This is a genomic window from Kordia antarctica, assembly GCF_009901525.1.
Lineage (GTDB): Bacteria > Bacteroidota > Bacteroidia > Flavobacteriales > Flavobacteriaceae > Kordia > Kordia antarctica.
Window position 1 is genome coordinate 2346544 of sequence record NZ_CP019288.1, and the last position, 461373, is coordinate 2807916.

Sequence of the window (461373 nt, forward strand, 5' to 3'; positions counted from 1 at the left end):
AATATGAAGCAAGTTCCATCTTTAAAAAGAATGGGGAACTTTAAAAATCCTGCCCTTATTTTCACGGTATTACTTGCTATTTTATTGACTGTTCTGTTCGATTTAACAAGGATAGCATCCATTGGAGCTATTTTCTACCTCATTATGGATATTGCTATCCATTGGGGACTTTTCCGCCATCTTAAAAACGAAGTGAATTTTCAGCCTATCATCCCATTAATAGCCATCGTATTGGACATTGCAGTACTGGCAGCCTTCCTTTATATAAAGTATCTAAACGATCCTTTGGTACTAATCGTAGCGGCAATTGGGATTGTTCTAATAATTGCTGCGGAACGTCTTTTTATGATTTCGCATACTGATGATGAAGGTAATATGCCGATGGGAATGGAAACTACAAGTAATAAAAACAATAAAACATAACTAATTTAAAAAAACAATTATATGAAAAATATAGCAGTTATAGGCTACGGAGTCATTGGGAAAAGAGTGGCCGATGCCATCAATCTACAAGACGATATGAAGCTTGCAGGAGTATGTGATATCATTAGCGATTGGCGCATTCAAAATGCCGTAAGAAAGAAGTATGATATCTATGCTGCTACCGAAGAAGCTGCTGATAAAATGAAGTCAGAAGGGATTTCAATTAAAGGAAATATGCAAGAGCTGTTAGAGAAATCAGATCTTGTTGTGGACTGTACACCTAAAAAAATTGCAGCTCTAAATGTGAAAATATATAAAGAGAAAGGTATCAAATTTATTGTTCAGGGTGGCGAAAAACACGAAACCACAGGGCATTCCTTTAGTGCTGAAAATAATTATCAATCAGCTTTAAATTTGGAATCTACTAGGGTTGTTTCCTGTAATACCACCTCTATTTTAAGAACGTTGACTGCCTTAAAAAGAACTGATTTATTGGATTATGCGAGAGGAACACTTTTAAGAAGAGCAACAGATCCTTGGGAAAGTCATTTAGGCGGTATTATGAACACAATGGTACCCGAAAAAGACATTCCGAGCCATCAAGGTCCTGACGCAAAAAGTGTTGATCCAGATTTGGACGTAATCACTTCCGCAATAAAAGTGCCCCAAACTTTAAGCCACATGCACTATTGGAATGTGAAATTGAAAAAGCAGTCCACGAAAGAAGAAGTGCTTAATGCTTTTAAAACGTCCAGCCGTATTAAACTGATTCAATATGACCAAGGTTTGGTTTCCAACAATACCATTAAGGAAATGTTCTTGGATATGGGAAGGCCTTGGGGCGATATGTATGAAGTAGCCCTTTGGGAAGATATGCTAAAAATTGTGGGAGATGAACTGTTTTACGCCTATGTGGTGGATAACCAAGCTATTGTTATTCCAGAAACTATAGATGCTATTAGAGCACTTACTGGAATAGAAACTGATGCAGCAAAATCTATTTCAAAAACCAATGAAAGTTTAGGAATACATTAATTCTTATTAAAATGAAAACAGAAAAAAATATCACAGAACTTTTAGGAAAGAAAGCATCTTTCTATTTGGATCACGTTTGCGAAAAAATCACAAAAGATGAGTTGCAAACCCCAAGCAAAAATAGTATTGACAAGGTATTTGGTAATAGCAACAGAAATCCTCAAGTACTTAGGAGTCTTTCCCAACTATACAACCACGGAAATCTAGGAGGCACAGGCTATTTAAGTATCCTTCCTGTAGACCAAGGTATTGAGCATAGTGCAGCCTTTTCATTCTATAAAAACCCAGATTATTTTGATCCCGAAAACATTATAAAACTTGCTATTGAAGCTGGCTGCAATGGTGTTGCATCTACGTTTGGTGTATTGGGATTAAACGCCCGAAAATATGCCCATAAAATTCCGTTCATCGTCAAGATTAATCATAATGAACTACTTACGTATCCCAATAAATATGACCAAACACTATTTGGCAAGGTAAAAGCGGCGTGGGATATGGGAGCGATTGCTGTTGGAGCTACCATTTATTTCGGTTCGGAGGAAAGTAACAGACAGCTTAAAGAAATAGCCGAGGCCTTCCAAGAGGCGCATAATTTAGGAATGGCGACCATATTATGGTGCTACACCCGTAACGAAGCTTTTAAAACTGAAAAAGAAGATTATCACGCGGCTGCCGATATAACAGGACAGGCAAATCATTTGGGCGTTACCATTCAGGCAGATATCATCAAGCAAAAATTACCGACTAATAATTTCGGATTTAAAGAAATAGGATTTGGAAAATATGATGATGAAATGTATAAAACACTTACCACAGAACATCCCATTGACCAATGCCGATTACAAGTTGCCAATTGCTATATGGGAAAAATAGGATTAATCAATTCAGGAGGAGGTTCCAAAGGCGAATCAGATATAACCGAAGCTGTGACAACCGCTGTCATCAATAAAAGAGCTGGCGGTTCTGGTTTGATTATGGGAAGAAAAGCGTTTCAAAAACCGTTCGCTGAAGGTGTTCAATTATTGAGGTTAGTCCAAAGAGTTTATTTAGACAGTAACATTAGTATTGCTTAGATTATTAAATTTTTAAATAAAATGATTCTTTCAATTATTATAGCTTTCATAATTATTCCAGTAATCGCAATTGCTGGCTATCAGCATTACAAGATTGGTCAGCAACCAGCCTATAATGCCAACGAAACGCTCTTGAATTATGAAATAGTAGGTTCTGGAGAAAACAAACTTGTTTTGTTACACGGGTTAACAGGATCATTAAACTATTGGAAGCGTGATATGGATAATATCACAACCACACATAAACTTCTTTTGGTGGATCTTATAGGCTTTGGTAATTCGCCAAAACCAAAAAGTGATTATTCACTTTCTGTTCAACTGCGAGCTCTTGAGATAATTCTTAAAAAGAAAGGATTCAATGATGGAAATATCATAATAGGTGGACATTCTATGGGAGCCATAATTTCTTTGGCTCTGTTGGAGAAACATCCTAATTGGTTCAAAGCAGGCATTTTTGTAAGTATACCTGTTTACAAAGATGCTGATGAATTTAAGCAAGTTATGTCCACACATTCTTTTGTGGATAGAATTTCAACCAGCAAGCTTTCTAAATATATCTGTATGATACATCCCATTTTTATGTCACGTGCATTTAAACCAAATAACCTAACTGATGATGTATATGAAGATGCACAAAAGCATCATTGGCAGAGTTATTATTATTCATTGAACGAAGTAATTCTTAAAACTGATGTATTCGCTTTAGTCAAAAACATAAAAGATAAAGATGTATTATTTATTCACGGAGAAAAAGACACTACTGCACCTCTCGAAAATGCCTTAAGCTTATTGAAGGTATTTACAAACGCAAAAATTGTTACTTCTACTGAAGGAGATCATCAATTCTTTTTACAAGAAGCAGATTTCGTTTGGCAAACCATTCAGGGTTTTAGCAATTCGAAAAAAATATTTATAAATAACACTATCAGATGAGAACGAATAAAATTGAACATATAGGCGTTTTCACCTCTGGAGGCGATAGCCCTGGAATGAATGCTGCATTATACGCAATAGCAAAAGCCGCTAAAGCAAATGGTATAAAATTAACTGGAATTCGTAAAGGGTACGAAGGGTTGATAGATGGAGATTTTACAACATTGAAACCCCCCGAATTACAAAAATTGTCGCATACAGGTGGTACCATGCTAAAAACAGCAAGAAGCAAACGCTTTATGGAATTGGAAGGACGTAAAAAAGCATTACAAACCTTACACACAAATAATATAGATGCCTTGATAGCCATTGGTGGTGATGGCACTTTTAAAGGCTTATTGGCTTTTTCAGAAATATGTGACCTTCCATTTATTGGGATTCCTGGAACCATCGACAATGATATTTCTGGTACAGATTATACACTGGGTTTTGATTCCGCAGTAAATACCGCCATTGAAAACATAGATAAAATAAGGGATACCGCTGAATCACACAATCGGGTTTTTATAGTTGAAGTTATGGGTAGAGATTCCGGCTATATTGCCCTTCATTCTGGATTGACCACAGGTGCGGATGCCATATTAATTCCAGAGAGCGGCAAAGACTTTATTTACCTATTGGATAAGGTGAAAAATTACGATAGTGAAGATGCTTTTCTTGTCGTGGTTTCTGAAGGCGATGAAATAGGAGCCGAACTTGTTTCATCAAAAATAAAAGAATTAAATATAAATGTGGATTTACGTATAACGAAGCTTGGTCACGTGCAGCGAGGAGGAAATCCTTCTGCTATGGATAGAATGCTAGGGATTAGAATGGGAGTTGCTGCCGTTGAACAATTATTAAATGGAAATAGTAATAAAATGGTAGGGGTTTTAAACAACCAATTGCACCTAACACCTTTTGAAGAAGTCGTCAAACAGCATCAAGTAAATGATGAGTTAAAGGCATTGTTAAAACTTTTTAGCAAATAGATAATTATGATAGAAACCTTAAAAAATATAAACCCATTCATTCTCGGTATTCTGATTAGTTCAGGTATTGGGCTTATTCTTGGTTTGGAAAGGGAATATGACAAATTAAAAGACGAGCAAGGTTTTGCAGGAATACGCACGTTCCCGATAGTCGCGATTGTAGGATTCATTTTGGGAAATTTATCTGTATTGTACACACCTTGGTTAGTCATTATTATTGCTGCTGCATTTTTATTGTTTTTGGCTTTGAGTCATCTTTCTATCGTCCAAAAACATACTATGACAGGTATTACAACCAATTTAGCATTATTTGCTACCCTAATCCTTGGTGTAATGGTTTCTAACCATTTACACAAAGAAGCAGTAGCCACCGCTGTAATTATAGTTACGCTATTATCACTTAAAACAACTTTTCGCTCTTTTATTCAAAATATTACTTCCGAAGAATTATTCGCATTTATTAAATTCTCAATTATTGCCCTTTTAATATTGCCATTTTTACCTAACAAAGATTATGGGTCTGAAGGTTTATTAAATCCCTTTGAAATTGGTTCAATAGTAGTTATTGTATCTTTTTTAAACTTTATTGGTTACTTTTTGGTTAAATACGTCGGTTCTAAACGCGGTATTCTGCTAACGGCTATTTTAGGTGGTCTTATTTCCAGTACCGCAGTAGCCTGGATCTATGCATCACGAAGTAAAGAATCACCAGAACTTTCAAAACAATATGCTGCAGGTATTGTAATTGCTTCAGCTATAATGTTCCCAAGACTTGCCGTATTGGCCTATATTTTCAACAATTCCTTATTGCAGTATTTAGCGCTACCGTTTGGTCTGCTTACCTTAATATGCCTAATAAGTGCACTTATCTTAATAAAAAAGGATTCTGATCGACCAAAAACCGATATCAAATTAGGGAACCCACTTAACATCTGGAACGCCATCGGTTTTGGAGGTATTTATGTAGTCATTCTTTTTGCTGTTTTTTATGGAAATAAATTTTTTGGTGAAAGCGGTTTGTACTACTCGGCAATAATAGCAGGTTTAGCAGATACCGATGCAATAACCATTAATATGTCAAAATTTGCTTCCATAGATAATAAATTGATACTAGCAACAAATGTTATTATAACAGCAACTATTAGCAATATGGTTGTCAAATTAGGAATTGCCTTTTTCAAAGGCTCAAAACTTGCTGGGAAATTAGTAATGCTTGCTTTTGGAAGTGTTATCGTAGTAGGGGTTATATATATTCTGTTCCGCTCGTGGACAAGTTAAATAGTAAAAAAATAAAATAAATGAAAACAACGGTATTCAGCACCCACAAATTTGAAGAACCTTATATTATAAAGGCTAATAATGACAACCACAACTTAAAGATGCTTACATCGCGGTTATCAGAAGAAACAGCTATACTCGCTGCTGGTTCTACAGCTATTAGCATATTTACTGGAGATGATGCTTCAAGTAAAGTGCTTAAAAAACTTGCTGCTTTAGACATTAAATATATAGCACTTCGTACAGCAGGTTACAATCATATTGATTTAAAAAAAGCGTCAGAATTAGGAATAAAAGTAGCTCGTGTTCCAGCCTATTCGCCTTATGCGATTGCAGAACATGCGCTCGCCCTGATATTAGCCTTAAACAGAAAAATAGTTAAGGCCCATAATAGGGTTCGCGAACAAAATTTTTCATTAAACGGACTTACAGGATTTGATCTTAACGGAAAAACTGTTGGTGTTATTGGAACAGGAAAAATAGGGGCTGTATTTGTAAAAATACTTCATGGTTTTGGCTGTAAAATTATTGCTCAAGATTTAATTGAAGATGAACATTTGATAGATAGTTACGGTGTTCGATATACTGATTGTGAAACCATCTGCGAGCAGGCTGATATTATAAGCCTACACGTGCCTTTAATGCCTTCAACAAGGCATTTGATTAATGACAAACACATTAAACTAATGAAAAAGGGTGTAATGCTAATCAACACCAGCCGTGGTGGTTTGGTAGACACCAAAGCAGTTATCAAAGGACTGAAATCAAGTAAGATTGGATATTTCGGTATGGATGTTTATGAGGAAGAGGAAGGTCTATTTTTTGAAGATCATTCCGAAGATATATTACAAGATGATGTCATTGCCCGCTTAATGACTTTCAATAATGTCTTAATAACGAGCCATCAAGCCTTTTTAACTGAAACGGCTTTGACAAATATTGCAGAAACGACTATATACAACTTGGACTGTTTTGAAAAACAAACACTGTCTGGAAATGAGATTACGATCGATTAAATAAAATAACTTATAAAACCATATAAAATGAAAAATATACTAATACCCACTAATTTCTCTAAAAATTGTGACAAAGCAGCACTACTAGGTATTGAAATGGCCAAACTATATAATTCTGAAATTCACTTTTTACACCTAATGAAAACCCCTGTAAATTGGGTCAAATTGGATAAATTAAAAGAAAAAAGGTATCCAGAGACATTAAAGCAAATAGGTATAGCCAAAGAGGCTTTGAGAGCGTTGGAAAAAATAGCTGAGCGTGAAGGTTTGAAATGCCGTACGTTTCTTCAATATGATGCAGGACACGCTGATATTTTGGAACATTCAGGCCATTTTCATCACGATTTTATCATCACCGGAAGTACTGGCACCAATGGTGTTATCAGGGAAATGACGGGAAGTAATGTAGAGAAAATTGTACGAAAGGCCAATGCACCTGTGATTGTTGTAAAAGACGAAAAAGTAACATTTCCCTTTAAGAATATCGTATTCGTTTCAGACTTCAAAGAAGATATTACCAATGCATTTAAGCAGGTAATTTCCATTGCTAATGAATGCGAAGCTCGAATCCACTTATTGCGTATTAATACCGAGACAGACTTCAATAATATTGAGCTTGGTTTAAATCCAATTAAACAATTATTGCAAAAATTTCCTGATTTAAAAAACTTCTCAATGGCAGTTTATAACGAGCCTTCCGTAGAAACGGGCATCAATACGTTTGTAAAACAACAGCCTGTGGATTTAATAACGATGGTTACCCACGGCAAAACAGGGTTTTTAAACCTATTTTCTAAAAGCATCGCAGAAGGTGTGACCAATCATTCAACTTTACCTGTAATGACAATTCATATTTAATCAATGGAAAACGAAATAAACATAGTGAAATATTCGGGGGATAGTGTCCCATTTGACGTTTACAAACTCATCAATTCCTTAAGACGTTCCCAAGCAAGTGAAGAATTGATTAAGCAAATAGTTGAACAAGTTCAAGACCAATTATATGATGGAATTACTACTAAAAAAATCTATAAAATGGCATTTAAAATGCTTAAGGGCAAATCACGGGTGAGTGCTTCAAAATACAAACTCAAAAAAGCCTTGATGGAATTGGGACCTACTGGTTTTCCTTTTGAAAAGCTGGTGGGAAAACTATTTGCGCACGAAGGGTATACAACAGAGGTTGGCGTGATTGTACAAGGTAATTGTGTGCAGCACGAAATAGATGTGATAGCGCAAAAAGATAACAAACATTACATGATTGAATGTAAATATCATAGCGACCAAGGACGATTTTGTAATGTGAAAATTCCATTATATATCCACTCAAGATTTTTGGATGTTGAGAAACAATGGGAACGTCAAAAAGGCCACGAAGCTAAACTTCATAAAGGAGGTGTGTACACGAATACGCGATTTACAAAAGATGCGATACAATATGGAAAATGTGTTGGAATGTTATTGACAAGTTGGGATTATCCAAAGGGAAATGGGCTTAAAGAACGAATAGATGAGTCTGGCTTACACCCACTAACCGCTTTAACAACTATGACCAAAGCCGAAAAAACAAAGCTATTAGATAAAGGCATTGTACTCTGCAAAGAGCTTCACGAAAATCCTTCGTTACTAAAGCAAATAGGAATTGATAAAAAAAGACACAAAAAGATTTTAGAAGATTCTGAAGCACTATGTAAAAGCACTTAACGATTAAAGATAAAAAGTTTAACAATCTTAAAAAAGAACTTATGAAAACGGATGCATTGCAACAACAGAACAGTATAGATTTCGAACCATTTTACGAAGCCTTGGAAGATGACACAAAATTGCTAGAAGAGACATTTGAAACAGTATTGGAGATGGTAAGTACCGACCCAAAAGCTGCCAAAAACATAGCACATCTTATTAAAAAAGATTTCCACGGTTTATATAAGGAAGTCGTGGCTTTATCCACAACTGAAAAAGACCAAGTTAACGCCCCTTCTTGTTGTGGTAGCAACTAACTGGTGGATGTCCTATTGGTGTAAAATAGGTATAACGACATAAAAATAATTACAAATGAAAAATAATAAAATAAACATCCACTTTTTGGGCGCAGCAGGTACAGTAACCGGTTCAAAATATTTAGTGGACACCGGAGATAGAAAAATACTAATTGACTGCGGACTTTTTCAAGGGTTAAAAGAATTACGCCTTAAAAACTGGGAATATCCGCCAGTAAAAGTTTCAGAGATTGATATAGTATTATTAACCCACGGCCATTTGGACCATACTGGATATCTGCCAAGGTTAGTAAAACAAGGATTTAACGGCCCTATTTATGCCACTAACCCAACGTTGGACATCGCAAAAATCATACTTAATGATAGTGGTAAAATACAGGAACAGGAAGCCGAACGCGCCAATAAGGAAGGTTATTCAAAGCATAGCCCAGCAGAACCACTATACGATTTAAAAGATGTTGAAAAGACCATTCCACATTTTAAAGGCGTTCCACAAGCACAATGGATTCCATTGTTTGATGGCATCAGGGCTCGATTTCAATATAACGGACACATTCTTGGTGCTACTTACATCGAGTTGGATGTACACGGAAAACGCTTTGTCTTCTCAGGAGATATTGGAAGAACCAACGATTTACTATTGTATCCACCTTTAAAACCAAAAAAGGCAGATGTTCTTTTTATCGAATCCACTTATGGCGGAAGGTTTCATCCTGATGAAGTGGAAGCTATACCGCAGATTGAAAAATTAGTAAAAGACACCGTTAATAGAGGCGGCAGCCTATTTGTTCCAAGTTTTTCGGTAGAACGTGCTCAACTGATGATGCTTATTTTTTGGAAATTACTCAAGGAGAACAAAATACCAAAAGTACAAATGATAATGGATAGCCCTATGGGAGCTAGTGTATTGGAGCTGTTCCATCGCACGAGAGATTGGCACAGATTAGAAGACAATGAATGTGATGAAATGTGTTCGCACTTTACTGTCGTAAGCAGTTATCGTGAAACTATGGAACTACGTACTGATAATAAACCAAAAATCGTGATTGCAGGAAGCGGAATGCTTACAGGTGGCCGAATGCTCAACTATCTTGAAACACAGGCGCAAAACCCTAATAATACATTGCTTTTTGTGGGTTATCAAGCTGAAGGAACTCGTGGCAGAAAATTGCTGGAAGGCAAAAAGGAACTAAAAGTGTACGGAAAATGGGTGCCTTTTAAAATGCAGGTAGCTGAAATTGAAGGTCTCTCGGCACACGCTGACCACAAAGAGCTTATGGATTGGATGAGTAAGATAAAAAACAAACCCGAACGGATTTTTATAGTTCACGGCGAAAATGAAGGTGCTGAAGCACTTCAAAAAGGCATTAAAGAAACCTATGGTTGGGATGCTCAAATACCACAATTGTACACTATTGAAGAAATAGAATAAATCACAAAACCTTAATAATTCAGAAAGATATGGAACAACACTCAAATATATTAAAATACAAACATCTCGGAATCTATACGCAAAATGAGAATGTGGTGTATATGCGGGAAGATTGTCACGTCTGTATTTCAGAAGGTTTTGAAGCATTGACCCGAATTAGAATATCCAATACAAGCACCTCGATAGTTGCAAGTCTCAATATTTTAAATTCAGATATTCTGATGCCCAATGAAATTGGACTATCGGATGCTGCATCAAAAAAACTGAACGTTTCCGAAAATGAAACCTTATATGTTTCACACTTAGAACCTATTGAGTCTTTAAGCCACGTAAGGGCAAAAATCTATAATCAAAAACTGAATTATAACGCTTATAGCGAAATTATAACCGATATCGTTGAAGGCAATTATTCCAATATCCATCTTTCCGCATTTATAACTGCCTGCGCTGGTGACCGCATGGATATAAATGAAATATCCGACCTTACCAAAGCAATGATCGCTTCTGGGAAGCAATTGAATTGGAACAAAGAAATTGTGGTAGATAAGCATTGTATTGGCGGATTACCTGGCAATAGAACAACGCCATTGATAGTTGCCATCGTTGCTGCTTACGGACTTACAATGCCAAAAACTTCTTCGCGAGCCATCACTTCGCCAGCAGGTACGGCAGATACTATGGAAGTAATGACCAATGTGACGCTTTCTTTGGAAGAAATAAAAGCTGTAGTCGAAAAAGAAGGTGGATGTTTTGTCTGGGGCGGTACGGCTCAATTAAGTCCCGCAGATGATGTGCTGATAAAAATTGAAAAAGCCCTTGATATTGATAGTGAAGGGCAGCTTATAGCATCGGTACTTTCAAAAAAAGCGGCGGCAGGATCCACACATGTTATTATTGATATTCCTGTGGGAGAAACCGCCAAGGTACGCAGTGCGGAAACCGCACAGCAATTGAAAGAACATATGGAAACCGTGGGCAAAGCTGTTGGTCTAAAAGTGAAAGTTGTGATTACAGATGGTACGCAACCAGTTGGAAGAGGTATTGGTCCTACATTAGAAGCCATCGATATATTAAAGGTCTTAAAAAATGAAGCTGATGCACCCAAAGACCTATTGGAAAGAGCGTTGTTTTTGGCAGGGGAATTATTGGAACTTTCTGGAAAAGTTGAAAAAGGAAAAGGAAGAGAGACTGCACAGAAAGTAATCGAATCTGGAAAAGCTTATGAAAAATTTATCACCATTTGTAAAGCACAAGGTCGCTTTTCAAAACCTGTTTTAGCGCCCTATAAAATCGAAATTAAAGCAGAAAAACCTGGAGTTTTAGACCGAATAGATAATAGAAAGATTGCAAAACTCGCCAAGCTTTCAGGTGCACCTCAATCTAAATCGGCAGGAATTTCACTGAATGTCCATTTAAACGACAAAATTGAAAAAGACCAATTGCTGTACACGCTTTATGCAGAATCCAAAGGCGAACTTAATTATGCTATGGAGTATAAAAACAACCACAACGATATTATAACCATAATTTAAAAACATACTATGAAAACAATATTATTCAGTCTTCCTGGAAACGAAGAACTCACAGAACTTTTGGCAATGAAAATGGATGCCGAAGTCGGCAAAGCTACGTTTCGAAAATTCCCTGATGGAGAATCCTATACACGTATATTATCTGACGTAAAGGATAAATGTGTCGTATTGGTCTGCACCTTGCACGAACCAGACGAAAAATTGTTACCGCTCTACTTTTTGAGCCATACGGCAAAATCGCTCGGAGCTATGTGTACCTGTTTGGTAGCACCCTATTTGGCATATATGCGGCAGGATAAAGTTTTTAATGAAGGCGAAGGCATTACTTCTGGTTTCTTCGGAAAATTGATTTCAGGTTTCGCCGATAGCATTACCACAGTTGACCCTCACTTGCACAGAATAAGTTCTTTGGGCGAAGTTTATCACATCCCAAACAAAGTCATTCACGCAGCCAATGCTATTTCAGAATGGATAAAGGAAAACATCGAAAACCCAGTACTTATAGGTCCCGATTCTGAAAGTGAGCAATGGGTATCGGAAGTTGCCAAAAATGCAGGAGTACCTTTTACTGTGTTGCAAAAAGTGCGTCACGGTGATCGTGATGTAGAGGTTTCGGTTCCAGATGTGGAAAAATATAAAAACGCCACACCTATTTTAGTAGATGACATAATCTCAACTGCACGCACAATGATTGAGACTGTGAAACACCTAAAAAAAGCAGGAATGAAACCACCTATATGCGTTGGTATTCACGCAGTTTTTTCGGGTAATGCCTATCAGGATTTATTGGATTCGGGAGCGGAAAAAATAGTAACTTGTAATACCATTCCGCATCCTTCAAATGCTATTGATTTGAGCGATATTATGGCAAAAGAAGTTAAGAAGTTAATGCACCATATATGATTAAGCAAAGCTTCATACTATTTTTTATCCTATTCAACCTCACGATGAATGGACAAACTGAAATGCTCATTGGGCAGATTTCGGGTAGAATTGTAGTTCGGGAAAATTTTGATGAAGAAGGTGCTTTTTTAAACAAACAAACTTTTGAATCTGGAAAAGTTATCGATAAAAATGGATATTATGAAATTGAGGTAATCACAGAATTGTTTGACAAAGACAAAAAAGCTACCGACAAATACACAACGACCTATCGATGTAAGCCAGATGAAGCCAGTATAATGGTAATGGCATTTCCGTTTTCCAACCCAAAATCAAAGGAAACCGAAATCAATACCACTTCTGAAAAATTTAAAGAGTTATACGATTTGGAAAATCTAGAGGATATTGAATTGGAAATGAGTTTTGACTCGGGCTTGTTAAACTTTTTTGGTTCAAAAAGTAGTATCAAGATTTATAACCGCGAATTGGTTGTTCAACCAGATAATAACGCTATTAAATCGAAAATTAAGATCAAAGCCTATGTGTTGGGAATTAGGATTAAACAACTCAATTATACGGTGACAGAAAAACTGAATAAAAATGCTTTATTGACCTTCCAGAAATTTACCGAAGAAGATGGTAGTTATTTTACAATGATCTATAAATAAAGAAGATTGAAAAATTACGATAATACTTAAACAAAACACTAATGGAAAATCACGAACACCAAAATCACGAAGAAATGGACCATTCTAAAATGGATCATTCAAAGATGAAACACAAAAAAGAAGATCATTCTAAAATGGATCATTCCAATCATGACGGCAATGTACCGATGGGAATGGCTGGGCACGACCATCATAAAATGATGATTGCCGACTTTAGGAAACGGTTTTGGGTCACTCTCATCCTTACCATTCCGATATTATTCTTGTCACCAATGATTCAGGAATTTTTTGGCTACGAATTTCTTTTACCAGGTAACCCATATATACTTTTTGCACTTTCTACTGTGGTCTATTTTTATGGTGGTTGGCCATTTTTAAAAGGTTTTTGGTCAGAAATAAAAAAGGGTGCTCCTGGTATGATGACTCTTATATCTATGGCAATAAGTGTCGCTTACTTTTATAGTTCCGCCACAGTTTTTGGTTTGCCTGGTGTCGATTTTTTCTGGGAACTGGCAACGCTTATAGCGATTATGCTCGTTGGACACTGGATTGAAATGAAGAGTGTACTTGGTGCATCAAAAGCATTGCAACTTTTAGTAAGTATGATGCCCGCCGAAGCACATCGAGTAAAAGACAATACTATTGAAGATATTTCACTCGAAGATTTGTTGAAAGATGATGTGATATTGGTAAAGCCTGGAGAGAAAGTTCCAGCTGATGGTATTATTGTAGAAGGTTCTAGTTATCTAAACGAATCAATGCTCACAGGGGAATCTAAACCAGTAAAAAAAGAAGAAAAGGATAAAGTAATTGGTGGTTCGGTAAATGGTAATAGCACACTAAAAGTAAAAGTTGAACATACAGGAAAAGACAGCTACCTCAACAAAGTAATCACGATGGTTGAGGAAGCACAGAAAACAAAGTCTAAAATGCAAAACCTTTCGGATAGGGCTGCAAAATGGCTGACATACATTGCATTAGCTATTGGTTTTGGAACATTAGCGGTTTGGCTCATGTTAGGATTTCCTTTTGTATATGCATTGGAAAGAATGGTTACCGTTATGGTCATTGCTTGTCCACACGCTTTAGGTCTTGCCATTCCACTTGTGGTTGCCATATCAACAGCAGTTTCAGCTCAAAACGGCTTATTAATTAGAAATAGGACTGCATTTGAGGAATCGCGAAAAATATCAGTCTTGTTATTCGATAAAACAGGAACCCTTACTAAAGGAGATTTTGGGGTTACACGAATTGAATCTGTAAATAAGGCTTATACATCTCAAGAAATTTTGAGGCTTTCAAGTGCATTAGAACAAAGTTCAGAACACCCAATTGCCGTTGGAATTATTAAAAAGGTAAAGGCAGATAATTTATCTATTCCTAAACCTGAAAATTTCAACTCAATTACTGGAAAAGGTGTAGAGGCTAAAGTAGAAGGAAAACAAATTAAAGTGGTGAGTCCAGGTTATTTGAGGGATGAAAAAATAGAAATTCCAGAAGATGCCTACAGTGATGCTGCCGAAACTGTGGTTTTTGTTTTGATTGATGGAAAATTGGCAGGATATATTGCTCTTGCCGATGAAATAAGACCAGAATCTGCTGACGCCATAAAAGTGTTCAAAAAGAACAACATCAAAGTATTTATGGCTACTGGTGACAATGAGAAAACTGCAAAAGCTGTTAGTGATAAACTTGGTTTAGATGGTTATTTTGCAGAGGTATTGCCACATCAAAAGGTGGAAATTGTAAAAGACCTTCAAAATAAAGGTGAATTTGTTGCTATGACAGGTGATGGTGTAAACGATGCGCCTGCATTGGCGCAAGCCAACGTTGGAATTGCAGTAGGGTCTGGTTCTGATATTGCTGCTGAAACTGCCGATATTATTTTGGTAAATAGTAATCCGCAGGATATTGCCAACTTAATTTTATTTGGAAAAGCTACTTACAATAAAATGATTCAAAATCTAATATGGGCAACTGGTTATAACGTAGTTGCCATTCCATTAGCAGCTGGAGTTCTATATTCTTCAGGCTTTGTTTTAGGACCAGCATTAGGAGCTGTCTTTATGAGTTTAAGCACCATTATTGTAGCTATTAATGCGCAATTATTAAAGCGTAAAATTGGTAAAAAATAATGGAGAGGAAAGAAAAACTCAATAGGATATTTTTAATCTTGTTGAGCTTATTTGTAGTGATGTTAGGGTATGGTATTTTATTACCTACCCTTCCCTATTACACAGAAAGGTTGGCATTAAAAGACAATCTCGATCCTGACCTTATCAACTTCCATATTGGTTTATTGACAAGTATTTATCCACTATTTCAATTGCTATTTGTTGTGGTATGGGGAAAACTATCGGATAAATACGGTCGTAAACCCATTATAATAGTAGGTCTTATTGGTTTTGTAATAATGCAATTACTTACTGGTCTTGCTACATCATTGACAATGCTATATGTAGCACGCATATTTGGTGGGATATTCACGTCGTCCGTTATTCCAGTTAGTAACGCCTATTTAAGTGATATCACTTCAGAAAAACGAAGAACAAAAATTATGGCCTGGTCTGGAGTAGCCATTAGCTCAGGTCTTATTTTTGGTCCTGTAATTGGAGGTTTCTTATCGCAAACAGATTTACATTTAGAATATTCATTTGGACAACTACATCTTAACCAGTTTTCTGTTCCTTTTGTTTTTGTAGCCTTTTTGGGATTGGTTGTATTGCTTATCATAATGAAATGGCTTCAAAATACAACCCGAGAATATAAGTCTACTACCAATAGAATAAGTTTACGACACTCTTTTAGTAAATATTTTATAGTATTATTAATGCTTTCGTTTGTGATGCAATTTATAGTAACCTTATTTGAAACAGTATTTTCAATATACGGCAAAGACGAATTGGCGTTTAATAGCACCCAAGTAGGAATTGGCTTTATGCTCTGCGGATCGGTTATGGCTATTTTACAGCCAGTTTTCGCTACTTACGGAGAAAAGGTCTTATCTGCAAAAAACCAGATTGCTTTAGGATTATTAATAGTTGGTATATCCTTAATTAGCTTTCCTTTTTTTAAGAATGAATTTGTGGTGTATGGTTTGATTATAGTATTTGCAGCTGGTGGTGCTATGGTAACACCAAACTTGCTTTCAGCAGTTTCGCTAATTTCAAAGGAAAATACAGGACAAAATATATCCATACAGAGTTCCACAAATAGCATTGGTCAGATTTTGGGTCCAGTTATTGGAACGTGGTTAATTGCAGGTGGCTTCTATTATCCATTTATAATTGCAGGAGCGATTATTTTACTAACTCTAGGGTTGATTTTACCTTCCTTAAATCTCAAAAAAATGAATAAATAATGATTTTAAAAGCAAATACTATATTTTCTAGAGATGAAACATGTATTGGTAGAAGAAAACAAACATAAATAAAATTTTAAATATGCTTTTTAAGGAAGATGAAAATATAACACTGATACATTCTGGCGACGAATATTTCATTAAAATGAAAGAAATTATTAAAAATGCAAAGGAAGAGATTCATTTACAAACTTACATTTTTGAAAATGATGAAACAGGAAAGGATATAGCAAGTTGTTTAAAAGAAGCAGCACATCGAAATGTGAAAGTTTATATACTGTTAGATGCTTACGGTAGTGCATCTCTTACTGATGATTTTATACAAGATTTGCAACAGAGCGGAATCTTTTTTCGACTTTTCTCATCGTTATTCTCTCTGAATAATTTTTATTTAGGAAGAAGAATGCATCACAAAGTAATTGTGGCTGATGCAAAAACTGCAATGATAGGGGGAATAAATATTGGAAATAAATACCATGGGGAAAAAGACAATGAGCCTTGGCTAGATTATGCTATAAAATTAGATTGCCCAGCTGCGCAAGATTTACAAAAACTATGTCTCGATTATTTTTTTAAAGACGGAAGCTCAAAAAAAATAAAAACCGTATTACATTCTGCGGGGAAAACACTTGTTGGTATTAGACAAAATGATTGGCTTAAAAACAAAACAGAAGTATGTGACGCTTACACGAATTCTATCAATCAAGCCAATAAAGAAATAGTCATTGTTAGCTCTTATTTTTTGCCAGGAAAAAGACTAACCAATGCCATTATAGAGGCTTGTAAAAGGAAAGTGAAAGTAACGCTAATATTAGCAGGAATTAGTGATGTACCTTTAATACGTAACGCAACCTCATATTTATATTCATTATTTTTAAAACAAAATGTATTAATATATGAGTGGGATAATTCTGTAGTACATGGTAAAGCAGCTGTGGTGGATAACAAATGGTCCACAATAGGTTCATTTAACCTCAATGACCTTAGCTGTTACGGCAGTATAGAAATGAATGTTGAAATACATTCTCAAATTTTCGCAACAACTCTTCTAAAAGATTTTGAAAATGTAATAGAAAAATCCAATCAAATTACCTTTACTAATCTTAAAAAGAAAATAAGTGTTTTCAATAAGTTAAAGAATTGGTTAGCCTATTACATTGTTAGAGCAGCAATGCGTATTTTAACTTTTCTTCCACATATAAAACTACTCGAAAATTAACGTTCTGAATCATACCGTTGCAAATTTGATGTGTATTTTATTGATCTCAAAAACAGTTAAAACTATGCACTTTAGCGCATCTCACTTAACTTACCCTTGTTCTACAGGAAAACAACAGGTAAATGGGCATGCAGTTTAGCGCTTAACTGTTCACAGAGTTGGAGTACTAAATATCGCTATTCCATATTAGAAGGCGACATTCAAAAACAAGAAAGGCTTCAACTTTCTTGAAATCCTTATTATACTTGTAACTACTGTAGGTTCAAATCTACTACTGGATCCGAAATCAAATAGGTCTTTTAATTTCTTTTCCTTGTGACTACTCACGTAAAAATATAAATTGAAAGAAATCCACAACTTTTCATACTTATGTTTTGTTTTTTAGCTTTTTTTAAATGATTTCATAAATTTATACAGGAAAAAAACACGAAATAGAAGTAAATATTTAAAAAATGATTTTTTTGGAACAAACTTCAACTTATTCTGAATAGTAGTAGCTTTTAAAAAAAATTATTAATTGACTTTCATGCTTAACAGATTGTTATAATATTTAACATGCAATCAACAATTCAGAATTATTTTCTAAGTATTCCCCAAAAGATATAATATCTTTGATTGAAAACTTAGATTTCGGAATGTTGTGGGTTCGAAAATTTTTAACGCAAAATCTTTTCTATACTTCAGAAAAAGAACAAGTTCCATAAAAAATATATCATTTATGTATCAAATTATGATAAAACTAAGTTTTTTAGTGAAGAAAATCGTCAGGAATTCACAAGCGTTGAAAAAAGCATATAAGCGTTATTTATTTGGAATTATTTTCATGTTAACTGTGATTACAGTACCTTTATTTCATCCCGAAACATTTTTTTGTTTACGGTTTATATCTTATCAAAAAAACTTAAAAATAGAACTTCATGAAATCATTATTTGATGCTTCCGCACATTCCGAGATTGTTAGTAGAATTGAGAATTTAACTTCAACATCAACACCTTCTTGGGGAAAAATGTCTGTTGGACAAATGTGTACACATTGCCAAATGCCGTTGGAAGTTGCATTACAAAAAAGAACGTTGAGCGGAAAAAAACCAGGTTTTATGAAACGTTTGGTTTTTAAATTGTACAAACCGGTTATGTATAATGAGAAACCTTGGAGTAAAAATTTGCCAACAGTCCGCGATTTTGTGGTACGAGAAGATAAAGAAGTAGAAACTGAGAAAGTGAAATTATTGGAGTTGATCACTACATTTCATGGACAGAAAGAAGCAAAAGAATGGCCTGCACATCCATTGTTTGGTAAGTTTACACACGAGCAATGGGGAAAAATGCAGTATAAGCATTTGGATCATCATTTGAATCAGTTTGGTGTTTAATATGAACTATCCACCAAAACATCATCAGGAAACTGATTTCAAAAATATTATTGCTACGATTAAAGAATTTCCGCTAGCGACTTTAATTTCTGCGAAAGACAGCGAAATTTTCACGACACATGTTCCATTAATTTATGATGAAACTTATGGCGAATTTGGAAAATTGGTTGGTCATATCGATAAGTTTAATCCGCATGTGGAATTGTTACAGAATGGAATTCCCGCGCAAGCGATATTTCACGGACCTAATTGCTATATTTCTCCAAACGTGTATAGCACAACACAGTTTCCGACATGGAACTACGTGAAAGTGCATGTTTCGGCGAAAGCCACACGAATTCCCAATAATGACGACGTACTCGCTTCTATTGCACACATGACTTCTGTTTTGGAAACTTCAGAAAATCCGTATGTTTTAGACGAAAAAAATCCAAGAGCACAAACGCTTGCAGATTACATTATAGGTGTTAAGTTAGAAATTACTTCTTGGGAAGGAAAATTTAAGTTATCACAAGATAAATTGTCCAAAGACACACATCTTGCCAAAGATGTATTGATACAAAAAAGCCGCAAGGATGTTACGGCTTTCATTGATGGTATTTTAAAGAAATAACGCTTCGACTCCGCTCAGCGTACTTCGAATAGCGTTTTATCAAACTCATTGTAAATATTCAGATAATCTTAAAATACTAATTTACTGAACGTTATACGATATTAAACGACGTTCCATTCTGTGTATATCTTCACTAGAAAATGATACCGTATTGAAAACTTTCCCAACACCTTCTGCAAAATGATATTTATCAAGTGCTGGAAATAATTCTAAAGTTTGAGGTTGCTTTGCATATATTTTCATGTATTCACAATCAAAATCACCAGCAGTTGTTGAGATTATTTCATTGTTTTCTCCACGTGCTGTGTATAGATTTAAAAAAGAATCTTCTCTTAACAAGAACTCTTGATCGTCTTCTCTTGAAAATTTTACTTTTCCGTATTCATCTATAAGATATCCAATAGAATCTCTTACGTATTCAAAGCGCTCTCCATTAGGTGAACAAAAAGCGATGTTGTTTTCATTTCCAGAAGTTCTAATTCGATATTTATAAAATTCATTATCATTGATAATTTCCGTACCCACAATTTTTACAGAGTCAATAACTCCTGTATTATTAAAGATAATGGATTGTATGTTTTCTCTGCGATGATGTTCATAAACCCAGGAGTTTCCAACGGTTAAAGCATAGAAATTTTCTTCGGGTTCAGGAATTGTGTTGTCGTCTGTGGAACAGGAAATACTGGTAACTACTAGACATGCTAGCACGAGGTAATTTTTCATAATTATTGGTTTTAATTGTTTATAAAAAGTAATTATGAAGTATAGTCGTTGTTTTTAATTGGTTCGGTCTGTTTTCAGAACGTGTCTTTTTATAATTTAGTGTATGTGCTGTTTAAATTCCTCAAAGTCGAGTCCACCATAATTCCCTGAACTCATTAATAACAAAGCAGTTTCATCTAAGTTTTGACTGAATAAATATTTTTTAAATGCTGCTGGATCTGTGTAAATAATTAAATCATCACGCTCAAAAGCTTCCGCGATTTGTGCCTCAGAAACTTCCTCCAATTGCTTTATTTGAACCGCGTGTGGCGAATAGAAAACGACAGCTTTGTCAGCCGCATCTAACGCACCTTTGTATTCTTTTAGAAATTCGGCATTTAAACTACTGTATGTGTGTAATTCTAAACATGCAAAAACAGTTCGGTCTGCGTATTGTTCTTTTACAGCATTTGTAGTTGCTTTTACTTTACTTGGCGAATGTGCAAAGTCTTTGTACACTACCGTAGAATTGTGCTCGGCAATTTTTTCCAACCGTTTGCTTGCACCTTTAAATGTTGAAATTGCTTCGTAAAAATCTTCTTCATCGACTCCAATATGTTGACAGATCCATTTTGCACCTGCCAAATTATTTAAATTATGTTTTCCAAATATTTCAATTGGCATAAAACCATCTGGCGTTTCTAAGAGCGTTTCGCCATTTTCAATCGTATAATTTGGTGTTTTGTAGCTTAATTTACGAATTGGATTTTGAGAAGCTTCCACGACTCGAACAACTTCAGCATCTTCTTCATTGTAATTGATACTTCCGCCTTTGGTAATAGAATCTACAAAGATTTGAAACTGCTCCACATAATTCTCATACGTTGGAAATACATTGATATGATCCCACGCAATTCCGCTTAGTAGTGCAATATTTGGTTTGTATAAGTGAAATTTTGGGCGACGATCAATTGGAGATGATAAATATTCGTCACCTTCTAAGATGATAAAATCATTTTCTTCTGTAAGATGCACCATCGTTTCAAAACCTTCTAATTGCGCACCAACCATATAATCGACTGCAATATCATGATAACTCAACACATGAAGAATCATCGAAGTTATCGTTGTTTTTCCGTGACTTCCGCCAATAACAACGCGCGTTTTGTGTTTGGATTGCTCGTATAGAAATTCTGGATACGAATAAATAGTTACACCTAATTCCTGCGCTTTTAGTAATTCCGAATTATCAGGTTTTGCGTGCATTCCTAAGATAATCGCATCTAAATCTTTCGTGATTTTTTCTGGAAACCAGCCAAATGTTTCGGGCAATAAACCTTTTTTGTCCAATCGCCCTTTCGACGGTTCAAAAATAACGTCGTCGCTTCCTGTAATTTGATATCCTTTCGCGTGTAACGCAAGTGCTAAATTGTGCATGGCACTTCCGCCAATGGCTATAAAATGTATTCGCATGAGTTGTAGAATTCTAAAGTGTAAAGATAAAAGTAGTTTTGGACTTTTGAGAATTTCTTTTGGGAGATTTTGAAGAAATAAAGTTTAGTTCTGACATACTAATAGCTGTTTAAATAGAAAGTTTTTTAAAGATTGGTCATATATATAAACGAGAAAAGCTATTTCGAGGTGAAATAGCTTTTTTTGAATTAATTTAAGGCACGCTTATTTTTTCTTAACTTTAGATTGAGATACAATAGATGGTCCTTTTTTGTTGGACTTTGTTACTACTGAACTTGCTTTTGTAGTACGTGATGCTTTTTTCTTAGCTTTTAATTCTTCAGCTTTTTTACGTACATCATTCGCTTTATTTACTTTTGTTACTGCCATATTAAAAAAATTAAATAGTGATACAAATATTTTTTTGTTTTGGTTATGACACAACATAAATTGTAAAGTCACAAAAAAAATTAAAATATTTTTTACAATTGAAATAGTGTTGAAAAAAACTAAATCATTTCCCGAAAAACACTAGGCTTAGGACTCATTAACCTTGAAATTTAAAAAAATTAAACTATCTTGTTTTCTCAAAGAAAAACCGTCATTCCATTATGTCCATAAACTACTCTTTTGGTCTTCCACTGAAACACAACTTTGCAGAATACGTATATTATCAAGGATTATTTCTTCCGCATGAAATAGATAGAATCCTCAACTTTTGGGATGATGATAAAACGATAAAAGCCACACTTGCAGGAGAAAACAAACATGACGATGAATTGCGAAAAAGTTCCGTGATGTTTATTGACAATACGCCAGAAAATGATTGGATTTATAAAAAATTGGCGAGTCTTGCGATTACCTGTAATAATGAACGCTATTGGTTTGATTTATTAGGTTTTCACCAAGAATTACAACTGACACGCTATTCAGAAGGCGATTTTTTTGATTGGCATATGGATTTTGGTCCTGGAGAAATTTCAGCACGAAAACTAAGTATGACCATTCAATTATCAGATGAAAATGATTATGAAGGTGGCGATTTGCAATTTATGATTAATCATAAAATAGTAGCTGCGCCACGAAAAAAAGGCACGATCATCATTTTTCCGTCATTTATTATGCATCGTGTGACGCCAATTACAAAAGGAATTCGTCAATCAATTGTTGGTTGGGTTTCTGGTCCGCCGTATAGATAATCCGTAAGCAATGAACAAAGAAATTAACACATGTAATACTTGCGGAAGCGAATTCTATACGAAGACTTCTAAGATGAAAAATATATGTCCTGAATGTGCGCATCAGATATACAATCGTCATCGTTGTTTTCACAAATTTGAGGATGGAAGATGTATAAAGTGCTATTGGAATGGTAAAACTTCGGCATATGCTTTAAAATTGAAAAAACAGAATCGTAAAAAAATCAAAAATGCAAAATTAAATGTCGTGCTTGGAATTATTGTAATAGCTATAGGAATTATTTTTATGTTAATAGGTAAATTGTATTGGGGAATTTTTGGAGTTACAGTTGGTTCATTATTTTTAATAGAAGCAAAACGATATAATAAGCAATTATACAAGAGAAATAACTACATTGAGTAACTTTTCGCAAATGGAATTTTCTATAAAAAAAATAGTATTGATATGTATTGTTATTTCAAGTTTGTCTTTGAAAGCGCAAGACTTGAATGACATCTTTGCGAATTGCCTTATTTCAGATACGGAAAGTAATATTACACGAGAAAATCCGATTCGAATTATCGCTATTGATGAAGCAAATAATCGCATCAAAACAAATTATACTGCACTTGAAAATTTAGTAGTAAAAGCCACGGGAAATCAATCGTGGTTTATCACGCAAAGCGAAGAAGCGTCTACGATTGTTGAAATTTTAAATGTTGATGTAACTTCTGGTTGGATTACGCTTGGCGAAACCTACTCAGGGTTTTTCAATATGGACGAAGGCGAAACGTTGGAGTTTTTTAATCCGTTTGTCAATTATGAAATCATCAATAACAAACCATTATTTGAAAGCTATCCAACACATATAAAAGACGAATACATCAATTACATTCAGTCTGGTGGAATCATTAAAAGAGCCGAAAATGACTATGTGTTATTAACGCCTGTGATTTTTGGCGCACATGAAAAAAGAACCATTTATTACGCGACAAGTGCTGATTTGGAAAATTGGACGTTTCACGATGAAAAAATACTCGGCTCGGAACAAATTCCATTCGCAAAAAAGATAGGAAATGTATTTAGCACAGGAAATCCATTAGAATTGAAAGATGGCACTTTTTTGGTTTTACTTGGCGTAGAACAACCAAACGGAAACTACACATCCGCGTATATGATTCTGAACAAGGAATTAAAAATTGTACAAGCGCCACAAGAAATCAAAATTCCTGAATGGCAAGGCGAAACTCAAAATAGTTTTCCGTTGGCAATTACAAAACATAAAGGCGTTTTTAGAGTATTATTTCATCGAAGAAGTGCAAAGTTTATTGAATCAGAAATTCATGAAATTACTACAAAGAATATTCTAAAAGCATTTGATAAAAACAACGAAATTATTTCTTCAAACATAATTCAAAAAGCGAAAATCGAAACAGGTTATCTTCACGGGAAAGCAGATGATGCAAGTTATATAACGTTCAATTCAGAGTTGCATATATTGCTTGGAAGCGAAGAATTACCTTCTGAATATTTAACTTCTTTTAATCGTGAATATGGTTTAATGAAACTCGAAAATAACGAATGGATTCATGACAAACGAAGTCCATTAATCGTAAATCCAATGACAATTCACAATAAATATCCTGAATACGAATGGACTTCCGATCATTTAGGCGGATTTATTTCTCCAATATTTCATGAAAACTATTTGTATTTATTTTTAACTTTCGGAACGGATAATCCTGATTATTTACTTTCGGGAGTTAAAGTTAAGTTGGACTAAACATATTTGATTTTAAACATAAAACAACATTCAAAACTATAGCTTGGGTTTTATAAAATGTAGTATATTTCAGTATTCTAAGTAATTTTAACCAAGTGCAACACTGTACAAAAACTATTTTTATCATGAAAAAGTACATCTACTTTGTATTCATACTCGTATTGAATTCTTGTGGTTCACAAGTAGTTTCAACTCCTAAAAATGAAATCACTAATACTAAAAAAACGCATAATGAAATATTAGTTCATGGAATTGATCGTTGTCTATCCTACGGACGAAGAACTAAAGGGACGTTTGGTTTTGTGAATACTGAAGGAAAAGAATTGTTTGGGAAAACATTTCGGAATTGCTCCAATTTTTTCGGAAACTACGCAAATGTATATAAAGACTCCGCATTTGGTTATGTTGACAGAAAAGGAAACGTAAAATTATTTCCAGCATATGATATTGTATATTGGTATACAGATAGTATTGGGTACGCTGCAAAAAATAATAAATTAGGACTCATTAACAGAGAAGGAAAGCTAAAAACTGATATTGAATATGATGATATACAATTTTCTGACGAAAGTTATTTTACGCTAAAGAAAAATAATAAATGGTTTATTGTTGATGGCAACGGAAAAAAAATACTACACGATTCTATTCATCTCAAAGCCTCTTTTGTCTATGATGGCAATGCAATTTATCTAGATATAATTGATGCAGATACAAAACAAGGAATCGTAAGCATGAATGGCGAAATCATTGTCAAAGCCAAATACGATGAAGTCACTGGCTATTTTTCAAATGGATTCATGCATGTGACCAATGAAAACAAAAGCGGTTTTGTCAACAAAAAAGGGGAAGAAGTAATTCCATTGATTTACGATCAACTGAGTTATGATTTTAAAGAAAATTTAACTGCGGCAAAGAAAAATGGAAAATGGGGTTTTATCAATGCTAAAAACGAAGTCGTAATAGATTTCGAATACGATCAGATAACCCAATTTTCAGAAGGATTGGCAATGGTTACAAAAAAAGGAAAAGCAGGATATATTAATAGCGCAGGCGAAATTATTATTCCTATAAACTTAAAATCTACTTGGCGAGGTGATTTCAGTGAAAAGCTAGCAGTTTTCAAATCAAGCAATGGCAAATATGGCTACATTGATAAAAATGGAAAAACCGTTATTGCGCCAATTTACGATTCAGCATTGGCATTTAAAAATGGATTTGCGTATGTGAAAGTAAATGGAAGTGCCGGATTTATTGATAAAAAAGGTGCATTTGCCGTTGATCCAAAGTATTACGAAGTCTGGTCGATACAAGAAGGCATTTCACGCTATTTTATCAAATAGCAATAGAATATAACAACTATGCTGCACGAAAACTGATTGAAACTAATAACAACATAACAATCATGAAAATCATCGATTTATCCAAACCAATTCAATACAACAAAAATGATCCTTGGTTTATGAAGGTAAAAATCAAGCATAAACCACACCGAAAAGCTAAATGGTTAATTCGTGTTTTAGGATTGCCTTTCAAGCTATTTCCGAAAGGATTTACAGGTTGGGCAGATGATACGATTCAGAAAATGGGCGTGCATTCCACAACTCATATTGATGCGCCTTGGCATTATTCACCAACTGTAAACGGCGAAAAAGCAAAAACAATTGATGAAGTTCCGCTCGATTGGTGTTTTGGCGAAGGAATTGTAATCGATATGAAACACAAAGTAGATTTTGATGCGATTACAGTAAAAGATATTACTACTTTTTTAGATGAACAAAACTTAACAATTGAACCCAAAATGATTGTATTAATCAAAACGGGAAGAGACAAATATAACGGCACAAAAGATTTTCACAAAATAGGAACTGGTATGAGTGCCGAAGCAACGGAATGGCTTATTGATAAAGGAATTAAAGTTATGGGAATCGATTCTTGGGGCTGGGATTTACCATTGCCATACATGTTACAAAAAGCAAAAGAAACTGGAAACTCAGAATTATTTTGGGAAGCACATTTGGTCGGACAACGGAAAGAATATTGTCATATGGAACAACTCGTCAACTTAGACGCGCTTCCATATACAGGTTTTAAAATTGCCGTATTTCCGTTAAAAATTGTGGGTGCTTCTGCCGCGCCTGCGAGAGTTGTGGCGATGATGGAGTAATAAAATCACGCTGACGTCAAATAGTATATTACTTTTAAATGTTTGGTAGAAACAATAAAAATCACGAATTTTAATAAAAAATAGAAGATGACGGCTTTGGATAAAATAAAAAATAGATTGATTGATCAAATTCTAATTACTAAAAATGAAGAATTGCTTTCTACGATAGAAAACCTGTTTAGTTCAACTGAAACAGAAGAAAAACTTGTTTTAGATTCATATCAATTAGAAATGTTAATGATGAGTGAAAAAGATATTGATGAAGGGAAACTTATTTCTGAATCTGACTTAGAAAAATTAGATGCTGAATGGATGGATTAAAAGTTTTTTGGACGCAGACAGCGAAAAGACAAAGAGATCATATTTTTGAGTATTGGAATAATAAGAATAAAAGTAAGTCCTATTCAACAAAGCTAAATCTAGCCATAAGAGAACGTATTCAGTTACTCAAAAAACAACCTGAATTTGGAAAGAAAATATATTTTAAAAATATTAGAGCAGTTTCAATGAGACATTATTCTATTATATACAAAATCAATCAACTCAATATAATCATCATAGGGTTTTGGGATAATCGTCAAGACTCCGAAAAACTCCTAAATTTTTTGCGTAACGCATAAAACCTACATCGCCAAAATCTCCACCTTTTTCTTTTTAAAAGGTTTCAATATATTTTCCGCCAAAGCTTTATCAATCCATTCCATTGCTTTTTGTTTATCGCCTTTATGCTGAAATATTTGTGCCAAACGGTAATATGCCCACGACACAGGAACGCCATCTTTAGAAGTATAATTAGTAATGTATAAATACAAACACTTCTCCCCTTTTTCGAGTTGAATATTATAATCGGCTGCTACTTTACCAATTTGGTAATGCATTGCGTTTCGTTGGTGTTTTTTGTGTGATTTTTCAATATTTGCAATGGCTTTCAAAGGCTGTTCTTGTTTTTCATATAAATTCGTTAGTTTATCATAACAGGTTAATGAACCGCCAATTGCAATGGCTTTTTTGTAGAATTTCTCCGCCAATTCAGGCTCATCATCGTATTCATAAATATAGCCTTTTGCTAAATAACCATCTACTTTGGAAAGATTTTCAAGCTCGTTGGCATATTTCATAGACTTCCGAACGCTTCCGCCCAAAAGTCCTGGCAATTGCATATACAATTCTACCATTGCCCAACGTACATCAATGTGATTTGGATCGAGTTCGGCAGCACGATTAAAGGAACTTTTAATATCGCCTATCAAACTCAACGCTCTAAATTTATTAACAATTAATGCTTTCATGCCCATTGCGCCACCATATTTATAATGATAATTAGCGTTTGCATTGTCCATTTCTACTAACTTCTCGTAGTTTTCAATGGCATTATCCCAATTTTCACGATATCCGAAAGAATCGCCCAAAAGTTCAATTAGTTGGCGATTATTTGGCGATTTTTCTAAGGCAGATTTTATAATAGTTTCCGCTTTGCTGTATTGTTTATTTTCAAATAATTGTTCAACACGTTCCGTTGTTGTTTGACTCATTAAAAACATCGGAATACACAAAAGGATTAAAAAGTAATACTTCATTCGTTTTATATTTCTTTTACACTAGCAGTTATTGTTCCAAAGATACTATTTCATCTGTTTATATAAATTGTTTTTTTTTGGAAGATGATTTATATAAAAATTCAATCTTCATTTTTCAAATTCAACTTCAACTTCGATTTCGATTTCATTTTCGATTTCATTTTCATTTTCATTCCCAATTTTTGGAACACTCTTTGTTTATTCTTAAATTATAACATCACGTTAAGACATATTTACATTAAAATACTTACTTTACATACGCAAAAACGGAATTTGTAGTTTTATATAGAAACAACGGAGAAATACGTTTTATAGTGCGACTTTAATAATGAATTAAAAGATTCCTGCCTGCGCAGGGAATTATTATGAAAAACATCCTAGCTATATTTATGATTGTATTATTTAGTCAACTCTCAAATGCACAACAAGAATATTCCAATCTTTGGAATGAAGTCACTGCTTTGGAGAAAAAAGGCTTGACTAAATCCGCTTTTGAAAAAGTTTCTGACATTCACAAAAGAGCCAAACGCGATCAAAACAATCCGCAAATTATCAAAGCATTTCTGCACAAAGCAAAGTATCAATTGATTTTGGAAGAAGATGCACAGTTGACAATTATCAACGATTTAAAAGCTGAAATAAACACGCAATCTTTCCCAACAAAAAATATTTTAGAAAGTATTTTGGGCGATTTGTATTGGCAATATTTCTCAAACAATCGGTATCAATTTTACAATCGATCAGAAACTGCTGAAAAAGTAGACGCCAACGATTTTAGAACGTGGGATTTGAATACATTATTTAAAGAAATATTTGTTCATTTTAAAGCGTCTCTCAAGAATACAGCTCAATTGCAAAAGCTAGATTTATCAGCATATGATGCAATTTTAACACAAGAAAAAGGTTCTAAAACATTTCGCCCAACAGTATATGATTTCTTAGCTCACAATGCGCTTGACTTTTATAAAACAAGCGAAAATAACATTACAAAACCTTCCGATACGTTTGAAATTGACGACACAGAATATTTGTGTGATTCCAAACTATTTTCGGAAATGAATTTGATGACGAAAGATTCGCTTTCGCTAGAATTTAAAGCACTTGAAACCTATCAAGAATTAATTCGTTTTCATTTAAAAGACAAATCGCCTGAAGCATTAATCAATGTAAATATTGAACGTTTATATTATGTTCAACAAAAAGCAACATTTGATGATACAACAGAAAAACTGATTGAAGCATTTCAAAACGAAAAAACGACATATCAATCGCATCCGTATTCGGGAATGTACGACGCAGAATCAGCCGTTTTACATCAACGTTTAGCTGCTAATTATGCAGAAGATCGCACAGAAAAATACCAATGGGAATATAAAAAAGCATTGGAACTTTGTGAAGCTGTGATTTCAAAATTTCCGAACAGCATTCCTGGAGAAAAATGTAAAATCATTAAAGAAGGAATTTTACAACCAAGTTTAGAAATTACCACAGAAATATTTAGTCCGATCAATCAACATTCTAAAGTATTGATCAATTATAAAAATGTGGAACGCATGTATTTTACATCACGTAAAATATCGAAAGAACAACACGAACAACTTTCTAAAATATATGATAAAAATCAACGGTATGCATATATACAAAAACTAACTATTGACCAAGCGTGGAATGCAACATTGCCAACCGAAAACGATTATCAGTCACACACTACGGAAATCGCTGTGCCACCATTGGCAAACGGTTCTTATATAATTACCGCTTCTCCAACAGAGAAATTACTGAGAGTTTTCTTTGCATACGGAATCGTACAAGTTACCGATATTGCAGTTACCAATAAAAATGCAGGTTCTAATTACATCTTTCAACTTACCGATAGAAATAATGGAAAACCAATTCCGAATCAAGAAGTAACTATTACGTATCAATTAGGATATAGAGGCGAAAAAGTAACTAAAAAATTAACGACAGATGCTTCAGGAACTGTCGTATTGGAAGGTAATAGAGCATATAATTTCAATAACGTAGAAATTAACGTTTCTTCAGAAAATGATGTTGCCTATTTTGGTGAATTTAATTTTTATTCAAGGTATCGAGGTGAAAATACAGATGTTATAAAAACACTCTTTTTCTTTACAGATAGAAGCATTTATAGACCTTCACAAATTGTATACTTCAAAGGAATTCTTATTGAACGAGAAGGAAAGAAATCTAAAGTCCTTGCCAACGAAAAAGTGGAAGTTGTTTTCCGTGACGCGAATCATCAAGAAGTAAAAACAACAACATTTACCACAAACGAATACGGTTCTATTAAAGGTGAATTTGTAATTCCAAATAGCGGCTTGACAGGGAATTTTTCCATCATCGCAAAAACAAGCGATAAAACTCTTGGAACTACTAATTTTTCTGTGGAAGAATACAAACGTCCAAAATTTGAAACTAACTTTTTACCTATAACAGAAACATTTTCGGTAAACGACACCGTAATTGCCAAAGGAAATGCAAAAGCATTCGCGGGAAGCAATATTTCAGATGCAAAAGTTACGTATACGGTAAAACGTACGCCGCGCTATCCGCAATGGGTTTATTGGAGAAATCCGTATGTAAACTCAGCTTCACAACAAATTACAAGCGGAGAAACAACGACAGATGCTTCTGGAAATTTTGAAATTTCGTTTAAAGCGATTCCTGATGCAAGTGCCGATAAAAAATTATTACCTGTTTTTGATTATGAAATTAACGCAGATGTTATAGATATTAATGGTGAAACCCGAAGTACTTCAACAATTGTTCACGTAGGTTATCACACTTTAAAAGGAAACGTTATTGTTGATAGTAAGTTAGATGCGACAAAGAAAGATCACACACTTGAAATTATTACCAAAAACTTAAACAACGAAAAAGTTGCTGCAAAAGGAACGATAACCATTCACAAATTACAAGCACCAAATCGTGTGTTGCGAAAACGCAGATTGGGAATTCCTGATTATGTTTCCATACCTGAAACTGAATTCAAAAAATTATTTCCGCATGAAGCTTTTTCAAAAGAAGAAGTTGATTTTAAACAATGGAAAAAAGGTAAAAAGGTAGTAACCGAATCATTTGATACTGGAACATCAACCAAACTCGAATTAGGCAATATAAAACGTTGGGAATCTGGAAAGTATGTGATTGAGTTGACAATGATTGACGCAAACGGGAATGAAATAAAAGATATTGTATTTACCGATGTTTGGAATCCGAACGATAAAACGACAGCAGACAATAAATTGTTAGAAGTTTCTCTTGACAAAGATGAATATTTGCCAAATGAAGAAGTTGTATTCACGATAAATTCTGCAATAAAAAATCTTTATGTAACCGTAGATATTGAAAAAGGACAACGCATTATTGAATCGTATGTCGTTCACATGGAAAAAGGCAAACAAACCTTTAAAATTCCTGTGGATAAAAAAGATGAAGGCGGTTTTAAAATTCATTGTTCTGCAACAGTTTTTAATAGTTTTATTGGCGAACAAGTTCATGTAATCGTTAACTATCCGCCATCGGAATTAACGATAGAAACTACTACTTTTAGAGATAAATTAAAACCTGGACAAGAAGAAACTTGGAGTTTCCGCATCAAAGGCACAAAAGGTGAAAAAGTTGCCGCAGAAGTATTATCAAGTATGTATGATGCTTCTTTGGATGAATTTAAGTCACATGCATGGCAATTTTCTCCAATGTATCAACCACAATATTACAGTTACATTAATATCAATGGCGAACGAAGTTTTGGCGTTACTAGTTTCTTAAATTATTTAGAATTTGATAAAAAATATTACAAAACACAATCGTTTGATGGTCTTAATATGTTTGGCTTGTATTTTGGAAATCCACGACGCATGAGAGGAAGAATGTTGATGAAGAGTAAAAGTGAAAATGTATCTACGCAAAGAATGATGAATGTTGTAGAAATGGATGAGGAAGTATCATATTTAAGTGGAGTAGTAAATACTAATGTCGGTTATACAAATGGTGATGAACAAGCAGACGATGCTGAAAGTCCTCCTAATATTTTAAACGCAAAAGACCCTCAAGAAATAGACAGAAAGGATGAAACCGTTGTTCCACGAAAAAATTTACAAGAAACAGCGTTTTTCTTTCCACAATTACAAACTGACAAAGACGGAAATGTTTCGTTCAATTTTACAACTCCAGAAGCATTAACGAAGTGGAAAGTACAATTGTTAGCACATACGAAAGAGTTGCATTCTGCAACAAAAACCTTGACAACCGTAACTCAAAAAGAACTAATGGTATTACCAAATGTTCCCCGTTTTTTACGTGAAGGCGACATGATTGTGGTTAGTAGTAAAATTTCTAACCTTTCTGAGAAAAATTTAAGCGGAGAAGCAACATTGCAACTAATCAATCCGATTACAGGAGCTGATTTAAAAAACATACTTTTTGATAGCACAAGCGGACCAAAACAATCGTTTTCGGTAAACGCCGATGGAAATACACAAGTTTCTTGGACATTGGAAATTCCGCAAGGTTTGCAAGCAGTTCAATATACAATTATTGCCAAAGCGGGCGAATATTCTGATGGCGAACAAAATGCATTACCAGTATTATCCAACAGAATGTTAGTGACGGAAACGTTGCCAATGTGGATTCGTTCCAACGAGACAAAAACATTTACATTAGATAAACTCGCGACGACGAATTCAAGTACGTTGCAACATCATAAACTGAGTTTGGAAGTGACTTCAAATCCTGCTTGGTATGCAGTGCAAGCGTTGCCATATTTAATGGAATATCCGTATGAATGTTCGGAGCAAACATTTTCACGTTATTATGCAAATGCGTTGGCGAGTCACATCGCGAATAGCAATCCTAGAATTCAGGAAGTGTTTAATCAATGGAAATCTTCGGATGCTTTGTTGAGTAATTTAGAGAAGAATGAAGAACTGAAATCCTTGATTTTGCAAGAAACACCTTGGGTTCGTGATGCGCAATCGGAAAGTGAACAAAAGAAGCGAATTGCCTTATTATTCGATTTGAATCGAATGAAAAATGAGCAAACTAGAACTTTAGCCAAATTAGATCAAATGCAATTGTCTTCTGGCGCATTTCCTTGGTTTTCTGGCGGACGCGACAATCGATTTATTACACAACATATTATTATTGGCTTAGGACATTTAAAAAAGCTTAATGTTGATCTGAAAAGTGATCCTAAAACTGAGCAAATTATTGAAAAAGCAATTGGATATCTCGATCAAGAGTTTGTGACTGAGTATAACAATCTACGGAAGTATAACAAAAATATTGACCTTTCTAAAGATCATTTATCGCACACGCAATTGCATTATTTATACATGCGAAGCTTCTTTCCAGAGCATAAACAAGCTGCGGAAGTTTCAAAAATTATGGACTATTACAAAGGTCAGATTGACAAATATTGGCTCAATAGAAGTTTATATTCTAAAGGATTAATGGCGTTGATTTCTCACCGAATGGACAATCCGAAAACGGCAACCGCGATACTGCGTTCATTGAAAGAAAACAGTATTACAAGTGATGAATTAGGAATGTATTGGAAAGCAAATTCGTCTTCTTGGTATTGGTATCAGGCGCCAATTGAAACGCAAGCGTTGATGATTGAAGCATTTTCTGAGATTCAAAATGATCTCACTACTGTAGATAATTTAAAGATTTGGCTGTTGAAACATAAACAAACCAATCGTTGGTCAACTACGAAAGAAACATCGGACGCGGTGTATGCATTATTGTTGCAAGGAAGCGATTGGCTTTCGGTTACAGATATGGTGGAAGTTACGGTTGGAAGCAAAAAAATTACGCCTGCCGATTTAGAAAATGTAAAAGTGGAAGCTGGCACAGGATATTTTAAAACTTCTTGGAGCGGAAACGAAGTGAAACCAGAAATGGCAAATGTAACGTTGACGAAAAAAGGAAAAGGAATTGCTTGGGGCGGATTATATTGGCAGTATTTTGAAGATTTAGACAAAATTACAACGGCAGAAACTTCGTTGAAATTAAACAAAAAATTATTTAAACGCACGTACGGAGATCGAGGTGAAATCATTACGGAGATTGACGAAAACAGCAAATTAGAAGTTGGCGATTTAATCCGAATTCGAATAGAATTACGAAACGACAGACCAATGGAATTTGTTCATATGAAAGATATGCGCGCGGCTGGTTTGGAGCCAATTAATGTATTGTCGCAATATAAATGGCAAGATGGTTTGGGCTATTATGAAAGCACAAAAGATGCAAGCACCAATTTCTTTTTTGACTATTTACCAAAAGGTGTTTTTGTATTTGAATACGATTTACGTGTAAATAATGTTGGAAAATTTTCTAACGGAATTACGACGATTCAAAGTATGTATGCACCAGAATTTAGCAGTCATAGTAAAGGTGTACGGATTGTTGTGGAGTAGTTTTTTTGATTTGTTTATTTGAAGATTTGAAGATGTGTCAATTTGAAGATGTGTTACAGCACTAATTCTTCAATAGAAAAACCCGTCAGATTGAGTGAATTTGTAAAGCAAATTTGTATCGAAATCGAACTCTAATCAGAAGATTATTACACTTGTTGTTGTGTAGTTAATGTAACAATTGTTTGATGTACTAATGTAGCAATTATTGGGTTTGAAGATTTGATAATGTGTCAATTTGTTGATTTGTTGATTTGTTTTTCACGAAATCATTAAACCATTGATAATCAATTAGTAATGATATTTAAAATTCCCTAATTAGGTTAGTAAAAAAACTAGCGGAGGTTTTGGATAAAACCTCCGCTAGTTTTTGTTGTTTCCTACGGTAGTTTTTACTAAAACCTAAGCAGGTTTTTTTTCACCTTAGAAACTTCGGCTAAAATCTGTGCTTCAGAATTTCCTCCTACTACAATTAGCACTTTTTTATTTCTTAAAGTTATGTCAAATAAATTTCAAAATGACCAATGAAATTCATTTCTATTTCCTTTATATTTCGACTGCGCCTGATTATCGTTTCAGTTGTTAAAACAAAAAAAAGAGGATAGTTGTAGTATCTATCCTCCTTTTCTGCTAATAATCAACCAATCAAATCAATTTTTTTTATTCCATATCTATAATACCTACTACTTCATAGGCTCTTGTTCCATCTACTTGTACTTTTTCGTAAAGTACATTTGCGTATTCGTAATACGTTTGTCCGTCTAAGGTCACTTTTTCATAATCATCAGGAAGTTCATACACTATAGTCCCTATTTCTGGTTCTACAACTTCATATTCGTTATTTACTTGAACATAGAATATGCCTTGAGAATTGTAATAATCATATGTATTATATCGTACGCGATTATAGTTGCTAGGTAAAACTTTTATTCTAAAACCAACCTTTGGTGCAATTACAATATATCGACCTCTAGACTGCGTATAATATCTGTTATTAGCATAGTAGTAATTTTGACCTTTATGATTTATTACGGTTCTATTTGGTACATTTCTAACAGAAACTACTTTACGTGTTGGCTTTTTGTAGGTGATTTTTGTACTAGACACTCTTTTATTATTTGTTGTAGTCCTCTTAGTAGTTGTCGGCGTTTTTTCAACTTTTTTTGTTGCACTAGTTCTTTTTGTTTGCGCTGAAACTTGTGCTGTAAAAGCCACTAAAAAGACAACTGGTAATATGTATGTTTTCACAAATGCTTTCATAATTTTAAGATTTTAGGTTCAACATTATTTTAATATTTTGACTTTGTTTGACTTTAATAGTTTAAAAGTATCTGAATAAAGTGTTTTAAAAAAAGCAAATAGAAGTTTAGTTATATTGTATCTATGAATAGAGTGATTTTATAGATATGAAAAAGATTAAAATTTCATGATTAAAAAAATCTTATGCTTTGATACTTAATTCTGCTACTTTCTTTTTCTTTTGATGGAAGTTTTTAAAATCAATCAAATCAAAAAATTTTAAACTAGCTCAAATTCTTATTTTCTTTAAGATTTACTGTTTTTTTCTGCGCGCTGGCTTTGGTGCATTTTTAAATTCTTTTTTTGAAATAAAGCCATCTTCATCAGTATCAATCTTCGCAAAATTTTCTTTTAGTGGACCTTTCAATTCATCTTTTGAAAGCTTGCCATCTTCATTGGCATCCATCTCTTTTAAGAGTTGCTCAAAGGTTGGCGGCGCCTTTCTTTCTTGTCTATTTTGCGATTGTGCATTTACACTAACTGTGAATAAGAATGTCAACATTCCTAGTACAACTCCTGTTTTAAATTTGCCGTGTTTCATCTTTTTAAAGTTTAAATAATTAATACTCTTTTTCTATTATTTCTAAGTTTTATCTTAGATTTGATAGTGTAAAAATATCTGTCTTATTCGTGTAAAAAAATGAAAATAGATGGTTACAGAGGTTGTATCGACGAACTTGTCTATTTTATAGAAGTGATAATTTGAGACTTGAAAAATATAGAATTTTTGAAACTTACTATCCTCAAGATAAAGCAACAGAGGTATTTCCTAGTTTCATTTGAATCTTTGTCAAAAATCAAAAGTTTTGTTTTTAGATTCTTGCTTTTGCTGGCATGAAAATTTCAACGGAAGCCTCAAGGCAGAGCTTAGAGGAATTCTTTTTGATTAGAATGAATTTTTATTGATAAATTCCAAAAATTTTGGTTTGTAATGTTCAGAAACTGTAATGCGTTGCTTGTTGATGATTATTTGGCTACGCTCAATAATATCTATATTATCTAATGAAACAATAAACGAACGATGCACTCGCATGAAATGAGTTTCGGGAAGTTCTTCTTCTAAAGATTTTAAACTCATTAGTGTTAGAATGGGTTTTGGATTGTCTTTTAACCATATTTTGATGTAATCTTTTAACCCTTCAAAATATAAAACATCTGCTAGTTTTATTCGCAATTGCTTGTATTCTGATTTTACAAAAAGAAATTCTTTTTCTTCGGAAATGCTATGTTGCTGTTTCCCCTTTACCAAGGCAAACCAAGTATTTGCTTTGTTGGCTGCTGCCAGAAACTCTGCATAGTCAAATGGTTTTAAAAGATAATCTAGCGCTTCTACTTTGAAACCTTCTAACGCATATTGATCAAAAGCAGTGGTAAAGATAACGCGTGTTTCTTTGGGTAACATTTTTGAAAATTCAATTCCTGTTAAATCGGGCATTTGAATGTCTAGAAATAGTAAATCTACGGGTTCAGATTTTATAAACTCCAACGCTTCAATTGCACTACTACACTTTTTTTTGAGTACTAAAAACGGTGTTTTCTCCACATAGCTTTCTACTAAGTTAAGTGCCATAGGTTCATCATCTACAATAACACATGTAATTTTTAGGTTGCTCATAATTTAATTGGTTTCTATTTCTAGTTGTGCTACAAAACGATCATTTTTTACAAATGTTTTAAATGCATTTTTAGTAGGATAGAGTAATTCTAAGCGTTTTTCTATGTTAGGAATTCCTATTCCAGAACCGCTTTTGTCTTCTGTTTTTTTAGGAAAATTATCGTTTTCTATGGTAAATAAAACTGTTTTTTCATGGTAAGTCATCTGAATATCAATTGTACTTGGTTTGCTTGCAGATACACCATGTTTGAAAGCATTCTCAATTAGTGAAATAAATAATAAAGGTGCTATTTTGATTCCTGTTTCTTCGGAAGGAAAGTTATAATTTACCTTTGTTTTATCTGACACACGCAATTTCATCAAATCGATATATTTTTTCATAAAATCGATTTCTTTTGATAGCGAAACTAATTCTTCATTGGTTTCATATAACATATAGCGCATCAGTTTACTTAAACTGTGAATAGATTTTTTAGCTTCATCTGGCGAAATATCTACCATCGCATAAATGTTATTTAACGAATTAAAAAAGAAATGCGGTTGCAATTGGTAATGTAGATGTTGCAGTTCTGATTTTAATTTTATGTTAATTGCTTCTTTACGTTCAGCTTCAGTTTTAACCCACCGTTTAGTGCTTTTTATTGCTATTGAAAATAGTAAAGGTGCCATATATGATAGTATCTGAATGTACACAAACATTTTAAAAAGAGGTCTTCCGTTGTTAGTTTCATCAGAACGTTTTTTTATTAAATCTGTAAAATAGGTGTCTTCTATGTATTCTTTTAAAAATAAGAATCCGATTATAATTACAGCATTAATAATAATAAACTGTACCATTTTTTTAGGAAACAAAAATTTATCTATTAATATAAAATAATTGAGATAAAATATAATCGCCGAAAACACTAACGGAATCCAAAAGTGTGCTATTAATCTGTTGATCTCTTGCGTTTGTCCATACGACAATAAATATGGCATACTGAATAGTACAAGCCATACTAGCAAGTGAGAAAAGATTGTTATTATTTTGTTTTTAGTCATAACTAATTATTCATAACGTAAAGCAATTATTGGATCTAAAGCTGATGCTTTTCTAGCTGGATACCATCCAAAAAAGATTCCTGTCACAGCACATACAGCAAATGATATTACTATTGAGTATAAGGCAACGCTTGTAGGCCAATTTAAGAATTTTTCGATAAACATGGTTGATGCGAGTCCTAAAAGTACACCTAAAATTCCGCCAGTTATACTGATTAGCACGGCTTCAATTAAGAATTGCATTAAAATATCAGCTCCTTTTGCTCCAACAGCCATTCTTAAACCAATTTCTTTGGTACGTTCTTTTACAGAAACATACATGATATTCATAATTCCAATACCTCCAATTAATAACGAAATACTAGCAACTGCCACTAATAATAAAGTTAACATCTCACTTGTAGAACTAAAAGTAGAAATAAGCTCTTCCATAGATTGTACACTAAAATCGTCTTTATTTGGATTAGATATTTGATGTTGAATTCTCATAATTTCTGAGACTTCAGTAACAGCATTTGGCGCATCGTCTTCACTTATTGCCGAAGCCATAATTTGATTGATATAATCAATAGCCAAAATACGTTTTTGTACGGTTGTATATGGTGCAATAACCACATCATCTTGGTCTTGACCAAAGGTGTTTTCTCCTTTTACTTCTAATACACCAATGACTTTAAATGGAATATTATTAAAACGAATCATCTGTCCAATAGGATCTTGCCCATCAGGAAACACATTGTCCACGACCGTTTGCCCAATAAGTGCCACTTTAGAAGCCGTTTTTACTTCGGCATCTGTAAACATACTGCCGCTTTGCAAATCAACTACTTTAATTTTGAGATAATCTGGATTTACGCCATATATACTTGATGGCCAGTTGTTAGAACCATTTATAACTTGTCCTTTACCAGTAACCAATGGTGTTGCATAACTTAAAAAGGTGGCTTGATCTTTAACGGCTTCATAATCTTTAAGGGTAAGTGTTTGCATCTCATCTGCACTTGCGCGAACACCACCACTTGAAGCAGATGCTGGTCTGATAGTAATTATATTAGAACCCATACTTGAAATGTTTTCGCGAATACTTTCTTTAGAGCCTTCACCAATAGCGAGCATTGCAATTACAGATGCCACACCTATAATGATGCCTAACATAGTTAGTAAAGTTCTCATTTTATTAAGAACGATGGCTTTAAAAGCGATTTTGAATAAATTTAATAGTCTCATAATTAATGGTTTTCTTTCGGTAATTTTGCTAACTGTTCTTCTGCCGATTGTACTTTGTGATTTTTATAATCCTGAATTATATTTCCATCTTTTAAAACAATGGTTCTACTGCTAAACGTTGCAATATCTTGCTCGTGTGTTACGAACGTGATGGTGATGCCCTGTTTGTTCAATTCTTGAAAGAGAGACATAATTTCGTAAGAAGTTCGTGTGTCTAAGTTTCCTGTTGCTTCATCTGCAAGAATCATTACTGGATTGTTTACCAACGATCTTGCAATAGCAACACGTTGTTGTTGTCCTCCCGAAAGTTGCGAAGGCGTATGATCCATTCTATCTCCCAAACCAACCATTTCTAATGCTTTAATGGCTCTTTTTCTTCGTTCTTCAGTAGAAACTTTACTGTTGTATAGCAATGGTAATTCTACGTTTTCAAGAGCTGAGGTTCTTGCTAGTAAATTGTAGGATTGAAAAATGAATCCAATTTTTTCGTTTCTAATGGTTGCTAATTGATTTCGGCTTAAGTCTTTTACAGATACACCATCAATTTCATAGATTCCTGATGTTGGCTGATCTAAACATCCTAAAATATTCAACATCGTACTTTTTCCAGAACCAGATGAACCCATAATGGTTACAAACTCACCTTCTTTAATGTCAAACGAAATCCCTTTTAACGCGTGAACGGTTTCATTGCCCATCGTAAACTCACGTTTTAAGTCTTCTATTTTTATAATTTCTTTGCTCATCATATTATCTTTTTCTTCCACCTCGCGTTTGTTGTGGCATAAATGGACTTTCGCTTTTATCTGTTGTTTTTGTTTCAGAAGCACTTACGCCTTCTAAACTGTACACTAATTTGTCACCTTCAGAAATACCTTCTAAAATTTGAACGTTAACACCATCACTTGCTCCCAAAGTGACTTTTTGAGATTTTATTTCTCCAGTACTACTGTAAACCCAAACAACGCTACCATTCTCTTTATTTGTTGATGACCTATCTGTTGATCTTTCATTAGACGCTTCAACTTTTATATTTTGTTGTTCGTTATACGCTGCTAATTGTGCAGGTGTAGGTTTAAAATTAATGGCCTTTGCTTGGGCAGTTAACACACTATTTAACTCTAAGGTGTAAATTGAAATGGTTGCTGTCAATCCTGGTTTTAGTTTTAAATCTTCATTTTCCGCTTTAATAACAACTGTATATGTCACCACATTTGAAGTTACTGTTGGATCTAATCGTACTTGCGTTACAACGCCATTAAAGGTTTCGCCTATGTAAGCATCTACAGTAAACTCAACACGTTGTCCATCTTTTACTTGTCCTATATCAGCTTCGTCAACATCTGCTTCTACTTGCATTTCTTTTAAATCTTGTGCAATGGTAAATAATGTTGGCGTGCTTAAACTTGCCGCAACGGTTTGTCCTTCATCAATAGCTCTAGATAATACAACACCATCAATTGGCGAATAAATATTGGCATATCCTAAGTTGGTTCTAGCCGATTGCAAATCAGATAAACGTTGAGTTACTGTTCCTATTGCTGTTTGATAATTGAATTCTGCATCGTCAAAATCTGATTTACTAATTACTTGATTATCATACAAGGTTTTTTGTCTGTCATATATTGTTTTCATGTAATTTCTTTGACTTACCGCATTATCATATGCAGCTTGCGCTTGCGTTTTAGAAGCGTTTAAATTTGTCTTATCCAATTCGGCAATAAGCTGACCTTCTTTTACTACGCTGTTATAGTCTACGTATATTTTTTCGACAACTCCAGATACTTGTGTACCAACTTCTACTTGTGTAATTGGTTCCATAGTTCCTGTTGCTGTAACCATTGTGGTTACGTTTGCTTTTTTAACCGCAACTGTTTTAGCTTCTATAATAATAGCATCTTCGCCTTTTATAAAACTGTATCCTACAATAGCTATAATGACTACTATAATGCTAGTTATGATGATATTTTTTTTAGTTTTCATGTAAGTATGTTTAATGTTATTTTAATGGAAACATGCTGTTTGCTATTAATCATTTTCTTAGTTGACAAGCTTTTTAGCATGTTCAATTCATGTGGTATTGATTAAAGTTTGATTTCGTTTCCTTGATAGAATTGTACTAATTGATGGTATAAAATATTTAAGTATTTGGCTTGTAAATAGTTTTGTTGTGCGTTAGTGAATGTGTTTTGACTTATCACTAAATCGGTTGTACTTAAACCTCCTAATTCATACTTTTTTTGTGCTAATTTGTACGATTGCTCCGATGCAACTTTTGAAGCTTCCGCTGCAATGACTTGCTCTTGTGCAGATACTGCATTTTGATACGCTGTTTCTACTTTTTTATAAATTTCCTTTTCAGTTGACTGCTTTTGTATTGCTGCTTTCTCTATATTTATTCTAGCGGTTTGTACTGCCGCTTTTGTTTCGTTTCTATTAAATATTGGAATCGTTAAAGTCAAGCCCAATTTTTGATTAAAATTCACATTAAATTGATCTGAGAATGTATTATCATTGATGCTTGTATATCCAGAACCAATACTTCCTGTTAACGATAATGTTGGCAAATATCTACCTTTGGCAATAACAAGTTCATTCTCGTTTGCCGCAATGTTTAAATTGCTTGCCTGAATTTCTGGCAGAAACCCTAAAGCGTTCGTATACACCTCAACCTTATCAAGTTCTAGATTTATGAGATCCATGTTTTCGTCAATGCTCTCAATTTCCAAATCTTCCAGTGGAGATAATTCCAATAGTTGTTTTAATTGGATTATATATTGTTGGTACTCGTTTTTAGCTGAAATCAGATTGTATTTGTTCGTTGCTGCTTGGCTTTGCGCTTCGGTATAATCGCTCAATGCAATAGTTCCTGCATCTAAACGTGCTTTTGCTCTTAGAACTTCTTTTTCTGAAGCTGCTAAATTATTTTCCGAAATAACAATATTTTCTTTACTGTAGAGCGTTTGTAAATAGGTTTCTAAAAGATTTAAAATGATGTTGTTTTTTTCTACTTCTTCTAAAAAAATACTTTGGTCGAATCGTATTTTATTTTGTTTAATTTGATTGTTAATTTGATTCCCTTGAAACAGCGTTATAGAACTATTTATTCCAACATTTGTACTGTGTATTTGATCTGTAACGTAACTACTTGTAATAGGATCAATAGTATTTCCATTAGAAAAACTTTGTGAAGCACTCCCAAATAAATTCGGTAATCTTGACGATTTCGCTTTGCTATAATCTACTGCTGCAATGTTTGTATTTAATGCAGCATCTTTAACCGTAATGTTATTTTCTAAAGCGTAGGTAATACAATCTTCCAACGACCAAACTTTTGGCGATGAGTTTTTGGTAGCATCTTGTGCAAACGAGAACTGCACAAATAATAAGCTTGCAATGATTAGATATAATTTCATTTTTTGAATGTTTTGATTTAACACTTCAAAAGTGAGACAATATCCTTTCTTCCTATAAAGAAATAGACGTTTGAGACAATTGACTATACAAAAGCCATAAATTTATCGATAAGATTTTTGTAAAAGTTATAAAATAGTTGCTATATCATTATTTCTACTAAGCTACCTTATTCGCCTAATTATTTACCCACCACAAGTATATGTACGCACATTTTGTGTAATGTACGTGTATTGTAATTTACGGAATAATACGCTTTTCTTGCCTCTTAAAAATTTGGAGTTTTGTAAAAGAAGTTCTAACCAAGTTTCTTATTGAAAGAAACACAATATTATTTAATCATCTTAAAAACAAATTATTATGAGTAGATCAACTTTAATTTTGAATCCCGCAACAACAGGAAGTGCGCAAATTAACCCAAAAAAATTCCCTGCAAACATTATTCTTACGTTTAGCCCACAAGATCAAGCGCAAGCTTTTTATGGACTTAATGGAACTAAACCTTCAATTCCATTAAAGCCAGGGCAAAGTGTAGAAGTTACAGTCACAAGCAACTCTTTACAGTTAGATTATAGAATTGTAAGTGGAGAAGCAAAATTAGCTTGGGAATTATAATCTCAAACTTGAGGATAGAAAAGGTGCGGAGGTTTTACCCAAAACCTCCGCTAGTTTTTGTTGTTTCTTGCGGTAGTTTTTACTAAAACCTAAGCAGGTTTTTTTTGAGTGCTCTTTTGAGTATGAATTTTGATAAAAGTCTGTACGATTTGAAGATTAATTTATGTTCCCTAAAAAACAATTTTGATAGTATCATATGATACTATCAGAACATATAATTATTGAAATCTTAATTCTTATATGTTTCATAAGTTATCGCTTCATTATTCCAATTAATTTTGTTGGATTAGTAGGTTCCTTGGTCTTATCATAACTAAATGTATCCAAACTGTAAGGATAATCATAGTATCTAAGTTCTAAAGTGTCTGCAGAATTAAAATGAATTTTGTATTCAATTTGTCGATCATATCGGACATTCCAATTGATTGTGAGCACATCATCCTTACAATTACACAAACCACTATCAGCAACTTCACCATATGGCGTATAATATATAATTGAATCTTTTCCAATCTCTAACCACCTACTTGACATTCCTCCGTTGAAAACATCTTTTTCCAATGCGTTTTTATGAAGTCTTGATCTTATTTTAAACTTACCAATAATCTTTTCACACAATTCAGATGATGTATAAAACGACTTCGTATCTACACCATTATTATCTCTCCATTCGGATGATTTTTCAGCATTTACATTTAATTTGTTAGAATTTGCACAGCTAATAACTATAAATATTCCGAAAAGTAATCCACTTATTTTTTTCATTGTAATCATAAATTATATAGAACTATTTATTTTTAAACTCAACTCTCGAAGTTGGTTCATTATTAAATTGAACGTACTTAATAACTGTTCTTTTTTGTCCAATTTCTTCTAAAGCATCATCAAATGTAAATGTATATTCCATTTCAAATTTACAATTGCAAGAACAATGGCGACCAAAAGGATGATAGATGATATTTAACGTAGCTTTATCAATAATTTCTGCTTCACATAAAAACGCTGAGCAACAGTTTTCTACTGCTGAGAATGTAATGCTAAAAGAATCTTCTTTAAACGTTATTTCACTAATTGTTTTATCACTATTTGCCACTTCAATACTATCATCAGAATCTTCGCATTCGTCTACTTTTATAGCTGTGAGTCTGTAACCATTTACTGTTCTTAGATATCGGAGCTTTACACTTTCATCGAATATTTGACTTCCTTTTGGCGCAATTATTTTATTTTGAATTTGGTTAGAAACTACTGTGTCTACTTGCTTTTCCTGAAGAATTATAGCTGCTTTTTTAGTGTGTTCGGGTTTTGTTTCTGTTTGATGCGTTTTTGTTTCACAACTAAAAAGTAACATTAAAATTATCAAAACTGCACCTATTCTATTTTTAGAAAATCTCATCATTTCCTTTTTAATAATACTCAATTTCAAAAGTGGTTTCTTTATGAATCATTTTTTCGCCGCCAATATAATAAGCGGATATGATGGATTTCGGATTTCCTTTTTCGTCATATAAATATTCGTATTCTACTTCTAATTTTTGAAGATTTCCTTTTTGATAGAATTGTAGATTCCCTGCTACAATATGCATTCTATGATTAGCATCAAACGTAATTTTATAAACTTCTTTTTCGTCGCCATTTTCCATAATATACGAACGAATTTTATTTTTTTCTGAATATTGAAATGTTCCAGTTTGTATACTTTCTTTAGAACCAACCACAGGAAATTCCATGTATTTCTGTTTTTCTATCGGAATGGAAGTATCGTAGTAATCATATAAATAACGTGTGTATACGGTTTGAAATTTCTCGACTAAATTATCCGCCGAATATGTATACGTAGTTTTATAAATATCAATGACTTCGCCAAATTTATCATACATTTCTTTGCTTTTAACGCGTCCGTTTTCATAGGTTATTCGTTCCAACGCTTTGTCTTCAAATTGACTTCGCCAAAGTGTGGATGATTCATCTTCATGATTGTATTCTTCTGTGAGTAAGCTTTCAAAATATTTGACAGAAATCAATCGGTTTTTTTCATCATACGTATAAGAAACACTGTCATTATTATTATAAAAAGCAGTCAAACGATCATTTTCATACACATAATAATCATCGCCTTTTTCTTCATATTCATATCCTAAATCGTCATTCAATTCATTTTTGATGATTTTTATAGTTTTATTTTCTGCTGTTTTGACAATTGCTTTCGGAGTTTCCAAATGATTGATTTCCTGCTTAGAACTCTCCACACCAAACGAATATTCACGCTTTACCGATTTTTCAAATTCTCCTTTTGTATTGACAAACATGGTTGTTTTTTCCAATGTTATTACATCAACACCAATTTCGTATTCTTTAAATGTGCGAATCACCTTTTTTACGTTTCCATTGTATTTAGAAGGATCAGAAATGTTTTCATTGTCCAAATACGTATAAAAAGATTTTTCTGGCGATGGAAAACTTGGCTTGGAAAATTCCTGTGCGTGTACATTCGCGAAAGCGAAACAGAAAGAAAGTAAGAGTATAGAATGGTTTTTCATGTGGTGTTGGGTTTGTCGCTTTGCTTTTTTGTCTTTTTGTAGATTTGTTGATTTGTTTCACTTTTCAGCTGCAATTTTCATTTCGATAGCTTCGCTTGGTATTTTCAATCAAAATGTATTTTGATTTCAATAATGCTCAATGCGGCGCACTTTTCACTTTCAACTTTCAACTTTCAACTTTTTTCAAAAGCAGCAGTTCTTTTAAGTTGTTCTTCCAAATTCCATTCAAAGTTAAATCTATTTTTAAGAAATTCCGCGATTGGTTCAAGTCCAATTTTGGCTCTTCTTTTGTCAATATTTGCTGGATCAAAAACTGGCCAAACATTAAAACTTTTCGTTTCTGGATAATATTTCATTTGTCCACCATAAATTTGTAAATCGCCAGTTTCGGTGGCAATTCTATCTACTGCTCTAGCCAAAAAACGAGGTTCTAATTTTTTGTCTTTTACTGCTTGGCGCATCATCGGAAGATATTTTATTCTAGTTTCATTTTCAGCATGCTGAATAACGTTACATAGTGTCAAATTTCCGCGTTCGCCAATCATTTCTTTCGTTGGCCAACCATACGTATTTAAAATAGCAATTACTTTCTTTTCATTGATATCGTGGTTTTGTTTATATACTATTTGATGCTTTATAAATTCTTCAGATTCTGCACCGTGACTTCTCATTGCTGCATCTCGCAATCGTATAGGAGTTTGTTCGGTTTCCCAAATTGTATCTAAAACTACGATGAGGTTTTTAGGAGTATCTTTTAGTTTTTCTTGACTAAAACACGAAATCGAACATAGAAAAAAGAGTATTGGTATAAATTTCATTTTTATAGTTTTAATCGGTTTAATCTAAATATTAATATTTGAATATACGGAATTCCTACTGTTTGTTATTTGTTTATTCGTTGTTTGTTGATTTGTTTATTCGTTGTTCGTTGTTCAATATTCGAAAATAAGCAATCGTCAATCTTCAATCGTCAATCAAAAATTCGTTTCCCTAATTCATACGACACGTTCACTAATTGGTCATTGTGTATTTATTACTATTTGAAGTTATTTGCTTTGTAAACCAACCCAAATACGATGAGAAATTTTTACGTAATCAGCATTTTTACCATTTTATGTTTTCAATTGAGTCTTGCACAACACAACTACGGAAAAGATTGGCAAAAGGTAGAAAATCTAGAGTTAAAAGGAAAATTAACTTCTGCCAATAAAGTTGTACAACGCATTTATAAAAGAGCTGATAAAGAACAAAATACGGAACAAATTATAAAGAGTTTCATATACAGTTCAAAGTTTTCATTACTGTTAAAGGAAGATGCAGAAAGCTTAATTTTCAATCAATTACAAAAAGAAATAGATAAACAATCGTTTCCTACGAATGCAATTTTAGAAAATATTTATGCCGATTTTCTGTCTCAATATTTAAAAAAACATCAATACAAAATTCGTTCGCGTTCGTATGTAAAAACAGCTGTTGTTGCTAACGATTATCAAATTTGGGATATACAAACGTTTTTAATTGAAATTAATCGTCACTTTCAAAATTCTATTCAACAGGAAAAAGCATTGCAACAACTTCCCGTAAAAGATTATTTGGCGTTTATGAAAGGGAAAGGAAATACGCTTCCATATAGATCAACATTATATGATATTTTAGCGCATAATATGTTGGATTTTTATAAAAACAATCTTCCACATCACTATCAAATTCGTGATACAATTACATATTCTAAAGAATATTTTGACGTCAATGGAAGCTTTTTAAAGATTCCTTTTAAAACGACAACAGAAGAAACTTTATCAAAATTTAACACCTTACGATTGTTTCAAAATCTTGAAAAACTGCATCAAAACACTAAAGATGCATATGTTGATGTTGTATTGCAACGCCTAAAGTTTATTGCTACACATTCCGCCGAAAGTGAATCTCGAAATTGGTATGCTGAAGCATTGGTTAATTTGGCAAATAAGTGTGCAAATAATCCTAATGAAGCGTTGCTGAATTATGAAATTGCAACGGAATACATCTATCGCAGTCAAACATTTCAATTGCATAACAACAACGCAACTGTTGATATTTTTAAAACCAAAGCACAACAACTTGCAACACGCACAATTGCGAAATATCCAAACTCTCAAGGAAGCATTAAATGTAAATTGCTTTTAAAAGAAATTGAAAAAGAGTATTTAAAATTTACGGTGGAAGAATTTAGTGTTCCTAATAAACCAATGTTGGCAAGAGTTGAGTTGAAAAACATAGATACATTAAAACTCAAAATATATAAAACCTCAAAAGTTTTCAAACGAAATCATAAACTATACGATGCAGATTCTTTGGTAAAAATATTCGCAAAAACACATGTACCTTTTCTTGAAAAAGAATATATCCTAAAAATTCCAAAAGATTATAATGAACATACAACGGAAATTAGTATTCCAAAACTTCCACTTGGAAAATACTTGATTGTAGCTACAAATACAAAAAATGAACATGACGAAAACTATCTGTTCAAACATGTAAAAACTGTGAAAACCAATATTGCAGTTATGAAAACTGAATACATTGGGAAACAACAATATATTGTAGCTGATAGAACTTCGGGCAAACCAATTTACAAAGCAAAAATTGAAGTCTGGAACGCCAACGGAACTGTAAAACAGAAACTATTTACAAACTTAAAAGGAGAAGCAACTATTGAAAAAAGAGCAGAAGAAATTGCTCTAAATGAAATGATTACATATGAAAAAGATACGCTGGAAATTAGCGGACATTTAGATAGCAAACGTGCAGACAAAAACGATGAAGATGATGAATATTTTGAAGCACGTGCGTTTATACTTATGGACAGAAGTATATATCGTCCTGGGCAAACCATTTATTTTAAAGGAATTGCATTGCAATACAAAAATGAAATAACTAGTGTTGTTCCAAATGTATATTTTGAAGTTTCTATATATGCTAATCGTGATGAAATAAAAACATTCAGACTTAAAACGAATGAATTTGGTTCGTTTAACGAATCGTTTACACTTCCTAAAAATGCGCCTACTGGCGAATATTCTATTTCAATAGATGAAGATTATGAGTATGAAAAGGATGAGAATTATAACGCTGAAGAAGACGAACATCCGTTTTGGGATTATGTTGGCTTTACTGATAGAAATACTTATTTTCAAGTAGAAGAATATAAACGTCCGCGATTTGAAGTAATCCTAAATCCGATTACTGAAAACTATAGATTTAACGATTATGTTATTATCAGCGGAAAAGCAAAAGCATTATTGGGCAGTGTTGTTTCGGAAGCAAACGTAAAATATACTATCAAACGAAAAGGATATTTAAAGGATTATACGAATAACGATCGTGAAAATTTCAATAAAACTATTGTGGTTGCAACCGATACTACAAAAACAGATGCCAAAGGAAACTTCAAAATTTCTTTTGATGCAATTGCTGATTCAAACATAAAAAAAGAAGACTTAAATTATCATTCCTATACTATTGATATAGAGATAATTGATTTGAATGGCGAAACACAAACTGCCGAAAAAACAATTGATATTGGCTATGATGATTTTGAATTTCACACAATTATTCCTTCAGAACATTCCGCAGAAAAACCATTCAACATAGATATCCGAGTGTTAGATTTAAACGGTGTTCCTCTAAAAGCAACAGGGAAACTGAACATTTACAAACGTGAAAATCCCAAACGCACTTACGTAAACCGACCTTGGAAAATGCCCGAAACATATCAAATGCAAAAAGAAGTATTTACGGAACAATTTCCACATTTTACCTATGACAAAAACGATGAAGTGCTATCAAAAATAGAAGACAGTTTATTACTTTCTGAAACGTTTGACATCAACAAAAATAAAATAACAACCTACGATTTTAGCACTTGGGAATCTGGCACATATATTTTAGAAGCGGAGGCAACAACCGAATTTGGTGCTACAAGAGAAATCACCAAAACGTTTACTATAAAAAATAAAAAAGACACTTTTCTCAAAGACAACAGGATCTTCAAATATCACATTCTAAATACCGATTTTATTGAAGATGGCTTTATAGAAATAAAATTACTTTCAAGCTTTCGCGATACTCCGCTTCAAGTTTATATACATAGTTTTCACAAAACAACATTAGAATATTACACAATTACAACCTTGCGAGACGGAATGTCAATCATCAAAATTCCGATTCAAAAAAATTACGACGATCAATTTACTATACATTTTAGTTTTGTGAAATTCAATACGTTTCAGACGGATTATTACACATATAGTTTTAAAAGTAGAAAGAAATATCTAAACATTGAAACGGTAAGTTTTCGCAACAAACTCTTGCCTGGAACACCAGAAACATGGAGTTTTAAAATCACCGATTTTGACAATAACGTGCAACCAACCGAATTACTTGCTTCTATGTACGACGAATCTCTCGATCAAATTGAAAAGCATGAATGGGACGGTTATCAATATTACTTTGGCGAAAACTATTATTCCATCCCAAATGTTGATGCGTATGAAGGTTTCAGAAGTGTAAAAACTTCAAGTTACAGTAGCTTTATTAATGTAACTAAAATTCCCAACTTCAGAGATTATATAAAATTTGATTGGTTTGGATTCAACCTAAACAATACACAATTCAACAACAAACACTATTTAATGGCCTTGAAATATAAAAAGAAGAATGAAACACAACGGTTTGGCAATATAAGTGGCGTTGTCACTGATGATACAGGATTACCTTTGCCTGGCGCAACTGTTCTAATAAAAGGAACTGAAACTGGTGTTACTACTGATTTTGATGGTTTGTATGTTATAAAAGCAAACCCAGAAGACACATTGACATTTAGTTATGTTGGTTTCACAACTAAAAAAATTGTTGTTGGCAATTACAAAAGTATCAATGCTAAATTAGAACCTGGCAATGCATTGGAAGCAGTTGTAATTGTTGCGTATGGCGGCGCTACAACGTACGGTCCTGCAAATAATGGCGTAATTACTGTAAATGGCGAAGTTATAAGTAGAATTCCAACTGGTTCACTTGAGCAAATCCTTTCTGGAGCAGCGGCTGGCGTAAGTGTAAATACAGGAAGTGGACAATCTGGAAGCAGTGCAACTATTATAATTAGAGGAACCGCTACTTTGCAAGGCGATGTAGAACCATTATTTGTAGTCGATGGAGTTCCTGTGAGTCGGGCAGTTTTTAGAAATCTGAATCAAGGAAATATCACATCATTGAGTGTTTTAAAAGATATTTCGGCAACTGCGTTGTATGGAGGTAGAGGCGCAAATGGCGTTGTTCTCATTACTACAAAATACGGAACTACCAAAGAAATTATTGATGGCAAAGAAGTTGTTGTAGGACTTTCAGAAGAAGATATTGAAACCGTAGAAACGCGAAAAGACTTAAAGGAAACTGCCTTTTTCTATCCAAACTTACGTACAAATTCAGAAGGAATTGTTTCGTTTACCTTTACTTCTCCAGAAGCATTAACTCGCTGGAAACTTCAACTATTTGCACATCAAAAAAATGGTGCTTTTGGCAATACTGAAAAAAATGCAGTAACACAAAAAGAACTCATGGTTGTGCCAAATATGCCACGTTTTTTACGTGAAAAAGATACGATTGTCATAGCTTCTAAAATTGTAAATATTCAAAATAAAACTACGAAAGGAATTGCTTCACTTCGGTTATTCGATGCGCAAACAATGGAATCGATTGATGCAAAAGTGCATTTGGCAGCTAAAAATAAAGCATTTACTATTGACGCAAAAGGCAATACAAATGTATCATGGAAACTCTATATTCCTGAAGGTGTAGATGCTATTCAGTATAAAGTTATCGCTAAAGCGGGAAATTACTCAGATGGAGAAGAAAGTGCATTGCCAGTATTGAAAAATAGTATTCTCATCACCGAAGCAAAACCGATTTGGGTAAAAGCTGGAGAAGAAAAAGAAGTAACATTTAGCAAACTTGCCAACAACACAAGTACAAGTTTGAAACATCACAAATTGACGCTGGAATATACATCGAATCCGACTTGGAGCGCGATTCAATCATTGCCATATTTACTAGAATATCCGTATGAATGTGCCGAACAAACCTTCGCACGTTTATATGCCAATATGATTTCAGGATATATTTTGCAAAGTTCTCCCGAAATAAAAGAAGTCTTTGAATCGTGGAAAGCAAACGAACAATTAGTATCTGATTTAGAAAAAAACTCCGAATTAAAAACAATGCTACTTTCTGAAACTCCTTGGGTTCGTGATGCAGCTTCAGAAACGAAAAAGAAACAACGGTTGACACAATTATTTGACAAAAAAACAATGGAGAGTTTGCAATTGGAAATGTTGCTAAAATTAGAAGATATGCAAACTGCATCTGGCGGATTTCCTTGGTTTTCTGGCGGAAAAGAAAATCTGTACATCACACTTCATATTTTACAAACGTATGGACATTTAGTAAAATTAGGTGCTATTTCTGATGAAGAATCAAGCGTAACAGAAATCATGAAAGATGCGTACTCGTTTGCGGATAATCGTTTCTTAATGGCATATTCCATCCAAAAAAAATCAACAAATAAAAGCACATTCAAACAACAATTGCGCTATTTATATACGCGAAGTATGATAACAGCAAAAATGCCTATTTCTAAGGAAGTAAAAAAAGTAATGAATTTCTACTTAGATAATTTACAGAAAAAATGGGTTTTATTATCATTAGAAGAAAAAGCAATGTTGGCACTTTCGTTGGAACGAATGGGAAAACACCGAGAAGCTAAAAAAATTATGGAATCGTTGGAAGAATCTGCTGTAAAAACTACCGAATCTGGCATGTATTGGAAAGAAATTACAGAAGCGCGGTATTCCAATTCGCATGCAGTAGAAAAGCAAGCATTATTGATTGAAGCCTTTTCAGAAATTACAAAAGATGATACAATTGTGCAAGAATTACAATTATGGTTATTGCAACAAAAACAAACGTCGCAATGGGCAACTACGAAAGCCACGACAAAAGCGATTTATGCATTATTGTTGAATCCGACAGCATTTGTTTCTATCAAAGACAATACAGTTTTCACTATTGGAACTAAAAAAATCAAAACTAAAAAACTAGACGAAACTGCCAAAGAAGCAGGTTCAGGTTATTTTAAGACTTCTTGGAACAAAGATGAAATTACAAAAGATAAAGCAACGATAAAGGTTTCAAACAATAGTAAAACGGTTGGTTTTGGCGGCATTTATTGGCAGTATTTTGAAGAATTGGAAAACATTACACAAAATGATGAAGCTTCGTTACAAGTTACAAAAGAGTTATATGTAAAAGAAAAAGAAATGTTGATTCCACTTGCGAAACGTTCGTTGAAAATTGGCGATCTTATCACAGTTCGATTAACAATTAGAAACAAAAAAGACCTCGAATTTATTCACTTAAAAGATATGCGTGCAGCTGGTTTAGAACCTGTAAATGTATTGTCTGAATATAAATGGCAAGACGGAATTGGGTATTTTGAAAGTACACGCGATGCAAGTACAAATTTCTTTTTTGATAGAGTTCCGAAAGGAGTTTTCATCTTAGAATATGAAGTTCGCGTCAATAATATTGGAGAGTTCTCCAACGGAATTACCACGATTGAAAGTATGTATGCGCCCGAATTTAGAAGTCATACCAAAGGAATTCGGATAACAGTAGCTGCTGAGTAAGCCAAGATTATAACTTGCCTACTAAACTATATTTACCTATTTTTGAGTATGAACACTACCGATTATGAAAAAATTACTACTCATCCTTACGTTATGTATTACTGCATCTTCCTATGCGCAAATCATTAATTTCCCAGATGCTAATTTTAAAGCTAAGTTATTAGCTGCAGAGTCTGGCAACGGAATAGCATATGGAACTAGCGGAGGTTCGTTTAAGTTAGACGCTAATGATGATGGAGAAATTGAAGTTTCTGAAGCTTTATTAGTTGGGACGCTTCATTTAAGAAGTTCGAATATTTCTGACCTAACTGGTTTAGAATCTTTTGCAAATATTCGCACATTAAATTGTGATTATAATAATTTAACAATACTTGATTTATCAGCATTAAACAACATAGAAAAAGTAAACGCCAATAATAATAGCTTGACAAGTGTTACTATTGCTGGATCTGCAAGTTTGGAATATATCAATCTTAATACGAATCAATTAACGAGTATATATCTTAATGGATTGCCCAATTTAGGCGCGTTGTCTATAAATGACAATCAAATTACCACTTTGGATGCGCAAGTTTTAACGGAAGCTTATCGTCTAGACTGTAAAGGAAACTTATTGACAAGTTTAGATGTTAGTAATTTATCTTCACTTATATTACTTAGATGTGATAATAACTTGCTTGAATCATTAAATATAAAAAATGGAAATTTTCGGCAAACTGGATGGAGTTTTTCCGGGAATCCTACATTAAAATATATTTGCGCCGATCCGGAACTATTTACAATTGTAGAAAATAAAATAACTGAATACGGATATACTGATTGCTATGTAAACTCTTTGTGTTCCTATGTTTCTGGGCAAAGTTTTTATTCCATTACTGGAGCTATTCTATTTGATGAAGAAGCTGATGGTTGTGACATGAATGACGCAGTATCTCCAAATTTAGAGTTTACACTTTATAATGGTTCAAATACAGGAACTGCATTTTCTGATGCAACAGGAAACTATCATTTTGACATTCAAGATGGAAATTATACCGTAACACCAGTTCCAATTAATCCAACATATTTTACGATATCTCCAGCTTCCGTAACGGTAAATTTTCCTGCTGATCCAGCTCCTAATACCCAAGATTTTTGTGTGACTCCAAACGGAGTTTATAACGATTTAGCAATAGAATTTGGATCTTCTGGCGTTGCAGCCTTTACAAATACTTCATATCCTATAAGTGATGATTATCCTATTGCACTGGCTGATAATGATTTGTCATTTTCTTTTCGGATTTTTTATCAAAACAAAGGAACTACCACACAATCGGGAACGCTCAATTACGGATTTGATAATGCAGAAATAACAATGGTGACTACAACTCCTGTTGCTACGAATCAAACTAGCAATTCGTTATCATGGAATTTTACAGATTTGAGACCTTTTGAAACTCGCGAAATTCTAGTTGTTTTAGAGTTTACTGGTCAAGGAATGCATAATTTTTTCCATACAGCAACAGTTACACCTTCAGAAACAGAATTTACACCTTCGGATAATACAATTTCATTAACACATGAAGTTTTCTGTTGTTTATTAAGTACTCCAGAATCTTCTTTTAGTGACTATTTTACGATGTATCCAAATCCGACTAAAAACACATTAAACTTGAAACTTAAGAAGAACATTGCAATATCATCATTTACGGTTTACAATATGTTTGGACAGAAAGTTAAAACAATCCCATACAGAAATACAGAGCTTACGTCTATTGATGTCACAGATTTGAAAACAGGTCAATATTTTATTAGAATCGCAACCGATAAAACAGTGCTTACCGCACGTTTTATAAAGGAATGATGTGTTACAATTTGATGATTTTAAAATGTATTAATTTGAAAATGCATCAACACGTCAGATCGAGTGAATTTGTAAAACAAATTTGTATCGAGATCGTTTTTCAATTTGAAGATTTGAAGATTTGAAGATTTGAAGATTTTAAAATGTAATGTTTCAATCTTTCAATTCCTTCAATCTTTGAATCTTTTAATTATTTCACAAACTCACCAATATGCCACAAAATCCCTGACGGATCGTAGATAAAAAATTCATTTCCCCAATCGTTATAAGTAATTTCTGTGATACGTACGTTTTCATATTTCTGGTCTAGATGTAATTTTTTGATGGCTTCTAAATGTTGTTTTAAATCATCCACTTCCAAGAAAATCATCGTGTTTTCAATCCAATCTTTTACATATGCATCTTGCAAATAAAAGCCAAAATCGCCCAATTTAAAATAGGACATATTGTGCAAAACGGAAAGTTCTTCAAAACCCAAATCGCGATAAAAACTTCGAGAAACTTCGAAATTCTTTGCGCCAATAAAAGCTCTAATTGATTTTATGTTATCACTTTTCATAATTTATCCGAGTTTAAGTTCTTCGTTTGTTTGAATCAAAAGAAACTTCATATTTTGATTGTTTTCTAAAAATAGAAGATACAATAGTTTCCTGTAATCAAAACTACTTTTCGTATTAGTATAAGTACTTCACTATAACATGTTGCGCAGATATATATACTTTCGGGAATATTAAGATTTACTTTTTTTGTTGTGTTACTATAAGAATTGTAACTACAAATTACAATCCATCTAATCAAGTAATTTTTTATTGAAATTCAATCGATTAGATGGATTATGGAGCATTACTTACATAGGAAAACTCCTAAATAAAAGTATGTAGATTACTTTATTGGACAACAGTAAACAGAAGGACAAACACATCTACTCCAATCAATACCGCCTACAATAGTACTTTGCGCTGATTTCTCTAAAATTTGTGTGCTTTCTAATTTTTTAATGAGTTCTAACATAAGTTATTTTTTAAAGTTAATAATAATTGAATTTAAGAAAACTAGAATAAAAAGTGTTACGGTAAAACCATAATTCTCTCTAAAACAATGATTTCGCATTATTTTATTAAAAGGGAAGTTTCACTCAATGAAAATACACGTTCACGCATTGCTCGTTTCAAAACACTTAAAGATAGTATAGTTTTGAAATCTAATCAAACAAAAAATAGATTCCTGCCTGCGCAGGAATGACAAACTAACAACTCAACTATGAAATCAACTTTACTATTTTACTTATTTTTCAGCCTTTCTATTTGTTGCTTTGCACAGATGAACTCAGTAACAGGAACTATTTATGACGAAGATAAAAATATTCTCGCTGATGCGAATGTGATTGTGAAAAACTCCAAAGAAGGCACAATTACAGACAAAAAAGGTCAGTTCACGCTTGACGTAACTCCAAAAGATACTTTAGAAATTTCTTATCTCGGATTTGAAACGAAGGAAATTGTAGTTGGTGACCAAAAAGAGATTACAATTATTCTAAAATCTGAATGGGAAAAGTTGGATGCTTCAATTATTGTTGCTGAAGATTATAATAGAACAATAAGATGTGGTTTTAGTTGGAAAGTCATTTATATAGAAGAGGAATACAATCATGTAATTATAGGTACACTCTTCCCAAATCCTTCTACAAACGGATTATTTCAGCTACAGCTGGATAAAACATATACGAATATTCAAATTGAAGTTTTCAATATGAACGGACAATTGATCCAAACCTCAACATACACGAAACTTTCAAAAATTCCACAAATTGATTTGTCAACTCAAGCAAAAGGAGTCTATTTGATTCGCACGATTGTTGATGGAGAATTGTTGGAAACTAAGAAAGCTGTGAAAGCTTAAATTATAAATGTTCACTTCGACTTTAGTTTATCTTGAGCGATAGTCGAAAGGCTCAGTGTACAAATTATAAATGTCATTTCGAGCGCAGTCGAAAAACAATCAAAAACTAAAAGCAAACAGCTAAAGACTAGAAACTAGAAACTAGAAAATCTCCGATTTTAAGCGTTCTTCCACAACTTCGCCGTCTTTTTTATATACATAATACGAATGATTGTGTTCATCTAAAGACATAACTTTGGCAACTTTTCCGTTTTCGAATACGATTCCTGATAAATCATCACAGGCATAACCGTCTGTTAAGATTCCTTTTTGAATGTTACTATGAAATAACGGACGACGCGAAGCATCCGAATGGTAATGCGGACAGTTACTAAATGGTAAAAAATTGAAACCTTCGACAAAAGTCAATTTTTTAGGTCGAGAATCTGAAAATCCACCATTGAACCAACATATCGAACCTGCGCTTCCGCCAGCTAATACAATTCCTTTATCGTATGCTTTTTTGAATGTTTTATCAATTTCGTGCGCTTTTAGAAGTGTCATTAGGTTTAAGGTATTTCCGCCACCGACAATAATTGCGTCCATTTCTAACAATAGATCTTCAAATTCCCAATCTTGCGAACTAGTGCTAATCCAAACTTTCAATACATGTGGTTCAACTTCCAAATCGTGACACAACTCGTACCAATAGTTTATATACCAAAGTGCATCGCCTGTTGCGGTTGGCAAGAAGCAAATTTTCGGTTTTTTCTTTCCTGTGAGTTTGGCTGTATATTGTACAAATCCTTTATTGACTTGTCCGCCGTATGTGAATAGAGTTGGTTTCATTGGTTTTTTTGTTGGTTTATTTTTTCGGTTGTTCGTTGATTTGTTATTCGTTATTCGTTATTCGTTATTCGTTATTCGTTATTCGTTATTCGTTATTCGTTATTGAAAGTTACTTTTTTAATGGAAACACTAGCGTCTTTTCGAGTGGAATTTCAGAGAAATCTGCACTTCGATAAACTCAGCAGAACTATCGAGAAATACTTTTTTATTCTAAACTTGGTGTTTGGTATTCTCAGCTTTAAAACAGAAAGATACATATTATTCTTTGGAAATAGCATCTGCAAATTCTTGCAACTTTTTAATATTTGGATGTCCGTTTTCTTTTGCAATGGTAATATGATCTTCAAAATTCCAACCAATGGACTTTGCTCCTTTGGCAACTAGTTTATCTAATTCCTTTTCTGCTTCTTCACGCCATTCTGAATAATGTGTATAACGGTAAAACCAGAGTTCTGCTAATAAGTCTAATTGATCTTCTTTAGTGTATTTAAATGATTTTTCAATGTATTCTTTCGCTGTTTTAAAATCTTTCTTTCGTAATATTAATAAGTTACCTAAGTTACCTAAGTTATTTGCATTATTTTCATCTAACGATAAAGCCATATAATGATATTTTTCTGCTTTATCATATTTTTTTTGTGTAGTTCCTAAAAATATCGCGTAATTACCCAAAATTACAGAATCATTTTTTTTATATAAAATTGCCTCTTCGTAATATTTTTCTGCTAATTCATGATTACCTCTAACTTCAGTTAAAAAATTAGCTATGTTACCTAGAATAATTCCACTTTCTGGTGCTAACTCTTTGACTTTATTATAATACAGTTCAGCTTTGTCATAATCTTTTTTAGAATTTTTTAAAAATATTGCATAATCATTCAATAATTCCACATTATCAGGAAATCTCTCAATCGCTTCTTTAAATATATCTTCTTTTTTATCAGTATCTTCCTCATAAGCGATCTTTAACAAATATCTCTCAGCACTTGTGAAAATCTCTCTGGTTTCTTCCGAAATATCTTCCGGCTTTTCTTTTTGAAGTCTTTCTAATAATTCTCTCTTTTTTTCCTTTAAAGTTTCCACACGTTTTTTAGCCGCAATGACAAATTGATGGTTGTCAATATCATCTAAATCTTTAAAAATTTTATAGTCCATTGCGAAATTAAAACTGTGCATGAGTTCATCAAATCCTTTTATTTCAACTATGAAATCATTGGACGTTAATAACTTGCGTATTTTATCATTCAAATCGTCTTCATTTCGAATACACCAATAGATAGGTTTTCGATCTTTTGCATCTATTTCCGTTAAATAATCCATAAGACTTCCATCATTTCCACCGTAACCAATCACTAATAAACTAAAGTTTTTTACAATAGGCAATAATGCTTTTCCCCATTCATCTTTTAACTTCTTGGTTTGTTCCTCATCATTAAAAGGATTTAATAATAAATCTCGATGTACTTTTATAATTGTTGGTCGTTCCGTTTGTGAAGAAATAAACTGTGCCATAATTTCATGACCTGCTGTAAACGGTTTTGTAGCTGTGTACATTCTGATAGCATCTTCAATGAGATAATCAAAATTAGTAGTGATGACAAAGTTGTGTTTTTCATCAGCGAGCAATCGGGCAAGAATTACATAACCCAAACCAGGTTCTGCGCTTTCCATGATTCTTTTAAACTTATCATAGCCAACTTGATGACAAGATTCGTATCGTTTTTTATATAGATGCGAATAAAACTCACCTACTTTTTTAGCATCAAACTTTATTGCTTTTTCCCAAGTTTTGAGTTCGTCTACTTCTAAATCATCTTGTAATTCTTGATACCATTCTTCCGATAATTCCCAACCTGTTTGAATTCCTGAGCTTTTAGATGCGCCAGCTCCAATGAGAAAGCAAAAACGATTGTCTTCACTTTTGACTCCTTTTATGTCTTTAAAAATACGAACGAGTCGCTTTTGACTAATTTTTTTAGGTTCTTGTAATTCTTTCCTTTTTACCATATGCGCGACTTCGAACTAGTTTCGTTTCCTGCATAAATATAAGACAAGTATTACTAAAAACTAAACCTTTATCGCTCTAAGTACTATTATTTCGATTTAAAACATGGAAAGAAGAAAAGTAAAGCCACTAAAAAAGCGACTCTAAAGTCGCTTCGTATTATTTGTTTAACATTTCCCAGAGTTTATCCTTGAGTTCCACAATGCCTAGTTGGGCAACGGAAGAGATAAACATATACGGAATATTTAAGTCTTTATCGAGTTCTATACGCATTTCTGTCATGAGTTCTTCGTCTAACATGTCTGACTTCGAAATCGCTATGAAACGCTCTTTATCTAACAATTCAGGATTGTACTTTTTCAATTCATTGAGTAGAATATCGTATTCTTTAGAAATATCTGCACTATCTGCAGGAATTAAAAATAATAACGTTGAATTACGCTCAATATGTCTCAAGAAATAATGTCCCAAACCTTTTCCTTCGGAAGCACCTTCAATGATTCCAGGAATATCTGCCATTACAAACGAACGGTAATCTCTGTATTCTACAATTCCTAAATTGGGTTTTAGCGTAGTAAACTCGTAATCGCCAATTTTTGGTTTTGCCGAAGTAATTACAGAAAGTAATGTTGATTTTCCAGCATTTGGAAATCCTACCAAACCAACATCTGCTAGGACTTTTAATTCTAATAAAACATCGAGTTCTTCTCCAGGAATTCCAGGTTGCGAATACCGCGGTGTTTGATTTGTAGGCGATTTGAAATGCCAGTTTCCGCGTCCGCCTTTTCCACCTTCTGCAATAATGCGTTCCTCGCCTTGTTCCGTGATTTCGAAAACAATTTCATTTGTTAAAGTATCTCTAACCACAGTTCCCAACGGAACATCTAAGTATATGTCTTGTCCATCGGCTCCTGTACTTCTATTGCTACTTCCGTGTCCGCCGTGCAACGCTTTATGGTGTCTTTTTAGCTTAAAGTGGTAAAGTGTCCAAAGGTTTTGATTTCCTCTTAAAATAATATGTCCGCCACGCCCGCCATCGCCGCCATCGGGTCCGCCTTTTGCGTTGTATTTTTCACGTAGTAAATGCATCGAACCTTTTCCTCCGTTTCCAGAAGTAATGTGCATTTTTACGTAGTCTACAAAATTTCCTTCAGTCATTGTATCCGTATTTTATAATTTGAGACGTAGTTTCTTTTATTTTGTACTTTGTAATTATAGTTGATCGATTGTTGCGCTTAAACGCTCCGTAATTTCTTCAATAGAACCGGTACCATTAACACTATAAAATTTATTTTGTGCTTTGTAATAGTTGATTAATGGTGCTGTTTTTTGATTGTACTCATCAAAACGATTTCTAATTTTATCTTCATCCTGATCATCCACACGACCACTTTCTTTTCCGCGTTCTAATAAACGTTGAATTAAGATTTCGTCATTCGCTTCTAACGCAATTGTTGCCGAAATTGTCCAATCTTTGGTTGCTAAAAAGTTATCTAACGCTTCTGATTGTGCAGTTGTTCTTGGAAAACCATCAAAAATAAATCCTTTTGCTTCTGGATTTTTCTCCACTTCTGCTTGCAACATATTAATGGTTACTTCATCAGGAACCAAATCACCTTTATCCATGTATGATTTTGCTAAAAGTCCCAATTCAGTTCCGTTTTTGATATTGTATCTAAAAACGTCTCCCGTAGAAATATGTACTAAATTGTACTTTTCCTTTAAGAAAGTTGCTTGTGTTCCTTTTCCTGCGCCAGGCTTTCCGAATAAAATTAAATTAATCATGTCGTGTGTGTGTAGTTGATAAACTTCGGGCAAGTTTCTTCCCAATTCGTCATAGTCCAATCCGTAACCTACAATGAATTCGTTGGGAATTTCCATTCCGATATAATCTATTTTGTGTTGTTTTTGATACGCTTCAGGCTTAAAAAATAACGTTCCAATTTTGAACTGTTTTACTTTTTTTGCTTTGAATATTTTATGTAGTTCTTCGAGTGTGTTTCCTGTATCTATAATATCTTCTAGTACAACAACGGTTCTTCCTTCAATGTCTTGAGATAGACCAATGAGTTCCTTGATGTTTCCGGTAGAAGAAGTTCCGTGATAGGAAGCCAATTTTATAAAGCTCATTTCGCATGGAAATGGATATGCTTTCATAAAATCGGAGAAAAACATAAAAACGCCGTTCAATATTCCAATGAAAATTGGTCGTTCACCTTTCAGATCATTTGCTATTTCTGAGGCAATTCTAGCGACAGCTTCCTGAATTTGAGCTTCAGAGATGAACTTCTTGAAATATTTATCGTGTAATTTAATCACGTTTTCTATGCGCTTTTTTTGATAAAGTTTACTTTTTTTAGTGTGTTTAAAGAAAGTAGGTTTATCCGTTGATGTCTTCTAACTAATGATATTTTATCATTTTGAAAGATGCAAAGATACAAATTGATTTATGAATAACGTTTTACGAGTTTACTTTTACCGTTTTAGATTTGTACTTTTGTGTAAAAGATGAATTTCATGAATTATTTTTCCTCCAATTTTAAGTTAGGTATTTTAGGTGGCGGCCAACTCGGCAAGATGCTATTATATACAACTCGAAAGTTTGATATTTATACAACTGTGCTAGATCCAAGTACTGAAGCGCCTTGTAAAATAGCCTGTAACGAGTTTCATCAAGGTGATTTGATGGATTTTGATACCGTTTATAATTTTGGTAAGAATGTAGATGTACTTACGTTTGAAATAGAACATGTGAATGTGGAGGCGTTGGAAAAGCTTGAAGATGAAGGTGTAAAGGTGTATCCGTCTGCGAAAACATTGCGAACGATTCAGAATAAAGGAATTCAAAAGATTTTTTATGCACATCATAAAATTCCAACAGCACTATTTTCAATTTATATGTCGTTGGAAGAATTGACACACGGAATTGATAATGATGTAGTTACGATTCCTTTTGTATGGAAAAGCACACAGTTTGGCTATGACGGAACTGGCGTAAAAATTGTACGTACACTAGATGATTTGCACAGTTTGCCAAATGTGGAATGTATGTGTGAACCGTTAATTGATTTTAAGAATGAACTCGCAGTAATTGTTGCCCGAAATGTTTCTGGCGAAGTGAAAACGTATCCAGTTGTGGAAATGGAGTTTCATCCAGAAGCGAATCAGGTGGAATATGTAATTTGTCCTGCAAGAATTTCTGAGGACATTCAAGCGAAAGCGAAAAAAGTAGCATTGCAAGTCTCAGAAGCATTGCAACATGTAGGTATTTTGGCGGTAGAAATGTTTCAAACCCAAGATGATGAAATTTTGGTGAATGAAGTTGCGCCAAGACCACATAATAGCGGACATTATAGTATTGAAGCAAGTTATACCGATCAATTTGAACAACATATTCGCGCCATTTTGAATCTTCCGTTAGGAAATACAAATAGTAAGGTTGCCGGAATTATGGTAAATTTGGTTGGTGCCGAAAATTACACAGGCGATGTTGTGTATGAAAATATTGAGAAAATCATGCAAATGGAAGGCGTAACGCCACATATTTACGGAAAGAAACAAACACGCCCTTTTCGTAAAATGGGACATGTAACTATTGTGAATAAAGACGTCGCAAAAGCGAGAAAGATAGCAGAAGAAGTGAAACAAACAATCAACGTAATTAGCAAATAATATGGCAAAAGTGGGAATTATTATGGGAAGTACAAGCGATCTTCCTGTGATGCAAGAAGCAATTGATATTTTGAGAGGTTTTGATATTGAGATTGAAGTGGATATTGTTTCGGCTCATAGAACTCCTGAGAAGCTATTCGATTATGGAAAAAATGCACATACACGCGGAATTTCCGTAATTATTGCAGGTGCTGGCGGCGCAGCACATTTACCCGGAATGGTGGCTTCGTTGTCTCCGTTACCAGTGATTGGTGTTCCTGTGAAATCTAGAAATTCTATTGATGGTTGGGATTCTATTTTGTCTATTTTGCAAATGCCTAGCGGCGTTCCTGTAGCAACTGTGGCTTTGGATGGCGCAAAGAATGCAGGTATTTTAGCGGCGCAAATTATTGGAACTTCCGATACATGTGTATTGGATAAGATTTTGGTGTATAAAGAAGGATTGAAGCAGAAAGTTATTGAATCTTCAAAGGAGATTTTGAAATAAGGAAATTAATTAATATAAAATAACAAAAGCCGCTTCGAGAAGCGGCTTTTTTATCTTTACAAACCATTTTAAAATAAAACTAACCTACCATATTATTAATCATTTTTTACTCCAAAAATAAATCTGGACAAAGTGGTCTGTATTGATGATTCAAATGTATTGTATTATCAGCTTTTTCAACTTTTGTATGTACTTAAAATACGTTTTCTCGTTCAAATGCACAAACTTTTCGATGAAAGGCATTTCATATTGCTTTTAGATTATTTAAGCTTCATTCATCTGCACGAAAAAACCCTTTAAGCTTACACTCAAAGGGTTCAACATCAACCAAATCATTTTACTACCATACTTACAGTTAATAGGGCTATTAACATTGTATCTTGCATTTATCAAGCAGGTTACATATACTGTATTATCGTTAAAAAATTATCTTTACTAAATCAACAGGACAAAACTCCTAATTTTCTAGCAGTTCGAATGAGATTAGAAAGTGTTTATAAGTGAAATCGTTGAAATGCGTTAAAAATCGTTAAAGTGCATTTTGAAGTGTTTATTTTATATTTTCTCGGTGATTATTATTTTAAAAAAATTAGGATATATAAAATGCAAACGTCTTTCGTTAAACTAGTTAGTGAATTTTTTGTGAACTATAAATCATAACGACGAAGAAATATTCTAGCTGTTGCCTTTACGAATTATTACTCAAGAGTTTAAAGCTTCGCCAAAATCCACGTTACAGTTAGTAGTTGCAAACCTAGTATTTGTAGTTTTTATAAGTTTTCATCGTTTTAATATATATACAATTTCTCTATCTTTGGATTTCAAAATTTAAATAAATAACACACAAACAACTTTTTCCTTTAATTAGGAAACTTTTATTTTTGATAGAATACATTAATACACCAATAAAATGACAACTTTAAATACACAATTTTCTACAAAATATACAACAGCTCCTTTTTCTAAAATAAATGAAAATGACTTTATTCCTGCTATAAACACAGAAATAGCAAGGACTAAGGAAGAAATCAACGAAATTACTAGCAATACGAATAATCCTACCTTTAAAAATACGATTGAAGCGTTGGAATATTCTGGTCAGCAATTGGATCGTGTGACAAGTATTTTTTTTAATTTGAATTCGGCAGAAACAAACGAAACAATTCAAAAAATAGCGCAAGAAATTTCGCCAAAGTTAACAGACTTATCTAATGATATTACACTGAATAAAGATTTGTTTGAAAGAGTAAAAACGGTTTACGAAGCTAGAGAAACGCTCACTTTAACAACCGAGCAAAAAACATTGTTAGACAAGAAGTTTAAAGCTTTTTCACGCAACGGAGCTAATCTATCGGAAGATAAAAAAGAAACACTTCGAGACATTGATAAAAAGCTTTCTAAATTAGGTTTGACTTTTGGTGAGAATGTACTCGCGGAAACCAACAAATATCAATTGCATTTAACTGATGTAAGTGACGTTGCTGGAATTCCAAATGGCGCGTTAGAAGCCGCAAAAGCAATCGCGAAAAGCGAAAACAAAGAAGGCTGGATTTTCACACTCGATTACCCAAGTTATATTCCTTTTATGAAATATGCCGACAATCGTGAATTACGCCAACAAATGGCAACTGCTTTTGGTTCAAAATGTTTTAAGAATGACGAATTAGACAATCAAGCAAATGTATTGGAAATTGCCAAATTGCGTCATCAACGCGCCAATTTACTAGGCTACAAAACACACGCACATTTTGTTTTGGAAGAACGCATGGCTGAAAGGCCTGAAAAAGTAATTTCTTTTTTGAATGAATTGTTGGAGAAAGCAAAACCTGCCGCAGAACGCGAGTTTGAACAGTTATCAAATTTTGCAAAAAAATTGGACGGAATTGATGAATTGCAAAGTTGGGACAGTTCGTATTATTCAGAAAAATTAAAACAAGAATTGTTCAACCTGGATGATGAAAAACTAAAACCCTATTTTAAACTTGAAAACGTGATTGACGGCGCATTTACAGTAGCTGACAAACTATTTGACCTACGTTTTGAGCAAGTTTTTGATATTGATACGTATCACGAAGACGTAAAGACATATGAAGTTTACGACGGACAAAATAATTTTGTAGCTGTATTTTATGCTGATTTTCATCCGCGAAAAGGAAAACGAAATGGCGCTTGGATGACTTCTTACAAATCACAACAACGCCAAAATGGAAAGGTTGAAAGACCGCATATTTCTATTGTATGTAATTTTACGAAACCTACAGAATCGAAACCATCTTTATTAACGTTTAATGAAGTGACGACGCTTTTCCATGAATTTGGACATGCTTTGCACGGAATGTTAGCCGATACAACATATCCGAGTTTAAGCGGAACATCTGTATTTTGGGATTTTGTAGAATTGCCAAGTCAAATACTAGAAAATTGGTGTTATGAAGCAGAAGCGTTAGCAATTTTTGCAAAACATTACGAAACTGGCGAAGTAATTCCGATGGAATTTATAGAAAAAATTAAAGCTTCCGCTACGTTTTTAGAAGGAATGGCAACCTTACGTCAATTAAGTTTTGGATTGTTAGATATGAGTTGGCACGGAATTGATCCGACAGCAATTACAGATTTAAAAACACATGAAAACGCAGCGTTTGCAAACACACGTTTGTTTCCTGAAAATCCAAAAACGGCGATGAGCACTGCTTTTTCACACATATTTCAAGGTGGATATTCTTCTGGATATTACAGTTACAAATGGGCAGAAGTTTTAGACGCCGATGCGTTTGAATATTTTAAAGAAAACGACATTTTTAGTAAAGAAATTGCTTCAAAATTTGCGACACATGTATTATCAAAAGGTGGCACAGAACATCCAATGATTTTATACAAACGTTTCCGTGGAGAAGCTCCAAAACCAGATGCATTGTTGAAACGTGCGGGTTTGCTGGTTGAATAGAGGCATTAGTTTTTTGGAAATTAGGGATTAGTAGCTGTTAATATGTCGCTTTGCTCCTATTATTTTGTGGATTTGTTTTTTTGTTATCCGTGATTTTGTTATTTGTTCACTAAACTTATAAACCTTTAAACTTAATTACTAAAAAAATCATTTCAGTTGTATATAAATACGATTGAAATGATTTTCTGTTTCTACTCACATTTAATCGTTTAATTTTTAATCTTTCAATTAAATAAAAATAAACTTTCAAAAATTATTGAAAGTTTAAAAATTATTATATATTTGCCCTATGAATTACACAGAAGCAAAAGATAAGTTTATACAAACCTGGGGATCATTAGGAACTTTGTGGGGAATTAATAAAGCAATGGCACAAATTCACGCGTTACTTTTAATTTCTCCTGAACCATTATCAATGGAAGATGTGATGGAAGAATTACACATTTCAAGAGGTAACACAAGTATGAACTTACGACAACTTATTGATTGGGGAATTGTATATAAAACATCAAAAGCTGGCGAACGAAAAGAGTACTTCACCTCAGAGAAAGACGTACATGAGCTCACAAAACAGATTGCACGCGAACGTAGCAGAAGAGAAATACAACCAACGCTAAAAATACTAAAAGAAGTAAGTAGTATTGAACAAGATGGTTCGGAAAAAACAAAAGAACTCATTAAGCAAACAAAAGCACTTCACGAATTGGCAGAAACCGCAGATTCTATTATGAATCGACTCGTGAATCAAGAGTCTAATTGGATAACAAAAACATTCATGAAACTCTTAAAATAAACCAACAAAGGAATTCATTTTCCTTTTATTTTTAATCAAATGTTTCAATGTTTATTGAAAGTTTAAAAAATACAATAGTTATGAAATTTATTTACTACACCAACAACATTATTTACTATCTCACTTTAGTGCTTTATCTAACTATTATTTATGGCATGTTTATGCAAGTATTTCTTGGAGGAATTCAAGTAATTCTATTCTTTGTTTTACTATTTAATTATGATAAGTTTTCTGAAAGAATAAAACAACATCTTTCTACTTATGGAATACTCAGCACGCTATTCCTTTTGTTGTTTTTCGGTTTGCTAAATTATACCGATACTATTTTATCAAATTCAATATTCTTCTCTATTGGTCTATATATAGTTATTCCTATGAGTCTTGGAACATATTTCACTTACATAGTTTATCAACTTAAACAGAAAGTATCATGAAAAATCCTTGTCTTCTCACCTATTTAAATAAAGAAATGCAAATGCCTTCTACTAAAGAACAAATAATTGATTTTTATAATGAAGCTACTGAAGATTACAGTTTTTGGAGTAAAGATTTAAACATGCATTTTGGGTATTTTGTGCCTTTTAAAACCTGTGTATTTACACGTGATTCTATGTTAAACAGAATGAATGATGAGGTTTTTAAACGTTTAAATGTGTTTGATCAGAAAAAACATATTATAGATTTAGGTTGCGGAATGGGCGCATCAATTCGTCGCGGAATTTCAAACTATCCAAAATTGGCAATAACTGGTGTCACAATTTCTCCCTTTCAGGTAGAAAAAGGAAATGAATTATTGAATTCAGAACGCGGCACAATTCTCAATAGAGATTACAAAAATACTTCTTTTGACAAAAATTCTTTTGATGGCGCAATGGCAATAGAAAGTTTATGTCATTCAGGTTGTAGCACGGAAGCTTTAGCAGAAACGTATCGAATTTTAAAACCAGGCTCTACATTTGTCATTGCAGATGCATTCACAAAAAAAGATGTCGGCGAAATGAATCCGTTAGCAAAATATACATATAAAGGTTTATGTGAATCGTGGAGTTTGGAAAGTTTAGGAAACATAAATCGTGTTAAAGCTGATTTAGAAAAACTAGGTTTTAAAGATATCAAAGTGAAAAATATTTGGTACAGAGTTGCGCCTTCAGTTTTGCATGTTCCGTTTACAATTTCGAGTTTCATCTTAAAGAAATTATTCAAAAAAGAAACCTTAAAACCCGAAAGTATCAAAAATTTAAAAGGTTCGTTCTTCGCTTTATTATCAAGCTTGAGCTTAACAAACTTTGGATATTATATTATTACGGCTAAGAAATAAAGTTTAATTAAAAAAAGATTCCACTTTCGTGGGAAATGAATATGAAAAAAATGATAATTGCAGGCGGAAGCGGTTTTTTAGGAAACGCTTTAATTGAATATTTTCTTCCGAAGAATTATGAAATTATTGTACTCTCAAGAAGCAACAAAGAAACAGGAAATGATGCATTACGTTACGTACTTTGGGACGCGAAAACGTTGGGCATTTGGATTACCGAATTGGAAGGTGCTGCTGTTTTGATCAATCTTACAGGGAAATCTGTAGATTGTAGATACAATGAGAAAAACAAAGCTGAAATTTTAAACTCCAGAGTAACTTCTACGGAAGTGTTAGGCAAAGCGATTCAAGCATGTGCAGTTCCGCCAAAAGTTTGGATGAACTCATCTACGGCAACGATTTACGAGCATTCACTAACTGAAAAAATGACCGAAACTAATGGAATTATTGGAGATGATTTTTCTATGAATGTGGCTAAATCGTGGGAAAAAGCATTTCAAAATTGCAAAACTCCAAAAACAATCAAAATTGCATTGCGAACTTCTATTGTATTAGGAAAAAATGGTGGCGCGTTTATTCCGTTGAAAAACTTGGCAAAAGTTGGTTTAGGCGGAATGCAAGGAAACGGAACCCAAAAAGTAAGTTGGATTCATGAATATGATTTTTGCCGCGCTGTTGAGTTTTTATTAGAAGAAAACCACACAGGAACGTTTAATGTAACTTCACCAAATCCGCTACCAAACAAGGAATTTATGAAGACTTTACGGAAGGTTTTAAAAGTTTCTATCGGAATAATACAGCCAAAATGGTTATTACGATTCGGTGCAAAAATTATTGGTACAGAAGCAGAACTTATTCTAAAAAGCAGGTTTGTAATTCCAGAGAAATTAAAAGTTGCTGGCTTTCAATTTCAATATCCAACGGTGGAAAAAGCGATGCAGGAAATTATAAATCGATAACGAAAACAATATGACCAAAATGAAATTAATTCTAACTATCTTCCTTATTGGAACGCTGTATTCTTTTGCTCAAACCAACGTGTTAGATCAGGATTATTATTTTGTAGTTAAAGAAAAAACAATACAATTTAAACAAAAAAAGGATTCTTTATTTATTACAAACTGTAGTGAAATTGGAAAATGTGATTCATTACCAAAATTCAGTTATCTGATTCTAAGAGATTCTCTTGTGAATGATACTACAAAAGTGGTTTTTGTGAAAGGTCAAAAATACAAACACAGAAACTTGGAAGTCCACGAAAAAGAAATCACATTTATTAGTTATGAAAACGGGAGAAAAGCAATTAAGGAAACTTATATTAAACGCAAAAAAGAAAAAACCCAATTTCCAATCTTATATCCTACATCCGAATTAGCGTTATTAAAACCAATTTCTGAAATTAGCGTAGCTGAATCAAAAGAAATCATACTAGAATTTAAAAAATACATAACATCTCTTGATAAAAACGAACTTGACATTGATGATTATAAAATTTGGGAGAAATTTAATGATTTAGTAATTCAAAAAGGATATACTCCTATTGATGCTGAACGCGAAGTTGGTCTAAAATTTCAAAAATAAACAACATGAGTTTTTTAACTGCCGAATGGCGAAAATTAGTTTTTATAAATTATACAGTTGATCCAAAATTGTTAGAAAAGTATGTCCCGAAAGGAACATTATTAGATAGTTACCACGGAAAATGTTTTGTCAGCGTCATTGGATTTATGTTTAAAGACACAAAAGTTTTAGGTTGCAAAATGCCTTCATTACATACGTTTGAAGAAGTGAACTTACGTTTTTACGTCAAGCGAAAAGAAAATGATATTTGGAAAAGAGGCGCAGTTTTTATCCAAGAAATTGTACCGAAACGATTGTTGAGTTTTGTAGCAAATACAATCTATCATGAACATTATATCACGCGTCCAATGTCGCATATTTGGAATATTACACCAGAAAATATAGCCGTTTCATATACTTGGATGAATGAACAGAAAGAACAATCGATTGCTGTAAAAGCAAAAAATAATCCTGTGTCGTTTCCTGAAAATTCGGAAATCGAATTCATCTCAGAACACTATTTTGGGTACACAAAATACAATGATTCCAAAACATTTGAATATGAAGTTACGCATCCAAAATGGTTATATTACAACGTAGATGAGTATACTTTAAACTTAGATTTTGAGTTGAATTATGGAAAGAAGTTTGCACATTTAACCAAACAAAAACCAGATTCGGTATTTTTAATGGAAGGTTCAAAAATTACGGTGGAGCCGAAAAAGTCAATCAAATGACCACAATCAATCTAAAAACAATCATAAAAGCACCAATTCTCACGGTTTTTGATATTTCCAGAGATATTTCTGAGCATGAAGCTTCAACTAGCAATACACGCGAAAAAGCAATTGCTGGGAAAACTTCAGGGAAAATCAACTTAGGAGAAACGGTTACTTGGCGCGCAAAACATTTTGGATTCTATCTGAAACATACAAGTCTAATTTCAGCATTTGAGTCGCCAACCTATTTTGCAGATGAAATGACAAAAGGCGTTTTTAAAAGTTTGCATCACGAACATATTTTTAATGAAGTAGATGGAGTTACGGAAATGATTGATATTTTTAAATATGAAGTTCCGTATGGAATTTTCGGAAAGCTTTTTAACTACTTTATTTTGAAGTCTTACATGACAAAATTCTTAATAGAACGAAATCACCACATTCTACAAAGAGCGGAATTATTATAGTTAATACTTTGAAAGATTTTTCTAACCACGTAATTATTTTTTATTTCAATAATTATCGTTTAAATTTGGAAAAATAATTGCCCTCAAATGCCAAACCATCAACTAGATCCTAATAAATGGATTAAACTCTATGCAGATTATCTTTTCAATTATACAATTGTTAGGGTAAAGGATAGAGAGACTGCGGAAGACTTAGTGCAAGAAACGTTTTTTGCAGGATTAAAGTCAATGGCAAATTTTAAAGGAGAAGCTTCTGAACGTACGTGGTTAATTTCTATTTTGAAACGTAAAATAATTGATCATTATCGAAAAATAAATTCTAAAAAAGGGAAAGCCGAAGTTCGAATTACTTACAATTCTGACACAGAATCCGAAGGAGATTGGTTAGAAGAGCGCGTTGCTGACAATTATGATAAAAATGCTGAAGATTTAATGCAAAATGAAGAACTCGGACTCGCTATTGAAGATTGTATTGACAAACTTCCTGAAAAGCAAGCGACGATTTTTAAAATGAAAACTATTTTAGGATACGACACAGAAACCATTTGTAATGAACTAAATATTACTGCGTCTAATCTTTGGGTTATTATTCACAGAGCACGAACTGCACTCTCTGGATGTCTCGAAAAGAATTGGTATTAAAATAAAGTAAATGAGTACAAAAAATAAATTTTTCATTTCCTGTGAGGAAGCAAAACACATTTGTGACAAGTCGCAATATGGGGAAGCTAGTTTTTGGGAAAGAGTAAAACTAAGCATACGATTATCTTGGTGTCGCATCACAAGAGCATATTCTGGCAGCAATGTAAAGTTGACTAAACTTATAAAAGAGTCTAAAATTGAAGCGATTGAAAAAGATAGAAAAGAAGAAATGCAACGGAAGCTACAAGAAGAAATGAGCAAATAGAAGCATTAAAAACCATACAATCGGAATACTTTCAACCCAAAAAGATGTAAAGTATCTCGATTTTTTTATGCCCGATTTCCAAATAACAAACGCTAACACAAAACTCAATCCGAGCGTGATAAAGAATTCTTCATTGAGCGCATTTTGAATCAAATAGTCCAATCCTGTAAAGAGTAAAATCCAAACATATGCTAGTTGTTTTGTTTTAGAAACTCCAATGCGTTGCGGCAAAGTCCCTAACGCTTCTGCGTCATAAGACAAATCACTTATTTCAAAAGGAATCATCAAAATCAACACTAAAACAAAACGTTGTAAACAAGTCAATACAACTGTTGTTTCTGCTATGGGCACATCGGCATTTACAATTGGCAATACTACGGTAACGCCTGCCCAACATAAAGCCACAATAATGATCTTTAATCCCGCAAGTGTTCTAAAATTTTTTCTATTTGGCAAAAAAGGAATGATATATAAAGAAGATAACACACTAAATCCAACAGCAAACAACAAGGTTTTTAGTTGCATTTGAAACGCGTAAAAAACAGCCAATACAAAACATAAAAAACTAAACAGTTGAATACCTTTCATGTATTTTGTTTTCACAAAAAAATATTGCTTTGCCGAACTGCCATATTTTATAAAATTATACGTCACAATTGTCCCGTAAAATGAAAAATACAAAACAGCTTCATCATATGGTAACTCAAACAATATCAAGGTAATATACGTTAGCGCATACACACTCAATCCAATATGAATACTGCTATCTAAATAAAAATTGAAAAGTTTCTTTAAAACATTCATCACACAAAAATAGCGAAACTGTTCATAACCTCTCTTTTTGGTTAAAAACTTTCCATATTCACATGTTTATGAAAGCATAAAGAAGTAATTTTTTAATCGTACTTTTGCATGCTATAAACACAACGAACTCGTTTAAGCTTTTTAGATGTAAGCGAAAATTAGAAATTTTTAGTTATGTTGAAAGCTTTTTTGAGTTGCATAGCATAGCTACGGAAAGAAAAAAAGATAAAAACAGGGCTAAAAAGAGCAATTTTTTAGCAAATTAAAAAAGCTTAAACGAGTTCAACCATAAAAAGACAAAATTATAGCCGATGAAAACTGATTCTTTTTCATTAAGACACAACGGAACACGTATAAAAAATGTTCCACACATGTTGCAAACCATCGGAGTTGATTCATTAGAACAACTTATTAATGAAACTATTCCAGATGACATTCGTTTAAAACATCCGCTTGCACTTCCGCCAGGATTGCCAGAAAACGAATTTTTATCGCACATGCAACATTTAGCAGGTCACAATAAAATATTTAAAACATATATCGGATTGGGTTATCACGAACCTGTAACGCCAGCCGTAATACAACGTAATATTTTTGAAAATCCAGGTTGGTATACAGCATATACGCCATACCAAGCAGAAATTGCACAAGGAAGATTGGAAGCGTTGTTAAATTTTCAAACCCTAGTTACGCAACTTACAGGAATGGAACTTGCAAATGCTTCTTTACTAGATGAAAGTACAGCTGCTGCGGAAGCTATGGGAATGTTATTTGCTGTTCGATCAAGAGATCAAAAAAAGAACGATGTTGTAAAATTCTTCGTATCTGAAGAAGTATTACCACAAACAATTTCGCTACTAAAAACGAGAGCAATTCCTATTGGAATTGAATTGGTTTTTGGAAATCATGAGGAATTTGATTTCTCAACAGAGTATTTTGGGGCTTTATTACAATATCCAGGGAAACACGGACAAATCTTTGATTACCGTGCTTTCACAGAAAAAGCAAACGCAAACGAAATAAAAGTTGCCGTTGCTGCGGATATTTTAAGTTTAGTAGTATTAGAATCGCCAGGAAATTTTGGTGTTGATGTTGTGGTTGGAACTACGCAACGTTTCGGAATTCCATTAGGATATGGAGGTCCACACGCAGGATTTTTTGCAACAAAAGAAGAACACAAAAGATATATTCCAGGTCGTATTATTGGAGTAACGAAAGATACCGACGGAAATCGTGCATTGCGTATGGCATTACAAACGCGCGAGCAACACATTAAAAGAGACAAAGCAACTTCAAACATTTGTACAGCGCAAGTATTGTTGGCTGTCATGGCAGGAATGTACGCTGTATATCACGGTCCAAATGGATTGAAATATATTGCGAATAAAGTACATTCAAAAGCAGTTAATCTAGCAAATACACTTGAAAAACTAGGTTTTGAACAAACAAATTCAGCATTTTTTGATACAATTGTTGTCAAAGCTGACGCTGAAAAAGTTAGAGAAATTGCAGAACAAAACGAAGTCAATTTTTTATACATTGATGAAGAAACCGTTGGAATTTCTATCAATGAAGCAACAACTGCTGGCGACATCACTGATATCGTATTTATTTTTGCTTCCGCTATCGAAGAAGGCATCATTCAAATTGAAAACACAAACGCTTCAAAATTATTATCTTCTGTAAAGAGAAAAACTACGTTCTTAGAAGAAGCAGTATTTAACAGCTATCATTCGGAAACGGAAATGATGCGTTACATCAAAAAATTAGAGCGTAAAGATTTATCACTAAACCATTCGATGATTGCGCTAGGTTCGTGTACGATGAAGTTGAACGCTGCCGCAGAAATGTTATCGTTAAGTTCAGCTCAATGGAATAACATTCATCCGTTTGTTCCTGTAGATCAGGCAGAAGGTTACCAAATTCTATTACATGAATTAGAACATCAACTTAATGTAATTACAGGATTCGCAGGAACTTCATTGCAACCGAATTCTGGAGCGCAAGGAGAATTTGCAGGATTAATGGTGATTAGAGCATTTCATGAATCAAATGGTGATACAAATAGAAACATCTGTTTAATTCCGGCTTCTGCCCACGGAACAAATCCGGCAAGTGCAGTAATGGCAGGAATGAAAGTTGTCGTTACCAAAACTACAAAAGATGGGAATATTGATGTCGCCGATTTACGCGAAAAAGCATTGGCTCACAAAGAAAATCTAGCGGCGTTAATGGTAACATATCCATCAACGCACGGAGTTTTTGAATCATCTATTACAGAAATTACAAAAATTATCCACGATAACGGCGGACAAGTTTATATGGATGGAGCCAATATGAATGCACAAGTTGGATTGACAAATCCTGCTACAATTGGTGCAGATGTTTGTCACTTAAACTTACACAAAACGTTTGCCATTCCACATGGTGGTGGTGGACCTGGCGTTGGACCAATTTGTGTTGCAGCACATTTAGTTTCGTTCTTACCAAGCAATCCAGTGATAAAAACTGGAGGAGAAAAAGCCATTACAGCAATTTCTTCTGCGCCTTGGGGAAGTGCTTTGGTTTGTTTAATTTCTTATGGATATATTGCAATGTTAGGTTCTAGAGGTTTAACGGAAGCTACGGAGTATGCTATTTTAAATGCAAATTATATCAAAGCAAGATTGGAAGGTAAATTCAATATTTTATATGCTGGAGAACGCGGACGTTGTGCACACGAAATGATTATTGATTGCAGACCATTTAAACAACATGGAATCGAAGTCACTGACATTGCAAAACGTTTGATGGATTACGGTTTTCACGCGCCAACAGTTTCGTTTCCAGTTGCAGGAACCATTATGATTGAACCTACAGAAAGTGAAAGTTTAGCCGAATTAGACACTTTTTGTGATGCATTAGTAGCCATTCACGGAGAAATCTTGGAAGCTGATGCAAACGATATAAATAACGTATTAAAAAATGCGCCACATACATTAGGAATGCTAACCGTAGAAGAATGGAACTTTCCATATTCACGACAAAAAGCAGGATTTCCATTGCCCTATATTTTAGAAAATAAATTCTGGCCATCAGTTCGTAGAGTTGATGATGCGTATGGAGATCGAAACCTTATTTGTACATGTGCGCCAATTGAAGCTTACGAAGAAGCATAAAACAAATTTATGGAGCGTTCAAAAAAACGCTCCATTTTTTAAATATTCACTATTCATGTTTAAATAATTATCAGTTATTAAGGTTTTAATTTGAATAATCATCAAAACTTTAACAATTGAATGCATTATCCGTAAAAATTATAATTTCCGCTTCTTATCTCAAATAATCAATCTTTATAATGATTAATTTAGTTGTCTTAAATCTAACAAAACTGTTATTGGTATGAATGTCAAAATAACTGGGACAGGATGCTATATTCCCTCTAATGTTGAAACCAACAAAGATTTCCTCGAACACGAATTTCTAAATAATGATGGAACTCCTTTTAAGCAGCAAACAAATATTATTATAAAAAAATTCAAGTCTATCACAGGAATTGGCGAACGCAGATATGCAGAAGCGCAACACAGTTCTTCTGATTTAGCTTTTTTTGCTGCTGAAAAAGCAATAGCTGATGCCAAGATTGATCCTGAAGAATTGGATTATATCATCTTCGCACAGAATTTTGGTGATATAAAAAAAGGCGCTATTCAAAGTGATGCCGTGCCGAGTTTGGCTAGTAGAGTAAAGCATAGTTTACGTATCAAAAATCCGAAATGTGTAGCCTATGACGTTGTCTTTGGTTGTCCAGGTTGGGTTGAAGGTACCATACAAGCATATGCGTTTATTAAAGCCGGAATTGCTAAAAAATGTTTAGTCATTGGCTCGGAAACGCTCTCTAGAGTTATTGACAAACACGATAGAGATTCCATGATTTATTCCGATGGCGCTGGCGCAACTGTTATGGAAACTACGGATGAAGATTGCGGTATTATTTCGCACGAAAGTGCAACGCATTCTTATGACGAAGCGCATTATTTATTCTTTGGAAAATCAAATAATCTTGCTTTAACGGAAGACACACGTTATATTAAAATGTTCGGTCGTAAAATATACGAGTTTGCATTGACACATGTGCCATCTGCTATGAAAGCATGTTTGGATAAAAGCGGGATTCCTATTGAAAGTTTGAAGAAGATTTTTATTCATCAAGCGAATGAAAAAATGGACGAAGCCATTGTAGAACGTTTTTACTTATTGTACGATAAAGAAGTTCCTAAAGACATTATGCCAATGACGATTCACGATTTAGGAAACAGTTCTGTTGCTACAATTCCAACGTTATTAGATTCGGTTATCAAAGGAAAAATAAAAGATCAAGAAATCCACAAAGGAGATATTATTATGTTTGCTAGTGTTGGCGCAGGAATGAACATCAACGCAATTTTGTATAAATATTAAACATGAATCAAGATACGATTGCAATTATTGGTGGCGGAAATTTAGGGAGATCTATTGCGCAAGGATTAATAAAAAATCAGTTTAATCCTGAGCAAATTTATGTAACACGTACTAAAGTTGCCCTTTTGGACGATTTGAAAGCGCAGCATATCAAAACAACTTCTAACAATATTGAAGCGGTAAAAAACGCTAAAATCTTAATTTTTGCACTAAAACCATATCGTATTGAAGCTGTTTTAAAAGAACTCACTTCACATATTACACCTGAACATTTGGTAATTTCTGTGATTAGTGATTTTTCTTTGGAACAGTTTTCCAATTGCTTAACTCCAAATATTCAAATTGTTCGTGCCATGCCAAATACGGCGGCGGCAATTGGCGAATCAATGACATGTTTGGCTTCTAAAAATGCTTCCGCAGAAAATATATCAAAAACCAAACTTATTTTTGAAGCACTTGGTGAAACTATTGAGATTGACGAAAATTTAATGGACGCAGCAACGGTTTTAGGCGCATGCGGAATTGCATATGCATTGCGCTTTATCAGAGCAATGATTCAAGGTGGAATTGAAATTGGATTTGATGCAAAAACTGCAACAAAAATTGCATCGCAAACTGTTAAAGGTGCAAGCGAATTGTTACTCCAAAACGGAAATCATCCTGAAGAAGAAATTGACAAAGTAACTACGCCAAAAGGTTGCACAATTGCAGGATTGAATGAAATGGAACACCAAGGATTTAGTTCTTCCCTTATTAAAGGAATTAAAACTTCTATTGAAACTATTCAGAAAGATTAGCTTTTATAACACTTCGTTATTAGATTTATTTCGTTTACTCAAATGAATAAATTTCTTAACTCATACACTGCAAGATTCAGTCAGAATGAAAAAGGATTCCTATTTTTACAAAAAATAATACAATGAAACTAAGCCTATTCAAAGAGTTTAAAGAGTTCGCAATTAAAGGAAATATGATTGATATTGCGATTGGAGTCATTATAGGTTCTGCATTCAATAAAGTTATTGATGTATTGGTAAAAGAAGTTTTTCTTCCACCGCTTTCGCTGTTGACTGATGGAATTAATTGGGCAAATAAGAAAATAATTTTAAGAGAAGCTGTTACAACAAATGGCGTTATAAAACCCGAAGAAATTGCTATTGGTTACGGAAAGCTATTTGAAGTATTAGTTGATTTCTTTATTATAGGTTTTACCGTTTTTTTAGTCGTAAAGCTTATGAATTCGATTCGTAACAAAGCGGAAGATCCTAAAAACGCAACAGTTACAACTCCTAAGAATATCGAATTATTAAATCGTATGACGGAACTTTTAGAGAAACAAGTGGAAATTGCTGAAAGGAATACTCCTAGTGATTCGAAAGTATAAAATAACCTGAGTTCAATCTAATGTAATACGTAACATACTCTGAAAAATCGCAAGATTTCTCCAAAATTCGTTTTCTTTCACTAATTTAGGGCTTGCCAACGCAGGCTTTAACCTAAAGAATGATCCATGAAAACTCTTTTTAAACTCATATGTATCTCATTCTTACTGGTTTCTTGTTCGTCAAATGACAATGAGATTGAGATTGATAACATTCCAACATATCCTACATTTGGTGCTGAAATTGAAGTAACTATTAATGGTTTATCGTTTGATGCAATGGAACCATTTGTGTCTTCTGATGGAAATTATTTATTTTTTAATAATTTGAATGATGGCATCAACACAAAACTTTATTATGCGACTAAAGTGAATGATTCCACGTTTAATTATGTGGGAGAATTATCAGGAACAAATCAAGCAACTTCGCCACATTTAGACGCCGTTGCTGATATGGACAGTAGCGGAAATTTTTACTGGACATCTACCAGAAATTACCCAACTGAATTGAATAATCTTTTTCACGGAACTTTTAATGCAGGAACTGTTAGCAATATTGAAAGAGTTCAAGGAGATTTTAATATGAACATTCCAGGTTGGCTTGTCATGGATCATGGAATAAGTTTGGATGGACAATTTTTATACTTCATTAATACACGATTTGATGGTACAAATTGTCCAGGTCCATGTGAAACGACGTTAGGAATTGCTCAGAAAGTCAATGCTTCAACATTTAACACACTTCCAAATTCGCCGTCAATCTTGCAAAATATCAACGATGCAACGTATATTTATTATGCGCCATGTATAAGTAGTGACAATCTAGAATTGTATTACACACGGTATTTAAAAGGACCAATTACTCCAAATACTCTTTTTGAAATATGTGTTGCTGTTAGAAGTGATGCGACTTCAGAATTTTCAGTTCCACGCGTTTTATTTTCAGAAACTATTGCAAACTTGGTTGAAGCTCCAACGCTGACTTTGGATAAAAATATTATGTATTATCATCAAAAAAACGCCAATTCTCATATAATAAAGATGAGATATAGAACTTCTCTATAAAACAGGCATTGAAATTCTTTCTACTTCACTCCTATTCTTTTGGAAATCCAATCGTTTACGTAAGGAATCATACGAAGTTTATAAATCACAAAACCATTAAATAACATACAGGTTCCGACTTTTAGAATGATGTCTAAAATCACATAATTTGTTGTTGGAATCATATTCAGCAAACTCACACTTCCTAAAAACGCACCTAATAATAAAATGTGCTTTATGGTAAATGGTTGAATTTTATATTTTGAATAGATAAAAATCAGCTTTACGCTATTATACAACGTCATAGAAATCAACGTTGCATACGCTGCGCCTTCAATTCCTAAGTTTAGATACTTGATGAAGTAAATGTTTAAAGACACATTTAGCACGACTAAAACAGCAATCGCAACCATATTGAACCGATAATATTTTGAGTATAATAATATGTGCGAATTGAATGATGTACTCATATCAATTACAACATTGAAACTCAGAATTAAAATGATCGGAATGGTATCGAGTAGGTTTTCTTGTGTTGGCAGTATTGAAAATAAATCATCAACACCTAAAAAGATACAACACAATAAAAATCCGCCAATAGCGAATAATAATTTAGAAACTTCTTGGTACTTTTTTCCGAGCGAAACAATATCATCTTTCGCAATGTATTCTGTGATAATTGGACTGTAAATTGTATATAAACCAATTGCAGGAATTGCTAATGTTGCTGCTAAAACTACGCCAATACTGTACGTTCCGTTTGCTGTCATTGCATTGACTTCTATCAAATTTGGCACCATGATTCCGTCAATCTTAAACGCCAACAACGAACCTAAAATGCTGAAAAAAGCAAAAACACTATACTTTATATATTCTTTCCGAAAGGAGCGATCAAACACTTTTTTATGATTAAAATTGAAGTTGATTTTCGCTACTTTTTTCACATATAAAAGCGCGATAAAGAGTAAAATTACAAAGCAAATTACATAGATAATTTTTCCAGTTTCAACTGTAATGATTCCGCCTAATAAGAGCAAAAATATGATTGGGAAAAATATTTTGATCGAAAAACGCTCCAATACTGTCGGAATCGCTATTCTTTTATAGTTCGATGCTTGTCGCTTGCTCAAATCCATCATCGCGAAAGCAAAACCAACAATTATAGAATATCCGATATAATCAAAGGCTTGAAAATCTGAAAGTACGCTTGATAATGAATTTGCCAACAACAAAAATATGATGGAAAATAGTATGCTATTTACAATAACAATGAGCAATGTGGAAGAGAAAAAGATGTTTCGTTTTTCTTCGGAATCTTTGAAACGCGGAAAATAATTGACTAACGATTGCGAAGTTCCAAATACAAAAAACGCCATGAGAATTTGTGCGCCATCAAATATATACCGCATGATTCCTAAAAATTCTTTATTATTTGGATAGATAAAAAGTGTAGACACAATTCCAATAGCCGCACCAATGTAATTGATAATGCTGAATTTGAGCGTTTGCGACGATACTTCTTTCTGGTGTTTTTCCAATCGAATAGATTCTAATAGTCACAAATTTACATAAATGTATGTATTGTTTGGGGAATTGAGGGAAAGTTTTGCATCTCGATAGCTATGCTAGGTATCTTCAATCAAAATATATTTTGATTTTAATAATGCTCGATGTGACAGGTTTTGGGTTTTAGTCGCTTTGCTCCTTTGTTTTTTTGTTTGTTCGTTAATTTGTTGATTCGTTATTTGATATATAAAATATTCAAAATCTAACAATCTAACAATCTAATATTTCTAAGAAGTCTAGAAATCTAACATGTCTAAGAAACAAAAAAACGGAAGCCATTTGACTTCCGTTTTTCATATATCTAAAAATAAGCTACTTACAACTTATCAATAATATTTTCAATTAATTCTGTGGTTGAAGCATAACTTAAACCTTCGCTTTTCGCGATTTCAATTGCTTCTTTTGCTTTCTTTAAAGCTTTCGTGTAATTTCCTGTTTTGTATAACAAAGCCGCGTGTGTATCTACATTATAATATGTAGCTCCCAACTCCACAGAACGTTCTACAACTTTGATTGCTTTTAATAAATCGCTTACGTCGTTGTGTGTTTTATACGTATGCCACGCGAGTGAATTTAATTTCGTAGAAGAATTCCAAATTTTATCTAAAGTAGCTTGACTAAATTCGTCTGAATCACCGTGTTTGTCAGTTGCATCATAAAATTCCGATTCTGTCTCAGTGCTTGAAATCACAGTTTCTTCCACTTCTTCTTCACCATCCATGTATTTTTCAATCAAACCTGCCATTTTGGATTTGCTCATTGCGCCTTCAATCTGTTCTAAGTTTGAACTATTGTAAATAAACAAATACGTTGGCATTGCAGAAACTCCCAAAGCATCATCTACTTGATTCTTATCAACATCAATTTTATAAAAATCAACGCGATCTTTATACTTTGCTTCCAACTCTTTTATAATTGGATCCATGCGTTTGCAAGGTCCGCACCAAGTTGCATAAAAGTCTAAAACAATCAACCGATCGTTATTTGTGAGTAACTTAGACTCAGCGTTTTCGTCTGTCAACTCAGTTTGCGCAAAGGAGGGAAAAGCAATACAAAGCATCAAAATCAGCAATACTTTTTTCATAATGGTATGATTTAATTAGAAGTTAAATTTAGTAAAAAATATGCAACACTTTTCATTATTTCTCTCAAACCATTGATTTGAGTGGTTTTTCTGATGTGAAACAATGAAAAAGCATACTTTAATAAACTTCGCAGTTCTATTGAAAACTAATTCGAAACGAATAGAATACTTAGAGTTTTAAAGTACTTCTCGATACATTTTTTTGTGATTTTGACTTTGTCAAATAACAAAAAATCACTCGAAGTGACGTTGGTAAAAAAGTCTAATAATCTAGTAATCCAAGAGATTCCCGCCTACGCGGAAATAAGTCTAACTAGTCTAGAATCTCAAACGAAAACGACGTATTCATCTTTAGCGAATTGTCAATTATTAATATTGTTCGTTTTATAATTACAAATGCGCTGTCTTTTTTTATATGTTTTGAATTGATGAATGTTGTATATAAAATTTTCTGTTTGTAAATGCTATCATTCACTTTTTTAAGATTTCCTTTAAACTCAATGTATTTAATTTCAATGCTTTGGATAGAATCTGAAAGTAAAACATTGAATTTAGTAGAAGTTGCTAATTGTTCCTTGATTGCTTCTTGAAACTCAGGATGTGTATTGATTAATACCAGCGATTCATAATTTGCGCGCAATTTTTCTTCAATTTCAGTATTGAAATCGATAAAAGAAACATCTCCGCTTTTAAAATCAGCATCATCAACTAAACCATCTTTATCGATTTCGATTTCTTCACTTTTTACAGCAGTATCTTCTTTTTTTGAAACATTATTGCTGCACGAAAAACACAAAAGGAAACCTACGATATATACAATTTTCATCTTCATTGAATCATAAATTTAAGTTTCACAATCTTGTTATTTTCATATACTTTGTCCAAAATTTGCATCTTTTTTAAACTGCTTGTCGGAATCGTTAATAGATTAATGAATTCCTTTTTTGTATATATTTCTATGCCAATATTCTTTTTAAACGCTCTGTAAATTTGTGCGTTATCCGCGATGAGTTCCTGCAATTGTTCTCGCCTTTTTTTCCAATCTTTTGTATTTCCGTTGGCGTAATACAACAACATTAACGCATAATCATCCGTTTGTAATTGAACCGTTTTATGATGATTGGAATTGATATGTCGCACAATTGTATCTGTTTTATGATACGGCGATTTTACAACGAATTTCAATTCACTTTCAGAAGTCGCATACGAGAAACAACCCAAACTATCCGTTTTAAAATACAGCGGCGATTCTTCCGTACGCAAAACGATAATGTCTAACGAAATATTTCGAATGGAAGCACGTTGGTCAGCATCTATGAAACAAAACGAAAAGGTATTTTCTTTTGGATAGATACTGTATAATCCGAGTAAAATCAGCGGAAGCGATATAAAAAACCACATTAGTTTTCGAGACGGTTTTACTGTTTTAGCTTCAATTTCAATTTCAACTTCAATTTCAGCCTGTTTCTGTTTAAAATCATTCCAATTGTCATAACCAACATAAACGCTTAGTAAATTGAGCATGTCTACGCGTGGCAACTTTTCAGTATCATTTTTAATATACGTGTAAAACCATTTTTCGCTAATACTGTCGTTGGTTTTACTGCGTACATCTTCTTGAAAATCTGTAATTGTAGTTCCTTTCCAATCAGAAATATCACTAGAAGCCGCATGCGAAGCCAAAAAAGTGGTTGCAATTTGCTGTTTCAAGCGTGAAAAATAATATGTTTTTTCTGTGTTCAATTAAAAGTAAAATTCAGATAATCAGCGGTTTGTATTTTGTAAATTAATTTACAAAGTCGTTACAAGCTATTTACAAAGCTTCACAACAAAACTCCAATATGTTTGTATTCTTAATCCTTAAAAATATAAAATTATGAATGCAATCACACTAAAACGAAACGTAAAATCTTATTTATTATTGGTTCTCTTTTTGATTTCGATGTCATGTAATACAAGTGCAGATTATAAAAATGAAGCCATTGCGCTAGAAAATGTTGACCTAAGAGATGATTATGATGGCGTAGATGACAAAGATTTCAAAGTTGAAACTGATGAAAGTAAAGGCTTAATTGACACACAGACCAATCAATTGAGAATATCAAATATTCCGAAAGATTTGAAAATTATTAAAACGGCAAGTACAAAGTATAAGGTAAAGAATATTGAAAAAGCGTTGTCAGAAATTAAAGAAGTCATGTATCTCAATGGCGGTTATATTTCGGAGCTGCGTTATGATAAGAATTATCAAGAAAAACAAAATAGATTTACTATAAAAATTCCTAAAGAAAACTTTGATATCATGTTAGATGGAATTCAAAAGTTTGCCGAAGAAACCGATTTTGTAACTATTTCTACAACTGATGTTACCGAAAAGTATATGGATGCACAAACGCGTTTGCAAACACGATTGGAAGTTAAAGAACGTTTGGAAACGGTTTTGCGCAAAAATGCACGAACTATTAAAGATATTTTGGCAACAGAAAATGAATTGCGCGTGATTCAGGAAGAGATTGAAGCAGCACAAGGAAAGATAAAATACATGAGTAGTAGAGTTGCTTATAGCACAATTCAGGTAGAAATTTATGAAACGATTACCTTTAAAGAAGCACCAATTAGCTACGAAAAAGGATTTGGATCGAAAGCAAAAGAAGGTTTGTTAGCAGGTTGGAATTTTATTCAAAACATAGCAATTGCGTTTATTTATATTTGGCCAATTTTAGTACTTTTAATTATTGGATTTGTTTTTTATAGAAGATGGAGAACGAGTAAGAAGTAAGTTTCCTTTGAATACGTCATTACGAACGATAGTGAAGTAATCTGCTTATTAAGAAACAGATTGCCACAAGTTTTTTCAAAACTTTCGCAATGACGTATCAAAATAATTCGCAACTCACCGTAGCAAAAAACTTTTAATCTTTCAATTTCAAATAAAAACAAATTCCTATTTTTGGTGCGTGAAAGAAATTTTATCTAAATATATTCCTGAACGTGCCGTAGATGTAACTTTTGAATTAATTATGAAGCATCATGTGCATTTGAAAATTGTGAATCAACGTGTAACACGACATGGCGATTACCGCAGAATGCCCGACGGAACACATATGATTACAGTAAATGCAAGCGAAAATAAGTATCGCTTTTTTGTAACACTTATTCACGAAATTGCACATTTAGTAGCTTTTGAAGAGTTTGGGCGACAGATAAAACCACACGGAATTGAGTGGAAACGAACCTTTCAACAATTGATGTTGCCGTTTATAAATCCGCAAATATTTCCAACTCGATTGTTGCCAATTGTAGCCAATCATTTTAGAAACCCGAAAGCAAGTAGTGATACAGACGCAAAATTCGCGTTAGCACTGAAACAATACGATCCAGAAAATGATAAAAATTATGTGTTCGAAATTCCGCAAGGAAGTACATTCCGAATGCATAATGGAAAAATTTTTAAACGCGGAAATAAACGTGTAAAACGCTATGAATGTGTTGAAGTTGCTACAGGACGCGTGTATTTATTTAATCCAAATGCGGAAGTTGAGTTGTTGCGGAGTTAATAATATTAGTTTGCTAAAATGTGATCAGAGTTTAGAAATAAATTATTAGTTTAAAACATAATTTTCAAATTCTGATTTTCATTTTCTTTGCTCGCACAAAAGATACTGAATCAAGTTCAGTACAGGCACCAACAAAAGAAAGTGCGCTTTTTCCAGAGGTATTTTTAGTTTTCTCTGCGGAAAACTAAAACCGCATCTATTTTTCTAAATTTTTTCCAAGGCTTCAAAAATTCTTAACGAAAAATAACTGCTATACTGCGGAAAAAGAATCAAAAATTTAGAATTATTATTTCAGTTTGAGTTAAAAAGAACGACTTTTTTTACTTTTTTCGGCAATCTGTAGTATCTTGCTTTACTAAACAAAATACTTCCCAACGAATAATGAGTAGAATGAACAAGAATTATTACGCAATTCTAATGGCTGGCGGCGTTGGCTCGCGATTTTGGCCTGTAAGTACTTCCAATTTTCCCAAACAGTTTCATGACATGTTGGGAACTGGCGAAACCTTAATTCAAAAAACATTTAGTAGACTTTCTAAATTAATTCCAAAAGAAAATATTTACATTCTTACCAATGAAAAATATAATGATTTAGTCTTAGAACAATTGCCCGATGTTACGCAACAACAAGTCCTTTTGGAACCTGAAATGCGAAATACCGCGCCGTGTATTTTATATGCTTCATTAAAGATTCAGAAGGAAAACCCAAATGGTGTTATGGTGGTTGCGCCAAGCGATCATTGGATTGAAGATGAAACTGCTTTTATAGCTAATTTGCAAACGTGTTTTGATAAATGTCAAAAAGAAAGTGTGTTGATGACATTGGGAATTACACCAACATTTGCAAATACTGGATATGGGTATATCAACTTTGAAGCGAATGAAAGTGCTATTAAAAAAGTAAAGAAATTCACGGAAAAGCCTGATTATGAAACAGCTAAAACGTTTCTGAAAAGCGGGAATTACTTGTGGAATGCAGGAATTTTTATTTGGAGTGTGCACTCAATCATTACTGCATTTCAAAACTTTCAACCAAAATTATATGAACTTTTTGATGAAGGTTTATCGGTGTATAATACAGATTTTGAAGACGATTTTATTCGTGATAATTACGGTCGAGCCGAAAACATCTCTATCGATTACGCCATTATGGAATATGCAAAACATGTATACGTATTGCCTGCCACTTTTGATTGGAACGATTTAGGAACTTGGGGAAGTTTGTATGATAAACTCGATAAAGAATCAGCTGGAAATGCAATTGTAAATGCACAAACTGTTTTACAGGATGCAAGTGGAAATATGATCAGAACAGCTGACAAAAAAGTAGTCGTTATTGACGGATTGCATGATTATATTGTTGTAGATAAAGAAGATGTATTGCTAATTTATCCAAAGACAAAAGAGCAAGATATTAAGAAAGTATTACAGAAAGTCAAAGACAAATTTGGCGAAAATTACGGATAAAGCTTATGAGTTCAAAAGAAGAAAATAAGTTCGATTTTTCGGAAGAAGAAAATAAACCTAAAGAAAAAGCAGCAGAAACTACGCCGCCAACAGATGCAAAAGGTTTGTGGCAAGGACTCAAAACGTTCTTGTATGAATTATTAGATATTCAACATGATGTTGACAAAGATCAAACCATAGAAGATATTAAAAAGGATATTCCTTTTAAAGGCGCAACTGCTTGGATTTTAGTATGTTCTATATTTATAGCTTCGGTAGGATTGAACGCAAATTCTATTCCTGTTATTATTGGAGCCATGTTAATTTCGCCACTTATGGGACCAATTTTAGGAGTTGGAATGGCGATTGCTATTAATGATATTTATACCTTACGTAAATCCTTGGTCAATTTTGGTGTCATGGTCGTTTTAAGTGTATTAACTGCTTTTTTATTCTTTAAATTTTTTCCATTACAAATAGATTCTTCAGAATTACTATCGCGAACAAAACCAGATATTCGTGATGTATTGATTGCCTTTTTTGGTGGTTTGGCATTAATTATAGCGCGAACAAAAAAAGGAACGATTGCTTCTGTAATTTTTGGAGTTGCGATTGCCACAGCTTTAATGCCGCCATTATGCACCGTAGGTTTCGGATTAGCAAAAGGTGGCTCAAAAGGATTGTTGTATGCAGGTGGCGCGATGTATTTATTCATCATTAACACCATTTTCATTGGCTTGGCGACTTTCTTAGTCTTGAAGTTATTGCGCTTCCCGATGTTGAAATATGCGAATTCTACAAAGCGTAAACGAATTTCACAAGCAGCTTCGTTAGTTGCATTAGCAGTAATGATTCCTGCAGTTTGGACATTTTGGGATGTGTTGCAAGAAAGTAATATACAACGTGATTATAACTTGTTCATTCAAAAAGTAGAAGCGAATCCAGCATTATGGTATCAAAAAGAAGTGAAAGACGATGATAAAAAAACCATCAACTTATATTTTAATGGTGAAGTTTCGAAAGATATTACAGCAGAATATGAAAATACATTAAAAAGTTATGATCATATTGGAGCTTATAAACTGAAAATCAACGGTTTTGAAACCCGAAGTGTAGATGAAATTTCAAAATCACTTGACAGAGCGTATACTGATTTAGATAATAGTAGAAATATTGTTGATGGCTTGCAAAAACAAATTGCCGAGCTAAAACGAGAAGTAACCGACCTTAATGGTCAATTAGAATCGAAAGCTTCCTTAGAGAATGAAAATTATGTAGCGTTTAGTAAAGTAGCGAAAACTGCAAAAATTAAATATACAGATTTACGTCAGTTTGGATTCGCAAAAATGTTGAATTCAAAAGATTTTATCCGAATCGATACAATGCCTGTGGCAGCTGTAAAATGGAATCCGAAATTATCAGATAGTGTACAAACCATTCGCGAAAGCGAATTAAATACTTGGTTGCGTAAAGAATTGAACCTTGATACGTTGATTATTGAGCGGATTAAATAGAGGTCGAAAAATAATAAATTAACCTGTTGTGCATTTTGATAAAATTCGTCAATTCGAGTGAATTTTACGATTGAAAATGAGTAAAATTTGTATCGAGATAGAATTTTTCACACTAAACTGGTTCTCGATACGATTTTTCATGCCTCAAAATCACTCGAACTGACGCTTCATTATACTTTTGAATTTAAAATGCACAACGGGTTATATATTACAAAGCGAACTTTCGGGTTCGCTTTTTTTTGTAAGCAATAAAGTGTTTAAAAAATATTAGCGTCTGATAAAATCTTTACATTCTTTTGAAAACCTAGCTTTGAAAGAGTTTTTAATACATTTTGATAAATTACCCATGCTTAAGTTAATTTCCAATAGTAAGAAATTTTTTTCGCAAGAATAAAAATATATAATTATGAATACTGTTTTTCAGTCAGTTACTAACTTGTCTTTATTCTATGATCTAACAGCGTAGCGGTCTTTTGTCTTTAGTCGGACAACAGTGTTTAAAAAGTTTACCCTTCCAATTCTTTCAAATATACTTCTCTTATTTTTTTGAATAAATCGGAAGAGTAGACAAAATCCGTAACTGCTTTGTTTTCAGTTACAAAAATTTCTTTATTAGTGCCTTCCCAAGCCTTGACACCATTTTGCAAGAAAAGAATCTTTTCACCAATTTCCATTACAGAATTCATATCGTGTGTGTTGATTACCGTTGTAATATTGTATTCGTCAGTAATTTCTTGGATTAAATTATCAATGACGATGGCAGTTTTTGGATCCAATCCAGAATTGGGTTCATCACAAAATAAATACTTCGGATTCATCACAATTGCTCTGGCAATGGCAACACGTTTTTGCATTCCTCCAGAAGCTTCCGCAGGATATTTATGATGTGCATCTACTAAATTGACACGATTCAATACAAAATCGACACGATCTTGCATTTCGCTTTTTGATTTATTGGAAAACATGCGCATCGGAAACATTACATTTTCAGAAATGGTCATAGAATCAAACAAAGCACTTCCTTGAAAAACCATTCCGATTTCAGTTCGCAAGTCGCGTTTTTCTTCATCAGATAAGTCTTTATAGTTTTTTCCATCAAAAAGAATATCGCCTTCTTCTGGTGTAAATAAACCTATGAGCGATTTTAAAAACACTGTTTTTCCTGAACCACTTTGACCGATAATCAAGTTGGTTTTTCCTTTCTCAAACGTTGTTGAAATTCCTTTTAAAATTTCAACACCATCAAAAGATTTTCGTATGTTTTTTACTTCGATCATTTGGTTAGTAATAATTGCGTGATGATGTAATTTATCAAAATAATAGCAACACTCGTCCAAACGAACGACGTTGTACTTGCTTTTCCAACTTCCAATGCGCCACCTTTCATATAATATCCGTAAAAGGAAGGAATGGTTGCTAATACAAACGCGAATAAGAACGTTTTAATAAAAGCATAGGTAATATGGAATGGAATAAATTCGATCTGTAATCCTTCAATAAAATCAGCACTCGTTGAAAAACCTCCATAAATAGATGCTAACCAACCGCCAAGAATTCCTAAAAACATCGCTATTGTAATTACAAATGGATACAAGGATAAGGCAACAATTTTAGGGAAAACTAAATAGTTGAGTGAATTTACACCCATAACTTCCAACGCGTCAATTTGTTCTGTAACGCGCATCGTTCCTATACTAGACGTAATGAATGAACCTACTTTTCCTGCCATAATAATGGAAATAAACGTAGGCGCAAATTCTAAAATTACAGACTGTCGTGTGGCAAAACCAACAAGGTATTTCGGAATCAAAGGATTGTTAATGTTTAAGGCAGTTTGAATGGCAACAACACCACCTACGAAAAAGGATATAAAACATACAATTCCCATGGAACCAATGATTAAATCATCAATCTCTTTAAAAATAAGATTTCTTAGCATTGACCATTTGGTCATTTTGCTAAATACGCTTTTCAACATCAAAAAATAGCGTCCTATATTTTCTAGGTAAATCATGGGTTAAAAATACATCATTCGGGTAACCTAATAAAATAATTTACGGATTTAATGTTTAGTTAAATGGTATTTGATATAAAACAATTATTTTTGAACTGATTTTGTATTTTCTAAGAAATAGAAAAGTCAAGTGGAGTTTAATAATACAAGTACGTCTCAACATGAAAAAAGTTATCTTTTTTAGCATCCTATCTTTCGCTTTTATACAATGTGTATCTGTAAAGCAAAACATAAAAACTACCTCAAAAACTGCTGATTTAACTACTGAAAATACGACATCACCAAAATTAGTGATTGGTATTGTAGTTGATCAGATGCGCTATGATTATTTAACACAGTTTGACGCTAAATATAGTGAAGGTGGATTTAAACGCATGCTAAATGGTGGTTATAATTGCAAGAACAATCACTATAATTATATACCAACGTATACCGGACCTGGTCATGCTTCCGTATACACAGGAACAACGCCAGAAAATCATGGAATTATAGGAAATAATTGGTATGATAAGTTTATAAAAGATGAAGTGTATTGTACTTCAGATGAAAATTATACTTCTGTTGGTGTTGAAGGAAAGTATGAAGGGAAAATGTCGCCACACAGAATGCTAACGACAACGATCACAGATCAATTGCGTTTGGCAACACAACAACGCGGAAAAGTAATTGGAATTGCAATTAAGGATAGAGGTGCTATTTTGCCCGCTGGTCATGCCGCAAATGGTGCATATTGGTTTTATGGAAAAGATAAAGGAAACTGGATTACAAGTACATATTACCTAAATACATTGCCAACTTGGGTACAAGAATTTAATGCTGCTGATGAAGCTGAAAAATATATGAAACCTTGGAATACGTTGTATGATATTAGTACATATACAGAAAGTGGTCCTGATGGAAACATTTTTGAAGGAACATTTAGAGGAAAAAAGAATTCACTTTTCCCTTATGATTTGCCAGCGTTAAAAGATAAGAATGGCGGATTTGATATTTTGAAAGCAACTGCTTATGGAAACAGCTTAACAACTGATTTTGCTATCGCAGCTATTAAAGGAGAACAATTAGGACAAGATACTGATACCGATTTCTTAGCCGTAAGTTACTCAAGTACAGATTATGTTGGACATACATTTGGAGTAAATTCTAAAGAAATTCAAGATACCTATATTCGTTTGGATAAAGATATTGAGCGTTTGTTTGCTGCATTAGATGAGCAAGTTGGAAAAGGAAATTATACTATTTTCTTAACCGCAGATCACGCGGCAGTTCATGTGCCAACGTATTTGCAAAGCATGAAGATTCCGGCTGGATATTTCAAGACTTCAGAATTAGAAGATTATTTAATTGATTTCTTAAACACAACCTACGGAAGTAAAGAATTGATTGAAGAAATTTCTAATAACCAAATCTTTTTAAATCATACAGAAATAAAACGTTTAAACCTTTCAGCAACAGCTATTGAAAATGGATTGAAACAAAAATTGTTAGCGTATGATAAAGTTGCAAAAGTGTATACACGTACAACCTTGACAAGTAGTGAATTTACTACTGGAATTGCAGCGGCATTGCAAAAAGGATTCAGTCAAAAACGTTCGGGAGATGTTTGTTATGTATTAGATATTGCCACCATTTCGTACGGACGCACAGGTTCAACACATGGTTCTGGATTTAATTATGATACACACGTTCCGTTGTTATTCTATGGAAATGGAATTCAGCAAGGCGCAACTTTAGCTCGAACAGAAATTACAGATATTGCACCAACAATTGCAGCGTTATTACAAATTTCGTTTCCAAATGCAGCGACGGGAAATCCAATACAAGCTGTATTAAAAAATTAACTTTTAAGTCGTTCCTTTATAGGATTCAAACATAGAAAGTACTTTTTTTCTATTTCGAACAGAAATTAGGATTTCAGCATCGTTACTCATGCGAACAGCTCCGTTAATCGTAACACCTTTCACATGTTTAGCGTTGACCAATACCGATCGGTGTACTCTGAAAAAAGAATCATCTTCGATAAAACTTTCAATTCGTTTCAGATTTTTAGCGGAGAGAAATTGATCACCTTGAACAGTGTGAACAAACGTGTAACTTCCGGAAGCTTCACAATATAAAATGTCTGAAATTTTTATAGGAACATACTCTTTGTTTATAATGATCGTAAGAACCTGATTTTTGGCTTTGATTTGATTTTTAAATGCCTGATACTTTTTTATATCAAAAGCAGAACGCTTCAAAACATACATATCTAGCACTTTTTTTATCTCGTCTTCTTGTATCGGTTTGTTAAGGTAATAGAACGCAAAATAGTCCATTGCGCGTTCCTTGTAATCTAAAAAACCTGTGGTAAAAATCACCTCAAATGTCATGTTTCCTTTCAAACGATCTAATACATCAAAACCACTTCCGTCAAGTAATTCTATGTCCATAAACAAAATATCTGGCGTTTCGGCCTCTATCATCTTTACAGCATCGTCAACGTTTGTTGCCCAACCAAGAATGGTAATATTTGGATGATTTCGTTTTAAAATAGATTGTAAATATTCCATAGAAGATTTTTCATCTTCAATGATAATTGCGTTAATCATGTATTTTCTTTTTGCGTGATTGGGGTTTTTTGAAAGGTAATAATGACAGCAAAATACGGTTATTTTATGAAAGAATGTAGTTTTTTGTAAAAACAAGCAGTACTACCTGCTAATTTTCGTACTATTTAACGTTAGTTCGATATAAGTTTACTCAAATGAAATTTTGAACATATTTTCAAAATAAGTGCTAAGTATTTGATTTTCATTTTTTTTATTTTCGTTTTCTTTGCTCGCACAAAGAAAACGAAACAAAAGAAAGTGCGCTTTTCCAGAGGTATTTTTAGTTTTTCTTTTAGGGAAAAACTAAAACCGCATGAATTTTTCTAAATTTTCTCCAAGGATTCGAAAATTCTTAACGAAAAATCCCTGCTATACTGCGGAAAAGACAAAAAACACTCTGAAATTTTATGTCGAACTCATGCTATTTAATGAAGAAGAACTGTTTTAATTTATTCAGCATTTGCGTTCGTCTGTACGTGCGAATGAAATCTGCTTGCGCAGGAGTTACCATTTTAGGTATTTTTGATTTCTTTGCAGCGAAAAAACCGTTCATATATCCTATGAAAACGGAGAAACTTTTCTTTTTGAGTGCAATTTTGAAAGATGAAATTAATGAAATCCAAAATCCATAACCTAATTTATAGAAAACTTCGCCATGTTTGTTATGAACTTGTTGTTTGTAAGCGTTTCCAGTAGGTTTTAAATGTTTTACGTGGAGTGCTTTATCAACATGAACTTTCCAGTTATAAAAACGAGCTAAAAGTACATCTGCCGTGTCCCAACCTAATGATTTTTGCAAGCCGCCAATTTGTTCAAAACATGCTTTTCGATAGGCTTTAAAAGGTCCGCGCACATGATTTTTATCAGCAATGGTTTCATAAATCCAAGTGCCGTTTTTCTCAATATACGCCAAACCGCCAGCTACACCAATGGTGGAATCATCTTTAAAATGACCACAAATTATTTCGAAATAAGTGTTGGGTAAAATGATATCTGCGTCCAATTTTACGATGATATCAAAATCAGCATCAAGTGTTTCAAAACCTTTGTAAAACGCGTTGATTACTTTGCTTCCTGGCAAATGTTCGTCTGTCGAATTTGTATTTACTTTCGTGATAAACGCATGCTGATTTGTAAACTCGTCAATAATACGTTCTGTTGCATCGGAAGAGTTATCATTGACAACCACCACTTTTTTTGGAAGCAACGTTTGTTGCACAATAGAAGTGAGCGTTTGCTGAATAAACGCTTCTTCATTGTGTGCAGGAATGACCATGTAATAGTTCATAAATTATGGGTTGCGTTCTGCATATACAGCGTAATAACGTGGAATTAAATGTCGCAACAACGGACGTGGCGCAATTGATGGAAGCGCAGGATTTGCCCACTTTTTAGTTTTTTTGATTTCCCAACCTGATTTTTCAAGAAGCCAATCAAATTGCCAATCTTCAAACTCATTATAAAGTCTATCTCGCTGATTATTTTTACGTCTGTACACACTAGCAAACCACAAACGCAAGGGAACTGTGAGCACTATTTTTTTCGCTTTTATTTCTTTTAATATGTTAAAAGGTGCGACTGAGTATTCAAAAACTTCAAAAGCAGTGACTACTTCTGCATCACTATTTTGCACGGAAGAGAAATCTTCATCTAAATCTTCGCCTTTTGTATTTTCAACAGTGTACCCTTCTTTTTTCATGATTTCAGAAAAAGGATTTGGTTCGCCTAAGTCTAAAATTTTTGAATTGTCAGGAATGACTTCTTTCAAAAACTCGAGTCTATAACGATCACGTTTATTTGGATACAATTTACTGTTCATGTACTGAAAATGTTGCTTACTACAAATATATGTAAAAGATTCGTTAGATTGCCTGCATTGAGCGAAGTCGAAATGTTAGATTGTTAGATTGCCTGCATTGAGCGAAGTCGAAATGTTGGGTTTTGGGCAATCGAAACTCATTTGAAACATTAAACGAATAGTTTTTCCCCTCGATGAACTATTTTGAAGTATCATATTCACATTCAAAAATGTTAAGTTAACGCTTATTTGCGATGTTTTAAAGATTATAACCCTTGAAAGACTATTTATGAGCGTAACAAAACTCCTTCGAAGCATTAATTTAATACTTTCAACCCATACCGAATGCCTTCGAAGCTATAAATTATCGAATATTTACTATAACTTAAGACTTGAAACTCGCACATAACTATTTATAAACGTCACTGAAATACTTCGAAGTGTTATTTTACTTCTTTGAAAGGTTCTTTTGTGGGGTATATGCCTTAACGGAAGTCGTAAATCCTGTAGTGTAATGGGTAAAATGGTAAGAAATTGGGTGGATTACGGGAAACCTCATTGTGTATGTGTGAGTTTTGTTTTACTTTTAGCTGTAAATTAAAGAGATAACTTTATCTGATACTAGTTATTACAAATTCAACATCCATGAATACAGCAGAAATTAGTGAAATTTTCAAAAAACCATTAGATAAATTATTTGGGCTAATTGGAGATGAGTTAACACAAACCTTTTCGAATAGATTACTTGAATACCAAGTTGAAGAATATAAAAGAAATTATTGGTCTAAAACTATTCTACATCGCTCAACACCAAAGCCTTTGCGTGAATTTTATGAACCGCTCTATATCTGTAAACCTAATAGCTCAAAACGAATCCCTACAAACTCTACAACTAACTTATTTAAGAATAGAAATTATATTACATTAATTGGAAATGCAGGCAGTGGAAAAAGTACAATGATTAAGTACTTATTTACAAACTGTTTTGAAGAAAAATACAAAATTCCAATAAAGATAGAATTGCGCTACCTTAACGAGTACGATGGAAGATTAAATGATTATATATTTAATGAGATTTTTCAATTTCAAAAGTTAGGGTTTTCAAATACTATTATTGATCGGATGCTATGTGTTGGACAATTCATTTTTTTTCTAGATGGATACGATGAAATTAGTTCTAAAATCAAAGAAAAGACTACAAAAGATATTGACTCCTTTGTAACAAAGTATCCGAAAAATAATTATGTTTTAACATCGAGACCTCATACCCATATTGAAACATTACCTTTATTTGAGAACTACATGGTTTCCGAATTGCAGGAAGATGAAATTGCTTCTTTTGTAAAAAAACAAATACCAGTTCAAGAAAATGAATTAACAGAAAAAATTATTGAAACAATAAGTAAACGTGAAAATGAATCATATCAAGCATATCTAAGTAATCCACTTTTATTATCGATGTTTATTCTTACATTTCAATCATACTCTGATATTCCACAAAAGAGAAGTGACTTTTATGATCAAGTATTTGACACCTTATATTCCCTTCACGATAGTGTATCGAAACTTGCATTCGTTAGAGAAAAAATATGTGGATTATCAAAAGAGCAATTTGAAGAAGTCCTCCAACTATTTTCTTTTTTATCTTTTTTTGAAGAAAAATTTATTTTTCCAAATAACTATATTACAAATAAGCTGGAGTTTATAAAATCAAAAAAAAATAATTTAAAATTTGATAACTCAAAAATTATAACCGACTTACAAGTTGCAATTGGAATTCTAAATAGAGAAGGTGTAGATTATACCTTTCCACATCGTTCATTGCAAGAGTATTTTGCAGCTACTTACATTTCTAAACTAGACGATAAAAACAAGAAAAATGTATACAAAAAAATAGTTTCTGGTATAGTAAATAAAAAAAATGTATTCAATAGATCTAGTCGTGAGCATTTCTATATTCTTTTAGCTGAGATTGATGAAAAAAAAGTCATTCAGTATGCTATATTACCATTTATAAATTCTTTCGATACAATAGAATATTTGGAAACACTAAATTATGATTTGATAATATCGGATTTTGTTAAAATAAAAGCCGTTTATTATGCCTTCAATTATATATTAAATTCAGCCGAACTTATGATTCTGGATAAAAAAATGAATAAAAAATTTCATGCGAAAAGACAAAGTCACATGGTAAAGTTTGGAGAATTATCTGAGAAAGATGATGAAATACTCGGTGAAGAAATCAGAAAGGATATAGCTAAGAATCACTTGAAACCATTCCTAAAAACATTCATTCCTACAATGAAAAATCAAGGAGAAAAACTTGCTAATTACTTGACTCAAGAACAAAACAGTGATTCTGAAATAATAGGAATGATTAAATAGTGTTAGTTAATATTTTTAAATTAATATTAAGCATTTGAAAAAACCCTAAGGCATACTACTAAAAACCTGCAACACCTTCCCGTTTCAGAATCCATTTCACAAAAGTAAAATATTTGTAATTTGTCTGAGTTACCAAGATTTGGTATATTTGAGTAAACTTATAATCAAAATGGGGAAAAACACATCAATATCATTGGGAAATCATTTTGAAGAATTTATTAACGATGAATTGAAATCTGGACGTTATAGCTCAGTCAGCGAAGTTATTCGGTCTGCTTTACGATTATTAGAAAGTGAAGAAAAGAAAGAAAGAGAGCTTATCAAAGCTCTTGAAATTGGTGAGCAAAGCGGATTCGTTGACGACTTTGATCCAACAGAAAACTTGAAAAATTTACATCGCCAATACTTATGAACAACAACTACCGAATAAGTAAACAAGCAATTAATGATTTGAATGCTATTTGGATGCACACTTTACATAAATGGTCAAAAAAGCAAGCAGATAGATATTACAGCTTAATCATCGAAGAGATTACATTTATTGCTGATAATTTTTCCATTGGGAAATCTGCAACACAAACCCGAAAAAATTACCGTGTAACCAAAGTTAAATCACATCTCATCTTTTATAAGAAAACTGACGATGACATTGTTGAAATTGTTAGAGTTCTACATCAAAGAATGGACATTAAAAAACGATTGAAATAACAGCTACAACTCTAAGGCGTACTACTAGAAACCTGCAAAATCTTCCCATTATAAAAGGTATTCCCATTCAACGAAAAATCATAAATATATTGCGCCATTTCTAAGGCTGTTAATGGTGCTTCATACCCTGGAAAAGCTTCTGCTAGCATTTCGGTTTGTACTGCGCCTAAAGCTAATACATTAAACGCGATTCCTGCGTCTTTGTGTTCCTCGGCTAGCAATTCTACCAACGTAATTACAGCGCCTTTAGACGAACTGTATGCCGCTAATCCTGGGAATTTCATGCTTCCTTGAATTCCGCCCATTGAACTAATCGTTACTACGTGACTTCCTTGTTTCATATACGGAATCAACACTCTGCTCAATTCGGCAACACCAAACACATTTACTTTATAAATCCACTCGAAATCTTCCATCGTAGTTTCTGCAAAAGGTTTGTTGAGTAACGCGCCTGCATTGTGAATCACCACATCCACTTGTTCCCAGTTTTCTTCTACAAACTCCGTTACTTTTGCATAATCTTCTGGCTTGCTTAAATCGAACGCAAGTGACGTTATATTTTCAAAAGTTAGGTTTGAAATTGGCTTTTCATTTCTAGAAAGTGCCAACACATTATACCCTGCATTTGCAAATAGATGTACCATTTCAAAACCGATTCCTCTACTTGTTCCTGTAATGATGATGTTTTTCATCTTATATATATTTTGTTTAATTCGTTAGTGAATTAAAATTTTAGATTAGAAGTTATTCTCGATACAATTTTTTGTCAATTTCGACTGCGTCAATTTGACAAAAAATCACTCGAATTGACGGCTTCTAGAATATAAATTACATTTTAATAACACTCTGTGTAACACAATTGCAATTGATAATTTCTGAGTTTCATCTTCAAATTGACAAATCTTCAAATCACATTTCGACTCTGCTCAATGTTCTTTACTAAAAAAAACAAAAATCAGTTACAAAACGCCATCTTCAAATTACCAAATTGACAAATCAACAAATCAACAAATCAACAAATTTATTCAGTATCCGCATTCAATCTAATCTCCTTAGTTTCTGCATTTACAGCTTTTTTAACCGCTGGAAGAAACGTATTTACAAATTTCGCCATATGATTGAAATCCATTGCATCCGATTCGTCTCCTACTTTATGATAATGATCAAAGTTTGTGAAATCAAACGTTGAAAATGATTGACAAGGCACATTAAATTCTTTGAAAAATGCATAGTTATCCGATCGCATAAACAATCTGTATTCGCCTGCTTTTGGCAAGAATCCTGCAATCTTCTTTCCTGCGTATTCGTTCATTTTCTCCGCCAAATTTGACTTATCAAATCCTGTTACATATGCTGTGTAATCTTTACCTACCAAAGGAACGCCAACCATTTCATAATTCAACATTAAATACAAATCTATATTTTTCGCTTTTAAAGTTTCTGCTAAGTGTTTTGAACCTAACAAGCCTTTTTCTTCCGCAGAGAATAACGTAAATAAGATGCTTCTTTTGTTACTTTTAGTTTTCGCGAAGTATTTTGCCATCGTCAAAACGGTTCCAACGCCAGCCGCATTATCATTTGCTCCGTTTGCAATACTATCGTTTCCTACTGGTTTGGCAAATCCGATGTGATCGTAATGCGCGCCAATAATGACAAATTCATTTTTTAACTTCGGATCAGTTCCTTCAATATATCCAATCACATTGAACGCATTTTTTCCTTGTACCGTAAAACTATCGCGATAGCTATCAAAATAAGGCTTCACGTTATTTTCCTTAAAGTAATTTTCAATATACGTCGCCGCTTTATCAATTCCGTCGCTTCCTGTATCTCTTCCTAGTAATTCGTCAGAAGCTAAATACGTGACAATATCGTCTACTTCTTGTGCTTGGATTACAATTTCTTTTGTTCCGCAAGAAGTTATAAATAAAGACACGAGGCAGATTCCAAGGATATTTTTTAAATGTTTCATAGATTTATTTTTTTGATTGATGATGAGTTGAAACCAAAAAAGGTTGTCTGAAAAATATTAGAAAGCGTCATTCTGAACTTGATTCAGAACCTCATCATCTTGATTTTCAATGATTATGGGAAACCGAATCAAGTTCGGTTTGACGAAATTTTCAACTTTTTAGACAACCTCTTGATATTGTAATATATGTTTATGCTAACATGGTCACAGGATTTTCTATATACTGTTTTACAGTTTGCAGAAATTGTGCGCCTGTTGCGCCGTCCACAGTTCTGTGATCGCACGCTAATGTTACTTTCATTGTGTTTCCTACGACAATTTCACCGTTTTTCACTACTGGTTTTTCTACAATAGTTCCAATTGATAAAATGGCTGAGTTTGGCTGATTTATGATCGAAGTGAATTCCAAGATTCCAAACATTCCTAAGTTCGAAATCGTAAATGTACTTCCGTCCATTTCTGCCGGAGAAATCTTTTTGCTTCTCGCTTTTCCTGCTAAATCTCGCACTTGACTTCCAATAGTTGTTAAACTCATTTGGTCTGCAAATTTCAATACAGGCACTAACAATCCTTCGTCAACTGCCACTGCGACACCTACGTGAATGTGTTTGTTATATGTTGTTGTTGCGTCATTCCAAGATGTATTTACTTGCGGATGTTTGCGTAATGCCATCGCGCAGGCTTTTACAATCATATCATTGAATGATACTTTGATATCTGGAATTGCGTTGATTGTTTTTCGGGAAGCAATTGCGTTGTCCATGTCCAATTCTACCGTAAGGTAATAATGTGGTGCCGTAAATTTAGATTCTCCTAAACGACGCGCAATGGTTTTACGCATTTGCGAGTTTTTCACTTCTTCGCTGCTTTCTTCTCCTGCTGGTACAAAAGGAGCTACTACTGCCGTTTCTTTTGCTGCTGCTGGAGCTGAAGTTGCTTTTGGAGCTACTTTTGCCGCTGGTGTGAAGTTTTCGATGTCACGTTTTATAATTCGTCCGTGATCGCCTGTTCCTTCTACTTCCGAAAGATTAATTCCTTTGTCTTCCGCAATTTTCTTTGCCAATGGCGAAGCAATGATTCTACCATCTGAAGAAGCGTTCCCAGAAGCTTTTGACGTTTCCGTTTTTTCTTCTATTTGCTTTTCCTCTGCTGGTTTTGAATCGTTTTTCTTGTCTTCTGAAGTTGTGGTTTCCGCTTTCGCTGAATTTGACTTTCCACTAGATTTTGCCGCTTTTAATACAGTATCAACATCCGTTCCTTTTTCACCAATAATAGCTAAAATGCTATCAACTGGTGCAGTTTCTCCTTCTTGAACACCAATGTATAATAGTGTTCCTTCTTGGAAAGATTCAAACTCCATCGTTGCTTTGTCTGTTTCAATCTCTGCAAGAATGTCTCCTTCTTCAATCGTATCTCCAACTTCTTTTAACCAAGAAGCTACAGTTCCTTCTTCCATCGTATCGCTCAATCTTGGCATGGTTACCACAATTGCGCCTGCTGGCATTTCAACACTTTTAGAAGCTTCCGCTTTTGGAGCTTCTTCAGTTTTCGTTTCAGAAGTTTTTGTTTTCTCTTCAGATTTATTTTCCGAAGTTTCTTCTTTAGTTTCTTTCTTTTCTCCCGAAGCACCTTTTACCAATGCATCTACATCTTCTCCTTCGTCACCAATAATAGCTAATAAAGTATCAACTGGTGCTGTTTCTCCTTCTTGCACACCAATGTATAAAAGTGTTCCTTCATGGAAAGATTCAAACTCCATCGTTGCTTTGTCAGTTTCAATCTCAGCAAGAATGTCACCTTCTACAATTTTATCACCTACTTTTTTTAACCATGAAGCTACAACACCTTCTTCCATCGTGTCGCTGAGTCTCGGCATGTTTATAATTTCTGCCATGTTTTATAGTTTATGAGGTAAAAATGGATAATCTTCTTGTTCGTATACTGCGTCATACATGAGGCTTTTTTCTGGATATGGAGAATCTTCTGCGAATTTCTCACATTCTTTTACCAATTTCTTTACTCGCTTATCCATTGCCTCTATTTCACTTTCCGTAGCGTATTTATTTTCTAATAATGTTTCCTTTACTTGTGTAATAGGATCTATTTTTTTGTATTCTGCTACTTCGTCTTTTGTTCTGTAATGTTGTGCATCTGACATTGAGTGACCTCTGTAACGGTATGTTTTCATTTCTAAAAATGTGGGTCCGTCACCGCGTCTTGCTCTTTCTACAGCTTCGCTTACTGCTTCTGCTACTTTCTCAGGATTCATTCCGTCAACGGGTCCACAAGGCATTTCGTATCCTAAACCAAGTTTCCAAATATCTGTATGGTTTGCCGTTCTTTCGACAGAAGTTCCCATGGCGTATCCATTGTTTTCACAGATGAATACTACGGGAAGTTTCCAGTTCATTGCCATGTTGAAAGTTTCGTGTAATGATCCTTGACGTACTGCGCCATCTCCCATATAACAAAGTGTGACTGCATTTCTTTTGAAGTATTTGTCAGCAAAAGCCAATCCAGCTCCTAAAGGAATTTGTCCACCAACAATTCCGTGTCCACCGTAAAATCCTTGTTTTGGTGCAAATATGTGCATAGATCCACCAAGTCCTTGTGAGGTTCCTGTTGCTTTTCCATACAATTCTGCCATTACTTTTTTAGGATCAACGCCCATTCCAATTGGCTGCACGTGATTTCTGTATGCAGTAATCATTTTATCTTTCGATAAATCCATTGCATGTAATGATCCTGCCAAAACAGCCTCTTGACCATTGTATAAGTGAAGAAATCCACGTACTTTTTGCTGAATGTATACAGCGGCTAGTTTGTCTTCAAATTTTCTCCAGAATAACATCTCCTCATACCATTTGAGGTATATTTCTTTAGTGATCTTTTCCATTTAGTTCAAATTGGTTGGCTTTGTTATTTTAAAAAAGTAACAATTCCATTTAAGGGTTTATAAACTTCCTGTTGTTTGTTTTTTCAATAAAACGAATAACAAAAATACTATTTTAAAAAGAAGTGGAAAAATGTAAAGGTCATTTATCTATGTTTTAACATGAATAATTATGTCGAAAACGATTTAGAAGACGTTATTTTGAAAAGGAAAGATTATTTTTAAATGGATTTAGACTCAATTTTGAAGATTTAATCATTGAGTTTACTTTAAAAGTAGCATTGAATATGAAATGTTAGTTCTTTAAATTATATTTCTTTTTGAACGCTGCCATTTTTTCATTTTCTATGGTTTCGTATTCTTTTTTTCTTTTTCAAGAAAAATAATACGATTCCAAAAACTCCAAAGAAACTAGCCAATATGAAATTACCTGATTGTTTTCTGTTTGTGAATAAAAATAGTATTAAAAAAGCTAAAGTTGAAAGTATTATCCATTCCATAATTTGTTGATTTTTTTATAGATTCATTTTCTATTGATTATTTTCATGAAATAAGAACTACAATAACAGAGCGCATATTCACTTACTATCAAGAATCAATAAATATAAATTAAAAAACTTATAAATTTTAAGTTACTGACGTTTAATTGAGAGAATTATACGCTTTTACAAATATGACTTATCAAAAATCAACGGTAATAAATCTTTCAATGAATTTGATTTCATGATTTTTCCTTCGCCGCCCATAAAGTAGATTTCAATGTCTGCATCTTGACGCATTTCGTATTCCGCAATGGCTTGTCTGCACGATCCACATGGAGGAATTGGTGTTTTGTTGATATGATTGTCCGAAGTTGCCGTAATAGCAATTTGCAGTATTTTAACACCTGGATATTCTGCGCCAGCGTGATAGATAGCAACACGTTCCGCGCATAAACCCGAAGGATATGCCGCATTTTCCTGATTGTTTCCAGAAACCACCACTCCATTTTCTAAAAGTAATGCCGCGCCAACTCTAAATTTAGAATACGGAGCATATGCCTTTTTTCGTGCTGTTACCGCACTTTCCATGAGTTTTTGTATGTTTTGAGGAAGTTCCTCTATGTTGTCATAACACGTTAGTGTCGTCGTAATTTTTATTTCCTGCATGTGAATTTTTGTTTTCTGCTTGACTGATTTCTTGCTCAAATCAAAATAGCTTAGAAATATAATGATTATTTATGAAACGGTGTGTTTTGGTTTTGGGTTTTGGGTGATCTCGCTTATGCTCGATTGCTTGTTTGTGTATTTGTTTTTCGTTGATTTGTTTTCTCACTACTTAATTCTCAATACTCAATTCTAATAACTCAATTCTAATTTTTTTTTGATTTGTTTTTTCGTTATTCGTTAGAAACTTACCTAATTAGCATTTGTTCTTTTAACTTTTAACTCTTAACTCTTAACTTTTCACTTTTAACTTTTAACTCTTAACTTTTAACTTTTAACTTATGTCCGTTATTTACGCCAAGCATCTCAATTCTAATAGCTCAATACTAATTTCCATGTAAACAAAAAACCTCTCAAGTTGCCCTGAAAGGTTTTAGTAATCTATTTATTTTGAATTTTATAATTCGTCGTATGTTTCTCCTAAGTTGAATGTTAATGAGAAACGTAAGGTGTTTTCTAATGGGTTTTTTACTTTTGATGCAGAGAATAAATATGAAACGTCAATTTTAACTGCGCTGTATTTGAATCCTGCTCCAAGCGTAAAGAATTTTCTAGCTCCTTTGATTTCACTTTCGTTGAAGTATCCTAAACGTAACGCGAATGAATCTTGGTACCAGTATTCTGCTCCTATTGCATATGTAAATTCTTTTAGTTCTTCACTGAAACCATCTGGTGCATCACCAAATGATTGAAAGATTCCCGATACGAAACCTACTTCGTCATCTTGTCCAGCAACAATGATTGTTGGTTCATTTTCATCTACGTTTGGCGTGTTTGGATCATCCGAATCTTGATTTCCATCGTCGTTCGTATCTACAAATCCGAGTTTTGGAGGTGTTGGAACTAATAGTTTGTTTACTTCAACACTTACTGCCAATTTGTTGTATTCATCAAAGATAAAGTCAAATCCACCACCAAGTTTTAAATTCGTTGGTAAGAAGTTTTCTTGACCTAAGTCGTCATATTTTAATTTTGGACCTAAGTTTGAAATGTTGAATCCACCTCTCCAACGTCCGTTGAAGTTGTCATACGCTACTTCTTCTGATTGATAGTACCCAGCAATGTCAACTGCAAATGTGCTTGCAGCGTTCGCTTCTGTATCTGGTTGCGATTGTAATTTTAAATCAGAACGCAAGAAACGACCTGTAACCGACATCGCGAATTGATCGCTTAATCGCAACGCATATGATGCATCAATAGCCAATTCGTTTGGTCTTTCAATTAATGGTGTAAAGTTTCCTATGTCCGCTTGTTGTTGTGTGATGATTTCTATTTCACCTAAACTAAAGTATTTGATACTTGCAGACCAAGCACTTCTTTCACTTATTCTGTTGTAAAACGTAAGATTTCCTAGAAATATGTCATTTACTAAGTCACTTAAGTATGGCGTGTAACTGATTCCAATTCCAATTTGATCTTTTACAAAAGCATATTTTGCAGGATTCCATTGTTGCGAATATGTATCTGGCGATGTTGCAACTCCCAATTCTCCCATACCTGCTGCTCTTGCATCTGGCGTGATGAGTAGGAAAGGAACTCCTGTTGTGATTACTCTTGTGTCATTTGGATTTACAACCGTTGTTTGTGCAAACATTCCTAATGGGATTATACACAATATGGATAAAAGTATCTTCTTCATTCAGTTAAAATTTTAACAAATATAGTTTTTATTTATAGTATTACAAGTTTTTCAAATTTTTCAGCTTTCTGATTAGTTAACGCAGATTTCACGGTAATCTTGTATACATAGACACCTTTTGCTAATTTATCTCCGAAATCATCTTTCCCGTCCCACACAATATCTCTTGATAACGAACTGGAATTCTTACTACTAGCTCCAGCATTTGACTTCCCAATAAGTGTGCGTACAACTTTTCCAGAAATTGTAAATACTTGTACCATGATGTCAAGTTCGCTAGAACTGTTATGATTGAACCAAAATTCTGTGTAGCTCACAAAAGGATTTGGATAGTTTAATACATTGTTAATGGTCAGCGAGTTGTTTTCGTTGAATACTGTAAATTGTATTTCGGTCGTTGCCGAATTGTTATATACGTCCCACGCTTTTAGTAATAATGTATGTGTTCCTTCTTCTAAATCGCGCAATGGAAATTTTACAATTCCTTTTGTGTAATCGTTTAATTCTGTTTCGTAATAATCGTTTAAGACAAACGGATTGACTTCATCTCCATCAAGTATTGCTATAATATCATGTCCAATTCCACTTGCAGTATTGATTCCGTTATCATCTGATAGTTTGGCTAGTAGAAATGGTGATTCGTTCGTAATTCCACCAGAAACAAAACTTTCATCATTCATGAATAAGTTTACGAGCGGACCTTCATTGTCAATTGGTGCATTTTCATTGAGTTCTCCAACTTTGAAACTTTCGTTGAATCCTGTATGATCTTCTAAAATATCGTTTTTTTCTGCATAGAAACTGATTCTACCGTTTCCTACTGGAATTGTGATGTCTCTTGGCACTACAAATTCAAATTCGAAATTTCCGTCAACTACTGCTGCTTTTCCTCTGAATATGATTTCGCCCAATGTTTCAAAGTCTAATACAAATGGAAAGTCATTTGCTAAGGTTTGACGCTGAATTTTTTTGTCATAGATTGCTGAGAATACAGTTCCGTTGTATGTGTTGAGCAGATTTCCAAATTCGTCAGTAATGTTTCCTGCCATTTTTACTTTGCTGAGTGCTTTTAGCGTATCTGTTGGTTGTGTAATTGGCACATCGTTTATTGCCGTTAGGTTTACTCTTGGTTTCGGAATTGCCAGTTTTAATGCAGGATCTCCAATGTAAAATACCGTTCTTTTGTTACTTGTAGTTACTAATGTTTTTGTTTGGCGTAACGCTTCTGATATTGGCAAATATTCGTTAGAACCATACGAGAATAAATACCTGGCAAGTAATTGATTGATACTTACACCTACGTTTTGAAATATTTGTCGCGTGGTAGTTAGTAATGAAACTGCGCCGCCATTTTCATTCCAAAACATGAATTCTCCTGCTGTTTGCCGCAGCGGATTGTCAAATCGAGTGTATTCACAAGTAATTGTGATAAATAATGGAAGCCTACATTCGTTGGTCAATTCTTGTGAATCTCCTTTTTCGAATATTCGTTCTCCAGATAATCCATCTTCTCCACCATGTCCAAAGTAATTCACCACTAATGAACCTAATGCGATGTTATCTTTTATAGCTTCTTTTACTTCCGGATAACGCTCACCTGCAGCTGACGATTCTTGTACATACGCATCTGCATGAATTTTAGTTATATTGATAAATGGTTTGTTTTGCGCGATGGTATTTCCTAAAGCATCTAAATCGACTTCTAAGTCTTTGTCAGAATTGTTTTGAGCATCATCTGAAATAATAGTTACTGTATTTCTCCATCTTCCGTACGATTCTTTAGCGTAATAGGAAAGTGTTTTATCAACCATTTTTTTTGCTTGATTCGCATCCAAAATAAGCATTCTTCCAAAAGCAATATCTAAACGATCAGTAATGAACATTGTTCCTTCTTCTTCATCCATCATTCCATAAAAATCGTCTGTCATATAACCTCTTGTCAAGTTAAAACTATCATAGGCATGATATACAGGAACAATGTTGGTGTTTCCTTCTATTCTATCTTTGTAATCATAAGAAGCGTCACCAAACATACAAACATATTTTATCTTATTTTCATCAGTGCTTGCATTGTCATATACATATTTTAGAAAGTTACGAATGGCTCCAATATCAGGATTTCCTGTGTTGAACTCAGCGTAAATGCTTTTTAGCGTTACCACTTTTACAATCATTCCTGAGTTATTTCTGTGAAAATCAGCTAAACGTTCCGCTTGTGTGACAAAAGCTTCTGGCGAGATGATAATGTATTCAACATCTCCAGTTGCGAAAATGGTTCCTTTTAAGTCTTGATTTACAACTAAACTATTTGGCTCTAGCGTTGGCGTTAGAAATACAGTTGTATCTAACGCAATATATTCTCTGATTTCGCCCATAGAAGCTGCAAAAGAAAAGGTATTCGCACTTGCATCATTGGTCACTTTTTTTACATTCCATATGTCTGTTACGTCCCAAACTTGCGCAATATTAGAAGCATTAGAAATGACAAATTCGCCAATTCCCAATATACTTCCTGCATCGTTATAACGAAACTTAAATTGCTCATCAACTCCTGTCAACGTTCGTGTTGATGCGACTGTGATGTAATCTAAATATCCTACAGAACCTGCAACACCATTATTTTGATAGTTGAGCGTAATGCTTAAATTTTCAGAACTTACCGTTACTTCTTCTTCTATTAATCCTTGTCTTTCTGGCGGCAATCCTGAACTGATGTGTTGTGTAGCGTATGAAGAAGCATTTATTGGCGAAAAACTAAAGTTAAATATCGATTGTCCATTTGTGTCTTCAGCTGGTTGTCCATTTATTAATGTAGACATTGAAGTTGTACCATTTGATATTGCTGCTGGCTTTATTCCGATGCTAACAGGTTCAGTAGCAACTAAGTTTTGCAGTGTAAAATCGAATGTTTGTTCAGTATCAATATTAAATATTTCTCCAAACCATCTTCTTCCTAATTTTACAATATTAGCATTGTCTAATTCATGAAATTGATAGTCATCAAATTGCGTTATTGTTACATCTGGAGTTCCTGTAGGTTGCATTGCTTCTGCAATTCGTTTTCCATCTTGCGAACCATCCGCAGTAATGTAATAATATGTTTTGTTCGAATACGCATTGATATGTGTTTGACTATCTGAATTCCACTTTTTTGGTCCTTCAGCATAAAATAATACATAATCTTCTGCATTAAATTGTCCATCTTCTTCGCCAACAACTGTGATCGCGTTTTCAATAACGTCAAAATGTTCGTTTAAACTATTCAAATGTGGAATCATGCGTCCGCCATTTCCATAGATTTTTATTTTTCTCGGATTGATGTTTCCCGTATTTAAGCCTAATTGATTTAAGAAATCCGCATTTAGTCTATAAATCCCTGATTCTTCCAAAGAAAATTTATAGAAGTTTCCACTTGCTAATACGGAATTAGTAACCGCTTCGCTATTTTTGAATACAGAATTCGGTCTTCTGGCAAGAAAATTATAACTCACATCAAAACTGAGCACTTTCTTAACAATTCCGTTCTCATTAATTAATGGAGAAACAATTAACACATGTGCATTTTCACCTCTGGCACTAGAATTTGAAATTTGAAATTTGATAGTTGTTGGCAATTTTCGTTTGTCAATTGCGCCTAAATTCTGATTAGACATAGTTCCATATGCAACATTTTCAATCCGAATTGAATTTTTATTTACGCTCCGATCATCACTCCATTGTGCTATAAAACTAATAGTAGCATTGTCATTATACACAAAATATTCTTTGGTAAATGTAGGCAACGTAATCGTTGAACTTTCGTTAGAAAACTGAGCTGGTGTATCATTCCACACTAAATCAAAGTGCTTATTTTGAGCTTGAGCACTTATAAAAAGGATACCTATAAGGAAAGTAAGTTTTTTTTTCATTGCATATTTAACGGTAAATGAATCGAAATAGTATTCAATGTTTTAGCTATTTTATCAAAAAAACAAAATTAAGAATAATAAATAACAACTGTACTCGTTATATCAAAACTATTAATATTTGTGATGCTGGTAAAACAACTTATTAAATTTTGAAATAAATCTTGATATTTTACCTTTAATTGCTATATTGCAAACCCAAATTTCTTTCAATACTCAAGTCTTGACTATGAAAAAGCGTTCAATAAAAATTATACTACTTCTCGCAGTAGTTTCATTAGGATTTTTTAGTTGTAAAAGATCATCATCAAATAATACTTCAAGAGCCACAGGTTGGCGAATTGACGGTAAAGACGGTGGATTTACAGCCAACACTAAATACAAGGATCAGGAAACTGCTCCTGGATTGGTATTTGTGGAAGGTGGAACCTTTACAATGGGGAAAACCCAAGATGATCCTATGCACGATTGGAATAATACTCCAAATCAACAACATGTGCAATCCTTTTATATGGATGAAACAGAAGTTACCAATTTAATGTACACAGAGTACTTATATTGGACAAAAAGTGTTTTTCCTCCAGATGACCCAAGTTACAGAAACATTTATACAGGTATTTTACCTGATACTCTGGTTTGGAGAGATCGTTTAGGATTTAACGAAACGATGACAACAAACTATTTAAGACATCCCGGATATGCTGATTACCCAGTAGTTGGTGTAAACTGGATTCAAGCAGTTCAATTTTGTCAGTGGAGAACTGATAGAGTGAACGAATCTGTATTAGAACGCGAAGGCTATATTGCTAAAGGTGTAAAAACGGATAGTATTGAAGCAGGAAGCACATTTAGTACAGAAGCTTATTTAACAAGACCTAAAGAAACTTACGGTGGTAAGATTGATGATTATAAAGGTAGAATTGCTGACAAAGCGAGTAAGAAATCGAAAGATTCTACAGATGCAGACACAAACGTTTACGCTAAACGTACTTCTGGAGTAATTTTGCCAGAATATCGTTTACCAACAGAAGCTGAGTGGGAATATGCTGCTAAAGGTTTAGATGGATTAAGAGAGTACAACAATGTACGTGGTCGTAAAAAATATCCTTGGAAAGGTGAGTTTACAAGAAGCGGAAACAGAAAAAGACGTGGAGATCAGTTAGCAAACTTCAAACAAGGAAAAGGAGATTACGGTGGAATCGCAGGTTGGTCTGATGATGGTGCTGATATTACTGCAAGAGTAAAATCATATCCTCCAAATGATCACGGATTATATGATATGGCTGGTAACGTAGCAGAATGGGTTGCTGATGTATATCGTCCAATTGTTGACGATGAAGCAAATGATTTCAACTACTATCGTGGAAATGTGTACACAAAAAATAAAATCAACGATCAAGGAACTGTTGAAATTGTTGAAGCTGGAAGTATAAAATATGATACGTTAGCAAATGGTAGAATTATGGCAAGAAATCTTCCTGGTCAATTAGCACAAGTTGATGTTGACGAGAAAGAAACGTACTTAAGAACAAACTTTAGTAAGTCTGACAACAGAAACTACCGAGATGGAGATACTGCTTCTTCAAGATATTTTGACCGATTCAACGATGATGATGAAGGTGGAGAATCTGATGCAAAACGTATGTACAACGCACCAAAACACGTTGTAGATTCTGATTCAACAGGAATGGTTAGACAATTTGATAAGTCTGACTCAAGAACTACATTAATTGACGATAATGTTCGTGTATACAAAGGTGGTTCATGGAAAGATAGAGCATACTGGATTGATCCTGCGCAAAGAAGAGCGTTCCCAGAATATATGGCAACTTCTTATATTGGATTTAGATGCGCAATGTCTAGAGTTGGTTCTAAATCACAAGGAAACAAAAGACCAAGAAAATAATAATTACATACATTTTATGTATAGTACTAGAAAAAGCCCTGATACATTCAGGGCTTTTTTTCGTTTAAACATTAATCTGATTTAAAAAATGATTCCAGAATTATATACAATTTTTAAAAAGCATCCAACCGTTTCTACTGATTCGAGAAACATAACGCCTAACTGTATTTTCTTTGCTTTAAAAGGCGATAATTTCAATGGAAATAGCTATGCGAATGATGCTTTAGAAAAAGGCGCTGCATATGTTATTATTGATGAAGAAGCGTATGTTTCATCGGAACGCACTATCCTTGTTAACAATGTGTTGGAAACGCTTCAGCAACTTGCCAATTACCATCGGAAGCAATTAAACATTCCTATCATATCGCTTACGGGAAGTAACGGAAAAACGACTACCAAGGAATTAATAAATGCAGTATTGTCTAAAAAGTTTACAACAACTGCCACAAAAGGAAATCTAAACAATCATATTGGTGTTCCATTAACGCTGCTTTCTATGAACTCAGCTACGGAAATCGGAATTATAGAAATGGGCGCAAATCATTTAGAAGAAATTGCTTTTTTAAGTACTATTACTGAACCCGATTACGGTTATATCACCAACTTTGGAAAAGCGCACCTAGAAGGTTTTGGAAGTATGGAAGGCGTTATTCTTGGGAAAAGTGAATTATATGAGTATTTAAAAGCGAACAATAAATTCATTTTTGTCAACGGAGAAGATCCTAAACAAGTAGAAAGAACTCGTGACGTAAACAACTTTAACTTTGGAAGATCTGAAGAAAATGAACTCACAATTCATTTTATAAGCGCAGATCCTATGGTTTGTGCTACGATAGATAACACAACTATTCAAAGTCAACTGATTGGTGCTTATAATTTTTCTAACATCGCAGCTGCAATTGCTATTGGAACTTATTTCGGTGTTGAATTAAAAGATATAAAAGAAGCTATTGAAACCTATATTCCTTCTAACAATAGATCGCAAATCATCAATAAGAATACCAATAAAGTTATTTTAGACGCTTACAATGCAAATCCTACAAGCATGAAAGCCGCTTTGGATAACTTTTCAAACTTAACCGATACTTCTAAAATTGCTTTTTTAGGAGATATGTTCGAATTGGGAAATAGCGCAAAGGAAGAACATCAATTTATAACCGATTATGTTACTTCTTTACATATAGATAAAATATATTTGATAGGAGAAAACTTCGGAAAAACCATCAGCACGAATAAAAAAACGGTCATCTACCCTACTTTTGAAGAGTTAAAGGCTAATTTCTCAAAACTAAAAAGCAGCACATTACTCATTAAAGGTTCACGCGGAATGGCGTTGGAACGGATTTTGGAATTATTGTAAACTAAAAAAAGCTTCTCACAAAGAGAAGCTTTTTTGTGGGCGATACTGGATTCGAACCAGTGACCCTCTGCTTGTAAGGCAGATGCTCTGAACCAACTGAGCTAATCGCCCGAAATTCAATTTCGTTTCAATAAGGTAAGTAAAGTGGGCGATACTGGATTCGAACCAGTGACCCTCTGCTTGTAAGGCAGATGCTCTGAACCAACTGAGCTAATCGCCCTTATTGCGGATGCAAATATAGAATAGATTTTATATTTGGCAAAATTTAAACTGAAAAATTTAAACTATTTCTGCGACTACAAATGTACTTCCTCCAATATAAATGACATCCTTGTTTGTAGCGTTTGTTTTTGCTGTATGATATGCTTCTGAAACTGAATCGTATACATTTCCTTTTAAATTATGTTGCGCTGCCTTTTCTTGTAATTCCGAAGCAACTAAACCACGAATTATTTTTGGGCAACAGAAATAATAGATAGCATTTTTAGGCATTAACGGTAAAACATTTACCAAATCTTTATCTTTTACAACACCAAAAACAATGTGTAATTGCTCAAAATTTTCTTTTTGCAATTGTTGCATAGTCAACTCCAAACCTTCTTTATTGTGCGCCGTGTCACAGATGGCTTTTGGAGATTTGCTTAGAATTTGCCATCTTCCTTGTAAGTTTGTGTTGGCAACCACATTCCGCAATCCGTTTTTGATGTGCTTTTCTTCTATGTGGAAGCCTTTTAGCAATCGGACAGCTTGTACTGCAGATTTGTAATTTTTCTGCTGATAATCGCCTAATAAATCTATTTGATACTTTTCTGTGATTGTTTTTTCTGCTAGATATAATTCGGATTGCTCTTCGTTGGCTCTTTCCGTAAATACAGGAAATGTTTCTTCGTGATATTCTCCTATAACAACAGGAATGTTTTTTTTGATGATTCCCGCTTTTTCAAAAGCTATTTTAGGCAATGTATCGCCCAAAAACCCAACATGATCAAAACCTATGTTTGTAATGACACTTACTTCTGGCGTGATAATATTGGTAGAATCTAATCGTCCGCCCAAACCAACTTCAATGACTGCGATATCTACTTTTTTCTTGGCGAAATAATCAAACGCCATTCCGACTGTCATTTCAAAAAATGAAAGCTTTTCCGTTTCTAAAAATGATTTGTTTTTTTTTACGAATTGAATTACGAATTGCTTACTTGCCATTTTTCCGTTGACACGAATTCGCTCTCTAAAATCTTTTAAATGTGGCGATGTATATAACCCGACAGCATATCCAGCTTCTTGCAAAATAGAAGCAAGCATATGACTTGTAGAACCTTTTCCATTCGTTCCTGCAACATGAATACTTTTAAATTTCTTTTCAGGAGATTGTAAATGTTGTGCAAGTTTTACACTATTATCTATATCTTTTTTGAATGCTTTCGCGCCTTGACGCTGAAAAAAAGGCAGTTGATGATACAACCAATCTAAGGTTTCTTCGTAATTCATGTAAAATTGAAAAAAATCTAATTTGACTTGAAATTTATAACTATAAAACCAACTTGTTTTATAGGAGCTTTATCATCAGCATTCCATTTATAGGTACGTGCTGTTTTTTCAGCAGCTTCAATTAAACAGTCAGCAGTATTAGTAGATCCTTTAGCTCCAGCTTTGATCTTGGTTATTTTGCCACTCTTATCGACTTCGATTTCAACCACAACTCTTCCATACTCGTTACAATTTTGTTGAATAGGATTTCCGCTAATTTTACTTCTTCCATTCAATCCAAAACCACCTTGTCCGCCTGTACCTGAACCTGGCGCTCCATAATAACTTGCTGCATACGGATCTCCGTTTGGATCACCTTTATTTCCTTTTCCATCGTCTGGACCTTCGCCTTCTTCTTCTTTTCCGTCAGCATTATTAACACCATTCATCATGGCATCTAAATCTGCTTTTTTCTTATCACGCTCTTTTTGCGCTTTTTCTTCAGCTTCTCGTTTTTCTTTGGCAACTCGGTCAGCTTCCGCTTTTGCTTCTTTCGCTTCTTTATCCGCTTTTTTCTTGGCGTCTGCAGCTTTTTTTATTGCAATTGCTTCTTCATTATTTTGTGTTAAAACTTCTTCTGTTTCCGTTTCTTCTGGTGTCGTTTCTGGTTGTTCTTCCGTTTCTGGCTCTGTTTCCTGCGGTTCTTCCACTTCTTCAGTCTCTGTTGGCGCAGTATCAGGTTTTAACGCATCTTTCGTTTCCACATTACCACTTCCAGTATCAGTTGTTCCAAAGTTTACAGCAATACCACTTTCTGGTGGCGGATTTAAAGAAGTTAATCCAAAAACAAACATTAGCAATAAAACCAACACCATAATAACCGTTGTTATAATGGCAGAATCTCGCTTATGCTCTTTATTTGTATTTGATGGAAAAGTCTCTTTTTTCATTGTGTTTGTACATTTAGAATAATCTTGTATCGATTATTGTTTGCAATATCAAGAATGTTAACCGCTTTTTCAATTGGAACGCCTTCTGCTACTTTTAATATAATTGTCGGACTTTCATTTCCTTCAAATAATATCTTCAATTCTTCTTCTACATCAGCTTCAATTACTTGTATGGAATCTATATGAATTTCCAAATTTTCAGCGATGTAAATTGTAACTGATTTTTCATCAGATTCAGCATCAACTGCTTTCGGTAATTCTAAATCTAATGCATTTTTCGGAATGTTTTCCAAATAGTTAGCAAAATATGCAAGCGCAATTAGAAATATTACACCTATAATAAATACAAGTGGTAGGTTGAACTTTCTGTTATTAGTTTCTAGCAAACCCATTATTTAGGTCGAACCGCTAAAATGATTTTGTATTTGTTTCTGTTTGCAATATCCAAAACGTAAACTGCTTTTTCAATGGGCACACCTTCTTCTACTCTTAATATAATTGTTGGCTCAACTTGTCCTGCTAATTCTTGTTTTAGCTTCGCTTCAATTTCTCCTTCTCTAATTCGATCTGAATCTATATATATTTCTAAATTTTTCTTAATACTAACCGCAACATTCTGCGTGTTTGTTGATTTTCCTTTTGCTTTTGGCAAGAGTAAATCTAGTGCGTTTGGCGAATTTGCTGTCAACATAAAAAATACCAATAATAGAAATACGATATCTGTCATGGACGACATGCTAAATTCTGGACTTACTTTATTTCTCCCTTTTAATCTCATAGAAAAGAATTATACAGGTTCGTTTAATAAATCTAAGAAGTCTACTGCATTTGCTTCCATTTGATGCACTACTTTATCAGTTTTCACTACTAAATGGTTGTATCCAATATAGGCAATAATTCCCACAATTAAACCAGCAACCGTTGTTGTCATCGCTGTGTAAATTCCGCCTGCTAACGAGCCCATTTCGGCTTGACCGCCACTTGTTGCCATTTGATGGAACGCTAAAATCATACCAATTACGGTTCCTAAGAAACCAATCATTGGTGCGGCTCCAGCTACAGTTGCCAAGATACTTACGTTTTTTTCTAGCTTGTAAACTTCTAATGTTCCAGCGTTTTCAATAGCTTTATTGATATCTTCTAATGGCTTTCCAATTCTTGAAATTCCTTTTGCTGTTAAGCGCGCTACTGGCGAATCTGTTTGTGCACATAACATTTTAGCAGCGTCAATTTTACCGCTAGAAACATTGTCACGAATTTGATTCATGAAGTTTTTGTCAATTTTGGAAGCTGCTTTGATAGCAAACAAACGTTCGAAATAAATGTAAAGTGCTACTGCCAATAAGACGAATAATACGCTTATAATGACAATACTTCCAATTCCTCCATCGACCACCATTTTATAAATGGAAAGTTTTTCTTCTTCGCTAATTGCATCGTTAACTGCTTCTGCAGTATTCTGAAGATATTTAGTTGTTCGTAGTAGCAACATATGTATTTTTTGATTTAAACTATATAACGTTTATTTTTTTATTTAAGTATATTTTAGAATAAGGTTCGTATGACCATAAATGCTGCTGAACCTACTAAAAATCCAATGAGTGCTAACCATGAAATCTTTTTAAAGTACCAGAAAAAGTCTATTTTTTCCATTCCCATTGCAACAACTCCTGCCGCAGAACCAATGATTAACATACTTCCACCAGTTCCTGCCGCAAATGCTATAAAGTGCCATAATTCGTGATCTAATGGTTCTGTAAACATTCCTAAACTCGCTGCAACTAAAGGCACATTATCAATTACTGCCGAACCAACTCCAAGCAATAGGATTACTAAATCTGAAACGCCACCAGCAGCCATTTCTGTACCTAATTGTGGTGTCGAAGCTTTTAACGAACCTGCAAATCCATAAAGGATTCCTAAGGATTCTAATGCTGCAACTGCCATTAATATTCCTAAGAAGAATAAGATACTTGGCAATTCAATTTTTGATAACGAATGATGTACCGGGCTGTGATGCGCAGATAATGCATCTGACTCAACATCTTCATGTCCTTCATTTGCTCCAACTGCAGACATACTGAATTTTGTGTTACTGTATAATTCTGCAAATATCGCTACAACGGATAATGACAACATCATTCCAACATATGGAGGCAAGTGTGTTACTACTTTAAAGACTGGTACAAACACGATTGCTGACAATCCTAAGTATAACATTGTTGGCCCAAAACGATGTGGTTTTTTATCGCTTGCACTTTTTTCTTCATCTGGAAGATTTCCCTGAAAAGGCTTTAAGAACGATGCAATAAACGTTGGCACTAACATACATAATAAAGATGGAATGAATAAGTATCCTATGAGTTTCCCTGTTGATACTTTATCACCAATCCATAACATAGTTGTGGTCACATCTCCAATTGGCGACCAAGCTCCACCAGCATTTGCCGCAATGATTATTAAACCTGCATACCAAATACGAATATTTCTGTCTCCAATAATTTTTTGTAATATGGAAATCAATACAATTGTCGCCGTAAGGTTGTCAATGATTGCAGATAAGACGAATGCTAAGAAAGCAAAAATCCATAAGACACGTTTTTTACTTCGTGTTTTGATAAAACTTTTAATAGTTGCAAACCCATCAAAGTAATCAATGATTTCTACAATGGTCATTGCCCCAAGCAAGAACACTAATATTTCTGCGGTTTTCCCTAAATGATGCAATAAGGATTCTTCCATTTGATGCATCTTCAAATCAACTGGTAATTTTCCAAAACCATTTTCTCCACCTACCAAAGCATGTGCTCCAGAATCAAACCAATTTTGAAAGTCTCCGATTCCGAAAGAGATAAACGCCCAACAAATCGCCATCATGGCTAATGCGGGAATAAGTTTATCTATTTTAATGTTGTGCTCTAAGGTTATGGCTAAATATCCTATGACAAATACGGCAATTATTGCTGATTCCATTTGTAATTTTTATAGTTGGTTAGTTATATTAATTCTTTCAAGGCAATTTCAAAAGCAGTTTTACTAACGTCTACTTTTGAAGCATTTCGTTTGAATGTATTTTGCAATGCTTTTTTAATGGTTTTAGAAGTATCTTCAAATATGGCATCATCCGTCATTTGAACTCTACGTTCCATGAAATAGGCAAATACGCGCGCCATTCCACAGTTGGAGATAAAGTCAGGAATTAAACTTACTTTTTGATCGGCATGTTCCATAATTGGTCCGAAGAAAATTTCTTTGTCAGCAAACGGTACATTTGCGCCACAAGTAATTACTTCCAAACCTGTATCAATCATTTTATCAATTTGATCTTGCGTGATTAATCGTGATGCTGCACACGGTGCGAAAATTTCTGTTGGCAATTCCCAAATACGTTTGTTCATTTCTTCAAACGAAATCATATTGTCTGCCACAAGCGTATTTCCATCTTTTTTTAAGAAATAGTCTTTTATTTCTTCATACGAAAATCCTTCTTCATTGATAACGCCACCAACGCTGTCTATAATTCCGACAACTTTTGCGCCCATTTGTGCTAAATAATAGGCTGCGGCAGCTCCAACATTTCCAAATCCTTGTACAATAGCACGTTTTCCTTTAATAGATCCGCCATAAATATCATAGAAATGGCGTGCTGCTTCTGCAACTCCAAATCCCGTAATCATATCGGCAATTGTATATTTTCGGGAAACTTCTGGAGAATATTTTGGACTTTCAATGACTTTAATTACGCCTAGTCGCAATTGTCCAATTCTGTTTATTTTATCAGCTTCCGTTGGCTTAAAGTGTCCGTTAAAAACGCCTTCTTGCGGATGCCAAACGCCGCTATCTTCCGTGATTGGAATTACTTCATGAATTTCATCTACATTCAAATCGCCACCAGTTCCGTAGTAACTTTTCAGTAATGGTGCAACTGCGCTGTACCAACGTTTTAAGACGCCGTTTTTTCTTGGATCTTGCGGATCAAAGTTAATTCCAGATTTTGCACCACCAATTGATGGTCCAGAAACCGTAAATTTTACTTCCATTGTTTTTGCTAATGAAAGTACTTCGTTCATATCCAATCCTTTTCGCATTCGTGTTCCGCCACCTGCTGCGCCACCGCGAAGTGAGTTAATAACTGTCCAACCTTCTGCATTCGTTTCAGGATCTTTCCAGTTGAATACTATTTCAGGTGCTTTATTTTCGTATATTTTGAGTAGTTTCTTCAATTAAATAAGGTTTTATTGGCATGTTGTTTCAATTCAGACAAATATAAAAATTGTTCACATATTTTAGCTTAATTTACTTTAAGATTATAAATTTTTCCTGAACTATGGTTTTTAGTGGCTCCAGTTACACTTTTTAAACAGTTTACCTCATCGCGCAAACGCAAAATACCCAAGAAACCAAAGATCACTGCTTCCTTGTATTCAATGAGTTCATCAGCTGGTTTTACTAGGTTTACTTCTTTGTAAAATTTAATTTTTGCTAGTAAATAATCATTGTATGCGCCGCCACCAGTGACTAATATTTTGGTTCGAATTTTGAAATTACGCGCAATTTGTAGTGCAATATGATCTGTAAATGTTCGTAATAGGTCTATTTCTTTTCGGCGAGAAGCTTCTAATCGTGGGAATATTTCTTTTTGAACCCATTCCAAGCCAAGTGATTTTGGTGGTTGTTGTTTGTAATAGGGAATATTACTTAATTCTGAACCTAAAGCTAACAAATACGTTCCTGATTTGGCAAGATTTCCTTTGTCATCATAGGCAAATCCAAGCTGCTTTGCATATTTGTTTAATACAATGTTTACAGGACAAATATCGTATGCAATCCGTTTTCCATCTTTATGAAAAGACACATTCGCAAATCCGCCCAAATTTAAACAATAATCATATTCAGGAAATAATAATTCATCGCCAATTGGCACTAACGGCGCGCCTTGCCCGCCAAGTTTCACATCTTGTACTCTGAAATCGCAGACTACTTTTTGTTGTATGAGTGAAGCTAAAATTTCTTGATTCCCGATTTGATAGGTAATTCCGTTTTCAGGTTGATGCAAAATGGTGTGTCCGTGTGAACAAACCGCATCAATTTCCGTAATTTTATGTTTTTTTATGAACGATTGAATCGTTTCTGCTAAGTATTTTGTGTATGAAGTATCACACTCGGCTAGTTTTTCTTTTTCATAATGAATGGCTTCTCGAAGTTTGTTTTCTAGTGTTTTTGCATACGGAATTGTCTCAGCTTCGAGAATTTTAAAACTCCACTGTGCTTCTTTTTGAAAATGTATATATGCCAAATCAATTCCATCGAGCGAAGTTCCCGACATTACTCCAATCACTTTGTATGAAATCATTTTACTAAATTATTCAAATTTTACTATTATAATTTCATTTTTAAGATAATATTTAGAATTCTATGTCATTAAAATCGAAGATTCTCAGAAATGCGCACTTATTATTGAAAATTTACTATTTTAGAATTATCTTTGTTCCACTTTTTTAAAAATTTATTAATACAATATATAGTTATGGATTTTAATCTTACAGAGGAACATATCATGATTCGTGATGCCGCAAGAGACTTCGCAAGAACGGAGTTGCTCCCAGGTGTTATAGAGCGTGACAATAAACAAGAATTTCCACAAGAATTGGTTCACAAAATGGGCGAATTAGGATTTTTGGGAATTATGGTTGATCCTAAATACGGAGGAAGCGGAATGGACGCAATTTCGTATGTATTGATTATGGAAGAATTGTCTAAGATTGATGCATCGGCTTCTGTAATTGTATCTGTAAATAATTCATTGGTATGCTACGGATTAGAAGCGTATGGAACTGAAGATCAAAAACAAAAGTACTTAACGAAATTAGCGACTGGCGAAAATGTTGGTGCTTTTTGCTTGAGCGAACCAGAAGCTGGAAGTGATGCAACTTCACAGCAAACTACAGCAATTGACAAAGGTGATCATTATGTAATTAACGGTACTAAAAACTGGATTACTAGCGGTGGACGCGCTGATGTATATTTAGTGATTGCACAAACAGATAGAGAAAAAGGACACCACGGAATTAACGCATTTATTGTTGAGAAAGGAACGCCCGGATTTCACATTGGACCAAAAGAAGACAAGTTAGGAATTCGCGGAAGCGACACACATACATTACAGTTTAATGATGTAAAAGTTCCGAAAGAGAATCGTATTGGAGAAGATGGTTTTGGATTTAAGTTTGCAATGAAAACACTTTCTGGTGGACGCATTGGTATTGCTGCACAAGCGTTAGGAATTGCTGCTGGAGCATACGAATTAGCATTGAAATACTCGAAAGAACGCAAAGCTTTTGGAACTGAAATTTGCAATCATCAAGCTATTGCTTTTAAATTGGCTGATATGTACACAGATATTACTGCTGCGCGTCATATGGTAATGAAAGCTGCCTGGGATAAAGATCAAGGAAACAACTACGATATGTCTAGCGCAATGGCAAAATTATATGCTTCTAAAGTTGCGATGGAACATACAGTTGAGGCTGTACAGATTCATGGTGGAAACGGTTTTGTGAAAGAATACCACGTGGAGCGTTTGATGCGTGATGCAAAAATTACACAGATTTACGAAGGAACTTCTGAGATTCAGAAAATTGTAATTTCAAGAGGAGTTATTAAAGGATAAATTTTAAAGAGATATAAGATCGCTACGCTGTTAGATGTTAGATGTTAGAATAGAGACAAAAAAAACAGCGTTTACAATTTATATTCAAAAGCGCATTGAAAGTTCAATGCGCTTTTTTTATGTTTTTATTTCATATATTACACAGTAATTTAAAACTAAAACAACCATGAATAAGTCTGTAAAATTAGTATTGTTAATTGTTGGAATTATTTTAATTGGATATGGAGTCTACACGATGATTATGCCAGAAACCTCTGTTGATTTGGCTGTCGTAAAAATCGAAGGTCAAGATAATACAAATTCTTATTTTGCTATCGGACTTGGATTGGTTGCCTTAATTGGTAGTTTCCTTGGCGGGAAAAAATAATCTTTTCCAACCTATTTAAAAACGATAATCAACGCCGAATCCCATAGCATTTATTGATACGCTTCCAAGTTGATAATGATTGAAACCTCCATGAATGGAGAATCGTTTCATGTGATAACGCGCCAATAATTTGAATTCATCTACAGATGAATCATTTATTAAACTTTGCTTCCAAAAAACTCCTAAACTGAATGGCTTTTTGAGATACACATCTACGCCAATTTGATAGGCAAGTCCTGTTTCATCAACGCCATTTCCAACGTGTGTTGCGCCAATTCCCCAATATGCTGTGACATATTTTTCACGAACACGATAGTAGTTTATCATAAATGAGGTTACGCCTAATTCTACTTTCGGAGTTCGCTCAAAGAAACGCAAATGACTTGCTTCTACACCAAGTAATGGAATAAATCTGAAATTTAGTTTTAAGTCATTTCCATAGAATTCTTTTCCGCTTGCAAAAAATGTATTGGAAATTATGAATTGATTTCGTTTTAGCGGATAATCTTGTGTAAAGAGTGAGTATTCACCATGCGAACCATCTGAATATGGATATTCATAAAAATAGCGCGATTCCATTTCTCCAAGCAAAACTCCTATCGTTACATGATAGGCAATTTCGATAAATACACTATCAAAATAACCTGCATTATCATTTCCGCCGTCATCATCATCACTCCAAGAACTTGAAGAATTACTACCTGAATTGCTTCCTGATAAATCTTTTTTTGCTTTGTTTAATTTTCCTTGTGCATTCGAAAGACTGAATATAAGCAAGCATAAGAGCATTGATAGTGTAATTTTTGGCTTCATAAAATGGTTTTTATTGTTGCCATGATGTATCAAGAAAAGTGCCACGTATTTTGATTTGATAAAAGAAAATTTTAATTCCTTAGATAGCGAGAAGTATTAAAAGGACTTAATTCACTGTTTTGTATCCTTCTTAAATCAACAAAATTTCCACGTGTTTGTGGGTTTCTGTTCGTATAAAAACCACCTTCTATTGAGAAACCTTCTGTTTCTCTTTTAACATTTAAGTTTGCTGTTCCAGAATACCTTCCATTTTTAGGAGTCCCAATATCTTTAAAATGATAGATTAGCTCATAGTTTTCCTCATTCTCTATTTTGTTTATGACAATTTTATCACTTTTAGATTCATGAATTTTATCTTTATCTTGCTTATAACAAAAAGAATGAATACTGATCTTGCTACCTGTCTGATTTATTTTTAAAGTAAATTTTGAAGGATTATTAATTTCTTTCTCTATATACCGAGTGCTATTTAAACCGTTATCCACTTCTTTCATTGCAACATATTCACTAACTTTACTTCCATTATAAGTTCCTGAAAAGTCTTCTATAGTAAACATAGATGTAAAAGGTTCATATCGCCATAAATAAAGGTCTACTATTTCTAGATATCCAATTAGGAGTAATGCAATTATTGGAGCTGAAAAATCACTTTTACGAAAAAGAAAAATTAAGAAAGAAGTAATTATTATTAATGCTAACACAGCTTGTGTTTTATAGTATATAAAGTAATTTTCATGAACAGTCAATAATAGAATTCCGAATACAATGTTTGCTTTTACTAGAAGATATAAGCCTCCTTTGAAATCCTTTTTTTTAATTATTTTATTATTTTCTTCCACTATTTTTATTCTTTAAAACTATCTATTATTGATTCTCTAGCTGAAATTTTAATTAATCTTAAAACATAAAATCCCTTAAAAAGGATGTATTGTTTGCTTACTTTCTCTTGCCAAATCCTTAAATTCACCACGTGTTTGCTGAGCTCGATTCGTGTAATAACCACCTTCAATTTTAATAGTACGCGGTAGTTTTATAAACTTTAGGATTGTTGTTCCATGATGACCTCCTTTTTTTAATACGCCGATATTTCCATAATGATATGAAAGTGTAAAGTGTTTTCCGTCTTTTCCTTTCGAGATCATAACTTTATCACTTTCAGACTTTGACGATTTTCTTCCGTCAGCATCATAATAAAAAGAGTGTATTATAATTTTACTTCCTGTTTGATGAATTACCATTTCAAGATTCAATGATTTATCAAACTGTTTACAAATAACATTATTCGTGTTTGCTACCTTTCCAATTCTTACCAAGCGAGTACTTATTTGAGTTCCTTTGTAAGTTCCTGAAAAATCTTCTGTTGTAAACATCCAAGAAAAAGGTGGATACTTCCACAAAAGACGATCTACAACTTCCAAAAAGCAGACGAAGAAAAAAATGATAACCAATAACTCCACTATGTGATCCGTTGCAGAAAAAGCATACATTGATGCAAAGGCAATTATTAAAATGGTTGCTCTGGGCTTGTAATAGACAAAGTAATTTTTTTTAATAGCAAACAATAGGGTTATTGATGCTATTAAAATGTTTGATACGAATGATTCTTTTTCACTTGTTTCCATTTCTATTTTTGATTCCAATTAGTTTTATTATTATAAAAATGAATTGACGTTATTCTTTCAATTGTTGCTTAATTATATTTAGAAAAATATTTCGCTTTGGCGTCCAAACTAACGGACGTTTTGGCTCTAGATTAAATTTTGCTTCTAGTGTTTCCTTTAGTAAATCATAATGATATTCACTATCAATTTGAATTCCTTGGAAGTGCTTGAAAACACCTTCCATTTTCCCCAATTCAAATGGTGTAATTGCCACAGAAATTTGACTTTTGGTTTTTGCCCAAGCCGCGCCCATTTCTATTAAGCACATTGGCGATTTATAAAAGTTATCCGAAAGCATAAAAAATACCAAAACATCTTCATCTAAACGTGTTTCAATTTCTTCAATAAAATTACTTCCCAAAGTAGTTCCGTAACCTTCTAAAGAAGTACAAAAAATGTTTTCTGGGTTGATTCCGATTACTTCTAAAATCTGAATAAAACTCGTCACAACTTCCTTGTCTTTAGCAGAATGACTTATAAATACTTTCTTCAAAAATTTCTTAGTAGCTTTTGTAGTCGTTTTTCCTTTAGCCTGTTTTTGAATAACATAATCAGTTGTATCTATCCGTAAATCATCTGCAATTAAAAGTAATATTTCATCTGAAGCAGTTGCTAGTAGTTTTTTGATTTCTATTTGTGTATAATCAGCAATAGAATCGTTTGTGACTCCATATCCGCTGAGAATGTTTACCATTTCCTTTGCGCTGTGACTTGTTTGTAAGGAGAAAAAAATGTCCTGAATTAATCGATGTTTTGTAACTGGATTCATAGGTGTTTATTTTTAATAATAGGTTTGTAAAATGTATGCCGATATAAGTTTTTGCTTTAACGGTTTAGAGATTGGATACATATTGATTTGTTTTAAAATCTCGTTGGTCAATAGTTTATTTTCTTTGCGTTCTTTTTTTATTTTATCAGAATAATATTTGTGAACCAATCGATTTGACAGATTATACAGAAGAATTCCTAAAAAAATCAATACACCAATTCCCTCTTCCATACCATAACGAAATGATATGTCTTTCAAACTAGAATTAATGGCTGGTCCACCACCAAATTCTTTTGTCATTTTTAAAATGACAAAAACAATTCTTGGAACAGCTAACGCAACAAAATAATTGACAATAACATCTACCTTAACCATTATATTCTGTTTTTTATGACTAAGTCTTTGTAGTAAATTCCTAAAGGAGTTAAGACGCAAGCTTTCCCTTTTTCTGCCGCTTCATCTAAAGAAGATGTTTCTAACGGAATTAATAATCCATTGGCGTGATATTTCCGTAAATCGGACATCACTTCTATCAATCCATTTTTACTATCAGCACTTGCGGTATATTCTTTTGAAAGTTGAATTCCTTTTTTGTCTTCACTGAAATAATTTGGTAGTTTCCGTAGTGTTTCAAATGGAATTTTTGGTGTGCAATTTCGCAACGGAATCATTTTAGATACATGCGATTTGAATATGGGACGCTGACTCCAAGAATCTAACATAATGTCTACATAGTTATACATTCTCGCTACATTAACTTTTCCCAAAATATCTGCTGCGCCACCTTTTAACGCATCGTAAATAATCGTGGTAAACACGCCAAAACCGTCACGCTCCATAGCATATTGTGTATCTCTACTTGCTGTTAGTAATGAAACTCCTTCACGAAGAATCACTTTTCGTTCGCCTAATTCTGAAAAATTTCCAATGTCGCCACTGTGACAACAATCTAAAATAATGATGACTTCTGTAGCTTTGGAACTGTTTGCCATACTTACAACTTCACTTAAACTAACACCTTCATTAAATTTTTCAGCATCTTGCGTTACTAAATAAGTTCCTAAAGTTGTAGAAGCACCATGTCCTGAAAAATATAGCAATGCAACATCTGCTTCTTGATTGAATAGATCATTGATTTTACTTTTCAGCGTTTTTATTAAAATTGTTTGCGAATCAGGTTTCGAAATCCACAGTTTACAATCAAAATTTGGATCACCGTTTTCATGTTTTGAAATAACTTCATGCATACGCTTTGCATCAGGAATACAACCTTGTAATGGCGAACGTTTGTAATCATTAATTCCAACGAGTAAAGCTCTTCTCATGTATATGATTTTTAGGTTAATATACCTACAAAGATGCGCCAATGAACTACGCCAGAAAACATCAATATTAAGGAACAAAAAAACTCCCCAAATTTGAGGAGTTTTAAGAATTACACTATAAAAAATCTTTTACATATGTCCGTTTTCAATAGCGTATCGAACTAAGCCTAACGAGCTTTTTACGCCTGTTTTTTCAATCAAATTTCTACGATGTGTTTCTACAGTACTGTGTGCAATATTTAGTTTTGCTGATATTTGTGCCGTTGTATGTTCGTCTATAATTAAACGCAAAACATCTTTTTCTCGCTTAGTAAACTGAACCGCTTTTTGCTTGGGTTTTCGAACAGCATCTACCAAGATATTTAATACTTTTCCTTTGAGATATTCTTGTCCTTTAGCAATGGTTTCTAAAGCTTCTACAAATTCCTCTTTTCCTCTATTTTTTAAGATGTAACCATTGGCGCCAATTTCGACAAGTTCGTGTATAAATTCGCTTCCATCGTGCATGGTTAGTATTAAAATTTGCACTCCAGGATGTTTTTCCTTAATGATTTTAGTTGCTTCTACGCCATCCATTTCTGGCATGCTAATGTCCAAAACTGCGATGTCAATGTTGTTTTTTTCGATCAAATCAATAGCTTCTAAACCGTTTGATGCTTCGCCAATAATTTTAATGTGCGAATGTTGCACCAATAGCGATTTCAGTCCGTCAATTACGATTTGATGATCGTCTGCAATGATTATATTAATCTCTTTCTTTTTTTCCATATTAATTTTTTAAGTAGGTATTTCGAGTGTTATCGTTGTGCCATTTCCTTGGCTTGAATCGATCAATACATTTCCATTCATTTCCGCTACACGTGCTTTGATACTTTTAAGTCCCATACCTTCATCGGTGAGGTTTTTTATATCGAATCCAATTCCGTTATCGGTTACCATAATGTTTAAATCGGCTTCTCTTTTTAAAAGTTGAATGGTGACTTCGGTAGCTTCCGCATGTTTCAATATATTGTTGAGTAATTCTTGTATGATTCGATAGAGTTGTATTTCGGTTGAATTATCCAATCGATTGTCCAATCCGTGCGTAACTAATTCAATTTGAAGCATTTTGGTTTCTTCTATTTTTTGCTTTAACTCTTTCAATGCTGGAACTAAACCAAATTTTGTCAGCGTTCCCGAAATCATATTATGTGCTATTTTCCGAACGGTTTCGCAAGCTTCATCTAATAATTGATTCGCTTTTTCGTATTGCGATTTGGTTTCATTTTTGATTTTTTGCAAATCATCTTCCACCGATTTATAATGAATTTTCACTACAGACAGCATACTTCCCAAACGATCATGAAGGTCTTTTGCAATACGTTCGCGCTCTTTTTCCTGTCCCGAAATCATTTTACTAATTGCCTTTCGTTCTTGCGCTTGCAGCATTTCTTCAAGCTTTTTTTCCTGTTTTTCTTTTTCTAATTGTGTTGCTAACTTTTGTTGTTCAAAAGCTAATTCAGACTCTTTCTTTTGTTGTTTTAGCTTTCTATTTCTCAAAATGACAAAAAATAATATGACAATAGCAATTAGTATTATGATTATAATTTGACGCATTTGTTCAGCGTTTAAAAGTGCTTTTTCCACTACATTCTTTTGAGCTTCCATTTCTCGCTTATCATTCATGTAGCCTAATTCAAAACGATTAGTAGCATTCATTTTTTTGTAAATATCCTCTCTAACGTTTTCACTAGAATCTTTATAGTTGTATGCCTTTTCAAAATCGCCAATGGTTTGATAATAATTAGAAAGTGACACATATGTTTTCTGTAATAAGGAAGAATCTTTAATCGTTTCTTGTAAGGCTAAACTTTGATTAAAATTGAGTAGTGATTCTTTGTAATTTCCCAACTCTAAATATAAATTTCCTAAATTATTATAGCTTGTAGAAAGTTCTTTTGTATCATTCTTTTCAATAAAAACTTTTTGTGCTTTTTGATAGTAATACAACGCAGAATCTATACGTCCATTTTCTTTATACAACGTCGCCAAATTGTGATACAAGCTTGAAGCATCTTTTATTTTATACTCAGGAATCAGTTTTAAAGTTTCTAAATAGACTTCCTTAGATTTTTCATCTTGATCTAAATAATCATACGCTCTTCCAATTTCTAAATTTGAGTTAAATACATCTTTAGGACGTTCTAGTTTTACGAAAAGTTGTTTTGCTTTTAATGCATTCTCCAACATTTCTACATAATTTTCTCGGTGTTTATCTAACGTGGCTAATTTTAAATATATCCTAGCCAAACCTAAAGAATCAGCAATTTTTTCACTAAATGCTAAACTCTTCAAATAATACTCCAAAGCTTCAGGATATGCTTCTATTTCTTTATACAAATCTCCTAAATTAGCCGTTGCTTTTGCGGCTGCTTTTAAATTATCTTGCGCTTCAAAAGATTCACTACTACTCAAAAAAGCATCTATCGCTGCTACAATTTTATTCTCCTTCTCGTAAAAGATTCCAAGTTCGTTATAACCTCTAGCAATTTCATGTTGTAAATTGTTCTTTTTAGCTATTGACAATGCTTGTAAAAAATATGTTTCAGCATCTATTTTATGACCCTGTATTTTTGCAATCTTTCCTAAAAAATTTAATGCATTTACCTCACCTTTAGTATAATTGATTTTTTTGCTTAATTGTAATTCCTGTAAAGCATACTTTATTCCTGAAGAATCTTTTTTCTTCCGCAGTGACCAAACTAATGAATCCAATGTTTCTATTTTTGGAATACCTGTCCTTTTAGTTAGTCTAACTTTCAAACTATCAATTCTAGTATTATTTTGACTAAAAGAGACAGCTGTATTTACACTGATAAAAAAACAAAAACAATAAATTATGGACTTCATAAAGATTGATATTAAAATTAGAGGCATTAAACATTAAAAGGCTCAACTGTCTTTTCTAAAGATAAGTAAAGCCTTTTAAAAGTGTAAACTTTTTAGTATAAAAATCTAAAAGCTACCAGGCCTAACTTCTCCTTCATCTTCTTCTTCAGAATTATTGGGTTCTGGTTTCTTAGGATCTGTTGTTTCATCGCCATCGCCTGATCTCGGCGTATCACCGTATGCTTCTAATGTGTGTGGAAATAAGGTTTCTTCTGACGGATTTTCAATTTCAATTTTTGTAGTTAGTGTTCCCATAAAATTATTTTAATAGTTTTTACAAATTTCAGAGGAAAATCAATGAAAAACAATCGTCAATTTTGAGTATTTTTTTATCCATAAAATTAAGGAAGTCATCAAAAAAATGCCCGCTCAACTCATTCTTGAGATACCGTAACTTGATTTTTATTAATCGCGATGGTCAATTGAGATTCTCTTTCTTTGTCATAATAAATTTCTACTTCTTTAAAATCATTTCCGATTTCGATGGTTGTTTTTGATGGTTTCATTTTTAGAGTGTTTTAGGTTACTCTAAATGTCTGCCAAAAACAAACATCAAACAATACTTAATAATACGTATATTTTAGTCATTAGTATTGAGGACAAATTTATAGTGGAGATTCATTCTGATTTTTTAAATTGCATAGTTTAACAACAATTTTACACACAAATAAATGATTCTACTTTCCATTCTCTTTCAAAATTTAGGTAAATTTCTTTGTTTAAAACTTCTCAAAACAACATTAAAAGAAGTTCGACAAACATGGAATTGGAAACGTTTTGCATACGAATTTAGCGGAACTATTTTTATATTTCTGTTGATTTTCATCTCGTATACTTCATACCTATTACCACAAGAAAAAGTGTATTTAGCAAATGACGATTTAATCTACGGAATTGAAGCGAATGTAACTGCTGAAAATATTGGTTTTGAAAATGGCGATAAATTAGTCACAATAAATGGAGAAAAAATAGGGAAATTTGAATCAAGGTCTTTTATTGTTGATGTTTTATTGAGTGAAGATACTTATGTTGATATCAATCGAAATGGAGAAGAAATTCGTATAGAAATCTCAGATGAACAGAAAAAAGAAGTTTTAGATGATAGAAATAATTTTATCTCGCCAAGATTTCCAGAGAAATTAACGCCAACTCGTGAAAATTATAAAATAACTGAAATAGTTTCAAACTTTTATAGATTACTACAAAATGCTGGCGCACAAGTAAAATTGACCATCTTCCCAATAAGAACAATTAAAAGTTACAAAGACGTTAGACGTTTTCCTAAAATGGAAATCGTTAATTTTACTACAGGATATTTTGTATTTCTCAATGCTACAGCCATACTTATTTGGATAAACTTTCTGCCAATTCCAGGACTAGATATGGGAAATGCACTCATTGCTTTCATCGAAAGAAAACGAAAAAAACCTTTTCCACCTAAAAAATTACGAAAAATTCAGTTTATTGGAATCGCATTGTTGATTTGTTGGATTTTAATTTCGGTGTTTCTTCTGTAACAAATACATTTTATATGCACTGAAAATAAGTCGATTACTATAAATTATGTTGCTGTTGTGTAACAACTTCAAAAAAATATCTACATATAATTCTAAATTCTTTATCTTTAGAAATTACATCTAAAAATGTTATATCTCGCGAAAGCGATATTAAATAAGATATTTTACAAACTAACATTCATTAACATAAACTACATACTATATGGCTGACGAATTTGATTTACTGGAAACTTCAGGATCACAACAAGAACAAAAATCGAACGATAAAGTAGATTGGGGAAAAGCTATCGACACAATGAAGTCGAAATTAGCACAAGAAGACAGTCCAGAAGTTCGTCAAAAAATACTAAATGCAACACTTGATAATGTTGTAGATATGGCTGAAAAAGATCGTACTTCTTTGTTAGATGCGATTCGTGATTTAACAGATTATCAAGACGAAGTTGGAATCATTTTTGAACGTTTTTCTACTTTAAATGATGCCGAACAAGGTGTGATTGATACTGCACAACAAGATCTTGAAAAAGCAAAAGTTGAGTATCGTGAAGCGATGGAGAAACCAGATACTTGGTGGAATAACCTTTGGGGAAGAAAGTCGAAAATGAAAAGCGCAAAAGCTGAGCTAGATCAAGCTGAGAAAGACAGACGTTTTTCAGATTCTAAAGCAAAAGAAATGTTTCAAAAACGTATTGAAACTTCAGATACAGAAACGTTGTTAAAAGAACTTTCATTCAAAAGTCAAGCAGCAGTAAAACGCTTGAAAGATCGTGAAGTTGAAATTAAAGATGTGGAAAGCAAGTTGCAAGTTGCGATAGTTGAAGCAAGTAAAAATCATACGAAAGCTTTACAGAAAAAGAAAGAAGTTGAAGAAAAACTTGAAACGGAACGCTCTTTATTGAGTCAAGTGCGACAAGAGTTAGATGAAGTTGTTGACAAACAATCAACTGCGTATTCTGAAACGCTTTCTAAAATCACGAAACTAGAGCAATCTGTAGAAGAATTAGAAGGTTTACGAACTGCATATATTACGTTAGCGGCGAGTAAAGATAGTTTTGTTCACAAGCATAATTTAACGATCAAAGTATTGACTTCGTTACGTAGCAACTTGCAAACGCACAGAGCAAAATTAAAATCGGATACTGAAGAACGTGTTCGTTATTATGACGGTTATGTAGTTGCTTTGAAAGCAAGAACAGATCAAGAATTTGCAGCAATTTTAGAGCATTTAGGAATTAAAACGGATGAGAAAATCGGAGAAACGCTTGCTGCAATGCATACTGCAAGTGCAAGAGCGCGTCAAGATATGATGGAAAATATTCCTGTTCACGAAAAAGTAATGAAAGGTATTTACGGAAGTTATGCTGAATCGTTGCAAGAAATTCGAGAGAAAGATGTTGAAATTCGCAAGAACTTCGAAAATCGTTATGGAATTGACATGAAAGAATTATTCGAAGAATATTATAAAAATAACGATAATCCGAGTACTGGAAATGCTGGTGGCGGAAGTGAATCTGGCGGTGGAACTCCAGCTCCAACAAATACTGGCGGTTCGGATGATTTGTTAGGATAATTAGTTCTAAAAATAAACTACAAACTAGCAATTTCGCATGAAGGATTGTATTTCGACTACGCTCAATATACAAAAGTATTGGAGCTCATTTGCGAGAAGTCTAAGAAGCTCTTTTGTTAGAAGCCTAAGAAGCTTTTTTGTTAGAAGTCTGAGGTACTCGAAGACTGCCCAAAAAATACTAATCACTAAAATTAATTCGTTTTAATGTCTATAAACGATATCACAACTCCATTAGATTCTGCAACGTTAGATTCGGATTCGCAATACGAACTTTACTATAAAATGGTAAAACATGTATTGGACGAATTTGAAGTGAATTTAGTGGAATGGAATCATTATAAAATTTGCACCAAAGAAGAACTTAAATCGTTGGAAGAGTATTGCAAACGCTTGTCTTTTTCGCTAAAAGCAATGCAATTAAAGTATCGTTTTGACGAAGAACGCATGAAGGTAGATTTGACCGAATCTGGGTTTCCAAACTACTTAGAGCTTCGCTACATTCACAACGATTTGGACTTAAAAGAAGAGTTTAAAGCAAAACTTCCTGGCGCAGATGTTTTTAAAGAAAAGTTTCTTCGGCAATTGATGATAAATAAACAACATGTTGAAAAACGTGATTTGTTTGAAGCGTCTTCTTCGTTGTATTATAATATGATTCAGGAGGATAAAATTTTTCAAAAATTGGTGATTGGGAAAATTAAAAAGACCAAAAGTACGTTTGCTAACTACGTGCTCGATTGGGCTTTTTATGATATATCTGTCAACAGACCATTTATCTGTTTTATGTATTTTGATTATGAACCCGATGAAAAAATAACACAGGAAATTTACGATACTATTAAAGATTGTGCCGATCGTTATCAGGATTTAGATAATATGGCGTACATGATTGATAAACGCTTAAAATATGTACATCCGCGAAAAATAAAACGTGTAGATTTAGGTATTTTACATAGCATTTTCTCAAAAGACGATCACGAAATTACAAGTGCGCTTTTACAAGCAATTGCACATAAAGATGTTGGTTTGCACTCGTTTTCATTGACGACAACTGTGGAAACCATTAATTCGGTAAATTCGTCAAAAGTGAGCAATGACTTGTTATCATTTTCAAAACAAGAAATTCAAGTTTGGAGTGAAGTTGCAAAACACAAATATATTTTGGCTCCACATAGAGTGATTCAATTATTATACGGAAAAATTCCAGATACGATTATTCACTTGCATCACGAACCTTTTGAGGTGGAAGAATTGCCTTCGGTTTGAAGTTGAATCTGAAATTGAAGTTGAAATCGAAGTTGTCAGTTGTCAGTTGTCAGTTGTCAGTGAATCAACGAAAAACAAATCAACGAATCAACAAAAAAAAAACAAATCAAAGCAAACAACTGACAACTCATAACTCATAACTCATAACTCATAACTCATAACTAAAAAACAACAAAAAAACATACATGGAGAAACAACCAACTTTTCCTATCAAAAAAACGGAATTAACTATTTTGCGCGAAGAAGCTTCTTCTTTTATCAAAGGCGTACAATGGGAACAAGGTTACAAAGCTAGAAACAGAGACGAAAACAAAGAGCAAGAAGACATTTTAATGTACTTATCCAAAGCGACAGGAAATGCTGGCGCGAATGCAATTTCGATTTCTAAAACGATATTAAGTCTCAAAAAACGCTTACTTCCAGATTCTGTTGCATTACCGCTTGCGCTGAATGAAACTCTCTTTAACTTACAGGAAGCATTGGCAATTGGCTTGTGGATTCGTGATAGTTATTATGATGCTTCTGGCTTGTCCATTTTGCATGAAAAACGAACTGGACTTTCTACGGATCAACGGAAAGAATACGAATCTAAACAACAAACGGCTACGGCTTTTATGGTGTTTAGTTTGTCGTATTATTTAGTTTCTCGACTCAAAGAAAAAGCTACGGAAGACAATAAAGTGATGCAAAATAAATTTGCAGGAATTCCTGAAGTTTCCGTGTTATCGCCAATGAAAGGAATTTCATGTTTGTTATTTTATTATGACAAGTATATGAATCTTCCAGGTTTCATAAGCTCTGAACAAGATGTGATTGATTTTACAGTGTTGTATTTTGAATCGTATTTAAACGAAATTATACAACGAAAAGGCGCGTTAGATTTTACCGAAGTTATTACAGACCGAACGTATTTACTAGAAGATTCTGAATTTTCGATTGCTGGTTGGGATACCGTTTTCACGGGAAGTGCCAAAAGTATCGAATTCAATCCAATTCGTTTTGAACAAATTGTCGGAAACAAAGACGCAAAGCACTTTGCCAAACGTTTGGTAGAACGTATGATGAGTTACGACATTGCAACGCAAAAAAATCCTTTTCAAGAATTGGGCGGATTTATGCCTGTATTTATGGGTTATGGAATTCCTGGAACTGGGAAAAGTATGCTAATTGCGGCAATTGCAACGATGTTGAAAGAACGTTGCGATCATTTAAACATTCCGTTTTTATTTCATCCGATGCCAGATACTGTCGTTTCTACTTTTCAAGGTGGATCGGCAGAAAAAATGGTACAATGGATGAAACCGATGCAAGATCCAACACGATTGATCTTCGCTCCTATTGATGACGCAGAAAATAATTTACAAGAACGAACTGCGCAAGGTGTTTCGGCTGGTGTAAAAGAAGTAATTGGTGTGTTTTTACGCTACACGGAAGGTGCTTATGCTGTAAATCATGGAAATAGTGCGATTGGATTATTTACCAATTTGCCTGAACAATTGGACAAAGCTGTAATTTCCAGAATTCAAGGACGATTTAAAATTGACGGCGCACGTACGGAACACGATTTCTTAGATCAAGATTATATTTGGTGGAGAAAACTCGAAAAAACGTTACCAGGTTTTGTTTCTATGAAAGATCATCCTGATTACAAATATTTAAGCGATCAAGGATTGGTTGCCAATGCAGGAGAAATTTTAGGGCAATTGGAAAGACCTACTGAGGAAAAAATTGCGGCGATTTACGATAAAGTTTTGGCGAAAGATTCGTTAAACTCACATACTTTTTATTCGAACTTATATGGTTCGGTTCAGAAAGAATTTCCGTTTTTCTCTTCGAGAGATATTAGAAATATCCAAAGTGCAATTTCATTACGTTTAACAGATTTCAATTTACCCGAAGATTGGTTTGAAAATCCTGAATTGTATTTTCAAAAGGAATACGATACCAAACTAGGAATGCTAAAAGAATTGATGACTGCAAATATGAAAGGACTCAACTTTGCAGATGTTAGAAAACAAGAAGTGATTCGATATTTAGATAATGTTGCAACGATTGCAGACACAGATTTCTCACGTAAAGTGGAACAACAAATCATGCAAATGAAAATTGGAACTGAAGCGAGCAATCGTTTTGAAAAAGGATTTGAATAGGTATGAAAAAATTCGTTTACGTATTGCTTTTTTGTGTTTCATTTGTGACTGCGCAAGAAAAAAATTCAGCGGAAGCTGTTGTACAAAAACAAGTTGAAGCGTACAATGAAGGAAATTTAGATGCTTTTTTAGAAACGTATAGTAATGATGTGAAAGTATATAATTTCCCGAAGAATTATCAGTCTCTAAATGGTAAAGAAAAAGTAAAAGAAGTCTTTGGCAATCTTTTTAAAAAGTATCCAAATTTACACAGACATATTCAAGACAGAATTGTTACTGGAGATACGATACTAGATCATGAAAAAATAACATTTAGTACAGATGAGCCAATTCAAAAGTTTGTAACAATGTACATTGTAGAGAACGAAAAAATCAAAATTATCCATTTCTTAAAACGTAACTAATGTTGAAAAAAATAGCTAAAATTGCTGGAATTATTATTTTATGCCTTTTCGCTTTGCGCATTATTGGTGGAGTTACAGGAATGTTTGCTTTTTACAGCGTTCCATCAAGTGGTGATGAACCCAATATTAAAACAGGTTCTTATATAATTATTACAAACTTAAAAACGCCTAAACGCGGTGATTTTATTTCCTATAACTTCAACGATTCTTTATATGGAAATATGAGATATTTACATCGTTTGTGTGGTGTTGAAAATGATACTATTGAAATTAGAAATAGTGTGTTGTTTGTAAACGGAGAAAATTTTGACAAGCACTTTAATTTACAGCATACGTATGTTTTAAGTCAAGCTCAATTGGACAATATGAAACAGCTTTCACTAGAAAATTTCAGGATTTCTGAAGATAAATTCATGGTATTTATTCAAGATGTTGATGCGAAAAAATATGCTTTAGAAAAATATCGTTTTATACATTCCAAAGATAAAATTGACCAAGTTATCAAAGAACAATACAATCAAAACTGGAACAAAGATCATTTTGGTCCGCTTATTATTCCGAAAGGAAAAATATTTGTTTTGGGCGATAATCGTGATAATTCACAAGATAGCAGACATACTGGATTAAGAGACGCAACTGCGATTATTGGTGTGTATTGGAAAACTGTGTATTGAAATAACGATTCAAAACTGTTATGATCCGTTTGAATTCTAAGCAAACATGTAACAAAACGACTGAATTCCTTACTGATACTATGTAACTGCGTATTTTAAGAATAAAATCAACACGTAATAACAACAACATAATACACTTAAGAAACTATAAATAATTGTATTTTTATAGTGAATTGAAAATTACCGAATGGAAAAATTAAAACGATCCGAATTATTTGGCGCAGCCTTAGTTCCTGTTACAGGCGCTTTGGTAGAACGCTATAATAAATGTCTCTCTTTTATTGGAACCGCGCCAACAGAATTGCGCAGTTTTCATATTGACGCAATAGGTTGGAGTCCTGAAATTGCCGATGAAAAAGATGATTTTCTATACTTAAATTCTGGCGAATCCAATCCGAATGCAATTATTCTTTCGCCAAAGCAAAACGAAAAACCTGCCTATTCACCTTTTCATAGTTTTGATAAAGATATCATGCACCATATTTTTAAAAAGCATGCAGATACGATTAAAGATATTACACGAGATGCTGCAATTTGTGTCGATTTAGATCAATATATAGACGCATTTTACGAACCAGAAGATTTATTAAAATACAATCAAATTACCGTCGATTTTTCTGTGGTTGATGATTTGTATAGCGTGCAACAACAGCAATTGAAACTTGTTGAAGAATTTCATGAAGAAGGGAATTTTCTGGATGAAACGTTGCATTTAAAAATTTTGGCTTCCGCCAGAAAGCACGGCGATTTAAGATCGCGCACGCTACAAATGAAACAAATGAACTTTTTGACAACTTCTTTTTACACACGAGCATTTGGCGGCGTATTTGTATTAAGAAGAAAAGAAAGTGGAAAGAATATCTTGATTTTCGAATCAAAAGTAGAAGCAGATAAAGTAACAACTTCTTCAAAAACACAAGCTTTTCATATTGAAGATGGACGCTTTTTTAGCGCATTAGCCGCAGAAAAAATGATCGTGCTCGATGTTGAACACAGTGTAAATTCTGGTTATTATGAACGCGTACAAAAAATAATTTTCTCAAAACACCTTAAAGATGCGACACATTCGTTGAGTGAAATATTAGAAAATTCAAATGTATACAAACGTTATTTGAACCGTTTTACAGCAGATGCGCGAAAGCAACTCATGATTTTAGATCGCTTGCAAGCAAATTCAAAAAAAGCAAACGCTTTAGATATTGAAGGTGGATTAACACAAGAAGTTTTAGCGTGTATTCAAATTCCAACACCAGAATTGCCAATGAAAGAGCAAGAACTCGTTTGGAAATTGATCGTAAAAACATCGCCTTACAAAGATCCGCTTTTCTTATATTGGTACGATAAAGAAACATTTTACAAGGAATATATCGCTTGGGACGAATCCTATCAGGATTGGGTCATCAAATTAATTAAACAAAATACTTGGAACTCATGATCACATTTGACATCATTATATTTATATCGAGCATCATTTTTGGAATTGCTTTGTATTGGCTAGAAGCTAAAAATAACGGATTGTACAGATCCATCAACAAAATTACAAATTCAAAAGAATTACGAATGCCTGCGATAAGCAAAAAAGGCTTTTTTGTAAACCAAGAATTTATTCCAAGACTCATTTATGTAAATGTAATTTTTATTTTAGTGGTATTGGTTTTTCTAGTTTTACCGTTTGGTCCACGAATTGAATATTATGTTTCTGGCGTACTTGGAACAATGATCGGAATTTACATTGCAAATTTTGTGATTAATGTAAAAGACAGATCAGAAAATATTCTTGATAAAGTCGTTGATACTGGAAATGATATTATTGACGATATTAAAACTAAAGGACAAGAAGTTACGGATAGTTTTTCAAAAGAAGAAACTACAGAAGAAACAATGTCAACCGAACCTGAAACGCCTAAAAAAAGCGGTAGAGAACGATTAAAAGATAAAGGATTATTAAAATAAAAGTTATGTTAAAAAGATTTTGGAATCGCGGAACTAAACAAAAAATCATCCTCATTATTGTAGGATTGATCGTTATTTGTACGCTTTTAATTTTGAGAGATGATTACCAACCATTTTTACTCTTTTTAAGAAAGTACTTGTTTATATTACTATTGTTTATAGCAATTATTTACTTTGGAATTAGAGCGTTTCGAAAAGCAGAAAGTGCCATTAAAAAAATATTTAAAGCAATTCTGACGTTGGCGTCTATTGTGCTGATTTATGTGTTGCTTTGGAATATTGGCATGTACGATTATTTACAAACGTACAATGTTTTTAATGACATGGATCTTCAAGAGATTTCAAAGTTACCTTTGAGTCGAAATGAACGTATTCAGCCATATAACAATATTAAAACAATGGCATACGAATCTATTTCTGAAACACAAGAAGTTTCAGCGCCACAATTGGTTCGTGTAGATGATCGCAATCAATGGACAATGGCAGTTCAGCCGTCGCAAGAATATTTTATTCAACGTACAAATGATAATATTGAGGAATTATTTTCGGTATCGAGCACATCGCCTTCTCCTCGCTTTTCTAATGAAAATAGAATTCCGGCAACGTTTGCCATTGGCGAGTCGTTAGCATTTAGTAGAAATACGTACAATGCAGTTGTACAACGTTTTAATCCTTGGCAATTGTTTAATTATGAGCCGCATGAAGCGTATTATATGAAGAATGACGATGGAAATTGGGTTCAAGTGGTAAGTTTAATTAAATGGAAAGGTTTCTTTTTTCCCTATCCAACTTTTGGTGGCGTGATGGTTATAGAAACTGGCGAACACGATTTTAATGATTATTTAGAGCGTTTGTTAATTGGAAAAGGAACGTTTATTTCTGCGGAAGATGTTCAGAAACATCCATACTTAACGCGTCAAAATACTTTGTCTGAAAAAATATCACGTTTGCAAGCAAAGTCAATGATGTTTTTAGGAGGATTTACAGATCCACTTCCGTGGAATAAGAAAACTGCAGTGAAAATTCCAGATTTGATTGAAGATCAGAATCAACAACCTTTCGTGACCGATTTTAAGTTTACAGGAACTGTAAATAATGCGTATGACGGATTGTATCATTGGTTTGGTTTAGAACCAATTGGTGCAGAACGAACAGGATTATCTATCAGTGTTTTTATTCCTGCGGATGGAAGCAAAACTGTATATTACTACAATCATGCAGCTAGAAAAGAAGGTTTGGCAGGTGTTTCTGCAATGCCCGCAAAAGTGATGGAATCTAAAAAGGAATACGATTGGACCGTAAATAAACCTGTAGAGTTTAGACCTTTTATACGAGATATTGCTGGAAAAAGACGTTTGTTTATGTTAAGTACGATTGCTGCAAAACGCGCAAATAGTAATCAATTTGATGGCGGATCGACACCAGATTTAGCGTTGGTTGATGTTTCCTATAAAGATGTAGTTTGGATTGATGCAAAACATCCTTCAACATGGAATGAAGAAATTTTAAAGCAATTGGGCGAAACATGGCAAGCTTCTGAAAATTTGTCTGATAGTGAGTTGTATCCTGAAAAGGAAAATTTAAAAACGGAAATTATAAAAGATTCGTTGACGATTCAGAGAGATAGTATTGTGAGAGATACGCTGAATCAATAATTCATAGTACTTCTCGATACAATTTTTCTTCATTACATTACGAAAAACCACTCGAAGTGACGTGTTTTCTACGATATAAATCTTGATTCTATATTCTTGATTCTATTTCATGCTAAAACGTCAATTCGAGTGTTTCGACTTTAGGAGAAATGTATCGAGAATACTTTGAATGACAACAAACTATCTCAACGGAATATGTAGCAAAACTTCTGTTCCGCTTGCAATTCCATTCGCGTCTTTTAAGTCTATAAATTGTATGGAAAAACTATTTTTGAAGTCTTTTACAAAGTTTGTTAATCTACTATTTGTCAACGAGATTCCAATAGATTTTCGTTTTACAATTTTATCATCTCCAATTTTCTTTGCCGCTTCTCTACCAATTCCATTATCAGTAATCGCAATGGTGACAAAGTCTTTTTGTGTACTTGTTACGGAAAGCTTAATATTTTTCTGCCCTTTTTTAGGCGATAAACCATGCCACAAAGCATTTTCTAAAAACGGTTGCAATACTAATGAAGGAATTTTTATTTGATCGAGATTGATATCTTCCTCCACAAATACTTCAAAGTTAATTTCGTTAGAAAAACGAATGTTTTCAATACTCATATATAAATCCATTGTTTCCAATTCGTCATTTAAAGACACGACTTTTACGCGTGAAGCATCTAATATTTTACGAATCAACTTTGCAAACTTATTTAAGTAATGTACTGCATTTTTCTTTTCATTGGCAATAATATATTGTTTGATAGAATTCAACGAGTTAAAGACAAAATGCGGATTCATTTGACTGCGCAACATTTCCTGCTCCAAGGTTAAAATTTTCTTTTCGTTGTTTAATAAACGCTGTCGATATAGAATGTAAATCATAATTGCCAAAAACGCGAGTACAATACTACTTGTAATCCAAATACTTTTATTTCGTCTCAGCGTAAGCTTTACATTTTCATTTTCTTTTTCAAGATTTTCTATTTGTGTATTAAATTTTTCTGTGTCGTATTTTATGATCAGGTCGTTTACATATTTGAAATTCTTCCGGTTGGTAATTTCTTGATTCAACTCGTACGATATCTTTCTATATTCTAATGCTTTTTTATAATCTTTCTCTTCTTCTGCAACAACTGCCAAACGTCCATAATTTTCAGCAATTGCACTTTTCAGATTGTATTCTTTGGAAATAGCCAATCCTTCATTCAAATATTTTTTTGCAAGCTTATAATTTTTCATTTCTAAGTATGCCCAACCAAAATTGGTATATACGCCCGAAAGATGAAACTTGTCTCGCAATCCTTTTGCTTTTTCAAACGTAGAAGAAATAATATCAATGGCTTCCTGATATTTTTTTTGCTTGATGTAGATTTGACCAATACTGTTATTACAGATTACACGTCCTAAATCAGAATCAATTTCGTTATTGTATCGCAAAGATTCTTTATAATCTGTTAATGCACCTTCTATATCGCCTGTGGCTTCTTTTGCGTATCCTATGTTATGGTAATTAATTGCTAAACCGAGTTTATTTCCGACACTTTCTTCAATTTTCATTGATTTTGTAAAGCGTTGTATTGCTAAATCATATTGTTCTAATACAAGAAAAATATTTCCCATACTATTTAAAGAAACTGCAATTCTTCGTTTCACAGATTCTGTACGATCTTCAATGGATTCTGCGATTGCTAAGGCTTCTTGATGATAATCTAAAGCGTTTCTGATATCATCTATTCTTCGGTACACAACACCTAACATGTTTAATGAATGTACGTGTGCTTCTTTATTTCCTATTTCGATTGCTTTTTCTAAAGCCTGTTTGTGGTATAAAATAGCTTTGTCATACTGAGAAGTATTTCGACAATGAATTCCTAAAGTATTAAGCGCATAAATTTCGCCAGGTAAATATTGATTCTCTTTATAGAGGTTCACCATATATTGTATTTGTAGTGAATCTCTCTTATATTTTTTTAATGAATTATCTATTTCGGAATACGATGATTTTTTCGTTTCCAAAAGTGCATTTGCATCTCTCACAAAAATGCTATCGAGCGTTTGCGAAAATCCAATGGTAGTAAAAATGAGGGTAAGAATGATTAGTAAACCATTCTTATATGAATTGTACATACATTTTTTGTATTTCTTATAATTTTTCTAGGAAAGCTGCTTTGCGTTGTCTAGAAATGGGGATTTTATGATTGGATATTAGAACTACATATCCATCAGATTTTATGAATTCTTTTATTTTATCTAAGTTGACAATGTATGAATTATGAATCCTAAAAAAACGTTCATCTGGCAACATTGCGTCCACTTCTTTTAGTTTTTTGGTTAATACTATTTTTTTGGAATTGGTAAGATATAAGGTACTGTAATTTCCATCAGATTCGGCAAATAGTAAATCGTCCAAATCGAGAAAAATGAGTTTCCCATCGGTATTTATGGTTATTCTTTTTTTGTTGAATCTGCTATTATAGTCAGATAAGATGCGTTCAAATTTTTCGGTAGATACATCATTTCGAGCAATGTATTTTTTCACTTTAGAAATAGCGACTTTTAAATCGTCCATGTCAATAGGTTTCAACAAGTAATCGATTGCTTCTTCCTTTAATGCTTTGATGGCATATTCGTTGTAAGCGGTTGTGATGACTACGGCAAAATCTTTCGACTTTATTCTATTTAAAAATTGAAAACCATCCATCGTTGGCATTTCGATATCAAGAAAAACACAGTCGCACGTTGCTTTCTCTACATATAGTAACGCTTCTTCAGGATCTGTAAACGTAGCTAGAATTTCTATTTCATCGCTGAAGTTTTCCAATTCCCAAGTGAGACTTTCCAGAGCTTTGGGTTCGTCATCTATTAAAATTGCTCTTAGCATAAGTTTTGGCTTTTAATTAGTCTAAAGGTACATCTTTCGAGTTAAATTCTGACAAAGTTCGTGTCGTTGGTGCAAAAATATGTATGTGCGGTTTGCTTTTGCAAATAATCAACAAACAAGGGTATTTACACCCTTTTCAGTCAAAAACGATCTATACAAGATTTGATTCCATTCATACAAAAACTATACAAATCAACGCTTTCATGCGGTATATTTGAAAAGTAAATAAAGTTACACCCAAATTATGATCACAAATAGTCAATACTTAGTATAACTAACAATTTATCAACAAGAATACAATTTATCAAATTAACTAAACACTCAAAATCAAAGTAATGAAAAAAATTACACTAATTCTAATGCTAGTTTGCTTTGCCTCCTCAACAAAGGCAAACAATATCCAGGTGAACAACATATCACTTGAAAATTTAAATGAAGTTTCTAACTGGGTAAACATTGAGTTTGACCTTTTTTGGGAAAATTCATGGAGAATAAGCTCAGGGCCATCTAATTATGATGCTGCTTGGGTATTTATCAAATACAGAGTAAACAATGGAACATGGACACACGGAATTGTGAGTCAAGCAAACTCAACTGCTGCTACAGGAGCAACTATGGATGTTACTTCTGATGGAATTGGAGCATTTATATATAGAAGTACTGACGGTAGTGGAAACGTAAATTTCCAAAATAATCAAATTCGTTGGAATTTTGGATCTACTGACACCAATGATGTTATCGACATTCAAGTATTTGCTGTGGAAATGGTATACGTACCAGAAGGTTCTTTTTATGTAGGTGGAACTACAGGAAGTGAAGCAAACAAATTTCACTCAGGTGGTTTTTCTACTTCATCTTCATTTAGAATTACTTCAGAAAATGCGTTAACAATTGCAAACACTTCTGGAAACATGTATTATACAGGAACTAATTCAAATGGTGGTGATCAAACAGGTGTATTAGCTGCTTCATATCCAAAAGGATTCAATGATTTTTATGCAATGAAATATGAAGTTTCCGAAGGGCAATGGATAGCTTTTTTCAATAGCTTAACAGAAAATCAAAAAAATAATAGAGATATTACCGATGCTGATCATAAAAACAGTGATGCTGTTGTAAGCAGAAACACAGTTGCTTGGTCTGGCGGAACTGCAAGTGCAACCACAGCTGCTCCAGATAGGTCAGTTTCTTATTTAAGTATTGCAGATATGAATTCGTATATGGATTGGACAGGAATGCGCCCACTTTCAGAGTTAGAATTTGAGAAAGCGTGTAGAGGTCCTATTTTATCTAAATCTGGCGAATTTGCTTGGGGAAGTGCTAATATTAATTCTGTTGATTATACTGTAGTAAATGCTGGTTTTTCAAGTGAGCGTATTTCAAATAGTGCTACCAATACAGGAAACGCATTGTATAGTTTAACGGATGCAAATTTTAGTGGTCCTGCAAGAAATGGAATATTTGCTTCTAGTGCTATTAATAAAAATAGAGAAGAAACTGGCGGAAGTTATTATGGAATTATGGAACTGTCTGGAAATTTATATGAACGATGTGTTACTGTAGGAACTGCACAAGGAAGAAACTTTTCAGGACTTCATGGAAATGGAATTATTAGTTCTACTACAGGAAACGGTACGGTATCTAACTGGCCAAACAATACAACTGGTGATGGATATAGTTTCCGTGGAGGAAGCTGGTTAAATGGAGCTGACTTTTTAAGAGTTTCTGACCGATTTGATGGAGCGTCTATCATTGCAGGTGGAAATAATCGCCTTGGATTCAGAGGAGCAAGAACAGCACCTTAATATATAAAAAAATGAAAAAAAGATTTTTAATCTTAACTTTTATACTATTCCAGTTCACGCAAGTTTTCGCGCAATATCGCGGCGGAAATGGTGATGGGCATGATAATGAAATAAAGGCGTCAACTACGTTGGAAAACCTTTCATTAGTCATACTATATCGCGGTGGAAATGGTGACGGACACGACGTTGAGGGTTTACTCAATACTACTTTAACCAATATTTCACTGGCGGTATTATATCGAGGTGGAAATGGTGATGGACATGATGTTGAAGGTTTGCTCAACACTACTTTAGAAAATATTACGCTAGCCATACTATACCAAGGTGGAAATGGCGATGGACACGATAATGAGATATTAGCCAATACAACATTAGAAAATATTTCGTTGGCTGTACTGTTCCGAGGTGGAAATGGTGACGGACATGATGTTGAAGGTTTACTCAATACTACCTTAGAAAACATTTCTTTAGCAGTATTATATAATGGTGGAAATGGTGATGGACATGATGTTGAAAGTTTGCTCAATACTACTTTAGAGAATATTTCGCTGGCGGTATTATACCAAGGTGGAAATGGTGACGGCTTTGATGTTGATCAAGAGAATTTATTCCTAGATCCTAATCAAGTTGTGGACTTAAGATTAGCGGTAAATGTGTTTTTACAAGGCCCACGTTTTAACCCTTCATTTGATGGTCTCATGAATGATGACTTACGTTCAGGGAATTTAATTCCTAAAATTAGTCCTTATGACTCAGGAACAGTAATTTCTAATTCTAATGTATTTAATAATGGTGGTATATCAGGTTTTGGATTAAGTCAAAACGACATTGTAGATTGGGTTTTCATACAAATTAGAAGTGGATCAGACGATACACTTATTGTTGATGATGCTTCTGCTTTAGTACAACGTGATGGTGATGTTGTTGCCATAGATGGAACATCTGATGTGATATTACGTGGCTTAACGGGTGAGTATTATGTGGTTATAAAACATAGGAATCATTTAGCTGCAATGACATCTAACAAGATTCCTTTATCTGTAAATCCTACGAGTGTAAATTTCACTAGCAGTGGAACCGCTACATTTGGAAGTAATGCACAGGTACAATTATCAAATGGAGATATGGCTTTATGGGCAGGAAATGTAAATAATGATATAATTGTACAGTATTCAGGGACAACTCCAGATACTCCAAGTATATTATCAGAAATATTGAATGATGCTGGAAACTTTTTAAATTTCCCTACTTATAGTCTAAATGGATATAATACACATGATGTAAACATGGATGGAAACACACAATATACAGGAACTGCTCCTGATACGCCATTTATCTTACAAAATGTACTAGCACATCCAGGAAATTTCCTTAACTTTAGTACTTATCAAATTCAAGAACAATTACCAGAAAACTAAAATCATGAAAAAAATTAAAATTTTAATTATTACCGTACTCGGTCTTTTAGTAGGCCAATTACAAGCTCAAGATGGATACACATACACATTAGGAGACAATGGAGCATACAGCTATACAATCGCTGCTGTCCCAAATGCTAGTGCTAATAACTTTGCTACTTCGGTACAAAGTTATGGTTTCACTATTATTGTACCTGATGGAGTTACATTGAGTATTTCTTCTTCACTAGGAAGTGGAGCTGCGGCTACATTTTTTAATGGAAACGATGTTGGGATGCCAACTATAGATGGTTATTTAATCACGGAGACTTTAGGAAGTCCTATGTCATTATCAGCTCCTTCGGCAGGAACTAATTCACCGATGGTTACGGTTCAAGTAAATGGATCACCAACAAGTGGTATTATGTATATTCTTGAAAATAACTCTGCTTTAGCTACTTCAGTTACGCCTTTAAAGAGTTTTATGCAGGCAGATATGGAAGACGATTCAATGGCAGTGTATTCTAACAGAGTAGATCCTAATGCTAGTGCAGTAACTGCACCTTCTACCTTTGATTTTGCAACACTATCAGTAGAAGATAATGAATTACTAGAGCTGTCTTTATATCCGAATCCAGCTAAAGACATTGTAAAATTACAAGTTCCAGCAGGATTAGCAGATATTAAAATTGAAGTATTTGATAATGCAGGAAAACAAATTGCAATGCAATTATCTCCAGAAAATACAATTGATGTAAGTAACATTGCATCTGGTTTATATCTAATAACAATAACATCAAACGATATAAAAACTACTAAAAAGCTTATTGTAGAGTAATAAGCTTTTATTTTTTGTTTCACAAAACCTCTTGAGTGTCATAACTCAAGAGGTTTTTATTTTTTTTGATGTTTAATACACAATAAAAAATTACTCCAGCGAATACCAAACTTATTGATGAAAGAACCAAGGCTGAAACAGTTATAAAAATACTTCATAAAATTCCATTAAAACACCGATGGGAAGCCCTTGATAGTGAAAATGATGCCATAGAAAACGCAAGAAACAATTCCTTAAAATATACGCCAAAACTACTACCAAATGGAGATACACTTAAACAATTACTAGCTAGAAGTCGATATTTACTATACAAATCAAGTAGCAAATGGACTGATAATCAATCTAAAAGGGCAACCATACTTTTTAAACAATATCCTGATTTAGAAAAAGCATACAATTTATGTCAAAACCTATCTTGGATATTCAATAACACAAAAGATAAAACTTCGGCGTTAATAAGACTGGCAAAATGGGATGAAAAAGTAAGGCAAGCAAAATTCAAGAGCTTCAATAGCATTGCTAGAACCATGTCTATACATTATCAAAACATACTCAACTATTTTGATAATAGAAGCACAAACGCTTCAGCAGAATCCTTTAATGCTAAAATAAAAGCTTTTAGAGCACAGTTTAGAGGTATTAGAAACGTAAAATTCTTTCTTTTTAGAACTCACTACAATTTTTGCATAATCCTAAAATCCCACAACTTTTGGACTTGATCCGCTTAAGAATCATCCTCAAAAGCTAAAAAAGAGGGCATAAAAAAAACCCTTATCTTTTTATGGATAAGGGTTTTAAAAAAAGGCGGCGACATACTCTCCCACATTTCTGCAGTACCATCTGCGCTAATGGGCTTAACTTCTCTGTTCGGAATGGTAAGAGGTGAGCCCCATTGCTATAACCACCTTAAGCTTTAGTTCCCAACTTGATTGGGAATCTGTTGCCATTTGTAATGAAGTAGTCTTTAAAATACCAACTACACCACAATTAGCAACCAATATCTTAACATATTGAGATAAAAAAGAGTTAAATAAATAACAAGAGCCAGTACATAAGCCTACGGGTAATTAGTACTACTCGGCTATGACATTACTGCCTTTACACCTATAGCCTATCAACGTGGTAATCTCCCACGACCCTTTAAAGAAATCTCATCTTGTGGTGGGTTTCGCGCTTATATGCTTTCAGCGCTTATCCCTTCCCAACGTAGCTACCCAGCAATGCTCCTGGCGGAACAACTGGTACACCAGAGGTTAGTCCAACTCGGTCCTCTCGTACTAGAGTCAGATCCACGCAAATTTCTAACGCCCACAGCAGATAGAGACCGAACTGTCTCACGACGTTCTGAACCCAGCTCGCGTGCCACTTTAATGGGCGAACAGCCCAACCCTTGGGACCTTCTCCAGCCCCAGGATGTGACGAGCCGACATCGAGGTGCCAAACCCCCCCGTCGATGTGAGCTCTTGGGGGAGATCAGCCTGTTATCCCCGGAGTACCTTTTATCCTTTGAGCGATGGCCCTTCCATGCGGAACCACCGGATCACTATGCTCTTGTTTCCAACCTGATCGACCTGTATGTCTCTCAGTCAAGCACCCTTATGCCATTGCACTCTACGCACGGTTACCAAGCGTGCTGAGGGTACCTTTAGAAGCCTCCGTTACTCTTTTGGAGGCGACCACCCCAGTCAAACTACCCACCACGCACTGTTCCTCTCGCGAGGTTAGGCTTCAGATAAGCAAAGGGTGGTATTTCAACAACGACTCCACACAACCTAGCGATTGCATTTCATAGTCTCCCACCTATCCTACACATTACTTATCCAAAGTCAATACGAAGCTATAGTAAAGGTTCACGGGGTCTTTTCGTCCCGCTGCGGGTAATCGGCATCTTCACCGATACTACAATTTCACCGAGCTCATGGCTGAGACAGTGTCCAGATCGTTGCACCATTCGTGCAGGTCGGAACTTACCCGACAAGGAATTTCGCTACCTTAGGACCGTTATAGTTACGGCCGCCGTTTACTGGGGCTTCAATTCAGATCTTCGCGCAAGCGCTAAACCCTCCTCTTAACCTTCCAGCACCGGGCAGGTGTCAGGCCTTATACATCATCTTTCGATTTAGCAAAGCCCTATGTTTTTGATAAACAGTCGCCTGGACCTTTTCACTGCGGCCCATCCGAAGATGGGCGACCTTTCTCCCGAAGTTACAGGTCGATTTTGCCTAGTTCCTTAGCCATGAATCTCTCGAGCACCTTAGAATTCTCATCCCAACTACCTGTGTCGGTTTGCGGTACGGGCTGCTTCACTCGGTTTTCTTGGAAGTCGATTTGCTAGATTATCAGCGCGGCCGTAGCCTTACTGTACTATCGAGGTGTTACCACTCTCTTCAACGCACTATTCCGTCAGTGCGCACTAACTTTTCGCCTCCGTCACTTTTAGTGTGAGCAGGTACAGGAATATTAACCTGTTGTCCATCCACTACCCCTTTCGGGTTCGCGTTAGGTCCCGACTAACCCTCAGCTGATTAGCATAGCTGAGGAAACCTTAGTCTTTCGGTGTGCGGGTTTCTCGCCCGCATTATCGTTACTTATGCCTACATTTTCTTTTCTATCCGCTCCAGCAGTCCTTACAGACCACATTCTGCGCAAATAGAATGCTCCCCTACCACTCCATTGGAGTCCATAGCTTCGGTAATATACTTATGCCCGATTATTATCCATGCTCGACCGCTCGACTAGTGAGCTGTTACGCACTCTTTAAATGAGTGGCTGCTTCCAAGCCAACATCCTAGCTGTCTAGGCAGTCAAACCTCGTTTATTCAACTTAGTATATATTTGGGGACCTTAGCTGATGGTCCGGGTTCTTTCCCTCTCGGACATGGACCTTAGCACCCATGCCCTCACTGCATTACATCATTTTATAGCATTCGGAGTTTGTCAGGAATTGGTAGGCGGTGAAGCCCCCGCATCCAATCAGTAGCTCTACCTCTATAAAACTAATAATACGCTGCACCTAAATGCATTTCGGGGAGTACGAGCTATTTCCGAGTTTGATTGGCCTTTCACCCCTACCCACAGGTCATCCGAACACTTTTCAACGTATATCGGTTCGGGCCTCCACTGTGTGTTACCACAGCTTCACCCTGCCCATGGGTAGATCACACGGTTTCGCGTCTACCACTACTAACTATAGCGCCCTATTCAGACTCGCTTTCGCTACGGCTCCACACCTTAAGTGTTTAACCTTGCTAGCAACGGTAACTCGTAGGCTCATTATGCAAAAGGCACGCCGTCACACATAAATGCGCTCCGACCGCTTGTAAGCGTATGGTTTCAGGGTCTATTTCACTCCCTTATTCAGGGTTCTTTTCACCTTTCCCTCACGGTACTAGTTCACTATCGGTCTCTCAGGAGTATTTAGCCTTAGCGGATGGTCCCGCCAAATTCACACAGGGTTACACGTGCCCCGCGCTACTCAGGATACCACTATCAATAACTTACCTTACCTATACGGGACTATCACCCTCTTTGGTCTGTCTTTCCAAACAGTTCTAATTTAGTAAGCATCAAATATCGTGGTCCTACAACCCCAATATTGCCGTAACAACATTGGTTTGGGCTATTCCGCGTTCGCTCGCCACTACTAGCGGAATCACTTTTGTTTTCTTCTCCTCCGGGTACTTAGATGTTTCAGTTCTCCGGGTTCGCCTCCTTGCGGATACTATATCTTCAATATAGTGGGTTGCCCCATTGGGAGATCTACGGATCAATCAGTATGTGCCTGTCCCCGTAGCTTTTCGCAGCTTATCACGTCCTTCATCGCCTCTGAGAGCCTAGGCATTCCCCATACGCCCTTAATTAGCTTATTGTACTTTTGTCTCTTTATTATTTTTATTCACTCGAAGATTAAAATATTAATCTCGTTTCTCTTTTATCTCAATATGTCAATGAACTTTCTATACCCAACTTGATTGGGTATCTCATCTTAGTTATTGCTAACATTGATGAGATTCCCGATTGCTCGGAAACTTGGTGGAGAATATCGGAGTCGAACCGATGACCTCCTGCGTGCAAGGCAGGCGCTCTAGCCAGCTGAGCTAATCCCCCATTTCTGTAAGTTAACAGTCCACAGTCTGCAATATGCAGTCGCTTGTTGCCGACTTTTGGGTGGATAGTCTTCTTCTAGAATTTCCTCTAATACTTTAAGTAGTTGTAGTCTCAGGCAGACTCGAACTGCCGACCTCTACATTATCAGTGTAGCGCTCTAACCAGCTGAGCTATGAGACTCTACTTGTATTATGTTCAATTTCTTAATTAACAGCTAAGTAAAAACAACTCTTTTAAATTCTAATTTATCTTCGTCGCTCTAGAAAGGAGGTGTTCCAGCCGCACCTTCCGGTACGGCTACCTTGTTACGACTTAGCCCCAGTTACCAGTTTTACCCTAGGCAGCTCCTTACGGTCACCGACTTCAGGTACCCCCAGCTTCCATGGCTTGACGGGCGGTGTGTACAAGGCCCGGGAACGTATTCACCGGATCATGGCTGATATCCGATTACTAGCGATTCCAGCTTCACGGAGTCGAGTTGCAGACTCCGATCCGAACTGAGATAGGTTTTGTAGATTCGCTCCCTCTTGCGAGGTGGCTGCTCTCTGTACCTACCATTGTAGCACGTGTGTAGCCCAGGACGTAAGGGCCGTGATGATTTGACGTCATCCCCACCTTCCTCACGGTTTGCACCGGCAGTCTTGTTAGAGTCCCCACCACTACGTGCTGGTAACTAACAACAGGGGTTGCGCTCGTTATAGGACTTAACCTGACACCTCACGGCACGAGCTGACGACAACCATGCAGCACCTTGTAAAGTGTCCGAAGAAAAAGGTATCTCTACCCCTGTCACTCTACATTTAAGCCCTGGTAAGGTTCCTCGCGTATCATCGAATTAAACCACATGCTCCACCGCTTGTGCGGGCCCCCGTCAATTCCTTTGAGTTTCAATCTTGCGATCGTACTCCCCAGGTGGGTCACTTATCACTTTCGCTTAGCCACTCAGACCGAAGTCCAAACAGCTAGTGACCATCGTTTACGGCGTGGACTACCAGGGTATCTAATCCTGTTCGCTCCCCACGCTTTCGTCCCTCAGCGTCAGTATATAATTAGTGATCTGCCTTCGCAATCGGTATTCTATGTAATATCTATGCATTTCACCGCTACACTACATATTCTAACCACTTCATTATAACTCAAGTTATTCAGTATCAAAGGCAATTTTACAGTTGAGCTGCAAACTTTCACCTCTGACTTAAACAACCGCCTGCGGACCCTTTAAACCCAATGATTCCGGATAACGCTTGGATCCTCCGTATTACCGCGGCTGCTGGCACGGAGTTAGCCGATCCTTATTCGTAGAGTACCGTCAAACAAATACACGTATCTGCGTTTCTTCCTCTATAAAAGTAGTTTACAACCCATAGGGCAGTCTTCCTACACGCGGCATGGCTGGATCAGAGTCGCCTCCATTGTCCAATATTCCTCACTGCTGCCTCCCGTAGGAGTCTGGTCCGTGTCTCAGTACCAGTGTGGGGGATCCCCCTCTCAGGGCCCCTATCTATCGCGGTCTTGGTAAGCCGTTACCTTACCAACTAACTAATAGAACGCATGACCATCTAATACCGATAAATCTTTAACTATAAATCTATGCAGATTCACAGTACTATGGGGTATTAATCCAAATTTCTCTGGGCTATCTCCCTGTATTAGGTAGGTTTCATACGCGTTACGCACCCGTGCGCCGGTCGTCAGCAAGTAGCAAGCTACCTCTGTTACCCCTCGACTTGCATGTGTTAAGCCTGCCGCTAGCGTTCATCCTGAGCCAGGATCAAACTCTTCATCGTTGTTTTTTAATATATCTTCAACTTAGAAAAATTGTCATTCTCAAAAGATGTTCTTACTTATGTTTATTTATTATTTTGTCTCCAAAATAATTGCTGCTAATCAATATGTCAATGAACTCTTAATTCTCTATTTATATACTCCGAAAAGTTTCCCTCTCAAAGCGGGTGCAAATATAAAACCCTTTTTTGTTTCTAACAAAACTTTTTTAAGATTTTTTTTCGAAGCTGTATTTTCAAACTTCTTGCCTCTTTTTAATCAGTCTTTTATTATTAGAACAGTACTAAATCCGTTGCCGTTTTTAGCGGATGCAAACATACAACCTTTTTATATATTCCAAAAAAATATTTTAAACTATTTTTTATAAAATCTTTACTCATTATCTTATCAGAACTTCAACTAAAACTATCCGTTTTAGCGGGTGCAAATATAAAAACCATTTCCAAACTTCCTAACCTTTTTATGCCTTTTTTTTTACTTTGTTTTGGTGATGTTTGTAACAAGCTATTGTGTCGCACTTTACATCTGAAAAGTTTTTTGTTTTTTGTTGATTCGTTGTTTGTTGATTTGTTAATTTGGTTGTCTGTTGATTTGTTACTTCGCTGCTTGCCTGTTCTAAACTCGGGTTAACGATGGAGCCGTTGTTGGAACTCTTGGGAGATCGTTGCTTTTTCTAAAGGGTTTTGCATTCCTATATATATAGTGTTACCTTAATTTGGTTTTGAAACTCCAAACTTATCTCCCAAAGCGACTGGCGAGAGCTGTCCCCTTGTATGAAAAGTCAAAACGACTGATAAATGACATCAAAACCAGTATTCATGCGTGTTTTCTCTATTTTGAAAACCAATTTTTTATGTCTACATTTAATGAAATTTTACAAAACGAATACGTTATCGAATACAATTTGAAAGCAAAGAAAGATTATTCACAGCCAAAGGTTTATGATGCAAACGGCGATTTAAGCAAACGTTGGTACGTGTATTACTCCTACCGAGAGCCTAAAACTGATAAATTAAAAAGACAGCCACCTATATATAAAGGAGCAAATCGGTTTGATACAAAAGCAGAGCGCCTTGAAATTTTAATGGCATATAAACTTGCATTGAAGAAGCTGTTATCACAAGGATATAGTCCTTATGAGAATTATAAGGTCACTGAAGCTAAGATAGAAAAAATTGAAAAGGAAGCGATAAAAGACAAAAGTTTACTGCCAAAGACAAATGAATATAACGTTAGAGAAGCCTTGATTTTTGCCCTTGAACAGAAACTCCCCTATTTGTCAAGACGCGGTAAAATAAATATTAAAGGAAATTTAAAACGCTTTTTAACTTGGTTGAAAGATCAAAAATTAGATATCATTACTATAAAGGAACTAAAACGCCGAGAAGTTTCGATTTTTTTAAATACTATTAAGAAGTATGACAAGCATCGTAATTTAACCGATGAACCCGTGAATGCAAAAACACGTAATGGGTACAGAACTTCTCTGTCTTCACTTTTTAGTCAATTGGTAAGTGATGATATTGTAGCCTACAATATTATTACAGCTATTAAGAAGCTAAAAGAAAATCCTAAGAAACATAAATCATATACAGACTCGCAGATTAGAGTAATGCGTGAGTATATGGATGACAATGATCCATATCTTAGAAAGTTTACACAGTTTATTGCGTATGCATTTTTGAGAAATGTAGAAGTATGTCGACTTAAAGTTGGCGACATTGATTTAGAAAATAGAAGATTGTATGTTCAAACCAAAACCGAAGCACAGGAAGTCGTTCCTATTATTGAGAGTTTAGCAAAGGTAATTGAGCAAATGGAACTCCATAAATACAAATCAACTGATTTTATTTTTTCTGATAGCGAAACTTGTGGAGAGTGGAATGTTTCTGAAAAGACTAAAACCAATCATTTTTATGATCGTTTTGCAATAATGAAAAAGGAATTACAACTTGACACCGATCAAACTTTATATTCTTTTAAGCATACTGCCGCATCCAATTTGTATAATTCTTTAGCTTCTGAGGGAAAAGCAGATGAACAAGTACTTACTGAACTGATGAGTTTTACAAGACATAAGACTAAATCGCAACTTCGTAAGTATTTGAGAGGTATTGGCGCTTCACTAGCAAAAGATTATTCAAATAAATATACCATTGATTTTTAAATTCAAAAAAAGCACTCATCGCTAAGCAATAAGTTGTTCCTGTATGAACTTATTGCTTAGCGATGCCTTTTTTTATTGCATCAGACGTATTTTAAAAAAACGTTCAGTTTTGCAACCTAATTTTCCAAAACTCGCATTTTGCACTTTTATTCCATCTTAATTTACGACCAAAAACATAGGAAAAGGATTTCTATTCTTTCTATTTTACTTCAATTTCATTAAAAATTTCAAAAAAATAGATTTTTTTCAAAGATTCTCATCTCTTTGAAGACTGAAATTTCATAAATCTTCTTTTCTAGATCAAAAAAAGTTCCTCCTGATTTTTTAATTTAACTTTTTTAATCATAAAAGCATGATTTTAAGACACTTATAAGTTTTAGAGAAATCGAATTTAAAAAAGGGTAAAAAGTACACCAAAAGTACCCAAAACTTTGTCCCAACTATGACCAAAGTTTTAGCAAACTTCATCGAAAACTTCACCAAATATTATATAAAATTAATCATAAACCACACCTAAAGAATGAGTTATAGCGATGAAAAGTTTCTGTTTTTCAAATGCGACGCTAGTTTTTAAAAGAAAAATTAATTAGATTTACTACAAGCCAAAAGGGTAGGCTAATATCATTATGAGTATCTAATTTAGAGATTAATTACCCATAGATCAGAACCCATTTTATAAATCCTTTAAAAATAAGAGAAGCAAAAAAGAAATAAAATTGTAAAACCCGAACAATCATTTTGATTGTAAAAAATAGTTAGTACTGTATAGATAAAAAAAGAAGTTACCAATATTCAACTAAACGCATCTAGTTATTGAATCACAGATGTAGTTAGCATCGTTATTTATAAAAAATACGAAGTCGCCAATGTATGCGACTAGGAATTCTTTTGTCCAAAATTATTGGAGTCATCTATACATAAATCAAATAAACAACGCACATATTTAATTGAAAGCAGAAACAGTATATAACGTAATTCAGGCATTGAGTTCAGATGAAAAACTGAGACTACATGCCATGCTTGGCGTTACTGTTGTTTGTGATAAGAAACCTAGAAAAAGGAAGCGAAAACGAATTTCCGTAGCGAGTGCTATGGACGATTTGTTAGCGAAAACATTTAATAAATAGTATAATCAATACATAATAGATGGTCATCCACTTTTCAACTGTTTTTAAAGCACTTGACACTTTTGTAGCAAAACATAATGCTACTTCTGATAGTCTTTCTGCTCGTTTGCGTCAACCTGTGATTGCAACGGCTAGAGAGATAATTCGGATTTATGGTGCTTCGTTATTAAGAGCTAGCAAGCAAGCTTGTTTTGATACTTCTAATATTCCATCATTAAAGACAAATAATGTGCAATTGGCAAAGATTTCTCACGTAAGCACTAGAACTATACAAAGACATCTTAAAAAGCTTTTGCAAGCCAATATTATTACTGAGAAGATTTGGCATGGTTCTAATGCGAGTTATGAATTGTATTTGAATCCGAAAATACTGTTGATAAACGGTCAAGAACCTGTGAATAACTCACAAATTCTAGCGAAAACAGAAAAAACGAAAAGTACTGATAATCAGTTTTTTAAAAATGAAAAAAGGACAAACTGTCCTCATACAGACTCTAGTAACAATAGTTACATAAATAATATACTAATAGGAGTTCATAAAAAATTGGATGCCAATAATCAAAGGAGTTCGCTCTCGCTCACAGCTATTGATTTTTCTGGTAACAAAACTGGTAACAATTTTTCAAGATACACAGAGAAGGAAGGCGCAAAACAAAATAAAGAGCAACTTGCGCAAGACACACTAGGCGCGCGAAATTTTTATCAAAAACATACACACCATCAGCCTGATAATGATACAGAGAGGGAAGGTAAAAGCTCAGAAGCCACAGAACAAGCCAAAGACATAGTTTCAAGGTTTGAGGCTTCTAGCTTTTCCTCCTTTAATTTTTATGTGGATGATTTGTGGAAACTTGCAAAAAATACTCTTTATGAAAATGTGTTTTTAACTAAATATCAAGAAAAACGAGCAAAAGAGTTGTTACGGTTATGGTATGAACCTGTGGAGGAACGAAATTTGGACAAAGTTCACAAGGTTTATGTGAAGCGCATCGGGTTGGTTTGTAAATACATTGCTAAAGATCCCCAGAATCGATTTGTTCAATTACCAAACAGGTATTTTGATCCAACTAATACCTTTGGCTTTACAGGTACAAAAGTTTGGTATGAAAATCAGATGCGAAGCAAACAAAAAACTCGCTTGAAATTAATTACTCATGCACAGATTAGACGTTTTTTAAACAATGAACAAAAACAAACTGAAAAACAGAAACCACGTTTGCCATTATTTTATGATTGCGAAAAAAAGATTCAGAAACTTGGGAATCCAAAACTTTTAGATCAGTTCTATGAACATGTTTTGAAATCTACTTCTTGATTATTTTTTGAATCATTTTTTTTATAATTCAGCTTACATATACCGTTGCTATTTTTCTTCTTATTTAGCAATATTCACTTTTGAAATTCAGCTAGCAAAATCGATGAAAGCGTATTTAAAATTGACACGCAAATAGCACAAAAATAGTTGCTATTTCGATGTCTAAAACTGACTTTTACACGTTGCTTTTTTTACGCTTATTTTGCTTTGATATGACTTGTCAATTCCTCAACTATTTCTTGTTATATAGCTGCTAAGAAAATTCAAGACTATTTGAAATTTTACGTTGCCTTTTCGTTTTGAAAAAAACTAAAACCACTTTTACTTTTAAATAGTTAGACGTCTGTTTTACAGCTACTTAATTATAAAAAATTTCAAATTTATTTTTTAAATAACAAAACTAAAACCACTTTTATCGTAAGCACTCGGTAAAACCCGTATTGCATATTTCAGGATGATTTTGTAAGACTGTATTTTACATAAAAGGAGTTATGAAAAACCGTATTACACTGATAGTTAGCAAGCTTAGTATTTCTAGTTCTTAGATAGGTGTCTGATTTTAAGCTATTCTTAGTATTGGAGAGATTCTGCTAAGAAAATGGTATTTCTTTAACAATTTAAACTACTGCTGGATTTTTCCAATTTTGTGGTAGTAATTCTTCTAATTTATTGGCTTTATGCTCAGGTAATCTTTTAAAGACATCATGTAGCCACAGATACGGATTTACATCATTGATTTTACAAGTAGCAAAGAAAGAATACATGATAGCTGCATGTTGTGCAGCCTTGTGAGATCCCGCGAAGAGATAATTTTTGCGCCCGAGTGCCAGTGGTCTAATTGCATTTTCTATTAGGTTGTTATCAATCAGATACTTTCCATCTTGTGTGTAAGCGCTTAGCTTATCCCACAAGTTTAAACTATACGCAAAAGCCTTTCCAATAGCGCTTTTAGGCAATACTTTACTGTACTCTTGTTGCATCCAAGTATGAAGCTTTTCTAAAATAGGCTTCGCACATAACTCTCTATAGCGTTTTATGGTCTGTGTATTTGTAGTACGCTCTTTTATTTTTCGCTCTATGGCATATAGTTTTTGGATTTGCCCCATAGCATGGCTGGCTCTTGCGTTATCATTATCAAGTGCTTTTTCAAAATAGCGCCTGGCATGTGCCATGCAAGCCAAGAGCTTTATCGGATGTTTGGTACTTAGATTTTGGTATGCTCTATATCCATCAGTTTGCAATGTTCCGCTAAACTGTTGTAAAAAATCTTTTGGAACTTTTGCTGACCTGCTAGGATCGTACTTAAATAATACTAATCGTTCCACTGGTGCATGGAATACCCAATGATATCCTGTATGCAAGCTTCCGTTTTTATGATTGTCTTGAACTTTGATCGGCGACTCGTCCCCTTGGAGGTACTGACTTTGTAATACTACTTTTTGTAGGACTTCATATAATACCTCCAATTGTGTTACTCCTTTAGAAAACCAACCTGTCATTGATGACATTGCTACAACAACGTCTTCTCTTTTTAAAATTTGTATCTGACGATAAAAAGGAAGATGATCCACGAACTTGCTGACACAAATATGGGCTAATAATCCAGCTCCAACATTGGATTTTGGCAAGATCATGCTAGGAAGTGAAGCAATAACGATTCCTGCATCATTTGGTAATGCATATTTTGGACGAATAATTTTACGAACATAGACCCTAGAAGGCGTATACTCCAATACTTCTGTAATTTCTTCACCTATTTTAATACTACCTTGAGCAATATGCACAGGTTCTACTATTTCTTCAACTCTTGGTAAATGCGAAGCTAATGGTAAACGAATAGGATGCTTTTTTGTTTTTGACCGATTGTAACTAATCTGCTGTTGTACTACCGCTGTCTGCTCAGAAGTTTCTTCTGTAAATAGTCCTAATTGAAGTGCATCTGTGTTAGGAACAAATCGTTCGCTTTTACTACCAAAAATAAGGCGTTTTAACTCAGATAACTGTAATTCTAAATTTTGATAGTTAGAGAGTAACTGTTCATATTCTGATTTAGGAATCTGAACATAATCTTGATCGATAACCACTGTAGATAAGGATGTTTTCACATGTTAAAAATACAAATACTCCTTAGAAAAAACAATGTTTTACAACAATTTATGCAGGTATTTGATATCGCTTTTTTCTACGAATATGAGAGATTGAAATACCATCGATAAGTAACACCAATTGCGAATAACTAAGAGTAATACCCATCACAGAAGCATCATATACAGGCAACTCAAAGCGACCAGATTCCAAGCGTTTATAATACAACACAAAACCACCATCTTCCCAATGTAATATTTTTACTTTATCACGTGATTTGTTGATAAATATATATGCAGTTCCATCCAGAGCAGAGCCGTTGAGTTCTTTTTGGATAATACCTGCTAGACCATCAAAACTCTTACGCATATCGGTGGGGTGACTATATAAATGATAACGGTGTGAAATTCCTAGTCCAAACATGATATAAGTTGAGTTAATGAGCAAAGAGTCTTTTGATTTAATAAACAGGTATCTAAATGTAGACGAACACCGTTTGGATATTCAATTTTAATTGATGAATCAGAAGTAGTCATGGGCATATCAACTTCAATAGGAATAAATTTACTCCAAGATGGTTCTTCTCTAGGATGAATTTCCGCTTGATCTAATTTCTTTTCAAGATGATAGTGTTTCAGCCAATATTTTAAAGTAGCCAGCTTGATATCTTCACGCTCACAAAAATATTTCTGATCGATATCTTCTAAGTACATCATTTCTATCAAGGCAAACATACGCTCTTGTTTCTTGGAGTTTTTCATCTGACTAAAATAATCCACTCAAAGATTCTCTGCAATATGCAGTTTACCGAAGGCTTACCTTTTATCTTTTGAGCAGAAAGTAAAACCACTTTTACTTTTAAATAATTAAATGTCTATTTTTCAGCAATTTAACTGTTTGGAATTTCAAATTTATTTTTTAAATTATAAAAGTCAATCCACTTTGATCTTTTGAGCAGAAAGTAAAACCCCTATTTATTTGAAATAGAACTGTTTTTTTTCATATTCAATCAAAAAAAGTAAAACCACTTTGATCTTTTTTAAATAAAGTAAAACCACTTTTATTTTTTTTAATTAATTCGCTAATTATCAAATAGTTAATTATTAAAAAAAACAAATTAAAAAATTAAATTGAAAAACGAATTTAATTTATTCATAATTTAATTTCAAAAAACAGTCTTTTTTCAAATTTTTTAATCAAAATTTTAAAAAAATTAAGCTTATCACTTAGCAATGAGTTAAAGAAAAGAATTGAAAAAAATATTTATCTACTGATTTGCGTAGAAAAATAATATTGAGTTTCACAGATTATGACCTCAGTTTTAGCTAAAAAAAAAAGCACTGATTTTTTATTTATTTAAAGTATTACTTTAAGGTTTTTGATGCGCTTATTTTTCTTTTTTTTAAGGCATTAAATAGTCATTGATTCAGCACCGAAATTTTATAAATAATATTCCCATTTTCTTCTTAATTTTTGTAGCATAAATTAGATGTAGAGATTTCATTTTATGAATCAAAATCACAATGTTTAGAGACGCTACATAATTGAGAAAAAATATTACCTTAATAAATTATCACTTATTAGAAGAAAACCAAAATTGATAAAAAAGAGATGAAATTTGGATTCTATTCAATCTGAAATAAAACCAATTATTAATATAAAAGAAATTTTGAAGCCGTCCAGCTACTAAAATCATTAGTACAGGAATTGCTATTTATGGCTTTTTAAGAGTCTCTAAACATTATGTACGTACTTTTAGTTGACTTGTGAGTGCTGTACGCAATGCAAAGTATAATTTGAGAAGATAGAAAACTAAAAAGCTTCAATTAGTACAATTGAAGCTATTCAGATACATGAAATAATTACAAATATTTATATTATACCTAAATCAATAAGCGTTTATTTATAGTATCTTCTTAGTAATACAAGACTCACTCTAATATCCTTACAAATGAAATTATTACAACTATATAAACTCTTCTTCAAATTACGGAAACCCGTAAGTTTATAGTGTTTTTTAGTTGTACGTAATAGGCTTCGTCGTTGTAAAACTATACTTATTTTACGGAAAAACCGTAAAACTATTGTTTATACTTTATTACTTTTGTTATTCACGGATTAAAACTTTTAGTTTTTTTATAGATTATAGACAAATAATCTATAAGAATAGAGTTTGATTGTTTGTTTTATGGTAATTTTCTTATTGAATTTTAATTATAAAACTTAACAATCATGAAAAAATTATTTAGTTCTTGTATGCATCATCTCAGTTTTTGCATACAAACCAACAAGCGTAGATAATGAAACAGAACACTTCGGAATTGACAAGGACAAAGTTGAAACTCCAACAACAAGAGGAGAATAAAAGTTCTCAAAAAGTATTTAACTATGAATTTTTGGGCAATATACTTATTATTTTAAGTGGTGTATTGCCCTTTATTCATGTTATAGTCCCAGATGAACCTTTAGTAGATAAGTTTTTTGGATATACTAGTATACACAGATTCCTATACTCTGTTGGTACGCATGGAAGTTTACTTTTATTAGCTTCAGGAGTATTCATAATTATAGCTATTTTAGGTAAAAAAGAAGATAATGCAATTACATTGAAGCATTTACGATTAAGTTTGTATTCTCCATGTTTATCGGCACTATTTTTTATAAGTTGGGTCTTTATACCAGATATAAATTATAATTTGTTAGCCTATGTGTTTTTTGGTATTTTTGTAATAATTATTGGAGCATATATACTTTTTAGAGTTAAAGAATATCTACAATATCTAAGACAAGTTCATGATTATAAAGAAATGATATTGAATGAAAGCTTAGAATTTATAAGTCATAAACTTGACAATAAATCATGAAAAAGAATAAACTTTTATTAGCTAAGATTGAAAATTTCAAGCGTCATCTTAATAAGTTTAAATTAGGTGAATTATCAGAAGATGAATTTGGTGAACTCCTTTTTAATGAAGTTTCAAATCTTAGAGAAATAACAATTGAAAAGTATGAAATTGGTGTGAAAAAAGATGAACAACAAATTGAAATTTTAAAATCTATAAGATATAAGTTGATGAATAGCTTAAAGCTTCAAAGTCATGAAGAAAAAGTAGTTTTTTCAATCATTAATTAATTTTTTAATATCTTCTTTTAGCTTCATAACGAATAATCCCGAAACTTCTTTTTCAATTATAACTTTTATTATATTATTTTGTAGTAAACGCTCCTTATTCTCTTCAAAATACAATGCAACTTCATCATCTGAGATAGCACTAAATTTATCTTCAAGTGTTTCTGGCTTGGCATCATTTTCATTGATAAACATAGTTCCCTCGCCTTTCATCAGCCAATCTTCATTGAAAGTAGGTAATACTTTTTTAATACCATACAATATAGAGTCACTAACAGGTTTACGACCATTGATCATCATAGAAATATAATTAGCATTTACCGCTATTTTTGATGCAAACGACTTGTTTGTATCGTCATTGGCAATAATTAATTCCTTAAAACGCTTTCCTATTTCTGACATATTTTGAAAATAATGATAACTTTAGTTTGTAAAATATAACTTTATTATTATATTTGACTCGTTAGTTGTTAAAATTAAACTAAAGTGATGTAACTGATGACTGTTATAATTAAAATTCAAAAAAAATCGGTCACTTTAGTTTTCATGCTAATACTAACATGAATTAAGGTTGTAAGATAGTAAAAAACTAAAATAATATCCTCTTTTAATACCCTTTTAAAGAGCGGAAGCCTTTTAGAGTCTAACGAGTTGTTTTGGTAAGTTTTTAATCTTTTTCATAACAGTACCTGTATTTGGTTAAGTATGTATAGAAATTTCCCTATTTCTCTAAAATTGTGTTGCATATAATTTTTTTAGAATGGGCGTAGCCGAAAACCCTTTAAGAGTAGGCAAATTAATTTTTATACTATGAAAACCTCTTTATGTAAATTATTAGATTATGGTTAGTGAAAGTTATTTAATTTTCAAAATAGTACAGTTAACTCAATGAAATGACTACTTTACGGATTCCCTCTTTTAGCGTACGTATTTTATTTCTTTATTTGTAAAGAGTTAATTATTTAAAAGAATAAATAATTTAAAAAACCATTACTAATGAATCAATTTTTAAACGATTACAAACAGTACCTATTAGTAGTACTACTACTTATTGGTGTGTATAGTTGCCAAAATGATGAAACTATACAAAACGAACCCGAACAAGAAACACGCAGAGCGTTGGATTTTGAAGCAAAAAAAGTAAAAATGCACACACTTTTTCAAGAAAATAAAGAGTTGGACAGGTTTATTTCTCAAAACTTTTTGAGCAACGAACTCAGCCATGAAAACGTAAACGCTACTATGTACGGCTTTAGTATTGATACTACCAACGTACAAGTAATTTCGTCTAATAGCTTTAATAGTTACACATTTATTGTAAACCGTGATGAAGCTGAGGAAAACATGCTAGAAAACTATGTACTAACGGTATTTAGCAATGGCGACTATTCGCAAATGTTGGTTAGTTACCCGTATACATATGTTGATGATGAAATACAATACAGTATAAATAGTAGCACGGCTCAGTTTATAGTTGATGATACATTGCTACTAAACGAATCTTCATCGCCTTGCCCAAGTACACAAGCCGAAATTATAGATTGGGAAGACATAGAGTGTGTAGCTGTAAATTGTGGAGAAGTAGGAAATCATCCGCCTGGTCAACAATGTGAAGATGGTACTCAAAGATCGTATTGGGAATGTACAGGCGGTTGGGTAGTTATAGATTGTGTACAACCGAGTAGCGGAAGTTCAGCAGGAGACGGAGCAGGTCCATTTACAAACCCAGCAGGTGGCGGAGTTGATACGAATGATGATACTATAGATGATGAGATTCCTGTGATGCCTATGATAAAAACTTCTTTAGAGGAAGTAATAGGGTGTATGAATAAAGACGGGCAATTGAATCAAGAACCTAAGTTAACTCAAGGAATGATTACTTGGCTTCAAAATAATAGGTTTACCACAAATTTAGTGAACAATTTTTTAAAACTCAATAATTGTTCCGATTCTGCTGTTGATATAGCAAAGTTCGCAATTAAAAAACTTATTGATAATGGAGAAGTAAATTTTGAGGATATATTATTTAAAGATGAATCTTTTAAGGATTCGGGTACAGATTGCATCCACAACTCTTTAATGGAAACTGATAATTTCTACTCAGAATTGATTTCTAAATTTTTTGATAACAGCGGTAAAGTTATGACATTTGAAATTGGATCTGTACCAACAGGTGATTGGGGAGTTGCAAAAGGATCTTCAGATAATGATAATGAATTTATTGTAACTATGTCTGAAGAAATAGAGAATGGGTCAAGCTTACAAAAAAAATTAACACTTTGTCATGAAGTTGTACATGTTTATATGTTTAACGCTTTAGAAAATTGGGGACTTATTAATTTTGATATAAATGGGTTGCCTATTTTATCTATTGATTGCCTTAATGGAATTAACTATAACTCTATTGATCTAAATCAGTTAAGTATTCAAAATAGATTTGCAGCAATAATTTGTGCATACAATCAAAATTCAACTCTTACAGATAACTGGACACATGAAATTTTTAGTGCTTGGAATTTTGACGTAGATACTTATACTACTAAAATCAAAGATTTTCTTTTAAATAATCATGATTGGGAGAATGAGAATGAAGCATTTAAAAATGAGGCGATTGGAATTTTTGGTGCTATGAATTGGAAAGAAGAAGTGGCTAAAGCTATTTCGTGGATTGGTTTAGAAGGAACAATAGAGTATAATAATTATATAGATAATTACACAGGTAATACTAACGTAGCTAAATTTTTTTATATTACAGGTATAAAACTAAAAATAGAAACTGCTAAAAACGATTGTCCATGAAAAAACTATTAACCATTCTATTATTACTATCCTTTATATTTTGTTTTTCTCAAAATAGAGTTGAGTATGATATTCATATCTCACTAGATGAATTTAAGGAAAATATTCAAATTGAAAATGATACTATGACATATCAGTATATTAACTTGAAAAATCATAAAAAAAATTATAAAGCATTTTTTATTAATGATAAAGGCGAATTAATGATAAATGTTACTATAAAAGCAAGTAATAATAGGAATAACTTAACTCTAATATATTCTAACATCAATGAAAACAACAAGCCTTTTCTAAAAAAAACATCTTCCATAAAAAACATTTTAAATTATCCAACTGATTTTGTGGATGAAGATTTAGAAAAGATATTCAAGATACTCAAAGAAGCTAAAAGCATTTATATAATTGAGAAAAATGATATTGTTGGCTACGATGTATTGAAAAAAGTAATGTTAAAGGAATACGCAAAATTGTAGTTTATGAAAAAGCTATTAATAATGTCATTACTGTTATTTTCTACAATGAATAACCAAAAAGAGCATAGTGATTTAGTTGAAATAGAACTAAAAAACAGGCTTGCTTCTATAAGCAAAACTGATACACTTTATGTAGATTTTACATTGAATGACTTTCTTATAAATTTTCTTGAAGAAAATATGTATACAAAAGAAAAAAACTTTTCGGAGTATAATACGTTAGTACCATTTTTATCTGAAAGTAATATAAAAATGATTTTCAACGAACAAGAAGTTATTTATTTGAAAAAAGAAATCAATAACAACTTTACTTTTACTGAAAAGGATATAATTCTCAAAAGAGTTGTAAGAAGTAATTATGAAGAAGAAAAAAAAGCTATTGGAAATGACGGCATGAAACTAATCAATTTCAAACAAAAAGAAAGATTGTTTATGTCAAAACCAGTAATTCTAAGCAACCAAGAATATGCAATTTCAGCTTATTCTTATGGTAATCATGATAGCTTTTCAAGTGGTATTCACATATACCGAAAGATAAAAGGAGTTTGGAAAATTTACGCTGAAATAAAAACCAGCTTTTCGTAATAATTAAAACTAGCATGAAAAATACTATCATAATTATAATCTCATTATTTTCTATAATTTGCTTTTCACAAAATAAAAAGCCTTTATATATAAAGTTTGATGAAAAAATGGAAATATCTAATATTATAGAAGATATGACTTTAAGTTTTCATACTATAAATTCAGATAGTCGTGGAAACAGGTACAACTTTAAAGTAAGTAATATGGGGAAAGACTTTAATTTGAGACAGTTCCAAGAAATTAAAGATAGTATTACAGAAAAAGAGTTCAAAGCTATTAATTTGACAACAATTAAGGAGTTATCCAAAATAAGTCCATGTGATTTACACATTATGCTCAGTGATTTAGAATCTATTGTGTTAATTAAAACAGTTGATAATATTCATTATAAATATCGTCTAGTGTATTGGAGTACGCAAAGAGGTTGGAGTACCGTTAAAACAAATTAATAAACACGCCAAGAATGAACTTTTTCCCTTATAAGTTATTTACAAAGAAGCACTTTAGCCGAATACTTTGGTGCTACATTCTAAAACGTGTTATTAATTGCAGTATTTCATTGATACTGTTGTTTAGGGCAAGGCGGTTAATGGGGAAAGCATCGCTATGATCGTCTTGCTAACTAAACAAAAATAGGAATTATTATGAATGTACAAAATTTTGAACGGTTCAAATGGTTTATAATGGGATTCTGTACAGCAATAATTGCCGCATTGATAATATGCATCGGAGTCTTTTATGTTTACTGAGAAATTAATATTAAATAAATTAAAAAAATAGATTCCTATAATACAATTACAGAGTAAAAAGAAAAAATATAGCTATTTAAAGCTTTAGTGATTACTCTTTTCTCTGTTAAAAAGAAACACTAAACAGTTTCATTTTTTTTCATAATTACCCTTAAAAGCCATGCTTTGATTAGCATAGTCAGCTATACGCATGGCTTTTTTTAACCTACAAAACACAATGGAAACAAAAATTCAAGTACTCAGTTCGGGCATGTTTGCAGTACAAATTATCCTAGTTATAGTCAGTATGATAGTGATTTTCATCATTGCTAAACTGTGCTATACTAAGTATAAAAACATACGGTTTAATGAAGCTGATTCACAAATTGAACATACATTAAAACATCAACAATAGCAGTATGCTACAATTTGAATCGCTACATATTGAAAATTTATCGCTCCAATTAGTTGGACAAGAACAATTGCTAAAAGGCATTAACATTCAGTTTGTCAAAAATCAATGCATTGCTATTGTTTGCGAAAGCGAATATGAAAAAAATATACTTGTTCAAATTTTACAAAAAAAGGAAGCTTATCAAAATGGAAGCGTAACCATTAACAATCATATTTCACTTAATAAGGTTAACACAAAAGATTGGCGTAGTATACTTGGAATCGTACCAAAAAATATAAAGATTTTCAATAGTCACGTACTTGATAATATCATATTAGAAGAATATACAATTTCTAATAAAATACATGCCTTTGAAGATATTGAAGCGTTTATACAAGAATACGGTTTTGAGGATTTTATACAAAGCTTGCCACAAGGTTACGCAACTATATTAGGCGAAAGTGGCGTGAACTTATCGGGCGGACAAAAACAGATATTAGCACTAATTAGAGTGCTGTACAAAAAGCCACAGTTATTGATTCTGGACGAGTTTACTTCAGCAATGGATAGAAACATCGAACGCTTTGTATTGCAGTTATTAAAACGATTAAAATCTAAAATCAGCACCATATTTATATCACACCGATTGCATTCATTAAAGCAAATCGCAGATCATATTTACATAATTGAAAACGGAGAAACCGTTGTTCATGGAAGCCACAAAGAACTACTATAAACCGCTAATTTTTACAGCGATTTTTGGACGGATATATTACAAGAAAAAGATGCCGTGAAGTTGATTTTATAACAGTGTTTAAAACCCAAACCAAGTACTATTTTAGTGTTGTTAATAGCCATTAATACACATAAAAATAGATATGAAAGATACAAATACGTATTTGCTTACTGGCTCAATTATACTTGGTTGTATGTTGATGATAGCCGTTATAGTTTTATACTTTTCGGGGAAACCTTTAAAATTTAGAAAGAAATCAAAAAATAATACCGTAGATGATGAAATTGAAGAAGAATTGAGAAAAAATAAATAGATCTTAAGTTATTGGAGCTTTGGCATTGGGTTGGAAAATATATAAAAGTAACATACCGAAAATATAGCTTTTTTTAAAGTTTTAGGGTTAAGGTAGTACTTTAAAGATTCCCGTTTTCACGGGAACTAGATGTTATGATTGGGTTGGGGTAACAACCCTTTTCCCGTTTTCACGGGAATAAAATGTCTAAACGCATTTTTAGACAGGCAAGGCGGTATTAGGTTGATATATGGTTAGTTGACCTAGCCGCTTTGTTATCATAAATAAAGAGAAACGAATAAATATAAAATAAATTTCTGCTTATATGGGAAGAAAAAAGAGATTCTCGCCTATGCTGGGAAACAAAATTACAATTCTTAAAAGGTTTTATTACAGGATTTTTAACGGCACTTGTATTTATAGTACTTTTTGTGGTGGTGGCTTTGTGTGTGACGTATACTTAATTTTATCCTAGAAAAACTAATAACACTTTTCATTGGTTAAATCATACATCATTTCATTGTGTATATAAATAACTTCTCCTTTTTTGAAACGTGTGTTGCAGTTCGCATTGATCGTGTCGTAACAATAGCCTAAAGGCTCTCTATTTGAATCATTTTTAAGAGTATTTAGTCGTTCTCTGGAAACTAATATCCATGAATCTTCGTGTCTTACGAAATTCAGCATATAAATTTTATAGCCTTGATCGGAAGTTGTATCATGAAAGCTAATTTTTATGCCATCAGCAGTTCGATTGTTATAGTTTACTGAGTATTCACTTAAATCTACTCTAGTGTCAGGTAAACCATAAATTAGCTTGTTTTCTCCACTCAATTGGTCGTGAGATGGAAAAAGGGGCTCGCTTCTAACCCAAATTTGCTCATATAAGTTTTTGATATTTTTTATTTTTATGAATGTCTTTAAGCTAACATCATTAGGCTTATTTAATATATCATCTCTCTTTTTTACATGATTGACCAATTTCATAAAATCTTTAGGCGACCCAAAACAAGAATCCAAGACGTATAGTTTTTTTTCAATAAGGATCTCACTTTTACCTTTTTCATCTATTTTATAAATAGAATCTGAATATGTGTCAAGAATCCGTAGTCGATATCGCAATGAATCCGCATCGGAACTTATTTCTACATTTGAAGTATAATTATGATTTTGCTTACATGAAATCATGCAAGCAAAAAAGATAAAAACTAAGATGTTATTTGCAATTTTCAAGAATTATAAATTTAAAGAAAAAGTTATTTTAATTCGGTAACAACATTTCCTTGATAGTACATTTTTTTTGAAGTCTTTAGAGAATCTTTATCAAGAAAAATAGTGGCAGTATCTTTCTTTAAAATTTTATATTGATTCTCCCCAGGCTTGTAATAGGCGTTTATGTAAATATAGTTTTTGTCTTCAAAATAAGTGTCGTTTGTAACTACCCTGTATGTCTTAATATCCAAAACATCATCTAAAGATATTAAAGAATCAATATGTTCAAATCTAAAATGAGACTTGTATATAGTATCTTTCCAAACTGCATTTTTTGATGGATGACGAATACTTTTGTTTGATAACTTCATAACAATTACACCATCGTTAGTTCTGTATAAATTTTCTTTAATCAAAGTGTGATTTTCATTGTTCTGACAAGAAGTCAAAAGAAGATAAACTATAACGTAATATTTCATAAACCTAAACTAATCGTGATTGAGTAAACTTCATTAGTACTAAAATCATCTATTGAGTATCTGCCATCAATAAAAAACCTTCATATAAATATTTCTTCAATACCATCTCCAGTAATTTTATGGAGGAATATTTTTAGATTGAGATTATCAATTTTTATCATATTTACCTAACACTGGCGTGTAATGTTGTCTTTCATAAGGAGGATCTTTGTATTCCTTCTCAAATGTCATATGAGGAATATTTGCATACGCGAAGTCAGAATGGTCAAAAAATTCTAAATCTTCAAGTGTAGCATTGAAACACGCAGATAAATGCACAAAATTTTTCATGATATAAGCACGTTTCTCTTGTGTTATTTTATAAAACGCTCTTCCATTTTCTTTGTGAATGATTTTAGGGTTAAGTGATTTTACATCTTTAGTTTTCCACATTTCATCAGCAACTTTTATCATTTGTTCTTGATATTCAGTTAACTCATACCCTTTATGAAATCCGTATTCTTTTCTAGAATTCTCAGGTATAGGTGCTTTTAAAGGAACTCCTCCAACTTTTATAGCGACATGCTTCATTACATTCATATATACTAATGAAAGTCTATTATCTAACTTTCTTGTAGATACGAGTTGAAAATGGTATCCTTTAAGTTCATAGAACTTCCCGTCAATCCACCTATTTTGATAATTTTCCATGATAGTTTCGTCTACTAATTTATATTCAAGATTAGGGAAAGGACTAGGTGTAGGATGAGTTATTCTTACATGGTGTTTTGTTTCCCATTTAATTTCATCGTTTGTATCGTTACAGAATAATTGGTCAATATACCATTTACGAAGCTTATACTTGAATTCGTTTATCGTATCAATTTCTTCATCATAGCCATCATAAGGAACATCTAAATAATGTAATATTTTTTTTTCTTCTTCAGCATGCCAATATCCACCTCCAATATCAGAGTGCGCACCAAGAACTTTCAATGTTTTTTGATTTTCTGAGTTTTCAATTGGAGTCAACGGGAAATTTTCACGCCATTCAGTACCCGCTGTAATATGAAATACATTGTTTATATTTTTATGTGAAACATTCGGGTTTACTTTTTTTATAGCTCCAACAAAGTTTACTGGATTTGGAACCAATATCGGAATAAGAGGAATAGGAATAGGAATATAATCTGGAGTTAAAATATCTATTATTCTAGAAACATCAATAACTCCTTCTTTTTCTAAAATTTGAGAAATTACCGTCTCAAAAAGTCCTAAAAATTCTATGCTAACATTTTTTTTAGGATAATTAATATTTTTTTCTTTCAAAAACTCCCCCAATTTCCCACCTAAAAAATAACTTTTTGGTATGACCAATTTTTGCTTGTTAGATTTTGTACGAGTCTTATCGATTTTTACTTCTGTAAAATACTCTTCATTTTTCACTTTGTCCAGCTCTTTAGGAATATATTTTTTTAAGGGAACTTTTTCATATTCATAGGTAATTTTACTCTTTAGTACTTCATTACAAAAATGCCTTGCTGCCGCTGCACCACGACTAAAACCAAACACATCAAACCGTAATGATTCTAAAGATAAAGATTGTTTATGTTTATCTTTTAATTTAATAAAATCTTCTTCAATTTGATCTGCAATATCTATACATGCTTTTTCTACTCTAGCAATAACACCTCTAGAACCTTCGCCTAACCCAGAACCGAATTTATCGTCTTTTTTATCTTGCAAAGTACCAATGCCTTGTACATAAATACGAAACTGAAGATAATGATGTGGGTCTTCTTCACTATCAGTGAAATTATCACTTTTCTCCTCGTATATATCATGCAACAACTTCACATTAGAATATGCATTCCAATAACTTGTGTCTGGTTTTACATCAAAACCTTTAAGTTCTTCAGTTTTTATATTGTCTGCTGTTAAGGGCAAATCTTTCGTGTAATAGATAGCATCCGAGTTAAATCCGTTATTCCCTGTTCCATCAAAAAAGACACCCACACGTATTTTTACTTTTGTAGCATTTTTGAGCTTTATAACTTCCAATTTCCGTTTATCGGCATTGTATACATCTATGTCCGCAACACCAATGGAAGCTATATTGCCTATGCCTATATTATGCTTTTTACTCATTACTTTTTTAATTATTTATTCTAAAAAATATTCTACTTCTTCTGAGAAATCACTTTCTCCCAATCCTTTATTGTTTGGTGTATACAAATTTTTAAATCGTACTATTTTTTCTTTTTGATGATCTATTATTAGGTATAAAATACCATACTGGTCATCCTCTTCAATTTCTAATTGTATTTCAATAGTATTACTTTTTTTATTTTTAATTATTTTCGAAAAATTTTTAGGCATAAGTAAATGGGATTGATAATACAGACTATCGTTTTTATTACCCCATGCTACAACTAAATCCGATGGTAACTTTCTCTTTTTCATCATCATATCATTAGTAATGTTGTAATAAATTGTTCCGTCTAAAGATGAAAATAACACATCTGTAATGTTATATTCCGTATTGGGTTTGCCGAAATTAAAATAGATATCATACTCTTTTTTATTTTTTACCCATGCTTCTAGTGGGATGCCAAAATGATCCCAATACTGTTTGTACTTTGCCCAATAGTCTGATTCTTTATTTCGAAAACCTTCATTCATCGTAAGGTCTTCTTTTCCTTTGAGTTGAAATTTGGTAATTTCTATTTTATTATTTATTCCAATTTCTAAATCTTCTACATGAAAATATACCCAGACATGTACCCAACCTCCTGGTGCCATACCTACCATGATGATTCCACTTTCTTTTTTTTTGTTTTTAATGTGCTTTTCAAATAGCTGTTTTATTTTATCATACGGTAAGGGTACTGTTCCTTCATACACTAAGTTTTCAATGGCACTTGCATAACTTACAAATACTTCTTTGGGCAATTTTTTATATCTCTCAGCAGACGAGACAGTACCATATGGATGTCCCCACCCATTGTCAAAGTTGGTAAGGCTACTGTTTCCTGCATTTCCAAAATTTACTTTAGCACCACCAACAGGATAATATTTAGGTGCAGACATAGCTGCTTCCCATTGAAACCTGTCTTTAGTGTTGCTTTGATTACATGAAATAAGTAGTAATAAAAAGCTAAAAAATAGTGTTATCAGTTTATTTTTATTTGTTTTATATACATCCATAGTTAGTATATAATGTTTTTTACTCATTACTTTTTTAATTATTTATTCCATGAAGTACTCTACTTCTTCTGAAAAGTCACTATCACCTACAGCAAGATTTCTTGACTTCATTTTACTTTTAAATCTCAAAACTTTCTCTTTATCACCATTTGTAATAAGATATAAGACTCCGTATTCGTTATTTTTTTCAATCTCTAATTGTAATTCAACACTATTTGTTTTTTTCTTCCTCACTCTCTTAGTAAAGTTTTTAGGTAAAAGAACATGTGTGTCATACCCGATAGAATCATTAGCGTTATTTCTCCAATAAATAACCAAATCAGCAGGTAGTTGTGATGTAACACGCCTTATATCTCCTCCAAACTCAAAAGTGCCATCTCTTGAGGTATATTGATAACCAATGTGATAATTAGGATTAGGTTCATTAAAATTAAAATAGATGTCATATTCTTTTTCATTTTCTGCCCATGTCTCTAATGGTATACCAAAATGCTTCCAATACAGTCTGTATTTTGCCCAATAGTCAGATGTTTTATCTCGAAAACCTTCACCCATCGTAAGATCTTCTTTTCCTTCAAGTTGATATTTGAGAATTTCTATTTTACCAGTAATACCATCTTCTGTAAAAAAATAAACCCAAACACGTATCCAACCACCTGGTGCCATACCTACCATAATTTTCCCCCTTGCCGTTTCTTTGTTTTTGCAGTATTTCCCAAACAGTTGTTTTATTTTTTCATACGGTAATGGCACTGTTCCTTCATACACTAAGTTTTCAACGGCACTTGCATAACTTACAAATACTTCTTTGGGCAATTTTTTATATTTCTCAGCAGACGAAACAGCTCCATAAGAACGCCCCCAACCATTGTCAAAGTTGGTAAGACTACTATTTCCCGCATTTCCAAAGTTTACTTTAGCTCCGCCAATAGGATAATATTTAGGTGCGCACATGGCTGCTTCCCATTGAAACCTGTCTTTAGAGTCACTATTTTGACAAGAGGTAAATAATATAGAAATAAGGATTGTAATATAAATAGAACATTTGCTTCGTGTCATGTTTTCCAAATTGTGATTAATCTTTGATAAAATACACCAAAAAATTTAGATAAAAATTTAAAGTAAGTGAGTTTTATACTCACTTACTTTAAATACTATATAGTTAAGGAGTAACTATATTACTTGGTAATGTACTTGATCTATCATCTGAGCTCATTTGTACATCATCTAACGTAAAAGAAGTTTCCGTTTCTAACTGCTCTGGATTTTCACAATTTTCAGGTTCAGCTTCTGGAAATATTGGTAATGCTTGTGTTACCCATAAACCTGCTGACTTAGCTTGTAATATGGTAAGCGTTGTAGGTATTCTCGTAATCCAGTAGTTGCCTTGTGGTACGCCTGTAGGTTCTTGTATTTCTTGTGTAATACTCATGTATAGTGGATCGCCAATGATTGGAGTCTCGCCACCAAGCCATACTTTTCCAGTTTCTAAGAAGTATTGTACTGCTTCTTCGAACCCTGGTTTTACCGTTACAATTACACGTGCCATTCCTGCTTGTAAAAAACTTCTAAATAACGTATCTGTATTTTCAGATAAATACATTTCTTGCCATTGTTTACGATCTGCCCAAAAATATGGATAGAATGTGTAATCCATAATAGTCCATTCAAAAGCTTGTTCTAAAAACTTTGCTTTGGCAGTATATTTATCTAAATCTTCTCCGAGATTCACTCTAAAATTGAGCATCTTGTCGCCATCTGTAAAATCTTGTCCTAATTCGGTAAGATAATTTTGTAATAAATAAGCAATACAATTGTGCTTGATAATAGTACTTTCTGTGATGCGATAAAAATTACCTAAGACATCTTTTTGATCTGCTGCTTTCGCTGCTTGCTCTGCTTCAATGTTGGCTACTTCTTCGTTATGAGCATCTAAAGCTGTTTGATATGCTTCAATAATTGCATTGAAATTTTCTAATTTCCATGCATTGATATATTCTTGAGAAGGCTCACAATTTATTGTTACTTTTACGTTATAGTTGTCCACATTGTGACCATTTACATCGAACTGTGTATCGCCACTTACATTTAGACTAGATACTGATTCATCAAAATTAACATTGGCACGCCATGATCCTTCAAATGTGCCTCCTTTTAAATTAGGGAAAGTCATTCGAGAATAACGACTACCTTGCCAGCCACCACCTCTATTTCGAGATGATCTACATCTAAAGCTTGCGTTTTTACCTATATAATTATCTGGAATTTGAAATGAACTAATTTCTGTAAAATCATTATCTGTATTAGGTCTTCCAGTTGCATTATGAATGATTTGTTTTGAATTAGGTATTTTAGGTGTCAATTGCACACCATATATACCTGCCCAATACTCTAAAAGTGATGTCGTTGCTGTGGTAGCATTACTCATTTTATGTGGAGCAGGTGCTTTTCTTGGGTCTACAGGTGCAACTAATGTATTTGGCGCTGTGGCAATTGCTAAACGATGTAGTTTGGCAGGTTCTGGTATCATAAATTCAAACATGGCACGTTTTCCATAGTTGTAAATTTGATTTTTCATTTTTTTGTCTACCCATCTATATACACCAGTAATGTGTTTTGGACGCTCCGCAGTTTCTCCTAATCCACCTCTATTATCATACTCATGCACATTGGTTAACGATACTTCTTGAATAATTTTACTGATCCGTTCTTCAGAAATTTTAGATTGCACACGTTCCATCGCTCTTTCCGTAACTTCTTGTGATTTTGTAACAGCCTGTCTGTTACTAATATGCTGTGCATTGGTACTAGCATAGGCAGCACCTGTATCAAATTTATAAACCTTAGTGTCATACGAGAAGTTGGCATGCGCTTGAAAACTTTTTTGTTTGTCTAATTCTTTAGCAACTTCGGTTTGCATTTCTGCACGGTTCACTTTTGTGGTGTCAGATATTTTTTCTACTTCTTGAGATTTGGTGGTCGTTAGGGTATCTTCTGTACGCGTTAACTCATTAATAGATTTATGTCGCAGTTCACTTGCCATGACATTTTCTATATTAGATACTTCTCCTGGCACATACGCATGTACACTTTGAGTTACTTTCATATATTCCGCTACACCTAAACGTTTTAATCCAAAATGTTCTCCAGTTGTTGGTATCGGTTCACTTGGATTTCCACCAATAGGTTCAATTCCAATTGGTTTTAATGACAGCCTTCCTGTGTACTTTACATTAATTGCAACTGTGCTTAATTGTAACGTTGCCTCTCTACCATTGGTAAAGAAAACCTGAATATTCAAAGAACTTATTCCTTGTACATTATTTCTTAAAAATGTAGGGAAATTAAGTTTGTTATTTAATACTGCTATATGACTTATGTTTTCAGTATGAACACCTGTACTGGTAGTTGCAGAAACAATAGCATTACTCACTGCCCATGATGAATTTTCTACATGCACTTGAAGCATCACATAACCTCTACTTGAAAAAAGTCCCGATTTTTTTGCACTTAATATATAGGAAAGGTGCGGCGTATATGTTGTGCTATCTGATATTGGAACAACTACTCCACCAACATTAACATATTGATCTTGCGGAAGATTTGCTTGATTTACAACTTCCGTATTAGCTACATCAGCTTGCGTATTAATATCTGAAAGAACAGCATCGTAAGTAGTATGTCTAAATGTAAACGAATTAGCATCTATGGTAAGTCTATTATTATCAGCTACTTTTACTTCAGATTTACTAAGGTCTACTTCTTTTTCAATACTTTGTGCAGCGTTTGCAAAATTCTCTAAAAAATATTCAAGCGACGCTTCACTTAAACCACCATAAATATCATCCCAGTTTAATTCTTCTTTATAAGAAAATTTAAAATCGGGAACTTCATACGTTGCTAAAAGTTCGTATGCCTTTTTTATTTCTTCTTCGGGTGCTTTAGATTCTTCTAGCTCATCAATAATACTTAACTGATTTTCATAAGCTCGTAGGTTTTCTCCATGTTCTTTTTCATATGAGCTTCTAGCTACTTTCAGTCCATTCTCATAATTTGCCCAATAATTGTTTTTTATACGCTGTATTTCAGATTTTAATTGCGTAAGGCTTTTATTTTCCTCCACCGCATTTTGTTCTTTTTCATAACTTTCTAATGCTATCGTTAACAAACTTGAGTCTCTAGATGATAATTCTTTGCTTACTACTTTCTTAGAAGAGGAAGTAATTGCTTTTCCTAAAATTGATGAAGGAATAATTATGGTTGCGTTCAACGCTGTTTTAACAAAATCACTGCCATTAAGTCTTTTGAGCTCGTCATTAGTTTTTAGTGTTTGTACATATCCAATATGCAACGCTTTTAGAATGTAAGCTAAGGTTTCTTTTACATAAAAATCTTTTTGTGTTAGGTATTGGTAGATAAAATTGTCCCAAATAGCCTTAACAGCATCAGAACCTTTGTGCTTTATATAATCGTCCTTGCATAACGTCAATTCGATAGCTGACAAAGTTGTTTGATTTGAAATTGATTTTCCTACTTTCAGTAAACCACTAAAAACTCCTTTTTCTAATTCATCTACAGTTTTAATAGATGTTGTTTGAAAACTTGAAGCTTCCACTAATAATACATGAAATTTTGTTTGCGTATTTGTGGCGGTAACCTGATCAAAAACACCTTTTAGACTTTCATCTCTATGAATAAATTTGAGATTGGTACTTTTTGTTTCTGCTAAATTTGGATTTCTAAAACTTACAAACCTAAATAAGGTCTGTTTGTTATTGTTTTCTTCACTCATAAATTAAAAATTTAATTGTTTGTAATAATTAATATTCGTTCTTAAAAATTGGACATACTTGCCCTGTATCCAAATAAGTGATACTTACTCAGATTAAAATGCGGCTGTAATTTTTTAGGTACTAGGAGTGGGATTTTATTCTTACCGAATATAGAAATAATAACTGATATTTATGCAAAATATTTTGTAAGCGTAGCAAAAACTTTGTAAGCGTTGAATTTTAGCTGAAATTTATATTATTTTCTGTTTTCGATAGCTCAAAAAAGATGCCAAACTGACTTATCAATTTCATACTTCCCAATTTATATGTCAAAAAAAGTAAATAATTGTTACATAAAAATTATAATCTTTGAATTACTTCTGTAATTGCAGTAGTTTATGATTAGAACCAAAATTTGTCTATATTGAAGCGTAAAGTATTAGAAATGTTGTTACTAATAATCAATTAATAAAATATGGACAAAAAAGATGAATTTTTAAGCAGTAAGGAAACAATGAAAAAATTAAAAATTTCTTCATGTGAATTAATGCACTTACGAGTAGAAGGAAAAATTAATTTTGTGAAAAAAGGGAATGCTTATTTTTACTAAAAATAAACTAATCTCCACTTTTCAATTTATTTAATTCTATCAACCTTTTATCATCTTGACTTCTTGGTGACCAAATAGCGATACTCATTTCCAATTCAAAGTATTTTTTACCTCTTTGATTGAATGAGTATTTATTAGTATTAGTAATATCGAGGTGCTTAATGTGTTTTAAATATTTTTCATAAAAGATTTCATTAGCAACCTTATAACTCAATTCTCTTAATTTTTCTTCTTTAAGAAGAATTTCTACAAGTATATTCATTAGTGCTTGATAGCCAATTGTCGTATGAAGAATATTGGAAGGTTTATTATGTTCTTCAAAATCCCAAAGAAAAATTCCATCATCAATAAATGTATTTTTCACTTCATTGAAATAGAAAAACATTATATCTGAAATACCTGAATCGTTATCATTTGCATAATACTTTCTAAATGGTAAAGGCTTTAAAGACCCTGAACTGCGGTCAAATAATTCTTTCCTTTTTTTATATCTATCATTTTCCGATTGACGTAAATTTTCAGATATTAGACCAACAATAGACTTAACCATTGTTGCTTGTGAGAGAGGAGGCGTATTATTTTTACTGTAAGAGCCACCGTAAAGTTTAATTCTTTTGTAAAAAGGAGAATTCTTATGACCATTTAAACTTAAAACAATTTCCAATGCAGTTTTTTGAGGTGTATCGTCTGTATCAAGTCCAAAAAGGCTATACACCAAACTTTGTGATACCCGTTTTTGAGTCCTATTAATTGTCGAAAATATCATTGCCTGATACTCTAAAGTTTTATCTATAAAAAATGTCACTACTAATTCAATTTTAAGTAAATCATCTAATCTGCCTTGATAAAAGTTAAGTTTTTCTCTAAGATTTTGACTCTCCTTAATCCTTAAAGTTTTAATAAGTGTGTTTAAATCTGATTTTAGTCGTGTTATCGCTACTTCAATACCTCGTACTCTATGTTGACCATCAATGATAGAAATAAATACATCTCCTTTATCTTTTTTTATTTCTTCAAATACTTTTTTGTCTATTATTACTTTTACTCTATCATCATTAACAATATATTCTTCAATAACTTCATCAGGAATATGCAAAACGATATTTGTTGGAAAAGTTGCATCAGGATCATTAACTAAAAAATCAGCAATTTTTTGAACTCTTGAATTCTCAATGTTTCTCTGAATTTGTTTATTATAAATTGGTTCTTCTTGTTCATCATATCCTGTAATAAGTCTTTCAGTATATTTTGTGAACTTAAGAATATTTTCTATTGAGTAAACTCCAATTAAAAAGTCTTGTTTGTTTTGTCTTACGGGTATGGCATTAATAAGCCCTGAGTTCTCTATTGCTTCCATTTCTGACCTCCATGTTTTTCTTTACTTTCTTCTCTTATAATCTCATTGTATGTAGGATCTTCTTGATAATTATCCCACCATAATTTTAAGCCAATAAAAGACCCAAATAATGACAAAATTAATGGAACAACAAAATGCTTCTCTATTTTCAACCAAATTGTTGCTACTATTAAAACAATAAACAGTAAAATCAAACCAATTATCGAAACTAACTTTGATTTAAGCTCGTATTTATTATCTAACAAATCTATATTTCTAAAAATTGTATCAACACAACCAGCAAAATAAATCGAAATATAAAAAGTAGTTAAATTTATAGGAATTTCATCAATTTGAATCGGTTCGCCCAATAATAAGGAAAGTAATACAGGTAACCATATTCCTGCTGTTCCTATTATAACAACGGCAATCCAAAAGTATTTAGTTTTCAGTAAGCTAAAATTAAATAATTTCATTTATTTAGTATTAAAAATATCGCCAAACTCAAACTCTTTAATGTTTGTAATTGCCTGTCGAGGGTTTATGGATTCCATAGAGCGATTAATTTTTGTTCTTTGTTTTTCTCCAGCACCTAAAAATTTACTAATCGACTTCCAATTATTTCCATCTTTTATAGACATTAAAAATGCAGATTGACACATTGAAGAAAAATCGAATGTTGGCTGATTAAATTCTTCTATCCCTTGTGAAACTAACATTACAGCAACTCCTTGTGAACGTATTTCTCTTAATAATTTTTCAAGTATCTCTTGCGATTTTTTTTCTTTAAATACGTTATGCGCTTCATCAATCAATAAAATATAACGTAACCCACTATAATCATCCTCTATTGGAGTTTTATCCATATTCATAAATGTATTATACAAGTAGTAAATTACAAGAAACGTAGCTGTAAAACGAACTTCTTTACTCAAATCCCCTGAAAGGCTTAAATAGTAATTTGAATTTATAAAATCTCCATGTTTATCATTATCAAAAAGTTCAATCTCTGTCAATCCAATTAATATTTGCGTCAATGAAGTTGGTTTGTCTCCTGCTAATTCATATACATTTTCCAATACTTCTTTTAGTGTAGGATAAGATCCATCTTTTCTACTTTCAAAAGCATTAATTGTAGCATCTTTTAAATATTGCTTTTGAACATTTCCTAAATTAGCATATTTGGTAATTATATCTACAAACCTTCCAATCCCTACAATTTTATTTTTTTCATTAATATTGTCTATGAATGAAAGTGGGTTAACAGGAAAAGAGTTTTGTGGTGTATCTATTAATTTTGCATTGGTCGTTTTAAAAAAGCTTTTGAAATCAGGGCTAGATTTATCGCTTTCATTCAATCCTTTAAAATCAAGGTATAAAAAATTAACTTTCCCTTTTGTTTCTTGAACAATACGTTCTAATATTTTTCTTGAAAAATATGACTTTCCAGTACCGGAATTTCCAGCTACTGCAATATGACAATTACCGTATATTGAAGTATTATTAGGTGTAAAATAGATGTTTTCTTTCTTCTCAGTTTCTCCAACTAAAATTTTTATGGGTTTACTATAACTTTCTTTTTCGTTTAAAGAAGAATTATTGTTTTTTATAAATTCAAATGAGTTTTCTCCCTCATTCATAGAATCAATTCCTATTTCTATATTATCTAATAGAAACTCAATCCCTGAAAAATTCTGATTATCTTCAAAAAACTTACTTATGAGTTCTAGCCCTTGATCAATATGCATTTTTAAATACTTTCTGATGTTAGTATCGTCTTTCTGTATTTGGTAGCGCTGGCAAATTAAGGCTATGTAATAATCTCTATAATTACCAAACAAAGTGTGATCTTTATACTCTTTACCACCAATAGCCTGTAAATCTTTATCTAAATCTAAACTATACCCTTTACTTAAAGAATATGCTAAGGCAATACGAGATATATGGTTTTCAGAACCCAGACCAATCCTATGTGTTAAGGATTTTACTAATGGCTCATTTTCGGGCGATGTACTAATGTTAAACTGCATCTTGATAATCTTTTTCAAATACATCAAACAACTCTTCTTTATTCTCTACTTGTTCAAAAGTAGACTGTTCGTTATCTGTGTTTTTTATTAGGAATGTTTTACTAATACTAGGTAAAAGAACTTTAAACTCGTCACGTGTCATTTCCTTTTTTAATAATGGAAAGATGATTACTTGATTTGAAACTTCTGGATAAAAATGTTTAACAATACTATTAGAATGGTCAATATCAAATTTCTGCATAGGAGAATCAATAAATACTGGAAAATCAATATTAGATTCATCAACTAGACCTTTTAACAAAGCTGTTGCATACATTTGTTGTTCTCCTTTTGAAAGAGAATCTTTATTGATTTCCTTTCCTCTTGCATCTATTAGATTAATTTCGATATCATCTCCAAGTATTTCTATTTGAACATCGCTAATAAAACTTTTCTTATGTAATAAAACATCTAAGCCCTCTTTTATTCTTCTTGATAAACTATGCTTTTTCTCAATCTTGAAATCAGCGATAAACTTTTTAAGATATTTAATAGATTTTTCTACTTCTTCACTAATCTCCTGCTTGCTTTTAGAAACTTTTAATTTATCTGATATTCTTTTTATTTCCTTTTTAGATTGAATTTTTGTTTCATTATTTGTTGAAATTTCTTGTTCTAAAACACCAACATTTCTTAGAATATCATCATACTCTTTTTCTAATTGAGATTTTCGTTCTCTATCAGCTTTAACAAGTGGGTTTTCTGACTTTTCTTCTGCAAGCTTAATCTTTTTATTGATATCATTTAATTCATTCTTAGACCTTAAATAATCAGAATTTATACGATTAAATGTTTCCTTGAATGAAAGTCTAATATTGTTTGTGAATTTATTTAATTCGGCTTTTTCTGTTTCAGATAAATTATGTATTACTTCGTCTTGAACATTTGGATTAGCATTTTTTCTCGAATTTCCTCCTCCAAGATGTTTAGATATTAACTCTTTTAAGTTATTAATGTAGTATTCTTGGACTTTATAATTTATTACAAGATTATCTGGGTGTGGAATTTTTATCAAGTCATTAATAATATTGTCTGCTACTTGCTCTGCTCTATCGTCATTGAATTTTTCACTTATAATATCCCTTTCTAAAATTACTTGCTCTAAGACTTCAGTTAACAAATTACCTGCAATAGCAAATGGTATTATCTCGTAGTGATTTTTAAGTTCGGTATTTAAAATTGCTACTTGCTTTTCTAAATCTTCTTTTCTATCTATTAATTTATTTAATTCATCAACTGTTATTACACTACCTTGTTTTATTAGTTTCTCTTGAAGTTTACTAATCTCATATTTTAAAGCTAAAGCATCTTCATTCAAACTTTCAATTCTCTCTTGAACTTCTTTAATCCTGTCATCAGCTATTTCCGCTTCAGTTTTAAGTCTTTTTAATTCAGATTTTTCCTTAGCATTAGCAGTTTCAGATTTTAGCTTATCCAAATATTGATCCAAGTCATCTTTAAGATTTTGGTATTGATTAATACCTAAGACCTCAGAAAATGCTCTACTCAATTCTTGCCTCTGTTCTCCTGTATGTATCTCGGCTAAGGAAACTATTTTTTCAGCATCAAAAAAGAAAAATTTAGCAATCTCCTTTGGCATAATAAAATCACGTATAAAATGCTCTGCACCTACATCTTTTACTAGCTCACTTTCGGAACCATCTATTAAAATCTCTAAATTTTCTTCCTTGTTACCCTCTGTATAATAGGTTCTTGTTATTTTTAATTCATTACAAGTAACATCGGGAATTGTTGTGATCCTAGAAAATATTACCGAAACAGAGAATTTAGTTTTACCTTCAAATTCTGCTTGTCTATTGAGGCTACTTTTTATGTATTGTCGATAATTTCCGTTATTCTCAATTTCTTTTTTATAGATATCATCAACGTCACTCATTTGTCGTCCATATAGACACCAAACTAAAGACATTAGAAAGGTAGTTTTTCCAAAACCATTTTTACCACTAACAATAATAATATTTTCATCATCTGTTACAGATAAATCTATAAGATTTTTACCTTTGTAGATTCTAAAATTATTTAGTTGAATAGATTTTATAATCATTATGCTGAAATAAATTGTTTGTATCTATTTTCAATATCTTCCATAAGACCTCTTCTTTTCATCATAATGGTTTTTGATTTCTCAAGCTTTAGTAAATCTTGAATCAAGTTAAACTGATTCTTATCATTTTCACAAGCGGATAATAAGATTTCTTCTTCTTTTTTGATAAGTCCATTATGTTTTTTCATATCAAGATTTTTATTAAATACTATATTATAAATATCCGAGATTTTAATATAAGTCTCTGTATCAATTTACCTTTATTACTATTAGTTGTTGATTAATTCTACATCAATTCCAAATCACGAACATTTTTTTGTCATCAAAAATCTTCTCTTATATTTCTGCCCTATGTTTAAATTTCACAAAACCCAATTAGGAATTGCAGAAAGTATTTCATTTTTGCGGTAATCAGATATATTTTCTGGATTATTCTCTTGTTCTTTAATCCAATTTCTTACATTTATTAATGGGATTAACCATTCCTCTCCATTTTCAATTTGGACAAATATTCATTTGTCTTTTCTTACTCCCGTAAACGTCCAACAACCAATCTACTTTGCCCACAAGATTTATGCTCTTTACTAGATACCATTGTTGGGCATTCGCAATCATAAGCACTAGCCTCTAATAAATATTAAAGAATTGTTTTTTTATTCCCCGAGGAGATTCAATATTTATTCAATAATATAATTTGTCTTTTTCATCTTAAAATATAGGAAATTTCATATTGTTTGGGAATTTACAATATTCTAGTCTAATGTAAAACATAATGTAAATGAAAAATTTTAAAAAATCATATAGAAAATTAGTCTGCTTTTATTTTAGAACTAATATAGGTCTTTCATTCCTGCAATAATAGTAAATTCTTACATAATATATACTATCGTTACTGAAATCACGATAATTTAGATTTATGAATCCATATCTATTAAACCTATTTTAATTTTATCTACTAAAAAATCAAACCCATCAAATTTCGGGTTTTCTTTTAATTCTTTATCTAATAATTCTAAGCCTTCATCAATATGAAGTTTTATATATTTTGGTATACTTTTGTCTGTTTTGTAGAGTCCATAATGTGTACAGATTAAACCAAAGTAAATGTTTTCATAATCCCCTAAAAGAACAGATTTCGAATATTCTTTTCCACCAGAATCTTTTACATCTTTCAAATCCAATTTTCTATCTTGAGACAAGGAGTATGTAAGTGCTATTCTTGCGATTACATTCTCTTTTCCCAAATTTAATTTTCGTGAGAGCTGAGCTACAACTTCTCTATTTTCTTTACTTGTGCTTATTTGCTTAAACATAGGCTTCAGAGTTTAATTCATCAAAAACTTCCTCTAGATCAGCTTCTAAAATTTTTGATGCATTATGATCCAGATTATCAATTAAGAAAGATTTATGAAGATTTGGTTTTAAAAGGTCGTATTCCCTTTTACTAAGTTCTTTTTCCAATAAAGGCAAGAGCACTACCTGATTTGAAATTACGGGGTAGAACTCTTCGATAATACTTTTGGAATGGTATTTATCAAACTTTTGAAGAGGACTATCTATAAAGACAGGAAATGTTATGCCAGACTCATCAACCAATGCCTTTAATAATGCTGTTGCATACAATTGCTGTTCTCCTTTAGATAGTGTCTCCTTTCTAATAATTTGTTTATTGCTATCATATAGGTCAATATTCATTATATCCTCATCAATCTGAATTTTTACTTCATTAATGAAATTGTCCTTATGCATCAACTTATTAAGACTTAATTTTAATGCTTTTTGAAGTGCGTATTTTTTCTCTTGCTTTATCTTTAGAATTAATGAATTAATTCTTTCCAAAAGATTTTCTGTTGTTTGGTATTTCTTATTATCTGAATCAACCAGTTTAAATTTAGTTTCAAGTTCAGATACTAATTTTTTATCTGAATTATTTTTAGCGCTTAATGCTCCTTGCTCAATTAATAAAGAGTTTTCTTTAGTTTTAAGCTCTTCAATCATCTTCTCAATCTGTGCTTTCTCATCACGAAACTTTTTAGCAAGATGGTTGTCTTTTCTAGCCTCTGCTTGTTTAATTTTACTTGAAACCCTAAAAAAGAGTACCCTATTATTTTTTTCCTGTTGAACGATTGATTTTAATTGTGAACTGAAAGAACTTTTAAGGTTTAAATATAAAGCTTGAAAATCTCTATAACCTTCTTCTCCTATAGCTATTAAAACCTCTATTGGATTCGACTCGTTTTCAAATCTCGTTTTTAATGATTCCTTTATTATCTTTTCAATAATAGATGTATTTGATAAATCAGATTTTTGAAATTTTTCAGTTATTTCTTTTGAAAAGAGAATCAATTCTTTATTTAATAACCCATTTGGAATACTAGAATTTTCATGTTCATTCTCAAGTTGATTTTTTAATTGAACAAGTTTTTTACCTGCTATAACAAGTGGCGCTAATTCTAAAAGTGAAGACAGTTCAGCCTTTATTTGATCGGACTCTTTTTTTAATGTATTTTGTTCCTGTTTAAGCAGAATCAATTCATCGAGTGTAATCGTATTTCCCTCACGTATAAGCTTTTCTTGAATTGAATTACTCTTTGCTTTTAAGCTACTTAGCTCCTCAATATTTATTTGCTGTTGCTCTGAATTGAATTCAAGTAATTTTGAAGACTCCCTTTCTCTTTCTAGTAGTTCGTCTAATTGATTTTTTTCTATTTCAGATATACCTTTGCGCAACAATTTAGAAGAAAGTGAAACTAAGTTTTTCTTAAGTTCTTCATATTTTTTTATACCTAAGACTTCAGAATAAGCCCGATTTAAACTCCTTAGTTCTTCTTTTGACTTTGCCTCTGCCAGAGATACTATTTTCTCAGCATCGAAAAAGAAAAACTTGGCAATTTCTCTTGGAAGGATAAAATCATTTATGAAAAGGTCATAGCCAACTTCTTTGGTCAATTCATTTTCAATCCCATCGATTAAAATGCTTAATTTTTCACTATTATTTTCAAGGTTATAGGATCTTCGTATTGAAATTGAATTGCAAGGTAACGAAGGAATGGCAAGTTCCTCCAGTTTAATATCTACGTAGAAAACTTTTTTAGATTCATCACTTTGATTCTCAATTTCTCTATTTAAAAGTGATTCTAAGAAAGGTTGATATCCTCCAGAATATTTTATGTCCAAGCGATATTTATTTTCAACCTGTCCCATTAACTTACCATAGAAAGCCCAAAGTAGAGACGTAAGCAAAGTGGTTTTTCCAAATCCGTTTTTTCCAGCTATGATACTTATATTCCCCTCAGATGATGGACTGAAGTCAATATCATTCAATCCTTTATAAATCCTGAAATTATATAGAGTGATTTTACTAATTTTCATTTTCTCTACTTGTTACGAATCTTTCAATTCTGTTCTCTATATCATTATGCAACCCATATTTCGATACCATAAGTGTTTTAGTCTCTTGTAAAGATAATAGATTATCTATAAGATGAAAATAGCCCATATCATCCTCACAAATTTCTTTTAGAATACGTGTTTCAGTATTATTCAAAGATGCCGAATTATTAGTGCTGATATCTTTACCGAAAATCCCTCTATACAGGTCTCCTACATTTTTGTCAAAATATAGGTCTCTATTCCAAGTAACTTGAATTGCAATAAGTTCTTGATTGGTTATCAAAAAGATATGAGGTCTTTCTTTTTGTAATTCTTTCTGAATTAAAAGTAGCTCTTTCAATTTTTGATATCGGTAACTAGGTCTATAAGGACCCCAATTTGTACCATCCTCTCGAACTGCTGGTCGTCCATCCCTTCTTTCGGGCATTCTGTTTTCGTGAAGATTTCTCTCGTCAACTAAACTATTCCGATATTCCAATAAAGGTTTCATCCAAGACTGACCGTTCTCAATTAAAGCAGACATAGATTTGTCTTTTTTTACTACAGTACAAGTCCAACACCCAAAACGTGACTGCCCACATGAAGAGTGTTCTTTGTTTACAACCACTGTTGGACATTCATAATCATCGGCGCTTGCATCTGAATAAATTTGGAATAAAATTGAATTATCAAATCCCCAAGGTGAGGGGAATGTATTAATTATATACCAAATCTCTTCAAGCATTAATTCTTTTATTGGGGCATACACGTATGTATTTACACTTGTTTGATGCTTAGAAAGTCGTTGCCCATCAATTTCGTGTTTACGCATTGAACGTTCACGTGCCACACTTTCTTCGTATCTAGTTCCTAACAAGACAATAGCTTCTCCTTTTTTATCAATTTGTTCTAATAGAAAATTTGAAGTTGGTTTTATTTTGAGTTTAGTTGTGCACCAACGAAAAGCATTGTTTGGAACTGGATATCCTTTTCCCAAAACATTAATCCAGTAAGTTTCTTCTAATAGCGGCACTGTTTTTTTAACGATGATTGGTAAGTTTTGTTCTCTTGCAGCTACAGAAATTTTAGCTAAAACATCATCCACGTAAGATGAGATAATGGGATTCTCAACAAGAGTATCATTGCAAACAACGTAAACAGGTCTTCTTAATTGAAAGGGCGTTGGCATTTTTCTAATCTTCTCCAAGGCTTTCCATACGAGCATAAGTAAAACGGTAGAATCCTTACCGCCACTAAAACCTATTATCCAAGGTCTTTGCGACTTGTCAGTAAAGGCGTACTGGTCAATAATTTCATCAATTATATTATCTATTCTTTTTGACATATTTCAATTCATTAGCTTTAGTTGGCTAAAGTCGTATTTATATTCTTAGAACTATAAAATATAAACTCTAATGCTTTGGCTTGATACTTTTCGTCTTTTAATGTTTCTTAAACCTTATCTGCGAACCAAATTACATTTTAAGTTTCCTTTTTTTTAATTAAAATTTCTCAACATAACTCTAAATTACTCTTAACAAAAAAATTTGGGTTTTATTGAGTATTGCTAAATCAATTTCTAATATTAGATACTCTCAAACAACAATTTCTTTGTTCTTTACAAATGTAATTATATACTATCCATTCACAACTAATTATGTTCAGCTTGGGACTTCACGAATTTTGAACAAAATAGCGAATAGATTAATCATTATCTAAAAATTTTAAAGCTATTTTAGGGTTTTATTAAAATGTTTATAGATAAATAAAATAGCTTTAAATAGCAATTATTTGCTCTTACCCTAAATCAATGTCAAAAGTAATCAAATTAAATAGTTCCTCATTCAGCTATTAAGAAGATTAACATAGTGCTCTTAAAGTTCTTGTGAAACTTTAGTTTATAACGCTGAAATAATAGTTTGATAGTCATCAGAAGGACAGGTTTTGAAGAAGGAATCAGTCCTTATCATCTGATAATTCTGAAAATGATGAAATAGCAGAAATCAATAAAGTCTTTGTTTTACCTATGATTGTATTAATTGGTAAAGAATTTGAACTTGTTACATTCATTATCAACATATTCATACATCGCATTCCTGCCAATGCCTTTGTAACCTGTAACCTGTAACCTGTAACCTGTAACCTGTAACCTGTAACATAAAACTAAAAACCTATGAGAAGAAATCAAAAAGAGAAAAAGAATAGAAACATTATTCTCCCAATTATGTGACCATTTTATGATAAGACGTAATTACACAAAAACGTCTCAAGGGTTCAAAACTAGAATAACATCTAAGATAACCGCTTTAACTACTATTCAATATATCAACAAACTTATATTTGACAGAAACATTAATAATATTAAAATTAGTATTATTTAAAATGCACAACGGGTTATGTATAAATACATCAAAAATATAACTTCAGCTTTTAGAATAAGAAATAGAAAAAAAATTATTTATATTTGAGGAGTATTAATATTTAATAAAGAATACACAAACGAATACGATCAGGTCATTTTTAGTCTACAAAATAAAATTAAGAAAATGATTTTCAGCCACTTATGTTATTTCAATTTTTAGAGGCACAGGCGAGAGCGTGACCGCTTTTTTGCGGGAACCCCATTATTCTTGGTTTTGGTTATTAGGTATTGGGTGTTAGGTTATTCGTTTATTCGTGGATTTGCTTTTTATGAGAAGAAGTTCCAAACAAGTCCGAAACGCACGATGAAGTCGCGGTATGGATAGTTTGGTGCCGAGAAAAAGTTGTAGCCAGTAAACGGTGAGTTTAGATGTTCTAGCTTGAAGTAGATTCTAGTTCGTCTTACTTTGGCGTTAATGAAAACGTCAAATCGTGGGAAACCTCCAATTTTTTGCTGATTTTGACTGTACGTTTCTCCTAATAATGGACTGTACCCGTTGGCAAAGTATTCCGTGAAATAACTGAATGTAACTCCCGTTTGTATGAATAGTGCTTTTTTGAACCATTTGTCCGTATAGTATAAGGTGTTTCGAGTTACTAATTCGGGTACATTGAATACGTCGCCAGTTTGCGTTACTTTTTGATACATGACTGTATTGTTGAGCGCAAATTTTCCGTACTTAAATTCTTTTCCAAATTTTACTTTTAAATATGTGATTGCATCTTCCGATTGTTGCGGCGATATTTGTTGTCCGTCTGTAAGTCCTGAGAAGTATGTATAATTGTCCATTGACGTAAAACTCACATCCGCATTGAACCATTTTTTTGATTTTACACTGAAGTTTAAACTCTGCGTTCGCTCATTTTTGAGATTGTTGCGCCAATTGTAGCTTATGTAATCACTTTGATTGACAATGAAGTTAAAGTTTGGCGCTTTGGAATTGATCACAATAGACGCTTCTGTAAGTATGTCATCGTTGAATTTGTATTTGGCGCGTCCGTTGAAATAGTTTCCTCCGAGTTCGCCTGAAATGTTAGCTAGCAAATCTGCTTTTAGCTGAATTCCCGCAATGGTATGTTGCCATTCTCCTCCAACAGAAACAACATCGCCTTCTATTTTGTTTGGTATCACAGTTCCGTTAGCTTGATAGAGAATTTTGTCAAAGAAATACTCGTATTTTGTGTGATTTGCTTTGAATTTGACATCGCCAAATGTTTTTGTGCGGTAACTTAAGCTTCCTTCGTTGAATAGTTTTCGCAGTTGCGATCTATCTCGTATTCTTGCTGCTACATAGCTTTCTCCAAATTGATCATTTTGACTTGTTTGATCGAAGATATAATATTTTGTTTCGTAATTGAATGTGTGTCCAACCCGCAAATTAGAATCGTTCAAAGAATCTTTTTTCTTAAGTATTTTATAATCGTGATCAACGTAATAACGTTTTCCCACTAATATGTTTTGTGCATCTTGGTACGCTACTGATAAACGCGATCTGTCTGTGAATTCATCCACACCATTTTCAAAATCAATAACTGCTGCTGCTGTAATTCCTCCATTTTCATTGTTCAATACATCTTGCGAATAGAAATGTCCACGCATGGCATACCGATCATTTTTAGTTCTATAATTCGCTGTAAATTTAAAATTTCCCGTGCTACTGAGTATGTTTTGGTATTTCCCTAACGAGCGCATTCCTTTGTATGCAATGGAGAAATTCATTCGTTTTGACGTATTCATCGTAATAAACGCATCTAGCAATTGTCCTTGTTCCATCGCTGTTTTGAAGAATAATTCCGTCGTTGGCGTTGGCACATTGAAGTATTTTACATCTTCAATTTCATCGTAGTTGAAGTGTTTTGCGCGCATTCCGATACTTGGAAACGAAGAAGGTCTGTCAAACGAATATCCTAAGTTGTTATAGGTTTGCCCTAAGTTTGAAAATGGCAAGAGTTCAAATTCGTCTTTTCGTAAGTAATTGAATTTGTATTCTTTTTGAATGGTTAAGGTTGTATCAAAAAGTATGGTATCACGTTCGTGCGTAATTATTTTATACAGATTGATATCATATTCTTTTCGCTTAGCTGTTTTATCTTTTTCAGAAGACTTATTGGAATTCGTGGCGTTTTGCTGTCCGCGTTCGCTCATTTTCTCTTTTTTTCCTTCAACAGGTATCTCTTCTACTTGCGCATGCAATGCAGGAACAGTAATACATATGAATATAACGAAAAGGATGTACTTCACTTGTTTTGTTTTTTTAGCGTATTTACAACTACTTATATCATTTTACGCTTGCTAGTCAACAAAAGTATACTTTTTGAACGAAATAAAAAGCGTTCAATTGTTATTGAAATCATAAATTAATTTAAGTTCAATATAAGTTTCACATTTAACTATTGAATGATTCCCAATAAACACTAGAGTTAAAAGCCTATTTTTCAATTTGTTATTTTCTTTTTCTTTGCTCGCACAACATTTCGACTCCGCTCAATGTGACAAGCAGAAACAAAAGAAAGTGCGTTTTTAGTTCGTATGATTTCTATTTTATATTTTGGAACTCATGAATCTTCGATTTCCAGAGGTGTTTTTAGTTTTTTCCCTGAAAAACTAAAACCGCATTCATTTTTCTAAATTTTTTCCAAGGCTTCAAAAATTCTTAACGAAAAGTAAATACTACACTGCGGAAAAAGAAATCGTGCGTGTTATTTACACATCGTATTTTAACTAGATTATTGGCTTTCGCGAAAACTGTTTTGTATTTGCATTTTGATTTAGTCTAAAGAAAAGATAGTTTTGTTCTTTAAGATTTTACATATGTTAGCATTACAATTATTGGATGGATTAGAAGCCGGAACTGATGAAGCTGGACGCGGATGCCTTGCCGGACCTGTAACCGCAGCCGCCGTAATTTTACCCGCAACGTTTTCAAACAATATGCTAAACGACTCTAAACAGTTGAGCGAAAAGAAACGTGAATTACTTCGTCCAATTATTGAATTAGAAGCACTTGCTTTTGGCGTAGCGCATATTTATCCTAAAGAAATTGACAAGATTAATATTTTGAACGCTTCTATTTTGGGAATGCAAAAAGCAATTGACCAAATGGCAATTGTTCCTATACATATTATTGTAGACGGAAATAAATTTAAACCGTATAAAAATATTCCACATCAAACTATTATAAAAGGAGATGGAAAATATATGAATATTGCTGCTGCTTCTGTGTTGGCAAAAACATACAGAGACGCATATATGGAGAAAATTCATGAAGAGTTTCCGATGTATAATTGGAAGCAAAATAAAGGATATCCTACTTTAGAACATCGTGATGCAATTCGGAAATACGGAACTACTAAATATCATCGCATGTCGTTCAGGTTACTTCCTGAACAGTATTCGCTGGATTTTTAGATTTTATTAGACTTCTTAGATTTTTGGACTTTGTTAGATTTGTTTTTTTGTAAATTCGTTGATTTTTTCACTTTTAACTTTCAATTTTTCACTTTTCACTTTTCACTTTTTACTTTTCACTTTTCACTTTTCACTTCCACTTTCAACTCTTTATTGTTCGTTAATTTATTTTTTGTTGATTTGTTAATTTGTCACTTCAAATAATTGATTTGTTAATAACAACTGTAATTCTATCGTCTTTACAATAATTTACAATCCTATAAGTTTATACTTTTGTAGTTCGTTAGATTATAAAAGGGCAACAACATTGCAAAATGTTATAAAATAGATTTTACATGAAAAGAATTCTCATTCTGATTCTTACCATATTTAGTATTGGCTGTACAACGGAAACTCCTAAAGAATATTCTTTGTTGAAGTTTGTACCGCAAGATGCAGCCGTGATTTTACAGATTAATGATTTTGAAAGTTTTCAGAGCGAACTCAAAAATAATCAATTGTTGCAATCGTTTAAGAAACCAAAATTCAAGCAAGATTTTACTGCGTTTGTTGATTATTTGCAATACATAAAACCAACTTCCAAATCGTTGCTATGTTTTAACGAATTGGGAAAAGATAGTTTTGAGTATACTTTTATTACCAAAACACATCCTAATTTGATCGTTTTAGATTCACTTCAAAAAGCAACAACGACCAATATTAACTATAATGATGCTTCCATTATTAAAACCACACTTGGCAATCAAGTGAATTATACGTTTTATGCAGATAGTATTTTTGTAAATTCTTCTTCGCAATTATTGATTGAAAACTGCATTCGTTCGTATAAAAAAGTCAAAATTCCAGCTTCGCTCAAAAAAGTATATACAACTATTGACGAAAGCAAATCGGCAACTTTATTGGCAACTCCGAAACATGTTTCGCCTTTATTGAAACATATTTTCCCAAATGCTGATACAAAGTTTGTTGCAACTCTTGGCGAACAACTTGCGTTAGATGTTTCTATTTTACAAGATGAAATTTCCTTTACAGGAATTGCCACAGCAAACGATTCGCTTTCGCACGCGTTGAGTTCATTGAAAAATACGTCGCCACGCGAACACAAAATTGCAACCATAATTCCACCATTTTTTGAGTCATTTATGACAATCACGTTTGATTCATACGAGAAGTTTCAACCAGAAACTACAAATTCGCTGTTAGATGCTTTGGAAGAAGTGAGTACGTTTTCCTTTAACGGAAGTTCATTTACAGGTTTGCGATTTATTTCATCGAGTAATGAAGCTGAAACACAACTGAAAACAAATTCGGAACATAGCACAGCGAGAAACATCAAAATTTATAAAAATGAAGATGCAACGCTTTTTCAAAACCATTTTTCGCCTTTCATCATAACATTTGATAATACATATTATGTCATTTTGGATGAATTTATCGTTTTCACGAATAAGAACGGCTTGGAAGATTTGTCACTTTTGATTGGATTATACAAAGACGAACAAACGCTTGCATACCAAAAAGATTATAAAGAAACGATTGAAAACTTAAGTGATGAATCGTCAATATTGGTATTTGTGAATACGGACAAGTTTAAGAAAACCATCGCGGAAAGCGTACAAAAATCATATCGAAAGGAAATTTTAAGTATAAATATTGAAGATTATCCGTTTGCCGCGTTGCAATTTACCAACGAAAAAGGAAGCGATTATGCGCACGTTCACGGAATTTTAAAGCGAAATACTGCGAAACCAACTGAAAATACAGTTTCTCAAATATTGAATATTGTGTTGGATAATCCGGTTGCTTCAAGTCCGCAGTTTGTAAAAAATCATATTACCAAACGAAAGGAAATCGTCGTGCAAGATGCCAAAAATGTGTTGTATTTAATTTCTACGGAAGGGAAAATTTTATGGAAAAAACCGTTAGACGGAAAGATTTTAGGTGCTATTTCACAAGTTGATTTGTATAAAAACGGACGTTTGCAATTGGCATTTACAACGCCGCAATCTTTTTATGTGTTAGATAGAAAAGGAAATGATGTAAAACCGTATCCGACAAAAGCGAACGTAACTTATACGCAAGCTGTCGCGATTTTTGATTATGATAAATCGAAGAAATATCGGTTTGTTTTTACAGAAGGAAACAACGTTGTGATGCGCGATAAACAAGGAAAACAAGTGAAAGGATTTAAGTTTTCGGGTTCGAAGAATGATTTTATGAATCCGCCACAACACTTTAGAATCATCTCAAAAGATTATATCACATTTCAAGAAAGTAACGGAAAATTACACATTTTGTCACGTACAGGAAAACCGAGAATTACCGTGAAAGCGAATATTCAGTTTTCTGATAATGACGTTTATATTCATAATAATTTGTTTACGACTTCTGATCGGAATGGAAATTTGATTCAGGTTGATAGTAAAGGACAAATTGCCAAAACAAAACTTCCCGTTGGCGAAAATCATGCAATTGATATGACAAGTAGAACGTTGGTAAGTTTCTTTGAGAATAAGTTACGTATTAAAGATAAAACGGTGGAACTTGCTTTTGGTTCTTATAGCAAACCGAAAATTTTCTTAATTCGAAATAAAATTTATGTGGCTATTACAGATACGGATGCGCAAAAAGTGTATGTGTATGATAGCAATGCGAAATCGATTCCTGGTTTTCCCGCGTTTGGAAGTTCGGCAATTGATTTGGAGAATTTTGATAAAGATGTGAAGCTAGGGTTTGTGACTAAAGGAGAAAATAATACTGTTTTGGTTTATAAGATGAATTAAAGGTGTTGGGTTTTTGGTCGCTTTGCTTTTGGGTTTTGGGTTTTGGTCGCTTTGCTCCTTTGTTGATTTGGTTGTTCGTTATTCGTTATTCGTTGGTTATTAATACTATAAACTCATAAACTTTTCAACTTATAAACATTTTTCACTTTTAACTTTTAACTTCACACTTTTCCATGTTTAAAATCTAACAAGTCTAAGCAAGTCCAAAAATCTAAGAAGTCTACAATCCAATTTCATCAATTTCAGTATGTAATAACACTTCTTCGCGTTGTGTTTTGATGCGCTTTTTTAATAATGAAACTTCCACAAGACTACTTATTCCATATAATAATATGATGATGAGCATTATAATCATGCTGAGATATTCTGGATTTGAACTTAATTCAGCAGTATTCGCTGAAATTCCTAACAACGCAACTGCTCCAAAAAACAGTGTGTAAATACTTGAAGCAACTGCACTAATCCACAGAATAATGGATATCTTTTTTGCTTTTTCTAGTCTTTTTGATTTTCTGTAATAGCGAAAACTTTTAATGTGATATACAATTGTTAAGAGTCCAAATACAATTCCGATAGACGTAAATATACAGATAGCAAAAGCTTCAGGTCTGTTTTCTTTGTAGATTTCTATAGTTCCTAAAGCTAGTATGAATAACACTAATATTAAAATGATGATGAGTATTATTTTAAATGCGCGCATGAATATTATTTTATGTAATTGAACTGCCAATATCGTTAATTTCTTCAGTTAAATCACGCTCCGTTTTCAATCGTTTAATGCGTTTCTTTAAAAGAGAAGCTTCTAGCAAACCAAAAAATCCAGGTACTAAAAAGAGAAGTGCGAGAAAGATATCTTTCACTTGATAACCAAATTCTCCCATGAAAAGCATGATACTATATAAGGTAGTTCCGCCAACATACACTAGAAATGCAGAAAAACAAATAGTACCAATCCATAAAATTTTAGAGAGTTTTTTATCTAAATTTCGCTTTTCTTCTCGTCTGTAAAAACGAAAACTTATGATGTGATATATGATATTTATAACGGAAGAAATAAATCCAAATCCTAAATAGGCATGTAAATATATAGAAACACTTGTTTCGCTAGTTTTGGAGAACTCAAACCAATATACATATATAACTGCACCAATAATTATAATAGAAAATAAGATTAAAAGTATTTTTAAAAAACGCATATGCTAGGAGTATTTATAAAGTTTAATTTCCAATAGATTCAATTTCGTCTTTCAGCTCAACTTCCGCTTTTAATCGCTTAATGTGTTTTTTTAAGAGTGAAACTTCTAATAAACCCAACAACGCTAAAGCTATAAAAATGAACGTATAAATAATGTCTTCAAAAACATCGCTATCATACTCGAATCGTTGTGTATTCTCATAGAGCGCAGTTCCCATAAGGAATAGTAAGAAGCTCGAAAAACAAAGAGTGCCAATCCAAAAGATTTTAGAAAGCTTTTTGTCTAAATTTTGCTTCTCTTTTCGTCTGTAAAACCGAAAACTCTTTATGTGATATAAAATATTTACTATGGATAAAACCGTTAACAACCCACTAAATAGTAATGCAGACGTAGGTATTCTACTCAATTCATCTTTTGAAAAAATTCCTCTATACAGATAGCATATTCCTATTAAAATCAGAAGTGAAAATAGAATTAAAAGTATTTTTAAAAAACGCATACACTAGATTGTTTTTAAAGTTTAATTTCCAATAGATTCAATTTCGTCTTTCAGCTCAACTTCCGATTTTAGTCGCTTAATGCGTTTTTTTAAGAGTGAAACTTCTAAAATTCCGATGCCGCCAATAAAAAGAAAACAGCTTAACACAGCGACTTCTCTCCATCTCATAAAACCCATTCTGTATATTATTAAATCGTATGCACTCATACCTGCAACAAACAGAAGCAAACTATTATAAGAGATTGCTCCTGCCCACAATATTTTAGAAAGCTTTTTTGAAAGGTTCATGTTTTCTTTGGCTCTATAATAGTGATAACTTTTAAAATGATACACAAAGGTCACAAGTATTGAGATAAAGATAAGTGCTAAGTAAACATACGCCAAAAATGGTGCACCTCGTTTACTTTCGTTTTCAATAATTACATAAACAAAATACATAAACACACAAAAGAATATGACCGTAATTACTATCGAAAATATTTTAAAAAAGCGCATGTGCTATTATATTTTATACCGCTGAATTGTCGCCAATATCGTTAATTTCTTCTTGACGTTCACGACGTTCTTTATAAGAAACAATGAATTTGTTTAATATATACGTATCAATCAATGACCACAAACCTAGTAAAAGTAAAAAAATTGAAATACCTAAAATAGACAAATCGGATGATCTTTTAAACCAAAGAAAAGTCATAGTGATTCCTAAAATTAACAGCACCAATCCGAAAGAAATATGCAATGCCCAATATTTTTTGGAAAGTTCTTCCAACGGTTCGTCAAAATCAGCAAACGGATATAACTCTTTTGTTTTCATGTGAAAATACACACTAAAAGCACCTGTAACACCTAAAAAAAATATAGCTGTGATTGGCCCACTTTCTTCTGATGACATAAAGTACGTAATCGCACCAGAAAACAACAAAATAGCTGTTAATGCACCTGTAATAATTATCAAGAGAAGTTTTTGTACGCGCATTTTATGCTTTCATGTCTAATTCCGCTTCAAAAAGTATTTGAAAGTGATGTAATAGTTTTTGTTTGACTTCTGCTTCGTCCACGCGAATTTTTCCTAATTCAACATTTAAAGAAGTGACAGCTTTTCCACGAATTCCACACGGAATGATGTTATCAAAATAACCCAAATCTGCATTTACATTTAGTGCAAAACCATGCATTGTTACCCAACGACTCGCGCGAACGCCCATAGCACAAATTTTACGTGCAAATGGTGTTCCAACATCAAGCCAAACGCCTGTTTCTCCTTTGCTTCTTGCGGCATTCAAACCGTATTCCGACAAGGTTAGAATGATCATTTCTTCAAGCAATCGTAAATATTTATGAATATCTGTAAAGAAGTTTTCTAAATCTAAAATAGGATAGCCAACAATTTGTCCAGGTCCGTGATACGTAATATCGCCACCACGATTTATCTTATAAAAAGTAGCGCCTTTTGCCGCAAGTTGCGTTTCATCTAACAATAAGTTAGACATATCGCCACTTTTCCCTAACGTATATACATGCGGATGTTCTACAAAAAGAAAATGATTCGACGTTTCTAAACCAGCATCTTGTCGCTTATTTTTAATTTTTGTGTCAATAATTTCCTTGAATACTGCTTCTTGAAAATCCCACGTTTCTTTATAATCTTTCGTGCCTAAATCCTGTACTTGTATTGTTTTATTCAAAGTAGTTCGTTTTACGATTACAAAAATACGACATTATGAAAAAAGGAGATTCGTTTTAACGCAAGTATTTATCCTGTGAGTCTTCCGTGTTTTTCCTGTCACAATTCTAGTGGAATCGCTATTTCACAACCAGCGGTTTTTAAAGTTCTTTGTACCGAAACAAAAAATAAATACTCATGAAGAAAAAATCTCTAAAATCGTTATCACTTAAAAAAAGTAATGTTGCCCATATTTCTGGCGGATTGCAAGATGGACAAGCTAATCAACAACAAAATGCGATAAGCTTTATCGGGTGTCCTAACGGAACTATCATTTTAACAATTCATTCTATTAATCCAATGACATGTTTAACACCATCTTGCGGATCAAATTGCAAATCTTGGTGTGTAGATTGCTAAAAACAAAAAGAGGAACTACATTGTTGTAATTCCTCTTTTTTATGTTTAAAATGGAGTGTTTATTTCTCTAACTCTACTTCTACATTTAATAATTTTGGATCTGTTAAATACTGCATAAAGTTCACTTTCGCACTAAAGCTTTTTCCATCATCACTAATTACGGCATCTTCAAGAGATACAGATTTAATTTTTCTTGGGAAATGATAATTCAATGTATAATTTGACGCTGCAAACATCGTTGCCGATTGTCCTAAACTATCTTTCATAGAGGCTACTTTCTCTTTATCCAAAATAGTTACGGTGCGTTTAAATACATTATTCTTTAAGGAATAATTTACTTCGGTAGCTCCATTTGAGCCCATACTAGCCAAAGGATTTGAGCCCGCATTATTATTTTTATCTAAACTTCCTGCGGTATTCATTGCGGCAAACATGTCTTGCAATTCGCCCACATTTTTAAACTCAGTAAACAAATCGAAGCTCATTTTCTTATCTTCTGTGCTCATAATCATGTGCATCTTAAAATTCTCCAATTGCTTTAATTTATCTTGCTCTTTTTGAGGAAGTTTAGCAATACTATCTGCTTGTTCCTTAAAAAATTCATTGAATGAAATGATGGAATCTATTGATTCTTCTCCATCTTTTGCCATTTCGTCGCCCATCATATCCATTAATTCGGAACCATCCATCGTAAAAGACATTTTACCTGTTCCGTCTTCATTAATGTAAATGTTTTCAGAAAATTGACAACTTGTAAAAAACGTTAACAGTACAGCTAACATTCCTAAATAAAATTTTTTCATGTTTTTAAAATTAATATGTTATTTATTGTTTTGGGTTATTCAAAATAATCAATGCGGCAATAGTTCCAGGAACCCATCCGCAAAGCCACAAAATAAAGACAATTATTACAGAACCGCAACCTTTATCTAAAACTGATAACGGCGGAAAAATAATTGCTAATAATACTCTCCATATACTCATACTGTTTTTTTTATTTGATGATTGATGATACTCATGAGACACAAAAACGGCAAAAATGTTACACTAACGCAGTATTTGCAAACATTATACGCTTCAAATATTTCCAAATCAATACATTGGTACTCAGAACTAATTTTGCTTAATTAAATTAAAAACAACTTTTAAGGCTTCCAAGAAAATTATTATCTAAATAGTTTATTTTCAGTTTTTTATTTTCTTTCTCTTTGCTCGCACAAAGAATACTGAATCAAGTTCAGCACAGGTTTCAACAAAAGAAAGTGCGTTTTTCCAGAGGTGTTTTTAGTTTTTTCTCTGAAAAACTAAAACCGCATTCATTTTTCTAAATTTTTTTCAAGGCTTCAAAAATTCTTAACGAAAAATGATTGCTACACTGCGGAAAAAGAATGCAGTACGTATTATTTTACACCGAACACATGTTAAACTAATGAAATGTAATTATCTTTGCTGACTTAAATTTACACATTATTATGCAATTATCAGAACAAGAAATAGTTCGCAGAGAAAAACTTTCAAAGTTGCGCGAACTCGGAATTAACCCGTATCCAGCAGATCTTTATCCAGTAAACCATACTTCAAAAAAGATAAAGGAATCATTTGCAGAAGGTAAACAGGTTGTAATTGCAGGTAGATTGATGCGTAAAAAAATACAAGGAAAAGCTTCATTTGCTGAATTGCAAGATTCTGATGGAAGAATTCAAGTGTATTTTAATAGAGACGAAATTTGTCCCGAAGAAGACAAAACATTATATAATGATATTTTTAAAAAGCTTTTAGATTTAGGTGATTTCATCGGAATTGAAGGTGAATTGTTTACAACACAAGTTGGAGAAAAAACAGTAATGGTAAAGAATTTTACGTTGTTAAGTAAAGCCTTAAGACCATTACCATTACCAAAAGAGAAAGATGGCGTTGTGTATGATAAATTTGATGATCCCGAACAACGATATCGTCAACGTTATACCGATTTAGTCGTAAATCCACAAGTAAAAGAAGTATTTGTAAAGCGTACAAAATTGTTCAACGCTATGCGTAACTTTTTTAATGATGCAGGTTATTTTGAAGTAGAAACTCCAATTTTACAACCAATTCCTGGTGGCGCAGCGGCGCGTCCGTTTATGACACATCACAATTCATTGGACATTCCATTATACATGCGAATTGCAAATGAATTGTATTTGAAAAGATTGATTGTTGGTGGATTTGACGGCGTATACGAATTTTCCAAAAACTTCCGTAATGAAGGAATGGATCGTACGCACAATCCTGAATTTACAGCAATGGAAATCTATGTTGCATACAAAGATTACAATTGGATGATGGATTTCACAGAGAAATTATTAGAACATTGTGCTATTGCCGTAAACGGAAAAACAACAGCTACGTTTGGAAAACATGAAATTGATTTTAAAGCGCCATACAAACGTATCACAATGACGCAATCTATTATTGACTTTACAGGATTTGACATTACTGGAAAATCTGAAGAAGAACTCTTTGAAGCTGCTCAAAACATGGGAGTTTCTGTGGATAAAACCATGGGAAAAGGAAAATTGATTGATGAAATTTTCGGTGAAAAATGTGAAGGAAGATATATTGAACCAACATTTATTACAGATTATCCAAAGGAAATGAGTCCGTTGTGTAAAGAACATCGTGAAAACCCTGAATTAACGGAACGTTTTGAATTGATGGTTTGCGGAAAAGAAATTGCAAATGCCTATTCAGAATTAAATGATCCGATTGATCAACGCGAACGTTTTGAAGCACAATTGAAGCTTTCTGAAAAAGGAGACGACGAAGCAATGTTTATTGATGATGATTTCATTCGTGCTTTGGAATATGGAATGCCGCCAACTTCTGGTTTAGGAATTGGAATGGATCGTTTGATTATGTATTTGACCAACAATCCATCAATTCAGGAAGTATTGTTCTTTCCGCAAATGCGTCCAGAAAATAAAAAAGTTGCAATTAGTGAAGAGGCAAAAGCAATTTTAGAAATTTTAAAGAAAGCTGAAAAGTTACCTTTAAATGATTTAAAAGCACAAGCAGGATTATCTAACAAAAAGTGGGATAAATCTATAAAAGAATTGACTAAAAACAATTTAGCAAACGTTGAGAAAACGGATGACGGATTGTTTGTGGAGTTGGTATAGCTTTGGTAAACTCAGCTACCAGTTTTCTACAAGCTCAACTAACTACTTATAATATAACTTCAAAGGAACTGCAAATTGTAGTTCCTTTTTTTTTGAAATGTATTTTTATATCTTTAATCACTTAAAATAAAATAACTATTGGGAAATTCTAAATCTGGTTTGGCAGCTGCAGGCAGCATTCTATTAATTGGAGCACAACTTGTGTTTGGAATTATACAGTTCAATGATACGCCTCCAACACATGTAACTAATGATTGGGTAGTAAAAAAGGAAACGAAGAAACGATTGCCTAAAATTGATGTTCCCGATTTTATTATTGGAGAACATACTGCATTGCAAGAAGTACTACAATTGAAAAAGGATTCTGTGTTTTCTGTAATTCCGCATATTACCGTAAAATTGCGAGGAGGTTTTCACATGTTCAATACTTCTGAAATGCCAACAACAGCAGTTTTTGCCAAATACTCAAAATATTATTTTTCTTATGATTCAATTGCAAAAGCGGAAAATGAATCGATGACTTTTCAATGGGAATCGTTCCGAGAAAATTTAGTAGCACAAAAACCTGGAAGCACTATTTCGATTCAAGAGAACATGAAGTATACTTATAAAGGTATGAACATTGAAAAAAAGGAATTTACCATTTCATCACTTGGAACTCATATACGAGGCGTTGCAACATTAATTGAATTTGAAGGAATGTGCTACTTTTTTCAGTTTGCTGCCGAAGACAGAACCTCCAGAGAAAGTAGTTATCATTATTTGAGAAAGTATTTAGATATGTATTTAAAGATTCGATAAAAAACACTTTTCATTTCAACTTCGCTCAATGCGGCGCACTTTCAACTCACAACTCATAACTCATAACTCATAACTCATTCAATTCTTCACCAATTCCAAAGTTGTTTGATACAAAGGCGTTTTGCTCATTTTAGCTTTCAGCCACGCGTAAAAACTCATGACGAAAATATCTTCTTTTTCGGGCATTTTCCATTCGAAAGACTTTTCTACGGAAGTTTTAAAAACTGCATCGGTAACATCTTCAGGCTTGTTGTAATACTGCTTTACATATTTTAAAAATGTAATCACACGCTGTTCTCCAGTCTTTTTTAGAAACGGATAGTACTTTCGTTGAAAACTGGCAAAACGTGAATCTACATAGGAAATATTACCCAATTCTATGTGCAATAATAACTCGATTAGGTTTTTCTTTACAACCCATTCTACGCCTGCTTTTTCTTCATACCATTTATCCGTGTGATAGAATTTTGATAATACTTGTTGCGCTTTTTTGAATTCGCTTTGCTGAAAATAAAAGACAATTAAACTTAAATGAATGTCTAACATCACTTCCAAATCGTACTTTTTCACATTCGCAACGGCTTCTAACATTTCAATAGCTATTTCGGAATTTCCAGAATAGTTATGATTTAGCGCAACCAAACATTGATACGTTAACAACGAACTTTTGTAATACCGCTGTTTTTGTTTTTGCATTTCGACATGCATACGTTCTAAATAGTGTAAGCTTTCCGCGAATTCTTTCTTTCTGAAAAAGATATTCGCAATGAGATATAATACTTTGATGTGATAAAATACATGTTTGTCGGTTTGTTTCAATCGGTTGGAAATGTCTTTATAATTTTCCAAAATAAATGACGTTACATTGAAATAATCTTTGTTGACAGAAGCGACCGAGTTTACAATTTGCGCCAATTGATATAATGATTTGTATGATAAACCAATTTCTTCCGAAATGTCTAATCGTTGGTAGGTTTCTTTAATTAATGCTTCAAACGAAATCACTTCACCTTGATAGACCACTTTTTGAAGGTTTTCTTTAATAATCGAATACGCAATATTTAGCTTTTCTTCTTGTAAAAAATCTTGTTGATTCGCTGTAAATTTTTCGATGATTGTTTCCAACGGCGGCGCAAACGGAGTTGTATGCGCATATTGTATTTGCGTATGATAAACTTCATTCAGCAATGAAAAGTGCAACGATTCGCGTGCTTTCTTTTCCGCTTTTTCTAATACTTTAAACGCCGTTTTAAATTGTTTGTGTTGCAATAAGTTTCGAGCAACTAAGATCCGTTTGGTAATATCGAGTTCTGAAGAAACTTCATGTGTGAGACTTTGCGTTGCCATAAAATCGAGTAGTGAACTCCATAAACGCTTTCGCAATCCGTGATACGCGGTTTTGTTATCCTTTCCGTATAGTTTTTTGGGAATTTCTTTTGCAGAACAATTTGCGAGTAACAACTTAAACAATTGCACATTTTTTGTGTCGTGTCGTTTGTTCTTATACGTAAGGTATTTTACAAATTCCTGTTGTTCTTCAGTAGAAAATTGAGAGATTATAGTATCGATTGCAATCATTATATCGTCCGTTTTTTATTATTTAGAATATTAATAATCAATTATATACATATTTTAAATTTCTATAAATATAGTCCTTTTTTATGAATAATTGAATTTCGTAGGTAAAAATCCAATCGCATATTTGCCCTGTAATCAACAAACAAAAAATTACACATTTAAACAAAAATTAAAATCAATTAACATTTAAAATTATAGTAATATGGAAAATCAAAATTTTTTAAATCCAGAAGAAAAAACAAAGAAAACAGTTAACAAATTAGAAGAGAAAAATCCTTTTAAGCCAACGCCAGCTTTTATTTCGGCGGCTTGGGCAGCTTTATTCATCGGAATGGTTGCGTATTGCATCGGATTGTGGAATGCAGATATGGAATTGAATGAAAAAGGATATTATTTCACCATTTTATTATTCGGATTATTCTCCGTGGTTTCGGTTCAGAAATCGGTAAGAGATAGAATGGAAGGAATTCCCGTAACAGATATTTATTATGGAATAAGTTGGTTTACAACCATTGCTTCTATTCTATTATTAATTGTCGGATTGTGGAATGCCGAATTGGAATTGAGCGAAAAAGGTTTTTACGGAATGTCGTTTGCCTTGAGTTTATTTGCTTCGGTAGCGGTACAGAAAAACACTAGAGATGTACATTCAATAAAAAATCAAGAAGCTTAAATGTTGGTTGATTACCAGAAACCTCGTAACACATAATTAGAAGTGTTGCGAGGTTTATTTTTTTGAAAAATTAATCAGTACTTTTAACGAAGAGTATCTTAAATTCAACATATGAGTTCAAAAATCACAAGAGCATTGCCCGAATTGGTCGAAAACGGCATAATTACGGACGAGATTGCTCAAAATATAAAAGCGTTTTACGGAAATTCGGAAGAATCTAGTGCTAATAGATTGTTTACGCTTTTCGGAATTCTCGGCGCAACGTTAGTCGGATTGGGAATTATTTTAATAATGGCGCACAATTGGGACGATTTTTCCAGAGGTGTCAAACTTATTTTTGCGTTTCTTCCGATGTTAATCGGGCAAGCCATTTTAGGCTTTAGTATTTTTAAAGAAAAAAGTTCTGCTTGGAAAGAAGCTTCCACTGTATTTTTATTTTTTGGAGTTGGCGCGTGTATTGCGTTGGTGAGCCAGATATATCATGTTTCGGGCGATTTGGAATCGTTTTTACTTGCGTGGATTGTGTTATGCGTTCCGCTGATGTTTGTGACAAAATCTACCTCAGCAGTTATTTTACACCTAATTTTCATCACCTATTATGCTTTTGAAGCTGGCTATGGACATAACACAACAATTCCGCACATTTACTTTTTATTGTTATTGCTTGCGTTACCGAGTTATGTAAGAATGATTAAAGCACAAACAAAATCGCACGTTACAAGTGTATTACATTGGCTTTTCCCAATGAGTTTAATTTTTTCATTACCAGTTTGTATTGACCAAAGTGAAGGCGTTGGCTTTTTAATGTACGTCTTGTTATTTGGTGTTTTTTATAATATTGGACAACTTCCGTATTTTAAAAATAAATCGTTATTACAAAATGGATATCGCACATTAGGATCTTTGGGAACTGTAATTATACTTTTAATATTAAGTTTTCGCGACATATGGAAACATCAATTTCAAGATGTATATTTTGACTCTTTAGAATTCCTTTGCGCAATGATTTTATTTGTCATTGCAAGCGTATTATTGTATTTCAACAGCAAACAAAATGCACTAAAATCAATGAATCTATTTCATTTTGTATTTCTACTTTTTGGAGTCATTTTCATGATTGGACTTTTTAACGATCTTTTACCAACAATTCTAATCAACGCACTACTTTTTATTCTAGGAGTTTCAGCGATTAAAATTGGCGCAGAAAAATTTCATTTTGGTATTTTGAATTATGGAATGTTGATTATTGCTATATTAATTGCATGTCGATTTTTTGATACCGATATCACATATGTCGTACGTGGATTATTATTTGTATTCATTGGCGGAGGTTTTTTCACTGCGAATTATCTTATGCTAAAAAAACAAAAATCTAAAAAATGACAACTAATTGTCATTCCTGCGAAGGCAGGAATCTATAAAAAACAAACTCATGAAGAAAACATATATATACATCCTTTTTGGCTTGATGGTACTTGCACAAATTGCCGCTTCTGCACAAATAGTATACAAATACGAACGCACAATTGCTTCTGACAATGTGTATAAATTTAAAACTGCTCCGGTAGATCCGAACAATCCATTTATGGGAAAATATATTGATTTAGACTTCGAAATAAATTCTTTTGAAACAACCGATTCTGATTGGAATAGATATGATAAAGCATATGCGTATTTTTCAAAAGATGAAAACGGTTATGCTGTTTTAGAAACTTTATCAAAAGAATTGCTAACCGATAGTAAATTTGACCATGTTATTGTAGAAACGTATAATTATTATGAAGGTAAAATTCGTTTCGATTTGCCTTTTCAAACCTACTACATGGAAGAGTCAAAAGCGTTAGGTGCAGAAACATTATACAGAGATAATAATAGAAACGGAAAAGAACAAGATGTATATGCCGTTGTACATATTCAAAATGGCACACATGTACTTACTGATGTTATTATAAATGGTATTTCTATAAAAGATGCTGTTGTGAAGTAACTTATGAAAGTTATAGAATAGTATATAAGTGAAAACTCACTATATTTTTTTAATAGTTTATTAGAAAAAGGCGCATCAAAAATTACTAAATTTAACGGTTTTAGTAATATTTCTGGCGATATTCGTATTCTTAAAAAATAATAGCTGCATGCAAAAACTGTGGACATTTCCCAAATCAACTGAAAACACGTTAATCTTCATAAAAGATAAAACCATTTATGTTGATCAGAAAAAAGGTGACGAATTAAAACTTCAAACCAAAAATATAGAAGCACAAAACGATTGGAAACTTCCAAACGGAATTCACTTTGCAACAATTCAAAAAGTATATTTTCATAAAAACAAGATGGAAATCCATCAAAAAGATTCCAAAAAAACATTGTTCATTGATGATTCTACGAAGAGCAATGAAATTTTCTCTGCACTAAAAGAAGGAATTCCAACTTTAAAATATTCGGCTACACGACCAAGTATCATGAGTCAAATTGGAATTCAACTTCCATTTACAATCCTTGTATTTATTAGTTTGATATATTATTTATTTGAAATCAATGAGATCGGGCGAAACTTAGAAGTAGCTGCATTACAAGAAGCATTTGGCACTTTCTACGGAAACTTCATCTACGGAATTTCTAGTTTAGGTTTTATTGGTATCTTTATAATTGGTTTGACATACATTCAGGGCAGAATCATACTTTTAAATTTAATATTCTGAGTAAATAGTCTTCATTCCATCCAGCTTCAAGTCTTTTGCTTTTCATAGATAGCTTTTTAGAGGTTTCATTTTTCAATAGATTTAAAGCAATTTTAAGCAGAATAGAATAATTTTGAGCAGCATTTCCTGCTCTTTTTCTAGAAGCATCTTCAGAGAAAGCTACATCTAAAGTCCAATGTAATTTATTTTCTACCGCCCAATGCGAGCGTATTTTAGATTGAAATTCACTAGCATCATTTCGTAAACTTGAAATATAATATCGTGTCGCTTTTTCTGTCGCTTTATCACTATTTTTAAATTCACGAATGCTATCTATTTTTATAATACTTTGTAAATTTTTCCATTGATTGTCCTGTTCAATAAACTTAAAATCAGTAATTACGCTACATGTTCTAGTTTCAATACGCCCATGATCTAAATCATGTTTAGTGTATGTTTCTAGTTGTTTGGAAAACCGAAACTCATCTTCAATATGTTCTAATAACTGCGGTTGATTTGCTTTAACTGCTAAAATATAATCAGCATCTAGTTCAATTATTTTTTTTGCAATTTCTTTTTGAGTTCCCATAGCATCTATTGTAATAGTATTTCCTGCAATACTAAGGATGTTCAGTAATTCTGGTATCGCAGTAATTTCGTTTGACTTTTCAGCTGTTTTAACTTGACCTAGAACAAGATTGTTTTCGCAAGCCCAAGCACTAACCATGTGAATTGGCGATTTTTTACCATGAGACTTTGCGCCACGTATCGTTTTACCATCAATCGCAATTATTTGACCTTTACTTAAATTTGCAATTGAATTGACCCAATCAATAAAACAAGATTCAAATTGTTCACTATCAATAGCTGAAAAGACTCTATTGATAGTTACTTTCGAAGGAATACCGTTAGGTAATTCTAAGAATTTCTTTAAAAAAGGTTCTTTTGATTTGGCAAACCCAGCCATTTGTTCCCAAGTTTCTGCCCCAGAAATCACTGCAATTATACCAATAAGAAGGATATCTACTAAATTATGAAGCTTGTTTATATGGCTTCTGTGGTCTTGTATTTGCCCAAAAATGTCTTTTAAGTTATCAGATGGTTTCATTGAGTTAAGTAATTGATTATCAGTATAATATACGAATAATTGATAACTTAAACAATTAATAATCAGGCAAATAAATGATTATATTGTCTTAAAAAGTATGATTCTGCCCTGGACATACATTCTTGTTGCACTCTTTTTCCTAAACAACAGTGTAGAAAAAAGACCGTATCTCAAAATACTAACGCATTCAGAAGCTTAAAAAATTTCTTTCTAAATTCAATATAAGTGATCGCTAGTAAATTGTTAAACAATTCCCAAAACAAAAATTTCATTAAACCTTTGCTAATTGCCCAAGTCTTAGAAGCAATTATTTAAAACAACAAAAAACATGAAAAACATCATTTATGCACTCGCTATATTATTCACATTAAACATAGCTGCACAAGAAGGAACTGACAAAACAGATCGCACAGGTAAAAAAGAAATGCGCAAGGAAATGCGAAAGGAAAAAGGGAAGAAATCTATGAAAGACTTTACTCCTGAACAAATGGCTCAATTGCAAACTAAGAAGTTAACACTTGCGTTAGATTTATCTCAAAATCAACAACAAAGAGTTTTAGCTTTGAATACGACTGCTGCGAAAGTTAGAAAACAAAAGATGGAAGCGCACAAAGCGAAAATGGAAAAGAAAGAAAAGCCAACTGCAGAAGAAAAATATGCAATGGCAAATGAACGCTTAGATGCAAAAATTGCGCACAAGCAACAAATGAAACAAATTCTCTCTAAAGAACAATATGAAAAGTGGGAGAAAATGCACGCTCGCAAAGGCAAAGGAAAGAAAAAGAGAAAAGGAAAACGTCACGGTAAAGAGTAGCAAATACAAAAAAGAGAAGTTAAAAAGCTTCTCTTTTTTGTTATTCAGCTACAATTTTAGTATTATTGAGTTATTATTCAGCTAACAACAACCAACAGTTATGAAAAAATATATTGCACTATTCACATTTGTATGTGTATTATTTTTAGGATTGCAAACAGCAACAGCGCAAGAAACTCCTGAAATAAAGGCTAAATACAAAACAATGGCTTTAGAGAAATCTCTAGAACTTACAACTCCACAAGTAAAGCAAATTTATGCTATTTACTTGGCGTACGAGAAAGGTGACGCTATTGAAAATCCAGAAGGATTGAATATTGCGAGAAAAAAAATTAGCGAACTTCTACAACCTAAACAACGTCATGAGTTCGAAAAATCTTTTGCAAAAGAAAAAGCAAGACAAGAAAAAATTAAAAGTGTAAGAGGATAAAACTTCTTTTTCAACATAAAAAAAACTCGGCATATCGCCGAGTTTTTTTATGCCTATATCTTTCTAAATATTAGTTTTAAGCAAAACTTTGTCACATCGAGCGGAGTCGAGATGTCACTATAACGTTTCAGCAATTTCTTCAATAGCTTTAATTGTTTTGTCCAAATCTTCATACGACAATGCATCTGACAAAAACCAGGTTTCAAAAGCTGATGGCGCAATATGAATTCCGCTAGCTAATAATCCGTGGAAAAACTTCTTAAACGAATCATTATTTCCTTTTGCCGCTGAAGCGAAATCTAGCACAGGTTCGTCACAAAAATGTACTGAAATCATAGAACCAATTCGGTTCATTTGATGCGTTATGCCAGCTTCCGTCAATACCTTTGTGATTCCTTTATGTAAATATTCCGTTTTATCGTGTAAACTCTGAAAAATATCTCCTTGATTCAATTCTTGCAACATTGCCAATCCTGCTGCCATTGCAAGCGGATTTCCACTCAATGTTCCTGCTTGATATACAGGTCCTGTTGGTGCTAAATGAAGCATAATTTCTTTCCGAGCTGCAAAAGCGCCAACGGGCAATCCGCCACCAATCACTTTTCCAAAACATACAATATCTGCGTTTACGCCAAGTAATTCTTGCACGCCACCTTTTGCCAATCGGAAACCTGTCATAACTTCATCAAAAATCAACAAAATATTATGTGCGTCACACAATGCGCGTAATCCTTCTAAAAATCCTTCAACTGGTGGAATGCAACCCATATTTCCAGCAACAGGCTCAATAATAAGACAGGCAATTTCGCCTTCATTCTGCAAAATAATTTCTTTTACATTTTCTAAATCGTTAAAGCGAGCGAGCAACGTATCTTTTGCCGTTCCTTCGGTAACTCCTGGGCTATTTGGCGTCCCAAAAGTAACAGCACCACTTCCTGCTTGAATTAAAAATGAATCGCTATGTCCGTGATAACAACCTGCAAACTTGATTATTTTATCTTTTCCAGTAAATCCTCTTGCCAACCGAACTGCGCTCATACACGCTTCCGTTCCGCTATTTACAAAACGAATCATATCAACATTTGGCACCATAGAAACTGCCAATTCAGCAATTTTGGTTTCAACTTCAGTTGGCATTCCAAAGGAAGTTCCTTTTTTAGCTTTCTCAATTACGGCGTCAATTACAGGTTTGTGTGCATGACCCAAAATCATTGGACCCCAGGAATTTATGTATTCAATATATTGATTACCATCTTCATCAAAAATATAAGCACCTTTTGCTTCTTTGATAAAAATTGGTGTTCCGCCTACGGCTGTAAATGCACGAACAGGTGAGTTTACGCCGCCAGGAATCACTTTTTGTGCTTCTGCAAATAGCGCACTGCTACGTTTATATTCCATGTGTATATTTTATGTTTTTTAACTGACTAAAAGTCTTTCGGAAGTGGTTTTACAAATAATACTTGTCCCACAAAAATTTCATTGCTTTCAAGTCCATTTAAAGATTTTAATTTAGGAACCGATATTTTATGTTTTCTAGCAATACCATATAAAGTATCTCCTTTTAAAACCGTATACCGATCATTATGTGTAGTCACTTTTTGTGCATCTTCAGGTTTTTTACCCAAAACTTCTGCATCATATTTGTATAATTCGTACCGTTCTATGAGTGAAATTAACTTTTTAGGATATTTACGATCTGTGGCATATCCTGCTTTTTTCAAACCTTTTGCCCAAGCCTTATAATCATCTTTTGGCAGTTGAAATAAAGAAGCATATCTCGATCTTCCTGTTAAGAATAAGGAATGATCTGAAAAAGAATATATTGGATTTGCATACTTGCGAAAACACTCTTGGTCTTCATCATCATCGTGATATACGCGCTGACCTTTCCAACCTCTGTGACATTTGATTCCGAAATGATTGTTAGATTTTACAGTCAGTTTTCCATTTCCAGAACCCGATTCTAAAATTCCTTGCGCCAACGTAATACTTGCAGGAACTCCGTGACGTTCCATTTCTTGTTTTGCAACAGCACTATATTTTTCTATATACAATTCCGTAGTGCTTTTTGTAGAAGTTTTTGGTATTTTCACCTCAACTTTTGGAGGCGTTGTTACAACTACAACAGGTTCTTCCGTGGGAGTTGTTTTTACAACTCGTGTTGTTTTTTTAGTTCGCTTTTTGGTTTTAGAAACACGGTTTTGCGTTCCACAACTAGCTACTATAAATACGCCTAGAAGTATATAAATAAGGTGTCTTTTCATGCGTTTATACAATTGTTATCTGTCCTTTTCTTCGTAGTTTCTGGTTCATACCTTCAATTCCTTGCAAACCACCAGAGTGAATTGCTAAAATACGATTTTGTTTTTCAAAATGTCCTTTTTTGATTAAATCTATGATTCCGAACAGCATTTTTCCTGTGTAAATTGGATCTAACGGAATTTGGGTTTGTTGTTTGAAATTATTTATAAATTGAATCAATTCGTCCGTCACTTTTCCATATCCGCCAAAATGATAGTTATTGATTAACTTCCAATTGTCTTTGGTTGTAAACTGTGAAATTTCTTGCTGTAAAAAATCGCCTTTCAAAGCTGGAAAACCTAGTATTTGTTGATGCGAAAATGCGCCGTGACTTATTCCTGCAATCGTTCCGCCAGTTCCAACAGCACAACAAATTGTGTCAAAATCGCGCTCGTTTTCCGTGATAATTTCGGCACAACCTTTTACAGCCAAATCGTTTGTTCCACCTTCTGGTATTGTATAGAAACGTCCAAACTCGCGAGTTAATTGTGCTAAAAACTCGGAAGTTGTTTTTTCTCGGTACTCTTGTCTTGTGACAAATTTGAATTGCATGCCGTTTTCTTGCGCAAATTTCAATGTGGAATTGCTGTCTATTTTAGCAACCAATTCTTCACCTCTAATTATTCCGATAGTTTTAAAACCATATAATTTTCCTGCTGCTGCAACTGCTGCAATATGATTGGAAAATGCGCCGCCAAATGTCAATAAAGTGTCTTGGTTTTCTTTGTTGGCTTCCGCCAGATTGTACTTGAGCTTCCTGAATTTATTCCCAGAAACAAACGAATGTATCAAATCTTCACGTTTTATAAAAAGACGGACATCGGTTGTGAAATCGAGTTTAATTTCTTGAATTGGTATGTTTTCTGTTTGAAACTGCATAGAAGCATCAAAAATACCGTAAAATTTGGAATTCATGAGTATGTAAACAAAATTAGGGTTTCCACTTATTTTATCACCTCTAAAAAAAATTAAAAAAAGGATACATTAACCTTTAGGAAAAGGGTTATTCAACTCATCCTTAATATCTTATTTAGCATCAAATTTGCACTGATAGTTTGAAACACTCTATTTGTCAATTAAAATAAAACACATTTAAAAAATTGACATATCTGAATTTGTTTTACTATTCAAGGGAGCCGAAAATTGTGTAGAGTAGGTAAATTTAAAATTTATAGTATGTTTAAAGGATTAGTAATTGGAGCTATTGCAATCGGAGGAATCGTTGGGATAATTATTGTAGGTATAGTTATTTTATGGGGAATTATTGGTGGAATGTATAGAAAGCCAAATTCAAAAGGTCAAAATCATCCAAGTCCTGGCGGAGGTGGCGGATCTAATTGTAATCATTGCAAAGAAGTTAGATCGTATTATAACGGTTTACACTGGCTTGTGAAAATGTTAAAAGCTGCTTGGTATTTATTTAAAATGGCTGATTGTGCAATAAAAGGATGCTAAATGTACTATATGAAAATACGGTTATTGTTGCACAAATCACTAAAGATATCAAATTTTTATAATTAGAGGCAGCCTGAAAAGACTCAGAATGACACTTTCTAAGTCTTTTCAGGCTGCCTTTTCACTTTTTTTTAAATTACTTTTATTCCCCAAAAAACAAACTACCAACTTCTAGTTTTCCTTTTACTTTAGCTAGGCGAACAATCGTAATTTTTTTCTTTTCATTTTCAGTTCCATAATTCGTGTATAACGTAACTTTTAGAATAGTCGGACCTGATATTTTCTGCACACGATCTGAAAAGTGATTTATGAATATATTATATTCTCCATCAATTGCATCTTTCAACATAAATTCTTCTGGTCCGTAACCTTGCGTTAAATCGTCAGACATTTTTCCGCCTATTTTTGTGTCTTTATGTGAATAGTATGCTTTTTCTCCCGTAGGATCTACAACCCACAAATCAATATCGGTATCGTTATGATTCCAATCGATTACAATACGCACATCGACAGGCATTTTTTGGAATAATTTTTTTGCTTCTTCCGTCAAATAGAGTTTGTTCCCATGCATGGAAACCAATCGCGATAATTCTACAAACGCAATACGTTCTATTCCTGTAAATCGTCCGTTTTCATCTTTTTGAAGCAATTGTCCATCATACAATTTATAGAGCAAATCATAGCTTTTCTGAACTTCTCCGACATGTTCATACGCCAATGCTAAATCTCTGTACGATTGTGGTTCTTCTGGGCGAATTTCTAATACTTTTTCATATGCCAATACTGCCATTTCATACCGTTCAAAATATTCTAATTTATACGCCGCAGCTTTTAGTAATTCATGATTATGCAATTCAATTTCCATCAAATTAGTAATTACAGTTACTGCAATATTTGTTGCTTTTCGCGAATGAAAAAAGTCTGCAACGTCTAGGTAAAATGTTGGTATATTTGCATATTCCACTCGTATTTCTAAATACTTTTTATACGCTTCTGCAACCGTAGTTTCTTTTTCTAACACGTTTATATATGGCATATCAGAATTCCAAGTCTTTAACGTTATTTTATCAGCAACTTTCTCATTGAATGCTTCAATTGTATCTTCGTTTTCAGTAATTCCATTTTTGGTCGTTACTACAACAACGCCGCCAGCGGCTCTGCTTCCATAAAGTGCAGTAGCTTGTTCATTTTTTAACACACCTAAACTTTCAATATCATCTTGTTGTAATCTTCTAAATGCATTTTGATCTACTAATTTTCCATCAATAACGAATAACTGTTGTGCGTTTCCATTTAATGAAGTTTGACCTCTAATCACAATAGCATCAATTGATCCAGGTTGTTCAGAACCTGTTCCTATTTGAAGACCTGCGGCAGAACCTTGAAGCACCTGATCTATTGAACTTTCGGTAACTTCTTCTATGTTTTCCGAATTTACTGTTGTTATTGCAGAAGATACTTTCGAGCTGTTTACTGCGCCACCATACGCAGTTAGAGTTACGGCTTCTAATTGAGCTCCTGCTTCTAATTGAACATTTATAGAAGTATTGACTGCTCGTATTTCCCTAGATTCAAAACCTACATAGCTTACTACTAGTGTTTCATCACTATTTGCATTGATAGTGAAATTCCCGTCAAAATCAGTGGTTTTGCCTCTATTTGTTCCTTTAACTATAACTGTAGCACCTGGTAATGGCAAACCAAGATCATCAGTTATTGTACCAGATACTGATCCTGTATTATTACGCGTTGGTGTGTTAATGACTACAGGTTTTATAGTCGTTATTTTTGTTTGTTTCGGTAGTTTAGGCTCAAAATCTCTTTCGTACCAATTCAATAGATTTTTGTAATCATTTAATAGATTTTTTCTTCGACTACTTAATCGTTCTTCTCGTTGTTTTTCCGCATTTTTTGTGAGTTGTAAACGACGTTTGTATTCTTCTAGTAGTTCTAGTGGAGGCTCTATTTTGTAACGTACATAATCTTCAATTCTATCTAATATAATCATCGATGTATAATCTGTAATTAAGCCATATAAAGTTGCCAATGAAATAATTTTATCCTTATTTTCTTCTTTTGCACGATATAAATCTTTTAGTTTTTGCTTTGCCCACAAGCGTTTTACTTCTTTTGTTCCTTCGGTCTTTTTTATCTTTACAGGAATTTTCTCTGTAACGTTTCCGCCGTAGCCAAATAGTAATTGAATCGTAGTATCTTCTGTAAATTGTCCGCTGATTGCGAAATCTTGATATACATTTGTTTGTTGTTTTGGATAGACTTCACGTACGCTTTTTCCATGTTTTACACCTAAAAATTGATACGTTTCTTCTTTTAAGAGTTGTACAGCTTTTGGAAAATCGAGTCGTAATAGGTTTATGTAGCTTCCGCCAGATTGCGTAGCGATGTCGATTAAGTTTTGGTGATTGGAAGAAACCAACGAGTTTATTGTATATACAGGAGTTTTTTCCGCTGTAGCGAACTTCCCCAAATTCCCTAATCCGTCAGAAAATAACAAGATTTCATCCGCTTTCGTTTTTACATCTTGAAACAGATTTAACTTTGTTCCGCCATCGTAGTGCACGTTTTGAATTTCTGTTAGTAAATTACTCGCGTCACCATTTTTTATCGTGAATTCTTTTTGTGTTTGTATTGCATTGTTGAATGCGATGAAATTGACTTTTACATCTCGCAGATATCCCAAATAATCTTTCAAGACTCTTAATTCGTTTTCAAGATTTCTGTGACGCATTGAATACGAAGCGTCCCAAAATATGGTAACTTTTTTAGGTTTCTTTTTTAATCGTGATGCAGGTTGCAATACTTTGTAATAGTGAAAATAACCGTTAAATGTGTTTAAGTTTTCTTGATTGAAATTGTTTGGAATTTGCACCACAATCGGCTTCGTTGGCGCATGATTTTCTTTTGAAATTATCGCTATATACGCTTTGCCTTTTTTCTGAAAAAAGAAGTCTTTATAATTCGCTTTGCTTACGATTGGTTGTTGTTCATTGAAAACATTGATCGCGATAGAGAATTGATCTAGTTTTTGAGAAATTCCTAATGGCAACTCGTACGTTTGCTTTCCATCTAATGTGCTTAATTCTTGTTCAAATTTCAGCACAATGTGTTTGTAGTTTTTTGGGAATATTGGATATACGCGTGCTTTGTAATTGTTTCCTTCGGTTTTTTCTAATAATCCCGGATCTATTTTTCGTCTGATTGTAGTTTCATAAGCAACTCTACCTAATTCTTTTTCTACAATGACTGCATCGCGCAACTTTCCGTTTACGTCCATCGCAAAACCAGAAACCGTTTGTCCTTCTCCTAAAGGAAAAACCAATTCGCCTTCGAGCGTTCTGTTCAATCCGTTGTAAAATTTCATATCGTAGGTCGTAACGGCTAAGTTTCCGATGATGTCAACAGTTACTTTTAAGTCGGTCAATTTTAAATTTTCGGAATCTTTTACGGTAACCGAAGGAATATTTTGAGCAAATACGTTTGTACATAGAAGGAAAAAGAAGAAATGTAGATATTGTTTCATGATGGTATTGTTTTTTATTACAACACAAAACTGAGTATTTATTGTAAGGTTTGAAAGTTAGAATGAGTCAGTGTAGCTTTTGGGTGAGTTAAGGCTACTTTTCATAAACATCAAGAAGGATTTATTCTTACAATTTAATTATCTTTAGTGCCAAGAAATAAAAAATACACATTATCCATACAAAAAGTCAAGCTGAGTTTAGTCATTGAACAGATAGCTTGTAAACAATTATGTTACTTTTAATAAAAAATATTATATGTTAGTAAACTTACTATTTATTCAAGAAACACCAAAAGATCAAAAAGGCGAATTAGATGTAAATCCACAATCAATTATTGAAAAACTAGATACTTGGCTGGACGGTTTTATTAAAGCAATACCAAACATCCTTATTGGGATTATCATTTTTATTGCCATGCTTTATTTAGGACGTTGGTTAGGAAAAATGGTCAAACGTCTTTTAGCCAATCGAGGACGTCAAAATTTCGGAGATTTACTTGGTGCTTTTACTCGGTATATTGTTATTCTGTTCGGAATCGCAATTGCGTTAACCATTATGGCACCAAATTTAAGTCCGGCAGATTTAATTGCAAGTTTGGGAGTTTCTTCCGTAGCAATCGGTTTTGCATTTCAGGATATCCTACAAAACTGGTTGGCTGGAATTCTTATATTATTAAGACAACCTTTTGAACTTGGCGATCAAATTGTAGTGAATGGTTATGAAGGTACTGTGGAAAAAATTAAAACACGTGCAACCATTATTATTACGTACGACGGAAAACGAGTTGTAATTCCTAATAATACGGTGTATAATAATTCTGTGGTTGTAAATACTGCACATAAATTCATTCGCTCACAATATGATATCGGACTTGGCTATGATGAAAATTATTTGGAAGCGATGAAAATCTTAAAAGAAACTATTGAAAATGTGGAAGGAGTTACTTCAGAAAAACCAGTAGAAACTTTAGTGTGGGATCAGGCAGATAGTTGGTTAACAATACGAGTAAGATGGTGGACTAAAAGTGATCGCGCAAGCGTAGTGCAAGTTTGGTCGAGAGTGATTCTCAATACGCAACAGGCAATGAATGATGCAGGAATAGATCTTCCGTTTCCTACGCAAGTTGAGGTTCAGAATGCACACGATTTAAGTGAAGCAAGAGAAGATCTTGAACGAAAATTTAGTGCTGACAAAAAGGTGAAATCTAAAAAAGCTAAAGAAAATAAGAGCAAGGAAGAGAAGAACAAAGAAGATGAAATATAAACAATGAAAAAACTTATTTACCTAACGCTATTAATTCCTATTCTAGTTTTTGGACAATCTGAATCTGAAAAAATAATTGCTGATTTTCAAAAAATGAGTAGAGAAAAAGGTATTTATATCCAATCACCAAATGAGAAAGCAGAGCCAGTATTTCAGTTCTGTGAAAAATGGAGTACTAAAATTTCAACACTCAACGAACTAATTAGCGATAACGAGCTTGAATCTTTAAAAGCAAGTGATAATGGTACAATCAAATTCATTGGTCATTTAATAAGTGCCAAAAGAAATAATAATAAAGAATTTGTTTTAGAATTGTTAAATAGTGTGACAAATGAAAAGAAGATTTTTATGGCTTGGGGATGCAACAGCAATGAATCTTCGTATTCATTTCAAATGTATTTACTAAAAGTCTTAACCGTCAAGAACACCCTATTTGATCCAAGTTTTAATCTAACGAAAGATGAACTTACCATTCTAATGGAGAAAATAAAAAACAGCAAAAAAGAATAATTAATATTGAATTTTTAAAATATGAAAACTAGAACAATCCTAATTGCTTTCACACTATTAATAGGTTTATTTACGGCGTGTACTGATAAGAAAAAAACGGAAGACAAACCTAAGACAGAAATTAAATCCCAAGATACTACTGTCGACAAAGCTGAAAAAAGAAGACTCGATAGTATTCGTCAAGTAAAAGAACATGGACATGCACACTAATTAAACGAATATGAAATTAGTAAAAATACCAACTCCAATTATATTCATACTGTGCTTTCTTTTTTCTGCTTCCGCTTATGCACATGGAGTAGATGAAGAAACACAATCATTTTTAACCACCAATAAAGGTGTTGCTTTTGGACCTTTTCTGTACATAGGCGCCAAACATATGATTACAGGTTACGACCATTTACTTTTTTTGGTAGGCGTTATCTTTTTTTTATATCGAACCAAAGAAATCATTACGTATGTAACTTTTTTCACTATTGGTCACAGTATCACTTTGTTAGTTGGCGTGATGGCAGATATAAACGTAAATGCGTATCTAATTGATGCTATTATTGGCTTATCAATTGTTTATAAAGGTTTTGATAATTTAGGAGGATTCAAAAAAATATTCGGAAAACAACCCAATACCAAAGGAGCCGTTTTAATTTTTGGGTTATTTCATGGTTTCGGACTTGCAACGAAATTACAAGGATTTGAATTTGATAAAGAAGGACTTTTTACCAACTTACTAGGCTTTAACTTGGGCGTAGAAATCGGTCAATTTCTAGCATTAGGATTTGTGCTCTTACTACTTACATTTTGGCGACAATACACTAGTTATCTCAAATTCTCCAAACTCACAAACATACTTTTAATGGCAGCTGGTTTTTTGTTGTTTGGTTATCAACTAACAGGATATTTTATTTCTTAATACAACGCTATGACGACACATAATCAACCTAATTTAAGCAAAAGGCAATTAGTAAAATCACTACTCATTGCAGTGATAATTGGTGCAATTGTACTTGTAACTGCTGTTTTGCCAGCAGAATATGGTATAGATCCTTTGGGAACAGGCAAACTCTTTGGTTTTTCTAAATTATATCAAGGAACGAATGAAACAGCAACGAATGAAACTTCTTCTAGTTTAAATTTCGATAAAATTAAAATGGAAAAACTAGGTTCTTCACCAAGTACAGCGAAACCTATTGAAGCAAATAATCCTGCTCCAGATGCTCAATATTCTGAAAGAGAAGATGTCATAACAGTTATCGTACCAGCAGAAAAAGGAATTGAATATAAATTTAAAAGCCTCAAATACGGTAGTATAAAATACGAATGGACAACTGACAAAGGAATTGTTTATATAGATTTTCATGGAGAAGTAAAACAAGAAAACCCACCAAAAAATGTATTTTATGAGAGTTATACGCTTGCATATTCAAACAATATGGCAGGAACATTAACCGCTCCATTTGAAGGAAAACATGGTTGGTATTTTAGAAACGAAACCAAAGAGGACATTGTCGTGACGCTGAAGTTAAATGGACAGTATGAACTATTTGACTAAATTATTGCTTCTTGTTCAACTCGAAACGATACCAAGATAAAGAACTACCCGATTGTTACAACTATAACTAAACTATAAAATTAAAAAAATCGAAATGAAATACCTTTTAGTCTTAGTATCGTTTTTAGTTTTGTTAGCATGTAAAGAAAATGATAAAAAACCTAATCTTTCTGATTCAAAAATTGAAACAGATAAAATAAGTTGTGTGAATGAAATATTTAAAAGAGATAGCATTTTTGGAGAAATTAGAAATCATGCGTCTGAAAAAATCTCATTAAGTGAAACCATTACTATCTATACGAAAAACATAAAGTCTTTGGATTATTCTAACTGTCCAGAAGAATTCAAATCAGCATTTGATAAACATATTGAAGCTTGGCTAGATTTCAGAAAAGTATCCGACAAATATCCACTACTTCGCGGGGAATTACATGATATCTTTACCAAAATAGAAAAAAGTGAAGATTCCACAGAATTCAAATCACGTTTAGGACAGATTTTGGAAACATGGAAATTAGTTGATAAAAGTTCAAATCCATAAAAAGCGGATTTGATGTCTCACAAATCATTCACGAATGCATTCTAAGTTATAAATGAAAACTTCTCCAAGGATCACATCAATAGTAAAAGCGACTACTTTAGATACTACGAGTCTTGGTTTTCAAACTTTTAATCTATCAAAATTAAACTTAGAAACTGAACTTCATTTTCAATTACCAACGAACTTACGATTAGGGCATTTGGCAGAAAAAGTTGTTTCAGAACTCATTAAAGCATCTACCAATTACAAAGTACTTTATGAAAATATTCAGATACTTGACGATAAACAAACCATTGGCGAAATTGATTTTATTATTGAAGAATTAAAAACTAAACAGTTAATTCATCTGGAATTGGCTTATAAATTTTATCTATTTGATCCAACTATTTCTTCAATTCCAATGCACAATTGGATTGGTCCAAACAGAAATGATTCTTTAAAAGAAAAACTAGAAAAATTAAAAAGAAAACAATTTCCTTTACTCTATCATTCTTGTGCGAAATCTACATTTGAAACGATAAATATTGACGAAGTTTCTCAAGCGTTATGTTTATTAGTTTCATTATTTATTCCGTATAAATACAAAGGAAGTTTTAGTCCAACGTATGAAAAAGCCATCAAAGGATATTATTTGAATTTTGAATTATTTACCAAACTCGATAATTCTGAAAAAACCTATTATCTACCTTCAAAAAAAGCATGGGGAATTGAACCTTCTGAAAACAAACTTTGGACAGATTTTACGAATATCGAAAAACACATTCATACAAAGATTCAAGAAAAGCAAGCGCCATTATGTTGGCAAAAACATGGAGAATCTTATATAACTTTCTTTATTGTTTGGTGGTAAGTTGGTTTCTTTTACTAAAAATGAAATGCTTTATTGATATATATACTGAGCGCAGTCGAATATGAAGGAAATAGAAACAAATTATTAGGTGCATTTTAAGTGTTAATGAGTAGCTACTAATTTGTCTCTATTCTATAATCTAACAGCGTAGCGATCTTTTATCTTTAGTCAGTCAACAGTGATTGAAATGCTACAAATACCGCAAAAACTGAAACCATTTACGATTCTTCAAATACTCAAAGTCAGTTTCATTTCGGTATGCTTCTTTTTCAAAACTCAACGTACGATATGCTACATAAATATTACGGTAATAACAAAATCGAATGATCCATTCCAATATATATAATACATAAAATGGCAGCACCAATAACTCTGATTGTTGTCGCAAATGAATTTTTTCATGATGAATCAAAACAGCGTCACTTTTATCTTTCGCTTCACGCAGAAAAATAAAAGGATACAACGTCAATCCGCGAAAACCTCTTGGAACTAGATATTTTGACACAAAAACCATAGCAACAGTCATTCAAAATTTACGCCAATTTAAGTACCTTTGTAGAAATGAAGAAATTAATTCCCATTAAAGAAGGAGATTTTTATCTTTCGCCCGAAGGTTATAAAGTTTTCACAGAACAGTTTCACTTAAAAAGAGGTTATTGTTGTGAAAGCGGTTGCAGACATTGTCCGTACGGATTCAACAAGAAAAGAAAATAAAATTCATGGATCTTATTTTTATTAAATATAAAAGAACTACTGCGCATTTTCATCGTGTAGACATTCGCTATCCATAGCAACTATTCAAGAAATACACTTTTTAGCCTTCTGATTAACCACACAACCAATACTTAAAATGACAGTACAAGAACATATTTTACAAGGAATTCCGAACGAGTTGCCAACTGCAAAACCGTACGATCCAAACATAAATCACGCACCAAAGCGAAAAGAAATACTATCTCCTGTTGAGAAAAAACTAGCACTTCGAAACGCGTTGCGCTATTTTGATAAAAAACACCACGAAGTTTTATTACCCGAATTCAAGAACGAATTGGAAACGTATGGAAGAATCTATATGTATCGTTTTCGTCCCGATTATAAAATATATGCACGTCCAATAGACGAATATCCTGGACAAACGAATCAGGCAAAAGCAATTATGCTCATGATTCAGAACAATTTGGATTATGCCGTTGCGCAACATCCGCACGAACTCATTACGTACGGCGGAAATGGCGGCGTATTTCAAAACTGGGCACAATATCTTTTAGTAATGAAGTATTTGGCGGAGATGAACGAAGATCAAACCTTAGTCATGTATTCTGGTCATCCGCTTGGTTTATTTCCTTCGCACAAAGATGCGCCAAGAGTTGTAGTAACGAACGGAATGATGATTCCGAATTATTCAAAACCTGACGATTGGGAAAAATTCAATGCACTTGGCGTGACGCAATATGGACAAATGACTGCAGGAAGTTACATGTATATTGGTCCGCAAGGAATTGTACACGGAACGACAATTACGGTTTTAAATGGCGGACGAAAGATTTCTAAAAACGGTGAAGGTTTAGCTGGAAAGTTATTCCTAACTGCTGGTTTAGGTGGAATGAGTGGCGCACAACCGAAAGCAGGAAACATTGCAGGTTGTATTACTGTCTGCGCAGAAGTGAATCCGAAAGCGACAGAAACGCGTCATTCGCAAGGTTGGATTGATGAAGTTGTATACGATTTGGACAAATTGGTAAGCAGAGTCAATTCCGCGAAAGCGAACAAAGAAGTAGTTTCCATCGGATATCAAGGAAATATTGTAGACGTTTGGGAAAAATTTGATGAAGCAAATGTCTATGTCGATTTAGGAAGCGATCAAACTTCCCTACACAATCCGTGGGCTGGCGGTTATTATCCAGTTGGACTTTCGTATGAAGAATCTAATGAGATGATGGCAAATAATCCTGATCTTTTCAAAGAGAAAATACAAGAAACCTTACGCAAACATGCCGCAGCCGTAAATAAACACACCGAAAAAGGAACGTACTTTTTTGATTATGGAAATGCTTTCTTATTAGAAGCTTCTCGTGCTGGCGCGGATATTATGGCGGAAAACGGCATTGATTTTAAATATCCAAGTTATGTGCAAGACATTATGGGACCAATGTGTTTCGATTATGGTTTTGGACCATTCCGTTGGGTTTGTGCTTCGGGAAAACCAGAAGATTTAGCCAAAACAGATGCAATTGCATGTGAAGTATTGGAAGAAATTATGAAAGTTTCTCCTACCGAAATTCAACAGCAAATGGCGGATAATATTCAATGGATAAAAGGCGCACAAGAAAACAAATTAGTCGTTGGTTCGCAAGCGCGAATTTTATATGCAGATGCGGAAGGACGTATGAAAATTGCACAAGCGTTTAATGAAGCTATTGAACGTGGCGATATTGGCGCGGTAATATTAGGACGCGATCATCATGATGTTTCAGGAACAGATTCTCCATACCGAGAAACGTCTAACATTTATGACGGTTCACAATTTACAGCAGATATGGCGATACATAATGTCATTGGCGATAGCTTTAGAGGCGCAACTTGGGTTTCCATTCATAACGGTGGTGGCGTTGGTTGGGGCGAGGTTATAAATGGTGGCTTCGGCATGGTTCTTGATGGTTCTAAAGAAGCATCAAGGCGCTTACATTCCATGTTATTTTGGGATGTAAATAATGGAATAGCAAGACGAAGTTGGGCACGAAATGAAGAAGCTATTTTTGCAATAAAACGCGCTATGGAAGTGGAACCAAATTTAAAAGTGACGCTTCCCAATTTAGTTGATGATGCTTTATTAGACCAAGAATAGTACATTAACCCAAAAAAAGAATTGATATGAAAACAATTAAATTACTATTACCAGTAGTCGCGTTACTACTTATTACTTCGTGTGTTTCGGTCAGAGTAGTTTCTGACTACGACAAGGAAGCTAACTTTACTTCGTATAAAACATTTGCGTTTTATAAAACAGGAATTGACCTTGTAGAGATTTCAGATTTAGACAAGAAAAGAATTCTTCGCGCAATAGAGAAGGAAATGCTCGCAAAAGGTTTTGTGAAATCAGATAATCCTGATCTTTTAGTCAATATCCAAACCAAAGCAAACAAGCGTATCAACATCAATAACAATGCATACTTTGGATACGGTTGGGGATTTCGTCCTTGGTTTTGGGGCGGAGGAAATCAATTTAACTCTGTAAGTACAAGTACCGAAGGTGTTCTATATATTGACTTGATCGATACAAAACAAAAAGAATTGATTTGGCAAGGAAGAGGCGCAGGAAGCCTAAACGTCAATCGTAGCATGGAGAAAAAAGATGCTCGTGTTCAAGAGTTTGTTGCGGAGATTATGAAAGAATATCCACCAAAGAAAGACACAAAATAAGACAACATATTTATATAATTAAAAACCTCGGAAGTTAGCTTTCGAGGTTTTTTTGTGTGCATATTTCATTTTTTCATCGCTACTTTTACACAAAAGTAGCGGTGAAAAGGAAGTAAACCTCCGCTACTTTTATACTTTTCTTCCTTTACTAATGCACAAAAGTACCTTAGGTTTTGAAATAAATGTTTTGTGTTATTTATTTCTTCACTTTAGAATTGAGTGTCGCAACTTATAGTCGATAAAATAAATTATTCATTGCTTATTTTCTACATTACTTTTGTTTTTGATAAAGAATAAATGCTCACACAAACTTCTAAAAGCAGAAAAATGTAGAGATAGTAGTACAGAACTATTTAAAATTTCCTGCGATTATTTTGAATTTAGTTTGAATTCTATTAGTTTTAATGACAACTAAATTTGTAACGATATTATATTAGTTATAATAGAAATAACAGGAATTCCTGTTGTATAACATGTTAGCAAAAAATCTAAAAAAATGTCAATCTTTATAAGTTATTCACACAAAGATGAAAAGTTCGTAGATAAACTAGCCATAAAACTTGTCGATGACAGAATTCCCGTATTTGTAGATAGATGGGAAATAAATGTTGGTGATTCAATAACTAATAAAATTGAAAACGCAATTACCGATGCATCATATTTGATTATTGTTCTTTCTAAAAACTCCGTAGAATCCAATTGGTGTAAAAGAGAAATTACCTCTGGACTAATGCTTGAGCTAGAAAAGAAACGAGTTGTTTTACTTCCCGTTCTTATCGAAGAATGCAAAATACCTTTATTTCTAAGGGATAAGCATTATGCGGATTTTCGTCTAGATTTTGAAACTGGGTACGAAAAAATTAAACAATCTGTGGCAAGGCTAAAAAATGATGAATTGGGGAGAATTGAAATGGCTCCTAAAACTTTTTCTGATTTCGCTATTTCTTGGGGGATTCGTGGTGAATATTTTGAGATGTTGATTGACGTTGTTGAATTTTCAGTTGAAGAAGATAAACCCTTTACAATTTTAACTAGTATCGTATTTGTAGGGAATAAAAAGGCGACAGATAAATATAATCAGTACCTATCTGAAAAAAGAGACTGGTTAATGAAAAGCATGGTTCTGATGATATGTGTAGAAACTGAAAGTTTTGTCGAATCTAATGTATACATTTATGGAGATAAGCCATATGAAACAGTTCTAACTATTGCAGACCCCAAAATGGATATATCCTTTCAAGGTTTTGTAACAGTGAAAAGGTTAGGGCCATCGGATAAAAAGAATAAAATATATTACTTCGGGAACATATTTAAGAAACTTTGGGAAGATGAAAGGCGCTCTGTAAATTAATCGGGGATCTCCCAACAACAGTTACTATTGTGTAAACCAAAAAAAAAACTAAACCACACAATAATCTATACTCAACAAAGTTGTACACAAACTGAAAAAAAACCTTGTGAAGATAACAGCAATTCTATACCAAGCTAAGCTTCCGCCAATTAAAAATGGGGTTCAAAAACCAATGAAACCCGGTGGATATTCTGATAGCGGCGCAGACATTGCATGCGAATTAAAAAAAAATGGTATCGCAATAGTTACACCAGTCAACAATCCGGATATTAAAAATGATTTAGATTGGGTATTTCCAGACACAAAAAAAGGAATTCAAAACGCATTGGACAAAGGCGCGAACACACTTTGGTTAAATACAGTTTTATACAAAAACCACAAAATAGAAAGCTTCTTTGAGCGAAATATTCAATTTGTCGGACAAATACCAAGTCAAGTAGATATTTACGATGATAAATATTTTACGAATGAACTTTTAAGGAAAAACAAAATTCCTATTCCTAAAACCAAATTGATTTCAATCGAAAATTTGACCAATTATTCATTAGATATTGATTTTCCAATAGTGGTTAAACCATTAAGAGGACGAGGCAGTCAAGGCGTTTCGTTGGAAAAAAATCGAAAAGAATTAGACGACCAACTAAATGAAATATTCTTGAACGCAGCATACGGGAATATGGTATATGTTGAGCAATTTTTAAGCGGTCAAGAAATAACAGTTACGGTAATGCCGTCTGGCAATTATCTGATTGACAATCAGGAAATAACTTATAAAAAACCTTGGAGTCTTCCTGCTGTAAAACGATTTAACCATAAAGATGGAATCGCACCTTATAGTGGCATTGTAGCTGTAATGAAAAATAGTTCGGTACTCGGAAATGAAGAACTAAATTCAAAAAAAATCATTGAAGTTTACGCTCAATGTGAAAAAGCAGGCGAACTACTAAATATCAAAGCACCTATACGAATAGATTGTCGTGCAGACGAAAATGGAAATTATTTTTTGTTCGATTTGAATATGAAACCAAATATGACTGGACCATCAAGATCACATAGGCAAAATCAAGATAGCTTGACCTTATTGGCTTCGAGAAAAATTGGCTGGAATTATATATATCTATTGAAAAACATACTTAAACAGGCGTGGAAACCCAGTTGCCAATAGCGTGTATAACCATTGTTTACTTTGTATGTACTCGGGAAATATTGCGGATTTCTCGCTAGTTCATTTTCTTTCACTAACTTAGTTCCAGCCAACGCAACAAGCCACATATAAACATATTAGCAATGATTCAGCCGTTTTTAAATCCTAATTTGAAATGAAAAAAAATCCTTCTGACACTTATAATTCTCATTTAGACAAACTCCAATTCGCGGTTTACCAGCAAAAATTTAAAACGTGGCAGTATGCTACTGAAGGAAGTCAACATACGCACAGCACGATCTACGCCAATCTTCGGTTTTATAAAGATGGAACAGTTATCGGTGTTCGTTCTTCTGGGATTCCAAAAGTTGATGTATTGGATTCTTTTACACAGAAAGGCAAGTGGAGTTTATTAAATAACAAACTTCAATTTACGCTCAAAAACACCTCACAAATAGATGATGCTATAGTAATTTATATACCAGAAGAAGACAGAAGGGAAATGATATATGATGAAGAAATAGCCAAGGATACTAGCCTTCTAAAAGCGGGAGACTATGAGGGTGAAATTCGTGGAGATACAATTTTAGTTGGAGATTTTATTTTTTCAAAATTAGCGACTTCAACACTTATTATTACAGCAAGTAATGACACGTGTGAGCAACTTGAAGCTAAGATAAAAAATCATCATTATGTGATCGATACTTTTCAAGATACAGGGAATTGGTATACAAATGGAGAAACTGGTCCAGAATGGTTTACGGTGCATGTAAGCACCAATACTGAACGAACAAAAGAAATAGAAGAACTTGTGAATCAAATAATGACAGAAATGGGTAAATCTTCAAGTAATCTACACTGGACATGATTTTTAGTCTAAACCAAGGATAATCGCGCAAACGGTACAACATTTGAAAAAATAATGACAAAAAAAAGCAGACTAATTAGCCTGCTTTCTGATGCCAAATGAATGGCTTTCTTAATTATTTAATGTCGTATGAACGATATTAGAATTGATATCTAAGACCTAATGCAATATCTAAATCTAAACCATCATTATCATAATCTTTATCTCCAAAACCAAATTCTGGTCTAAAATCTAATGAAATTAATAACGGAATTTTAAAATTGTATTCAATTCCTATATCACCAGCGGCAAATATAAAAGTATCTTTAAAATCATTACCATTATTAATATTATTACGGTCATTAAAATTATATGATCCAACTCCACCTCCAACACCAAGATACCAATTAAAACGGTTTTCTATCGGCATAACCCATTGGTATAAACCCGCAAGTTTATATCCGTCATGGTTGCTACCACTTCTCCATCCTAAATCTAATTCTAATCTATTATCAGTGCTTAAACGTGCCTGATAAGATATTTCACCTCCAAAACCATTATTGCCTCCGAGTCTTATCCCTAAAGCATTTTTCGAAATTTCTTGAGCGTTCATTGTAAACGCTACTAATATTAGTATTACAGTTGAAATTATTATTTTTTTCATGTTCTTAATTATTTATAATCATTTTATTGTTATTAAATTCCTTTACCACGTATCAGTCTCAATAATATAGCTATAACAGCCAAGACTAGTAATATGTGTATCAATCTACGTTCGCTGTAAACAAAAAACCCTAATAACCAACCGATTACAAGTATTACCGCGATGATGTATACTAAATTTTTCATTCCTTTATTTTTTTACATCTTATGATTCAGTTTCTCTTTGAAATTGAACCGCTCTTTATAATTGTGATGAAAACTTACATCTCAATGATAAACTTTTCTAGCATATGTTCAGTCTTAAAAAAAAGCAGACGTACGTACGAGTCTGCTTTCTGATGCCAAATGAATTATTTCATTGGGACTTTAACTAACTGATTAATAGCCATACAAATATGATTACGTATCAATCATATATAGTTATATAGTTGTGCAATAATATTACATATATCACTGATTTTTTACTCAACTAAACACACGATAAATAGGTTATAAATTCTCTAGATTGCTCTTTCTTTTTTCGCTAATCTTTTTGTAAAATGAAGGCGTTTGCCCTGTTACTTTTTTAAATTGATTGGATAGATGCGCTACGCTGCTATAATGCAGTCTATAGGCTATTTCGGTAAGATTTAATTCATCATAGAGTATGAGCTCTTTGGCTTTTTCTATTTTATGCTTTATGATGAAATGTTGTATGGTAATACCATTGACTTCGGAAAATATATTTGACAAGTATGTGTAATCATAATCTAATTTTTTACTAATAAAATCTGAAAAGTTTACTCTTGGTACTTCATCAGAATAGTGTATCATTTCTATAACTATGGTTTTTATCTTATCGATAAGAATACTTTTTTTATCATCTAATAATTCCAAACCAGACACCGCTAAATTTAATTTCAGTTTTTCCTTTACCTCATCAGTAATGTTCTCATTAATTTCAATCATACCAAGTTGAATGCTTGTATATTGTAATCCTAGCTTTTCTATTTCCAGTTTTACCATGAGTTTACATCGTAAGCTTACCATGTATTTGATATATAATTTCATTGTTGAATCTGACTTTCTGTAATGTACCTTTAAATCTACCATTACAATGAGATTCCGTTGAAAATGTGGCTTACATAAAAATATAACCGTTGTACCAATCCATAAAAATCAACAAAATCAATTTACAGAAAGGACTTTTTCAGGTTTTTAGAAGATGGAAATTGCCGAAATATTAGATGTCGTTTGTGCCTTTCAACTGCGCTCAAGATAAACTTAAGCAGGAATCAATTAAAATACTAATCTATGGATTCCCACTTTCGTGGGAATGACTACTTAAATATACACACAAACTTAGTAGTTCATCAACTCCGCAATCTTTGCTTTTACTTTTTCTGTAGATGGAATCATCGTTTGCTCCAATATACTATTTAGTGGAATTGCTGGCATATTTTCTGAACCAATAATCATGACGGGCGCATCTAAATATTTGAAACATTTCTCCTGTATCATTCCGCACAAAGCACGTGCAAACGAATTATTTACAGGTTCTTCGGTGACAACTAAACACTTTCCTGTTTTCTTTACAGATGTAATAATCGCTTCTTCGTCTAGCGGAAATAACGTTCGTAAATCAATGATTTCAATGTTTTCACGTTGTCCTTCCGAAGCATTCATTGCCCAATGCGTTCCCATTCCGTAGGTAATCATCGTCATGGTTTCTTTCTCGTCTTGCTTCCAAATTTCCTGCAATACATTTGCTTTTCCAAAAGGCAACACATAATCTTCTGAAGGTTCTACCGAAGTTGCACCTTTTGTTCCTGGCACTTTTGACCAATACAATCCTTTATGTTCTAAAATCACCACAGGATTTGGATCTAAATATGCCGCTTTCATCAAGCCTTTTAAATCGGCTCCATTACTTGGATATGCAATTTTAATTCCTCTAATATTTGTCAACACAGATTCTACTGAAGATGAATGATATGGTCCGCCACTTCCATACGCGCCAATTGGTACACGTAAAATCATGGAAACTGGCCATTTTCCGTTGGATAAGTAACACGAGCGACTCACCTCCGTAAATAACTGATTGAGTCCAGGCCAAATGTAATCGGCAAACTGAACTTCCACAATTGGCTTCAATCCAACGGCACTCATTCCTACGGTAGAACCAACAATAAAGGCTTCTTGAATTGGTGTGTTGAAAACTCTATCATCGCCAAATTTCTGCGCCAATGTTGCTGCTTCACGGAAAACACCTCCTAAACGTCCACCAACATCTTGTCCGTATAACAAGCATTCTTTGTCTTTGCGCATGATTTCTTCTACGGCAAACAAAGCACAATCTACCATGACGACTTTATCTTCACGTTCAGGACTTCTTTCTCCTTGCTCGGAAGTAATTGGTGTTGGTGCAAAATCGTGTGTAAATAAATCTGCTGGTGTTGGATCTTCTGCTTTTAAAGCTTCTTCAAAATCTGCTTTCACTTGCGTGATTGCGTCCTTTTCTATTGTTGAAATAGCTTCCGCTGAAAAACCATTGTCTACTAATTGCTGTTTGATAACTGGATACGGATCACGCGAACGTGCTTCTTCCAAATCGTCCCGATACCATTCCATGCGCACACCAGAAGTATGATGATTGAGCAACGGAACTTTTGCATGAACCAATATCGGACGCCGTTCTTCTCGAATGGTTTTGATTACTTTCTCAAGTGTTTCATAACTTTCAATAAAGTTTGCGCCATCAATAGAAATTGCGTCGAGTCCTTTGAATCCTTCTGCATATTCTGCGGCATTTTGCGCTCTGGTTTCTGCGGCATTCGCCGAAATATCCCAACCGTTATCTTGTACTAAATATAATATTGGCAATTGCTTTAAAGCCGCCATTTGAAACGCTTCTGCAATTTCTCCTTCCGTAACTGAAGCGTCACCTAATGAACAAACCGTGATTGGTTTTAAATCGCGTGTTTCGTCAAATGGAGAATTTTTTGCAGCCTGGTCTTCAATGCCTTGAACTTCTTTATATTTCATTCCCATTGCCGCACCAGTTGCAGGAATAGTTTGCATTCCTGTTGCTGACGATTGATGTGGGATTTTTGGTTTATCTGCCTCTTTTAAACTAGGATGACAATAATACGTTCGTCCACCAGAAAAAGGATCGTCTTTTTTAGCGAGTAATTGCAACATTAAATCATACGGACGCATTCCGATAGAAAGTAACATGGCGTCATCACGGTAATACGGAAAAGCATAATCTTGTGGCACTAATTGCATTCCTAATGCACATTGAATAGCTTCATGTCCGCGCGAAGTTGCATGCACATATTTGGAAACTTGCTTAAAATTATCTTCGTATAAAGTTGTCATCGCTTTGGCAGTGCAGAGCAATGAGAATCCTTTTTGTAGTGTTTCTTTTTTCATAAGATTGATCTTCCTATTTGTAGACTTCGTGTGCCTCAGTCTACTACATTTTTACTTCAAAAGCAGATTGAGGTTCTCAAAATCTACATTTTTTACTTCTTTAACACATTCTGTAAAGTCAAAACATGGTTTTTATGTGTTGCAAGTAGACTGAGGTTCTCGAAGTCTACTTTCCGCGTTAGGGATTGAGGCTTTGTTGGAGCTCCTCGTAGAGAGCGACTGCCGAAAGCCCGACCTTTAGGTAACGCCCAAATGTATATCCCTAAATAGTATTGACCGTTTCAACTTTTCACTCACAACTTTTAACTTTTCACTCTTAACTTTTCACTTTCAACTTTTCACTTTTCACTTTTCACTTTTCACTTTTCACTTTTCACTCACAACTCATAACTCATAACTCAAACTACCCATTCACAGCAACCATCCAGTTATGTTTGTCTTCTAATTTCCCAGAGCGAAGTCCGTTGATTGTATCCATAACTAGTTGTCCAACAGGACTTTCGTCAGATACGTGAATTTCGGTTTCGTCGTGTCCAATAGCTTGAATCATCGCAATTCCAACTGCAGTTCCTGTTCCAAATGCTTCTTCTAAACTTCCGTTTGCAGCAGCTTCTTTGACTTCACTTAGCGTGATAGGTCGCTGTTCTACTACATATTTATTATCTTCTAAAATGTCGATCACACTTTTGCGTGTGATTCCGTCTAAAATGGCACCATCTAAACTTGGCGTGATGAATTTGCCGTTGATTTTGAAGAAGATATTCATGGTTCCAACTTCCTGAATGTAGTTGAATTCATGCGCATCTAACCACAATACTTGATCGTATCCTTTTGATTTTGCGATTTCCGTTGGACGAATTGCCGCTGCGTAGTTTCCTGCCGCTTTTGCTTCTCCAGTTCCGCCTTGAGCTGCTCTGATATATTTAGTTTCCGCGTATAGTTTGATGCGTTTTGTAAAGAATGGCCCTGCTGGCGATGCTATGATTATGAAGTGATAACTTGTTGCCGCGCGCATTCCGATAAATGGTTCGGTTGCGTACATAAACGGACGCAAATACAACGCACTTCCTTCTTGTGGCGGAATCCAACCGCGTTCCATGTTTACAATTTTTTTGAGTGCTGCAACGAATAAATCTTCTGGAAATTCAGGCATTCCCATGCGTCTTGCGCTGAAATTTAATCGTTTTGCATTTTCTTCTGGACGAAATAATAACGGTTCGCCTGCTGCATTTACCGTTGCTTTCATTCCTTCAAAAATGGCTTGCCCGTAATGCAACGCCATTGCTGCTGGATGCGTTGGAATCATTGCCAACGGTTGAATTTTTGGCTGTTGCCATTTTCCATCTTCATACGAACAAATAAACATGTGATCGGTAAAGGTGGTTCCTAATGGAATATTCTCAAAGTCTAATTGTGAGGCTCTGGATTCGGTGGTTTTTGTGACGTGTATGTTTTGTGACATTGTTTCGTTGTTTGTTGCTGGTTGCTGGTTGCTGGTTGTTGGTTGTTGGTTGTTGGTTGTTGGATTATAGTCGCTTTGCTCCTTTATTGTTGATTTGTTTATTCGTTAATTCGTTTTTCACTTCTCACTTTTAACTTTTAACTTCTTCTACTTTTGTTAATTTGGCTGTTGACAACGTAAACTTTTAAACTTATAAACACTTTTTACTTGTCTATTATTTGTTGATTTGTCTATTCGTTTTTCACTTCTCACTTTTAACTTTTAACTTTTAACTTTTAACTTCTAGTTTAGATTTTCCTTTTCGGATCAAATGCTTCTAAGTAATCACCAACTTTTCGCAAGAATGATCCGCCGAGATATCCGTCAACAACTCTGTGGTCAAAGGATAATGAAAGATACATCATACTTCGAATAGCGATTTCGTCTCCGTTTTCTGTCGTGATGACTTCAGGACGCTTTTTGATGATTCCTAATGCTAAAATTGCAACTTCTGGTTGATTGATAATTGGTGTTCCCATGAGACTTCCAAAGGTTCCAACATTCGAAATAGTGAAGGTGCTTCCTTGAATTTCTTCGGGTTTGAGTTTGTTTTCGCGAGAAGCGTTTGCTAAGTGATTTACCTCAGCAGCCAATCCTTTTAGGTTTTTTTCGTCTGCATTTCTCACCACAGGAACGATTAAGTTTCCACTTGGTAATGCCGTTGCCATTCCGATATTGATGTCTTTACGTTCAATGACTTTTTTGCCATCTTCCGAAACCGAAGCGTTGATTCCTGGAAAGTCTATGACTGCTTTTGCGACAGCTTCTACGAATAATGGTGTGAACGTTAATCGTTCGTTATATTTTTCTTGGAACGGAATTTTGCTAGTATTTCGCCAGTTTACCATATTGGTAACATCTATTTCAATGTACGCGGTAACGTGTGGCGATGTGTGTTTGGAATACACCATGTGATCCGCGATCATTTTTCGCATGCGATCCATTTCCACGACAGTGTCATGACCTTCTACATATTTGATTGGCGGCGGATTGTAACTACTTTTGGCAACTTTTGGCTGCGCTTGTGGACGACTTGCCAACGGATATTGTCTATTTTTCAAATAATTGAATACATCACTTTTACGAATCCGACCTTCTGCGCCAGTTCCAGAAATGCTTTGCACTTCCTCAATAGTCATGTTTTCCTTTTTGGCAATACTGACAATTAACGGAGATAAAAATGCATCAGGGTTTGAAGAATATTGAATATCCAATTTTGAATGATGAACCGTTGAAGTTTTTGCTTTTGGTTCTCGAAGAGTTTCTTTTTTTACTTCATCATTCGCTGTTTCTTGTTCAATATTCGCTGTTTCAGAAGCATCAATAAGCGCAATTATTTCTCCAACAGGAACGATATCATTTGGTTGAAAACGAATTTCGGTAATCACACCTGTACATGGCGATGGAACTTCAGAATCAACTTTATCTGTCGCTACTTCTAAAATGGTTTCGTCAATTTCAATCGTATCTCCAACATTTTTCAACCAACTTATAATAGTGGCTTCCGAGATACTTTCTCCCATTTTGGGCATTTTTACTGATATGATAGGCATGAGCGAGTATGTGTTTTACTTTTCAAGATAAAGAACTAAAATACTGTTTTTTGTCTTTACAAAAGCGAATACACTACAATAGGTTTTCATTAATAGTGTTTTATTCTTTATATTTGATTTTTTATTGCGTTTTTTTCTTTTACAAACTACTTAACACAGTTTTTATATAATTTTTATCCGAATAGTTATGAGATTAGATCAAATCGATTTGAAGATTTTAAAGTTGCTACAAACCAATAGTAATCGTACAACCAAGAGTTTGGCGGAAGAACTTCAAATGTCTACAACGCCAGTTTTTGAGCGAATTAAAAAACTTGAAAAAGAAGGTTATATTGATAATTATGTTGCGTTGTTGAATGCGAAGAAGTTAGGCTTGAAACAAACTGTTTTTATCGGACTTACGTTACAAGGTCATACGCGCAGTTATTTGGAGAAGTTTGTGAAACAGATTAATGAGTTTCCAGAAGTGGTAGAATGTCATCGTATTGCTGGAAATTTTGATTATTTGCTAAAGTTAGTAGTCGAAGACGTCGAAGCCTACGAGAAGTTTATCATTACAAAGTTGACACTATTACCATATTTGGGAAGTGTGCAGAGTTATGTCGCGTTATCCAAAGGGAAACAAACGCATGAATTGAATTTGGAAGGTTTGTAGGGTTTTTTGGTTGTGTGTTGTTTGTTGCTTGTTGTTTGTTGCTTGTTGCTTGTTGCTTGTTGCTTGTTGCTTGTTGCTTGTTGCTTGTTGCTTGTTGCTTGTTGCTTGTTGCTTGTTGCTTGTTGCTTGTTGCTTGTTGCTTGTTGCTTGTTGCTTGTTGCTAAAAAACAATTTTTAATGCAAAATTCAATATTTATTTATAATTTCTTTTCACTTTTCACTTTTCACTTTTCACTTTTCACTTTTCACTCATCACTTTTCACTCATCACTTTTCACTTTTTGTTGTTCTCGAATGCGCTCGAACTGACAGAAATCAAGTTTTGTATTTTAGTTTTATTAGAATAAGTAGTATTTTTAAGTTATGATAGATTTTAAACTCGATTTTTTAGATCATGTGGCAATTAACGTGAAAGATATGAATGCTTCGGTTGCTTGGTATGAAAAAGTACTAGGTTTGAAACGTTATCAATCGCCAAAATGGGGCGAGTTTCCTATTTTTATGCTGTCTGGTAAAACTGGAATTGCGTTGTTTCCGGCAAACTCAAATGATCCAAAATTAGATTTGGCTTCTAATAATGTGAAAATTGATCACTTTGCGTTTCAAGTCAGTCAGGAATCATTCGCGAAAGCGAAACAACATTACCAAGATTTAGGATTAACATTTACAGTGAAAGATCATCATTATTTTCATTCGATTTATACAGAAGATTTAGATGGACATGTAGTAGAATTGACTACTTTGGTTGTGGATGAAGATGCCTTTTATAAGCAAAAGATATAGTTGATATTAAAAGTCATTTGATACATAATCAACAGATTACGGAAACCCGTAAGTTTTAATCTATTTATCATTCTATTTTTGGGTAAAATCCCAAATTGTATTTTTCTCACTATAAACACACATCAATAAAAAGAATATTATCTATAGTATTTTTATTAATTACTGCCAATTGTATTGCGCAAAACGATACTAGCAGAAAACAATTTCTTTTGTCCTCAGGTATTGAAGACGGTAATTATAATCAAACTGGTGAATTTTTAAAAAGCATACTTGATAGTTTATATAACGAGTATGATTTTAAAAATATAGTTAGTGACGGCTCACTTGAAAACGTTAAACTCTTGGATGAGCGGTTTTGTGATTTTGCAATATCGCAAAGAGATGTCTTTTTAGAGCGTTTGTATGACGAAACAAATAGTATAAAAAACATTCAACTTATACTTCCCCTTTTTCAAGAAAATCTTTTACTATACACGAATCAAAATATTAAAAGCTTCGCATCTTTTAATGAATTTGCAAATACCGTAAATGTGATAGGCGTTACAGGAAAAAATAATTATTCATTTAAGATTTTTGAAAAGATATGTAAACTTACAAATGTTAGCATTAACAAATTTGAAGTTATTGAAGGTAATTACCAAGAGTTGATTGAAGGTATTAACACTAATAAAATTGATGTAATTGTATCATTTTCATTACCGATTGAATCTTTAGAGAATAAATCAAATATTAATAAAGCAGGATTTTCTGATACTGAAATTTCTTTAATCACCAATAAAATTACGAACGTTTTTCCTTCTTCAACGAACGATGAAAATACGCTAAACACTATTGGAAGTTGGACATTTTTGATTGGATTAAATACTAGTGTAGAAAGTGTCAATGAAGATTTTGACATAGGATTATCTGAAAATCTAATCAATTCCATACGAGGACATAACGGAAAGATTGCTAATAGAATTTCAAAAAGTATTTCATTTTTTAAAGAGGAAGAAAATCATAAAATTCTTTACGGGATTCCAATGACCGATTCACTAGCTGTGCAAATTAATTATGACTCTTTCAATTACACTCACTTTGCATTCATCACACTAATACTTTTACTTTTACTAGTATTAATATATGTATTGAGAAAAGAGATTTTCAAAACCGATTATTCAATTCTATGGATACGATATAAACACATCATTATTGGAATATTTATAATTATAGGTTTTTATTTTCTAAGTGTAGAGATTCTATTAATTTCAGAAGAATCATTTTATAATGACTTAAGAATAAAAAGTAAAATTCTAAATCTGACCAAACAAGATTTACATTTTTGGATAATAATTACAAATTTAACAGGAAACAATAATAACATATTTCCTTTGTCATACTTAGGTCAAATAATGTTGCCATTCTCATCGTACATACTTATTGTTGGACCTATAACATTGGCTTTTGGAGAATATATTAATTATAAACTTTTAAAAAAAAGAATAAAAGGCACTATGGAATATAAATTTAGTAATCATATAGTTATTGTTGGATGGAAAGATAATACAGATGAATTTTTAAAGGAGTTAATTAATGCAAATAAGAATTATAAACGTCAAAAAAAGAAAATAATTTGTATCGCAGATAATCCTGAACTATTAATAGCAAATTCTCCAGTTTTGAAACAACTTGAAGCGAAACGAAAAATCAATTTCATAGCTGGTGATGCCAGAGAAGAAGATACTCTAAAACGAGCAAATCTACATTTAGCAGATACTGTAGTGATTTTGTCGGAAGGTTCATCTACAGAGCATGATGAAAAAACATTATTACGATCATTAGCAATCTCAAGGTATTGTAGAAAAATGACTATGAAACCTGACACTCTCAAATCGGAAGAATCAACTGAAAATCTTGGGCTATTGCAGGCTAACAAATATGAAGATTCTATCTATATAATTGCAGAAATCAATCATTCAAAATTTATAACTGATTTAAAAAATTCTGATGTCAATGAGATTATAAGTAGTAGTGAATACAGTAAAAATATACTAATGCAAAGCATGTTAAATCATGGTGTTTCTAAAGTATTAGATGAAGTTTTAACATATAATTCTCACAATGAATTCTATACAATAGATCTGAATAAAAAAAGGTTTAAAAGCTTAATTGGTAAAACTTTTGATGAACTTCTTCCTATGTTACGACAAAAAGGAATATTATTAATTGCCATTAGAATTGTATTTCGTGATACTAACGGAAACGAAATTATAGATGAAAGTAGATTGGAAAAATTACTGGTGGCTGAGAAATTAACTAGACAAATTATAGTAAATCCTACAGATAAAACCGAAAAAAACAGACCTGTCGATAATGATGATGAGCTAATTGTATTCTGTACAAGTGCTAAAGTATTAGACAATTATTAACAAAACTACTTACCCATAAAATCCCGCAACGTATCATAAAAAGCTTCCTGTGTTGGACGATTTTTTGGAACTTCACGTAAAGGCTCAACTTCGTGTAAAGTTTCATGACAATCTTTTGGCAATTGCTGATAGAGTTGTGTTCCTTTAGTTTTCCAAGCAATCATTTCGTCACTCACTTGCTTAATCACTTTTGCAGGATTTCCAACAACCAAACTACGATTCGGAATCACCGTTTTTGCTTTCACAAAAGCCATTGCGCCAATAATACTTTCATCACCGATTTCGGCATCATCCATAATTACGGTATTCATTCCGACAAGGACATTTCTACCAATATTTGCTCCGTGAATAATGGCACCGTGACCAATATGTGCGCTTTCTTTCAACACAATAGATTTCCCTGGAAACATATGCACCGTACAATTCTCTTGCACATTTACGCCATCTTCCAAGATAATTTCTCCCCAATCACCACGAATTGCCGCGCCAGGCCCGATGTAGCAATTTTTACCAATAATCACATTTCCTGTAACTGCCGCAAGTGGATGCACAAAACTACTTTCGTGTACAACTGGTATATATCCTTTGAATTCGTATATCATATTCATTTCCCGTGAAAACGGGAATCTTTTTAATTGTTAATTCTGAACTTTTTAAAATCTAATGATAATTATTTTTATTTTTTACAAACGTCAGTTCGAGTTGAGGCGAAAGCCGAAGTATCGAGAACCATTTTATTTCTCAAAGTTTCTCGATACATTTTTTATTCTGCTTCACTCCATAAAAAACACTCGAAATGACGTTCTGTAAAACTGAATTGATTAACGAGCTAAATCTCAATTCTCAATACTAAAAACTCAATACTATATTACGCAAACCGTTTCAAAGTCTCTTTAGTAAACTCAGAAAGCACCAAACGTCCCGAAATCACAGCACGTTCTGCCAATAAGTTATCCCAATCTTCGGTTCCTGTCCAAAATGCTTTTTTCATCTCAGCCATTGCTTCCGGATTGTACGTACATAAATGGTTTGCAAAAGCAATTACTTCTTTGTCAAGTTCTTCATTGGTTTCAAAAACTTTCATGTACAAACCTTTGCTTCTCGCCCATTCCGCATCGTAAAAACTATCGGCGTCAATTGCAATTTGCGACATTCCGCTTAAGCCTAATTTACGTTCTACGGCTGGTCCAACGACAAAAGGTCCAATTCCGACATTCAGTTCACTCAATTTGATAGAAGCAAATTTAGAAGCCATACAATAATCGACTGCAGAAGCCAATCCTACGCCGCCGCCAACTGTTTTTCCTTGCACGCGACCAATGATGAATTTTGGACATTTTCGCATCGCATTAATTACGTTTGCAAATCCTGAAAAGAAAATTCTTCCCGCTTCTGCATCGTTGATATTGATGAGTTCTTTAAAACTTGCACCTGCACAAAAAGTACGATCTCTTCCACTTTTTAGGACAATTACTTTGATCTCGTCATTCGTTCCTGCATCAGTAATCGTTTGTGCTAATTTGGCTAAAATATCGCCTGGCAATGAATTATGCGCTGGATGAAAAAATTCGATGGTTGCTACGCCGTTTTCTATGTTTTGTTTTACGTATGGATCTGTCATATTCATTTCCCGCGAAAGCGGGAATCTTGTTTTTGTTAGTTCTATTTTATTTCACTTATTAAATCTTCCCAATTAGGATTCGTCTTTTCAATCAGTTCAACTTTCCAATCTCGATTCCACTTCTTAATTCGTTTTTCTCTTAACAGCGCACTTTCTTTTTCTTCATGATTTTCAAAATACACTAAAATATTCAAATTATATCTTGCTGAAAAAGTAGTTGGATGAACTTTATTCTTATGCTGTCTGATTCTTCTTTTTAAATCTTTTGTAACTCCAATATACAAAACACCTTTTGGTTTGTTTGTGATTATGTATACTGAATACGTTTCCAAATTGATTTTTAGATTTCCGCTTTCGCTAGATTTTACTATGATTAACTTATTAAAAAAGTAGTGCTTATTAAAATTTTAAACTCTCTATTTCTTAGGAATATTTTTCATTTTAACCTTTTGTTGATTATCTGAGGTTCCCGATTTCTCGGGAATCATTTTGAACAATTCAATTTGTTACAACAAATTGAATTGTTCAAAATGATGGTTAAAATGCTTCGTATGCATCAAACTCCATTCAAATTTATCCAAACTTCCAAAAACTGCATTTTTAGTGGTTGCTTTAGGGTTTTCTTTAAAGTATAATTCGTATGCGTCGTATGCTTCTAGTAATTTATGTTTGGCTTCCGCCAGATTTTCGTAACGTGCTTCTGATATTAACTTTTCTAATAATTTTGGCGCATCAAAGTTTCTTGGCATTTTATCGTGCGTGTACAAACTGTCTTGCACTTTTTCTAGGTACTTTTCTGGAGTTTCTATTTCAAAATCCTGGATTTCTCCAGATGCTACTTTCAGTGTATATTCTAAATGCTCTACCATTTGTTGTGACGACATATTTCCCCAAACTGGTTTTGTGTCTTCGGTAAGTTTACTTAGATAGTTTTGAATCGATTTTTTATCAATTGTTTTGAATCGATTTATCTTTTGAACCATTGTCAAGATTGTCGCAATCGCAACCAATTCATCTTCTTGATCAAATACCTCAACAAACCATTTTACAATTCCGCTTGGCAATTCTTTTCCTCTGGAATCTCTGTCTATTTTTTCTTTACACGTTAATCGTACATGAATCGTGTCATTATGATAAATTGGACGCAAGAAACGACAATCTTCCAAACCATAATTTGCTGCTACTGGACCTTTGTTTGGATAGACAAATAATCCTGCTGCTGCTGCAATAATGAAATATCCGTGCGCAGTTCGTTTTTCAAAAATACTTCCTTCTAACGAAGTGATATCGGTATGTGCGTAAAAATGATCCCAAGTTAAGTTTGCAAAGTTGATAATATCTGTATCGGTAACTGTACGCTTGTGAGTTTTCAAGGACATTCCAGCTTCGATATCTTCCCAATGATATGCAAACGGATGCTTTTCTGTTTCTTTATATTCGGCATTCGCCTGATAAATACCTGTAACTTCTGTGATTGTTGTTGGCGAACCTTGAATGGCACAACGTTGCATATAATGTTTTATGCCACGCATTCCGCCCATTTCTTCGCCACCACCAGCGCGTCCTGGACCACCATGAACCAACATTGGTAATGGCGAACCGTGTCCTGTACTTTGTTTTGCCATATCACGATTTCCAACTAAGATTCTTCCATGATGTGACGCTGCTCCAATAACATACTCTTTTGCGCGTTTGTCGTCATTTGTAAAGATGGAAGAGACTAATGAACCTTTCCCCATTTGGGCAAGCTCGATTGCTTCGTCCATGTTTTTATATGGCATTATGGTACTTACTGGACCAAATGCTTCTATTTCGTGAACCGCAGTATTTTTGAACGGATTGTTTTCTCTTAATAAGATTGGACTTAGGAAAGCTCCTTTTTCTCCATCTGCACCAACTGCGTCAATGTTATCTAAACTTCCATAGACCATATCGGCAGTCTGAATCAGTTTAGAAACTTGATCTTTTACAAATTGAACTTGCGCTTTGTTGATTAATGCGCCCATGCGAACTTCTTTGAGTCGTGGATCGCCAATGGTAACTTTCGCTAGTTGTTTACCAAGTGCAATTTGAACATCTTCTACTAAGTTTTGTGGAACAATAATTCTTCGGATTGCGGTACATTTTTGACCTGTTTTTACGGTCATTTCTTTTCGAACTTCTTTAACGAATAAATCAAATTCTGGAGTTCCAGGCACTGCATCTTCTCCTAAAACCGAACAGTTCAATGAATCTGCTTCCATTGTGAATGGAACTGATTCTTGCGTTAATCTTGGATGTGCTTTTAGCATTCGTCCTGTATGTGCTGAACCTGTAAAGGTTACAACATCTTGCGATTCTACGGTGTCAAGAATATTTTTTGTCATTCCACTTAAGAGTTGCAATGCGCCTTCTGGCAAGATCCCTGAATCAATAATGACTCTTACAACTGCTTCTGTTAGGTATGAAGTTTGTGGCGCCGGTAAAACGACTGCAGCCATTCCTGCCATCCAGTTTACGGCACATTTTTCTAACATTCCCCAAACTGGGAAATTAAACGCGTTGATATGAACTGCAACGCCGCGTTTTGGCACTAATATATGATGCGCCATGAAACGTCCGCCACGAGAAAGATCAATTGGATCGCCTTCTACGTGATATGGTTGGTTTGGAAATAGTTTACGTAACGAAGCATTTGCGAATAGGTTTCCGAATCCGCCTTCGATATCAATCCAACTATCAACACGTGTTGCACCAGTTTTGTAACTGATTTCGTAGAATTGTTCTTTTCGTTTGTTGAGATATAAAGCTAGTGTTTTGAGCATGTTTCCACGCTCTTGAAAGGTCATTTTGCGAAGTTTTTCGCCTCCTTTTGTTCTTCCATACGCAAGTGCTGAAGGAATATCGAGTCCTTCCGTAGTTGCAAATCCGATGGTTTCTCCGGTTACGGCATCAAACATTGGAGAACCTTTTCCAGTTCCTTGTGTCCATTGTCCGTTGATATAGCTTTGTAGGATCATTTTGTTGTTAGTTTTTTGTTGTTGGTTGTCAGTTGTGTGTTGGTCGCTTTGCTCCTTTTTGGTTTTTGGTTCGTTGTTCGTTGTTCGTAAAATTACTTATTAATTTAACTCACCACTTTTAACTTTTAACTTTTTTGTGGTTGAGTCGCCTCAAAACTCAACTCTCACTACTTTTCCCGCGTTAGGGATTGTAGCGGCATCCTTTTTTAAAATTTGATACTCGTCATTACGAGGAGTTTGCGACGAAGTAATCTGCTTCTTTAATTACAGATTGTTACAACAAATTAAAAATTTGTCTCGCAATTATAACCTTTTTAAAAAAGATACAGCGGAAAGCCCGACCTTTAGGTAACGCCCAAATTATATTATATATTCACATTTTCAATGATTGCCGCATAGCCTTGACCGACACCAATACACATTGTGATTAATGCATATCGTTTGCCCGTTTCCTGCAATTGCAACGCCGCAGAATACGCAATACGCGCACCTGTAACGCCGAGCGGATGACCGATTGCGATTGCGCCACCATTTGGATTGATTCGTGGATCATCGTCTGCCAATTTCCATTCGCGAATGCAGGCTAAACTTTGCGCTGCAAAGGCTTCATTGAGTTCTATGACGTCCATATCTTCCATGGTTAATCCTGCTTTTTTGAGTGCTTTGTTGGAAGCATTTACAGGACCAATTCCCATGATTCTTGGTTCTACGCCAACAACTGCCGAACTTACGATTCGTGCCATTGGTTTGAGATTGTATTTTTTGACAGCTGCCTCAGAAGCGATGATTGTTGCCGCCGCGCCATCATTTAAACCAGAAGCATTTCCTGCGGTGACACTTCCGTTGCCTTTGAACGCTGCTCTTAGTTTTCCTAAGATTTCTGTCGTTGTGTTTGGTCTGATGAATTCGTCATCTTTGAAAATGATTGAATCTTTTTTACGTTGTGGAATTTCTACAGCGACAATTTCTTTGGCTAATCGTCCAGATTTTTGCGCTGCTGTCGCTTTCATTTGACTTCTGTACGCAAATAAATCTTGATCTTCGCGAGAGATATTGTATTTTTCTACTAGGTTTTCCGCCGTCATTCCCATTCCGTCAGTTCCGTATGCGTCGTGCATTTTTGAATTGACGAATCGCCAACCGAAACTTGTATCATACATTTTGGCATCTGTGCCAAAAGCACTTGAGGGTTTTGCAATTGCATATGGAGCTCGCGTCATATTTTCCGTTCCACCAGCAATGAATAGATCACCGTCACCAGCTTTGATTGCACGATTTGCGTGAATGATTGCCGATAACCCTGAACTACAGAGTCTGTTTACCGTTTCGCCAGGAACTGTGAATGGTAAACCTGCCAATAATAGTGACATACGCGCCACATTTCGGTTGTCTTCTCCTGCCTGATTTGCGCATCCGATAATGACATCGTCATACGCATCTTTTGGAATGTTTGGATTGCGATCTGTGACTTCTTTGATGACCAAAGCGCCTAAATCGTCCACGCGTTGTGTTGAAAGTGTTCCTTTGAAATTTCCTATTGGAGTTCGAACTCCGTCTATGATGTATGCTTCCATATCTTCTCTATTTGAGATTTTTGATTGACGATTTTTGATTTGTGAAGTTTTTCCAATCTAAAATCTGCAATCAAATATCGTTAATCTTCAATTTATTCTTCCCAATCTTTTTGCGTTCTATACACAACACCTTTGAATAATGCAATGAGTTCGTCGCCACGTTTGACTTCAATGATGTTGAAACCGAGTTTGTTTTTTACTTTTTCTATGACAGATTCTGCATAGATATAATCACCTTCTTCTAATGCTTCAATATGATTGATGGATGTTTCAATGGAAACTGCGTATTTCCCATGTGTGTTTGCCGCGAATCCAAAAGCTGTATCTGCCAACGAATAACTGATGCCGCCATGTGCTTTTCCCATACTGTTGAGCATGTCTTTACGAATGGTTAATCCGACTTTGCATTTTCCAATTTCACATTCCAAAATTTCAATTCCCAACCATGTACTGAATGGATCGAGACTGAGCATCTTTTTAGGTATTTTGTTTCCGCTTAAAAGCATTTTTTAGGCATTAGGGATTTGGTATTAGGAATTAGTGCTTCACTTAATGACATTAGTTCTTGGTCGTATTAGTATTCGTATTTTTTCTTTCTAATATTCTTTTTCTTAATGAAGACATCATTTTTGTTAATTCAGAAATTAACCTTCTATTTTCCTCATCTTCTTCAAAGTTAATATAGTTTCTTCTTCTTGATTTGGTACTACAACTTACACATTCATTTGCACTGTAAATAGCATGATTCAAATGTTTTACGAACTGAGCATCCGAACCAGGATAACCTTCTGCAATGTTTAATGCTATAGAATCTGCTGCTCTCCTAAATTGTGATGACAAAGCATATAATTCATGGTTTGGAAATTTTTTAACAATTCTGTCAACTAATTCACCAAAATCCATTGCTTTTTGGTACACTTTTAAATCTTCAAATTTGAATTGATATTTACTTTCTTTACTCATGCCTAATCCTCTAATTCCTATTGCCTATTGCCTATTAAAAAAACTTCGTTTTATTACGATTCATCTTCCGCAATAACGGTGAACAACGATATCTGTCTTCATGGTATTCGTCGTATAGAGCGTCTAAGGTTTCCACACACCAACCGATTCCTTTTTCATTTGCCCAAGCCAATAATCCTTTTGGATAGTTGACTCCTTTTGTCATTGCATTGTCTATATCTTCAGCGGAAGCGATGTTTAAGAATAAAGCATCTGCCGCTTCGTTGATTAACATGACTAATACACGATCGAATATTTGTTGTGATAATTTTTCATCTTCTGCATTTCGACTCCGCTCAATGTCAAGACTCGAAGTGACACGTCCATTTTCATCATAATCATAATATCCTTTTCCAGTTTTTCGTCCAAGATAACCAGCTTCCGATAAACGTTTTTGTGTAAATGATGGTTTGTATCTTGCATCAAAGTAGAATGCTGTAAATACAGTTTCTGTTACGGTATAATTTACGTCGTTTCCTATGAAATCCATTAATTCAAATGGTCCCATACGGAATCCGCCAAGTGTTTTTAAAGCGTTGTCTATGGTTGCAAAATCCGCCAAACCTTCTTCATAGATTCGTAATGATTCTCCATAGAAAGGTCGTGCAACTCTGTTAACGATAAATCCTGGCGTATCTTTTGCGACAGCGACCACTTTTTTCCAATCGGCGATAATTTTTATTGTCTTGTTTAAAACTTCTTTTGATGTTTGAATCGCAGGAATTACCTCAACCAATTTCATTAAAGGTGCAGGATTGAAAAAGTGAATTCCAATACAACGTGCTGGCTTTTTTAATGCAGAAGCAATAGAAGCAATTGATAATGAAGATGTGTTTGAAGCTATGATTGCATCGTCAGAAAGATAGGTTTCTAATTCTACAAATACTTTTTGTTTGATGTCTAAGTTTTCAACAATCGCTTCAATAGTTAGATCAGAATCGCCTAAGTTTTTGAGTGAATCTACATAGGAAATGTTTCCTTGAATGCGTTCTTTTCCAGTCGAATCGATTCGTCCTTTTTCGACCAATCGATTTAATATTTTTTCTAAAGCTGCTTTACTTTTGTCTAAAGCCACTTGTTTTGTATCGTATAGTTTGACAATGCATCCAGCAGTTGCTGCAACTTGCGCAATTCCGCTTCCCATAGTTCCTGAACCTATTATTCCTACTTTCATGTTGTTTGAATATTGAATATCGAATAACTAATATTGAATGATGAAGTTTAAATTTTAGCTTGATTCACCAATTTTGTTATTTGACATTCATAAGTTATTGTTTTTATTTTTTGATGTTCTAATACTAGAAACGAAAATTGCAATTAGTTCGTTGTTTTCTTTTATCAATTTTTCTAACTCTTCAGTATCTGAGATACTTTGTATTCCTTTTTGGATTTTTAAATTTACTAAAGATTCTCGTAATTCTTTCAAACATAATTTCATCTTATGCTGAAAATCTCTTGTAGATTCCGCACTTTGCGCTTCTCCATAATTTAAAGCTGAAGATGTTGACGATCGAATAATTTGTTTTCCTAAATGCTCTGATGCGAAATTTTTAGCTGTTTTTTGACAGATTTTTATAATATCAATAGAAAATTGAATTAAACGTTGTTCTATATCGTATTTTTTATTTTTCACTTTTTTAAACTTCGATATTCAGTGTTAGTTATTCTTTATTCGATATTTATTTCCCTTTAAAATTCGGTACTCGTTTTTCAACAAAAGAAGCAACTCCTTCACGATAATCTTCTGATTCGCTCGCTTCTATTTGATGTTTTGATTCTAACGCAAGTTGAGATTCTAAATCATTTGTTAGTGATTGATTTAATACTTTTTTCGTTAAACCTAATGCTTTTGTTGGCATTTTGGCTAATTTTTCAGCTAGTGCAGTAACATCTTCTTTGAAAGTTTCTAGCGGTAATACTTTGTAAATCATTCCTAAACGTTCGGCTTCTACTGCGCCAACTTTATCGCCTAATAACATTAAAGCAGACGCTTTTTGAAATCCGATTAATCGTGGCAAGAAAAACGTTCCTGCGCTATCGGGAATTAAACCGATTTTACTAAATGCTTGAATGAAACTTACTTTTTCATGCGCAACTACAATATCGCATGCTAATGCAATGTTTGCGCCTGCACCTGCGGCAACTCCATTAACAGCACCAATAATTGGTTTTTCAATATTCCGAATTCGCTTAATGATTGGATTGTAATGTTCTTCTAGTATTTTTTTGAATCCAGGATTGAGTTCTGGATGTGTGACTTCTTTTAAGTCTTGACCTGCGCAAAATGCTTTTCCTTCTCCTGTAAGTACAATGGCGCGTACTTCATCATTTTGTTCGCATTGGTCTAAGGTATCTTGTAAACGCAACGCCATTTCACGATTGAAGCTGTTGAATACTTCAGGTCGATTGAGCGTAATGTGCGCTACGTTATTTTGTATGGTTAAATTTATAGATTGGGTATTCATATATAATGAAAAATTTTAAATGTTAAATTTTAAATGTAAAAATGATATTCGGTATAACTTTTACATTTAGAATTTTATATTTTACGGTTTATAATTTACTTAAGGCATTTAAAGTAATCAAAAGGTTCTAAACAGTCTTCACATTTGAATAATGCTTTGCATGCTGTAGAGCCAAATTGACTCACTAATTTTGTATTGGTTGATTTGCAATTGGTACATTTTACAATCCGTTTGTCGCCCAATAACGCTTCTTTGTCTGCATCTGGATTTAATGGCGGCGCAATTCCGTATTCACGCAATGCGTTTCGTCCACGTTCGGTAATCCAATCGGTTGTCCACGCTGGCGCGAGAATTAACTTTATTTTAGATTCGTATCCGTTTTCTTGAAGTGCTTTTGTAATATCTTCACCAATTACGTCCATTGCAGGACAACCTGTGTAGGTTGGTGTAATTTTAACTTCTACAATTCCGTTAACAAGTATAGCAGATCGTACAACACCCATATCCATAATAGAAAGTACCGGAATTTCAGGATCGGATACTTTTTCCAAGATTGGAATAAGGATTTCGTCTATATGTTGTTTTTCTGCGATCATAGTTATTTTAAATACTAAATAAAGAATATTGAAGTTCTTTAATTCTTCTAAATTTTCACTTCTTTATTTATCATTCGACATTCTGTATTCGTTATTCTTTTACCACTTCATGCCTGGATACGTTCTTTGCATGTATTGCATATCGGCCAATAAATAGCCCATGTGTTCTGTATGAATTCCTGATTTTCCTCCTTTTTGGAAGTATTTCAATTCAGGAATTGTAAGTGTTGCTTCTTCTAGTAATGAAGTTACTTTTTCGTAATATGCATCTTTTAGTGTGGAAACGTCGACACCAATTCCTTCTTCCGCCATTATTTTAGCTTCTTCGGTTACTTCAAACAATTCGTTTGTGTACGTCCAAAGTCCGTCAATTGCATTTTGCATTTTTTTGTGACTAATTTCAGTTCCATCGCCTAAACGCTTTATCCAATCGCCCGTAAAACGTACATGATACGAAACTTCCTTGATTGCTTTTTTTGCAATTGCACTTAGTGTGATGTCTTGACTGAATTGCAGTTTTTCTAACACTAATAAATGATATACATCAAATAAATAGTGTCTTGCAATTGTATATGCAAAATCACGATTTGGTTGCTCTACTAAGAGTACATTTTTGTATTCACGCTCTATTCGTAAGAACGCAATATCATCTTCTGTAGCTTCATTTCCTTTAATTTCGGCAGCATATTGAAAGTAACTACGTGTTTGCCCAAATAAATCTAAAGAAATGTTTGTACACGCAATGTCGGTTTCTAAGCTTGGCCCGTGTCCACATAATTCTCCCAATCGCTGACCTGCAATCAAGCAATTGTCTGCTAATTCAAGTATGTAGTTGTATAGGTTTGTTTTCATATTTATGCCCACGAAAGTGGGTATCTTTTTAATGGTAACTTACTGTTTCTTTGAATTACTATTCACTTTGAATCCATTCAACTTGCGTATTTAGATCCCTGCCTTCGCAGGAATGACAAACTTACATTGATAAGATTCCCGCCTGCGCGGGAATGACGCAAAGCGTCACATATGCTTTATCTCATCTGGTAACGTATAAAACGTTGGATGACGATATACTTTGTCGTGTGCAGGTTCAAATAACTCTCCGTTATTTTCAGGATTTGAAGCTGTAATGTTTTTAGATTCTACAACCCAAATACTTACACCTTCGCTTCTGCGTGTGTAAACGTCTCTTGCATTTTCCAACGCCATATCGGCATCAGCTGCATGCAAACTTCCAAAGTGTCTGTGTTCTAATCCGTTTTTACTTCTGACGAATATTTCCCAAAGTGGCCAAGTCTTTTTGTTTGACATAATTTTATGAATTTAAACTTGAAGTCGAAATTGAGGTCGAAATTGAATTTGAATACGTTCGATTTCAGCTTCAGCTTCAAGTTCTTTTTTATACAGCTTTCGCTGAATTTTCTTTTTTTGTTTGTTTTTTTTCTGCGTAACTCATCGCAGCATCACGAACCCATTCTCCTTCTTCCCATGCGCCAACTCTTGCATTCATACGTTCTTTGTTGCAAGGTCCATGACCTTTGACAACTTGCCAAAATTCGTCCCAATTGATTTCTCCAAAGTCATAATGACCTGTTTCTTCATTCCATTTTAAGTCTGGATCTGGAACGGTTAATCCTAAAATATCTGCTTGTGGAACAGTTTGGTCAATGAATTGTTGACGTAATTCGTCATTAGTTTTACGCTTTAGTTTCCACTTCATCGATTGTTCTGTATGCACTGATTCTGCATCTGTTGGACCTAACATCATTAATGAAGGCCACCACCAACGATTTAATGCATCTTGCGCCATTTCTTTTTGTTCTGGAGCTCCGTTACATAATTTCATCATGATTTCGAATCCTTGACGCTGATGAAAACTTTCTTCTTTACATACACGAATCATTGCGCGTGCATAAGGCCCAAATGATGTGTTACATAATGGTACTTGATTTATAATTGCGGCACCATCTACCAACCAACCAACTGCGCCCATGTCTGCCCAACTTACCGTTGGATAGTTAAAGATGCTTGAATATTTTGCTTTTCCAGAGTGTAGTTGTTCGTATAATTCTTCGCGAGAGATTCCTAAGGTTTCACATGCGCTGTAAAGGTATAATCCGTGTCCGGCTTCGTCTTGTACTTTTGCTAGTAACGCAACTTTACGACGCAATGAAGGCGCTCTGGAAATCCAGTTTCCTTCTGGTAACATTCCTACGATTTCAGAATGTGCGTGTTGCGATATTTGTCGAATGTGTGTTTTCCTGTATTTTTCAGGCATCCAATCTTTTGGCTCGATCTTTTCATCATTTGCGATGCGCTGCTCGAAGATTTCCTCTAAGTTTTTTATTTGTGCTTCACTCATAATTATGAATTTTAAATGTAGAATGCTAAATGTTAAATTTAAAAGTTTTCATTTAGATTTCTATTATTTTCCTTTTTCAATTTTCTTGTTTGTTCTTCGTTAATTCGTTTTTTGATCTTTATTCTCTGTTCTATATTCTTTGATCTTTGTTTTCCATTTTCATGGGAATTTCTGCATTTCGACTCCGCTCAATGTAAACGTTAAGGATGGAACAATTTGTTTGAGCTCTTTTGTGAGATGGATTCCTGCCTTCACTTCGATACACTCAGTGACCTCGTATAAATTCATCTCACAAAAAGCGAGTTGTGATAGCCTGACCGCAAATGTTCATTGAGGTTTTCTCGAAATGAACATTTGTGGTAACGCCCAAATTATTTTATTACACATCAAAGTCAACTACAATTTTTTCTGTGGTTGGAACAGATTGGCATGATAATATTAATCCGCTAGCGACTTCATGTTCTGATAATGCATAGTTTATTTTCATTTCTACGGAACCTTCTACAATTCTGCATTTACACGTACTACAAACGCCGCCTTTACACGCAAAAGGCAAATCGGCTCCTGCGGCTAATGCGCCATCTAGGATGTTGTCATATTCGTCTTCCATGATGAAATGAAATTCTTTTCCGCCATCAAGAATCGTTACGTCTGTTCCTTCTACTTTTTGTTCTAACGCTTTCGCGATTTGTGCATTGGATGTTTTTGCATCGCCCGAAAAGAATAGTTCGTAATGAATGTTTTCTTTTGGCAATCCTGTCGCTACCAATTCGTCTCTGATGAGAAATATCATTTCTTCAGGTCCGCAAATGAAACAATCTGCTGTGTCTTTTATGTCGATGAAAGTTTTTGCTAATGTTTGAATTTTCTCTGCGGTAAAACGTCCGTTTAAAAATTCGATATCACGTTTTTCTTTTGTTAGAAAATAGAACACATTGAATCGCTGTAAGTATTTGTTTTTCAGCTGCTCTATTTCTTCTTTAAAGATAATAGATTTTACCGTGCGATTCAAGTAGAAAAGTTTGAATGTACTTTCTGGCTCTAATGCTAAGTGTGTTTTTATGATAGAAAGCATTGGTGTAATTCCGCTTCCTGCGGCAAACGCAATGTAGTTTTTCTTCCCATTCGGATCAACCTCAACGTAAAAATGACCTGCTGGCGCCATTAATTCAAGTTTGTCTCCTGCTTTTAATTCCGTGTTTGCATAAGTAGAAAATACGCCGCCCGGAATTTGCTTTACAGCGACTTTCCATTGATTGTCTACAGGACTTGAACACAGCGAATACGATCTGCGAACATCTTCATCATTGATAAATTTTCGCAACGTTAAATGTTGTCCTTGAATATAGTTGAATTCTTCCTGAAGGTTTTCAGGAATATTGAATGTGATTACCGTACAACTTGAAGTCTCTTTATATACGTCAGCTACTTCAATTTCGTGAAACTTTGCCATGCACTTTTTTTAGTTCTTTCTACAAAACTAACAATTGTTAGTTTGACTTGCAACTAAATTTTTGTTAAATAGTATATGTCAATAGTTTACATGAAGAAAAAAAGGCATTAATTAGTGTACTTCTTGACATTTTTAGCATCCTAAACTGCTACACCTGTAAGCAACACTTTGCTCAATGCTGCTAGTAAGTCTTCTTTGATGATGTCTTCTTTTTTAGGAATCCAAAGATATAACGAACGTAAGGTAGAAATGATAGAGAATAGGATGATTTCAGGATCTACTTCTTTGAGTTCTCCGTTTGCAATACCTTGTTTTAGTATTTGCCGAAAGCTTTCTTCGTAATTTCTTCGTAAGGTAAGATAGTATTCTATTTGTTCTTCCAAATGCATCCAATCGTTATTCATGGTTGCCATTTTTGATGGATTTTCTAGTGTAATTTGCACATGTAATGCAATGATTCGTTCTAATTTTTCGATGCTTGTTGAGTCAGTAGCAACTATTTGAGACATTCCAACTGTAAACTGCTCACCTATGTTTATGACAATGTCTGAAAGTATTTGTTGTTTGGATTGAATGTGATTGTACAAACTCGCTGCTTTTATGCCCATTACTTGCGCTATGTCACGCATTGTCACAGCACTGTATCCTTTTTTTTTGAAAAGCATTTCGGCTGTTCGTACAATTTCTTCTTTGCGAGTTTCAGGTTTTTGTTTCATCAAGTTACCATAATCAGTCTGTGAAGATACATATTTTATGAAATACGTTGAATTTCTATATTTTGTTGCTTGAATATTTTATGTTTTAATAGCTTTGTGAAAATTTGTCGCATGAATCAGAATATTGAAACAAATCCATTGTTGGACAGACTTCCTCCGCATTTACAACAATATATAAAACCACAGAATTATGACGATTATTCCGCCATAAATCAAGCTGTTTGGCGTTATGTGATGCGAAAGAGTGTTTCTTTTTTGAGTACAGTAGCGCACGATTCGTATTTAAGCGGTTTGCAAAAAACGGGGATTTCTATTGATGAAATCCCAAGTATGTACGGCATGAATCGTATTTTGAAAGAAATAGGTTGGGCAGCAGTTGCCGTTGACGGATTTATTCCACCAAATGCTTTTATGGAGTTTCAAGCTTATAAAGTATTGGTGATTGCGAGCGACATTAGGCAGTTAGAAAATATTACTTACACACCAGCGCCCGATATTATTCATGAAGCAGCAGGACACGCACCAATTATTTCCAATCCTGATTATGCAGAATATTTGAGACGATTTGGAGAGATTGGCGCCAAAGCTATTTTATCGGCGCATGATAATGAAATGTATGAAGCAGTTCGGAAACTTTCTATTGTGAAAGAATCGCTAGGAAGTACAGAAACCGAGATTGAATCAGCAGAAACTCGCGTGAACGAATTGCAGTCTAAAAAAGTAGCATTGTCCGAAATGGCAATGATTCGAAATTTACATTGGTGGACTGTTGAATACGGCTTGATTGGCGATATACAAAACCCGAAAATTTATGGCGCAGGTTTGCTTTCTTCCATTGGAGAAAGTAAATGGTGTATGACTGATAAAGTGAAAAAAATTCCATACGCTTTGGACGCCGCGTACCAAGAGTTTGATATTACAAAACCACAACCGCAATTGTATGTAACGCCCGATTTTTCACATTTAATGCAAGTTTTGGAAGAGTTTGTAACTACAATGGCATTGCGAAAAGGCGGATTTAGAGGTTTGCAAAAACTAATTAATTCTAAAAAAATTGGAACTATTGAACTGAGTACAGGTTTGCAAGTTTCTGGAATTTTCACAGAAATGATTACGAATGAAGATAATGAAGTTGTGTTTTTTAAGACAGAAGGACCAACTGCATTATCAAACAGAGAGAAAGAATTAATTGGTCATGGTATTACAATGCATCCGCACGGTTTTAGTTCGCCTTTAGGCAAGTTAAAAGGAATCAATTTGGCGATTGAAGATATGAGTCCGAGAGATTTAAAAGCGTATAATTTTTATGATGGCGAACGCATCGCCTTCGAGTATGAAAGCGGCATCAAAGTAGAAGGTTTAAACGTGACAGGAATTCGGAATATTAATGGAAAGTTAATTTTGATTCAGTTTACAGATTGTACAGTTACATACAAAAATGAAGTGTTATTTAAACCAGCATACGGAACATTTGATTTGGCTCTAGGAAAAGAGATTGTTTCCGCATATGCTGGCGCGGCAGATTACAGATCGTTTGATATGGCGCATTTTAAATCGGAAACATTGACTGTGAAGATTCCAACATCAAAAGCAGCTAAAGATTTGGAGGCTTTGTATGCGAAAGTTCGCGATTTTAGAACCAAAAAAGACACAACTGTTTCGCTTGAAACTATTTTTGAAGAAGTTTCGAAAGCACATTCAAATGATTGGTTATTGCTTGTTGAATTGTACGAATTGGCAACTGAAGATATATCGTTTCAAACGAAAGTTTTAAATCGTTTAGAAGAAATTCAAACAGAACGACCAGAAGTTTCGCAATTGATTGCAGACGGAATTGAGTTGGTTGTTTAGTTAACTATTCAAGAAATCTTTAAATTTTTTTGTCGTTAGTAATTTCCATATTCCAAGTAAGATTGCCAATCCTTCTGTAAATGAACCAACTGATAAAAGTTCTGGACCATATGGCCAATGCTGAATTTTGAATAGCGCACCGATAATAGTGATAAACACGCCTAAAAGAAATATAGCAATAATGTGTTTTACTTTCATAGTTTTTTAGATTGCAACCCGTTTTTGAACTTAAAGCCAGATTGATTTTTGAAAAATCCAAGATACTACTTTATTCTATATGTAAAAAAGCGAACCGAAGTTGACTTAGAATTGCATAAATGGATACGTTTTTTGAAGCTTTTCAATTTTAGCTTGTAGTTTTGCTAAAAAATTTTGATGCTGTTCAGAGTTTGGATTGAATGGTTTATGCGCCAATCCTTTTTGAATAGTTTCTATTTCTTCCAACGTTTTTTCACTTTCGTGAGAAATCCAATTGTGCTGAAATTTCTCCCAAATGTAATTAATCGCCGTAGCATTTGGATGAATCATGTCTTCCGCGTAAAAACGATAATCGCGCAATTCGTCCATCATAAGTTCATACGACGGAAAATAATGTATTTGATTTCGCTCAGAAACTACGTGATGAATTCCGGACAATAAATGTGCTTTACTTTGCTGATTTTCCACAAAACCATCTTTTAAATGTCGCACTGGCGAAACGGTAAAAACTACCGTAATTTTCGGGTTGAAGCTTTTCAGTAATACAACACAATTTTCAACACTTGCTGCGACTTCATCTACCGAAAGTAATTCTTTTAAAAACTGCTTTTGCGGCACTTTATGACAATTGGCAACCGTTGTATCGGTTTCAATATGGCGATATGTCCAAGAAGTTCCTAAGGTGATAATTACATGAGAAGCTTCAAGCAGCACTTGATTCGTGTTTTCAATTGCCAAATTCAAATTTGATAACAATCCATTTTTGTCTGCGTGACTCAATTCAGAATGTGCTTCAAAACAATGCCAACGTTCATTTACATAGAAAATATCATCTTCCGTAAATTCATCTTTATTGATTGCTTTCGTAAGTAAGTTCTCAATCGCTTTTGGATGAAATAAAATTCCGAATGGGTTTTGAAACGTATTGAATTTGTAATACGCCAACTTTCCGCCAATATGTTCTGAAAAACAAGAACCCAATAAACATACGTTACTTTCATATGTTATTGGGTTATAATTTTCTTTTGCGAACGGAATGTTGGTTTGCAAGATCATAAAACTATTGCTTTTCTTTTAGATCGGCAGCTCGTTTTGCAGTATGATACATGATCAGCAAACGGTTTTTCATTCCTTGCGTAAATCCCACCAATTCTTTGCTTTGGTATGATACACCTTTAATGCTTTCCATTTTTAAAATAGCATCACTTGTAGCTCTGTCTAATTTTCCTTTTTCCGTAATATCGTTCGGATTTAATATTTTAAGATACACTAATTTATCTTGAAAATCTGCAACTACCGCAGGTTGTGGCGGCGTTAAACGCAACCATTGTCCTTTTTTACTTGGCATTACACACCAAACATATACATCTTCATCAGAAGCATCTTTCGGAGCTTCTTCTTGTGCTAAAACTGGCACTGCAAGTAGCAATGCAAATACAATTATATATAATTTTTTCATAAGGCTATTATAATATTATTATTGTTAATATTGAGTTATTTTATATATTCTTTTACACGTTCAAGCGCTTTTGGAATTCCTCCAGGGTTTTTTCCGCCTGCGGTTGCAAAAAAGGGTTGTCCGCCGCCGCCGCCGTGAATTAATTTTCCTAATTCTCGCACTACTTTTCCAGCATCATAACCACGTTCTGCAACTAATTCTTTGGAAATATAACACGTTAACATTACTTTGTCTCCATTCGCGGTAGCAAAAAACAAAAATAAGTTTTTTAGTTCACCACCAAGTTCAAACGCTAGATTTTTTATTCCGTTTTGGTCTAAATCTATTTTGGTTGCTAAAAATTGAACGCCATTAACTTCTTGTAATTGTCCTTTTAGGTCACCTTTTGCATTTTTCGCTTTGTCTTTCAACAGACTTTCTATCTGTTTTTTCAACTTTGAGTTTTCATCTTTTAAATCGGAAACTGCTTTTACAGCATCTTTCGGATTACTTAAAACGTCTTTGATTTCGTAATATGCGCGGTTATTTGTCGCATAAAACTCTTTCGTTGCATCACATGTAATTGCTTCAATTCTACGAATTCCTGCCGCAACTGCGCCTTCAGATTTTATTTTAAAATGCCAGATATCGCCTGTATTTTCCACATGTGTTCCTCCGCACAATTCAATCGATTTTCCAAAACGAATAGAACGAACCGTATCTCCATATTTCTCGCCAAATAACGCCATTGCGCCATCTGCCATTGCTTCTGTAACTGGTCTGTTACGTTTTTCTTCTAGCGGAAGCTTTCCTTCAATTCGTGCATTTACAAAATCTTCAACATCGCGTAATTCTTCTACGGTAAGTTTTGAAAAGTGAGAAAAATCGAAACGTAAATATTTTGAATGTACTGCCGAACCTTTTTGCTCTACATGCGTTCCTAAAATTTCACGCAATGCTTGATGCAATAAGTGTGTTGCTGTATGATTTGCCGCTGTACGATTACGTTGCTTTTTATCAACCACAGCACGCAACGTTACGTTTATATGTTTTGGTAAATTTTTCGCAATATGAATAATTAGATTATTTTCTTTTTTCGTGTCCAAAATATACACAACATCGCCATTTGGCACTTCCAAATATCCTTTGTCACCAACTTGTCCGCCGCCTTCTGGATAAAATGGTGTCAAATTGAATACTAATTGATATTGTACACCATCTTTTTTGGTTTCAATTTTACGGTAACGCGTCAATTTTACATCAACTTCAAGCATATCATATCCGACAAATTCTTCTTCTTCATCTTCTATAACAATTACCCAATCATCTGCTTGAATCGCTGTTGCTTCCCGACCTTTTCCTTTTTGTTCTTCTAGTAATTTTTTAAATTCTTTTTTATTGTATGATAAATCGCGCTCACGCAGAATCAACTCTGTTAAATCTTCTGGAAAACCGTAGGTATCTTTTAATTCGAATACTTTTTTACCTGATATTTCTTTTCCACTTGTATTTTCAATCACACGATCTAATAATACCAAACCTTGATCTAGCGTACGTAAAAATGAATTTTCTTCTTCTTTTATTACATTCTGAATGAGTTGCTTTTGCTCTGTAAGTTCAGGAAACGCTTTCCCCATTTTTTTATCCAACACATCTACCAAACGATAAATAAATGGTTCTTTTTTGTTTAAGAAAGTAAATCCGTACCGAATTGCTCTTCGCAAGATTCTACGAATTACATAACCAGCTGCATTGTTACTTGGCAATTGTCCGTCAGCAATAGAAAAAGATACTGCGCGCACGTGATCGGCAATGACACGAATGGCAACATCTACTTTTTCGTCTTCTCCGTACTTTGTATTTGAAATCGCTTCTATTTCTCTAATAATTGGCGTAAAAACGTCTGTATCATAGTTCGATTTTACATCTTGCAAAACCATACATAAACGCTCAAATCCCATTCCTGTATCAACATGATTTGCAGGTAATTTTTCTAATGATTTGTCTGCTTTACGATTGTATTGCATGAAAACCAAGTTCCAGATTTCCACAACGTGTGGATGATCCATATTGACCAAATCTGCTCCAGAAACTTGTGCTTTTTCTTCTGGCGTACGAATATCAACGTGAATTTCTGAACAAGGCCCGCAAGGTCCTTGACTTCCCATTTCCCAAAAGTTATCTTTTTTGTTTCCCATCAAAATGCGCTCTTCTGGAATAATTTCTTTCCACAAGTCATACGCTTCTTGATCTAGCTGTAAACCATCTTCTTCGCTTCCTTCAAAAACAGTTACATATAAAATATCTTTATCTACTCCGAAAACTTCTGTCAATAATTCCCAAGCCCACGTAATGGCTTCTTTTTTAAAGTAATCGCCAAAACTCCAGTTTCCAAGCATTTCAAACATCGTGTGATGATACGTGTCATATCCAACTTCTTCTAAGTCGTTATGTTTTCCGCTTACACGCAAACATTTTTGTGTATCGGCAATACGATTGCTTTTTGGCGTTCCGTTTCCTAAGAAATATTCTTTAAAAGGTGCCATTCCAGAGTTGATAAACATCAAAGTTGGGTCATTTTTCATAACCATTGGCGCAGAAGGCACAATTTGATGCGCTTTAGATTTGTAAAATTCTAAAAACTTGGTTCTAATATCTTGGGATTTCATTTATTCTTAACTGATTAAAAGAGAATATATAATCTCGTATTTTATGTAAACCTATTAAATTTTGATTGTCAAAGCTACTTTATGATTTATTAAAATTATCTTAAGCTGCTGTAAAATTTCCAAAAACTGTAAAACAATAGTTATATTTGTTTGTTTCACAAGTTTCTCATGAAATATTTTTATTGAGAATCTGTGCAAAAATAGAATATTTTAAGGAATGAGTAAGGTAAAATATTATTACGATTCAGAAACGCTGTCATATCGCAAGATTGAAAGCAAGCGTGGACGTAAAATTGGCTATGCATTATTGTACATTGCATCCGTTGCTTTATGCGCTATTTTGCTAGTAACTGTCTTCATTTACACATCATTTGAAACACCAAATGAAAAGGTGTTGCAACGTGAATTGGCAAAAATGCAATTTCAGTATGATTTGCTGAATAAGAAAATCGCGCATGCGGAATCTGTTCTAGAAAATATTGAAGAAAGAGACAATACTATTTATCGTTTGTATTTTGAAGCAAACCCAATTCCTGAAGAACAACGCAAAGCTGGTTTTGGCGGTGTAAATAGATATGAAGCTTTGTATAACTATGAAAATGCAGATTTGCTTGTGTCTACGACAAAACGCTTGGAAGTGTTGCAAAAACAATTGGTAGTTCAGTCTAAATCGTTGGACGAAATTGCAAAGTTGGCAGAAGATAAAGAAGATTTTTTAGCTTCTATTCCAGCAATTCAGCCTGTAACTAATGAAAATTTAACGCGAATGGCTTCTGGTTATGGAATGCGAAATGATCCGTTTACGAAAGCTCGAAAGATGCATTGGGGAATGGATTTTACAGCGCCAAAAGGAACGCCAATATATGCTGCTGGTGATGGAGTTGTAGAACGCGCCGATAATTCTTCTTCTGGTTTTGGAAAACACATTCGTATAGATCACGGTTACGGATATGTTTCGCTATATGCACACATGAGTAAATACAACGTTCGTAAAGGAAAAAAGGTGAAACGTGGTGATTTGATTGGTTTTGTGGGAAGTACAGGACGATCGCAAGCGCCGCATTTACATTATGAAATTCGTAAAAATGGAGATAAAATAAATCCGCTTAATTTCTATTATGGAAATTTATCTGCTAAAGAATTTGAAGAGTTATTAAAAAATGCTGCCAAACAAAATCAATCGCTCGACTAATGCATATTGATTTACCAGAAAAATTATATTACAGTATCGGCGAAGTTGCCAAAGCTTTTGACGTAAACGCTTCTTTGATCCGTTTTTGGGAGAAAGAATTTGATGAAATTCAACCCAAGAAAAATGCTAAAGGAAATCGTAAGTTTACGCCTGAAGACATTAAACACATTCAACTTATTTATCATTTGGTCAAAGAACGTGGCTTCACACTCGACGGCGCAAAAGTTCATTTAAAAGAGGAAAAGAAGAAAACGCTTTCCAATTTTGAGATTATTCGTAAATTACAACAGATTAGAGCTGAACTTGTAAAAATCAAGGACAATCTGTAACGTTTGAACTAAATACAATACTAACAAATAAACCTGAATAATTATGAATAAAAAATGGATAATCGCTTTAGTCATTGTGGCTATACTTGCGATTTTTGCATACACCAAATACAATGGAATGGTGTTGCTGAGAGAAGATGCCAAAACTGCTTGGTCTAATGTTGAAAGTGAATATCAACGTCGAAATGACCTTATTGGAAATCTTGTGAAAACGGTTAAAGGTGCTGCCGATTTTGAACGTACAACGCTTGAAGCGGTAATTAATGCAAGATCAAAAGCAACTCAAACACAAATTAATGTAGACGATTTAACGCCCGAAAACATGGCGAAATTTCAAGAAGCACAAGCTGGACTTTCTGGCGCATTGTCACGATTATTGGTAACTGTTGAACGTTATCCTGATTTGAAAGCCAATGAAAATTTCTTAAAACTACAAGACGAACTCGCAAGTACGGAAAATTCTGTTCGTACGTCAAGAAATCGCTACAATAGCGCAGTGAATGATTTCAATAAAAAGATCATCACTTTTCCAAACAACCTATATGCAGGTGCATTTGGATTAAAAGAAATGGCGCGTTTCAAAGCTGATCCAGGAACTGAAAAAGCACCTGATGTTGAGTTCGATTTTAATTAATAATACCTAATAAGCACCCAAAACATATGTCTAAAGTAGAAGATTTCCTTTCCGTTGAGGAAGAACAAGAAATCGTTGCTGCCATTCGTACGGCGGAACGAAATACTTCTGGTGAAATTAGAGTTCATATAGAAAAGCATACAGATGCTAACACATTTGATCGCGCACTAGAAGTATTTCATCTGCTTAAAATGGATAATACAAAACTTCGGAATGGCGTACTTATTTATGTCGCTGTGGCAGATAAAACATTTGTTATTTGCGGAGATGAAGGCATTAATAATGTAGTTCCTACTGATTTTTGGAACACAACGCGTGATGCGATGAAAAATCAATTCCGACAAGGAAATTTTACTAAAGGAATGATTGAAGGTGTTTTACAAGCCGGATTGGAATTGCAAAAACATTTTCCTTGGGACGCAGACACAGATGTAGACGAACTACCAAACGAAATTTCAAGAGGCTAATGCTGACAAACACACATACATATTTGAAAATTTTCAGTTTTATTATTGGACTGTTTTTCTTGAACGTTTCCTACGCTCAGTTTGACATTCCACCAAAGCCTACGAAAGCAAATCCTGATGCAGTATACGATTATGCTGGTTTACTTTCTGGTGGCGAAAAAGCTGCTTTAGAAAATAAACTCATCAAATATTCTGATACAACTTCTACGCAAATTGTGGTAGTTATTATTAAAAGTTTACAAGGTGAAAGTATTGGTATGCTTACGCCAGAATGGGGACAGAAATGGGGAATTGGACAAGCGAAAGAAGATAATGGTGTGATTATTCTTTTAGCTGAACAAGAGCGTAAAATATGGATTTCTCCTGGCTATGGCGCTGAAAATAAGTTAACCGCAGGAGTTACAGGTCAAATTGTTCGAAATAGAATTATTCCCTTTTTTAAACAAAATAATTATTATGGCGGTTTAGATGAAGGCGTCAATAGTATTATTGAGGTTTTAAACGGCGAATTTACTGGCGAACGGCGACAATCGTCAAGCGAAGGAATTCCCTCTGGAGTTATTATGTTTTTAGTCATCTTTTTTATCGTATTGATATCTATTATATCAAATAATAAACGAAATGGCGGCGGAAATAATGGTCGCGGTGGTATAGGAAGCAATTTACTCGATATTATTGTTTTAAGCAGTTTGGGTAAAGGTGGCTTTGGCGGCGGAAGTAGTGGCGGTTTCGGTGGTGGAAGCAGCGGCGGTGGATTTGGTGGCGGCTTCGGTGGCGGCGGATTTAGCGGCGGTGGCGCTGGTGGAAGTTGGTAGCTTCGACAGGCTAAGCTACCGTAATTAGACACGCTTTGCTTTTGGACTCGCTTGCGCTTTTAGACTTGTTGGATTGTTAGTTTTTCACTTTGCAAATCTAGCTTTTCTGGCGTAATTGCTAGATTTATTTTTTGTTGTTGAAGATGGTATATGGAGCGACATGAATCGTCAAAACATAGTCTGCAATTCATATTAGAAAGAGAAAAATTAGTGAGATTTTTAGTAGCTTCTTTTTCATTCTTGATCTACAATTTTCATTGGATATGTTTTTTTGATTTCCTCTTGTTGTTCTTGGGTTAAATCATCAAACGAACTATTGAATTTTTGTTTTGCTAATTCGTTTCTAACTTCTTCAAAAGCACCAACCATTTCATTTTGAACAACTATATAAAATGAATATGGAATCTTCATATCATACTTTACACTAATAATACTCTCTGATTTATGCTTTCGCAAATATGTTATCACTTTCTTTCGTAGTGAATTTCGCGGCGTTTTTTCACCATTGACAAAAAGAACTTCTTCTGGTTGCATTTCTATTTTGAATGCTTGTTCTAGTGCTGAAGCAGAGATTTTAGGTGCTGTTTCTTTTGGGAGACTTCTATCAATGTTCTGAATTTCAAAATCTGTCTGATTGTATTTATCCAACAGCAAAAAAGTCAAGTATTTATAATAATTATGTTCAAAGTCTGTAGCTTCAAAAACAGTCAACATATTATTTACGAGTGTTTTGATTTCAGGTGTATTCGTTTCAGATCTTGCTAAATTTATAAATTTATTCAATTTATTCAATTTAGAATCGAGAAATTTAGGGCTTTGCATAAATTCTTGCATACAATTTACATAGTTATCTACATCTAAATCTTTCTGCATCATTTTTTGAATGTATTCTGCAACACGCAAATCTTGGAGTTTCCCATCAGTAGCTTTTTCTATGTTCTTGTATAGCTTTAGATAACTTTCACCACTTCCATCTTTTAGTAATTCTTCTTCAATGAGTATTTGCTCTGCTTTTTTCAAAATTGTTATCAACTCAACTCCATTGTCTGGCAATGATGAGTAGATACAATTCATAAAAATTGTTTCTAATTCATGATCAACTTTTTGCTTAGGAGTTGTGCAAGAATTCAGCAGTAGCACTATACAAATAAGTGGCTGCACTATTTTTTTCATCACTAAATTTTCTGTTTAACGATTAGTTATATGAGTCTATTTTAGATTTTTTGAATATACAAAATTCACTACACAAAAAAAGCCTTTGAAAATATTCAAAAGCTTTTTATATATTTTGCTACACTAATTTATAAGAATTGCATACCACCTTCTTTTTTCCCACCAATTTTACTCAGTTTATACGTAAATCCTAACATGAAATAGCGTTGCAATACCGTACTTTGAGAATCTTGAATGTAATCTGCAGTAATGCTTCTACGCGTATTGATGTTTTGATCTAATAAATCGTACGCTGTTAATTTTATGGTTCCTTTGTCTTTTAGAATTTTTACACCTAAACTCATGTTCCAAAATAATGCGCCTCGTTCAAATCCTGGTGCAACATTGGTGTTGTATGTATAGCGCAAATCGTTTCCAAATACAATACTTTTTGGCCAAAAGGTTGTTGTCTTTAAACCTACAGTATGACTCTGATAAGTTTCATTGTCTAAGTTTTCTAAACTGTATTGTATTGAGTTTAACGAAACTGAATATCTTGGCTCAATTTCTAATAATTCCCTGTAATTGTACGTCATTCGTACACTTGGCGATAATGCATTTCGCTTGGTAGAAAACTTCACACCATTGCTAAAGTTAAATTCTTTGTTGTAATTATTGTATAATCCAACTCTGAAACGCACCGAACTACTGTCGCGTTTGATCGTTTTGCTGTATGAAACGCCACCGCTTCCTCTAACTATTCCGTCTACGTTTGTGTAGGTTGTAGTTCTGATTCTGTTTTCATCAGTAGTTGAGATTGGAACAATTTTATCATTGGTCAACGTTGCCGAAAACCACACAAAGAATCCACTTTTACTTTTGAAATCGTAATTGTTGAAATTCGCATAGAAGCGATGATTGAATTCTCGGTTCAAGTTTGGATTACCAACAACAATATTCAGCGGATTGCTCACGTTTGCCACAGGCTGTAATTGTTGCGCTCTTGGTGCTTGCGAATTTGTATTATAGTTTAAAGAAACACTCATTCCTTGTTTGATACGATAGCGCATGTAACTGCTAATACTGATATCTGAGAAGCTTGATTTTACACTTGTATTTTGAATGAATTCTTCATTTTTTAATTCTGAGAATAACAATCCTGTATTGAAGCTTAAGTATAATTTTTTACCTTCGTAATTGATTCCAATTTTTGGCGTATGTGTTAAAAAGTTTACTTTTAAATCGGAACTTAGTGTTTGATTGAAATCATCATATTGATTTGTAGTATTATCAAAATCATAAACCTCTTTCTCATTGCGTTCGCGTCTGTTACTGAAATGATAATTTAGATCTAAGAATAGTTTTTCTTTTAGCGGAATGCGATATTCTACACTTGCACTTAGTTGATTTTCTTTTGAATCAATATCGGTCAATTGATCTCTAGTTTCTGTTGTTGGCGTTGTACCAAATATTTCATTGGTTGTGTTTAAAAAGTTTTCTGAAGTATTATTAATAATACTATTATTCAAGTTAAGACTTACATATGAACCTTTGCTTCCAAACTTTTTAATTACATCAATATTACTTCCAAAGTTACGTCGTTCTGAATCTGTTTTGTTTTGTGAATCTCCTCTATTTTGCAATGTTCCATCATCGTCTAAAGATTCTTCATTTAGAGAAGAAAAATTTTCTCCTTCCGTAAATCTGAAACTTGGAGCGACTACTATTTTGAAAGTTGAATCTATTTTAAATTGCAATTCTGCTGTTGCTCTATGACTATCATTTAAGCTTGTGGAAGTACTTCTAGAGTTTGTAAAGAAGCTTCCATCTGGTAATATATTTTCACGTTCTACTCTACTTTCGTTTTCCGAATCGGCACGCGAGAAAAAGTAATCTGCAAGAATCTCTGTTTTGTCTTCGTATTCGTCTACAAAACTTGCGCCTACATTGCTTGATGTCGTAATTCCTTGTCCGCCGCCAAAACTTAATCCACCAACAGAAAACGAACCATTGTCACTCCAGGAAATTCCGCCGCCTGCATTTCCCATCATATCGTAGACTTCATCAAAACTAAATCCTGAACTGTTGATATTGTTTTTACTCGCCAACACACTTACGCGCTGTTTGTCATTGAAATAGTTTCCAATTCCGCTCATAGCGTAGCGTTCGTCAGTTCCGCCACTTATGGTAGCGCGTCCGAAGAAACCTTTATTTTGATCTTCTTTTAGTTCTATATTGATGGTTTGTTCTTCCGAAGTTCCTTTTTTTCCTGTAAATTCTTCCGATTCACTTTTTGTCGTTGTGACTTGAATTTTGTCAACAATATCTTTAGTTAGATTTTTTGTAGCAATGTTTGGATCGTTTCCGAAGAATGGTTTTCCGTTGACCAGAATTTTATTGACTTCTTTTCCATTCACTTTTATTTTTCCGTCACTGTCAACTTCAACGCCAGGTAACTTTTTAATTAAGTCTTCCACAGTTGCATCTGGTCGTGTCTTGAAGGAATCTGCGTTAAATTCTAAGGTATCTTTTTTTACCGTAATTGGCGCGCGAATTGCTGTAATTTGAACTGCATCAAGTTCATCAGAAGCTAGTTCCATACTAATTTCTGGCAACGTAATTACCGATTTGTCAAGTGTTATTTTTTGTTGATGCGTTTTAAATCCATTAAACGTAACAAACAGGTTTACTTCTTTGAATTCTGTTCTTCCTGCCAATTCAAAACTTCCATTTTTATCACTAATCGTGTATGTAATTAGTGTAGAATCTTTAAGTGTTTGTACATATACAGTAGCAGATTCTAGTGGAGTTTTATCAATTTTGTCTGTAATTTTTCCCTTGATCTCGAATTCTTGTGCGTAGCCTGTTGTAGTAAATATACTGGCAAATATTACCAGCATGATAAGCAATGATTTATTCATTTTGTTTTTTGATTGATGGTGAATCGGTTTCGTCCCACAAACAAACACAAAAAATGACAATTTATTATTAAAATAATCTTAAAAGCTTTCTTTTAAATCATAAAAAATCAACATTGTTCGATAAAAGATGTCAGATCGCTTACTTCGACTTCGCTCAGCACGAGTCGCTTTTAGAATCAAGACTTGATCTTAACTATCTAACAATGAAATTATTAATTTGAAACTGTTGTGAAGAAAATGTACTAGTTATTTAATACTGCTGTAAAAATATCTTTTCGTTTTATTTTAATGTCCTCTGCAAGCTTCTTTAATTTAATGTAAGATGCTATTGAAGGAAAGTCTTTGAAGTTATAGAATAACCAATCGAGTTCATTAGTATATTCATCACGAACTTGTGGTTTTATGGAATTGAGTTCTGGAAAGGTTAGTTTTAACGTACGGATATTATTTTCAAAAGCATCAATTTTAGCAATTAGCAGTTTTGATTTTTCAGAATGTTCATCGTTTGTCGTAAAAAAAAGCGCATTATTTTCTTCTACTTTTGGTTCGCTTAAATCGTTTGATGCGAGTTCTCCTGAAAATAGTTCTTGTTGCAAACTTTTTATATGTGCCAATACATCTTCTGTAATTATATTGAACTTTTCTAGTGCTGCATTTTGCGCTTTTGGTTGTTGCGACTTTATTTTTTCTGAAAGTGAATCAACATCACTTTTCATTTCCTCTAGATTAATCTTTCTAAATTCTTGATCTGACGTCGTATAATCATTTAAAGTTGGATTATTTCCTGCATCAGCGACTAACATCATCAGTCCAATAAGCATCAGACTGACAATGAAAACTGTGATAAGAACTATTTTTTTAGACATTTTATTTTTTCCTGAAATATACCGTAACGGGAACACCAGTAAAATCAAATTGCTCGCGCAGTTGGTTTTCTAAAAATCGTTTGTACGGATCGCGCACATATTGCGGCAAGTTAGCAAAAAATGCAAATTGCGGATATTCTGTTGGCAATTGCGTACAGAACTTTATTTTCACATGTTTTCCTTTGTATGCAGGCGGCGACATACGTTCGATAATTGGTAACATCGTGTCGTTTAACTTGCTCGTCGAAATTCTCTTAGAACGTTTTTGGTATACTTCAACCGCAGTTTCAATGGCTTTGAATATACGTTGTTTCGTAATCACCGAAATAAATACAATTGGTACGTCTGTAAATGGTTCTATTTGTGAACGAATGTGTTGCTCAAATTGTTTTACCGTAGACGTATCTTTTTCAACCAAATCCCACTTATTGACAAGAATGACAACTCCTTTGTGATTTTTTGCTGCCAACCAGAAAATGTTTTGTACTTGCGAGTCAAATCCTCTTGTTGCATCTACAACTACTAAACATACATCAGCGTGTTCAATAGCACGAACGGAACGCATTACGGAGTAAAATTCTAAGTCTTCTTTTACTTTGGCTTTTCTACGAATTCCGGCAGTATCAACCAAGTTAAATTCAAACCCAAAACGATTGTATTTAGTATCAATAGAATCACGTGTGGTTCCTGGAATATCAGTTACAATGTACCGATCTTCACCAATTAAGGCGTTAATCAATGATGATTTTCCAGCATTTGGTCTTCCAACAACGGCAAAACGTGGCAATTTATCTTCTACTACTTCTTCAACTTCTGGCAATGCTTCAATTAAAGCATCTAACATATCGCCTGTTCCACTTCCGTTGATACTTGCAATTGGATAGTATTCACCTAATCCTAAGCTATAAAATTCGGCAGCATCATGCAAACGATTTGCAGCATCTACTTTGTTAACGACTAAAAGCACAGGTTTTTTTACTCTACGAAGTAATTTTGCAACATCTTCGTCCATTCCTGTAACTCCAGATTCGACATCGACTACAAAAAGAATTGCGTCTGCTTCATCAATTGCCAATTCTACTTGCTTGTCAATTTCTTTTTCAAAAATATCATCACTTCCAACTATATATCCGCCTGTATCGATTAGTGAAAATTCTTTTCCATTCCAATCCGATTTTCCGTAGTGTCTATCTCTTGTAACACCACTTACGGAGTCAACAATTGCTTCTCTACGCTGAATCATTCGATTAAATAAAGTCGATTTCCCAACATTTGGACGTCCAACTATGGCTACTATATTACTCATTTCGTTCTTTTTGTGCCTGCAAAGGTACATTTTCTGTTTATTAGTAAAAAGTTATTTTGACTAAGTATTTAGTGAATGTTATTTCTGGCTTTTCTTTTCTTTGCTTTCCCAAAGAAAAGAAACAAAAGAAAGGGAACTTTTATGAGGTGTTTTTAATCTTTTTCTAACGAAAAGATTAAAACCGCAAATCAAACCCTAAATTTTCTCCAAGGCTTCGAAAATTCTTAACGGATTTGATTTACTACACTGCATAAAAGAATTCTCTAACCGAGTAACTTCTAGTTTCAAGCACATATGATAATTATCAGTTTTTGTTTTGTCGAGAACTTGTATTTTGGAATTCTTAAAAAGATGTCATGAGTTTAGAAGAAGTTGTGTTACGACCTCGTTTTCAAATAAATATACTGCAATCTAGCAAAAGTGTACTTGATCGTTTGGAAGCTACTAAAGGAACACAAACTGATTTTGTAGTTTCTCGCATAGAAAATCATGTTTTTATCCGAATTCCTAAGAGTAGACAACATTTTTGGTCGCCACAATTACATATAGAAGTCGATGAAATTGACGAAGAAAGTTGTGAATTGCGTGGATTGTTTGGTCCAAGTCCGACAGTTTGGACATTTTTTATGTTTTTACACTTTTTAGTTGCCTGTCTTTTTATCGGATTTGGAATTTGGGCATATACAAATGCTACTTTGAAAACTTCGTATGGAATTCAAGTTGGCTTAATGCTTTTTATGATACTCGTTTGGTTTGCATTGTATTTCGCTGGTCGCATAGGAAAAGCCACCGGAAAACATGAAATCGTTGAATTGAATGATTTTTTGAAGAAGACTGTTGGGTTTTGATACGTCATTACGAGGAAGAATGACGAAGTAATCTGTTTGTGGTAAAACGAGCATGAGATTGCTTCGCTATCGCTCGCAAAGACGAATCACACCAAAAGTTATTAGTATAATTTATATGAAAAAATCTAGCATTATGAAACATTAACAAACTTTCTCAATACTCACCACTAAAATCTCAAAACCTATTTATTATACCCAAAACGCTTCAACTGCCTAGCATTACTACGCCAATTTTTATTGACTTTTACATATAATTCTATGTGAATCTGCTTTCCGAAGAATTTCTCCAAGTCTTTTCGAGATTGAATTCCGACGGTTTTTAAAGCATTTCCTTTGTGACCAATGATAATTCCTTTTTGCGTTTCGCGCTCAACCATTATTACGGAACGAATTCGGATAATATGTTCTTCTTCAAAAAACTCTTCCGTTTCTACTTCTACTGCGTATGGAATTTCCTTTTTGTAATTCATTAAGATTTTCTCACGAATGGTTTCGTTCACGAAAAAACGCTCTGGTTTGTCTGTCAACTGATCTTTTGGATAGTATGCAGGTGACATCGGAAGTAATTCAATAATTCTATTAAATACTTGTGGTACGTTGAAGTTTTCAAGCGCAGATATTGGATAAATTTCCGCCGTTGGCACTTTTTCTTTCCACAATTCCATTTGTGATTCTAATTCTTCTTGCGAAGATTTATCAATCTTATTCAACAATAATAATACAGGAATTTTACTGTTGATGATTTTCTGAAAAAAAGCTTCATCTTTCAAACTTTGCTCACCAATTTCAACCATATAAATCAACACATCAGCATCTTCAAAAGCAGATTTTACAAAACCCATCATTGACGATTGTAATTCGTACGCAGGTTTTATAATCCCTGGTGTATCGGATAAAATCATCTGAAAATCATCACCATTTACGATTCCTAAAATTCTGTGACGAGTTGTTTGTGCTTTTGAAGTAATAATCGATAATTTTTCCCCAACAAACGCATTCATCAAAGTTGATTTTCCAACGTTTGGGTTTCCGATAATGTTAACAAATCCTGCATTGTGTTCCATATTTTTGTGTGAATCATCAAGTTTTATTCTAATTATAGATTTTCTATAGTATGAAATTTTACTTGTGAGTTATTATGCAAAAATACACATTATTTAAGATGAGTTCTACATAATTACACTAAAAAATGAGTTTAGTACTTATGAGAAAAGAGTCAATTAAACAGTTAATTACGGACTTCTTATTTTCATTTTCTTTGCTCGCACAAAGAAAACAGAAACAAAAGAAAGTGCGCTTTTTCCAGAGGTATTTTTAGTTTTCTCGCTGGAAAACTAAAACCAAAAAGCTTTTGCTAAATTTTCTCCAAGGATTCGAAAATTTTTAACGCAAAAGCTTTTCTATACTGCGGAAAAAGAATTGCTCCCAAAGCTCATTTAGTAACAAGCGACAACAAGCTAAAATTATTAATCTTAACGACTTTTCTAAAAAAATAGATAAACTTTTAGTTTTTAATAGTAATACTATTATCTTTGCCATTATTAATATGGAAAACTTACAAATACATATTGTTATTAGCGATGAGCTTTACACTAAAAACCCTGAATCGTCAGCTTTGGGAAAGAAGATTGTATCGCGCAGTATTGAAATGATTGATGAATTGGGTTTTGAAGCGTTCACGTTTAAAAAGTTAGGAAAATCTATAGGTTCTAACGAAAGTTCTATTTATCGTTATTTTGAAAGCAAGCACATATTATTGGTGTATTTGATTTGTTGGTATTGGAGTTGGGTTGAATATAAATTAGTCTTCGCGACAGCAAATATTCAATCAAACGAAGAAAAATTAGCTACAGCAATTGATATTTTGACTAGAAAGGTAGATGTTGATAATTCGTTTTCATACATCAACGAGGTAATTTTGAACCGAATTATTATTTCAGAATCTTCAAAGGCATATCACACAAAAGATATTGATAGCGAAAACGAAAAAGGATATTACAAAGTGTATAAACGTGTTGTACAACGTGTTAGTAATATGGTAATTGATATGAATCCAACTTTCGAATTTCCACACATGTTAGTGTCTACCGTAATTGAAGGCGCGCATCAACAACGTTATTTTTCAAAACATTTGCCATCTTTAACTGATGTAAAAGAAGGAAAAGATACAATTGTTAAGTTTTATACTGATTTAGTTTTTAAAGTAATCCAATAAATGATTTTTAGACGTTCGCACATATTCAACATTTTTAAGCACATTACTTTTGTGCTTGTTGTGTGCGTGATGATTTTACAGCCAATTTCAGAAGTATTTTCATGTTTTTCAGATATCAATTATGAATTAGTAGATATTGATTGGGAAGATGATACTGAAGAAAAAGAAGGTAAAGAGGGAAAAAATGAGAAGAATAAAAAAATAGAACATCAATTTACTACAACTACTTTAGCGTTTTGCAATCTTAGCAATACCAGCGCTAATCATTATTTACAACAATCAAAATGGTCTTGTCATCTTGAAATATTAATTCCGCCGCCAAGGCAAGCTTAGTTTTACTTTTCGCACATGCTATTGACCTGAGAATAGCTAGAATGCTTTTTTACAAATTACTACAAAAGAATCATTCTGTTTTTATAACAAAAATTAAGCTAACACTGAATTGAAAATCATGCCAAACAGCGTGGATTTTTCAATATCAAAATTAATATTACAATGAATAGTTCAAATCCATTCAAAAATTTAAAAGCGGATTTCCCCGCAAGTATTGTCGTTTTCTTTGTCGCACTTCCACTTTGTTTAGGAATTGCTTTAGCCAGTGGCGCACCGTTATTCTCAGGTTTAATTGCTGGAATTATTGGTGGAATTGTCGTTGGTGCTTTAAGTGGTTCGCAAGTAGGAGTTAGTGGACCAGCTGCAGGTTTGGCAGCAATTGTACTAACAGCAATTACAGCTTTAGGAGGTTATGAAAACTTCTTAGTTGCTGTCGTAATTGGTGGTGTGATCCAAATCCTTTTCGGTGTTTTAAAATTCGGAATTATTGGGTATTTTTTCCCTTCTTCCGTAATTAAAGGAATGCTAACAGGTATTGGAATTATTATTATTTTAAAGCAAATTCCACACTTTTTTGGATATGATGTAAATCCAGAAGGCGATTTTGCCTTTTTCCAAATTGATGGAGAAAACACATTTTCAGATATTTTCAACGCCATAGATCAAATCAATATCGGTGCAACAATTATTGCGGCTATTGGATTGGGAATTTTAATTCTTTGGGATACCGTTTTATCTAAAAAAGGGAAAATATTTCAATTGGTTCAAGGACCATTAGTTGCCGTAGCTTTAGGGATTTTATACTTTGTATTAACAAAAGATAGTGAGACATTCGGAATCATTGACGATCATTTGGTAAAAGTTCCAGTGCCAGATAGTTTTGATTCGTTTATTGGGGAATTTAGATTTCCAAATTTTGCCGTTATTGGTGATTATAATATTTGGATTATTGGTTTTACCATTGCATTAGTGGCAAGTTTAGAAACCTTATTATGTGTGGAAGCAACTGATAAATTAGATCCGCTAAAACGTGTCACACCAACTAACAAAGAACTATTTGCGCAAGGAACAGGAAATATTCTTTCTGGATTAATCGGTGGATTGCCAATTACACAAGTAATTGTACGAAGTTCAGCCAACATACAATCTGGTGGAAAAACCAAAATGGCTGCTATTATTCACGGTTTCTTATTATTAATTTCTGTGATTTTGATTCCAACATTATTAAATATGATTCCGCTTTCTGTACTAGCAGCAATATTATTCATTGTAGGATATAAATTAGCAAAACCTGCTTTATTCAAAAAAATGTACATCGCTGGTTGGAAACAATTTGTTCCGTTTGTAGTGACTGTTTTAGGAATTGTTTTTATTGATTTATTATGGGGAATTGGACTGGGACTTGCTGTTGGTATTGTTGTAATCTTGATTAAAAGTTTCCAAAACTCACACTTTTTACATATTGAAGATAACAGTAACGGAAAACACCGAATTAAAATGACACTTGCCGAAGAAGTAACTTTCTTTAACAAAGCTACCATCTTAAAAGAATTAGACGGATTACCAAGAGACACATTCTTAGAATTAGATGTTCGAAAAACAAGATATCTAGATCTTGATATTGTTGAAATATTAGAGGATTTTTCAGAAAAAGCACGTAACAGAAACATTGATATTAGATTGATTTCAGAACGTGGAATTGTGGAAAACCCAGATAGCTTTATCAAATTTTTTCAACTTAGACCAAAAAATGCCGAATTAATAACAAGAACTAGCAATTAAATTATAACAAAAAAACTATGAAAGCACAAACGAAAGAAACACAAGCAGTAATGACTCCAGAAACATCTTTACAAGCATTAAAAGATGGAAATGCAAGATTCATGAATAACACACAAGTAACACGCAATTTACTCGATCAAGTTTCTGATACTAGCACAGGACAATATCCGTTCGCAACAATTTTAAGTTGTATAGATTCTAGAGTTTCTTCTGAATTAATTTTCGATCAAGGAATTGGAGATATTTTTAGCGTTCGTATTGCTGGAAACTTTGTCAACGAAGACATTTTAGGAAGCATGGAATTTGCCTGTAAACTTGCAGGAACAAAATTAGTATTGGTTTTAGGACATACCGCTTGTGGTGCTGTAAAAGGTGCTTGCGATCATGCAAGACTTGGAAACCTAACTGCATTAATAAACAAAATAGAACCTGCTGTAGAAGCAGTTTCTGAACCAACAGACAAAAGCTTACGAAACTCTAAAAATATAGAATTTGTAAACAATGTTGCAGTTAAAAATGTAGAAATGACTATTGATAATATTCGCAAGCAAAGTCCTGTATTAGCAGAACAAGAAAGCAATGGAGAAATCAAAATCATTGGCGGAATGTATGATATTAACAATGGTAAAGTAACGTTTCTGTAATGAAGAAGTTTATACAAAAAAGTACCGTTTTACTTCTGCTTTTCATGATTCCGCTCACAAGTTGGAGTCAAGATGAAACAGGAAATTGGTTGATGTATTTCGGAACGAATAAAATCAGTGAAAAATTGAGTATTCATACCGAAGTTCAATTTCGAAATCACACTATTGCGCCTGTCAATACAGAACAATGGTTGTTGCGAACTGGATTGAATTATCACTTTGCAAAAAATGCATTTGCTACCGCAGGATATGCCTACATTGGAAGTTTTGTGTACGACAGCGAACGTGATAGTCCTGAAACAGAAGAACATCGTATTTGGCAACAATTAATCACAACGGATCATATAGGACGCGTAAAACTTGAACATCGATATAGAGCCGAACAACGTTGGGTTGAAGATGATTTTAAAACACGTTTTCGCTACCGATTAATGTTGTTCATTCCTGTAAACAAACCTGTAATAGAAACTGGAACGTTTTTCTTCGGAATTTACAATGAAATCTTTGTCAACGGCGCGGAAGATTTTTTCGATAGAAACCGTTTATATGGCGGAATTGGATATCAATTAAACAAAAATTTAAACCTACAAACAGGAATGCTCTATCAACGATTAAGCACAACTGGAAAAGGATATTTGCAATTCAGTGTTATTTTCAACACAGACTTACGCAAGAAACAAAAAGAGATTCAACAATAGTTAGTTAGTATTTTTGCAAAAAGCTACAGCGTCACGTATTGATGTTGTAGCTTTTCTTTTTAAAAAAAATTGAAAAATTAAAGAATTAAAGAATTAAAAGATTAAAAGATTAAAAACATCTCGGTTTGCAGTAAACAGTCTCAGTTTGCAGTTTTCACTCATAACTGAGAACTCACAACTGAAAACTGAAAACTAAGACCCAAAATTACCCTATCTTTACATTGCTATTAAAACTTAAGAAAAAGAAAAACCATGTTCGGATTATTCAAAAAAAAAACTGAAAAAGAAAAACTGTACGATCAATATACAAAACTTACCAAAGAAGCTTTTGATCTTTCTACATCTAACAGAAAATTAAGTGATCAGAAAACTGCCGAAGCAGAAGAAATCATGAAAAAAATTGAAGCGTTGTAGCTAATTTGAATTCAAAACTAATGCTGCAAATCTTAGTACTTTATAAACTTTGAAGAAGAATAATTTTGCAATATCAATACTTTCATTACTTTTAATGAAACTGTTTTAAAATTCAAAATCGTACTTCATGATTCAAGAACTCAAAGACAATTACGGACATCTTTTTGAAGATGATTTACTAAACGAAATTGCGCAAGTAGGAACTTTTAAAGAAATTCCTGCGGGTTTTACGATGCTAGAAATTGGCGATTATGTACGTGGAATGCCATTATTGGTTTCTGGAGCTATCAAAATACTACGAGAAGACAAAGAAGGCGACGAATTACTACTCTACTATTTAGAAAGTGGCGAAACGTGTTCTATGACAATGAATTGTTGCATGGGACAAACCAAAAGTGAAATCAAAGCTGTGGCTGAAAAAGACACGAAACTCATTATGATTCCTGTGCAGAAAATGGAAGAATGGACTGCGAACTACAAATCGTGGCGAAATTTTGTCTTTCAAAGTTATCATACACGTTTAAATGAAGTATTGCATATTCTAGATAGTGTAGCTTTTGAAAAAATGGACCAACGATTGCTCAATTATTTAAAAGAAAAAGTTCGCATTAACAAAGGCAATACAATCTACAATACACATCAAGAAATTGCGTACGACTTACACAGTTCCAGAGTTGTAATTTCACGACTTCTAAAAAAATTAGAACAAATGGGACGCGTAAAACTACACAGAAATCATATTAAAATTATAAATTTAGCCTGAATATGTAACCTTTGTTACTGCCAAATCATTAAGTGAACTGTAATTTGCAGCGATAAACATTTATAAATTATGGAAATACTTGGCTACGTTAGTGCCTTGGTTATAGGAATTTCTTTAGGACTTATTGGCGGCGGCGGCTCTATTTTAGCGGTTCCCGTACTTGCCTATCTCTTCTCCGTAAACGAAAAAGTAGCCACTGCGTATTCACTATTTATTGTTGGCGCAAGTGCTTTAGTTGGCGGTTTAAAACAACACCTAAAAGGTTATGTAGACTGGCGTACGGCTGTCGTATTCGGAATTCCTGCTATAATTGGTGTCACTTTAGTTCGATATTATGTAGTTCCCGCATTACCAGATATTTTATTTACAGTTGGCGATTTCAACTTCACTCGCCGAATGGGCATGTTTGGTTTATTCGCTGTACTAATGTTTCCAGCGGCATTTTCCATGCTAAAAGAACGCAAAGAAAAATCATCAACCGGAAAAGTAACATACAACTATCCGTTAATCTTAATTGAAGGTTTAGTTGTTGGCGCAATTACTGGAATGATTGGTGCTGGAGGCGGTTTCTTAATAATTCCTGCATTGGTAATACTTGCAAATGTAGAAATGAAAATTGCAGTAGGAACTTCACTAATTATCATAGCGTTTAAATCATTATTAGGTTTCTTTTTGGGCGATGCGTTAACGATGGAAATCGATTGGCAATTTTTAGCAGTATTCACTTCTATTTCACTTGTCGGAATCTTTATTGGAAGTTATCTAAGTAACTTTATTGATGGAAAAAAACTCAAAAAAGGTTTTGGTTATTTCATATTTGTCATGGCAATTTTCATCTTCTACATGGAATTCTTCGTAAAACAATAATTAATTCAGAAAAACTATGCACAGCGGGTTCTTTTTCCGAAGTGTAGCATACATTTTTCGTTAAGAATTTTTGAAGCCTTGGAAAAAATTTAGAAAAATGAATGCGGTTTTAGTTTTTCAGAGAAAAAACTAAAAACACCTCTGGAAATCAAAGATTCATGAGTTCCAAAATATAAAATAGAAATCACGCGAACTAAAAACGCACTTTCTTTTGTGAAGCCTGTGCTGAACTTGATTCAGTATTCTTTGTGCGAGCAAAGAGAAAGAAAATAAATGAAGATGAAGTGGTTAATTCGAAACGTTATTAAATTTCAAAATTTTATTCTATAGAAACAACATCCAATTTCTGTCAAAGCACTAGTTAATTCAGAAAAAACACGCTACTGTAACAAAAGTTACTGTACACATCACACAATCACAATACTTTTATGCAAGAAATCATAAAAAGAAAAATTATGACTGTTGAACAAATTTACACAGGCTGCCTAGCACAAGGCGCATATTATATAGAAAGTAATGGCGAAGTTGCTATTATTGATCCGTTACGCGAAGTACAACCGTACATTGACAAAGCACAAAAACAAAACGCGAAAATTAAATATATTTTTGAAACACATTTTCATGCAGATTTTGTCAGCGGACATGTCACACTTGCTAAAAAAACAGGCGCGCCAATTATATTTGGGCCAAACGCAAAACCATCTTTCGAAGCAACGATTGCCAAAGATTTTCAAGAATTTCCTTTGGGAGATTGTACAATTATTGCATTGCATACGCCAGGTCATACTATGGAAAGTACCACGTATTTATTACGTGATAAAAACGGAAAAGATCACGCAATATTTAGTGGTGACACTTTATTTTTAGGCGATGTTGGAAGACCCGATTTAGCACAAAAATTAGGCAATATTACCATTGAAGATTTAGCAGATTATTTGTACGATAGCTTGCGCGAAAAAATTATGCCGTTAGCCGATGATGTCATTGTATATCCTGCGCATGGAGCAGGTTCTGCATGTGGAAAAAACATGATGAAAGAAACGGTTGACTCTTTAGGGAATCAGAAGAAAATGAATTACGCTTTGCGTGCTGACATGACAAAAGAAGAATTTATCAAAGAAGTCACTGACGGATTGCTTCCGCCGCCAAATTATTTTCCAGACAATGTGCGACTCAACAAAGAAGGTTATGACGATATTTCTGAAGTTTTAAAACGCGGAGTTAACCCATTATCTCCAGAAATATTTGAAATGTTTGCAAAACAAACCAGCGCAATCGTATTAGATGTTCGTCATCAAGATGATTTTGTAAAAGGACACATTCCGCGCTCCATTTTTATAGGATTGGACGGAAGTTTTGCACCTTGGGTTGGCGCATTAATTGCCGATATAAAACAACCAATTTTATTAATAACGCCAGAAGGTCGTGAAAAAGAAGCAGTAACACGTTTATCAAGAGTTGGCTTTGATCATACATTAGGTTTTTTAAAAGGCGGATTTAACGCTTGGAAAAAAGCAGCCAAAGAATACGATACGATGAGCTCTATTTCAACAGCGAATTTTCAAGAAGTATTCAATAAAAATAGTCAAGTTTTTGATGTGCGTAAAGAAAGTGAATTCAAATCTGAACACGTTTTAGATGCCAAAAATACACCTCTAGATTACCTCAACGATCATCTGAGTGAATTTCCAAACGATAAGCCTTTTTATGTGCATTGTGCAGGCGGTTACAGAAGTGTCATTGCAGCATCCATTTTAAAAAGTAGAGGAATTCATAACATCATCAATGTAGAAGGCGGTTTCAAAACCATCAAAGAAACTGACATTCCAGTTTCAGCATTCGTTTGTCCTTCAACTTTATAAAATAATTTTACAAAAAAAAAGAGCTCTAAAAGGCGTTTACAAAACTTGGAAATAATTTTACTTCCTCAACACCAACGTTGTCATACTTCGTAAATCTTGCACGTTGGTGCTTTTTACCAATTCCAAAAAAGAAAGTTGATGTGTTTCCATTAGTTCATAAAGCAAACTTCGCGTTAATAAAAAACGTTCGGTTTCATCTGGCAAAAAATAGACGCCATCTTTTAAAAGTGTTGCCTTTCCTTCTACGCCAATATCGGAAGTCATTCGTATAAACAAACTGCCATTTTTTTTAAGTACGCGCACCAATTCTGCAAACATTTGCTTAAAATGTGCGTTGCTTCTCGCGAAATGCAACACGGCATTACAAATAATATGATCGAATTTATTGTCCAAAAACGACATATTTTCTAATGACGAAACTGTAAAATTAGCAGCCTGTTTAGGATACAGTTTCTGCAAATATTCAATGTGTTCCGCGTTGGTATCAATTGCATAAAATATATGTCCACTTTCGTGGAAATACTGCAAGTTTCGTCCACTTCCGCAACCTGCATCCAAGACAATATCGTTCGTTTGATAGCGACCTTTCATAATTTGATCGATCAAATAAATATCTGCGTTTCCTAAAATTTTAGTCAATACTTGTTGCTTCATCCAAATAAAATTAAACTAATTTTCACCAAAGAAAGATACCATTTTTAGCAAACAAATACGCGTGTATCAAAGCACTTTTATCTCTTTTGTAACCAATGTTACTTGCATCTTGGTACAATTTTCTTTTTTTTGTAGAAAATATTACAATATGGATTGGATTTATGAACCTTGGCCTTGGTATATTTCAGGCTTTATGATTGCTTTAATCATGTTTTTACTAATTATGGTTGGAAAGAATTTTGGCATGTCTGGAAATCTTCGCACGATTTGTACAATCTGCGGAAGCGGAAGAAAAGTTGATTTTTTTAAATTCGATTGGAAAGCACAACGTTGGAATTTAATCGTAGTATTAGGCGCAATTATTGGCGGATTTATCGCGAATCATTTTTTAACGCTAGAAGCTACAATCGCCTTAAACCCGAATACAATTGCCGATTTACAAACCTTAGGATTTGAAAATGCAGGCGAAACATATATGCCAACTGAATTGTTTTCGTCTTCAGTTTTTACTGATATTAAAAGCCTTTTAGTATTAGTTATTGGCGGATTTCTTGTCGGTTTTGGCGCACGCTATGCTGGCGGATGCACATCAGGACACGCTATTTCAGGATTGAGTAATTTACAATTACCATCTTTAATTGCCGTAATCGGATTCTTCGTTGGCGGATTGACAATGATTCATTTAATTTTCCCTTTAATTTTTTAAGCTATGAAAAGAACTATTATATATTTATTGATCGGAATTTTGTTTGGAATTACCATGTTTAAATCGGAAGCCGCTTCTTGGTTTCGTATTTATGAAATGTTCAGGTTTGAAGCTTTTCATATGTATGGAATTATTGGAACTGCACTTTTTTTAGGATTAGTAACGATTCAAGTTATTAAGCGTTTCAAGATAAAATCATTTTACGGTGAGAAAATTCATTTTCCACCAAAACAGAAAAGTTTTGCACGTTATGCGTTTGGCGGAATTTTATTTGGATTAGGTTGGGCGTTGGCTGGCGCATGTCCTGGGCCAATGTTTACGTTACTCGGCGCAGGGTTTTTACCTATTTTAATTGTAATTTTGGCTTCGATTTTAGGAACGTTTGTATATGGTTTGTTGAAGGATAGGTTGCCGCATTAACTTGTTCAATGTTCAATGTTCAATGTTCAATGTTCAATGTTCAATGTTCAATGTTCAAAACTAAAAAATCATTTTCTTTTGCCACGAATTCATGAATGTTTTTCAACCTTTTTTTTACACAACTTTATGTGACCTTGAATCACATTTCGACTTAGCTCAATGTAAAACTTCAAGGTAACGTACTAAAATATGAAAATCTAAAATGTCTAATGATCCAACAATCTAAGAAAACCTCAATACTAATTACTCAATACTAACATCTAATTCAAATCAACTTCTGCGATTTCGCTTTCTGAACCGCTTCCATTTTGTTATGAACTTGTAATTTTCGGTAGATATTTTCTACGTGTTTTCGAATCGTTCCTGAAGAAATAAATAGATTTTCTGCAATTTCGTTATAATTCAAACCTTTGCTTAATTGTAATAAAACATCTGTTTCGCGTTTGGTGAGTTTTACTTTTTCAATAGATTCGTCTTCTGCGATTGTTAATGGATTTCTCAGTAATTTCAATGCTTTCAATGCAATACTTGGCGACATTGGTGCGCCATCGTTCACAACTTCTAAGATTGATTTGTGAATGTTTTCCGCATTGATTTCTTTCAATAAATAACCATCTGCACCAGCTTGAATTGCTCTGAATATATTTTCTTCATCGTCAAAAACCGTCAACATAATAATTTTTATTTGCGGATGTTTCTCTTTGATAATTTCTGTTGCTTTAATTCCATCCATTTCTGGCATTTGAATGTCCATCAAAATAACATCAATATTATGATTCGCTTCTAATTTTCCAATCAATTCTGCACCATTTGCCGCTTTAAATTTAAACACAAAATCATCAAAAAAAGATAACTTTTCTATCACGGCTTTTGCCAAAAAATGATTGTCTTCTGCGATGGCTATTTTGAGTTTCATGGTTTTGTTCGTTGTTGGTTTTTGTTGATTTGTTTTTTTGTCTTTTGTCTTTTGTCTTTTGTTGATTTGTTGATTTGAGTAACATAAACTATTAAACTTATAAACACATAAACTAAATATTAACTGTTGTTCAAAAAATACTTTTACATTTAAAATTTAGCATTTATCATTTGTACTTTTACCGTAATCGTTGTTCCTTTTTGTAACTCAGATTGAATATCAATATTCGCGTTAATTTCGTCCATACGTTTTTGCATATTGTACAATCCGTTTCCGAGTTGAACGGTTTCTTTTTCAAAACCGATTCCGTTGTCTTTTACACTTAGTATCAATTGATTGTCAACTTCGTTAAAATGTACTTTTATCAATGTTGCTTCAGCATATTTTAGCGAATTGTTAATCGATTCTTGCACAACTCTGAATAAATGCATTCCTTCAATTGCCGAAAATAGTATTGGCGATGTTACTCCATTATCAAATTCAAATTTTATATTTTGCTTCGCAACTTTTGCTTTTTCAATAAACGCCAACACTCTGCTTTGCAAGTCAGTAATGGAAATTTCATCTTTGTTCATTGCCCAAATCGTGTCGCGCAATTGATCAATAGTTGCTAAAGTAAATTCACTAATATAAGCCAACTTGTCCTTGAATTCGGTTGAAGTTTCTTTAGAAGCATATTTTAAGTTGTCAATTGATGAAATAATAAACGATAATTGCGCACCAATATTATCGTGTAAATCACGCGAAATTCGCAAACGTTGTTCTTGCAATTTGTTTTGCGTTTCTATTTCTCTAAGCGCAACTTTTAGCTTGTTTTCTTTAACTAATTGTCTGTTCTTTAATTTTTGTTGATTGTAAAATAGATATCCTAAAATGCAGAATATTAACGCCAAACCAAGCGCACCATAAATTTGAAATTGTCGTTTTTGTAACAATAATTCTTTTTCAGCAAGATCAACACGATTCACAAATATTTCGCGTTCTTTTTCGGCAGTTTTGTATTTGATTTCCGCTTCCGAAATTCCATCGGCAAAACGCTTGTTATAATTTATAATACTCAATTTGTTAATAGAGTCGCCCAAACTGGTTGCCGCTTTGAAATTTTCTTTCAATACGAACATGTTCCATTTTTCTCTGTATGCGTATAATAATAACGGATTGTACTCGCCACCAGTATATATTTTAATAGCTTTATTGAACATTTTTTTAGCTGGCACGTATTGCTTATTTTTTGTGAGTAAGTTTGCTTTTTTAATCAACGCAAAGCCTTCTTCTACTAAATTTTCATTTTTTTGAGCGAAGTAAATTGCACTATCCAATAATTGAATTGCTTTTTGCTTGTCCTCTAACTGATTATACGATTCTGCTAGTAAACTATAATTAGACGCAAGTTTGGTATAGTTTTTATTTTTTCTATTGACTAAATTGGCACTATTTAATTTTCGAATTGCATCATTAAGTAACAATGTATCTTTTGGTTCCGCTCCCAATTCAATGTTGATTGAAGCAATATTTGCTAATGCGCTTGTAGCCAAATCTTCAGTAACATATTGCGTATTTTCCAGCACTTCTAACATCATCTTTTTCGCTTCTCCACGCCTGTTTACATAGTAATAACAAATACCCATTTTATAGCGTCCGCGATAGTAATTTGGATAATCTTCTTGCAATTTGAAAAATTCAACAGCTTTTAGCAACACGTTCATCGCTTTATCCGATTGTGTATTGCGTGTCAACACGGAACCTCTTATTAAGTCTGCTCTGTACGTATAGGATGAATCTTTAATTTGTGGCAATAACGCATCTAACTTTCCCAAATAGACTTTCACGGAATCGTATTTGTGATTTTGATGGAATTCTTCACTTTTCTGTTCGTACGTTTCAAATAATACAATGGCTTCTTTTTTGGCTTTCGCCGAATTTACCGCTGCATTTTGCCCAATTAGTGCAATCGAAAATAATAGTAAAAATGTGAGTATGTGCTGTTTCATCTTTATAAAGATAGAAAAGTTTTTGATTGGTTCGTTTTGTGTGGTTTTTTCACACTAACAAAACTCTTGCTTTTTTGAAGATTTTCCTATACGATGAGTTGCGTATTTTTTGGATTGAAAGATTAAATTATTTAAAGATTTAAAAATTATTTGGCTACGTCATTCCGAACTTGATTCGGAATCACACATACTTTTCCTATCACTGTTATGAGATGCTGAATCAAGTTCCGCAAGACGAAACATAATAATATAAATAATTCGAAATATAATTTGAATGAAATTATTTCACGTTATTCTTTAGGCTTAGCATGTAGTTTTTTAAACAGAAAATCTACCAAAATTGAAAAGATAACATAGTAAAGCAAGTATTTTGGAAAGTACAAAAATTGAAAGAATGCGCCGTAACTTTCGCGTCCGCTTGCGTATGGTTCGCCAATGGAAGTGTCTATCCAAAATGTGGTTAACATGAGCATAAAGATAAATACAATTGGGATAGCAATTGCGCCAATGAAAGCTGGTCCTGAGAATTTCTTTTTTGGGTGTTTTTTTCGGAAACGATACATTTTCCATACATGATATAAAACAATGAAACTCATGAGAATTATTGCCAACCAAAATGATTCAATATTTAGTAGAAATTTTGTAAAACCGCTTAGTTTTGGAACTCGCGTAATTTCAATAATTTCTACAGGTAATTTATTAAAATGATACGTAGAAACTCCATTGATTTCTCCAATTTTTGGTGTTCCAATGTTTATAGCGATTTCGTCTTTTACATTGCTTGCATCAATTGTAATATTAAGTGTTCCAAATGATTTCCAGTATTTTGCAGGCGATAATGCGTAACGAAAACTATCTTCGTTAATTCGGTTGTGTTTAAAACGCCAATTGGTTGCTTTGTATGTAACTTTTATAATGTGTTCACCTTCTGAAATATCTGTTTCAAAGTATAAGAAATCGTTCAACGAAATATGCTCGCTTCTTCCGTGTTTGAATTGGTTTTCGATTTCGCCAACTTCTGCTCTATTTCTAGTATATAAATATTCAAAGTTGATTAGTTTTTCTTTGTCAATTCCATATAAATCCCAAAAATCTTCTTGTCGTTTTAAGTCAACTTTTTTTCCATCAATGGTGACTTCAAAGTTTTCATAGTATTCAGAAGCATAGAATAGTAATGGAATTTGCGTGCCGCTTTTTTCAGCATTGATTGTATATGCTACTTCAAAATCAGCATACTCAAATTTTTCATCAATAGTGATTCGTAAATTTTCATGCAAAATGTTTACAAATTGACTTATGAAAGGACGCGTTCCAAATGTTCCTTCTTGCACAGGAGACGCCATGTTTGCATTCAACAAAAGTGAACTTAATACACATAAAAGAAATAGTCTAATTTTCATAATGACGTTGTTTTTTAAGGATTTTTCATTTTGGATAAGTCAATTTTACCCTTGAACGGATTTTTCTCTGGATTTGATACAATATAAAAGTCAACGGTGGCTTTGATTCCAACAATAAGTAACGCAATAATGTCCAATGCAAACGAAAAGATGAAGAAGAAAAATCCAAGTATCACGGCAAATTGCTGCACGAAAATTCTCCCGTAAGGACTTAAAATACTTTTTTCTATTGATATCTTTTCGTAAGCTTTGGGCATTAAAAAATTAAGGTAAAAATCTGCAATATTAAATACAGCGAGGGAAATTAGGATTGGGTAAATACCGTCATAGTTTTGAAAAATATACGTCACATTTTCAAATATGCTGAATGGATCAATTTTTGGATCTTTCATTTCGAGCAATACAAATACAAACATGGACTGAATTGCTACAAAAAAAGTGTAATGAAAGATGAAAAAGAGAATCATTCCGCCACCATTATTCTGTGTTCGTTCAACGCCATTTGCATTGGCATACTTTAGTATTATGAACATTTTGAATACGTGAATCGCGCCAATGATAAGCGTTTCCATAAAGTACGCCATTACAATCGAAAACGCATTCGTTTCTCCTGTGAGTAATAAGGTTGCCACAAAAAGGACGTTGAACCAAATGAATGCGTTTTGACGATTGGGAATGATGTGTATGTTTATTTTTTCTTTCATTTAAAACAATAAAGATATAAAACGAACTGTTTTTTACAACATGAATTACTTGATTTCGATACAAAATTCTTTCAGAATTTCACTCAATCTGACGTAATTCATTTGGTATTATTCTTCCAAATATTTAAACGTTTTCCATACGGTAGAAGTGCTTAGTTTGTCTTTGAAATCTTCATGTGTTGATATGCCTTGATCGTCTCTTGCCGCCATTAACATGACGATATGTGTGTTTCCATGCGGATTTGGTTTAGCGACAACATTGAAAAAATATCTTCCCACAAATTGGTCACTGAGCCCTTCTTTCATTGTTCCAATTGTTTGAAGCGCTAAGTATTTTTCGCCATCAAATTCTAAGATACCAATGTTATCTTCTTCTAGTTCATATCCGCCGCTTTTTAGCATGTCACGAATTTGTTTCATAAAAGTTAAACCGTCTTTTTCTAATGACATTCCATCTAAAGAAATGTATCCAAAAGAGTACATTTCGGTAACGACACTATCTTTTCCAACTTCTTGAATCATTCCGTAAGAGAAACTTTTTTTGCCTTCTACTGGTTTTTCTAGTTTTAATTGCTTCGGAATGTCAACTGTGAAATGAACCTCTGGTTTGTCTAATTTTTTAGCAAATTCAGGCGTAACTTCATAGGTTTCTACTTCCACTTTTTCTTGACATTGTACAAAGTTGAATTGTACTACTAGAATTAATGCGATGAGTTTTATTTTATTCATTGGTGTGTTTTTTGGTTTTCTTAAATCAAAAATCAACATTCGTTAATCGTTAATCGTAATTCTTTTTTTTTGTGATTTAGTAATCTTTGACTTTTGCGCCGCTGCTATTGAAAACGCCTTGCGTAATATCTCCTGATGAGTTGTATTTCATTACGCCAAGTCCGTCAATACGATCGTCTACGTATATTCCTTTGAACACGGAACGATCTACATAGGTGTAAATTCCGTAGCCGTCTCTTTTTCCGCCTAAGATATATGCGCCTGTGTATACACTTTTGTTTTTCCATAAATACGTTCCAACTCCGTAACGGTTGCTATTTTTGAAAAATCCCCAATACATATCTCCGTTCTTGTATGTATATTTTCCAAATCCGTCTACACAATTTCCTATACAGTTTCCGGACGTTTTACCAGCTAGATAATCCGTAGCAGATTCTGAAATAAATTTTCCATTTTCAAACAATCCTGCGCTCGTAATTTTGTTTTCTTTGTCCATGGAATATCCCAAACCGTGTTGTAGTCCATCTTTCCATCCGCCAATGTACACATTACCGTTTTCCCATTTGTAATAGCCAACTCCATGACGTCGATTGTTTACGTATTGCCCATGATAATATCCTCCATTTGGATACGATATATAGGCAACTCCATTGATAGCACCATCTTTGAAAGTAGCATCCGTAATGATATTGTTTACGGTAACGCGTCCCCAACCTTCTTGGCAATCGCCTTTTACGCATGCATAATCAGCACTTGCTTTTTCAGTAGTTTTCACAACTGTTTCTGTCGTTGTTTTTACTACAGGAATCTCTTGTTGGTTGTCCAATTCGCCTTTATATTTTCTTCCTTCAAGTACTTCTTCATCTTTTGCCGCTTTAAATCCTGTTAAGATGTATAAAGGTTTGTCATCAATAAAGATTACAGGATCACCACTTGTTAAGTATTCGAATCGCGCTTTTTTGTAATCAATATGTTGTCCTTTGACAACAATGAAGAAATTATCTTTTTGTAATTCACGCGAATACATAATAGCAGTTGTGTCTGCAGTAAACAAATTCATTTCTTTTACTGCTTTTTCGGTTGCGCTTTTGTAGTCGTAGATTATATATGTTCTTCCCGTATTTTTTTCTATACGATAATCTACCATATGAGATCCTATAAAGCAAAATTCGCGCGCTTTCACTTTGTTCTCTCCATCTACGTAGTTGATAAATTTTCCATCATACGCATAACTAATATGTGGAGTTCCTTTAGAAAGCACATCGGTCGCTGTAATTCGTGTTTCTGACATATGATTGTCTTCTACCACATTCGGAATGGAATAATACGTTTGCGTCAATCCATCATACAATATTTTTTCGTCTGGCTTTATACCTTTACTAATTGTGATATCTGTAGCTCGTACGCCATTGATATATGCGGCTGGAACTTTTTTTGCAGTTTTTATACTTCCTGGAATGTAATATCCATATTCAAGTTTTGTCGGCTTATTGGCGTCACTGTAATACCGATGGTATGTTTCAAAGTGTTTTGCATTTGGATCATTTGCTGTGTAAAAATCAACTTTATTTCCTTTGCTATCTTTGTCAACTATGTAACTGTACGTTGCTGAAACTAATTTTTCTTTCACTAAATGACCGTCTAAATAATAGTATGCTCCACTAAATCCAGGCTGACGATCTGCATTGATATATTGTACTGAAACGACTAATGTATCGCTGCTTTTACTATAAATAATGTCGTGTTGCTGATTAAAAACACCTTTTCGGTTTACGATCGTTTTTATAAGTCTATCTTGAGAATCGTACGTATATGTTTTATCTTCTCCATACGTGTTTTTCTCATGAGACAGCAAGTTTTTACTGTTAAACGTATAATTGTTTGTGCTTCCGCTGTTATATTGGAATTCAATCACATTACCGTTCGCGTCATATTTAATTGTATCGCTATAATTGTTTCCAATTATTTTCCCGCTAGCGTCATAATAATACCATGTTCCGTAGTTGTATAGTAAGTTTCCATCTCTGTCAAATATTTTTCCAGCGGAAGCGTATACATCACCTCTTAGAAAAAAATGTTCTTTTTTATGCTTGAAACCTATTGGATTTCGTGGCGCATTTACCATGTCTGTTTTTTGAGCAATCGTCAATTGATACACAAAACAAAAAAGCAGCAGTAGTACAGTATTTTTCATAGGTATTTATTTATTTTTCTATAACTCTAATTGTATTCATCAATTCGTCACACATGTGAACTCTTACAGGTTGATTGTCGAATACATTTTTAGACAATTCGTCCTTAAACATCGTTAGTAAACCAATCGTATTCTTGTCTTCCATTCTGCTTTTATCTAAAACCATTTTAAAAATATACGCAGTACCTTCTTTGTCTAACGCTACTGTTTTACGATTTTCATTGTCTGAAAAACCAAACTCTATTAAGAAGTCTTTCAATTTTTCTGCTTCGTCAAGTGTTACATTTTTCGTGTATCGCACTTCCGTTGCTTTTGCCATAATTGTTTTTTGAGCATCTTCTAGCTTATGTACGCGTAAGGTGTTAAACGAATCGTCACATAAGTGTAAATCCACAGGAAAACCCATGTACTCTGAAAGTTCTTTTGGGAAAATATTGAATACACTTTCCAGTGATTTGTCATCTATAGATTCTTCTTTAATAACCATTTTGAAAATGTAATTCTCGCCTTCTTTTACAAACTGCACCGATTTTCCGTTGCCATCAGCAAACCCTGAAGACACCAAACTTTCGCCAAGTTTGTCCGCTTGCGCTTCCGTAATTCCATCTTTATAATATACTTCCGTTCCGTTGAACATTTTCTTTTCGCCATAATTTGCGCAAGAAGCTAAAAGCGCAATTACAGAAAGTAATGTGATTATTTTTTTCATTATAGTAGTGTTAGTTATTGATTATTAAGTTGTTAACAGTAACAAATTTCCACTTTTTATAGCGTTATTACAATACGAAGAATTGCGTATTTTTTACATATTGTTGGGTTTTTCAACCTTATTTACATTTTGTATCATAACGTCGTTGATTTCCCGTATAGCCCAATTCCAGTGCCTTTTTCCAGTTTTTACAAGCGTTTTTCAAATCACGTTTCATATCGTATACATTTCCTTTATTGGAATATGCTTTTCCGTATAACGGATCAAATTCTGTAGCTTTTTCAAAATAGCTTAACGCTAGATCAATCTTTCCTTTTTTCGCATAACAAACACCAATACTGTTGTATACTTTTGGTTGATTTTCATCAATTGCAGTCGAATTCAGATAATCTGCTAACGCTTCATCTATAAAACCCATTGCATCATGTGCGCCGCCGCGAAAAAAGAACGCTTCCGCATGTTTCGGATTCAATTCAATAACTTTGTCATAATCAGCAATAGCAACTTTGTAATTCTTATAATCTTCGCCTGCATTTCGCTTATTAATTAATGCTGTATGAAATCCTGCTTTGTAAAAATAGGCTTCTGTCAATGTACTATCTAACGCAATTGCTTGTTCACACAGCTTGATGCCTTCTAAGAACTTTAGCTGTTCTTTTTTAACTAAAGCACTGTCTAATAATGTCTTTGTTGTTTGCGCATTCGCGAAAGAAAACGCTGCAAGTAAAAAGAATATGTATATTTTTTTCATCTTTGATAATTGAGAAATACAAGTTGCCTTTTATTTTGACTTGAAACAATACGAAGAATTGCGTATTTATTTTTTTTGAGTCAAACCATTTCAATAAAAAGATGTACATTGATCTGAAATCAAGAAATAAAAAAAACATCAATATTGGAGATATTTTTTATTATAATTCTAGGCTTTACAGCCGTTGCATTATTTGATGCTATTGGCGCTGTGCTATCCAGAATTTTGAATTTTAATTATGCAATGCTCATGATTGGTTCTATTATTATATATGCGACAGTAGCTGTTTTTACTGCAAAATATGGCGGAATCATTATTGGAATTATTGCTGGTTTTTTAATGGGCGTTTTTGATGTAACTGTTGGATTAAAAATCTCAGAAAAATTGAAAGCAAATATCCCCGACAAAAGCCTTACCTTTAGTATTGATATTAAAACTGTATTAGCCGTAAGTGTTTTTGCTGCTATTGTTGGCGGAATCGCTATTGTACTTATCCTTTAAAATAAATATTATGAAATCTAATAGTACCTATATCATCGCTTTTTTGAGTTTACTTTTATTTGTGAATTGTACTGAAAAAGAAAAGAAGAAAACACTTGATACAACCAACACAGAAATTGAAACGGAAACGGAATCAATGTTGCAAGATTCCATTGCTGACATTTCTTTGGAAGAACTAGAAGCTGATAAAAAATCAATTCCGCATCATTATATATGTTATACAAATGATGACAAATCTTCGATGCAACTTTCCATTGCTTTTAACGCAACTTCAAACGCATTATTTGTAAAATATGAAGGTCAAGAAGATTCCATTCCACTTGAAAATGTAAAAGAAGATTTTCAAAGTGATGGCGCATATCCAACAATTACACAGTTTTACGACGAAATGCTAAACGGAAAGAAAAACGGAACGTACGAATTAACACATTCTGGAAATTGGGATTATGTAAAATACAGATCTTTAGAAGGCGATAAAGTAGTCAAATTTACGATAAATCATGACGCAACTATTGTTGATGGAGAATATAGAAAAACGCCTTGTTTTGGGGATTCTGAGTAGTTTGTAATATAAATTCTTTGAAAAAACTTTTCTAGTATTTTTAAGAGTATTTCATAATTGGTTATAAGTTGTATGTTTAGCGACTTATGCAGTTCCAACAAAATCTTTATTTTCAATCTAATTATTTACTGTAGATTAAGTTTTATTATTAATCACAAATACAATTAATAATTCAGTCAAGCATATGAAAAATATATCAATATATTCATCTGAATGCAAGCCAAATATTTCGTGTTTAGAAAAAGACAAACTTTTAGCTATAGTTCTAATTAATCTTATTTCCTATATACATTATTAGCAAAAATTATTCTTTCGCTGACTGTATTTCCTGATCTAATTATTCTTACCATCTTTCTTCTATTATTCAAGGATTTAGAATGTGTTCTAACTTTCCCCACAACAACTCCCATTTTATCAATATCAGACATCTCACTCAAACCTTTCAGAGTCATTTTAACTCTTAAAGGGTTTATATAGTCAAGATCGGCGGATTTAGGCATAGTAACTTGCATACAAGCATCTGAAATTTTCCCAGTTGAATTACTAGTTCTTCGTTCAATTACTTTGTTCGCTTGTTCCCTGAAGCTTATCGTTTTGTGTTTCATAAAATAATTTTTCTAAATGAGTAAATATAATAAATAAATGGTAAAGTTGGTCAGCGTACCCTTTTAACTGTTCAATTGCAATTTTATTATCAAGATTTCCTTCAAAATTATCTACAACTAAAAACCCGATTGTCCTGTAATAATCAACTCTTTCTCCATCTTCTTCTTCAATACCAATATATTTTCTAATTGGTACACATAGCATAGATTTGTAATAATCGTGCCAATCTTGAATTCTGTCATAAAAAGATTTATGAGTTATACAATCATCGCAAACGAAATGATTAACATTATTTCCTTCGTCTAAAATTTGTGTTAGTGGGAAAAATTGATTTGCATAATAAAAATTGTCAAAATCTTTATCAATTAAATCTCTTTTTGGATATGAGATAGGATCTCTAAACAAAGTGTTAACTAAATAATTATCATCATTTTGCTCGTCTTCTTCTACTAACAAGACGTATACAGAACATGCATTCTTAGTGAGTACATCAAAATTTTCTTTAACATTTGTTGTTAAGAATTGTAAGAACTGAAAAAACTTCGCATTAATTTCTAAATATCTTTCAAATTCAGTTTTGACAATTGCTTCATAACAATCATTTAATAATTGTCTAAGAGAATGACTAATATTGTGATTTGTAGTTGAGTGTATATTTAGAGATTGTTTATAATAATCAATTATTTTTTTTAATTCTTTCTCTCTATCAACAAATTCTTGCTTGTCAGCAATTATTTTTTCGTGTCTTGAAGTTAGACTAATAGAATATATAACTAAACCAAAATTTAATAGCATTGCAAAAAGGAAAAATTTTGCAATGATATCATCATCAGCTGGAATTTCGTCAAGACGATTGTAATAATTATAAAAGAAATATAATGCGTTTAAAAAAACAAATGCAAAACTTCCAATTGATGCGTAAGTAGCTATTTTTCTCATAATGTTCACCATCATAGATATAACAAGAACTCTTGCTATTTCTCTTACAACCAAACCTTTTGTAGTATTCCTAAAAGTTTAGTCATAGCTAAATCTACAAGAATCTCAACCAATATCAAAATAATTATGAAAAATCTTAATAAAAAATAGCGATTACATTACAAAATATCCTTCCCACATTCCCCTTTTTCCCTTTCGGGAAGAATCTCCATATTATCCCACAAACCTGTTTGAAGCGTTTTTGCATATGAAGCTGGAAAACCGTTTGCAAGCATGATTTCTATCGCTTTTTCATGATTGTATGCTAATCTATAATGTTTCACGCTAAAACCATCTGAATCATCTAAAATTGCATACCAAACAGTTTGTAAACCGTCATTTGCTGGCATTCCGATAACGCCAGGATTTATCCAAAGCTGGTTATTTTTTTCATCTAAAAAAGGCAATCCGCAATGTCCTGCAATAATTACATCACTTTCTGAATTGTCAAAAGAAGTCTGTTTCAAAGACCAATTGGTTGATTTAAAAACGAATTCAGAAATATACTCATAACTTCCATGCACTACACAAACATATTTGTTTGCATATTGAAACTTAATATAATCTGGCAAGGTTTGTATAAACGCAATTGATGATTTGGATAATTTGGATTGCGCCAACGGATACCATTCTTTAGAAAAATTATCACAGCGTGAACCTTGCGTAAAATCGCAACCGCAATCAACAGAACCGCTTGCGAGTTGTTCTTCTACATTTCCAACAATCGATTTGGCTTTCCACGTTTTAAAAAGTTGCACCGTTTCTTCTGGCTGACCACAATATCCAACAATATCGCCAGTACAAATACAGTTTTCTGGTGAAATATGTTCACGTTTCGCGACAGCAATTAATGCTTCTAACGCCTGTAAATTGCTATACACGCCGCCAAAAAGCAGCACTTTCCCAGAAAGCTGTTTAATGTTATTTATTTTTTTATCCATATTGGTAGCATGTAAAGTACACAACAACTTAAAATTCCCCAAATATTTACCCAAAGTAAACTTGCATATTTTCCTGTGGTAAAGATAAATACTTCAGGAAATACATCAAATACTAACAAAAATCCGAAGAACAATCCGCAACCGACAGACAAAAAGTAACTTACTTTGGTCGCTTTCTGTTTCCAGAATAAAAACACAGGTGTTAATCCGATGACCATTGTTCCGCTAATGGTTGTTGCCGATAATATTTCTGCATTCAAAAACACAGGAATGGTTCCTAAAACTGCGACTAAAATCATGACGATTCTTCCGAAACGAATGTTTTCTCCAAGTTTCAAATCGATTGCAAAAAGTTTCGCCGAAGATGAAAAAGTAGAATCTAAAGTGGAAGCTGCCGAAGTTATCATAATGAAATTAATCACTAATAATAAGATAACTCCAAACGATTTACTCACCATAACTGCCGCGTCATTTCCTTGCAAACCTTGTTGTTGCGCAAAGATTCCGACAATGCTAAATAATACAATGCAAATTGCGCCCAAAACCGAAGCCCATAAAAAGCTTTTTAAAGTCGATTTTGGAGAACTTATAAACCCGCGATCTGTCAACACAGGATCGTGAAACGGGTAACTAAACGATTGCAAAACTGCCGCCAAAAGTAAATTCCCGCCAAGGGCAAAAGTCCAATCGCCCGACGAAGTAACTTCTTTTACGGAGAAATCTTCCACCGAAAATATATTCCACAAAATCACACATAATAAAATGCTGAATAATACCATTTGAATGACATCCGTAAAAATGCTACTACTCAATCCGCCTTTGAGCGCATACGCCAACGTTAATCCTGTAAAAACGATGATTGACATATAATACGAAGTGCTTCCAGCAACGCCAAAATACGAACCAATAACCATTGTATTTGACCAAACTTCGTTGAACAATCTGATGCCAATTAAGACAGAAAATAACAGAATCGCTGCATGACCAAATTTGGTTTTTAAGAAGTGATGAATACTCGTAAATCCACCTTTAGTTCGCAATTGATAAATCACAATTCCGGCAACGGCAAACGACACATAATACGCCGCATACGCAACGCCACCAACCAAACCAAAACTTGCGCCTAAATTTGCTGCGTTGGTAATACTTTTGGCGAAAATCCATGAAACAATCAAGCTTCCCGTTAACATCCAAGCGGAAGGTTGACGCTTGTTTTGCGTCGCTTTGAAAAACTGATTTGCAGTTTTAGCCAATGGTGAAAACCAAAAAAATAGTAAACTCGTTACTATAATTAATGTCCATTGCCAAATTGCGACGCTTTCCATATTAATGCTTGAAAATTAAGGTTCCACGTTGATATTTACACAAATCTTCCACGTTTTGAAGTTTTTTATATTTCTTGATGATATCTGAATGTATTTCACTTACAGACAACGGATTATGTATTCTATAATTCTCTCCTTTAAAGTCGATTACGGTTAAATTATTCGTTTCACACAATTCTAAATAATACACATATGATAATCTATTTGTATACGCAATATCGTTTCCTGCCCAATACTTCCAAGTTTCGTCTGAGTATTTTAAAAAGTTGAATTCCGAAATGTTTTTATCTTGAAAAAACCCAGGATTTGCAAAATGATCTATAAAATTAATCGTGTGAACCGCAACGCCATTTTCTGGTAGCCAACTTTTCATTTTCGCAAATAATTGCACTAAAAATACTGGCGAAATATGTTCAAAAACAACTTGCGAACAGATATAATCAAACGAAGTACTTTCTTTCTCAATATCACTTAATGTATAGTTCGGAATGTAGACAATGTTGCAAAAATCAAAAACTTCTTCAAGTGTTTGAAACGATTGTAATTGCTGTACTTTCTCTTTAATTTCAGTCAAGCTGAATGTACTTTGCAATGCGATTCGCTCTAGAAAATCACCAGAATCAATGTGCTGAATTTGCTTCCGAAACGTTTTGATAGAAACATCTTTGGAAATATCAACCGTAACAACTTTATCAAACCCTAACAAGTGTAAAATCACAGACGAAATTAGCGAATATCCTGTTCCGATTTCTAAGGCTTTTTTTGGGTTTCGGGATTCAGTTTCAATTTCAATTTCCTCAAACTTCCGCAAACATTCATACGCTTGATAGAGACACACATTTTTGTGATAGTCTTTTTTCAGCGTAGCCGGAATGTGATTGAGGGTATCGCCAATCTTCGTAAAATGCAGTAGCTTTTGTAGGCTTGCTTTTAGTTTCCAGTTCATTGGTTGTTGTTTGTTCTTTTGTTGATTCGTTAATTTGTTTCACTCCTAACTAATGACTTTTAACTGATAACTTTTAACTTAAGTCAATTCGGTTGTTCGTCTTTTTGTTGATTTGTTGATTTTCACTCCTAACTAATGACTTTTCACTTTTAACTTTTCACTTTTAACTTAAGTCAATTCGGTTGTTCTTCTTTTTGTTGATTTGTTTCACTCCTAACAAATGACTTTTAACTTAAATCAATTCGTTGTTCAAAAGAAACACTTTTTAATTTAAAATTCAACATTCATAATTTAAAATTCTGAAACGTCATTGCGAAAATTTTGAAAAAATTTGCGGCAATCTGCTTATCAAGAAACAGATTACTTCGTCATACTTCCTCGTAATGACGTTTTGTAGTTATTCATTCCACCAAACACGAACATTAATACTATTTCCGTTAGTTGCTTGCGCAGCTTGGTTGTAATTTATAGTATTTAAAGTCGCTTCTTCCGCAGGATATGGCATTCGCACAGGAATCAATTCATTGTTGAGACTTGCCGAAACTGCCGGTAAATTTGGAAATCCTGTTCGTCTGTATTCTATCCAACCTTCATAACCGTTTATCGTGTTTGCAATCCACTTTTGTGTAATGATTTGCTCTAGCGCGTTTGCAGTATCAAAAGCTGCAGTTGTCGTTAAATAATTTACTGGCAATTCGGTTTGCCAATATTCAAATGCTTGCGTTACGCCGTTTTCATAGAATGTTTGCGCATCTTCTGTGATGAAACCTTTCGTTGCCGCTTCCGCCAAAAGTAAGTTTGTTTCCCAAGAAGTCATATAGTTTGCATCTAAATTGGCTGTGTTTTCCCGAAAGAACATTCCCGCCAAGGAATAATTAGCCAAAGAAATTGTAGTTTGAGACGCATCAATTCCGTTAATTAAACCATTATATTCGTTTCCTGTTGTGTTTCCAAACGGACGAAATAATACGTTGATTCTCGGATCATTTAAGTCTGTCAATACATTTTCAATCGTTTCCGACATGACGAAATTGTTGAAATCTCCAGCTCGCAAACGTGCCATTCTGAAATTATTTGGTTCGCCATCTGTAAAGTTAAAAACTGCATTTTGTGCGTTTGTAGTAATGTAATTTCCATCTGCAACAATTGCTTGCAAGCTGCTCGACACATTTTCTTTGTCTGAAATTCTAATGAGTGCTTTGATGCGAAGTGAATTTGCAAAACGAATCCAATTTGTTAAATCGCCATTATATAAAATATCGCCTTCTAACGAAATGCTTCCCGAATAGTTTTGAATTGCCAAAATTCCTTGCTCTAAATTGTCTAAAATTCCGTCTTGCGCGAGATAGATCTCTTCTTGTAAATCATATTTCGGATTTACAATTCCGTTCGTTCCTTGAAATGCTTCGCTGTATGGAACATCGCCAAATAAATCCGTCAACGCCATTGTCATATACGCTTTAAAAATTAACGCTGGACCTTCATAAACCGCAAATGTTTCTGCTGAACGGGATTTGTTTAAAATGATTTCGTTGTCTCTTAAATTCGTGTAAAAAATTCCCCAAGGATTTCCTCCTAATTGTGGAGAATTCAACGCGTGACGATCAAATAAATTGAAATCTAACGCTGTTAAATGTTGCGCTAATAAGTTTCCTGCTACAAAACCTTCATACGACATTTCTTCTCCGTAATTATAAATTACTTGGCGTAATAATAAACTTGGTTGCACATCAACTGGTGCATTTGGATTTGTGTTAATTTCTTCAAAATCTTGCGTACAACTAAAAATTGTGAATGCAACTATTGTTAGGATTATATATTTTTTCATTGTGTTTGATGATTAAAAATTAACATTCAATTTGAGTCCAAAACTACGTGTGGTTGCATATGATAAATCTTCCACACCACTAACAATTCCTTGTCCTTGAACCGCTAATTGTTCTGGATCAAAATGTGGAATTTCGCTGATTGCGAATAGATTTCTTCCCAAAAGGGAAACTTTAATGTCTGCATCACTTTTTAAGAATCCAATAGAATTTTCTTTGATTTTGAACGAATAACCAATCGAAAACTCGCGCATTTTTAAATACGAAGCGTCATACACATTATTTTCCTCATGGTTTCTGTCATAGAATTGACGATAGTAACTTTCTGCCGAAATTGCCGTTGTGTTTTGCACATATATTGGATTGTCTGTCGTTCCTGTATTGATAACTCCATCAGCTACAATTCCTGCTTCTGGTCGAAAACTTGTTTCTTCTAATTGTCCACCAACTGCTGCTAATGAAAGTGTTCTTGAAACCAATTCGCCACCTTGTCGCCAATCAAGTAAGAAACTTAAATCCCAGTTTTTATACCTGAATTGATTGCTGAAACCAATGATAAAATCTGGATTCGAATTTCCTAATTTTTTTAAGTTGTTGTCTGCAATAAATCGTCCTTCTGGCGTTAATACAAAATCGCCGTTTTCATTTCGTAAATAGCCTGTTCCGTAGAAATCTCCAATACGTCCGCCTTCTTCAACTTGAAACCAAACCGTTTGATCTGGATTGTTGTAAACTCTTGAATATGCCAACGTAATTCGTCCGTCTTGTTGTGGTAACGATGCTACCGTTGCACGATTTGTGCTAAAGTTTACGATACTATTCCACTCAAAGTTTTCATTTTTGATTGGAATTGCACTTAACACAATTTCGACACCTTTTGATCTAACTTCTCCACCATTGATAACTTGTTGCGTATAACCTGAACTTATAGGAATTGGAATGGATAAGATTTGATCTTTCGTTAGCGCATTGTAATAGGTCACATCTAGATTTAATCTGTCTTTGAAGAATCTAAAATCTGCTCCAAATTCGTATGAAGTTGTGCGTTCTGGTTTTAGATTTGGATTTGGAATAAAATCTTGATTCGAGAATGTTGGTTGCGAGTTTACTGCAGTTTGCGATATGAATGTTCCAGAAGTTTGAAACGGATTTGTGTCATTTCCAACTTGTGCGACACTTGCTCTTAGTTTTGCAAACGAGATTACTTTTGGCAATTCTACTACATTACTCAAAATGAAACTACTTGATATTGACGGATAGAAAAATGAAGTGTTTTCTGCCGAAAATGGTGTTGCTAATGCACTTGACCAATCGTTTCTTCCTGTAATATCAACATATAAAAAATCTTTGTAGCCAACTTTAAATAATCCGTAAAAACTGTTGATTCTTTTTTCTGTGGTAAAACCAAAACTTTCTATCGGAGAAGCTGCATTGTTCAAACTAAAAATTCCAGGTTGTGCCAATTGCGTGGTTTGTGATTGTGACGTACTTGCTTTCTGGCTGAGTCGATTCCCGCCAAGGGAAACATCAAAATTGAAATCGCCAGCTTTATTTGTGTAATTTACTAAGAAATCTGTGTTGATTTCACGATACGTAACATCGTGTTCTGCGTATGCTCCATTTCGGAAACGATTGGTACTAAAGTTCCGCAAGAAACGTCTTTTTTCGCTTGAATAATCCAATCCTGTACGAATCATCAGACGTAAGTTTTTCGTCAATTCTTGTCGCAATGCAATGTTTCCAAATACACGATCTCGCTCAAAACTATTTCTATTTTCTTCTAAAATAAAGTACGGATTGTCAAAGAATGTATAGTTAAACGCATATTGCTGAATGCCTTCTAAACCTGGTTGCCAATAGTTACGTAAGTTGTCAATATTCAACGATCTCGGTCCCCAAGCGACTAATGAATAGTTTACATTTTCAGAACCATATCCGTTGGAAGGACGATTGTCGCTACTACTATAAACGTAATTAATGTTCGTTGTAATTTTTGTTTTTTCTGTGGGAGAAAACCCTAAGCGCGCCGCAACTGTTTGGCGATCTAAGTTTACACCTGGAATGATAGATTCGCTTCGTAAATCAGTAAATGATACCCGATAATTCCCTTTGTCAAAACCAGAAGAAACCGCCACATTGTTAATCGTCGTTACGCCTGTTTGGTAGAAATTTTTTAGGTTATCAGGATTCGAGACAAATGCCGTCGGCGTAATTGGCAATCCGTTGTACAACGAAGTATCTCCGCCACGAACTATGGTTCCGTCAGCTAATGTTACAGGACTGTCAAATTGCGGAATTAGCGTTCCTTGATCCAATCGCGGTCCCCAACTATAGGTTATGTTGTCGTTGATTCCGCCTCCAAGTCCATCGACATATTCAAATTGTCCAGAGTTTCCTTGTCCGTATTCGTTTTGAAATTTTGGCAATTGAAACGCACTGTCAATGTATAAACTGGAATTGATACTTACGCCCAAACCTTTACTTTTGGAGCCATCTTTTGTGTTGATAATAATTACTCCATTGGAAGCGCGCGTTCCATATAATGCTGCCGCACTTGGTCCTTTTAACACAGAAACCGAAGCAATATCATCTGGATTTACTTCCATTGCGCCGTTTCCGAAATCGACTTCTTGAAATCCTGCCGCAGCTTCATTTGTTACATTGAAAACCGTGTTGTTGTTGATTGGCGTTCCGTCAACAATGAAAAGTGGATTGTTGTTTGTGAACGATTGTTCGCCACGAATTACAATTTTTGAGGATGAACCAACACCAGTTGCGCCACCTTGCGTAATGGTAACTCCTGCCAATTTTCCAGAAAGATTGTCTAAAAAGTTAACCGATTTTACTTCCGCAATTCCTTCACCTTCGAGGCTTTGTATTGCATATCCTAATTCTTTGGTTTCTCGTTTTCGATTTAATGCTGTAATGACAATTTCGTTTAACGCAGTTGTTCCTTCTTCCAAGACAATGTTTATGATCGCTTGATTATTCACAGAAACTTCTTGCGTTGTATATCCTAATGCAGAAAAGATAAAAATATCATTGTTGTTTCGTGATGTTATGGAATAGTTTCCATCAATATCAGTTGTCGTTCCTTGCAAGGTATTTTTGATAAGAACATTGACAAAAGGAATCGTTGTTCCATCACTTTTAGACGTAACCGTTCCTGTAATTTTTTGTTGGGCATAACCAAAAGACATTATAAAAAATGTCAATCCCAATAGAAGTTGCTTCATTAATTGAGGTATTGTAAAAGTATGAAAGATTCGTTTTTTACAGCTTTTATGAAAGTGAAGGCGAACCTTTGTTGAAGAGCGATTTTGTGTAGAAAGTTGCTATGTCAAAAGTCAGAAATGAGTTGACTGACTGTATTTTTTGAATTATGTTTAATAGTATATTTTTGAACGTTTCCGAAACGTATTGCAATCGTTTGTAAAACCAACTAACATCTTGTTGTGCGTCAACATCTTTTAACGTTCGTTGGAGTTTTATTTGTAATCCTTCTTGCAGTAACGATTGCTGAAATGCTGTTCGCAGGTGTCGTGTTTGCCACGGAAGTTCTTGAAAAGTTGTAGCGTTGAAATGTTCTTTACTAATTCCTAAGAGATAGATTCCTCCATCTGTTGCTGGGCCAATGACAACTTTGTTTTGTTGTAAGTCGTGATGCGTTTTTAGAATATCGGTTGCTTCTAACGAAGGTGTATCGTTTCCGACAGAAATTAGTTGTGTAAATCCTTTTGCAAATACGGCTGCAATTGCATTGGTAAATCGTGCGCCAAATGTTGTTCCGTGTTGTTCTTTTTCAGAATAGATAAAATACGGTAATCCAGTTTTTTGAACTTTTTCAAGGATTTGCGCGTTGAAGTATGAAAACAATTTTTCTCCATTAGGTATCATTTTTTGCTCCGCTTCCTTATGAGAAGAGTTTGCAAAGATTAGAATCGCAGTGGAGTTTGTTGGTTTCAGGGTTTATTTTTTTAGATGGTTTTGTAGTATTAAAGTTTAGTTACCGAATTTGTTGAAACCTTACAGTTTAGTTTCTGTTATTGACTATTGATTTTAATTGCACTTCCATTTGAAATTGAATTTTCTATTTTTATCACTATTTAATATATACGAATATGTATGACAAACGGTTTTAAAATATTTAATGTAAAGCACATCACATTTTATAGTATTTTTAGGTGTAATTTTTAAGTTTATGAAATTAGCATCACAGATAGCGAAACATTTTAAAGAAGTTCATTTTGGAGAAAATTGGACTGGCTCGAGTTTTAAAGAAATTATGGAAGGCGTGACTTTTGAACAAGCCACCACGAAAGTGCAAGATTTGAACACGATTCTTACCTTGGTTTTTCATGCGAATTATTACGTTGCGGCAGTTTTGAAAGTGTTTCAAGGAGAAGCATTGAACGCAAAAGATGAATTGAGTTTTGATCATCCGCAGTTAAATTCCGAAGCCGAATGGCAAGCATTTTTAGCTCAAGTTTGGAAAGATGCTGAAGCGTTTGCTGATTTTGTAGAACTGTTACCCGATGATTGTTTTGACAAAGATTTTACAGATAAGAAGTATGGAAATTATTACCGAAATATTCACGGAATTATTGAGCATACACATTATCATATTGGGCAAATATCGTTGTTGAAAAAAATGTTAAATTTTGAATTTTGAATTTTTTAACCTTTAGATTGTTTATCTCGCTTTGCTCGATCTTTGTTAGATTGTTAGATTGTTAGATTGTTAGAAATAAACTGTTTCTCGATACAATTTTCTTCATTTCATTCCGAAAATTACTCGAAACGACGTTTTTTAATCTTTTAATTATTAAATTTTTCAATCATTTCCCTACAACCATTTTTTTCTACGGAAGAAAATTAAAAGTGCTAAAAACAACGCAATCATAATTCCCCATAAAACAAAGTAGCCGTTTTCAGAATGTAATTCGGGCATGTGCTCAAAGTTCATTCCGTAGACACCAACAATGAACGTTAGTGGAATGAAAATCGTAGAAATGATCGTTAACACTTTCATGATTCCGTTCATTTTGTTACTCATGGTTGTCATGTGCATGTCCATTAATCCCCAAACCATTTCTCTGTAAAGATCAATGTTATCGTTGATTTGCAGAATATGATCTTGTAAATCTTTTAGATAGTTGTATGTTTTTATGGTAATTAATTCAGATTGAGATTTCACTAATCTACTGATAACTTCTCGTGATGGAAAGACGTTTCTGCGCAAGCGTAATAAGTCTTGTTTTAAGTATTGAATGTCTCTAGAAATTCCTTCTCGCGAATTTTCTAGGAATAATTCATCTTCGGTTTGTTCTACTTTTGCACCAAACATTTCAATGACAACGGAGTAGTTATCAATGATTGCATCCATGAGTGAAAATGCTAAATAATCGGCACTAGAACTTCGAAGTCTGCTTTTTTGATTTTTGAATCGTCTGCGAATCGGGTCAAAGATATCTTCTTCTGTTTCCTGAAACGTTAATACGTAATCGTGTCCAATAATGATAGAAATATGTTCCGTAAGCAACTCGTTTTCTTTGTTGTGATACAACATTTTTAACACAACAAATATGTAGTTTTCATATTCGTCAATTTTAGGACGCTGATTCGTGTTTACAATGTCTTCTAAGATTAATGGATGTAGTTTGAAGTACCTGCCAATTTTCGTAATATCCTGCGCATTGTTGAGTCCATTGACATTAATCCACGTTACACGATTGTTGCCTTTGACATTTAATATATTCTGTATTTGATTGGTTTGGTGCGTATTGTATTCTTCACTTGTATATTCATGAACTTCTAGTATCGTTTCTAGATTTTCCTTATCACCTAAATACACCAATTCGCCTGGAGCTCTTCCCAAACTTCTCGAAGCGTTTTCTTTTTTCCTTCTTTTTTCTTTTTTAGATGATATATTCAAGGTGTCTTATTTTTTGTTCGGAATGTTTAAATGTACGTAATATATTATGATTTAATTTTACGTTATTATTCTTCGAACAACTCTTTTTCTTCTTTTTCTATAGGTTCTTCTTTTGCTAGAATTTCAATTGCTTTTTGCATAACTAATGCGTTAGGAATTGAAATGTGTTGACCTTCATCAGTTTCAATAAAAAAGTAAAACGCTGTAATATTCTTTACAGAACCTGTCCATTCGTAATCTTTATCAATGATTTTAATGCGATTTCCTATTCGGATTGGATGATAGAAAAACAGAATAAAGCTCGCCGTAATATTTGAAAGTATAGACCATTGCGCAAAGAATCCGACACCTAAAACCGCCAAAACAGATGAGATGAATATGGCGAAATCTTCAAATTTTACGCCCCAAATTAAGGCTAGAAAGAATCCAGATATGAGATAAATGACAAAGTAACAGATATTGAAAATTACTTTCCGCCTGTTTACTTCTATCGCTCGTACAAAACTAAATTTACGAATTGCTTTTTTTATGATAAAGCTTGTAACAATCATAATTACGATCAACAATAACGTATGTAGTAATTCATCTTTAGGAACGATCATAATAGCTTATTTTATGAGTTAACGTGAGTTCGATATAGTATTATCAAAAATTCTTTAAAAACACTTTGAATTAAATAACTGATACACTTCTGAAAAAGAGTTTATTACGCGTTATTTTTGTAGCTAATTCTAGTTCGTTTTTAATACTATCAAAAGTATACAAAAAAAGTATAGATGAACAAAAATTCATCTATACTTTTTAAAGGAGATTTTATACTGTATTTTATGCTTCTTCCGTTTTTTCAGCTTTAGAAACATGCAAAGTTTGATCGTCAAATTGCAAGGTTCTAATTGGGAATGGAATGTTGATTCCTTCTTTTGCGAATGCTTGTCTTATTTTCTTGATTCCTTTACTCTTTGCTTTTAACTGTTCTAATGAGTTTTCGGCATCAATCCAAAATCTACATAAGAAATTAATGGAACTTCCGCCAAATTCAGTATAGTAAAATTCTACATTTTCCGTACTTTCTATTTGGTCAAAAGAGTCGGCAATAACATTTTTAGTAATTTGTTCTACTTGTTCTAAGTCAGATTCATATCCAACTCCACATTCTATCATCACACGCATTCGTGTAGTAAGTGAAAAGTTTTTTATAGGGTTTTCTAAAATAGTTTTGTTTGGAATGATCACAATATTGTTGTCCGCCTCTTTTAAGACTAAATAATTTAAGGCAATGTCCATAACTTCACCTGAAAATCCTGTGGTTTCAACCCAGTTTCCAAGACGTATGTTTTTTCTAAAGGATAATACAATACCCGAAATTGTATTGGAAAGCGTTCCTTGTAAAGCCAAACCAATTACAACACCTGATATTCCGGCACCTGTTAACAATCCTGAGATGGACTGACCAAGATTTAATACACTTAAAGCGAGAAATAATCCTAGCAATACTACTATAACTGCAATAACTTTTGCAATTAATTTTGCAACAGATCTTTGTCGTACACGCCCGACAACAAGTTTTAAAGTAGTTTTGAATACTAATCTAGATAAAAAATAACTTAGTATTAATACTAAAAGTGCTACACCTAAGTTTGGTAAATTTTCCACAAATGCTACCCACCAACTTTGTAATTTGTCGATGACGATTCCTGCTGTTGATTGTATATCTTCTGTTGTTGACTGTTGTATGATCGCCATGTATTTTTCTTTTGTTGTAATAAATTTAATAATTTTTGTATTTCTTTCGCAATACACCTCTTTTTAACTAAAAACTAACCTCATCAATTTGACAAGGTTAGTTCGTAATTGTATACAAATATGATGATTTATCTACACTTAGAATTTTAAATCTTCAAAAATCACAAATTCGGTATCATCAGTTTTAGGATTGTAATACTCTAATACAAAGTCATTATCCTTTGTGAAATACCCAACTCCATTCATTTCTTTTGAAGAAATTACATAGTAGTTATTATATTTTGATCGAACTGCTTTTCCGATGTTTACTTCTTTATCATTTTCTGTATAACTCATATTCAATGAGTTTCCTTCTGCTGAAAAAGCATATTTTCTATTATTCATGTTATAATATTTCACTTTCGTTACTTTATCATAAAATGGATCTTTATCATTATCAATCATGAAAGTTTTTGTTACTGCAATTGGCGCAACTACTCTATCTTGATTTAATTGATGCTTCTGATTTTTGTCAAATTTAACTTTCTGAGTTTTTTCAGTAATTACTTTTACTTTAGTATTGATGACTTCATCACCTTTTACCGTAGTTGTTTTTTTAACTTCAGTAGTAACTATTTTATCTTTTTGTGCAAATGCAAACGTTCCTGTTAACAAAATTGCAACTATAATTAATTTTTTCATCGTGTGAATATTATTGTTGTTAATAATTATTTTAAAATGGATTCTTGGCTATCGTAGATGAGTTACCTCGCCCCGAAAGAACGAGGTATCAAGTAGAAAACCACTATTGTATTTCGACGTAAGCATCGAAAAATTGATCCAAATCTTACTTAGATTTTCTTTCTTCCAGTAATTAAAGTAATTACAAAAAGTACTAAAAATACAAAGAATAAGATTTTTGCGATTCCTGCAGAAGCTCCTGCGATTCCACCGAAACCTAAAACTCCAGCGATTAATGCGATAACGATAAATGTAATTGTCCAACGTAACATATGTTTATTATTTAAAGGTTAGTAATAATTTGTTTTTGTTTGATACAAATGTATGATGACATTGATTCTTCGCTTTGCTGAATCCGTTTTAATGTTAGCTCATTTAAAAAATGCTTTTCATTTGAATTTAAGATAAGTACAACCCAAAAATGGCGCTTTTCAAGCATGCTCTATAATTATCTTAACGAAATGCATTAAGATGAATGGCATATGAGTCAACTCTTTCGAACGAATGATGCTACTTTTGAATCTTGAAAGAGAATATGAACTAGACGCTTTCCCTCGAGCACACAATCCCAACCAAATGAAATATAAACTGTCAAACATTGCAAGCAGAACTTCACTCGAACTTACTTTTAGACTTCCATTAATGTATCCAAATACGTATAAGCCAAACTTGATTATTGATGGATTGAAAGAACAATCTATTCCTATTATAACCATGCACGACCCGAAACATATTACAAAAGGAATATGGGGAATTCTTCCGCAAGATTTTGAAGGAGATTGGAAAAAGTTTCAAAAATTAAAAACAACATTGCATACAAATAGAAATGACATTGCAAATAATATATTGTACAATGAAGCACTCGAAAAAAGGCGTTGTTTAATTTTAGTTACAGGGTTTTACATGTATCAACTTGATGAAAATGAAATAAAAACATTTTTGGTAGAAAAGGAAAACGCCGCTCCTTTCTCCATAGCTGGGATTTATAATATCTTAGAAGATGGTTTTATTACGTGTTCCGTAATTAATACAGAAATAAACGATCTTTTATCTTCTGAAAAGAATTTATATGATAGCATGCCGCTCGAAATTCCGCAGTTATTCAAAAATACGTGGCTCAGTGAACAAACAGCGTTTAATGATATAAAACACATCATTTCAAAACCGTATTTAACAAAATTTAAAATTCAAAGAATCGCCTCATGATATACTTCTTCTACACCGTTTATGCGCTAAGTTTTCTCTGGGCAACGTTCAACATACTTCTCTATGGAGACAGACCTGCGCGTTCAGTAGGTTGGATCTTAATTATCATTATACTTCCAATAATTGGTGTTACTTTGTACATTATTTTTGGTGTTAATCGTAAAAAGTTTAAATTTTTTCGTCTCAATTTTAATGCAAAACGACGTTTATATGATTTCAACAAAATCACGAAAAATATTGAGGAAGATGAACAACCGTTTGTGCCTAAAAAATATTCAAAAATTGATAACTTGTTAAAAGCAAGTTCTGACTTTCCTACGTTGGAAGATAATGAAGTTGTTTTACTTAAAGACGGAAGAATAACATTCGACACCATTTTTGAAGCTATGGAAAATGCTGAAAAGTTTATTCATGCACAATATTACATTTTAGAAAAAGGCGATATTTTAGATCGAATTTTTAAGATTTTTGAACAAAAAATTTCAGAAGGTGTAGAAGTTCGGATGTTGTATGATGCAGTTGGAAGTCACGATCTAAAAGGCAAACGATTGAAGCGACTCAAAAAGATTGGCGTACATATCTTTCCTATTTTACCATTAAAATTCAACACCATTTTATCTACCATAAATTATAGAAATCATCGAAAAATCTTAGTCATTGATGGAAAAATAGCCTTCACAGGTGGCGTAAATATATCTGATAAATACATAACGACAGACAATCCGCTAGGAAAATGGGGCGATATGCATTTGCAACTCAAAGGTTATATTGTAGATCATTTACATAGAATTTTTATTAAAGATTACTATTTTGCAAGTAACAAAACATTGTTAACCACAGATGAATATCTTCCAAAACAAAAAAAGGAAGGCGACAGTTTGGTTCAAATTGTTTCTGGCGGACCAGATCATATGAACTTGTCTATTTTACATCAATATTTAGCAATGATTGGCGCGGCAGATAAGAGCATTTATATTGAAAACCCTTATTTCATCCCAAATAAAGCATTATTAGAAAGTCTTAAAATGGCAGCATTACAAGGCATTGACGTTCGAATTATGGTGCCGAAAAAAAATGATTCACAATTGGCAAAGTATAGTATGTTTTCTAATTTTCAGGAATTATTACGAACTGGCGTGAAGATTTATACGTTGGATAAATTTTCGCATAGCAAACTTATTATTATTGATAAAGAGATTGCTTCCGTAGGTTCAGGAAATTTTGATTATCGGAGTTTTGAGCACAATTACGAAGCAAACACATTACTATATGATACTAAAATTGCTGAAGAATTGGCGACTGATTTTGAATCTGAAATTGATAACTGCGCGCAATTAGAATATGAAGAGTTTAAAAAACGTCCGTTAAAAGTGAAATTATTTGAAGGCGCTGCACGTATTTTTAGTCCGTTGCTTTAAGCAATAATCTTTATAAATACTATAGAAATAAAAAACATACGTTTACATTAAGAAAAGCACCATTTAATTGAAGCCATAGACACGAATAAAATAAAGAATATAAGTTAATGATTAAACTATATGAGCTAACTTTAATCATAACTATAAACTACATTTGTGTTACACAAAATAACAAAAACGATGAAAAATATTAAACTATTATTAATTGTTAGCTTTTTAGCAATTGGAACATCAGTAAGTGCACAACAAGTATCTAAAAACGCATTAGGACTGCGTATTGGAGACAATGACGGATTTGGCGCAGAGATTTCTTATCAGCGACATTTAAACGAGAATAATCGTTTGGAATTTGATTTAGGATTCAGAAGTAGAGACAATGTAGACGCTTTTAAATTAGTTGGATTGTACCAATGGGTTCGTCCATTAGATGGAAATTTTAATTGGTATGTTGGAGCCGGTGGTGGAGTTGGATCTTATGATACACCTGCTGGAAATGGATCATTTGCATTGATAGCTGGAAATCTAGGTATTGAATATAATTTTGGGATTCCATTATTAATGTCACTTGATGTGAGACCAGAACTTGGGTTCGATGATTCTTACAGCGACGATTTAGATTTTGACATCGCACTCGGAATTAGATATCAGTTTTAATAAGAAATAATTAGTGCAAACAATATTTGTAAACCTTATATGAAAATGAAAACGTACACAGAAGAAATAGGTGATAAATTAAATATCTTGTTAGAAAAAAATTATGATGCAGAAAAAGGATACACAACTGCATCTAATAATGCTAAAAGTGCAGCTTTAACAACCTTTTTTGAACGTAAAGCTATACAACGAAAGGAATTTGCAGATCAATTAAAAATAGAATTAATATCTGTGAATCAAGAACCAACAACTGGCGGAAGTATTGCTGGCGCTGCACACAGAACGTGGATGAATACAATTGCATGGTTTTCTTCAGATACTGATGAAGCAATGTTAGAAGAAGCAATGCGAGGAGAAAAAGCGTCTATTGAAGATTATAATGAAGTGTTGAACGCAAGCATATCATTGCCTCTTTCTATTCAGAAAGTATTATCTGGTCAGAAAAAAACAATTGTGAACGATACGTTGACTATTAAAAGATTAGAAGATCTTGCGTAAGTTGTATTTTATAATTAAAACATCTCAATAAAATTATCAAAGCGATATTTACATAAAAATATCGCTTTGATTTTCAAAAAATATTAAAATAAAAATTCCTACCGTTTATCATTTACCTTTCATTCATATAACACAAACGAACCAAATGCAAAATTTTGCTCGCATCTTATTTTTAGTAAGTTTATTCACCTTTTCCTCAACTGCATTTGCGCAATTAGGCGATTTGGCACGAATAGATTACACGTATCTTCCAAAAGCAAAATCTGACGTAGAATATTCAAGATTTCGCGCGCTGTTTAATTATCCAATAAAATTAAAGAAAGAAGGAACGTATTTATTTTTAGGACTCGATTATAGTAATATTCATTTGAAATCGGATCGCGAATTTCCTTTTGACACTCATGATTTGAATGATTTTCAATTGTTAAGTTTTACCTTTTCATACACAACTCCATTAAAAAATGATTGGCGTTTAGGCGTTCGTTTTCAACCTGGTTTTAGTACTAATTTGGCAGCAGATGCACTAAGTTTGGAAGATATGGTTTTCTCTGGAACAGTTGTTTTCATCAAAGAAGGTAAAGAATATAATGGAAATCCAGAAAAGTGGATTTTAGGAGTTTCGTATTCTGGAAATGCAGGATTTAACTTTCCATTACCTTTTGTTAGTTATTTTAGAAAATTTCGCCCAGATTGGTCTTATAATTTAGGAATTCCTAAAACGAATTTACAATATTATTTTTCTCAGAAACATCGATTAAAAGCGTATGCGCAACTAGATGGTTTTACATCCAATTTGCAACGCGATGTTCCTATTATTAATGGAGAAGCGGCAAGAAGCATCAACATGTCTTTAATTTTAACTGGACTTCAATACGAATTTCACTTTGCCAAACGCATGCAATTTTATGCGCGAGCTGCATACATTTTGAACATTACTAATGAACTTCGCAACGAAAATAGAGATCCCATTTTCGCATTGGAAAATAAGGCTAAAATTTATTTAAGAACTGGCGTTAAAATTAGTATTTAAAAAAAAGCGAATTCAATAAGATAAATTCGCTTTACAGTTCTTATTTAAGCTTTTTAAATTAGCATCTATCTGACTCACATTCACATACTGTAATATATGATTCGTGAGACATACAATGTGGTTTTACCCTTACTGAAGGACATTCGTTAACATCAGTTTGTCCATTTGTTCCACCAATAATTTCCTCGTTAGAAAATTTTGAAATGGATTTTTTGTTTAAAATTAATGATTTGAAGCTCTTTTTTTTCATGATATATATATTTTGTTTCTTCTAAAATACAACGGTTCAAGCATCTTTCTCGACGGTAAAACCTTGAAATATCTAAGTGAATACCGCGTATAATATTTTATTATTAACCTATAAAAAATGTGACTTTACAGAATCTCATTTGAGTCAACAATGGTTTCATATCCGTTAACGCTTCATTCGCATGATTCTTACCTTTATGAAATACATTAATAACCAAAAATTACAGAAAAATGAAACAAGGAAATGAAAATTTTGAATTTGTAAAAGATCCAAATGATGAGACACAACGTAATTACATTTTTCAGGATAATGATAAAACAAAAATTGCGTTTTATATAGTGGCTTCCGTTTTAGTAGTATTAATTATTGCGGTAGCAGCAACTGCTTTCTTCTAAATAGCAGTACATTTTAACTAATATTACAAAGGTTGTTTTTCGCTCAAATATTTCCAATAGCGTTTGGGAACGTGGCGAACATGCAACAACATATTTTTTCTAGATTCTATATTAGTGCTTTTAAAATAGTTTTGCCACAACTCTTGAAATTCTAATTCTTGATCGGCAAAGAAATCTCCAGACGTTTTTGTAAAATCGAAATGTGCTGGAAAATCTAACACAACCGTTTCTACGTTTTCCAAATTATAATACAATCCAAACTTTCGTTTGATGTCATAAATCAACCATTTTTGATCTGCGTAACGCGATTTAAAATGTTTTGCAATTAACGGCAACACATTAAAATCGGGTTCAATATTGGCAAAATACAGATCATCTTTAGTAAGCCTGAAACGCACAAATGCTTCCATTCTATGTTTTTCACGACTAACACTTTTGGTAATCTTCGAAATCTTTAAAATTGTACTATTCGAAAAGTCCTTTTCTATATTTAGTGTTGATTTGAATACTTGTTGAATATAATCGAGTAAGGTATTTTCAACTGAAATTAGTTCGCTTTGAAACGAATAAAATACTTGATTGCATCCAAAAGAAGTCAACTTTTTCTTCAATCCTTTCCACACACGATCTGCATGTTCTTTATTGGTCACAATTTCTTCGCTTTCACCAAAAAAAGAAGCTTGTACATTTCCTTCTCTCTGAATATCAACGTTTGCTAATTTCTCTTCATAAACTTTAAAAACTACACTCAAAAAACCTTCAAACGAACCGTCGTACACCAATACTTTCTGCATTATCCAAATAGATTTAGTTGACTACTTGTAGCATTTCTGAATTTGCTTTTAGAGTTTTGAAGTATCAATCCTTTAATTTTAGAAGGTTCTAAATCGCGCCGTTCAAAAACATGTGAATTACAGATCATAAAATATTGTGCTCTGTTTAACGCAACACCCAACTTTTTTAAATGTTCCCAGTTTAATTGCCGAAATTTTCGCGCATGCAGTATTTTATAAACCGATTTCATTCCCAAACCTGGTACGCGTGCTAACATACGTTTATCTGCGCGATTCACATCCACAGGAAATTCATGAATATTTCGCAATGCCCACGATAGTTTTGGATCAATTTCTAAGTCTAAATGTTGATGTGTTTCGTTTAAAATTTCACTCACATCAAAACCATAAAAACGCATCAACCAATCGGTTTGGTACAATCTATTTTCGCGCAACATTGGCACATCAGTTCCTATTTGCGGTAAACGACTATCGTAACTTATTGGCACATAACCCGAATAATAGACACGTTTTAGATTGAATTTTTTATAGAAGAAATTAGAAGCCGTCATAATTTGATAATCATTTTCGCCACTTGCGCCAATAATCATTTGTGTACTTTGCCCAGCAGGCGCATATTTTGGTGTGCTTCTAATAATTTTTTTCTCGGCTTTGTATTGAATGATTTCATTTCTAACCTTTTTCATGGGTTTGATAAAATCTTCCCGATTTTTATCTGGCGCAAGCCTTTTTAAACCTTCTCGCGTTGGAATTTCGATATTTACGCTTAATCTGTCAGCATATAAACCAGCTTCACGCATAAGTTCGTCTGAAGCACCAGGAATAGATTTTAAGTGAATATATCCGTTGAAGTTTTCCTCTAAGCGTAATTTTTTCGCCACTGAAACCAAACGTTCCATTGTATGATCTGCACTTTTGAAAATGCCTGAACTTAGAAATAATCCTTCAATGTAGTTTCTACGATAGAAATTAATTGTTAAGTCGACTACTTCTTGCACTTTAAAAGCTGCACGTTTGATATCGTTACTTTTTCGTGTAACGCAATATGCACAATCAAAAATACAATGATTGGTTAATAATATTTTTAAAAGTGACACACAACGTCCATCTTCTGTGTATGTGTGGCAAATTCCCATTCCGGTTGAATCGCCTAAACCTTTGTCTTTATTTGCTCTATTACTTCCGCTTGAAGAGCATGAAACATCATATTTAGCTGCATCAGCTAAGATGTTTAGTTTTTCTTTAATTCGTTCAAATGACATGAAATCGTTCCTCCTATTTGTTGAGTTGTAGTGAATTATATTACGACTGCAAATATAACATTTTACAGAGTAAACTACAACATATGTGGAATTTATTCTGTTAAATGTTTTGGTTTTTTGTCGCTTTGCTCCTTTTTTGGTTTTTCGTTTTTCGTTTGTTCGTTATTCGTTTATTCGAAACAAAACTTTTACATTTATAATTTTACATTTAGCATTTATAATTTCTTTTTCACTTTTCACTTTTCACTTTTCACTTTTCACTTTTCACTTTTCACTTTTCACTTTTCACTTTTCACTTTTCACTTTTCACTTTTCACTTTTCACTTTTCACTTCTCATTATTCGTTATTCGTTTATTCGTTTATTCGTTTATTCGTTTATTCGAAACAAAACTTTTACATTTATAATTTTACATTTAGCATTTATAATTTCTTTTCACTTCACTTGCAATTCCAGCGGTTTATTAAAATTTGGTGTGTACGTTTCTAACAATGCTTTGAGTGCTTTTTCATTTGGTTGTAATTCGGTTTCTTTGGATGCAGGAAATTCGTCTGCCATTTTAAAGTATGGCGTAATTGTTCCATCTAAGAAGCGTTCTGCAATTACAGGATGTACATAATATTTTCGACACACACTTCGCGTGTTGTTTAATGCTTCTGCGGCAGCGTCAATTCCTTTTAAAATTTGTTTTTCTTTAGTTTTTAAATCATCACTATATGGAACATTTGAAAGCGTATCAAAGAAAATTAGAGAAGCTGCCCAAGTTCTGAAGTCTTTTGCAGAAAATATATCGCCACACAAGTTATGAATGTATTCATTGATCATTCCGCTGTCAATGGATTGCTTATTATTATCACTGTCATAATATTGAAAGAGTTCCCAACCTGGAATTTCTTCACATTTATTAATTAAACGTGTAAGCTTTTTATTTTTGATGGTAATTTTATTCTCTTTTCCTTTCTTACCAATGTATTGTAACGTGAATTTATCTTTAAAAACATCTAAATGTCGCGTTCTTAAAGTCGATAAACCATACGTGTTATTCTTTTTGGTGTAGTACGCATTCCCAACTCGAATGTGCGATTCTTCTAAAAGTTTTATTACAATTGCCAATACTTTAGTTCGTGTCCATTGTTTTTGTTCAATATCTATATTGACACGTGTTCGTAGTTTTGGTAATGCGTCAGCAAAGACGACCATTTTGAAGAATTTAGTCTGATTTCTAATTTTTTGCCATTTCGGATGATACCGATATTGTTTCCGGTTTTTGTCATCTCTGCCGGTAGCTTGTAAATGTGCATTCTCCAGACTTGCGATTTTTACTTTTTTCCAAGCCGGCGGAATTACTAAGTTTTCCAAGCGTTTTAGATCGACTTTATCAGTAATCCGTTTTTTGCGCAAGAGATATATGAAGTCTTTGCGCTTCTTTTTTCTTTTAATGTCTAAAATTTCAGGTGTTGTATAAGTTAAATTGTATACATCTATGATTTCTTCTGGTTGCGTTCGCAATGCTTTTATAAATTCCTTGTTTAACGTATGCTTTCCCATGTCTTATTTTGAGTTGAATTCTACTAAATCGTTTAATTATGAACTAAAATTAGAGAAAAAAGCACTAAAAATGACATATTATTTTTTTTGAGTTAAGATTACTTTTTTTTCCGTTAATCAAAATATCGTATTCAAAATATCTTTGTTATCAACAAATCGATAGTTGATTTGAATAATAAATAACAATAAATAATTTCTAACTTAAAATCAATAATATGAAAAAATTACTATTAACTGCCGTTACATTATCACTCGTATTTGCTACTAGTTGCGATGTAAAGCAGACGCAAGAAACTGTATTACCAGATGTAGATGTAACTGTTGAAGAAGGACAACTTCCATCATTTGATGTAGAATGGGCTGATATTGATGTCGGAATGAAAACAACAACTGTTACAGTTCCTAAAGTTGTTGTAGTCATGGAAGAAGTTGAAGTTGAAGTTCCATATATCGATGTAGATATGCCTGACGAATTTGGCGAAAAAGAAGAACGTACTATTTTAGTTGAAGCTGAAGTTGATGGTGTAGAACACAACATCAAAATTAAAAAAATATACGCTAGTAAGAATAACTTAATCGTTGTTTCTGAACTTGTAAAAGGTAGTACAACATTAGGAGACAAAAAGTTACGTGTTTCCGATCAAATTACTTTAAATGCTCCAGACTTAAATGTAAAGCATTACATCGTTGGAGAGCGTCCAAACAGATTGTATAATGGTGCATACAAGTATTATTCAAGTATGAGTGCGTTAAAATCCAAAGTAGACGGTTACAAAGAAATTTACTCTAAATAATTCTGAGTTTTTTCAAAAGTAATACATAAAAAATTATATAGATGATAATTTCGGTTGCCCCCGAAATTATCATCACCAAAAAAATTAAAAATACTGCTATGAACATTTTTGAAGCCATTAGAAAAGACCATGATATTCAACGCAAATTGCTAGATGCATTAGTAGATACTTCTGGCGACAGCGCTAAAAGAAAGCAAGTATTTGAAGCCTTAAAGCACGAATTACTAATTCATGAAGATGGTGAAGAACGTCATTTTTACAAACCATTGATTAGTGATGATATGATGCAAAAACATGCACGACATGGAATTGCGGAACATCATGAAATTGATGAACTCGTAGAAAAGTTGGAAGTCACCGAACGTGATTCGTCAGCATGGCTGAAATACGCGAAAGATTTGAAGCATAAAGTTGAACATCACTTGGAAGACGAAGAACATACTTTTTTTCAGTTAGCTGGAAAGGTATTGACTGAAACACAAAAGACAGATTTGGCAACCAAGTATGTGGAATATATTGAAGAATGTCGTAGCGGCAAACATTAAATTATTTGTTTAACAATTAAAAAAAAATACTATGTACAATTACACAGATGAACTAGGAAATAAGTTAAATAGCTTATTAGAAAAAAATTACGATGCAGAAAAAGGATATAAAAAGGCTGCAGAAAACGCAAAATCAGATGGTTTGACACGTTTTTTTGAGCGTAAATCAGCAGAGCGTTATAACTTTGGACATGAGATTAAGCAAGAATTATCAAACTTGAATCAAGAGCCAGACAAAGGTGGAAGCGTTGCAGGAGCTGCACACAGAACTTGGATGGATGTTAAATCTTGGTTTTCTTCAGATAATGATGAAGCAATGTTAGAAGCTGCTATTACAGGAGAAAAAGCCGCTTTGGAAGAGTACAACGAAGTGTTAAGTAATAAAACGGAACCACATATTCCTGCGCAAATGATGGGCGTTTTAGGAAAGCAACGAATGGTTATCCAATCTGAATTGGAAACTATTAAAAGATTAGAAGACATTATAGATTAATTTTTCCCCATATATTTATGTATGCAAAAAATGCCTCAGTGATAAACTGAGGCATTTTTTTATTGTTTTTTTTTAGATGAATGTTGTTTAGTAATCTTTTGTCAAATTTGATACTTTAATAAATTTCTACCACAAACATAAAATTATCATTTACTCTGTTTCGCATGTTTGGCATTGGTTTGTCTAATATGATTTTTGGTAATACTTTACGAATAAGAAATGTTTGTCCACAGATTGAAGGTTTTTGCGCATCAAAACTTATTCCGTCTGTATTGGCTTTTGCTAGTTGTTGTGGAAAGAAATAAATTCGTTGTCCATTTCTAGGTCTTTCACCAATTACTGAAATTTGATCTGAATATCTGACAACAACTCTTGCTATTCTGCCACCTTTCGTTGGTTTGAAAGCATTGATGTTTGTGTTTTTCGGCAATCCGTTTCCTGTAGTTACACTTGGCGTATTATTTCCTGCTTTTACTTCGATTGGCTTTCACGTAATTCTTTCACTGAGCGCGCCAGCTTGAATCAATGGCACTTTATCTTGGTCTTTTATAATTCCTATAAATAATAAGGAAGCGTTGTTTTGTATTAATATGCGTCCGCCTTGAAGTCGAATTACTTTCCAAAGTGCGCCGCCGCCAGGCGTATCTGTTTGTTTTATTTTTGAACCTCTTTTGGTTGCACCGTAGCTAGCCAAATACATGTTAGAATCTCTGTTTAGCAATTGATACAATCCGTTTGCTTTTGGAATGAATTTCCAGTGTCCGCCAGTAAACACAGATTTTTTGACTATCATAACTGCGCCCGTTTTCTTGTCTCCGTTATTTGCTATGTTCGCTTTGCTTTTTCCGTTTTCGAGTTTATACCAAGTGTTTGCTTTTATGGTTGTTTGTGCTTGTATTGAGAATGTAAAACAGATAAAGAGTCCGAAAAGAAAGATGATTTTTTTTATGAAGTATTTTTTTGGTTGGTTGTGTTTTCTAAAGATTAATAATACGATTTTTTTTACGTGTCCGAAATTTATGTGTTTTAAACATTAGTATATCAGATGAATAGCTTTTTTTATTTGCTTTTAAATAGCTCAGAGACTGTTTCCAAAAAAAAAGCTTCTCATTTCCGTAAAGCCTAACTTAGTAACGAAACAAGACTCACTTCGACTTGAATTAAAAAATGAAACATTCTCCCTTAAGTACTATATTCCCTTTTTATATTGATAAAGACTCTATAAAAACTTCAAGGGAAATGTGCTCTAGACTAAAGTTTGTATTTACGCAAAAGTGCCAATTTCCTTATCATTTATTAGTCTGAAAATCTTATTGTAAGTTTTCAATTACTCGCAAGAAAAGAATTTTAGATTAACCATCACAATTTTATACTTTTTTGGTTATATAATTTTTTTCTTTGATAAAAAAAGCACTATACTTGTCATTCTAAAGCAAAGTTCTTCCCCTTGAACAATGCAAATATCTCCCCCCATTATTTTCGTATTTTTTTTTAATAAAACCTTATGTGACAAAGGGAAGCGGAGCTCTGCTCAGTTGTTAAAATACGCTCAAAATTCCAACATTTTATATTCAAAAAACCACATCTTTATAAAAATTTACATAAACTGAATCAGTGTGAAAGATCGTTATGCATTAGTTACAGGCGGATCAAGCGGTATTGGAAGAGCTGCTTGTATTAAATTAGCCGAGTTAAAGTTAAATATTATTATTAACTATAATACCAATCACGAAGGTGCGTTGGAAACAAAAAAAGCTGTTGAAGATACAGGAGTGAAAGCTGTTTTGTTACCATTTGATGTTTCGGATAGTACTATTGTAACAGACGTACTTGGAAAGTGGATCGCAGATAATCAAGATTCATTTATTGAGGTATTAGTTAACAATGCAGGAATGCGCAAAGATAAATTGATCATTTTTACAAGTGACCAAGAATGGCATGATGTAGTTGCTGCCAATTTGCATTCTATCTTTTATGTTACCAAACAAGTTTTAAAACAAATGATTCTAAACCGAAAAGGAAATATTATAAATATTTCTTCCCTTTCAGGTGTAAAAGGTTGGAGCGGACAAGTACATTATAGTGCTTCAAAAGCAGGAATTATAGGAGCTAGCAGATCGTTAGCTCGTGAGGTAGGCAAAAAGAATATTAGAGTGAATGTAATTACTCCTGGGTTTATTGACACACGTATGATCTCTAATTTGGAAGAAGAAAAATTTAAACCAGGAATAGCATTAAATAGGTTTGGTACTCCTGAAGAAGTTGGTGATCTTATTGCATTTTTGGCTTCAGAGAAATCTTCATTTATAACCGGACAAACTATTTCAATTGATGGAGGTGATTATCATCCTCTATCTGGCTAAAATTAATACATGTTTAAAAAAATTGCGTTCCTATTTTTCTGTCTTTATGGATTTGCGCTCAATGCCCAAGTTGTAATTTCAGGAAAAGTAACCTATATAGATCGTACTCCATTATCTAAAGTAATTATTTTTATAGATGGAACTCTTTACGAAACAGAATCTGACGAAAAAGGAGATTACACATTAGAGATAGATCAGGTATCCAATACCGATTTATTGATTATCGCTCATAAAAAAGGATATGAAGATGTATTTAAAAATATTATTATACGTGATGGAATAAAAGAAATCAAATTTGATATTGTTTTATTTAATAAGGTAAATAGCTTGAGCGAAGTTATTATTAAAGGAAATAGAAATATTACGAAAATAAGTCCTATCGCTTCTGAAACTATAAAGGAATTAGATGTTTTGATAAATACTTCCGATGTAAATATTATTTCTGCTTTAGATAATGTTTCCGGAGCACAACAGATTGGAGAAACGGGCGAACTTGCCGTTAGAGGTGGCGCAGGAGCAGAAACAAAATACTTTTTTGATGGCATGATTTTAAGAAATCAACTAGGCGTTTCCGTCCAAGGGCAAAGTAGCAGTTTTAGGTTTTCGCCTTCATTTTTTAAAGATTTAGAATTTAATGCAAGTGGTTATTCTGCTGAATATGGACAAGCTTTATCATCTATATTAATAATGAAATCAAAAGACAGACCAACAGCAAATACGCTTGGAATATTGGTATCTCCTTTTTTTGTAGATGTAGAAACTAGTTGGCTGATTAATAAAAAAGAATCTTTAGAAGTAAAAGTAAATTATTTGAATTTCGGAATTTATGCACAAATTCAAGAACCCACATTATCGCATTTAGAATTAGACAATGGACCTAGAAGTTTGGATGCAAATCTTTTTTACAAATACAAGATTAATGAAAACAGCTATTTTAAACTTTTTTCATATGCTTCCACAAGCAAAATAGCATCTTCATCCGAAAGTATTGAAAATAAGGGTATTAAAGAAGATTCTGATATTAAAAATATCAATTCATATAATTTAGCAACCTTAAATTATGAGTTAAGTTCAAAAACTAAATTAAATTTCGGAATGGCTTTTGCTCATAATGATGATATGATACGGACAGATATTCGTCAAAATTCAATCACAACTAGTGGAGTTCCGCTTCAAATACGAAGCAATGATTTTCACTTGAAAGGAAATATAAAAACAACAGCAACAAAAGCGTTATCAATAAATGTAGGCTCAGAATTTTTTCATCAAGAAACATTATTCAAATCTGGAGATGACGAAACCATTGTTACTGATAACTTAGTAGCTGCTCATGCAGAAGGAACACTCAGGCTCGTAAGAAATTTATTTACATCTATTGGTTTTAGAGCAGAACATTCTTCTTTAACAGAGAAAAAAAATCTAGCACCAAGATTCAATGTAACTTACAAAAATGATAAGAAGTGGAATATTAGTCTTTCTTATGGAGATTTTTTCCAACAAACTTCACCTTTTAATTTATTGGAAGCACCAAGCATAGAATTTTTAAAAGCTTCTAATTGGGTTTTTTCAATTGAAAAGAAATATGAAGATCATACATTTAAAATTGAAGCATTTGATAAGAATTATAAACGATTAGTAAGAAGCCAATCAAATATACTTGATGCTTCTGGTAATGGATTTGCCAGAGGATTTGATATTTCGGGAAGAGGTCGAAATGTTTTTAATAAAATTAATTATAGTTTTAATTATTCTTACTTAGACACCAAACGTTTATATAGAGATTTTCCTATTGAAGCCAACGTACCTTTTGCTTCAGAACATACAGCTTCTGTTGCTTTGAACACTTCTTTTTTTGGAGGAAATATCATTACAGGATTAACATATAAATATGCTTCAGGAAGATCTTATTTTAATCCAAATAGAAGCAATTCTGAGTTTAACTTAGATAAAACAATAGCATATCAGACGCTGAATGCAAATATTATATATTCAACCAAAATTAAAGAAACACCTGTGCTTTTCATTACAACGATTACAAATGCTTTAGGAAAGACACAAACTTTTGGTTATGAATATTCAACAACCGATTTTTCCAACAGACGCGCTATTCAACCAATATACAATAGATTCATATTTGTAGGTTGTTATATTACCCTGGGACTTGACAAATCGGATGAGTTTATAGACAATTTATTAAACAATTAATTCATACGTTATGAAGAATTTAATTTTTATACTCACGCTTACGATATTTGCTGCTGGATTTTCAGAAGTAACTGCGCAAGAAGCAACACAATTCGAAAAACTTTTAGAAAAAAATGTCCTTCTTTTAGATAGCATAAAAGACAAAGACACCTGCGAAGATGTACTTTTTCGGTTTGAAAGATTGCGTAAAGTTTCACCTGATGAATGGTTGCCTTCGTACTACTCAGCGTATTGTAAATTAATTTTAACACGCTGGAGAATTGATAAAGAAGATTTAACAAATGAAGCGATCAGTCAATTGGAAGAAACAATTAAAACAGCTAATAATTCTGAAGTAATGACGCTTTTGGCAAGAGCATACATGACAAAAATTGAGCTCCAAAAAAGTAGTGGCCCAAGATATACTGGAAAAGTAAAAACCTTGTTAAAAGATGCTGTCGAAAAAGACCCAAACAATCCGAGAGCCTTTTTAATGTACGGTAAGTTTTACTACTATTTTCCAGGATTTGTAGGTGGCGATAAAGAAAAAGGCATTAAACTGTTTGAAAAAGCAGCACCAATATTTGAATCAGAAAAAGTAAAGAATGATGAAAAGTATACTTATTTACCGCATTGGGGCAAAAATTTAAACGAATGGTATCTAAAAACTTTTAAAAAATAAGTCTTTATGATTCTTATCCTTGGCACAAGTAGTTACGAACAAGGAACGAATCCTGTTTTAGATTGGTTGATTTATTTAAAAGCAGATTTCATTAAACTCACAATAGAAGATGTTTTTATAAATTTTGAAGACATCAATGTTGACATTAATAATCAGCAACTTTCTTATAATAATATTTCTTTAAACGAATCTGTAAATGTAGTTTGGTATCGTCATTTTATGAAACCGCAGCAATTTGTTTCAAGTGAAGATTCTAAATTTTATAGTAAGTTAAACAAAGAACTACATTCCGAAGTAAAATTTTTTACTCAGTTTATGTATGAATGTTTGAAAGATAAAAAATGGGTGTCATCTTACCCAAGTATTTATTTGAATAAGCTCACTGTATTAAACCATGCTGAAAAATATGGAATCCGAGTTCCCTCAAGCAAGATTTTAAACACTAAAAAACATGCAGCACAATTTTTAGAAGAATGCACTTCAGAAAGTTTAATCGTAAAACAATTTTCAGATCATAGTAGAGGATATTATGTAGATAATGACACTTCGTATTTTTCATTTGCCAAAGCTTTGAAAAATGACGATATAGCAACATTAGCTACTTCCTTTTTCCCAACTTTATTCCAAGAAAAAATAGATACCGATTATGAAATACGTGTTTTTTATATAGATGGACAATTTTATGCTTCCGCAATTCTTTGTGATGCCGGATATAATACAGACGACAGAAAAAAAATAATGTCGCAATCAAATATACACCATGTTGCATACGAACTTCCAGAAATTCTAAAACAACAACTCACTAGATTAATGAATACGATTGATTTAGCTATGGGCGCCATTGATTTGATAAAAAGTAAAAGCGGAAAGTATTATTTTTTAGAAGTAAACCCGATAGGACAATATTTGTACGAGTCAGAAAAATGCAATTTACATATTGCAAAAAATATTGCTGAATACCTTATAAAACAAGATAAAAAAGAAGTAACCTTAACGCCAGTTTAAAAGTATTTATGGTTGATGCAAAGCTAAAATCTAAACTTCCTTTAACGTATCATTATATGGTTACGGAAAAAGTGGAAGAAGTATCAGAACTAAATTTTACAAAGAAATTTAGCGAAAGTAAAAAGCATCAATCTGCAAAATACCTTCAAACAAACCATTACAAACCTATAAGCCTATTTTTCGTTCGCGATTAACCACCAAATGAAAACCATTTCAGCAACCAAACACATAGAAGTTTGCTTTAGCGATGTAGATTCTCTACAAATTGTCTGGCATGGAAAATATGTAAAGTATTTTGAAGATGCCAGAGAGTATTTTGGAAAGAAATACAATTTTGGATACATGACATTTTATGAACATAAATGCATGCTTCCATTGGTAGATTTAGAAGTGTCTTATAAAAAAATGGTTGCATACGATGAAATTTTAAGAGTAGAAATTACGTATGTGCCTACCGAAAGTGCGAAAGTAATTTTCACGTATGAAATATTCAACCAATCAGATGAACTCGTTTGTACAGGAAAAACGGTACAAGTAATGACGAGTGTTGATAAAAAACTAATGCTTACAAATCCCGATTTTGTAAAAGATTGGAAACAAAAATGGTTAGAAGCTAACTAAAGAAATGCACCAAGAATCACACGTTTTATATACTGATTTAATAAGTCCACTAGGGTTTTCTATGGAAGAAAATTTTAAGGCTTTGTGCCAAGGTGCTTCAGGTTTAAAACCAAATACGCATCCTTTATTTAAAAGGAAAACCTATACTTCGGTTATAGATGCAACGCTTGTTGATGATTCTTTTTCAGTATTAGGAGCTGTTGATCAATACACAAAACTAGAAAAGTTAAGCATTCTATTAATTGATAAAATGCTAAAAGAAACAAATATTGATCCTAGAAATCCGAAAACATTACTTATATACTCAACCACAAAAGGAAATATTGATTTAGCAGAAACTAAAAATGATAAAATTCCATCAAAGCGAGTTTTATTATCAGAATTTAAAAATGTTTTAAAAGCTTTTTTTGAATTTGCAAATGATCCAATTTTAATATCAAACGCCTGTATTTCTGGCTCACAAGCTATCATTTATGCCGATAGTTTATTGAAAACGAAGCTTTACGATCATGTTATTATAGTTGGCGGAGATGTGGTAAGTAATTTTACATTATCAGGATTTTATGCATTGAATGCTTTGAGTGAAGAGTTATGCAAACCGTTTGATGTAAACAGAAAAGGGATTAATATTGGAGAATGTTGTACAACTATTGTATTGACTTCCAAAAAAGAATCAAACACAGCAAAATTAGTTGCCGGATCGTCTACTGTTGATGCACATCATATTGTAGCTCCATCAAGAGAAGGTCGTGGTTTAACAAATGCGATTCAAAATTGCATACAGCAATATCCTGATGCAGCGATTGATTTTATTTCAACACACGGAACTGCCACAAAATATAATGATGAAATGGAAGCACTTTCCATCAACAATACGAATTTAGAAAAAACACCTATTTATAGTCTTAAAGGATATTACGGACATACACTTGGAGCTGCTGGAATCTTAGAAAGTGTAATTTCTTTAAACGCACTAAAAGAACAACTATTAATTCCATCTTTAGGATATACAACTTTAGGAGTTCCTTATGAAGCAAATGTAATTACAACGTTAGAAAAAAAACCTATCAGCGGCTTTTTAAAAACTGCATCAGGATTTGGAGGCGTAAATGCAGCACTAATATTTCAACAAGCATAATATGAGTTTTTGTGAAATATCCAATCATACAATTACCCAAAACGGAAATACTATTTTTAATGCGGAATCATCCTTAAAACTCAATGATTTTTTATTTAAAGCATATAAAGAATTAAACATAAAATATCCGAAATTTCATAAAATGGATAGTGTGAGTAAGCTCGGTATTTTAACAGCTTCTCTTTTATTTAGGCAAGAAGAAATAACGCATGAACCTTTAAGCACAGGAATTATTATTTCTAGTCATTCAGGTTGTTATGTAACTGATGAAAATTATATAAAAGCCATACAAGAAGATCCAAAAACCTCATATCCTGCATTATTCACGTATACATTACCCAGTATTGTAATGGGAGAAATATGCATTAAAGAAAACATTCAAGGAGAAAATTTATACCTAGTATCCAATTCTTTTGATCGCCCTTTTTTACAACAAATGGCAGCAATTATGATCCAACAAAAAGGAATGAAAAAATGCTTAATTGGTTGGATAGAAATCACAGATAATACAAATTACAATAGTTACTTAGAATTAATTTCAGCATAAAACATACCACAAAAAACTAAAATCATGGAAAACCTAATTGAAGAACTCAAATTAAAAATTATTGATCGATTAAACTTATTAGAAATAGATCCAAAAGACATTGGTCCAGATGATCCATTATTTAATGACGGACTTGGATTAGATTCTATTGATGCGCTAGAACTTGTTGTAATTTTTGAAAAAGATTATGGCATTACTGTGACAGAAATAGAGTCGATGGCTCCACATTTTAGATCATTGACAACCTTAGCTGAGTTTGTAAAAGAAAACAGAACAAACTAATTGTTCTTCATGTCAACAATTAAAAAATTAATCATTAATTAAATTATAATTACTTATGATACACTATGATTTAATTAAAGAAATTACGCTTTTCAAAGTTGAGGAAGATTATTACACCGCAAATTATAACGGTAAAATTTATTCCATTGGAAAACTTTTACATGATGCGCTAATTTCTATACAAAAAGAACACAGTATAGAAGATACTGCCAAAACAATTAGTAAAGTTCATGAACTCAGTATAGAAAAAGAAACTCTAGAAACTCACATCAATGAATTTGTAACAAAAATAAGCGACAGCACAAAAAACCAAAGTACCTTATATAATTACATTTACTTTAAGGTGAAACTCTTTGGAAGTAAATCCATTGATTTTGTTAGTTCTTTCATGTCAATATTGTTTCATAAATATCTATTACTAATACTAGCTCCAATTGCTATATATTTTACTGCAGGACTTTTTGGATTGTTATATGCGGACGGAATTATAAATACACAATCATCACTAAAAGAAACATTCAGCGGACTATTTTTAATGTACGGCGGAATTGCCACATTAGGACTTGTACATGAATTTGGTCATTCGTCTGCTGCATCTTATTACAAGCAACCATCTGATATTATAGGTTTTGGAATTTACATCGTTTTCCCAGTATTTTATAGTGATGTATCTAAAATATGGAACCTCAACAAATGGAAACGTATTGTTGTAAATTTAGGAGGTATTTATTTTCAATTGTTAATGAATATTCTCTTTTATTTCTTATATTTATACATTGAATCTATTGATTATAAAATCATCTTAAAGTTTTTCATTTTCGCTAACTTTATTTTGTTGGTTTATGCCTTAAATCCATTTCTTAGAAACGATGGTTATTGGGTTTACAGTGATTTCTTTGGTATTAAAAACCTTACTCAAAGAGCTACGCTGTTTCCAAAAGAATTTTTTCGTACGATGAAAACGGAAATAACTTTTAAGGAAAAACTAAGATTCACTTACAAAAACTTCCCTCTATTATTTTACTCCTTTTTTTTCTACATCATTATGATTGTTTTAATTCTAGGACTCGTTTATCTAACCTATTTAAATGTAATCAATATTAAAGATTTCATCTTATCTTGGCAAGAGATTGATTGGAATACAGCACTTGTATACCGAGAAATATTCGGATTAATTTTCGGGTTATTTATCAATCTTTACTTCTTAAGTATGATTTTAAAACGATTGGTTTTCAAAAAGTTAAATAGTTTTTAAACATACACTTTACACTTATAATTTTTTTATATAAACGGCATTATTTACATTTTGTAAATAGTTTCAGTATTGAAAACCACTGCTGAATAATTTATTAACCACTAAAATTTTTCATTATGCAAAATTTAATTGACGGATTCAAATCTGTAGAGTTAGAAGAGCGTTTAGAGATGGTACATCTTACTGCTCTTGCTGAAAAAGAAGGTAGCTATGCAAGTGACATAGATGCTTCTCCAGCTTCTGCTGACATTGCTCAGGCACCAATTTCTGAGTAATCTTAAAGTAACCGATAAGGACCTAGTCCTTATCGGTTATCATTAAAATTAAAAAAATATGATGATAACAAATCTCGGAGATCATAACACACAAATAGATTTAATAAAACAGAAAGTTTTTCATAAAGAAGATTCTGAATTGTTTGCTGATATTCAACAAAATGTATTGGTAAGCATCAAGAAAGAATCCGATATACTTTTTGCCAACTTAAACAAATACCATCTTTTCCAAGAAGAGGAATTTCATAAATACAATTCATTCTATAAAAATAATATTTACAATCAATTATTAAATGAATTAGATTTAAAACACCATTATAAATATTTGACGGAAGAAGTGATTCAAATTAAAGGCACTATTCCAGCGCAAGATCAAGCTGCCATTTATTGCTCTTTTCATTTTGGTTCATACGTGCATGCAGCAAGTGCTTTACGAATGTTAAACAAGGATTTTTCGATCGTTTCAAAAAGTACTCAAGGAGAAAATATTGTAGAATGGGACGTAAAACTCGATGAACATGGCAATAAAATAGAATACTTTGACGCTTTCAAAACCATTGATCCAGAAGCCGTAGATGCATCGTTTCAGATATATAACACATTGCGCAATGGAAAAAATGTATTGATTTATTTAGACAGATTTAACAACACGCTTGAGAAGACCAGTAAAAGAAGTAAAATTTTCGAATTATTAAATTCAAAAATGTTTATTACTTCTGGGATTCCTGAGATTTCAAAAAAACTAAATGTCCCTATGATACCTTTAATTTGTGAAAGGCATCAGGATACTAAAATTCATGCAACTTTTTACGAAGCTGTTTTCAAAGCCGATTTCTCAGACAAAGAATATGTAAAAAACGCAGTACAAAAATGTGTAGACGCTTTTGCGATTCACTTAGCAACACATCCTGAACAGTGGGATCATTGGCCAAGTATTCATAACCACTTAATAAAGACTTCAAAAGCTATAACACAAAACAAGCCGATTTGGAAATGGTTTTTATCACCTTTTTTAAAGCTTAAGAAGAAAAAACAGAAAATTTCAGATACTGACATCATAACGTTCAATAAAACTAATTATGAAATGTTTGAACGTGAAGGTGATTCATTTATCATCAACATAAACAACTATCATTGCTTTAAAGTATCAAGTCATTTAATGAAAATATTAACACGCATATCTGAATCTGGCTATAAAGTAGGCGAGGTAAAAAGTGTTTTAAATGCTTCATTATATGCCGATTTATTCCAAAAGAAAGTATTACAAATCGAAAATAGCGCATCTTAAATTTCAAACCATGCAATTAACTTCAGAAGATATATTTGATATTTTATATCGCAACAAAAAAGTATCCATTAGTGACTCAGAATTAAAACATCTTAAGGCTTCTAACGATTTTTTGAAAGAGTATATCAAAGGGAAAATTGTGTATGGAGTCAATACAGGTTTTGGACCAATGGCGCAATATGTCATTGATGATGAGCAACAAAAACAATTACAACTCAACCTCATACGAAGTCATGCCGCAGGAAGTGGCGATGTCATCGATTCCATATTCATCAAAGCAACTTTATTGGCGCGACTCAACACGCTAAGTCAAGCATATTCCGCAGTTAGTGTAGAAACTATTCAACTCTTAGTTAATTTTATAAATCATGACATTTTACCTGTCATTTATCAACATGGTGGCGTTGGCGCAAGTGGCGATTTGGTGCAACTTTCACATGTAGCATTGAGTCTAATTGGCGAAGGAGAAGTAATTTACAAAGGCAAAATTGTTCCTACGGAAGAAGCAATGCAAAGTTGCAACCTAAAGCCATTAAGAATCACTGTACGTGAAGGATTGGCGTTAATCAATGGAACATCAACCATGAATGGAATTGGGTATGTAAACCTATTCTTATCTAAAAACTTAGTAAATTGGATGGTAAGATTATCATCATTAATGTATGAAGTATTTAGTGTATATGATGATTTCTTTTCAGAAGAATTAAACAACACGAAAAAACATCATGGACAACGGCATATCGCGAAAAGCTTGCGCGATCAACTAAAAGGAAGTAAACTCATCAAAAAACGTACAACAGAAAGTTACAAATTCATTGATGAATCTAATGTGCTTGAAAACAAAATGCAAGCTTACTATTCTATCCGATGTACGCCGCAAATTTTAGGACCAATTCACGACAGTATTCAATACACGGAAGATGTCTTGCACAATGAAATCAATTCTGTGAATGACAATCCTGTAATTCACATGGAAACAGAAAACGTATTGCATGGCGGAAACTTTCATGGCGATTATGTTTCCTACGAAATGGACAAACTAAAACTCGGAATCATTAAACTTTCTATCTTATCGGAGCGACAACTAAATTATCTTTTCAATGATAGAATAAATGGTAAATTACCGCCATTCATAAATCAAGGAGTTTTAGGACTCAACTTAGGATTACAAGGAACACAATTTCCTGCAACATCAACGGTTTCAGAAAATATGACGTTAGGAAGTTCTAACTATATCAACAATATCTCTACAAATAATGACAATCAAGATGTAGTCAGCATGGGAACAAATGCCGCACTTATTGCAAACAGAGTCATTATGAATACATATGAAGTAATTGCGATTCAATATTTGGCAGTTATGAATGCAATTAACTACCTTGACATAGAAAATCAAATGTCTGAAAAAAACCAGGTATTATTCAACGAAGCAAAAAATGTGATGCCGTTTTTAGACGGAACAGACAAGCCTCATTATAAAACACTAAGAAACATTAAAGAGTATTTATTAAAGTTTTCAAACTAAGTAATAAAGAGTTCTATTTATATGCAAAAAGTAAATTTCAAAAGATTTCTTATATTCTACATCATAGCTATTGTCGTTTCTAATATATTTAGATTTGATGTATTTGGTTTGCAAACAAGCATAGAAGAACTTCCAAAAATTAGTGCAATTGCTATCAGTGTACTTTTAGAAGGTAGCGGAATTTTTATTGCCGCACTACTCGCTTTATATCTATTAAGAAAAGAAAGAACAACGAGCATTACTTTTTTAGGAACCTCAAAAATAAAAAACGTATTTATGGTTGCCATTCCGTTGGTATTACTAGCGGTTGTAGGTGTAAAAAACAACTATGAAATCAATGTACACATTTATGCTGTTTTCGCTTTCATAATCACTATAATATACTGTATATTAGAAGAATACGGTTGGCGAGGTTATTTGCATGAAGAATTTAAAAGCATCACACCTATCAAAAAATATCTCATCATTGGTGTTTTATGGTACATTTGGCATTTAAGTTTCTTAAAAGATGTTTCCCTACAAAACAATCTCTTTTTCCTAGGCGCAATGATTCTAGGAAGCTGGGGAATTGGACAAGTGGTTGATGCTACAAAATCAATCTTAGCTGGCGCCTGTTTTCACCTCATCATTCAAATTATCTTTTTCAATGCACTTTTCAAAAATGGTTTTGAAGGCTATACCAAATGGATTGTGATTGGAGTTTCAGTAGTCGCTTTTTTCGCCATCATCAAAAAGTGGGAAAAAGACCATCCAATACAAGAATAAAATTACGCGTTTACAAGCGTTTTCACACGCACTAAATCAACAAATTTATGAGCATCTATATCTCTGGAATCGGAATCGTTTCCGCTTTGGGCATTGGCGTTGAAGAAAATGCCAAAAAACTACTTTCAGGAAGTACTGGTGTTACCGAACTACATTATATAGAATCTATACATAAAAATGTATTGCCCGTAGGAGAAGTAAAAGCTTCAGATACAGAATTGTTACAATTGGCAAAACTAACAAGTACAAAAAATATTACGAGAACTAGCGCATTGGGAATTATTGCTGCAAAAGAAGCTATAAAAACTGCTCAATTATCTCCTGATGAAATAAAAAAAATCGCAATTGTCTCCTCGTCTACAGCTGGCGGAATGCGCGAAAGCGAACAAAAATTTAACGCGTTTCTACAAGGCAAAAACAATGAAGACTTTCTTTCCACACATGACGGAAATGATAGTACTGAAAAAATTGCCGAAGAACTCGGAATTCGCAACTTTCACACTACAATAAACACTGCTTGTTCGTCATCTGCGAATGCAATCATATTAGGCGCACGCATGATAAAAAGCGGATTGTATGATATGGTGCTGGTTGGCGGATCGGATGCGTTGGCAAAATTTACAATCAACGGTTTTAACTCTTTGCTTCTACTCGACAAAGAAGCTTGTAAACCATTTGATGCGAAAAGAAAAGGAATCAATCTTGGCGAAGGCGCTGGATATTTAGTGCTAGAATCTGAAAGTTCTATTAAAAAAAGAAAACATACTCCAATTGCTGAATTAATAGGTTATGCGAATAGAAACGATACATTTCATCCGTCTGCAACATCGCCCGAAGGTCGTGGATTGCAATTATCTATGACTGATGCGTTAAAAATGGCTGGACTTCAACATTCGGAAATTGATTATATCAATGCACACGGAACAGCAACTCTAAACAATGATCTTACCGAAGGTATTGCCATGAAAACGGTATTCAATAACAATGTGCCTTCTTTTAGTTCTACAAAATCATATACAGGACACTGTTTAGGCGCTGCTGGTTCTATGGAAGCTATTTTTTCAATATTCGCTATACAACACAATACGGTATTTAAAAATTTAAACTTTAAGACACCTATTTCGGAACATGCATTAACTCCTCAATTAATAACTACTTCTCAGAAAAATATAACTCATGTATTGAGTAATTCAGCAGGAATGGGCGGTTTTTGTTCCTCATTAATATTTCAAAAAACGAGCACATGAAACTATACATAAAAAGTACCGCTTGTGTGTCACCGTTAGAAATAACGCAGACCGACGAAACTTTTGAGTTCTCAATACCCGAACATACAGCCGCGAATAATTTACAAGTTATCAATCCTAATTACAAAGAATTACTGAGTTTAAACAGTATTCGAAGAATTTCTAAATTCAATAAAATAGGCGTTTTTGCAGCATTAAAATGTGTAGAAAATTTCACAGTTCCATTAGACGGAATTATTGTTGGAACTGGTATTGGAGGATTTGGAAATACTGAAAAATTTTTATTGGACATGGATGAAAGTTTAGAAAAGAACTTGTCGCCAAATCCGTTTTTTCAATCGTTACACAGCTCATTATCCGGAAATATTGCCATTGCAACAAAATGTGATGCGTACAATACAACGTATGTGAACAAAGGTACTTCGTTTGAAAGTGCTGTGTTAGACAGTATGATGATGATTCAGGAACATCCAACACAACACATTCTAATTGGTGCAGCTGATGAAATTACAGATGATTACACCAAAATAGCGAACAGAATCAACTATTTTCAAAAAGAAAAATTACCAATTTTAGGAGAAGGTGCCGCATTTTTAGTAGTCTCAGGAATAAAAACAGATCATGAAGCTTGTATTTCGGGAATGAAAACGCTTTTTATGGCTTCTGTAGCTGAAATTAATGAGCACATTCAACAACTCCTAAAAGAAAATAAAATAACGGTCAATGCTATTGATATCCTAGTTTCTGGAGATGAAACAATCACAGCTAATTTGACTGAAATCAATACCGCTTTCGCAGAAATACCTTCCATACATTACAAACAATATGTGGGCGAATATCCTACTTCTTCAGCATTTGCCGTATGGTTTTCAGAAAAAATAATAGCAACTCAACACATTCCAAAAGTGTGTAAACAGAAACGTATAGAGAACATTCAAACCATTTTAATTGTGAATCAATACTTAAAAAATACGTCTATCATCCTAATTTCAAAATAAAACACATGGCACGAATAGGAATTATTGCCCCACCAACTTTAGGACACGTAAACCCTTTATTAATTCTTGGAAAAGAACTTCTAAAAAAAGGACATACAGTTGTGTTTTTTCAATTGGAAGAAATGAAACATCACATTTTAGATGCTGGTATTGAGTTTCATAAAATTGGGAGACTTATTCCTTCGGACACCATGAAAAACATGAAGGAACAATTGGGTCAGTTATCAGGTATAGACGCAATGCGATATTGGAGAAAAAGACAAACCGGATTGTTTAAAATTTGGTTTACGGAACTTCCAGGAGCTATTGAAAAAGAAAAAATAAATTTCCTATTAGTAGATCAAAGTGATGCAACAGGTTCCACAATTGCAGAAGCAAAAAAGATTCCGTATGTAACTGTTTGTATGGGTTTAGATATGGATTGGGAAAAAAACATTCCGCCTTTCTTTTCAGTCCGATCTTACGATACTTCGCCTATTGTTTTAAGAGGTAATAAAATGGCGATGGATGAATTTGTAAAAGATTTCGACCCGCTATTTAAAAGTATCAACGATCAGCGTGAAAAATATGGACTTCCAGTGTATGATCCATATAGAAATATGTATCCTGTTTCACCATTTGCACAAATAGCGCAAATGCCAAGTTTTTTGGATTATCCAAGAGTTGAAAAACCTGATTATTTTTATAATGTAGGTCCATTTATAGACGACAATCCAACACCTATTCCTTTTCCTTTTGAAAAGTTGAACGGAAAACCACTCGTATATATTTCTTTAGGAACCATTTTAAACTTACGTCCAGATATTTTCAATCTTGTTGGTGCAAGTTTTAAAGGAATTGAGGTACAATTAGCAATTTCGTTAGGTAATAAAGACGTAGATCTTACTTTGGATGAATTTCCGCCCGAAACGATTATTGTGAGTTACGCGCCGCAAAAAGAAGTATTGGCAAAAGCAAAATTATGTATTACGCATGGCGGAATGAATACTGTAATGGACGCACTTAGTAATGCCGTTCCAGTATTGGTTGTTCCAATTTCATTTGATCAACCGGGAACTGCTGGCAGAATGAAATATTTGAATGTTGGAGAGTACATTCAATACAAGGCACTTTCAGAAGTTGCCATCAACAAAACGGTTAAAAAAATATTCTCCACCAATAGTTATTACGAAAATGCTGCAAAAATGAAAGAAAAGTTTTTGCAATTAAATGGTAGAGATCAAGCAATTAATATAATAGAAAGAACAATCAATGAACATGTTTAGCAAAAAAAATATTTCAGCTTTAGAAGCACAGAAAAAAGCCATGTGGATTTCTTATGCACCTATGATATTTCAATCCGCAAAATCAATGATTAATCTCGGAATCTTAGATGCCATTAAAGATAGTGGCGACGAAGGTATGACTGTAGATGAAGTTGTAAAAAAAGTATCACTCACCAAATATGGAATACGTGTATTACTGCATGCTGGTTTAGGCGCAGAAATTGTGTATTTAGAAGGCGACAAGTATTTTTTAACTACAACTGGTCACTTTTTATTAAGCAAACAGATTGCGGCAAATATCAATATCAATTTTGTACATGATGTATGCTACCAAGGTATGTTTCACCTAGAAGATAGTATTGTAAATGGAAAACCTGAAGGACTCAAAGAACTTGGCGATTGGCCAACTGTGTACGATGGTTTGTCTGAATTACCAGATCATATCAAGAAAAGTTGGTTAGATTTAGATCATTACTTTTCAGATATATCGTATCCAAAAGCTTTTAAAGTTTTAAATAAAAATTCGTTTAAATCTATTTTAGATTTAGGTGGAAATACAGGGAAATTCTCTCGTTTCTTATTAGACAATACAAAAGATGCTGTCATTACTATTGGTGATCTCCCTGGGCAAATTAAAATGGCTAAAGCCGAATTTGAACGCATGGAATATAGCACAGAACGGATTCGTTTTCAACCAATTAATATTTTGGATGACGCGCAAGATTTAAAAGGAGAATTTGATATTGTTTGGATGAGTCAATTTTTAGATTGTTTCCATGATGATGATATTTATAAAATATTGATGAAATGTAAAAAAGTTGTCAAACCTGGAGGTTCTATTTACATACAAGATGCTTTTTGGGATCGACAACGTTTTGAAACGTCCGCTTTTTCATTGCAACAATTTTCTCTTTATTTTACAGCTATTGCCAATGGAAGAAGTCAGATGTATGATTATAAAACATTTGAAGAAATTATTCATAAAGCAGGTTTAGAAGTTGTTGAAATTACAGATAATTTAGGAATCAGTAATAGCTTACTGAAAGTGAAAATTAAAGAGTAATCAACGTATGCTTTTAGAGAATCTTTACAAAATTACAGCACAGCACACGGAAAAAGAATCTAGTGTAACCAATTTGGTTTTCTTAGAAAGCCATCACATTTATAATGGACACTTTCCAAACAATCCTATAACGCCTGGTGTCTGTTTATTGCAAACTGCTAAAGAACTTTTAGAAGGTTATTTGAATGTCAATTTACGCTTACATACCTTAGTGGATGTCAAGTTTTTAAAACTTGTGATTCCTAACAATTCTAAAGAGCTTACCTATACTATTACTGAAAAATCACATGACAATACCAACGAAAAAAAAGTAACTGTACTCATAAAAGACACTTCAGAAACTTACATTAAAGCAATTATTATTTATAGTATTCTATGATTTTCAATCCTCAAGATCAATTCATGAATTTAGAGACAATACAAGTAGCACAACAGCAAAAACTACATCAGTTAGTGCAACATGTATATGCAAATTCTACCTATTGGAAAACGATCATGGATACGCGTAACATACATCCTACTACATTTGTTGTAGAAGATTTAGAAAAATTTCCCGTAATCACAAAAGAGAATTTGCAAAAACATTTATCAGATATGATATGTGTATCAAAATCTGAAATTATTGATTATGTATGTACTTCTGGAACTACTGCAAGCCCGATTAATATTCCACTTACGAATACTGATTTAGATCGTTTAGCTGAAAACGAATATCAATCTATGTTACTTACTGGAGCTACTAAAGACGATATATTTCAAATATGCACAACTATAGACAAGCAGTTTATGGCAGGTTTGGCATATTTTTTAGGCATTAGAAAACTTGGTGCTGGCATCATTAGACAAGGTATTGGCGCTGTAAAAACACATTGGAATACCATTGAATCGCTACAACCAACTTATTTAATTGCCGTGCCTTCATTTGTTGTGAAACTTATCAATTATGCCATAGAAAACGGCATAGATTATCAAAATTCTTCTGTAAAGAAAATTATCTGTATTGGAGAAAACATTAGAAAAGAAGATTTTTCACTGAATGCTGTTGGGCAAAAAATTGCAGATTCTTGGAATGTACGTTTGTTCTCAACGTATGCATCTTCAGAAATGGCAACAGCTTTTACTGAATGTGAACATGGAAATGGCGGTCATCACAATGAAGATTTATTAAGTATAGAATTATTAGATCAACAAAATAATCCTGTAAAGCCTGGAGAAATTGGCGAATTGACCATTACGACTTTAGGAATGGAAGCTTTTCCGTTGATTCGCTACAAAACAGGCGATTTATGCACGTTGCATTACGAACCTTGCGCATGTGGCATACATACCGCACGAATAAGTCCGATACTTGGCAGAACCGCGCAACGTATAAAATATAAAGGCACAACATTTTATCCATCTGCAATATTTGAAGTGCTTCATCAATTTGATGCAATTAAAGATCATGCAATTGTACTAGAAACAAATAATTATGATTCTGATGATGTACATATTCATATAGCTTTGCAAGACACAACATTAATAACTTCTATAAAAGAAGCTGTTAAAACTACTATTAGAGTATTGCCAACAATTACAATTCATGATTCGTTAGTAATGCTTCGCAAAAAACACAATGTTGCCCACAAAAGAAAACTATCAAAAGTTATTGATCTAAGAGCTAAAACTTAAAAAATGTCTATCATACATACTTTACAAGAAAAAGATGAGCAAGCCTTGCTTCACAATACAATTTCTGAAGGGAAAGAAATTTTATCGCGGTATGCACAATTAAAACTTTTACTTCATTTACAGGAACATGGTTTCTTTGCTAAAAAAGAAATACGTTATTCTTTAAAATCAATAAAAAAAGATTTTAATTTCTTAGAGAAATACCGTGCATTATTTTTGGAAATTATCAATATTCTTAGTGATAACGAATACATATTGATAACAGGAGATGCGATAGTTACAACTAAAAAAGTGGAAACTGTACAAAGTGAATTTAACATATTAGAAAGCGAAATATTAACGGGTAGCTATAGCAGTGAAGATTTTCAGAAAGTAATTTCCCCTTATATCAAATTAATGAATTCTACCAGTGCATTGTTACTACAAGTTGCTAGTGGAAAATTAGGGTATTTGAATGCTTTATTTCCTAAAGGAGACAAAACTATTGTAGAAGCCATTTATAAGACCAACATCCAAGTTTTATATAATACTATCGTTACAGGTTATACTGCTCAAATTGCAAAAACGTTGCAACAAACTAACAAAACAGTACGTATTTTGGAAATTGGAGCAGGAACTGGAGGAACCACGACACCTATGTTGGAAATGTTAAAAGCAGCTAATATTTCTACTTCATATATGTATACTGATATTTCTCGTGGAATGTTGAGATTTGGAAAAAGTAAATTTAATGAAACATACGATTTTATAGATTATAAAACGCTAAACATTGACCAAGATCCATTGACACAAGGATTTGAAGCAAATAGTTTTGATATCATTATATGTAGTAATGTATTACATGCTACCTTAAATATCAATGAAACTTTAGCACGTATCAAAGAACTATTAGCATCTTCTAATGGGTATTTGATTGTGAATGAAGTAATAGAAAAATTAGATTTCAATACAATCACTTTTGGACTTACGGATGGTTGGTGGAAATATACTGATGAAGAAAATCGGAAATCATATTCTCCAGTTTTGACTCAACAAACGTGGAACACATTGTTGAGCGATGCCAATTTAACAGAAATTACGCCATCACAAAAAACAAAAGAGATTTACCAAACCACTTCTCAAGGAGTTTTCATGTATAAATCTTAAGCAATCGCGAATGTATTTTTTATTATACACACATAATCAGCTAGTTGAAGGAAAAGAGAAAGCGGCTATTTACGATTTAGAAAATAGCACAATTACAAATATTCCGAATGTAATTGTTCCGATTATTGAAGAAATGCGTTCGAAAACGGTAGATGAAATTAAGCAAAAACATGCGCCCGATAATCCTGAAATTATAGATAAATACGTTCATTATTTCTTGGAGAAAGAACTCGGATTTTATACCACAGAACCTTCTAGATTTCCTAAACTCGATACTAATTTTCAGTATCCTGGAACTATTCAAAATGCAATTATTGAATCTAATTTGAATACGTATGATGAGATAAAAGTATTGAATGATTTAGATGAATTAGGTTGTCGGTATGTAGAAATGCGATTGGTTATTGAAACCGAAGCAGCAGTTTTGAAGCTTCACAAAATTTTAACCGCGTGTGCAACTTCAATTTTTATTTATGTCGATATTTTAATCCAATATAATTCAATATGTACGGAAGAATTTGTAACTGATTTGCAAAAAAGATACCCGAAAATTGGAAAAATACTAGTGTATAACGCTCCAAAAAATGAAGAAATCTCAGATAGTATTTCGTTCGTTGAAGATTCGTTTCAAGCGTTAGAAATTGCTCAAAAACAAACCTCAAAATATATTGTAAATATTGCTTTTTTCTGTGAAAGCTTACAGTTTAATACGACATATAACAAAAAAGTTTCTATTAATCTTAAAGGTCAAATTAAGAATATCTTAAAAGACACGCATGATTATGGAAATGTGAATACAACCAATTTAATTGACGTTTGTACTTCCGCTGAGTTTCAAAAATGGTGGCAAATTACTCCAGATAAAATTGAGCAACTAAAAGACAATCCACTTCGGTATGCATTGTTTAATCCATTTCCGTTAAAAGAAATTGCTCCTAACAAGTTTCAGATTTTGGACGTATGAAAAAGAGGTTTTACGAGTTAGATGCTTTGCGTGGCATTGCAACAGTCATTGTTGTATTATGCCATTTCATGTTGTTTAGAGAAGATGCACAAATAGGTTTTCGTCTCTTTACAAATATCATTGATATCTTTTTTATTTTGAGTGGTTTTGTGATTTTCATGACATTAACCAAGATAAAAAGTAGCAAAGATTTTATAATCAATCGTTTGGCACGTTTGTATCCAACGTATTGGGTTGTTGTCACATTTACATTCTGTTTGATTCTATTTCATCAGACTTTCTCTGAAGATTTTGCTCATATTACCCTAAGCGATTATTTGGCTAATATGACGATGTTTCAGTTCTACATAGGTTATGCAGATTTAGACGGACCCTATTGGACGTTAATTATTGAGATGCTTTTTTACATTGTCATGTTGATCATTTTCATCTTAAAATGTCAAAAGTACATTCATCATATTGGTATTGTTGCTTCCTCATTATTGGCGTTTTTTGCTTATTATCCATTGCCAAGCGCATATGAGACACTATTTACAAACGCCTTATTAGATATTCCTTTATTGCAATACATACCATTGTTTTTTGCTGGAATTTTATTTTATAATATTTTCATAAAAGACGATCACAAGTTATTAAAATATGTTGGCGTTGCGTTTTATTTAGTAGCGCAAATTATGCTTTTTGATTATTCTGGAAGAGCGCAATATTTTATGAGTCACCTGGAATATGGCGTCATGCTAACTATTTATTTTGGACTTTTTGTATTATTTATCAATGGAAAGTTGAAATTCATTGTAAGCAAACCCACGGTTTTTTTAGGCAAAATATCATACGCATTATATCTCATTCATCAATTTTTAACAATCAGCTTTTTGATTCCGTATTTGGAAGAATCATGGGGAATTAACTTTTGGATTGCTTCTATTGTAATTGCACTTCCAATTGCTATTGCATTGGCTGCATTGATTACATATTATGTAGAAGTTCCTGTAAATAAATACGTTCGAAATAAATATAGAAAAGATATTATTCGAACAGAAACAACACAAAACATTTAAAAAACAAAACCTATGAATCCACATAAATTAGCGTTGATTACTGGCGGAAGCAAAGGATTAGGAAAAGGCATTGCGCTTGAATTGGCTAAACAAAACATAGATATCATTTTGCATTACAATTCTTCGGAAGAAGAAGCAAAAGCAACTAGCGAAGAACTAAAAAATCATGGCATACAAACGTATTTGGTACAAGCTAATTTTGCCATAAATAAAGATATTGATAGCTTTTTTGAAACCAAGATTGCGCCAATTTTAGAAAAAGAAGATCGCAAGCTTGATATTTTAATCAATAATGCAGGAGTTTCAGAATTTAGCAGACTTAACAGTATTACAAGTGAAGGTTTTGACACGTTTTTTTCTGTCAATGTAAAAGCGCCTTTAATTTTAATGAAAGACAGTTATAAACACATGCAAACTAAAGGGCGAATTATCAATATTTCTTCAACCAAAGCTGCAAGACCTTCTGAAAAAATGATTGTGTATGGAGCTTCAAAAGCGGCGCTTGAGAATGTTTCGATGGCAATGTTAAAAGATTTTGGACGAAAACAAGTCACGATTAATACTATTGCGCCAGGATTTATTCCGACAGGCGTTTTTAATATTAGCAAGAATGATGAAATGGTTAAATCGTTTGTACTAAAAAACACCGCCATCAAACGTATGGGAACAGCATATGATATTGCTAGAGTGGTTTGTTTTTTAATTAGTGATGATGCTATATGGGTTAACGGCCAGAATATTGAAATTTCAGGTGGCGTATTATATAATTAAACACTGTTGTCCGATAAAAGATAAGAGACCGCTGCGCTGTTAGATTATAGAATAAAGACAAATTTGTAACTGACTGAAAAACAGTGTTCATAATTACATATTTTTATTCTTGACAAAATAATTTCCTTACAAATGGAAATTAACTAAAAGCATGGTTGTTCATCAAAGATGTCTTAAAAACTCTTTCATAGCTAGGTTTTCAAAAGAATTTGAAAGATTTTATCGGACACTAATAATAATTAAACACTGTTGTCTGATAAAAGATGCAAGATCGCAATGAATTTAGATAGAACAAATAACAAAGAGATTATTCAGGCTTTACCTCATAAAGTTCCTTTTATTATGGTAGATGAACTTTTGTATATGGATGCTAACAAAACCATTGCAAAACTTTTTATTACGGAAGACAATGTTTTTTCAAAAAACGGTTTCTTTCAAGAACCTGGTATTATGGAACATGTGGCGCAATCTACTGCATTGCGACCAACTTTGGAAGCTGCAGAAGTACAGCAAGATGCGCCTTTAGGGTATTTTGCAGCCATTAAAAACTTTAAACTCTATGAATTACCGCCTGTGAATTCAGTTATAGAGACTACCTCAGAAAATGTTGTAGTCGTAAAAACTGCCATTAAAGTAAATACACGTTCTACTTGCAACGGGAAACTTATATGTGAGTCTGAAATGCTATTCTACCTAAATTCTTAAGAGGCATATTATTTTTTTAAAACCGATACATTTCACTTTTATGGTAAAGGTGAAATCATTATTCATTAACATTTTAAAATTTTCAATTATGAAAAAAAAGAATTTAAACAAAAAGTTGACAATTAAAACAATTTCAGTTTCTAATTTAAACGAATTACAAGGTGGACGTTCAGATTTAGCAGCAGGAACTCATGAACCTTGTGAAGTATATGAATTGACGGACTGGTGTACTATGTTTGGTTGTCCTCCAATAGAAAAATAATTTTTAAATAGAAATTATCCTATCAGAAGAATTACAGGTATACTATTTTGATGTACTAATTCAATGCGAATTATTATTTTTTAAAACCAATACATTTCACTTTTATGGTGAAAGTGAAAACATTATTCATTAACATTTTAAACTTTTCAATTATGAAAAAAAAGAATCTAAACAAAACATTACAACTTAAAACAATTTCAGTTTGCAATTTAAACGAAGTACAAGGTGGACGCATAGGAGCAGAAGGAACTCATTATACGCATTGCATTGGACCTAGTACTGTTTGTACAGACTACTGCACTATTACATGTCAATGGTAATAAGTTATAGTTTTAAAATAGAAAAACGCCTGTGAATCTTATTCACAGGCGTTTTTTTATGTCTTTTTTTACTAGAAATTATGCTACTAAAGAATCGGAAAGTAAACACGGCGGAATCGTAGCTGTAATGTTTTGATGCAATGATTCAATGCGAACTACTATTTTCTTTGTATTATCAACTCGTATAATTTCACACTCTAAACCAGTTAAAGGTCCATATAGAATTTTTTGAATATCGCCAACCTTAGGCAACTTATGAGTCACTTCAATGTCAGTAATTCCTTCTGCTCCTACCAAGAGTTTAATTTTTGTAATTTCATTTTCAGATACTTTGGCATATTCTTTCCCAAAACGTATGTAAGCACAGACGCCATTTACATCTAACACATCATGAAATTCCCTTGGGGATTTTAACTTCACAAACACATACGAAGGAAACATAGATTTGTATATTATTTTTTTACGATCACTCCATTTACGTACAGTTTTCATTAAAGGAAGAAAGGACTCTAGTCCATTTTTTTCTAATGTATCATGAACTTTTTTTTCATTATAAGATTTTACATACAACACGTGCCAACCAATATTAAATTTCATTTAAAATAACTATTAAAGAATTTAGGCTTCATTAATGAAGGACAAAAATAAATAGGGGACTATTTTTTGTCTTATTAACAAATAGATAACTACTCGATGCAGTTAGATTGGTTTTCTAGGGAGGGAATTTGAAGAAATCTTCAATAACAAATATAGTAATCCAATATGAATTAGATATACTTTTATGCATAAATAATTTAGGTTTTACAGTAATAAAACTGATTACACCAATATTTCTAAGGCAGTATTTATACTTAGTCAATCGGTTACACACTTAGAGACCTATTTTACAAAAAAAATCTTCTTGATTTCTCAAGAAGATTTTATGTATTTCGTATGAAATTGAAAGATATTAATCCTTCAAGAAATCTTTTAAAATTTCTTTTAATACCAATGTATCGTTTTCTGTGTTTCTGATCAATTTGTTTGCTTCATCACATTCAAATTGAGCGTAGTTGATTTTCATATACCGAAAACTTTTAGCAAGAACAGCTTCTTTTTTAAGCTCGTCATAATATTTTATTTGAGTGATTCGCGCTTGTTCTTTCTCGTCCAATTCTTCAAAAGGTTTGTTTTGTTGAAAAAACTCCATGACAAGTTTCAACTCTTTATAATACGCGTCTACAGGTAGTTTTGTTCTACCTTTTCCTCTTTTATGAAGGTTTCCTACTAAAGTATCAAACGTGTGTTTTCTTGACGCTTCTTGTCCTAATAATTCATCACAAATATTTAACAGATAATTCTCATCACTGTTTTTAATATCTAGAATGTGTTGTTGTTTTTTACTGATCTCAGGAATTACCTCTTTTGGTGTATATTCCTTGCCTTCTCTTACCAAATACCAATACGTGTTTTCCGTTCTTCTTTCTGCATGTGCCGTAGGTATTTTAGTGAGTTCCGATTTTTGGTCTAATCTCCGAAGTACTTTTCGCATTGGAAATCCTTTTTTCACATCTTTCTCAAATATTCCTGCTTCAACTAATGCAGGCATTATTTCCTTTACAGGAATCCAATCAACAGCAATATTTGTATCAAAATACTGAGTTATTACTTCATTAATCTTCGCTATATTTTCATCAGTCATACTATGCTATTTTACCTGTTATACTTTAGGCTTGCGTCATCCTAAAATAGGTTGACAGTTTTTTTATAAATTAAAATCAGAGAAGTTAACTTCTTTGGTTTTTGTTGCGCACAAAAGTAGGTGTTTTAAAGTTAAGACTTTAATGTGATTTTTTATAATTTACTAAGAATTAATAGAAGATTAGATTTTGAACCTGATTAAAATCGGCAGTACATAATTCCTTAAGTATAAAACTATCTGTATCGGAATTTGATTTAAATGTTTCTATAAAAAGATTTGGAAAATCTTTTGTCCTAAACTTTGTTTTACTGCTGTTAACCACCGTGTTTAATGCTTTTTGGATACTATACTAATTTTACATCGTAAATTTATAGGTGTAATTTTGATCAATTATTAGCGAAATAAAACCAAAGAATGATAATGAATGACTTTAAACTCTTTAAGATTGAATACTCATTAAATTATGTATCGTATAACTACTAAAAACCCTGTATGTGATGTACAGGGTTTTTAATTAAGGTATGTTGACAAATGACTAATCAATAATGTCTTCCAATTTTTTAACGGTTGGTTTTCAGCAATAGGCTTTGTCGTGCATTAACTTTTTCAATTTTCATGAAATTATATATATGTTGTTATTTATTTTAATTCTAATTTTAGTACTGATTTGGCTTTGTACACACCATTATCAACCTTATTTGGTTTTAATAAAATTGTGAATGTCTTCCCGACAAATGAATTAGCGTCTTGATTAAATTTCACAAACAATTTATTTTCATCATCTTCTACAGTTATGGCATCATCTTGACTATCTGTAAAAAAACACAATCCGCCTTCGCTACCATCAAACACAACCTCATACGTAATAACGTCGTTATTTAAAGATTCTAAATTGTTGCTTACTGAACTAGTAAATAAGACTACAGCACTAAAAAAGGTTATTAGAAGTTTCATAATTTATAGTTTTAGGTTAATAATTGTAAATTTTCGGATTCTTGGCTAACTTAAATTTTATACTACAAATATCAACTAACGACTCGAAATAGGTGTTATAGTATTTTTAAATTGAGTTATATAATTCACATTTTAAACAAATACTTCTAATTAAAATGAATTAAGGTGCGAGAAATTATTTTCTGCAATTTTTTCACAAATAGAACCTATACTTGTATCGCTTAACTCTTATTTTCATCAATATTGAGTTGAAAAAAAATCTTCTTACTCCTTTTTTTTAAACCCTAAATTACGCGCCAGCTATAATCTTATTTCGGATAAAAAGGGAAAACACCTATGAGAATCAGTATTTCAACTATTTGATAATCAAATAATTAATAGTATTTTACTGAGAATAAAAAATAAATATTATTAACTATCAACATGTTATATTATGAAAAACAAACTAGTTATTAGTCTGCTGATTAGTGTACTTTGCTATTTTTCCGTCACAGGTCAAAATAATAGTAACAGCACTCTTAAAGATGGGCTTCAGAGAATTAATGTGTCTACAATTCAAGGCACAATTACCGTAAATTTACCCGCAGAAATACATTCGGGCGATCAAATATCAGGAACTGTTTCGGCAATTCCTTCTGAAACAGGCACCAATAAAAAAGATAAAAAACGAGCTAAGAAAAATAAAGAAGCTTTAGAAAAATATACGGTTTCTTTTCATCAGAATTCAAGGCGTGTTTCTAGTCGTTCTTTAGATATTTTACTTTCTCCTAAAACTTCAAGTGATACGCAAGAACTTACTATTTATGATGAAAAAGGAAAAGTAATTGCTAAAATACCTGTACAGATAAATGATGCGAAGCGAACTAATAAAGTGTCTAATATGCAATTTCCAACATATGTAAGAGCTGGAAACACGTGTTATATAAAGGGGAATTTTGACGGCAATATGAAGAACTCAAAGGTAATGCTTGGCGAAAACGTTCTTCCAATTATTGCAGAATCGCCTGATAGACTTATTTGTGAGATTCCAAATACTGTTTCTGGTTTGCAAAAAATTACCGTTACAGAAAACGGCATCACAAATTCAGCAACTTGCAATGTAGTAGGAATGAATTTAAGCGTAGGAAAACTAAATTTATTAAAAGGAGAATCTACAAATCTAGTTATTGAAGTATATGGACTTGAAAATATTGAAACTCCCGTAGAAATTTTAGTTGAAAATAAAACACAAGAAAACATTAACCTTAGCGGTGGAAATACTCAAAACATAACCATTTTTCCTAATCAAGCTTCCGCAGAAGGTACTTATAACAAAACGATTCAAGTGCAATCAAAAAGAGCAGGAAATTATACGATTGATGTCACTTTAATTGAATCATTTAGAAATTTAGAAGAATACACTTTGGATACACCAGAAACTACTGAAAACCAAAACTCCGAAGTTTTAACAAATAACATTCGTATTCCTGATAATCTAATCACGTATACACCTCAAACGTTTAGCGGATATAATTTTTCTCCATACACAATATCGGCAGCTATATTACCAAATGTATTTTTTAGCTTTAATGTGATGATTGATGATGATGAGAAACGAAAGTTGAGAAATAAAGGAAGAAAGTTACCCGCAAATGCGCCTTTAGGTCCTACAGATCCTGACGATAAGAAAAACCCACATTCCAGACCTGTGCCAACAGGAATTAAAGGTCCAAATCATGAAGAAGTTCCAGGCGTTTGGGATACTGGAAAAGACTTGCTAGAAGAAGCCAATAAAGAAGTCAAAAGAGCCAAAGCGCACAAAGGAAAAATGACTGCTACAATGCCTGCTGGACCAGAACAAATTGGAAAAATGAATCCTCATAAAGTGATTCGAAATAATCAAAGAGGTTGTACGGAGGAAATTTATATTTTTTATGAACACTACCGCTATATTGATGATCGTACATTAGTGCTAGAAGAACAGCTTTCGCCTTCTCATGAGTTTTTTATAGCAAAGGGAGAAACGAAAGTAGATATTACTAAAAACGAAAGCGGATGGAGTGTGAAACCAAGTGTTTCTGCAGATGTAAAAGGATTGTCTATAGGTATTGAAGGTTCGTATTGGAAAACAACGTCGCATACTACAGAAGAAGGTTCTTTAAATTTAAAAGGAAGACACTTATGGCTATTTCACATAGGTAGACTTTATTTATACAGAAAAGCTTTTGTACGTATCAAATATGAATATCATTATGAAGTATGTACTGATGGTTCTACTAGAAATTGGGTCGTTCCTACGTATACGGACAATTGGCATTTTTGGTATGAATGGGAAGAAGAAATATTTGTTACTTCAAGAGATGATGAAGGTAGTTTTCATAAAGTAGACGGATTTCCTGAAACAATACATAATCGCAATATTGGTGGTGGTGAAAGTAATAGTTACCCAATTGATGGTTTAGAATCAAAATATTTCGATAATTACGGTCAAAAAGGTTGGGATTTCTTCCCTGCTATTAGTAAAAAATAATCAAACTAAGATGAAGAGTTATTAGAGGCAGTTTGCTTTCTCTTAACTCTTTTTTTTATGATTTGATTTTGTATTTTTTACGTTTTTGGAATTGCAATAGAATTTATTTGAAGAACGAAAAGCACAACTTAAAAAGCAATTGATGGAGTTTTAGCTCTAAATGAAAAATAGCTTTAATAAGAAAGCCACTCGGATTTGAGCGGCTTTTTTTTTATTGTTTTGTTAAGGTGAGATCAAACGGAATTTTAAAAGGTATTGGATCAGAAGCGCTTGCACGCACGAAAAATAGATCCCATTTAAGCTGTGGGCTACATCCAAGGCTTACACACGGTAAATATTCAATATCCAAACTCGGTGAATATTTTAGCCCTTTTAAGCCAACCCTATCATAAGGAATATTGGTTGGTTCAGCATAATGCAAGTTCATTTTTGTTGTGCTGTTAGGATAGAAACCAGAACCCGTTATTCTTAATTTTGAAGAAGCACTGAAATCAGAAAGCGTGTTGTAAATTACTGTTCCGTTTTCTTCATACTTGAATCTTGCGTAAATTTCATCGCTATAATCTTTTCCTGATGTCGCATGCACATCTTTATAGAACACTAAGGTTAATTTTTTGTTTCCATCATCATATTTCCACGTTCCTACAAACTTATCTAAATCATTATTGATGTCTTTGTAATAATAGCTCTTACTATAATCTTGATCGTCGTGATTTCCTAGTTTGTGAATTGATACGGTTTCATCCTGTTGCGCAAATCCGCAAGTAAGAAACATTCCAAAAAGGATATATATTATTGTTTTCATATGTTTTATATTAATCTTAGTTTTTCAAAATTTATGCCGCTTTCCTCATTTTCAATATCTATAGTATAACTTTCATTACCATAGCCATCTGTAATGCTCACAATATGATCTAGATTGAGAGTTCCTAGATAATTGGTATTCTCGCTGTGTAGATGAGCAGTAGAATTCCCTTCATTTCGTACGGTTTCTACTTTTCGTATAATAGTTTCAAGCCCAATAACTTCATTCAGGCTAACAACCTTTTTTGTTCTTTTTTGCTCAAAAGATTCAATCTCTTCTATGTAAACAATATCATCATGCTGACAACTGTAAAAAAATATTCCAATTCCTAATATCAGGAACAAGAAAATATACTTTTTTGTGTGACTCATTTAATTAAAGTTTAATTTTAACCATATAAATATAAGAAAAAAACTTCATTAAATGACGAAATAACAACTTTTAAATACTATGAGATTAATGATTACTTGTACTGTTTATAATTAATAACGGTCTTGTCCTCATGTTATTTTGAATTAATTAGGAAAGCTCCTTAAAAATCTTTTTTTCTACATTTTCTATAGATGTTGAAAACTGGCAATGCAACCCATAATGACAACGTTCCGATAGAAATAAAGAGTCCGAAATTGGTTCCGAAAAACTTCTGAAAAACTGCGCCTGTATATCCTAATAATGCTGAGATATCTAACTTTAGTAGAATCAAAATTCGAGATAAATCAATAGGATTAAATAATGTTGCGCCAATGGAAAAACCATCTAACGGATAGGATTGAAATGCAATTAGCGACATTAAGAATAAACCATCATAAATGACAGCCATAAAAAGCCACACTAATATTGCATAACTAAATCCTTTGATTTTATTTTCATTATAGAGCGCAATATTAAACGCAAGTGCCGTAAATATTAAAGTCAGAAACATTCCTGTGATTAGTAGCAAAACAAAATCCCAAATTTCGTTTGATTGAAACAATCCGTAGAGCACAAAAGGAATTCCTAATCCTAAAATTAAACTCATGGAAAGTGATAATGCAACGCCTAAATATTGACCTATAAATATGGAAGATCGTTTGATAGGTTGCGCCAATAATAATTCTGTAAATTCTTTAGAATTGTAAAAGTACATAACTCCAAAAATGGTTCCTATCAGCGGAACTAAAATGATAATAACATTCATTAAAGTGATGACCGCTTTTGATAAATCGTTGTTTAAAAAAAGCAACACAGAACCTAGTAATAAATAAAATAGTAAGTAGACATAACTCCATCTACTGCGGACTAAATCATAGAAACTATATTTTAATATTTTAAACATCTTCTTGAGTTAAAAGGTTAGCAATTGCGTGTTCAAAATTAGCCGTTTTGGTCTGTAATTTTAGTTCATTGATGTTTCCTTTGAAGTAAACTTTCCCTTCTAATAAAAACACAATTTCGTCTGCCATTTCCTCTACAAAACTCATAATATGAGACGTAATTAGGATAATTTTCCCTTTGGCTTTTTCTTCTTTAATAAGTTCTTTTAAATGGATTAATGCAATAGGATCTAAGCCCGAAGTTGGCTCGTCTAATATAATTATTGGACTATCGAACATGAGTGAAAGTACCAAATTTACTTTTTGCTTTGTGCCGCCAGAAAGCGTGTTCAATTTTTTGGACAGAAAAGGTTCTAGTTTGAATAATTTTATTAATTTTTCATCTTCTCCCGCACGATTTCGTACATCCTTTATCATTGCTATAAGCTCTTTCACCGTTAGGTTTGGCGGAAAATTTGCTATTTGCGGCAAATAATCTATCTGATCTCTGTATTTCCAGTTTTTCTTTATGGAAACGTTATCGACTAATAGTTTGCCTTTATTTGGAATTACCATTCCTAATATCGCTTTAATTAAAGTCGTTTTTCCAGAACCATTAGGTCCTAAAATGGCAACGATTCCTTTTTGGGTGATACTCAAATCTATGCCTTTGAGGACTTGGTTTTTGCCAAATCGCTTATGTAATTGTTCTATTTGAATCATTGGTATCGCTTTATTTGTGGAGTCATATCCAATAGATTATCTGGTGTAAATACAGGTGATACTTTTTCTGAAAAATCAATGATATCAATAAATAAACTTCGCATTAATATGATGGTTTCAGGTGTTTTGTTTACTACATATGAAAATAGTTTTACAGGTCTGTACGGAACATCGCCAATACCATCTTTATCCAAATCGTAGCCTGTGTAACTGCTCCAATAATTATGTTGAAAAACATTGTCATTAATTTTATTATAGTACGAAACATCAAAGGAATTGTATAGAAAATTATTCTTCTCAAAAGTGTTGGCATAACACGCACCTAACACTTTGATAGCGTAGCCATTACTGATAAAATCATTGCCAGAATAGGTAACTCTATTTGATCCTTCAATATTAATGGCAACCGTATTTTCTTCAAATACATTATCTTTAATTTCAGCATCATTTATTTCTTTTAGAAGCAACCCAAAAGCCGCCGTTCCCCAGTTTTTCTTAAACGTATTGTGGAGCATTTTTATACGTTTTGAAAACATGACTGCAACTCCAGCTCCGTTATTTTCGAAGGTATTATTCGTATACAAATCATCATTAGAAAACATAAAATGCAAGCCATATCGCAAGTTGTTTGTGCTTGTATTTTCATTGATAATAATATTGTCTGAAAACTCTAAGTAGATTCCATCACGGACTTTCTGAACAATGTTTTTTTCTACAAGTATATTTTTTGAATACCACAATTGAATGCCATTTCCAGAATTATATTCGTCTTGCGCGTCGCCAATAATTTTGTTATGATAGATTTTTCCATGATTGGATTTTTCAATGTAAATTCCAAAAAATAATTTTTCTAATACCACATTCTGTATGACAAAATTTTCACTTCTAACGACGCGTATTGCCGCATGATCGCTGGTGTAACTTGTTCCTACATTGATGATAAACAATCCGTCAATGGTTACATTATCTGAAGTAATTCGTATAATTTCTCCTTTGTCTTCTCCATCAATTACCGGAAAATTTTCACCTATAATCGTTAGTGGTTTATCTACTACGATATTGTATTCTTTGTACGTTCCTTTTCTGACCAAAATTGTATCACACATCGTAGAAATTTCAATCGCTTCTTTGAGTGAACGAATACTACAATCCTTACAGACTTCTATGGTTTGTGCAGTTATTGAAACGCCATAGAAGAAGATAATTGTAACCAGCAATTTTTTGAGTAGATTCATGTATTACTTTTTACTTAAGTGCATTTTTAACGCTTCCCAATTATATAGTTTTCCTCCTATTTCTGATTGAATTCTTTCAGCAGCCACACGAGTTTCAAAGGCTGTTAAATATGCGCCCATAGGACTTGGCAGATTTTCACTTATTAAAAAAGTGGCATCTTCAGTTTTAATAAATTCCGTTGGAGCTTCATAATAATTTGTAAGTATGTTTCCTATTTGAATATCTTTGGTTTGTGCCATATAATTTAGCATACATTCGGTGGCGTCAAATTTGAATACTTTTCCTTTGTCTGTTATGAGTTCAGATCCGTGAATTTTATCGACAATAGTCATTTTACAAAAGTGACAACCATCATTTCCATAATCTATAGCTTTAGGACTTGTATTGCAGGCATTCATCATAAAAAAGACTAAAATACCAACGGCAATTTTATTTAGATGTTTCATATGCTATTTTTTGTTGATTTTTTCCCAAGAAAATAAGCAATAAGCGTAAATAGCATTCCGATTCCCATTAAGTAACCGCCCAAACGTGGATATGAATACGCATCAAAGTTTAGCAACTTTTGATGTCCCAATAATGGTGGTTTGTAACTCATTGGCGTTCCATCTGCATTTTGAAGTTTCATAATCGCATTTGGATCTAAATTCGTTCCATAATCTATCATCCAAGCATTAAAATCATACATTCCTAAAATTCCTAAAATAGTCATGAGCACAAGCCAACCTAGAAACCAATGGTAACTTACTTTTCCAAAATAGCCTAAAAATCCTATCAACATACCAAAAATTGCCATACTACCGATTACGAGCGGAAAGACTTTAAATTCCCACATATCAGCAGCTTTAGGAATTGTTTTCATTCCTATATAATGATTCAAGCCATCTATGTTTTGAATATCAAATTCGTTCATTCCTTGAATACCATCTATGTAAATATTCATTCCTAGCGGTTCAGGATATTGTGGCGCGCCTAGCATAATATTCCACAAAGGAAATTTAAACAAGCCCATTAATAATAGAGCACCAAGGATCATAAGAATACTTGCTTTTTTCATTTTAGTAAGAGTTATTGAGATTACGCTTTTATATAAGCATTCCTATAAAAAGTGTGAGATATAAGCAGGCAGCATGATAAACTGCCTGCTTCAAACTATTAATTAGTATTAGTCTTCACCAAGTGACCAACTTATTTCTATGCTAGAATCTGCAGGAGAAACTCTAACATATCCTTGCATTTCTTGATGAAGTGCCGAACAGAAATCTGTGCAATAAAATGGCCACACACCTACTTGTTTAGGTTCCCAAACAGAGGTTTTAGTTTGCCCAGGCATTACAAGTAATTCTGAACTATTCTGACCAATCATTGCAAAGCCGTGAGGAACATCAAAATCTTGTTCGTGGTTTGTGATGTGGAAATATACCTTGTCGCCAACTTTTACACCTTCGATATTATCTGGCGTAAAGTGACTTCGTATGGTAGACATATAAACGTGTACTTCTTTTCCTTTACGTTCTACTCTAGCCTGATCTGGACTTGTTACTGCGTATGGATGTTTGTTTTCATCTAATCGATAGATTTTTTTAGCTTTTGGCGCTAATAATTCCGCAGGAATCCCAGCAGCATAGTGTGGTTCTCCGTGCGTTGGAAAATCATATAGAAGTTCCATTTTCTCGCCAGAGATATCATAAATTTGTGCTGAATGCTCCATTTCTGGACCAACTGGCAAGTATCTGTCTTTTGTAATTTTGTTTAATGCGACTACATATTTACCAAAAGGTTTTCTTGAGTTTCCACCTGGAATCATTAAGTGACCTACGGAATAATAGGTAGGTTTTCTATCGATAACTTCCCAAGTTCCAAGCTTCCATTTTACCACTTCCGAAGAGATAAAAAACGTAGTATACGCATTTCCTTTGCCATCAAATTCTGTGTGAAGCGGTCCTAAACCACCACTTTTTACAGTTCCAGCAAGTACATCTTCAAATTTTAAAATAGGAATTCCGTATGCTTCGCCATCAAACTTTTTGCCTTCTATAGCAGCAATCATTTTGTCAAATGAGTGTACTGTTAAATCCGCAGAAAGTTTTCCATTACCAATAATGTATTGTCCTGTTGGATCTACGTCGCAACCGTGAGGTGACTTTGGCGTAGGCAGAAAAAATACAGCACCAGGCACATCCAATGGATTTACCGTAAGTACTTCTTTTTTCATTGTACTTGTCGCCGTATGTGTAGATTCATCATATATGTTGTGCGCATAATTTGCTGGCACTTTTGTACCGCCACCATTGTTAACATATTCTTCAATTTTTTTCCAGTTAATGGCTGCAATAAAATCTTTATCGTTTTGAGAAGCATTCACTTCTTGTAATGTATTTGCTTCTTCTGTATTATAAGTGGTAAAGAAGAACCAACCGTGAGATTTTCCACGCCCAGGATGCGAAAGATCATAGTTGAAACCAGGCATTATGATTTGGAATTTGATATCCATATGTCCGTGTTTTGGATCAACACTTATAAAAGATAACGCTCCTTGAAAGTTTCCTTTATATTGATTGATTGGCATGTCACGTTGTGGAATAGGAATTGAAAATCGAGTACCTGCCACTACATATTCTGTATTTTCTGTCACAAAAGATGAACTGTGATTACCAGCACTGTTTGGTACTTCAATAATTTCTTCTGTTTCAAAAGTGGTTAAACTGATACGTGCGATTCTAGGTGTGTTATTTCCGTTGATAAAAATCCAGCGTCCGTCTAGTTCTCCATTTGTTTGAGAAATATCTGGATGGTGAGAATCATCCCAAGGAACAAATCCGTGAGACGTTTCTAGCATAGGTTTTGTTTCTTCGGAATATCCATATCCAGACGTTGGGAATTGTGAGAATACAGGTATTTCTTTGAACATTCTACCAGAAGGTAAGCCATAAACCGTTAAGTTACCACTGTAACCACCAGACATAAATGCATAGAATTCGTCATGTTCACCAGGAGCTACATACACTTTTTCTGCTGCGCTAGAATTTAATGCTCCGCTCGATTTACCATTGTTATTACCACAACTTGTAAGCAGTATTAAAGCAACAAGGAGTGATCCTAATTGAAATTTATATTTTTTCATTCGTTCTTAAATTTAGTTGTTATTCGTTTTATTCGGGTAAAATCACTTTATCTACGACATGCACAATACCATTTCCAGCTTTTACACTTGCAAGTATTTTTGCGCCGCCAATGTATACATCGTCTCCTTTTACTTCTACTTTTACATTTGTATCATCAGCTTGTCCTAGTTTTTTGAAATTCTTTAAAAAGTTTTTATCATAATTTCCTGCTGTTACATGATGTTTTAAAATAGCAGCCAATTTTTGCTTGTTTTCTGGTTTTAGTAATTCTTCTACAGTTCCGGCAGGTAAAGCATCAAAAGCAGCATTTGTAGGAGCAAATACCATTAAAGGCCCTGCATTTACAAGTACATTTTCTAAATCTGCTGCTTGAACTGCTGCTACAAGCGTCGTGTGATCTGGCGAGTTTATAGCAATTTGCAACACATTAGGTGTAGAACTGTCGTCGTCTATAAAAGCTTGTCCTTTTTGACTTTCTGAAGCAGCTTCGGTACTTGTCTGAGTCGTCGTTGATTCTTTATTTACTTCATTTTTACAACTATAAAAAAGAACAAGAAATATAGCTACAGGAATTACTTTAAATAAATGGATGGTTTTCATACTGATACTATTTTAAGGTTCGAAAATATTCTAGTATATCACGCGCTTGCGCTTCTGTCATATTTTGGTTTGCCATTGCAGCACCGTTAAATTCTACTAGTAAATCTTTTGCACATTGATCTTCTTCTGTCATTAACTTTGGATCTAGAATCATATTCATAATCCATTCTGGACTTCTACGCTCCATAATTCCGGTAGGATTAGGACCTATAAAACGTTTATTGGTTTTGTGACATGCGGTACAATTTGTTTTAAAAAGGGCAGCACCTCTTTCTGCCATTGCATCATCTATGGTAGCATCTAGCGTTAGAGATTTGACTTTCCCGACGCCTTTGTTTTCCAACGTTATTCTTTTGGATGCTGGCACTACATCAGATTTTGGAGTTTCAGTCTTAACCTTAGTCTTAGTCTGACCAATTTTAATTGCTCCTTTTTTTTCTTCTTTTCCTCCACAGCTTATTAATAGTCCGAATGCCAAAAGGAACGTTAATTTGATTATTTTAGTCATTATATATAGTTATTATTTATTGATACTAATTTTATTAGTTCAAATCTAGGTAAGAAAGGAAAAAGAAAAAATGACATTTATCATATAAAGGACATTTTTATAGCAAGAAATCGAGTGAAGAGGAAAGAATAAGTATTTCTGATATTACTTCCGCAATAAATTCTCCGAGTGCTTTTACAGCAGTAGTTTTAAAAGCAAGGTTTTATCGTAGTAAAATAACTCAAACTTCAATTGTAAATAGACTTTGAGATATTTTAAATAATTTTAATCGGACACTACTAAAAGTTTATGAAATTCGGCACAATAAAAGTAGCCACTTCAATTTTTACAAAATCCCTTATTAGTTTGAGTTATTTTGACACAATTTTTTCACTTCATCTAAAACACGCTGAATCCTAATTTCTGAGATTCCGATATTTTTCATTTTCTTTGTTGCATTCATCAGTTCCTTGACTAAAACAACATCATTTTCTATTAATTGATGCTTTTCTTTTTTATTTAATGTGGTTAATGTAGTCACAGGATATAAAGCCAATGTGTCAATATTTGCTTTTAATCCATTGTTTTTTGGGTAATCCCAACTTAATAAAGTTAAACCAACACATTTGGCATAATTTACAGCATCTTCTGTAAATCTTGTATTAGTTACTAACCAACCTTGTTTTAAATGTGTTTTATTGTTTGAATTAGTATTCCATTGTTTTTGAATATCTAAAAATCTGGAATTAATGTATAAAGGAACTTTGACGTTGCTTGTAGCTTTGACATCCGAATGAAATTTACACTCTATAGCATATACATTTCCATCTTTTTCAGCTAAAACGTCAATTTCATGAGTCACGCATTCGCCATTTAAAATAACACTTACTTTGGTTTTATATCCTTTTTCTTTTAATAGTGCGCCAACCAATTTCTCAAATGGATATCCTGTTGGACCCAAATCGAACAAAGCACGTTTTAGACTGTAGCGTGAAGCAGATACTTTATTGTGTTTTTTTAATAAGGAAAAAGCCTTTTTATAGATTTCGTTTGAAGAAATTCCATCAAAAATATCAGGTTGAATTCTTTTTACTATAGTTTCAACTACTTCTTTGCATGCACCAGTTGATAGCAGAGACTGTTTTAATTTTTCGAATGAAAAAAGTTCCATCTCATCATTACTCTTTTTAATATAAACTTGTTTTTCCATGCTATTTTATTGTTTTAAAAACGTAAAATTTCAGTCATAATTCCAAATCGAATAATAGATAATTGGTGTTCAAAATAGATATTGTAATAGTCCATTCCATGATAAAATTGAACAAATAATCCAATATCTTCTAAAAACTTTGGATGATAATAAAAGGTAAGACTTGCATTGAATCTATCTAAATCAAAAACATCTAAGTTGTTATAATTATCTAGCATTAGCGTTGTTTCGGCTTTTAAAGAAAAATTAGCTCTTTTCATTTCATCATTTTTTAAAGGAAACTTAAACGATGTAAATGAATTATGCCATCTTAAACCACTATACCTACCTTTCATTTCTTGAAGCATCCAACTTTTTGGGTGAAATTCGACGGAACTTTTAATTGTTTTTATAGCTTTAAGCCTATTACTATATGCTGTTTTAAGAAAACCAAATTCAATAAAATTAGTAGCAAAATTTCCTGATTGTAAGTTGATGCTATTTTCGTCATTATAAAAACCACCATCTTGTCCGTTGGAATAATGTGCTATTTTTCCGAACAAAACTAAGTAGTTAAGATTTTCTTCTTTATTGGCTAGATAATAAAATGAAACCTGCGGAATGTAACTTGGAGTACGCACAGGATACGAATCTTCATTATACATTCTGATGGTAATTTGAGGTGTTAACAAAGCCATTAATTTAGAATCTTTTCGCTTTCTAATAACAAATGACGGATTTACATTAGCTTCAAACATCAAGGATTCAATATTTCCAATATCTGTTGGAAAAGTGATATAACTATCGGTTTGATTGATTAATGCTATTTTGTACAAATCCAGTTGTGGAATTGTATCCACATCCTTTTGCGAAAAAACAATAAATGTAGAACATAAAAATAAAATTAAGATGTACGTTTTTGTTTTCATTAATTTAGGTTTCAATAACGATTTAGCACTTTTAACCTTTATTCTTAGAGCTACTTTTAATCTTTGAAATAATTCCTTTTTATTTTTTAAATTATGCTCTGTACTACTCAAATAATCTTGAATAATAGCTGATACATTATACATATACCAAATAAAGTTTTTTAATATAAAGTATTCCTTAGATTATGTATTTTAAACTTTCGTTGAAGTACATAATCTAACATTTTTTATATCAAACTTACTCACTAAAACTTTCTTTAGTGTTTATTTCAATAATAAAAGCTGACTATTTTTAATGCCATTTACCCAATGCTTAACAAAAGGCTCAATCATTATGTAGTCACCACTTTTTAGGGTTTCTTTAACTCCTTTTCATTTTCAAATGTAACTTCGCCAACTACACAAACTAACAAAGCTGGTATATTTGTTATATGCTCTTTAAGTTGTCGGTTTTGCAATATTTGTAAAGCTATTGTAGTTCCTTCTCCTTTAAAAAACGGGATTGCTGAAACAGGTTTTTCTGTTGAATGATTACTTTGTAAGTTCATGGATTTTAGTTTTTTTAATTGTAAAATATGTAAGTAGCGTATATGTAAATGTCAAACTAATTCTAAAAATCATCGCCTTTATAGTTTTTGCTTCGTGAATTCCGCCATTATTAATGTAAAATTTTAATGTAACAAAAGCAACAACTAAAATAACCAAAGCTGTAAGTAATACCCAAAAAGTCCATTTTGCTCTTTTTATAAAACCATAAACAGCAAACAGGTATAATATGCTACAAATGAAGTTTGACCAAACTATAAATAAAACATAATTCCCTTCTTTGGCTCTAATACCAAACCAATCAAAAATTACAGCGCTACTTAAATATAAAGTAAGTAATGCAAACAGTGCTAAAGTAATTGCACTTACCGTGTTGATAATCTTTCTAGCTTTCATCTGATTATTTATTAGTTGATTCGCCAAGCCACCATTTTGGTTTGACTTGTTTTTTAACCAATCCAAATTTCTTGATGGAATTCGATTCAATATGAGTAATCAAATCTTCCACAGAATCCGTTACAAATAGCAGTTTCATATCTTTTGGACTGATGCTTTCATTTTTTGCCATTAATTGAATATGTTCACACAATTCCTTATGGTATTTCGAATCGAAAATAACCACAGGGAAATCTTGAATTACTTTTGTTTGAATTAATGTTAATGCTTCAAATAACTCATCTAAAGTGCCAATTCCACCTGGCATTACTACAAAAGCGTAGGAGTATTTTACGAGAATAACTTTCCGTAAAAAGAAGTATGGAATGTTAATCCATTTATGCAAATACGGATTTGGTTTTTGCTCAAATGGCAGAATAATATTGCAACCAACAGAATTTCCGCCAGCTTCAAAAGCACCTTTGTTAGCGGCTTCCATAATTCCTGGTCCACCACCTGTCATTACAGTAAATCCAGTTTTTGCTAAAGCAGCACCAATTTTTTCGGCATTTTTATAATGATCAGAATCTTTTGTAAATCGTGCAGACCCAAATACTGTCACGCAAGGTCCAATAAAATGCATTTTCCGAAATGCCTTTATGAAATTGAAAAATACTTTAAATGCAAAGGACAATTCCTTAAAACGCGATAAAGGACCTCGAACAAACAAAGACTCATCTTTAGATAACTTTATTTTTTTATCAGTCTTCATACACATTATTTTTACGTTGTTTTTTTATAACTCCAAACCGCTAATCCGTTCATTACAATTGCATATACTAATGTTTTTAATAGCTGTGGCAGAATATCCATAAATCCAGAACCTTTCAACATTACCATTCGCATGACTTCTACAAAGTATTTTATTGGATTGAATTCTGTGAGGATTTGAGCCCATTTTGGCATACTTTCAATTGGTGTGAACAAACCACTCATTAAAATGAAAATGACTATAAAAAACCAAGCGATAAACATGGCTTGTTGTTGTGTATCTGTAAAGTTTGAAATGAATAATCCTATCCCTAAAACCACTAAAATATAAATGGACGTATAGAAATACATAAGTGGTAAACTACCTAGCATTGGCACATTGAATATGAGTCTTGCTAAAATTAATCCGACAGTTAATAAGCCCATTCCTATGACCCAAAATGGAAAGAGTTTCCCTATTATAAACTGACTCTTTTTAATTGGTGTGACGTTAATTTGCTCTAATGTGCCAATTTCTTTTTCGCGCACAATATTCATTCCTGATAAGAATAAAGTAATCATCGTTACCAATAAAACCAATATTCCTGGAACCATAAAGGTTTTATAATTTAAGGTTTCGTTATACCAAAATAAAGGAATGGTTTCAATACTTATTGGCTGTATTTGTTTGTCTGAAATTTGTATTAAATCGACTTTTAAGTGTTGATTAAAACGTTGCACAATTTGGGTTACATATACATTTTCAACACCTGCTGCTGCGCCATCAATAGCATTTATAGTTACACCTAAATTTGTATGTTTTTCTTTTTGCAAATCGCGTTCAAAATAATGCGGAACCGCTACTACAACATCAACTTCTCCTTTAAGCATCGCTGCACTTGCTAGTTTTTCTGATGGAAAATCTGTTAAAACATCAAAATACGTAGACGCATTAAATTTTTCTATTAATGCTCTGGAGGTTGAAGTGTGATCGTTGTCAATATAGCCAAATTTGATATTCTTGACTTCAAAAGTGGCAGCGTTAGATAAAATAACGAGTTGTAATAATGGCAAAACAAAAATGATAGGAAGCATGCCTTTATTTCTAAAGATTTGCTTGAACTCTTTTTGTATAATGTATATAATTGTTTTCATAATTTTAAAAAGAAAAAGAGGTTAGAAAAGAGAAAAAAGACGCTTTTTAGTACTGTTTAGTCTCTTCTCTTTCATCTATTTTCTAGTATCTATTTTTTAATTTCAATATTTATTTTTTGCCACAAATACACGAATATTTTAATTTTAATTTTTTGTTTGACTGTTTACTAAAACTGAAAACCGCTTACTGAAAACTCATAACTCATAACTCATAACCGTTAACTGATAACCGACAACTGAAAACTGAAAACTCACTCCAGTCTAATTTTATATTTCTTCACACTTAATCCTATAAAAAATACTGTCATTCCTAATAAAATCAAGGTTTCTTTCCAAATAAATTGTAATCCAACACCTTTTAGCATAATTCCTTTAATAATGATGATAAACCATTTTGCTGGAATAATATTACTGATATATTGAAGCGGAACTGGCATACTCGAAATTGGAAAAATAAATCCAGATAGCAAAATTACGGGAAGCATCAATCCCATTAGGGAAATCATCATTGCAGTTTGTTGCGTTGCTGAAATTGTTGAAATTAAAATACCTAATGCCAACGCTGAAATGATAAATAAAATGCTCTCCAAACCTAATAAAAACAAGCTTCCTTGAACTGGCATATTAAAGATGAAAATGCTCAGCATGACAATGACTATTGCGTTAATAATAGATAGAAATATATACGGAAACACCTTACCAACAATAACTTGAATTGGTTTTAATGGCGATACCAAAAGGATTTCCATCGTTCCTAATTCTTTTTCTCGCGTAATGGAAATAGACGTCATCATTGCCGAAACTAACATTAAAATAATAGTCATCACACCGGGAACAAACATGTACACACTTTTTAATTCTGGGTTGTAAACCATTCGTGTTGCGGGAACTATTTGATACGCAATCGTAATGTCTTTATTCAACTCTTTTTGATATTGTTGTAGAATTGCATTTACATAATTACTAATTGTATTTGCCGTATTTGGATCTGTAGCGTCTGTAATAATTTGAATAGTTGCTTTGTGTTCTTTGATTAGATTTTTACTGAAATCTTTTTCAAAATTTAAAACTGCTTTTACTTTTCCTTTCTTAAAAATGGTTTCAATATCAGATTCTTTGTCAACAAATTGATTGATGCTGAAGTATTTTGAAGCTGAAATTTTATTGATAATTTCTTTTGTGGTTGCATCTTTTGAATGATCTAAAATTGCAATATCTACATTATTGATTTCATTCGTTATTGCAAAACCAAACAGCAAAATTTGAGCAATAGGCATTCCGAAGAGAATAAACAACGAACGTCTATCTCTAAAAATATGGTAGAATTCTTTTTTTATGAAGCCTATGAATCTTTTCATATCACATTCCTGCAAAGGCAGGAATCTTTTTTAATTAATACTATTCTTTGTCTCCCGCAGATTTCACTGATAACCGCAGATGTTTTTTATAGTGCGTTTACTATTTGTTTCCCGCAGATTGCGCTGATAACCGCAGATGTTTTTACAATTAGTATGTTTACGTTTTTATTCATTTTCTGCGCAAATCTGCAAAATCTGCGGGATTAATTTTATAGTTCGTTTGCTTTTAGTCTCCCGCGGATTACGCTGATAATCGCAGATGTTTGACGTTTGTATTTATTTTCTGCGCAAATCTGCCAAATCTGCGGGATTATTTTTTTTTATAATCCGTTTACTTTTCTAAAAATTCCTTTTGATATATTTTCTACATTGAAGTTTACTAAAATTCCTAACTTTAAATTTGAAAGTTTTAAATAAGTCAAAACTTGCTTATGATGTACTTTTGCCAAAGTTTCTACCGATTTAATTTCTATTATCACTTTATCATTTACTAATAAATCCAATCTAAAACCTATTTCTAATTTAATACCATCATAAAATACAGGCAGTGCTACTTGCCTTTTAACAGACAATCCTTGCTTCTCTAATTCATACAATAAAACAGCTTCATAAACAGATTCTAATAAACCTGGACCTAATTCATTAAATACTTTAAAAATGGCTCCTCGGATTAGGTATGAAATATCGTTTTCTGTTTTTTGATCCATAATTGTTTAATTTATTATTATTTCTCCCGCTGATTTTTTTACAATTAGTACGTTTAACGTTTATATTTATTTTCTGCGCGCATCTGCGAAATCTGCGGGATTATTTTTTTCACCCACGAGCTAATTTTAAAAACACATCGTTCATATTATCCGCTTTAAACTGCTCTTTAAGCTTCTTCGGTGTGTCTAAAGCTTCAATTTTTCCGTTTACCATAATAGAAACGCGATCGCAATATTCGGCTTCATCCATGTAATGTGTAGTTACAAAAACGGTCGTTCCTTGATTGGCTGCTTTGTAAATCATTTCCCAAAACTGACGTCTGGTAATCGGATCAACGCCTCCAGTTGGTTCGTCTAAAAACACAATTTTAGGATCGTGAAGTAAAGACACCGAAAAGGATAGTTTTTGTTTCCAACCTAATGGCAAGGAACCTACTAATTTATTCGCCACTTTTTCCAAACCTAATTCTTCAATCAGAACTGCCGTTTTTTCTTTTATTCGTTTTCTCGATAAACCATAAATTCCACCAAAAAAAGTAATGTTTTCTTTAACTGTTAAATCGTCATATAACGCAAATTTCTGACTCATGTAACCTATATTCTTTTTAATGTCTTCCGCTTGTGTAAACACATCAAATCCTGCTACTTTCGCTTTTCCAGAAGTTGGTTTTGAAATCCCAATCAGCATTTTTATAGCAGTTGTTTTTCCTGCACCATTTGCACCTAAGAAACCAAATATTTCACCTTTTTCAACTTCAAACGTAATAGCGTTTACTGCTGTAAAATCACCAAACATTTTGGTTAAACTTTCTACTTGTATGACTTTGTTGTTGCTCATATTCATTTCTCACGAAAGTGGGAATCTTATTATTTATATTCATGCCTACAAGGTTTTAAAAACCATGAAGGATCTTTAGATACGTCTATATTCTATTTTGCTAATTCCATAAATGTATCTTCAATGGTAGCTGCTGTTTTTTCTATTTCTATATTGGATAGATTTTCAGATTTTAAATACTGTATTAAATCTTTCGGATTAAAATCTGTCCTCTTATCTGTATAATGCACAAATTCGCCAAAAGGATACACGCTGTGATTGTATTCATAGGCTTTTAAACTATTTATGAGTTGATACATATTGCTTGCACGCACATTATAAATTTGCTTTGAATAGTGTTTCACAATTGCTTTAGGTGTGTCAATTTGCAAAATTTTCCCATCTTGAATCAATGCAATTCTATCACACAAAGCAGCTTCATCCATATAAGGCGTTGAGACCAAAATGGTAATGTTTTTTTGTTGCAAACGCTTTAGCATTTCCCAGAATTCTTTTCTCGAAACTGGATCAACTCCAGTTGTTGGCTCATCTAAAAACAACACTTTCGGCTTGTGGATTAAAGCACAACATAAAGCGAGTTTCTGTTTCATTCCGCCTGACAATTTTCCAGCTCTACGATTTTTAAAAGGCTCTATTTGAACATATATTTCTTTTATTAATTCGTAATTTTCTTCAATGGTTGTTCCAAAAATAGTTGCGAAAAAATTTAGATTTTCTTCAACAGTTAAATCTTGATACAAAGAAAATTTCCCAGGCATATAACCAACACTATTTCGAATCTTTTTATACTCTTTTACGACATCAAAACCGGCAACAGTCGCTGTACCTTCATTCGCAATCAAAAGTGTGGTTAAAATCCGAAACAGCGTCGTTTTTCCTGCACCATCTGGACCAATAAGACCAAAAAGTTCCGCCGGTTTTACCTCAAAGGAAATGTCCTGTAAGGCGTTTACCTTTTTGTACGATTTGCTAATATGGTTTACAGAAATACTCACAGGTTTTAGTTTTGAACAATAATTTTAGTTTCCATTGTAATTTTTGAAGTAATTGAATTTGAAATTAAGCATGCTTTTTCAGATTTTTCTACAATACGTTCCGTACGATCACGTTTAGATTCGTCTGCAATTACAACTTCTGGAAATAGCAATATTTCACTTATTACAAACTTGCCATCTACTTTTTCTAAAATACCTTTTGAGTCACATTTAAAACTGACATATTCTAGTTTTGAAAATTCAGCAATTGCTAAAAAAGTAGTCATTAAGCAACTACTTACTGCGGCCGTAAATAAATGTTCTGGCGACCAAATATTTGGCATTCCACCAGGAAATTCTGGCGGTGTTGCAACTTCTAAGCAATTGGTTTCATTGGTTTCATTATTTTTTAATTCTGGTGAGCACATGATTCCTTTTCGGTCTTGTGTCCAACTAACATTGACGTTATACGTATGTTTTTCCATGGTAATTATTTTAAATTATTATTGAAAATAGGTGTTGTATCCATTAATATTCTCTTCTATACTGTGTTTTAATTTTGAAGCTTCTTCAACAGTTTTAGCTTCCGATAGTGCTTCAATTTTTTCCATTAATGGCAAAAGCCAAACGTGTAAATTATTATGAGAATCACCTTTCATAGAGCATTTTTTTATCACATAGCTTATGTCTTTGTTTAATTGTTCTGCCAGTTTTTGATACTCTTTTAGCGTGCTCGTTTTTTGTATTTTTATGCTATTCTGCATGTTTTTCACGCCTTCATTCGTCTCTGCATTGGCTTGCCATTTTGCGCCATTGTTCATTTTAATTTCTTCTGTCCAAGTGTTCGAATAGACTGATACTTCATTAATATTTTGTTCCGTTGCGGCATTAACGGATTCTTCAATTGCCGTTGTTTTGTTTTCTTGCTGTGTATTGTCTTTACAGCCAATTAAAGCCAAGAGACTTAGTGTAAAAATTAAGTATTTCATAGTTTGAGTTTTAGTAATTATATAGTTATTAATATGAGTTCGATATAAGTTTCACAAGCAGCCTTTGAGTTATTTTTAATAAAATTTCAACATAAAAACCTCATTTATAGATCTTTATTTTCTTTATCTTTACTCGCACAAAGAATACTGAATCAAGTTCAGCACAGGCTTCAACAAAAGAAAGTGCGTTTTTCCAGAGGTGTTTTTAGTTTTTTCTCTGAAAAACTAAAACCGCATTCATTTTTCTAAATTTTTTCCAAGGCTTCAAAAATTCTTAACGAAAAATGCCTGCTACACTTCGGAAAAAGAACGAATTGCGTGAAAAAATCAATTCTTATTATATCGAACTGACGTAATTAATTTTTTAGCCACATTTCCGCAGGCATGCCGATTTTCAGGCTTTCATCATTAGTTACATCTATTTTAACTGCGTAAACTAAAGCGACACGTTCTTCTTTTGTTTGAATGATTTTTGGTGTGAATTCGGCTTCCGAAGCTATCCAACTCACAATTCCATTATAGGATTTCATAGCAGTTTCAGCATCGATTTTCACAGTTACTTCTTGTCCAATTTTTATAGTTGCTAATTGTGTTTCACTAATGTATACTCGTAATTGCATTGTACTTAAATTAGCAATTTTATAAAGCGGTTTTCCAAAAGCGGTAATTTCATTTGGCTCTGCATATTTGGTCAAAACCGTTCCTTTTATTGGATTGATGATTTTACTTTTCTGGATTTGATTATCAATTTGTTTCAGCTGAACATCAATCGATTTAAGTTCATTTACAACTGGCGCATTCTGGATTTCAACACTTCTAATTTGACTTTTAATTACATCAATTTCCCCAGAAATATCATCCAATTGTTTTTGCGTTCCTGCATTGTCTTTTATTAAATTTTCAGTTCTTGTTTTGTTGATATTTGCTGTTTTTAATTTAGCATTTAATACATTTATTTGAGATAAAACACCTTTTGATTTGGAGCTAATTACTGCTTTTGATACTTCTAATTGTTCCCGTTTTAATGCGAGTGGAATTGTATCGATATAACCAATAAATTGTTCTTTTTGAAGCAAATCGCCTACATTTACATCAAATTGCATGAGTTTTCCGTTATTTTCGGCTGAAATCATAATTTCTGTAGCTTCAAAATTTCCGTAACCAGCAGCTTTTCTAGTGTCGTTTCCACAGGAAAATAAACTAAACGCTATCATGCATAATCCTATTATATAGTTGTAATTTTTCATGTTTCTATTTTTATTGTCCTTTAATGACATTGTAATTTGCTTTCGCGAGCTGTAACTGAATTTTATGCTTTACTAGTGTATTTTCATCTTCGTATAAATTGGTGAGTTCTGTGATGTATGCCGAAGCAGTAATTACACCATTTTTAAGTTGCGAATCTGCCGATTTTAGCACTTCTTTTCTAAGATTAATTATTTCTAAATCTGAAGTAATAAAGGCTTTCGTTTTATCAATTTCCTTTTGTTGCTGATTCAGTTCTATGTTTGTATTTAATTTGAATATTTCGGTTTCAGTATCTACAATATCTTTGTTGATTGTTAAGGATTCGCGTTGTTTTTTATTCGAATTCCAATCGAAAACATTCCAATTCAATTTAATCCCAATTGTATAAAATGGTTGAAAAGAATTATCGAGCATATTTAATCCTGGATTGCCATAACCACCAATTGCAAAACCAACTAATTTTGAAGAATTTTGTTTATGGATTAAGCTTTCTGAGTTTTCAATTTCTTCTTTTTTTAGTTGAAATAATGCTAATTCAGGTCTGTTTAATTCTTTTTGGAATTCTGTTTCTATAAGTGGATTTTGGAAAACGGTAGAAGCATCTAATGGTCGATTTATTAAACTTGCAAGCGTTTCAATAAGTGCTGTTTTATTACTTTCTAATTCTTGAAATTGCTGACTTATTTTTAACAATTCGGCTTCCAAAATTTTATCAGAAGAAGGTAAAATAGCGCCATATTTAATACCCGATTTTACTTCTTTAAGTTTAGCTTGTAATTGTACTTGTTTTGCATTTAATAACAACTCAGATTCTTGTGTTAATAAAATAGAGAAATAGAGTTGATTGATTTGCTGTTTTAACTGATATAAACCAACCTCAATTTGTTTTTGTTTCGTTTTAAGTTGAGCAGATTTTAATTTTAACGAAGCGTCAACTAAACCTCCATTATAAATTAATTGATTTACAGAAACCGTTGCGCGATATTGATCTTTGTTTAACGATTCTATATTTGCATTCGGAATAGGAATCTCGATCACTTCAGATTGATACGTTGCTTGTGCATCCAAACTTAATTGCGGTAATTTTGAAGTAGAAATAACTGCTGCATCTAATTTATTTTGCGTCTCAAAGAGTAGCAATTGTTTTGCCAAAGGATAATTCTCGATTACCAAATCGTAACATTCCTCTAACGTGATGCGTTGTTGTGCAACACTTGGCAACGTAATTAAGATGATAAGAATGATTATAAAACGTTTCATTTTATGAGTTCTTTATAGCATTGATAATAAAATTAGAAACTTCTATTTTTCGGTCTTCCATGAGTTGTTTATAGTTTTTTTCATCTGTATTTGTAAATGCCATGATTAAAGGTTTTGCCACAAATGGAAAAATATTTAAAGCCATAATATTGATGAATAATTGTTCTGCACTAATCGGTTTTAAGATGCCTTTTTGAATTTCTTCTTCTACTTGTTTTTTGAATTTCTCAAGATTTGGAAAACCTTTATTTTCCTTCAATTTTAGAATAAAATCTGGATTTCTATTGAGTTCTTGAATGATAAAATTTGGCAAATAAGGATGTTTAACGATGAATGATATATAGTTTGAAGTAAAGTTTTTTATTTTCTCTTCTATAGAAGAATCATCATTTAGAATTGCATTTAATTGAGGTGCTAATAATGAAAATGCATTTTTAAATACGGCTTCAAAAAGTAATTGTTTACTTCTGTAATAATAGTGAAGCATCGCTTTGTTAATGCCTGCTTTATCTGCAATTTCTTGCATGCGCGCACCATTCATTCCTTTAGACTGAAATACATTTTTTGCAGCGTCTAATATGTGTTCTTCTTTATTTTCGTCTTTTGCTTTTTTCATTATTTAACTATACAGTTTAACCATTTGGTTAACAAAGGTGTGAAATAATTTGAAAGAAGAAAATGATATATATCATGAAAAGTTTGAAAAGGGAATTCTATCTTTTCTTATTAAGTATAAATTTTGTCAATTAAGTAGCTATTTCAAACTAGTGAATGAGAAAGTAATTCACAAAACTGTGCAATACAAGAATTTGAAGTTTTCAATGAATAGATACAGATAAAAGATGGTTTTCTTAAGCACTTAAAAAAGCACTTAAGTCATTTAAAAGAAATATATACTACTAAGCAATTGAATATCAAAAGATTATTATTTACGTGATTTTATATTTCTTAAAGGGACTTTAGGATGCTGTTTGAATCTATGTTGTTTTCGTTAAAAAAGAAGATTTTAAACACAAAAAAAGCCTCACATTTCTGTGAAGCTTTGCTTAGTAGCGGGAACTGGACTCGAACCAGTGACCTTCGGGTTATGAGTCGAAAAGTCTAAAAACTAATAGACTGATTTCGTGTTATTTAAAAAGCATCAATTTACAAAAACCATACTTTTCATATACAAAACGATACTTTAAAAAGATACTTTTTTATTTTCTCTTTATAAAGGTCATTCGATAGAGTTTAATTAATACTTTTATTGATGCAAATCTGTTCTATTTTAATCTCAAGTCACATGAATATAAATTCCACAAACAGATTCAAATCAGATCGACTTCCCAAAGGACAACTCCAAGCTATATATTGGCTTTTTCTTTCATCAATATCAAAATGACAAGTATCTTCTCTACTGCAATTCTTTTAAATACAAAAATTATGTGCTTCAGCTGTAATTTGGTTTCGGATTGCTTAAACATATAAATATATGCACCAAGTTACTATGATCTCTTAGCTAATTGTCTAATATGCAATTGAAACTCCAATAAAATATATAAAGCTAACGGCAATATGTGAATTTATACAAGTTCAAAAAAATTGAAAGAAACAATATTGGGAATTCTCCCATGAATTGATTTTGAAAATATAAGAAATTAAGATGTTTTTAAATCAAAAACCAACTCTATTTTACAAAAATGTAAGTTTAAACCTTATATATATTACGTTTTTTTTTTAAAACACATAAGACTATTATTATTATATTGCGATGTAATATAGTTGTTTAAAACAAATTATTTAATCGTACAGTAAGATTTTTAATCATATATTTTGAATGTACGTAATCGCACAAATAACCCTACAATGAATTTTTCCAAATACATTTTATTCCTTCTAAGTTTCTCGTATGTGTCGCAAGCACAAACAGAGATTACAGGAAATGTTGTTGACGATACTGATGCAGCTATTGAGTTTGCAAATGTAATTTTATTAGATCAAAATAATGATATAGTAATAGGGACAATTACAGATGAAAATGGAAAATTTATATTGAAAGCTTCAAAGGGAAATTATAGGTTACTCATTAGTTTTTTAGGTTTTGATGATTGGAAGAAAAACATTTCATTACTCAATACTGTTTCGCTTGGAAAAATAGTATTGACAACAAGCGAGAATGAATTAGAAGCAGTTACAATTACTGCTAGGAAACCAACCTTGGTTAAAAAAGTAGATCGTATAGAGTTTAACATAGGTAATACAATATTATCTGATGGTGACGCTTGGGAAGCTCTGAAAAAAACACCTGGAGTTGCCGCTTCCGCAACGGGATCATTACAAATTTTTGGAAAATCGGGAATATTAGTCATGATTGATGATCGTCCTGTTCAATTATCTTCTGAAGAACTCAAAAATATGCTCGAAGGCATGTCTGCGTCGGAAATAAAGTCAATAGAAGTGATTACAAATCCACCTGCAAAATACGATGCCGAAGGAAATGGAATTATCAATATAGTTTTAAAAGAGAAAAAAAGCTTAGGGTACAATGCTTCTGTTTCTTCTAGATATACACAAGGAGTTTTTGCAAAGTTTACCAATGGCGCAAGCATAAATCACAAAGGAGAAAAAACGACTGTTGCTGCGAATTACAATTTGGGTAACGGGAAAAGAAATGTGGAGGAAAATAGTGATATTAATTTTCTCAATACGCAAGGTGATGTTTTTAATTTTTGGAATGAATCTTCCGATAGAACAACAGATTATCTGTCACACAACTTTAGAGCTTCGCTAGATTATTATCTATCAGAAAAAAGTATTTTGGGTGTAAAAATTGATGGAAGTATTGCTCCAAAACAAGAAACAGTAAACAAAACAATTACAAATGTGTTTGATAGTACAAATACATTAGATTCCCTTTTCGTAAATAACAACAGTACTGATAGAGATCGTGAAAATTTATCATACAATGTTAACTTTCTTCAGAATTTTAAAAAAGATGGACAATCACTTTCTGTAGATTTTGATTTTGTAGATTATAATAGTAGTAGGAGTCAAGGTGTAAATACAGATTTTTTTAATGAAAATCAAAACTTTGAAAGAAACGAGTTTTTCACTTCAACAAGTGAACAAGATATTGAAATATATAGTTCAAAAGTAGATTATGCGCATCCGATAGATTCTACTCGTAGTTTTGAAGTTGGAGCCAAATTTTACAACATCCAAACGGATAATGCTTTAGTCTATCTAAATAGAGATAATACAACAGGAAATTTAATTTTTGATGCTACCCGAAGTAACCAATTTTTATACAGTGAAAAAGTATATGCAAGTTATGCTTCCTTTGAAAAAAACTTTTCAAAACTGTATCTAAAACTAGGATTACGAGCGGAATATACGGAAACACAAGGTAATTCTATTACCTTAAATCAAGTAACAAACAATGATTATTTTGAGCTTTTCCCATCAGCATTTTTACAATATCAATTAAAGGAAGGAAGTTCGTTAGGATTAAATTACAGTAGAAGAATACAAAGACCTAATTACTCATTATTGAATCCGTTTCAGTTTTTCTCAAGTCCGTTCAGTTTTATTGAAGGAAATCCATTCTTACAGCCTTCTTTTTCGGACAAATTTGAACTCTCATACAGTATAAATAACAAATACTTTTTAACGCTGTATTACACATACACGGATGCACCGTTTACGCAATTATCAACACAAGACAACGCGAGTCAAACATTTAGGTATAACGCAGTGAATTTGGATAAAGATATTATTTATGGAGTCTTTTTCATGACTTCGTTTGGTGTAACAGATTGGTGGCAATGTTATATGAACTTTGATGCATATTTCAATGAATTTGAATTTGCTGCGCCTGGTACTGACCAACTAGTCACAAATGGTAGATGGGTAACTTCTCCATACATATGGAATGAGTTTTCGGTATCTAAAAAGCATGACTTATCAGTAGAATTAACGGCACAATATTATTCGCCAAGAGTTCAAGGAGGATTTGATATTCAAGAGCGATCGGAAGTTTCTATAGGTGTAAAAAAGAAGTTATTCAATAAAAAGGGAAGCTTAGCTATATATGTTGCTGATATTTTTGACAATAACAAGTTTACATTAGTTTCTGACTATGCTTTGCAAAATCACATATTCAGAGAAAATCCCGAGAATCAATATGTTCGTTTCTCTTTTAGCTACCGATTTGGAAATAACGGAATTAAAACTAGAAAACGTAAAGACGGCACTCAAGACGAAAAAAATAGACTATAATCACTTAAAATATTGTCCTGTTCATGACATTAAAAGGAGCAAAAAAATTATTATTAATATAAATTTATTAACCATGAAAGTAAAATTTTCAAAACAAGACCGTGAAGCATTAAGCAAGTCTTTAGCATCATTCGAAAATGACAAGTTAAAAGAAGTATTAAATGTTTCTGGAGCTCAAGCCAAAATTTCAACTTGGGAAAGATCCGTATGGCAAAAAACTAGTGATTTATCATTAGCATAAGCTTAAAGGAAAATTTAAGGGAAGATCTGTGATTTTCATCGATCTTCCCTTATTACTTAATCTTCATAAAAAACAATAATAATACATTTTTTCAAATCATTAGCTTACTATTAATAGATGAAAATAAAAATATCATTTAAATGTTTTTAAAGCTGTATAACATACAATTTTAACCAAAGAGAAGTGTGTATACTTGAAACAAATCCATTTAAAAAACTCCTCAATTAATTTTAATTAAGCATAGAAAAAGAATAATTAATTTTAAAAATAGCACATATGGAAATTTCAGATACCGCTTTAAAATGCAGATTTGCAATTATAAAAATAGCAAGTCGATGCAACTTAAACTGCACATATTGTTATGTATATAATAAAGGAGATTTCTCATATCTCTTACAGCCAAAAGTAATGTCTAACGATACCGTAGACAGCTTCGTATTACAAACAAAAAAGCATTGTGTGGCACACAATATTAAAGAATTCATATTCATATTTCACGGAGGCGAACCTTTATTGGCGGGAAAAGAATTTATTCAATATTTTGTAGACAAAGTAAATCTTGAATTTTCTGAAATAACTACGCGTCCACGATTTACGGTACAAACAAATGCCGTTTTACTCGATAAAGAATGGTGTGAATTATTCGATTCACTAAAGATTTCTGTCGGGATTAGCATTGATGGTCCAAAAGTATACAATGATCAAAATAGAGTGTATCATTCTAAAAAAGGATCTTATGATGATATAGTAAAAGGAATTAATAAAGTAAAAAAGTATGGTAAATCTTCGCTAGGAATTTTATCAGTACTCAACATAGAAATTCCACCGAAAGAAATGTATGATTTCTTTGTTGATTTGAATGTTCCAACGGTTAATATTCTATTGCCAGATGGAAATTATGATAATCCACCAGAAGGTTTGGAAGATGATAATAATAGTTTAGCGTATTCTGATTGGCTGATAGAACTATTTGATCTTTGGTATGATGATAAAAGCAAAATGAACATATCATTATTTAAAAATCTCATATTCTTAATTCTTGGTCATAAAGTTTCTGCAGACGAATTTGGTACAGGAACTACAGATGCCCTTGTCATTGAAACTAATGGAGCTATTGAACCTTTAGACGTTTTAAAAATCTGTGGTGACGGATTTACCCTTGGAGATGCTAATGTAAATAATACATCATTCGACGAAGCATTAAACACACCTTTAGCAAAACGATACCAACTAAGTCATAAAATATTAGCTAAAAAATGTCAAGAATGTCTTGTAAAAGACATCTGCGGAGGCGGAAACTTACCACACAGATATTCTAGCGAAAATGACTTTGACAATCCAAGCATATACTGTCCTAATTTATATAAATTAATATCACACATTCAAAATAGAGTCATTGCTACACTGCCTGAAGATTTAGTAAGAGATTCTGGAATTGTGAAATTAGAATTCACCAACTAATTATGGAGCTACAAAGAAAGAACATAGATATTACTATTGCGAAAAAGGCACTTGAATTCTCAACTAGTAATTTCTTAGAATACAATAAGGTTGTGGACGCAGAATTTAGCGTATTAGTTGATACAAATATGAAGAAATTAGTAGCAGCATATCCTATATTAAAAAAAACATTTGACAATTTACCGAAAGAGCAGCAAAATGAACTGATGTTTGCTCCAGAAATGTTGCGCTTATTATTTTATCCTGATGGAATTTTGGGAGATGAAAAATTAGAGCATTTCTTAGGAATGGTTATTGAAGCTCAAAATGCGAAAATCACAGCAAAATTTGATCATAAAAAATATGGGCGTTCCATATGGACAGCAAATGGTTCTTTTATGATTTCTTTTGACGAAAAAACTAATACGTTTTCTACGTTTCACCAATCTTGTTTATCCAATACTGAAATAACACAAGACTATTTTAGTCATTTCAACTTGATGAATTCTGCGGACGAAAATCATTTTTCAGAAGAAGTAGTTCCTTCATTATATTCTTTTGAAGAAGCAGATGTACTCGAATTAAAAATAGATGAAACATATGATAAATTAGAAACATCATTTCAAGACTTTGTTCGTCTATTTACCAACGTATTACTGCTCAAAAAAACAAATATTGATAGTTTCAAATCGGTTACAGATAACACACACATTAACAGAGTTATTATTTGTAACGGACATAGCGTTGAACTTGAAATATTAGCAGAAGCATTCATGCATGAAGCTACACACGGCTTGCTAACCATCATAGATATATTCAATCAATGGCAACCTGGAAACGAAGAAACCACTATTTTGGGCAGAACTATTCGTTCGCCGTGGACGGGTAATTTATTGACAATAAAAAACCTAGTGCAGGCAGTTTATGTTTGGTATGGACTCTATAATTTTTGGGGAACAAAACCAGCAAACTTTGATTTAAAATATGCGGAAGATCGCGTTGAATTTATCGCAGAAGGCTTCAAAAAATTAGATATGGAGCCATATAGAAATATTCTTAGTACATTAACGTTTTCAGAAATCGGATCTATTAAAAATAATTTCCAATAATCAATGCTTCTTAAAAAGTTTCCATTTTATCATCAAATTTCTAACAAAGATTGTGGACCTACTTGTTTGCGCATCATAAGTAAACATTATGGCAGAGTTTTGTCTTTTAAAGATTTAGATAAAGAAATTTTGTCATACGATGGACTTGTGATTAACGATTTAGAAACGCTAGCTTCAAAGCTCGATTTTCAAAGTATGGTAGTGAAAACTGATTTTGAATCTTTAGAAAACAAAGCACCATTGCCATTTATTGCACATTGGAATCAAAATCATTATGTAGTAGTCTATAAAATTACGGAAACGCATGTGCATGTCGCAGATCCTGCTTTTGGAAAAACAAAATATACAACGGAAGAATTTTTAAAATGTTGGCTTCCAGTTACTGAAATAAGTACACAACAAAAAGGAATTGCACTTTTATTGGAACCTACTGACGCATTTTTTGAAGAAACTCAAAAAGAAGAAGAGTCAAGCAATCCGTTCAAAGCATTTCTATTTCTAAAAAAATATTTCTCACTATATAAATTTCACCTTTCACAGCTGCTAATAGGCTTATTTCTTGGAAGTTTATTGCAATTTGTCTTTCCTTTTCTGACCAAAGCTATTGTAGATTTTGGAATAGAAACGGGCAATGTTGAGTTTTTAGTATTTGTATTAATTGCGCAAGTTGTGCTATTTTTATTGAGTATCGGAATCGAATTTCTACGTGCACATTTACTCATTCACATTAGCAGTCGGATCAACATATTTATCATTTCTGATTTCTTTGTAAAAGTAATGAAACTTCCTATTAGTTTTTTTACATATAAAATAACTGGCGATTTAACGCAGCGAATTCGCGATCATGATAGAGTTGAGAAATTCATCTCAAATTCGCTTTTAAAAAGTATTTTCTCCGTATTTAGTATTACTGTATTCAGTATTGTGCTGTATATATTCAGTGAAATAATATTTCTCATCTTCATTGTCGGAATCACAATTGAGTTGGCATGGATATTTTACTTCTTAAAGAAAATAACGATTTTAGATCAGAAAAGTTTTTCGCTCAATGCCGAAGATCAGAATAAAGTTTTTGAACTTATTACTGGAATACAAGATATAAAACTGAATAATATTGAAGATAAAAAACGTTGGGAATGGGAAAAAATACAATTGAATAGGTTTAACATTGCGATCAAAAAATTAAAACTGAATCAATTACAAGAAGGTGGACAACGCTTTTTTAGTTACATACAAATCATACTCATTACTTTTTTCTCTGCATTTTTAACTATTCAAGGAGAATTGAGTTTGGGTTCTATGATGGCAATTATTTTCATTATTGGACAAATGAGTGGTCCCATAGGGCAATTAATCAATTTTATTCTTGAAGGACAATTAGCGAAATTGAGTATTGATAGACTCATCGAAATTCATGAAAAAGAAGAAGAAAAACAAAGCGATTTAACGAATGTAGCTGCTCTTTTGGAGCATGACATTGAAATCAAAGATATGGAATTTTCATACACAGGAAGATTAAAAGATTCCGTTATCAATAAGCTAAATTTAACCATTCCTAAAGGGAAAATATCAGCTATTGTTGGTATGAGTGGAAGCGGAAAAACAACGCTATTAAAACTACTGCTAAAATTTTATGAACCTACAAGTGGTCAAATCATTCTTGGAGACACTGACCTTACAGACATTAACAATAGTTCTTGGAGAAGTAAATGTGGAGCTGTATTACAAGATAGTTTTATTTTCTCAGAAAGTATTGCTAATAATATTGCACTCAATGAAAACTATAATGAAGCTGTAAATCATGAAAAACTTGCGCAAGCATGTCAAACTGCAAACATCCATGAGTTTATTGAAGGTTTACCCTCAAAATATGAAACAAAAATTGGACAGTACGGAATTGGTTTGAGTCAAGGGCAAAAGCAACGATTGCTTATTGCAAGAGCTATTTATAAAAATCCTGATTATTTATTTTTCGATGAAGCAACTAATTCATTAGATGCTGAAAATGAAAAAGTAATCATTGAAAATCTTGAAGAAATTTATAAAGGAAAAACGGTTATCATTGTTGCACACAGACTCAGTACTGTAAAAAATGCAGATCAAATTATTGTAATGGATAAAGGACGGATTGACGAAATAGGAACACACAAAGAATTAATTGAAAACAAAGGAAAATATTTTAATTTAATCAAAAATCAACTAGAACTTGGATCGTAATAAATTCATATCACATAGAGCGCCTGAAACAGCAGCAATACTCAAAACAATTCCGGGTTCGGCTTTGCGTTGGGGCATGTTTTTCATGAGCTTACTTGTGGCGCTAGTCATATATGCAAGTATCCATTTAATCTACTTTGACTATGATGAAGAAATTGACGTTTATCAAATTGACTCAAAGAACTTACGCATCAATCAACTTACACTTAAAAGTAAAGACTTAAATAAGATCACACACATTTCGATAGGAAATCAAACATTAAAAAAAGATAAAGATTTTCAATTCATTATGGTACCTGAAAAACCAATCGTTATAGAATTTCTCACGTATAGGTTAGATTTAAAAAAAGAAAATGAATTCAAAATTAAAATTCAAAAGAAAGAGAGTTTATCCAAAATCATAATTGGGGATTTATTTAATTAATTTTTCCAAAAAATATTTTCTGAACAATCCTAAAACAAGTTCACAGTTTTTATATAAATTAAGTCAGAGAAGTTAACTTCTGTGTTTTTTTACCTCACACAAAAATTAGTGTTTGAAAGTTAGTACTTCAATGAGGTATTTTATCATTTTCACAATTTCCAATGAATTAATAAAGAACAATAATGGCTCAACACAATAATTTGATTTTTTCAATGAATAGATACTTATAAAAGATACTTTTTTTCAGTACTTAATATAGCATTTCGGTCATTTTAAAGCGTAAATAGAATGTATTTAATTGATTTTCAATAGATTAAAATTATTCATTTTCTAATTTAGGGAAGTGACCTCTAGGTGGCATTTTACACCATTTTTCATCAAATAGAGACCTATATAAACGAAAAAAGCACTGAAAACCAGTGCTTTATCTTAGTAGCGGGAACTGGACTCGAACCAGTGACCTTCGGGTTATGAGCCCGACGAGCTACCTACTGCTCTATCCCGCGCTATTGGATTGCAAATATACAATCATTTTTAATTCTAGCAAGAAAAAAATAAACTTTTTTATTGTTCTATGTTTTGTGCATCAAAACCCATGATAATTCCGTCTTCACTTTGTACGCTTAACTCAATCGGGTTGCAGCAAACTTCGCAGTCTTCAATGTACTTTTGTTCGCGCACAGAAGTGTCAATTAGCATAGATATTTCTTCCCAACAATAGGGACATTGAAAAAAATGTTCGTTCATATCAGCTTAATTTGTCCATTTGTTCTTGTAAATTTTCCCAATTAGTCATGAAAGTTTCTAATTTTTTCTTTTTCCCTTGGTAACTATCAAAAAAATTAGGCTTCGCAATAGTTGCTTCATAATTGGCAGCCAACTCAATATCAATGTCTTTGATTTCTTTTTCTAAGTCAGAAATGTTACGTTCTACTTTGTTTAGTTTGTTGCTAAGTGATTTTTGCTTTTTCTGCGCTTCATACGATTGCTTTGTATCTTCTGTTTTAACGACTTCTTGCTTAACAACCGTACGTTTTTCAACTTCGCGCATGTTTGCCAATTTTCGTTCCTCCAAGTAATAATTAATATCACCCAAATATTCTTTTATCTTCTGATCTTTAAATTCATAAACTTTGTTGGTTAATCCTTGTAAAAAGTCACGATCATGCGAAACCAGAATTAATGTTCCTTCAAATTTTTCCATTGCTTTTTTAAGCACGTTTTTAGATTTGATATCTAAGTGATTTGTTGGCTCATCCATCACTAATACATTGAAAGGTTGCAACAACATTTTGCACAACGCCAAACGGTTTCGTTCGCCTCCAGAAAGTACCTTTACTTTTTTCTCCGCTTCTTCACCTCTAAATAAGAAAGCGCCGAGCATATCGCGTACTTTTGGGCGAGTTTTTTCGTCAGCCGCTTCAATCATAGTTTCCTCCACAGTCAATTCGCCATCTAAATATTCAGCCTGATTTTGCGCAAAGTATCCAATTTGCACATTGTGACCTAAATCCAACGTTCCGTCATGCGGAATTTCATTGACAATAATTTTTGCTAAGGTTGATTTTCCTTGCCCATTTTGACCAACAAACGCAATTTTACTGCTTCTTTCAACAAATAAATCAATCGTAGTTAAAACCTGCTTTTCGCCATAATGTTTCGAGATTTTTCTACCTTCTAACACTACTTTTCCAGGTTGAACCGATATAGGAAACTGAATCGACATCACAGCATTGTCATCTCCATCAACTTCAATACGATCTATTTTTTCTAGTTTTTTGATAAGCGATTGCGCCATCGTAGCTTTGGAAGCTTTGGCTCTAAATTTTTCAATTAACTTTTCCGTATGTTGAATGTGCTTTTCTTGATTTTTTTGAGTCGCTAATTGCTGCTCGCGAAGTTCTTCACGTAATATTAAATATTTTGAATAGGGTTTGTTGTAATCGTAGATTCTTCCCAAGGAAATTTCAATCGTTCTATTCGTAACGTTATCTAGAAACATTTTATCGTGCGAAACAATAATGACTACGCCAGGAAACGTTTTTAAGAACTGTTCCAACCAAATGATAGATTCTATGTCTAAATGGTTTGTTGGCTCATCTAAAAGTAAGACATCGTTTTTTTGAAGTAAAAGTTTTGCCAACTCAATTCGCATCCGCCAACCACCCGAAAATGTATCTGTTTTTTTGTCAAAATCTTCTCGTTTGAAACCTAATCCTTGCAAAACTCTTTCTGTATCACCTTTGTAATTATATCCGCCTAAGATTTCATAACGCGTTGTATTTTCGCTTAAATCTATAATGAGCTGATTATACGATTCGGTGTCATAATCGGTTCGTTCAGAAAGTTGATGATTTGTATGATCGATCTTGAGTTCTATTTCACGAATTTCCTCAAAAGCTTCATAGCTTTCATCCAAAACAGTACGTCCTTGCGTAAATTCAATATCTTGTTTTAAGAAACCAATTTCAACATCTTTATCTGTCGAAATTACACCTTCATCGGGTTCGTTTTCTTTGGCAAGAATTTTTAGAAGCGTAGATTTCCCTGCGCCATTTTTCCCAATTAGTCCAACGCTGTCGCCAGCATTTAAACGGAAAGCAATGTCTTTGAATAAGTATGTTCCGCCAAAAGCAACGGCAATGTTATGAATATTAATCATGTGCATGACAAAAGTTACAGTTTTTATAGAATGGAAGCCTTACTTTTGTATTTAGTAAAACTTGATATTTAATTTATTTTTGCAAATGTTAAAAAAAGGATCGAAATTATATAGTATTTTAACGGGAACTTGTCCAAAATGTCATAATGAACGCATGTATGAGGTAAAAAACCCTTATAAGCTTGCCTATATTTTGAAAATGCATGAAAAATGTTCGCATTGTGGAACTCGTTATAAGATTGAACCTTCTTTTTTTTATGGCGCTATGTATGTGAGTTATGGTGTTGGAATTGGGTTTGCTTTTGCAGCATTTTTTGTTTCTCGATATCTTTTTGGCACTACTTTATTGACTTCTTTTTTCGCAATTATGGGAACACTGATTTTCTTTATGCCTATAATTATGCGGTTGTCACGAAATATTTGGATTAATCTTTTTATGTCTTACGACAAGAATTTGGATGAGAAGCGTGATTAGTTAACGCGAGTTCGATACAGCTTCAAAAAAAATATTCAGATCTCTTCAAGTAAATTTCGAATTAAATATCTCATTATTAGTTTTTTATTTTCTTTTCTTTGCTCGCACAAAGAATACTGAATCAAGTTCAGCACAGGCGTCAACAAAAGAAAGTGCGCTTTTCCAGAGGTATTTTTAGTTTTTCTTTTTGAAAAAAACTAAAACCGCATGAATTTTTCTAAATTTTTTAGTTCACGGTTTTCTATTTTATATTAAGGAGTTCATGAATCTTCGATTTCCAAGGATTCGAAAATTCTTAACGAAAAATGTCTGCTACACTGCGGAAAAGAATCCGTTACGAGTTATTTCTATGTCAAATTTAGATTAATTGATCTTATTATTTGAAACTTTAGGTTGCATATGTTCAAAGCGTTTGATGTCAATTTCGGTTGGCAATGCTGCTTGATGCGTTAGATGGTTATAGAGTTGTTTTGCAACCGTTGGACCAATCATGACGCCACGCGTTCCTAAACCGTTTAAAATAGCTATTTGCGAATGATTTGGATGAATTCCAACTAAAGGTCTTCTATCTACAACTGTTGGACGAATTCCTGCAACTTGATCTATAATTTCATAATCGCAATTGATGAGTTTTGATAGTTTTTCTACCAATTCCGCTTTTGCTTCTTCCGTAATTGCATGTGTTTTGTCTTTCCAATCGTACGTTGCGCCAACACTGTAAATATCATTTCCTTGTGGAATTAAGAAAACGGATGATTTGGATACATAGTCTAAATTCAGATTTGGCGCTTTTATCATGAGTAATTCGCCTTTAGATCCTTTTAGTGGCAAGTAACTGAAATATGGATTGAGGTTGACTCCAAAACCTTCGCAAAAAATAATTTTCTTGGCTTTTATGTTTTGATAGCGAACCGAATTTTCATCCATAATTAGATCGATATATTGAAAACGCTCTTTCCGTAACACATTTTCACTTTCTAAATATTCGCGATATGCTTTGAGTAATTTTTTTGTGTTGATTCTGCCTGTTTTTTTTACTCTTCCAAGAGAGAAAGGTGCATTTAGAGATTTATTCGTGTTTACGACCAGCTTTGTGTCTAAGTATTTTGAGAGTTTTGGCTTGTCGGAAGCTTCAAACCACATATTTTGTTCTTCTACGGCAGTAAATCGTCGCATGACTGCTAGCTTTTCATCAAATTTTACGCCTAGTTTTTGTTCTAAGGCATTGTAAAAAGGCAACGCAATTGCTAGTTGTTCATCAGCATTCCAAGTTAGTGTAAATCGTTTTAGAATGACTGGATTGTACAATCCGCCAGCAACCGTAGACGATTGTTGAGAGTTGTCTTCATATACAATAAACGTTTTTCCATCCGCTTCTAATTCTTCGCAGAAAGCAATTCCAGCTAAACCTAATCCGACAATTATATAATCTACCATAAGTGCAAAAATAAAAGGTATTGATCTTAAGACAAGTTTTGAAGTGAAAAAAAATGAATTCCTTCTGTTTGATTTTAAGATGTTATTGTTAGAAAAGTTAATTCAACTTACAATTTTAAACATGTATTGAAATTAAATCAATAGTAATTCAGAATTTTATTTTTCTAATTTCCAAGGATTATGCGAAACTGAATCAAGTTCAGTTTGACGAAATTTATACTTTCAGAGAACCTATAGTACAACTTTCACTAAACGAAAAAACGCCCACTGAATAGTGAGCGTTTTTTGTATTGTTATGTTATGAATTTTAGTAATTCCACATGTCTTGTTCTTTTCCTCTGATCTTTTCTTTGATTCGTTCAGATTCTAATAACTGCATGAGTGAATTTTCTCTTACATATTCTCTTACGCGTCGATCTCCTTGTACGTTTTCTTCTTTGTAGATCAATCCATTAAAACGTCTGGCGTTTAACAAGTGATCGTACGATAAAGGTTTCGCTGCATTTCGATCGTTGAATGCTTTGGCGCTGTGTAATATTTCACGAACGTCTGGATAGAATACCCAAAATAGTTCAATTAAATCTTGTTGACCATCTTGATCTATAAATTGCACATCTGGTGCTACTGGAGCAATGGCTAGCAATCTATATTTTAATTCTCCTTGACGTTTGTCAAAATACCAAACTCCTTTTACGTGGTATTCTTCAATATCGGCAGATGTTAAGTCTCTTACTTCAATGTATTCATCAGAGAGTTTTTCTCCTCTGTTTAATTGATCGAAACCAGCATCTAAGGTATCTATTTTACGTAAACTATTTTTGATGTTTTCATACGTACGAACTTCTGTAAAGTTTCCGTCTGCGTATACTTTTGCAATGTTTTTGTTTTTAACATTTTTTAGAAGTATATCGTATAAAGAACGTCTGTCAGCACGCATACCAATTGTATCTATTGGATAGTACAAAGGGAAATTTACTCTTTCATCAAGGTCAATGATTTCCCATGTAGTAGCTGACCAAAGAATATCTCTATCGTCTACATATCCGTAAGGTAATGGACCATCGTTATCTGCATCTTTTTGCGCTTGCGTTTTTTTTCCTATTTCTACAGGATCTTTAGCATTCAATAAATTTGCTTGCCCAAGTATTGTTCCTGTGATTAGGAACGCAAATGCTGCTGTAAATAAACCTTTCCAATTCATAACAAATGTTTTAATAATTTTTAGTTTGTAATTTCAATAATTACCGGTGCTACTCTTTTAATAAGCGGCCCACTACTTTTAGCCTTAATGTTAAGGATTTGTACTGTTTGGCCTCTTTTTGCTCTGTTTAAAGCATTTTGAGCTCTTGAATCTAACTTACTACCATTCACCGTAATTGTTGGTTGTCCTGGCACTTTGAAGTCAAATTGTGTAACTCTCAATGGTAAATCAAAATCAAAATCATCTAATTTCGCTTGTACTGTTCCTTTCGCAACACCAGATTTACTCATTTTAGTGGATCCTGCAACTCCTCTGAAATATCCTGTTGGTGCAGGAATTTCTTTAATTCTAAATGTAGCTTTATCACCAGTACTAGAACCGTCGTCTAATTTTGCAGTCACATTGATGGTAACACTTGTTCCTGATTGAGGCTTCATGTTATATTTTCCACTACCTGACATTTTTGTTAATCCTGCAGCATTTGCAGTTACTTTGTTATCAGAAACACCTGCAAATGATATTGTCATTGGATTATCAACTCCACGATAAACAACGTTCATTTTATCAGCAGAAATTGTTGCTGAATTAGGTTTTGGAACTACTACATAATTACCAGTAATAGGAATTTTTAGTTCTTTGTTGTTTTCAATAAATGTAAACTCACCTTTGATTTCGTGCTCACCTACATTTCCAACATTAAAATCTAGCGTTGCTGCTCCACTTTCGTCAATAGATTCAGATAAGTTGATTTCGCTTCCTTGTACAACTAATTTTGTTGGTGGAACGTTTGCATATTTACCGATTACTACTTTTCCTTGGAATTTTTCTCCCGCAAAGAAAGCAGACTTATCAGCTAATATAATTGCTTGATAATTGTTTAATGTTGTAGCATCAGTTACAATATTTCCTAAGAATAGACTGAACATGTTTGCCTCATTAACTTTAATGTCATTTTGCATTGCCGTTAATTTCGTATATGATGCGATTGCTGGAAAACCTTGATAGTTATATGCTAACCAATCAATTTCTTTACCATCGTTATTTTCTACTTTATCAGTACTGAATGTTTTTTCAAAAGCTTCCGCTCTACCTCTATAACTTTCATCAGTAGCAAGAATCGTTTGAATTTTAACTTTGTATTCTTCAATTTTAGCCATCACTTCTTGACCTGTTGTAGTCAATCTGTCACCTGTAAACCAAGCTTCGTCTAAAATATCAGTTTTATCCATTTCTTCAAAAGGAAGTTTTCCAGTTTCGTCAACTTCATATCCACCTTCTCTTAAAAGTTCTACTTTTAAAGTTTCAAGGTATGCATATAAGTTATCAGAAGCGATCTTTACTTGTTGCGCTTTTGCCGCAGGCGATTTAAATTCCTTTGGATTTTCTGCTGCTTTTGTTTTCAGCTCTAATAATAATCTATCATTTCTATCAATGGTTGCCTCATTTGCATCCGCAAACTTTGCTTCCATTAATCCGAAAGCTGAAAGTACTTCTTTTGACATATTCATTGCCATCATTGCGATGAAAACTAAATACATCAAGTTAATCATTTTCTGCCTTGCAGATAATTTTCCTCCTGCCATTTCTAATTAGTTTTTTTGGTTAATTTGTTTTGTTGAATTAAATTATAATCCTAATTAGTTTTTGTTCATTGCAGATAACATTCCACCATACACACCATTTAATGATGATAGGTTTGATGCTAAAGACTGCATTTGATCTTTTAATTTTGTAGCATTTTCAGCAGCTTCTTCATTAATCACCGTTTGACGACTAGCGCTTTCCATTTGCACTTTATAAAGACTGTTTAAAGATTCCATTTGTGCAGCAGCTAAAGACATTTCTTGGCTGTATTTCTTAGTAGAAGAAATTGCATCAACTGTTGGAGAGATACTTTTTGCAGCTCCTTCAAAGTTACGAATGCTAGTTCCTAGGCTAGCCATTAATTCGCTGTCTATTTTAGCATCTTTTAATAAGTTATCTAATTTCTTTGATAATATTCCTTCTGCATCAGTAGCTTCTGCATCTTTTTTAGCTTTTGCTTTCATAGAACCTCCTGATAATTCAGGATATACTAATGACCAGTCTAATTCGTTTGTTTGCCTTTCAAAGGCAGAATAAGTAAATACGAGTGCTTCTACAATCATTCCTACGGTCAAAATTTCACTTCCATAAGGCCAGTGTTGAATTTTAAATAATGCTCCTACAATTACAATTGCTGCTCCAAGTCCATATACCATGTTCGTCAGCGTGATCTTGCCATTCTTTGCCATAATAATCTAATTTTTAGTTTAGTGTTTAGTTAATAAAGTTTAAGTATTGGGATAACCGTGGTTTAAATTTTAGTATTTTTAGTTTTTACTATCTTTTTCCTGCTCCAACTACATCAGTTCCCATGTAGCTTTGTACAGTTCTAAATCCGATATAACTTCTTGCGGAATCTCTGTATTCAAAATCTCTTGTACTTACTTGTAAGAAGTACTCAACATCTTTCCATGATCCACCGCGAATTACTTTACGAGCGTTTAGTGTATCATTTACGTTTGGACTCATTGTAGACATGTATTCGTATGAACTAGGATCGTAAGACGATGCTGTCCATTCTGCTACGTTACCAGCCATATTGTATAGGTTAAAATCATTTGGTTCGTACGCATCAACTTCTACGGTATATAAAGCTTGATCTGCTGCATAGTTTCCTCTTAATGGCTTAAAGTTCGCCAAGAAACATCCTCTGTCATTCATTGTGTAAGGTCCACCCCAAGGATATGTAGCTCCTTCGAGTCCACCTCTAGCGGCATATTCCCATTCTGCTTCTGAAGGCAATCTGAACCTATTTACTTGATGACGTTTTCTTTCACGTCTGTAGATATTCTTTTTTAATGTTCTCCATTCACAGAAAGCTTTTGCTTGTTTCCAAGTTACACCAACTACAGGATAGTCATTGTATGCATCATGCCAAAAGTAGTCATTATGCATTGGCTCGTTGTACGAGTATTCGAAGTCTCTAATCCAAACAGTTGTATCAGGATAGATTTCTAGATTTTCTCTTTTGATGAATTCCGTACGCTTTAAACCTTTGTTTTTAGCTGCACTCTCAATATCCATCCATGTATACTGGAATCTTACCTTTGTCCAGTTAATTGTACGCTGTCCATTGTATGATTCTGCTTCTGGAATTAACATAGAATCCATTACCTCAGCATAGAACTCATCTGGAATTTCAGACATGTCCCAAATCAACTCTTCATCGAGATTTAGTCGTCTACCTTCATAACCTGTAACTCCAAGACCTACATAGTTATCAAGATTATATTTTTGCCACTGTGTTTGATTTGCAGTATCTACATCTTTGAATGCAAATTTTGCAATACCATCGTCAGCAGGATCTGTTTTCCCTTCTTCATCAGCTAGAATAGCTAATTTTGTTCTGATAATGGAATCTCTTACCCAATACACAAATTCTCTGTATTCACTATTAGTGATTTCAGTTTCGTCCATGTAAAACGAAGGTACTGTAACGGTTTTAGTAGGTGCGTTTTTGGTCTGAGCAATGTCATCATCGGATTTACCCATGATGAAGGATCCGCCTGGAACTAGCGTCATACCATAAGGCTTTTCAGGATGCCATTTTTTACCTTTGACACCGACTAGCTCACCTCGATCTTTAGAGCCACAGCTATAAAGAAATGCTAAAACGGCTGCTAATACAACAATCTTTTTCATACGGAATTATTGAGGTTAATACGTTTTTTATAGATTTTAAGGGCGTAAACCTATCTATTTATTTTTAAAAAAACAATTTTTTGTTCTAAAAACTAATAGTTTAGAATTGCTTTTTTTAAATATAATTTTAAGGTTTTCTTAACACGCTTCTTTAATTAATACTTTTTTTATACGCCATCCACCATCTTTCAGGGATAATTTGATTGCAAGCATTCAAATAATCTTGGTGTGTGCAAGGTAATAACGTATGTCTTTTTAATTTATTATTCAAACTTGAAATAAATGGTATTTCTATCCACCATCTTTCCGTCTTGTTACTTTTGTAAAAAATCATCTCTTCTACATCACTGGGCACAATATACTTCAAATAATCATCTTTTGATGCAAATGGATAATCATTAACACGATAATTTACACCTTCCATAAAATACCAAATCATTTGCGCCACTAACATCGCAGTAATTTCTTCATCTTTTGAATTTTTATATTCAAAGATTCCAAAGGAAGATACTTTGTCGCTAATTCCCGCATACCGACTGATAGCACAGATTTCTTTCCCATCTAATCCGTTGGGCGATGTGTTTTGATTTCCGCTTACTTCAGATGCTTTTACAGCTGATAAATCAATTCCAACAATATCAGCATCACGCGTAATTGGTTCAACAATACTAATGTCGTTTGATACTTTTCCTAAACGATAGGTATCAAAAAATAATTTTCGCATTAAATCTATTTCTTCTTGCGAATTGAAATAGGTTTGATAACCAATGTTACTGTAATTAAACAGATTGTGCGGTGCTTCCATGATAATTTTTCCCATGTACGAATGATTACTTACCGCATGGTTGACAACTCCGAAATCGAATTTACTGTCAACATTTACGACGTTTACCATTTGCTCCAACTTGTCATACGCTCTGTACATTGCGTACATTAAGTCTTGACTTCCGCCAATAATGATAGGAATGATATTATTTTTGAGTAACGGCTCCATAATCGCCTTTAAAGCCGCATATGTATCTTCTACCGATGCTCCTTTGTGTAAATTTCCAAGATCTACAGTTTTATGCTGCCAGTTTCCTGGAAATAGACTGTATAATGCTTTTCTAATTTCTAATAGATTGAGTTTTTCGCCCAAATAATTGATATCGCTACGATTTTCCAATACAGCAATGATTGCAAATTTTGCAGTCATCACATGTTCAGGAATTCCATTTTTAGATGTGTGAATGTCTATTTGATTTCCTAATGCCTGTTGGGATAGTAATTCATTATGAGCCATCAATACATCATTGACAGGCGATAAAAATTCAAACTCCATTATTTTTTCGCTTTTGGTTTCGCTTTCGCTTTTGCCTTTGGTTTCGCTTTTGCTTTTTTCTTAGGAGTTTTCTCTTCAATCATCTTCTGAACTTCTTCCAACGTCAGTTTTGAAGCATCAACCGTTTTTGGAAGTTCTATTTTTATTTTTCCTTTAAGAACATTGCTTCTTCCCCAACGTGCTTTTTCAACGCGGATTCCTTCTTCTTCCCAATTATGAATGACTTTGTCTATTTCTTTTTGCTTCTTCTCTTCTATTAATTGCTCAATATCTTCTTGCGAAAGATTATCAAAGTCATATTTTTTATTCACATTAATGAAAATTCCATTCCATTTTAGGAAAGGACCAAAACGCCCAACTCCTTTGGTTACGTCATGAGTATCATATTGAGCAATTGGCGCATCTGCTAGTTCACGTGCTTTAATTAACTCTAAAGCTCTGTCCATTTCCACACTTAAAGGATCTTCTCCTTTATCAAGAGAAATAAATTTTTTACCCAATTTCACATACGGACCAAAACGTCCATTGTTTACCTCAACAGTTTCGCCTTTGTATTCTCCAAGTGCTTTTGGCAACTGAAATAAATCCATTGCCTCTTCAAAAGTGATGGTGTTTAGTTGTTGATCTGGACTCAGACTTGCAAATTTAGGCTTGTCTTCATCGTCAACGGTTCCAACTTGAACCATCGGTCCAAATTTACCCAAACGCACACTTACTTGTTTTCCGCTTTCAGGATCTTTTCCTAAAATTCGTTCACCTGATTCACGTTCTGCATTTTCTTTTACGTCTTCTACTTTTGGATGAAAGTCATTATAGAAGTTTTTCATCATCACTTTCCATTCTTCTTTTCCTTCCGCAATATTATCAAAGTCTTGCTCTACTTTTGCAGTAAAGTTGTAATCTAATATCGAAGCGAAATTTTTCACCAAGAAATCATTTACAATCATTCCAATATCCGTTGGCACTAACTTTCCTTTGTCTGAACCTACTTTCTCCGTGAGTTCTTTTTCAATGATTTTATCACCTTCTAATGTTAGTTGCTCGTATTTTCTTTCTACTCCATCAACAGTTCCTTTGTCAACATACCCTCTGTTTTGAATCGTAGAAATGGTTGGCGCGTATGTTGACGGTCTTCCAATTCCTAGTTCTTCTAGTTGCTTTACTAAAGATGCTTCCGTAAATCTGTATGGCGCTTGTGTGTAACGTTGTGTCGCCGAAATGTATTCATTGGCAAGTTGCTCACCAACTTTTAACGTTGGCAACATTCCGTCTTGCTCTTCTTCGTCATCATCTTTTCCTTCAAGATATACTTTTAGGAAACCTTCAAATTTTAATACTTCACCGTTTGCAGTAAAACGTTCGCCATGTGTATCTGCTTCAATTTTTGCGTTGGTACGTTCTAATTGCGCATCGCTCATTTGAGAAGCTACAGTACGTTTCCAGATGAGTTCATATAAACGAACTTGATCGTATTCAGCTTGTACCGAATGGTTTTCCATAATGGTAGGTCTGATTGCCTCGTGCGCTTCTTGTGCGCCTTTTGATTTACTTTTATAGTTTCTTGGCTTGCTGTATTCTTTTCCATAAGCACGAGTGATTTCTGCTTCCGCTGCGCTTTTTGCATCGTTAGACAAGTTTACACTATCCGTTCTCATGTATGTTATATACCCAGCTTCATATAAACGCTGTGCCAAGGTCATTGTTTTACTTACAGAGAAATATAGCTTTCGCGATGCTTCTTGTTGTAAGGTTGATGTGGTAAATGGCGCTGCTGGCGATTTTTTTGCTGGTTTTGTTTCTAAATTGGCAATTTTGAAGTTGGCGCCAACATTTTTAGCTAAGAAATCTTTTGCTGCTTTGTGTGTTGGAAATGTTTTATTGAGTCTGGCTTTGAATTTTTTTCCTTCTGAGTTTAGGAATTCGGCAGCTACTTTGAAAGTTGCTTGCGGATTGAATTCTTGAATACTACGTTCGCGCTCTACAATTAAACGAACCGAAACCGATTGTACTCTTCCTGCAGATAATCCGCCTTTTACTTTTCTCCAGAGTACTGGCGACAATTCATAACCTACTAATCTGTCTAAGATTCTTCGGGCTTGTTGTGCATTTACTAAGTTATAATCAATATCTCTTGGATTTTCGATTGCTTTTAGAATGGCAGTTTTGGTAATTTCGTGAAATACAATTCGCTTTGTACGTTCTGGCGTAAGCTTTAATGTTTCCGATAAATGCCATGCAATTGCTTCTCCTTCTCGATCTTCATCACTAGCGAGCCAAACCATTTCTGCTTTCTTCGCTAAGTCTTTCAGTTTTTTTACAACTGCTTTTTTATCATCAGAGACTACATATTCTGGCTCAAAATCGCCATCAACATTTACACCTAATTCTTTGGAAGGTAAGTCAGCAATATGTCCAAAACTCGATTCTACTTTGAAATCTTTCCCAAGAAATTTCTCAATCGTTTTTGCTTTTGCAGGTGACTCAACAATTACCAGATTCTTTGCCATATATGATTTTTTCAGAGTACAAAAGTATATAGATTTTTAATTATTGACACATTTTTTTTGTGTTTATACTTTTTGCACACTTAGAATGAATCACTTTTTAAGGGTTTAGAAATCATATTTTACACCAATTGTAAATCCTCCAAACCTCTTATTTCCGAGGTAGTTTATATACGGAGAAAATTCATATTTAAAAACGAGTCCAATTTTCTTGTAGTTCAATGTAGTGGCTAATCCGTAATTAATTTTTCGTTCAAAAAAGTTCGCTATTTTGCTGTCAAAAATTTTATTGTTTGGAGCGTAAAACTCATACCCAATATATGCGCCAGCTTCTACTCCGTAATTTCCAAACCTTTTTTCTAAACTTGTGAGCAAATTTAGACTCAATTCACCTCTATTGAAACTGCCAGCATCGTTTTTGAAGCGTAAATTCCGAAATTGAACGGAAGCTCCATAGTTGAGATAATAGTTGTTTTTTAACTTTTTTTCTTCCGTGTACGATACTTCAATTACATACGATTTGAAGAATTCGTAATCGTTTGGCTTAAAAAATCCGTTGAGTCCTATCATTAAATCTAAGTTTTCATAGACTTTTTCTGCTTTGGCTTTTTTAGATCGTTTTTTACGTTTCCTTTTGAGTGTTTCAGGTGTTATTAATTCCCAAGGAGTTAATTTTACTCCAGCGGCTTCTAAAAGAAATTCTTCTTCTGTGTTTTCTAAGGTTGTGTTTGAAAATGAAATTGAACTCGAAATTGAAGTTGTGTTTGTATTTTTAGCAGTTTGATACTGATTTTTTTGTGTGGTAGTTTGTGTTCCTGCAGTGTTTGTTCCAGCTTGACTGGCATCTTTATCCGAAATCGAAGTTGAAGTTGAAGTTGAAAGTGAATCTGAAAGTGAACTCGAATTTGAGTCCGTATTTTTATGTTGGTTTGAATTGTTATTGTTTCCAGATTTGAATTGCTCCAAATTTTTATTCGTTACTGAATTGCTATCTATTTCAGAGTTAAAATTGATTGCTTGATAGATTCCAAACGAACATATCAACGCAAATAGCAAAAAGAATACGAGAAATTTTTTCCGTTTTGCACGCTTCATTTTTTGCTGAATAATATTCCAACCATCCGCTGAAGGAACTGCTGTACGATTTGAAAGCTCGCTTTGGGCAAGCGCATCTATGTAATCAAAGTCTTCCATTGGATTGTTTTGTGGTTTGTAATTGGTCTTTTAAAATTGTGCGCGCTCTGAATAAACGTGTTTTGGAGGTTGCTTCTGGTATTTTTAGCAACGCTGCTATTTCTTTGTGTGTGTATCCTTCTATTGCATATAGGTTGAAAACGAGTTTAAATTCCATCGGAAGTTGTTCAATGAGTCGTTGAATTTCCGACGTTTCTTCCATCGGTTTTTGGTAGGTTTTTTGCTTTTGTAGAATTTCCTCACTTTGAGAAGCAATACGGAATTTTTTCTTTCGCAGAAAAGATAAACTTTCGCGCACCATAATTTTACGAACCCAACCTTCAAAGCTTCCTTCTGATTTGTATTTTTTTATATTGAAAAAGACTTTTACAAAACCATTGTTCATAGCTTCTTCTGCAACTGTTTTATCGGAAATAAAGTTTTGACACGCAGCCAACATTTTAGGCGCAAGAGCTTCATAAACTGCTTTTTGCGCTAGTTCATCGCCCTTGACTAAACCTTTTATGTTATGTGTTCCTGCGTGTGTGTTTTCCAAAAACGTTTGGTCTATTTGATTGTTTTGTATTTGAATTGCTCTTAACAACTCGTCGATCTGATTGTAATTGGAATTATGAAAAACTCATCAATTGTCAAATAATACACACGTACATAGATTGTTTGTTCTGGCAACGTGTTTTGATACGAACTTTGCGATAGCGGATTTGTTTCCGTATCGGCGTCTGTTACTGTTTCGTAGAACGCAATGGTGTCATCTGTTGTTAATTCGGCTAAATCTTCGATTTGTAGAATGCAAGGTATGTAATCTTGAAATACAAATTCAGAAATTTCAGATCCAACTACGTCTTCGCATTCCGAAAAGATGAGTTGTGTACAGTAATTTTCTTCTTCACATTCTTGCGTCAGTGTAAATGATTCATTCGAGTTTGTAAACGTCATGATATTGTCTGGTAAGATTTGAGTTTTCCAATCAAAATTCCAATCGTCAGCCGTTATTCCTGGTTCATCAAAAGTAACATTGGTATGCAATTCGTCTTCAATGAAGTATACAATCCAAGTTCCTTCATGCAGTTCTCCGTTGTTGTAAAATTTGAAAGTTCCATCGTCAGCGACATCAAATACTGCATTTTCATACGCATCTACCGTTTGATCGTCGTGACTTACAATCCAAACACATTCTTGTAATAGTTGGCGACAATTCCCTGCAATTTGATCTTGTTGCAAAGCAATACAATCATCAATAGCGATTTTGAGTTCGTCTTTGTTTTGAATTAGAAATTCTTCTCCACTAGCTAGCGTACTTTGTATTGGAAAGCTGATTCCGATGCTGTTTCCCGCTGGAATATTTTCTAGTAATACACTAAATTGCGGATCGCTTGATACGACATGTTGATTTACTACCATGAGACTACTGTCAAATTCTAACATTGTAAATGAATACAAAAATTTGATACAGGTAATTTCGTCTTCATCGTCTGTTTTCGCCACACGCTCAATTAAACCGAATAATTCAGATTCTTGTTCAATTAGGTTTACAAGGTCTACAGTTCCAATTTCTTCATTATCATCTAAATCAGAACATGAAAATGATAAAAATCCTATAAGTGCGAGTAGTGTAGTTTTTAAAAGTTGTTTTTTCATAATATGGTTTTGTTAACGGTTCTATATATATAGACGCGTGCAATTTTGAAAAGGTTCCCGAGAAAGCATAAAAAAGCCTATCTTTTTGTGATAGGCTTTTATAGAGTATGTATTTTATGTATTACTCTATTGTTTTCATTTCCATAGAATCGACTCTGTAATCATCATCAAAACCAATTACATGTTTGTAAACAAAGTATATTGGTAAGTAACTAAATGAAGCTGTAAAAAACACTCCTACTACACATAGTATTCCTCCAACAAGCGATGCCAAAAACCCTGAGACGATCATTAGTGCAAATGTAATTCCCCACTTTTTAGTTCCTATTTTAAAACCAACGCTGATAATATCGCTTGCGCTTAATTCTGGATTGAACGTAAATATTAGTGTAAAGAAGGCAATTGGAATCATTACAAAATATACAGGGAAAAAACATAATAACATTGCAACAATAGAGATTCCGATAGAAGCCATTACTAAAAGTGCCATTTTTCTAAAATATTTTCTTTTCAAATAATAAAAGTAATCATCAGAACCTACTTCATTGAAATCTTTAATTTTACAAATTCTATAAAAACCAGCGGATAATGCCATTGTAAACACTCCTGCTCCAACGATTGCTAAAAGCATCAACCCAAAGATTAATACTAACATTGGTAACGCCATAACTGGTGCCGCTGATTCGCCCATATAACTTGTTGTAAAAGCAAAAGAGCCTATGATTAATAGGATTGGTACTTGAAAAAGGATTATTAATAAAATTCCTAAAACTCCTTCCAATAAGATTTTTATAAAGCCTTGTAGCCAAACTTTCTTGAAAAGTTCAATAGATTCACTAAAGATATCTCCGAAGGATAAATATTTTGCATTTTCAATTTTTTCAATTAATAAATTCTTATTCATGAGTATTTTGGTTAGTTAGTTGAATAACAAAAATAGAAGAATTATTGTAAGTCTTGTAAATTGATTGCAAAAGTTCATCAACTTTTTAGTATAGCATGATTATTTATAAAAAACCACCTTTAAGAATTTCCAAGGATATTTTAAATTAAAAACTTAATTTTCTACTTCTTATTTTCGTTTTCTTTGCTCGCACAAAGAATACTGAATCAAGTTCAGCACAGGCTTCAACAAAAGAAAGTGCGTTTTTCCAGAGGTGTTTTTAGTTTTTTCTCTGAAAAACTAAAACCGCATTCATTTTTCTAAATTTTCTCCAAGGCTTCGAAAATTCTTAACGAAAAATGTCTACTACACTTCGGAAAAAGAATTCGTTACATAATTTTACTGAATTGTAAACTCGCTCAGAAGTTCAATTCCTGTATCTGTGTAGTTGTATTGTGTGAGTGTGTTGGCTCCAATCATTAGTAATTTGTCTCCTAAAGGAATTACATCGTATGCGTTAATGTTTGCATAGTTTTGTAGTAATTGCAAGCTTGATACATCTAATTTGTTGTATACTTTTAAGCCAGAAGCGCCATCGCAAATAAACAATCTATTTCCTTTGATTCCTAAACCATAAGGTTCGTCCATAAAATAGGTTTGTTCTAATTGTGGATTGTAAATGTCTGAAATGTTTATAATTTCCAATCTACTTTCTAGCATTTGCGTTTCGCCGTCCATACAACTTGCGCCAGCACGAAGCGTTACATATGCGTAGTTTCCGTCTACAACGACAGGATCACAAAATTTTAAATGATCAAAATCTGAAATGTATTGTGGCGAACTTGGTTGTGAAATGTCGTAAATAAACATTCCCGATCTAGTTCCGATAAATAATTTGTTATCAGTATGAAAAATAGTTTCTGCTTCCCAAGTAACATACGTTTCATTAACCTTTACAGGCGACGTTAAGTTTTGAATATCAAATACATTTATTTTACTAGCATCAATCGCATATAAATAATCATCAACAATTTTAAATCGCGCTAACGATCCGCCACTTCCAGTAGCAACATCGCCGCCTGAAGAACTTACATTAATGGATTCGTAATCATAATTTATAATTTCTCTGCGTTCTACGACAACATTCCAACCAACAATAATATCGGTAGCATAATCATAGCCTTCCCATTCAAACAATTGAGCGTTTTCAGGATATTCAACATTGTAGTTTTCAATGACATCTTCCACGCGTCCAATTTGCTGAATGTTATTTATATCGGCAATATTAAAAACCACTAAGTCCATTCCGCTATCAGCGTATAAATAATTATTTTTTATAGAAATATCTCTGTTTAATGGAATTTTAAGAAAGTTGATCTTTATTGGTTGCAAAGGATTTCTATTATCAATTACATGCACACCTTTATCTTTATCATTTACAAAAATATACTGCTCATACGCATATATTTTTCCAGATTCTACAATATTTTGTGAAGGTAAAACTGCTACGGAAGATCGTAATTCTGCAACACTCAACGTTATTGGTGTTGCTACATTGTAATACTCATATTGCTGATCGTCAGAGGAACACGATATAAAAAGACATCCGACTAAAAATAAAAATACATAGGTAAGTTTCATGATTCTGGTTGTTTTTGATTGATCTACTTTGTAGATACAAATTTACTAAAATGGTTGCGTTATTTGGAAACTTTTTTATTTAACATGTCATTATGTCACTTGTTTTGAAATAATCCTATCTTTGCATCTTAAATATTGACCAAAAATTTACGCAGAAGATTACACAATGATAGAAAAGATTATAGACGAAGACAAACAAGGAGCATCTATTGTTTTAGCTGAAAATCCAAAGAATACCCGAAAGCTATACATTGAAAGTTATGGTTGTCAAATGAATTTTGCCGATAGCGAAGTAGTTGCTTCTATTTTGGCGAAAGAAGGATTTAATACCACAAATCGTTTGGAAGAAGCTGATTTGGTGTTAGTAAATACGTGTTCTATTAGAGATAAAGCAGAACAAACCGTTCGGAAACGTCTGGAAAAATACAATGCCGTTAAACGAATAAATCCGAAAATGAAAGTTGGCGTTTTGGGTTGTATGGCAGAACGCTTAAAGAGTAAATTTTTAGAAGAAGAAAAAATTGTAGATATGGTCGTTGGACCAGATGCATATAAAGATTTACCAAATTTACTCCAAGAAATTGACGCAGGACGAGACGCCATTAATGTAGTATTATCTAAAGATGAAACGTACGGTGATATTTCGCCAGTTCGCTTAAACAGCAATGGAATTAACGCCTTAGTTTCTATTACCAGAGGTTGCGATAATATGTGTACATTTTGTGTAGTTCCGTTTACACGTGGACGCGAACGTAGTCGTGATCCGCAATCAATTTTAGAGGAAATTGAAGAATTATCAGCTAAAAACTTTAAAGAAATTACGCTTTTAGGTCAAAATGTAGATAGTTATTTATGGTACGGCGGCGGCTTGAAGAAAGATTTTGTAAAAGCTTCTGAAATGCAAAAAGCAACTGCGGTAGATTTTTCTAAATTGTTGGATTTGGTTGCGATCAAATTTCCAAAATTAAGAATCCGTTTTTCTACATCGAATCCGCAAGATATGCACGAAGATGTGTTTCATATTATGGCAAAACATAGAAACATTTGCAAACATATTCACTTGCCAGTACAAAGCGGAAGTGATCGTATTTTAAAAGAAATGAATCGTTTGCATACGCGCGAAGAATATTTTACGTTGATAGATAAAATTCGTCAAATATTACCAGGTTGTGGAATTTCGCAAGATTTAATTGCTGGTTTTCCAACAGAAACAGAACAAGATCATCAAGATACACTTTCATTGATGGACTATGTAAAATATGATTTCGGATATATGTTTACCTATTCAGAACGTCCAGGAACGATGGCGGAACGAAAAATGGAAGATGATATTCCAGAAGCAACAAAAAAGCGAAGACTTGCAGAAATTATTGAACTGCAACGCTCGCATAGCGCTTATAGAACCAAATTACATCTACACACGATACAAGAAGTTTTGATTGAAGGAACTTCAAAAAAATCGGACGGACATTGGATGGGAAGAAGTTCTCGAAATACGGTGGTGGTTTTTCCTAAAGAAAACTATCAACCAGGTGATTTTGTAAATGTAAAAATACACGATTGTACATCAGCAACCTTAATTGGTGAGCCAGTTGCACTTTCAGAAAATAACTAATATTATTTGTTTTCATCAACAATCAAAATAAAAACAGAACCAATGAAAAAAACTTTTTTAATCACTTCGGTACTTTTAGCATTTCTTTGCTTTTCATGTGACGACGAACCTTTAGATGCTGATATAGCAATTGATATTCCGACTCAAGGCACACCAACCGATCCGACAGATCCAACTGACCCGACGGATCCTACTGACCCGACAGACCCAACAACAACACTTACAGCTTATACGTACGATGTTACTACAAATGCGCCTCTTTTCGGCGAAATTATTATCGATACTGATTTCAATATTCAAAATGGTATTGTAGTAAGTCAAAATACGGAACTTACTATATTTGGATTTACTGAAAACTCATTAAGTACGTACACACGAAATACAAGTGGAAACATTACGTTAATTCAAGACAATGCTGGCGGAGGTGGTCAAAACACAACTACGATAACGTATGACGGAACTAATATTTCGCAAATTGATTATGATTTTTCTGCAGATGACGTCGATGATTATACTCATAATTTTACATACAGCGGAAATACGATTTCTAAAACCACAGTAGGATCAACCGATACAGCAACCTTTACATTCGATCCTTCAACTAGCAGATTGGTAAGTATTGAATATTTTGACAATGGTACTTCTATTCAAACAGAAACACTTAGCTATTCAAGTACAGGAAACTGCACACAATCTGTAGTTACTACAGGCGGAACTCCAAGAACTTCAACATTTAACTTTGACACCAATACAAATCCATTAAAAACGGTTTTCCAAGATGCATATATGTTATCTATTTTAAATGGAGATCATGAAGATGAAATTGCAAGCACAATTGCTAATTTTCATGGAGCAAACAATTGGATCGGTGGCGAATCTACAGATGGTACATTTGATTTCAGCGCAATGTACGATACTAGTAATAAAATAGTAAGTAAAAGTGGAAACTATGACTTAGGTGATGGCGTAACTGTTTTACAATCGGAAACGTTTCAATATTAATTGAAAAAAGTAATTACCGTATTCTAATGAAAAAAACAGTTCTATTCACCACAATTATACTTTCGTTGATTTGCTTTTCATGCGATAACGAACCGTATGAAGGTGAAATTTTCATAGCAGATCCATCTACAGGAAATCCGACAGATCCCGGAAACGGAGATCCGACAGATCCTGTTGACCCGACAGATCCTACAAATCCAGGAACTACGTTGCAATTGGCAGACTATGATTATATGAAGAGTTTTTCTTCTCCACTTGGTGGCGAGACTTCATTTACTGCCGATTTTGTAATTAATTCTCAAAATCAATTTACAGCACAAAATACAAGTATCACTTTTTTAGGAACTACCGTAAATGGTGTTGGTGCTGTTATTAGAGATCAAAATAGTGACGTTATTGAACTCAGAACAACCGTAGATAATATATTAGTCAATAGAACAACAGTGACGTATAACTTAGGGAAAGTAGTTGAAATTGCTTTTGAAGATTTACAAGATCCTGTGGACAGTTTTACATTCTCTTTCATACATAACAACAACGAAATTACACGTACTAAAGAAGGCACTAATTTCACTACTAAATTTACATTTGATGCCACCACGAGTAAACTCCTCAAAAGAGAAACTATAGAAAACGGAACTATTAACAAAACAGAAATAATTTCGTACGATGCTGCTGGAAACTTAACTTCTGCTGTAATTACTGGGCAAGATGCAAATACATATACGTACACGTATGACAGCAACACAAATCCGTTGCGCAATACATTAAATGATTTGTATCTGTTTTCTATTTTGAATGACGAATATGATGACCAATACGAACATTGGCAAGCTGTGATATACAGTACAAATAATATGACGGTTACAACTACGTCACAAGGAAGTTCAAACTTAGACGTACAATATGATGCAAGTAGTAGAATAACGAGCAGAAGCGGAACTATTTTCACGTCAGTTCCAACTATTTCTAGCGATGCAACCATTACAATTAACGAAACGTTTCAATACGTAAACTAAACACATAACAACAAACATGGAATCCATTCAAGCGATCAAACAACGTTTTGGAATCATTGGTAATGATCCTGCGCTCAATCGTGCTATTGAAAAAGCCATACAAGTATCGCCAACGGATATTTCTGTGCTAGTAACAGGCGAAAGTGGTGTTGGAAAAGAAAGTATTCCGAAAATAATTCACTCGCTTTCACACAGAAAACATGGAAAATACATTGCAGTAAACTGTGGCGCTATTCCTGAAGGAACTATTGACAGTGAATTATTTGGACACGAAAAAGGTTCTTTTACAGGCGCAACACAAACTCGAAACGGCTATTTTGAAGTTGCCGATAATGGAACTATTTTTTTAGATGAAGTTGGAGAATTGCCACTTACCACACAAGTACGTTTATTGCGTGTGTTGGAAAATGGCGAATTTATCAAAGTAGGTTCTTCCAAAGTGCAAAAAACAAACGTTCGAATTGTAGCAGCCACAAACGTAAACATGTTTGAAGCTATCAAAAAAGGAAAGTTTAGAGAAGATTTATACTATCGTTTAAGTACGGTTGAAATTTTGCTTCCGCCATTGCGCGCACGTAAAGAAGACATTCATTTACTTTTTAGAAAGTTTGCGTCTGACTTTGCTCTAAAATACAAAATGCCTTCCATTCGGTTGGATGAGCGTGCTGCTGAATTATTGATAAAATACCGTTGGAACGGAAACATTCGTCAATTGAGAAACGTAGCAGAACAAATTTCTGTATTGGAAGAAACAAGAGCGATTACACCAGAAACATTATTACAATATTTACCAAACACCTCTGGAAATTTACCTGCTGTAATCGAAAAGTCAAAAAGTGATAGCGACTTTAGTTCGGAACGTGAAATATTGTACAAAGTGCTTTTTGATATGAAAAGTGATTTGAATGATTTAAAAAAATTGACGATGGAACTCATGCAAAATGGTGTTTCAGAAAAAGTCAAAGATGAAAACGAAAGTTTAATTCAGAAAATTTATGGAGACGAAACTGATGAAGTTTTTCAGGAAGAAGAAGACGATTCGCCCGTAAAACTATTGCCAGTTTCTCAACAAAATGCTGTCGCAGAAGAAACAGATAAATATCACTTTGCAGAAGATGTGGAAGAAGAAGAAACGCTTTCCTTGCATGATAAAGAATTAGAATTGATCAAAAAATCGTTAGAACGCAACAAAGGAAAACGAAAAGCAGCAGCAAAAGAACTTGGAATTTCTGAGCGTACACTTTATAGAAAAATCAAACAATTTGATTTATAATTATATGAAAAAGATAAAAATTATAATTGCTACGCTTGTTGTAGCAATCACTTTAGTAAGTTGTGGCGTATACAACTTTACAGGAACAGGAGATTTGAATGCGAAAACATATCAAGTAAACTATTTCCAAAATAATGCGCCAATTATTGAACCTGGATTGGATAGAGATTTTACACTTGCTTTGCAGGATTTAATCCTAAACCAAACAAGTTTAGACTTAGTTAGAGCCAACGGAGATTTACTATATGAAGGCGAAATTGTAGAATACCGTGTATCGCCAATGAGTGCAACTGCAAACAATACAGCGTCGCAAAACCGTTTAACAATTGGTGTTCAAGTTCGTTTTACACATAAAAACAGACCTGAAGACGACTTTGATCAACGTTTCTCATTTTTCTATGATTATCCTGCATCTACACAATTAATAAGTGTACAAAGCACGGCATTTCAAGAAATATTTGACCGTATTACACAAGATATTTTCAACGCAAGTTTAGCAAAATGGTAATGATTTCAAGATGAATATTTCTGATTTTACATACATATTACAAAATCCAACGCAAATCAATGTTTCGCAAACCGAAGCAATTGAAGCAATTACGAAAGAGTTTCCGTACTTTCAGGCGGCGCGTGTTGTACACTTAAAAGGATTAAAAAATCAGGATAGTTTCAAATACAATCAAAACTTAAAAGTTGCTGCGGCGTATACAACAGATCGTAGTATTTTGTTTGATTTTATTACTTCGAGAACCTTTGATCAGCATAAAATTTCAAGTACAATCAAAGAATCGCACAACAATACCAATGAAATTGAAGTTGCTATTGAAGAAGTAAAAATAGATCAAAATCTATTAATGGAAGACGCAATTAAAACCAAGATTGAAGAAGCAAACGCCATTCTCGATCCTGATTTGTTTCAACCAAAAGTAACCGAAACATTGATTCCTATTGCGGCTGTTGCTGAAATTAAGAAAGACAAGAAGAAAAAAGGTAAGAAGAAAGACAAGAAAAAGAAAAAATCAAAAGATAAAAAAGTAGTTGCTAAAAAAATTGAAATTGAAACAATAGAAACTCCCGAAGAAACTTTACAACTTGGAAAACCATTAGCATTTGAGCAAAGTGAAAAGCATTCGTTTTCGCAATGGCTGCAATTGGCAAGTCTAAAACCTATTGACCGATCTGTTGACCAATCTCCTGAAAAGGAAGTCGTAAAAGAGCCGGAAATAGTAGCAAAAGAACCCAAAAGGAAAGCTTCAAAGGAGGAAAAAAGAAAAAGATTTGATCTTATAAGCAAATTCATAGACAAAAATCCGAAGATAAAACCGAAGCCAACACTTCAAAAAACGATCAACTTGGCAAGTGAGACAAACGTAGACCAGTCAATGCTTATGACGGAAACTTTGGCAAAAGTTTACTTGGAACAAAAGAAATATAAAAAAGCAATGAAAGCTTATGATATTTTAATTTTGAAATATCCAGAAAAAAGTGGTTTCTTTGCAGACCGAATTCGGGCAATAAAAAAATTACAACAAAAAAATTAGTACAAAATGAGTTCAACGTATTACATTTTCATAATCTTAATCCTTATCGTAGCATTTTTATTAATGTTAGTAATAATGGTACAAAATCCAAAAGGTGGCGGATTATCCTCTTCTTTTGGTGGTGGCGGAACCCAACAAATTGGTGGTGTTCAAAAAACAACTGACTTTTTAGATAAAAGTACGTGGGCTTTAGCTACTATTTTAATTGGTTTAATCTTAGTTACGAATTTTACAAACTTAAGTAACTCTAGTAGCCAATCTAAAGTTTCAGGTGACGCTATTGAGCAAACAACGCCTCCAGTAGATACGAATACAAATACAACAGATGAAAAAACTACTAACGGACAGTAAAAATTTCATCGTAAACATATAAAAAATGCCAGCTTATGACAAGCTGGCATTTTTTATTTCAATTTGTCAGCATTACTACAATGGCACAATTTCTGACTACATGTTAGTCGTAAATAATAACATAATTAATCAAATTAAATATTCAACAAAATGAGCAAAGTTAACATCAGACCACTCGCGGATAGAGTCTTGATTGCGCCATTACCAGCAGCTACAAAAACTGCTTCAGGGCTTTACATTCCAGATTCAGCGCAAGAAAAGCAACAACGAGGAACAGTAGTTGCGGTTGGATCAGGTAAAAAAGACGAACCTTTAACAGTAAAAGTTGGTGACACGGTTCTTTATGGAAAGTTTTCTGGATCTGAAATCAAGTATGAAGGAGTTGATTATATCATCATGAGAGAAGAAGACATTTTAGCAATTGTTTAATTACTCATTATAGTAAATTAAATAGTAAAATAATTCTAGTCAAAGGCAAATAGCTGAAGGCTAACAACTAAAAAAATATGGCAAAAAATATAAAATTTAATATTGAAGCTCGCGAAGGATTAAAACGCGGAGTGGACGCATTAGCAAACGCAGTAAAAGTAACTTTAGGACCAAAAGGAAGAAACGTAATTATTAGCAAATCATTTGGTGCGCCTTCTGTAACAAAAGATGGTGTAACTGTTGCAAAAGAAATTGAGTTAGCAGATCCTTTAGAGAATATGGGAGCGCAAATGGTAAAAGAAGTTGCTTCTAGAACCAATGATTTAGCAGGAGACGGAACCACAACTGCAACCGTATTAGCACAAGCAATTGTAAAAGAAGGCTTGAAAAATGTTGCTGCTGGTGCAAACCCGATGGACTTAAAAAGAGGAATTGACAAAGCAGTTGCTGCCATTGTTGAAGACTTAAATAAACAAGCAAAAAAAGTTGGCGATTCTTCAGAAAAAATAAAGCAAATTGCAGCTATCTCAGCAAACAATGATGAAGAAATTGGAGACTTGATTGCTAGAGCTTTTAAAGAAGTTGGAAAAGAAGGCGTCATTACTGTGGAAGAAGCAAAAGGAACTAAAACTGACATGAAAACAGTAGAAGGAATGCAGTTTGACAGAGGATTTTTATCTCCATATTTTGTGACGAATTCTGAAAAGATGGAAGTTGAATTGGAAAGTCCTTATATCTTATTATTTGATAAGAAAATTTCTTCAATGAAAGATTTAATGGCAGTATTGGAGCCTGTGGCGCAAACTGGAAAACCATTATTAATTATTGCTGAAGATGTTGACGGAGAAGCATTGGCTACGTTAGTTGTAAACAAACTTAGAGGTGCATTAAAAATTGCAGCGGTAAAAGCACCAGGTTTTGGTGACCGTAGAAAAGCAATGTTAGAAGATATTGCCATCTTAACTGGCGGAACTGTAATCTCTGAGGAAAGAGGTTTTACCTTAGAGAATGCTACTATTGACATGCTAGGAACTGCTGAGAAAATTACCATTAATAAAGACAACACTACAGTTGTAAATGGTTTTGGAGATGCTGATATGATTAAAACACGTGTTGGACAGATTAAAGCACAAATAGAATCTACAACATCTGATTACGATAAAGAAAAACTGCAAGAACGTTTGGCTAAATTAGCTGGTGGTGTTGCTGTTTTATATGTTGGAGCTGCTTCTGAAGTAGAAATGAAAGAGAAAAAAGACAGGGTTGATGATGCATTGCATGCAACACGCGCTGCTGTAGAAGAAGGAATCGTTGCCGGTGGTGGCGTTGCCTTGGTTCGTGCAAAAGGTGTGTTGGATAAAATTACAACGGACAACTTAGACGAAGTAACAGGAATCAAAATTATTGCCCGTGCTATTGAAGAACCGTTACGTACTATTGTTTCTAACGCTGGTGGCGAAGGAAGCGTTGTGGTTTCTAAAGTAATGGAAGGAAAAAAAGATTTCGGATACAATGCAAAAACGGAAGAATACGTTGATATGTTGAAAGCTGGAATTATTGATCCTAAAAAAGTAACACGTATTGCATTAGAAAATGCAGCTTCTGTGGCAGGAATGATCTTGACAACAGAATGTGCATTGGTAGATATTAAAGAAGATGCGCCTGCTGGCGGAATGCCACCAATGGGCGGCGGAATGCCAGGAATGATGTAGTATTGAAGTTGAAGTTGAGGTTGAGGTTGAGGTTGAAAATGAAGTTGAAAAGCTGAAGTTTGAAACTGAGCCTGAGACTGAATATATATTAAAAAAGGCTGTCTAAAAAGTGTTAGAAAGCGTCATTCTGAACTTGATTCGGTTTGACGAAAATTCGACTTTTTAGACAGTCTTTTTTTATCTGATAAATTAAGTGTATTTCACATTCTAAAACTGCCTTAGAAAACTAGAAACGGTTTCACCTGTGTTTTTCTGAAATGCTTTTGAAAAGGATTCTGTAGTACCAAAACCCGATTCTTTCGCCATCGCTTTTACGGTATATTTTCTGTAATTCGTATTGTTTTCTAATTCTTGAAGACTATGTTGAATTCGCAAATCATTGATGTAATTTCGAAACGATTTTAACTTATACGTATTAATCACTTTTGATAAATATTTCGTGTTCGTTTTTAGTTGCTTCGCAAATTGGTGCAATGTAATTTTTGTGATTAAAAAACCTCTTTCTTTTTCAAATGCTTGAAGATTTTGCAGAATGGAAGCCACAATAGTTTCATCAATTTCTATGTATGTTTCGTTACTTTTTTTATCATCATTACTTTTATCTTGGTTATTTTTTTCAAGCAATTCAATAATTTTTTTAAGATGATTGTATCCTTTCGTTTTTCGAGCGCATAACAACCCGAAAATGAGTACTAATAACAATACAATTCCTATTGATAAATAATATCTAGTTTCAAGTGCTTGTTGTGTTTGCAAAAGCTGTTCTAGTTGTTTGTCTTGTGTTTGGTAAGCGAAACTATCAACGGTTTGTTCAAAATTTTGCTCTTTCTGTTCATTAGCATGTACAGTTGTATTACACATAAAACATGCAAATAGTATGAATGTACAATATTGAATACGTATATTTTTTAATGATTTCATATCATGTTTTTTTATCATTCCCGCGTACTTCGTTATACTCAGTAACCAATGGGAATCTTTACTCCCAACAAAAGAATATCGAATATCGATTAGCGAATGTTGATGTAAGAAGTTTTTGAATTCTGCTTCACGACTAACTCCCAATAAGATTAACGATTAACGAATGTTGATTTTTGATTTGAGAAGTTTTTTGAATTCTGCTTCATGACTAACACCCAAAATCCAATATCGAATATCGATTAACGAATGTTGATTTAAGAAGTTTTAAATTCTGCTTCACGACTAACTCCCAATAAGATTAACGATTAACGAATGTTGATTTTTGATTTGAGAAGTTTACCGACAACCAATAACTCACAACTCACAACCAAAAACACTAAGTGTTTTCCTCCAATTCCTTCTCAATTTCATCATCAACTTCATTTTCTTTTTCACTTTTTGAATTCCTCTTCATTGAAGTAAAAGCATATAGATATATTATCACAGCGATTATAATCACAATAAAGATGAATACTGATAATAGCAATATGTTGTTTGATATAATTTCAATACGCATAATTCATATATTTTAATACTAAACTCAGTTAAAAAAAGCCATGCGTATAGCTGACTATGCTAATCAAAGCATGGCTTTTTAAGGTAATTATGAAAAAAAAGTGAAACTGTTTAGTGTTTCTTTTTATGGGAAAAAATGCTTTTCCATGTTACGTCATACATGTTCCAATGGTACTTTTTGTCTAAGAAATTCATTAGTTTTCTAAAAAGATACATTAGTGTAAATATGCCAATCCATTTTAGAATATTTTGTCCTGTGGTTAGATGTAGGAATGTCATTGTTTTGAATTAGTTTTTAAATGTTGTTGACAAGCTTGAACCAACCTACATAATATAAAAGGTCAAGAGTTATAAAAAAGAAATAAAAATCTATAAATGCTAATACTGTTGAAACTCCAATAATTAAAACATCTTTAAATTTTAACTTCGGTAGAATATATTTTATCAACATAAAAACCGAAATTAAAAAAATAGACCATAAAAATACTAGATATACCAATTCCATGTTTTTTTCGTCTTCACAATACTTTGAAGTTCCCATGAAAACGGATAAGAATAAATATATATTCACAAGCGTAATACTAAGCCTTAGAATAAATTTAGGAATAGTATCAAATTTAATAACTAACCATAAACTCATTAAAAAACTTAGTATTACTGGCAATAGATAAAATAGTGGGCTCAAAATTTTAATCTCAAGAAAACTACTATTAAATACAATATATTCTTGAGTAAGCCAATAAGTAATAGTAACAATAATCGTTACAATTAATATCTGAAATAGTATAAGAGTATGTTTTTTCAAGACTTATTATTGGTTTAGTAGGTTCTTATAATATCTTTTCAACCCTAGTGATAAGCACAACAATTATCAAAAAGGTAGCTATTAAGTAAAAACTATTCCATCCTTCTGCTTTTCTTTTTTCTTTACTAGTTGTTTTCGAGTAATTTATCCAACCATAAGAGTTGAAAACCAACGCTAACGCGCATATTATAATTGTTATTGTATTCCACATAATTTATAGTTTTAATTTTTTACCACCAATCCATACAGTCGCCAAATTCATATACAAAAATTGCTACTCCAACCCAGCCAAGAGTTCTACTAGCGACTTTTCTGATTGCTTTTTTTAATAATTTTTTACCTGCTGAACTATTTACTCCAAGACGCACCACTTCTGCTATTGCAGATATACCCAATGCATCTCCAGCACATTGACCAAGTCTGGAGGCATGAGCATTTTGTCCAAACAAGGACATAAAATTTACAGAAGCTGTTGAATTTTCATTCTGTTCCTCAGCAATTAACATCATAACTGTAGGTACTAAATTATATTCTTCTATTGCGCCACCTTCATTATCAGCAGTAAAAAGATTTTGAATATCAGATTCGGTTAACCCTTTAGTTATTAAATAATTTTTAGCATCAGCTATAGACAATTCCATAGCTTCAACAGTCGGTTCTACTGGAATATCAAAACACATTGAATATCCAAATGCCACAGGATCATTAGCAATAATATCGCTATTTGCATCATCTAAAATTACTGGTCTAGTACCAGTTTGATTCCCAATAGTAACTATTTCTCCGAAAGTATCTACACTTGTTGGGTCAATAACACCTGTATTAGATGGATCCGCAGTATCATCTTGGTTTAATAATAAACACATTTTAAAGGTAGTAATTTCAGTTGTGTTTTCTTTCATCAAATCACTTCCTTTTATATCTCCTTTGGTTGCTGATGGAGAAATTACAATTTCTTGCAATCGCTGATTAGTTTCTTGCAATGCCGCTAAGAAGTTTGTTTTTGCTTCTTCTTGGACTTCATTATCAAAGGTACTTTCCGTTTGACAAGCTTGAAATGCTAGCACTCCAACTACTAAACTTAGTTTAATCATAAAGATTGCGAACAATCCTTTTCCAATTCTTTTAATTCCGTTACTCATAATTTTATTAGTTTATTAAATACACCTACTCATACGTTTTTCGGTTTCCACGACGTTTTGGAAAGTTTAAATGCTAAATTTTAAATGTAAAATTTCAATCTAGCGTTTCACATGTTCACTTTCACAGGAAGGATTTCCTTATGACTAAACAGGGCAGAATCATACTTTTTAAGACAATATAATCATTTATTTGCCTGATTATTAATTGTTTAAGTTATCAATTATTCGTATATTATACTGATAATCAATTACTTAACTCAATGAAACCATCTGATAACTTAAAAGACATTTTTGGGCAAATACAAGACCACAGAAGCCATATAAACAAGCTTCATAATTTAGTAGATATCCTTCTTATTGGTATAATTGCAGTGATTTCTGGGGCAGAAACTTGGGAACAAATGGCTGGGTTTGCCAAATCAAAAGAACCTTTTTTAAAGAAATTCTTAGAATTACCTAACGGTATTCCTTCGAAAGTAACTATCAATAGAGTCTTTTCAGCTATTGATAGTGAACAATTTGAATCTTGTTTTATTGATTGGGTCAATTCAATTGCAAATTTAAGTAAAGGTCAAATAATTGCGATTGATGGTAAAACGATACGTGGCGCAAAGTCTCATGGTAAAAAATCGCCAATTCACATGGTTAGTGCTTGGGCTTGCGAAAACAATCTTGTTCTAGGTCAAGTTAAAACAGCTGAAAAGTCAAACGAAATTACTGCGATACCAGAATTACTGAACATCCTTAGTATTGCAGGAAATACTATTACAATAGATGCTATGGGAACTCAAAAAGAAATTGCAAAAAAAATAATTGAACTAGATGCTGATTATATTTTAGCAGTTAAAGCAAATCAACCGCAGTTATTAGAACATATTGAAGATGAGTTTCGGTTTTCCAAACAACTAGAAACATACACTAAACATGATTTAGATCATGGGCGTATTGAAACTAGAACATGTAGCGTAATTACTGATTTTAAGTTTATTGAACAGGACAATCAATGGAAAAATTTACAAAGTATTATAAAAATAGATAGCATTCGTGAATTTAAAAATAGTGATAAAGCGACAGAAAAAGCGACACGATATTATATTTCAAGTTTACGAAATGATGCTAGTGAATTTCAATCTAAAATACGCTCGCATTGGGCGGTAGAAAATAAATTACATTGGACTTTAGATGTAGCTTTCTCTGAAGATGCTTCTAGAAAAAGAGCAGGAAATGCTGCTCAAAATTATTCTATTCTGCTTAAAATTGCTTTAAATCTATTGAAAAATGAAACCTCTAAAAAGCTATCTATGAAAAGCAAAAGACTTGAAGCTGGATGGAATGAAGACTATTTACTCAGAATATTAAATTTAAAAGTATGATTCTGCCCTGTATGACTAAACATTTGCCGCGATGTGTATTAAAAAAATACGTATCTTTGATTTTGCAGATCGTAGGCAAATGTTTATTTGTTTATGTTAAGACTCTCGTTTTACGGGAGTTTTTTTTTGTTTTTAGAGTACTTCTCAATAGTTCTGCTGAGTATATCGAAGTACAATTTTCTTTCATTTCGACTCCGCTCAATGTGCCGAAAATAACTGGAAGTGACGTTTTTTGATTTTCAACCCACAACTAAAAAACCTCTTTTTCGGATTCCGAACTATCTTTTTGCGGTTCTGTGAGGGCTACGACCCCTAAGCAAACCATCTTTTTGGGGTTCTGTAAGGGCTGTTACCCCTAAACGAACCACCTTTTTGGGATTCTGTTAGGGGGTATACCCCCCAAAACAACCGCATTAAGTCAATAAATAACCCCAAATATTCAGCAAACAACCGCATTAATTCTATTTTCAAATCCATAAAGACAGTAAAACAACCTTGAAAAGATAGTACACAACATATTTTAATCTGTAATGAATTCTTATATACCCAATATTCGATTTCTTTTTTCAACCGTTTTTTTAGTTTCTTCTTGGGTTTGGATGCAAAGTTCCATAATTGCATTTTCAATCTCTTTATTTTCATTGAGCCCATTAAACACATTCCGAATCATGGATGTACCATACGCTGTCCCTTTTCGGTTGGTTACCTTTTTTTCCTTTAAAATTTTTAACACATCTGCTGTGTAATGATAACCTAAAATCTTTTTGAGTTCTTTACGCTGTTCCTTGTGTATCATGCGTCTGTTTGCTGGTCAGTACTCGTAGGTCTGCCACTTCTAGCAAAAAGTACTTTCATATCTTCGTACACCGTTTTAGAACCTGGTTCGTTTTCGCCAGCTAGGTAGCGTATCATTCTGTAAAAGCTGAGTGTATTGGTGTAATTGTCGTGGTCTAGTAAGGTTTTGGTATCTAACAACTGCTGTGTTAGGTTTTGTAAACGTTGAGTACGTTCTTCCATTTGTTGGCGTGCGTTGTAGTCTTTGTCAAACTCGGTTTTGTCTATAAAGTTAGGAACCCAATTTGGATGTTGCTCCATGTAGTTTTTTGCTTTGTCTACAATGAGTTTGTTTTGGTTGCCTATACTTCCGTATTGTTGGCGTTGCTCGGGTGTAATGTTTACCATTTTTCCTGCAAGTACTTGTTGTATGCCATCTAAGTGTGTGTCTAGGGCTGTGAGTTCTTCGGTTGTGAATTCAATACTAATTAAATTTTCTAATGCCATCTTGTTTTTTATTAAGAATTATACTTTAATTTACAAATCTGAGTTTTGTAGTTAGCAGCAATTTTTATTTTAAGATTTCGCTTGTTAAAATTAAAACTACTATTTTAGCTATCAGATTTTTTTGATGGTGTAAATGTAGGTTTCAAAACACTGTAAATCAAGAAGATTATTTCTCTTTTCACTGAAAATAGAATCTACTTTCAGCGAAAAGAGAATAATTGATTAAGAAAAATGAATAAACTAAAAAGTTTGAAAATGAATATGTTATGTAAAATTTATTCTTTATTAACAATACTTTTATTGTTTCCTTTATTTTTATCAGCACAGGATAATGTAAAAGACACTTTAAGTAATAAAAGCTTCGACGATTTAAAGAAAATTTTCTACCATTATAAAAATTATGGACAGACTGAAACAGGAAAGCAAGTAGCTTTTTTTACATTAAAAAAAGCTAGAAAAGAGCAAAACATAAGAGCTGTTGCCAATAGTTATATTCGCTTATGTAGAGTTTCTTATGACACACCAGAAATAGCTTTAAAATATACAGATAGCTGTATTTTCTATGCGACTAAATATAAACTAGAAGATTTAATTGCTAGAGGTCAATTTTATAAAGGATTAGTTTTATTTGATTTAGGTAAATACAGTAATTCGCTAGATAGCTACATACAAGCTAGTGAGTACTATGAAAAACAAAACAACGAAATGTATTATAGCTTAAGGTATAACATTGCTTTGTTAAAACTAAAGGTAAGATCTCATACAGAAGCTATCGAAATTTTTAAAGAAAATTTAATTTATGAGAATAAGAAAGCCACCTATGGCAAATCTTATTTAAATATTCTATATGGATTAAGCATAGCATATACATCTAACCGAATGTTGGACTCTGCATATACAATTAATAAAAAAGCATATCAACAAGCACTAAAATTTAATGACCATAGTCATTTATACTTTACTTATGCTCAAGGAGCATTACATTATGTAAAAAAAGATTATAAATCTGCTAGAGATAGTCTATTAAAATCTCTGTCATTTTTAAAGAAAAGCAAAGATTATTCTAATTTAGCTATATCTTATTATTACTTAGGTTCAATCTCAAGTGTTGAAATTGATAAAATCAAATATTACAAGAAAGTAGACAGTATATTTAAAGTGAAAAAGTATATTATACCTACTCCAAGAAAGGCGTATGAAGGATTAATAAATTATTATAAAAGTAAAGATGATTTTAAAAATCAGCTTTATTACACAGATAGATTACTTATTGTAGATACTGTAATAAATAAAGAGTATCGTAATGTTTCACAAACTTTTTACAACGAATATGATACGCCTAGATTAATAGCAGATAAAGAATTACTAATTTTTAAATTAAGTACAGAAAACACAAGTTTTAAGTACAAAATTTTTATTCTCTTAATAGCTCTTATCTTTGTTTTAATCATATTAATTTTAGTATATAGAAGAAAAAAAAGAAATGAGCTAAAATTACGCAAACTAGTTACATCGCTTGAGGTTAAGTCCAACATAAAAGAAACTAATATTTTAAAACATTGTTGTCCGATAAAAAAGAAGCCAACAAGTTGGCTTCTTTAAATGAATCGTAAATTTGTATTGCGAAACACAAAATACGATGGGCAAAAGTACTTATTTTTCTAGTAAGTCTGTTTTCGGACAGCTGATTTCTTTAATTGATGATTCAATGATAAAAAAGGAAGTTAAAAAGTGTAATTCAGACCGTTATACGAAGCGGTTTACTACAAAGGATCATCTGATAAGTATGCTTTTTTGTTCCTTTTCCAAATGCACATCTTTACGTGAGATATCTGGAGCAATGCTTGGTTTATCTGGGAAAACGAGTAGTTTTCAATTGAATCATATACCTAAAAGAAGTACATTATCAGATGCAAATAAAAAAAGAGACGTTTTAGTTTTTGAAAATATTTACCATCAATTATTAAAACAATATGGTGGTTTTTTATCGGACAGCCGAATTAAAGATGTTATAAAAAAGCAAGTTAAAATCTTTGATAGTTCAACAATAAGTCTGTTTAAAAATATAATGGAGTGTGTTGGCAGACATTCAAAAAGTGGTAAAAGAAAAGGTGGAATCAAAGTTCATACAGTAGTGAATGCAGATGAAATTGTACCGAGTTTGGTTTGGTTTAGCGAAGCAAAAACACACGACCATAAATTTTTAGAAAAATTAAATTGTGATAAAAACACAATTTATGTTTTTGACAAAGGCTTTAATGATTACAGGGCTTTTGAGCATTTTACAGCATATGAAACAGGATTTGTAACTCGAATAAAAGACAATGCTTCTTATAGAAAAATTGAAGATTTAGATGTTGCAGATTATATTCATAATGGAGTTTTAGAAGATCAAATAATTGAAGTAGAAGTAAAAAAAGGCAAAGAAAAAACCCCATTGAAATTAAGAAAAGTAACTTTTTATGATCGAGTAAATAAAAGAGAATTTGAGTTTTTAACTAATTTATTTGATTTAAGAGCCGATTTAATTGCTGCTTTGTATAAAATTAGATGGCAAATTGAGTTATTATTTAAACAATTAAAACAAAATTTTCCTTTGAAATATTTTTTAGGAGATAATGAAAATGCTATTAAAATACAGATATATTGCGTTTTAATAGTCAATTTGTTATTTGCAGTCATAAAAAAGAGGCTAAAAAGAAGTTGGGCTTTTTCTAATTTAGTTAGTTTCTGTAAAATTCACCTTTTCAATTATATTAATCTGATGAAATTTTTAGAAAACCCTGAAAAAGACTGGATAATTGATAAGGCTGAAAGTGAACAGCTAACATTTAATTGGTAGCCTGTTTTTAGAAAAACATGAAAACTGAAAATTAAAACACTGAAAATCAAATGAATAAAAATTAAAATCAAGTGGTTTTAATTTTTATCGGACAACAATGATTTTAAAAGAAAAAAAACGTAAATCATTTATTGATAAAGACACCCTAAATCAAATACTAAAAAGTCTAGACGAGTTTGAAAAGAATAATTTTTTTTTAACTCCTAAACTTACATTAAATTCATTTGCTAAAGACTTAGATACAAATAGTAAATATTTATCAATAGTAATAAATGATTATAAATCTCAAACCTTTAAAAATTATGTCAATAATTTGAGAATAGAATATATGTAAGCACTCGGTAAAACCCGTATTGCATATTTCAGGATGATTTTGTAAGACTGTATTTTACATAAAAGGAGTTATGAAAAACCGTATTACACTGATAGTTAGCAAGCTTAGTATTTCTAGTTCTTAGATAGGTGTCTGATTTTAAGCTATTCTTAGTATTGGAGAGATTCTGCTAAGAAAATGGTATTTCTTTAACAATTTAAACTACTGCTGGATTTTTCCAATTTTGTGGTAGTAATTCTTCTAATTTATTGGCTTTATGCTCAGGTAATCTTTTAAAGACATCATGTAGCCACAGATACGGATTTACATCATTGATTTTACAAGTAGCAAAGAAAGAATACATGATAGCTGCATGTTGTGCAGCCTTGTGAGATCCCGCGAAGAGATAATTTTTGCGCCCGAGTGCCAGTGGTCTAATTGCATTTTCTATTAGGTTGTTATCAATCAGATACTTTCCATCTTGTGTGTAAGCGCTTAGCTTATCCCACAAGTTTAAACTATACGCAAAAGCCTTTCCAATAGCGCTTTTAGGCAATACTTTACTGTACTCTTGTTGCATCCAAGTATGAAGCTTTTCTAAAATAGGCTTCGCACATAACTCTCTATAGCGTTTTATGGTCTGTGTATTTGTAGTACGCTCTTTTATTTTTCGCTCTATGGCATATAGTTTTTGGATTTGCCCCATAGCATGGCTGGCTCTTGCGTTATCATTATCAAGTGCTTTTTCAAAATAGCGCCTGGCATGTGCCATGCAAGCCAAGAGCTTTATCGGATGTTTGGTACTTAGATTTTGGTATGCTCTATATCCATCAGTTTGCAATGTTCCGCTAAACTGTTGTAAAAAATCTTTTGGAACTTTTGCTGACCTGCTAGGATCGTACTTAAATAATACTAATCGTTCCACTGGTGCATGGAATACCCAATGATATCCTGTATGCAAGCTTCCGTTTTTATGATTGTCTTGAACTTTGATCGGCGACTCGTCCCCTTGGAGGTACTGACTTTGTAATACTACTTTTTGTAGGACTTCATATAATACCTCCAATTGTGTTACTCCTTTAGAAAACCAACCTGTCATTGATGACATTGCTACAACAACGTCTTCTCTTTTTAAAATTTGTATCTGACGATAAAAAGGAAGATGATCCACGAACTTGCTGACACAAATATGGGCTAATAATCCAGCTCCAACATTGGATTTTGGCAAGATCATGCTAGGAAGTGAAGCAATAACGATTCCTGCATCATTTGGTAATGCATATTTTGGACGAATAATTTTACGAACATAGACCCTAGAAGGCGTATACTCCAATACTTCTGTAATTTCTTCACCTATTTTAATACTACCTTGAGCAATATGCACAGGTTCTACTATTTCTTCAACTCTTGGTAAATGCGAAGCTAATGGTAAACGAATAGGATGCTTTTTTGTTTTTGACCGATTGTAACTAATCTGCTGTTGTACTACCGCTGTCTGCTCAGAAGTTTCTTCTGTAAATAGTCCTAATTGAAGTGCATCTGTGTTAGGAACAAATCGTTCGCTTTTACTACCAAAAATAAGGCGTTTTAACTCAGATAACTGTAATTCTAAATTTTGATAGTTAGAGAGTAACTGTTCATATTCTGATTTAGGAATCTGAACATAATCTTGATCGATAACCACTGTAGATAAGGATGTTTTCACATGTTAAAAATACAAATACTCCTTAGAAAAAACAATGTTTTACAACAATTTATGCAGGTATTTGATATCGCTTTTTTCTACGAATATGAGAGATTGAAATACCATCGATAAGTAACACCAATTGCGAATAACTAAGAGTAATACCCATCACAGAAGCATCATATACAGGCAACTCAAAGCGACCAGATTCCAAGCGTTTATAATACAACACAAAACCACCATCTTCCCAATGTAATATTTTTACTTTATCACGTGATTTGTTGATAAATATATATGCAGTTCCATCCAGAGCAGAGCCGTTGAGTTCTTTTTGGATAATACCTGCTAGACCATCAAAACTCTTACGCATATCGGTGGGGTGACTATATAAATGATAACGGTGTGAAATTCCTAGTCCAAACATGATATAAGTTGAGTTAATGAGCAAAGAGTCTTTTGATTTAATAAACAGGTATCTAAATGTAGACGAACACCGTTTGGATATTCAATTTTAATTGATGAATCAGAAGTAGTCATGGGCATATCAACTTCAATAGGAATAAATTTACTCCAAGATGGTTCTTCTCTAGGATGAATTTCCGCTTGATCTAATTTCTTTTCAAGATGATAGTGTTTCAGCCAATATTTTAAAGTAGCCAGCTTGATATCTTCACGCTCACAAAAATATTTCTGATCGATATCTTCTAAGTACATCATTTCTATCAAGGCAAACATACGCTCTTGTTTCTTGGAGTTTTTCATCTGACTAAAATAATCCACTCAAAGATTCTCTGCAATATGCAGTTTACCGAAGGCTTACGAATATATTGTAGAAAACTTATATAGTAATCCAATTTTGAGAAATTACACTATAAGTGCAATAGCTTTAGAAGCTGGTTTTTCGAGTACAGAATCTTTTACTAGAGCTTTTAGTAAGAAAACAGGGTTAAATGTATCATATTTTTTACAAAATATTAAATAGCTGTTTACTAGTTGATTAGTGTTTTTTATGTTTCTACTTTCGCCGAAAACAGAAATACATTTCTTTTTTAATTGTTTGTATGGTTATATATTTAACAAATTTTAAAATCAAAATAGAAATGAAAAAACGTAAAAAGCTTAACTTAGGAAAAATTAAAATAGTAAATTTCAATGCCGTTTATAAATTGATCGGAGGTCAAGAGTCAAACAATAAGAGTTGTGGTGGTGATGATTGTGATCCAGAAGTCACACAAACTAATACAGATACTAGAGAAATTGATGGTTGCAAAAGTATATCAGTTTGTAATCCTAGTTGTGAATAATAATAAATTGAATTATGTGCAAACTATGTTTAAAAATGTTCTCTTTACTCTTGTTGCTTTTTGTCTCGTGTAAGACAAAAAGCAATATAATAAAGAATACACTATTTGAGTCAAAAAGAGCTTATATCTATGAAGAGTTTTGGCATTTTAAAGATATCTTAAAAGATAGTGTACCAGGAATAAGCTTAGACATAGCATACGACCTCATTAAAAGAAAAAAAGGAGTAGCAACAATTGTTGCCGTCATTGATACTGAATTAGATATATCACACGAAGATCTAAAAAATCGAATATGGATTAATGAAGATGAAATACCAAATAACGGTATTGATGACGATAACAATGGTTACGTGGATGACATTCATGGATGGAATTATGTAGGAAGTACAGAAAAAGATAATATTCCTTACGGGTTTTATGAATATGTTAGAATTATTAATAATTTTGATTCAATTTACAGGGATGTTATTCATTTAAGTGATATTGAGAAATCTCAAAGAGAGAGTTTCAAAAAATACCAAAAAGCATTTGAAGCTTATCATTTTAAATTAGAGTCAACAAGAGCAAATGTTAAAAGATATGAGATGGTTAAACAACGCTATCTTAATGCAAAAAAAATAACTAATCAATATATTAGTGACATTCTTAATACAAGTCAACTACAACTGGATTCTTTAAAAAACATAATTTCAAATAGCGATCACAAGAAAGCAATACAGCGATTTAATGATTTTAAAAAATATGGTGTAACAGAAAGTTGGATTGACAATAAGATAAAATTTCAGCAAGAAATTATAAACTACAAATTGAATTTTCATTTTAAAGAACGGTATCTAATAAATGATGATCCCAATGATCTTTATGATTTTCCATACGGCAATAATAATATTCAAGGGACAACTGGAATAAGTCATTCCACGAAAGTTTCTTCTGTAATAGCAGCTACTAGGAATGACACATTAGCAGAAGGAATAAATGACAAGGTGAAAATCATGCCTTTAAGTATTTCAGTATCTGCAAGTGAACATGATAAAGATATAGCTTTAGCAATACGGTATGCTGTAGATAATGGAGCAAAAGTGATAAACATGAGTATTGGGAAAAATTTCTCATTATATCCAGAATGGGTTTATGAAGCATTAAAATATGCAGAAAAACACGATGTTTTAGTAGTAACATCATCAGGAAATGATGGTTCTAATCTTGATAAAGTAAATAATTTTCCAAATGATGCTATTGGCGGGAAAGAATTCATAAATAACTTCCTAAAAGTAGGAAATACATCTTACAGAGTAGATTCTATGTTTGTTTACAGTAGTTCCAATTATGGAAAAAAAGAAGTTGATATATTCGCTCCAGGAACAAAAATTACTTGTATAAATAGATGGAAAAAGATTTCAGATACAGGTACTTCTTTGTCATCAGCTGTAGTTAGTGGCATTGCTAGTTTGCTGTTTTCTTACTATCCTAATCTTACAGCAGTAGAGGTAAAGAAAATCATTATGGAATCGGGTGTTTCATATGATATGATGGTATTAAAACCATATCCAAATGGAGAAAAAAGAGATCCTAAAAAAGTCCCTTTCAGCTCACTCTCAAAATCAGGCAAAATAGTAAACGCCTATAACGCATTACTCATGGCAGAAGAAGTTTCAAAAAAGAAGAAAAAGAAAAGAAAAAAATAACCAACTATGTATCTCATTTGGGCACTCCTAAACACTGCTTTTGTCATCCTATTTTTCGGATTGGCATTAACACTTTTTACAAAAGGTAAACAACTATTCAATAACAAATACGGCAATGCAATCATTGTCGTATTTGTTTTGGGAGTTATAACTATGTTAGGCGCAAAAGAAAGAGACTTTAGCAATACACGTGTATATCACAGTGGCAAAGACATTAAAGGAAACAATGTTGCATCACGTTCTGTAAAAATAGAAGAAACAATTCCGTTTGCGTTGCATTTTGATGTGTCATTTAAGAAAAACGACAAAGACGAGTTGGTTCCAAGTAGCAGCAGAAGCAATATGTCAGGATTTACAAGTGGCTACGATTGGCAATATATGAATGCTGCTATCAACAAACAGGAAAACGGAACGTTTAGCTACGATATGAGTGGCGTACTGCATTGGTATTTATTTGGCATAAAAGTATACTCAGAAAGTAAAGATTTTACGGGAGTTTTAGAATAACATACTTCGACTTGACATACCATACTTTTCTAAAAAAAATTACGTAAAATTGTTGTCTTAGCCATTTTATGGGAAGCTGAATCAAGTTCAGCTTGACGTATTATCTAACATTCCAAAAGCAAAGTGAATCTAAGAGCAAAGCGATACTAACAATCCAACAGCGAAGCAATCTTTTTTCCAAAAACATTAAGATATTTTTAAGAAAGTAACTACTTACAATTCTGTATTTTTACGCATTAAAACCAACCGATTCAAAATGAAAACCAAGTACCTATTCCTTTTTATCTTTCTACTAAGCTCAGTCAGCGCCTTTTGTCAACAAGAAAAAAATGTTGAAGATGAATACGCTGCCTATTTTACACTTCCAAGAGAAGCTTTATATGTACACTTAAACAAAACAACCTATTTTAAAGGAGAAGAAATTTGGTTTAAAGGATATACATATGACCAAAAAAATCAACTGACCTCAAAAGCGACAACAAATATTAATGTTGGCATTTATGACGAAGCAGGAAATCAACTCAAAAAATCATTATTTAAAGCAGAAAATGGTGTTATTCAAGGAAACATTGCCGTAGATTCTACGTTTTCAGGAGGAACGTATTATATTAAAGCGGAAACCAATTGGATGAAGAATTTCAAAGAAAGCAATGCCTTTGTTCAAAAAATTGAAATTATATCTGAGGAAGTTGCTAAAAAAAATACTACTGAAACAGAAGCAAATTATGACTTTCAATTTCTGCCAGAAGGCGGACACATGGTAGCAAATACTAAAAACACGATTGGTTTTAAACTCATTAATGAAAGCGGAAAAGGCGTGAAAGCTTCCGGAATTGTATATGATTCCAACAAAAAGGAAGTTGCTTCATTTGAAGGAAATACGTTTGGTTTAGGAAAATTCTTATTTCAACCAAAAGCCGATCAAAACTATACTGCGGAGATCAAACTAGAAAATGGAAACGTACTCAATCAAGCGGTACCGAAAGCTAAAAACAGAGGTGTTGCTATGATTGTAAGCAATCCGTTTCCTGATAAAGTGATTATCAACTTTAACACGAATGCGGAAACATTAAAATCAAATCCTTCAAAGGAATACAAAGTATTAATTCATCAAAACGGAAACTTAAAAACGATTGCTTTCGCGTTTGAAAATGCTACTGAAAAAATAATCAGTATTCCTAAAAAAGAACTCTTTAAAGGCATCAATACGATTACCGTTTTTGATGATAAGAACACTCCAATTTTAGAACGTTTATTCTTCAATGATTTCTTCACAAAGAAAGCTAAAATCCACGTTTCTAAATTGAATATGTTGAATGATTCTATTCTATTTTCCATCAGCGAATCACAACTAAAAGACAACGCAAATATTAGTATTTCTGTATTGCCAGAAATGACAAAAAGTTACGATCCAGATCATACTATTGTGTCTAATTTCTATTTAAAATCGCACATAAAAAGTGCTGTGGAAAATCCGCAATACTATTTCCGTGATATGAATAGAAAGAAAAAATACGAACTTGATATTTTATTATTGACACAAGGTTGGAGTCGTTACAATTGGGATACTATTTTTGGAGACAAACCCAATGGACTCAATCGTTTTGAGAACGGAATTGCGATTAGTGGAACTGTAAATCGTCCGAAACCTGGAGTTGATCGTTTATTTTTATATGCAACAAAAAATCACTCAGCACGATTTATTGAACTTGACAAAGATCAAAAATTTACAATTACTAACTTATTTTTGGAAGAAGGCGAAGAAATTCGTTTCTCATACATGACAGAAAAAGGACTTTTTAAAAAACCTAGTGTATACTTGCGATTTAGTGTTTCTGATGAAGAAGACAAGATTTCAGAAACTACTATAAAGGAAAACAGTAAGGTTCAATCAAATTCTGCTGATTTTCAACTTCCGGAAAACTTCTTTTATGACAATTCCGAACAATTAGATGCTGTGGTCATTAAAGCGGAAAAAAAGAAAGAAAAAAGAGATCCAATTTTGATCAATGGAAAAGTAACAGAAATCACAGAAATTGAAACGCAGCGTTACATAAACATTACCGATTTTATCCAATACAACGGTTATAATGTTTCCGAAAACTTAGGAAGAATTTCTATTACTACAAGAAGAACACCAAAAGCTTCTCCCGTAATCTATTTTGATAACGCCCGACTCAGTAGTTTCAACATTCTATACAATTTGTCTACGGCAAATGTAGAACGAATTATTATTGACAAAACAGGATTGGGAGAAGGAATGAATGCTGGTTTTGGTGGAGTTATTAAAATTTACACGCGTACAACTCCATTATTTAAAAAAGGAGAAGCAGCCGAAATATTTACAGGCAGTACTGCGCCATTTGCGTTTACACCTGCAAAGGAATATTACGCACCAAAATACAGTTCGTACCTCAACAATACATTTGAAAAATACGGAGCTATTTCATGGATTCCAGAATTGAAGTTGACAAAAACAAAAGCTGTAAACTTCAAAGTGTATAATACTAAAACAAAAAGCATTACACTATTCATTGAAGGAATTACGGAAAGTGGCGATTTAATTTCTGAAAAAAGAACTATTCAAATACGTTAGTTGAATTTGAAAATGTGATAATTTGATGATTTGATAATTACTAAAAGTACTTGCACTGAGCTGAGTCGAAGTGAAGTGACACCAACAGTAAAATTCTAGTTTAAAAGTTGAAAGGTTTATAAGTTTATCTAATGTGTAAATAATTCACATACTAAAATACTAAGAGCGACAGCGAGTCTAAAAGCAAAGCGATACTATAGGCGAAGCCGAGTCCAAAAGCGAAACGAGTCTAGACTTCTTCATTTTTAATTTTCCGCTGATAATAAAAAGCAGGCAACAAAATTAAAACGAAAAGTGGTTGAATTAAAAAGCGGCGAACGTAAAATGTAAGCAAATAATCTTCCGATAAATTGTGCTGAATGAAGTAGAAATATAGCGCGACCAAAATCGCGAAAGCAGCCACATACAAACCTATAGAAAACTTGAGTACATGCATATTTTCAAATGCGATATAAATAATTCCTAAAGAAATAATCATATTCAGCGCATATCTAAAAATGTGATTCAAAAATAAGAGCCAAGCATTATAATCGGGAATGTTTGCTTGTAAATAAGCATCATGTTTAAAAAAACTTAGAAAAGGATCATAAAAAAGTTCGTTCTCAAAAGCTCTAATCAACACGAGCAATCCGAAAAGGAAACCAATAACGATATATTTCCAAACTTTTTTCACACGTTTAAATTTTATTAATTGTTTGATTTTAAGAAATTTAGAACGTGTGTAACCACTTCGTTCTCTCATTAAAAATTTTAAACATTTCCTATGGTAAATGTATTTTTAAAATTTATTAATATTCGTTTCATTTACTTTTTTGAAAATTTCTGAACCCAAAACATCCACAATAAAAAAACCATTCCGTAAATAATTGTTGGAAATACAATTTGATGCAATACATATTCTTGTTCAGGAAAACGATACAATCCAATACCTAAAATCACAATTCGCACCAGATTTGCCAAATACACTAAAATGCTTCCGATAATGACAAAAAGCAGTGTGTTTTTCAGATTTCCTGTAAAGGCAATTACAAATGTGATGAATAAAATTAAAACACTCACAGAATTGCAACCTTCTACAATACGACCAACATATTTGTCATGTACCAACAACTTCATCGTAGGTTCCGTTTCGTGTTGTACCACCGAAGTTTCATATCCAAAAGCATTGATAATACGTTCTGTTTGATGTGAAACAATGCGCGTAATTCCATCAGGTTCGCCATCAAAATTTGACAAATACAAACTATATGCATACGTAAGTATTGCATACGTAATGAAGAATTTTATAATAAATCCTACTGCCGATTTATATCGTTTTATGCTCTCTAACAAAATTGTAATTATGGTTCAGACTTCTACAAACTTACTGTAAAAGCTATTGAAAATCTCACAAATCCTATAAATTTTGTAGGTTTCGTTTTGAATGCAACTTTATTCATGTTGCCGTGAAAGATTTTTAGAATTTTTTCGACTATTTTTGTCAGCATTAAAGATGATAACACATGAAATTAGCAATATATAAACCCGAAATTGTTACCATAATATCAAACACGGAACTTTCCGTAACCGATCGTATGACCAAAGTATGTGAAGTATTACAAGAAAATATTTCGCATTACGATTGGGTTGGGTTTTACTTCAAAAACGGAGACAAACCAGAACTAAAATTAAGAGCTTTTGCAGGCGAACCAACAGATCACACGATCATTCCATTTGGAAAAGGAATTTGCGGTCAAGTAGCAGTTTCTAACGAAAACTTTTTAGTGCCAGATGTAAAAGCGCAAGACAATTACATTGCGTGTAGCATTTATGTAAAAGCGGAAATTGTAATTCCTTTATTTGTCAATGGAAAAAACATTGGTCAAATTGATATTGATTCGCACACGCCAGATCCATTTACAAAAGAAGACGAAGAATTTTTAGAATTTATCAATGCGAAAGTTGCAGAGATGCTTTCGTAAGTTTTGAGCTTCTAGTAGTGCACTTCGGCAAGCTCAGTGTAAAATATTGAGATACTTTTGAAGTAAATTTTTATTAAAAAGTTGTGGGAATATTAAGTTAAATATTGAAATTACACTTTCATTTTCATGAAGATAATAATCAAAAATAGATCAAGTTTTTGGATATACATTTCATTTTCTGATACGCAACTCAAAATAAGTTGTATTTCTCTATTTTTTCTTCCCATATGAAGATTGTTTTTAGGTGTTAATTACTACTTTTGCAAATTCACAACAACACACTAAACAACGCAACTCGAATGAATTCCCAAAAACAAGCAACCTCCGCTTTAATTTCGGTTTTTAGCAAAGACGGATTAGCCCCAATTGTTGAAAAACTGCATGCTTTAAACATTACTATGTATTCTACTGGCGGTACAGAAAAGTTTATCAAAGACCTTGGTATTCCTGTCGTTCCCGTAGAAGATGTAACGTCGTATCCTTCTATTTTGGGCGGACGCGTAAAAACATTGCATCCTAAAGTATTTGGAGGAATTCTAAATCGTCAAAATAACGAAAGTGATGTTGCCGAATTAGCGGAATATGAAATTCCACAACTTGACATTGTCATTGTAGATTTATATCCGTTTGAAAAAACAGTCGCATCTGGCGCAAGCGAAGAAGACATTATTGAAAAAATTGATATCGGAGGAATTTCTTTAATTAGAGCTGCCGCGAAAAACTTTGCAGATGTACTTTGTGTATCTTCTGTAAACGATTACGGAACTTTTTTAAACTTGTTAGAAACGCAAGAAGGGAATTTTTCTATAGAAGATAGAAAAGCATTTGCTGCAAAAGCATTTAATGTTTCTTCTCATTACGACACAGCTATTTTTAACTATTTTAATAAAAATCATGAAATAGCAGCGTTGAAAATAAGTGAAAACAACGGAAAAGTATTGCGTTACGGAGAAAATCCACACCAACGCGGATTCTTCTTTGGAAACTTTGATGAGATGTTTGAAAAGCTTCACGGAAAAGAATTAAGCTATAACAACTTATTAGATGTAGATGCAGCCGTTAACTTAATGAACGAGTTTACAAACGACGATCCAACATTTGCTGTTTTAAAACATAACAACGCTTGTGGTTTTGCAACTCGCGCAACCATTCACCAAGCATATGTAGATGCATTAGCGGGCGATCCAGTTTCTGCTTTTGGTGGCGTTTTAATTGCAAATAAGAAAATTGACAAAGCAACTGCCGAAGAAATTCACAAACTATTCTGCGAAGTTGTTATTGCGCCATCCTATGATGAAGATGCTTTGAAAATTTTAAAAGGAAAGAAAAACAGAATCATTTTAATTCAAAATGAAGTAGCATTGCCAGAAATGCAAGTACGTTCATGTTTGAATGGTGTTTTGGTACAAGATAAAAATGCTAAAACAGATGTTTTAGAAGATTTAACATATGCTACCAACAATAAACCAACAGATGCGCAGTTAGAAGATTTATTATTCGCTTCTAAATTGTGCAAACACACAAAATCGAACACAATTGTTTTGGTAAAAAACAAGCAATTATGTGCGAGCGGAACTGGACAAACAAGTAGAGTTGACGCGTTGAATCAATCTATAGTAAAAGCAACCAATTTCAAGTTCGATTTAAACGGAGCTGTGATGGCGAGTGATGCTTTTTTCCCGTTTCCTGATTGTGTAGAAATTGCAGGAAATGCAGGAATTGAAGCGGTAATTCAGCCTGGCGGATCAATAAAAGATCAATTGAGCATTGATTATTGCAATTCAGCTAATATTGCAATGGTATTTACAGGTACAAGACATTTTAAACATTAATTTTTTCATACCTTTGTAAGTCACTAAAAATGAATTACAAAACATATAAAACAACAGATAAAGCACATGGGATTTTTTGATTTCTTAATGGAGGAAATAGCAATAGATTTAGGAACTGCAAACACGTTAATCATTCACAATGATAAAGTGGTTGTCGACAGTCCATCTATTGTCGCCAGAGATAGAGTATCTAACAAAATAATTGCTGTCGGACAGGAAGCTGCGCTGATGCAAGGAAAAACCCATGAGAATATCAAAACAATTCGCCCGTTAAAGGATGGAGTTATTGCTGATTTTGATGCATCAGAGCAGATGATTAGTATGTTTATTAAAAATATTCCTGCGCTTAAAAAGAAATGGTTTCCGCCTTCACTTCGAATGGTTATTTGTATTCCTTCAGGAATTACAGAAGTAGAAATGCGAGCGGTAAAAGAATCTGCAGAGCGTGTAAACGGAAAAGAAGTGTATTTAATACATGAGCCAATGGCAGCAGCTATTGGTATTGGTGTCGATATTATGCAACCAAAAGGAAACATGATTGTTGATATCGGTGGTGGAACTACAGAAATTGCCGTGATTGCTTTAGGTGGAATTGTCTGTGACAAATCTGTAAAAGTAGCTGGTGATGTATTTACCAACGATATTGTATACTACATGCGTACGCAACACAACTTGTATGTTGGAGAACGTACTGCGGAAAAAATTAAGATTCAAATTGGAGCAGCAACGGAAGATTTAGAAGTTCCGCCTGAAGAAATGTCGGTTCAAGGGCGTGATTTACTCACAGGAAAACCAAAGCAAGTTCAGATCTCTTATAGAGAAGTTGCCAAAGCCTTAGACAAATCTATTTTACGTATTGAAGATGCGGTAATGGAAACGTTGTCACAAACGCCTCCAGAATTAGCAGCTGATATTTACAACACAGGAATTTATCTTGCTGGTGGTGGATCTATGTTACGCGGATTGGACAAACGGCTGTCTCAAAAAACAGATTTACCTGTATATATTGCCGAAGATCCATTGCGTGCCGTTGTACGTGGAACAGGAATTACCCTGAAAAACTTAAGCAAATTCAAAAGTGTATTGATCAAATAAGAACATAAAAGTACATGCAACAGATTATTAATTTTCTGATAAAGAATAAAAACTTTATTCTCTTCATGCTGTTGCTGTTTGTATCGCTTGTTTTTACGATTCAATCACATTCTTATCATAAAAGTAAATTCATCAATTCTGCCAATTGGCTCTCAGGTGGTATTTATGAAAATGCAAATGATCTTTCTTCATATCTATCCTTAAAATCTGAAAATGAAATATTGGTGGAGGAAAATCGTCGGTTGAAAAATATTTTATACAGTAAAGAAGATAGTTTGAGTACAATTCGGTTTATTGATAGTACTTCTTATCCTACTGATTATATGTTACGTGCTGCTAAAATCATAAGAAATAGCTATTCAAATCCAAATAATATCCTTTTGATTGACAAAGGAACTTCCGATAGTATTGCTACGGATATGGGCGTAATTAACTCTAAAGGTATTATTGGCGTTGTAGATCGTGTTGGCGGAAGTCATGCAACAGTTATTAGTATTTTAAATTCTATTTCTAGAATTAACGCACAATTAAAAAATACGTCTCATTTCGGTTCTTTATCGTGGAATGGAAAAGATCCAAATATTGTACAATTAGAAGATTTAGAGAAATTAGCACAATTTAAAGAAAATGACACAATTATTACTGGTGGAAATTCTACCTTATTTCCAAAAGGAATTCCCATTGGAATCGTAAAAGATTTTACATTAAACACCACCGAGAATTTATACGTCGTAAACGTGCAATTATTCAACGACATGACCAATTTGGAACATGTATTTGTAATTGAAAATTTACACCGAGAAGAAATTGATAACTTATTAGCTCCTGAAAATTAATGGGTTCTGTTGTATTTTGGAATAGTCTCCGATTTGTCGTCGCGGTATTAGCGCAAGTATTGATATGCAATCATATCGATTTCTTGGGCTACATAAATCCGTTGGTATATATCTATTTTATATTTCTATTTCCTTTCAACGTAAACAGAAGCTTGTTTCTTGTCTTGGCTTTTTTATTAGGACTTACCATAGATATGTTTTCTGATTCAGGTGGCGCAAATGCTGCTGCTTGTTTGGTAATTGCCTACATACGACCTTTTGTATTGCGTTTTGCATTCGGAATTAGTTACGAACATCAATCCATAAAACTTGCAAATACAGCTTTCGGACAACGAATGGTTTACATTGTCATTTTAACAGTAATTCATCATTTCGTTTTATTTTCTTTAGAAATTTTTAACATTTCTAATATAGTTCTCATCCTTGAAAACACGTTATTCTTTAGTATCTTTACAATTCTAATCATCACATTATCAATAAGTTTATTTAGCCGAAAAAAATCATGAGGAAACTTTTGTTATACCTTGTTGTCATCTCTGTTGGAATTATCTATACAGGAAGACTCTCGTATCTGCAATTGTTTAAGGAAAATGTAGCTGCCACAAACTACTTAAATGATAGTGCTATTAAAACAATTCATGCATATCCTGAACGTGGTTATGTATATGATAGAAACGGAAAGCTTCTTGTGGCAAATCAGCCAGCGTATGATGTCATGGTCATTCCAAATGATGTAAGAGATTTTGACAGAATTGAGTTTTGTAAATTAGTAGGTATTCCTGCTGAAGAATTTGAAAAAAAATTACAAAAAGCAAAAGACTATTCTTGGCGAATTCCATCAGTGTTTGTAGCACAAATGTCAAAAAAAGAATATGCGTTTCTTCAAGAAAAAATGCATCGCTATAAAGGTTTCTACATTCAAAAACGTTCTATTCGTAATTATCAAACTGTTGTTGGCGCAAATGTTTTAGGTTCTATTAGCGAAGTAAATGATGCTGATTTAAGAAGAAATCCAGCATATCAATCAGGTGAACTCATTGGAAGAACAGGCATTGAAAAATCGTATGAAGACGAATTGCGTGGCACAAGAGGCGTAAAATATCTTCAAAAAGACATTCACAATAAAATACTAGGTCCGCATATGGAAGGTCGTAAAGATACTCTTCCCGTAAACGGAAAAGATATTCAAATTACGATTGATAGTAGGTTACAAGAATACGGCGAAAAGCTAATGATCAATAAACGTGGCGGAATTGTTGCCATTGAGCCGAGCACAGGCGAAATCTTAGCGTTAATTTCTGCGCCAAGCTACAATCCAAATTTATTAGTCGGACGACAACGTTCTAAAAACTATAGTGTATTACATTACGATTCTATCAATAAACCACTCTACGATAGAGGTTTACTAGCTTCGTACGCGCCAGGTTCGCCATTTAAAACATTGAATGCGTTGGTTGCTTTGCAAGAAGGTGTGGTTACGCCTCAAACTATTTACACATGTCGTAACGCCTATTACTACGGGAAAAGAAAAATGGGTTGCCATTGCGGCGGCGGAAGACGAAATATTATTAATGGAGTTGCCAAATCGTGTAATGCGTATTTTGCAAATGCATATCGTCAAATTATTAGTAAATATGATTCGCCACGTGAAGGAATGAATGTTTGGAGCAGTCACATGAAAAGTTTTGGTTTGGGTGGTTATTTTGGGAACGATCTTTCTACAGGTCGCCCAGGGAGAATTCCAACAGGAGATTACTATACAAATAGCTTTTTCAAGCATGATAAATGGCACGTTTTAAATACGATTTCAAATGCAATTGGACAAGGTGAAGTAGAATTAACGCCGATTCAATTAGCAAATATGACAGCTGCAATTGCCAACAGAGGTTATTATTATACGCCACATATTATCAAGCAAATTGATAATCAACCAATTGAAAATAAACAATTTACAGAGAAAAAATATACTACAATTGATACAGAACATTTTGAGCCTGTAATTCAAGGAATGTACGATGTATTCAGCATGAAAAAAGGCGGAACTGCTAGAGCGTTAAATGTTCCTGGTATTGAAATTTGTGGAAAAACAGGAACTTCCGAAAACTTCGTTAAGATTGATGGCGTACTAACACAACTAACCGATCATTCAATATTTATAGCATTTGCACCAAAAGACAATCCTAAAATTGCGATTGCCGTTTTTGTAGAAAATGGGTATTATGGTTCGCGTTGGGCTGGGAAAATTTCTAGTTTAATGATTGAATTATATCTTAAAGGCGAAGTTAGCTTGAAGGATATGGAAAAACTTGTTTTAGAAAAGAGTTTGGAAGAAGAATATGCAAAGCCACTAAGCGGAAAACCATTTACAATTAATGAGTAGAGAAGTAAAATTTGTCAAAAAAATTGACTGGCTTTCTATCCTACTCTACTTTTTGTTAGTTGGAATTGGCTGGATTAATATTTACTCCGCTTCTGTTACAGATGCTTCCACAGGTTTTCTTGACATGAACGAACTGTACGGAAAACAGCTCTTTTTTATTGGTACAAGTCTCTTACTTATTATTCTTATCCTTTCGGTAGAAGCCAAATTTTACGAACGTTTTTCGAGTATTATTTATGTCATCGGACTCGTAAGTTTGATGGGATTGATGGTTTTTGGTAAAAATATAAATGGTGCAACTTCTTGGTATCCAATTGGAAGTTTTACGCTTCAACCTTCAGAATTTGCAAAAGTTGCCACTGTACTTGCGTTGGCAAAATTTCTAAGTGATATTCAGACAAACATTAATAATTTTAAGCATCAACTGATTGCTTTTGCTATTATTTTAACGCCTCCAATACTAATTGTTTTTCAACCAGATCCAGGAAGTGCGATGGTTTATTTGGCGTTCTTCTTTGTGATGTATCGGGAAGGTTTGCCATCTATTTACTTATGGATTGGTTTTTTACTCATATTGCTCTTTATTATTACGCTTAAAATTGGGTATGTTTTTACAATTATAGCAGCCTTGATTATAGGATTGGCTTGTATTTTTTTCTTCTTTAAAAAACAACTAAAACGACTTCGAAAAACGACGCTAGCACTAACATCATTGGTTGCAGCTATTGGATTCATTTTAGCGGTAAATTATATATTTCACAATGTATTTCAGCAACATCACCGCGATCGTTTTACGCTAGTTTTGGGATTGGAAAAAGATCCTGCAAAGCTGGAAAAGATTCGGAAAACATTTGGTTTCAATACCAATCAATCTGAAATTGCGATAGGTTCTGGTGGTTTAAAAGGAAAAGGTTGGCAGAAAGGAACACGAACTAAAGGCGATTTTGTTCCTGAACAAGATACCGATTACATCTTTACAACTGTTGGTGAAGAATGGGGATTTATAGGAAGTTCGTTAGTTATTTTCCTATTTGTTGCGTTATTATTGCGAATTCTCCACAGAGCCGAACAGCAGAAATCTAAATTTAGTCGCGTGTATGGATATAGTGTCGCCGCGATTCTATTTTTCCACTTTGCCATTAATATTGGAATGGTTATTGGATTATTTCCAACGGTTGGAATTCCGCTGCCTTTCTTTAGTTATGGCGGTTCAGGACTTTGGGGATTTACTATTTTGCTCTTTATTTTTATTAAGCTAGACGCGAATCGGATTAATGAGTGGTAATTCTCTTTTACTCATTCCTATCTTATAGTATAAATTAAAAACTACTACGTAAACGTTAAGTAAGGGTTTGCCGTAAATATAAACACATTAGTTTTCGTACTTTTCTAACTAGTTTAACCAAAAAATTATAAATTATGTTAGAAAGTATTTTAAAATTAGGAACTGTATTAAGTAAAAAAGAGCAAAGTCAAATTATTGGTGGATCTTTTAATCCACAAAACGAGAGAGACTGTGTTAGATGTCTTGGCGAATGGGAAGCACCACTTTGTGCGATGCCAACTAACTCTCCTTGTGCATAATATAGAAACAGCGAACTTCGATTCGCTTTTTTATTACAAAATCTTCATTTTATAAATTGAACACTTAAATCCTTAAAAAAAACGTTTCATATGGTGTACTTTAAAAATACTTTCTATCTTTAACAATACGATACTAAAATTTTAATTTCCCCTACCAAATTGAAAAGAATTAGATGGAACAAATTATACTTTCCTTATTAGCAAGTAATAGTTATTTAGATATTGATCGCGAGCGTTTAAACTTGCAATTGTTATCACATCCTGAATATCCAAGTTTGAAATCGATTACCGATACACTTGATTATTTTGAGATTGAAAACCTAGCCGCAACTGTACCAAAAGAAGCTTTGTCACAAATGCCAACAGCATTTTTAGCACTTATCAATTCTGGAGAAGGCGATGAAGTTGTACTTACCGAGAAAAAACGCGGTATGATACAAATCACGAATTCGGACGAGAAGAAAGAAAAAATAACCGAAGAAGTTTTTACAGAACGATGGACAGGAACGATTATCGCTGTGGAAGCGCTAGAAAAAACAGTCAACACCAAATCTATTGAAACGGCACTTCCGTACTTCATTGTTGCTGCTGTTGCTTCTACAAATGTTATTCTCAATTTTAGCTTGCCATATTTGTTATATACGGCATTAACGCTGATAGGATTGTACATTAGTGTCTTAATTATCAGAGAAGATTTAGGCATAAAAAGTAAAGCTGTTGCTAAAGTTTGTGGCGCAATTTCAAAAAATAGTACGTGTGGCGATGTCATTACTACAAAAGGAAATAAACTATTTGGAATCATCTCACTAAGTGATGCTTCTTTTGTGTTTTTTGCTGGATTATTTTTGATTTTATCCTCTATCGGATTTCATCAAAGTACATTATTAGGTTTATCGCTCGCAGGAATTCCGATTGTTTTATACGCAATTTATCGTCAAGGTGTTGTTTTAAAACAATGGTGCGCATTGTGTTTGTTAATTGCAGGAATTTTAGTATTGCAAACAGCACTTTTAGCAAGTACGTTTTCGTATAATTGGGTTGTAAGCTCATCTTATATTGCTAAAGCCGTTGGACTTTTCTTATTAGTTTATATTGCTTGGCTCTATTGCAAATCATATTGGGAAAGTCATGAAAAATTGGCGACTACTGAAACAAACTTCTTAAAATTCAAGCGGAATCCAGAATTGTTTAAAACGATGTTGCAAGAGAAAAGTGTATTAAATACGAACGTGATTCCTCAGCAATCGAGTATCGTATTTGGAAACCCAAATGGTAGCATAAAACTTCAAGGTGTTACAAATCCGTTGTGTGGTTTTTGTACGGCTGCTTTTGAATCGTATGATAAATTATTGAATACGTACGGAGATGATATTCGACTAGAATTTATTTTTAATGTGCCAGATGATGCCAAAAATAAAAGTACACAGATTGTTTCAAGATTGGTTGATTTGTATTTAGATGATCCAAAAAAATCGTATACCGCTTTAAAGGAATGGTTTTCCAATAGAGATATTGACAAATGGCACAAAAACTTTGGACATTCTGAAAACACAGAAGTTTCAAAAGTGTTAGAAACGCATAGAGAATGGTGTAATATCAACGATGTACATTATACACCTGCAAGTATTTTGAATGATAATTTCTTTCCACAAACCTACGAGATTAAAGATTTACCGTTGTTTATTCAGGATATAATTTTGGAGTCGCAACAAGGTTCGGAAGAAACTATGTAGTTTTTTGCTAATCAAAATAGCTTCAAGTTTTGTCAAGATAAAATATTTCTTTGTCTTGATGTTTTTATAATGTTACCTAGATAGTTTTTAACTACTGAAGGAGCGGCTACTATTAGCACTAATTTTTATAAAGCTTAATCTTTAATTTAAAGGATATAGTTTTAATCAATTCTGAATATTCAACATCGTTTTTAAACATAGATGTTATTGCTTTTTCTATTTCAGATGCTTCTATATCTACAAAATCATGTGCAGAACATAACTTGCGAATTACTGAACGTATTTTTGGTAAAACGAGTCTTTCATTAAAATTAGGCCCAACTTCTACATGTAATTTTCTTATTGCTTTTGAGTTTAAATTGTACCGATAATTTACTTTACAAGCAATCTGTTTTTTATCTTTGGTTAGTGCTTGAATGTTTTCTTTAACATATACATCTTCAAGCGAATAGATAAAAAGTGAAGCACTACGCGGAATATTGTGTTTTCCTGAATTTAAAACAGTCATCTTCCCTGCAGAATCGTCAAAATAAATTCCAATTTCAAATGGTTTTACAAGAATTTCTTCTTCTGATATCAGTTTACATGAAAAAAATGATACCATTAGAAATATTGATATAACTGAAAATATTCTTTGCTTGTTCATTGGTTAAGTTGGTGTTAGAGTAACTTATTAAATAAAAATACACTATCTAAAACTCCATTGTTTATACGTTGTAGAAGCTTCTAATTTATTTTCTTTAGAATCGTCTAATGCTGGAAAAAAGTCGATTCCTGTACGTTTTTCAATTTCGTCTACGGAAACTACAAACTCATATAAAGGTTTGTTAGATTCTTTATGCGGCATTAAGAAAGCGATCATTTTAGTTTGTCCGCCAGAATTATCTAAGAGTATTTTATAGAAATAATTTGGGACAGCGACATCTTCGCTTCCGATAGTGTGTAAATTGTTTTCTAAAATTCCACCTGTGACAACATAAACTCCATTGTATTTTTTTGCCCAATAGCGAACTTTTTGTTCCAAACGATTCCAAACGCCTGCATTAAATTCGTGTTCTTGCGGAGAAATATTACTGGTTAAAAATGTTTCTGTAAATGCTGATTTGCTATATTTCCGATCTGCTGCAGGACACAAATGTCCACGGTCGTAGCCAGATTTTTTATAGTTTCGCCAATGCGCAGATTCGGTTGTTACTGCATTATCTTGTTCAAAATACGGACGTTTGAAATCTGTATATACAATTTGATTCTTTTTCAACTCATATGCAACCCATTCTGCTTGCTCAAAAGCTTCATCATAAGACAACGAATATCCTTCATGATGTACAATTTGTCCCGTTGTAGAACTTGGTAAGTAATAATTATTTGTTAGCTTTTTCGGGGCACTATCAGTCGTTTGACTTTTTGTTCCGTGAATTTCAACATTCGGATTGTATGTGTTTTCTTTTTGATTTTCTCCGTATTTCTCGTAGACAATAAAAGCTGCGCCAATTAACAGAACTAATAGAGGATATATTTTGTTTCTTTTCAAAATGGTTATTTTAAATTATAAATGTTGGATTACTTTTAGTCGCTTTGCTTCTTTATTGTTGATTTGTTCATCTCGATGTTATTCACAGTTACAATTTCAACTTTTCACTTTTAGTTTTTCACTTTCAACTGATTAGTTGATTTGTCGTTTTGTTCATCTCAATGTTATTCGCAGTTACAACTTCATCATTCAGTATTTCTTATTCGATATTCGGTGTTTGTTATTCGATTTTTGTTGATTTGTTTGTTCGTGGTTTTGTTAATTTGTTCATCTCGATGTTATTCGTAGTTACAATTTCAACTTTTCACTTTTAGTTTTTCACTTTCAACTTATTCGTTGTTTGTTATTTGTGATTTGTCGTTTTGTCGTTTTGTTCATCTCGATGTTATTCGCAGTTACAATTTCAACTTTTCACTTTTAGTTTTTCACTTTCAACTTATTCGGTATTCGTTGTTTCGTGTTCCAAAACCAATTTTCAAATCAACACATCTTCAAATCATCAAATTAATTTTTCACATCTAGCGCATCACGCAACGCATTTCCAATCAACATAAACGCCATTACTAAACTCATAATTGCAATTCCTGGAATAATCGCTAAATACGGTTTTCCTAAAATGATATAACTATAATGATCTTTTATCATTGCGCCCCAACTTGGCATTGGCGGCTGTGCTCCTATTCCTAAGAAACTTAAACCGCTTTCTATTAAAATTGCTGCTGCAAAATTCGCTGCCGAAATTACAATTACTGGCGCCATAATGTTTGGCAATATATGTTTGATGATGATTCTAAAATCGTGATAACCCAAAGCGCGCGCCGCGGTTACGTATTGCATTCGCTTCACGCTTAATACTTGTCCGCGTACAATTCTGGCGACCTCAACCCACATCGTTAATCCGACAGCGATAAAGACTTGCCAAAAACCTTTTCCTAGCGCAAGCGTAATGGCAATGACGAGTAATAATGTCGGAATTGACCAAGTTACGTTTATAATCCACATGATAATTGCGTCAATTCGTCCTTCAAAATATCCTGCCAATGCGCCTAACGAGATTCCTATTAATAGTGAAATAAAAACGGCTACAAAACCTATGGTAAACGAAATCCGCATTCCGATAAGCATTCTACTAAGTACGTCTCTTCCGTATTTATCGGTTCCTAAACGAAATGTTTTTTGTTGAATGTATTGTGTTGGGATTTCGCTTGCTTGCGTCAATGTTGGAAAAGAAGTTAGTGGAATTTCTTTTTCAATTCCTGCAACTACTACATCTGAATATTCTGTGATAAATAAAGCGTTGTTTGCTATTTTATAGTTTGCTATTGGAATTTCAGTCGCCGTGTTTTCTTTCCCAAAAAACAGCGAACTTACAAAGCTTTCTTCCTCTTTGTCTGTGGAAGGAATTGTTAGCATTTGCACCGAAAAACCAGGTCTTTTGGAATGAATAGACAAGTGCATTTGGTTTGCATTCTTAGTATCATCTGGTGTAAAGAGATACGCGAAAATTACGATGAACGCACAGATTGCAATAAAGCAAAAACTCAAAACGCCCCAAAAATTCTTCTTGAATTTTTGGAGCGCTAATTGTGTTAGTGAATTTGAGTTTTTACTCATTAAAGTCTTTTAGATTATCCTTTTACAATCGTTCTTTTCTTCTTTTTGATGTTGTTGATTTGAATATCTCCTAATACGTTGATTGCTTCTTCTACGTACACATCTTTCGATAACTCTTCATGCCAAGCTTCTCTTTTGTCTTTTAAAGTAGAATCTTTTTTCATGAGCAATTCTTCATACGGCAATGATGTAAACGTCAATTGCGTATTGTAATCAGAAAGTGCTTTGAATCGTTTTGCATATTCTTCATCTTCATCAGCTTTTTTCTTGTATACTGCATAGTTTAATGGATATTCATTCTCATCACGACGTTTTTTAATCCACTTTGCATTTTCTTCAATTAACTTTAATTGTGCATTGTCTGCCATACGTTCTTTACTTCTACTAATCGTCTTTTCATAGTCGATATAACCGTCCCAAATTTCGTATTCTGCTGGCTCAATTTGATCCCAAGGTAATGGATTTTCCTGATCTTTTTCTCCTATGTCAATAAAACTATATTTATCAACGACAACGACATCACTTTTTACACCTTCTAATTGTGTTGATCCACCATTGATTCTATAAAATTTTTGCGTTGTCATTTTTAAAGCTCCAACATTTCCGTCGCCGCCTCTTACAAATCTGTTTAAGTCTACAATGTTTTGAACCGTTCCTTTCCCGTAGGTTTGTTTACTTCCAATAACAACAGCTCTTTTGTAATCTTGTAATGCTGCTGCTAATATTTCAGAAGCTGAAGCAGATAATTCATTTACTAAAATTACTAATGGTCCGTCCCATTGAATGCGACTGTCTTCATCGTTTAATACTTCTTTTCCATCTGTAGAGCTTTTTACTTGTACAACAGGTCCATCTTTGATAAAGAATCCAGCCATATCAACTACGGTTTTTAACGATCCGCCGCCATTATTTCTTAGGTCTATTACTAAACCTTCCATTCCTTGTTCTTTTAGACGCTCAATTTCTTTTTTTACGTCGCTTGCAGCATTTCTTTTGTTGTAATCTTCAAAGTTTACATAGAATTTTGGCAAGTTAATCACACCAAATGTGCGATCTCCTTTTTTCACAACCGCAGATTTTGCATAGGTTTCTTCAATTTCTACTAAGTCTCTTTTAATAGTAATTACTTCAATAGAACCGTCTACTTTTTTAACTGTTAAACTCACCAATGTTCCTTTTGGTCCTTTGATTAGTTTTACAGCATCATCCAATCGCATTCCTACAATATCAACTGATTCTTCGCCGTCTTGAGCTACTTTTAATATAACATCGCCAGCTTCTAGTTTTTTACTTCTCCACGCTGGTCCACCAGAAATGACTTCAAATATTTTTGCGCCTTCTGTACGTTTTTGCAAACGCGCTCCAATTCCTTCTAACGTTCCAGACATGCTCATGTCAAAACGATCTTTGTCTTGTGGTGCTAAGTATGAGGTATGCGGATCAAATTCTTCTACAATAGTGTTTATATAGATACTGAACCAATCTTTACGTTCTAAATCATCCATTAAATCATAAAACTCAACATATGTTTTTCCCGTAGATTCGCGCGCTTCTTTTTCCAACGTTACATCGTCTTTGAGTACGTGTGAAGCATCTTCTTTCTTCTTGTTCTTATCAACTTCAAGTTTGATGTCGTAGTTAGCCAATGTAGAAAATTTTAATTCTTTTCTCCAACGTTCTTTTAATTCGGCAACATCTTTCGCAAACGCTAACTTTTTATAATCTCTACTAATAGTTTCATCTTCGGTAAAGTCAAACGGTTTTGTGAGAAGTTCTTTTTGATACGTTTTAGATTCTTCCATACGTTCTAGCAAGCGCTTGTGTACAGTACTAAAAAACTGCACACCTGGTTCTTTAATTTCGTCGTCAATCTTATCTTTATATTGACTAAATTCTTCCAAATCGGCTGCTAAAAAGTAACGTCGCATCGGATCAACAGCGTTGATGAAGTCATTGTATACATTTTCAGAAAACTCATCATTGATTTCTTGTGGTTCAAAGTGCCATCTTCCTAATACATAAGAAATGAGGTCAACCAACGTTTTATCTTGTTCTGGATCATCAAATGATTTTTTTGCAAAGCCGCAAGACACCATTGCAAAGACTAATAGTGCCACTAAGTATATTTTATTCCTTTTCATAAAAGCTTGGATTTTCACACATTTTGTTTTTTCATTCACATAAATCAGCATTGTACTGATTCTCAATTTGAATACCATAACAGTATTCATGCCAACTATTTTAATTTTCTACTAAAATAAAGAAAAAACCATGCCATTTTTTAACATTGTTATTAATTTTTTGTTAAAGATGAAATGCTGTGTGTGTAAACGTTAAATTATGTACTTTAGCAACTCAAAATGAAGCACTTTTTTTATGAAAGATAGACCGTTAATTTTAGTTACCAACGACGATGGTATTACCGCGCCAGGATTACGCGCACTGATTGAAGTAATGAACGAATTGGGCGATGTTTTTGTAGTAGCTCCTGATAGTCCACAGAGTGGAACAGGACATGCAATTACGTCAAATGCTACTATTTATTGTACCGCAATTACAATTGATGAAGGCGACCAGATTGAATATTCTAGTTCTGGAACACCTGTTGATTGCGTAAAACTTGCCGTAAACGAAATTTTGAATCGTAAACCAGATATTTGTGTTTCTGGAATTAATCACGGTTCTAATTCTTCTATTAATGTAATTTATTCTGGAACCATGAGTGCTGCTGTTGAAGCTGGTATTGAGGGAATTCCTGCAATTGGATTTTCATTGTTAGATTATGATTGGGAAGCAAATTTTGAAGCTACAAAAAAGTATGTGAAGAAAATTACGCAAAAAGTACTTGACCACGGTTTACCAGAAGGTGTTGTACTAAACGTAAACTTTCCAAAATTGAAAGAAAAAGATATTAAAGGAATTCGTATTTGCAGACAGGCAAAAGCGTATTGGGAAGAAGATTTTGATAAACGTACCAATCCGAACGGAAAACAATATTATTGGCTTTCTGGAAAATTTGTAAATAAGGATAAAGGACAAGATACGGACGAATGGGCATTGGCAAACGGATATGTTTCGTTGGTTCCAGTAATGTTCGATTTGACGGCGCATCACGCCATTCAAAAACTTAATAGTTTAGGATTTAATGAAAAATAAAGAGATTATTTTTGGTGCTATTGTTGGACTACTTACAACCGTTTTGGGGACTTTTTTGTACTTATCATATGTGGCATATCAAGGAAATGCTAGTATTGGTGCTGTTTGGGATTCAATTGTTCAACGTGAACAAATTAGTACCGTAATTGTGTATGGCGCAGCACTAAATTTTGTTGCGTTTTTTGGATTTTTAAAGTTTAATAAAGAAGCAAGCGCAAAAGGTGTATTGATTATCACAATTTTTACAGCCGTATTTGTGTTTGCGCATAAATTATTAGCCTAATTAAGATGAAGTATTACATTATTGCAGGAGAAGCTTCGGGAGATTTGCATGGTTCTAATTTAATGAAAGCCATTGCAAAACAAGATTCCAATGCCGATTTCAGGTTTTGGGGCGGAGATTTGATGCAAGAAGTTGGTGGTATTTTAGTCAAACACTATAAAGAACGTGCTATTATGGGATTCATTGAAGTTATAATGAATCTCCGGAAAGTTTTAGGCATGATTTCTTTTTGCAAGAAAGATATTAAACAATATCAACCAGCTGTTGTCATTTTTATTGATAACTCTGGTTTTAACCTTCGTATTGCAAAATGGGCAAAAACAGAAGGCTTCAAAACCAACTATTATATATCTCCACAAGTTTGGGCAAGTAGAGCTAGCAGAGTAGAAAGTATTAAGAGAGATGTTGACGAGATGTTCGTTATTCTTCCTTTTGAAAAAGAATTCTACAAAAAATATGATTATGATGTTCATTTTGTTGGTCATCCATTGTTAGATGCTATTGCAGATAGAAAACCTTCTGATCCAAAGAAATTTAAAGCAGCTTTTGGTTTGGATGAACGTCCAATTATCGCCTTACTTCCAGGTAGTAGAAAGCAAGAAATTACCAAAATGCTTTCCGTGATGCTTTCCGTTGTAGAAGATTTCTCAAAATATCAGTTTGTAATTGCTGGCGCACCAAGTCAAGAGCAATCATTTTACGAAACGTTTACTAAAAAATCGGCGGTTCATTTTGTGAGCAATCGTACGTATGACTTGTTGTCCGTTTCGCATGCTGCCTTAGTTACTTCTGGAACTGCAACTTTAGAAACTGCATTGTATAAAGTACCGCAAGTAGTTTGTTATAAAGGAAGTGCGATTTCGTATCAAATTATAAAACGAATCATTACGTTAAAGTATATTTCGTTAGTGAATTTGATTTTAGATAAAGAAGTCGTTACTGAGTTGATTCAATCAGATTTCAATACAAAAAGATTGACCTCAGAACTCCATAAGATTCTGGATGAAGCAACCAGAGTCAAGTTATTCACAGATTATTTTGCCTTAGAGCAAAAGTTAGGCGGAAAAGGCGCGAGTGAGAATGTTGCGAAGTTGATTTGTAAAGCTATTATGTAATTGACTTTTTATAACACTTTTTGAACTATTTTAAAACAGTTAATTTAATAACTTCAGTTTTCAGTTTTTTATTTTCTTTCTCTTTGTTCGCACAAAGAATACTGAATCAAGTTCAGCACAGGCGTCAACAAAAGAAAGTGCGTTTTTCCAGAGGTGTTTCTAGTTTTTTCTCTGAAAAACTAGAACCGCATTCATTTTTCTAAATTTTTTCCAAGGCTTCAAAAATTCTTAACGAAAAAAGAATCCTACACTGCGGAAAAAGAATCCATTTCGTATTATTTTAAAACTTTGGTCAATTTAAGAAACTTCTTTTATTCAGGGTTTATAAGATTTTGCTATTTTAGCTGAAAACATAGTACATGATTCGCAAATTTCTGCTACTTCTCCTTTCCGTTTTTATAGTTTCTTGTGGCTCTTCTAAGAAAACATCTTCTAAAAGAACCGTTTATAAAAAGACAACTAGCGCAAAAACGACTTCACGAAAAGACACGAAAAAAACTTTTGATAAGGCAAATGCGATTGTGAAAACTGCCAAAGCTTATAAAGGAACGCGCTATAAATATGGAGGAACTACCAAAAAAGGAATGGATTGTTCCGGATTGACCTACGTTGCTTTTAAAGCAAATCAAGTACAATTGCCAAGAGTTTCGTATCAGCAAGCAACACGCGGAAAACGTATTAAATTGAGCGCTGTAAAAAAAGGCGATTTGTTATTTTTTAAAACCAATAAGAATAGAAAACGTATTAATCATGTTGGTTTGGTTGTAGCACATAAACGCGGAATTATTACGTTTATTCACTCCACCACTTCTAGAGGTGTTTTGATTTCTTCTTTGGACGAACGCTATTGGAAAAATGCTTTTACTGAAGCGCGGAGAGTTCTTTAGACTGTTTTTTGTTGTTGATTCGTGGATTTGTTTATTTGTTTTTAGCTTGGTTGTGTTAGCTGGTTTGTCTGCAATGTTGATTTGTTAATTCGTCTTTTTGTGGATTTGCTTGCATTAAGCATTATTGAAATCAAAATACATTTTGATTGAAAATACCTAGCGAAGCTATCGAAATGTTGATTTATTTTTCACTTCCAACTCTCAACTCTCAACTCTCAACTTTTCACTTTTCACTTTTCACTTTTCACTTTTCACTTTTCACTTTTCACTTTTTTAACAACGCTTATGAAGTAAATACTACGCTTATAAAATTGCATCCTTTTTACAGAGTTTTTTGACTACTTTCATTTTGTTTTAAATAATTCTAGACAATGAAGTGGCTCGATTTTACCATTACAAAATTAACGATTTCCATAATCATCGGGATTTTGATTGGGTATTACTTTGAAATTTCTTGGGCCACTAGTTGTCTTATTTTTGGTGGATTTTTTATAATGCTGACTATTTTCTTTTGGATTGCCCGAAAGCAGTTTTTACAAACTATTGGTTTCGGATTGATCGCTTTGTTTACGACAGTAAGTTTGGGAATTGTGATTGAAAATTTTCATGAAGAGAAAAATCACGAAACACATTATAGCACTATAACTGCGATTGAAAATGTACAAATTCGCATTCGTGAAGTTTTAAAATCAAACACGTATTACAATCGGTATGTTGCAGAAATCTTAAAAATTAACAACAAAGAAACTTCTGGAAAAATACTTTTACACATTCAAAAAGATAATATTTTCAAACCATTACGCGTTGACGCGATTTTGTATACAGAGATACTTCCCAAAGAAGTGAAACCTTCCTTAAATCCTTCCAATTTTGATTATAAAGCGTATTTGAATGATCGGTATATTTATTCTCAATTGTATTTGAAAACAGATGAATTTATCGTTTCTAAAACGTTTCCAAAAACAGTGTTTGGGTATGCAGATGCGATTCGCACAAAAATTCATCACAACTTATTGAAAACTGGTTTTAAGGCAGATGAGTTAGCCGTTTTGGAAGCACTTTTGTTAGGACAGCGACAACAAATTTCGAAAGAATTACAATCAAATTATGCAAATGCTGGTGCAATTCACATTTTAGCAATTTCAGGTTTACACATTGGAATTTTAGTATTATTGTTACAATTTTTATTAAATCCGTTGAGTCGTTTTAGATATGGAAAACTTCTGAAATTACTCCTAATGGTTTGCATTTTGTGGAGTTTTGCATTTTTATCAGGTTTGTCAGCTTCCGTAGTTCGCGCAGTTACGATGTTTTCAATATTAGTGGTTGCGACACATTTTCACAGACAAACAAATACGCTTCAAGTATTGACGGTTTCTATGTTTTTCTTGTTGCTCTGCAAACCACATTTTTTGTTTGATGTTGGTTTTCAGTTGAGTTATGCTGCGGTTTTTGCCATTGTTTGGTTGCAACCTTTGTGGAAGAAACTCTGGAATCCAAAATCGTTTGCACCGAAATCATTTTGGAGTTTACTCACCGTTAGTCTTTCCGCACAATTAGGCGTTTTGCCGTTAAGTTTGTATTATTTTCATCAGTTTCCTGGATTGTTTTTTATTGCAAATTTGACAATTATTCCTGTACTTGGAATTATACTCGTGTTCGGAATTATAGTTATTATGTTGGCTTATTTTGAATGGTTACCCGAATTTTTAAGTACAATTTACATCTTTATCATTCAACAAATGAACGCGTTTGTATCTTGGATTGCTTCACACGAACAGTTTGTGTTCGACAATATTTTCATTAGTTTATATCAAATGATTGGTTGTTATTTGATCGTAATTTCGTTTGCGCAGTATTTCCATCTTCCGAAAGGGAAACATTTAAAAATAGCATTCTTCAGTATTTTAATATGCCAAGGTTTATGGTTTTTTGATCGTTTTCAACAACAGCAAACAGAAGACTCTTTTACCGTTTTTCATCAAAATAAAACTTCTATTTTAGCTGAGCAACGTGGAACTTCTTTACAATTGTTTCACAGTTTAGATAGCATTTCTTTACAGAAGAATTATGTGGTGAATAATCAAATTAGCAACCAATCTATTGATACTTTTTCTTTTGATCCTTTACAGAATGTATACCGTTTGAATGATTCCTATTTGTTGCGAATTGATAGTTTGGGCGTTTACAAGATTCCTGCCTTAACACCTGCATATATTTTATTGAGTAATTCGCCAAAGATCAACTTGAATCGCATGATTGATTCGCTTCAACCGAAATTTATTATTGCTGACGGAAGCAATTACACAAGTTATGTGAAACGCTGGAAAGTTGCTGCTGCGGAACAAAAAATCCCTTTCCACAGTACGCGTGAAAAAGGATTTTTTAGTGTTATTTTAGAGAAATAAATTTAACTTAAAAAGTATTTTCAGCTTTCTCGTTGTAAAATTAAAACCGAAAACCTTTTGGTAACGTTCATTTTTGTCTTAACACAAAACCCTTCGACTGCGCTCAGGATAAACCAAGCCAAAAAAGTCAAGACGATCTATAGGAAATTGCTGCGCAACATTCTCTCATGCGCTTCATGCTTAAAGCTTCACTTTGCAATTCCGCTTTTCGTTCATTATTTCTGAAGATCGTCACTTTCACCTTTTGAACAAGCATTTAATATCTCATAATTATTCCAACAAAAGATATAACATCTTTGACACAAAATTTAGATTCTGGAATGTTGTAGCTACAAAAATTCTTAACGAAAAACTTTTCTATAATGCGGAAAAAAAATACGTTTCGAAGTAAGTTTTGAATTTTATTATATTCAATTGATATCAAGTTTAGCTTTTGAATTCGTATATAAATTCTTTTTGATATTTCTCCCAAGCTTCTTTTGATTTGACTTCTTTGTATTTGTTAGTTTTGAAAAGTTTCAAGTAGACTTCCAATTGTTTTGGAATTAAATATCCTGCAATTGGTGCAATTAGCTTGAAATCATCATCAAAAAACACCATTGTCGGATATGCGCGTACACTTAAGAATCTAGCGAATTGATGTTGCGCATTTCGTTTATTTTTCTTTGCAGGATCATAAGTTGGGTTTGTAAAAGTATTTCCGTCAAACGTAACACTTGAATCGCCTTCTGCATTGAATTTGATCGCATAATAATTCTCGTTGATATATTTCGCTACATCAGGGTTTCCAAACGTATTTTTGTCTAACATTTTACACGGTCCGCACCAAGTTGTATAGACATCCATGATGATTTTCCGTGGTTCATTTTTCATCAACTCCTGCGCTTCTTCCATTGTTACCCAATTGATTTTTTGCGCATTTACAGTTGTAATGCTTACAAGAATGATACTAATTGCTATGATTATCTTCTTCATGATTTTTCCTTTTATAAAGCCTCAGTTGCAAACTCCGTGCCTACTTTACGCGTACAAGTTACAAATTGAGCTTGACATATTAAAAAAGCGTTTCCGAAAGAAAACGCTTTTTTAAAATATATATTGTTATTTTAATTATCGAACGCCATGCATTAGTTTTTTCAAAACTCCATTCAATACAATTGAAATTAATCCAATAGCTATTGGAAATAGTGTAAATATTAAAAAGAACGTACTTAAAGAATATTGAGCTGTTATTTCATCAATCATTCCTCCCATTGTTCCTGCTGATTTTTGTCCTATTGCAATAGCTAAGTACCAAATACCAAACATGAAACCAATCATTCTTCCTGGTACTAATTTACTTAAGTATGACAATCCTACTGGCGAAATGCACAATTCTCCCATCGTATGGAATAAGTATGCTAAAATTAAGAATATCATACTTACAGAAGCTCCTGTTGCTCCTTGAGGTATTCCTTGAGTTCCTAATACTAAGATTCCAAATCCTCCACCTAAAAGTATCAATCCGATACCATATTTCATTGCAGCACTTGGATTGTATTTACTTTCCCACCATTTAGAGAATAAAGGTGCTAATGTGATGATAAAGAATGAATTTAAGATTCCAAACCAACTTGCGCCAACTTCGGTTGCTTCTTTGCTAAATTCTCTATTTATTTTGTAGAAAACCACATACCATAAGAAAGCAAATGTAAGTGCCAATACAATATTAGAAGCTAGAATTTTTTTATGTGTTTTTTTGAATAATAGGTATAAAACCCACGTGATAATTACTAAAGGAACAACTGTTAATACTAAATCTACAATTTTAAAAATTGTTGCAGAATTTCCTGTGAGTGAACGCTGGGTAAAATCTCTTGCAAATAATGTCATGGAACCTAAAGCTTGTTCAAAAGCCGCAAAAAATACAACCGTGAACAGTCCGAAGATAGAAACTGCAATAATTTTATCTCTTACTATAGTTGAATATCTCGCAATTCTTGAAGCAATTAAGAATAAGAATAGTGCTAACGAAGATAATACGACAACATAAGGTCCTGAAATTCCTCCAAGTTCAAAATCGAATAGATTATAACCACCAATTTTAGATATCGGATCGTTTAAAAGATATGATAATCCTCCAAGAGCCGCTAAGAACATTAAAATTTTATCGACTAACGTAAATGGGTTTGGTTTTTCTACGACATCTTTATGTATCGTAGGACTTTCTTCGTTTATGTTTTGAGGCAATTCTACTTCGTATACTTTTGATGGTTTTCCACCAATTTCTCCAAATAAGTCTTTTGCCAACCAAAATTGAATTAAACCAAGTAGCATAAAAATTCCTGCCAATCCAAATCCGTAACTCCAACCAACATTTTCTGCTAAATATCCACATAGCATCATTCCGAAAAAAGCTCCTGCATTTACGCCCATGTAATAAATGGTGTATGCTCCATCTTTTTTAGATTCTTTTCCTTTATACATTTCGGAAATCATAGAAGTCATATTTGGCTTAAAAAAACCTGTTCCTATGATTAATAATGCTAGTCCAAGGTATAATGACCAAGATGTTTCAAACACCATGGAAACATGTCCCAACATCATAATAAAACATCCTATAACTACTGCGATTCTATATCCTGTAAATTTATCAGCGATCCAACCACCTAGAATTGGTGTTAAATATAATAATGATCCGTACGTACCAATTAAAGCAAGTGCATTTTCAGAAGTCCATCCCCAACCTGGGTTTTCACCGAATAAAGGAGCTGTTAAGAATATTACCAATAAGATCCGCATTCCATAGAATGAAAAACGTTCCCACATTTCTGTGAAGAAGATCACAAATAATCCCGCAGGATGCCCAATCACTTTGTCTTTAAATAGATTTTCTACATCTGTTTTCATACAAGTCGCTTTTTAGTTTATGATTTGAGATCTGTATCTGCTAGTTCGAAACCTTCCGTAAGATCGTCATTGATGTCTCTTTCGTTGTCTTCAGCACCATGCGTTAACGTTTCTAGTTTCTTTCTGAATAACATAACTAATAATCCAAATACAACACAGAATATAGCAATCCCTGTAAAGATTGTATATTCTCCTAAATTTTCAGAGGCTTCTCCAAGAAGTCCTGCTAATTTATTTCCAAAACCAGTCATTGCAAAATATACACCCATCATCAAGGATGCATATTTTAGCGGTGCTAATTTTGTAATATATGATAAGGCAACTGGCGAAATACATAATTCTCCAATAGTATGGAATAAGTATGCTAATACTAACCAGTACATTGCTGAACCTCCAACACCATTTTCAATTGGGCCATTACTGTTAAATTCTGCAGCTGCAGCTGTCATAAAAAAGAATCCTGTTCCCATAATGATCAACCCGAGAATCATTTTGAATAATGAGGTAGAAATTTTCCCTTTTAATTTTCTTGATGCCCAATATCCTGCAACTAATGTTCCTAAGAAGATAATAAACATTGCATTTAATGACTGAAACCATGAAGCTGGCACTTCCCAACCCATTAATAATCTGTTTGTTTTATCAGCAGCATAAAGGTTCATTAATCCTCCTGCTTGCTCAAAAGCTCCCCAAAATACAATTACCAATAAGAATGATATAAATAATACGACAACTCTGTCTTTTTCAATCTTCGTTAAAGGCTTTTTCATTGCCTCTTTTTCAGCCAAATCTTCAGATGATCCTAAGAAGTTTCCAACATGTTGTAGGTATTTTTGCCCAACTAAATATTGTATCAATCCTAACGCCATTCCAATACCTGCTAATCCAAATCCGTAGTGCCATCCGTGTACTTCTCCAACATATCCAACAATTAAACTTGATAAAAAAGCTCCCACATTGATTCCGATATAAAAGATTGTAAATCCTTTATCTCTTCGAATATCTCCTTGCTTATATAATCCACCTACCATCGTTGAGATATTTGGCTTTAACATTCCAACACCAGCAATGATGAGTCCTAAACCTGTATAAAATGCCCACATTTCTTCAACTGCTAAAATACTGTGTCCAGCAACTAACAAAATTCCTCCATAAAGTACAGATTTCTTTTGTCCTAAAAATTTATCTGCAATCCATCCACCAGGAATTGATGCAACATATACTAACATTGTATACCATCCGTAAAGCGCTAAAGCTTCTCCATTTGTCCAACCTAATCCTCCGTTATCGCCTTGTGTTTGTGCTACAAGATATAATACTAAGATTGCTCGCATTCCATAGTACGAAAAACGTTCCCACATTTCTGTGAAGAATAATACATACAGTCCTACTGGATGTCCAAATAGCTCTTTTTGATGAGCTTGTTTTACTGAGTTTGTCATTATATTAAATAGTTTGGGTTAGTGTGATTTTTGAAATTATTTTTTTAGCAATGTATTTTCAATAAATATTGTCATTTTATTATACAAATGCAAACGCGTGTTTCCTCCTGTAATTCCATGATTTTTATCTGGATAAATCATCCAATCAAATTGTTTGTTGGCTTTGATTAACGCATCAATCATACGCATTGTGTTTTGTACGTGTACGTTATCATCTCCTGTTCCATGAACTAATAAGTAATCACCTTTTAGTTTTTCAACATGATTTATTGGCGAATTTTCATCATAACCACTCGCGTTTTCTTGTGGCGTTTGCATGTAACGTTCGGTGTAAATTGTATCATAAAAACGCCAGCTTGTAACTGGAGCAACCGCAATTGCCATACTAAATACGTCGTTTCCTTTTAAAATACAGTTACTCGACATAAATCCTCCGTAACTCCATCCCCAAATTCCAATGCGATCTTTATCAACATACGAACGCTTTCCGAGTTCAATAGCAGCATCAATTTGATCTTCTACTTCGTATTTACCTAATTCTTTATACGTTACTTTTTTAAAGTCCGAACCTTTAAATCCTGTTCCGCGTCCATCAACACACACAATAATCATTCCTTTTTGTGCTAATAGTTGATACCAATAATCATTTGCGCTGTTCCATTTGTTGGCAACTTGTTGCGAACCTGGACCCGAATATTGATACATGAATACTGGATATTTTTTTGAAGCGTCAAAATCTGCTGGTTTTATCATCCAAGCGTTTAAGGCATGACCTTTAGCTGTTGTCAACGTAAAGAATTCTTTAAGAGAAATTTTGTAGTTGCCTAATTTTTCTTTTACATCTGCATTGTTTTTGATTTCTTTTTCCAACTTCCCATTCTTTGCCAAATGCAATGAATATTCTGGCGGCGTTGTTACACTTGAAAATGTATTGATGTAATAGGTAAAGTTTGCACTAAATTTAGCACTGTTTGTTCCTTCTTTAGTAGAAAGTCGTTGCTTTTTCTTTCCGTTAATTTTGATGGAATAGATATCTCTGTTCACAGAACCATTTTCTACCGATTGATAGAATACACGATCAGAATCTTCATCATAACCATAATAATTAGTTACTTCCCAAAGTCCTTTTGTTACTTGGTTGATTAGTTTACCATCTTTTTTATAATGATAGATGTGATTGAATCCGTCTTTTTCGCTTGTCCAAATGAAACTATTATCAGCCAAAAACGTTAAGTTATCCGTAACATCAATGTATGCTTTGTCAGTTTCTCTGATAACAATTGATTTTTGATTTGTCGCTGCGTTGTATAGAATCAAATCCAACTTATTTTGATGTCTATTGATAACTTGCACACTCAAAACCGCCGGATCGTTTGTCCATTCAATTCGTGGAATGTAAAAATCAGTATAATTACTTAAGTTTATTTCTGAAGTTTTTCCAGCATTTAAACTATATAAATACAATGAAACTTCTGCATTTTTCTCTCCTGCTTTTGGATATTTGAAAACGTGTTGTTGCGGATATAATTCACTTCCGTAAACGTCCATTGAAAACTCTGGAACTTCCGTTTCGTCAAAACGAATAAATGCAATATGATCACTCGCCGCATTCCACTGAAAAGCGCGTACAAATCCAAATTCTTCTTCATAAACCCAATCCGTCACACCATTAATGATTTTATTTTTTACACCATCTGTGGTGATTTGACTTCCTGCGCCAGATTGCAAATCTTTTACATAAATATTGTTTTCATAAACGAAAGCAACCTTTTTTCCATTAGGAGAAAAGGTTGGCTCTTGTATTTTATTATCTGAAATTTTTGTTATTTTTTTTGAAGCGATATCGTACACGTAATAAATTCCTAAGCGCGATCTTCTAAATACGGGTTCTACTTCGGTTGCCAGAATCATTTTGCTTTCATCAGCATTAAAACTATAAGACGAAAATGCTTCTTCTATATTTAATGCTGTCGAAGCAACAATCGTTTCTACTTTTTGAAGTGTTTTGTAATCGTATTTATCAACAGAAGCTGTTTTTTCTTCTTTGTTTGTATTTAAAACTGTGTATTGTAATCCATTGTTCATGGAATGTAACACATCCATTCCTTTTGTAGAGAAAGCTTTCTCTTCTCCCCAAATTTCTTCTAGCGTAATTTCTTTTTGTTGTGCCATTGTAATATTGGCTAATCCTAAGAAGACAAAAAGAAAAACATATTTTAATTTCATTCGTGCTGAGTTTTTAAGAATATACGTATTGAAAGCGTATTATTTTAAGTAATTTATTATGATAAGGCTGACAATATACAAATATCAAGCAAGTAGCACAAAAATCGAACCTTAAATTATAATTGAGAAAAAATGATTCTTTCAAGGCATTATTTACATTCAGTTTATCTTAAATGTGCTAAAAAATAGTAAACTCTAAACATATTCCACATAATAAGCCTCGTTTTCAAGCTATACTTTAGCAGTTTAGGATTAAAATTGTTACTATTTCATTGCGTATCTTTGCCGTGAACCGAATGGATAAACCCTATTTTATGATTGCTCCAATTGTTGGATTTTCTAAACTTTCCAAAAACAAAAAGATTGAATGGCTTGTGAATACCTATTTTCATAGTGATGAAGCAGTTATAAATACCTTAAAAAAGTATTGGAATTCAGACGAAAAACTTCAAAAGCTACACGATGAGTTTATTGAAAATACGATCTCTAATTTTTATCTTCCGCTAGGAATTGCGCCTAATTTTTTGATTAATGATCAATTATACGTCATTCCAATGGCAATTGAGGAAAGTTCCGTAGTTGCTGCCGCTAGTAAAGCCGCAAAGTTTTGGCTAGATCGTGGTGGATTTAAAGCAACCGTATTAAGTACTGAAAAAGTAGGTCAAGTTCACTTTATGTATTTCGGCTCGACTGAAAAACTACACAATTATTTTAATTCAATTAAATCAGCATTATTCGCTTCCACAAAACATATTACGCAAAATATGGACAAACGTGGCGGCGGAATTACAGATATCATATTGCGCGATAAAACCCAAGAACTCGACGGTTATTTTCAACTGCATTGCACGTTTGAAACCGTAGATTCTATGGGCGCAAATTTTATAAATTCGTGTTTGGAGCAGTTTGCAAAAACGTTTGAAGACGGCGCAAAATCATTTGAAGCTTTTTCTGAAAAAGAGAAAAATATTCAGATTGTGATGAGCATTCTTTCGAATTACGTTCCAAATTGCTTGGTAAAGGCCGAAGTAAGTTGTCCAGTAAATTCGTTAGTTAAAAGTGATTCGATTGATGCAGAGGAGTTTGCAAATAAGTTTGTGCGCGCTATTCAAATTGCCAAAATAGAACCATATCGTGCTGTGACACATAATAAAGGAATTATGAACGGAATTGATGCCGTTGTACTTGCCACAGGAAATGATTTTAGAGCTGTAGAAGCTGGAATTCACGCGTACGCCGCAAAAGATGGACGTTATTCTAGCTTAACGCACGCCGAAGTAAAAGACGGTATTTTTAAGTTTTGGATTGAAATTCCATTGTCTTTAGGAACTGTTGGCGGTTTGACATCTTTGCATCCTTTAGTGAAATTAGCGTTGGAAATGTTAGGAAAACCAAACGCCAAAGAATTGATGCAAGTTGTTGCTGTTGCAGGATTGGCGCAGAATTTTGCCGCGATTCGTTCATTAGTGACGACAGGAATTCAAAAAGGTCATATGAAAATGCATTTGGTCAATATTTTGAATCAACTGGAAGCAACAGAAGTTGAAAAGAAACATTTTATCAATTTCTTTAAAGACAAAACTGTTACACATAGCGCGGTTGTAAATGCTTTTAATGCGCATAAAACAGCTCAAGCATAATGGATTTTTATGGGAATGGAAAATTATTGATCACTGGCGAATATGTCGTTTTAGATGGCGCAAAAGCACTCGCCATTCCAACAACGTATGGACAAAAGCTAACTGTGATACCAATTGATGAACCAAAACTGATTTGGAAAAGTGTCGATTCAATAGGAACTATTTGGTTTCAATATGACTTCAATTTGGATACAATTTCTTCTGAAACTATATATACTGATGAAGTTTCTCAAACATTAAACAATCTTTTAGTAGAAGCAAAACGGTTAAATCCGAAGTTTCTTGCAGATACAAATGGTTATCAAATACAAACCACGTTAACTTTCCCAAGAAATTGGGGATTAGGTTCTTCTTCCACCTTAATTCATACTATTGCGCTTTGGGCAAATGTGAATCCGTACACGTTACTTTGGAATGCTTTTAAAGGAAGTGGTTATGATATTGCTTGCGCAAGAAGTAACTCGCCAATTATTTATGAGATCAATCAACAACAACCAAAAGTTACGGAAGTTCGGTTTTCGCCTTCGTTTAGCAATCAGTTATACTTTGTACATTTAAACAAAAAACAAAATAGTAGAAACGCCATTGCTACTTATAATGCTCGAAAAGGGAAAATTAACAACGAAATTAAAGTGATTAATGCGATTACTACTGAACTAATTTCAAGTACTTCTTTAATCGATTTTGAATTATTATTAAAAGAACACGAACAAATTATTGCAGATATTATTCAAGAAACGCCAGTGCAAGAACGTTTGTTTGCCGATTATTTTGGTCAAGTTAAAAGTTTGGGCGCTTGGGGCGGCGATTTTATATTAGCGACAGGAAATGATGATACAAAAGCTTATTTTGAAAAGAAAGGATATGAAACTGTGATTCCTTTTGATAAAATGATGTTGTCTGATAAAAGATTTTAGATCGTTTACTTCGACTTCGCTCAACACAATTCGCTTTTAACCTGAGTTCGATATAAAATTTCAGAGTATTTTTTGTCTTTTCCGCAGTATAGCAGGGGTTTTTCGTTAAGAATTTTCGAATCCTTGGAGAAAATTTAGAAAAATTCATGCGGTTTTAGTTTTTTTCAAAAAGAAAAACTAAAAATACCTCTGGAAAAGCGCACTTTCTTTTGTTTCTTTTCTTTGTGCGAGCAAAGAAAACGAAAATAATAAAATGAAAATTAAATACTTAGCACTTCTTTTAGGAATCTGTTCAAAATTTTATTTGAGTAAACTTATGTCGAACTCACGTTTTTAGAGTCAAGAAACAAGACTTACTTAAAAATTGAATTGTAAAATAGACATCGAGACATTTTAAATAAAATCATAAAAAAACCTGTAAAGTCAATTTCACAGGTTTTTTTGATCATTCTAAAATTAGAATGTTATGTTATTTGAGGTTTAGTAAAATACGCCTCTGTTATCTGTAATTTCAGATGCACTTTTTAATGCTTCAAATACAGCATTTTTAGCGTTTGCACTTCTTTGATTGCTTACGTTACTTCTTTCTGTTAAGTAACTGTCTTTTGCTGGCGCCAGCGTCTTCTCTACAACTTCAATCATGTATACACCAGTTTTTCCAGTAATTAAGCCAGAAGTTGCTCCTTTGTCTAATGCAAATGCA

424 protein-coding genes, 5 tRNA genes, 3 rRNA genes and 1 pseudogene (2 of these 433 cut by a window edge) are annotated in these 461373 nt (G+C 33.2%); 211 read left to right on the forward strand and 222 right to left on the reverse strand.

Features of this window, described 5'->3' with window-relative positions; genetic code table 11:
- From IMCC3317_RS09490 to IMCC3317_RS09580, 19 genes are all read left to right on the forward strand, one after another.
- A protein-coding gene (locus IMCC3317_RS09490; protein WP_160129275.1) for an APC family permease crosses the window boundary here: on the forward strand, window positions 1–423 show its 3' end. The gene continues 933 nt to the left of window position 1, outside the view; the window shows 423 of its 1356 coding nt (coding positions 934–1356); its start codon lies off the left edge, out of view; it ends in the stop codon at window positions 421–423.
- A 21-nt stretch (window positions 424–444) separates the two neighbouring features.
- Window positions 445–1458: a type II glyceraldehyde-3-phosphate dehydrogenase gene (locus IMCC3317_RS09495; protein WP_160129276.1), complete on the forward strand. Its 1014-nt coding sequence runs from the start codon at window positions 445–447 to the stop codon at window positions 1456–1458.
- 11 nt (window positions 1459–1469) lie between these two features.
- Window positions 1470–2531, forward strand: coding sequence for a class I fructose-bisphosphate aldolase (locus IMCC3317_RS09500; protein WP_160129277.1), 1062 nt, complete (start codon window positions 1470–1472; stop codon window positions 2529–2531).
- A 21-nt stretch (window positions 2532–2552) separates the two neighbouring features.
- A complete protein-coding gene (locus IMCC3317_RS09505; RefSeq protein WP_160129278.1) occupies window positions 2553–3464 on the forward strand; it encodes an alpha/beta fold hydrolase in 912 nt (303 codons plus the stop codon).
- The gene (locus IMCC3317_RS09510) at window positions 3461–4435 is read left to right on the forward strand and encodes a 6-phosphofructokinase (protein ID WP_160129279.1); all 975 of its coding nucleotides are present in this window, start codon (window positions 3461–3463) and stop codon (window positions 4433–4435) included. Before IMCC3317_RS09505 ends, IMCC3317_RS09510 begins: the two co-directional genes overlap by 4 nt.
- Window positions 4436–4441: 6 nt before the next feature.
- Window positions 4442–5713: an MgtC/SapB family protein gene (locus tag IMCC3317_RS09515; RefSeq protein ID WP_160129280.1), complete on the forward strand. Its 1272-nt coding sequence runs from the start codon at window positions 4442–4444 to the stop codon at window positions 5711–5713.
- Between the two features lie 20 nt (window positions 5714–5733).
- The gene (locus tag IMCC3317_RS09520; RefSeq protein ID WP_160129281.1) at window positions 5734–6729 is read left to right on the forward strand and encodes a 2-hydroxyacid dehydrogenase; all 996 of its coding nucleotides are present in this window, start codon (window positions 5734–5736) and stop codon (window positions 6727–6729) included.
- Window positions 6730–6756: 27 nt separating this feature from the next.
- A complete protein-coding gene (locus IMCC3317_RS09525) occupies window positions 6757–7587 on the forward strand; it encodes a universal stress protein (RefSeq protein ID WP_160129282.1) in 831 nt (276 codons plus the stop codon).
- A gap of 3 nt (window positions 7588–7590) precedes the next feature.
- Complete coding sequence (locus IMCC3317_RS09530; protein ID WP_160129283.1) at window positions 7591–8433, forward strand: ATP cone domain-containing protein; 843 nt, start codon at window positions 7591–7593, stop codon at window positions 8431–8433.
- Window positions 8434–8474: 41 nt separating this feature from the next.
- Window positions 8475–8729, forward strand: a complete 255-nt coding sequence (locus IMCC3317_RS09535) for a hypothetical protein (protein ID WP_160129284.1) — start codon at window positions 8475–8477, stop codon at window positions 8727–8729.
- A gap of 55 nt (window positions 8730–8784) precedes the next feature.
- Complete coding sequence (locus IMCC3317_RS09540) at window positions 8785–10161, forward strand: MBL fold metallo-hydrolase RNA specificity domain-containing protein (protein WP_160129285.1); 1377 nt, start codon at window positions 8785–8787, stop codon at window positions 10159–10161.
- Window positions 10162–10190: 29 nt separating this feature from the next.
- Window positions 10191–11693, forward strand: coding sequence for a thymidine phosphorylase family protein (locus tag IMCC3317_RS09545; RefSeq protein ID WP_160129286.1), 1503 nt, complete (start codon window positions 10191–10193; stop codon window positions 11691–11693).
- A 9-nt stretch (window positions 11694–11702) separates the two neighbouring features.
- The gene (locus IMCC3317_RS09550) at window positions 11703–12596 is read left to right on the forward strand and encodes a ribose-phosphate pyrophosphokinase (RefSeq protein ID WP_160129287.1); all 894 of its coding nucleotides are present in this window, start codon (window positions 11703–11705) and stop codon (window positions 12594–12596) included.
- Window positions 12593–13243: a hypothetical protein gene (locus IMCC3317_RS09555; protein WP_160129288.1), complete on the forward strand. Its 651-nt coding sequence runs from the start codon at window positions 12593–12595 to the stop codon at window positions 13241–13243. The genes IMCC3317_RS09550 and IMCC3317_RS09555 overlap by 4 nt, the downstream gene beginning before the upstream one ends.
- Window positions 13244–13284: 41 nt before the next feature.
- On the forward strand, window positions 13285–15378 hold the full coding sequence (locus tag IMCC3317_RS09560; RefSeq protein ID WP_160129289.1) for a copper-translocating P-type ATPase: 2094 nt from the start codon (window positions 13285–13287) through the stop codon (window positions 15376–15378).
- Window positions 15378–16604 carry an MFS transporter gene (locus tag IMCC3317_RS09565; protein ID WP_160129290.1) on the forward strand — a complete coding sequence of 409 codons (1227 nt, stop codon included), beginning with the start codon at window positions 15378–15380 and terminating at the stop codon, window positions 16602–16604. The genes IMCC3317_RS09560 and IMCC3317_RS09565 overlap by 1 nt, the downstream gene beginning before the upstream one ends.
- Window positions 16605–16686: 82 nt before the next feature.
- Entirely contained in the window at window positions 16687–17823 is a 1137-nt protein-coding gene (locus IMCC3317_RS09570; RefSeq protein ID WP_160129291.1) for a phospholipase D-like domain-containing protein, read from the forward strand.
- Between the two features lie 917 nt (window positions 17824–18740).
- Window positions 18741–19196, forward strand: coding sequence for a DUF1569 domain-containing protein (locus tag IMCC3317_RS09575; protein ID WP_160129292.1), 456 nt, complete (start codon window positions 18741–18743; stop codon window positions 19194–19196).
- 1 nt (window position 19197) lies between these two features.
- On the forward strand, window positions 19198–19809 hold the full coding sequence (locus tag IMCC3317_RS09580; RefSeq protein WP_160129293.1) for an FMN-binding negative transcriptional regulator: 612 nt from the start codon (window positions 19198–19200) through the stop codon (window positions 19807–19809).
- A gap of 81 nt (window positions 19810–19890) precedes the next feature.
- On the opposite strand, the gene IMCC3317_RS09585 is transcribed toward IMCC3317_RS09580, so the two are convergent.
- The 3 genes from IMCC3317_RS09585 to IMCC3317_RS09595 form a co-directional block, all read right to left on the reverse strand.
- A complete protein-coding gene (locus tag IMCC3317_RS09585) occupies window positions 19891–20532 on the reverse strand; it encodes a hypothetical protein (RefSeq protein WP_160129294.1) in 642 nt (213 codons plus the stop codon).
- Between the two features lie 96 nt (window positions 20533–20628).
- On the reverse strand, window positions 20629–21984 hold the full coding sequence (locus IMCC3317_RS09590) for a UDP-N-acetylmuramate--L-alanine ligase (RefSeq protein WP_160129295.1): 1356 nt from the start codon (window positions 21982–21984) through the stop codon (window positions 20629–20631).
- Between the two features lie 204 nt (window positions 21985–22188).
- On the reverse strand, window positions 22189–22353 hold the full coding sequence (locus IMCC3317_RS09595) for a hypothetical protein (protein ID WP_160129296.1): 165 nt from the start codon (window positions 22351–22353) through the stop codon (window positions 22189–22191).
- Window positions 22354–22574: 221 nt separating this feature from the next.
- Between IMCC3317_RS09595 and IMCC3317_RS09600 the strand changes: the two genes are divergently transcribed.
- The 7 genes from IMCC3317_RS09600 to IMCC3317_RS09630 all read left to right on the forward strand — a co-directional run bounded on the left by IMCC3317_RS09600 (window position 22575) and on the right by IMCC3317_RS09630 (window position 27709).
- Window positions 22575–23162 (forward strand): 2OG-Fe(II) oxygenase family protein, encoded by a 588-nt coding sequence (locus tag IMCC3317_RS09600; protein ID WP_160129297.1) that lies wholly within the window; start codon window positions 22575–22577, stop codon window positions 23160–23162.
- A gap of 10 nt (window positions 23163–23172) precedes the next feature.
- On the forward strand, window positions 23173–23565 hold the full coding sequence (locus tag IMCC3317_RS23255; RefSeq protein ID WP_174805951.1) for a hypothetical protein: 393 nt from the start codon (window positions 23173–23175) through the stop codon (window positions 23563–23565).
- 10 nt (window positions 23566–23575) lie between these two features.
- On the forward strand, window positions 23576–24925 hold the full coding sequence (locus tag IMCC3317_RS09610) for a hypothetical protein (RefSeq protein ID WP_160129298.1): 1350 nt from the start codon (window positions 23576–23578) through the stop codon (window positions 24923–24925).
- Between the two features lie 125 nt (window positions 24926–25050).
- Complete coding sequence (locus IMCC3317_RS09615) at window positions 25051–26265, forward strand: WG repeat-containing protein (RefSeq protein ID WP_160129299.1); 1215 nt, start codon at window positions 25051–25053, stop codon at window positions 26263–26265.
- A 62-nt stretch (window positions 26266–26327) separates the two neighbouring features.
- Window positions 26328–27089: a cyclase family protein gene (locus tag IMCC3317_RS09620; protein ID WP_160129300.1), complete on the forward strand. Its 762-nt coding sequence runs from the start codon at window positions 26328–26330 to the stop codon at window positions 27087–27089.
- A gap of 96 nt (window positions 27090–27185) precedes the next feature.
- Entirely contained in the window at window positions 27186–27410 is a 225-nt protein-coding gene (locus IMCC3317_RS09625) for a hypothetical protein (protein WP_160129301.1), read from the forward strand.
- Window positions 27398–27709 carry a type II toxin-antitoxin system RelE/ParE family toxin gene (locus IMCC3317_RS09630; RefSeq protein WP_160129302.1) on the forward strand — a complete coding sequence of 104 codons (312 nt, stop codon included), beginning with the start codon at window positions 27398–27400 and terminating at the stop codon, window positions 27707–27709. Before IMCC3317_RS09625 ends, IMCC3317_RS09630 begins: the two co-directional genes overlap by 13 nt.
- Before the next feature lie 3 nt (window positions 27710–27712).
- On the opposite strand, the gene IMCC3317_RS09635 is transcribed toward IMCC3317_RS09630, so the two are convergent.
- Complete coding sequence (locus IMCC3317_RS09635; protein WP_160129303.1) at window positions 27713–28666, reverse strand: tetratricopeptide repeat protein; 954 nt, start codon at window positions 28664–28666, stop codon at window positions 27713–27715.
- A 389-nt stretch (window positions 28667–29055) separates the two neighbouring features.
- On the opposite strand from IMCC3317_RS09635, the gene IMCC3317_RS09640 reads away from it, so the two are divergent.
- Entirely contained in the window at window positions 29056–35112 is a 6057-nt protein-coding gene (locus tag IMCC3317_RS09640) for an alpha-2-macroglobulin family protein (protein WP_160129304.1), read from the forward strand.
- Between the two features lie 657 nt (window positions 35113–35769).
- Here the strand turns inward: IMCC3317_RS09640 and IMCC3317_RS09645 are convergent.
- From IMCC3317_RS09645 to IMCC3317_RS09680, 8 genes are all read right to left on the reverse strand, one after another.
- Window positions 35770–36369: a DUF6515 family protein gene (locus IMCC3317_RS09645; RefSeq protein ID WP_160129305.1), complete on the reverse strand. Its 600-nt coding sequence runs from the start codon at window positions 36367–36369 to the stop codon at window positions 35770–35772.
- 292 nt (window positions 36370–36661) lie between these two features.
- Window positions 36662–36949, reverse strand: a complete 288-nt coding sequence (locus IMCC3317_RS09650; protein WP_160129306.1) for an EF-hand domain-containing protein — start codon at window positions 36947–36949, stop codon at window positions 36662–36664.
- Between the two features lie 345 nt (window positions 36950–37294).
- Window positions 37295–38023: a LytR/AlgR family response regulator transcription factor gene (locus tag IMCC3317_RS09655; RefSeq protein WP_160129307.1), complete on the reverse strand. Its 729-nt coding sequence runs from the start codon at window positions 38021–38023 to the stop codon at window positions 37295–37297.
- Window positions 38024–38026: 3 nt separating this feature from the next.
- Window positions 38027–39001 (reverse strand): sensor histidine kinase, encoded by a 975-nt coding sequence (locus tag IMCC3317_RS09660; protein ID WP_228055021.1) that lies wholly within the window; start codon window positions 38999–39001, stop codon window positions 38027–38029.
- A gap of 69 nt (window positions 39002–39070) precedes the next feature.
- Entirely contained in the window at window positions 39071–40291 is a 1221-nt protein-coding gene (locus tag IMCC3317_RS09665) for an ABC transporter permease (protein ID WP_160129309.1), read from the reverse strand.
- A gap of 2 nt (window positions 40292–40293) precedes the next feature.
- Entirely contained in the window at window positions 40294–41037 is a 744-nt protein-coding gene (locus IMCC3317_RS09670; RefSeq protein ID WP_160131898.1) for an ABC transporter ATP-binding protein, read from the reverse strand.
- Between the two features lie 4 nt (window positions 41038–41041).
- Window positions 41042–42274, reverse strand: a complete 1233-nt coding sequence (locus IMCC3317_RS09675) for an efflux RND transporter periplasmic adaptor subunit (protein ID WP_160129310.1) — start codon at window positions 42272–42274, stop codon at window positions 41042–41044.
- A 101-nt stretch (window positions 42275–42375) separates the two neighbouring features.
- Window positions 42376–43707: a TolC family protein gene (locus IMCC3317_RS09680; protein WP_160129311.1), complete on the reverse strand. Its 1332-nt coding sequence runs from the start codon at window positions 43705–43707 to the stop codon at window positions 42376–42378.
- Window positions 43708–44065: 358 nt separating this feature from the next.
- Between IMCC3317_RS09680 and IMCC3317_RS09685 the strand changes: the two genes are divergently transcribed.
- Complete coding sequence (locus IMCC3317_RS09685; RefSeq protein ID WP_160129312.1) at window positions 44066–44320, forward strand: hypothetical protein; 255 nt, start codon at window positions 44066–44068, stop codon at window positions 44318–44320.
- Window positions 44321–44572: 252 nt separating this feature from the next.
- Here the strand turns inward: IMCC3317_RS09685 and IMCC3317_RS09690 are convergent, their stop codons facing one another.
- From IMCC3317_RS09690 to IMCC3317_RS09705, 4 genes are all read right to left on the reverse strand, one after another.
- Complete coding sequence (locus IMCC3317_RS09690; RefSeq protein ID WP_160129313.1) at window positions 44573–45085, reverse strand: hypothetical protein; 513 nt, start codon at window positions 45083–45085, stop codon at window positions 44573–44575.
- Between the two features lie 22 nt (window positions 45086–45107).
- Window positions 45108–45716, reverse strand: coding sequence for a hypothetical protein (locus tag IMCC3317_RS09695; RefSeq protein WP_160129314.1), 609 nt, complete (start codon window positions 45714–45716; stop codon window positions 45108–45110).
- Window positions 45717–45726: 10 nt separating this feature from the next.
- Window positions 45727–46860, reverse strand: coding sequence for a hypothetical protein (locus IMCC3317_RS09700; protein ID WP_160129315.1), 1134 nt, complete (start codon window positions 46858–46860; stop codon window positions 45727–45729).
- Between the two features lie 173 nt (window positions 46861–47033).
- Window positions 47034–47678 (reverse strand): DUF6624 domain-containing protein, encoded by a 645-nt coding sequence (locus IMCC3317_RS09705; protein WP_160129316.1) that lies wholly within the window; start codon window positions 47676–47678, stop codon window positions 47034–47036.
- A gap of 258 nt (window positions 47679–47936) precedes the next feature.
- Between IMCC3317_RS09705 and IMCC3317_RS09710 the strand changes: the two genes are divergently transcribed.
- Together IMCC3317_RS09710 and IMCC3317_RS09715 are read left to right on the forward strand one after the other, a co-directional pair.
- A complete protein-coding gene (locus IMCC3317_RS09710; protein WP_160129317.1) occupies window positions 47937–54581 on the forward strand; it encodes an alpha-2-macroglobulin family protein in 6645 nt (2214 codons plus the stop codon).
- 64 nt (window positions 54582–54645) lie between these two features.
- Window positions 54646–56424, forward strand: a complete 1779-nt coding sequence (locus tag IMCC3317_RS09715; RefSeq protein WP_160129318.1) for a T9SS type A sorting domain-containing protein — start codon at window positions 54646–54648, stop codon at window positions 56422–56424.
- 190 nt (window positions 56425–56614) lie between these two features.
- Here the strand turns inward: IMCC3317_RS09715 and IMCC3317_RS09720 are convergent, their stop codons facing one another.
- On the reverse strand, window positions 56615–56983 hold the full coding sequence (locus tag IMCC3317_RS09720) for a VOC family protein (RefSeq protein WP_160129319.1): 369 nt from the start codon (window positions 56981–56983) through the stop codon (window positions 56615–56617).
- 701 nt (window positions 56984–57684) lie between these two features.
- On the opposite strand from IMCC3317_RS09720, the gene IMCC3317_RS09725 reads away from it, so the two are divergent.
- The gene (locus tag IMCC3317_RS09725) at window positions 57685–58323 is read left to right on the forward strand and encodes a carboxypeptidase-like regulatory domain-containing protein (RefSeq protein ID WP_160129320.1); all 639 of its coding nucleotides are present in this window, start codon (window positions 57685–57687) and stop codon (window positions 58321–58323) included.
- A gap of 141 nt (window positions 58324–58464) precedes the next feature.
- Here IMCC3317_RS09725 and IMCC3317_RS09730 read toward each other — a convergent pair whose 3' ends face one another.
- The 4 genes from IMCC3317_RS09730 to IMCC3317_RS09745 form a co-directional block, all read right to left on the reverse strand.
- A complete protein-coding gene (locus IMCC3317_RS09730) occupies window positions 58465–59151 on the reverse strand; it encodes a Type 1 glutamine amidotransferase-like domain-containing protein (protein ID WP_160129321.1) in 687 nt (228 codons plus the stop codon).
- Between the two features lie 258 nt (window positions 59152–59409).
- Window positions 59410–61158 carry an SIR2 family protein gene (locus IMCC3317_RS09735; RefSeq protein WP_160129322.1) on the reverse strand — a complete coding sequence of 583 codons (1749 nt, stop codon included), beginning with the start codon at window positions 61156–61158 and terminating at the stop codon, window positions 59410–59412.
- A gap of 157 nt (window positions 61159–61315) precedes the next feature.
- A complete protein-coding gene (gene obgE / locus IMCC3317_RS09740) occupies window positions 61316–62314 on the reverse strand; it encodes a GTPase ObgE (protein WP_160129323.1) in 999 nt (332 codons plus the stop codon).
- Window positions 62315–62368: 54 nt separating this feature from the next.
- Window positions 62369–63475 carry an adenylate kinase gene (locus tag IMCC3317_RS09745; RefSeq protein WP_160129324.1) on the reverse strand — a complete coding sequence of 369 codons (1107 nt, stop codon included), beginning with the start codon at window positions 63473–63475 and terminating at the stop codon, window positions 62369–62371.
- 198 nt (window positions 63476–63673) lie between these two features.
- Here IMCC3317_RS09745 and IMCC3317_RS09750 point away from each other — a divergent pair, with 198 nt between their 5' ends.
- From IMCC3317_RS09750 to IMCC3317_RS09800, 11 genes are all read left to right on the forward strand, one after another.
- On the forward strand, window positions 63674–64828 hold the full coding sequence (locus tag IMCC3317_RS09750) for a 5-(carboxyamino)imidazole ribonucleotide synthase (protein ID WP_160129325.1): 1155 nt from the start codon (window positions 63674–63676) through the stop codon (window positions 64826–64828).
- Between the two features lies 1 nt (window position 64829).
- Complete coding sequence (purE, locus tag IMCC3317_RS09755; protein WP_160129326.1) at window positions 64830–65315, forward strand: 5-(carboxyamino)imidazole ribonucleotide mutase; 486 nt, start codon at window positions 64830–64832, stop codon at window positions 65313–65315.
- Between the two features lie 910 nt (window positions 65316–66225).
- Complete coding sequence (locus IMCC3317_RS09760) at window positions 66226–68259, forward strand: M3 family metallopeptidase (protein ID WP_160129327.1); 2034 nt, start codon at window positions 66226–66228, stop codon at window positions 68257–68259.
- A 289-nt stretch (window positions 68260–68548) separates the two neighbouring features.
- Complete coding sequence (locus tag IMCC3317_RS09765) at window positions 68549–69052, forward strand: GbsR/MarR family transcriptional regulator (protein ID WP_160129328.1); 504 nt, start codon at window positions 68549–68551, stop codon at window positions 69050–69052.
- Window positions 69053–69482: 430 nt separating this feature from the next.
- On the forward strand, window positions 69483–70370 hold the full coding sequence (locus IMCC3317_RS09770; RefSeq protein ID WP_160129329.1) for an SAM-dependent methyltransferase: 888 nt from the start codon (window positions 69483–69485) through the stop codon (window positions 70368–70370).
- A gap of 41 nt (window positions 70371–70411) precedes the next feature.
- Window positions 70412–71326, forward strand: coding sequence for a TIGR01777 family oxidoreductase (locus IMCC3317_RS09775; RefSeq protein ID WP_160129330.1), 915 nt, complete (start codon window positions 70412–70414; stop codon window positions 71324–71326).
- 19 nt (window positions 71327–71345) lie between these two features.
- On the forward strand, window positions 71346–71948 hold the full coding sequence (locus IMCC3317_RS09780) for a hypothetical protein (RefSeq protein WP_160129331.1): 603 nt from the start codon (window positions 71346–71348) through the stop codon (window positions 71946–71948).
- Window positions 71949–71953: 5 nt separating this feature from the next.
- Entirely contained in the window at window positions 71954–72664 is a 711-nt protein-coding gene (locus tag IMCC3317_RS09785) for a YqjF family protein (RefSeq protein WP_160129332.1), read from the forward strand.
- Window positions 72661–73113, forward strand: a complete 453-nt coding sequence (locus IMCC3317_RS09790) for an SRPBCC family protein (protein ID WP_160129333.1) — start codon at window positions 72661–72663, stop codon at window positions 73111–73113. Before IMCC3317_RS09785 ends, IMCC3317_RS09790 begins: the two co-directional genes overlap by 4 nt.
- 87 nt (window positions 73114–73200) lie before the next feature.
- The gene (locus IMCC3317_RS09795) at window positions 73201–73755 is read left to right on the forward strand and encodes a sigma-70 family RNA polymerase sigma factor (RefSeq protein WP_160129334.1); all 555 of its coding nucleotides are present in this window, start codon (window positions 73201–73203) and stop codon (window positions 73753–73755) included.
- A gap of 10 nt (window positions 73756–73765) precedes the next feature.
- The gene (locus tag IMCC3317_RS09800; RefSeq protein ID WP_160129335.1) at window positions 73766–74020 is read left to right on the forward strand and encodes a hypothetical protein; all 255 of its coding nucleotides are present in this window, start codon (window positions 73766–73768) and stop codon (window positions 74018–74020) included.
- On the opposite strand, the gene IMCC3317_RS09805 is transcribed toward IMCC3317_RS09800, so the two are convergent.
- Entirely contained in the window at window positions 73997–74608 is a 612-nt protein-coding gene (locus tag IMCC3317_RS09805; RefSeq protein WP_160129336.1) for a UbiA prenyltransferase family protein, read from the reverse strand. The genes IMCC3317_RS09800 and IMCC3317_RS09805 overlap by 24 nt on opposite strands.
- Before the next feature lie 527 nt (window positions 74609–75135).
- On the opposite strand from IMCC3317_RS09805, the gene gcvP reads away from it, so the two are divergent.
- The 5 genes from gcvP to IMCC3317_RS09830 all read left to right on the forward strand — a co-directional run bounded on the left by gcvP (window position 75136) and on the right by IMCC3317_RS09830 (window position 81710).
- Window positions 75136–77982 (forward strand): aminomethyl-transferring glycine dehydrogenase, encoded by a 2847-nt coding sequence (gcvP, locus tag IMCC3317_RS09810; RefSeq protein WP_160129337.1) that lies wholly within the window; start codon window positions 75136–75138, stop codon window positions 77980–77982.
- Between the two features lie 223 nt (window positions 77983–78205).
- Window positions 78206–79264, forward strand: a complete 1059-nt coding sequence (locus IMCC3317_RS09815; RefSeq protein WP_160129338.1) for a 3-oxoacyl-ACP synthase III family protein — start codon at window positions 78206–78208, stop codon at window positions 79262–79264.
- 2 nt (window positions 79265–79266) lie between these two features.
- Window positions 79267–80061, forward strand: a complete 795-nt coding sequence (proC, locus tag IMCC3317_RS09820; RefSeq protein WP_160129339.1) for a pyrroline-5-carboxylate reductase — start codon at window positions 79267–79269, stop codon at window positions 80059–80061.
- Window positions 80062–80183: 122 nt separating this feature from the next.
- The gene (mscL, locus tag IMCC3317_RS09825) at window positions 80184–80648 is read left to right on the forward strand and encodes a large conductance mechanosensitive channel protein MscL (protein ID WP_160129340.1); all 465 of its coding nucleotides are present in this window, start codon (window positions 80184–80186) and stop codon (window positions 80646–80648) included.
- A 126-nt stretch (window positions 80649–80774) separates the two neighbouring features.
- Window positions 80775–81710 (forward strand): hypothetical protein, encoded by a 936-nt coding sequence (locus IMCC3317_RS09830; RefSeq protein ID WP_160129341.1) that lies wholly within the window; start codon window positions 80775–80777, stop codon window positions 81708–81710.
- Between the two features lie 20 nt (window positions 81711–81730).
- Here the strand turns inward: IMCC3317_RS09830 and IMCC3317_RS09835 are convergent, their stop codons facing one another.
- The 4 genes from IMCC3317_RS09835 to IMCC3317_RS09850 all read right to left on the reverse strand — a co-directional run bounded on the left by IMCC3317_RS09835 (window position 81731) and on the right by IMCC3317_RS09850 (window position 86049).
- Window positions 81731–83227 carry an MATE family efflux transporter gene (locus IMCC3317_RS09835; RefSeq protein ID WP_160129342.1) on the reverse strand — a complete coding sequence of 499 codons (1497 nt, stop codon included), beginning with the start codon at window positions 83225–83227 and terminating at the stop codon, window positions 81731–81733.
- A gap of 344 nt (window positions 83228–83571) precedes the next feature.
- Entirely contained in the window at window positions 83572–84339 is a 768-nt protein-coding gene (locus tag IMCC3317_RS09840) for a thioredoxin family protein (RefSeq protein ID WP_228055023.1), read from the reverse strand.
- 313 nt (window positions 84340–84652) lie between these two features.
- Complete coding sequence (locus IMCC3317_RS09845; RefSeq protein WP_160129343.1) at window positions 84653–85171, reverse strand: hypothetical protein; 519 nt, start codon at window positions 85169–85171, stop codon at window positions 84653–84655.
- Window positions 85168–86049, reverse strand: a complete 882-nt coding sequence (locus tag IMCC3317_RS09850; protein ID WP_160129344.1) for a hypothetical protein — start codon at window positions 86047–86049, stop codon at window positions 85168–85170. The genes IMCC3317_RS09845 and IMCC3317_RS09850 overlap by 4 nt, the downstream gene beginning before the upstream one ends.
- 166 nt (window positions 86050–86215) lie before the next feature.
- Between IMCC3317_RS09850 and IMCC3317_RS09855 the strand changes: the two genes are divergently transcribed.
- The 4 genes from IMCC3317_RS09855 (at window position 86216) to IMCC3317_RS09870 (ending at window position 90856) form a co-directional block, all read left to right on the forward strand.
- The gene (locus IMCC3317_RS09855; RefSeq protein WP_160129345.1) at window positions 86216–87118 is read left to right on the forward strand and encodes a DUF4349 domain-containing protein; all 903 of its coding nucleotides are present in this window, start codon (window positions 86216–86218) and stop codon (window positions 87116–87118) included.
- Window positions 87119–87296: 178 nt separating this feature from the next.
- On the forward strand, window positions 87297–87896 hold the full coding sequence (locus tag IMCC3317_RS09860; protein ID WP_160129346.1) for a SprT-like domain-containing protein: 600 nt from the start codon (window positions 87297–87299) through the stop codon (window positions 87894–87896).
- A gap of 390 nt (window positions 87897–88286) precedes the next feature.
- Window positions 88287–89363, forward strand: a complete 1077-nt coding sequence (locus tag IMCC3317_RS09865) for a mannose-1-phosphate guanylyltransferase (protein ID WP_160129347.1) — start codon at window positions 88287–88289, stop codon at window positions 89361–89363.
- Window positions 89364–89368: 5 nt separating this feature from the next.
- On the forward strand, window positions 89369–90856 hold the full coding sequence (locus IMCC3317_RS09870; RefSeq protein WP_160129348.1) for a DUF389 domain-containing protein: 1488 nt from the start codon (window positions 89369–89371) through the stop codon (window positions 90854–90856).
- Between the two features lie 506 nt (window positions 90857–91362).
- Here IMCC3317_RS09870 and IMCC3317_RS09875 read toward each other — a convergent pair.
- Entirely contained in the window at window positions 91363–92133 is a 771-nt protein-coding gene (locus IMCC3317_RS09875; RefSeq protein ID WP_160129349.1) for an ABC transporter ATP-binding protein, read from the reverse strand.
- The gene (locus IMCC3317_RS09880) at window positions 92130–92870 is read right to left on the reverse strand and encodes an MlaE family ABC transporter permease (RefSeq protein ID WP_160129350.1); all 741 of its coding nucleotides are present in this window, start codon (window positions 92868–92870) and stop codon (window positions 92130–92132) included. Before IMCC3317_RS09880 ends, IMCC3317_RS09875 begins: the two co-directional genes overlap by 4 nt.
- 161 nt (window positions 92871–93031) lie before the next feature.
- On the opposite strand from IMCC3317_RS09880, the gene pafA reads away from it, so the two are divergent.
- Window positions 93032–94711, forward strand: a complete 1680-nt coding sequence (gene pafA, locus IMCC3317_RS09885; RefSeq protein ID WP_160129351.1) for an alkaline phosphatase PafA — start codon at window positions 93032–93034, stop codon at window positions 94709–94711.
- 3 nt (window positions 94712–94714) lie between these two features.
- On the opposite strand, the gene IMCC3317_RS09890 is transcribed toward pafA, so the two are convergent.
- The 3 genes from IMCC3317_RS09890 to IMCC3317_RS09900 all read right to left on the reverse strand — a co-directional run bounded on the left by IMCC3317_RS09890 (window position 94715) and on the right by IMCC3317_RS09900 (window position 97280).
- On the reverse strand, window positions 94715–95461 hold the full coding sequence (locus IMCC3317_RS09890) for a LytR/AlgR family response regulator transcription factor (RefSeq protein WP_160129352.1): 747 nt from the start codon (window positions 95459–95461) through the stop codon (window positions 94715–94717).
- A 421-nt stretch (window positions 95462–95882) separates the two neighbouring features.
- Window positions 95883–96749 carry a glycosyltransferase gene (locus IMCC3317_RS09895; RefSeq protein ID WP_160129353.1) on the reverse strand — a complete coding sequence of 289 codons (867 nt, stop codon included), beginning with the start codon at window positions 96747–96749 and terminating at the stop codon, window positions 95883–95885.
- A 3-nt stretch (window positions 96750–96752) separates the two neighbouring features.
- A complete protein-coding gene (locus IMCC3317_RS09900) occupies window positions 96753–97280 on the reverse strand; it encodes a methyltransferase domain-containing protein (protein WP_160129354.1) in 528 nt (175 codons plus the stop codon).
- A 624-nt stretch (window positions 97281–97904) separates the two neighbouring features.
- On the opposite strand from IMCC3317_RS09900, the gene IMCC3317_RS09905 reads away from it, so the two are divergent.
- From IMCC3317_RS09905 to IMCC3317_RS09915, 3 genes are all read left to right on the forward strand, one after another.
- A complete protein-coding gene (locus tag IMCC3317_RS09905) occupies window positions 97905–99647 on the forward strand; it encodes an NACHT domain-containing protein (RefSeq protein WP_160129355.1) in 1743 nt (580 codons plus the stop codon).
- A 169-nt stretch (window positions 99648–99816) separates the two neighbouring features.
- The gene (locus IMCC3317_RS09910) at window positions 99817–100059 is read left to right on the forward strand and encodes a type II toxin-antitoxin system ParD family antitoxin (protein ID WP_160129356.1); all 243 of its coding nucleotides are present in this window, start codon (window positions 99817–99819) and stop codon (window positions 100057–100059) included.
- The gene (locus tag IMCC3317_RS09915) at window positions 100056–100355 is read left to right on the forward strand and encodes a type II toxin-antitoxin system RelE/ParE family toxin (RefSeq protein WP_160129357.1); all 300 of its coding nucleotides are present in this window, start codon (window positions 100056–100058) and stop codon (window positions 100353–100355) included. The genes IMCC3317_RS09910 and IMCC3317_RS09915 overlap by 4 nt, the downstream gene beginning before the upstream one ends.
- Before the next feature lie 11 nt (window positions 100356–100366).
- On the opposite strand, the gene IMCC3317_RS09920 is transcribed toward IMCC3317_RS09915, so the two are convergent.
- From IMCC3317_RS09920 to porU, 7 genes are all read right to left on the reverse strand, one after another.
- Window positions 100367–101047, reverse strand: coding sequence for an SDR family NAD(P)-dependent oxidoreductase (locus IMCC3317_RS09920; protein WP_160129358.1), 681 nt, complete (start codon window positions 101045–101047; stop codon window positions 100367–100369).
- Window positions 101048–101376: 329 nt separating this feature from the next.
- Complete coding sequence (locus IMCC3317_RS09925; protein ID WP_160129359.1) at window positions 101377–102327, reverse strand: M28 family metallopeptidase; 951 nt, start codon at window positions 102325–102327, stop codon at window positions 101377–101379.
- Between the two features lie 190 nt (window positions 102328–102517).
- Window positions 102518–104221 carry a pyruvate dehydrogenase complex dihydrolipoamide acetyltransferase gene (locus IMCC3317_RS09930; protein ID WP_160129360.1) on the reverse strand — a complete coding sequence of 568 codons (1704 nt, stop codon included), beginning with the start codon at window positions 104219–104221 and terminating at the stop codon, window positions 102518–102520.
- Window positions 104222–104224: 3 nt separating this feature from the next.
- Window positions 104225–105223, reverse strand: a complete 999-nt coding sequence (pdhA, locus tag IMCC3317_RS09935) for a pyruvate dehydrogenase (acetyl-transferring) E1 component subunit alpha (protein WP_160129361.1) — start codon at window positions 105221–105223, stop codon at window positions 104225–104227.
- Between the two features lie 662 nt (window positions 105224–105885).
- Window positions 105886–106368: a cytidine deaminase gene (cdd, locus tag IMCC3317_RS09940; RefSeq protein ID WP_160129362.1), complete on the reverse strand. Its 483-nt coding sequence runs from the start codon at window positions 106366–106368 to the stop codon at window positions 105886–105888.
- A 454-nt stretch (window positions 106369–106822) separates the two neighbouring features.
- On the reverse strand, window positions 106823–108064 hold the full coding sequence (gene porV / locus IMCC3317_RS09945; protein WP_160129363.1) for a type IX secretion system outer membrane channel protein PorV: 1242 nt from the start codon (window positions 108062–108064) through the stop codon (window positions 106823–106825).
- A 32-nt stretch (window positions 108065–108096) separates the two neighbouring features.
- Window positions 108097–111972, reverse strand: coding sequence for a type IX secretion system sortase PorU (gene porU, locus IMCC3317_RS09950; RefSeq protein WP_160129364.1), 3876 nt, complete (start codon window positions 111970–111972; stop codon window positions 108097–108099).
- A 226-nt stretch (window positions 111973–112198) separates the two neighbouring features.
- On the opposite strand from porU, the gene gldJ reads away from it, so the two are divergent.
- Both gldJ and IMCC3317_RS09960 read left to right on the forward strand, forming a co-directional pair.
- Window positions 112199–113875 (forward strand): gliding motility lipoprotein GldJ, encoded by a 1677-nt coding sequence (gldJ, locus tag IMCC3317_RS09955; RefSeq protein ID WP_160129365.1) that lies wholly within the window; start codon window positions 112199–112201, stop codon window positions 113873–113875.
- An 88-nt stretch (window positions 113876–113963) separates the two neighbouring features.
- A complete protein-coding gene (locus tag IMCC3317_RS09960) occupies window positions 113964–115235 on the forward strand; it encodes a UDP-N-acetylmuramoyl-tripeptide--D-alanyl-D-alanine ligase (RefSeq protein WP_160129366.1) in 1272 nt (423 codons plus the stop codon).
- Window positions 115236–115271: 36 nt separating this feature from the next.
- Here the strand turns inward: IMCC3317_RS09960 and IMCC3317_RS09965 are convergent.
- From IMCC3317_RS09965 to IMCC3317_RS10010, 10 genes are all read right to left on the reverse strand, one after another.
- Window positions 115272–115346, reverse strand: a tRNA-Val gene (locus tag IMCC3317_RS09965).
- A 34-nt stretch (window positions 115347–115380) separates the two neighbouring features.
- Window positions 115381–115455, reverse strand: a tRNA-Val gene (locus tag IMCC3317_RS09970).
- A 59-nt stretch (window positions 115456–115514) separates the two neighbouring features.
- Window positions 115515–116726, reverse strand: a complete 1212-nt coding sequence (locus tag IMCC3317_RS09975) for a bifunctional folylpolyglutamate synthase/dihydrofolate synthase (protein ID WP_160129367.1) — start codon at window positions 116724–116726, stop codon at window positions 115515–115517.
- A 17-nt stretch (window positions 116727–116743) separates the two neighbouring features.
- Window positions 116744–117655, reverse strand: a complete 912-nt coding sequence (locus IMCC3317_RS09980; protein ID WP_160129368.1) for an energy transducer TonB — start codon at window positions 117653–117655, stop codon at window positions 116744–116746.
- Complete coding sequence (locus tag IMCC3317_RS09985) at window positions 117652–118047, reverse strand: ExbD/TolR family protein (RefSeq protein ID WP_160129369.1); 396 nt, start codon at window positions 118045–118047, stop codon at window positions 117652–117654. The genes IMCC3317_RS09980 and IMCC3317_RS09985 overlap by 4 nt, the downstream gene beginning before the upstream one ends.
- A complete protein-coding gene (locus tag IMCC3317_RS09990; protein WP_160129370.1) occupies window positions 118047–118433 on the reverse strand; it encodes an ExbD/TolR family protein in 387 nt (128 codons plus the stop codon). The genes IMCC3317_RS09985 and IMCC3317_RS09990 overlap by 1 nt, the downstream gene beginning before the upstream one ends.
- Window positions 118434–118442: 9 nt before the next feature.
- Window positions 118443–119147, reverse strand: coding sequence for a MotA/TolQ/ExbB proton channel family protein (locus IMCC3317_RS09995; RefSeq protein ID WP_160129371.1), 705 nt, complete (start codon window positions 119145–119147; stop codon window positions 118443–118445).
- A gap of 53 nt (window positions 119148–119200) precedes the next feature.
- On the reverse strand, window positions 119201–120628 hold the full coding sequence (gene nhaD, locus IMCC3317_RS10000) for a sodium:proton antiporter NhaD (protein WP_160129372.1): 1428 nt from the start codon (window positions 120626–120628) through the stop codon (window positions 119201–119203).
- Window positions 120629–120651: 23 nt separating this feature from the next.
- A complete protein-coding gene (locus IMCC3317_RS10005) occupies window positions 120652–121878 on the reverse strand; it encodes a Glu/Leu/Phe/Val dehydrogenase dimerization domain-containing protein (protein WP_160129373.1) in 1227 nt (408 codons plus the stop codon).
- 68 nt (window positions 121879–121946) lie between these two features.
- Window positions 121947–123008, reverse strand: a complete 1062-nt coding sequence (locus IMCC3317_RS10010; protein ID WP_160129374.1) for an anhydro-N-acetylmuramic acid kinase — start codon at window positions 123006–123008, stop codon at window positions 121947–121949.
- A 174-nt stretch (window positions 123009–123182) separates the two neighbouring features.
- Here IMCC3317_RS10010 and IMCC3317_RS10015 point away from each other — a divergent pair, with 174 nt between their 5' ends.
- Both IMCC3317_RS10015 and IMCC3317_RS10020 read left to right on the forward strand, forming a co-directional pair.
- Window positions 123183–124325 (forward strand): acyl-CoA dehydrogenase, encoded by a 1143-nt coding sequence (locus tag IMCC3317_RS10015; protein WP_160129375.1) that lies wholly within the window; start codon window positions 123183–123185, stop codon window positions 124323–124325.
- A gap of 166 nt (window positions 124326–124491) precedes the next feature.
- Window positions 124492–124692, forward strand: coding sequence for a hypothetical protein (locus IMCC3317_RS10020; RefSeq protein ID WP_160129376.1), 201 nt, complete (start codon window positions 124492–124494; stop codon window positions 124690–124692).
- 15 nt (window positions 124693–124707) lie between these two features.
- On the opposite strand, the gene IMCC3317_RS10025 is transcribed toward IMCC3317_RS10020, so the two are convergent.
- The 10 genes from IMCC3317_RS10025 to IMCC3317_RS23780 all read right to left on the reverse strand — a co-directional run bounded on the left by IMCC3317_RS10025 (window position 124708) and on the right by IMCC3317_RS23780 (window position 132694).
- Window positions 124708–125505 carry a hypothetical protein gene (locus tag IMCC3317_RS10025; protein ID WP_160129377.1) on the reverse strand — a complete coding sequence of 266 codons (798 nt, stop codon included), beginning with the start codon at window positions 125503–125505 and terminating at the stop codon, window positions 124708–124710.
- Between the two features lie 71 nt (window positions 125506–125576).
- Entirely contained in the window at window positions 125577–126344 is a 768-nt protein-coding gene (locus IMCC3317_RS10030; protein ID WP_160129378.1) for a hypothetical protein, read from the reverse strand.
- A gap of 75 nt (window positions 126345–126419) precedes the next feature.
- A complete protein-coding gene (locus IMCC3317_RS10035; protein WP_160129379.1) occupies window positions 126420–127145 on the reverse strand; it encodes a hypothetical protein in 726 nt (241 codons plus the stop codon).
- A gap of 31 nt (window positions 127146–127176) precedes the next feature.
- Window positions 127177–127935 carry a toll/interleukin-1 receptor domain-containing protein gene (locus tag IMCC3317_RS10040; protein ID WP_160129380.1) on the reverse strand — a complete coding sequence of 253 codons (759 nt, stop codon included), beginning with the start codon at window positions 127933–127935 and terminating at the stop codon, window positions 127177–127179.
- Between the two features lie 12 nt (window positions 127936–127947).
- On the reverse strand, window positions 127948–128310 hold the full coding sequence (locus IMCC3317_RS10045; protein ID WP_160129381.1) for a hypothetical protein: 363 nt from the start codon (window positions 128308–128310) through the stop codon (window positions 127948–127950).
- Window positions 128310–129260, reverse strand: coding sequence for a caspase family protein (locus IMCC3317_RS10050; protein ID WP_160129382.1), 951 nt, complete (start codon window positions 129258–129260; stop codon window positions 128310–128312). Before IMCC3317_RS10050 ends, IMCC3317_RS10045 begins: the two co-directional genes overlap by 1 nt.
- A gap of 129 nt (window positions 129261–129389) precedes the next feature.
- Window positions 129390–130028, reverse strand: coding sequence for a response regulator transcription factor (locus tag IMCC3317_RS10055; RefSeq protein ID WP_160129383.1), 639 nt, complete (start codon window positions 130026–130028; stop codon window positions 129390–129392).
- Between the two features lie 9 nt (window positions 130029–130037).
- Complete coding sequence (locus IMCC3317_RS10060; RefSeq protein WP_160129384.1) at window positions 130038–132062, reverse strand: tetratricopeptide repeat-containing sensor histidine kinase; 2025 nt, start codon at window positions 132060–132062, stop codon at window positions 130038–130040.
- Between the two features lie 192 nt (window positions 132063–132254).
- Complete coding sequence (locus IMCC3317_RS10065; protein WP_160129385.1) at window positions 132255–132443, reverse strand: hypothetical protein; 189 nt, start codon at window positions 132441–132443, stop codon at window positions 132255–132257.
- 119 nt (window positions 132444–132562) lie between these two features.
- The gene (locus IMCC3317_RS23780; protein ID WP_262887087.1) at window positions 132563–132694 is read right to left on the reverse strand and encodes a hypothetical protein; all 132 of its coding nucleotides are present in this window, start codon (window positions 132692–132694) and stop codon (window positions 132563–132565) included.
- Window positions 132695–132859: 165 nt separating this feature from the next.
- Between IMCC3317_RS23780 and IMCC3317_RS10070 the strand changes: the two genes are divergently transcribed.
- The 9 genes from IMCC3317_RS10070 to IMCC3317_RS10110 all read left to right on the forward strand — a co-directional run bounded on the left by IMCC3317_RS10070 (window position 132860) and on the right by IMCC3317_RS10110 (window position 143377).
- On the forward strand, window positions 132860–133705 hold the full coding sequence (locus tag IMCC3317_RS10070; protein WP_160129386.1) for a M50 family metallopeptidase: 846 nt from the start codon (window positions 132860–132862) through the stop codon (window positions 133703–133705).
- A 202-nt stretch (window positions 133706–133907) separates the two neighbouring features.
- On the forward strand, window positions 133908–135275 hold the full coding sequence (locus IMCC3317_RS10075) for a microtubule-binding protein (RefSeq protein WP_160129387.1): 1368 nt from the start codon (window positions 133908–133910) through the stop codon (window positions 135273–135275).
- A 204-nt stretch (window positions 135276–135479) separates the two neighbouring features.
- Window positions 135480–136541 carry a hypothetical protein gene (locus tag IMCC3317_RS10080; RefSeq protein WP_160129388.1) on the forward strand — a complete coding sequence of 354 codons (1062 nt, stop codon included), beginning with the start codon at window positions 135480–135482 and terminating at the stop codon, window positions 136539–136541.
- A gap of 185 nt (window positions 136542–136726) precedes the next feature.
- The gene (locus tag IMCC3317_RS10085) at window positions 136727–138691 is read left to right on the forward strand and encodes an AAA family ATPase (RefSeq protein WP_160129389.1); all 1965 of its coding nucleotides are present in this window, start codon (window positions 136727–136729) and stop codon (window positions 138689–138691) included.
- Window positions 138692–138693: 2 nt separating this feature from the next.
- Window positions 138694–139095 carry a nuclear transport factor 2 family protein gene (locus tag IMCC3317_RS10090; RefSeq protein ID WP_160129390.1) on the forward strand — a complete coding sequence of 134 codons (402 nt, stop codon included), beginning with the start codon at window positions 138694–138696 and terminating at the stop codon, window positions 139093–139095.
- Complete coding sequence (lepB, locus tag IMCC3317_RS10095; RefSeq protein ID WP_160129391.1) at window positions 139095–139769, forward strand: signal peptidase I; 675 nt, start codon at window positions 139095–139097, stop codon at window positions 139767–139769. The genes IMCC3317_RS10090 and lepB overlap by 1 nt, the downstream gene beginning before the upstream one ends.
- A 187-nt stretch (window positions 139770–139956) precedes the next feature.
- The gene (locus tag IMCC3317_RS10100) at window positions 139957–141204 is read left to right on the forward strand and encodes a DUF6638 family protein (RefSeq protein WP_160129392.1); all 1248 of its coding nucleotides are present in this window, start codon (window positions 139957–139959) and stop codon (window positions 141202–141204) included.
- Window positions 141201–141722 (forward strand): hypothetical protein, encoded by a 522-nt coding sequence (locus IMCC3317_RS10105; RefSeq protein ID WP_160129393.1) that lies wholly within the window; start codon window positions 141201–141203, stop codon window positions 141720–141722. The genes IMCC3317_RS10100 and IMCC3317_RS10105 overlap by 4 nt, the downstream gene beginning before the upstream one ends.
- 5 nt (window positions 141723–141727) lie before the next feature.
- Window positions 141728–143377, forward strand: a complete 1650-nt coding sequence (locus IMCC3317_RS10110) for a hypothetical protein (protein WP_160129394.1) — start codon at window positions 141728–141730, stop codon at window positions 143375–143377.
- Window positions 143378–143557: 180 nt separating this feature from the next.
- Here IMCC3317_RS10110 and IMCC3317_RS10115 read toward each other — a convergent pair whose 3' ends face one another.
- Both IMCC3317_RS10115 and IMCC3317_RS10120 read right to left on the reverse strand, forming a co-directional pair.
- Window positions 143558–145492, reverse strand: a complete 1935-nt coding sequence (locus IMCC3317_RS10115; protein ID WP_160129395.1) for a tetratricopeptide repeat-containing sensor histidine kinase — start codon at window positions 145490–145492, stop codon at window positions 143558–143560.
- Window positions 145493–145508: 16 nt separating this feature from the next.
- On the reverse strand, window positions 145509–146246 hold the full coding sequence (locus IMCC3317_RS10120) for a LytR/AlgR family response regulator transcription factor (RefSeq protein ID WP_160129396.1): 738 nt from the start codon (window positions 146244–146246) through the stop codon (window positions 145509–145511).
- A 404-nt stretch (window positions 146247–146650) separates the two neighbouring features.
- Here IMCC3317_RS10120 and IMCC3317_RS10125 point away from each other — a divergent pair, with 404 nt between their 5' ends.
- From IMCC3317_RS10125 to IMCC3317_RS10140, 4 genes are all read left to right on the forward strand, one after another.
- Window positions 146651–148051 (forward strand): SUMF1/EgtB/PvdO family nonheme iron enzyme, encoded by a 1401-nt coding sequence (locus IMCC3317_RS10125; protein ID WP_228055027.1) that lies wholly within the window; start codon window positions 146651–146653, stop codon window positions 148049–148051.
- An 11-nt stretch (window positions 148052–148062) separates the two neighbouring features.
- Entirely contained in the window at window positions 148063–149469 is a 1407-nt protein-coding gene (locus tag IMCC3317_RS10130; RefSeq protein WP_160129398.1) for a hypothetical protein, read from the forward strand.
- 4 nt (window positions 149470–149473) lie between these two features.
- On the forward strand, window positions 149474–150286 hold the full coding sequence (locus tag IMCC3317_RS10135; protein WP_160129399.1) for a T9SS type A sorting domain-containing protein: 813 nt from the start codon (window positions 149474–149476) through the stop codon (window positions 150284–150286).
- 149 nt (window positions 150287–150435) lie between these two features.
- Window positions 150436–151005 carry an ISAon1 family transposase gene (locus IMCC3317_RS10140; RefSeq protein WP_449553286.1) on the forward strand — a complete coding sequence of 190 codons (570 nt, stop codon included), beginning with the start codon at window positions 150436–150438 and terminating at the stop codon, window positions 151003–151005.
- An 80-nt stretch (window positions 151006–151085) separates the two neighbouring features.
- On the opposite strand, the gene rrf is transcribed toward IMCC3317_RS10140, so the two are convergent.
- From rrf to IMCC3317_RS10165, 5 genes are all read right to left on the reverse strand, one after another.
- Window positions 151086–151195: ribosomal RNA gene (rrf, locus tag IMCC3317_RS10145) — 5S ribosomal RNA — on the reverse strand.
- A gap of 138 nt (window positions 151196–151333) precedes the next feature.
- Window positions 151334–154155, reverse strand: a 23S ribosomal RNA gene (locus IMCC3317_RS10150).
- 161 nt (window positions 154156–154316) lie between these two features.
- Window positions 154317–154393: transfer RNA gene (locus IMCC3317_RS10155), tRNA-Ala, on the reverse strand.
- 106 nt (window positions 154394–154499) lie between these two features.
- Window positions 154500–154573, reverse strand: a tRNA-Ile gene (locus IMCC3317_RS10160).
- A gap of 83 nt (window positions 154574–154656) precedes the next feature.
- Window positions 154657–156180: ribosomal RNA gene (locus IMCC3317_RS10165) — 16S ribosomal RNA — on the reverse strand.
- Together the 16S, 23S and 5S rRNA genes with 2 tRNA genes alongside form the textbook arrangement of a ribosomal RNA operon.
- Before the next feature lie 851 nt (window positions 156181–157031).
- Between IMCC3317_RS10165 and IMCC3317_RS10170 the strand changes: the two genes are divergently transcribed.
- The 3 genes from IMCC3317_RS10170 to IMCC3317_RS10180 all read left to right on the forward strand — a co-directional run bounded on the left by IMCC3317_RS10170 (window position 157032) and on the right by IMCC3317_RS10180 (window position 160787).
- Complete coding sequence (locus tag IMCC3317_RS10170) at window positions 157032–158345, forward strand: tyrosine-type recombinase/integrase (protein ID WP_160128865.1); 1314 nt, start codon at window positions 157032–157034, stop codon at window positions 158343–158345.
- 947 nt (window positions 158346–159292) lie between these two features.
- The gene (locus IMCC3317_RS10175; protein WP_160129400.1) at window positions 159293–159472 is read left to right on the forward strand and encodes a hypothetical protein; all 180 of its coding nucleotides are present in this window, start codon (window positions 159293–159295) and stop codon (window positions 159470–159472) included.
- 19 nt (window positions 159473–159491) lie between these two features.
- Window positions 159492–160787 carry a hypothetical protein gene (locus tag IMCC3317_RS10180; protein ID WP_170293846.1) on the forward strand — a complete coding sequence of 432 codons (1296 nt, stop codon included), beginning with the start codon at window positions 159492–159494 and terminating at the stop codon, window positions 160785–160787.
- A gap of 617 nt (window positions 160788–161404) precedes the next feature.
- Here IMCC3317_RS10180 and tnpC (IMCC3317_RS10185) read toward each other — a convergent pair.
- Genes tnpC (IMCC3317_RS10185) through tnpA (IMCC3317_RS10195) form a run of 3 tightly spaced genes read right to left on the reverse strand, consistent with a single transcriptional unit; the run spans window position 161405 to window position 163633 of the window.
- Window positions 161405–162892, reverse strand: a complete 1488-nt coding sequence (gene tnpC / locus IMCC3317_RS10185) for an IS66 family transposase (RefSeq protein ID WP_228054778.1) — start codon at window positions 162890–162892, stop codon at window positions 161405–161407.
- A gap of 49 nt (window positions 162893–162941) precedes the next feature.
- Window positions 162942–163295: an IS66 family insertion sequence element accessory protein TnpB gene (gene tnpB, locus IMCC3317_RS10190; RefSeq protein WP_228054780.1), complete on the reverse strand. Its 354-nt coding sequence runs from the start codon at window positions 163293–163295 to the stop codon at window positions 162942–162944.
- Window positions 163283–163633: an IS66 family insertion sequence element accessory protein TnpA gene (gene tnpA, locus IMCC3317_RS10195; protein WP_160128709.1), complete on the reverse strand. Its 351-nt coding sequence runs from the start codon at window positions 163631–163633 to the stop codon at window positions 163283–163285. Before tnpA (IMCC3317_RS10195) ends, tnpB (IMCC3317_RS10190) begins: the two co-directional genes overlap by 13 nt.
- Window positions 163634–165172: 1539 nt before the next feature.
- Between tnpA (IMCC3317_RS10195) and IMCC3317_RS10200 the strand changes: the two genes are divergently transcribed.
- Together IMCC3317_RS10200 and IMCC3317_RS10205 are read left to right on the forward strand one after the other, a co-directional pair.
- Complete coding sequence (locus IMCC3317_RS10200) at window positions 165173–165736, forward strand: hypothetical protein (protein ID WP_160129401.1); 564 nt, start codon at window positions 165173–165175, stop codon at window positions 165734–165736.
- On the forward strand, window positions 165733–166005 hold the full coding sequence (locus IMCC3317_RS10205) for a hypothetical protein (protein ID WP_160129402.1): 273 nt from the start codon (window positions 165733–165735) through the stop codon (window positions 166003–166005). Before IMCC3317_RS10200 ends, IMCC3317_RS10205 begins: the two co-directional genes overlap by 4 nt.
- On the opposite strand, the gene IMCC3317_RS10210 is transcribed toward IMCC3317_RS10205, so the two are convergent.
- Complete coding sequence (locus IMCC3317_RS10210) at window positions 165991–166404, reverse strand: helix-turn-helix domain-containing protein (protein ID WP_160129403.1); 414 nt, start codon at window positions 166402–166404, stop codon at window positions 165991–165993. The genes IMCC3317_RS10205 and IMCC3317_RS10210 overlap by 15 nt on opposite strands.
- 594 nt (window positions 166405–166998) lie before the next feature.
- On the opposite strand from IMCC3317_RS10210, the gene IMCC3317_RS10215 reads away from it, so the two are divergent.
- The 6 genes from IMCC3317_RS10215 to IMCC3317_RS10240 all read left to right on the forward strand — a co-directional run bounded on the left by IMCC3317_RS10215 (window position 166999) and on the right by IMCC3317_RS10240 (window position 172030).
- Window positions 166999–168801 (forward strand): hypothetical protein, encoded by a 1803-nt coding sequence (locus IMCC3317_RS10215; RefSeq protein WP_160129404.1) that lies wholly within the window; start codon window positions 166999–167001, stop codon window positions 168799–168801.
- On the forward strand, window positions 168798–169274 hold the full coding sequence (locus tag IMCC3317_RS10220; RefSeq protein WP_160129405.1) for a hypothetical protein: 477 nt from the start codon (window positions 168798–168800) through the stop codon (window positions 169272–169274). The genes IMCC3317_RS10215 and IMCC3317_RS10220 overlap by 4 nt, the downstream gene beginning before the upstream one ends.
- 3 nt (window positions 169275–169277) lie before the next feature.
- Window positions 169278–169859: a hypothetical protein gene (locus IMCC3317_RS10225; protein WP_160129406.1), complete on the forward strand. Its 582-nt coding sequence runs from the start codon at window positions 169278–169280 to the stop codon at window positions 169857–169859.
- A gap of 14 nt (window positions 169860–169873) precedes the next feature.
- Window positions 169874–170308, forward strand: coding sequence for a hypothetical protein (locus tag IMCC3317_RS10230; protein ID WP_160129407.1), 435 nt, complete (start codon window positions 169874–169876; stop codon window positions 170306–170308).
- 698 nt (window positions 170309–171006) lie between these two features.
- On the forward strand, window positions 171007–171717 hold the full coding sequence (locus IMCC3317_RS10235) for an ATP-binding cassette domain-containing protein (RefSeq protein ID WP_160129408.1): 711 nt from the start codon (window positions 171007–171009) through the stop codon (window positions 171715–171717).
- Window positions 171718–171859: 142 nt separating this feature from the next.
- Window positions 171860–172030 (forward strand): hypothetical protein, encoded by a 171-nt coding sequence (locus IMCC3317_RS10240; RefSeq protein ID WP_160129409.1) that lies wholly within the window; start codon window positions 171860–171862, stop codon window positions 172028–172030.
- A 459-nt stretch (window positions 172031–172489) separates the two neighbouring features.
- On the opposite strand, the gene IMCC3317_RS10245 is transcribed toward IMCC3317_RS10240, so the two are convergent.
- From IMCC3317_RS10245 to IMCC3317_RS23680, 6 genes are all read right to left on the reverse strand, one after another.
- A complete protein-coding gene (locus tag IMCC3317_RS10245) occupies window positions 172490–173242 on the reverse strand; it encodes a hypothetical protein (RefSeq protein ID WP_160129410.1) in 753 nt (250 codons plus the stop codon).
- Between the two features lie 23 nt (window positions 173243–173265).
- Complete coding sequence (locus tag IMCC3317_RS10250) at window positions 173266–173637, reverse strand: hypothetical protein (protein ID WP_160129411.1); 372 nt, start codon at window positions 173635–173637, stop codon at window positions 173266–173268.
- Window positions 173638–173847: 210 nt separating this feature from the next.
- Entirely contained in the window at window positions 173848–175827 is a 1980-nt protein-coding gene (locus IMCC3317_RS10255; protein ID WP_160129412.1) for a phospholipase effector Tle1 domain-containing protein, read from the reverse strand.
- A 15-nt stretch (window positions 175828–175842) separates the two neighbouring features.
- The gene (locus tag IMCC3317_RS10260; protein ID WP_160129413.1) at window positions 175843–176886 is read right to left on the reverse strand and encodes a DUF2931 family protein; all 1044 of its coding nucleotides are present in this window, start codon (window positions 176884–176886) and stop codon (window positions 175843–175845) included.
- Between the two features lie 42 nt (window positions 176887–176928).
- Complete coding sequence (locus tag IMCC3317_RS10265; RefSeq protein ID WP_160129414.1) at window positions 176929–177945, reverse strand: DUF2931 family protein; 1017 nt, start codon at window positions 177943–177945, stop codon at window positions 176929–176931.
- 103 nt (window positions 177946–178048) lie between these two features.
- The gene (locus tag IMCC3317_RS23680) at window positions 178049–181678 is read right to left on the reverse strand and encodes a hypothetical protein (RefSeq protein ID WP_228055029.1); all 3630 of its coding nucleotides are present in this window, start codon (window positions 181676–181678) and stop codon (window positions 178049–178051) included.
- A gap of 455 nt (window positions 181679–182133) precedes the next feature.
- Between IMCC3317_RS23680 and IMCC3317_RS23785 the strand changes: the two genes are divergently transcribed.
- Window positions 182134–182268, forward strand: coding sequence for a hypothetical protein (locus IMCC3317_RS23785; protein WP_262887089.1), 135 nt, complete (start codon window positions 182134–182136; stop codon window positions 182266–182268).
- Between the two features lie 7 nt (window positions 182269–182275).
- On the opposite strand, the gene IMCC3317_RS10275 is transcribed toward IMCC3317_RS23785, so the two are convergent.
- The 8 genes from IMCC3317_RS10275 to dndC form a co-directional block, all read right to left on the reverse strand.
- Entirely contained in the window at window positions 182276–183625 is a 1350-nt protein-coding gene (locus IMCC3317_RS10275; protein WP_160129415.1) for a DGQHR domain-containing protein, read from the reverse strand.
- Window positions 183613–184080, reverse strand: a complete 468-nt coding sequence (locus IMCC3317_RS10280) for a hypothetical protein (protein WP_160129416.1) — start codon at window positions 184078–184080, stop codon at window positions 183613–183615. Before IMCC3317_RS10280 ends, IMCC3317_RS10275 begins: the two co-directional genes overlap by 13 nt.
- A complete protein-coding gene (locus tag IMCC3317_RS10285) occupies window positions 184081–185634 on the reverse strand; it encodes a DndE family protein (RefSeq protein ID WP_160129417.1) in 1554 nt (517 codons plus the stop codon).
- Window positions 185624–187738 carry a DNA sulfur modification protein DndD gene (gene dndD, locus IMCC3317_RS10290; RefSeq protein WP_160129418.1) on the reverse strand — a complete coding sequence of 705 codons (2115 nt, stop codon included), beginning with the start codon at window positions 187736–187738 and terminating at the stop codon, window positions 185624–185626. Before dndD ends, IMCC3317_RS10285 begins: the two co-directional genes overlap by 11 nt.
- A complete protein-coding gene (locus IMCC3317_RS10295) occupies window positions 187738–187926 on the reverse strand; it encodes a hypothetical protein (protein ID WP_160129419.1) in 189 nt (62 codons plus the stop codon). Before IMCC3317_RS10295 ends, dndD begins: the two co-directional genes overlap by 1 nt.
- Window positions 187927–188652: 726 nt before the next feature.
- Window positions 188653–189051: a DndE family protein gene (locus IMCC3317_RS10300; RefSeq protein ID WP_160129420.1), complete on the reverse strand. Its 399-nt coding sequence runs from the start codon at window positions 189049–189051 to the stop codon at window positions 188653–188655.
- Window positions 189044–191110, reverse strand: coding sequence for an AAA family ATPase (locus tag IMCC3317_RS10305; protein ID WP_160129421.1), 2067 nt, complete (start codon window positions 191108–191110; stop codon window positions 189044–189046). Before IMCC3317_RS10305 ends, IMCC3317_RS10300 begins: the two co-directional genes overlap by 8 nt.
- The gene (gene dndC, locus IMCC3317_RS10310) at window positions 191100–192455 is read right to left on the reverse strand and encodes a DNA phosphorothioation system sulfurtransferase DndC (RefSeq protein ID WP_160129422.1); all 1356 of its coding nucleotides are present in this window, start codon (window positions 192453–192455) and stop codon (window positions 191100–191102) included. Before dndC ends, IMCC3317_RS10305 begins: the two co-directional genes overlap by 11 nt.
- Before the next feature lie 841 nt (window positions 192456–193296).
- Between dndC and IMCC3317_RS10315 the strand changes: the two are divergent.
- A pseudogene (locus IMCC3317_RS10315) lies at window positions 193297–193491 on the forward strand (IS982 family transposase); the annotation flags it as partial.
- Between the two features lie 308 nt (window positions 193492–193799).
- On the opposite strand, the gene IMCC3317_RS10320 reads toward IMCC3317_RS10315, so the two are convergent.
- Window positions 193800–195773 (reverse strand): putative porin, encoded by a 1974-nt coding sequence (locus IMCC3317_RS10320; RefSeq protein ID WP_228055031.1) that lies wholly within the window; start codon window positions 195771–195773, stop codon window positions 193800–193802.
- A 570-nt stretch (window positions 195774–196343) separates the two neighbouring features.
- Here IMCC3317_RS10320 and IMCC3317_RS10325 point away from each other — a divergent pair.
- A complete protein-coding gene (locus IMCC3317_RS10325; RefSeq protein WP_160129423.1) occupies window positions 196344–196940 on the forward strand; it encodes a ribonuclease HII in 597 nt (198 codons plus the stop codon).
- Window positions 196941–197275: 335 nt separating this feature from the next.
- Window positions 197276–199723, forward strand: coding sequence for an NHL repeat-containing protein (locus tag IMCC3317_RS10330; protein ID WP_160129424.1), 2448 nt, complete (start codon window positions 197276–197278; stop codon window positions 199721–199723).
- A gap of 220 nt (window positions 199724–199943) precedes the next feature.
- Here IMCC3317_RS10330 and IMCC3317_RS10335 read toward each other — a convergent pair whose 3' ends face one another.
- Genes IMCC3317_RS10335 through lipB form a run of 6 tightly spaced genes read right to left on the reverse strand, consistent with a single transcriptional unit; the run spans window position 199944 to window position 203103 of the window.
- A complete protein-coding gene (locus tag IMCC3317_RS10335; RefSeq protein ID WP_160129425.1) occupies window positions 199944–200423 on the reverse strand; it encodes a hypothetical protein in 480 nt (159 codons plus the stop codon).
- A gap of 10 nt (window positions 200424–200433) precedes the next feature.
- Window positions 200434–200919: a hypothetical protein gene (locus IMCC3317_RS10340; RefSeq protein ID WP_160129426.1), complete on the reverse strand. Its 486-nt coding sequence runs from the start codon at window positions 200917–200919 to the stop codon at window positions 200434–200436.
- A 22-nt stretch (window positions 200920–200941) separates the two neighbouring features.
- A complete protein-coding gene (locus IMCC3317_RS10345) occupies window positions 200942–201418 on the reverse strand; it encodes a hypothetical protein (RefSeq protein ID WP_160129427.1) in 477 nt (158 codons plus the stop codon).
- Window positions 201419–201439: 21 nt separating this feature from the next.
- A complete protein-coding gene (locus tag IMCC3317_RS10350) occupies window positions 201440–201913 on the reverse strand; it encodes a hypothetical protein (RefSeq protein WP_160129428.1) in 474 nt (157 codons plus the stop codon).
- Between the two features lie 13 nt (window positions 201914–201926).
- On the reverse strand, window positions 201927–202394 hold the full coding sequence (locus tag IMCC3317_RS10355; RefSeq protein WP_160129429.1) for a hypothetical protein: 468 nt from the start codon (window positions 202392–202394) through the stop codon (window positions 201927–201929).
- Between the two features lies 1 nt (window position 202395).
- Complete coding sequence (lipB, locus tag IMCC3317_RS10360) at window positions 202396–203103, reverse strand: lipoyl(octanoyl) transferase LipB (RefSeq protein WP_160129430.1); 708 nt, start codon at window positions 203101–203103, stop codon at window positions 202396–202398.
- A 176-nt stretch (window positions 203104–203279) separates the two neighbouring features.
- Here lipB and IMCC3317_RS10365 point away from each other — a divergent pair, with 176 nt between their 5' ends.
- A complete protein-coding gene (locus IMCC3317_RS10365) occupies window positions 203280–203501 on the forward strand; it encodes a hypothetical protein (protein WP_160129431.1) in 222 nt (73 codons plus the stop codon).
- Window positions 203502–203560: 59 nt separating this feature from the next.
- On the opposite strand, the gene IMCC3317_RS10370 is transcribed toward IMCC3317_RS10365, so the two are convergent.
- Together IMCC3317_RS10370 and IMCC3317_RS10375 are read right to left on the reverse strand one after the other, a co-directional pair.
- Window positions 203561–204304 carry a hypothetical protein gene (locus IMCC3317_RS10370; RefSeq protein ID WP_160129432.1) on the reverse strand — a complete coding sequence of 248 codons (744 nt, stop codon included), beginning with the start codon at window positions 204302–204304 and terminating at the stop codon, window positions 203561–203563.
- Window positions 204305–204326: 22 nt separating this feature from the next.
- Window positions 204327–204485 carry a YqaE/Pmp3 family membrane protein gene (locus IMCC3317_RS10375; RefSeq protein ID WP_160129433.1) on the reverse strand — a complete coding sequence of 53 codons (159 nt, stop codon included), beginning with the start codon at window positions 204483–204485 and terminating at the stop codon, window positions 204327–204329.
- A 488-nt stretch (window positions 204486–204973) separates the two neighbouring features.
- Between IMCC3317_RS10375 and lysS the strand changes: the two genes are divergently transcribed.
- Both lysS and IMCC3317_RS10385 read left to right on the forward strand, forming a co-directional pair.
- On the forward strand, window positions 204974–206659 hold the full coding sequence (lysS, locus tag IMCC3317_RS10380) for a lysine--tRNA ligase (protein ID WP_160129434.1): 1686 nt from the start codon (window positions 204974–204976) through the stop codon (window positions 206657–206659).
- A gap of 138 nt (window positions 206660–206797) precedes the next feature.
- A complete protein-coding gene (locus IMCC3317_RS10385; RefSeq protein ID WP_160129435.1) occupies window positions 206798–207460 on the forward strand; it encodes a hypothetical protein in 663 nt (220 codons plus the stop codon).
- 78 nt (window positions 207461–207538) lie between these two features.
- Here the strand turns inward: IMCC3317_RS10385 and IMCC3317_RS10390 are convergent, their stop codons facing one another.
- Window positions 207539–209038: a tetratricopeptide repeat protein gene (locus IMCC3317_RS10390; RefSeq protein WP_160129436.1), complete on the reverse strand. Its 1500-nt coding sequence runs from the start codon at window positions 209036–209038 to the stop codon at window positions 207539–207541.
- A gap of 202 nt (window positions 209039–209240) precedes the next feature.
- On the opposite strand from IMCC3317_RS10390, the gene yiaA reads away from it, so the two are divergent.
- The 4 genes from yiaA (at window position 209241) to IMCC3317_RS10410 (ending at window position 212413) form a co-directional block, all read left to right on the forward strand.
- On the forward strand, window positions 209241–209711 hold the full coding sequence (gene yiaA / locus IMCC3317_RS10395) for an inner membrane protein YiaA (protein WP_160129437.1): 471 nt from the start codon (window positions 209241–209243) through the stop codon (window positions 209709–209711).
- Window positions 209712–209822: 111 nt separating this feature from the next.
- Entirely contained in the window at window positions 209823–211094 is a 1272-nt protein-coding gene (locus tag IMCC3317_RS10400; RefSeq protein WP_160129438.1) for a DUF2157 domain-containing protein, read from the forward strand.
- A gap of 49 nt (window positions 211095–211143) precedes the next feature.
- Window positions 211144–211698 carry a GDYXXLXY domain-containing protein gene (locus tag IMCC3317_RS10405; RefSeq protein ID WP_160129439.1) on the forward strand — a complete coding sequence of 185 codons (555 nt, stop codon included), beginning with the start codon at window positions 211144–211146 and terminating at the stop codon, window positions 211696–211698.
- A gap of 148 nt (window positions 211699–211846) precedes the next feature.
- Window positions 211847–212413 carry a hypothetical protein gene (locus tag IMCC3317_RS10410; RefSeq protein ID WP_160129440.1) on the forward strand — a complete coding sequence of 189 codons (567 nt, stop codon included), beginning with the start codon at window positions 211847–211849 and terminating at the stop codon, window positions 212411–212413.
- Here IMCC3317_RS10410 and IMCC3317_RS10415 read toward each other — a convergent pair.
- Window positions 212388–213500 carry an ISAs1 family transposase gene (locus tag IMCC3317_RS10415; RefSeq protein WP_160128944.1) on the reverse strand — a complete coding sequence of 371 codons (1113 nt, stop codon included), beginning with the start codon at window positions 213498–213500 and terminating at the stop codon, window positions 212388–212390. The genes IMCC3317_RS10410 and IMCC3317_RS10415 overlap by 26 nt on opposite strands.
- A 328-nt stretch (window positions 213501–213828) precedes the next feature.
- Here IMCC3317_RS10415 and IMCC3317_RS10420 point away from each other — a divergent pair, with 328 nt between their 5' ends.
- Both IMCC3317_RS10420 and IMCC3317_RS10425 read left to right on the forward strand, forming a co-directional pair.
- A complete protein-coding gene (locus IMCC3317_RS10420) occupies window positions 213829–214314 on the forward strand; it encodes a hypothetical protein (RefSeq protein ID WP_160129441.1) in 486 nt (161 codons plus the stop codon).
- 100 nt (window positions 214315–214414) lie between these two features.
- Window positions 214415–214744 (forward strand): hypothetical protein, encoded by a 330-nt coding sequence (locus IMCC3317_RS10425; RefSeq protein WP_160129442.1) that lies wholly within the window; start codon window positions 214415–214417, stop codon window positions 214742–214744.
- A gap of 117 nt (window positions 214745–214861) precedes the next feature.
- Here IMCC3317_RS10425 and hemL read toward each other — a convergent pair whose 3' ends face one another.
- Genes hemL through IMCC3317_RS10440 form a run of 3 tightly spaced genes read right to left on the reverse strand, consistent with a single transcriptional unit; the run spans window position 214862 to window position 217927 of the window.
- Complete coding sequence (hemL, locus tag IMCC3317_RS10430; RefSeq protein WP_160129443.1) at window positions 214862–216145, reverse strand: glutamate-1-semialdehyde 2,1-aminomutase; 1284 nt, start codon at window positions 216143–216145, stop codon at window positions 214862–214864.
- A 26-nt stretch (window positions 216146–216171) separates the two neighbouring features.
- Entirely contained in the window at window positions 216172–217011 is an 840-nt protein-coding gene (locus tag IMCC3317_RS10435; RefSeq protein ID WP_160129444.1) for a glucosaminidase domain-containing protein, read from the reverse strand.
- A gap of 4 nt (window positions 217012–217015) precedes the next feature.
- On the reverse strand, window positions 217016–217927 hold the full coding sequence (locus tag IMCC3317_RS10440; protein WP_160131904.1) for a 1-aminocyclopropane-1-carboxylate deaminase/D-cysteine desulfhydrase: 912 nt from the start codon (window positions 217925–217927) through the stop codon (window positions 217016–217018).
- Window positions 217928–218224: 297 nt separating this feature from the next.
- Here IMCC3317_RS10440 and IMCC3317_RS10445 point away from each other — a divergent pair, with 297 nt between their 5' ends.
- On the forward strand, window positions 218225–218503 hold the full coding sequence (locus tag IMCC3317_RS10445) for a hypothetical protein (protein ID WP_160129445.1): 279 nt from the start codon (window positions 218225–218227) through the stop codon (window positions 218501–218503).
- Between the two features lie 142 nt (window positions 218504–218645).
- Here IMCC3317_RS10445 and IMCC3317_RS10450 read toward each other — a convergent pair whose 3' ends face one another.
- On the reverse strand, window positions 218646–222044 hold the full coding sequence (locus tag IMCC3317_RS10450) for a VIT domain-containing protein (RefSeq protein ID WP_160129446.1): 3399 nt from the start codon (window positions 222042–222044) through the stop codon (window positions 218646–218648).
- Window positions 222045–222300: 256 nt separating this feature from the next.
- Here IMCC3317_RS10450 and IMCC3317_RS10455 point away from each other — a divergent pair, with 256 nt between their 5' ends.
- From IMCC3317_RS10455 to IMCC3317_RS10485, 7 genes are all read left to right on the forward strand, one after another.
- Window positions 222301–223308 (forward strand): mechanosensitive ion channel family protein, encoded by a 1008-nt coding sequence (locus IMCC3317_RS10455; protein WP_160129447.1) that lies wholly within the window; start codon window positions 222301–222303, stop codon window positions 223306–223308.
- A 3-nt stretch (window positions 223309–223311) separates the two neighbouring features.
- A complete protein-coding gene (locus IMCC3317_RS10460; protein ID WP_160129448.1) occupies window positions 223312–223818 on the forward strand; it encodes a hypothetical protein in 507 nt (168 codons plus the stop codon).
- 21 nt (window positions 223819–223839) lie between these two features.
- On the forward strand, window positions 223840–224028 hold the full coding sequence (locus IMCC3317_RS10465; RefSeq protein WP_160129449.1) for a hypothetical protein: 189 nt from the start codon (window positions 223840–223842) through the stop codon (window positions 224026–224028).
- A 10-nt stretch (window positions 224029–224038) separates the two neighbouring features.
- Window positions 224039–224728 (forward strand): HupE/UreJ family protein, encoded by a 690-nt coding sequence (locus IMCC3317_RS10470; RefSeq protein ID WP_160129450.1) that lies wholly within the window; start codon window positions 224039–224041, stop codon window positions 224726–224728.
- Between the two features lie 9 nt (window positions 224729–224737).
- Window positions 224738–225367, forward strand: coding sequence for a hypothetical protein (locus IMCC3317_RS10475; protein WP_160129451.1), 630 nt, complete (start codon window positions 224738–224740; stop codon window positions 225365–225367).
- Window positions 225368–225461: 94 nt separating this feature from the next.
- Window positions 225462–225908, forward strand: coding sequence for a hypothetical protein (locus tag IMCC3317_RS10480; RefSeq protein ID WP_160129452.1), 447 nt, complete (start codon window positions 225462–225464; stop codon window positions 225906–225908).
- A 52-nt stretch (window positions 225909–225960) separates the two neighbouring features.
- Window positions 225961–226758 carry a DUF1853 family protein gene (locus IMCC3317_RS10485; protein ID WP_160129453.1) on the forward strand — a complete coding sequence of 266 codons (798 nt, stop codon included), beginning with the start codon at window positions 225961–225963 and terminating at the stop codon, window positions 226756–226758.
- Between the two features lie 190 nt (window positions 226759–226948).
- On the opposite strand, the gene IMCC3317_RS10490 is transcribed toward IMCC3317_RS10485, so the two are convergent.
- Window positions 226949–227284, reverse strand: coding sequence for a hypothetical protein (locus IMCC3317_RS10490; RefSeq protein ID WP_160129454.1), 336 nt, complete (start codon window positions 227282–227284; stop codon window positions 226949–226951).
- Between the two features lie 35 nt (window positions 227285–227319).
- On the opposite strand from IMCC3317_RS10490, the gene IMCC3317_RS10495 reads away from it, so the two are divergent.
- From IMCC3317_RS10495 to IMCC3317_RS10520, 6 genes are all read left to right on the forward strand, one after another.
- Entirely contained in the window at window positions 227320–227472 is a 153-nt protein-coding gene (locus tag IMCC3317_RS10495) for a DUF5522 domain-containing protein (RefSeq protein ID WP_160129455.1), read from the forward strand.
- A gap of 136 nt (window positions 227473–227608) precedes the next feature.
- Window positions 227609–229603: a urocanate hydratase gene (locus IMCC3317_RS10500; RefSeq protein ID WP_160129456.1), complete on the forward strand. Its 1995-nt coding sequence runs from the start codon at window positions 227609–227611 to the stop codon at window positions 229601–229603.
- Window positions 229604–229629: 26 nt separating this feature from the next.
- Complete coding sequence (locus IMCC3317_RS10505; protein WP_160129457.1) at window positions 229630–230178, forward strand: DUF4136 domain-containing protein; 549 nt, start codon at window positions 229630–229632, stop codon at window positions 230176–230178.
- Window positions 230179–230674: 496 nt separating this feature from the next.
- The gene (locus IMCC3317_RS10510; protein WP_160129458.1) at window positions 230675–231529 is read left to right on the forward strand and encodes a toll/interleukin-1 receptor domain-containing protein; all 855 of its coding nucleotides are present in this window, start codon (window positions 230675–230677) and stop codon (window positions 231527–231529) included.
- 106 nt (window positions 231530–231635) lie between these two features.
- Window positions 231636–232694: an ATP-grasp domain-containing protein gene (locus IMCC3317_RS10515; RefSeq protein ID WP_228055038.1), complete on the forward strand. Its 1059-nt coding sequence runs from the start codon at window positions 231636–231638 to the stop codon at window positions 232692–232694.
- Between the two features lie 154 nt (window positions 232695–232848).
- Entirely contained in the window at window positions 232849–233541 is a 693-nt protein-coding gene (locus IMCC3317_RS10520; RefSeq protein WP_160129459.1) for a hypothetical protein, read from the forward strand.
- A 139-nt stretch (window positions 233542–233680) separates the two neighbouring features.
- On the opposite strand, the gene IMCC3317_RS10525 is transcribed toward IMCC3317_RS10520, so the two are convergent.
- The 6 genes from IMCC3317_RS10525 to IMCC3317_RS10550 form a co-directional block, all read right to left on the reverse strand.
- Window positions 233681–234184 carry a hypothetical protein gene (locus tag IMCC3317_RS10525; protein WP_160129460.1) on the reverse strand — a complete coding sequence of 168 codons (504 nt, stop codon included), beginning with the start codon at window positions 234182–234184 and terminating at the stop codon, window positions 233681–233683.
- Between the two features lie 32 nt (window positions 234185–234216).
- Complete coding sequence (locus IMCC3317_RS10530) at window positions 234217–234369, reverse strand: lmo0937 family membrane protein (RefSeq protein ID WP_160129461.1); 153 nt, start codon at window positions 234367–234369, stop codon at window positions 234217–234219.
- A gap of 303 nt (window positions 234370–234672) precedes the next feature.
- Entirely contained in the window at window positions 234673–235233 is a 561-nt protein-coding gene (locus IMCC3317_RS10535; RefSeq protein WP_160129462.1) for a helix-turn-helix domain-containing protein, read from the reverse strand.
- A gap of 291 nt (window positions 235234–235524) precedes the next feature.
- Window positions 235525–237597, reverse strand: a complete 2073-nt coding sequence (locus tag IMCC3317_RS10540; RefSeq protein WP_160129463.1) for an alpha-ketoacid dehydrogenase subunit alpha/beta — start codon at window positions 237595–237597, stop codon at window positions 235525–235527.
- Between the two features lie 403 nt (window positions 237598–238000).
- On the reverse strand, window positions 238001–239059 hold the full coding sequence (locus IMCC3317_RS10545; protein ID WP_160129464.1) for a branched-chain amino acid aminotransferase: 1059 nt from the start codon (window positions 239057–239059) through the stop codon (window positions 238001–238003).
- A gap of 287 nt (window positions 239060–239346) precedes the next feature.
- Window positions 239347–240651 carry a dihydrolipoamide acetyltransferase family protein gene (locus IMCC3317_RS10550; protein WP_160129465.1) on the reverse strand — a complete coding sequence of 435 codons (1305 nt, stop codon included), beginning with the start codon at window positions 240649–240651 and terminating at the stop codon, window positions 239347–239349.
- A 187-nt stretch (window positions 240652–240838) separates the two neighbouring features.
- Here IMCC3317_RS10550 and IMCC3317_RS10555 point away from each other — a divergent pair, with 187 nt between their 5' ends.
- From IMCC3317_RS10555 to IMCC3317_RS10565, 3 genes are all read left to right on the forward strand, one after another.
- On the forward strand, window positions 240839–241306 hold the full coding sequence (locus tag IMCC3317_RS10555) for an Lrp/AsnC family transcriptional regulator (RefSeq protein WP_160129466.1): 468 nt from the start codon (window positions 240839–240841) through the stop codon (window positions 241304–241306).
- 362 nt (window positions 241307–241668) lie between these two features.
- Entirely contained in the window at window positions 241669–242088 is a 420-nt protein-coding gene (locus IMCC3317_RS10560) for a VOC family protein (RefSeq protein ID WP_160129467.1), read from the forward strand.
- Between the two features lie 209 nt (window positions 242089–242297).
- Window positions 242298–244496 carry a TrkA-related ion transporter gene (locus tag IMCC3317_RS10565; RefSeq protein ID WP_160129468.1) on the forward strand — a complete coding sequence of 733 codons (2199 nt, stop codon included), beginning with the start codon at window positions 242298–242300 and terminating at the stop codon, window positions 244494–244496.
- Window positions 244497–244501: 5 nt separating this feature from the next.
- Here the strand turns inward: IMCC3317_RS10565 and IMCC3317_RS10570 are convergent, their stop codons facing one another.
- From IMCC3317_RS10570 to IMCC3317_RS10645, 16 genes are all read right to left on the reverse strand, one after another.
- Window positions 244502–245098, reverse strand: coding sequence for an acyltransferase (locus IMCC3317_RS10570; RefSeq protein WP_160129469.1), 597 nt, complete (start codon window positions 245096–245098; stop codon window positions 244502–244504).
- A 266-nt stretch (window positions 245099–245364) separates the two neighbouring features.
- A complete protein-coding gene (locus IMCC3317_RS10575) occupies window positions 245365–246117 on the reverse strand; it encodes an enoyl-CoA hydratase/isomerase family protein (RefSeq protein WP_160129470.1) in 753 nt (250 codons plus the stop codon).
- A gap of 41 nt (window positions 246118–246158) precedes the next feature.
- Window positions 246159–246449 (reverse strand): GIY-YIG nuclease family protein, encoded by a 291-nt coding sequence (locus tag IMCC3317_RS10580; RefSeq protein ID WP_160129471.1) that lies wholly within the window; start codon window positions 246447–246449, stop codon window positions 246159–246161.
- A 174-nt stretch (window positions 246450–246623) separates the two neighbouring features.
- Complete coding sequence (gene paaZ, locus IMCC3317_RS10585) at window positions 246624–249116, reverse strand: phenylacetic acid degradation bifunctional protein PaaZ (protein WP_160129472.1); 2493 nt, start codon at window positions 249114–249116, stop codon at window positions 246624–246626.
- 365 nt (window positions 249117–249481) lie between these two features.
- Window positions 249482–250690, reverse strand: a complete 1209-nt coding sequence (gene pcaF / locus IMCC3317_RS10590) for a 3-oxoadipyl-CoA thiolase (RefSeq protein ID WP_160129473.1) — start codon at window positions 250688–250690, stop codon at window positions 249482–249484.
- 92 nt (window positions 250691–250782) lie between these two features.
- The gene (locus IMCC3317_RS10595; protein ID WP_160129474.1) at window positions 250783–251196 is read right to left on the reverse strand and encodes a PaaI family thioesterase; all 414 of its coding nucleotides are present in this window, start codon (window positions 251194–251196) and stop codon (window positions 250783–250785) included.
- Between the two features lie 52 nt (window positions 251197–251248).
- Window positions 251249–251653, reverse strand: coding sequence for a four helix bundle protein (locus IMCC3317_RS10600; protein ID WP_160129475.1), 405 nt, complete (start codon window positions 251651–251653; stop codon window positions 251249–251251).
- A 34-nt stretch (window positions 251654–251687) separates the two neighbouring features.
- Entirely contained in the window at window positions 251688–252866 is a 1179-nt protein-coding gene (locus IMCC3317_RS10605; RefSeq protein WP_160129476.1) for a 3-hydroxyacyl-CoA dehydrogenase NAD-binding domain-containing protein, read from the reverse strand.
- Between the two features lie 87 nt (window positions 252867–252953).
- Window positions 252954–253325, reverse strand: coding sequence for a four helix bundle protein (locus IMCC3317_RS10610; protein WP_160129477.1), 372 nt, complete (start codon window positions 253323–253325; stop codon window positions 252954–252956).
- Between the two features lie 46 nt (window positions 253326–253371).
- Window positions 253372–254157: an enoyl-CoA hydratase-related protein gene (locus tag IMCC3317_RS10615; RefSeq protein WP_160129478.1), complete on the reverse strand. Its 786-nt coding sequence runs from the start codon at window positions 254155–254157 to the stop codon at window positions 253372–253374.
- Between the two features lie 95 nt (window positions 254158–254252).
- The gene (paaD, locus tag IMCC3317_RS10620) at window positions 254253–254753 is read right to left on the reverse strand and encodes a 1,2-phenylacetyl-CoA epoxidase subunit PaaD (RefSeq protein ID WP_160129479.1); all 501 of its coding nucleotides are present in this window, start codon (window positions 254751–254753) and stop codon (window positions 254253–254255) included.
- Window positions 254754–254852: 99 nt separating this feature from the next.
- Window positions 254853–255605 carry a 1,2-phenylacetyl-CoA epoxidase subunit PaaC gene (gene paaC / locus IMCC3317_RS10625; protein WP_160129480.1) on the reverse strand — a complete coding sequence of 251 codons (753 nt, stop codon included), beginning with the start codon at window positions 255603–255605 and terminating at the stop codon, window positions 254853–254855.
- 165 nt (window positions 255606–255770) lie between these two features.
- Window positions 255771–256061 (reverse strand): 1,2-phenylacetyl-CoA epoxidase subunit PaaB, encoded by a 291-nt coding sequence (gene paaB, locus IMCC3317_RS10630; RefSeq protein ID WP_160129481.1) that lies wholly within the window; start codon window positions 256059–256061, stop codon window positions 255771–255773.
- An 88-nt stretch (window positions 256062–256149) separates the two neighbouring features.
- Window positions 256150–257112, reverse strand: coding sequence for a 1,2-phenylacetyl-CoA epoxidase subunit PaaA (gene paaA, locus IMCC3317_RS10635; RefSeq protein WP_160129482.1), 963 nt, complete (start codon window positions 257110–257112; stop codon window positions 256150–256152).
- 379 nt (window positions 257113–257491) lie between these two features.
- Window positions 257492–258565, reverse strand: a complete 1074-nt coding sequence (gene paaE, locus IMCC3317_RS10640) for a 1,2-phenylacetyl-CoA epoxidase subunit PaaE (protein WP_160129483.1) — start codon at window positions 258563–258565, stop codon at window positions 257492–257494.
- 140 nt (window positions 258566–258705) lie between these two features.
- Window positions 258706–259281: a TetR/AcrR family transcriptional regulator gene (locus IMCC3317_RS10645; protein ID WP_160129484.1), complete on the reverse strand. Its 576-nt coding sequence runs from the start codon at window positions 259279–259281 to the stop codon at window positions 258706–258708.
- Window positions 259282–259392: 111 nt separating this feature from the next.
- Here IMCC3317_RS10645 and IMCC3317_RS10650 point away from each other — a divergent pair, with 111 nt between their 5' ends.
- Window positions 259393–261132: an aromatic amino acid hydroxylase gene (locus IMCC3317_RS10650; protein ID WP_160129485.1), complete on the forward strand. Its 1740-nt coding sequence runs from the start codon at window positions 259393–259395 to the stop codon at window positions 261130–261132.
- On the opposite strand, the gene IMCC3317_RS10655 is transcribed toward IMCC3317_RS10650, so the two are convergent.
- From IMCC3317_RS10655 to alaS, 4 genes are all read right to left on the reverse strand, one after another.
- Window positions 261133–261330: a GldL-related protein gene (locus IMCC3317_RS10655; protein WP_160129486.1), complete on the reverse strand. Its 198-nt coding sequence runs from the start codon at window positions 261328–261330 to the stop codon at window positions 261133–261135.
- 105 nt (window positions 261331–261435) lie between these two features.
- Window positions 261436–262386: a GSCFA domain-containing protein gene (locus IMCC3317_RS10660; RefSeq protein WP_160129487.1), complete on the reverse strand. Its 951-nt coding sequence runs from the start codon at window positions 262384–262386 to the stop codon at window positions 261436–261438.
- 4 nt (window positions 262387–262390) lie between these two features.
- The gene (locus IMCC3317_RS10665) at window positions 262391–262789 is read right to left on the reverse strand and encodes a hypothetical protein (RefSeq protein ID WP_160129488.1); all 399 of its coding nucleotides are present in this window, start codon (window positions 262787–262789) and stop codon (window positions 262391–262393) included.
- A 35-nt stretch (window positions 262790–262824) separates the two neighbouring features.
- Complete coding sequence (gene alaS, locus IMCC3317_RS10670; protein WP_160129489.1) at window positions 262825–265437, reverse strand: alanine--tRNA ligase; 2613 nt, start codon at window positions 265435–265437, stop codon at window positions 262825–262827.
- 217 nt (window positions 265438–265654) lie between these two features.
- Here alaS and IMCC3317_RS10675 point away from each other — a divergent pair, with 217 nt between their 5' ends.
- From IMCC3317_RS10675 to IMCC3317_RS10695, 5 genes are read left to right on the forward strand one after another with little or no spacing between them, the layout of a single operon-like run.
- The gene (locus IMCC3317_RS10675; RefSeq protein ID WP_160129490.1) at window positions 265655–266629 is read left to right on the forward strand and encodes a M23 family metallopeptidase; all 975 of its coding nucleotides are present in this window, start codon (window positions 265655–265657) and stop codon (window positions 266627–266629) included.
- The gene (locus IMCC3317_RS10680; RefSeq protein ID WP_160129491.1) at window positions 266629–266958 is read left to right on the forward strand and encodes a MerR family transcriptional regulator; all 330 of its coding nucleotides are present in this window, start codon (window positions 266629–266631) and stop codon (window positions 266956–266958) included. Before IMCC3317_RS10675 ends, IMCC3317_RS10680 begins: the two co-directional genes overlap by 1 nt.
- A 43-nt stretch (window positions 266959–267001) precedes the next feature.
- Window positions 267002–267592: a LemA family protein gene (locus tag IMCC3317_RS10685; protein WP_160129492.1), complete on the forward strand. Its 591-nt coding sequence runs from the start codon at window positions 267002–267004 to the stop codon at window positions 267590–267592.
- Between the two features lie 26 nt (window positions 267593–267618).
- On the forward strand, window positions 267619–268059 hold the full coding sequence (locus IMCC3317_RS10690; protein ID WP_160129493.1) for a TPM domain-containing protein: 441 nt from the start codon (window positions 267619–267621) through the stop codon (window positions 268057–268059).
- Window positions 268059–268874, forward strand: a complete 816-nt coding sequence (locus IMCC3317_RS10695) for a TPM domain-containing protein (protein ID WP_160129494.1) — start codon at window positions 268059–268061, stop codon at window positions 268872–268874. Before IMCC3317_RS10690 ends, IMCC3317_RS10695 begins: the two co-directional genes overlap by 1 nt.
- A gap of 234 nt (window positions 268875–269108) precedes the next feature.
- Here the strand turns inward: IMCC3317_RS10695 and IMCC3317_RS10700 are convergent, their stop codons facing one another.
- From IMCC3317_RS10700 to der, 4 genes are all read right to left on the reverse strand, one after another.
- Window positions 269109–269948, reverse strand: a complete 840-nt coding sequence (locus IMCC3317_RS10700) for a hypothetical protein (protein ID WP_160129495.1) — start codon at window positions 269946–269948, stop codon at window positions 269109–269111.
- Window positions 269949–270175: 227 nt separating this feature from the next.
- Entirely contained in the window at window positions 270176–272947 is a 2772-nt protein-coding gene (locus IMCC3317_RS10705) for an outer membrane beta-barrel protein (RefSeq protein WP_160129496.1), read from the reverse strand.
- Window positions 272948–273189: 242 nt separating this feature from the next.
- Window positions 273190–273813 carry a hypothetical protein gene (locus IMCC3317_RS10710; protein ID WP_160129497.1) on the reverse strand — a complete coding sequence of 208 codons (624 nt, stop codon included), beginning with the start codon at window positions 273811–273813 and terminating at the stop codon, window positions 273190–273192.
- 1 nt (window position 273814) lies between these two features.
- Window positions 273815–275119 (reverse strand): ribosome biogenesis GTPase Der, encoded by a 1305-nt coding sequence (gene der / locus IMCC3317_RS10715; protein ID WP_160129498.1) that lies wholly within the window; start codon window positions 275117–275119, stop codon window positions 273815–273817.
- Between the two features lie 356 nt (window positions 275120–275475).
- On the opposite strand from der, the gene IMCC3317_RS10720 reads away from it, so the two are divergent.
- The gene (locus tag IMCC3317_RS10720) at window positions 275476–275967 is read left to right on the forward strand and encodes a GTP-binding protein (protein ID WP_160129499.1); all 492 of its coding nucleotides are present in this window, start codon (window positions 275476–275478) and stop codon (window positions 275965–275967) included.
- A gap of 182 nt (window positions 275968–276149) precedes the next feature.
- On the opposite strand, the gene era is transcribed toward IMCC3317_RS10720, so the two are convergent.
- Window positions 276150–277031, reverse strand: coding sequence for a GTPase Era (era, locus tag IMCC3317_RS10725; RefSeq protein WP_160129500.1), 882 nt, complete (start codon window positions 277029–277031; stop codon window positions 276150–276152).
- Window positions 277032–277513: 482 nt separating this feature from the next.
- Here era and IMCC3317_RS10730 point away from each other — a divergent pair, with 482 nt between their 5' ends.
- From IMCC3317_RS10730 to IMCC3317_RS10770, 9 genes are all read left to right on the forward strand, one after another.
- Window positions 277514–278182: a TetR/AcrR family transcriptional regulator gene (locus IMCC3317_RS10730; RefSeq protein ID WP_160129501.1), complete on the forward strand. Its 669-nt coding sequence runs from the start codon at window positions 277514–277516 to the stop codon at window positions 278180–278182.
- A complete protein-coding gene (locus tag IMCC3317_RS10735) occupies window positions 278183–278515 on the forward strand; it encodes a hypothetical protein (RefSeq protein ID WP_160129502.1) in 333 nt (110 codons plus the stop codon). It abuts the gene before it with no gap.
- Between the two features lie 162 nt (window positions 278516–278677).
- Complete coding sequence (locus IMCC3317_RS10740; RefSeq protein WP_160129503.1) at window positions 278678–280297, forward strand: SulP family inorganic anion transporter; 1620 nt, start codon at window positions 278678–278680, stop codon at window positions 280295–280297.
- 17 nt (window positions 280298–280314) lie between these two features.
- Entirely contained in the window at window positions 280315–280941 is a 627-nt protein-coding gene (locus IMCC3317_RS10745; RefSeq protein WP_160129504.1) for a carbonic anhydrase family protein, read from the forward strand.
- Window positions 280941–281639, forward strand: coding sequence for a DUF2490 domain-containing protein (locus IMCC3317_RS10750; protein WP_160129505.1), 699 nt, complete (start codon window positions 280941–280943; stop codon window positions 281637–281639). Before IMCC3317_RS10745 ends, IMCC3317_RS10750 begins: the two co-directional genes overlap by 1 nt.
- A gap of 252 nt (window positions 281640–281891) precedes the next feature.
- Window positions 281892–282053 carry a Lacal_2735 family protein gene (locus IMCC3317_RS10755; RefSeq protein ID WP_160129506.1) on the forward strand — a complete coding sequence of 54 codons (162 nt, stop codon included), beginning with the start codon at window positions 281892–281894 and terminating at the stop codon, window positions 282051–282053.
- A gap of 127 nt (window positions 282054–282180) precedes the next feature.
- Window positions 282181–282816, forward strand: a complete 636-nt coding sequence (locus IMCC3317_RS10760) for a Crp/Fnr family transcriptional regulator (protein WP_160129507.1) — start codon at window positions 282181–282183, stop codon at window positions 282814–282816.
- A 69-nt stretch (window positions 282817–282885) separates the two neighbouring features.
- Window positions 282886–283683, forward strand: coding sequence for a sulfite exporter TauE/SafE family protein (locus IMCC3317_RS10765; protein WP_160129508.1), 798 nt, complete (start codon window positions 282886–282888; stop codon window positions 283681–283683).
- Between the two features lie 455 nt (window positions 283684–284138).
- A complete protein-coding gene (locus IMCC3317_RS10770; RefSeq protein WP_160129509.1) occupies window positions 284139–285545 on the forward strand; it encodes an MBL fold metallo-hydrolase in 1407 nt (468 codons plus the stop codon).
- 57 nt (window positions 285546–285602) lie between these two features.
- Here IMCC3317_RS10770 and IMCC3317_RS10775 read toward each other — a convergent pair whose 3' ends face one another.
- Complete coding sequence (locus IMCC3317_RS10775; RefSeq protein WP_160129510.1) at window positions 285603–286199, reverse strand: class I SAM-dependent methyltransferase; 597 nt, start codon at window positions 286197–286199, stop codon at window positions 285603–285605.
- Window positions 286200–286347: 148 nt separating this feature from the next.
- Between IMCC3317_RS10775 and IMCC3317_RS10780 the strand changes: the two genes are divergently transcribed.
- Both IMCC3317_RS10780 and IMCC3317_RS10785 read left to right on the forward strand, forming a co-directional pair.
- Window positions 286348–286905 carry a YeeE/YedE family protein gene (locus IMCC3317_RS10780; RefSeq protein WP_160129511.1) on the forward strand — a complete coding sequence of 186 codons (558 nt, stop codon included), beginning with the start codon at window positions 286348–286350 and terminating at the stop codon, window positions 286903–286905.
- 3 nt (window positions 286906–286908) lie between these two features.
- A complete protein-coding gene (locus IMCC3317_RS10785; RefSeq protein WP_160129512.1) occupies window positions 286909–287325 on the forward strand; it encodes a DUF6691 family protein in 417 nt (138 codons plus the stop codon).
- A 265-nt stretch (window positions 287326–287590) separates the two neighbouring features.
- Here the strand turns inward: IMCC3317_RS10785 and IMCC3317_RS10790 are convergent, their stop codons facing one another.
- The 8 genes from IMCC3317_RS10790 to IMCC3317_RS10825 all read right to left on the reverse strand — a co-directional run bounded on the left by IMCC3317_RS10790 (window position 287591) and on the right by IMCC3317_RS10825 (window position 296719).
- Complete coding sequence (locus IMCC3317_RS10790; protein ID WP_160129513.1) at window positions 287591–288241, reverse strand: response regulator transcription factor; 651 nt, start codon at window positions 288239–288241, stop codon at window positions 287591–287593.
- Window positions 288242–288390: 149 nt separating this feature from the next.
- Entirely contained in the window at window positions 288391–290232 is a 1842-nt protein-coding gene (locus tag IMCC3317_RS10795) for a tetratricopeptide repeat-containing sensor histidine kinase (RefSeq protein ID WP_160129514.1), read from the reverse strand.
- A gap of 290 nt (window positions 290233–290522) precedes the next feature.
- Window positions 290523–291632 carry a hypothetical protein gene (locus IMCC3317_RS10800; protein ID WP_160129515.1) on the reverse strand — a complete coding sequence of 370 codons (1110 nt, stop codon included), beginning with the start codon at window positions 291630–291632 and terminating at the stop codon, window positions 290523–290525.
- 14 nt (window positions 291633–291646) lie between these two features.
- Window positions 291647–292336 (reverse strand): DUF6498-containing protein, encoded by a 690-nt coding sequence (locus IMCC3317_RS10805; protein ID WP_160129516.1) that lies wholly within the window; start codon window positions 292334–292336, stop codon window positions 291647–291649.
- Between the two features lie 108 nt (window positions 292337–292444).
- A complete protein-coding gene (locus tag IMCC3317_RS10810) occupies window positions 292445–293065 on the reverse strand; it encodes a hypothetical protein (RefSeq protein WP_160129517.1) in 621 nt (206 codons plus the stop codon).
- A gap of 76 nt (window positions 293066–293141) precedes the next feature.
- Window positions 293142–295259, reverse strand: coding sequence for an MORN repeat-containing protein (locus tag IMCC3317_RS10815; RefSeq protein ID WP_160129518.1), 2118 nt, complete (start codon window positions 295257–295259; stop codon window positions 293142–293144).
- Between the two features lie 10 nt (window positions 295260–295269).
- Window positions 295270–295968, reverse strand: coding sequence for a hypothetical protein (locus IMCC3317_RS10820; protein WP_160129519.1), 699 nt, complete (start codon window positions 295966–295968; stop codon window positions 295270–295272).
- A 118-nt stretch (window positions 295969–296086) separates the two neighbouring features.
- Window positions 296087–296719 (reverse strand): tetratricopeptide repeat protein, encoded by a 633-nt coding sequence (locus tag IMCC3317_RS10825; RefSeq protein WP_160129520.1) that lies wholly within the window; start codon window positions 296717–296719, stop codon window positions 296087–296089.
- Window positions 296720–296863: 144 nt separating this feature from the next.
- On the opposite strand from IMCC3317_RS10825, the gene IMCC3317_RS10830 reads away from it, so the two are divergent.
- On the forward strand, window positions 296864–297220 hold the full coding sequence (locus IMCC3317_RS10830; RefSeq protein ID WP_160129521.1) for a hypothetical protein: 357 nt from the start codon (window positions 296864–296866) through the stop codon (window positions 297218–297220).
- Between the two features lie 10 nt (window positions 297221–297230).
- Window positions 297231–297782, forward strand: coding sequence for a hypothetical protein (locus IMCC3317_RS10835; protein WP_160129522.1), 552 nt, complete (start codon window positions 297231–297233; stop codon window positions 297780–297782).
- A 275-nt stretch (window positions 297783–298057) separates the two neighbouring features.
- Here IMCC3317_RS10835 and IMCC3317_RS10840 read toward each other — a convergent pair whose 3' ends face one another.
- The 8 genes from IMCC3317_RS10840 to IMCC3317_RS10875 all read right to left on the reverse strand — a co-directional run bounded on the left by IMCC3317_RS10840 (window position 298058) and on the right by IMCC3317_RS10875 (window position 308301).
- A complete protein-coding gene (locus tag IMCC3317_RS10840; protein WP_160129523.1) occupies window positions 298058–298387 on the reverse strand; it encodes a hypothetical protein in 330 nt (109 codons plus the stop codon).
- Window positions 298338–299327, reverse strand: coding sequence for a hypothetical protein (locus IMCC3317_RS10845; protein WP_160129524.1), 990 nt, complete (start codon window positions 299325–299327; stop codon window positions 298338–298340). The genes IMCC3317_RS10840 and IMCC3317_RS10845 overlap by 50 nt, the downstream gene beginning before the upstream one ends.
- Window positions 299328–299485: 158 nt before the next feature.
- Window positions 299486–300307, reverse strand: coding sequence for a metallophosphoesterase family protein (locus IMCC3317_RS10850; protein WP_160129525.1), 822 nt, complete (start codon window positions 300305–300307; stop codon window positions 299486–299488).
- Entirely contained in the window at window positions 300292–301632 is a 1341-nt protein-coding gene (locus tag IMCC3317_RS10855) for a sodium:solute symporter family transporter (RefSeq protein ID WP_160129526.1), read from the reverse strand. The genes IMCC3317_RS10850 and IMCC3317_RS10855 overlap by 16 nt, the downstream gene beginning before the upstream one ends.
- Window position 301633: 1 nt before the next feature.
- Entirely contained in the window at window positions 301634–302578 is a 945-nt protein-coding gene (locus IMCC3317_RS10860) for a methyltransferase domain-containing protein (protein ID WP_160129527.1), read from the reverse strand.
- Between the two features lie 397 nt (window positions 302579–302975).
- Window positions 302976–304406: a SusD/RagB family nutrient-binding outer membrane lipoprotein gene (locus tag IMCC3317_RS10865; RefSeq protein ID WP_160129528.1), complete on the reverse strand. Its 1431-nt coding sequence runs from the start codon at window positions 304404–304406 to the stop codon at window positions 302976–302978.
- Window positions 304407–304418: 12 nt separating this feature from the next.
- On the reverse strand, window positions 304419–307640 hold the full coding sequence (locus IMCC3317_RS10870) for a SusC/RagA family TonB-linked outer membrane protein (RefSeq protein ID WP_160129529.1): 3222 nt from the start codon (window positions 307638–307640) through the stop codon (window positions 304419–304421).
- A 46-nt stretch (window positions 307641–307686) separates the two neighbouring features.
- Window positions 307687–308301 carry a TIGR04282 family arsenosugar biosynthesis glycosyltransferase gene (locus IMCC3317_RS10875; RefSeq protein WP_160129530.1) on the reverse strand — a complete coding sequence of 205 codons (615 nt, stop codon included), beginning with the start codon at window positions 308299–308301 and terminating at the stop codon, window positions 307687–307689.
- Window positions 308302–308605: 304 nt separating this feature from the next.
- On the opposite strand from IMCC3317_RS10875, the gene IMCC3317_RS10880 reads away from it, so the two are divergent.
- Window positions 308606–309076 carry a DUF1572 domain-containing protein gene (locus IMCC3317_RS10880; RefSeq protein WP_160129531.1) on the forward strand — a complete coding sequence of 157 codons (471 nt, stop codon included), beginning with the start codon at window positions 308606–308608 and terminating at the stop codon, window positions 309074–309076.
- A gap of 174 nt (window positions 309077–309250) precedes the next feature.
- Here the strand turns inward: IMCC3317_RS10880 and corA are convergent, their stop codons facing one another.
- The 5 genes from corA to IMCC3317_RS10905 all read right to left on the reverse strand — a co-directional run bounded on the left by corA (window position 309251) and on the right by IMCC3317_RS10905 (window position 313074).
- Window positions 309251–310339 carry a magnesium/cobalt transporter CorA gene (gene corA, locus IMCC3317_RS10885; protein ID WP_160129532.1) on the reverse strand — a complete coding sequence of 363 codons (1089 nt, stop codon included), beginning with the start codon at window positions 310337–310339 and terminating at the stop codon, window positions 309251–309253.
- A 65-nt stretch (window positions 310340–310404) separates the two neighbouring features.
- A complete protein-coding gene (locus IMCC3317_RS10890) occupies window positions 310405–310941 on the reverse strand; it encodes a mechanosensitive ion channel domain-containing protein (RefSeq protein WP_160129533.1) in 537 nt (178 codons plus the stop codon).
- Window positions 310942–311164: 223 nt separating this feature from the next.
- Window positions 311165–312082 carry a mechanosensitive ion channel family protein gene (locus IMCC3317_RS10895; RefSeq protein ID WP_160129534.1) on the reverse strand — a complete coding sequence of 306 codons (918 nt, stop codon included), beginning with the start codon at window positions 312080–312082 and terminating at the stop codon, window positions 311165–311167.
- Window positions 312083–312220: 138 nt separating this feature from the next.
- Complete coding sequence (locus IMCC3317_RS10900) at window positions 312221–312763, reverse strand: hypothetical protein (protein ID WP_160129535.1); 543 nt, start codon at window positions 312761–312763, stop codon at window positions 312221–312223.
- A gap of 149 nt (window positions 312764–312912) precedes the next feature.
- Window positions 312913–313074: a DUF1328 domain-containing protein gene (locus IMCC3317_RS10905; RefSeq protein ID WP_160129536.1), complete on the reverse strand. Its 162-nt coding sequence runs from the start codon at window positions 313072–313074 to the stop codon at window positions 312913–312915.
- A 304-nt stretch (window positions 313075–313378) separates the two neighbouring features.
- On the opposite strand from IMCC3317_RS10905, the gene IMCC3317_RS10910 reads away from it, so the two are divergent.
- From IMCC3317_RS10910 to IMCC3317_RS10930, 5 genes are all read left to right on the forward strand, one after another.
- The gene (locus tag IMCC3317_RS10910) at window positions 313379–314008 is read left to right on the forward strand and encodes an SOS response-associated peptidase family protein (RefSeq protein WP_160129537.1); all 630 of its coding nucleotides are present in this window, start codon (window positions 313379–313381) and stop codon (window positions 314006–314008) included.
- On the forward strand, window positions 314005–315426 hold the full coding sequence (gene cls / locus IMCC3317_RS10915; RefSeq protein WP_160129538.1) for a cardiolipin synthase: 1422 nt from the start codon (window positions 314005–314007) through the stop codon (window positions 315424–315426). Before IMCC3317_RS10910 ends, cls begins: the two co-directional genes overlap by 4 nt.
- Window positions 315427–315606: 180 nt before the next feature.
- Window positions 315607–316080 carry a hypothetical protein gene (locus IMCC3317_RS10920; protein ID WP_160129539.1) on the forward strand — a complete coding sequence of 158 codons (474 nt, stop codon included), beginning with the start codon at window positions 315607–315609 and terminating at the stop codon, window positions 316078–316080.
- A gap of 45 nt (window positions 316081–316125) precedes the next feature.
- Window positions 316126–316578 carry a ferritin-like domain-containing protein gene (locus IMCC3317_RS10925; RefSeq protein ID WP_160129540.1) on the forward strand — a complete coding sequence of 151 codons (453 nt, stop codon included), beginning with the start codon at window positions 316126–316128 and terminating at the stop codon, window positions 316576–316578.
- A gap of 145 nt (window positions 316579–316723) precedes the next feature.
- Window positions 316724–317608, forward strand: a complete 885-nt coding sequence (locus IMCC3317_RS10930) for a DUF6268 family outer membrane beta-barrel protein (RefSeq protein ID WP_160129541.1) — start codon at window positions 316724–316726, stop codon at window positions 317606–317608.
- A gap of 58 nt (window positions 317609–317666) precedes the next feature.
- Here the strand turns inward: IMCC3317_RS10930 and IMCC3317_RS10935 are convergent, their stop codons facing one another.
- Entirely contained in the window at window positions 317667–317858 is a 192-nt protein-coding gene (locus IMCC3317_RS10935; RefSeq protein WP_160129542.1) for a hypothetical protein, read from the reverse strand.
- 230 nt (window positions 317859–318088) lie between these two features.
- Between IMCC3317_RS10935 and IMCC3317_RS10940 the strand changes: the two genes are divergently transcribed.
- Entirely contained in the window at window positions 318089–318253 is a 165-nt protein-coding gene (locus tag IMCC3317_RS10940) for a hypothetical protein (protein WP_160129543.1), read from the forward strand.
- Between the two features lie 23 nt (window positions 318254–318276).
- Here the strand turns inward: IMCC3317_RS10940 and IMCC3317_RS10945 are convergent, their stop codons facing one another.
- From IMCC3317_RS10945 to IMCC3317_RS10955, 3 genes are all read right to left on the reverse strand, one after another.
- Complete coding sequence (locus IMCC3317_RS10945; RefSeq protein ID WP_160129544.1) at window positions 318277–319047, reverse strand: TIGR03915 family putative DNA repair protein; 771 nt, start codon at window positions 319045–319047, stop codon at window positions 318277–318279.
- The gene (locus IMCC3317_RS10950) at window positions 319047–320309 is read right to left on the reverse strand and encodes a putative DNA modification/repair radical SAM protein (RefSeq protein ID WP_160129545.1); all 1263 of its coding nucleotides are present in this window, start codon (window positions 320307–320309) and stop codon (window positions 319047–319049) included. The genes IMCC3317_RS10945 and IMCC3317_RS10950 overlap by 1 nt, the downstream gene beginning before the upstream one ends.
- A gap of 434 nt (window positions 320310–320743) precedes the next feature.
- A complete protein-coding gene (locus IMCC3317_RS10955; protein WP_160129546.1) occupies window positions 320744–321856 on the reverse strand; it encodes a DNA topoisomerase IB in 1113 nt (370 codons plus the stop codon).
- Between the two features lie 215 nt (window positions 321857–322071).
- Here IMCC3317_RS10955 and IMCC3317_RS10960 point away from each other — a divergent pair, with 215 nt between their 5' ends.
- The 3 genes from IMCC3317_RS10960 to IMCC3317_RS10970 all read left to right on the forward strand — a co-directional run bounded on the left by IMCC3317_RS10960 (window position 322072) and on the right by IMCC3317_RS10970 (window position 323688).
- Entirely contained in the window at window positions 322072–322650 is a 579-nt protein-coding gene (locus tag IMCC3317_RS10960) for a hypothetical protein (protein WP_160129547.1), read from the forward strand.
- A 98-nt stretch (window positions 322651–322748) separates the two neighbouring features.
- Window positions 322749–323195, forward strand: coding sequence for a hemerythrin domain-containing protein (locus tag IMCC3317_RS10965; protein ID WP_160129548.1), 447 nt, complete (start codon window positions 322749–322751; stop codon window positions 323193–323195).
- A gap of 31 nt (window positions 323196–323226) precedes the next feature.
- Complete coding sequence (locus tag IMCC3317_RS10970; protein ID WP_160129549.1) at window positions 323227–323688, forward strand: ferritin-like domain-containing protein; 462 nt, start codon at window positions 323227–323229, stop codon at window positions 323686–323688.
- A gap of 115 nt (window positions 323689–323803) precedes the next feature.
- Here the strand turns inward: IMCC3317_RS10970 and IMCC3317_RS10975 are convergent, their stop codons facing one another.
- Window positions 323804–324118, reverse strand: coding sequence for a hypothetical protein (locus IMCC3317_RS10975; protein WP_160129550.1), 315 nt, complete (start codon window positions 324116–324118; stop codon window positions 323804–323806).
- 57 nt (window positions 324119–324175) lie between these two features.
- Window positions 324176–324481, reverse strand: coding sequence for an RICIN domain-containing protein (locus tag IMCC3317_RS10980; RefSeq protein WP_160129551.1), 306 nt, complete (start codon window positions 324479–324481; stop codon window positions 324176–324178).
- Between the two features lie 823 nt (window positions 324482–325304).
- Between IMCC3317_RS10980 and IMCC3317_RS10985 the strand changes: the two genes are divergently transcribed.
- From IMCC3317_RS10985 to IMCC3317_RS11110, 26 genes are all read left to right on the forward strand, one after another.
- Window positions 325305–326051: an SDR family oxidoreductase gene (locus tag IMCC3317_RS10985; RefSeq protein WP_228055040.1), complete on the forward strand. Its 747-nt coding sequence runs from the start codon at window positions 325305–325307 to the stop codon at window positions 326049–326051.
- Window positions 326052–326060: 9 nt separating this feature from the next.
- Window positions 326061–328256 (forward strand): TonB-dependent receptor plug domain-containing protein, encoded by a 2196-nt coding sequence (locus IMCC3317_RS10990; RefSeq protein WP_160129552.1) that lies wholly within the window; start codon window positions 326061–326063, stop codon window positions 328254–328256.
- A 10-nt stretch (window positions 328257–328266) separates the two neighbouring features.
- Window positions 328267–328917, forward strand: a complete 651-nt coding sequence (locus IMCC3317_RS10995; RefSeq protein WP_160129553.1) for a tetratricopeptide repeat protein — start codon at window positions 328267–328269, stop codon at window positions 328915–328917.
- A gap of 6 nt (window positions 328918–328923) precedes the next feature.
- Window positions 328924–329922 (forward strand): ATP-grasp domain-containing protein, encoded by a 999-nt coding sequence (locus tag IMCC3317_RS11000; RefSeq protein ID WP_160129554.1) that lies wholly within the window; start codon window positions 328924–328926, stop codon window positions 329920–329922.
- Window positions 329923–330123: 201 nt separating this feature from the next.
- A complete protein-coding gene (locus IMCC3317_RS11005) occupies window positions 330124–330543 on the forward strand; it encodes an acyl-CoA thioesterase (RefSeq protein WP_160129555.1) in 420 nt (139 codons plus the stop codon).
- 4 nt (window positions 330544–330547) lie between these two features.
- Window positions 330548–331681: a beta-ketoacyl synthase N-terminal-like domain-containing protein gene (locus IMCC3317_RS11010; RefSeq protein WP_160129556.1), complete on the forward strand. Its 1134-nt coding sequence runs from the start codon at window positions 330548–330550 to the stop codon at window positions 331679–331681.
- Between the two features lies 1 nt (window position 331682).
- Window positions 331683–332228: a hypothetical protein gene (locus IMCC3317_RS11015; RefSeq protein ID WP_160129557.1), complete on the forward strand. Its 546-nt coding sequence runs from the start codon at window positions 331683–331685 to the stop codon at window positions 332226–332228.
- Between the two features lie 24 nt (window positions 332229–332252).
- Complete coding sequence (locus IMCC3317_RS11020; protein WP_160129558.1) at window positions 332253–332510, forward strand: phosphopantetheine-binding protein; 258 nt, start codon at window positions 332253–332255, stop codon at window positions 332508–332510.
- 55 nt (window positions 332511–332565) lie between these two features.
- A complete protein-coding gene (locus tag IMCC3317_RS11025) occupies window positions 332566–333765 on the forward strand; it encodes a hypothetical protein (protein WP_160129559.1) in 1200 nt (399 codons plus the stop codon).
- A 116-nt stretch (window positions 333766–333881) separates the two neighbouring features.
- The gene (locus IMCC3317_RS11030; protein WP_160129560.1) at window positions 333882–334040 is read left to right on the forward strand and encodes a hypothetical protein; all 159 of its coding nucleotides are present in this window, start codon (window positions 333882–333884) and stop codon (window positions 334038–334040) included.
- A 58-nt stretch (window positions 334041–334098) separates the two neighbouring features.
- A complete protein-coding gene (locus tag IMCC3317_RS11035) occupies window positions 334099–335328 on the forward strand; it encodes an LpxL/LpxP family acyltransferase (protein ID WP_160129561.1) in 1230 nt (409 codons plus the stop codon).
- A gap of 10 nt (window positions 335329–335338) precedes the next feature.
- Complete coding sequence (locus tag IMCC3317_RS11040; RefSeq protein WP_160129562.1) at window positions 335339–336853, forward strand: HAL/PAL/TAL family ammonia-lyase; 1515 nt, start codon at window positions 335339–335341, stop codon at window positions 336851–336853.
- Window positions 336854–336874: 21 nt separating this feature from the next.
- The gene (locus IMCC3317_RS11045; protein WP_160129563.1) at window positions 336875–337618 is read left to right on the forward strand and encodes a CPBP family intramembrane glutamic endopeptidase; all 744 of its coding nucleotides are present in this window, start codon (window positions 336875–336877) and stop codon (window positions 337616–337618) included.
- A gap of 47 nt (window positions 337619–337665) precedes the next feature.
- A complete protein-coding gene (locus IMCC3317_RS11050) occupies window positions 337666–338865 on the forward strand; it encodes a beta-ketoacyl-[acyl-carrier-protein] synthase family protein (RefSeq protein ID WP_160129564.1) in 1200 nt (399 codons plus the stop codon).
- Window positions 338862–339863 (forward strand): beta-ketoacyl synthase chain length factor, encoded by a 1002-nt coding sequence (locus IMCC3317_RS11055; RefSeq protein WP_160129565.1) that lies wholly within the window; start codon window positions 338862–338864, stop codon window positions 339861–339863. The genes IMCC3317_RS11050 and IMCC3317_RS11055 overlap by 4 nt, the downstream gene beginning before the upstream one ends.
- A gap of 5 nt (window positions 339864–339868) precedes the next feature.
- Complete coding sequence (locus IMCC3317_RS11060; protein ID WP_160129566.1) at window positions 339869–341128, forward strand: glycosyltransferase; 1260 nt, start codon at window positions 339869–339871, stop codon at window positions 341126–341128.
- Entirely contained in the window at window positions 341121–342191 is a 1071-nt protein-coding gene (locus tag IMCC3317_RS11065; RefSeq protein WP_160129567.1) for a class I SAM-dependent methyltransferase, read from the forward strand. Before IMCC3317_RS11060 ends, IMCC3317_RS11065 begins: the two co-directional genes overlap by 8 nt.
- 7 nt (window positions 342192–342198) lie before the next feature.
- Window positions 342199–342570: a hypothetical protein gene (locus IMCC3317_RS11070; RefSeq protein WP_160129568.1), complete on the forward strand. Its 372-nt coding sequence runs from the start codon at window positions 342199–342201 to the stop codon at window positions 342568–342570.
- Window positions 342571–342593: 23 nt separating this feature from the next.
- A complete protein-coding gene (locus IMCC3317_RS11075) occupies window positions 342594–343862 on the forward strand; it encodes a phenylacetate--CoA ligase family protein (RefSeq protein WP_160129569.1) in 1269 nt (422 codons plus the stop codon).
- A gap of 3 nt (window positions 343863–343865) precedes the next feature.
- On the forward strand, window positions 343866–345008 hold the full coding sequence (locus tag IMCC3317_RS11080; protein ID WP_160129570.1) for a class I SAM-dependent methyltransferase: 1143 nt from the start codon (window positions 343866–343868) through the stop codon (window positions 345006–345008).
- A 10-nt stretch (window positions 345009–345018) separates the two neighbouring features.
- Complete coding sequence (locus IMCC3317_RS11085; protein WP_160129571.1) at window positions 345019–345972, forward strand: hypothetical protein; 954 nt, start codon at window positions 345019–345021, stop codon at window positions 345970–345972.
- On the forward strand, window positions 345969–347030 hold the full coding sequence (locus tag IMCC3317_RS11090) for an acyltransferase family protein (RefSeq protein ID WP_160129572.1): 1062 nt from the start codon (window positions 345969–345971) through the stop codon (window positions 347028–347030). Before IMCC3317_RS11085 ends, IMCC3317_RS11090 begins: the two co-directional genes overlap by 4 nt.
- 12 nt (window positions 347031–347042) lie before the next feature.
- Window positions 347043–347801: an SDR family NAD(P)-dependent oxidoreductase gene (locus tag IMCC3317_RS11095; RefSeq protein WP_160129573.1), complete on the forward strand. Its 759-nt coding sequence runs from the start codon at window positions 347043–347045 to the stop codon at window positions 347799–347801.
- 276 nt (window positions 347802–348077) lie between these two features.
- Complete coding sequence (locus IMCC3317_RS11100) at window positions 348078–348506, forward strand: hotdog family protein (protein WP_160129574.1); 429 nt, start codon at window positions 348078–348080, stop codon at window positions 348504–348506.
- 88 nt (window positions 348507–348594) lie between these two features.
- A complete protein-coding gene (locus IMCC3317_RS11105) occupies window positions 348595–348768 on the forward strand; it encodes a hypothetical protein (protein WP_160129575.1) in 174 nt (57 codons plus the stop codon).
- 152 nt (window positions 348769–348920) lie between these two features.
- Window positions 348921–349088 carry a hypothetical protein gene (locus IMCC3317_RS11110; RefSeq protein WP_160129576.1) on the forward strand — a complete coding sequence of 56 codons (168 nt, stop codon included), beginning with the start codon at window positions 348921–348923 and terminating at the stop codon, window positions 349086–349088.
- A 78-nt stretch (window positions 349089–349166) separates the two neighbouring features.
- Here IMCC3317_RS11110 and IMCC3317_RS11115 read toward each other — a convergent pair whose 3' ends face one another.
- The 3 genes from IMCC3317_RS11115 to IMCC3317_RS11125 all read right to left on the reverse strand — a co-directional run bounded on the left by IMCC3317_RS11115 (window position 349167) and on the right by IMCC3317_RS11125 (window position 351723).
- The gene (locus tag IMCC3317_RS11115; protein WP_160129577.1) at window positions 349167–349685 is read right to left on the reverse strand and encodes a UpxY family transcription antiterminator; all 519 of its coding nucleotides are present in this window, start codon (window positions 349683–349685) and stop codon (window positions 349167–349169) included.
- A gap of 352 nt (window positions 349686–350037) precedes the next feature.
- Window positions 350038–350769: a hypothetical protein gene (locus IMCC3317_RS11120; RefSeq protein WP_160129578.1), complete on the reverse strand. Its 732-nt coding sequence runs from the start codon at window positions 350767–350769 to the stop codon at window positions 350038–350040.
- Window positions 350770–351408: 639 nt separating this feature from the next.
- Window positions 351409–351723 (reverse strand): hypothetical protein, encoded by a 315-nt coding sequence (locus IMCC3317_RS11125; protein WP_160129579.1) that lies wholly within the window; start codon window positions 351721–351723, stop codon window positions 351409–351411.
- A gap of 433 nt (window positions 351724–352156) precedes the next feature.
- Here IMCC3317_RS11125 and IMCC3317_RS11130 point away from each other — a divergent pair, with 433 nt between their 5' ends.
- Window positions 352157–354232: an IPT/TIG domain-containing protein gene (locus IMCC3317_RS11130; RefSeq protein ID WP_160129580.1), complete on the forward strand. Its 2076-nt coding sequence runs from the start codon at window positions 352157–352159 to the stop codon at window positions 354230–354232.
- 211 nt (window positions 354233–354443) lie between these two features.
- Here IMCC3317_RS11130 and IMCC3317_RS11135 read toward each other — a convergent pair whose 3' ends face one another.
- From IMCC3317_RS11135 to IMCC3317_RS11255, 25 genes are all read right to left on the reverse strand, one after another.
- Window positions 354444–355037 (reverse strand): DUF6705 family protein, encoded by a 594-nt coding sequence (locus IMCC3317_RS11135; RefSeq protein WP_160129581.1) that lies wholly within the window; start codon window positions 355035–355037, stop codon window positions 354444–354446.
- A gap of 5 nt (window positions 355038–355042) precedes the next feature.
- A complete protein-coding gene (locus IMCC3317_RS11140; protein WP_160129582.1) occupies window positions 355043–355408 on the reverse strand; it encodes a hypothetical protein in 366 nt (121 codons plus the stop codon).
- 161 nt (window positions 355409–355569) lie between these two features.
- On the reverse strand, window positions 355570–356352 hold the full coding sequence (locus IMCC3317_RS11145; protein ID WP_160129583.1) for an ABC transporter permease: 783 nt from the start codon (window positions 356350–356352) through the stop codon (window positions 355570–355572).
- Window positions 356345–357052, reverse strand: a complete 708-nt coding sequence (locus IMCC3317_RS11150; protein ID WP_160129584.1) for an ABC transporter ATP-binding protein — start codon at window positions 357050–357052, stop codon at window positions 356345–356347. The genes IMCC3317_RS11145 and IMCC3317_RS11150 overlap by 8 nt, the downstream gene beginning before the upstream one ends.
- Complete coding sequence (locus tag IMCC3317_RS11155; protein ID WP_160129585.1) at window positions 357049–358287, reverse strand: nitrous oxide reductase family maturation protein NosD; 1239 nt, start codon at window positions 358285–358287, stop codon at window positions 357049–357051. The genes IMCC3317_RS11150 and IMCC3317_RS11155 overlap by 4 nt, the downstream gene beginning before the upstream one ends.
- Window positions 358288–358290: 3 nt before the next feature.
- On the reverse strand, window positions 358291–358734 hold the full coding sequence (locus IMCC3317_RS11160) for a nitrous oxide reductase accessory protein NosL (protein WP_160129586.1): 444 nt from the start codon (window positions 358732–358734) through the stop codon (window positions 358291–358293).
- Window positions 358731–359345 carry a hypothetical protein gene (locus IMCC3317_RS11165; protein ID WP_160129587.1) on the reverse strand — a complete coding sequence of 205 codons (615 nt, stop codon included), beginning with the start codon at window positions 359343–359345 and terminating at the stop codon, window positions 358731–358733. The genes IMCC3317_RS11160 and IMCC3317_RS11165 overlap by 4 nt, the downstream gene beginning before the upstream one ends.
- Before the next feature lie 108 nt (window positions 359346–359453).
- The gene (gene nosZ, locus IMCC3317_RS11170; protein ID WP_160129588.1) at window positions 359454–361412 is read right to left on the reverse strand and encodes a Sec-dependent nitrous-oxide reductase; all 1959 of its coding nucleotides are present in this window, start codon (window positions 361410–361412) and stop codon (window positions 359454–359456) included.
- 28 nt (window positions 361413–361440) lie between these two features.
- Window positions 361441–362013: a fasciclin domain-containing protein gene (locus IMCC3317_RS11175; RefSeq protein ID WP_160129589.1), complete on the reverse strand. Its 573-nt coding sequence runs from the start codon at window positions 362011–362013 to the stop codon at window positions 361441–361443.
- A 7-nt stretch (window positions 362014–362020) separates the two neighbouring features.
- Window positions 362021–362521 carry a c-type cytochrome gene (locus IMCC3317_RS11180; protein ID WP_160129590.1) on the reverse strand — a complete coding sequence of 167 codons (501 nt, stop codon included), beginning with the start codon at window positions 362519–362521 and terminating at the stop codon, window positions 362021–362023.
- A 340-nt stretch (window positions 362522–362861) separates the two neighbouring features.
- Window positions 362862–363710 carry a restriction endonuclease gene (locus IMCC3317_RS11185; protein WP_160129591.1) on the reverse strand — a complete coding sequence of 283 codons (849 nt, stop codon included), beginning with the start codon at window positions 363708–363710 and terminating at the stop codon, window positions 362862–362864.
- 14 nt (window positions 363711–363724) lie between these two features.
- The gene (locus IMCC3317_RS11190; protein WP_160129592.1) at window positions 363725–364618 is read right to left on the reverse strand and encodes a hypothetical protein; all 894 of its coding nucleotides are present in this window, start codon (window positions 364616–364618) and stop codon (window positions 363725–363727) included.
- A gap of 350 nt (window positions 364619–364968) precedes the next feature.
- Complete coding sequence (locus tag IMCC3317_RS11195) at window positions 364969–365166, reverse strand: hypothetical protein (RefSeq protein ID WP_228055042.1); 198 nt, start codon at window positions 365164–365166, stop codon at window positions 364969–364971.
- Window positions 365150–365560: a hypothetical protein gene (locus IMCC3317_RS11200; RefSeq protein ID WP_160129593.1), complete on the reverse strand. Its 411-nt coding sequence runs from the start codon at window positions 365558–365560 to the stop codon at window positions 365150–365152. Before IMCC3317_RS11200 ends, IMCC3317_RS11195 begins: the two co-directional genes overlap by 17 nt.
- 4 nt (window positions 365561–365564) lie before the next feature.
- On the reverse strand, window positions 365565–366311 hold the full coding sequence (locus IMCC3317_RS11205) for an LOG family protein (protein ID WP_160129594.1): 747 nt from the start codon (window positions 366309–366311) through the stop codon (window positions 365565–365567).
- Window positions 366312–366322: 11 nt separating this feature from the next.
- Window positions 366323–367444, reverse strand: a complete 1122-nt coding sequence (locus tag IMCC3317_RS11210) for an ABC transporter permease (RefSeq protein ID WP_160129595.1) — start codon at window positions 367442–367444, stop codon at window positions 366323–366325.
- 251 nt (window positions 367445–367695) lie between these two features.
- Complete coding sequence (locus tag IMCC3317_RS11215; protein ID WP_160129596.1) at window positions 367696–368802, reverse strand: ABC transporter permease; 1107 nt, start codon at window positions 368800–368802, stop codon at window positions 367696–367698.
- A 320-nt stretch (window positions 368803–369122) separates the two neighbouring features.
- Window positions 369123–369509, reverse strand: coding sequence for a GxxExxY protein (locus tag IMCC3317_RS11220; RefSeq protein WP_160129597.1), 387 nt, complete (start codon window positions 369507–369509; stop codon window positions 369123–369125).
- A gap of 109 nt (window positions 369510–369618) precedes the next feature.
- On the reverse strand, window positions 369619–370347 hold the full coding sequence (locus IMCC3317_RS11225) for an ABC transporter ATP-binding protein (RefSeq protein ID WP_160129598.1): 729 nt from the start codon (window positions 370345–370347) through the stop codon (window positions 369619–369621).
- Between the two features lie 92 nt (window positions 370348–370439).
- Window positions 370440–371342 carry an ABC transporter ATP-binding protein gene (locus tag IMCC3317_RS11230; RefSeq protein WP_160129599.1) on the reverse strand — a complete coding sequence of 301 codons (903 nt, stop codon included), beginning with the start codon at window positions 371340–371342 and terminating at the stop codon, window positions 370440–370442.
- A gap of 5 nt (window positions 371343–371347) precedes the next feature.
- A complete protein-coding gene (locus tag IMCC3317_RS11235; RefSeq protein ID WP_160129600.1) occupies window positions 371348–371806 on the reverse strand; it encodes an OsmC family protein in 459 nt (152 codons plus the stop codon).
- Window positions 371807–371824: 18 nt separating this feature from the next.
- On the reverse strand, window positions 371825–372310 hold the full coding sequence (locus IMCC3317_RS11240) for a hypothetical protein (RefSeq protein WP_160129601.1): 486 nt from the start codon (window positions 372308–372310) through the stop codon (window positions 371825–371827).
- Between the two features lie 356 nt (window positions 372311–372666).
- Entirely contained in the window at window positions 372667–373557 is an 891-nt protein-coding gene (locus IMCC3317_RS11245) for an HlyD family secretion protein (RefSeq protein ID WP_160129602.1), read from the reverse strand.
- Window positions 373558–373567: 10 nt separating this feature from the next.
- On the reverse strand, window positions 373568–374818 hold the full coding sequence (locus IMCC3317_RS11250; protein WP_160129603.1) for a TolC family protein: 1251 nt from the start codon (window positions 374816–374818) through the stop codon (window positions 373568–373570).
- 1 nt (window position 374819) lies between these two features.
- Complete coding sequence (locus IMCC3317_RS11255) at window positions 374820–375434, reverse strand: TetR/AcrR family transcriptional regulator (protein ID WP_160129604.1); 615 nt, start codon at window positions 375432–375434, stop codon at window positions 374820–374822.
- Window positions 375435–376666: 1232 nt separating this feature from the next.
- Here IMCC3317_RS11255 and IMCC3317_RS11260 point away from each other — a divergent pair.
- From IMCC3317_RS11260 to IMCC3317_RS11285, 6 genes are all read left to right on the forward strand, one after another.
- The gene (locus IMCC3317_RS11260) at window positions 376667–379078 is read left to right on the forward strand and encodes an outer membrane beta-barrel family protein (protein WP_160129605.1); all 2412 of its coding nucleotides are present in this window, start codon (window positions 376667–376669) and stop codon (window positions 379076–379078) included.
- A 73-nt stretch (window positions 379079–379151) separates the two neighbouring features.
- Window positions 379152–379319 (forward strand): hypothetical protein, encoded by a 168-nt coding sequence (locus IMCC3317_RS11265; RefSeq protein ID WP_160129606.1) that lies wholly within the window; start codon window positions 379152–379154, stop codon window positions 379317–379319.
- 276 nt (window positions 379320–379595) lie between these two features.
- Window positions 379596–380780: a radical SAM protein gene (locus IMCC3317_RS11270; protein WP_160129607.1), complete on the forward strand. Its 1185-nt coding sequence runs from the start codon at window positions 379596–379598 to the stop codon at window positions 380778–380780.
- 2 nt (window positions 380781–380782) lie between these two features.
- The gene (locus IMCC3317_RS11275; RefSeq protein ID WP_160129608.1) at window positions 380783–381868 is read left to right on the forward strand and encodes a hypothetical protein; all 1086 of its coding nucleotides are present in this window, start codon (window positions 380783–380785) and stop codon (window positions 381866–381868) included.
- Window positions 381869–381871: 3 nt separating this feature from the next.
- Window positions 381872–384085, forward strand: a complete 2214-nt coding sequence (locus IMCC3317_RS11280; protein WP_160129609.1) for a peptidase domain-containing ABC transporter — start codon at window positions 381872–381874, stop codon at window positions 384083–384085.
- Window positions 384075–384509 carry a hypothetical protein gene (locus tag IMCC3317_RS11285; protein ID WP_160129610.1) on the forward strand — a complete coding sequence of 145 codons (435 nt, stop codon included), beginning with the start codon at window positions 384075–384077 and terminating at the stop codon, window positions 384507–384509. Before IMCC3317_RS11280 ends, IMCC3317_RS11285 begins: the two co-directional genes overlap by 11 nt.
- Before the next feature lie 433 nt (window positions 384510–384942).
- On the opposite strand, the gene IMCC3317_RS11290 is transcribed toward IMCC3317_RS11285, so the two are convergent.
- The 3 genes from IMCC3317_RS11290 to IMCC3317_RS11300 all read right to left on the reverse strand — a co-directional run bounded on the left by IMCC3317_RS11290 (window position 384943) and on the right by IMCC3317_RS11300 (window position 387171).
- A tRNA-Met gene (locus IMCC3317_RS11290) sits at window positions 384943–385015 on the reverse strand.
- A 58-nt stretch (window positions 385016–385073) separates the two neighbouring features.
- Window positions 385074–385256, reverse strand: a complete 183-nt coding sequence (locus tag IMCC3317_RS11295; protein WP_160129611.1) for a CPXCG motif-containing cysteine-rich protein — start codon at window positions 385254–385256, stop codon at window positions 385074–385076.
- A 1-nt stretch (window position 385257) separates the two neighbouring features.
- Window positions 385258–387171, reverse strand: a complete 1914-nt coding sequence (locus IMCC3317_RS11300; RefSeq protein WP_160131907.1) for an ABC-F family ATP-binding cassette domain-containing protein — start codon at window positions 387169–387171, stop codon at window positions 385258–385260.
- An 85-nt stretch (window positions 387172–387256) separates the two neighbouring features.
- On the opposite strand from IMCC3317_RS11300, the gene IMCC3317_RS11305 reads away from it, so the two are divergent.
- Window positions 387257–387646 carry a DUF983 domain-containing protein gene (locus tag IMCC3317_RS11305; protein WP_160129612.1) on the forward strand — a complete coding sequence of 130 codons (390 nt, stop codon included), beginning with the start codon at window positions 387257–387259 and terminating at the stop codon, window positions 387644–387646.
- Between the two features lie 363 nt (window positions 387647–388009).
- Here IMCC3317_RS11305 and IMCC3317_RS11310 read toward each other — a convergent pair whose 3' ends face one another.
- The 12 genes from IMCC3317_RS11310 to IMCC3317_RS11365 all read right to left on the reverse strand — a co-directional run bounded on the left by IMCC3317_RS11310 (window position 388010) and on the right by IMCC3317_RS11365 (window position 403191).
- Window positions 388010–389083 (reverse strand): NAD(P)/FAD-dependent oxidoreductase, encoded by a 1074-nt coding sequence (locus IMCC3317_RS11310; protein ID WP_160129613.1) that lies wholly within the window; start codon window positions 389081–389083, stop codon window positions 388010–388012.
- 307 nt (window positions 389084–389390) lie between these two features.
- A complete protein-coding gene (porN, locus tag IMCC3317_RS11315; RefSeq protein ID WP_160129614.1) occupies window positions 389391–390284 on the reverse strand; it encodes a type IX secretion system ring subunit PorN/GldN in 894 nt (297 codons plus the stop codon).
- Window positions 390285–390304: 20 nt separating this feature from the next.
- A complete protein-coding gene (gene porM, locus IMCC3317_RS11320; RefSeq protein WP_160129615.1) occupies window positions 390305–391867 on the reverse strand; it encodes a type IX secretion system motor protein PorM/GldM in 1563 nt (520 codons plus the stop codon).
- A 54-nt stretch (window positions 391868–391921) separates the two neighbouring features.
- Window positions 391922–392557, reverse strand: a complete 636-nt coding sequence (gene porL, locus IMCC3317_RS11325; protein ID WP_160129616.1) for a type IX secretion system motor protein PorL/GldL — start codon at window positions 392555–392557, stop codon at window positions 391922–391924.
- Between the two features lie 88 nt (window positions 392558–392645).
- A complete protein-coding gene (porK, locus tag IMCC3317_RS11330; RefSeq protein ID WP_160129617.1) occupies window positions 392646–394010 on the reverse strand; it encodes a T9SS ring complex lipoprotein PorK/GldK in 1365 nt (454 codons plus the stop codon).
- Between the two features lie 151 nt (window positions 394011–394161).
- Window positions 394162–395331, reverse strand: coding sequence for a formimidoylglutamase (locus tag IMCC3317_RS11335; protein ID WP_160129618.1), 1170 nt, complete (start codon window positions 395329–395331; stop codon window positions 394162–394164).
- Window positions 395331–397838: a type I DNA topoisomerase gene (topA, locus tag IMCC3317_RS11340; protein WP_160129619.1), complete on the reverse strand. Its 2508-nt coding sequence runs from the start codon at window positions 397836–397838 to the stop codon at window positions 395331–395333. Before topA ends, IMCC3317_RS11335 begins: the two co-directional genes overlap by 1 nt.
- Before the next feature lie 105 nt (window positions 397839–397943).
- The gene (locus tag IMCC3317_RS11345) at window positions 397944–399029 is read right to left on the reverse strand and encodes a hypothetical protein (protein ID WP_160129620.1); all 1086 of its coding nucleotides are present in this window, start codon (window positions 399027–399029) and stop codon (window positions 397944–397946) included.
- Entirely contained in the window at window positions 399016–399564 is a 549-nt protein-coding gene (locus IMCC3317_RS11350; RefSeq protein ID WP_228055043.1) for an RNA polymerase sigma factor, read from the reverse strand. Before IMCC3317_RS11350 ends, IMCC3317_RS11345 begins: the two co-directional genes overlap by 14 nt.
- Window positions 399565–399605: 41 nt before the next feature.
- Window positions 399606–400667, reverse strand: a complete 1062-nt coding sequence (locus tag IMCC3317_RS11355; RefSeq protein WP_160129622.1) for a hypothetical protein — start codon at window positions 400665–400667, stop codon at window positions 399606–399608.
- A gap of 121 nt (window positions 400668–400788) precedes the next feature.
- Window positions 400789–401571 (reverse strand): hypothetical protein, encoded by a 783-nt coding sequence (locus tag IMCC3317_RS11360; protein WP_160129623.1) that lies wholly within the window; start codon window positions 401569–401571, stop codon window positions 400789–400791.
- A 378-nt stretch (window positions 401572–401949) separates the two neighbouring features.
- A complete protein-coding gene (locus IMCC3317_RS11365; protein ID WP_160129624.1) occupies window positions 401950–403191 on the reverse strand; it encodes an LVIVD repeat-containing protein in 1242 nt (413 codons plus the stop codon).
- A gap of 169 nt (window positions 403192–403360) precedes the next feature.
- Between IMCC3317_RS11365 and miaB the strand changes: the two genes are divergently transcribed.
- The 9 genes from miaB to groL all read left to right on the forward strand — a co-directional run bounded on the left by miaB (window position 403361) and on the right by groL (window position 412133).
- The gene (gene miaB, locus IMCC3317_RS11370) at window positions 403361–404806 is read left to right on the forward strand and encodes a tRNA (N6-isopentenyl adenosine(37)-C2)-methylthiotransferase MiaB (RefSeq protein ID WP_160131908.1); all 1446 of its coding nucleotides are present in this window, start codon (window positions 403361–403363) and stop codon (window positions 404804–404806) included.
- A gap of 42 nt (window positions 404807–404848) precedes the next feature.
- Window positions 404849–405808: a hypothetical protein gene (locus tag IMCC3317_RS11375; RefSeq protein WP_160129625.1), complete on the forward strand. Its 960-nt coding sequence runs from the start codon at window positions 404849–404851 to the stop codon at window positions 405806–405808.
- Window positions 405809–405834: 26 nt separating this feature from the next.
- Window positions 405835–406827: a hypothetical protein gene (locus IMCC3317_RS11380; protein ID WP_160129626.1), complete on the forward strand. Its 993-nt coding sequence runs from the start codon at window positions 405835–405837 to the stop codon at window positions 406825–406827.
- Between the two features lie 16 nt (window positions 406828–406843).
- Window positions 406844–408100, forward strand: coding sequence for a sigma 54-interacting transcriptional regulator (locus tag IMCC3317_RS11385; protein ID WP_160129627.1), 1257 nt, complete (start codon window positions 406844–406846; stop codon window positions 408098–408100).
- 4 nt (window positions 408101–408104) lie between these two features.
- Window positions 408105–408608 (forward strand): LptE family protein, encoded by a 504-nt coding sequence (gene lptE, locus IMCC3317_RS11390; RefSeq protein WP_174805952.1) that lies wholly within the window; start codon window positions 408105–408107, stop codon window positions 408606–408608.
- A gap of 10 nt (window positions 408609–408618) precedes the next feature.
- Window positions 408619–409641, forward strand: coding sequence for a hypothetical protein (locus IMCC3317_RS11395; protein ID WP_160129628.1), 1023 nt, complete (start codon window positions 408619–408621; stop codon window positions 409639–409641).
- A 6-nt stretch (window positions 409642–409647) separates the two neighbouring features.
- A complete protein-coding gene (gene secG, locus IMCC3317_RS11400) occupies window positions 409648–409992 on the forward strand; it encodes a preprotein translocase subunit SecG (protein WP_160129629.1) in 345 nt (114 codons plus the stop codon).
- 150 nt (window positions 409993–410142) lie between these two features.
- Window positions 410143–410421, forward strand: a complete 279-nt coding sequence (locus IMCC3317_RS11405; RefSeq protein WP_160129630.1) for a co-chaperone GroES — start codon at window positions 410143–410145, stop codon at window positions 410419–410421.
- Between the two features lie 77 nt (window positions 410422–410498).
- The gene (groL, locus tag IMCC3317_RS11410; protein ID WP_160129631.1) at window positions 410499–412133 is read left to right on the forward strand and encodes a chaperonin GroEL; all 1635 of its coding nucleotides are present in this window, start codon (window positions 410499–410501) and stop codon (window positions 412131–412133) included.
- A 207-nt stretch (window positions 412134–412340) separates the two neighbouring features.
- Here the strand turns inward: groL and IMCC3317_RS11415 are convergent, their stop codons facing one another.
- From IMCC3317_RS11415 to IMCC3317_RS11435, 5 genes are all read right to left on the reverse strand, one after another.
- Window positions 412341–413054: a helix-turn-helix domain-containing protein gene (locus IMCC3317_RS11415; protein WP_160129632.1), complete on the reverse strand. Its 714-nt coding sequence runs from the start codon at window positions 413052–413054 to the stop codon at window positions 412341–412343.
- A gap of 376 nt (window positions 413055–413430) precedes the next feature.
- Complete coding sequence (locus IMCC3317_RS11420; RefSeq protein ID WP_160129633.1) at window positions 413431–413610, reverse strand: hypothetical protein; 180 nt, start codon at window positions 413608–413610, stop codon at window positions 413431–413433.
- A 110-nt stretch (window positions 413611–413720) separates the two neighbouring features.
- Window positions 413721–413888, reverse strand: coding sequence for a hypothetical protein (locus tag IMCC3317_RS11425; RefSeq protein WP_160129634.1), 168 nt, complete (start codon window positions 413886–413888; stop codon window positions 413721–413723).
- 16 nt (window positions 413889–413904) lie between these two features.
- Window positions 413905–414414 carry a hypothetical protein gene (locus IMCC3317_RS11430; protein WP_160129635.1) on the reverse strand — a complete coding sequence of 170 codons (510 nt, stop codon included), beginning with the start codon at window positions 414412–414414 and terminating at the stop codon, window positions 413905–413907.
- 230 nt (window positions 414415–414644) lie between these two features.
- Window positions 414645–415556 (reverse strand): hypothetical protein, encoded by a 912-nt coding sequence (locus tag IMCC3317_RS11435; protein WP_160129636.1) that lies wholly within the window; start codon window positions 415554–415556, stop codon window positions 414645–414647.
- A 260-nt stretch (window positions 415557–415816) separates the two neighbouring features.
- Between IMCC3317_RS11435 and IMCC3317_RS11440 the strand changes: the two genes are divergently transcribed.
- A complete protein-coding gene (locus IMCC3317_RS11440) occupies window positions 415817–416929 on the forward strand; it encodes an ISAs1 family transposase (RefSeq protein ID WP_160128944.1) in 1113 nt (370 codons plus the stop codon).
- 538 nt (window positions 416930–417467) lie between these two features.
- On the opposite strand, the gene IMCC3317_RS11445 is transcribed toward IMCC3317_RS11440, so the two are convergent.
- Together IMCC3317_RS11445 and IMCC3317_RS11450 are read right to left on the reverse strand one after the other, a co-directional pair.
- Window positions 417468–417725 carry a hypothetical protein gene (locus IMCC3317_RS11445; protein ID WP_160129637.1) on the reverse strand — a complete coding sequence of 86 codons (258 nt, stop codon included), beginning with the start codon at window positions 417723–417725 and terminating at the stop codon, window positions 417468–417470.
- Window positions 417722–418210, reverse strand: coding sequence for a hypothetical protein (locus IMCC3317_RS11450; RefSeq protein WP_160129638.1), 489 nt, complete (start codon window positions 418208–418210; stop codon window positions 417722–417724). Before IMCC3317_RS11450 ends, IMCC3317_RS11445 begins: the two co-directional genes overlap by 4 nt.
- Before the next feature lie 231 nt (window positions 418211–418441).
- Between IMCC3317_RS11450 and IMCC3317_RS11455 the strand changes: the two genes are divergently transcribed.
- The 3 genes from IMCC3317_RS11455 (at window position 418442) to IMCC3317_RS11465 (ending at window position 421386) form a co-directional block, all read left to right on the forward strand.
- A complete protein-coding gene (locus tag IMCC3317_RS11455; protein WP_160129639.1) occupies window positions 418442–419812 on the forward strand; it encodes a hypothetical protein in 1371 nt (456 codons plus the stop codon).
- A gap of 37 nt (window positions 419813–419849) precedes the next feature.
- Window positions 419850–421052 carry an IS4 family transposase gene (locus tag IMCC3317_RS11460; RefSeq protein WP_160129640.1) on the forward strand — a complete coding sequence of 401 codons (1203 nt, stop codon included), beginning with the start codon at window positions 419850–419852 and terminating at the stop codon, window positions 421050–421052.
- A 97-nt stretch (window positions 421053–421149) separates the two neighbouring features.
- On the forward strand, window positions 421150–421386 hold the full coding sequence (locus IMCC3317_RS11465; RefSeq protein WP_160129641.1) for a hypothetical protein: 237 nt from the start codon (window positions 421150–421152) through the stop codon (window positions 421384–421386).
- 196 nt (window positions 421387–421582) lie between these two features.
- Here IMCC3317_RS11465 and tnpC (IMCC3317_RS11470) read toward each other — a convergent pair whose 3' ends face one another.
- Genes tnpC (IMCC3317_RS11470) through tnpA (IMCC3317_RS11480) form a run of 3 tightly spaced genes read right to left on the reverse strand, consistent with a single transcriptional unit; the run spans window position 421583 to window position 423811 of the window.
- Window positions 421583–423070, reverse strand: coding sequence for an IS66 family transposase (tnpC, locus tag IMCC3317_RS11470; RefSeq protein WP_228054778.1), 1488 nt, complete (start codon window positions 423068–423070; stop codon window positions 421583–421585).
- A gap of 49 nt (window positions 423071–423119) precedes the next feature.
- Window positions 423120–423473: an IS66 family insertion sequence element accessory protein TnpB gene (tnpB, locus tag IMCC3317_RS11475; RefSeq protein WP_228054780.1), complete on the reverse strand. Its 354-nt coding sequence runs from the start codon at window positions 423471–423473 to the stop codon at window positions 423120–423122.
- Window positions 423461–423811, reverse strand: a complete 351-nt coding sequence (gene tnpA / locus IMCC3317_RS11480) for an IS66 family insertion sequence element accessory protein TnpA (RefSeq protein ID WP_160128709.1) — start codon at window positions 423809–423811, stop codon at window positions 423461–423463. Before tnpA (IMCC3317_RS11480) ends, tnpB (IMCC3317_RS11475) begins: the two co-directional genes overlap by 13 nt.
- Window positions 423812–423905: 94 nt before the next feature.
- On the opposite strand from tnpA (IMCC3317_RS11480), the gene IMCC3317_RS23885 reads away from it, so the two are divergent.
- From IMCC3317_RS23885 to IMCC3317_RS11505, 5 genes are all read left to right on the forward strand, one after another.
- Window positions 423906–424031 carry an AraC family transcriptional regulator gene (locus IMCC3317_RS23885; RefSeq protein WP_160129642.1) on the forward strand — a complete coding sequence of 42 codons (126 nt, stop codon included), beginning with the start codon at window positions 423906–423908 and terminating at the stop codon, window positions 424029–424031.
- Between the two features lie 118 nt (window positions 424032–424149).
- Entirely contained in the window at window positions 424150–424353 is a 204-nt protein-coding gene (locus IMCC3317_RS11490; RefSeq protein WP_160129643.1) for a hypothetical protein, read from the forward strand.
- A 35-nt stretch (window positions 424354–424388) separates the two neighbouring features.
- Entirely contained in the window at window positions 424389–426038 is a 1650-nt protein-coding gene (locus tag IMCC3317_RS11495) for a S8 family serine peptidase (RefSeq protein ID WP_160129644.1), read from the forward strand.
- 6 nt (window positions 426039–426044) lie between these two features.
- Window positions 426045–426545 (forward strand): hypothetical protein, encoded by a 501-nt coding sequence (locus tag IMCC3317_RS11500; RefSeq protein WP_160129645.1) that lies wholly within the window; start codon window positions 426045–426047, stop codon window positions 426543–426545.
- Between the two features lie 256 nt (window positions 426546–426801).
- Window positions 426802–429141 carry a hypothetical protein gene (locus IMCC3317_RS11505; RefSeq protein WP_160129646.1) on the forward strand — a complete coding sequence of 780 codons (2340 nt, stop codon included), beginning with the start codon at window positions 426802–426804 and terminating at the stop codon, window positions 429139–429141.
- Window positions 429142–429370: 229 nt separating this feature from the next.
- On the opposite strand, the gene IMCC3317_RS11510 is transcribed toward IMCC3317_RS11505, so the two are convergent.
- Window positions 429371–429814, reverse strand: a complete 444-nt coding sequence (locus IMCC3317_RS11510; RefSeq protein ID WP_160131910.1) for an exosortase F system-associated membrane protein — start codon at window positions 429812–429814, stop codon at window positions 429371–429373.
- Window positions 429815–429945: 131 nt separating this feature from the next.
- Window positions 429946–430473, reverse strand: coding sequence for an exosortase family protein XrtF (gene xrtF / locus IMCC3317_RS11515; RefSeq protein WP_160129647.1), 528 nt, complete (start codon window positions 430471–430473; stop codon window positions 429946–429948).
- 170 nt (window positions 430474–430643) lie between these two features.
- On the opposite strand from xrtF, the gene IMCC3317_RS11520 reads away from it, so the two are divergent.
- The 9 genes from IMCC3317_RS11520 (at window position 430644) to IMCC3317_RS11555 (ending at window position 440562) form a co-directional block, all read left to right on the forward strand.
- Window positions 430644–431102 carry a GAF domain-containing protein gene (locus IMCC3317_RS11520; RefSeq protein ID WP_160129648.1) on the forward strand — a complete coding sequence of 153 codons (459 nt, stop codon included), beginning with the start codon at window positions 430644–430646 and terminating at the stop codon, window positions 431100–431102.
- 299 nt (window positions 431103–431401) lie between these two features.
- Window positions 431402–432934, forward strand: a complete 1533-nt coding sequence (gene purH / locus IMCC3317_RS11525) for a bifunctional phosphoribosylaminoimidazolecarboxamide formyltransferase/IMP cyclohydrolase (protein ID WP_160129649.1) — start codon at window positions 431402–431404, stop codon at window positions 432932–432934.
- 66 nt (window positions 432935–433000) lie between these two features.
- A complete protein-coding gene (locus IMCC3317_RS11530; protein WP_160129650.1) occupies window positions 433001–434029 on the forward strand; it encodes a rod shape-determining protein in 1029 nt (342 codons plus the stop codon).
- A gap of 14 nt (window positions 434030–434043) precedes the next feature.
- Complete coding sequence (mreC, locus tag IMCC3317_RS11535; protein ID WP_160129651.1) at window positions 434044–434865, forward strand: rod shape-determining protein MreC; 822 nt, start codon at window positions 434044–434046, stop codon at window positions 434863–434865.
- Window positions 434865–435371, forward strand: coding sequence for a rod shape-determining protein MreD (gene mreD / locus IMCC3317_RS11540; protein ID WP_160129652.1), 507 nt, complete (start codon window positions 434865–434867; stop codon window positions 435369–435371). The genes mreC and mreD overlap by 1 nt, the downstream gene beginning before the upstream one ends.
- Entirely contained in the window at window positions 435368–437245 is a 1878-nt protein-coding gene (mrdA, locus tag IMCC3317_RS11545; RefSeq protein WP_160129653.1) for a penicillin-binding protein 2, read from the forward strand. The genes mreD and mrdA overlap by 4 nt, the downstream gene beginning before the upstream one ends.
- Window positions 437238–438530 (forward strand): rod shape-determining protein RodA, encoded by a 1293-nt coding sequence (gene rodA, locus IMCC3317_RS11550; RefSeq protein ID WP_160129654.1) that lies wholly within the window; start codon window positions 437238–437240, stop codon window positions 438528–438530. The genes mrdA and rodA overlap by 8 nt, the downstream gene beginning before the upstream one ends.
- 134 nt (window positions 438531–438664) lie before the next feature.
- On the forward strand, window positions 438665–438829 hold the full coding sequence (locus tag IMCC3317_RS23200; RefSeq protein WP_170293847.1) for a hypothetical protein: 165 nt from the start codon (window positions 438665–438667) through the stop codon (window positions 438827–438829).
- Between the two features lie 173 nt (window positions 438830–439002).
- The gene (locus tag IMCC3317_RS11555; protein WP_160129655.1) at window positions 439003–440562 is read left to right on the forward strand and encodes a vitamin K epoxide reductase family protein; all 1560 of its coding nucleotides are present in this window, start codon (window positions 439003–439005) and stop codon (window positions 440560–440562) included.
- A gap of 118 nt (window positions 440563–440680) precedes the next feature.
- On the opposite strand, the gene IMCC3317_RS11560 is transcribed toward IMCC3317_RS11555, so the two are convergent.
- The 4 genes from IMCC3317_RS11560 to IMCC3317_RS11575 all read right to left on the reverse strand — a co-directional run bounded on the left by IMCC3317_RS11560 (window position 440681) and on the right by IMCC3317_RS11575 (window position 445848).
- The gene (locus tag IMCC3317_RS11560) at window positions 440681–441166 is read right to left on the reverse strand and encodes an SPFH domain-containing protein (protein ID WP_160129656.1); all 486 of its coding nucleotides are present in this window, start codon (window positions 441164–441166) and stop codon (window positions 440681–440683) included.
- An 84-nt stretch (window positions 441167–441250) separates the two neighbouring features.
- A complete protein-coding gene (locus IMCC3317_RS11565; RefSeq protein ID WP_160129657.1) occupies window positions 441251–442093 on the reverse strand; it encodes a DNA/RNA non-specific endonuclease in 843 nt (280 codons plus the stop codon).
- A 504-nt stretch (window positions 442094–442597) separates the two neighbouring features.
- The gene (locus IMCC3317_RS11570) at window positions 442598–443707 is read right to left on the reverse strand and encodes an ABC transporter permease (protein WP_160129658.1); all 1110 of its coding nucleotides are present in this window, start codon (window positions 443705–443707) and stop codon (window positions 442598–442600) included.
- A gap of 14 nt (window positions 443708–443721) precedes the next feature.
- Entirely contained in the window at window positions 443722–445848 is a 2127-nt protein-coding gene (locus IMCC3317_RS11575) for a carboxy terminal-processing peptidase (protein WP_160129659.1), read from the reverse strand.
- A 235-nt stretch (window positions 445849–446083) separates the two neighbouring features.
- On the opposite strand from IMCC3317_RS11575, the gene surE reads away from it, so the two are divergent.
- The 5 genes from surE to IMCC3317_RS11600 all read left to right on the forward strand — a co-directional run bounded on the left by surE (window position 446084) and on the right by IMCC3317_RS11600 (window position 451556).
- On the forward strand, window positions 446084–446863 hold the full coding sequence (gene surE, locus IMCC3317_RS11580) for a 5'/3'-nucleotidase SurE (protein WP_160129660.1): 780 nt from the start codon (window positions 446084–446086) through the stop codon (window positions 446861–446863).
- Entirely contained in the window at window positions 446853–447146 is a 294-nt protein-coding gene (locus tag IMCC3317_RS11585; protein ID WP_160129661.1) for a hypothetical protein, read from the forward strand. The genes surE and IMCC3317_RS11585 overlap by 11 nt, the downstream gene beginning before the upstream one ends.
- A 5-nt stretch (window positions 447147–447151) precedes the next feature.
- Window positions 447152–448261: a lipid-A-disaccharide synthase gene (lpxB, locus tag IMCC3317_RS11590; RefSeq protein ID WP_160129662.1), complete on the forward strand. Its 1110-nt coding sequence runs from the start codon at window positions 447152–447154 to the stop codon at window positions 448259–448261.
- A 359-nt stretch (window positions 448262–448620) separates the two neighbouring features.
- On the forward strand, window positions 448621–449148 hold the full coding sequence (locus tag IMCC3317_RS11595; RefSeq protein WP_160129663.1) for a C40 family peptidase: 528 nt from the start codon (window positions 448621–448623) through the stop codon (window positions 449146–449148).
- A gap of 371 nt (window positions 449149–449519) precedes the next feature.
- Window positions 449520–451556, forward strand: coding sequence for a ComEC/Rec2 family competence protein (locus IMCC3317_RS11600; protein WP_160129664.1), 2037 nt, complete (start codon window positions 449520–449522; stop codon window positions 451554–451556).
- Between the two features lie 426 nt (window positions 451557–451982).
- On the opposite strand, the gene IMCC3317_RS11605 is transcribed toward IMCC3317_RS11600, so the two are convergent.
- From IMCC3317_RS11605 to IMCC3317_RS11620, 4 genes are all read right to left on the reverse strand, one after another.
- Window positions 451983–452531, reverse strand: coding sequence for a thioredoxin family protein (locus tag IMCC3317_RS11605; protein ID WP_160129665.1), 549 nt, complete (start codon window positions 452529–452531; stop codon window positions 451983–451985).
- A 135-nt stretch (window positions 452532–452666) separates the two neighbouring features.
- Window positions 452667–454445 (reverse strand): peptide MFS transporter, encoded by a 1779-nt coding sequence (locus tag IMCC3317_RS11610; protein WP_160129666.1) that lies wholly within the window; start codon window positions 454443–454445, stop codon window positions 452667–452669.
- 17 nt (window positions 454446–454462) lie between these two features.
- Window positions 454463–455887 carry a peptide MFS transporter gene (locus IMCC3317_RS11615; RefSeq protein WP_160129667.1) on the reverse strand — a complete coding sequence of 475 codons (1425 nt, stop codon included), beginning with the start codon at window positions 455885–455887 and terminating at the stop codon, window positions 454463–454465.
- A gap of 36 nt (window positions 455888–455923) precedes the next feature.
- Complete coding sequence (locus IMCC3317_RS11620) at window positions 455924–458113, reverse strand: S9 family peptidase (RefSeq protein WP_160129668.1); 2190 nt, start codon at window positions 458111–458113, stop codon at window positions 455924–455926.
- 314 nt (window positions 458114–458427) lie between these two features.
- Between IMCC3317_RS11620 and IMCC3317_RS11625 the strand changes: the two genes are divergently transcribed.
- Together IMCC3317_RS11625 and IMCC3317_RS11630 are read left to right on the forward strand one after the other, a co-directional pair.
- The gene (locus IMCC3317_RS11625; protein WP_160131911.1) at window positions 458428–459753 is read left to right on the forward strand and encodes a hydroxymethylglutaryl-CoA reductase, degradative; all 1326 of its coding nucleotides are present in this window, start codon (window positions 458428–458430) and stop codon (window positions 459751–459753) included.
- Complete coding sequence (locus IMCC3317_RS11630; protein ID WP_160129669.1) at window positions 459753–460670, forward strand: GYDIA family GHMP kinase; 918 nt, start codon at window positions 459753–459755, stop codon at window positions 460668–460670. Before IMCC3317_RS11625 ends, IMCC3317_RS11630 begins: the two co-directional genes overlap by 1 nt.
- Before the next feature lie 480 nt (window positions 460671–461150).
- Here the strand turns inward: IMCC3317_RS11630 and IMCC3317_RS11635 are convergent, their stop codons facing one another.
- A protein-coding gene (locus IMCC3317_RS11635; protein WP_160129670.1) for a peptidylprolyl isomerase crosses the window boundary here: on the reverse strand, window positions 461151–461373 show its 3' portion. It continues 1880 nt past the right edge of the window; 223 of the gene's 2103 nt are visible here — the last part of the coding sequence; the start codon falls outside the window, past its right edge; the stop codon is at window positions 461151–461153.

What these genes read in the sequence shown, in the direction of transcription:
- IMCC3317_RS10805 (WP_160129516.1), bottom strand. Translation starts at nt 292,336, where the DNA reads ATGAAAGAAAAAATAAACATACACATCATTCCCAATCGTCAAAACGCA.
- IMCC3317_RS10880 (WP_160129531.1), top strand. Translation starts at nt 308,606, where the DNA reads ATGAAATTAGCATCACAGATAGCGAAACATTTTAAAGAAGTTCATTTT.
- IMCC3317_RS11365 (WP_160129624.1), bottom strand. Translation starts at nt 403,191, where the DNA reads ATGAAACTTACCTATGTATTTTTATTTTTAGTCGGATGTCTTTTTATA.
- IMCC3317_RS11275 (WP_160129608.1), top strand. Translation starts at nt 380,783, where the DNA reads ATGGAGCTACAAAGAAAGAACATAGATATTACTATTGCGAAAAAGGCA.
- IMCC3317_RS11035 (WP_160129561.1), top strand. Translation starts at nt 334,099, where the DNA reads ATGATGATAACAAATCTCGGAGATCATAACACACAAATAGATTTAATA.
- IMCC3317_RS11520 (WP_160129648.1), top strand. Translation starts at nt 430,644, where the DNA reads ATGAAATTAGCAATATATAAACCCGAAATTGTTACCATAATATCAAAC.
- IMCC3317_RS09500 (WP_160129277.1), top strand. Translation starts at nt 1,470, where the DNA reads ATGAAAACAGAAAAAAATATCACAGAACTTTTAGGAAAGAAAGCATCT.
- IMCC3317_RS10470 (WP_160129450.1), top strand. Translation starts at nt 224,039, where the DNA reads ATGAAATTAGTAAAAATACCAACTCCAATTATATTCATACTGTGCTTT.
- nhaD (WP_160129372.1), bottom strand. Translation starts at nt 120,628, where the DNA reads ATGGAATCAGCAATAATTGCCGTATTTGTCATAGGATATTTAGCCATA.
- IMCC3317_RS11075 (WP_160129569.1), top strand. Translation starts at nt 342,594, where the DNA reads ATGAATTTAGAGACAATACAAGTAGCACAACAGCAAAAACTACATCAG.
- IMCC3317_RS09975 (WP_160129367.1), bottom strand. Translation starts at nt 116,726, where the DNA reads ATGAATTACGAAGAAACCTTAGATTGGTTGTATCATCAACTGCCTTTT.
- IMCC3317_RS10945 (WP_160129544.1), bottom strand. Translation starts at nt 319,047, where the DNA reads ATGCAGAAAGTATTGGTGTACGACGGTTCGTTTGAAGGTTTTTTGAGT.
- IMCC3317_RS10340 (WP_160129426.1), bottom strand. Translation starts at nt 200,919, where the DNA reads ATGCGTTTTTTAAAAATACTTTTAATCTTATTTTCTATTATAATTATT.
- IMCC3317_RS11570 (WP_160129658.1), bottom strand. Translation starts at nt 443,707, where the DNA reads ATGAGTAAAAACTCAAATTCACTAACACAATTAGCGCTCCAAAAATTC.
- rodA (WP_160129654.1), top strand. Translation starts at nt 437,238, where the DNA reads ATGAGTAGAGAAGTAAAATTTGTCAAAAAAATTGACTGGCTTTCTATC.
- purE (WP_160129326.1), top strand. Translation starts at nt 64,830, where the DNA reads ATGGCAAAAGTGGGAATTATTATGGGAAGTACAAGCGATCTTCCTGTG.
- IMCC3317_RS09800 (WP_160129335.1), top strand. Translation starts at nt 73,766, where the DNA reads ATGAGTACAAAAAATAAATTTTTCATTTCCTGTGAGGAAGCAAAACAC.
- IMCC3317_RS09705 (WP_160129316.1), bottom strand. Translation starts at nt 47,678, where the DNA reads ATGAAATTTATACCAATACTCTTTTTTCTATGTTCGATTTCGTGTTTT.
- porM (WP_160129615.1), bottom strand. Translation starts at nt 391,867, where the DNA reads ATGGCAGGAGGAAAATTATCTGCAAGGCAGAAAATGATTAACTTGATG.
- yiaA (WP_160129437.1), top strand. Translation starts at nt 209,241, where the DNA reads ATGGAAAATCAAAATTTTTTAAATCCAGAAGAAAAAACAAAGAAAACA.
- IMCC3317_RS10455 (WP_160129447.1), top strand. Translation starts at nt 222,301, where the DNA reads ATGTTAGTAAACTTACTATTTATTCAAGAAACACCAAAAGATCAAAAA.
- IMCC3317_RS11025 (WP_160129559.1), top strand. Translation starts at nt 332,566, where the DNA reads ATGATACACTATGATTTAATTAAAGAAATTACGCTTTTCAAAGTTGAG.
- IMCC3317_RS11155 (WP_160129585.1), bottom strand. Translation starts at nt 358,287, where the DNA reads ATGAATCTACTCAAAAAATTGCTGGTTACAATTATCTTCTTCTATGGC.
- lepB (WP_160129391.1), top strand. Translation starts at nt 139,095, where the DNA reads ATGTTGAAAAAAATAGCTAAAATTGCTGGAATTATTATTTTATGCCTT.
- IMCC3317_RS11495 (WP_160129644.1), top strand. Translation starts at nt 424,389, where the DNA reads ATGTTCTCTTTACTCTTGTTGCTTTTTGTCTCGTGTAAGACAAAAAGC.
- IMCC3317_RS09990 (WP_160129370.1), bottom strand. Translation starts at nt 118,433, where the DNA reads ATGAGATTAAAAGGGAGAAATAAAGTAAGTCCAGAATTTAGCATGTCG.
- IMCC3317_RS10780 (WP_160129511.1), top strand. Translation starts at nt 286,348, where the DNA reads ATGGATTGGATTTATGAACCTTGGCCTTGGTATATTTCAGGCTTTATG.
- IMCC3317_RS09715 (WP_160129318.1), top strand. Translation starts at nt 54,646, where the DNA reads ATGAAAAAATTACTACTCATCCTTACGTTATGTATTACTGCATCTTCC.
- IMCC3317_RS10120 (WP_160129396.1), bottom strand. Translation starts at nt 146,246, where the DNA reads ATGCTAAGAGCAATTTTAATAGATGACGAACCCAAAGCTCTGGAAAGT.
- IMCC3317_RS09805 (WP_160129336.1), bottom strand. Translation starts at nt 74,608, where the DNA reads ATGAAAGGTATTCAACTGTTTAGTTTTTTATGTTTTGTATTGGCTGTT.
- IMCC3317_RS09655 (WP_160129307.1), bottom strand. Translation starts at nt 38,023, where the DNA reads ATGAGCAACCTAAAAATTACATGTGTTATTGTAGATGATGAACCTATG.
- IMCC3317_RS10755 (WP_160129506.1), top strand. Translation starts at nt 281,892, where the DNA reads ATGTTCGGATTATTCAAAAAAAAAACTGAAAAAGAAAAACTGTACGAT.
- IMCC3317_RS11045 (WP_160129563.1), top strand. Translation starts at nt 336,875, where the DNA reads ATGCAAAAAGTAAATTTCAAAAGATTTCTTATATTCTACATCATAGCT.
- IMCC3317_RS10990 (WP_160129552.1), top strand. Translation starts at nt 326,061, where the DNA reads ATGTTTAAAAAAATTGCGTTCCTATTTTTCTGTCTTTATGGATTTGCG.
- IMCC3317_RS10750 (WP_160129505.1), top strand. Translation starts at nt 280,941, where the DNA reads ATGAAGAAGTTTATACAAAAAAGTACCGTTTTACTTCTGCTTTTCATG.
- topA (WP_160129619.1), bottom strand. Translation starts at nt 397,838, where the DNA reads ATGGCAAAGAATCTGGTAATTGTTGAGTCACCTGCAAAAGCAAAAACG.
- IMCC3317_RS10710 (WP_160129497.1), bottom strand. Translation starts at nt 273,813, where the DNA reads ATGTCTAAAAAAATAGTTCTTATCACAGTTTTCATTGTCAGTCTGATG.
- IMCC3317_RS23680 (WP_228055029.1), bottom strand. Translation starts at nt 181,678, where the DNA reads ATGAGTGAAGAAAACAATAACAAACAGACCTTATTTAGGTTTGTAAGT.
- IMCC3317_RS10065 (WP_160129385.1), bottom strand. Translation starts at nt 132,443, where the DNA reads ATGGGAACACTAACTACAAAAATTGAAATTGAAAATCCGTCAGAAGAA.
- IMCC3317_RS10295 (WP_160129419.1), bottom strand. Translation starts at nt 187,926, where the DNA reads ATGAAAAAACATAATGGACTTATCAAAAAAGAAGAAGAAATCTTATTA.
- IMCC3317_RS11380 (WP_160129626.1), top strand. Translation starts at nt 405,835, where the DNA reads ATGAAAAAAACAGTTCTATTCACCACAATTATACTTTCGTTGATTTGC.
- IMCC3317_RS09585 (WP_160129294.1), bottom strand. Translation starts at nt 20,532, where the DNA reads ATGAAAAATTACCTCGTGCTAGCATGTCTAGTAGTTACCAGTATTTCC.
- IMCC3317_RS11090 (WP_160129572.1), top strand. Translation starts at nt 345,969, where the DNA reads ATGAAAAAGAGGTTTTACGAGTTAGATGCTTTGCGTGGCATTGCAACA.
- IMCC3317_RS10525 (WP_160129460.1), bottom strand. Translation starts at nt 234,184, where the DNA reads ATGAAAAAAATAATAATTTCAACTGTAATACTAATATTAGTAGCGTTT.
- IMCC3317_RS10940 (WP_160129543.1), top strand. Translation starts at nt 318,089, where the DNA reads ATGAAACAAGGAAATGAAAATTTTGAATTTGTAAAAGATCCAAATGAT.
- porU (WP_160129364.1), bottom strand. Translation starts at nt 111,972, where the DNA reads ATGAAAAAAAAACTTACTTTCCTTATAGGTATCCTTTTTATAAGTGCT.
- IMCC3317_RS11385 (WP_160129627.1), top strand. Translation starts at nt 406,844, where the DNA reads ATGGAATCCATTCAAGCGATCAAACAACGTTTTGGAATCATTGGTAAT.
- IMCC3317_RS11210 (WP_160129595.1), bottom strand. Translation starts at nt 367,444, where the DNA reads ATGAAAACAATTATATACATTATACAAAAAGAGTTCAAGCAAATCTTT.
- IMCC3317_RS09650 (WP_160129306.1), bottom strand. Translation starts at nt 36,949, where the DNA reads ATGAAACACGGCAAATTTAAAACAGGAGTTGTACTAGGAATGTTGACA.
- IMCC3317_RS09725 (WP_160129320.1), top strand. Translation starts at nt 57,685, where the DNA reads ATGAAATCAACTTTACTATTTTACTTATTTTTCAGCCTTTCTATTTGT.
- IMCC3317_RS11335 (WP_160129618.1), bottom strand. Translation starts at nt 395,331, where the DNA reads ATGGAGTTTGAATTTTTATCGCCTGTCAATGATGTATTGATGGCTCAT.
- IMCC3317_RS09570 (WP_160129291.1), top strand. Translation starts at nt 16,687, where the DNA reads ATGCTTTTTAAGGAAGATGAAAATATAACACTGATACATTCTGGCGAC.
- IMCC3317_RS10440 (WP_160131904.1), bottom strand. Translation starts at nt 217,927, where the DNA reads ATGCAGTTTCAAACAGAAAACATACCAATTCAAGAAATTAAACTCGAT.
- IMCC3317_RS10660 (WP_160129487.1), bottom strand. Translation starts at nt 262,386, where the DNA reads ATGATCTTGCAAACCAACATTCCGTTCGCAAAAGAAAATTATAACCCA.
- IMCC3317_RS09660 (WP_228055021.1), bottom strand. Translation starts at nt 39,001, where the DNA reads ATGCCATATTTATTGTCGTATGGACAAACGCAAGAGATCAACAGATTA.
- IMCC3317_RS10690 (WP_160129493.1), top strand. Translation starts at nt 267,619, where the DNA reads ATGTCTAAAGTAGAAGATTTCCTTTCCGTTGAGGAAGAACAAGAAATC.
- IMCC3317_RS10655 (WP_160129486.1), bottom strand. Translation starts at nt 261,330, where the DNA reads ATGAAAGTAAAACACATTATTGCTATATTTCTTTTAGGCGTGTTTATC.
- IMCC3317_RS11310 (WP_160129613.1), bottom strand. Translation starts at nt 389,083, where the DNA reads ATGGTAGATTATATAATTGTCGGATTAGGTTTAGCTGGAATTGCTTTC.
- IMCC3317_RS11195 (WP_228055042.1), bottom strand. Translation starts at nt 365,166, where the DNA reads ATGAACTTACAAAGTAATCATTCAACAGAAAAACCTGTTTCAGCAATC.
- IMCC3317_RS11440 (WP_160128944.1), top strand. Translation starts at nt 415,817, where the DNA reads ATGAAACCATCTGATAACTTAAAAGACATTTTTGGGCAAATACAAGAC.
- IMCC3317_RS10235 (WP_160129408.1), top strand. Translation starts at nt 171,007, where the DNA reads ATGCTACAATTTGAATCGCTACATATTGAAAATTTATCGCTCCAATTA.
- IMCC3317_RS23255 (WP_174805951.1), top strand. Translation starts at nt 23,173, where the DNA reads ATGAACAAAGAAATTAACACATGTAATACTTGCGGAAGCGAATTCTAT.
- IMCC3317_RS10255 (WP_160129412.1), bottom strand. Translation starts at nt 175,827, where the DNA reads ATGAGTAAAAAGCATAATATAGGCATAGGCAATATAGCTTCCATTGGT.
- IMCC3317_RS10345 (WP_160129427.1), bottom strand. Translation starts at nt 201,418, where the DNA reads ATGCGTTTTTTAAAAATACTTTTAATTCTATTTTCACTTCTGATTTTA.
- IMCC3317_RS10305 (WP_160129421.1), bottom strand. Translation starts at nt 191,110, where the DNA reads ATGAAAATTAGTAAAATCACTCTATATAATTTCAGGATTTATAAAGGA.
- IMCC3317_RS10330 (WP_160129424.1), top strand. Translation starts at nt 197,276, where the DNA reads ATGAAAAGAATTCTCATTCTGATTCTTACCATATTTAGTATTGGCTGT.
- IMCC3317_RS11360 (WP_160129623.1), bottom strand. Translation starts at nt 401,571, where the DNA reads ATGAATAAGAATTTATTAATTGAAAAAATTGAAAATGCAAAATATTTA.
- IMCC3317_RS10770 (WP_160129509.1), top strand. Translation starts at nt 284,139, where the DNA reads ATGACTGTTGAACAAATTTACACAGGCTGCCTAGCACAAGGCGCATAT.
- IMCC3317_RS10500 (WP_160129456.1), top strand. Translation starts at nt 227,609, where the DNA reads ATGACAGTACAAGAACATATTTTACAAGGAATTCCGAACGAGTTGCCA.
- IMCC3317_RS10950 (WP_160129545.1), bottom strand. Translation starts at nt 320,309, where the DNA reads ATGTCATTTGAACGAATTAAAGAAAAACTAAACATCTTAGCTGATGCA.
- dndC (WP_160129422.1), bottom strand. Translation starts at nt 192,455, where the DNA reads ATGTCAAAAAGAATAGATAATATAATTGATGAAATTATTGACCAGTAC.
- lysS (WP_160129434.1), top strand. Translation starts at nt 204,974, where the DNA reads ATGCAATTATCAGAACAAGAAATAGTTCGCAGAGAAAAACTTTCAAAG.
- IMCC3317_RS10835 (WP_160129522.1), top strand. Translation starts at nt 297,231, where the DNA reads ATGAAATCTAATAGTACCTATATCATCGCTTTTTTGAGTTTACTTTTA.
- mreC (WP_160129651.1), top strand. Translation starts at nt 434,044, where the DNA reads ATGCAACAGATTATTAATTTTCTGATAAAGAATAAAAACTTTATTCTC.
- IMCC3317_RS11615 (WP_160129667.1), bottom strand. Translation starts at nt 455,887, where the DNA reads ATGACAAACTCAGTAAAACAAGCTCATCAAAAAGAGCTATTTGGACAT.
- mrdA (WP_160129653.1), top strand. Translation starts at nt 435,368, where the DNA reads ATGAGGAAACTTTTGTTATACCTTGTTGTCATCTCTGTTGGAATTATC.
- IMCC3317_RS10965 (WP_160129548.1), top strand. Translation starts at nt 322,749, where the DNA reads ATGAACATTTTTGAAGCCATTAGAAAAGACCATGATATTCAACGCAAA.
- surE (WP_160129660.1), top strand. Translation starts at nt 446,084, where the DNA reads ATGAAAGATAGACCGTTAATTTTAGTTACCAACGACGATGGTATTACC.
- IMCC3317_RS11280 (WP_160129609.1), top strand. Translation starts at nt 381,872, where the DNA reads ATGCTTCTTAAAAAGTTTCCATTTTATCATCAAATTTCTAACAAAGAT.
- IMCC3317_RS10170 (WP_160128865.1), top strand. Translation starts at nt 157,032, where the DNA reads ATGTCTACATTTAATGAAATTTTACAAAACGAATACGTTATCGAATAC.
- IMCC3317_RS10680 (WP_160129491.1), top strand. Translation starts at nt 266,629, where the DNA reads ATGCATATTGATTTACCAGAAAAATTATATTACAGTATCGGCGAAGTT.
- IMCC3317_RS10760 (WP_160129507.1), top strand. Translation starts at nt 282,181, where the DNA reads ATGATTCAAGAACTCAAAGACAATTACGGACATCTTTTTGAAGATGAT.
- IMCC3317_RS11135 (WP_160129581.1), bottom strand. Translation starts at nt 355,037, where the DNA reads ATGAAAACAATAATATATATCCTTTTTGGAATGTTTCTTACTTGCGGA.
- pafA (WP_160129351.1), top strand. Translation starts at nt 93,032, where the DNA reads ATGAAAAAAGTTATCTTTTTTAGCATCCTATCTTTCGCTTTTATACAA.
- IMCC3317_RS10855 (WP_160129526.1), bottom strand. Translation starts at nt 301,632, where the DNA reads ATGGAAAGCGTCGCAATTTGGCAATGGACATTAATTATAGTAACGAGT.
- IMCC3317_RS10490 (WP_160129454.1), bottom strand. Translation starts at nt 227,284, where the DNA reads ATGACTGTTGCTATGGTTTTTGTGTCAAAATATCTAGTTCCAAGAGGT.
- IMCC3317_RS10785 (WP_160129512.1), top strand. Translation starts at nt 286,909, where the DNA reads ATGAAAAGAACTATTATATATTTATTGATCGGAATTTTGTTTGGAATT.
- IMCC3317_RS11175 (WP_160129589.1), bottom strand. Translation starts at nt 362,013, where the DNA reads ATGAAAACCATCCATTTATTTAAAGTAATTCCTGTAGCTATATTTCTT.
- IMCC3317_RS10405 (WP_160129439.1), top strand. Translation starts at nt 211,144, where the DNA reads ATGAAGAAAACATATATATACATCCTTTTTGGCTTGATGGTACTTGCA.
- IMCC3317_RS10200 (WP_160129401.1), top strand. Translation starts at nt 165,173, where the DNA reads ATGAAACAGAACACTTCGGAATTGACAAGGACAAAGTTGAAACTCCAA.
- cdd (WP_160129362.1), bottom strand. Translation starts at nt 106,368, where the DNA reads ATGCAGGAAATAAAAATTACGACGACACTAACGTGTTATGACAACATA.
- IMCC3317_RS10240 (WP_160129409.1), top strand. Translation starts at nt 171,860, where the DNA reads ATGAAAGATACAAATACGTATTTGCTTACTGGCTCAATTATACTTGGT.
- IMCC3317_RS11490 (WP_160129643.1), top strand. Translation starts at nt 424,150, where the DNA reads ATGAAAAAACGTAAAAAGCTTAACTTAGGAAAAATTAAAATAGTAAAT.
- IMCC3317_RS10910 (WP_160129537.1), top strand. Translation starts at nt 313,379, where the DNA reads ATGAAATATAAACTGTCAAACATTGCAAGCAGAACTTCACTCGAACTT.
- IMCC3317_RS23785 (WP_262887089.1), top strand. Translation starts at nt 182,134, where the DNA reads ATGGACAAAAAAGATGAATTTTTAAGCAGTAAGGAAACAATGAAAAAA.
- IMCC3317_RS09630 (WP_160129302.1), top strand. Translation starts at nt 27,398, where the DNA reads ATGGATGGATTAAAAGTTTTTTGGACGCAGACAGCGAAAAGACAAAGA.
- IMCC3317_RS10825 (WP_160129520.1), bottom strand. Translation starts at nt 296,719, where the DNA reads ATGAAAAAAATATACATATTCTTTTTACTTGCAGCGTTTTCTTTCGCG.
- IMCC3317_RS09865 (WP_160129347.1), top strand. Translation starts at nt 88,287, where the DNA reads ATGAACAAGAATTATTACGCAATTCTAATGGCTGGCGGCGTTGGCTCG.
- IMCC3317_RS11585 (WP_160129661.1), top strand. Translation starts at nt 446,853, where the DNA reads ATGAAAAATAAAGAGATTATTTTTGGTGCTATTGTTGGACTACTTACA.
- IMCC3317_RS10535 (WP_160129462.1), bottom strand. Translation starts at nt 235,233, where the DNA reads ATGAAATTATATATCAAATACATGGTAAGCTTACGATGTAAACTCATG.
- IMCC3317_RS10450 (WP_160129446.1), bottom strand. Translation starts at nt 222,044, where the DNA reads ATGAAACAATATCTACATTTCTTCTTTTTCCTTCTATGTACAAACGTA.
- IMCC3317_RS10935 (WP_160129542.1), bottom strand. Translation starts at nt 317,858, where the DNA reads ATGAAAAAAAAGAGCTTCAAATCATTAATTTTAAACAAAAAATCCATT.
- IMCC3317_RS10425 (WP_160129442.1), top strand. Translation starts at nt 214,415, where the DNA reads ATGAAAAAATATATTGCACTATTCACATTTGTATGTGTATTATTTTTA.
- IMCC3317_RS09785 (WP_160129332.1), top strand. Translation starts at nt 71,954, where the DNA reads ATGAGTTTTTTAACTGCCGAATGGCGAAAATTAGTTTTTATAAATTAT.
- IMCC3317_RS10865 (WP_160129528.1), bottom strand. Translation starts at nt 304,406, where the DNA reads ATGAAAAAATATATAATCCTAACAATAGTTGCATTCACAATTTTTAGT.
- IMCC3317_RS09620 (WP_160129300.1), top strand. Translation starts at nt 26,328, where the DNA reads ATGAAAATCATCGATTTATCCAAACCAATTCAATACAACAAAAATGAT.
- IMCC3317_RS09525 (WP_160129282.1), top strand. Translation starts at nt 6,757, where the DNA reads ATGAAAAATATACTAATACCCACTAATTTCTCTAAAAATTGTGACAAA.
- IMCC3317_RS09645 (WP_160129305.1), bottom strand. Translation starts at nt 36,369, where the DNA reads ATGAAAGCATTTGTGAAAACATACATATTACCAGTTGTCTTTTTAGTG.
- IMCC3317_RS10100 (WP_160129392.1), top strand. Translation starts at nt 139,957, where the DNA reads ATGGAAAAATTAAAACGATCCGAATTATTTGGCGCAGCCTTAGTTCCT.
- IMCC3317_RS09600 (WP_160129297.1), top strand. Translation starts at nt 22,575, where the DNA reads ATGTCCATAAACTACTCTTTTGGTCTTCCACTGAAACACAACTTTGCA.
- IMCC3317_RS11185 (WP_160129591.1), bottom strand. Translation starts at nt 363,710, where the DNA reads ATGGAAAAACAAGTTTATATTAAAAAGAGTAATGATGAGATGGAACTT.
- IMCC3317_RS09960 (WP_160129366.1), top strand. Translation starts at nt 113,964, where the DNA reads ATGATTCCAGAATTATATACAATTTTTAAAAAGCATCCAACCGTTTCT.
- IMCC3317_RS10110 (WP_160129394.1), top strand. Translation starts at nt 141,728, where the DNA reads ATGTTAAAAAGATTTTGGAATCGCGGAACTAAACAAAAAATCATCCTC.
- pdhA (WP_160129361.1), bottom strand. Translation starts at nt 105,223, where the DNA reads ATGGAAAAGATCACTAAAGAAATATACCTCAAATGGTATGAGGAGATG.
- IMCC3317_RS11245 (WP_160129602.1), bottom strand. Translation starts at nt 373,557, where the DNA reads ATGAAAAATTACAACTATATAATAGGATTATGCATGATAGCGTTTAGT.
- porN (WP_160129614.1), bottom strand. Translation starts at nt 390,284, where the DNA reads ATGAATTGGAAAGGTTTATTTACAGCAGCATTTGCGTTCCTAATCACA.
- IMCC3317_RS10840 (WP_160129523.1), bottom strand. Translation starts at nt 298,387, where the DNA reads ATGAAACACAAAACGATAAGCTTCAGGGAACAAGCGAACAAAGTAATT.
- IMCC3317_RS10530 (WP_160129461.1), bottom strand. Translation starts at nt 234,369, where the DNA reads ATGAAAAATTTAGTATACATCATCGCGGTAATACTTGTAATCGGTTGG.
- IMCC3317_RS09675 (WP_160129310.1), bottom strand. Translation starts at nt 42,274, where the DNA reads ATGAAAACTAAAAAAAATATCATCATAACTAGCATTATAGTAGTCATT.
- IMCC3317_RS09855 (WP_160129345.1), top strand. Translation starts at nt 86,216, where the DNA reads ATGAATGCAATCACACTAAAACGAAACGTAAAATCTTATTTATTATTG.
- IMCC3317_RS11255 (WP_160129604.1), bottom strand. Translation starts at nt 375,434, where the DNA reads ATGAAAAAAGCAAAAGACGAAAATAAAGAAGAACACATATTAGACGCT.
- IMCC3317_RS11055 (WP_160129565.1), top strand. Translation starts at nt 338,862, where the DNA reads ATGAAACTATACATAAAAAGTACCGCTTGTGTGTCACCGTTAGAAATA.
- IMCC3317_RS10735 (WP_160129502.1), top strand. Translation starts at nt 278,183, where the DNA reads ATGATTTTTAGACGTTCGCACATATTCAACATTTTTAAGCACATTACT.
- IMCC3317_RS11250 (WP_160129603.1), bottom strand. Translation starts at nt 374,818, where the DNA reads ATGAAACGTTTTATAATCATTCTTATCATCTTAATTACGTTGCCAAGT.
- IMCC3317_RS10325 (WP_160129423.1), top strand. Translation starts at nt 196,344, where the DNA reads ATGTTAGCATTACAATTATTGGATGGATTAGAAGCCGGAACTGATGAA.
- porL (WP_160129616.1), bottom strand. Translation starts at nt 392,557, where the DNA reads ATGGCAAAGAATGGCAAGATCACGCTGACGAACATGGTATATGGACTT.
- secG (WP_160129629.1), top strand. Translation starts at nt 409,648, where the DNA reads ATGAGTTCAACGTATTACATTTTCATAATCTTAATCCTTATCGTAGCA.
- IMCC3317_RS10260 (WP_160129413.1), bottom strand. Translation starts at nt 176,886, where the DNA reads ATGGATGTATATAAAACAAATAAAAATAAACTGATAACACTATTTTTT.
- IMCC3317_RS09555 (WP_160129288.1), top strand. Translation starts at nt 12,593, where the DNA reads ATGATTAAGCAAAGCTTCATACTATTTTTTATCCTATTCAACCTCACG.
- IMCC3317_RS10555 (WP_160129466.1), top strand. Translation starts at nt 240,839, where the DNA reads ATGAGATTAGATCAAATCGATTTGAAGATTTTAAAGTTGCTACAAACC.
- IMCC3317_RS09795 (WP_160129334.1), top strand. Translation starts at nt 73,201, where the DNA reads ATGCCAAACCATCAACTAGATCCTAATAAATGGATTAAACTCTATGCA.
- IMCC3317_RS10850 (WP_160129525.1), bottom strand. Translation starts at nt 300,307, where the DNA reads ATGGATAAAAAAATAAATAACATTAAACAGCTTTCTGGGAAAGTGCTG.
- gcvP (WP_160129337.1), top strand. Translation starts at nt 75,136, where the DNA reads ATGAAAACTGATTCTTTTTCATTAAGACACAACGGAACACGTATAAAA.
- IMCC3317_RS10550 (WP_160129465.1), bottom strand. Translation starts at nt 240,651, where the DNA reads ATGCCTATCATATCAGTAAAAATGCCCAAAATGGGAGAAAGTATCTCG.
- IMCC3317_RS11600 (WP_160129664.1), top strand. Translation starts at nt 449,520, where the DNA reads ATGAAGTGGCTCGATTTTACCATTACAAAATTAACGATTTCCATAATC.
- IMCC3317_RS10545 (WP_160129464.1), bottom strand. Translation starts at nt 239,059, where the DNA reads ATGTCACAAAACATACACGTCACAAAAACCACCGAATCCAGAGCCTCA.
- IMCC3317_RS09980 (WP_160129368.1), bottom strand. Translation starts at nt 117,655, where the DNA reads ATGAAAAAAGAGACTTTTCCATCAAATACAAATAAAGAGCATAAGCGA.
- IMCC3317_RS11000 (WP_160129554.1), top strand. Translation starts at nt 328,924, where the DNA reads ATGATTCTTATCCTTGGCACAAGTAGTTACGAACAAGGAACGAATCCT.
- IMCC3317_RS10070 (WP_160129386.1), top strand. Translation starts at nt 132,860, where the DNA reads ATGATTCTACTTTCCATTCTCTTTCAAAATTTAGGTAAATTTCTTTGT.
- IMCC3317_RS11180 (WP_160129590.1), bottom strand. Translation starts at nt 362,521, where the DNA reads ATGACTAAAATAATCAAATTAACGTTCCTTTTGGCATTCGGACTATTA.
- IMCC3317_RS09515 (WP_160129280.1), top strand. Translation starts at nt 4,442, where the DNA reads ATGATAGAAACCTTAAAAAATATAAACCCATTCATTCTCGGTATTCTG.
- IMCC3317_RS10335 (WP_160129425.1), bottom strand. Translation starts at nt 200,423, where the DNA reads ATGCGCGCATTTAAAATAATACTCATCATCATTTTAATATTAGTGTTA.
- IMCC3317_RS10700 (WP_160129495.1), bottom strand. Translation starts at nt 269,948, where the DNA reads ATGAATTGTATCTACTCATCATTGCCAGACAATGGAGTTGAGTTGATA.
- IMCC3317_RS09565 (WP_160129290.1), top strand. Translation starts at nt 15,378, where the DNA reads ATGGAGAGGAAAGAAAAACTCAATAGGATATTTTTAATCTTGTTGAGC.
- IMCC3317_RS10995 (WP_160129553.1), top strand. Translation starts at nt 328,267, where the DNA reads ATGAAGAATTTAATTTTTATACTCACGCTTACGATATTTGCTGCTGGA.
- IMCC3317_RS11420 (WP_160129633.1), bottom strand. Translation starts at nt 413,610, where the DNA reads ATGCGTATTGAAATTATATCAAACAACATATTGCTATTATCAGTATTC.
- IMCC3317_RS10740 (WP_160129503.1), top strand. Translation starts at nt 278,678, where the DNA reads ATGAATAGTTCAAATCCATTCAAAAATTTAAAAGCGGATTTCCCCGCA.
- IMCC3317_RS10875 (WP_160129530.1), bottom strand. Translation starts at nt 308,301, where the DNA reads ATGATACCTAATGGAGAAAAATTGTTTTCATACTTCAACGCGCAAATC.
- IMCC3317_RS10570 (WP_160129469.1), bottom strand. Translation starts at nt 245,098, where the DNA reads ATGATATACGAATTCAAAGGATATATACCAGTTGTACACGAAAGTAGT.
- IMCC3317_RS10955 (WP_160129546.1), bottom strand. Translation starts at nt 321,856, where the DNA reads ATGGGAAAGCATACGTTAAACAAGGAATTTATAAAAGCATTGCGAACG.
- IMCC3317_RS10505 (WP_160129457.1), top strand. Translation starts at nt 229,630, where the DNA reads ATGAAAACAATTAAATTACTATTACCAGTAGTCGCGTTACTACTTATT.
- IMCC3317_RS10775 (WP_160129510.1), bottom strand. Translation starts at nt 286,199, where the DNA reads ATGAAGCAACAAGTATTGACTAAAATTTTAGGAAACGCAGATATTTAT.
- IMCC3317_RS09830 (WP_160129341.1), top strand. Translation starts at nt 80,775, where the DNA reads ATGAAAACTCTTTTTAAACTCATATGTATCTCATTCTTACTGGTTTCT.
- IMCC3317_RS11460 (WP_160129640.1), top strand. Translation starts at nt 419,850, where the DNA reads ATGGGCAAAAGTACTTATTTTTCTAGTAAGTCTGTTTTCGGACAGCTG.
- porK (WP_160129617.1), bottom strand. Translation starts at nt 394,010, where the DNA reads ATGAAAAAGATTGTTGTATTAGCAGCCGTTTTAGCATTTCTTTATAGC.
- IMCC3317_RS11450 (WP_160129638.1), bottom strand. Translation starts at nt 418,210, where the DNA reads ATGGCATTAGAAAATTTAATTAGTATTGAATTCACAACCGAAGAACTC.
- IMCC3317_RS09560 (WP_160129289.1), top strand. Translation starts at nt 13,285, where the DNA reads ATGGAAAATCACGAACACCAAAATCACGAAGAAATGGACCATTCTAAA.
- paaA (WP_160129482.1), bottom strand. Translation starts at nt 257,112, where the DNA reads ATGAGTGAAGCACAAATAAAAAACTTAGAGGAAATCTTCGAGCAGCGC.
- IMCC3317_RS10460 (WP_160129448.1), top strand. Translation starts at nt 223,312, where the DNA reads ATGAAAAAACTTATTTACCTAACGCTATTAATTCCTATTCTAGTTTTT.
- IMCC3317_RS10050 (WP_160129382.1), bottom strand. Translation starts at nt 129,260, where the DNA reads ATGAGAAGAGCTTTACTCGTTGGAATTAATGATTACAAACGTTCGCCA.
- mreD (WP_160129652.1), top strand. Translation starts at nt 434,865, where the DNA reads ATGGGTTCTGTTGTATTTTGGAATAGTCTCCGATTTGTCGTCGCGGTA.
- IMCC3317_RS10130 (WP_160129398.1), top strand. Translation starts at nt 148,063, where the DNA reads ATGAAAAAAAGATTTTTAATCTTAACTTTTATACTATTCCAGTTCACG.
- IMCC3317_RS11445 (WP_160129637.1), bottom strand. Translation starts at nt 417,725, where the DNA reads ATGATACACAAGGAACAGCGTAAAGAACTCAAAAAGATTTTAGGTTAT.
- IMCC3317_RS11205 (WP_160129594.1), bottom strand. Translation starts at nt 366,311, where the DNA reads ATGAAGACTGATAAAAAAATAAAGTTATCTAAAGATGAGTCTTTGTTT.
- IMCC3317_RS10895 (WP_160129534.1), bottom strand. Translation starts at nt 312,082, where the DNA reads ATGGCGATCATACAACAGTCAACAACAGAAGATATACAATCAACAGCA.
- paaC (WP_160129480.1), bottom strand. Translation starts at nt 255,605, where the DNA reads ATGAAAACAAACCTATACAACTACATACTTGAATTAGCAGACAATTGC.
- IMCC3317_RS10220 (WP_160129405.1), top strand. Translation starts at nt 168,798, where the DNA reads ATGAAAAAACTATTAACCATTCTATTATTACTATCCTTTATATTTTGT.
- IMCC3317_RS11015 (WP_160129557.1), top strand. Translation starts at nt 331,683, where the DNA reads ATGAGTTTTTGTGAAATATCCAATCATACAATTACCCAAAACGGAAAT.
- IMCC3317_RS11040 (WP_160129562.1), top strand. Translation starts at nt 335,339, where the DNA reads ATGCAATTAACTTCAGAAGATATATTTGATATTTTATATCGCAACAAA.
- IMCC3317_RS10765 (WP_160129508.1), top strand. Translation starts at nt 282,886, where the DNA reads ATGGAAATACTTGGCTACGTTAGTGCCTTGGTTATAGGAATTTCTTTA.
- IMCC3317_RS10890 (WP_160129533.1), bottom strand. Translation starts at nt 310,941, where the DNA reads ATGATCGTTCCTAAAGATGAATTACTACATACGTTATTGTTGATCGTA.
- IMCC3317_RS10420 (WP_160129441.1), top strand. Translation starts at nt 213,829, where the DNA reads ATGAAAAACATCATTTATGCACTCGCTATATTATTCACATTAAACATA.
- IMCC3317_RS11070 (WP_160129568.1), top strand. Translation starts at nt 342,199, where the DNA reads ATGCTTTTAGAGAATCTTTACAAAATTACAGCACAGCACACGGAAAAA.
- IMCC3317_RS10675 (WP_160129490.1), top strand. Translation starts at nt 265,655, where the DNA reads ATGAGTAAGGTAAAATATTATTACGATTCAGAAACGCTGTCATATCGC.
- IMCC3317_RS09545 (WP_160129286.1), top strand. Translation starts at nt 10,191, where the DNA reads ATGGAACAACACTCAAATATATTAAAATACAAACATCTCGGAATCTAT.
- IMCC3317_RS11080 (WP_160129570.1), top strand. Translation starts at nt 343,866, where the DNA reads ATGTCTATCATACATACTTTACAAGAAAAAGATGAGCAAGCCTTGCTT.
- IMCC3317_RS10495 (WP_160129455.1), top strand. Translation starts at nt 227,320, where the DNA reads ATGAAGAAATTAATTCCCATTAAAGAAGGAGATTTTTATCTTTCGCCC.
- era (WP_160129500.1), bottom strand. Translation starts at nt 277,031, where the DNA reads ATGGAACACAATGCAGGATTTGTTAACATTATCGGAAACCCAAACGTT.
- IMCC3317_RS09615 (WP_160129299.1), top strand. Translation starts at nt 25,051, where the DNA reads ATGAAAAAGTACATCTACTTTGTATTCATACTCGTATTGAATTCTTGT.
- IMCC3317_RS11435 (WP_160129636.1), bottom strand. Translation starts at nt 415,556, where the DNA reads ATGAGTAACGGAATTAAAAGAATTGGAAAAGGATTGTTCGCAATCTTT.
- IMCC3317_RS09665 (WP_160129309.1), bottom strand. Translation starts at nt 40,291, where the DNA reads ATGAGACTATTAAATTTATTCAAAATCGCTTTTAAAGCCATCGTTCTT.
- IMCC3317_RS09775 (WP_160129330.1), top strand. Translation starts at nt 70,412, where the DNA reads ATGAAAAAAATGATAATTGCAGGCGGAAGCGGTTTTTTAGGAAACGCT.
- IMCC3317_RS11085 (WP_160129571.1), top strand. Translation starts at nt 345,019, where the DNA reads ATGTATTTTTTATTATACACACATAATCAGCTAGTTGAAGGAAAAGAG.
- IMCC3317_RS11235 (WP_160129600.1), bottom strand. Translation starts at nt 371,806, where the DNA reads ATGGAAAAACATACGTATAACGTCAATGTTAGTTGGACACAAGACCGA.
- nosZ (WP_160129588.1), bottom strand. Translation starts at nt 361,412, where the DNA reads ATGAAAAAATATAAATTTCAATTAGGATCACTCCTTGTTGCTTTAATA.
- IMCC3317_RS09815 (WP_160129338.1), top strand. Translation starts at nt 78,206, where the DNA reads ATGAATGTCAAAATAACTGGGACAGGATGCTATATTCCCTCTAATGTT.
- IMCC3317_RS11105 (WP_160129575.1), top strand. Translation starts at nt 348,595, where the DNA reads ATGAAAAAAAAGAATTTAAACAAAAAGTTGACAATTAAAACAATTTCA.
- IMCC3317_RS11595 (WP_160129663.1), top strand. Translation starts at nt 448,621, where the DNA reads ATGATTCGCAAATTTCTGCTACTTCTCCTTTCCGTTTTTATAGTTTCT.
- IMCC3317_RS11120 (WP_160129578.1), bottom strand. Translation starts at nt 350,769, where the DNA reads ATGACTGATGAAAATATAGCGAAGATTAATGAAGTAATAACTCAGTAT.
- IMCC3317_RS10370 (WP_160129432.1), bottom strand. Translation starts at nt 204,304, where the DNA reads ATGAAAAAATTTTATTTAGGAATGTTAGCTGTACTGTTAACGTTTTTT.
- IMCC3317_RS10810 (WP_160129517.1), bottom strand. Translation starts at nt 293,065, where the DNA reads ATGAATAAAATAAAACTCATCGCATTAATTCTAGTAGTACAATTCAAC.
- IMCC3317_RS09915 (WP_160129357.1), top strand. Translation starts at nt 100,056, where the DNA reads ATGAACAACAACTACCGAATAAGTAAACAAGCAATTAATGATTTGAAT.
- IMCC3317_RS10730 (WP_160129501.1), top strand. Translation starts at nt 277,514, where the DNA reads ATGGAAAACTTACAAATACATATTGTTATTAGCGATGAGCTTTACACT.
- IMCC3317_RS09925 (WP_160129359.1), bottom strand. Translation starts at nt 102,327, where the DNA reads ATGAAACATTTAAAAAATATCCTTGGAATCTGCCTCGTGTCTTTATTT.
- IMCC3317_RS10465 (WP_160129449.1), top strand. Translation starts at nt 223,840, where the DNA reads ATGAAAACTAGAACAATCCTAATTGCTTTCACACTATTAATAGGTTTA.
- IMCC3317_RS11165 (WP_160129587.1), bottom strand. Translation starts at nt 359,345, where the DNA reads ATGAAAAAAGCAAGTATTCTTATGATCCTTGGTGCTCTATTATTAATG.
- IMCC3317_RS10800 (WP_160129515.1), bottom strand. Translation starts at nt 291,632, where the DNA reads ATGAAAATTAGACTATTTCTTTTATGTGTATTAAGTTCACTTTTGTTG.
- IMCC3317_RS10665 (WP_160129488.1), bottom strand. Translation starts at nt 262,789, where the DNA reads ATGAAAAAATTATATATAATTGTATTTGCATTGCTACTTGCAGTGCCA.
- obgE (WP_160129323.1), bottom strand. Translation starts at nt 62,314, where the DNA reads ATGACTGAAGGAAATTTTGTAGACTACGTAAAAATGCACATTACTTCT.
- IMCC3317_RS10820 (WP_160129519.1), bottom strand. Translation starts at nt 295,968, where the DNA reads ATGAAAAAAATAATCACATTACTTTCTGTAATTGCGCTTTTAGCTTCT.
- IMCC3317_RS10415 (WP_160128944.1), bottom strand. Translation starts at nt 213,500, where the DNA reads ATGAAACCATCTGATAACTTAAAAGACATTTTTGGGCAAATACAAGAC.
- IMCC3317_RS09575 (WP_160129292.1), top strand. Translation starts at nt 18,741, where the DNA reads ATGAAATCATTATTTGATGCTTCCGCACATTCCGAGATTGTTAGTAGA.
- IMCC3317_RS11425 (WP_160129634.1), bottom strand. Translation starts at nt 413,888, where the DNA reads ATGACATTCCTACATCTAACCACAGGACAAAATATTCTAAAATGGATT.
- IMCC3317_RS09695 (WP_160129314.1), bottom strand. Translation starts at nt 45,716, where the DNA reads ATGAGATTTTCTAAAAATAGAATAGGTGCAGTTTTGATAATTTTAATG.
- IMCC3317_RS09505 (WP_160129278.1), top strand. Translation starts at nt 2,553, where the DNA reads ATGATTCTTTCAATTATTATAGCTTTCATAATTATTCCAGTAATCGCA.
- IMCC3317_RS11240 (WP_160129601.1), bottom strand. Translation starts at nt 372,310, where the DNA reads ATGAAATACTTAATTTTTACACTAAGTCTCTTGGCTTTAATTGGCTGT.
- IMCC3317_RS10615 (WP_160129478.1), bottom strand. Translation starts at nt 254,157, where the DNA reads ATGAATACCCAATCTATAAATTTAACCATACAAAATAACGTAGCGCAC.
- IMCC3317_RS10300 (WP_160129420.1), bottom strand. Translation starts at nt 189,051, where the DNA reads ATGTTTAAGCAAATAAGCACAAGTAAAGAAAATAGAGAAGTTGTAGCT.
- IMCC3317_RS11300 (WP_160131907.1), bottom strand. Translation starts at nt 387,171, where the DNA reads ATGATTAATATTCATAACATTGCCGTTGCTTTTGGCGGAACATACTTA.
- cls (WP_160129538.1), top strand. Translation starts at nt 314,005, where the DNA reads ATGATATACTTCTTCTACACCGTTTATGCGCTAAGTTTTCTCTGGGCA.
- IMCC3317_RS09530 (WP_160129283.1), top strand. Translation starts at nt 7,591, where the DNA reads ATGGAAAACGAAATAAACATAGTGAAATATTCGGGGGATAGTGTCCCA.
- IMCC3317_RS10230 (WP_160129407.1), top strand. Translation starts at nt 169,874, where the DNA reads ATGAAAAATACTATCATAATTATAATCTCATTATTTTCTATAATTTGC.
- IMCC3317_RS09905 (WP_160129355.1), top strand. Translation starts at nt 97,905, where the DNA reads ATGAATACAGCAGAAATTAGTGAAATTTTCAAAAAACCATTAGATAAA.
- IMCC3317_RS11465 (WP_160129641.1), top strand. Translation starts at nt 421,150, where the DNA reads ATGATTTTAAAAGAAAAAAAACGTAAATCATTTATTGATAAAGACACC.
- IMCC3317_RS11605 (WP_160129665.1), bottom strand. Translation starts at nt 452,531, where the DNA reads ATGAAGAAGATAATCATAGCAATTAGTATCATTCTTGTAAGCATTACA.
- IMCC3317_RS11295 (WP_160129611.1), bottom strand. Translation starts at nt 385,256, where the DNA reads ATGAACGAACATTTTTTTCAATGTCCCTATTGTTGGGAAGAAATATCT.
- IMCC3317_RS11095 (WP_160129573.1), top strand. Translation starts at nt 347,043, where the DNA reads ATGAATCCACATAAATTAGCGTTGATTACTGGCGGAAGCAAAGGATTA.
- IMCC3317_RS10900 (WP_160129535.1), bottom strand. Translation starts at nt 312,763, where the DNA reads ATGAAAAAATTAATTATAGTTGCAATTTTGTTAACAGGAACGTTTGCA.
- IMCC3317_RS09840 (WP_228055023.1), bottom strand. Translation starts at nt 84,339, where the DNA reads ATGAAAAAAGTATTGCTGATTTTGATGCTTTGTATTGCTTTTCCCTCC.
- hemL (WP_160129443.1), bottom strand. Translation starts at nt 216,145, where the DNA reads ATGGAATATAAACGTAGCAGTGCGCTATTTGCAGAAGCACAAAAAGTG.
- IMCC3317_RS10390 (WP_160129436.1), bottom strand. Translation starts at nt 209,038, where the DNA reads ATGATTGCAATCGATACTATAATCTCTCAATTTTCTACTGAAGAACAA.
- tnpA (WP_160128709.1), bottom strand. Translation starts at nt 163,633, where the DNA reads ATGAAAAACTCCAAGAAACAAGAGCGTATGTTTGCCTTGATAGAAATG.
- IMCC3317_RS10365 (WP_160129431.1), top strand. Translation starts at nt 203,280, where the DNA reads ATGAAGAAAAAATCTCTAAAATCGTTATCACTTAAAAAAAGTAATGTT.
- IMCC3317_RS11375 (WP_160129625.1), top strand. Translation starts at nt 404,849, where the DNA reads ATGAAAAAAACTTTTTTAATCACTTCGGTACTTTTAGCATTTCTTTGC.
- IMCC3317_RS11630 (WP_160129669.1), top strand. Translation starts at nt 459,753, where the DNA reads ATGGATTTTTATGGGAATGGAAAATTATTGATCACTGGCGAATATGTC.
- IMCC3317_RS10960 (WP_160129547.1), top strand. Translation starts at nt 322,072, where the DNA reads ATGAAAAAATTACTATTAACTGCCGTTACATTATCACTCGTATTTGCT.
- tnpB (WP_228054780.1), bottom strand. Translation starts at nt 163,295, where the DNA reads ATGTTTGGACTAGGAATTTCACACCGTTATCATTTATATAGTCACCCC.
- IMCC3317_RS10845 (WP_160129524.1), bottom strand. Translation starts at nt 299,327, where the DNA reads ATGAGAAAAATAGCTACTTACGCATCAATTGGAAGTTTTGCATTTGTT.
- IMCC3317_RS10685 (WP_160129492.1), top strand. Translation starts at nt 267,002, where the DNA reads ATGAATAAAAAATGGATAATCGCTTTAGTCATTGTGGCTATACTTGCG.
- IMCC3317_RS09510 (WP_160129279.1), top strand. Translation starts at nt 3,461, where the DNA reads ATGAGAACGAATAAAATTGAACATATAGGCGTTTTCACCTCTGGAGGC.
- IMCC3317_RS10225 (WP_160129406.1), top strand. Translation starts at nt 169,278, where the DNA reads ATGAAAAAGCTATTAATAATGTCATTACTGTTATTTTCTACAATGAAT.
- IMCC3317_RS10695 (WP_160129494.1), top strand. Translation starts at nt 268,059, where the DNA reads ATGCTGACAAACACACATACATATTTGAAAATTTTCAGTTTTATTATT.
- IMCC3317_RS11625 (WP_160131911.1), top strand. Translation starts at nt 458,428, where the DNA reads ATGATTGCTCCAATTGTTGGATTTTCTAAACTTTCCAAAAACAAAAAG.
- IMCC3317_RS09880 (WP_160129350.1), bottom strand. Translation starts at nt 92,870, where the DNA reads ATGATTTACCTAGAAAATATAGGACGCTATTTTTTGATGTTGAAAAGC.
- dndD (WP_160129418.1), bottom strand. Translation starts at nt 187,738, where the DNA reads ATGATTATAAAATCTATTCAACTAAATAATTTTAGAATCTACAAAGGT.
- tnpA (WP_160128709.1), bottom strand. Translation starts at nt 423,811, where the DNA reads ATGAAAAACTCCAAGAAACAAGAGCGTATGTTTGCCTTGATAGAAATG.
- IMCC3317_RS10905 (WP_160129536.1), bottom strand. Translation starts at nt 313,074, where the DNA reads ATGTTACGTTGGACAATTACATTTATCGTTATCGCATTAATCGCTGGA.
- IMCC3317_RS10265 (WP_160129414.1), bottom strand. Translation starts at nt 177,945, where the DNA reads ATGACACGAAGCAAATGTTCTATTTATATTACAATCCTTATTTCTATA.
- purH (WP_160129649.1), top strand. Translation starts at nt 431,402, where the DNA reads ATGAATTCCCAAAAACAAGCAACCTCCGCTTTAATTTCGGTTTTTAGC.
- IMCC3317_RS11395 (WP_160129628.1), top strand. Translation starts at nt 408,619, where the DNA reads ATGAATATTTCTGATTTTACATACATATTACAAAATCCAACGCAAATC.
- gldJ (WP_160129365.1), top strand. Translation starts at nt 112,199, where the DNA reads ATGAAAAAGCGTTCAATAAAAATTATACTACTTCTCGCAGTAGTTTCA.
- lptE (WP_174805952.1), top strand. Translation starts at nt 408,105, where the DNA reads ATGAAAAAGATAAAAATTATAATTGCTACGCTTGTTGTAGCAATCACT.
- IMCC3317_RS10540 (WP_160129463.1), bottom strand. Translation starts at nt 237,597, where the DNA reads ATGAAAAAAGAAACACTACAAAAAGGATTCTCATTGCTCTGCACTGCC.
- IMCC3317_RS09680 (WP_160129311.1), bottom strand. Translation starts at nt 43,707, where the DNA reads ATGAAATTATATCTAATCATTGCAAGCTTATTATTTGTGCAGTTCTCG.
- IMCC3317_RS11060 (WP_160129566.1), top strand. Translation starts at nt 339,869, where the DNA reads ATGGCACGAATAGGAATTATTGCCCCACCAACTTTAGGACACGTAAAC.
- mscL (WP_160129340.1), top strand. Translation starts at nt 80,184, where the DNA reads ATGAAACTAAGCCTATTCAAAGAGTTTAAAGAGTTCGCAATTAAAGGA.
- IMCC3317_RS11265 (WP_160129606.1), top strand. Translation starts at nt 379,152, where the DNA reads ATGAAAGTAAAATTTTCAAAACAAGACCGTGAAGCATTAAGCAAGTCT.
- IMCC3317_RS09875 (WP_160129349.1), bottom strand. Translation starts at nt 92,133, where the DNA reads ATGATCGAAGTAAAAAACATACGAAAATCTTTTGATGGTGTTGAAATT.
- IMCC3317_RS10480 (WP_160129452.1), top strand. Translation starts at nt 225,462, where the DNA reads ATGAAATACCTTTTAGTCTTAGTATCGTTTTTAGTTTTGTTAGCATGT.
- IMCC3317_RS10605 (WP_160129476.1), bottom strand. Translation starts at nt 252,866, where the DNA reads ATGAAAGTAGGAATAATAGGTTCAGGAACTATGGGAAGCGGAATTGCG.
- IMCC3317_RS10215 (WP_160129404.1), top strand. Translation starts at nt 166,999, where the DNA reads ATGAATCAATTTTTAAACGATTACAAACAGTACCTATTAGTAGTACTA.
- IMCC3317_RS10205 (WP_160129402.1), top strand. Translation starts at nt 165,733, where the DNA reads ATGAAAAAGAATAAACTTTTATTAGCTAAGATTGAAAATTTCAAGCGT.
- IMCC3317_RS10745 (WP_160129504.1), top strand. Translation starts at nt 280,315, where the DNA reads ATGAAAGCACAAACGAAAGAAACACAAGCAGTAATGACTCCAGAAACA.
- IMCC3317_RS09870 (WP_160129348.1), top strand. Translation starts at nt 89,369, where the DNA reads ATGAGTTCAAAAGAAGAAAATAAGTTCGATTTTTCGGAAGAAGAAAAT.
- IMCC3317_RS11030 (WP_160129560.1), top strand. Translation starts at nt 333,882, where the DNA reads ATGCAAAATTTAATTGACGGATTCAAATCTGTAGAGTTAGAAGAGCGT.
- paaE (WP_160129483.1), bottom strand. Translation starts at nt 258,565, where the DNA reads ATGGCAAAGTTTCACGAAATTGAAGTAGCTGACGTATATAAAGAGACT.
- alaS (WP_160129489.1), bottom strand. Translation starts at nt 265,437, where the DNA reads ATGAAATCCCAAGATATTAGAACCAAGTTTTTAGAATTTTACAAATCT.
- IMCC3317_RS10575 (WP_160129470.1), bottom strand. Translation starts at nt 246,117, where the DNA reads ATGACAGATCCATACGTAAAACAAAACATAGAAAACGGCGTAGCAACC.
- IMCC3317_RS09895 (WP_160129353.1), bottom strand. Translation starts at nt 96,749, where the DNA reads ATGAACTATTACATGGTCATTCCTGCACACAATGAAGAAGCGTTTATT.
- IMCC3317_RS10650 (WP_160129485.1), top strand. Translation starts at nt 259,393, where the DNA reads ATGAATCAGAATATTGAAACAAATCCATTGTTGGACAGACTTCCTCCG.
- IMCC3317_RS09495 (WP_160129276.1), top strand. Translation starts at nt 445, where the DNA reads ATGAAAAATATAGCAGTTATAGGCTACGGAGTCATTGGGAAAAGAGTG.
- IMCC3317_RS09610 (WP_160129298.1), top strand. Translation starts at nt 23,576, where the DNA reads ATGGAATTTTCTATAAAAAAAATAGTATTGATATGTATTGTTATTTCA.
- IMCC3317_RS10705 (WP_160129496.1), bottom strand. Translation starts at nt 272,947, where the DNA reads ATGAATAAATCATTGCTTATCATGCTGGTAATATTTGCCAGTATATTT.
- paaB (WP_160129481.1), bottom strand. Translation starts at nt 256,061, where the DNA reads ATGTCAAACAAAAAGACTTGGCCACTTTGGGAAATATTCGTCAGAAGT.
- IMCC3317_RS11500 (WP_160129645.1), top strand. Translation starts at nt 426,045, where the DNA reads ATGTATCTCATTTGGGCACTCCTAAACACTGCTTTTGTCATCCTATTT.
- IMCC3317_RS10920 (WP_160129539.1), top strand. Translation starts at nt 315,607, where the DNA reads ATGAAAAATATTAAACTATTATTAATTGTTAGCTTTTTAGCAATTGGA.
- IMCC3317_RS10055 (WP_160129383.1), bottom strand. Translation starts at nt 130,028, where the DNA reads ATGGAAAAAAAGAAAGAGATTAATATAATCATTGCAGACGATCATCAA.
- IMCC3317_RS10795 (WP_160129514.1), bottom strand. Translation starts at nt 290,232, where the DNA reads ATGAAACAGCACATACTCACATTTTTACTATTATTTTCGATTGCACTA.
- IMCC3317_RS09700 (WP_160129315.1), bottom strand. Translation starts at nt 46,860, where the DNA reads ATGAAAAACCATTCTATACTCTTACTTTCTTTCTGTTTCGCTTTCGCG.
- groL (WP_160129631.1), top strand. Translation starts at nt 410,499, where the DNA reads ATGGCAAAAAATATAAAATTTAATATTGAAGCTCGCGAAGGATTAAAA.
- IMCC3317_RS10085 (WP_160129389.1), top strand. Translation starts at nt 136,727, where the DNA reads ATGGAGAAACAACCAACTTTTCCTATCAAAAAAACGGAATTAACTATT.
- IMCC3317_RS10600 (WP_160129475.1), bottom strand. Translation starts at nt 251,653, where the DNA reads ATGAGTAAAGAAAGTAAATATCAATTCAAATTTGAAGATTTAAAAGTG.
- IMCC3317_RS11345 (WP_160129620.1), bottom strand. Translation starts at nt 399,029, where the DNA reads ATGGAAGACTTTGATTACATAGATGCGCTTGCCCAAAGCGAGCTTTCA.
- IMCC3317_RS11125 (WP_160129579.1), bottom strand. Translation starts at nt 351,723, where the DNA reads ATGAAACTTCTAATAACCTTTTTTAGTGCTGTAGTCTTATTTACTAGT.
- IMCC3317_RS11145 (WP_160129583.1), bottom strand. Translation starts at nt 356,352, where the DNA reads ATGTTTAAAATATTAAAATATAGTTTCTATGATTTAGTCCGCAGTAGA.
- IMCC3317_RS09550 (WP_160129287.1), top strand. Translation starts at nt 11,703, where the DNA reads ATGAAAACAATATTATTCAGTCTTCCTGGAAACGAAGAACTCACAGAA.
- IMCC3317_RS10080 (WP_160129388.1), top strand. Translation starts at nt 135,480, where the DNA reads ATGTCTATAAACGATATCACAACTCCATTAGATTCTGCAACGTTAGAT.
- IMCC3317_RS10860 (WP_160129527.1), bottom strand. Translation starts at nt 302,578, where the DNA reads ATGAACTGGAAACTAAAAGCAAGCCTACAAAAGCTACTGCATTTTACG.
- IMCC3317_RS10180 (WP_170293846.1), top strand. Translation starts at nt 159,492, where the DNA reads ATGGTCATCCACTTTTCAACTGTTTTTAAAGCACTTGACACTTTTGTA.
- IMCC3317_RS09535 (WP_160129284.1), top strand. Translation starts at nt 8,475, where the DNA reads ATGAAAACGGATGCATTGCAACAACAGAACAGTATAGATTTCGAACCA.
- IMCC3317_RS10135 (WP_160129399.1), top strand. Translation starts at nt 149,474, where the DNA reads ATGAAAAAAATTAAAATTTTAATTATTACCGTACTCGGTCTTTTAGTA.
- IMCC3317_RS09670 (WP_160131898.1), bottom strand. Translation starts at nt 41,037, where the DNA reads ATGAGCAAAGAAATTATAAAAATAGAAGACTTAAAACGTGAGTTTACG.
- IMCC3317_RS11130 (WP_160129580.1), top strand. Translation starts at nt 352,157, where the DNA reads ATGAAAAACAAACTAGTTATTAGTCTGCTGATTAGTGTACTTTGCTAT.
- IMCC3317_RS10350 (WP_160129428.1), bottom strand. Translation starts at nt 201,913, where the DNA reads ATGCGCTTTTTTAAAATATTTTCGATAGTAATTACGGTCATATTCTTT.
- IMCC3317_RS09635 (WP_160129303.1), bottom strand. Translation starts at nt 28,666, where the DNA reads ATGAAGTATTACTTTTTAATCCTTTTGTGTATTCCGATGTTTTTAATG.
- IMCC3317_RS09760 (WP_160129327.1), top strand. Translation starts at nt 66,226, where the DNA reads ATGACAACTTTAAATACACAATTTTCTACAAAATATACAACAGCTCCT.
- IMCC3317_RS09640 (WP_160129304.1), top strand. Translation starts at nt 29,056, where the DNA reads ATGATTGTATTATTTAGTCAACTCTCAAATGCACAACAAGAATATTCC.
- IMCC3317_RS11555 (WP_160129655.1), top strand. Translation starts at nt 439,003, where the DNA reads ATGGAACAAATTATACTTTCCTTATTAGCAAGTAATAGTTATTTAGAT.
- IMCC3317_RS10645 (WP_160129484.1), bottom strand. Translation starts at nt 259,281, where the DNA reads ATGAAACAAAAACCTGAAACTCGCAAAGAAGAAATTGTACGAACAGCC.
- IMCC3317_RS10870 (WP_160129529.1), bottom strand. Translation starts at nt 307,640, where the DNA reads ATGAAGCAACTTCTATTGGGATTGACATTTTTTATAATGTCTTTTGGT.
- porV (WP_160129363.1), bottom strand. Translation starts at nt 108,064, where the DNA reads ATGAAGAAGATACTTTTATCCATATTGTGTATAATCCCATTAGGAATG.
- IMCC3317_RS10210 (WP_160129403.1), bottom strand. Translation starts at nt 166,404, where the DNA reads ATGTCAGAAATAGGAAAGCGTTTTAAGGAATTAATTATTGCCAATGAC.
- paaD (WP_160129479.1), bottom strand. Translation starts at nt 254,753, where the DNA reads ATGATCGCAGAAAAACAACATATAGACGAAATCCTTATTCCAATCTTG.
- IMCC3317_RS10445 (WP_160129445.1), top strand. Translation starts at nt 218,225, where the DNA reads ATGTTTAAAGGATTAGTAATTGGAGCTATTGCAATCGGAGGAATCGTT.
- IMCC3317_RS11160 (WP_160129586.1), bottom strand. Translation starts at nt 358,734, where the DNA reads ATGAAACATCTAAATAAAATTGCCGTTGGTATTTTAGTCTTTTTTATG.
- IMCC3317_RS10010 (WP_160129374.1), bottom strand. Translation starts at nt 123,008, where the DNA reads ATGATTTCATACAAAGTGATTGGAGTAATGTCGGGAACTTCGCTCGAT.
- IMCC3317_RS10410 (WP_160129440.1), top strand. Translation starts at nt 211,847, where the DNA reads ATGCAAAAACTGTGGACATTTCCCAAATCAACTGAAAACACGTTAATC.
- IMCC3317_RS23200 (WP_170293847.1), top strand. Translation starts at nt 438,665, where the DNA reads ATGTTAGAAAGTATTTTAAAATTAGGAACTGTATTAAGTAAAAAAGAG.
- IMCC3317_RS11225 (WP_160129598.1), bottom strand. Translation starts at nt 370,347, where the DNA reads ATGAGCAACAACAAAGTCATACAAGTAGAAAGTTTAACCAAAATGTTT.
- IMCC3317_RS10280 (WP_160129416.1), bottom strand. Translation starts at nt 184,080, where the DNA reads ATGAAATTATTTAATTTTAGCTTACTGAAAACTAAATACTTTTGGATT.
- IMCC3317_RS09735 (WP_160129322.1), bottom strand. Translation starts at nt 61,158, where the DNA reads ATGGTAAAAAGGAAAGAATTACAAGAACCTAAAAAAATTAGTCAAAAG.
- IMCC3317_RS09920 (WP_160129358.1), bottom strand. Translation starts at nt 101,047, where the DNA reads ATGAAAAACATCATCATTACAGGAACAAGTAGAGGAATCGGTTTTGAA.
- IMCC3317_RS10045 (WP_160129381.1), bottom strand. Translation starts at nt 128,310, where the DNA reads ATGGTTAAGGTAGATGTTATTGTCAATTATTTTGTTGCGTTAGCTGTT.
- IMCC3317_RS10400 (WP_160129438.1), top strand. Translation starts at nt 209,823, where the DNA reads ATGAGTTCAAAAATCACAAGAGCATTGCCCGAATTGGTCGAAAACGGC.
- IMCC3317_RS11200 (WP_160129593.1), bottom strand. Translation starts at nt 365,560, where the DNA reads ATGAAAGCTAGAAAGATTATCAACACGGTAAGTGCAATTACTTTAGCA.
- IMCC3317_RS11020 (WP_160129558.1), top strand. Translation starts at nt 332,253, where the DNA reads ATGGAAAACCTAATTGAAGAACTCAAATTAAAAATTATTGATCGATTA.
- IMCC3317_RS09890 (WP_160129352.1), bottom strand. Translation starts at nt 95,461, where the DNA reads ATGATTAACGCAATTATCATTGAAGATGAAAAATCTTCTATGGAATAT.
- IMCC3317_RS10790 (WP_160129513.1), bottom strand. Translation starts at nt 288,241, where the DNA reads ATGAAACTCAAAATAGCCATCGCAGAAGACAATCATTTTTTGGCAAAA.
- IMCC3317_RS10720 (WP_160129499.1), top strand. Translation starts at nt 275,476, where the DNA reads ATGAGTTTAGAAGAAGTTGTGTTACGACCTCGTTTTCAAATAAATATA.
- IMCC3317_RS09995 (WP_160129371.1), bottom strand. Translation starts at nt 119,147, where the DNA reads ATGTTGCTACTACGAACAACTAAATATCTTCAGAATACTGCAGAAGCA.
- IMCC3317_RS10510 (WP_160129458.1), top strand. Translation starts at nt 230,675, where the DNA reads ATGTCAATCTTTATAAGTTATTCACACAAAGATGAAAAGTTCGTAGAT.
- IMCC3317_RS10815 (WP_160129518.1), bottom strand. Translation starts at nt 295,259, where the DNA reads ATGAAAAATACTGTACTACTGCTGCTTTTTTGTTTTGTGTATCAATTG.
- IMCC3317_RS09595 (WP_160129296.1), bottom strand. Translation starts at nt 22,353, where the DNA reads ATGGCAGTAACAAAAGTAAATAAAGCGAATGATGTACGTAAAAAAGCT.
- IMCC3317_RS10435 (WP_160129444.1), bottom strand. Translation starts at nt 217,011, where the DNA reads ATGAAAAGACACCTTATTTATATACTTCTAGGCGTATTTATAGTAGCT.
- tnpB (WP_228054780.1), bottom strand. Translation starts at nt 423,473, where the DNA reads ATGTTTGGACTAGGAATTTCACACCGTTATCATTTATATAGTCACCCC.
- IMCC3317_RS10375 (WP_160129433.1), bottom strand. Translation starts at nt 204,485, where the DNA reads ATGAGTATATGGAGAGTATTATTAGCAATTATTTTTCCGCCGTTATCA.
- IMCC3317_RS11530 (WP_160129650.1), top strand. Translation starts at nt 433,001, where the DNA reads ATGGGATTTTTTGATTTCTTAATGGAGGAAATAGCAATAGATTTAGGA.
- IMCC3317_RS10115 (WP_160129395.1), bottom strand. Translation starts at nt 145,492, where the DNA reads ATGTACAATTCATATAAGAATGGTTTACTAATCATTCTTACCCTCATT.
- der (WP_160129498.1), bottom strand. Translation starts at nt 275,119, where the DNA reads ATGAGTAATATAGTAGCCATAGTTGGACGTCCAAATGTTGGGAAATCG.
- IMCC3317_RS10925 (WP_160129540.1), top strand. Translation starts at nt 316,126, where the DNA reads ATGAAAACGTACACAGAAGAAATAGGTGATAAATTAAATATCTTGTTA.
- IMCC3317_RS10075 (WP_160129387.1), top strand. Translation starts at nt 133,908, where the DNA reads ATGGCTGACGAATTTGATTTACTGGAAACTTCAGGATCACAACAAGAA.
- IMCC3317_RS09710 (WP_160129317.1), top strand. Translation starts at nt 47,937, where the DNA reads ATGAGAAATTTTTACGTAATCAGCATTTTTACCATTTTATGTTTTCAA.
- IMCC3317_RS11355 (WP_160129622.1), bottom strand. Translation starts at nt 400,667, where the DNA reads ATGAAAAAACAACTTTTAAAAACTACACTACTCGCACTTATAGGATTT.
- IMCC3317_RS09685 (WP_160129312.1), top strand. Translation starts at nt 44,066, where the DNA reads ATGAGTAGATCAACTTTAATTTTGAATCCCGCAACAACAGGAAGTGCG.
- lpxB (WP_160129662.1), top strand. Translation starts at nt 447,152, where the DNA reads ATGAAGTATTACATTATTGCAGGAGAAGCTTCGGGAGATTTGCATGGT.
- IMCC3317_RS11005 (WP_160129555.1), top strand. Translation starts at nt 330,124, where the DNA reads ATGAAAACCATTTCAGCAACCAAACACATAGAAGTTTGCTTTAGCGAT.
- IMCC3317_RS10040 (WP_160129380.1), bottom strand. Translation starts at nt 127,935, where the DNA reads ATGAATCCAGTTACAAAACATCGATTAATTCAGGACATTTTTTTCTCC.
- IMCC3317_RS10595 (WP_160129474.1), bottom strand. Translation starts at nt 251,196, where the DNA reads ATGCTTTTAAGCGGAAACAAAATACCTAAAAAGATGCTCAGTCTCGAT.
- IMCC3317_RS11190 (WP_160129592.1), bottom strand. Translation starts at nt 364,618, where the DNA reads ATGAAAACAAAAACGTACATCTTAATTTTATTTTTATGTTCTACATTT.
- IMCC3317_RS09765 (WP_160129328.1), top strand. Translation starts at nt 68,549, where the DNA reads ATGAATTACACAGAAGCAAAAGATAAGTTTATACAAACCTGGGGATCA.
- IMCC3317_RS11405 (WP_160129630.1), top strand. Translation starts at nt 410,143, where the DNA reads ATGAGCAAAGTTAACATCAGACCACTCGCGGATAGAGTCTTGATTGCG.
- IMCC3317_RS10020 (WP_160129376.1), top strand. Translation starts at nt 124,492, where the DNA reads ATGAATAAGTCTGTAAAATTAGTATTGTTAATTGTTGGAATTATTTTA.
- IMCC3317_RS10970 (WP_160129549.1), top strand. Translation starts at nt 323,227, where the DNA reads ATGTACAATTACACAGATGAACTAGGAAATAAGTTAAATAGCTTATTA.
- IMCC3317_RS10105 (WP_160129393.1), top strand. Translation starts at nt 141,201, where the DNA reads ATGATCACATTTGACATCATTATATTTATATCGAGCATCATTTTTGGA.
- IMCC3317_RS09930 (WP_160129360.1), bottom strand. Translation starts at nt 104,221, where the DNA reads ATGGCAGAAATTATAAACATGCCGAGACTCAGCGACACGATGGAAGAA.
- IMCC3317_RS11560 (WP_160129656.1), bottom strand. Translation starts at nt 441,166, where the DNA reads ATGGTATCATTTTTTTCATGTAAACTGATATCAGAAGAAGAAATTCTT.
- IMCC3317_RS10980 (WP_160129551.1), bottom strand. Translation starts at nt 324,481, where the DNA reads ATGATAGTCAAAAAATCTGTGTTTACTGGCGGACACTGGAAATTCATT.
- IMCC3317_RS09985 (WP_160129369.1), bottom strand. Translation starts at nt 118,047, where the DNA reads ATGGGTTTGCTAGAAACTAATAACAGAAAGTTCAACCTACCACTTGTA.
- IMCC3317_RS09790 (WP_160129333.1), top strand. Translation starts at nt 72,661, where the DNA reads ATGACCACAATCAATCTAAAAACAATCATAAAAGCACCAATTCTCACG.
- IMCC3317_RS10090 (WP_160129390.1), top strand. Translation starts at nt 138,694, where the DNA reads ATGAAAAAATTCGTTTACGTATTGCTTTTTTGTGTTTCATTTGTGACT.
- IMCC3317_RS10930 (WP_160129541.1), top strand. Translation starts at nt 316,724, where the DNA reads ATGCAAAATTTTGCTCGCATCTTATTTTTAGTAAGTTTATTCACCTTT.
- IMCC3317_RS10560 (WP_160129467.1), top strand. Translation starts at nt 241,669, where the DNA reads ATGATAGATTTTAAACTCGATTTTTTAGATCATGTGGCAATTAACGTG.
- IMCC3317_RS11050 (WP_160129564.1), top strand. Translation starts at nt 337,666, where the DNA reads ATGAGCATCTATATCTCTGGAATCGGAATCGTTTCCGCTTTGGGCATT.
- IMCC3317_RS11215 (WP_160129596.1), bottom strand. Translation starts at nt 368,802, where the DNA reads ATGAAAAGATTCATAGGCTTCATAAAAAAAGAATTCTACCATATTTTT.
- IMCC3317_RS11260 (WP_160129605.1), top strand. Translation starts at nt 376,667, where the DNA reads ATGAATTTTTCCAAATACATTTTATTCCTTCTAAGTTTCTCGTATGTG.
- IMCC3317_RS09590 (WP_160129295.1), bottom strand. Translation starts at nt 21,984, where the DNA reads ATGCGAATACATTTTATAGCCATTGGCGGAAGTGCCATGCACAATTTA.
- pcaF (WP_160129473.1), bottom strand. Translation starts at nt 250,690, where the DNA reads ATGGAAGCATACATCATAGACGGAGTTCGAACTCCAATAGGAAATTTC.
- IMCC3317_RS11115 (WP_160129577.1), bottom strand. Translation starts at nt 349,685, where the DNA reads ATGAAATTTAATATTGGTTGGCACGTGTTGTATGTAAAATCTTATAAT.
- IMCC3317_RS09690 (WP_160129313.1), bottom strand. Translation starts at nt 45,085, where the DNA reads ATGAAAAAAATAAGTGGATTACTTTTCGGAATATTTATAGTTATTAGC.
- IMCC3317_RS09780 (WP_160129331.1), top strand. Translation starts at nt 71,346, where the DNA reads ATGAAATTAATTCTAACTATCTTCCTTATTGGAACGCTGTATTCTTTT.
- paaZ (WP_160129472.1), bottom strand. Translation starts at nt 249,116, where the DNA reads ATGATCCTACAAAGCTATATCAACGGACAATGGACACAAGGAACTGGA.
- IMCC3317_RS09720 (WP_160129319.1), bottom strand. Translation starts at nt 56,983, where the DNA reads ATGAAAAGTGATAACATAAAATCAATTAGAGCTTTTATTGGCGCAAAG.
- IMCC3317_RS11415 (WP_160129632.1), bottom strand. Translation starts at nt 413,054, where the DNA reads ATGAAATCATTAAAAAATATACGTATTCAATATTGTACATTCATACTA.
- IMCC3317_RS11065 (WP_160129567.1), top strand. Translation starts at nt 341,121, where the DNA reads ATGTTTAGCAAAAAAAATATTTCAGCTTTAGAAGCACAGAAAAAAGCC.
- IMCC3317_RS11505 (WP_160129646.1), top strand. Translation starts at nt 426,802, where the DNA reads ATGAAAACCAAGTACCTATTCCTTTTTATCTTTCTACTAAGCTCAGTC.
- IMCC3317_RS09520 (WP_160129281.1), top strand. Translation starts at nt 5,734, where the DNA reads ATGAAAACAACGGTATTCAGCACCCACAAATTTGAAGAACCTTATATT.
- IMCC3317_RS11150 (WP_160129584.1), bottom strand. Translation starts at nt 357,052, where the DNA reads ATGATTCAAATAGAACAATTACATAAGCGATTTGGCAAAAACCAAGTC.
- IMCC3317_RS09910 (WP_160129356.1), top strand. Translation starts at nt 99,817, where the DNA reads ATGGGGAAAAACACATCAATATCATTGGGAAATCATTTTGAAGAATTT.
- IMCC3317_RS11220 (WP_160129597.1), bottom strand. Translation starts at nt 369,509, where the DNA reads ATGGATCAAAAAACAGAAAACGATATTTCATACCTAATCCGAGGAGCC.
- IMCC3317_RS09900 (WP_160129354.1), bottom strand. Translation starts at nt 97,280, where the DNA reads ATGAACAGTAAATTGTATCCAAATAAACGTGATCGTTATAGACTCGAG.
- IMCC3317_RS09580 (WP_160129293.1), top strand. Translation starts at nt 19,198, where the DNA reads ATGAACTATCCACCAAAACATCATCAGGAAACTGATTTCAAAAATATT.
- IMCC3317_RS09750 (WP_160129325.1), top strand. Translation starts at nt 63,674, where the DNA reads ATGAATTATTTTTCCTCCAATTTTAAGTTAGGTATTTTAGGTGGCGGC.
- IMCC3317_RS11305 (WP_160129612.1), top strand. Translation starts at nt 387,257, where the DNA reads ATGTTAAAAAAAGGATCGAAATTATATAGTATTTTAACGGGAACTTGT.
- IMCC3317_RS10475 (WP_160129451.1), top strand. Translation starts at nt 224,738, where the DNA reads ATGACGACACATAATCAACCTAATTTAAGCAAAAGGCAATTAGTAAAA.
- IMCC3317_RS11610 (WP_160129666.1), bottom strand. Translation starts at nt 454,445, where the DNA reads ATGAAAACAGATGTAGAAAATCTATTTAAAGACAAAGTGATTGGGCAT.
- IMCC3317_RS09730 (WP_160129321.1), bottom strand. Translation starts at nt 59,151, where the DNA reads ATGAAACCAACTCTATTCACATACGGCGGACAAGTCAATAAAGGATTT.
- IMCC3317_RS10275 (WP_160129415.1), bottom strand. Translation starts at nt 183,625, where the DNA reads ATGGAAGCAATAGAGAACTCAGGGCTTATTAATGCCATACCCGTAAGA.
- IMCC3317_RS10355 (WP_160129429.1), bottom strand. Translation starts at nt 202,394, where the DNA reads ATGCGCGTACAAAAACTTCTCTTGATAATTATTACAGGTGCATTAACA.
- IMCC3317_RS10485 (WP_160129453.1), top strand. Translation starts at nt 225,961, where the DNA reads ATGAAAACTTCTCCAAGGATCACATCAATAGTAAAAGCGACTACTTTA.
- IMCC3317_RS11100 (WP_160129574.1), top strand. Translation starts at nt 348,078, where the DNA reads ATGAATTTAGATAGAACAAATAACAAAGAGATTATTCAGGCTTTACCT.
- IMCC3317_RS09845 (WP_160129343.1), bottom strand. Translation starts at nt 85,171, where the DNA reads ATGAAGATGAAAATTGTATATATCGTAGGTTTCCTTTTGTGTTTTTCG.
- IMCC3317_RS11620 (WP_160129668.1), bottom strand. Translation starts at nt 458,113, where the DNA reads ATGAAATTAAAATATGTTTTTCTTTTTGTCTTCTTAGGATTAGCCAAT.
- IMCC3317_RS23780 (WP_262887087.1), bottom strand. Translation starts at nt 132,694, where the DNA reads ATGAAACCATCAAAAACAACCATCGAAATCGGAAATGATTTTAAAGAA.
- IMCC3317_RS11455 (WP_160129639.1), top strand. Translation starts at nt 418,442, where the DNA reads ATGAATAAACTAAAAAGTTTGAAAATGAATATGTTATGTAAAATTTAT.
- proC (WP_160129339.1), top strand. Translation starts at nt 79,267, where the DNA reads ATGAATCAAGATACGATTGCAATTATTGGTGGCGGAAATTTAGGGAGA.
- IMCC3317_RS11575 (WP_160129659.1), bottom strand. Translation starts at nt 445,848, where the DNA reads ATGAAAAGGAATAAAATATACTTAGTGGCACTATTAGTCTTTGCAATG.
- IMCC3317_RS09770 (WP_160129329.1), top strand. Translation starts at nt 69,483, where the DNA reads ATGAAAAATCCTTGTCTTCTCACCTATTTAAATAAAGAAATGCAAATG.
- IMCC3317_RS10025 (WP_160129377.1), bottom strand. Translation starts at nt 125,505, where the DNA reads ATGAAGCCAAAAATTACACTATCAATGCTCTTATGCTTGCTTATATTC.
- IMCC3317_RS11010 (WP_160129556.1), top strand. Translation starts at nt 330,548, where the DNA reads ATGCACCAAGAATCACACGTTTTATATACTGATTTAATAAGTCCACTA.
- IMCC3317_RS11270 (WP_160129607.1), top strand. Translation starts at nt 379,596, where the DNA reads ATGGAAATTTCAGATACCGCTTTAAAATGCAGATTTGCAATTATAAAA.
- IMCC3317_RS10285 (WP_160129417.1), bottom strand. Translation starts at nt 185,634, where the DNA reads ATGCAGTTTAACATTAGTACATCGCCCGAAAATGAGCCATTAGTAAAA.
- IMCC3317_RS09540 (WP_160129285.1), top strand. Translation starts at nt 8,785, where the DNA reads ATGAAAAATAATAAAATAAACATCCACTTTTTGGGCGCAGCAGGTACA.
- IMCC3317_RS10015 (WP_160129375.1), top strand. Translation starts at nt 123,183, where the DNA reads ATGGATTTTAATCTTACAGAGGAACATATCATGATTCGTGATGCCGCA.
- IMCC3317_RS11140 (WP_160129582.1), bottom strand. Translation starts at nt 355,408, where the DNA reads ATGAGTCACACAAAAAAGTATATTTTCTTGTTCCTGATATTAGGAATT.
- IMCC3317_RS11110 (WP_160129576.1), top strand. Translation starts at nt 348,921, where the DNA reads ATGAAAAAAAAGAATCTAAACAAAACATTACAACTTAAAACAATTTCA.
- IMCC3317_RS10520 (WP_160129459.1), top strand. Translation starts at nt 232,849, where the DNA reads ATGAAAAAAAATCCTTCTGACACTTATAATTCTCATTTAGACAAACTC.